General features: G+C 56.0%; 437 protein-coding genes, 12 tRNA genes, 1 other RNA gene, 3 pseudogenes, 1 riboswitch and 1 other annotated feature (2 of these 455 only partly in view). Of the genes and pseudogenes, 267 read left to right on the top strand and 186 right to left on the bottom strand.

What is annotated here, in order from left to right; genetic code table 11:
- From METAL_RS17330 to zwf (METAL_RS17300), 7 genes are all read right to left on the bottom strand, one after another.
- Positions 1–1755, bottom strand: partial view of a sensor histidine kinase gene (locus METAL_RS17330; protein WP_005374428.1) — the 5' portion only. Its footprint begins 177 nt before the window's first position; the window shows 1755 of its 1932 coding nt (coding positions 1–1755); its start codon is at positions 1753–1755; its stop codon lies off the left edge, out of view.
- 18 nt (positions 1756–1773) lie between these two features.
- A complete protein-coding gene (locus tag METAL_RS17325) occupies positions 1774–2631 on the bottom strand; it encodes a response regulator (protein WP_005374426.1) in 858 nt (285 codons plus the stop codon).
- 10 nt (positions 2632–2641) lie between these two features.
- Positions 2642–4435 carry a hydrogenase maturation protein gene (locus tag METAL_RS17320; protein WP_005374425.1) on the bottom strand — a complete coding sequence of 598 codons (1794 nt, stop codon included), beginning with the start codon at positions 4433–4435 and terminating at the stop codon, positions 2642–2644.
- A 65-nt stretch (positions 4436–4500) separates the two neighbouring features.
- Complete coding sequence (locus tag METAL_RS17315) at positions 4501–5508, bottom strand: GlxA family transcriptional regulator (RefSeq protein ID WP_005374423.1); 1008 nt, start codon at positions 5506–5508, stop codon at positions 4501–4503.
- A 225-nt stretch (positions 5509–5733) separates the two neighbouring features.
- A complete protein-coding gene (locus tag METAL_RS17310) occupies positions 5734–6300 on the bottom strand; it encodes a Uma2 family endonuclease (protein ID WP_005374421.1) in 567 nt (188 codons plus the stop codon).
- A 124-nt stretch (positions 6301–6424) separates the two neighbouring features.
- Positions 6425–8245, bottom strand: a complete 1821-nt coding sequence (gene edd, locus METAL_RS17305; protein WP_005374419.1) for a phosphogluconate dehydratase — start codon at positions 8243–8245, stop codon at positions 6425–6427.
- A gap of 297 nt (positions 8246–8542) precedes the next feature.
- A complete protein-coding gene (gene zwf, locus METAL_RS17300) occupies positions 8543–10009 on the bottom strand; it encodes a glucose-6-phosphate dehydrogenase (protein WP_005374417.1) in 1467 nt (488 codons plus the stop codon).
- Between the two features lie 701 nt (positions 10010–10710).
- Between zwf (METAL_RS17300) and METAL_RS17295 the strand changes: the two genes are divergently transcribed.
- The 4 genes from METAL_RS17295 (at position 10711) to speD (ending at position 13115) form a co-directional block, all read left to right on the top strand.
- A complete protein-coding gene (locus METAL_RS17295) occupies positions 10711–10884 on the top strand; it encodes a hypothetical protein (RefSeq protein ID WP_005374415.1) in 174 nt (57 codons plus the stop codon).
- Between the two features lie 185 nt (positions 10885–11069).
- Entirely contained in the window at positions 11070–11432 is a 363-nt protein-coding gene (locus METAL_RS17290) for a hypothetical protein (RefSeq protein ID WP_005374413.1), read from the top strand.
- Positions 11433–11881: 449 nt separating this feature from the next.
- Positions 11882–12301 (top strand): OsmC family protein, encoded by a 420-nt coding sequence (locus METAL_RS17285; RefSeq protein WP_005374412.1) that lies wholly within the window; start codon positions 11882–11884, stop codon positions 12299–12301.
- Positions 12302–12305: 4 nt separating this feature from the next.
- Positions 12306–13115 (top strand): adenosylmethionine decarboxylase, encoded by an 810-nt coding sequence (gene speD, locus METAL_RS17280; protein ID WP_005374410.1) that lies wholly within the window; start codon positions 12306–12308, stop codon positions 13113–13115.
- Between the two features lie 110 nt (positions 13116–13225).
- Here the strand turns inward: speD and METAL_RS17275 are convergent, their stop codons facing one another.
- Positions 13226–13702 carry a hypothetical protein gene (locus METAL_RS17275; protein WP_005374409.1) on the bottom strand — a complete coding sequence of 159 codons (477 nt, stop codon included), beginning with the start codon at positions 13700–13702 and terminating at the stop codon, positions 13226–13228.
- A gap of 228 nt (positions 13703–13930) precedes the next feature.
- On the opposite strand from METAL_RS17275, the gene METAL_RS17270 reads away from it, so the two are divergent.
- Entirely contained in the window at positions 13931–14401 is a 471-nt protein-coding gene (locus METAL_RS17270; protein ID WP_005374406.1) for a hypothetical protein, read from the top strand.
- Positions 14402–14468: 67 nt separating this feature from the next.
- Here the strand turns inward: METAL_RS17270 and METAL_RS17265 are convergent, their stop codons facing one another.
- The 4 genes from METAL_RS17265 to METAL_RS17250 all read right to left on the bottom strand — a co-directional run bounded on the left by METAL_RS17265 (position 14469) and on the right by METAL_RS17250 (position 18003).
- Complete coding sequence (locus METAL_RS17265; protein WP_005374404.1) at positions 14469–15221, bottom strand: HAD family hydrolase; 753 nt, start codon at positions 15219–15221, stop codon at positions 14469–14471.
- Positions 15222–15390: 169 nt separating this feature from the next.
- Entirely contained in the window at positions 15391–16053 is a 663-nt protein-coding gene (gene nth / locus METAL_RS17260; protein ID WP_005374402.1) for an endonuclease III, read from the bottom strand.
- 663 nt (positions 16054–16716) lie between these two features.
- On the bottom strand, positions 16717–16926 hold the full coding sequence (locus METAL_RS17255; protein ID WP_005374401.1) for a cold-shock protein: 210 nt from the start codon (positions 16924–16926) through the stop codon (positions 16717–16719).
- Between the two features lie 129 nt (positions 16927–17055).
- Complete coding sequence (locus tag METAL_RS17250; RefSeq protein WP_005374399.1) at positions 17056–18003, bottom strand: DMT family transporter; 948 nt, start codon at positions 18001–18003, stop codon at positions 17056–17058.
- Positions 18004–18151: 148 nt separating this feature from the next.
- Between METAL_RS17250 and METAL_RS17245 the strand changes: the two genes are divergently transcribed.
- A complete protein-coding gene (locus METAL_RS17245; protein ID WP_005374398.1) occupies positions 18152–18514 on the top strand; it encodes a DUF4870 family protein in 363 nt (120 codons plus the stop codon).
- A gap of 30 nt (positions 18515–18544) precedes the next feature.
- Here the strand turns inward: METAL_RS17245 and ampD are convergent, their stop codons facing one another.
- Entirely contained in the window at positions 18545–19099 is a 555-nt protein-coding gene (ampD, locus tag METAL_RS17240) for a 1,6-anhydro-N-acetylmuramyl-L-alanine amidase AmpD (RefSeq protein WP_005374396.1), read from the bottom strand.
- 474 nt (positions 19100–19573) lie between these two features.
- Between ampD and METAL_RS17235 the strand changes: the two genes are divergently transcribed.
- From METAL_RS17235 to METAL_RS17215, 5 genes are all read left to right on the top strand, one after another.
- On the top strand, positions 19574–20659 hold the full coding sequence (locus tag METAL_RS17235; RefSeq protein ID WP_245549408.1) for a lytic murein transglycosylase: 1086 nt from the start codon (positions 19574–19576) through the stop codon (positions 20657–20659).
- A 27-nt stretch (positions 20660–20686) separates the two neighbouring features.
- Positions 20687–21517: a carboxylating nicotinate-nucleotide diphosphorylase gene (gene nadC / locus METAL_RS17230; protein ID WP_005374392.1), complete on the top strand. Its 831-nt coding sequence runs from the start codon at positions 20687–20689 to the stop codon at positions 21515–21517.
- A complete protein-coding gene (locus tag METAL_RS17225) occupies positions 21514–22020 on the top strand; it encodes a flavin reductase family protein (RefSeq protein ID WP_005374390.1) in 507 nt (168 codons plus the stop codon). Before nadC ends, METAL_RS17225 begins: the two co-directional genes overlap by 4 nt.
- Positions 22021–22175: 155 nt before the next feature.
- The gene (locus METAL_RS17220) at positions 22176–22760 is read left to right on the top strand and encodes an isochorismatase family protein (protein WP_005374388.1); all 585 of its coding nucleotides are present in this window, start codon (positions 22176–22178) and stop codon (positions 22758–22760) included.
- Positions 22757–24097 (top strand): nicotinate phosphoribosyltransferase, encoded by a 1341-nt coding sequence (locus METAL_RS17215; protein WP_005374385.1) that lies wholly within the window; start codon positions 22757–22759, stop codon positions 24095–24097. Before METAL_RS17220 ends, METAL_RS17215 begins: the two co-directional genes overlap by 4 nt.
- Before the next feature lie 22 nt (positions 24098–24119).
- On the opposite strand, the gene METAL_RS17210 is transcribed toward METAL_RS17215, so the two are convergent.
- The gene (locus METAL_RS17210; protein ID WP_005374383.1) at positions 24120–24800 is read right to left on the bottom strand and encodes an ERCC4 domain-containing protein; all 681 of its coding nucleotides are present in this window, start codon (positions 24798–24800) and stop codon (positions 24120–24122) included.
- Between the two features lie 113 nt (positions 24801–24913).
- Between METAL_RS17210 and METAL_RS17205 the strand changes: the two genes are divergently transcribed.
- From METAL_RS17205 to METAL_RS17175, 7 genes are all read left to right on the top strand, one after another.
- A complete protein-coding gene (locus tag METAL_RS17205; RefSeq protein WP_005374376.1) occupies positions 24914–25510 on the top strand; it encodes a Uma2 family endonuclease in 597 nt (198 codons plus the stop codon).
- 36 nt (positions 25511–25546) lie between these two features.
- Positions 25547–25930, top strand: coding sequence for a hypothetical protein (locus tag METAL_RS17200; protein ID WP_005374375.1), 384 nt, complete (start codon positions 25547–25549; stop codon positions 25928–25930).
- 892 nt (positions 25931–26822) lie between these two features.
- The gene (locus tag METAL_RS17195) at positions 26823–27755 is read left to right on the top strand and encodes a helix-turn-helix transcriptional regulator (RefSeq protein WP_005374374.1); all 933 of its coding nucleotides are present in this window, start codon (positions 26823–26825) and stop codon (positions 27753–27755) included.
- 25 nt (positions 27756–27780) lie between these two features.
- The gene (locus METAL_RS17190) at positions 27781–29196 is read left to right on the top strand and encodes a glycine zipper 2TM domain-containing protein (protein ID WP_005374373.1); all 1416 of its coding nucleotides are present in this window, start codon (positions 27781–27783) and stop codon (positions 29194–29196) included.
- A 2-nt stretch (positions 29197–29198) separates the two neighbouring features.
- On the top strand, positions 29199–30227 hold the full coding sequence (locus METAL_RS17185; protein WP_005374372.1) for a hypothetical protein: 1029 nt from the start codon (positions 29199–29201) through the stop codon (positions 30225–30227).
- Positions 30228–30299: 72 nt separating this feature from the next.
- Positions 30300–32360 (top strand): Hsp70 family protein, encoded by a 2061-nt coding sequence (locus METAL_RS17180; protein WP_005374371.1) that lies wholly within the window; start codon positions 30300–30302, stop codon positions 32358–32360.
- Between the two features lie 16 nt (positions 32361–32376).
- Positions 32377–33273 carry a hypothetical protein gene (locus tag METAL_RS17175; protein WP_005374370.1) on the top strand — a complete coding sequence of 299 codons (897 nt, stop codon included), beginning with the start codon at positions 32377–32379 and terminating at the stop codon, positions 33271–33273.
- A 192-nt stretch (positions 33274–33465) separates the two neighbouring features.
- On the opposite strand, the gene METAL_RS17170 is transcribed toward METAL_RS17175, so the two are convergent.
- The 3 genes from METAL_RS17170 to METAL_RS17160 are packed head-to-tail and all read right to left on the bottom strand — an operon-like array spanning position 33466 to position 36231.
- Entirely contained in the window at positions 33466–33693 is a 228-nt protein-coding gene (locus METAL_RS17170) for a FeoC-like transcriptional regulator (RefSeq protein ID WP_005374368.1), read from the bottom strand.
- Positions 33680–35998 carry a Fe(2+) transporter permease subunit FeoB gene (feoB, locus tag METAL_RS17165; protein WP_005374367.1) on the bottom strand — a complete coding sequence of 773 codons (2319 nt, stop codon included), beginning with the start codon at positions 35996–35998 and terminating at the stop codon, positions 33680–33682. Before feoB ends, METAL_RS17170 begins: the two co-directional genes overlap by 14 nt.
- Positions 35998–36231, bottom strand: a complete 234-nt coding sequence (locus tag METAL_RS17160; protein WP_005374366.1) for a FeoA family protein — start codon at positions 36229–36231, stop codon at positions 35998–36000. The genes feoB and METAL_RS17160 overlap by 1 nt, the downstream gene beginning before the upstream one ends.
- Before the next feature lie 215 nt (positions 36232–36446).
- Here METAL_RS17160 and METAL_RS17155 point away from each other — a divergent pair, with 215 nt between their 5' ends.
- The 3 genes from METAL_RS17155 (at position 36447) to METAL_RS17145 (ending at position 39121) form a co-directional block, all read left to right on the top strand.
- Entirely contained in the window at positions 36447–37451 is a 1005-nt protein-coding gene (locus tag METAL_RS17155) for a class 1 fructose-bisphosphatase (protein WP_005374365.1), read from the top strand.
- Between the two features lie 433 nt (positions 37452–37884).
- Complete coding sequence (locus tag METAL_RS17150) at positions 37885–38667, top strand: ATP-binding protein (RefSeq protein ID WP_005374364.1); 783 nt, start codon at positions 37885–37887, stop codon at positions 38665–38667.
- A 94-nt stretch (positions 38668–38761) separates the two neighbouring features.
- Positions 38762–39121, top strand: a complete 360-nt coding sequence (locus METAL_RS17145) for an exosortase system-associated protein, TIGR04073 family (RefSeq protein ID WP_005374363.1) — start codon at positions 38762–38764, stop codon at positions 39119–39121.
- 107 nt (positions 39122–39228) lie between these two features.
- On the opposite strand, the gene METAL_RS17140 is transcribed toward METAL_RS17145, so the two are convergent.
- The 4 genes from METAL_RS17140 to METAL_RS17125 all read right to left on the bottom strand — a co-directional run bounded on the left by METAL_RS17140 (position 39229) and on the right by METAL_RS17125 (position 42855).
- Positions 39229–39648 carry a DUF3175 domain-containing protein gene (locus METAL_RS17140; RefSeq protein WP_005374362.1) on the bottom strand — a complete coding sequence of 140 codons (420 nt, stop codon included), beginning with the start codon at positions 39646–39648 and terminating at the stop codon, positions 39229–39231.
- A 191-nt stretch (positions 39649–39839) separates the two neighbouring features.
- The gene (gene ftsH, locus METAL_RS17135) at positions 39840–41696 is read right to left on the bottom strand and encodes an ATP-dependent zinc metalloprotease FtsH (RefSeq protein WP_425357675.1); all 1857 of its coding nucleotides are present in this window, start codon (positions 41694–41696) and stop codon (positions 39840–39842) included.
- Positions 41697–41930: 234 nt separating this feature from the next.
- The gene (locus METAL_RS17130) at positions 41931–42602 is read right to left on the bottom strand and encodes a hypothetical protein (RefSeq protein ID WP_005374354.1); all 672 of its coding nucleotides are present in this window, start codon (positions 42600–42602) and stop codon (positions 41931–41933) included.
- A gap of 46 nt (positions 42603–42648) precedes the next feature.
- Positions 42649–42855 (bottom strand): DUF2934 domain-containing protein, encoded by a 207-nt coding sequence (locus METAL_RS17125; protein ID WP_005374352.1) that lies wholly within the window; start codon positions 42853–42855, stop codon positions 42649–42651.
- 299 nt (positions 42856–43154) lie between these two features.
- Between METAL_RS17125 and METAL_RS17120 the strand changes: the two genes are divergently transcribed.
- From METAL_RS17120 to fae, 10 genes are all read left to right on the top strand, one after another.
- Complete coding sequence (locus METAL_RS17120) at positions 43155–44504, top strand: two-component system sensor histidine kinase NtrB (RefSeq protein ID WP_005374350.1); 1350 nt, start codon at positions 43155–43157, stop codon at positions 44502–44504.
- Positions 44494–45114: a response regulator transcription factor gene (locus METAL_RS17115; protein WP_005374349.1), complete on the top strand. Its 621-nt coding sequence runs from the start codon at positions 44494–44496 to the stop codon at positions 45112–45114. Before METAL_RS17120 ends, METAL_RS17115 begins: the two co-directional genes overlap by 11 nt.
- Before the next feature lie 151 nt (positions 45115–45265).
- Positions 45266–46195, top strand: a complete 930-nt coding sequence (locus METAL_RS17110) for a hypothetical protein (protein WP_005374347.1) — start codon at positions 45266–45268, stop codon at positions 46193–46195.
- Positions 46188–46847 carry an HAD family hydrolase gene (locus tag METAL_RS17105; protein WP_005374345.1) on the top strand — a complete coding sequence of 220 codons (660 nt, stop codon included), beginning with the start codon at positions 46188–46190 and terminating at the stop codon, positions 46845–46847. The genes METAL_RS17110 and METAL_RS17105 overlap by 8 nt, the downstream gene beginning before the upstream one ends.
- A gap of 65 nt (positions 46848–46912) precedes the next feature.
- Positions 46913–47875, top strand: coding sequence for a beta-ribofuranosylaminobenzene 5'-phosphate synthase family protein (locus tag METAL_RS17100; RefSeq protein WP_005374343.1), 963 nt, complete (start codon positions 46913–46915; stop codon positions 47873–47875).
- A gap of 14 nt (positions 47876–47889) precedes the next feature.
- On the top strand, positions 47890–49017 hold the full coding sequence (locus tag METAL_RS17095) for an ATP-grasp domain-containing protein (RefSeq protein WP_245549407.1): 1128 nt from the start codon (positions 47890–47892) through the stop codon (positions 49015–49017).
- Between the two features lie 2 nt (positions 49018–49019).
- The gene (gene mch, locus METAL_RS17090) at positions 49020–50003 is read left to right on the top strand and encodes a methenyltetrahydromethanopterin cyclohydrolase (protein WP_005374340.1); all 984 of its coding nucleotides are present in this window, start codon (positions 49020–49022) and stop codon (positions 50001–50003) included.
- Between the two features lie 9 nt (positions 50004–50012).
- Positions 50013–50936: an ATP-grasp domain-containing protein gene (locus tag METAL_RS17085; RefSeq protein ID WP_005374338.1), complete on the top strand. Its 924-nt coding sequence runs from the start codon at positions 50013–50015 to the stop codon at positions 50934–50936.
- On the top strand, positions 50933–51784 hold the full coding sequence (locus METAL_RS17080; protein WP_005374336.1) for a triphosphoribosyl-dephospho-CoA synthase: 852 nt from the start codon (positions 50933–50935) through the stop codon (positions 51782–51784). The genes METAL_RS17085 and METAL_RS17080 overlap by 4 nt, the downstream gene beginning before the upstream one ends.
- Before the next feature lie 95 nt (positions 51785–51879).
- On the top strand, positions 51880–52389 hold the full coding sequence (gene fae, locus METAL_RS17075) for a formaldehyde-activating enzyme (RefSeq protein WP_005374334.1): 510 nt from the start codon (positions 51880–51882) through the stop codon (positions 52387–52389).
- Between the two features lie 61 nt (positions 52390–52450).
- On the opposite strand, the gene METAL_RS17070 is transcribed toward fae, so the two are convergent.
- Positions 52451–53134, bottom strand: a complete 684-nt coding sequence (locus tag METAL_RS17070; RefSeq protein ID WP_005374333.1) for a HisA/HisF-related TIM barrel protein — start codon at positions 53132–53134, stop codon at positions 52451–52453.
- A gap of 120 nt (positions 53135–53254) precedes the next feature.
- On the opposite strand from METAL_RS17070, the gene METAL_RS17065 reads away from it, so the two are divergent.
- The 3 genes from METAL_RS17065 to crp all read left to right on the top strand — a co-directional run bounded on the left by METAL_RS17065 (position 53255) and on the right by crp (position 56120).
- The gene (locus METAL_RS17065; RefSeq protein ID WP_005374331.1) at positions 53255–54253 is read left to right on the top strand and encodes an ATP-grasp domain-containing protein; all 999 of its coding nucleotides are present in this window, start codon (positions 53255–53257) and stop codon (positions 54251–54253) included.
- Entirely contained in the window at positions 54243–55286 is a 1044-nt protein-coding gene (locus METAL_RS17060) for a hydantoinase/oxoprolinase family protein (RefSeq protein WP_005374329.1), read from the top strand. The genes METAL_RS17065 and METAL_RS17060 overlap by 11 nt, the downstream gene beginning before the upstream one ends.
- 180 nt (positions 55287–55466) lie before the next feature.
- Entirely contained in the window at positions 55467–56120 is a 654-nt protein-coding gene (gene crp / locus METAL_RS17055) for a cAMP-activated global transcriptional regulator CRP (RefSeq protein WP_005374328.1), read from the top strand.
- Between the two features lie 10 nt (positions 56121–56130).
- On the opposite strand, the gene METAL_RS17050 is transcribed toward crp, so the two are convergent.
- Together METAL_RS17050 and METAL_RS17045 are read right to left on the bottom strand one after the other, a co-directional pair.
- Entirely contained in the window at positions 56131–56718 is a 588-nt protein-coding gene (locus tag METAL_RS17050) for a D-sedoheptulose-7-phosphate isomerase (protein WP_005374326.1), read from the bottom strand.
- 11 nt (positions 56719–56729) lie between these two features.
- Positions 56730–57128, bottom strand: coding sequence for a YraN family protein (locus METAL_RS17045; RefSeq protein WP_051040413.1), 399 nt, complete (start codon positions 57126–57128; stop codon positions 56730–56732).
- 138 nt (positions 57129–57266) lie between these two features.
- Here METAL_RS17045 and rsmI point away from each other — a divergent pair, with 138 nt between their 5' ends.
- The 19 genes from rsmI to lpxC all read left to right on the top strand — a co-directional run bounded on the left by rsmI (position 57267) and on the right by lpxC (position 77513).
- Positions 57267–58130 carry a 16S rRNA (cytidine(1402)-2'-O)-methyltransferase gene (gene rsmI, locus METAL_RS17040; protein ID WP_005374323.1) on the top strand — a complete coding sequence of 288 codons (864 nt, stop codon included), beginning with the start codon at positions 57267–57269 and terminating at the stop codon, positions 58128–58130.
- Positions 58131–58185: 55 nt separating this feature from the next.
- Positions 58186–58579: RNase P RNA component class A (gene rnpB, locus METAL_RS20205), an RNA gene on the top strand.
- A gap of 364 nt (positions 58580–58943) precedes the next feature.
- Positions 58944–59411: a division/cell wall cluster transcriptional repressor MraZ gene (mraZ, locus tag METAL_RS17035; RefSeq protein ID WP_005374321.1), complete on the top strand. Its 468-nt coding sequence runs from the start codon at positions 58944–58946 to the stop codon at positions 59409–59411.
- A gap of 30 nt (positions 59412–59441) precedes the next feature.
- Positions 59442–60350 carry a 16S rRNA (cytosine(1402)-N(4))-methyltransferase RsmH gene (rsmH, locus tag METAL_RS17030; protein ID WP_005374319.1) on the top strand — a complete coding sequence of 303 codons (909 nt, stop codon included), beginning with the start codon at positions 59442–59444 and terminating at the stop codon, positions 60348–60350.
- Positions 60351–60377: 27 nt separating this feature from the next.
- Positions 60378–60626, top strand: a complete 249-nt coding sequence (ftsL, locus tag METAL_RS17025; protein ID WP_005374317.1) for a cell division protein FtsL — start codon at positions 60378–60380, stop codon at positions 60624–60626.
- Positions 60623–62461, top strand: coding sequence for a peptidoglycan D,D-transpeptidase FtsI family protein (locus tag METAL_RS17020; RefSeq protein ID WP_005374315.1), 1839 nt, complete (start codon positions 60623–60625; stop codon positions 62459–62461). Before ftsL ends, METAL_RS17020 begins: the two co-directional genes overlap by 4 nt.
- The gene (locus METAL_RS17015; protein ID WP_005374313.1) at positions 62448–63932 is read left to right on the top strand and encodes a UDP-N-acetylmuramoyl-L-alanyl-D-glutamate--2,6-diaminopimelate ligase; all 1485 of its coding nucleotides are present in this window, start codon (positions 62448–62450) and stop codon (positions 63930–63932) included. The genes METAL_RS17020 and METAL_RS17015 overlap by 14 nt, the downstream gene beginning before the upstream one ends.
- Positions 63919–65274 carry a UDP-N-acetylmuramoyl-tripeptide--D-alanyl-D-alanine ligase gene (locus tag METAL_RS17010; protein WP_005374311.1) on the top strand — a complete coding sequence of 452 codons (1356 nt, stop codon included), beginning with the start codon at positions 63919–63921 and terminating at the stop codon, positions 65272–65274. The genes METAL_RS17015 and METAL_RS17010 overlap by 14 nt, the downstream gene beginning before the upstream one ends.
- 10 nt (positions 65275–65284) lie before the next feature.
- Positions 65285–66367: a phospho-N-acetylmuramoyl-pentapeptide-transferase gene (gene mraY / locus METAL_RS17005; protein WP_040578378.1), complete on the top strand. Its 1083-nt coding sequence runs from the start codon at positions 65285–65287 to the stop codon at positions 66365–66367.
- Positions 66368–66390: 23 nt separating this feature from the next.
- On the top strand, positions 66391–67761 hold the full coding sequence (gene murD, locus METAL_RS17000) for a UDP-N-acetylmuramoyl-L-alanine--D-glutamate ligase (RefSeq protein ID WP_005374307.1): 1371 nt from the start codon (positions 66391–66393) through the stop codon (positions 67759–67761).
- On the top strand, positions 67758–68933 hold the full coding sequence (gene ftsW, locus METAL_RS16995) for a putative lipid II flippase FtsW (protein ID WP_005374305.1): 1176 nt from the start codon (positions 67758–67760) through the stop codon (positions 68931–68933). Before murD ends, ftsW begins: the two co-directional genes overlap by 4 nt.
- Positions 68918–69973: an undecaprenyldiphospho-muramoylpentapeptide beta-N-acetylglucosaminyltransferase gene (gene murG, locus METAL_RS16990; RefSeq protein ID WP_005374304.1), complete on the top strand. Its 1056-nt coding sequence runs from the start codon at positions 68918–68920 to the stop codon at positions 69971–69973. Before ftsW ends, murG begins: the two co-directional genes overlap by 16 nt.
- A complete protein-coding gene (gene murC, locus METAL_RS16985) occupies positions 69970–71409 on the top strand; it encodes a UDP-N-acetylmuramate--L-alanine ligase (RefSeq protein ID WP_005374303.1) in 1440 nt (479 codons plus the stop codon). The genes murG and murC overlap by 4 nt, the downstream gene beginning before the upstream one ends.
- On the top strand, positions 71403–72320 hold the full coding sequence (murB, locus tag METAL_RS16980; RefSeq protein ID WP_005374301.1) for a UDP-N-acetylmuramate dehydrogenase: 918 nt from the start codon (positions 71403–71405) through the stop codon (positions 72318–72320). The genes murC and murB overlap by 7 nt, the downstream gene beginning before the upstream one ends.
- A 34-nt stretch (positions 72321–72354) precedes the next feature.
- Positions 72355–73239 (top strand): D-alanine--D-alanine ligase, encoded by an 885-nt coding sequence (locus METAL_RS16975; RefSeq protein WP_051040505.1) that lies wholly within the window; start codon positions 72355–72357, stop codon positions 73237–73239.
- Complete coding sequence (locus tag METAL_RS16970; protein ID WP_005374298.1) at positions 73236–74051, top strand: cell division protein FtsQ/DivIB; 816 nt, start codon at positions 73236–73238, stop codon at positions 74049–74051. The genes METAL_RS16975 and METAL_RS16970 overlap by 4 nt, the downstream gene beginning before the upstream one ends.
- Entirely contained in the window at positions 74029–75255 is a 1227-nt protein-coding gene (gene ftsA / locus METAL_RS16965; RefSeq protein ID WP_005374290.1) for a cell division protein FtsA, read from the top strand. Before METAL_RS16970 ends, ftsA begins: the two co-directional genes overlap by 23 nt.
- A gap of 30 nt (positions 75256–75285) precedes the next feature.
- Positions 75286–76425 carry a cell division protein FtsZ gene (ftsZ, locus tag METAL_RS16960; RefSeq protein ID WP_005374289.1) on the top strand — a complete coding sequence of 380 codons (1140 nt, stop codon included), beginning with the start codon at positions 75286–75288 and terminating at the stop codon, positions 76423–76425.
- 164 nt (positions 76426–76589) lie between these two features.
- Positions 76590–77513 (top strand): UDP-3-O-acyl-N-acetylglucosamine deacetylase, encoded by a 924-nt coding sequence (lpxC, locus tag METAL_RS16955; protein WP_005374287.1) that lies wholly within the window; start codon positions 76590–76592, stop codon positions 77511–77513.
- A gap of 11 nt (positions 77514–77524) precedes the next feature.
- On the opposite strand, the gene METAL_RS16950 is transcribed toward lpxC, so the two are convergent.
- A complete protein-coding gene (locus METAL_RS16950) occupies positions 77525–77968 on the bottom strand; it encodes a DciA family protein (protein ID WP_005374285.1) in 444 nt (147 codons plus the stop codon).
- Between the two features lie 199 nt (positions 77969–78167).
- Here METAL_RS16950 and METAL_RS16945 point away from each other — a divergent pair, with 199 nt between their 5' ends.
- The 7 genes from METAL_RS16945 (at position 78168) to METAL_RS16915 (ending at position 88173) form a co-directional block, all read left to right on the top strand.
- The gene (locus METAL_RS16945) at positions 78168–78698 is read left to right on the top strand and encodes a glycine zipper family protein (protein ID WP_005374283.1); all 531 of its coding nucleotides are present in this window, start codon (positions 78168–78170) and stop codon (positions 78696–78698) included.
- 71 nt (positions 78699–78769) lie between these two features.
- Entirely contained in the window at positions 78770–79171 is a 402-nt protein-coding gene (locus tag METAL_RS21200) for a hypothetical protein (RefSeq protein ID WP_005374281.1), read from the top strand.
- 1137 nt (positions 79172–80308) lie between these two features.
- Positions 80309–82447, top strand: coding sequence for an HDOD domain-containing protein (locus METAL_RS16930; protein ID WP_005374279.1), 2139 nt, complete (start codon positions 80309–80311; stop codon positions 82445–82447).
- Positions 82448–82464: 17 nt separating this feature from the next.
- Positions 82465–85032: an EAL domain-containing protein gene (locus tag METAL_RS16925; RefSeq protein ID WP_005374277.1), complete on the top strand. Its 2568-nt coding sequence runs from the start codon at positions 82465–82467 to the stop codon at positions 85030–85032.
- Between the two features lie 176 nt (positions 85033–85208).
- The gene (locus METAL_RS16920; RefSeq protein WP_005374272.1) at positions 85209–86870 is read left to right on the top strand and encodes a glutamine--tRNA ligase/YqeY domain fusion protein; all 1662 of its coding nucleotides are present in this window, start codon (positions 85209–85211) and stop codon (positions 86868–86870) included.
- Between the two features lie 169 nt (positions 86871–87039).
- A complete protein-coding gene (locus tag METAL_RS21195) occupies positions 87040–87237 on the top strand; it encodes a hypothetical protein (protein WP_157203370.1) in 198 nt (65 codons plus the stop codon).
- Between the two features lie 156 nt (positions 87238–87393).
- Entirely contained in the window at positions 87394–88173 is a 780-nt protein-coding gene (locus tag METAL_RS16915) for a hypothetical protein (RefSeq protein WP_005374270.1), read from the top strand.
- A 187-nt stretch (positions 88174–88360) separates the two neighbouring features.
- Here the strand turns inward: METAL_RS16915 and hpnR are convergent, their stop codons facing one another.
- The 5 genes from hpnR to METAL_RS16890 form a co-directional block, all read right to left on the bottom strand.
- On the bottom strand, positions 88361–89905 hold the full coding sequence (hpnR, locus tag METAL_RS16910; RefSeq protein WP_005374269.1) for a hopanoid C-3 methylase HpnR: 1545 nt from the start codon (positions 89903–89905) through the stop codon (positions 88361–88363).
- 81 nt (positions 89906–89986) lie between these two features.
- A complete protein-coding gene (locus tag METAL_RS16905; RefSeq protein WP_005374267.1) occupies positions 89987–91024 on the bottom strand; it encodes a multicopper oxidase domain-containing protein in 1038 nt (345 codons plus the stop codon).
- 391 nt (positions 91025–91415) lie between these two features.
- Complete coding sequence (locus tag METAL_RS16900; RefSeq protein WP_005374265.1) at positions 91416–91661, bottom strand: hypothetical protein; 246 nt, start codon at positions 91659–91661, stop codon at positions 91416–91418.
- A 126-nt stretch (positions 91662–91787) separates the two neighbouring features.
- Positions 91788–92054 carry a hypothetical protein gene (locus METAL_RS16895; protein ID WP_031429919.1) on the bottom strand — a complete coding sequence of 89 codons (267 nt, stop codon included), beginning with the start codon at positions 92052–92054 and terminating at the stop codon, positions 91788–91790.
- Positions 92055–92152: 98 nt separating this feature from the next.
- Complete coding sequence (locus METAL_RS16890) at positions 92153–92881, bottom strand: metallophosphoesterase (protein ID WP_005374263.1); 729 nt, start codon at positions 92879–92881, stop codon at positions 92153–92155.
- A gap of 87 nt (positions 92882–92968) precedes the next feature.
- Between METAL_RS16890 and ispG the strand changes: the two genes are divergently transcribed.
- From ispG to METAL_RS16855, 7 genes are all read left to right on the top strand, one after another.
- Positions 92969–94198, top strand: coding sequence for a flavodoxin-dependent (E)-4-hydroxy-3-methylbut-2-enyl-diphosphate synthase (gene ispG / locus METAL_RS16885; RefSeq protein WP_005374261.1), 1230 nt, complete (start codon positions 92969–92971; stop codon positions 94196–94198).
- A 114-nt stretch (positions 94199–94312) separates the two neighbouring features.
- Positions 94313–95575, top strand: a complete 1263-nt coding sequence (locus METAL_RS16880; RefSeq protein ID WP_031429917.1) for a YcjF family protein — start codon at positions 94313–94315, stop codon at positions 95573–95575.
- Positions 95572–97032: a GTPase family protein gene (locus METAL_RS16875; RefSeq protein WP_005374246.1), complete on the top strand. Its 1461-nt coding sequence runs from the start codon at positions 95572–95574 to the stop codon at positions 97030–97032. The genes METAL_RS16880 and METAL_RS16875 overlap by 4 nt, the downstream gene beginning before the upstream one ends.
- Positions 97033–97075: 43 nt before the next feature.
- Positions 97076–97786 (top strand): retropepsin-like aspartic protease family protein, encoded by a 711-nt coding sequence (locus tag METAL_RS16870; RefSeq protein WP_005374245.1) that lies wholly within the window; start codon positions 97076–97078, stop codon positions 97784–97786.
- A gap of 101 nt (positions 97787–97887) precedes the next feature.
- Positions 97888–98988 (top strand): DUF2817 domain-containing protein, encoded by a 1101-nt coding sequence (locus METAL_RS16865; RefSeq protein WP_005374243.1) that lies wholly within the window; start codon positions 97888–97890, stop codon positions 98986–98988.
- Positions 98981–100093 carry a GNAT family N-acetyltransferase/peptidase C39 family protein gene (locus tag METAL_RS16860; RefSeq protein WP_005374242.1) on the top strand — a complete coding sequence of 371 codons (1113 nt, stop codon included), beginning with the start codon at positions 98981–98983 and terminating at the stop codon, positions 100091–100093. Before METAL_RS16865 ends, METAL_RS16860 begins: the two co-directional genes overlap by 8 nt.
- A 27-nt stretch (positions 100094–100120) precedes the next feature.
- Positions 100121–100846 (top strand): SDR family NAD(P)-dependent oxidoreductase, encoded by a 726-nt coding sequence (locus METAL_RS16855; protein WP_005374241.1) that lies wholly within the window; start codon positions 100121–100123, stop codon positions 100844–100846.
- Positions 100847–100988: 142 nt separating this feature from the next.
- Here METAL_RS16855 and METAL_RS16850 read toward each other — a convergent pair whose 3' ends face one another.
- On the bottom strand, positions 100989–101984 hold the full coding sequence (locus METAL_RS16850) for a hypothetical protein (protein WP_005374239.1): 996 nt from the start codon (positions 101982–101984) through the stop codon (positions 100989–100991).
- Between the two features lie 427 nt (positions 101985–102411).
- On the opposite strand from METAL_RS16850, the gene METAL_RS21190 reads away from it, so the two are divergent.
- Complete coding sequence (locus tag METAL_RS21190; RefSeq protein ID WP_169740942.1) at positions 102412–102768, top strand: hypothetical protein; 357 nt, start codon at positions 102412–102414, stop codon at positions 102766–102768.
- A 654-nt stretch (positions 102769–103422) separates the two neighbouring features.
- Positions 103423–105255, top strand: a complete 1833-nt coding sequence (glmS, locus tag METAL_RS16840) for a glutamine--fructose-6-phosphate transaminase (isomerizing) (RefSeq protein WP_005374235.1) — start codon at positions 103423–103425, stop codon at positions 105253–105255.
- Between the two features lie 31 nt (positions 105256–105286).
- Here the strand turns inward: glmS and METAL_RS16835 are convergent, their stop codons facing one another.
- The 5 genes from METAL_RS16835 to METAL_RS16815 form a co-directional block, all read right to left on the bottom strand.
- Positions 105287–106093, bottom strand: coding sequence for a Crp/Fnr family transcriptional regulator (locus METAL_RS16835; protein WP_005374232.1), 807 nt, complete (start codon positions 106091–106093; stop codon positions 105287–105289).
- A 389-nt stretch (positions 106094–106482) separates the two neighbouring features.
- Complete coding sequence (locus METAL_RS16830) at positions 106483–106734, bottom strand: DUF2934 domain-containing protein (RefSeq protein ID WP_005374231.1); 252 nt, start codon at positions 106732–106734, stop codon at positions 106483–106485.
- Between the two features lie 697 nt (positions 106735–107431).
- Positions 107432–107815, bottom strand: a complete 384-nt coding sequence (locus tag METAL_RS16825) for a hypothetical protein (protein ID WP_005374229.1) — start codon at positions 107813–107815, stop codon at positions 107432–107434.
- Between the two features lie 134 nt (positions 107816–107949).
- Positions 107950–108486: a cob(I)yrinic acid a,c-diamide adenosyltransferase gene (cobO, locus tag METAL_RS16820; RefSeq protein ID WP_005374227.1), complete on the bottom strand. Its 537-nt coding sequence runs from the start codon at positions 108484–108486 to the stop codon at positions 107950–107952.
- 134 nt (positions 108487–108620) lie between these two features.
- The gene (locus METAL_RS16815; RefSeq protein WP_005374225.1) at positions 108621–109529 is read right to left on the bottom strand and encodes a carbohydrate kinase family protein; all 909 of its coding nucleotides are present in this window, start codon (positions 109527–109529) and stop codon (positions 108621–108623) included.
- 158 nt (positions 109530–109687) lie between these two features.
- Here METAL_RS16815 and dhaL point away from each other — a divergent pair, with 158 nt between their 5' ends.
- On the top strand, positions 109688–110332 hold the full coding sequence (dhaL, locus tag METAL_RS16810) for a dihydroxyacetone kinase subunit DhaL (protein WP_005374223.1): 645 nt from the start codon (positions 109688–109690) through the stop codon (positions 110330–110332).
- Here dhaL and dhaK read toward each other — a convergent pair.
- Both dhaK and METAL_RS16800 read right to left on the bottom strand, forming a co-directional pair.
- Positions 110315–111304, bottom strand: coding sequence for a dihydroxyacetone kinase subunit DhaK (dhaK, locus tag METAL_RS16805; protein ID WP_005374221.1), 990 nt, complete (start codon positions 111302–111304; stop codon positions 110315–110317). The two genes, dhaL and dhaK, sit on opposite strands and share 18 nt — an antisense overlap.
- Positions 111301–112158 carry an HAD-IIA family hydrolase gene (locus tag METAL_RS16800; RefSeq protein WP_005374220.1) on the bottom strand — a complete coding sequence of 286 codons (858 nt, stop codon included), beginning with the start codon at positions 112156–112158 and terminating at the stop codon, positions 111301–111303. Before METAL_RS16800 ends, dhaK begins: the two co-directional genes overlap by 4 nt.
- A 791-nt stretch (positions 112159–112949) precedes the next feature.
- Here METAL_RS16800 and hxlA point away from each other — a divergent pair.
- From hxlA to fbaA, 7 genes are all read left to right on the top strand, one after another.
- Positions 112950–113591: a 3-hexulose-6-phosphate synthase gene (gene hxlA, locus METAL_RS16795; RefSeq protein ID WP_005374219.1), complete on the top strand. Its 642-nt coding sequence runs from the start codon at positions 112950–112952 to the stop codon at positions 113589–113591.
- Positions 113592–113593: 2 nt separating this feature from the next.
- Complete coding sequence (gene hxlB / locus METAL_RS16790) at positions 113594–114127, top strand: 6-phospho-3-hexuloisomerase (RefSeq protein ID WP_005374218.1); 534 nt, start codon at positions 113594–113596, stop codon at positions 114125–114127.
- Between the two features lie 121 nt (positions 114128–114248).
- The gene (gene tkt / locus METAL_RS16785; protein WP_005374217.1) at positions 114249–116243 is read left to right on the top strand and encodes a transketolase; all 1995 of its coding nucleotides are present in this window, start codon (positions 114249–114251) and stop codon (positions 116241–116243) included.
- Positions 116240–117073: a hypothetical protein gene (locus METAL_RS20140; RefSeq protein WP_005374216.1), complete on the top strand. Its 834-nt coding sequence runs from the start codon at positions 116240–116242 to the stop codon at positions 117071–117073. The genes tkt and METAL_RS20140 overlap by 4 nt, the downstream gene beginning before the upstream one ends.
- A 90-nt stretch (positions 117074–117163) precedes the next feature.
- Entirely contained in the window at positions 117164–118387 is a 1224-nt protein-coding gene (locus tag METAL_RS20135) for a hypothetical protein (RefSeq protein WP_157203369.1), read from the top strand.
- A gap of 434 nt (positions 118388–118821) precedes the next feature.
- Positions 118822–119829, top strand: a complete 1008-nt coding sequence (locus tag METAL_RS16770; RefSeq protein ID WP_005374209.1) for a transaldolase — start codon at positions 118822–118824, stop codon at positions 119827–119829.
- Positions 119830–119937: 108 nt separating this feature from the next.
- Positions 119938–121017, top strand: coding sequence for a class II fructose-bisphosphate aldolase (gene fbaA / locus METAL_RS16765; protein ID WP_005374202.1), 1080 nt, complete (start codon positions 119938–119940; stop codon positions 121015–121017).
- Positions 121018–121094: 77 nt separating this feature from the next.
- On the opposite strand, the gene METAL_RS16760 is transcribed toward fbaA, so the two are convergent.
- From METAL_RS16760 to METAL_RS16750, 3 genes are all read right to left on the bottom strand, one after another.
- Complete coding sequence (locus tag METAL_RS16760; protein WP_005374200.1) at positions 121095–121478, bottom strand: 4a-hydroxytetrahydrobiopterin dehydratase; 384 nt, start codon at positions 121476–121478, stop codon at positions 121095–121097.
- Positions 121479–122002: 524 nt separating this feature from the next.
- Positions 122003–122389 carry a hypothetical protein gene (locus tag METAL_RS21710; protein WP_245549404.1) on the bottom strand — a complete coding sequence of 129 codons (387 nt, stop codon included), beginning with the start codon at positions 122387–122389 and terminating at the stop codon, positions 122003–122005.
- Between the two features lie 940 nt (positions 122390–123329).
- The gene (locus tag METAL_RS16750; RefSeq protein WP_005374195.1) at positions 123330–123842 is read right to left on the bottom strand and encodes a hypothetical protein; all 513 of its coding nucleotides are present in this window, start codon (positions 123840–123842) and stop codon (positions 123330–123332) included.
- A gap of 305 nt (positions 123843–124147) precedes the next feature.
- Between METAL_RS16750 and METAL_RS16745 the strand changes: the two genes are divergently transcribed.
- Positions 124148–124753 (top strand): peroxiredoxin, encoded by a 606-nt coding sequence (locus tag METAL_RS16745; RefSeq protein ID WP_005374194.1) that lies wholly within the window; start codon positions 124148–124150, stop codon positions 124751–124753.
- Between the two features lie 85 nt (positions 124754–124838).
- On the opposite strand, the gene METAL_RS16740 is transcribed toward METAL_RS16745, so the two are convergent.
- Complete coding sequence (locus METAL_RS16740) at positions 124839–125141, bottom strand: hypothetical protein (protein WP_005374193.1); 303 nt, start codon at positions 125139–125141, stop codon at positions 124839–124841.
- Between the two features lie 125 nt (positions 125142–125266).
- Between METAL_RS16740 and METAL_RS16735 the strand changes: the two genes are divergently transcribed.
- The 5 genes from METAL_RS16735 (at position 125267) to METAL_RS16715 (ending at position 131122) form a co-directional block, all read left to right on the top strand.
- Positions 125267–127405 (top strand): AsmA family protein, encoded by a 2139-nt coding sequence (locus tag METAL_RS16735; RefSeq protein ID WP_005374192.1) that lies wholly within the window; start codon positions 125267–125269, stop codon positions 127403–127405.
- Between the two features lie 6 nt (positions 127406–127411).
- Positions 127412–128488, top strand: coding sequence for an A/G-specific adenine glycosylase (gene mutY / locus METAL_RS16730; protein ID WP_005374191.1), 1077 nt, complete (start codon positions 127412–127414; stop codon positions 128486–128488).
- The gene (locus METAL_RS16725; protein WP_005374190.1) at positions 128472–128744 is read left to right on the top strand and encodes an oxidative damage protection protein; all 273 of its coding nucleotides are present in this window, start codon (positions 128472–128474) and stop codon (positions 128742–128744) included. The genes mutY and METAL_RS16725 overlap by 17 nt, the downstream gene beginning before the upstream one ends.
- Positions 128745–128810: 66 nt before the next feature.
- Positions 128811–129476, top strand: a complete 666-nt coding sequence (locus tag METAL_RS16720; protein WP_005374189.1) for a response regulator — start codon at positions 128811–128813, stop codon at positions 129474–129476.
- Positions 129476–131122: an ATP-binding protein gene (locus tag METAL_RS16715; RefSeq protein ID WP_005374188.1), complete on the top strand. Its 1647-nt coding sequence runs from the start codon at positions 129476–129478 to the stop codon at positions 131120–131122. Before METAL_RS16720 ends, METAL_RS16715 begins: the two co-directional genes overlap by 1 nt.
- Here the strand turns inward: METAL_RS16715 and METAL_RS16710 are convergent.
- The gene (locus METAL_RS16710) at positions 131097–131951 is read right to left on the bottom strand and encodes a fumarylacetoacetate hydrolase family protein (protein ID WP_005374187.1); all 855 of its coding nucleotides are present in this window, start codon (positions 131949–131951) and stop codon (positions 131097–131099) included. The genes METAL_RS16715 and METAL_RS16710 overlap by 26 nt on opposite strands.
- Before the next feature lie 109 nt (positions 131952–132060).
- Between METAL_RS16710 and rpe the strand changes: the two genes are divergently transcribed.
- The 7 genes from rpe to METAL_RS16675 all read left to right on the top strand — a co-directional run bounded on the left by rpe (position 132061) and on the right by METAL_RS16675 (position 138768).
- Positions 132061–132735 carry a ribulose-phosphate 3-epimerase gene (gene rpe, locus METAL_RS16705; RefSeq protein WP_005374186.1) on the top strand — a complete coding sequence of 225 codons (675 nt, stop codon included), beginning with the start codon at positions 132061–132063 and terminating at the stop codon, positions 132733–132735.
- 128 nt (positions 132736–132863) lie between these two features.
- Positions 132864–134351: an anthranilate synthase component I gene (gene trpE, locus METAL_RS16700; protein ID WP_005374184.1), complete on the top strand. Its 1488-nt coding sequence runs from the start codon at positions 132864–132866 to the stop codon at positions 134349–134351.
- On the top strand, positions 134348–134938 hold the full coding sequence (locus METAL_RS16695; RefSeq protein WP_005374182.1) for an anthranilate synthase component II: 591 nt from the start codon (positions 134348–134350) through the stop codon (positions 134936–134938). Before trpE ends, METAL_RS16695 begins: the two co-directional genes overlap by 4 nt.
- A 116-nt stretch (positions 134939–135054) precedes the next feature.
- Positions 135055–136089, top strand: coding sequence for an anthranilate phosphoribosyltransferase (trpD, locus tag METAL_RS16690; protein ID WP_005374180.1), 1035 nt, complete (start codon positions 135055–135057; stop codon positions 136087–136089).
- On the top strand, positions 136086–136886 hold the full coding sequence (gene trpC / locus METAL_RS16685) for an indole-3-glycerol phosphate synthase TrpC (protein ID WP_005374177.1): 801 nt from the start codon (positions 136086–136088) through the stop codon (positions 136884–136886). The genes trpD and trpC overlap by 4 nt, the downstream gene beginning before the upstream one ends.
- A 13-nt stretch (positions 136887–136899) precedes the next feature.
- Positions 136900–137724, top strand: coding sequence for a glutamate racemase (gene murI / locus METAL_RS16680; protein WP_005374175.1), 825 nt, complete (start codon positions 136900–136902; stop codon positions 137722–137724).
- Positions 137725–138036: 312 nt separating this feature from the next.
- Positions 138037–138768 carry a pteridine reductase gene (locus METAL_RS16675; protein ID WP_005374172.1) on the top strand — a complete coding sequence of 244 codons (732 nt, stop codon included), beginning with the start codon at positions 138037–138039 and terminating at the stop codon, positions 138766–138768.
- On the opposite strand, the gene folK is transcribed toward METAL_RS16675, so the two are convergent.
- Both folK and folB read right to left on the bottom strand, forming a co-directional pair.
- Complete coding sequence (folK, locus tag METAL_RS16670; RefSeq protein ID WP_005374171.1) at positions 138757–139257, bottom strand: 2-amino-4-hydroxy-6-hydroxymethyldihydropteridine diphosphokinase; 501 nt, start codon at positions 139255–139257, stop codon at positions 138757–138759. The two genes, METAL_RS16675 and folK, sit on opposite strands and share 12 nt — an antisense overlap.
- The gene (folB, locus tag METAL_RS16665; protein ID WP_005374163.1) at positions 139254–139613 is read right to left on the bottom strand and encodes a dihydroneopterin aldolase; all 360 of its coding nucleotides are present in this window, start codon (positions 139611–139613) and stop codon (positions 139254–139256) included. Before folB ends, folK begins: the two co-directional genes overlap by 4 nt.
- Positions 139614–139707: 94 nt before the next feature.
- Between folB and plsY the strand changes: the two genes are divergently transcribed.
- Together plsY and METAL_RS21185 are read left to right on the top strand one after the other, a co-directional pair.
- Complete coding sequence (gene plsY, locus METAL_RS16660) at positions 139708–140292, top strand: glycerol-3-phosphate 1-O-acyltransferase PlsY (protein ID WP_005374162.1); 585 nt, start codon at positions 139708–139710, stop codon at positions 140290–140292.
- 514 nt (positions 140293–140806) lie between these two features.
- The gene (locus METAL_RS21185; protein WP_213069408.1) at positions 140807–141130 is read left to right on the top strand and encodes a hypothetical protein; all 324 of its coding nucleotides are present in this window, start codon (positions 140807–140809) and stop codon (positions 141128–141130) included.
- A 288-nt stretch (positions 141131–141418) separates the two neighbouring features.
- On the opposite strand, the gene METAL_RS16650 is transcribed toward METAL_RS21185, so the two are convergent.
- From METAL_RS16650 to METAL_RS16620, 8 genes are all read right to left on the bottom strand, one after another.
- Positions 141419–141787, bottom strand: a complete 369-nt coding sequence (locus METAL_RS16650; protein ID WP_005374159.1) for a sensory rhodopsin transducer — start codon at positions 141785–141787, stop codon at positions 141419–141421.
- Between the two features lie 281 nt (positions 141788–142068).
- The gene (locus METAL_RS16645; RefSeq protein WP_005374157.1) at positions 142069–143118 is read right to left on the bottom strand and encodes an SDR family oxidoreductase; all 1050 of its coding nucleotides are present in this window, start codon (positions 143116–143118) and stop codon (positions 142069–142071) included.
- Between the two features lie 75 nt (positions 143119–143193).
- Entirely contained in the window at positions 143194–143919 is a 726-nt protein-coding gene (locus tag METAL_RS16640) for a (Fe-S)-binding protein (protein WP_040578375.1), read from the bottom strand.
- Positions 143919–144242, bottom strand: a complete 324-nt coding sequence (locus METAL_RS16635) for an FAD-binding oxidoreductase (protein WP_040578374.1) — start codon at positions 144240–144242, stop codon at positions 143919–143921. Before METAL_RS16635 ends, METAL_RS16640 begins: the two co-directional genes overlap by 1 nt.
- A 3-nt stretch (positions 144243–144245) precedes the next feature.
- Positions 144246–145361, bottom strand: coding sequence for an enolase C-terminal domain-like protein (locus tag METAL_RS16630; RefSeq protein ID WP_005374155.1), 1116 nt, complete (start codon positions 145359–145361; stop codon positions 144246–144248).
- A gap of 9 nt (positions 145362–145370) precedes the next feature.
- Positions 145371–147134, bottom strand: a complete 1764-nt coding sequence (locus METAL_RS16625; protein WP_005374154.1) for a thiamine pyrophosphate-requiring protein — start codon at positions 147132–147134, stop codon at positions 145371–145373.
- On the bottom strand, positions 147131–147316 hold the full coding sequence (locus tag METAL_RS21180; RefSeq protein WP_005374153.1) for a hypothetical protein: 186 nt from the start codon (positions 147314–147316) through the stop codon (positions 147131–147133). Before METAL_RS21180 ends, METAL_RS16625 begins: the two co-directional genes overlap by 4 nt.
- A gap of 458 nt (positions 147317–147774) precedes the next feature.
- On the bottom strand, positions 147775–147969 hold the full coding sequence (locus tag METAL_RS16620; protein ID WP_005374152.1) for a DUF2795 domain-containing protein: 195 nt from the start codon (positions 147967–147969) through the stop codon (positions 147775–147777).
- 318 nt (positions 147970–148287) lie between these two features.
- Between METAL_RS16620 and METAL_RS16615 the strand changes: the two genes are divergently transcribed.
- The 4 genes from METAL_RS16615 (at position 148288) to METAL_RS16600 (ending at position 150761) form a co-directional block, all read left to right on the top strand.
- Positions 148288–148698, top strand: a complete 411-nt coding sequence (locus METAL_RS16615) for a protein YgfX (protein ID WP_005374151.1) — start codon at positions 148288–148290, stop codon at positions 148696–148698.
- Positions 148699–148761: 63 nt separating this feature from the next.
- Positions 148762–149853 carry a redox-regulated ATPase YchF gene (ychF, locus tag METAL_RS16610; protein WP_005374148.1) on the top strand — a complete coding sequence of 364 codons (1092 nt, stop codon included), beginning with the start codon at positions 148762–148764 and terminating at the stop codon, positions 149851–149853.
- A 51-nt stretch (positions 149854–149904) separates the two neighbouring features.
- Positions 149905–149981: transfer RNA gene (locus METAL_RS16605), tRNA-Met, on the top strand.
- A 276-nt stretch (positions 149982–150257) separates the two neighbouring features.
- Positions 150258–150761, top strand: a complete 504-nt coding sequence (locus tag METAL_RS16600) for a TIGR02281 family clan AA aspartic protease (RefSeq protein ID WP_005374146.1) — start codon at positions 150258–150260, stop codon at positions 150759–150761.
- A 38-nt stretch (positions 150762–150799) separates the two neighbouring features.
- Here the strand turns inward: METAL_RS16600 and METAL_RS16595 are convergent, their stop codons facing one another.
- The gene (locus METAL_RS16595; RefSeq protein ID WP_040578576.1) at positions 150800–152653 is read right to left on the bottom strand and encodes a hypothetical protein; all 1854 of its coding nucleotides are present in this window, start codon (positions 152651–152653) and stop codon (positions 150800–150802) included.
- A 200-nt stretch (positions 152654–152853) separates the two neighbouring features.
- Here METAL_RS16595 and METAL_RS16590 point away from each other — a divergent pair, with 200 nt between their 5' ends.
- The 7 genes from METAL_RS16590 (at position 152854) to METAL_RS16560 (ending at position 157714) form a co-directional block, all read left to right on the top strand.
- On the top strand, positions 152854–153666 hold the full coding sequence (locus METAL_RS16590; protein ID WP_005374143.1) for an energy transducer TonB: 813 nt from the start codon (positions 152854–152856) through the stop codon (positions 153664–153666).
- 16 nt (positions 153667–153682) lie between these two features.
- Complete coding sequence (locus tag METAL_RS16585; protein WP_005374141.1) at positions 153683–154348, top strand: MotA/TolQ/ExbB proton channel family protein; 666 nt, start codon at positions 153683–153685, stop codon at positions 154346–154348.
- Position 154349: 1 nt separating this feature from the next.
- Positions 154350–154760 carry an ExbD/TolR family protein gene (locus tag METAL_RS16580; protein ID WP_005374140.1) on the top strand — a complete coding sequence of 137 codons (411 nt, stop codon included), beginning with the start codon at positions 154350–154352 and terminating at the stop codon, positions 154758–154760.
- 82 nt (positions 154761–154842) lie between these two features.
- Complete coding sequence (locus METAL_RS16575; RefSeq protein WP_005374139.1) at positions 154843–155817, top strand: ABC transporter substrate-binding protein; 975 nt, start codon at positions 154843–154845, stop codon at positions 155815–155817.
- An 11-nt stretch (positions 155818–155828) separates the two neighbouring features.
- Complete coding sequence (locus tag METAL_RS16570; RefSeq protein ID WP_005374138.1) at positions 155829–156575, top strand: ABC transporter permease; 747 nt, start codon at positions 155829–155831, stop codon at positions 156573–156575.
- Positions 156572–157312 carry an ABC transporter ATP-binding protein gene (locus tag METAL_RS16565; protein ID WP_005374137.1) on the top strand — a complete coding sequence of 247 codons (741 nt, stop codon included), beginning with the start codon at positions 156572–156574 and terminating at the stop codon, positions 157310–157312. Before METAL_RS16570 ends, METAL_RS16565 begins: the two co-directional genes overlap by 4 nt.
- Before the next feature lie 129 nt (positions 157313–157441).
- Positions 157442–157714, top strand: a complete 273-nt coding sequence (locus METAL_RS16560; RefSeq protein WP_005374136.1) for a hypothetical protein — start codon at positions 157442–157444, stop codon at positions 157712–157714.
- A gap of 180 nt (positions 157715–157894) precedes the next feature.
- Here METAL_RS16560 and METAL_RS16555 read toward each other — a convergent pair whose 3' ends face one another.
- The 5 genes from METAL_RS16555 to METAL_RS16545 all read right to left on the bottom strand — a co-directional run bounded on the left by METAL_RS16555 (position 157895) and on the right by METAL_RS16545 (position 161746).
- The gene (locus METAL_RS16555; RefSeq protein WP_040578373.1) at positions 157895–159439 is read right to left on the bottom strand and encodes an alpha-isopropylmalate synthase regulatory domain-containing protein; all 1545 of its coding nucleotides are present in this window, start codon (positions 159437–159439) and stop codon (positions 157895–157897) included.
- A gap of 150 nt (positions 159440–159589) precedes the next feature.
- Positions 159590–159967: a DUF4010 domain-containing protein gene (locus METAL_RS21890; protein WP_281023970.1), complete on the bottom strand. Its 378-nt coding sequence runs from the start codon at positions 159965–159967 to the stop codon at positions 159590–159592.
- 22 nt (positions 159968–159989) lie between these two features.
- Complete coding sequence (locus METAL_RS21885) at positions 159990–160490, bottom strand: MgtC/SapB family protein (protein WP_281023969.1); 501 nt, start codon at positions 160488–160490, stop codon at positions 159990–159992.
- A complete protein-coding gene (locus METAL_RS21700) occupies positions 160414–160812 on the bottom strand; it encodes an MgtC/SapB family protein (protein WP_245549402.1) in 399 nt (132 codons plus the stop codon). The genes METAL_RS21885 and METAL_RS21700 overlap by 77 nt, the downstream gene beginning before the upstream one ends.
- Before the next feature lie 379 nt (positions 160813–161191).
- Positions 161192–161746: a YbhB/YbcL family Raf kinase inhibitor-like protein gene (locus tag METAL_RS16545; RefSeq protein WP_005374133.1), complete on the bottom strand. Its 555-nt coding sequence runs from the start codon at positions 161744–161746 to the stop codon at positions 161192–161194.
- Between the two features lie 327 nt (positions 161747–162073).
- Between METAL_RS16545 and METAL_RS16540 the strand changes: the two genes are divergently transcribed.
- From METAL_RS16540 to METAL_RS16530, 3 genes are all read left to right on the top strand, one after another.
- Positions 162074–162150, top strand: a tRNA-Pro gene (locus METAL_RS16540).
- A gap of 3 nt (positions 162151–162153) precedes the next feature.
- Positions 162154–162230, top strand: a tRNA-Arg gene (locus tag METAL_RS16535).
- 29 nt (positions 162231–162259) lie between these two features.
- Positions 162260–162335: transfer RNA gene (locus tag METAL_RS16530), tRNA-His, on the top strand.
- A gap of 844 nt (positions 162336–163179) precedes the next feature.
- On the opposite strand, the gene METAL_RS16520 is transcribed toward METAL_RS16530, so the two are convergent.
- The 7 genes from METAL_RS16520 to METAL_RS16490 all read right to left on the bottom strand — a co-directional run bounded on the left by METAL_RS16520 (position 163180) and on the right by METAL_RS16490 (position 168333).
- Positions 163180–163383 carry a CsbD family protein gene (locus tag METAL_RS16520; RefSeq protein ID WP_005374131.1) on the bottom strand — a complete coding sequence of 68 codons (204 nt, stop codon included), beginning with the start codon at positions 163381–163383 and terminating at the stop codon, positions 163180–163182.
- Positions 163384–163568: 185 nt separating this feature from the next.
- On the bottom strand, positions 163569–163802 hold the full coding sequence (locus tag METAL_RS16515) for a ChaB family protein (RefSeq protein ID WP_005374129.1): 234 nt from the start codon (positions 163800–163802) through the stop codon (positions 163569–163571).
- An 88-nt stretch (positions 163803–163890) separates the two neighbouring features.
- Entirely contained in the window at positions 163891–164883 is a 993-nt protein-coding gene (locus METAL_RS16510) for a hypothetical protein (RefSeq protein WP_005374127.1), read from the bottom strand.
- A gap of 111 nt (positions 164884–164994) precedes the next feature.
- On the bottom strand, positions 164995–165315 hold the full coding sequence (locus METAL_RS16505) for a YqfO family protein (protein ID WP_005374125.1): 321 nt from the start codon (positions 165313–165315) through the stop codon (positions 164995–164997).
- Positions 165316–165415: 100 nt separating this feature from the next.
- Positions 165416–167278 (bottom strand): Hsp70 family protein, encoded by a 1863-nt coding sequence (locus METAL_RS16500; protein ID WP_005374124.1) that lies wholly within the window; start codon positions 167276–167278, stop codon positions 165416–165418.
- Positions 167275–167940 carry a DUF2760 domain-containing protein gene (locus tag METAL_RS16495; RefSeq protein ID WP_005374123.1) on the bottom strand — a complete coding sequence of 222 codons (666 nt, stop codon included), beginning with the start codon at positions 167938–167940 and terminating at the stop codon, positions 167275–167277. The genes METAL_RS16500 and METAL_RS16495 overlap by 4 nt, the downstream gene beginning before the upstream one ends.
- 9 nt (positions 167941–167949) lie before the next feature.
- A complete protein-coding gene (locus METAL_RS16490; RefSeq protein ID WP_005374122.1) occupies positions 167950–168333 on the bottom strand; it encodes a hypothetical protein in 384 nt (127 codons plus the stop codon).
- Positions 168334–168518: 185 nt separating this feature from the next.
- On the opposite strand from METAL_RS16490, the gene METAL_RS16485 reads away from it, so the two are divergent.
- From METAL_RS16485 to METAL_RS16475, 3 genes are all read left to right on the top strand, one after another.
- Complete coding sequence (locus METAL_RS16485; RefSeq protein ID WP_005374121.1) at positions 168519–169343, top strand: spermine/spermidine synthase domain-containing protein; 825 nt, start codon at positions 168519–168521, stop codon at positions 169341–169343.
- Entirely contained in the window at positions 169340–171508 is a 2169-nt protein-coding gene (locus tag METAL_RS16480; RefSeq protein ID WP_005374120.1) for a YgiQ family radical SAM protein, read from the top strand. The genes METAL_RS16485 and METAL_RS16480 overlap by 4 nt, the downstream gene beginning before the upstream one ends.
- 123 nt (positions 171509–171631) lie before the next feature.
- A tRNA-Thr gene (locus METAL_RS16475) sits at positions 171632–171707 on the top strand.
- A gap of 50 nt (positions 171708–171757) precedes the next feature.
- On the opposite strand, the gene METAL_RS16470 is transcribed toward METAL_RS16475, so the two are convergent.
- The 12 genes and pseudogenes from METAL_RS16470 to METAL_RS21695 form a co-directional block, all read right to left on the bottom strand.
- Positions 171758–172198, bottom strand: a complete 441-nt coding sequence (locus METAL_RS16470) for a hypothetical protein (protein ID WP_245549401.1) — start codon at positions 172196–172198, stop codon at positions 171758–171760.
- A gap of 494 nt (positions 172199–172692) precedes the next feature.
- Positions 172693–172920, bottom strand: coding sequence for a hypothetical protein (locus tag METAL_RS16465; protein WP_005374119.1), 228 nt, complete (start codon positions 172918–172920; stop codon positions 172693–172695).
- On the bottom strand, positions 172917–173120 hold the full coding sequence (locus METAL_RS16460; RefSeq protein WP_005374118.1) for a hypothetical protein: 204 nt from the start codon (positions 173118–173120) through the stop codon (positions 172917–172919). Before METAL_RS16460 ends, METAL_RS16465 begins: the two co-directional genes overlap by 4 nt.
- Entirely contained in the window at positions 173117–173383 is a 267-nt protein-coding gene (locus METAL_RS16455) for a hypothetical protein (protein WP_005374116.1), read from the bottom strand. Before METAL_RS16455 ends, METAL_RS16460 begins: the two co-directional genes overlap by 4 nt.
- A gap of 81 nt (positions 173384–173464) precedes the next feature.
- Positions 173465–173866, bottom strand: a complete 402-nt coding sequence (locus METAL_RS16450; protein WP_005374114.1) for a single-stranded DNA-binding protein — start codon at positions 173864–173866, stop codon at positions 173465–173467.
- Positions 173859–174368: a hypothetical protein gene (locus METAL_RS16445; protein WP_005374112.1), complete on the bottom strand. Its 510-nt coding sequence runs from the start codon at positions 174366–174368 to the stop codon at positions 173859–173861. Before METAL_RS16445 ends, METAL_RS16450 begins: the two co-directional genes overlap by 8 nt.
- Positions 174369–174495: 127 nt before the next feature.
- Positions 174496–176079 (bottom strand): DNA primase family protein, encoded by a 1584-nt coding sequence (locus METAL_RS16440; RefSeq protein WP_005374108.1) that lies wholly within the window; start codon positions 176077–176079, stop codon positions 174496–174498.
- Positions 176076–176492, bottom strand: a complete 417-nt coding sequence (locus METAL_RS16435; RefSeq protein WP_005374102.1) for a CHC2 zinc finger domain-containing protein — start codon at positions 176490–176492, stop codon at positions 176076–176078. The genes METAL_RS16440 and METAL_RS16435 overlap by 4 nt, the downstream gene beginning before the upstream one ends.
- Before the next feature lie 125 nt (positions 176493–176617).
- A complete protein-coding gene (locus tag METAL_RS16430) occupies positions 176618–176824 on the bottom strand; it encodes a helix-turn-helix domain-containing protein (RefSeq protein WP_005374100.1) in 207 nt (68 codons plus the stop codon).
- Positions 176825–176907: 83 nt separating this feature from the next.
- Positions 176908–177438 carry a hypothetical protein gene (locus METAL_RS16425; protein WP_005374093.1) on the bottom strand — a complete coding sequence of 177 codons (531 nt, stop codon included), beginning with the start codon at positions 177436–177438 and terminating at the stop codon, positions 176908–176910.
- A gap of 102 nt (positions 177439–177540) precedes the next feature.
- Positions 177541–178746: a tyrosine-type recombinase/integrase gene (locus tag METAL_RS16420; RefSeq protein ID WP_005374092.1), complete on the bottom strand. Its 1206-nt coding sequence runs from the start codon at positions 178744–178746 to the stop codon at positions 177541–177543.
- A gap of 472 nt (positions 178747–179218) precedes the next feature.
- Positions 179219–179661, bottom strand: a pseudogene (locus METAL_RS21695) (IS3 family transposase); the annotation flags it as partial.
- A 326-nt stretch (positions 179662–179987) separates the two neighbouring features.
- Between METAL_RS21695 and METAL_RS16410 the strand changes: the two are divergent.
- From METAL_RS16410 to METAL_RS16350, 14 genes are all read left to right on the top strand, one after another.
- Positions 179988–182858: an SNF2-related protein gene (locus tag METAL_RS16410; RefSeq protein WP_005374088.1), complete on the top strand. Its 2871-nt coding sequence runs from the start codon at positions 179988–179990 to the stop codon at positions 182856–182858.
- Positions 182858–184609 (top strand): AIPR family protein, encoded by a 1752-nt coding sequence (locus METAL_RS16405; protein WP_005374087.1) that lies wholly within the window; start codon positions 182858–182860, stop codon positions 184607–184609. The genes METAL_RS16410 and METAL_RS16405 overlap by 1 nt, the downstream gene beginning before the upstream one ends.
- A 129-nt stretch (positions 184610–184738) precedes the next feature.
- The gene (locus METAL_RS16400; RefSeq protein ID WP_005374086.1) at positions 184739–184984 is read left to right on the top strand and encodes a hypothetical protein; all 246 of its coding nucleotides are present in this window, start codon (positions 184739–184741) and stop codon (positions 184982–184984) included.
- Between the two features lie 5 nt (positions 184985–184989).
- Positions 184990–185394, top strand: coding sequence for a type II toxin-antitoxin system VapC family toxin (locus tag METAL_RS16395; RefSeq protein WP_005374085.1), 405 nt, complete (start codon positions 184990–184992; stop codon positions 185392–185394).
- 13 nt (positions 185395–185407) lie between these two features.
- Positions 185408–185593 (top strand): hypothetical protein, encoded by a 186-nt coding sequence (locus METAL_RS16390; RefSeq protein WP_005374084.1) that lies wholly within the window; start codon positions 185408–185410, stop codon positions 185591–185593.
- Positions 185583–186035: an REP-associated tyrosine transposase gene (locus METAL_RS16385; RefSeq protein ID WP_005374083.1), complete on the top strand. Its 453-nt coding sequence runs from the start codon at positions 185583–185585 to the stop codon at positions 186033–186035. The genes METAL_RS16390 and METAL_RS16385 overlap by 11 nt, the downstream gene beginning before the upstream one ends.
- 91 nt (positions 186036–186126) lie before the next feature.
- Positions 186127–187848 (top strand): site-specific DNA-methyltransferase, encoded by a 1722-nt coding sequence (locus METAL_RS16380; RefSeq protein ID WP_005374082.1) that lies wholly within the window; start codon positions 186127–186129, stop codon positions 187846–187848.
- On the top strand, positions 187845–188066 hold the full coding sequence (locus METAL_RS16375; protein ID WP_005374081.1) for a hypothetical protein: 222 nt from the start codon (positions 187845–187847) through the stop codon (positions 188064–188066). The genes METAL_RS16380 and METAL_RS16375 overlap by 4 nt, the downstream gene beginning before the upstream one ends.
- Complete coding sequence (locus METAL_RS16370; protein ID WP_005374079.1) at positions 188063–188317, top strand: DUF4258 domain-containing protein; 255 nt, start codon at positions 188063–188065, stop codon at positions 188315–188317. Before METAL_RS16375 ends, METAL_RS16370 begins: the two co-directional genes overlap by 4 nt.
- Positions 188314–188556 (top strand): DUF2283 domain-containing protein, encoded by a 243-nt coding sequence (locus METAL_RS16365; RefSeq protein WP_005374078.1) that lies wholly within the window; start codon positions 188314–188316, stop codon positions 188554–188556. The genes METAL_RS16370 and METAL_RS16365 overlap by 4 nt, the downstream gene beginning before the upstream one ends.
- Entirely contained in the window at positions 188553–188675 is a 123-nt protein-coding gene (locus METAL_RS21880; RefSeq protein WP_281023968.1) for a hypothetical protein, read from the top strand. Before METAL_RS16365 ends, METAL_RS21880 begins: the two co-directional genes overlap by 4 nt.
- A 10-nt stretch (positions 188676–188685) precedes the next feature.
- Positions 188686–188844: a nucleotidyltransferase family protein gene (locus METAL_RS21690; RefSeq protein WP_342633144.1), complete on the top strand. Its 159-nt coding sequence runs from the start codon at positions 188686–188688 to the stop codon at positions 188842–188844.
- Positions 188845–188913: 69 nt separating this feature from the next.
- Positions 188914–191682: a DEAD/DEAH box helicase gene (locus METAL_RS16355; protein ID WP_005374074.1), complete on the top strand. Its 2769-nt coding sequence runs from the start codon at positions 188914–188916 to the stop codon at positions 191680–191682.
- A 117-nt stretch (positions 191683–191799) separates the two neighbouring features.
- Positions 191800–192819 (top strand): NAD-dependent epimerase, encoded by a 1020-nt coding sequence (locus tag METAL_RS16350; RefSeq protein WP_005374072.1) that lies wholly within the window; start codon positions 191800–191802, stop codon positions 192817–192819.
- A gap of 239 nt (positions 192820–193058) precedes the next feature.
- Here METAL_RS16350 and METAL_RS21175 read toward each other — a convergent pair whose 3' ends face one another.
- From METAL_RS21175 to METAL_RS16315, 7 genes are all read right to left on the bottom strand, one after another.
- A complete protein-coding gene (locus tag METAL_RS21175) occupies positions 193059–193208 on the bottom strand; it encodes a lmo0937 family membrane protein (protein WP_005374070.1) in 150 nt (49 codons plus the stop codon).
- Between the two features lie 255 nt (positions 193209–193463).
- Positions 193464–193769 (bottom strand): DUF3240 family protein, encoded by a 306-nt coding sequence (locus METAL_RS16340; protein ID WP_005374068.1) that lies wholly within the window; start codon positions 193767–193769, stop codon positions 193464–193466.
- Complete coding sequence (locus METAL_RS16335) at positions 193766–196825, bottom strand: efflux RND transporter permease subunit (RefSeq protein ID WP_005374067.1); 3060 nt, start codon at positions 196823–196825, stop codon at positions 193766–193768. The genes METAL_RS16340 and METAL_RS16335 overlap by 4 nt, the downstream gene beginning before the upstream one ends.
- Positions 196825–198162 (bottom strand): efflux RND transporter periplasmic adaptor subunit, encoded by a 1338-nt coding sequence (locus tag METAL_RS16330; protein WP_005374065.1) that lies wholly within the window; start codon positions 198160–198162, stop codon positions 196825–196827. Before METAL_RS16330 ends, METAL_RS16335 begins: the two co-directional genes overlap by 1 nt.
- On the bottom strand, positions 198159–199460 hold the full coding sequence (locus METAL_RS16325; RefSeq protein ID WP_005374064.1) for a TolC family protein: 1302 nt from the start codon (positions 199458–199460) through the stop codon (positions 198159–198161). Before METAL_RS16325 ends, METAL_RS16330 begins: the two co-directional genes overlap by 4 nt.
- A 131-nt stretch (positions 199461–199591) precedes the next feature.
- A complete protein-coding gene (locus METAL_RS20130) occupies positions 199592–200005 on the bottom strand; it encodes a hypothetical protein (RefSeq protein WP_005374063.1) in 414 nt (137 codons plus the stop codon).
- Positions 200006–200509: 504 nt separating this feature from the next.
- Positions 200510–201058 carry a Slp family lipoprotein gene (locus METAL_RS16315; protein WP_005374062.1) on the bottom strand — a complete coding sequence of 183 codons (549 nt, stop codon included), beginning with the start codon at positions 201056–201058 and terminating at the stop codon, positions 200510–200512.
- Positions 201059–201266: 208 nt separating this feature from the next.
- Between METAL_RS16315 and lon the strand changes: the two genes are divergently transcribed.
- From lon to METAL_RS16290, 5 genes are all read left to right on the top strand, one after another.
- Complete coding sequence (lon, locus tag METAL_RS16310) at positions 201267–203699, top strand: endopeptidase La (protein WP_005374060.1); 2433 nt, start codon at positions 201267–201269, stop codon at positions 203697–203699.
- 179 nt (positions 203700–203878) lie between these two features.
- Positions 203879–204148: an HU family DNA-binding protein gene (locus METAL_RS16305; RefSeq protein ID WP_005374059.1), complete on the top strand. Its 270-nt coding sequence runs from the start codon at positions 203879–203881 to the stop codon at positions 204146–204148.
- 16 nt (positions 204149–204164) lie between these two features.
- Positions 204165–204240, top strand: a tRNA-Val gene (locus tag METAL_RS16300).
- A 6-nt stretch (positions 204241–204246) separates the two neighbouring features.
- A tRNA-Asp gene (locus tag METAL_RS16295) sits at positions 204247–204323 on the top strand.
- Positions 204324–204546: 223 nt separating this feature from the next.
- On the top strand, positions 204547–206427 hold the full coding sequence (locus METAL_RS16290) for a SurA N-terminal domain-containing protein (RefSeq protein ID WP_005374058.1): 1881 nt from the start codon (positions 204547–204549) through the stop codon (positions 206425–206427).
- A gap of 156 nt (positions 206428–206583) precedes the next feature.
- Here METAL_RS16290 and METAL_RS16285 read toward each other — a convergent pair whose 3' ends face one another.
- Together METAL_RS16285 and METAL_RS21170 are read right to left on the bottom strand one after the other, a co-directional pair.
- The gene (locus tag METAL_RS16285; protein WP_005374057.1) at positions 206584–207066 is read right to left on the bottom strand and encodes a YajQ family cyclic di-GMP-binding protein; all 483 of its coding nucleotides are present in this window, start codon (positions 207064–207066) and stop codon (positions 206584–206586) included.
- A gap of 115 nt (positions 207067–207181) precedes the next feature.
- The gene (locus tag METAL_RS21170; protein ID WP_213069406.1) at positions 207182–207550 is read right to left on the bottom strand and encodes a hypothetical protein; all 369 of its coding nucleotides are present in this window, start codon (positions 207548–207550) and stop codon (positions 207182–207184) included.
- A gap of 24 nt (positions 207551–207574) precedes the next feature.
- On the opposite strand from METAL_RS21170, the gene METAL_RS21875 reads away from it, so the two are divergent.
- Entirely contained in the window at positions 207575–207700 is a 126-nt protein-coding gene (locus METAL_RS21875; protein ID WP_281023967.1) for a hypothetical protein, read from the top strand.
- Positions 207701–207780: 80 nt separating this feature from the next.
- Here METAL_RS21875 and METAL_RS16275 read toward each other — a convergent pair whose 3' ends face one another.
- On the bottom strand, positions 207781–209034 hold the full coding sequence (locus METAL_RS16275; protein ID WP_005374055.1) for a multifunctional CCA addition/repair protein: 1254 nt from the start codon (positions 209032–209034) through the stop codon (positions 207781–207783).
- A gap of 114 nt (positions 209035–209148) precedes the next feature.
- On the opposite strand from METAL_RS16275, the gene METAL_RS16270 reads away from it, so the two are divergent.
- The 7 genes from METAL_RS16270 to METAL_RS16240 all read left to right on the top strand — a co-directional run bounded on the left by METAL_RS16270 (position 209149) and on the right by METAL_RS16240 (position 220917).
- Positions 209149–209916, top strand: coding sequence for a sulfite exporter TauE/SafE family protein (locus tag METAL_RS16270; RefSeq protein ID WP_005374054.1), 768 nt, complete (start codon positions 209149–209151; stop codon positions 209914–209916).
- A 38-nt stretch (positions 209917–209954) separates the two neighbouring features.
- Entirely contained in the window at positions 209955–210494 is a 540-nt protein-coding gene (locus tag METAL_RS16265; protein ID WP_005374053.1) for a disulfide bond formation protein B, read from the top strand.
- A gap of 434 nt (positions 210495–210928) precedes the next feature.
- Positions 210929–213160, top strand: a complete 2232-nt coding sequence (locus METAL_RS16260; RefSeq protein WP_005374052.1) for a primosomal protein N' — start codon at positions 210929–210931, stop codon at positions 213158–213160.
- 622 nt (positions 213161–213782) lie between these two features.
- Positions 213783–215543 (top strand): arginine--tRNA ligase, encoded by a 1761-nt coding sequence (gene argS / locus METAL_RS16255; protein WP_005374051.1) that lies wholly within the window; start codon positions 213783–213785, stop codon positions 215541–215543.
- A gap of 1 nt (position 215544) precedes the next feature.
- The gene (locus METAL_RS16250; RefSeq protein ID WP_005374049.1) at positions 215545–216168 is read left to right on the top strand and encodes an SPOR domain-containing protein; all 624 of its coding nucleotides are present in this window, start codon (positions 215545–215547) and stop codon (positions 216166–216168) included.
- 919 nt (positions 216169–217087) lie between these two features.
- Positions 217088–219790, top strand: a complete 2703-nt coding sequence (locus METAL_RS16245; RefSeq protein ID WP_005374047.1) for a PP2C family protein-serine/threonine phosphatase — start codon at positions 217088–217090, stop codon at positions 219788–219790.
- The gene (locus METAL_RS16240; RefSeq protein ID WP_005374045.1) at positions 219787–220917 is read left to right on the top strand and encodes a PhnD/SsuA/transferrin family substrate-binding protein; all 1131 of its coding nucleotides are present in this window, start codon (positions 219787–219789) and stop codon (positions 220915–220917) included. The genes METAL_RS16245 and METAL_RS16240 overlap by 4 nt, the downstream gene beginning before the upstream one ends.
- Positions 220918–221040: 123 nt before the next feature.
- Here METAL_RS16240 and METAL_RS16235 read toward each other — a convergent pair whose 3' ends face one another.
- Complete coding sequence (locus METAL_RS16235; RefSeq protein ID WP_005374043.1) at positions 221041–223431, bottom strand: Lon protease family protein; 2391 nt, start codon at positions 223429–223431, stop codon at positions 221041–221043.
- A 157-nt stretch (positions 223432–223588) separates the two neighbouring features.
- On the opposite strand from METAL_RS16235, the gene nifJ reads away from it, so the two are divergent.
- The 5 genes from nifJ to METAL_RS16210 all read left to right on the top strand — a co-directional run bounded on the left by nifJ (position 223589) and on the right by METAL_RS16210 (position 232061).
- Positions 223589–227203 (top strand): pyruvate:ferredoxin (flavodoxin) oxidoreductase, encoded by a 3615-nt coding sequence (gene nifJ, locus METAL_RS16230; protein WP_005374040.1) that lies wholly within the window; start codon positions 223589–223591, stop codon positions 227201–227203.
- A 232-nt stretch (positions 227204–227435) separates the two neighbouring features.
- A complete protein-coding gene (locus METAL_RS16225) occupies positions 227436–228455 on the top strand; it encodes a dihydroorotate dehydrogenase-like protein (RefSeq protein ID WP_005374038.1) in 1020 nt (339 codons plus the stop codon).
- Positions 228456–228543: 88 nt separating this feature from the next.
- The gene (locus METAL_RS16220; protein WP_005374036.1) at positions 228544–229173 is read left to right on the top strand and encodes a DUF6781 family protein; all 630 of its coding nucleotides are present in this window, start codon (positions 228544–228546) and stop codon (positions 229171–229173) included.
- Positions 229174–229192: 19 nt separating this feature from the next.
- Positions 229193–230875 carry an ABC1 kinase family protein gene (locus METAL_RS16215; protein WP_005374034.1) on the top strand — a complete coding sequence of 561 codons (1683 nt, stop codon included), beginning with the start codon at positions 229193–229195 and terminating at the stop codon, positions 230873–230875.
- A 229-nt stretch (positions 230876–231104) separates the two neighbouring features.
- Positions 231105–232061, top strand: a complete 957-nt coding sequence (locus METAL_RS16210; protein WP_005369238.1) for an IS5 family transposase — start codon at positions 231105–231107, stop codon at positions 232059–232061.
- 151 nt (positions 232062–232212) lie between these two features.
- Here METAL_RS16210 and METAL_RS16205 read toward each other — a convergent pair whose 3' ends face one another.
- From METAL_RS16205 to hemA, 5 genes are all read right to left on the bottom strand, one after another.
- Positions 232213–232983 carry an FkbM family methyltransferase gene (locus tag METAL_RS16205; RefSeq protein ID WP_005374029.1) on the bottom strand — a complete coding sequence of 257 codons (771 nt, stop codon included), beginning with the start codon at positions 232981–232983 and terminating at the stop codon, positions 232213–232215.
- A gap of 7 nt (positions 232984–232990) precedes the next feature.
- Positions 232991–233413 carry a M67 family metallopeptidase gene (locus METAL_RS16200; protein ID WP_005374026.1) on the bottom strand — a complete coding sequence of 141 codons (423 nt, stop codon included), beginning with the start codon at positions 233411–233413 and terminating at the stop codon, positions 232991–232993.
- Positions 233414–233481: 68 nt separating this feature from the next.
- On the bottom strand, positions 233482–234327 hold the full coding sequence (gene prmC, locus METAL_RS16195; RefSeq protein WP_005374024.1) for a peptide chain release factor N(5)-glutamine methyltransferase: 846 nt from the start codon (positions 234325–234327) through the stop codon (positions 233482–233484).
- Between the two features lie 5 nt (positions 234328–234332).
- Complete coding sequence (gene prfA / locus METAL_RS16190; protein ID WP_005374022.1) at positions 234333–235418, bottom strand: peptide chain release factor 1; 1086 nt, start codon at positions 235416–235418, stop codon at positions 234333–234335.
- Positions 235415–236674 (bottom strand): glutamyl-tRNA reductase, encoded by a 1260-nt coding sequence (gene hemA, locus METAL_RS16185; protein ID WP_005374020.1) that lies wholly within the window; start codon positions 236672–236674, stop codon positions 235415–235417. Before hemA ends, prfA begins: the two co-directional genes overlap by 4 nt.
- A 195-nt stretch (positions 236675–236869) precedes the next feature.
- On the opposite strand from hemA, the gene METAL_RS16180 reads away from it, so the two are divergent.
- The 52 genes from METAL_RS16180 to rplQ all read left to right on the top strand — a co-directional run bounded on the left by METAL_RS16180 (position 236870) and on the right by rplQ (position 273719).
- Complete coding sequence (locus METAL_RS16180; protein WP_245549400.1) at positions 236870–238585, top strand: tetratricopeptide repeat protein; 1716 nt, start codon at positions 236870–236872, stop codon at positions 238583–238585.
- A 22-nt stretch (positions 238586–238607) separates the two neighbouring features.
- Positions 238608–239255 carry a lipoprotein insertase outer membrane protein LolB gene (gene lolB / locus METAL_RS16175; RefSeq protein ID WP_005374015.1) on the top strand — a complete coding sequence of 216 codons (648 nt, stop codon included), beginning with the start codon at positions 238608–238610 and terminating at the stop codon, positions 239253–239255.
- Positions 239236–240117, top strand: a complete 882-nt coding sequence (gene ispE / locus METAL_RS16170; RefSeq protein ID WP_005374007.1) for a 4-(cytidine 5'-diphospho)-2-C-methyl-D-erythritol kinase — start codon at positions 239236–239238, stop codon at positions 240115–240117. Before lolB ends, ispE begins: the two co-directional genes overlap by 20 nt.
- Positions 240118–240122: 5 nt before the next feature.
- Positions 240123–240197, top strand: a tRNA-Gln gene (locus METAL_RS16165).
- A 41-nt stretch (positions 240198–240238) separates the two neighbouring features.
- Positions 240239–241192, top strand: coding sequence for a ribose-phosphate diphosphokinase (locus METAL_RS16160; RefSeq protein ID WP_005374006.1), 954 nt, complete (start codon positions 240239–240241; stop codon positions 241190–241192).
- A 45-nt stretch (positions 241193–241237) separates the two neighbouring features.
- Positions 241238–241840, top strand: a complete 603-nt coding sequence (locus METAL_RS16155; protein ID WP_005374003.1) for a 50S ribosomal protein L25/general stress protein Ctc — start codon at positions 241238–241240, stop codon at positions 241838–241840.
- Positions 241841–241846: 6 nt separating this feature from the next.
- On the top strand, positions 241847–242413 hold the full coding sequence (pth, locus tag METAL_RS16150; RefSeq protein WP_005374001.1) for an aminoacyl-tRNA hydrolase: 567 nt from the start codon (positions 241847–241849) through the stop codon (positions 242411–242413).
- An 84-nt stretch (positions 242414–242497) separates the two neighbouring features.
- A tRNA-Tyr gene (locus tag METAL_RS16145) sits at positions 242498–242582 on the top strand.
- 15 nt (positions 242583–242597) lie between these two features.
- A tRNA-Gly gene (locus METAL_RS16140) sits at positions 242598–242671 on the top strand.
- An 18-nt stretch (positions 242672–242689) separates the two neighbouring features.
- Positions 242690–242765 (top strand) — tRNA-Thr (locus METAL_RS16135).
- A gap of 32 nt (positions 242766–242797) precedes the next feature.
- Positions 242798–243988: an elongation factor Tu gene (tuf, locus tag METAL_RS16130; protein WP_005373968.1), complete on the top strand. Its 1191-nt coding sequence runs from the start codon at positions 242798–242800 to the stop codon at positions 243986–243988.
- A 46-nt stretch (positions 243989–244034) separates the two neighbouring features.
- A tRNA-Trp gene (locus METAL_RS16125) sits at positions 244035–244110 on the top strand.
- Between the two features lie 39 nt (positions 244111–244149).
- Positions 244150–244530, top strand: coding sequence for a preprotein translocase subunit SecE (secE, locus tag METAL_RS16120; RefSeq protein WP_005373999.1), 381 nt, complete (start codon positions 244150–244152; stop codon positions 244528–244530).
- A gap of 4 nt (positions 244531–244534) precedes the next feature.
- The gene (gene nusG, locus METAL_RS16115; protein ID WP_005373997.1) at positions 244535–245068 is read left to right on the top strand and encodes a transcription termination/antitermination protein NusG; all 534 of its coding nucleotides are present in this window, start codon (positions 244535–244537) and stop codon (positions 245066–245068) included.
- A gap of 101 nt (positions 245069–245169) precedes the next feature.
- Complete coding sequence (rplK, locus tag METAL_RS16110) at positions 245170–245601, top strand: 50S ribosomal protein L11 (protein WP_005373988.1); 432 nt, start codon at positions 245170–245172, stop codon at positions 245599–245601.
- Complete coding sequence (gene rplA / locus METAL_RS16105) at positions 245601–246296, top strand: 50S ribosomal protein L1 (RefSeq protein ID WP_005373987.1); 696 nt, start codon at positions 245601–245603, stop codon at positions 246294–246296. Before rplK ends, rplA begins: the two co-directional genes overlap by 1 nt.
- A gap of 193 nt (positions 246297–246489) precedes the next feature.
- The gene (gene rplJ, locus METAL_RS16100; protein ID WP_005373986.1) at positions 246490–246984 is read left to right on the top strand and encodes a 50S ribosomal protein L10; all 495 of its coding nucleotides are present in this window, start codon (positions 246490–246492) and stop codon (positions 246982–246984) included.
- Between the two features lie 44 nt (positions 246985–247028).
- On the top strand, positions 247029–247403 hold the full coding sequence (gene rplL, locus METAL_RS16095) for a 50S ribosomal protein L7/L12 (RefSeq protein WP_005373982.1): 375 nt from the start codon (positions 247029–247031) through the stop codon (positions 247401–247403).
- Positions 247404–247530: 127 nt separating this feature from the next.
- A complete protein-coding gene (gene rpoB, locus METAL_RS16090) occupies positions 247531–251607 on the top strand; it encodes a DNA-directed RNA polymerase subunit beta (protein ID WP_005373980.1) in 4077 nt (1358 codons plus the stop codon).
- Positions 251608–251687: 80 nt separating this feature from the next.
- Positions 251688–255893 carry a DNA-directed RNA polymerase subunit beta' gene (rpoC, locus tag METAL_RS16085; RefSeq protein ID WP_342633114.1) on the top strand — a complete coding sequence of 1402 codons (4206 nt, stop codon included), beginning with the start codon at positions 251688–251690 and terminating at the stop codon, positions 255891–255893.
- 188 nt (positions 255894–256081) lie between these two features.
- Entirely contained in the window at positions 256082–256459 is a 378-nt protein-coding gene (gene rpsL, locus METAL_RS16080; protein WP_005373976.1) for a 30S ribosomal protein S12, read from the top strand.
- A 14-nt stretch (positions 256460–256473) separates the two neighbouring features.
- On the top strand, positions 256474–256944 hold the full coding sequence (rpsG, locus tag METAL_RS16075) for a 30S ribosomal protein S7 (protein ID WP_005373974.1): 471 nt from the start codon (positions 256474–256476) through the stop codon (positions 256942–256944).
- Positions 256945–256971: 27 nt separating this feature from the next.
- Positions 256972–259074 carry an elongation factor G gene (gene fusA, locus METAL_RS16070; protein ID WP_005373970.1) on the top strand — a complete coding sequence of 701 codons (2103 nt, stop codon included), beginning with the start codon at positions 256972–256974 and terminating at the stop codon, positions 259072–259074.
- Between the two features lie 26 nt (positions 259075–259100).
- Positions 259101–260291 carry an elongation factor Tu gene (gene tuf, locus METAL_RS16065; protein WP_005373968.1) on the top strand — a complete coding sequence of 397 codons (1191 nt, stop codon included), beginning with the start codon at positions 259101–259103 and terminating at the stop codon, positions 260289–260291.
- A gap of 6 nt (positions 260292–260297) precedes the next feature.
- Entirely contained in the window at positions 260298–260609 is a 312-nt protein-coding gene (rpsJ, locus tag METAL_RS16060) for a 30S ribosomal protein S10 (RefSeq protein ID WP_005373966.1), read from the top strand.
- Between the two features lie 19 nt (positions 260610–260628).
- Positions 260629–261279, top strand: coding sequence for a 50S ribosomal protein L3 (rplC, locus tag METAL_RS16055; protein WP_005373964.1), 651 nt, complete (start codon positions 260629–260631; stop codon positions 261277–261279).
- A gap of 3 nt (positions 261280–261282) precedes the next feature.
- Positions 261283–261903, top strand: coding sequence for a 50S ribosomal protein L4 (gene rplD, locus METAL_RS16050; RefSeq protein WP_005373962.1), 621 nt, complete (start codon positions 261283–261285; stop codon positions 261901–261903).
- Positions 261900–262199 carry a 50S ribosomal protein L23 gene (rplW, locus tag METAL_RS16045; protein WP_005373961.1) on the top strand — a complete coding sequence of 100 codons (300 nt, stop codon included), beginning with the start codon at positions 261900–261902 and terminating at the stop codon, positions 262197–262199. Before rplD ends, rplW begins: the two co-directional genes overlap by 4 nt.
- 40 nt (positions 262200–262239) lie before the next feature.
- Entirely contained in the window at positions 262240–263067 is an 828-nt protein-coding gene (gene rplB / locus METAL_RS16040; protein WP_005373959.1) for a 50S ribosomal protein L2, read from the top strand.
- 12 nt (positions 263068–263079) lie between these two features.
- Positions 263080–263352 (top strand): 30S ribosomal protein S19, encoded by a 273-nt coding sequence (rpsS, locus tag METAL_RS21165; RefSeq protein ID WP_005373958.1) that lies wholly within the window; start codon positions 263080–263082, stop codon positions 263350–263352.
- A 7-nt stretch (positions 263353–263359) separates the two neighbouring features.
- Positions 263360–263695, top strand: a complete 336-nt coding sequence (rplV, locus tag METAL_RS16035; RefSeq protein WP_005373955.1) for a 50S ribosomal protein L22 — start codon at positions 263360–263362, stop codon at positions 263693–263695.
- 8 nt (positions 263696–263703) lie between these two features.
- A complete protein-coding gene (rpsC, locus tag METAL_RS16030) occupies positions 263704–264375 on the top strand; it encodes a 30S ribosomal protein S3 (RefSeq protein WP_005373954.1) in 672 nt (223 codons plus the stop codon).
- Between the two features lie 19 nt (positions 264376–264394).
- Positions 264395–264808 carry a 50S ribosomal protein L16 gene (rplP, locus tag METAL_RS16025; protein ID WP_005373952.1) on the top strand — a complete coding sequence of 138 codons (414 nt, stop codon included), beginning with the start codon at positions 264395–264397 and terminating at the stop codon, positions 264806–264808.
- Positions 264808–264999: a 50S ribosomal protein L29 gene (gene rpmC / locus METAL_RS16020; RefSeq protein ID WP_005373951.1), complete on the top strand. Its 192-nt coding sequence runs from the start codon at positions 264808–264810 to the stop codon at positions 264997–264999. Before rplP ends, rpmC begins: the two co-directional genes overlap by 1 nt.
- 2 nt (positions 265000–265001) lie before the next feature.
- Positions 265002–265265, top strand: a complete 264-nt coding sequence (gene rpsQ, locus METAL_RS16015; protein ID WP_005373950.1) for a 30S ribosomal protein S17 — start codon at positions 265002–265004, stop codon at positions 265263–265265.
- Positions 265266–265303: 38 nt separating this feature from the next.
- Complete coding sequence (rplN, locus tag METAL_RS16010; protein ID WP_005373948.1) at positions 265304–265672, top strand: 50S ribosomal protein L14; 369 nt, start codon at positions 265304–265306, stop codon at positions 265670–265672.
- 14 nt (positions 265673–265686) lie between these two features.
- Positions 265687–266004 (top strand): 50S ribosomal protein L24, encoded by a 318-nt coding sequence (rplX, locus tag METAL_RS16005; RefSeq protein ID WP_005373946.1) that lies wholly within the window; start codon positions 265687–265689, stop codon positions 266002–266004.
- 11 nt (positions 266005–266015) lie between these two features.
- Complete coding sequence (gene rplE / locus METAL_RS16000) at positions 266016–266555, top strand: 50S ribosomal protein L5 (RefSeq protein ID WP_005373944.1); 540 nt, start codon at positions 266016–266018, stop codon at positions 266553–266555.
- A 12-nt stretch (positions 266556–266567) separates the two neighbouring features.
- On the top strand, positions 266568–266873 hold the full coding sequence (rpsN, locus tag METAL_RS15995; RefSeq protein ID WP_005373943.1) for a 30S ribosomal protein S14: 306 nt from the start codon (positions 266568–266570) through the stop codon (positions 266871–266873).
- A 29-nt stretch (positions 266874–266902) separates the two neighbouring features.
- Positions 266903–267298, top strand: a complete 396-nt coding sequence (gene rpsH, locus METAL_RS15990) for a 30S ribosomal protein S8 (protein ID WP_005373941.1) — start codon at positions 266903–266905, stop codon at positions 267296–267298.
- A 12-nt stretch (positions 267299–267310) separates the two neighbouring features.
- The gene (gene rplF, locus METAL_RS15985; protein ID WP_005373939.1) at positions 267311–267844 is read left to right on the top strand and encodes a 50S ribosomal protein L6; all 534 of its coding nucleotides are present in this window, start codon (positions 267311–267313) and stop codon (positions 267842–267844) included.
- A 9-nt stretch (positions 267845–267853) separates the two neighbouring features.
- Positions 267854–268207 carry a 50S ribosomal protein L18 gene (gene rplR / locus METAL_RS15980; protein WP_005373937.1) on the top strand — a complete coding sequence of 118 codons (354 nt, stop codon included), beginning with the start codon at positions 267854–267856 and terminating at the stop codon, positions 268205–268207.
- A 9-nt stretch (positions 268208–268216) separates the two neighbouring features.
- Entirely contained in the window at positions 268217–268726 is a 510-nt protein-coding gene (gene rpsE / locus METAL_RS15975; RefSeq protein ID WP_005373935.1) for a 30S ribosomal protein S5, read from the top strand.
- Between the two features lie 3 nt (positions 268727–268729).
- Entirely contained in the window at positions 268730–268915 is a 186-nt protein-coding gene (rpmD, locus tag METAL_RS15970; RefSeq protein WP_005373933.1) for a 50S ribosomal protein L30, read from the top strand.
- Complete coding sequence (gene rplO, locus METAL_RS15965) at positions 268915–269349, top strand: 50S ribosomal protein L15 (protein WP_005373931.1); 435 nt, start codon at positions 268915–268917, stop codon at positions 269347–269349. Before rpmD ends, rplO begins: the two co-directional genes overlap by 1 nt.
- Before the next feature lie 6 nt (positions 269350–269355).
- A complete protein-coding gene (secY, locus tag METAL_RS15960; protein WP_005373929.1) occupies positions 269356–270672 on the top strand; it encodes a preprotein translocase subunit SecY in 1317 nt (438 codons plus the stop codon).
- Positions 270673–270703: 31 nt separating this feature from the next.
- Positions 270704–270817 carry a 50S ribosomal protein L36 gene (gene rpmJ, locus METAL_RS21160; RefSeq protein WP_005373927.1) on the top strand — a complete coding sequence of 38 codons (114 nt, stop codon included), beginning with the start codon at positions 270704–270706 and terminating at the stop codon, positions 270815–270817.
- A gap of 77 nt (positions 270818–270894) precedes the next feature.
- The gene (gene rpsM / locus METAL_RS15955; RefSeq protein ID WP_005373925.1) at positions 270895–271251 is read left to right on the top strand and encodes a 30S ribosomal protein S13; all 357 of its coding nucleotides are present in this window, start codon (positions 270895–270897) and stop codon (positions 271249–271251) included.
- A gap of 21 nt (positions 271252–271272) precedes the next feature.
- Positions 271273–271659 (top strand): 30S ribosomal protein S11, encoded by a 387-nt coding sequence (gene rpsK / locus METAL_RS15950; RefSeq protein ID WP_005373919.1) that lies wholly within the window; start codon positions 271273–271275, stop codon positions 271657–271659.
- A gap of 18 nt (positions 271660–271677) precedes the next feature.
- Positions 271678–272298, top strand: a complete 621-nt coding sequence (gene rpsD, locus METAL_RS15945) for a 30S ribosomal protein S4 (RefSeq protein WP_005373918.1) — start codon at positions 271678–271680, stop codon at positions 272296–272298.
- 21 nt (positions 272299–272319) lie between these two features.
- The gene (locus METAL_RS15940) at positions 272320–273330 is read left to right on the top strand and encodes a DNA-directed RNA polymerase subunit alpha (protein ID WP_005373917.1); all 1011 of its coding nucleotides are present in this window, start codon (positions 272320–272322) and stop codon (positions 273328–273330) included.
- Positions 273331–273356: 26 nt separating this feature from the next.
- Complete coding sequence (gene rplQ / locus METAL_RS15935) at positions 273357–273719, top strand: 50S ribosomal protein L17 (protein WP_005373916.1); 363 nt, start codon at positions 273357–273359, stop codon at positions 273717–273719.
- Between the two features lie 102 nt (positions 273720–273821).
- On the opposite strand, the gene fdxA is transcribed toward rplQ, so the two are convergent.
- From fdxA to METAL_RS15920, 3 genes are all read right to left on the bottom strand, one after another.
- On the bottom strand, positions 273822–274145 hold the full coding sequence (gene fdxA / locus METAL_RS15930) for a ferredoxin FdxA (RefSeq protein ID WP_005373915.1): 324 nt from the start codon (positions 274143–274145) through the stop codon (positions 273822–273824).
- 165 nt (positions 274146–274310) lie between these two features.
- On the bottom strand, positions 274311–274994 hold the full coding sequence (locus METAL_RS15925) for a tetratricopeptide repeat protein (RefSeq protein ID WP_005373913.1): 684 nt from the start codon (positions 274992–274994) through the stop codon (positions 274311–274313).
- 156 nt (positions 274995–275150) lie between these two features.
- Positions 275151–275630 carry a CYTH domain-containing protein gene (locus METAL_RS15920; protein ID WP_005373911.1) on the bottom strand — a complete coding sequence of 160 codons (480 nt, stop codon included), beginning with the start codon at positions 275628–275630 and terminating at the stop codon, positions 275151–275153.
- A gap of 236 nt (positions 275631–275866) precedes the next feature.
- On the opposite strand from METAL_RS15920, the gene sodB reads away from it, so the two are divergent.
- The 7 genes from sodB to METAL_RS15885 all read left to right on the top strand — a co-directional run bounded on the left by sodB (position 275867) and on the right by METAL_RS15885 (position 285184).
- On the top strand, positions 275867–276448 hold the full coding sequence (sodB, locus tag METAL_RS15915; RefSeq protein WP_005373909.1) for a superoxide dismutase [Fe]: 582 nt from the start codon (positions 275867–275869) through the stop codon (positions 276446–276448).
- 240 nt (positions 276449–276688) lie between these two features.
- Complete coding sequence (locus tag METAL_RS15910; protein WP_005373908.1) at positions 276689–277360, top strand: Bax inhibitor-1/YccA family protein; 672 nt, start codon at positions 276689–276691, stop codon at positions 277358–277360.
- A gap of 219 nt (positions 277361–277579) precedes the next feature.
- Complete coding sequence (locus tag METAL_RS15905) at positions 277580–278944, top strand: YhjD/YihY/BrkB family envelope integrity protein (protein WP_005373906.1); 1365 nt, start codon at positions 277580–277582, stop codon at positions 278942–278944.
- A gap of 635 nt (positions 278945–279579) precedes the next feature.
- A complete protein-coding gene (locus METAL_RS15900) occupies positions 279580–280086 on the top strand; it encodes a PRC-barrel domain-containing protein (protein ID WP_005373904.1) in 507 nt (168 codons plus the stop codon).
- Positions 280087–280495: 409 nt separating this feature from the next.
- On the top strand, positions 280496–282439 hold the full coding sequence (treZ, locus tag METAL_RS15895) for a malto-oligosyltrehalose trehalohydrolase (RefSeq protein WP_005373902.1): 1944 nt from the start codon (positions 280496–280498) through the stop codon (positions 282437–282439).
- Positions 282436–284502 (top strand): amylo-alpha-1,6-glucosidase, encoded by a 2067-nt coding sequence (locus METAL_RS15890; RefSeq protein WP_005373901.1) that lies wholly within the window; start codon positions 282436–282438, stop codon positions 284500–284502. Before treZ ends, METAL_RS15890 begins: the two co-directional genes overlap by 4 nt.
- A 181-nt stretch (positions 284503–284683) precedes the next feature.
- On the top strand, positions 284684–285184 hold the full coding sequence (locus METAL_RS15885) for a cytochrome P460 family protein (RefSeq protein ID WP_005373899.1): 501 nt from the start codon (positions 284684–284686) through the stop codon (positions 285182–285184).
- 76 nt (positions 285185–285260) lie between these two features.
- Here METAL_RS15885 and METAL_RS21870 read toward each other — a convergent pair whose 3' ends face one another.
- The gene (locus METAL_RS21870) at positions 285261–285389 is read right to left on the bottom strand and encodes an MFS transporter small subunit (RefSeq protein WP_281023966.1); all 129 of its coding nucleotides are present in this window, start codon (positions 285387–285389) and stop codon (positions 285261–285263) included.
- 39 nt (positions 285390–285428) lie between these two features.
- On the bottom strand, positions 285429–286829 hold the full coding sequence (locus METAL_RS15880; protein WP_031429795.1) for an L-lactate MFS transporter: 1401 nt from the start codon (positions 286827–286829) through the stop codon (positions 285429–285431).
- Positions 286830–287164: 335 nt separating this feature from the next.
- On the opposite strand from METAL_RS15880, the gene METAL_RS15875 reads away from it, so the two are divergent.
- From METAL_RS15875 to METAL_RS20125, 6 genes are all read left to right on the top strand, one after another.
- Positions 287165–288151, top strand: a complete 987-nt coding sequence (locus METAL_RS15875) for a PstS family phosphate ABC transporter substrate-binding protein (protein WP_005373897.1) — start codon at positions 287165–287167, stop codon at positions 288149–288151.
- A gap of 187 nt (positions 288152–288338) precedes the next feature.
- Positions 288339–290615: an ABC transporter permease subunit gene (locus METAL_RS15870; protein WP_005373895.1), complete on the top strand. Its 2277-nt coding sequence runs from the start codon at positions 288339–288341 to the stop codon at positions 290613–290615.
- Entirely contained in the window at positions 290612–292267 is a 1656-nt protein-coding gene (gene pstA, locus METAL_RS15865) for a phosphate ABC transporter permease PstA (RefSeq protein ID WP_005373894.1), read from the top strand. The genes METAL_RS15870 and pstA overlap by 4 nt, the downstream gene beginning before the upstream one ends.
- Positions 292268–292272: 5 nt before the next feature.
- The gene (gene pstB, locus METAL_RS15860; RefSeq protein ID WP_005373893.1) at positions 292273–293115 is read left to right on the top strand and encodes a phosphate ABC transporter ATP-binding protein PstB; all 843 of its coding nucleotides are present in this window, start codon (positions 292273–292275) and stop codon (positions 293113–293115) included.
- A 10-nt stretch (positions 293116–293125) separates the two neighbouring features.
- Complete coding sequence (gene phoU / locus METAL_RS15855; RefSeq protein WP_005373892.1) at positions 293126–293842, top strand: phosphate signaling complex protein PhoU; 717 nt, start codon at positions 293126–293128, stop codon at positions 293840–293842.
- A 229-nt stretch (positions 293843–294071) separates the two neighbouring features.
- Positions 294072–294665 (top strand): class I SAM-dependent methyltransferase, encoded by a 594-nt coding sequence (locus METAL_RS20125; protein ID WP_005373891.1) that lies wholly within the window; start codon positions 294072–294074, stop codon positions 294663–294665.
- Between the two features lie 46 nt (positions 294666–294711).
- Here the strand turns inward: METAL_RS20125 and METAL_RS21155 are convergent, their stop codons facing one another.
- Positions 294712–295122: a hypothetical protein gene (locus tag METAL_RS21155; protein WP_157203363.1), complete on the bottom strand. Its 411-nt coding sequence runs from the start codon at positions 295120–295122 to the stop codon at positions 294712–294714.
- Positions 295123–296092: 970 nt separating this feature from the next.
- On the opposite strand from METAL_RS21155, the gene METAL_RS15840 reads away from it, so the two are divergent.
- From METAL_RS15840 to METAL_RS15815, 6 genes are all read left to right on the top strand, one after another.
- Positions 296093–298372 carry an FHA domain-containing protein gene (locus METAL_RS15840; RefSeq protein ID WP_005373888.1) on the top strand — a complete coding sequence of 760 codons (2280 nt, stop codon included), beginning with the start codon at positions 296093–296095 and terminating at the stop codon, positions 298370–298372.
- A gap of 2 nt (positions 298373–298374) precedes the next feature.
- Positions 298375–300054, top strand: a complete 1680-nt coding sequence (locus METAL_RS15835; RefSeq protein WP_005373886.1) for a serine/threonine protein kinase — start codon at positions 298375–298377, stop codon at positions 300052–300054.
- A gap of 71 nt (positions 300055–300125) precedes the next feature.
- Entirely contained in the window at positions 300126–301352 is a 1227-nt protein-coding gene (locus METAL_RS15830) for a vWA domain-containing protein (RefSeq protein ID WP_157203362.1), read from the top strand.
- Positions 301353–301961: a hypothetical protein gene (locus tag METAL_RS15825; RefSeq protein ID WP_005373882.1), complete on the top strand. Its 609-nt coding sequence runs from the start codon at positions 301353–301355 to the stop codon at positions 301959–301961. It abuts the gene before it with no gap.
- Positions 301962–301965: 4 nt separating this feature from the next.
- Positions 301966–302703, top strand: coding sequence for a M48 family metallopeptidase (locus tag METAL_RS15820; protein WP_005373880.1), 738 nt, complete (start codon positions 301966–301968; stop codon positions 302701–302703).
- A 1-nt stretch (position 302704) separates the two neighbouring features.
- Positions 302705–303421 carry a PP2C family protein-serine/threonine phosphatase gene (locus METAL_RS15815; protein WP_005373878.1) on the top strand — a complete coding sequence of 239 codons (717 nt, stop codon included), beginning with the start codon at positions 302705–302707 and terminating at the stop codon, positions 303419–303421.
- A 142-nt stretch (positions 303422–303563) separates the two neighbouring features.
- Here METAL_RS15815 and METAL_RS15810 read toward each other — a convergent pair whose 3' ends face one another.
- A complete protein-coding gene (locus METAL_RS15810; RefSeq protein WP_005373877.1) occupies positions 303564–304406 on the bottom strand; it encodes an outer membrane protein assembly factor BamD in 843 nt (280 codons plus the stop codon).
- Positions 304407–304522: 116 nt separating this feature from the next.
- Between METAL_RS15810 and rluD the strand changes: the two genes are divergently transcribed.
- From rluD to METAL_RS15795, 3 genes are read left to right on the top strand one after another with little or no spacing between them, the layout of a single operon-like run.
- Positions 304523–305467, top strand: a complete 945-nt coding sequence (gene rluD / locus METAL_RS15805) for a 23S rRNA pseudouridine(1911/1915/1917) synthase RluD (protein WP_031429784.1) — start codon at positions 304523–304525, stop codon at positions 305465–305467.
- Positions 305454–306191 (top strand): peptidoglycan editing factor PgeF, encoded by a 738-nt coding sequence (gene pgeF / locus METAL_RS15800; protein WP_005373873.1) that lies wholly within the window; start codon positions 305454–305456, stop codon positions 306189–306191. The genes rluD and pgeF overlap by 14 nt, the downstream gene beginning before the upstream one ends.
- A gap of 4 nt (positions 306192–306195) precedes the next feature.
- Positions 306196–307020: a ZIP family metal transporter gene (locus tag METAL_RS15795; RefSeq protein ID WP_005373871.1), complete on the top strand. Its 825-nt coding sequence runs from the start codon at positions 306196–306198 to the stop codon at positions 307018–307020.
- Between the two features lie 60 nt (positions 307021–307080).
- Here METAL_RS15795 and METAL_RS15790 read toward each other — a convergent pair whose 3' ends face one another.
- Entirely contained in the window at positions 307081–308715 is a 1635-nt protein-coding gene (locus tag METAL_RS15790) for an alpha-D-glucose phosphate-specific phosphoglucomutase (protein WP_031429783.1), read from the bottom strand.
- 71 nt (positions 308716–308786) lie between these two features.
- Here METAL_RS15790 and METAL_RS15785 point away from each other — a divergent pair, with 71 nt between their 5' ends.
- Positions 308787–309329, top strand: coding sequence for a L,D-transpeptidase family protein (locus tag METAL_RS15785; RefSeq protein WP_005373867.1), 543 nt, complete (start codon positions 308787–308789; stop codon positions 309327–309329).
- An 83-nt stretch (positions 309330–309412) separates the two neighbouring features.
- Positions 309413–309691, top strand: coding sequence for an Lpp/OprI family alanine-zipper lipoprotein (locus METAL_RS15780; RefSeq protein ID WP_005373865.1), 279 nt, complete (start codon positions 309413–309415; stop codon positions 309689–309691).
- 119 nt (positions 309692–309810) lie between these two features.
- On the opposite strand, the gene rdgC is transcribed toward METAL_RS15780, so the two are convergent.
- Entirely contained in the window at positions 309811–310719 is a 909-nt protein-coding gene (gene rdgC, locus METAL_RS15775; protein WP_005373863.1) for a recombination-associated protein RdgC, read from the bottom strand.
- 89 nt (positions 310720–310808) lie between these two features.
- On the opposite strand from rdgC, the gene METAL_RS15770 reads away from it, so the two are divergent.
- Positions 310809–311339, top strand: coding sequence for a DNA-deoxyinosine glycosylase (locus METAL_RS15770; RefSeq protein WP_005373861.1), 531 nt, complete (start codon positions 310809–310811; stop codon positions 311337–311339).
- Positions 311340–311380: 41 nt separating this feature from the next.
- Positions 311381–311986 carry a ribosome biogenesis factor YjgA gene (yjgA, locus tag METAL_RS15765; protein ID WP_005373860.1) on the top strand — a complete coding sequence of 202 codons (606 nt, stop codon included), beginning with the start codon at positions 311381–311383 and terminating at the stop codon, positions 311984–311986.
- A 76-nt stretch (positions 311987–312062) separates the two neighbouring features.
- Here the strand turns inward: yjgA and METAL_RS15760 are convergent, their stop codons facing one another.
- The 7 genes from METAL_RS15760 to lptM form a co-directional block, all read right to left on the bottom strand.
- Positions 312063–312362: a DUF4389 domain-containing protein gene (locus METAL_RS15760; protein ID WP_005373858.1), complete on the bottom strand. Its 300-nt coding sequence runs from the start codon at positions 312360–312362 to the stop codon at positions 312063–312065.
- A 7-nt stretch (positions 312363–312369) separates the two neighbouring features.
- Entirely contained in the window at positions 312370–313401 is a 1032-nt protein-coding gene (locus tag METAL_RS15755) for a DUF2333 family protein (RefSeq protein WP_005373857.1), read from the bottom strand.
- A 102-nt stretch (positions 313402–313503) separates the two neighbouring features.
- On the bottom strand, positions 313504–314415 hold the full coding sequence (gene xerC / locus METAL_RS15750) for a tyrosine recombinase XerC (RefSeq protein WP_005373855.1): 912 nt from the start codon (positions 314413–314415) through the stop codon (positions 313504–313506).
- Positions 314408–315127: a DUF484 family protein gene (locus METAL_RS15745; protein ID WP_005373853.1), complete on the bottom strand. Its 720-nt coding sequence runs from the start codon at positions 315125–315127 to the stop codon at positions 314408–314410. The genes xerC and METAL_RS15745 overlap by 8 nt, the downstream gene beginning before the upstream one ends.
- Positions 315124–315951 carry a diaminopimelate epimerase gene (gene dapF, locus METAL_RS15740; protein ID WP_005373852.1) on the bottom strand — a complete coding sequence of 276 codons (828 nt, stop codon included), beginning with the start codon at positions 315949–315951 and terminating at the stop codon, positions 315124–315126. The genes METAL_RS15745 and dapF overlap by 4 nt, the downstream gene beginning before the upstream one ends.
- Positions 315952–316004: 53 nt before the next feature.
- On the bottom strand, positions 316005–317252 hold the full coding sequence (gene lysA / locus METAL_RS15735) for a diaminopimelate decarboxylase (protein WP_005373850.1): 1248 nt from the start codon (positions 317250–317252) through the stop codon (positions 316005–316007).
- Between the two features lie 2 nt (positions 317253–317254).
- The gene (lptM, locus tag METAL_RS22220; RefSeq protein WP_005373849.1) at positions 317255–317509 is read right to left on the bottom strand and encodes an LPS translocon maturation chaperone LptM; all 255 of its coding nucleotides are present in this window, start codon (positions 317507–317509) and stop codon (positions 317255–317257) included.
- 161 nt (positions 317510–317670) lie between these two features.
- Here lptM and METAL_RS15725 point away from each other — a divergent pair, with 161 nt between their 5' ends.
- Positions 317671–318480, top strand: coding sequence for a sulfite exporter TauE/SafE family protein (locus METAL_RS15725; RefSeq protein WP_031429780.1), 810 nt, complete (start codon positions 317671–317673; stop codon positions 318478–318480).
- 113 nt (positions 318481–318593) lie between these two features.
- On the opposite strand, the gene METAL_RS15720 is transcribed toward METAL_RS15725, so the two are convergent.
- Positions 318594–321425 (bottom strand): calcium-translocating P-type ATPase, PMCA-type, encoded by a 2832-nt coding sequence (locus METAL_RS15720; protein WP_005373845.1) that lies wholly within the window; start codon positions 321423–321425, stop codon positions 318594–318596.
- A gap of 206 nt (positions 321426–321631) precedes the next feature.
- Here METAL_RS15720 and METAL_RS15715 point away from each other — a divergent pair, with 206 nt between their 5' ends.
- Positions 321632–324217, top strand: coding sequence for an ATP-binding protein (locus METAL_RS15715; protein WP_005373844.1), 2586 nt, complete (start codon positions 321632–321634; stop codon positions 324215–324217).
- Between the two features lie 130 nt (positions 324218–324347).
- Here the strand turns inward: METAL_RS15715 and METAL_RS15710 are convergent, their stop codons facing one another.
- From METAL_RS15710 to METAL_RS15615, 20 genes are all read right to left on the bottom strand, one after another.
- A complete protein-coding gene (locus METAL_RS15710; protein WP_005373843.1) occupies positions 324348–327083 on the bottom strand; it encodes a phospholipase D-like domain-containing anti-phage protein in 2736 nt (911 codons plus the stop codon).
- A gap of 3 nt (positions 327084–327086) precedes the next feature.
- Entirely contained in the window at positions 327087–327380 is a 294-nt protein-coding gene (locus tag METAL_RS15705; protein ID WP_005373842.1) for a type II toxin-antitoxin system RelE/ParE family toxin, read from the bottom strand.
- Positions 327377–327589, bottom strand: a complete 213-nt coding sequence (locus METAL_RS15700; protein ID WP_005373841.1) for an addiction module protein — start codon at positions 327587–327589, stop codon at positions 327377–327379. The genes METAL_RS15705 and METAL_RS15700 overlap by 4 nt, the downstream gene beginning before the upstream one ends.
- A gap of 37 nt (positions 327590–327626) precedes the next feature.
- A complete protein-coding gene (locus METAL_RS15695) occupies positions 327627–327845 on the bottom strand; it encodes a hypothetical protein (protein WP_005373840.1) in 219 nt (72 codons plus the stop codon).
- 87 nt (positions 327846–327932) lie between these two features.
- On the bottom strand, positions 327933–328472 hold the full coding sequence (locus tag METAL_RS15690; RefSeq protein ID WP_005373838.1) for an REP-associated tyrosine transposase: 540 nt from the start codon (positions 328470–328472) through the stop codon (positions 327933–327935).
- Positions 328473–328665: 193 nt separating this feature from the next.
- A complete protein-coding gene (locus METAL_RS15685) occupies positions 328666–331158 on the bottom strand; it encodes a DEAD/DEAH box helicase (protein ID WP_005373836.1) in 2493 nt (830 codons plus the stop codon).
- Between the two features lie 31 nt (positions 331159–331189).
- Positions 331190–334189, bottom strand: a complete 3000-nt coding sequence (locus METAL_RS15680) for an anti-phage-associated DUF1156 domain-containing protein (protein ID WP_005373834.1) — start codon at positions 334187–334189, stop codon at positions 331190–331192.
- Between the two features lie 181 nt (positions 334190–334370).
- Positions 334371–334703, bottom strand: coding sequence for a GIY-YIG nuclease family protein (locus tag METAL_RS15675; protein ID WP_005373830.1), 333 nt, complete (start codon positions 334701–334703; stop codon positions 334371–334373).
- On the bottom strand, positions 334696–335184 hold the full coding sequence (locus METAL_RS15670) for a PIN domain-containing protein (RefSeq protein WP_005373829.1): 489 nt from the start codon (positions 335182–335184) through the stop codon (positions 334696–334698). Before METAL_RS15670 ends, METAL_RS15675 begins: the two co-directional genes overlap by 8 nt.
- A 7-nt stretch (positions 335185–335191) precedes the next feature.
- The gene (locus METAL_RS15665) at positions 335192–335536 is read right to left on the bottom strand and encodes a UPF0175 family protein (protein ID WP_005373827.1); all 345 of its coding nucleotides are present in this window, start codon (positions 335534–335536) and stop codon (positions 335192–335194) included.
- Between the two features lie 61 nt (positions 335537–335597).
- A complete protein-coding gene (locus METAL_RS15660; protein ID WP_005373825.1) occupies positions 335598–335879 on the bottom strand; it encodes a type II toxin-antitoxin system RelE/ParE family toxin in 282 nt (93 codons plus the stop codon).
- Positions 335876–336124 (bottom strand): hypothetical protein, encoded by a 249-nt coding sequence (locus tag METAL_RS15655; protein WP_005373823.1) that lies wholly within the window; start codon positions 336122–336124, stop codon positions 335876–335878. Before METAL_RS15655 ends, METAL_RS15660 begins: the two co-directional genes overlap by 4 nt.
- A 64-nt stretch (positions 336125–336188) precedes the next feature.
- Entirely contained in the window at positions 336189–336824 is a 636-nt protein-coding gene (locus METAL_RS15650) for an anti-phage-associated DUF3780 domain-containing protein (protein ID WP_005373821.1), read from the bottom strand.
- Complete coding sequence (locus METAL_RS15645) at positions 336825–339944, bottom strand: anti-phage-associated DUF499 domain-containing protein (RefSeq protein ID WP_005373819.1); 3120 nt, start codon at positions 339942–339944, stop codon at positions 336825–336827.
- Between the two features lie 151 nt (positions 339945–340095).
- Positions 340096–340281 (bottom strand): hypothetical protein, encoded by a 186-nt coding sequence (locus METAL_RS15640; RefSeq protein ID WP_031429772.1) that lies wholly within the window; start codon positions 340279–340281, stop codon positions 340096–340098.
- 304 nt (positions 340282–340585) lie between these two features.
- A complete protein-coding gene (locus METAL_RS15635) occupies positions 340586–340909 on the bottom strand; it encodes a HesB/IscA family protein (protein WP_005373818.1) in 324 nt (107 codons plus the stop codon).
- A 6-nt stretch (positions 340910–340915) separates the two neighbouring features.
- A complete protein-coding gene (locus tag METAL_RS15630; RefSeq protein WP_005373816.1) occupies positions 340916–342031 on the bottom strand; it encodes a cysteine desulfurase family protein in 1116 nt (371 codons plus the stop codon).
- A complete protein-coding gene (gene iscR / locus METAL_RS15625) occupies positions 342028–342519 on the bottom strand; it encodes a Fe-S cluster assembly transcriptional regulator IscR (RefSeq protein ID WP_005373815.1) in 492 nt (163 codons plus the stop codon). Before iscR ends, METAL_RS15630 begins: the two co-directional genes overlap by 4 nt.
- A gap of 92 nt (positions 342520–342611) precedes the next feature.
- On the bottom strand, positions 342612–343397 hold the full coding sequence (cysE, locus tag METAL_RS15620) for a serine O-acetyltransferase (protein ID WP_005373813.1): 786 nt from the start codon (positions 343395–343397) through the stop codon (positions 342612–342614).
- 13 nt (positions 343398–343410) lie between these two features.
- Complete coding sequence (locus METAL_RS15615) at positions 343411–344145, bottom strand: RNA methyltransferase (protein ID WP_005373811.1); 735 nt, start codon at positions 344143–344145, stop codon at positions 343411–343413.
- An 89-nt stretch (positions 344146–344234) separates the two neighbouring features.
- Here METAL_RS15615 and METAL_RS15610 point away from each other — a divergent pair, with 89 nt between their 5' ends.
- Positions 344235–345029, top strand: coding sequence for an inositol monophosphatase family protein (locus tag METAL_RS15610; RefSeq protein ID WP_005373810.1), 795 nt, complete (start codon positions 344235–344237; stop codon positions 345027–345029).
- A gap of 78 nt (positions 345030–345107) precedes the next feature.
- Here METAL_RS15610 and METAL_RS15605 read toward each other — a convergent pair whose 3' ends face one another.
- Complete coding sequence (locus METAL_RS15605; protein ID WP_005373809.1) at positions 345108–345647, bottom strand: hypothetical protein; 540 nt, start codon at positions 345645–345647, stop codon at positions 345108–345110.
- A 983-nt stretch (positions 345648–346630) separates the two neighbouring features.
- On the opposite strand from METAL_RS15605, the gene corA reads away from it, so the two are divergent.
- Complete coding sequence (gene corA, locus METAL_RS15600; protein ID WP_005373808.1) at positions 346631–347326, top strand: copper(I)-binding protein CorA; 696 nt, start codon at positions 346631–346633, stop codon at positions 347324–347326.
- A gap of 194 nt (positions 347327–347520) precedes the next feature.
- Complete coding sequence (locus METAL_RS15595; protein ID WP_245549399.1) at positions 347521–349545, top strand: cytochrome-c peroxidase; 2025 nt, start codon at positions 347521–347523, stop codon at positions 349543–349545.
- A gap of 280 nt (positions 349546–349825) precedes the next feature.
- Here METAL_RS15595 and metG read toward each other — a convergent pair whose 3' ends face one another.
- Together metG and METAL_RS15585 are read right to left on the bottom strand one after the other, a co-directional pair.
- A complete protein-coding gene (metG, locus tag METAL_RS15590) occupies positions 349826–351847 on the bottom strand; it encodes a methionine--tRNA ligase (RefSeq protein ID WP_031429760.1) in 2022 nt (673 codons plus the stop codon).
- 201 nt (positions 351848–352048) lie between these two features.
- On the bottom strand, positions 352049–353017 hold the full coding sequence (locus tag METAL_RS15585; protein WP_245549398.1) for a transposase: 969 nt from the start codon (positions 353015–353017) through the stop codon (positions 352049–352051).
- A 254-nt stretch (positions 353018–353271) separates the two neighbouring features.
- Between METAL_RS15585 and apbC the strand changes: the two genes are divergently transcribed.
- A complete protein-coding gene (gene apbC / locus METAL_RS15580; RefSeq protein ID WP_031429758.1) occupies positions 353272–354363 on the top strand; it encodes an iron-sulfur cluster carrier protein ApbC in 1092 nt (363 codons plus the stop codon).
- Between the two features lie 454 nt (positions 354364–354817).
- Here apbC and pgi read toward each other — a convergent pair whose 3' ends face one another.
- The 10 genes from pgi to METAL_RS21145 all read right to left on the bottom strand — a co-directional run bounded on the left by pgi (position 354818) and on the right by METAL_RS21145 (position 364967).
- Positions 354818–356452 (bottom strand): glucose-6-phosphate isomerase, encoded by a 1635-nt coding sequence (gene pgi, locus METAL_RS15575; protein ID WP_005373804.1) that lies wholly within the window; start codon positions 356450–356452, stop codon positions 354818–354820.
- Positions 356453–356995: 543 nt separating this feature from the next.
- Positions 356996–358480: a glucose-6-phosphate dehydrogenase gene (zwf, locus tag METAL_RS15570; protein ID WP_005373802.1), complete on the bottom strand. Its 1485-nt coding sequence runs from the start codon at positions 358478–358480 to the stop codon at positions 356996–356998.
- Positions 358481–358533: 53 nt separating this feature from the next.
- Positions 358534–359982: a decarboxylating NADP(+)-dependent phosphogluconate dehydrogenase gene (gene gnd / locus METAL_RS15565; RefSeq protein ID WP_005373801.1), complete on the bottom strand. Its 1449-nt coding sequence runs from the start codon at positions 359980–359982 to the stop codon at positions 358534–358536.
- A gap of 177 nt (positions 359983–360159) precedes the next feature.
- Positions 360160–361011, bottom strand: coding sequence for an S-formylglutathione hydrolase (fghA, locus tag METAL_RS15560; protein WP_005373800.1), 852 nt, complete (start codon positions 361009–361011; stop codon positions 360160–360162).
- A complete protein-coding gene (locus tag METAL_RS15555) occupies positions 361008–361199 on the bottom strand; it encodes a hypothetical protein (RefSeq protein ID WP_031429754.1) in 192 nt (63 codons plus the stop codon). Before METAL_RS15555 ends, fghA begins: the two co-directional genes overlap by 4 nt.
- A gap of 42 nt (positions 361200–361241) precedes the next feature.
- Positions 361242–361622, bottom strand: a complete 381-nt coding sequence (locus tag METAL_RS15550; protein WP_005373799.1) for a VOC family protein — start codon at positions 361620–361622, stop codon at positions 361242–361244.
- A 24-nt stretch (positions 361623–361646) separates the two neighbouring features.
- A complete protein-coding gene (locus tag METAL_RS15545) occupies positions 361647–362765 on the bottom strand; it encodes an S-(hydroxymethyl)glutathione dehydrogenase/class III alcohol dehydrogenase (protein WP_005373797.1) in 1119 nt (372 codons plus the stop codon).
- Between the two features lie 20 nt (positions 362766–362785).
- Positions 362786–363217, bottom strand: coding sequence for a hypothetical protein (locus METAL_RS15540; protein ID WP_005373796.1), 432 nt, complete (start codon positions 363215–363217; stop codon positions 362786–362788).
- A gap of 322 nt (positions 363218–363539) precedes the next feature.
- A protein-coding gene (locus METAL_RS15535; protein WP_169740946.1) for an IS3 family transposase occupies positions 363540–364768 on the bottom strand; the annotation gives its coding sequence in 2 pieces (ribosomal slippage) (positions 363540–364477 and positions 364477–364768; 1230 coding nt in all).
- Positions 364368–364484 (bottom strand) — a sequence feature (AL1L pseudoknot). Its footprint overlaps the gene before it by 117 nt.
- Positions 364769–364856: 88 nt before the next feature.
- Positions 364857–364967, bottom strand: a complete 111-nt coding sequence (locus tag METAL_RS21145; RefSeq protein WP_425357674.1) for a hypothetical protein — start codon at positions 364965–364967, stop codon at positions 364857–364859.
- 37 nt (positions 364968–365004) lie between these two features.
- Here METAL_RS21145 and METAL_RS15525 point away from each other — a divergent pair, with 37 nt between their 5' ends.
- The 11 genes from METAL_RS15525 to METAL_RS15490 all read left to right on the top strand — a co-directional run bounded on the left by METAL_RS15525 (position 365005) and on the right by METAL_RS15490 (position 375592).
- Positions 365005–365706, top strand: coding sequence for an epoxyqueuosine reductase QueH (locus METAL_RS15525; protein ID WP_051040502.1), 702 nt, complete (start codon positions 365005–365007; stop codon positions 365704–365706).
- A 69-nt stretch (positions 365707–365775) separates the two neighbouring features.
- Positions 365776–365937 carry an HVO_A0114 family putative DNA-binding protein gene (locus tag METAL_RS20120; RefSeq protein WP_213069404.1) on the top strand — a complete coding sequence of 54 codons (162 nt, stop codon included), beginning with the start codon at positions 365776–365778 and terminating at the stop codon, positions 365935–365937.
- Positions 365938–366239: 302 nt separating this feature from the next.
- Positions 366240–366371, top strand: coding sequence for a hypothetical protein (locus METAL_RS21865; RefSeq protein ID WP_005373788.1), 132 nt, complete (start codon positions 366240–366242; stop codon positions 366369–366371).
- Between the two features lie 11 nt (positions 366372–366382).
- Entirely contained in the window at positions 366383–367873 is a 1491-nt protein-coding gene (locus tag METAL_RS15520) for a class I SAM-dependent DNA methyltransferase (RefSeq protein ID WP_005373787.1), read from the top strand.
- 78 nt (positions 367874–367951) lie between these two features.
- A complete protein-coding gene (locus tag METAL_RS15515; RefSeq protein WP_005373785.1) occupies positions 367952–369028 on the top strand; it encodes a virulence RhuM family protein in 1077 nt (358 codons plus the stop codon).
- Positions 369025–369345: a hypothetical protein gene (locus tag METAL_RS15510; protein WP_005373783.1), complete on the top strand. Its 321-nt coding sequence runs from the start codon at positions 369025–369027 to the stop codon at positions 369343–369345. The genes METAL_RS15515 and METAL_RS15510 overlap by 4 nt, the downstream gene beginning before the upstream one ends.
- Positions 369346–369372: 27 nt before the next feature.
- Positions 369373–370776, top strand: coding sequence for a restriction endonuclease subunit S (locus METAL_RS15505; protein ID WP_005373781.1), 1404 nt, complete (start codon positions 369373–369375; stop codon positions 370774–370776).
- Positions 370763–370987, top strand: a complete 225-nt coding sequence (locus tag METAL_RS21140) for a hypothetical protein (RefSeq protein WP_213069403.1) — start codon at positions 370763–370765, stop codon at positions 370985–370987. The genes METAL_RS15505 and METAL_RS21140 overlap by 14 nt, the downstream gene beginning before the upstream one ends.
- Positions 370972–371382, top strand: coding sequence for a transposase (locus METAL_RS15500; protein WP_213069402.1), 411 nt, complete (start codon positions 370972–370974; stop codon positions 371380–371382). Before METAL_RS21140 ends, METAL_RS15500 begins: the two co-directional genes overlap by 16 nt.
- Positions 371382–372410: a Fic family protein gene (locus tag METAL_RS15495; protein ID WP_005373779.1), complete on the top strand. Its 1029-nt coding sequence runs from the start codon at positions 371382–371384 to the stop codon at positions 372408–372410. Before METAL_RS15500 ends, METAL_RS15495 begins: the two co-directional genes overlap by 1 nt.
- Positions 372410–375592, top strand: a complete 3183-nt coding sequence (locus METAL_RS15490) for a type I restriction endonuclease subunit R (RefSeq protein ID WP_005373777.1) — start codon at positions 372410–372412, stop codon at positions 375590–375592. The genes METAL_RS15495 and METAL_RS15490 overlap by 1 nt, the downstream gene beginning before the upstream one ends.
- A gap of 191 nt (positions 375593–375783) precedes the next feature.
- On the opposite strand, the gene METAL_RS15485 is transcribed toward METAL_RS15490, so the two are convergent.
- From METAL_RS15485 to metE, 3 genes are all read right to left on the bottom strand, one after another.
- Positions 375784–377313, bottom strand: coding sequence for a DUF6513 domain-containing protein (locus METAL_RS15485; protein WP_005373775.1), 1530 nt, complete (start codon positions 377311–377313; stop codon positions 375784–375786).
- Between the two features lie 359 nt (positions 377314–377672).
- Positions 377673–378629, bottom strand: coding sequence for a methylenetetrahydrofolate reductase (locus METAL_RS15480; RefSeq protein WP_245549397.1), 957 nt, complete (start codon positions 378627–378629; stop codon positions 377673–377675).
- Positions 378521–380815, bottom strand: a complete 2295-nt coding sequence (gene metE, locus METAL_RS15475) for a 5-methyltetrahydropteroyltriglutamate--homocysteine S-methyltransferase (RefSeq protein WP_005373772.1) — start codon at positions 380813–380815, stop codon at positions 378521–378523. The genes METAL_RS15480 and metE overlap by 109 nt, the downstream gene beginning before the upstream one ends.
- A 108-nt stretch (positions 380816–380923) precedes the next feature.
- Between metE and METAL_RS15470 the strand changes: the two genes are divergently transcribed.
- Entirely contained in the window at positions 380924–381823 is a 900-nt protein-coding gene (locus METAL_RS15470; RefSeq protein ID WP_005373770.1) for a LysR family transcriptional regulator, read from the top strand.
- Positions 381824–381840: 17 nt separating this feature from the next.
- Here the strand turns inward: METAL_RS15470 and METAL_RS15465 are convergent, their stop codons facing one another.
- From METAL_RS15465 to METAL_RS15455, 3 genes are all read right to left on the bottom strand, one after another.
- Complete coding sequence (locus tag METAL_RS15465; protein WP_005373768.1) at positions 381841–387078, bottom strand: DUF4011 domain-containing protein; 5238 nt, start codon at positions 387076–387078, stop codon at positions 381841–381843.
- 152 nt (positions 387079–387230) lie between these two features.
- Positions 387231–387638 (bottom strand): type II toxin-antitoxin system VapC family toxin, encoded by a 408-nt coding sequence (locus METAL_RS15460; protein ID WP_005373766.1) that lies wholly within the window; start codon positions 387636–387638, stop codon positions 387231–387233.
- Positions 387635–387889, bottom strand: coding sequence for an antitoxin (locus METAL_RS15455; RefSeq protein WP_005373764.1), 255 nt, complete (start codon positions 387887–387889; stop codon positions 387635–387637). Before METAL_RS15455 ends, METAL_RS15460 begins: the two co-directional genes overlap by 4 nt.
- A 192-nt stretch (positions 387890–388081) precedes the next feature.
- Positions 388082–388303: riboswitch (cobalamin riboswitch) on the top strand.
- Between the two features lie 114 nt (positions 388304–388417).
- On the opposite strand from METAL_RS15455, the gene METAL_RS15450 reads away from it, so the two are divergent.
- Together METAL_RS15450 and METAL_RS15445 are read left to right on the top strand one after the other, a co-directional pair.
- Positions 388418–391225, top strand: a complete 2808-nt coding sequence (locus METAL_RS15450; RefSeq protein ID WP_005373762.1) for a ribonucleoside-diphosphate reductase subunit alpha — start codon at positions 388418–388420, stop codon at positions 391223–391225.
- A complete protein-coding gene (locus METAL_RS15445; protein ID WP_005373760.1) occupies positions 391222–392385 on the top strand; it encodes a ribonucleotide-diphosphate reductase subunit beta in 1164 nt (387 codons plus the stop codon). Before METAL_RS15450 ends, METAL_RS15445 begins: the two co-directional genes overlap by 4 nt.
- 116 nt (positions 392386–392501) lie before the next feature.
- On the opposite strand, the gene rpiA is transcribed toward METAL_RS15445, so the two are convergent.
- Positions 392502–393155 carry a ribose-5-phosphate isomerase RpiA gene (gene rpiA, locus METAL_RS15440; protein ID WP_005373758.1) on the bottom strand — a complete coding sequence of 218 codons (654 nt, stop codon included), beginning with the start codon at positions 393153–393155 and terminating at the stop codon, positions 392502–392504.
- A 110-nt stretch (positions 393156–393265) separates the two neighbouring features.
- A complete protein-coding gene (locus METAL_RS15435; protein ID WP_005373757.1) occupies positions 393266–393724 on the bottom strand; it encodes an EVE domain-containing protein in 459 nt (152 codons plus the stop codon).
- Between the two features lie 277 nt (positions 393725–394001).
- Between METAL_RS15435 and METAL_RS15430 the strand changes: the two genes are divergently transcribed.
- The 4 genes from METAL_RS15430 to parE all read left to right on the top strand — a co-directional run bounded on the left by METAL_RS15430 (position 394002) and on the right by parE (position 398122).
- The gene (locus tag METAL_RS15430) at positions 394002–394769 is read left to right on the top strand and encodes a flagellar motor protein (RefSeq protein ID WP_005373755.1); all 768 of its coding nucleotides are present in this window, start codon (positions 394002–394004) and stop codon (positions 394767–394769) included.
- Complete coding sequence (locus METAL_RS15425) at positions 394766–395578, top strand: flagellar motor protein MotB (protein WP_005373754.1); 813 nt, start codon at positions 394766–394768, stop codon at positions 395576–395578. Before METAL_RS15430 ends, METAL_RS15425 begins: the two co-directional genes overlap by 4 nt.
- Before the next feature lie 120 nt (positions 395579–395698).
- Positions 395699–396166 carry an MEKHLA domain-containing protein gene (locus tag METAL_RS15420; RefSeq protein ID WP_005373752.1) on the top strand — a complete coding sequence of 156 codons (468 nt, stop codon included), beginning with the start codon at positions 395699–395701 and terminating at the stop codon, positions 396164–396166.
- A 63-nt stretch (positions 396167–396229) separates the two neighbouring features.
- Entirely contained in the window at positions 396230–398122 is a 1893-nt protein-coding gene (gene parE, locus METAL_RS15415) for a DNA topoisomerase IV subunit B (protein WP_005373750.1), read from the top strand.
- Positions 398123–398156: 34 nt separating this feature from the next.
- Here the strand turns inward: parE and METAL_RS15410 are convergent, their stop codons facing one another.
- The 3 genes from METAL_RS15410 to galE form a co-directional block, all read right to left on the bottom strand.
- Positions 398157–398939 carry a M90 family metallopeptidase gene (locus METAL_RS15410; protein WP_005373747.1) on the bottom strand — a complete coding sequence of 261 codons (783 nt, stop codon included), beginning with the start codon at positions 398937–398939 and terminating at the stop codon, positions 398157–398159.
- Positions 398940–399197: 258 nt separating this feature from the next.
- Positions 399198–399611, bottom strand: coding sequence for a VanZ family protein (locus METAL_RS15405; RefSeq protein WP_005373745.1), 414 nt, complete (start codon positions 399609–399611; stop codon positions 399198–399200).
- A complete protein-coding gene (gene galE, locus METAL_RS15400; RefSeq protein WP_005373744.1) occupies positions 399608–400627 on the bottom strand; it encodes a UDP-glucose 4-epimerase GalE in 1020 nt (339 codons plus the stop codon). Before galE ends, METAL_RS15405 begins: the two co-directional genes overlap by 4 nt.
- Positions 400628–401055: 428 nt before the next feature.
- Here galE and yoaA point away from each other — a divergent pair, with 428 nt between their 5' ends.
- Positions 401056–402975 (top strand): DNA repair helicase YoaA, encoded by a 1920-nt coding sequence (yoaA, locus tag METAL_RS15395; protein WP_005373742.1) that lies wholly within the window; start codon positions 401056–401058, stop codon positions 402973–402975.
- Here yoaA and METAL_RS15390 read toward each other — a convergent pair.
- Positions 402968–408106 carry an EAL domain-containing protein gene (locus METAL_RS15390; RefSeq protein ID WP_005373740.1) on the bottom strand — a complete coding sequence of 1713 codons (5139 nt, stop codon included), beginning with the start codon at positions 408104–408106 and terminating at the stop codon, positions 402968–402970. The genes yoaA and METAL_RS15390 overlap by 8 nt on opposite strands.
- Positions 408107–408805: 699 nt before the next feature.
- Here METAL_RS15390 and queF point away from each other — a divergent pair.
- From queF to METAL_RS15375, 3 genes are all read left to right on the top strand, one after another.
- Positions 408806–409195: a preQ(1) synthase gene (gene queF, locus METAL_RS15385; protein WP_005373738.1), complete on the top strand. Its 390-nt coding sequence runs from the start codon at positions 408806–408808 to the stop codon at positions 409193–409195.
- Positions 409196–409202: 7 nt separating this feature from the next.
- Entirely contained in the window at positions 409203–410057 is an 855-nt protein-coding gene (gene asd / locus METAL_RS15380; protein ID WP_005373736.1) for an archaetidylserine decarboxylase, read from the top strand.
- Between the two features lie 81 nt (positions 410058–410138).
- Complete coding sequence (locus METAL_RS15375; protein ID WP_005373735.1) at positions 410139–410399, top strand: hypothetical protein; 261 nt, start codon at positions 410139–410141, stop codon at positions 410397–410399.
- 174 nt (positions 410400–410573) lie between these two features.
- On the opposite strand, the gene METAL_RS15370 is transcribed toward METAL_RS15375, so the two are convergent.
- A complete protein-coding gene (locus METAL_RS15370; protein WP_005373733.1) occupies positions 410574–410867 on the bottom strand; it encodes a helix-turn-helix domain-containing protein in 294 nt (97 codons plus the stop codon).
- Positions 410868–411210: 343 nt separating this feature from the next.
- Here METAL_RS15370 and METAL_RS15365 point away from each other — a divergent pair, with 343 nt between their 5' ends.
- From METAL_RS15365 to METAL_RS15350, 4 genes are all read left to right on the top strand, one after another.
- The gene (locus METAL_RS15365) at positions 411211–411423 is read left to right on the top strand and encodes a hypothetical protein (protein WP_005373732.1); all 213 of its coding nucleotides are present in this window, start codon (positions 411211–411213) and stop codon (positions 411421–411423) included.
- Between the two features lie 56 nt (positions 411424–411479).
- Positions 411480–411659, top strand: a complete 180-nt coding sequence (locus METAL_RS15360; RefSeq protein ID WP_040578366.1) for a hypothetical protein — start codon at positions 411480–411482, stop codon at positions 411657–411659.
- A 628-nt stretch (positions 411660–412287) separates the two neighbouring features.
- Entirely contained in the window at positions 412288–412623 is a 336-nt protein-coding gene (locus METAL_RS15355) for a hypothetical protein (protein WP_005373730.1), read from the top strand.
- Positions 412623–414908, top strand: a complete 2286-nt coding sequence (locus METAL_RS15350; protein ID WP_005373728.1) for an EAL domain-containing protein — start codon at positions 412623–412625, stop codon at positions 414906–414908. Before METAL_RS15355 ends, METAL_RS15350 begins: the two co-directional genes overlap by 1 nt.
- A 505-nt stretch (positions 414909–415413) precedes the next feature.
- Here the strand turns inward: METAL_RS15350 and METAL_RS15345 are convergent.
- Positions 415414–415830: a glycine zipper family protein gene (locus METAL_RS15345; protein ID WP_005373726.1), complete on the bottom strand. Its 417-nt coding sequence runs from the start codon at positions 415828–415830 to the stop codon at positions 415414–415416.
- Between the two features lie 533 nt (positions 415831–416363).
- Here METAL_RS15345 and METAL_RS15340 point away from each other — a divergent pair.
- The 5 genes from METAL_RS15340 to METAL_RS15320 all read left to right on the top strand — a co-directional run bounded on the left by METAL_RS15340 (position 416364) and on the right by METAL_RS15320 (position 423860).
- Positions 416364–417842, top strand: coding sequence for a NarK family nitrate/nitrite MFS transporter (locus tag METAL_RS15340; RefSeq protein ID WP_005373723.1), 1479 nt, complete (start codon positions 416364–416366; stop codon positions 417840–417842).
- 111 nt (positions 417843–417953) lie between these two features.
- Positions 417954–419690: a bifunctional protein-serine/threonine kinase/phosphatase gene (locus METAL_RS15335; protein ID WP_005373721.1), complete on the top strand. Its 1737-nt coding sequence runs from the start codon at positions 417954–417956 to the stop codon at positions 419688–419690.
- A gap of 358 nt (positions 419691–420048) precedes the next feature.
- Positions 420049–422616 (top strand): nitrite reductase large subunit NirB, encoded by a 2568-nt coding sequence (gene nirB, locus METAL_RS15330; protein ID WP_005373719.1) that lies wholly within the window; start codon positions 420049–420051, stop codon positions 422614–422616.
- On the top strand, positions 422613–422945 hold the full coding sequence (nirD, locus tag METAL_RS15325; RefSeq protein ID WP_005373717.1) for a nitrite reductase small subunit NirD: 333 nt from the start codon (positions 422613–422615) through the stop codon (positions 422943–422945). The genes nirB and nirD overlap by 4 nt, the downstream gene beginning before the upstream one ends.
- 3 nt (positions 422946–422948) lie before the next feature.
- Entirely contained in the window at positions 422949–423860 is a 912-nt protein-coding gene (locus METAL_RS15320) for a PhzF family phenazine biosynthesis protein (RefSeq protein ID WP_005373715.1), read from the top strand.
- 230 nt (positions 423861–424090) lie between these two features.
- On the opposite strand, the gene METAL_RS15315 is transcribed toward METAL_RS15320, so the two are convergent.
- On the bottom strand, positions 424091–424699 hold the full coding sequence (locus METAL_RS15315) for a HEAT repeat domain-containing protein (RefSeq protein ID WP_005373714.1): 609 nt from the start codon (positions 424697–424699) through the stop codon (positions 424091–424093).
- 258 nt (positions 424700–424957) lie between these two features.
- Here METAL_RS15315 and METAL_RS15310 point away from each other — a divergent pair, with 258 nt between their 5' ends.
- Positions 424958–425731, top strand: a complete 774-nt coding sequence (locus tag METAL_RS15310) for a GlcG/HbpS family heme-binding protein (RefSeq protein ID WP_005373713.1) — start codon at positions 424958–424960, stop codon at positions 425729–425731.
- A 105-nt stretch (positions 425732–425836) separates the two neighbouring features.
- Here the strand turns inward: METAL_RS15310 and METAL_RS15305 are convergent, their stop codons facing one another.
- Entirely contained in the window at positions 425837–426244 is a 408-nt protein-coding gene (locus METAL_RS15305; protein WP_005373711.1) for a ketosteroid isomerase-related protein, read from the bottom strand.
- Between the two features lie 120 nt (positions 426245–426364).
- Between METAL_RS15305 and METAL_RS15300 the strand changes: the two genes are divergently transcribed.
- Both METAL_RS15300 and METAL_RS15295 read left to right on the top strand, forming a co-directional pair.
- Positions 426365–427018: an SOS response-associated peptidase gene (locus tag METAL_RS15300; RefSeq protein WP_005373709.1), complete on the top strand. Its 654-nt coding sequence runs from the start codon at positions 426365–426367 to the stop codon at positions 427016–427018.
- A gap of 69 nt (positions 427019–427087) precedes the next feature.
- Positions 427088–427858: a ceramidase domain-containing protein gene (locus METAL_RS15295; RefSeq protein WP_005373706.1), complete on the top strand. Its 771-nt coding sequence runs from the start codon at positions 427088–427090 to the stop codon at positions 427856–427858.
- On the opposite strand, the gene METAL_RS15290 is transcribed toward METAL_RS15295, so the two are convergent.
- The 6 genes from METAL_RS15290 to METAL_RS15265 all read right to left on the bottom strand — a co-directional run bounded on the left by METAL_RS15290 (position 427842) and on the right by METAL_RS15265 (position 433190).
- Positions 427842–428012, bottom strand: a complete 171-nt coding sequence (locus tag METAL_RS15290) for a rubredoxin (RefSeq protein WP_005373704.1) — start codon at positions 428010–428012, stop codon at positions 427842–427844. The two genes, METAL_RS15295 and METAL_RS15290, sit on opposite strands and share 17 nt — an antisense overlap.
- Before the next feature lie 41 nt (positions 428013–428053).
- Positions 428054–429067 carry a Gfo/Idh/MocA family protein gene (locus METAL_RS15285; protein ID WP_005373702.1) on the bottom strand — a complete coding sequence of 338 codons (1014 nt, stop codon included), beginning with the start codon at positions 429065–429067 and terminating at the stop codon, positions 428054–428056.
- Positions 429068–429203: 136 nt separating this feature from the next.
- On the bottom strand, positions 429204–430421 hold the full coding sequence (gene hxlAB, locus METAL_RS15280) for a bifunctional 3-hexulose-6-phosphate synthase/6-phospho-3-hexuloisomerase (RefSeq protein WP_005373700.1): 1218 nt from the start codon (positions 430419–430421) through the stop codon (positions 429204–429206).
- Between the two features lie 392 nt (positions 430422–430813).
- Complete coding sequence (rpoS, locus tag METAL_RS15275; RefSeq protein ID WP_005373698.1) at positions 430814–431806, bottom strand: RNA polymerase sigma factor RpoS; 993 nt, start codon at positions 431804–431806, stop codon at positions 430814–430816.
- Positions 431807–431849: 43 nt separating this feature from the next.
- Complete coding sequence (locus METAL_RS15270) at positions 431850–432680, bottom strand: peptidoglycan DD-metalloendopeptidase family protein (RefSeq protein WP_245549396.1); 831 nt, start codon at positions 432678–432680, stop codon at positions 431850–431852.
- A gap of 6 nt (positions 432681–432686) precedes the next feature.
- Entirely contained in the window at positions 432687–433190 is a 504-nt protein-coding gene (locus METAL_RS15265; RefSeq protein ID WP_005373695.1) for a DnaJ domain-containing protein, read from the bottom strand.
- A 156-nt stretch (positions 433191–433346) separates the two neighbouring features.
- On the opposite strand from METAL_RS15265, the gene mobB reads away from it, so the two are divergent.
- The 3 genes from mobB to METAL_RS15250 all read left to right on the top strand — a co-directional run bounded on the left by mobB (position 433347) and on the right by METAL_RS15250 (position 435940).
- Positions 433347–433871 carry a molybdopterin-guanine dinucleotide biosynthesis protein B gene (gene mobB / locus METAL_RS15260; RefSeq protein WP_005373693.1) on the top strand — a complete coding sequence of 175 codons (525 nt, stop codon included), beginning with the start codon at positions 433347–433349 and terminating at the stop codon, positions 433869–433871.
- The gene (gene moeA / locus METAL_RS15255) at positions 433871–435109 is read left to right on the top strand and encodes a molybdopterin molybdotransferase MoeA (protein ID WP_005373690.1); all 1239 of its coding nucleotides are present in this window, start codon (positions 433871–433873) and stop codon (positions 435107–435109) included. The genes mobB and moeA overlap by 1 nt, the downstream gene beginning before the upstream one ends.
- Before the next feature lie 309 nt (positions 435110–435418).
- Positions 435419–435940, top strand: a complete 522-nt coding sequence (locus tag METAL_RS15250; protein ID WP_005373687.1) for a hypothetical protein — start codon at positions 435419–435421, stop codon at positions 435938–435940.
- 296 nt (positions 435941–436236) lie between these two features.
- Here the strand turns inward: METAL_RS15250 and METAL_RS15245 are convergent, their stop codons facing one another.
- On the bottom strand, positions 436237–436758 hold the full coding sequence (locus METAL_RS15245; RefSeq protein WP_005373684.1) for a copper resistance protein NlpE: 522 nt from the start codon (positions 436756–436758) through the stop codon (positions 436237–436239).
- A 265-nt stretch (positions 436759–437023) separates the two neighbouring features.
- On the opposite strand from METAL_RS15245, the gene METAL_RS15240 reads away from it, so the two are divergent.
- The 3 genes from METAL_RS15240 (at position 437024) to METAL_RS22215 (ending at position 440276) form a co-directional block, all read left to right on the top strand.
- Positions 437024–437428 carry a hypothetical protein gene (locus METAL_RS15240; RefSeq protein ID WP_005373682.1) on the top strand — a complete coding sequence of 135 codons (405 nt, stop codon included), beginning with the start codon at positions 437024–437026 and terminating at the stop codon, positions 437426–437428.
- 407 nt (positions 437429–437835) lie between these two features.
- A protein-coding gene (locus METAL_RS21135) for an IS5 family transposase (RefSeq protein ID WP_213069401.1) occupies positions 437836–438602 on the top strand; the annotation gives its coding sequence in 2 pieces (ribosomal slippage) (positions 437836–438211 and positions 438211–438602; 768 coding nt in all).
- 39 nt (positions 438603–438641) lie between these two features.
- Positions 438642–440276, top strand: a complete 1635-nt coding sequence (locus METAL_RS22215) for a PxKF domain-containing protein (protein ID WP_425357661.1) — start codon at positions 438642–438644, stop codon at positions 440274–440276.
- A 330-nt stretch (positions 440277–440606) separates the two neighbouring features.
- Here METAL_RS22215 and METAL_RS15215 read toward each other — a convergent pair whose 3' ends face one another.
- The 4 genes and pseudogenes from METAL_RS15215 to METAL_RS15205 all read right to left on the bottom strand — a co-directional run bounded on the left by METAL_RS15215 (position 440607) and on the right by METAL_RS15205 (position 443035).
- Positions 440607–441341, bottom strand: a complete 735-nt coding sequence (locus METAL_RS15215) for a sulfite exporter TauE/SafE family protein (protein WP_005373676.1) — start codon at positions 441339–441341, stop codon at positions 440607–440609.
- A 250-nt stretch (positions 441342–441591) separates the two neighbouring features.
- Positions 441592–441903 (bottom strand): Mpo1-like protein, encoded by a 312-nt coding sequence (locus METAL_RS15210; RefSeq protein WP_005373674.1) that lies wholly within the window; start codon positions 441901–441903, stop codon positions 441592–441594.
- Positions 441904–442360: 457 nt separating this feature from the next.
- Positions 442361–442501 (bottom strand): annotated as a pseudogene (locus tag METAL_RS21120) (transposase); the annotation flags it as partial.
- Positions 442502–442675: 174 nt separating this feature from the next.
- A complete protein-coding gene (locus METAL_RS15205; protein WP_005373672.1) occupies positions 442676–443035 on the bottom strand; it encodes a hypothetical protein in 360 nt (119 codons plus the stop codon).
- Positions 443036–443481: 446 nt separating this feature from the next.
- Here METAL_RS15205 and METAL_RS15195 point away from each other — a divergent pair.
- Positions 443482–443697 (top strand): annotated as a pseudogene (locus METAL_RS15195) (chromate transporter); the annotation flags it as partial.
- Positions 443698–443758: 61 nt separating this feature from the next.
- Here the strand turns inward: METAL_RS15195 and METAL_RS15190 are convergent.
- The 12 genes from METAL_RS15190 to METAL_RS15130 all read right to left on the bottom strand — a co-directional run bounded on the left by METAL_RS15190 (position 443759) and on the right by METAL_RS15130 (position 459451).
- Entirely contained in the window at positions 443759–445258 is a 1500-nt protein-coding gene (locus METAL_RS15190) for an efflux transporter outer membrane subunit (RefSeq protein WP_005373668.1), read from the bottom strand.
- Entirely contained in the window at positions 445255–446241 is a 987-nt protein-coding gene (locus METAL_RS15185) for an efflux RND transporter periplasmic adaptor subunit (protein WP_005373666.1), read from the bottom strand. The genes METAL_RS15190 and METAL_RS15185 overlap by 4 nt, the downstream gene beginning before the upstream one ends.
- An 18-nt stretch (positions 446242–446259) precedes the next feature.
- Positions 446260–446982 (bottom strand): ABC transporter ATP-binding protein, encoded by a 723-nt coding sequence (locus tag METAL_RS15180; protein ID WP_005373665.1) that lies wholly within the window; start codon positions 446980–446982, stop codon positions 446260–446262.
- Between the two features lie 2 nt (positions 446983–446984).
- Entirely contained in the window at positions 446985–448142 is a 1158-nt protein-coding gene (locus METAL_RS15175) for an ABC transporter permease (protein ID WP_005373663.1), read from the bottom strand.
- Between the two features lie 378 nt (positions 448143–448520).
- Positions 448521–449327: a tRNA pseudouridine(38-40) synthase TruA gene (truA, locus tag METAL_RS15170; RefSeq protein WP_005373662.1), complete on the bottom strand. Its 807-nt coding sequence runs from the start codon at positions 449325–449327 to the stop codon at positions 448521–448523.
- A gap of 117 nt (positions 449328–449444) precedes the next feature.
- The gene (locus tag METAL_RS15165) at positions 449445–449933 is read right to left on the bottom strand and encodes a L,D-transpeptidase (RefSeq protein WP_005373661.1); all 489 of its coding nucleotides are present in this window, start codon (positions 449931–449933) and stop codon (positions 449445–449447) included.
- A 13-nt stretch (positions 449934–449946) separates the two neighbouring features.
- Complete coding sequence (gene rlmD, locus METAL_RS15160) at positions 449947–451281, bottom strand: 23S rRNA (uracil(1939)-C(5))-methyltransferase RlmD (protein WP_005373659.1); 1335 nt, start codon at positions 451279–451281, stop codon at positions 449947–449949.
- A gap of 3 nt (positions 451282–451284) precedes the next feature.
- Positions 451285–451869: a YdbL family probable chaperone protein gene (locus METAL_RS15155; RefSeq protein ID WP_005373658.1), complete on the bottom strand. Its 585-nt coding sequence runs from the start codon at positions 451867–451869 to the stop codon at positions 451285–451287.
- A gap of 14 nt (positions 451870–451883) precedes the next feature.
- Positions 451884–453950: an AsmA family protein gene (locus METAL_RS15150; RefSeq protein ID WP_005373656.1), complete on the bottom strand. Its 2067-nt coding sequence runs from the start codon at positions 453948–453950 to the stop codon at positions 451884–451886.
- A gap of 401 nt (positions 453951–454351) precedes the next feature.
- Positions 454352–455065: a M48 family metallopeptidase gene (locus METAL_RS15140; protein WP_005373654.1), complete on the bottom strand. Its 714-nt coding sequence runs from the start codon at positions 455063–455065 to the stop codon at positions 454352–454354.
- Positions 455065–458214 carry a type I restriction endonuclease subunit R gene (locus METAL_RS15135; protein ID WP_005373652.1) on the bottom strand — a complete coding sequence of 1050 codons (3150 nt, stop codon included), beginning with the start codon at positions 458212–458214 and terminating at the stop codon, positions 455065–455067. Before METAL_RS15135 ends, METAL_RS15140 begins: the two co-directional genes overlap by 1 nt.
- Positions 458215–458230: 16 nt before the next feature.
- A complete protein-coding gene (locus METAL_RS15130) occupies positions 458231–459451 on the bottom strand; it encodes an RNA-binding domain-containing protein (protein WP_005373650.1) in 1221 nt (406 codons plus the stop codon).
- A 95-nt stretch (positions 459452–459546) separates the two neighbouring features.
- On the opposite strand from METAL_RS15130, the gene METAL_RS21115 reads away from it, so the two are divergent.
- Complete coding sequence (locus METAL_RS21115; protein ID WP_169740941.1) at positions 459547–459714, top strand: hypothetical protein; 168 nt, start codon at positions 459547–459549, stop codon at positions 459712–459714.
- Here the strand turns inward: METAL_RS21115 and METAL_RS21110 are convergent.
- The 3 genes in view from METAL_RS21110 to METAL_RS15120 are tightly spaced (each overlapping or abutting the next) and all read right to left on the bottom strand, a layout consistent with a single transcriptional unit that may run on beyond the window.
- On the bottom strand, positions 459711–459950 hold the full coding sequence (locus tag METAL_RS21110) for a Fic family protein (protein ID WP_213069399.1): 240 nt from the start codon (positions 459948–459950) through the stop codon (positions 459711–459713). The two genes, METAL_RS21115 and METAL_RS21110, sit on opposite strands and share 4 nt — an antisense overlap.
- Positions 459875–460333 (bottom strand): hypothetical protein, encoded by a 459-nt coding sequence (locus METAL_RS15125; protein WP_213069398.1) that lies wholly within the window; start codon positions 460331–460333, stop codon positions 459875–459877. Before METAL_RS15125 ends, METAL_RS21110 begins: the two co-directional genes overlap by 76 nt.
- On the bottom strand, positions 460330–461373 hold the 3' portion of the coding sequence (locus tag METAL_RS15120) for a restriction endonuclease subunit S (RefSeq protein ID WP_005373643.1). 348 nt of this gene lie beyond the right edge of the window; only the last 1044 of its 1392 coding nucleotides appear in the window; its start codon lies beyond the right edge, outside the window — the gene reads right to left on this strand; its stop codon occupies positions 460330–460332. Before METAL_RS15120 ends, METAL_RS15125 begins: the two co-directional genes overlap by 4 nt.

The raw sequence follows: 461373 nt of genomic DNA, 5'->3' as shown, positions 1-461373 counted from the left end.
AACCTTGTCGACCTGGTCCCGGCTCATGCCGATGCCGGTGTCCCGCACCGCAAAAACGATCCAGTCTTTCTCCGGTTCGGCGCTGTCCACCGCCACGCTGAAGTCGATTTTGCCCGCATGGGTGAATTTCCCCGCATTGCTGAGCAGATTCAGCAGGATCTGCCGCAATTTGATCAAATCGGTCTGCAGGGGCGCCATGTTATCGGGGCAGCGGATGCTCAGCGTGTTAGTGTTTTTGTCGATGATCGGGCGCACGGTGCTCGCGACTTCGTCGAGCACCGAAGGCAGATGGATTTCTTCGAGGCAGAGCTCCATCTTGCCGGCTTCGATCTTGGACAGGTCGAGGATTTCGTTGATGATGGCCAGCAAATGCACTGCCGAAGCATGGATTTTCAACAGGTCGCCGGCAAACAGCTCATGCCCGGCTTCTTCGAGCAGCATCTCGCTGTAGCCGATGATCGCGTTCATCGGCGTCCTGAGCTCGTGCGACATGTTGGCCAGAAAGGCGCTTTTGGCGTTGTTGGCTTCTTCGGCGACCGCGCGCGCCTTTTGCGCTTCCTCGATCGCTCTGGACAATTCGATCTCGGTCTGCTTCAGTTCGGTGATGTCCGTGCGTATGGCGACCGTGCCGGTATTCCAGACCCGCCGCTCGCTGACCCGCATCCAGCGGTCGCCCCTGAAATGCTCGACGAAGTTCTCGCGCGGCGTGCGGTGCCGCGCCATCCGTTCGGCCAGCCATGACGCCTCCTCCCCTTCGGCGACTACAATCAGGCCGGCCCGGACCGCGCCGCGCATGATCGCCTCGAATGTCATGCCCGGCGCAATCGGTACTCCGAAATTCATGATTTCGCGGTAGCGCTGGTTGCATTCGACCAGGCGGTCTTCCGTGTCGAACAGGCAAAATCCGTCCGGTATGCTTTCGATCGCCTCCCGCATCCGGAAGCGGCTGACCGCTTCCTCGAACGTCGCCTGCTGGATCCGGCGGTCGACGATCGTGATGAAGATCGCCAGCGACGCGATCAGCACCGAGGTGAACGACACCCAGAATACCAGGGCGGGCGTGTTCAAGGCGCTCGCCGTTCCGGCCGGCGCGCCGTCGCCGGCGAAAAAGTAAGTCGCCGCCATGCCCGAATAATGCATCCCGGAAACGGCGAAGCCCAGTACCAGCGCGGCGCCGATCTTGGCCCCCAGGGTATGCCGTCCTTTGGGATTACGCTCCACGATAAAATCGATCGACAGCGCCACGCCGGACAGCACCACGGCCGTCAGCACCGAAAGCGCGGCCAGCCGGGGTTCGAACAGCATGACCAATCGGCGGGAAATCCCCTGCATCGCGGCCATGCCGATGTAATGCATCGCGCCGATGCCCAGCCCCATCAACAGGCTGGCCAGCAGGATCAATTTGCTGATTTTCGGACGGCTGATCACTTCCAGCATCACTCCGCTGGAAAGCACCACCGGCGCGGTGGACAGGATCGTGATCTTTACGTCGTAGCTGATCGCCATCGGCAGCTTCAGCGCCAGCATCGCGATGAAGTGCATCGCCCAGACGCCGCCGCCCATGGTCAGCGAGCCGGCCAGCAGCCAGATGCGGTGTTTGTGGCGGGAATCGGCGGCGCGGATGCGGCCGGCGACGCTCAACGCCGCATAGGAGGCCAAGCCGGCGATCGCGATCGACAAGACGACCAGACCGTAGTCGTAATGGCTCTCCAGCGCCCCGTGCAGATCCCTGCCGTCGTAGAAATAATGCGGCATCACGGCCGGCCCGGACGGTCAGTACGCCAGGACGTCGGCCCGGCTTTGCCGCCAGAGCACCGCGAGCTGTTTCACGAAACCGTGCATCAGGCTTACGATCAGTTCGGGCGGCGCAAACCGGCTTCTGAACAAAAACGCGACCTGCGCCTGCCGGGCGCCGCCGCGGACTTCGATCAGCCAGTAGCCCTGGTCGTCCCGGACATAGCGGTCGCCGGCCGGATTCAGCGGCATGCCTTCGGCGCCGCCGAGCCGCGCCAGCAGTTGCAGGCCGCGGTCCGCGTCGATCTCGTCGGCGAACAGCACTTCGCCGTCGATGATCAGCCAGCGCGGCGTTTCGGCCTGTTCCGGACTCAGGCCGCCGATCGGCGAGAGCGCGTAGAGCAGTTTCCGGCGCGAGCCGGCCGCTTCGGTCAAATTATTCGCCAGCTCGATGGTGGCCAGCGCCATGCCGTAAGCGAGATACTGGCGAATGCTGCTTTTGATCAGCGAGTAAAGTTTGTCTTCGGTGGCTTCGACCTTGGTGAAATAACCGTTGATTTCGTAACGGTCGATCACCTCGCGTTCCGGCGCGATGCCCGGCTGGCCGGTGCGGATATAGATTTGCGTCAGCTTATTGCCGAGGCTGTTGCGGATGTAATCGCACAGCTCGAGCCCGGCGCGTTCGGTTTCCATCACCACGTCGAGCAGGGCGACGGCTAGCGAGCAGCCGACTTCGACGTCGTCGTTGATCAGCCAAAGCGCTTCCTGTTTGCTGCGCGCGGTATAGATTTTCAGCGGCAGGCCGTAGACCTCGAAATTTTTCATCGCGAGGCGCGAAATCGCCAGCACGTCGGGCTCGTCGTCCACCAACAGTACCGGCCAGTGTTTGAAAAACATGGCGCCCTCCTCAATAAGCCAGGGGTTGTCTCAATTCGCTGAGTTTGGCCGCATCGAGCCGCATGTGCTTGGCCAGATAGGCGGCCGTCTCCTTCGGCCTCACCTTGTGCACGAAGTTGTACCGCGCTTCGTGATAATTGACTTCGCCGCCGTAAAACTTGCCGGAAAAGTTGATTTTCATTTTTTGCAGTTCGGCGGCGCGGTAGGCGCTGAGCGGCTTGACGCGCTCGTCTTTCTGGCGAAGCTCGCGTTTTTCTTCGAGCAGGCGCGAAAAGAGCGGCTCCTTCGCCAGGGCTTCCGCTTTTTGCCGCACCTGCTCCCAATATTCGTCGTAATGGTCGGACAGAATCTCGTCGATAAAGCCGATCGCCTTGGCCTTTTTGGTGCCGATCGGCAGCGGCGTTTCGGTCAGTTCCAGCGCCTTGACCGGGCCTACCCGCTTCGGCAGCGAATAGGTCCAGTATTCGGAGCCGTACAGGCCCATCGTCTTGTAATGCGGATTGAAGATCACGCCTTCGCGCGCCCAGACCTTGTCGGCGGCCAGGATCGCCATCGCCCCGCCTGCGCCGCAGCCGCCCCAGACCGCGGACACGGTCAGCTTGCCGTCCGTGGTCAGGACTTCGTGGACGAAATCGTTGATCGCGTTGATGTTGCGCCAGGATTCGTTGGCGGGGTTCTCGGCCGCCTCGATCACGTTCAGATGGATGCCGTTCGACCAGAAATCGCTGCCGCCGGCCAAAACCAGGACCCGGGTCGGCCGCGCGATTGCCAGCCGGTAGGATTCGAGCAGGCGGCGGCACTGCAGGGTGCTCATTGCGCCGTTATGGAAATCGAAATGAAGATAACCGACCCGATCTTTTTCCTCGTACCAGATTTCCTTGAAAGTCGGCTCCGTGCCGACGAACAGGGGATCGATCGGCGATTCGGGCGTGTCGGTCAGCACGCTGCCCAACACTTTCGCGGCAGGCAGCTTGAAATCGCAATGCTTGTCGTGCGACAAAAAGCGCTTGTAGAAAGGGACTTTGACGATGTGCTTGCGCTTCAGGTGCGTAATCCAGACCGCGCCGTCGATTGCGGCCCGGCAGACCGCGCCGTGGCGCTGGGCGATGATTGCGCCCGGCTGCCAGCCCCGCAGCAGGCTTTCTTCGTGTGCGCCGAACAGGTAGTATTCCTTGCCGTCGATCACGTCGAGCACGCCGGGGGCGCTGTCGGCGGCGTTGATTTTTTTGATGATCGCCGCAACGGTATCGTGTTCCCAGTCGATTCGGCGTTCCTGCTGTTTCATCGGGGGGCGCAATTGGCCGAGTACGTCCGGCTTCGAGTAATCGAGCGGTTCGGGGCGGTAGCTGCCGGATTCGATGCGCCGGACGGCCAGCAGCATGGCCTTGACGGCGGCCCGGGTGACTTCGCGCCGGTAAATCCCCGCCTTGCTGGCCTGGCGCATCTGGAACGTTTCGGTGGCCCAGATATCGCCGGCGTCCATTTCCTCGACCGCCTGCAGCACGGTGACGCCCCATTCCGCTTCCCCGTTCATGATCGCCCAATCCAGCGACGAAGGGCCGCGGTCGCCCTGGATGCCCGGATGGATGATCAGGCACAGGTGTTTGCTCCAGACGTCTTCCGGGATTTTTTCCTTCAGGAACGGGCAGATGATCAGGTCGGGCTGGAAAAAGGTCACCCCTTTGCGGATGTCGTCGGGGCTCAGCGCTAGCGTGATCGAGAGATCGTGGCCCAGCGCCTCCAGCTCCACATGCGCGCGCTGGCACAAGCCGTTGTAGGATGACGAAATCAGTAAAATTCGCATGATGGCTCCTCCTCCTTATTGTTTTTGTGCATGTGCCGGGCCGGCCTCGGCTGGTTCGGCCCGGCCTATTTGAAATTCGCCCGATACTCCTGCGGAGAAATATTCAAAAACCGTTGGAAGGTGCGACGCATTTGTTCGGCATTATTGAACCCGCATTTGCCGGCGATGCTTTCCATCGGCAGGTCGGAGCGGAGCATCAGATTGCGTGCCGCTTCGAGGCGGGTCCGTTCGACGAATTTTGCCGGCGTGACGCCGATTTCCTGGCAAAAGACCCGCGAGAAATTCCGGGGACTCATCGCCATGCGGTCGGCAAGCGCCTCGACGCTCAGATCTCCGTCGGGATGGCTGACGATCCAGGCCTGCAATTCGCGAAAATCCTTGCGGGTTTTCGCTTCGTTGAAGACATAGCTGCTGAATTGCGACTGCCCGCCCGGGCGGCGCATGAAAATCAGCATGGCGCGCGCGACGTCGGCCGCGACTTCCCAACCCCAGTCGTCTTCGACCAGGCTCAAAGCCAGGTCGATGCCGGCGGTGACGCCGCCGGAGGTGTAGATACTGCCGTCGCGGACGAAGATCTTGTCGGGCAGAATCTGCACGTTCCGGTACCGGTTCGCCAGCTCCTCGCAGAACAGCCAGTGCGTGGTGGCTTTGCGGTTATTCAGCAGCCCGCTCTCGGCCAGCAAAAACGCGCCGGTACAGATCGACACCATGCGCCTGACCTTCGGCAGCATGGCCGGCAGCCAGCGGGTCAGTTTCTGGTCGGTCCAGGCATCGACCGTGAACGGCGCGCCGGTCACCATCAGCGTATCGATATCGCCGGGCACTTCGTCATAGCTGAAATCGGCAAAAATTTTCATGCCGGACGCGGTTTTGACCGGTCCGGCCCGTTCCGCGATCAGCGACAGCGAATAGACCGGCTCGTCCTCGGCAATCTGCCCGGCCAGACGCAATGCGTAATTCGCGTAACAAAACACGTCCATCGGCCCCGTCACATCCACGATTTCGCAGTTCGGATACACTACCATTGCGACGCGGCGATGGTGAAAAACGATCGAGGGTCTGGCGTGGGTCATAGAAGCGATCCTCCGTGGCTTTGAGACTCGTCATTAGCATGCACCTTTTTGTTGCGGGATAAAAGACAAAAATCCCGCAATTTCGGACAATCTGGGTACGGAATTAAGGCGGCGATGCGGGCCGCGGCGGATTGAGGATTTTGAGCGGGCAGTGATATTCGGGGAGAGGGAAGACCGATAGGCGCGGACGGACACGATTCTTCGGCGGAGCCGCAAGCGGTGCGTTCAGGACTGCGGCGCCCAAAAATCGTTCAAATTCAGACTGATCGCATCGAACGGCGGTGCCTGGACGATGTCGTCGTTTTGCCAGGTATGTTCCAGCAGCCACTGCCGTTCGAACAAGCGGTAAACTTCGAAAGTCCGAATGTCGGGGTCGATCAGCCATAGCCATTGCACCCCTTCCTGCGCGTAGATCGGCATTTTGACCGCGCGGTCGGTGCGCGCGGTGCCGGGCGAGAGGATTTCGCAGGCCCAGTCCGGCGCGAGCGTGAAAAAAGCGGTGTCCGGAAAAACCGGCATCCGCTCGCGCCGCCAGCCGGCCAGGTCCGGCACCAGGATGTTCGGTCCCAAATGCAATTCGGGCTCGAACCATATCCACCAGCCGCCCGGACCACCGCGTCCTTGGTCGAAAGGTCCGATGATTTCCCCGTTTAAGATCGATGCGGAACGCGCATGCTTCGGCCCCGGACGCGGCTGGGTAATCAACTGTCCGTGCAGGATTTCGCCGATCATGTATTCGGGCAGATCGAACAGGTCTTCGTAGGTGGCAAAACGGGAGGCCGGTTGGCTCATGGTTTGATCCCGCGCTGAAATGGAAGAAGGTCGAAATCCGGGAGCATCGCCGGAAAGCCGGCAAGAACCGTTTTCCGGCGATGCATTTGGTTGATTCGGAACTTAACCGACTTGCGGCAAAAAATCAATCGTAAACGAATACATTGGTGGCGCCGGTTTCGGCGGACGAGGCGTTCAGCCGGAAGCCGGCGAACAGTTCGCGGCCCATGCCGTGGTGATGGTCTTTCGCGCTGTTCACCGCCGGTTTGCGGGCATTGAACTCGTCCTTGTCGACCAGCACGTTCACTTCGCCGGTTTCGGTGTTCAGATGGATCATGTCGCCGTTGCGGACTTTCGCGAGCGGGCCGCCGTCCGCGCATTCGGGGCACATATGGATCGCCGACGGCACCTTGCCGGACGCGCCGGACATGCGGCCATCGGTGATCAGCGCGACTTTGTAGCCTTTGTCCTGCAACAGGCCCAGCGGCGGAGTCAGTTTGTGCAGCTCGGGCATGCCGTTCGATTTGGGGCCCTGAAAGCGGATCACTGCGATGAAGTCGCGGTCCAGCTCGCCGCGCTTGAATGCGGCCATCATATCGTCCTGGTCGTCGAAGACCACAGCGGGAGCCAGCACTTCGCGGTGGTCCTTGCTGACCGCGGATACTTTCGAGACGCCGCGGCCCAGGTTGCCGTGCATCACGTGCAGGCCCCCCGAGGCATCGAACGGATCGGCGACGGAACGCAGCACCTCGGTGTCGAGCGAGGCGGCAGGGCAGGGCTCCCAGGTCAGTTTGCCGTCCGCCAGTCTGGGTTCCTGGGTGTAATGCTTCATGCCCTTGCCGTCCGCGACGGTCGGGATATCTTCGTGCAGCAGGCCGTTGGCTAACAGTTCCGCGATCAAGACGCCCATGCCGCCGGCGGCATGGAAGTGGTTCACGTCCGCCGGCCCGTTCGGATAGATCCGGGTCAACAACGGCACGACCCTGGAGAGCGCGTCGAAATCGTCCCAGTTGATGATGATGCCGGCCGCGCGCGCGATCGCGATCAGGTGCATCGTATGGTTGGTCGAGCCGCCGGTGGCGAGCAGGCCGATGATCGCGTTCAGGATCGCCTTCTCGTTGATCACATGGCCGATCGGGCGGAAATCGTCGCCCAATGCGGTGAATTTCAACACCTGGCGGGCCGCGGCTTTGGTCAGCTCGTCGCGCAGCGGCGTATAAGGATTGACGAACGAAGAGCCGGGCAGATGCAGGCCCATGATTTCCACCATCATCTGGTTGCTGTTGGCGGTGCCGTAGAAGGTGCAGGTGCCGGGCCCGTGATAGGACTTCGATTCGGATTCGAGCAGTTCCTGCCGGGTGATTTTGCCTTCGGCGAACTTTTGCCGCGCGCGCGATTTTTCCTTGTTGGTGATGCCGCTGGTCATCGGGCCGGCCGGTACGAACACGGCCGGCAGATGGCCGAAACTCAACGCGCCGATCAACAGGCCCGGCACGATCTTGTCACAGACCCCGAGATACAGGGCGCCGTCGAACATGTTGTGGCTGAGCCCGACCGCAGTCGCCATCGCGATCACGTCGCGGCTGAACAGGGACAATTCCATGCCGGCCTGGCCCTGGGTAATCCCGTCGCACATCGCCGGCACGCCGCCGGCGAACTGGGCCACGCCGCCCGCTTCGTGGATCGCTTCCTTGATCAGCGCCGGCGCGTCTTTGTACGGTTCGTGCGCGGACAGCATGTCGTTGTACGATGAGATGATCGCGATATCCGCTTTTTGCGGGCCGGCCAGGTCGGCCTTCTCGGCTGCGGAACAGGCCGCGAACCCGTGCGCGAGGTTGCCGCAGCCGAGCGTCAGGCGGCGCGGGCCCTGTTCGACCGCCGAGTCGACGCGGGCAAGATAAATGGCGCGGCTTTCGCGGCTGCGCTTGACCACATCGCGGGTGACTTTTTCGATGACTGGATGCATAGTGAATACCTGCTGAGCGGCGACTTCGAAAAGTGCGCCAATAATGAATAAATCTGTGAGCGAGTAGGCTGGGTTGAGGAACGAAACCCAGCGTTACTTAAAACCCATGCTGGGTTTCCGCAAAGTGCGTAGGTCGGGCAGCGCTTTTTTGCCCGACATTTTGACCATCGGACATCTCGAAACGTCGGGCACAAAAAGCGTGCCCGACCTACAGCTTCGGCGTCTTGAAGTCGGTTAAACCATCCGATCCCGTTTTTCATAACGCTTGACTCGGATAACAGTATTTACGCCTCTTCCTCAGCCTTCCCACGCCCGGCCGTCGCGGTCGAGCAGTAAGTCGGAGGCGATCGGTCCCCAGGTGCCGGCCTGGTACGGCTTCGGTTTTTCGGGGGACTTCGCCCAGGCGTTCTGGATCGAATCGATCCATGTCCAGGCCTGTTCGATTTCCTCGCGGCTCAGGAACAGGGTCGGATTGCCGCGCATCGCTTCGAGCACCAGCTTTTCGTAGCCGCCGAAAATCCGGCTCTTCTTGAAGGTTTCCGAAAAACTCAAATCGAGCTTGGTCTTCTGGATCTTCAGGTTTTCGTCGATGCCGGGCACTTTGTTCAGCATCTCGATTTCGACGCCTTCGTTCGGCTGTAAATGAATGACCAATTTGTTCGGCGGCAGGCGCAGGTAACTGTCCTTGAAGATGTTGTGCGGCACGCGCTTGAAATAGACTACGATTTCGGTGCGCTTGCTGTGCATGCGCTTGCCGGTTCGCAGATAGAACGGCACGTCGGCCCAACGCCAGTTGTCGATGTCGGCCCGGAGCGCGACGAAGGTTTCGGTCGTGCTGTCGGTGTTGGCGCCTTCTTCCTCCAGATAGCCGGGGACCGGCTTCCGGTTCACGTAACCTGCGCTGTATTGGCCGCGCACGGTTTTTTCGTCTACGTTTTTGGCCGTAATCGGGCGCAACGCTTTCAGTACCTTGATTTTTTCGTTGTGGATGCTTTCGGCTTCCAAGTTGGCCGGCGGTTCCATCGCGATGAAGGTCAAAATCTGCAGTAAGTGATTTTGCAGCATGTCGCGCAGCTGCCCGGTCTTGTCGAAATACTCCCAGCGGCCTTCGATGCCGATGTCTTCGCCGACGGTGATCTGGATATGGTCGATCGTGTTGTGGTTCCAGTTGGTCGTGAAGATCGAATTGGCGAACCGCAAGGCGAGCAGATTCAGCACCGTTTCCTTGCCCAGATAATGGTCGATCCGGTAAACCTGGTTTTCGCCGAAGACTTTGGCGACTTCGTCGTTGATTTCGATCGACGATTTCAGATTATGGCCGATCGGTTTTTCCATCACCATCCGTGATTTGGACGTCAGGATGCCCGACTGGTCGAGGCCCTGGCAAATGTTTTTGAATAAAAACGGCGCAACCGCGAAATAATTGACCATCACCCGCTGCTGCTGATCGATCACCTCGTGCAGCCGTTGGTATTGTTCCATCCGGGTCAAATCGATCTGCAGATAATTCAGCCGGCTCGAAAAGCGCTTCCAGACTTCCTCGTCCAGTCTCTCGTTCAGGAACTGCTGCAGGCTTTTATGCGCCACATCGATGTAAAAAGCGCTGTCGCCCGGATGCCGGTCCACGCCGACGATCCGTGTGTCGGGTTCGAGCAGGCCCGCGTTTTCGAGGCGGTACAACGAAATGAGCAGTTTGCGCCGGGTTAGATCGCCGAGAGCGCCATAGATGACCAGATCGCAGGGTTTGAATTTTTTGTCCTTCATTTGGAGATGGTTTCAGGTTTTTTATCGAGTCGGAAAGGGGAATGAGCGTCGGGTTTTGGGCTGGTCTGGGGTTGAATAAACCTCTTATTATCGCAGAAAACGGGCTTCACCGCCGTACTCATTGCAACGCTGGAGGTGCCGGAATGAAATCGGCGGAGTTTCGATCCGGTTCCACCCGCCTTTACCTCGGGCTTTGCGGGGGGAAATCGCGATTTGCTATGATTTCGAATCGAAATTTTATTGACAGAGGTTGCGACTGCCACTATAGTATCGATTCACTACTATTGGAAAGGCGATAATTTTCGCTGCCCGCCGTAACGGCGGAATTACCGAATGCAGACGATTGAAACGCTTGTTCCGGCGGGGAAGATCGATTCTGGAAGAATCCTGGTCCGGTGAATCCGGTAGATAGTGAGGCCCGAACGGCGTCAATGACGGGGCGCGGTGAAAGCAAGTGTGGGATGACGCAGTCGAGCGTGGCGCGGATTTGTTGCGGCCGGCTCTGAGGCACTGCCGGTTTGGACTGCGGCTAAAGCGTAAGGAATGCCGAGACGGCTGGATGTGCAAATGGTTGCCAAACGCGGGTCGCAAGGACACGGTCCGGCCTTCATCCAGCCGCATCGGTAAGGGAAAGACGCTGTAAACGGATTAAAAAAACGATAAAAAAATATTGAGTGGCTATTTTTTTCGAGGTGGACAATATGAATGAAGAAGTAAAAGTTAAAGACCGCTTCTGGATGTACGTCGGCTGCGCGGTATTCGTGATCGTGACCGGCATTCTGATGGTCAAGCAAAGCGAGAACGAAAAATACGCGCCGATTAAACAGTTGGCGGATGATGAAAAAGCATCGATGAACATCCGGGTACTGAGTTAATTTCCGGCATATGGCCGTTGTGCTTGCGGAAAATGCGCCGGTCCCCGGCTCCGTAATAACCGGAGGGATCGGCGTTTTGGCAGGGACGGCGCCTTTGGCAGTTGCGCGTTTTATTGATCGGCTTCACGTTCGGTCAAGAGGGAGCGCAGTTCAGCTCTTAAACATTCCGAACAGGAGGAACAACTATGAAACGTAATTTTACCTGGCTGGCCGTCGCCTTGGTCGTATTTTCCGGCGGCGCTTCGGCATCCGAATACATTTTCAGGGATTTGATGGCCAATACCCTGCCGTCGCCCGGCTGTGCAGCCGAGGCGGAAGCGATTGCCAAAGCGACCAAACCTTATAATATCAACAACTACAGCAAGCGGTTCTGTCAAACCCAGGGGTACGGCTGGTACGTGTCGGAGGTCAAGGACAACGGTAAAGCGGTCTGCGAAGATTGCACCGGCGCGGATGCTGGCAAAAAGCAATGCCATGTCGAAGACGTCGTGGTGACCTGTAAGCGCCTGAAACCCGGCACGGCGGGTTTGATTCCGGGAAAGAGCTGAAATTGCTTGCTCCATCGGTCGATTTTTTCTTGCTCAGACGGTTGGCGTGTTTTATTAGGGGCCTTCCCCCTAGGCCGATAAATCACGCCGGCCGTTCAAAATCTGCCGTTTTTTTACCGGTCGTCAATTCCATGGCTTGCGCTTCGATTGGAATGCGCGGTCTCGGCCGGTACCTTTTTTCCTTGTCATCCTCCGCTTCGCCAAATTTCTTGAAATTGAGTGGATCGGTGTAGCCCGGTGCCCCTGTTCTTTAGGTGGCCGGGGCGTCCCTTCATCCTGCTTTGCACCCATTCGATCCCCCTATTTACCGCTGCATGCCGCTCACGTTCAAGGCCTCGGAATGGCGCGCGGCAATATGGGATTTTTACAAAAAAATCAATATCGAATCTCTGTCAATCCGCATTTCTATGCTACTCTATGCGTCTTTTTTTATCGGGGGATGAAAATCGATGAAAGCGACAGTCAAATGGGTTGACGGCGTGATGTTTGTCGGTGAATCCGGCAGCGGCCACGCGGTCGTGATGGACGGTCCGCCCGACCACGGCGGCCGGAACATGGGGGTTCGGCCGATGGAGATGCTGTTGCTTGGCGTAGGCGGTTGTTCGTCGTTTGATGTGGTGCAGATTCTGAAGAAGGGTAAGAACGACATCGTGGATTGTATAGCCGAATTGACCGCCGAGCGCGTCGATGCGGTGCCGGCCGTGTTCAGCAAAATCCATTTGCATTTTATCGTCAAGGGCCGCAATTTGAAGGAATCGGCGGTCGAGAGGGCGGTCAAGCTGTCGGCGGAAAAATATTGTTCCGCTGCGATTATGTTGGGTGAGGCGGGGGTGGAAATCACCCATGATTTTGAAGTGATCGAGGTTTAATGAGTTGAAAAATAAATTGCAATTGCACGGCTTTAACAATCTGACGAAGTCGCTGAGTTTCAACATCTATGACGTTTGTTATGCACCGGCCGAACAGCAGCAGGCCTATATCGAATATATCGACGAAGCCTACAACGCCGACCGTCTGACGCAAATTCTGAAGGATGTCGCCGACATTATCGGCGCACAGATTCTGAATATCGCGCATCAGGATTATGATCCGCAGGGCGCCAGCGTGACAATGCTGATTTCGGAAGGCGATGTGATGCCGCCTGCGAGCATGAACAGCCAGACGCCCGGTCCCCTGCCCGATACCGTGCTGGCGCACCTCGATAAAAGCCACATTACGGTGCATACCTATCCCGAAAGCCATCCCGACAACGGCATCAGCACGTTTCGGGCGGACATCGACGTGTCGACCTGCGGCCGCATTTCCCCGCTGAAGGCGCTGAATTACCTGATCCACAGCTTCGAGTCGGACATCGTGATCATGGATTACCGCGTTCGCGGCTTTACTCGCGACATCACCGGTAAAAAGCATTACATCGACCACAACATCACCTCGATCCAGAACTATATCGCGAAGGATACGCAGGAGCTGTATCAGATGATCGACGTGAACGTGTATCAGGAGAACATTTTTCACACCAAGATGATGCTGAAGGAGTTCGAGCTCGAAAATTATCTTTTCGAAAAGGAAAGCAACTTGAACGACCTGCAAAAGGCGGAGATCGAAAAGAAACTGCAGACCGAAGTCACCGAGATTTTTTACGGACATAATTACCGCCGTAAAAAGATCAAAGTGGCCGACTGACAATTTCCACGTCTCGTTGAGCGGAGCAGGGCGGGTAAGCGAAGGTCTTACCCGCCCTGTTTTTTTGATGGTGGCCGCCTTTTACGCGAAGGCTGGCGCTCTTTAACCGCTCAAGCAGCGTCCCGGTGCGCGAGCGCGGCGGCGATGCTCAGATATTCCGAGGGTCTGGGCCGGTATAAAACGAATCCGAGTGCGGCCAGGCCGGTAAAAATGTACAGCGTATTCACTCCGTCGCCGAGCAGGAAGAGGACGATGCCCAGTATCCCGATAGCTTCAACCGATACCATCGACACGATCACGGCCGTCAGGTAGCGGCGCTTGGCCGGTCTGCCGCCGGGCATCGTCTGGCAGAGGCGGACTTGAATGTAACGGATCAGGTTCGTCAACGGAAAAGTGATGATCGCGATCGCATAAAACACGGTGCGGTATGTGATCAGCCGGTCTTGGGGCCAATGCTGCTGCCATTGTTCGCCTTCCCGGATACAAAGCGCGGCGACGACGGCTAGGCTTGCCGCCATGACGATCATGACGGCGCGGGGAATCATCAGATCGGCGTTGATTCGGGCATTATCGAATTGAGAATCCATCGTTTTCCTGAATATTGATAGCGGACATATGATACCACCTTCGGCCTTTGCCGGCGGATGCCGGCGTTTTCGGTGCAAGAATCTATTATCCTCCAGGAGTGGATCGAGTTTTGATAAAGTGATAAAGTTGGCCATTTTGGCGGAATGGCTCGCCGGAACGCCGGGATTGCGCAACGGCAGGCCGGATGCCCTGGTTACAATAATAACGAAACTACGACGGTCTTCCTTATGAAACACTCAAGACACAAAATGAATGCCTGGCTGGCCGCCTGCGCCGGTCTGGTCTTTGCCTTTATGGTGACGGCTTGCTCCGACAGAGAAGATGCCCAGCAACCGCCCAGTAAAGCCGAAGCCAGGAAAATGCAGACGGCGGGAGATGTGCACAATCCGTTCGACCATACGCACGACGAGCCGGTCACCGATATCCGGAAGCACAAATTCGAGCACGATTTCGCGGCTCAATGCGTCGAGAGGGAGTTGAAAAACTCCACGGACAAAGAAGCGGGCAAAGCCCGCTGGGAGAAACCCTGCATGTGCATCGCGACCTTCATGATGAAAAACCTGACCGCCGACGAAGCCGGAAAATTTCTCGACGAGCATAAAAATACCCAGTCGCTCGTGATCAAGTACGAGAATGCCGCCTTCCATTGCCTGCAGGCGAAGCAACAGCCTAAAGAGCCGCAGTTATTCGGCAGATAATAACGTTTTTTCGATTCGGCCGCTTGGCCGGCGGAGACAATCCATTCCCTCCGGCCCAAAGCGGCGTTCAGGGTTCCAGAAATTCCTCAAGCCGCTGCAGCACGAAAGGCTGCGCCTCGGCAAGCGCTTTGTCCTTGGGCGTGTTGTAACCCCACAGCGCGAAGATCAGTTTGATGCCGTCCAGCTCCGGATGTTTGCGGACGTTCAACAGGGTCGGTAGGCGGTCTTCGGCAAAATACAGCGTTTGTTCCGAATGCGCTTTTAGCAAGCCTTTCAGTACCTCGGGCTTGCTCATATTGCGGTCCAGCCCGAAAATGCGCTCGTCCGCCAGCTCGATCGCGTGGGCGGCGAGGATTTCTTTGGCGAAGCGCTCCTGTTTGGTCGTCACCACATACCAAGTATGACGTTCTCCGATTGTCCGGAGCTTGTCCGCGATTCCGTCGAACAGCGGATTCATCCGGATCCAGTGTTCCCGATCCTCCGCGATCCAAAGATCGCGGGTTTCGCCGAATAACCGCTTCAGTTCGCCGGGGCCGATTCGGGTTTCTTCCATCAGGGCTTTGCTTTTGGCTTCATAATTCGAATAAATACTGGCAACGGTCTCGCCGAGAAAGAGAAGGCGCATTGCCAGAATTGCCTCGAAACCGGTCTCGATCAACGGGCGGACCGCCCGAAAATGGTCGACCATGATCGATGGAACTTCCCGGGGCATGTCGTTCCAGAGGCGGTCCGCCGCTTTCCAGCCGGTCATTGCGGTTTCCACCGCGCTGTCGCAGATCACGCCGTCGAAATCGAGCGCGTAAACAAGAGAATCTTTCATGAGGTGCTTCATTTAATCAAAAGAGGAAACAGGTCTGCCATTGAGGCGGGGGTGAAAATGCGCGGCCTGGCTGCAGAGGATAAAATGGATTGGCTGCGTACGGTTTCGATCGGGCGGACCCGGTTTGGATGACGGATTCGGTCGTCAATGGGCCGGAAATGGCGCTTGTTCAGGGCGACTTATCCGGTTCTGCGCGAAGCGCGACGGTTTTTTCGGTATATTCGCACAGATCTTGGATCACGCAAGCGGGACATTTCGGCCGGCGCGCCGTACAAGTGTAGCGGCCATGCAAAATCAAGAGATGATGCGCATACCGTTTGTGTTTGTTGGGTGTCCATTTATCGAGTTTCTGTTCGACTTCGCGTACGTTTTTTCCGGGCGCAAGGCCGGTCCGGTTGGCGACCCGGAATACATGCGTGTCGACCGCGATGAGTTCGTGTCCGAAGGCGGTATTCAGAAGCACATTGGCGGTTTTCCGTCCCACGCCGGGAAGCGCCTCCAGGTCTTCCCGAGAGTCCGGCACTTCGCCGTGATGTTTTTCGAGCAATTGGCCGCACAAAGCAATGATATTGGCGGCCTTGCCGTTATAAAAGTTGATCGTTTTGATGTACTCTTTCAGGCCGTCTACGCCGAGGGCCTGAATGTCCCGTGGCGTATTGGCGACCGGAAAGAGTTTGGCGGTCGCTTTATTGACGCCTTTGTCGGTTGCCTGGGCGGACAGGACGACGGCGATCAACAATTCGAACGGGGTCGTATAGCGCAGTTCCGTAGTGGGTTCGGGAATCGCTTCGGCCAGACGATCAAAAATCGCCAGTCGTTTGTTTGCATTCATTCGGTCGCGTCAGCTTAGTTCTTGCATCTTGCGGTTTTTGGTACCCTCCGATGCGCGGGTATCCCTTTTTATAGGCATACGGCAGGTCAAAAATGCGGTCATTCTACACCATATCCCGTGGTCTTTGCGGCATCGTTTTAAGGCCCTTGCCCTTGCAGGTACAAAGGGATCGATGTATGGCGAATAGCCGCCGTTTGTGGTGTAACGCGCGCCGGAGCTTTGGATAAAGGTTGAAAGAGCTGCCTTGCGGCAGCCAATTCCGATCGGGCGTTACGGGCTCCAAAAAAGCAGCAAACCGTTTTTCAGGGCGGATCGCGGTCGGCGGAATGTTGTTTGGGAGGGCAATGTTGTTCCAACGGCAAACAGAGGCTGCCCCGGCCGCGCTCACATTCGCCGGGTGAAGCCGTCCGCGGCTCCCCGCGATGTGTCCGGCAAAGGAAAATCCCTGGCTTGGCGTTGCCTGCGGGTGGAATAACCTGATGGCCTTGCCTTAGCCGTGATCCTTTAAGACGGGAGGATGTGGATGCGCAAAAAAACGCACGGCATCGGCGAAGCTGCGGATGCCGCAGGGGCTAAGGACTTTGCGACCTAAAGGGGCGTAAGCAATCAAACCACAATAAAAAACCCGCGTAGAAAGAAGATCCTATGCGGGTTTGATCTGGTTTAGACCGCCGTTACATTCTCGGCTTGCGGCCCTTTTTGACCTTGAGTCACCTTCATCGTGACTTTTTGGCCTTCGCGTAACGTTTTTCTACCGGTGCCGTTAATTGCGCTGTGATGCACAAAAACATCTTTGCCACCTTCCTGGGCGATGAAGCCAAAGCCCTTCTCATCATTGAACCATTTAACGGTGCCTGTAACCAGATCTGACATAAAATACTCTTCTGAAAAAACCGCCAATCGTCTTGGCGCAACACATCCGGGCGGGTAATCCGTCCGGCTCACTCTCTTGCGGAACGGTCATAGTAGCACTAAATCCGGGAATTGGGCAGAACTATTTCGCTAACGGTATCTGCCAGGCCGCTTGTCTGCAGGCCGGCGGCGGCTGTCGCGGATTTCGGCCGCCGCATAGCGTGCCTTGGCGGGGCCGCGCCGGCCCGTAAATTCGTGGAGAAACAGAGCCGCCAATATAGCCAGCGCGCCGGTCAGTACATCGGCCGTTATCGGTTCCCGATTGGCTGCGTGACCGAGCAGCAGCGCCAGCACCGGCGAGATCAGGGTGATCAGGGCGACCCGTGCCGCCGGAAGCTGAATCAGCAAGTAATAATACAGGACGAAGCCCGCTGTCGTCGCGATCATTCCCAAGTAAACGATCGACGCGATACTCGCCGGCGTGAAGCGATCCGGCCATTCGCCGTCGAGGATGCCCCAGGTCAGTAAATAAGCGGGCAGGGCGATCAGCAGACCGCCGGCGACCTGGGTCAATGCCGGGAGGTTGGCCCCGATGCGTTTGATCGACAGGGCGCTGAACGAATGCAGAAAGGCGCCTAAAATCACCGCCGCGATACCCAGGGCGGCGTTGCGTCCCATTGTCAGCGCCGACCCGAACATCAGACTCAGTCCGCCGATGCCAAGCAGATAGCTGAGCAATTTGCTGAAGTTCAGTTCGCGCTGCCCCAGCCAGAACCTTGTTAGCAGCGCCGTAATCAGCGGTGTCAGGCCGAACAGCACCGAAATCCAGCCGGACGGAATGAACTGGGCGGCCCAGTATACCGCGATCATCGAACAGTAGATCTGCAGCGCGACCGCGAGATAAGTCAGCCGGGCCTTGCCGTGCCAGGGCAAAGGCTGCTTCATGATCAACAGAACGGGGCCGATACAGACGACGCCGATCGCCATGCGTCCGGTCACCCCGAACAGGAAGCCGGGGCCTTCGCCGCTCCACTTGATGGCCAAAGGTGTGGTGGCCCACAGCAAGACCACGCAGAGATAGGCGATCGCAATACGCATGAATGAAGATGGCGGCGGTTGAGTGTTATGATGAATTCGAAACTTTGTACCGGCATTTTACGCCTAATTCAATGTCGAGGGCACTTTGCCTAAAGCGGCGTGCCGTGACATTACCCGAAAGACTCAATTACTGACGCAGGAGTTCACCATGAGCGAGTCACCGCAATCACATGATGCTGAAAAAATGGCTTCCCTGAAAACGCTGACCGGGATTGTCTATTTATGTCAGGTATTGGCATTCGGCTTCGGCGGACTGACCTTGCTGATAGGGGTCGCGATCAATTTCATGAAGCGGAATGAGGTTCAGGGTACCTGGCTCGAATCGCACTTCAATTGGCAGATCAATACCGTCTGGATCACGCTGGCCGGCTTTGCGATAGCCGCACTTTTGATGTTTACGGGGATCGGCTACTTTATCCTGTTGCCGGTGATTCTGTTGCTGGTTTACCGGATCGTGATCGGCTGGGTCGCCTGGACAGCTGAAAAGCCGGTCAAGCAAATCATTCAATAACGGGATCGGGCGCGTCTCCGGCCGGCCTTTTCAGCAATTCCGGCCATCCAGCAATTGCCGCAATTTTTCCCAATCGAACACCGCGCCGGGATCGGTCTTGCGTCCCGGCGCAATTTCGCTGTGCCCTGCGATACGTTGTTTGGACAGCCTCGGATAGGTTCTCAACAAGGTCTCGATGACTACCGCCAGTTGCCGGTATTGTGCTTCCGTATAAGGGATATCGTCGGTGCCTTCCAGTTCGATTCCGATCGAAAACTCATTGCAGCGCTCGCGTCCCAGGTACGACGAAACCCCTGCGTGCCAGGCGCGCTTGTCGAACGGTATATATTGGGTGATCTCGCCGCCGCGCTTGATCAACAGATGCGCCGAAACCTTCAGTCGGTGAATCGCTTCGAAATACGGGTGTGCCGCCGGGTCCAGCCGGTTACAGAATAACCGGTCGATATAAGAATGGCCGAACTCGCCCGGCGGCAGGCTGATGCAGTGGATCACGATCAGCGAAATGTCCTCGGTGTCAGGCCGGTCGTCAAAATTGGGGGAGGGGATTCGGTCGGCTCCGGTCAGCCAGTGTCGATCAATCAGCATGAGAAATAATAGAGGGCCGTTAGGCGCAGTTATTGCCAGCAATTTTTTATTATTTCCCGAAAGCGCCGTTAAATCCAGCGAAGTCTTTAAATGTTAAGGCTTTAGTGGGATAATCTTTCGAAACATAAGCTCATCCGTTCCGGTCGGACTTTCGCTGAGAAGCGAGCGGATCGTTCCGTCCTTTCATCCCGATATCCGACTTGATTCCCAGACCGGCGGCGCGCAGCTCGGGCGCAATCCGAAGTATTGGCGTCCGCGCACTCCCGCAGTGCCGGTGCGTAATGGAATTCCGTGATAGAGAGACGGGCGCGGATTTATGCCCGAGCCGTATCGTTTTGGCCGAACCGGCAGGAATCGATGAACGGACCGGCCGCGGATGAGTCTAAGTTAGCGCAAAACAGAAGCGGCTTGAAAAAAATCGGTGATCGAGCCATTCAATCGCCCGCCGAAAAATTACAAGAATTGAGGATCATCGTGCTCCCCCGAATTTTAAGATATCTCCCGATTGCGGCTTTGGCCGCGTTTATCGCCGGTTGCGCGACCGATGCGCCCGGACTGCATGACAACTATACCTATCAAAGCCCTCCGCAAGCACAACCGAAGCCCGCGACGGTACAGCCTCCTGCCGCCCCCTATCCGTCGGCTTCCGTTCGGCCGGAGTTATCCGCGGGCTCTGCGGCCGGCGTTCTGGCCGGCGCTTATTCGGATTATCCCTCCGTGCGGCGCTTCATCGGCGACATGGTGAGCAAGCACGGATTCTCGGAAAGCTACCTGAACGGGCTTTTTTCTCGAGCCCATCGCCTGGAGTCCGTGATTCGCTTGGAAAATCCGCCACCTTCGCCGGGAACTTCCAAGCCCAGCGTCGGCAGTTGGACCCGCTACCGGAACAAGTTTCTGACCGAGCAGCATATTCAGAACGGCACCAACTTCTGGCTCGATAATGCGGAGGTGATTCGCAAAGCGAGCGTAACCTATGGGGTCGATCCCGAATATATCGTCGCGATCATCGGCGTCGAGACCTATTTCGGGCGCAACTTTGGCAAAACGAGTATCTTCGATTCGCTGACGACGCTGTCTTTCGACACCTACCGGCGCTCGAAATTCTTCATGTCCGAGCTCGAAAGCTTCTTGCTGATGGCGCGCGAAGAAGATTTCGATCCGTTGGAACCGAAAGGCTCCTGGGCCGGCGCAATGGGCTACGGCCAGTTCATGCCGAGCAGCTTCCGCCGGCTGGCGATCGACTTCAATAGCGACGGCCGGCGCGACCTCTGGCATCCGCACGACGCGATCGGCAGTGTCGCGCACTATTTTTCCAAGAACGGCTGGCACTATAACAACCCGGTCGCCAGACCGAGCAACGGCTCCCGGGCGGAAGGTCCGGTGATCGAGCTGAGCACTTACGACGGCCCGGAGCACTGGCGCACCTATCCCAATTTCAAGGTGATCAAACGCTATAACAACAGCGATAAATATGCGATGGCTGTGCATCAGCTGGCGCAGGCGATCCGGCAGCGCATGGAAACTTCGGGCGCCGTGATTCGGTCGTCCAGTGCAAAATAGCGTATTTCCACCCATTCGGCAGGCTTCATGACATCTCCTACAACGCCCGATATACGGCCTTTCCTTGAAGAAGACATCGGTTCCGGCGACCTCACCGCCGCGATCGTGCCGAGTACCGTCACCGCCGAAGCGGAGGTTGTGACGCGCGAGCCGATGGTCGTGTGCGGGCAGGCCTGGTTCGGCGCGGTCTTCAAGGAACTGGACCCTGCCGCCCGTATCGACTGGCTGCGCGCGGAAGGCGAGGCGGTCAAAGCCGGCGCCGTGTTGTGCCGGTTGGCCGGTCCGGCCCGTGCCCTGCTGACCGGCGAGCGTACCGCGCTCAACCTGCTGCAGACGTTGTCCGCGACCGCGACCGCCGCCAGCCAATACGCCGAGGCCGTTGCCGGAACCGGCTGCAAGGTGCTCGACACCCGCAAAACCATTCCGGGGCTCAGGCAGGCGCAGAAATATGCGGTTACCGTCGGCGGCTGCCACAATCATAGGCTCGGCCTGTACGACGGCGTCCTGATCAAGGAAAACCACATCACGGCGGCCGGCTCGATCACCGGGGCGGTGCGGTTGGCGCGCGAGCTGACTACGGCGCCGGTCGAAGTCGAGGTCGAAACGCTGGAACAATTGCGCGAAGCGCTCGCCGCCGTGCCCGACCGGATCATGCTGGACAATTTCAATCTCGACGACCTCCGCGCTGCGGTCCGGATAACCGGCGGCCGCGTCGAACTCGAAGCGTCCGGCAATATCGGGCTGGACAATATCCGGACGGTCGCGGAAACCGGAGTGGATTATATTTCGATCGGCGCCCTGACGAAGCATGTCAAAGCGGCCGATTTGTCGATGCGCATCAAGCTGGCGCAGGGATGATCGAGGATCCGTCCGGGCTTTCGAGCCTGATCACACACGGCGTCTATGTGATCGGCGTTCGCGACGGCGAACGCCGCAATGCCTTCACCGCTGCCTGGGTCATGCAGGTTTCGTTCAATCCCTTACTGCTGGCGATCAGCATCAATCCCGAACATTACTCTTACCGACTGCTCAAAGCCGGCGGCGTTTGCTCGGTCAATGTGCTCGGCCGGGATCAACAGGCGGTTGCAGCGCATTTCGGTCGTTCCGGCGCTGACAAAATGGCCGGTTTCGACTGGCACGAAGCGCCCACCGGAGCGCCCATCCTACGTTGCAGCCTGGCTTATTTCGACTGCCGGGTCAGCCATTATGCCGATGCCGGCGATCATCAAATTGCGGTTTGCGAAGTCGTGGCCGGCGCAACGCTCCATCCCGGCCCGCCTTTGCTTTATTGCCAGACCGGCGACATGGACGGCAGCAGTCAGTTCTATCAAAGCCTAAATTCTTCGTACCCACTGGAGTAGGCCGGTATCGCCGGCTATCGGCCACGAGTTTCGTAGAACTTTGCGCCAGCCCGCTTTGTCGCAAGAGACGAGCTTTTCGCAAGGGTAAGGGGCCGCATGTTTATCCAGGACCATGACGCATTCCGTGCCGGCGGCGAGGTTGGCGGGCACGGCACATGAAAACCGATCGCATTACCGTGGGCGACGCCCTGCTCGTCGTCGACGTGCAAAACGATTTTTTACCCGGCGGCAGTCTGGCCGTCCCCGGGAGTGAGCGTATTCTTCCGGTTATCAATCGTCATATCGAAAAGTTCCGTGCCCTTGGCTGTCCCGTTTACCTGACGCGCGACTGGCATCCTTTCGATCATGCCTCGTTCAGGAATCAAGGCGGGCCCTGGCCGGTGCATTGCGTGGCGGATACGCCGGGCGCCGGGTTTTCGGCGGCTCTGGCATTGCCGGAGGCGGCGCAAGTAATTTCCAAAGGCGTGCGGCGCGAAAGCGAAGGCTATTCGGGATTCGACGGTACCGATTTGCAGGCAAGGCTCGATTACGCCGGCATCCGGCGGCTGTTCGTGGCCGGTCTGGCGACCGATTATTGCGTGCTGAACACCGTGCTCGACGCCTTGAAGCGGGGCTATGCGGTGTTTTTACTGCGGGATGCGGTGCGGGCGGTCGACGTTGTTCCCGGTGACGGCGACAAGGCCTTGCAGACGATGCGGAGGCACGGTGCCTTCCTTATCGGTGAGGAACGCCTGGCATGACTGGAAACGAGGCCTTGTCGGCCGATCTGTACCAGTTGACGATGCTGCAGGGCTATCACCAACAGCGCATGGACGATATCGCCGTGTTCGAGCTGTTCATCCGCAAGCTGCCGGCATGCCGCGGGTTTCTGGTCGCCGCAGGGCTCGAACAGGCGGTCGATTATCTCCGGAATTTGCGGTTTACGCCCGCCGACCTGGACTGGCTGAGCGGCACCGGGTTTTTCAAGGCGGAGTTTTTACAGTGGCTCCGGCATTTCCGCTTTACCGGCGACGTGCATGCGATGCCGGAAGGCACCGTGTTTTTTCCGGACGAGCCGATCCTGCGGGTGACCGCGCCGATATCCGAAGCGCAGTTTGTCGAAAGCCGGCTGATCAATATCGTGCACTTTCAGACGCTGATCGCATCGAAAGCGGCCCGTTCGGTTTTAACGGCGCCGGGCAAGACGCTGGTCGAATTCGGTTTCCGCCGCGCGCACGGCGGCGAGGCCGGGATTTTTGCGGCCAGGGCGGCGTATCTGGCCGGTTTCAGCGGCACCGCCACCCTCGGCGCCGGCCGCCGGTTCGGCATTCCGGTATTCGGTACGATGGCGCATTCCTTTGTGCAAGCGCATCCGAGCGAGAGCGAGGCTTTCGAGCATTTCGCCAGGGCCAATCCGGACAATACGGTGTTGCTGATCGATACCTACGATACCGAAGGCGGCGCGCAAAAGGCCGTCGAGTTGGCTTCCCGGCTCAAATCCTCGAATATCCCGATCAAAGGCGTGCGGCTCGACAGCGGCGATCTGGCGGACCACGCCCACAAGGTGCGGCGGATACTCGATGCGGGCGGCCTGACCGGCGCGACCATTTTTGCCAGCGGCAATATCGATGAATATACGCTCGCCCGCCTGCAGTCGGCCGAGGCGCCGATCGACGGTTACGGCATCGGCACCCGGCTGGATACTTCCGAAGATGCGCCTTATCTGGATTGCGCTTACAAGCTGCAGGCGTACGCCGGCATTCCGCGCCGGAAGCGTTCCGAAGGCAAGGCGACCTGGCCCGGTGTAAAACAGGTGTACCGCCGGTTCGATGCCGACGGGTTGCTGGCCGGCGATACGATTACGCTGGCCGAAATCCCTTGTGCGGGCCGGCCGTTGCTCAAGGAAGTCATGCGCAGCGGCGCACGGGTCGAGCCTCTGCCGTCGCTCGTCCAAATCAGGGAGTACGCGAAAGATCAATTAAGCCGTTTGCCGGCGGGTTTGCGGACATTGAGCGATGCGGCGGCGTATCCGGTGCAGGTCGCCGCCGAACTCCGTGCATTGACCGAGCGCATGGATAAAGAAACCTTGCCTCGATGAAGCGAAAAAAGCGCATTTGATATTATTCATCTGTGCTGAATAGGGAATAAGACGCCCATTGTTCGCCGACAGCCCAGCGAATCGATTTAGCCCGTCCTGCGCCTATGCCGGCCACACTCGCCAAGGCTTGCTCGTCGGCCGAGAGAACGGCTTCGATGCTGCCAAACTGTTCCAGCAGGTTATGGGCAATGTGCGGGCCTATTCCGGGAAGCGATTGGAGTATCCGCATTTGGGTTTTGCGCTTGCCTTTGGGGCGTTTGCCTTTGAATAAGCGGGGCGGTGTCTGCCGGGCAATGTGATCGAACCGGCGGGCGGCATAGAGCATCAGTCTCGCGCTTTCTTCAGCGTCGATGGAACGCAGCAAGGGGATGCCGAGAAAAAGATTGAGGCTGATCAGCGCCCCTTGCACAGCCTCGCGCCGCATGCCGCTTTCGGCCAGATCGTTTGAGCGCCCTTCGATGATCATGGCCTTGAGCAGCGGCGATGCGGCGAGGCGAAGACCTTGTTCGAACAAACGGCCGTCTTTCAGCGAAACGGCGAAATCGCGCCATGTCTTGCGCTCGAAGAGAAGCCTTCCATCCAGCAGATAATCGCCCAAAGGCAGGCGGCGCACCGAAACCTCGGCTCCGTCATGCTTTCGAAGGGCTTCGATGACGCCGGATAGGTGTTCGCGGTCGTCGGCTGTAATTTGAACGGTTGCCATGCGGTTATCGTCACATTCGAGAGGTTCGATGGGGGTTTGCCCGGCGGCTGGATGGTTTGATGCCGGCAGACGGTATTATAATGCCGGAAGTAAACGAATCAGGAGATCGGATCATGGCCTTACAGAATCCGCACGAAGTCATTTATCTGACCGAGGAAGAGTATCTGAAATCGGAATTGACTTCCGATTTCAAGCGCGAGTATCTCGACGGCCAGGCTTATGCAATGGCCGGTGCCGGCTATAACCATAACTGCATAGCCGGCAATGTATTCCGAAAATTCGGCAATCACCTGGAAGGAAAGCCGTGTACGCCTTTTATGGCCGACATGAAAGTCCGGCTCGGCAAGGACTATGTTTACCCGGATGTCGTCGTCGATTGCAGTAAAATGAGCGGTTCGGACATGTTTTCCGAAAACCCGGTGCTGATCGTCGAAGTGTTGTCGAAGTCAACCCGAAAAACCGATACGGCGGTGAAACTTTTACGCTACATCAACCTGCCGTCATTACAGGAGTATGTCCTGATCGAGCCGGATTTCGTTTCCGTCCAGGTACTGCGCCGGAACAGGCATTGGCTGCCCGAATATTATTTTCTGGACGATTCGGTCGTGTTCGAATCGATCGGCTTGACGCTGACGGTCGAAGAAATCTACGACCGCGTGGATAACGCCGATATGAACGAGTTCAGGCAAGAAAAACAACAGAATGCTTAAAACCGAATTTTTCTTTTCATCGGATCGAGGTTGATCATGAGCTTTAAAAGCAGCTTGGTAAAAATCGCAATCAAATTGACGCCGGACATCGTCGTGAGATGGGCGGCCAATTTCATTCTCAAGGGCATTGCCGAATTATCGGCGTTTCGTTTCGATCTCGACACGCGCCAGGCCTACCTCCAGGGCACGCTGTACGGCGAATCGGAGCCGATCGAGGTCTGGCTGGAGGATTTTGCGATCGAAAGCGATAAGGAGTCCCATCGATTGATCATTCATCAGGCCCGGTCGAACCGGCCGTGGCTGAACAATCTGTTCTCCCGGATCGCTGGAAAATCCTGGAATATTCCCGCGATTCCCCAATTTCACGACCAGATCGAGCTTGCCGCCGAGTTATTCAAAACTGAAAATCCGGATCCGTAAGGCGGAACGCGCCAGCGGTTCCGCCGTAGGCTGGCGGACCGCCTGGCGGCCACCGTCCTACGCGTTTGACCATTCGCAAAAGAAATTGAAAAAAGTGTAGGTTAGGCTAACGAAAGAGGTCCATCTTCCGCGATTGATGGGCTTCACTTCGTTCAGCGCATCCTACGGCCCTTAAATGAAGTGAACCGCCCCTTCCCGCTGGCCTCATCCTTTGAAAGAATGGCGCTATGAAAGAGAGAAGCACAAAATCCGTAAGAAGCTATGCAGCTTTGACTCGATACGGCTCGGGAATTTGGAGATCCGATACTAACGCCGAGAGGGCGTCGGCTTTTATATACGTAGCAAGTAGCTCCGATTAGCGATAGCGTAATCGGAGGAATATTTGGCATTTCACATGCGTGCGATTACGCTGCGCTAATCGCACCTACGGCCCTGAGACGCTAACAGGTGACCGCGATAAGCGGAATCAAATCGAGGATAAACGAAGTCCGTAAATCCTCTCGCCGTTATGTTTCATTGAAGTGAACCGCCCGGATTTCTCGGAAGCCCCATCCTTTGAAAGAATGGCGCTATGGAAAGAGAGAAGCATAAAATCCGTAAGGCGGAACGCGCCAGCGGTTCCGCCGTAGGCTAGCCGGACCGCCTGATGGCCACCGTCCTACGCGCTTGACCATTCGCAAAAGAAATTGAAAAAAGTGTAGGATAGGCTAGGCTAACGAAGGAAGTCCATCTTCCGTGATTGATACCCTAAAGGGCACCCGGCGCGCTTCATTTCGTTCAGCACATCCTACGGCCCTGTTGAGTAGGGCGACACGTCCTGTCCAATGTTGCTGTTAAAGTACTCCCAACTTTTGGGGAAACAAGATTCAACAGAGTACACGATAAAAAATTTATGTCCGCCAACCACGATCACGACACGCTAGTCATACGGCTTGCCCAAATCCTCATCCGCCTCAACGAAGGCCAAGCTTTAGATCCCAAAGCGCTTGCCGACGAATTCCAAGTGCATCCCCGTACCATTCAGCGGGATTTGAACGAGCGCTTCGCTTATTTGCCGCTGAAAAAAGACGGCAACGTTTACCGTTTGGAAAACTATTACCTCGGCAAGCTTACGATCTCCGACATTCGCCAATTTGCCGCTATTGCAGGCATCAAGGGACTGTTTCCGAGTCTCGACAACGGCTTCCTAAAAAGCATTTTGGATGTTGCCGTCAGCCAAGCCTATTTAGTCAAAGGCCATCGCTACGAAGACACTAAAAACTTCGATCACCTGTTCAGCCCGCTTGAAACCGCCATATTGAAACACCACCGGATTACATTCACCTTCAGCGAAAAGCCTCGCCGTGACGTAGCCCCCTACCGATTGCTGAATCATAAAGGCATCTGGTACCTAGCCGCCGTGGATGACGACAAACTCAAATCCTTTCGCTTGTCGGGCATCTCCGGTTTTGCCGCCAGCGAACAAACTTTTATCCCGGATACCGCCATTCAACAGCGCGTCGCCGACGAAGACAGTATTTGGTTCACCGCCAGCAAGCGCGAAGTCGTCTTGAAAATCGACGCCGCCATCGCCCACTATTTTCAACGCCGGCAAGTACTGCCTGACCAGCAGATCGATAAAACATTGGAAAACGGCAGCCTGATAGTCTCCACGCGCATAGGCCACGAAATGCAAGTGTTGCCTATCGTGCGCTATTGGATACCGCATATCCGCATCATCAGTCCGGAAGACTTAAGGCAAGGCGTAAACCAAAGCTTAAGCGACTATCTACAGAGTGAAGGCACGCTCTCCACAAATAAAGCCAGTTCAATTTTAACGAATTAAATATGAAATTAAATGGAGTAATCATATGAGTAAAGAAATCGGATCAACAATACAAAAATCTGCGACGCTGATAACGATATGGCCTGCCGGTGCGGCTAATCAAATGGGTCAACTGATCAATGAGTTTTCGATGGCTGAGTCATTGCTAAGTGAAATTCGTCTGACAAATCAAAGCATTCCAATTAAAGCCGGATTGGCTGCGGAAATTTTACATGCCGAAACGTTTAATGCCGATGCCATCCTGAAAGACAGTAATCTTAGAGCTTATACCGATCGCCATCCTAACTCTTCTCTGCCCAAAAATCACCAAACCCACGACATTGTCGTCACGAATGGCGAGCAAAAAGTGCATGGGGCACAGCTCAAGTATTATCAAGATGGAGAAAAAACCGCGAATGCTTTTCGTGAAACGACTGACGGCGTACCTAAATACAAAGAGGCCGATTCTCTGATCGGACCATCGGATCAACTAAATGATATCAAAAAGAGTGCAAGAAGGACCGAATTAAAAAACCTAGAAACTAGGCCAGACGTCGCCGAAGCAGCCAAAGATGTGCAAAACAAAGCCACCGACCGCCTATCTGTAGACGACGTTGAGTCTAAACCTCTCACTAGCGCCGAATCTAAATCTATTGCCAAAGGTAACGAACAAGGAAAACAACAACATGAAGCAATACAAAATGATTATAAAACGCGCTCTCTGGTCAACCAGAGTCTGAACGCCGCCAAGTCGGCAGCCGTTATAACAGCCTGCATCTCAGGGACGATTAACGTCGTCAATAGTCTCAGCAAGCTTCAAAAGAAACAAATATCGCCCCAAGAAGCGGCTTTAGAAATTTTAACCAACACAGCGATTGCCTCTGCTGACGCCGCATTAAAAGCCGGCGCAGGAACCGCTGCGGTAAGCCTGACAGCAAGTTCAATTCCCCAAATTTTTGCAGGGAGCATGTTAAAACAAAATCTGGTGGGCGGTTCAATCGCGGGTGCGGCCGTATGTTCGGTTGATTTAGTTCAATGCCTAGTCAAGGTGGCGATGGGAAAAATGACGCCCGCTGAGCTTGAAACAAGAACCGGAAAAAATATATTCCAGACAGGATCTGGCGTCAGCGGCGCATCAATAGGAGCGGTCATCGGCGCGCCCGCAGGTCCGGTGGGTGCTTTAGTGGGCAGCTTGATTGGCGGAATGATCGTTTCGGTAGCCACGACGATTGCGATTGAAAATCACATCGAGCGGGCTTTTTTTGAAACGCTGGACAATACCGAAAAGTTAGTCGAATCCGAGCAAATTCTATTCTATTCGCTTGAGCACTTAGAGCAATCGCAGCAGTTGCTAAACCACTTGCAAATACAAAACGCCATTGCTGAACAAAATTTTAACCGCCAGTTGGGTAACGTTAAACAGCTCGGCCAACATATGTTTGATCGGATCGAAGGGATATAAACATGTTCGACCTATACGAATCAGATTATGACCACACGAAAATTGATGCTCTCGTCGCGTATGCGAGAGAAAATCAAATCGAAGCACAGCAACTTGCGTTGGATGCCAGCCAACTCATCGCAATGACGAAAGAACGCTTTGATAGTTATAAAGACAGTGGATTCTTTAAAAGGCTTAGATTACGACTTAGCGGGGAATTAGGCAGCCTTGAGCGAGGAAATCAGCAGGATTTGATCAAAATGCAGAAATATGCCTGGATTTACTTAAAAAAATTGCAAGAGCAAAATTTGCTTCAAGAATATGCAATCTTAACTATTCGCAATAACCTGCAAGAGGTTTTAGAGATTGCTGGGGAAAACAGAGCTGCAATCATTAACTTGGTAGACAAATTTGGCGATAGATTGCGGCATTGTGAAAAAAATATAGATTTGTTAAACGGGCATGTCAATTTATTAAAGTGGCGTGCAAGCATTAAAATCCGGGGATATGAGCAATATCCAGAGCTATGTCGCATCATAGCGGTGATGTTTGACTATTTTAGATTCATACAGGATAAAAACATCGACTATAATGCAGTAATAGGAAGCGACGATGTTGAAGTGATATTGAATGACATATCAATAGATTATAACAAAAAAATAGTCCATTCACAATTTACCGAAAAACTTATCGACGAGATTCATCAAATTGGATTTACAAAATACCAACAGCTATTGCAGCTTGAAATAAAAAAATTAGACATTGATGTTTCTGAAAATTTTGTATTGCGTAATATTTCGTCTTATTTTTACCCAGTTTTATTTCGTATTAGTTTGGATACTTCAAGATTAGAAAACATTCGTACGAGAGAAGATAAACAGCAAATGATTCCCATATTTTCAAAATACTCGCAAGAAGCCATCTATAATCATAATATAAGTTATTCTTTGCTTCAAATTGCAAATGAATTTTTATCAGGATGCATGATCGTAACAACAATACTAGCCAGAAACATTGGATCGCGTTATAAATACCAAACTCACTCTTACTAGATAACGTGGCAATTATATAAAAAACATTGATTCGCAATTAATGAAAAATTATTTAAATAGTTAGGTTAAAATATGTCAAATAAAGAAATAAAAAGTGTGATTGGTTTTGATCTTGGCGACTCTCAGACGGTTTTATCTAGTATTAATCCCAATTCTGAAAGCGCAGAGCCAACAAGTATGGAATGCGCGTTAGGAGTAAATAACCTTATTATTCCAACTGTTGTTGGTTATACAGATCCAAATAAAGATAAAGGTGTACTAATTGGCATAGCAGCTGAAAATAGCAACGAGCTTAAGCTGGGTGGTTTGCATGTAAGCTTTAAAGAAGTTCCGAAATCAGGCATCCAACAGTATAAAAAACTCACACAGGACTTTGTAGATCATCTGATTGCTCATCAAATAGAAAAAAAGGTTATAAACTTAGATGAATGTAAAATTATCGTTGGTCATCCTTCGCGCTGGGGACATTTAGAACATGGTGAACCGATAAAAATATTCTCTGATACATTAAAAGAGACTATTATTGGGAAAAACTTTGAACTGGTACCTGAATCGCGAGCGGCTATGGTCGAGGCAATTGAGGGTAGAGAGATAAAAAATAAGCAAAGAAATAGGATGCAAGAGGGGTGGGTATTAGTTATCGACGCAGGTTCTTCGACGATAGATTTTACAGCCGTAAATCTTAAAGAAAAATCCAGCCCACTCGATTATGGCGAAGAAATAGGTGCCAGGCTAATCGATAGAGCCATACTCGATCTTTCTATGGATGATAATGGCGATAGCAAAGACATAACATGCAATTATTTCAATCATAGACCTGAGCAAAAAGCTCGATTAGAATTATTCTGCCGCCGGGGAAAAGAAAAATACTTCTCTTGCGAAAGGACTATTGATGAGGCCCATTCACTGCGGATCGAAGGGAAAAGAGTCAGTCATTACTTAACTTTGGACAAAGATCGCATGGATTATATTATAAATGAGTTACCTGTAGTCAATATCGAGGGTGAGAGCCTAAGCTATAGAGATGCTTTAAGAAAATCCTTATGCAATTTCAAACAAGAGTTGCATTCAAAAAAAGTCGATGACATATCAGCAATCTTACTTACAGGCGGAGCATGTAATATGGGGGTTATCGAGAAAGTCTGTTTGGAAGTTTTCCCTGGCTTGAATAATGATATATTGCCATTGCCAAATCCGAGCATTACTATTGCCCACGGTCTTGCAAGATGGGGCAGAATACAGCATCGAACCGAAAATTTTAAAAGTGAAGTCGCAACTTTTATTAGAGCCGAACTGCCTGATGCGGTTAGAGGTAATCTGGAATGGTTTTATATTAAATTAGCAGATGCCGCATCGAACGCGATAATAGACATTATCAAAAATAAATTTGATTCATGGAAAAGAGGCAACATATCGACGATCAATAGCATGAACAGAAACATTGATGAAGCTATAAAACTATGGCTTGCACAAGATTTCCCCAAAGAGGTTGAAAAAATAAATTCAGAATTTATTGGAAAAGTTACTAATGATATTGATGTCAAACTAAATGAATTGGAAAATAAGTATCGCATTCCCAGAGGAAAATTACAAAGTAATTTTGAGTGGAATTCTCCGACAAATAATAATTATGGGCGGCTTTATAGAAATTTTGATGCTACCGATGGCGTGGGTGATGTTTTTACAACCCTTATCTCAGTAATTTCAGGATTAGTGGCGGGTGTTGTTACATTTTATGCGCTTCCCGCGGTTATGAGCGTGGTTATAAGCATAATTGCCTTAATGTCTGAAACTATTGCGGCGGCTATTATTGCCGCAGAGCTGATAAATCCCATAGGATGGGTAATGCTTATCGCTACGGCTGGCATTACAATTTTTTCAGGCGTTAGTTTTAAAGATTCTTTAACCGAAAAACTTCCTTCTTGGGATTTACCTGACTGGGTTAGGGGGCTTGTTAAGAAAGATTCAGTATATAAAAGCATAGATGGAAAAAAGGCAGATATAAAACAAGAGATCGTAAAACAGATGAAACAACATAGTGAGTTTGAAGAGGAACTTGTCAATAAAACAGTATCTTTATTTGAAGATTCCCTTGAAAAAGCGGCTGAAGACGCCAGAATGCTTATAATGTAAACCTAAAGTGATGACTATGAATGTATTGAATGAGTTATATCAAAACCGTGTAGATCAACTCCAATCCAGTTTAGAAAATGCAGAGTCTGTTTTAGATTTAACACTAAAGGGGGAATCATTTTTACAGGATATAATCAGCTCCAAGGGAGATTACGGAAAAGAGTTGACGGCAAGGGAAACTCGCCTAACTTCTTATTACTTCAATGCCTTTCTCAGCGGTGTGGCATTAGCCTCTAAGGTTGATCTCAGTCAAGTCGCACCGGACGGTTCGCCTGGAAACCAGGCAATTGATGTCAAACCTGAAAGACTCCATGCAATGGATTTTGCTCCTGCTGCCGCATCGGTTCTTGGGACTTTACTGATTCCGGGCGGCATTATGCTTGCAGCGCTCGGTGGCTTTACCTTAGGAGGATTTACTACTGTCGTTACAAAGCAAACAAAAGATCATTCATATCATGGACCGGTTGAATCCACCGTTTCGATAACGCCAGCAAAACTCAGCTTAAACCCGGAAAAGGTTCTCGCGGCTTTCGATCTTGCAGTGAAAAATTTCGATAGACTGAACAACGAAATCGAAGACATCCGTAACGAAGCTCTGAACGAAAATTTGCAACGTCAAGTAAATTTGGAGGATGTACCCAATATTCTCCCCTTCTTGCATGAATTGCTCACTTATCAAAATGATCCAAGTGTCCCAGGGGATTTACAAAAATATCTGGAAAGCATCCAGAGAATTTTACGCGGTTATAAAATAGAAGTTATTCAATATGAATCTGGTAAGAATGAGGCGCTATTTGAACGTCAACTTGCCTATGGCGAGAATATAGCCGAACCCATGATGTTAAAACCCGCGTTGGTCAAAGAAGATAAGCTGCTGGTGAGTGGATTGCTTTTATATCCTGAGCCGGCGTAGGCGATGTTTGTCAACATAACCTGGTGGGATATGCGGTGAGACGCAAACCGTATGTGCGCCTGCGAAGGCGCATGAATAGCATGGTGCAAGCTCGTAGGCTGGGTTGGAGCTATGCGGAAACCCAGCGTAGCCTGTGCCCGAACTTGCCGGGTTTCGTTCCTCAACCCAGCCTGCCCGCTTTCATTCCGCTCTTTATTGGGTATCAACCCACTCATAAAGCTCGATCGACGCCGGATCGCACTTACAGCAGCTGCCGCCGCAGGCGGTGCCGGAAGGCAGTTTGCGGAGGTTGCCCTTGCTGATCCATTTGCCGAGCATGCCGCGCAGGGCGTCGGCATCGACGTTGAAATGGTTGGCCAAGTCGAGCAGCGCGACGCGGCGCTGCGCTTTGATGTAGTTGCGCAGGTCAGACAGGATCAACGGCGGCTCCTTTGTTGATAGTCGGGCCGGATTGTCTGCCGTACCGCCATAATCCCCCAATCACGCAGGCAAAGACGGCCGTCAGGCCTAAGATCCAGGCCAGCGAGTTCGCCGGATGATGGCCGAATGTCATCGCCTGATAAAATATTGTCGCGGTCATGTAGGCGAGGCCGGTGGTCCAGAGCACGACAAAAACGGTCCAGCCGCGGTTCGTTTCGCGGTAGATCGCGGCGGTGGCGGCGACGCAGGGCGCATACAGCAGGATGAACAGCAGGTAGGCGAAGGCGCCGGCCTGGCCGTCGAAGCTTTGCCGCATCGCCGCATAGGCGGCGGTTTCGACTTCCAGTTCGCTGCTGGCGGTTTCGATGTTCAGGCCCAGGGGGTCGAGCACGTTGTTGGCGACGCCAGCCAGATTTTCGGGGATGGTCTGCAGTGCGGCAACCAGGGCATCTTTCAGGTCGAATGCCTCGGCTGCGACCGCTGCAGAGTCTGCATTCATCTGGCTGTACAAGGCATTCAGAGTGCCGACGACCGCTTCTTTGGCCAGTACGCCGGTAAAGATGCCGACTGTCGCCGGCCAGTTGTCGTTCCTGATGCCCATCGGCGAAAAGGCGGGCGTCAGGCCGCGGCCGATTTCGCTCAGGACCGACTTGTCGCTGTTTTCGCGGCCGAAGCTGCCGTCGGTACCCAGCGCATTCAAAAAGTTCAGCACCAGCACCATCGGCACGATCACTTTGCCCGCGTTGAACAGGAACGACTTGAGCCGGTCCCAGGTGCGGATCAGCACGCCGTGCAGGGTAGGGAGGTGGTAGACCGGCAGTTCCATGATGAACGGCGACGATTCGCCCTTGAAGAGGGTATGGCGCATGATCAGCCCGGTCAGGACGGCGACGCCGATGCCGAACAGATACAGGCCGAAGACCAGGTTCTGGCCGTTGGCCGGGAAAAACGCGGCCGCGAACAGCGCATAAACCGGTAGGCGGGCACCGCAGGACATGAACGGGTTCATCAGGTTGGTCAGGATCCGGTCGCGCGGGTTTTCGAGCGTCCGGGTCGCCATGATCGCGGGCACGTTGCAGCCGAAGCCGACGATCATCGGCACGAACGATTTGCCGGGCAGGCCGATCATGCGCATGAAACGGTCCATCACGAACGCGGCGCGCGCCATGTAGCCCGAATCTTCTAGCGCGGACAAAAACAGGAACAGGAAGCCGACGATCGGGATGAAGGTCGCCACGACCTGCATGCCGCCGCCGATGCCTCGGGTGATCAGCACGGTTAGCCATTCGGGCAGGCCCCAATCGGACAAGACCCGTCCCAGGCCGTCGACGAGCAACGCCGCGGCGGCCTGGTCGAAAAAGTCGACGAATGCGCTGCCGATGTTGATCGTGAACATGAACATCGCGTACATCACCAGCAGAAAGATCGGAATGCCCAGAAAGCGGTTCAACACGATGGTGTCGATTTTTTCGGAGGTATGGCGGCTGACTTCGTGCTGTTTGCAGACCGAGGCCTGCGTGAGGTCGTTCACGAAGCCGTAGCGCGCGTCGGCGGCCAGGATGTCGATTTCGTCGTCGGTTTCCCGTTCGATGCGGCGCTGCAAGGTTTTGACCGTTTCGATAATCGAAGGCCCGGCGATTTTCCGCGCCAGCGTGTCGTCTTCGAGCAGGCGCATGCTCAGCCAGCGCAAATCGCAATGCTGCCGCGCCGCGGCATCGGCAAGCTGCGGCGCGAGTTCGGCGATAGCCTGTTCCAGCGCGGGCGCGTAATCGATATTCAAATGGGGGGTCGGCTTGGCGAGAGCGGCCTGATTGATCGCTTTCTTGAGCGCGCCGATGCCTTGTTTGGTCGAGGCCACGATCGGCACGACCGGACAGCCAAGTTGTTCTGCAAGGTAAGGAATGTCGACCTTGATGCCCCGCTGCTTGACCGCATCCATCATGTTCAACACCAGGATCATCGGCGTGCGCATTTCGATCAGCTGTGAAGTCAGATACAGCTGGCGCTCGATGCTGGAGGCATCGACGATGTTTACGATCAGGTCGGCTTCGCGGGCCGCAACAAAATCGCGCGCGACCTTTTCGTCGAGGGAAACCTGGTCGTCGGAGGCTTCGAGGGAATAAGTGCCGGGCAGATCGACCAGTTCGATCGTTTTACCTTCAAAGGCATACTCGCCGGTCTTTTTTTCGACCGTGACGCCGGGCCAGTTGCCGACGTGCTGTTTCGCGCCGGTCAGCGCATTGAAAAGAGTGGTCTTGCCGCAATTGGGATTGCCGACCACGCCGACCGTGAAATCGGCGGCCATCAGAGCTTCTCGATTTGCAGGACCGCGGCTTCGTCTTTACGCAAGGTGAGAGAAAAACCGCGCAGGCGGATCTCGACGGGATCGCCCATCGGCGCGAAGCGGGTCACGCTGAATTCGGTGCCGGGCGTCAGCCCCATCGCCAGGAGGCGCTTGCGGTAGGCTTTGCCCGCTTTGTCGAAGCCGACGATTTTCGCCAGATCGCCGACGGCCAGTTTTTTTAAGTCAATCAACATAAAATAGCCTTTAAATTGAATCGTTTACTGAATTGACTCAGTTATCAATAATCATTCTCATTTATGGTAAATATAACATAAAATCCGCATTTGCGAAACCGGCGCGACAATTTGCCGGCCAGCCGCCGCAGCTCGGGAATTCGGGCACATCGATGCGGACCAAACAGGTATAATTGGCAGGTAAGAAACGAACTACAACGGAGATCCGACAATTCATGGCCAACAAAGTCACGATGACCCAATTCCTGATCGAACAGCAGCGCGAGTATCCCGGTACGTCGGGAACGTTTACGATGCTGTTGAACGACATCGTTACCGCCTGCAAACAGATTTCGCATAAGGTCAATCGCGGCAACCTGATCGGGGTGCTCGGCAGTGCCGAATCCGAAAACGTGCAGGGCGAGGTGCAGAAGAAACTCGATATCATTACCCACGAGATCATGGTCGAGGCGCTGGATTGGACGGGGCATCTGGCCGGCATGCTGTCCGAAGAAGTCGACGAGCCGATCAAGATTCCCCCGCAATATCCGAAAGGCAAATATCTGGTCTTGTTCGACCCGTTGGACGGCTCGTCGAATATCGACATCAACCTGACCGTCGGCACGATCTTTTCGATTCTGCGCTGCCGCGAAGGTGTGGATGCCGAACCCGAAGATTTCCTTCGCAAAGGCGCGGAGCAGGTCTGCGCCGGCTTCGTTCTGTACGGGCCTTCGACGATGATGGTGCTGACGACCGGCCATGGTGTAAACGGCTTTACGCTGGATCAGGACATCGGCGAATTCATTCTGACCCATCGCAACATGACGATTCCTGAAGATACCCGCGAATTTGCGATCAATATGTCCAATCAGCGTTTTTGGGAAGAACCGGTTCGCCGCTATATCGACGAATGCGTGCAGGGCACGGATGGTCCGCGCGGCAAGAATTTCAATATGCGCTGGATCGCTTCGTTGGTTGCCGAGGTGTACCGGATTCTGACCCGCGGCGGCGTTTTTCTGTATCCCTACGACAGCCGCGATCCGAAAAAACCGTATAAGCTTCGCTTGCTGTACGAAGCCAACCCGGTCGCTTTCATCGTCGAACAAGCCGGCGGCGCCTGCTCGACCGGCCGCGAACGGATGCTCGACGTGAAGCCGCAGAGCCTGCATCAGCGCGTGCCGGTGATCCTGGGCTCCAAAGACGAGGTCGAGCGGATCGTGAAATACCATTTGGAAGGCTGAAGTTGGATTTCATTTCCCGTTTCGCTGGATGCAAATGTTACTGTCTTAAATCTCAGGCAGAGTAATAAATGCGTCTTCAACCTTATTTTAGGATTTGGGCGGAAATAATTTCCCGGTTTTAACCGATTCGCATTGCATCGCTTTTTAGCGACGTATGCGTTCAGTCCTCCTCTTTGAAAAAGACGACTGCATGGATGCAGGAGGTAGGGTAATGCAGGAGCGATTGCCGAGGATTTAGGGGAGATTTTTCAATTAAATCCCCCTCGATCCCCCTTTTTCAAAGGGGGAAGCGAACGTTTATTTCAGCTTATCCGTAGCCTGAAAGCATATCAGATTGATTCCTTGCTTTAGGCGCATTTTCCCGATACTTTACTGTTTCTTGAACAGGCGGTTTTTTCAAGTTTCCATTGTCTTTAAATCTCAGGATCATAGTGTGAAGCCCAACGATTGGCATACGACTTATGCGGCCATTTGGCGGCAGAATAAAGAATATTTACGGCCTGTCGCCCGTCTGGATACGATCCGGCTAAAGGATCTGGTCGGCATCGACGAACAGAAACGGCAATTGCTCGACAATACCGAACGTTTCCTGGCCGGCATGCCGGCCAACAATGCCTTGCTCTGGGGGGCGCGGGGCACCGGCAAGTCATCGCTGATCAAGGCGCTTTTGAACGAATTCCGGGAACAGGGGCTCAGGATCATTGAAGTGGATAAACAGGATCTGGTTTACTTGCCTGAGATTGTCGACGAAATCCGCGAACTGCCGCAACGCTTCATCGTTTACTGCGACGATCTCTCGTTTGAAGCGCGCGACCGCCGTTACAAGTCGCTGAAAAGCGTGCTCGAAGGTTCGATCGAGTTGCCGCCCGAGAACATACTGGTGTATGCGACGTCGAATCGCCGCCATTTGCTTCCGGAACGGATGAGCGATAACCTCGACACTCGTCTGGTGGATGGCGAGGTGCATTATTCCGATGCGGTCGAAGAACAGATTTCGCTGTCGGACCGTTTCGGTTTATGGCTGGCGTTCTATCCGCATTCGGCCCAGACTTACCTGAACATCGTCGACAGTTATTTTCCCGCCTATAGCGGCGATCGGGATCGATTGCACCGGGAGGCGCTGGAGTTTGCGCATAGGCGGGCTGCAAAAAGCGGCAGGACGGCGAAACAATTTTTCAACCTGTTTTCCGAGCGGCATCGGCAAGAAAATCAGTAAGGCGCATTTTTTTGATCACACGGCTTAATTGATCTATAATCAAGTAGCGATTCGAAACTATTATCTATGACAAAAAATAAACAAGGGGAGACTCATGTTGAAATTTAATCGTATGTTGTTGGCTACCGCCTTGATGGTCAGTGTGTATGCTCCGCCCAGCCAGGCGGAAGGCTATGTTTCCGATGTGTCCGCGAAATTTACGCGAGGGTTTGCAAACCTATTTACCGGCATTGGCGAAGTGCCGAAAAATATCGCTTATGTTAGCGATAAAACCAATCCGATTGCCGGCGGACCGGGCGGCTTGGTTCTGGGCACGCTCCATACGCTCGGCAGAACCGCGACAGGGATATTCGACGTGATCACCAGTCCGCTTCCGACCGACAGCCTAGTGCAATCGGAGTATGTTTGGGAGGACTTCGACCAGCCCACGACCTATTTCAATTTCGATCAATAACATCAGATCGACTTTTCTCTCCGTTTCAAGGCGGGGAGAAAAGCCTCTCTCCGAAAGTCCTGTTTTTCGCGGCGGCTCGCCCGGTTTTTTCGGAGGACGGGCTTCGCTTATCCGGCTGGCTTGGCTTCCGACGATTTTGCCCGGATTCGCCGTCCAAACGAGGTGTCTGCCGACAACCTCATTTCAATGGGCGCTTGTTGAGGTCGCGGGTCTCTCTCATTTTTTCCATACAATTCGCGCAGCGCCCGTTTGGCCTGTTCAAGGATTTGCTTCTGTTCGGGATCCAGATTCTTGCCGGCGCGGTTGACATAAAATACCAGCATCGACATTGCCGAGCGGAACGGCTCGGCCTTGCGGCGCGTGCTTGCTTCGGCCGAATTCCTCAGCGATTCGGCAATCCGCTGCGGATCTTTCCAGGTAAAGACCCCCTGTTCCAGGCTAAGGGCATTGCTTTCGCGCGTGACTTTGGCCGACCATTTGTATGGAGCGGCACCGCGTGAATCGTTTGTTTGCTGGTTTCGAGTCATCGAGATATTCGAGGGACGATTGTTCGAGCGGATTCACCCGTTTTTTCCGCCAGTCAGGAAGTCTGCCCGCCCCGGAGGCAGCTGGCTTCTCCTGTTAAATTTTGATGTTGAACAACATTTGGCTGCCATTGCGGGCAAATCCATCTCGCTGAGCCCGCATTGGATCAATAAAATCTGCCTTATGGTGAAAATTACTTGCCCATCAGAGCGACGACTTCTTCCCGGTTCACGACTTCTTTTTCCTGCAGCAGATTAGCCAGTTTATCGAGCAGTGTGCGTTTTGTAGTCAGAATTTCGCGCGCCCGGCTTTCGCCTTCCTCGATCAGCATCTTGATTTCGGCATCGATCAGGCTGGCCGTGATGTCGCTGTAATTGCGGTATTCGGAGACTTCGGTTTCCAGAAACTGCAAATGCTGGCGCCTGCCGTAGACCGGCGGCCCGAGCTTCTTGCTCATGCCGAGGCTGCAAACCATACTGCGCGCGATTTCGGTCGCTTTTTCGAGGTCGTTTTGCGCGCCGGTCGAAACAGTGCCGAAAACGGTTTCCTCGGCCATCCGTCCACCCATCAGAATCGCGATCTGGTCTTTCAGTTCGTCTTCGGTCGCCAGGAATTTTTCTTCGACCGGCAGTTGCAAGGTATGCCCCAGTCCTGCTACACCGCGCGGAATGATCGAGATCTTATGCACGGGCTGGCCGGTCGGTACGGTTTCTGCGACCAGCGCGTGTCCTGCCTCGTGAAAAGCGACCCGGCGTTTTTCTTCCGGGTTCAACACCCGGCTCTTCTTTTCCGGACCGGCCAGTATGCGGTCGATCGCGGCTTCGAAATCCTGCATTTCCACCTGCGTATGGCCGTTGCGAATCGCCAGAATCGCGGCTTCATTCGCAATATTCGCAAGATCGGCCCCGACCAGGCCGGGCGTACGCCGGGCGATCACTGCAAGGTCGATGTTCTTGGCCAGGATCATTCTCTGCGTATGCAGTTTCAGGATTTCGATGCGGTCCTGCAGATCGGGCTTGTCGACGATGATCTGGCGGTCGAAGCGGCCGGCGCGGAGCAGCGCCTTGTCGAGCACCTCGGGCCGGTTGCTGGCCGCCATCACCACGACCCCGACTGAGGTGTCGAAGCCGTCCATTTCGGTCAGCAGCTGATTCAACGTTTGCTCGCGTTCGTCGTGCCCACCCATGACTACCGGGCCGCCGCGCGAGCGGCCGATCGCATCGAGTTCGTCGATGAAGATGATGCAGGGCGCCTTGTTGCGCGCCTGTTCGAATAAATCGCGAACGCGGGCCGCGCCGACGCCGACGAACAGCTCGATGAATTCCGAACCGCTGATGTTGAAAAACGGTACTTGCGCTTCGCCCGAAACCGCGCGGGCGAGCAGAGTTTTGCCGGTGCCGGGCGGTCCGACCAGCAGCACGCCTTTCGGCATGCGGCCGCCGAGTTTCTGGATTTTTTCCGGATTTTTCAGAAAGTCGATCGACTCGCCGAGCTCCTGCTTGGCGCTGTCGGCGCCGGCGACATCCTTGAAGGTGATTTTCGGCTGCGTATCCTGTTGGATCCGGGCCTTGTTGCCGATGTTCAGAAATGCCTGCGGGCCGGCGGCGGCGCCGCTGCGGCGAAGCAGCCAAGACCAGATGAACACGAAAATGAAGATCGGAATGATCCAGTTGAAAATCAGATTGGACAGCCAGTTGTCGCCGCTTCTGACGACGAAATCCACTTTGTTCTTGGCGAGCATTTCAGCCAGGTCGGAGTGCCAGAGCGGCACCGTCGTGAAAGGTTTGCCTGCGCTTTCGCCGGCTTCGGGTTTAATGACGCCGCTGAGGTAATGTTCCGAGACGACCACTTTGTCGATCTTCCCTTCCTGCATCAATGTCATGAACTGGCTGAACGGGATTTCGCTCTGGCGGATCTCCTGCAGGTTATTGAAGGCGAGCAGCAGCAGGATGAAGCCAAGCGTAAAAATGATGATCCTTTTTTGCTTCGGATCCATGTCCGGCGCTTTATTCAGATCGACCGGCCGTTCCTTGCCGCTCAAAAGATTCATCGCGCGTCCCGGCAGGTTTTTCAAAAAGTCAATAAACTGGCTTAAAGATGCGATCACTAATTTCACAATATCGTTTTCACGCTTTTCCATGAGGTTTTCCCGGAGGTTGGTTTTTTATCCCGATGGGAGAGTCTGCGAGGCGTTTTTTATCGATCCGAATTAAAGATCGATACCCATGCTGCGGCGATGAAATCGCCTGCGTTCGACGCATTAAAAAAGCCTGTGCAGGAGGTTTTACTCTCCCAAGATTGTCGCGACTTCTTCGGAGCAAATCGTATCCTTATCGGCCGCAAGTATAAATTCCGCAAGCTTGGAGATGGCGCGCCAGTTATGATAATCATTTATGAAATTGAATGCTACCTGGTGTAATTGGTTCAATTTCTGATCCCGTGTCTGTTGATCGGGCGAGTAGCGCTGCAAGTAGTCCTCGATCAGCGCCAGATCGAAGGAACCGCCGTAATTTTCCAGTGCAGGCGGGTCGACCAGCCGGTAGGTAAAGATTTCGTCATCCATTTCCGCGACAAATTTGGCTTCCGCCAGGGAGCCTGCGAGCAGGTTGATCATGTCCGCGTCGAAGGCGTTCAATAAATTTTCCCGGGTGCGAATCCAATCCTGCCCGTTTTCTACCGATATATACCGGAAATCGTCCAGCGTATCGGGTAAAGTGTGCAGCAGGCGTCCGCCTTCAATGCAGGCGATATAGTTTTCGTAAGCGGTCTGAAAATCGGTAACGGTATCGGAGTGAATGACGCTGAATCTCAGATTGAATAAGAGCGGAGGAATGTTGCGTATCCGGTTGAGCAGATAGATGGCGGCGGCATGACCGGCTTCATGATAGGCGACGCAGCGTCTGCTTATTTCCGGCGTATACGCGACGGCATTATTGACACGGATATTGCGTCTCATGGTATACCTCGTTTTTTTCAGATAGGGTTCAAAAAATGCCCTGAGGTTAGGAGGGGTCGTTATCCAAATACCAATAGCGACACTGGTTGCTGATTTCCTGTTCGGCCTCCAGCCAGTCGTCCAGCTCATGTCCGTTTGCAAATCCTCGCCTTTCGGCTTTAAAGTAAGCCCGTTCCTCAACCATCAGTCGGAATTTGTCGGGGTCCGTATTTCCATATGCATCAGTATTCAGGGATTTATCGGGTATATTCATTGGATCTCCTGAAATAATCGATAGCTTAATGACTTTGGAATGCTAGCAACAACAATCGACATTCGGCAATTCGTACAAATACCTATGCGAAATTGAGCTTTTTGATGAAGACCGAAGTCTCAGTATTCACCGAGCGCAAGCGTTTACCGAGGCTTTTATCATGAAATTGTCAAGATAATATAATTTCCGCGGGTTCTCGATGCTGTAGAATCTCCGCTCGAGTTAAAGATCGCGGCGTTCCCCTTTATTTCTAACGGATATACAATAGCGGCGCCTGGCCATTGCCGGTGTATCGATTTATGACTTCTGAATCCAATTCATCAGCCGTCCCCGGATTTTGCGATAAGGCGCCGGCGGAAGTCGCCGAATTGCGAAAATGCCTGTCTATCGCCCAACAAAGCCTGCTGGCGTCTGAAGAAAGGATCGGAACGCTGGAGCGAAGACTGGCTGAGCAGACGCGCGAGCTGACCGAGAGTAATCAGGCGTTGAGAAGGAATATTGCGGCGCTTGAGGAGTCGAAGCAGCGCCTGCGGGAGCGGGAAGCCAAGCTCAACTCGATTTTCAATGCGGCGGTCGAAGGCATCATCACGATAGACCGGAACGGCTGTGTAGTCACCGCGAATGCCGCAGTCAAGGCGATACTCGGCTATACCGAGGAGGAACTGGTGGGCAGGAGCATCAATCTGCTGATGCCGCCCGAGCAAGCCGTACAGCATGGCCGATATATAAAGGACTATATCGATCACGGCCATTCCAAAATCATCGGCAGCATACGGGAGGTCGAAGCCCGGCACAAAGGCGGGTGGAGCGTGCCGCTGGATTTGTCGTTGGCCGAATTTTGCATCGACGGCGAGATTTATTTTACCGGCATCCTGCGCGATACCACCCAGCGCAAGCTGCAGGAGCAGGAAAACCGGGAGCACCTGGAAGAGTTGGCGCATGTCACCCGCCTCGGCTTGATGGGCGAGATGGCCTCGGGCATCGCGCATGAAGTGAATCAGCCGCTGACCGCCATCGTCGCCTATACGGAAGTCAGCTTGAACCTGCTTAAAATGTCTCAGTTAGATACCGAAAAACTGGCCGGGATTCTCGCCAAAACGCATCAGCAGGCGCTGCGCGCCGGCCAGATCATTCACCGCATGCGCGATTTTATCCGTTCGAAAACCGCTACACGGACACTGGTCTGCATCAATCAACTGATCAGGGATTGCATTGGGCTGTGTGCGGACGATATCAAGCTGCAAGATATCAAGCTCGGCCTGGATCTGGCGGATGATTTGCCGCCGGTCTATGTCAATGAGGTCCAAATCGAGCAGGTGTTGCTGAATTTGCTCAGAAACGCGATCGAAGCGATGAAAGATCTTGCTCACGATCATCCGCGCCGGCTTGCGATACATACCCGTCTGGATGGCCGCCGGTTCATCGAAATCGGAGTCGAAGACAACGGGCCCGGCATTGCCACCGCCGAACTTGCGAAAATCATGACCCCTTTTCATACGACCAAAAAAAACGGCATGGGCATGGGGCTGTCGATCAGCCGCTCGCTGATCGAGGCGCATCACGGCACGTTGCGTTTCACGAGCCTGCCCGGCAGCGGTTGTACTTTTTATATCACTTTACCTTCAAAGGAGCAGGCGAATGGTTTTTGAACGGAACGACGCGATGGTTTATCTGGTAGACGATGAGTTTGCGGTCCGCGATTCGTTGACCTTGCTGATCGAAACGGCCGGGTTCGATGTACAAAGCTTTGCTTCCGCTCTGGAATTTCTGGACTGTTACGACCCCGAACGGCCGGGCTGCCTGTTGCTGGACGTCAGAATGCCGGAAATGAGCGGCCTCGAACTGCAGAAGGCATTGAATGAACGGAGCCTCGATATTCCGATCATTTTCATCAGCGGCCATGCCGAAGTGGCCGATTCCGCGAAAGCGTTCCGTGCGGGCGCCATCGATTTCCTGGAAAAGCCTTTCGAAAACAGCGTGCTGCTGGAGCGCATCGCCGAGGGCATCCATAAGGATATCTATGCCCGATTCCAGCAGTCCCTGAAGCGCGAGATTCTGCAGCGGCTGGCGCAACTGACGCCGCGCGAAATGGAGGTCCTGCGCTTGGTCATCAGCAGCCATTCCAACAAGGAGTCGGCCAAAATCCTGAAGGTCAGTAATCGTACCGTCGATGCGCACAGGGCGCGCATCATGGAAAAATTGCAGGCGGACAGTCTCGCGGAGCTGATGAAGATAGCGATGCAGTGCGATTTGCTATAATGTCCGCTAATGGCAGCGTTTCAGGCCCGTACGGCAAGCGTACGCATCATTTTTTACCCGCCCGGAATACGCCGGTCACGGCTGTTTGATTTAACGATTTCAGCGCTGCCCGGCCTTGTTTTCTTGCGTCCTTTTTTCTTCAATATCTTCCGTGTTTTCTCCCAAAGATTTCATCGAAACGGCCGAAGGTCTCTTGTTCGCAGTTGTCGATCCGCATCTCGAACAAGGCAAGGCTCTGTGCTTTTTACGCTACATAAACGCCGAAGGCCATTGGCATAAGCAGGCGACCGACGAGGCGAACGCCTTCCTGTACCGAAATCATCCTCATTATCTGCATTATTCGCCGATTCTGGATGCGCGCCTGCATGCGGTGGACGTCGAACGGATCGTCAGGCACCATCGGCCGAAGGACCGTTTTCGGCATATCATGCGGCAGTTTCGCCACGATCCGGTCGAGCGCGACGTTTTTGAACTTGGCGAATTGCTGAGGCAGCAAGGGGTGGACCTGAACCGGATCGGCATCACGGGGTCGGTGCTGGTCGGCGTGCAAAAAGCAAGTTCCGATATCGATCTGGTTTGCTACGGGAGCGAGGTTTTTCATCGCTGCCGCGCCGGCGTGAGCGCGTTGATCGAACAGGATCGCCTGCAGGATCTGAGCGACCGCGATTGGCAGGCATCGTATCGCCGCCGGAATTGTTCGTTGAGTTTCGAGGAGTATGTCTGGCATGAAAAGCGGAAATTCAACAAGGCCTTGGTGAATGGGCGCAAGTTCGATTTGAGCTGGGTCGAGCAAAACGAATCGGACAGGCCGCAGCGTTATCAAAAGCTCGAACCGGTTACATTGACTTGCCGGATTACGGATGACGAGCAGGCGTTCGGCTATCCGTCCGTTTACCGGATCGAGCACGATTCGATTGCGGCGATCGTCTGTTTTACCGCGACTTATGCCGGGCAGGCGCGCAAGGGCGAAACGGTGGAGGTGGCCGGCATGCTCGAACGGAACGCCGAAGGCGTCCGGCATATCGTGGTCGGTTCCAGCCGCGAGGCGCACGGCGAACATATCCGGGTCATCCATGATTAAGCGGGCCTATATTTCGGCGGTCATCTTCGACATGGACGGGCTGGTGCTCGATACCGAAAAGACCTACCGGGCGGCCTGGCGCGAAGCGGGACGGGCCATGCGTTACGATTTTCCGGACGTTTTTCTCGAAGGACTGGCGGGGCTGGCGGGCGATGCGGTGCTCCAACAGATCGCAAGCTTTTGCGGCCCCGGTTTCGATCCCGGCGAATTCAACCGACTGACGGCAGACTGCTGGCGGGATTATGTGGCGGTGCATGGGATCGAGGTCAAGACCGGTTTTCACTCGCTTCGGGATTATCTGAACCGGGAAGCGATTCCGTTTTGCCTGGCAACGAACAGCGCTTTGGTTAACGCGGAGGCCTGTTTGGCGCTGGCGGGGCTCTCCGGCGTTTTTCCGGTCGTCGTCGCGCGCGATCACGTCCGGCGCCCCAAGCCGTCGCCCGATATTTTTCTGCAGGCGGCATCCGCGCTGAAGGTTGAGGCCGGCCGCTGCCTAGTCTTGGAAGACTCGCCCGCCGGCATCGAAGCCGCTTTCGAAGCGGCGGCCTTGCCGGTGATGGTGCCTTCGATGCGGCCGGTGGATGCGGCAACGCTGGCCCGCTGCCGGTTCGTGCTGAACGATCTGGCGGAACTGCCGGGGAGGCTGGGCTAGTTCGCCGCCGCCGGCCGGTTTGTGTATAATATCCTGTTTTTCAATGCAACTTTCGATCTGATCCTTTGCAATTTCGACATCAGAAAGTATCGGTGACCGCGCCGGCCCGGCTGCATATGGGGTTTATCGATTTGAGCGGCGCCCTGGGAAGGCATTTCGGCAGCATCGGCGTGGCGCTGAATGAGCAGGCGACGCGCCTGACGGTAACCGGCTCGGACCGGCGCAGTGTTGCGGGGCCTTCGGCTGCGCGCGCGGAGAAATGCCTGACGCGGCTGTGCGAAGCATTGGGTGTTTCCGATGCGCTCGAAATCCGGATCGAAAGCGCGATACCGGAGCATGTCGGTTTGGGATCGGGTACCCAGATGTCGCTTGCGATCGGGGCGGCGTTGAACGCTTTTTACGGTTTGGGACTGAATGTTCGCGACATCGCCCAGGTGACGGTTCGGGGGCAGCGCTCCGGTATCGGGATCGGCGTGTTCGAGCAAGGCGGGCTGGTCGTCGACGGGGGGCGCGGCGAGCACACGGCTACGCCGCCGCTGCTGGTCCGGATGGCGATTCCGGAGGCCTGGCGGTTTATCCTGGTCTTCGACAGGCGCGGACAGGGCCTGCACGGTTTGCAGGAAATTCAGGCGTTCCAGGCACTGCCCTTGTTCCCTCGGCGCGAGGCCGAGCAGTTGTGCTACCTGTTATTGATGCAGGCGCTGCCTGCGATCGCCGAGAACGATATCGCCAGGTTCGGCGAGGTGATCACGCGTCTGCAGCGGTCGGTCGGAGAGCATTTTGCGGCGGTCCAGGGCGGCATTTACACCAGTCCCGAAGTGGCCTCGGCCATGCAGTGGCTGGCCGAGCAGGGCGCGGTCGCGGTCGGACAGACCTCCTGGGGGCCGACCGGTTTTTGCATGGTGAACGGCGCCGATCGCGCGGCTGCCCTGATCGAAATGGCGGAACGGAAATTCGCGGCCGGCGGTACCTTGGCTTTCTCCAGCGCGAGCGCCCGCAACAGCGGCGGTCTGGTTGCCGTGGAGTAGGCCCCCTAAAAGGATTGTTTTTTGACGCAACCTTGGGTCCTGCGCAGCATTTGAATTCCTCCGATTTTTTACTGATCATTGCCGGTTCCGGCCGTATCCTGGCAGAGTCGGCTTGCAAGGCCGGCCTGAAAGCACTGGTGATCGATCTTTATGCCGATCTGGACACCCGTGAATACGCGTTCGAGGTCTGCCGTCTGCCGTCGTTGGCGATCGAAGAGGTCGCCCCGGTTCTGGATGGTCTTGTCGGGCGTTACGGGGTTGGTCGAGCCGTTTACGGCAGCGGCGTGGAGCCTTATCCGGAAACCCTGGATTATCTGGATCGGCGAATGACGCTGCTGGGGAATGCGCCCGCCGTCTTCCGCCGCCTCCAGGACAAAGCCGCGTTTTTTGCGGTGCTGGCCGATCTGCGGATTCCCTTCCCGGCGGTGTCGTTTGTCGCGCCCGACTCCGACGGCGGCGGTTGGCTGGTCAAGCCGATGCAGGGACAGGGCGGCCTGGGTATTCGCCGTTATTCTTCCGGTTTAGCCGATCGCGGCGTTTACTGGCAAAAATTCCAGGCCGGAACGCCGGGCTCCGTCTTGTTTTTGGCCGATACGCACAAGGCATGTGTAGTCGGCTTCCATACCCAATTTCATGCCGATTTAAGCGCCGGCCTTGAATTTGCTTTTTCCGGCCTCATTAATCATGCAATTTTATCCGCGGGTCAGAAAGTCCAGTTGGCCGGCTGGCTGTCTCAGTGTGCCCGGGCCTTTGGGTTGAAAGGTCTGAACACGCTCGATTTCATTCAGGACGGCGAGCGGATCTATGGGTTGGAGATCAATCCGCGTCCGTCTGCGAGTATGCAGTGTTATGGCGAATTGCTGACTTGCCATATCGCAGCCTGCCAGGGCGCCCTTCCGGAGGCGTTGCCGGCGCAGAAGGGATTTGCCGGTTTCCGGATTGTTTATGCCGATAGAGACCTCAGGATTCCCGAAGGGCTCGTCTGGCCCGAATGGGTGATGGACAGGCCCGAGGTCGGCGCCTTGTGTCATGCCGGGCAACCCGTGTGCAGCGTGATTTCCCGCCGAAGCGATCCGGAGCGGGTGGAGGCGGAGTTGGCGGCCAGGCAGCAACAAATTTTCAATCGATTAATCAAGGTTTAATTATGGAATATCAAGCGAGTGTGAATAAATTGACCCAACCCCTGGTGCAGCATTTGATTGCCAATGCGGACAAGCTGCGGGTGGCGGTCGAAACTCTCGACAACGGCTGCACGATCATCGACGCGGGTATCAAGGTGCCGGGCGGCCTCGAAGCCGGACGGATCATCGCCGAAATCTGCCTCGGCGGGATGGGAACGGTTACGCTGAGCCACAGTCCTTATACCGCCCACTGGCCGTTGACGGTCAATGTGCACACCGGCAATCCGGTGTTGGGATGCCTCGGTAGCCAGTATGCGGGCTGGAGTTTGTCGCACGAAAAATATTATGCGTTGGGTTCGGGGCCGGCCCGGGCGATGGCGGCCAAAATCAAAGACGGCAATGAAGAACCGGTCGAGGAACTGTACAAGGAACTTGGTTACCGCGACAGTTTCGATTCGACCGTGCTGGTGATCGAGAACGATGCGGTTCCGCCGCCGGCAATCGTCGAAAAAGTCGCCGCCGCCTGCAAGGTCGACCCCGGCAAGCTGACCGTGATCGTGACGCCGACCAGTTCGCTGGCTGGCGGTCTGCAGGTCGTCGCGCGCGTGCTCGAAGTCGCGATGCACAAGGCCCATGCCTTGCATTTCCCGCTCGAAAACATCGTCGACGGCTTCGGCAGTGCGCCGCTGTGTCCGCCGCATCCGAACTTCGTGAAGGCGATGGGGCGGACGAACGATGCGATCCTGTTTGCAGGCCAAGTCCATCTGTTCGTGAAAGGCAGCGACGAAGCGGCCGAAAAACTTGCTAATGAATTGCCGAGCTCGACTTCGAAGGACTACGGCAAGCCGTTTGCGGAGATTTTCAAGCATTACGAATACGATTTCTTCAAGATCGATCCGATGCTGTTCAGCCCGGCCAGCGTAATCGTGACGGCGGTCGAGTCGGGCAAGAGCTTCCGCGCCGGCAAGCTCGACAATGCCTTGCTTGACCAGTCTTTCGGCGCCTAAAGGACATTCGTGCGCCGCATTGCGATTTTTACCGATGATCCGGGTTGGCACGGCAGGCAACTGACGCAAGCGTTTGCCGAACACGGCTATCGCGCGGAATACGTCTCGCTGGCCGAATGCCGATTGACGCCGGCGCCCGGGCAATTGCCGCTCTGGATTCCCGGGTTCGAGCACGCGCTTCCGGAGGCGGCCTTCGTGCGCGGGGTGCCGGGCGGTTCGCTCGAAGAAGTGGTGCTGTATCTGGATGTTTTGCATGCGTTGAAGCTCCTCGGTATTCCGGTCTATAACGACGGCCGGGCGATCGAGCGCAGCGTCGACAAGGGCATGACCAGTTTTCTGCTGCAGCGCGCCGGCCTGCCGACGCCGCCGACCTGGGTATTGCGCGATCCGGAGGAAGCGCGGCGGATCGCCGAGAACGAACTGCGAAACGGTCATTTATTGATCAGCAAGCCGCTGTTCGGTTCGCAGGGCGAAGGCATCCGCCGGATCGAAAAAATGACCGACCTGTTCTGGCTGACGTCGAGCCGCGGCGTCTACTACCTGCAGCGGTTCGTGCATGCCGCCGGCGAGGGGTATCACGATCATCGCGTGTTCGTGATCAACGGCCGCGCGGTCGCGGCGATGCGGCGGCGCGGCAAGTCGTGGCTGAATAACGTCGCGCAGGGCGCGGAGTGCGAGTGGATCGAGGCAAGCGCCGAGCTGGCCGAGCTGGCGGTCAGGGCGACGCTGGCGCTCGACATGGATTATGCGGGGGTCGACATCATGCTTGATCGGGACGGCCGCTATACCGTGATCGAGGTGAACAGCGTGCCAGCCTGGAAAGGGCTGGAAAGCGTCTGTGATGTGAATATCGCGGCGTTGCTGGCCGAAGATCTGCTCGGCCGTTATTTGGGGCTGGGTTGTGTTCAGCCGCCGGCGATCGAAATCCGATGATCGCTCCCGATCGGCTCGAAGCCCTGTACCGGGAAGCCTGCGAGATCGAGCTGCAGGCGTTCAAGCCGGGCAATGTCAGCGTTTATGCGGACGGCCACGACATGACGGTGGCCGATTTCAGGCGCAGCGCCGAAGCGAGCTCCGGGCCGTTGTGCAATCCCGCCTATTCGCTCGGCGAAAAAATCTATTATGCGGTGAAAGCCACGCGGGAGGCGGTCGGTTGCAACACCAACCTGGGAATCGTGTTGCTGTGCGCGCCGCTGGTACGGGCGGCGGCCGATAAACCCGAGCCCGTCAGTTTAAGGCAGGCTTTGACGCAGGTGTTGTCGTCAACAACGATCGAGGACGCCGATTGGGTTTTCAGGGCGATCACGCTGGCTGCGCCGGGCGGTCTCGGCAGTGCCGGCGAGCAGGATGTGCATCAAAAAGCGACGGTGAATCTGCTCGAAGCGATGAAATTGGCGGCTTCGAGGGATCGTATAGCTTTTCAATATAGTTCAGGGTATCAAGATATATTCGATTTCTCCACAAAAGTATACTACAATGTTATACGTGGAAGGATTGGTCGTAATTGGGCTGCTCTGGCTGTTTATGTTGGATTGCTGCGCCGGTTTCCCGATAGTCACATTGAAAGGAAATATGGTAATCAATACACCGGGATGGTTGTCGCCAGGATGGCTGCGCTCGAGGACGCTCTGCAGCAAGCGGAAAATCCCGAGCAAACATTACCGTTGCTCTATCAGATAGATCAGGAATTCAAGTCGCAGGGCATCAATCCCGGCACGACGGCTGATCTGACCGTAGCAACTTTATTTACCGTATGGTTGGAAGATATATCAAGCGCTTGATTCCGCTAGGCCTAGCTGTGTCAATCGCAAACGTCGGCCGACCACGGTGATTATATTTGTCTAATTTTTATTTTTCTTCACAGGGGAAAACAAGCATGGCTAAAATCAATAAATTGTTAGTGGGTGAATCTTTAGTGGGCGAAGGCAACGAAGTTGCGCACATCGACCTGATCATTGGTCCAAGAGGCTCAGCTGCTGAAAGCGCATTTGCAATCGCCTTGACAAACAACAAGGACGGTTTCTCCACTTTGCTGGCCGTTGTGGCTCCCAACCTGATGGTTAAACCGGCAACAATTTTGTTCAACAAGGTTACGATCAAAGGCGCAAAACAAGCCGTGCAAATGTTTGGCCCAGCGCAACGCGGCGTAGCAATGGCGGTTGCCGACAGCGTTGAAGACGGCACCATTCCTGCCGATGAAGCTGACGATCTGTTCATCAGCGTCGGTGTTTTCATTCACTGGGCGGCTGAAGACGACGCGAAAATCCAGGAATACAACTATAAAGCGACCAAGGAAGCGATCGCGCGTGCGGTTGCAGGCTCTCCGACTGCGGCTGAAGTGGTTGCCGGCAAAGCGACTGCGAAGCACCCGTTCGCTGCCGGTTGATCGGCATTCAAGCTTAGATAAGCCTGATAAAAATACCCCACTCGTTGGGGTATTTTTTTGCCTATAAGGCGGCAAGGTCGGCGCGTCCGATGGCGCCTGAATGCAGTGCACTCGCCACTAGGGCTTGTTGTATGCCGATTTTTTGCAGGGCTGCCAAATCTTCCCGGTTTCTGATGCCGCCTGCGGCGATGAAATTTTTACCGGGATAAGCCTTGCGGAAGGCGGCCAGTTTCTCGATGTCGGGGCCGGAGTCGCTGCCGACCCGCTCCAGCGTCATGATGATGATATCGTTCGGCCAATACTCGGGGTTTGTAAACAGGCTCTCCGCACCCAGCCGCATGCCTCTGAAATCCAGCGATAAAACGAAATCTTTTGCGTAGGTGTCCAGCAGGCTTAGTGTCTCGGTCCGAAACGATTCGCTTCCCAGCACCGTTTTGAGATTTGACGGCCGCCGCGAAGCCGGGGCTGAAAGGGGCAAGCCGCGATCGAGCCAGAAATTTCGGTTCGGGAAGCGTTCGGCTGCGGCATGGATCAATGCCTCATGGCTGCCTTTTCCCTCCAGTGCATCCAGGTCGGCAATATAAAAAGTCCGGAAATCGTATAACTCCAGATAAGCTTCGGCCACGTCGAAAATGTCCGCCGAAGGGCACAGTGCGGTATGGATCGGCAGGTAGGCGTCGCGCCTGCCTTGTTTGGCGTGAACGGCGACTCCGCCTTTCAGGTCGATGACCGGAATGACTTGCATGAATTCAAAGGCTCCATCCGAATAAGGTATATGGCGGCAATGATACAATATTCCGTTTTGGGCATCGGGATCTCCTTCGATGCTGCGGGCTGATACAAGGATGTCGGTGGAGGTAAGGACATGAAGATTCTGGTATTCGAATACATCAGCGGCGGCGGTTGTAATCGGGAAGAACTGCCCGATTCGCTGGCGCGCGAAGGCCTGTTGATGCTGAAGGCTTTGCTCGAAGGTCTGGGCGAAATTCCGGATTTGGAGATTACCGTCATGCTGGATGCGCGCCTGTCGGGCGACAGGGTACCGCCAAATGTCCGGACGGTCTTGATTGGCCGCCAAGACGACTGTTTTATCCGCTTCGAGCAGTTGGCTGAGCGGCAGGATGCGGTCTGGCCGATTGCGCCGGAGTTCGAAGGGATCTTGTTCTCGCTGTCTGGCACGGTTGAAAGACTCGGCAGGACCCTCCTGGGGTCCGGCTCCGAGGCCGTGCGGCTGGCGGGGGATAAATACGAGACTTATCGGTGTTTGCGGTACCGGCAAATTCCGACCGTCCACACCTGCCGTCTAGAAGAGGTTTCCGTTTTTCAGGGAGAATCGATTGTCAAGCCGGTCGACGGAGCGGGCGGCGGCAGTTGCCTGATCCGCGATGCCGGGACGTTCGCGCGGACCGTCGAGCGCTTGCGAGGAACAGGAAGCTACATTATTCAGCCTCATCTGTACGGCGAGAAGACCAGCCTGTCCTGCTTGTTCAAGAGCGGGCGGGCCTGGCTGCTGTCGGTCAATCGGCAGGAGTTCGATATGGTGGACGATCAGTACCGGTTGGCCGCCATTCAGGTCAATTACAGAGAAGATCCGGGCCCCTATCGGGAGCTGGTCGGCCGCCTGGCCAAAGCGATGCCCGGACTGTGGGGTTATGCCGGCATCGACCTGATCGAAACGGCCGAACAAGTGCGGGTCCTGGAAGTCAATCCGCGGCTGACCTCTTCTTTCGCGGGCTTGAACGAGGCTTTGGGTGTCAACGTTGCCGCACTGGTGTTGCAGTTATTGCAGGGCGATCCTGTGATCCGGCGCAGAGCGGATAAAACGGTAACCGTTCAAATTAACCAGAAAACAGATGACGAATGAAATGATCGGCTGGGATATCGGCGGGGCGCATGTCAAGGCTGCCGTAATGAACGGTCGCGGCGAATTGACCGCGGTTTTTCAAAAGCCGTGCCCGTTATGGCAGGGAATGGACAAACTCCGTTCCGCGGTCGAGGCGATTCTAAGTGAATTGCCCACGGTTTCTTATCGCCACGCAATCACGATGACCGGCGAATTGGTTGATTTGTTTGCAGGCCGCGACGACGGGGTCAAAACGATCCTCGCTACCATGGTCGAGCTATTGCCAGGGGGCGAGCTTCTGGTTTATGCCGGCAGGCTGGGTTTTCTGGATGCTTCAAAGGTCAATCATAACCATTATGCAGCGATAGCCTCCGCCAACTGGCTGGCCAGCGCAAGCTATGCGGCGCGAAAAGTCGGCAGCGGCCTGTTGGTCGACATCGGCAGCACTACTACCGATATTCTGCTGCTCGATCGCGGGCGGGTAGCTGCGGAAGGCTATAGCGATTATGAGCGTTTGGCGACGCAAGAACTGGTCTATACCGGCATTGTCAGAACCGCCGTGATGGCGTTCGCCGAAAGCGTAGAGGACCAGGGCAGAGAGGTGGGTCTGATGGCCGAATATTTTGCGACGGCGGCCGATGTGTACCGGCTGACCGGCGAGCTGGACGAAGTGCACGATCAGTCGGATACGGCGGACGGTGCGGAGAAGTCGGTACTCGCCAGCGCCAGGCGTTTGTCGCGGATGATCGGCTGCGATTTCGATCTTGCCGAATTGCCTCGGTGGCAAAGGCTGGCCCACCATCTGCGCGAGAAACAATTATCAAGAATCCGGCTGGGCTGCGAAAGGCAGTTAGCGCGAAGCGCTCTTTCCGGTTCCGGCCCTTTCGTCGGTGCGGGCATCGGGCGTTTTCTGGTGAGGCAGTTGGCCGAGTCGATGGGAAAGCCTTATCTCGATTTCTCGGCTTTATTCCCGGCATCATCAAACGAAAACGGGATGTCCGCGGCCGATTGTGCGCCGGCAGCCGCGGTTGCGTGTCTGTCCGGAAAGAATTAGCGGTTTTACCGGGCTTCGGCAGAATGCGGAACAGTCGTTACTGCCTCCTAAGTCGCTGTAAAATAAAATTAAAAATATAAAGGCTCTATCCGAGGCGATGCGGTTTTTTTGCTAAACTCGATGCAGCCAAAAATACTTCTGGTTAGGATCATTCGTGGGGAGCATTTCGTGGGAAGCATTATGTTAAAAAACACGCCAGCAACCAATCAGGAAGCCCTGAACGCATTCCTGCATTTATGCCATAGAAAAAAATATCCGGCCAAAGCGACCGTGATCAGGCCTGGCGATGTCGGCGACCGGCTCTATTTCATCATCGAAGGTTCGGTCAGTATTTTTGCCGAAGACGAGGAGGGAAATCAGGAGATTATTCTAGCCTATCTAAATAAGAATGAATTCATCGGCGAGGTCGGGGTGTTCAAAGGAATGGAAGTACGCAAGGTGAGCGTAAAAACGCGCAGTCCCTGCGAATTGGCCGAGATCGGTTACGACCGTTTCAGGCAGGTATTGAAAAAGGAATTGCTGGCCTATGCGTCCGATTTGCTCTATATGCTCGGCGATCAATTGGCGTCGCGGTTGTTGATGACCAGCCGCAGGTTCTGTGATTTAGCTTTCATGGATGTGGAAGGCCGCATCGCCAGAACGCTGCTCGATTTGAGTAAGCAGCCCGATGCGCTCACCCATCCGGACGGGATGCAGTTGCATATCACCCGCCAGGAGATCGGCCGGCTGGTCGGCTGTTCCCGGGAAATGGCCGGACGCGTTCTGAAGGAGCTGGAGGAAAAAAAATTGATCACTGCCCACGGAAAGACGATCGTGGTGTTCGGAACCCGGTAATCCGGCCGAATCAGCCGCCGAAGATCTGGTAGTCGATCAGGCCGCACAAGCAGTGCGTAATCATCAGGTGCGTTTCCAGGACGTGGGCGGCCGAATTTGACGGTACGCGGAGTTCCAGATCGTTTTCATGCAATAACGGGGCGATGCTGCCGCCTTCCTGGCCGGTCAGCGCGATCACCGAAATGTTTTTGTCGTGGGCGCTGTTGACCGCTTTCAATATGTTTGCGGAATGCCCGCCGATCGTATACACAACCAGAATGTCTCCGCTCTGTCCGAGCGCCCGGAGCGGTTTCGCGAAAATATCGTCGTATTGCATGTCGTTCGCGATCGCGGTCAGCATGGTCATGCCGGTGCCCAGCGCAATCGCGGGCAGCGAGGGGCGGTCGCGCTCATAGCGATTGATCAGCGACGCGACCAGCAACTGCGCGTTGTTTGCCGAGCCGCCGTTGCCGCAGGCGATGATTTTCTTGTCGTTGAGCAGGGCATGAACGAGGCGCTGTGAAGCGAAGCCGATCAGTTCGGACAGATTGACCACGGCTTCCTGTTGGGTCTGGATGCTGTTCGTGAAATGATCGATGACGCGTTCTTGTAAACTCATGTCCGTTAGTTTTACGCTGAAAAAGCATGGGGTATCCAGTCGATGCCGCCGTTCCCCGTGATCGCCACCACATCGAAGCGGACCGGGCAGTCGAGTTTTTGCCGAATTAAATAAACCTGGGTTGCGGCTATTATACGCGATTGCTTGGTGCGGGTAATGCTTTCCGCGGCGCTTCCGTAACGGCCGGATTTGCGGAATCTGACTTCTACGATCACCAAAATTTTCCCGTCCTGCATGATCAGGTCGAGTTCGCCCTGCTTGCAGCGAAAATTCCGGGATATCGGCGTCAGCCCTTTGCCGATCAGAAATTGCCGGGCTTTTTCTTCCGCCGCATCGCCGCGCAAAAGGTGAGGTGCCTTTGCTGGGAGTTTGGCTAGCAGGTTTAGCAGGTTGAATGGATCGTTCTTCATAGAGAAAAAAGATTGCTGACGGTTAGCCGGGTTATAATCGCCCGCTTTGGCGGTTAACAAGTGCTTGCTCGATGGCCGGAGGATTTTGGCATAGTTTTTCGTAACTGTCTTGCGAACGCTCTTTGAGGCGGACGGATAATGAGCGAATGCGGCAAATTGTATGTGGTGGCGACCCCGATAGGGAACCTCGGCGATATCAGTTACCGGGCGGTGGAAACGCTCAAGCGGGTCGATCTGATCGCCGCCGAGGATACGCGGCATATCAAAGCCTTGCTGCAGCATTACGGCATCAACCGGAAAGTCGTCTCGCTGCATCAGCATAATGAAGAGCGCGCCGCAGCCGATCTGCTCGAAAAACTTCGGGCGGGCCTGTCGATTGCGCTGGTTTCCGATGCCGGGACGCCGCTGGTCAGCGATCCCGGTATGCCGTTGGTGCAGGCGACCCGGGATGCCGGGATCGAGGTGTCGCCGCTGCCGGGCGCCTGTGCGCTGATTGCGGCTTTGTCCGCGGCCGGATTGCCCACCTCCCGGTTTTCTTTCGAAGGTTTCGCGCCGAGGACGTCATCGGAAAGAAAGTCTTTTTTCAAGGCAAAAGCCGATTCACCGGACACCTGGATTTTTTACGAGTCCTGCCATCGGGTGCTGGCATCCTTGCAGGATATGAAAGAGGTATTGCCGCCGGAGCGCCGGCTCGTCATCGCCCGGGAGCTGACCAAATTGCACGAAACGATCGTCAAAACGACGCTGTCCGAAGCGGCGGCGCTGGTCGAATCCGATCGGAACATGCAGAAAGGGGAGTTCGTGATCCTCGTCGAAGGTGCGCCGAAATCGGATCAACCGGTGGAACTGACGTCCGAACAGGAAAGAGTGCTTGGGAGTTTACTGAAAGAATGCCCGATCAAAACCGCTGTCGCACTGGCAGTCGAGATTACCGGGGCGCGCAAGAAAACACTCTATCAGGCGGCGTTGAGGCTTCGGCATGGGGAAGGGCATGATGAGTAAGCGGGCAATTTCCGTTCGGCGCTCGGCGAAATTATGATAGACTATGCGGATTGAAAGAGTCGGCCGAACAGTCGCTGTTTTATCGTAACGATAAAATGGAGGAAAGTCCGGGCTCCACAGGGCAGGGCGCCAGGTAACGCCTGGGAGGCGCGAGTCTACGGAAAGTGCCACAGAAAATATACCGCCCAGCCCCTAAATTTTTGTTAATTCCGCAAGTGGAGTTTTCAAGGAATTTAGAGGCTGGGTAAGGGTGAAAAGGTGCGGTAAGAGCGCACCGCGTCTCTGGTAACAGAGGCGGCAGGGAAAACCCCGCCCGGAGCAAGATCAAATAGAGAAACAAACGCGCGGCCCGCGCGGTTTCTGGGTAGATTGCTTGAGTTGCAGGGTAACTTGCAACCTAGATGAATGGCTGTTCAAGACAGAACCCGGCTTACAGGCCGGCTCTTTCAATCTTCTTTTATTTACCGTTTGTGATCCGTCGATCCAAACGTCAAAAATTTATCTTTCCGCTTTATCGTTTTTACCTCGGCGTTTCTTTTTTCCTCCTCGGATTCTTCTCCTGGCAAGGCGCGAGCTTTGTGTATTTTTTAAAGTAGTTTCTCATTATTGCCAGATAAATGCCTGATACAATAAATTTTTTGTAAAGAGGTGCTTGGGGCTTTTACCCGACGAATTCGGCAAGCGTAAGTCATTGTCAAAAAAGAAAGAAATTTGTTATGAAGGCTCTTGACTCTGGTTCGCTAGAATCTTATAGTGGAGCCTTAGTGGGAAAAAGTGGAAAATTTTGGTTTTTTCTAGTTTCGGAGGGAGTTTTTGTTTCGGGGCATCAGTTCGCTCAATCTTGACGACAAAGGCCGCCTGGCGATTCCGACTCGCTACCGGGATGAACTGCAGGATTGTTGCGAGCGTCAGTTAGTCGTCACCGTTGCGGTCAACGAGTTATGCGTCGGCGAAGCCGGTTGCCTTTGGCTTTATCCGCTGCCCGAATGGGAAAAACTCGAACAAACCATCAGTAAATTACCGACCCTGAACAAAATGGCCGGCAAATTGCGCCGCTTTCTGATCGGTAACGCTTCGGAATGTGAAATGGATGCACAGGGCCGGTTGTTGTTGCCGGAAAAACTCAGACGTTTCGCCAATATGGAAAAAAAAATCGTTCTCGTCGGACAATTGAACAAATTCGAGATCTGGAACGAAGACGCCTGGACGGCGAAAGAAGCGGAATGGCTGGCCGGCGAAGATAACGACGGACTGGAAGAGCTCGGTACGTTGTCGTTTTAATAGAGAATAGCGGTGTCGCACTTACCGGTCATGCTGGAAGAGGCGCTTGAGCAATTGGCAATCAAGCGTCAGGGGATATATCTGGATTGTACGTTCGGGCGCGGCGGGCACAGCCGGGCGATATTGCAGCGCCTGGATACGAATGGACGTTTGCTGGCGATCGACCGGGACCCGGACGCGATAAAGTCCGAAGCCGCGCAGCATCTGCTGCGGGATAATCGTTTCCAGTTGTTTCACGGTTGTTTTTCGGAGCTGGCCGAGATCGTCGGGCGCGAAGGCTTGAACGGACGGATCGACGGCATCTTGCTCGATCTTGGCGTTTCTTCCCCCCAACTGGACGATCCGGAGCGAGGCTTCAGCTTTATGAAGAATGGTCCGCTGGACATGCGGATGAACAGTGCAGCGGGGCTTTCGGCAGCGGATTGGCTGGCGTCGGTTTCCGAAAAAGAATTGGTCCGAGTGTTATTTGAATACGGCGAAGAGCGTTATGCGCGCCGTATTGCGAAAGCCATCGTGACCCGCCGGACTGTCGGGCCGATCGGAACGACCCGGCATCTGGCCGAATTGATCGCCGAGGCGGCACCGGCTACGGAGAAGCACAAGCACCCTGCAACACGCACGTTCCAGGCGATACGGATCGAAATCAATCACGAACTGGACGAATTACAAAAGGCTCTGCAACAGGCTGTAGAGGTTTTGAAACCGGGTGGCCGTCTGGCCGTAATTTCGTTTCATTCGCTGGAAGACCGGATTGTAAAGCGGTTTATTCGCAGCGAGTCGGGAAGCAAGCACGATCCCGGCAAATTGCCGATCAGGGAGAGCGAGATCGAAAAAGGTCTATTGAAAAAAATCGGTTCTTCGATCAAGGCCGGCAAGCAAGAGATTGAGCGGAATCCGCGCGCGCGCAGCGCGGTTTTACGAACGGCAGAGAGAATTTAGCACGTGGCGGCATTCAAAAATTTGGCAATGGGCGCGTTGTTCGCGCTGCTGCTCGCGTCCGCATTGGCCGCGATCTACAGCAAATACCATTCGCGTCAGGTTTTTATCGAAATCCAGAAGCAGGAAAAAATTCTGGACCAATACGACGTCGAGTGGGGACAGTTGCAACTGGAATTGACGACGCAGGCCGACCAGAGCAAGATCGAACTGAGCGCGCGCGAACAACTGAAATTGATCATGCCCGAGCGTGACAAGATTATTTATCTGAAACCATGAGAGATTTTCGCGGCAGGGCCAAATCGGGGGAAGCACCGGTCGATTGCGGACGAAGGCGGAATTTGCTCGTGCTGGCGGTGATGCTGTGCATGGCCGCGTTGGTCGTGCGTGCGATCGATCTGCAAGTATTCGACAGGCATTTTCTCCAGCAGCAAGGCAGTAAAACCTATGTGACCGATGTCGTCGTGCCGGCCTACCGCGGGATGATCCGGGACAGAAACGGCGAACCTTTGGCGGTCAGCACGCCGATGCAGTCGGTCTGGGTCAATGCGAAGGACCATCATCAGGCCGAGCAGGATTTCGAGGACGATCTGAAGAAACGCAAAAAAAGTCCGGAAGAAATCGCGATTCTGCTTGAAGACTACCGCCACAAAACCCGCGAGGCGATCCGCGAGATGGAACGCCTGCTCGATTTGCCGGCCGGCAGAGTCGCCGGCTTGTTGAACGACAATCCCAAGCGGCAATTTGCTTATGTGATTCGCCGGATCGAGCCGCCGTTGGCCGAACGGGTGAAAAATTTAAAGATTGTTGGCGTCAATTTCGAGCGCGAGTTCAAACGGTTTTACCCGACCGGCGCGGTTTCCGCCCATGTCGTCGGTTTTACCGATCTGAACGATGCGGGCCAGGAAGGCATCGAAAAAGGCTACGAAGACATCCTGAAAGGCGTGCCGGGACGCAAGCGGGTGATTCGCGACGGCAAGCAGCATATCATCGAGGATGTCGAAAACATCAGCGATCCGGCGCCGGGCCGCGATCTTGAGCTGAGCATCGACCAGCGCATTCAATACATCGCATATAAAGAGTTGCAGCGCGCGGTGGCTGAAAATAACGCCAAGTCGGCCTCGCTTGTGGTGCTCGATGCAAAAAACGGCGAGATTTTGGCGGCGGTCAGTCTGCCGCCTTTCAATCCGAATGCGCGTGAAGACTTGAAGGAAAGCCTTTACCGGAACCGGGCGATGACCGAGATTTTCGAGCCCGGTTCGACCGTAAAACCGTTCGTGGTGGCTGCCGCCCTGGACGGCGGCTATGTGCGGCCGAACGAGTTGTTCGTGACCCACGGAACCTTACAGGTGGGCAGGCATACGGTCAGGGACGTGCATAACTACGGTACGATGGATCTGACCCATGTGATCAAGAAATCCAGCAATGTCGCGGTTTCGCAGATGGCGTTGAAAATGCCGCCGAAATATTTGTGGGGTATTTACAGCCAGCTCGGTTTCGGATCTTCGGCGAAGGCCGGTTTTCCGGGCGAGGCGTCCGGACGGCTCCTGCATTATTCGAAGATGAAGGATTTCGACAGGGCGACGCTGTCGTTCGGCTATGGCCTCAGCGCTTCGGTCGTGCAGCTGGCGAGAGCCTATACCGCGCTGGCCGACGACGGCGTTCTGCATACGGTGAGCCTGGTGAAACGGGATGAAGACCCGAGTTCGGTACGCGTGTTTTCGGCCAAAACCATCAAAAGCGTGCGCAAGATGATGGAAAGCGTGATTATGAAAGACGGCACGGCTTACGAGGCGAGGGTCGACGGCTACACAGTCGCGGGCAAGACCGGGACGGTCAAAAAATCCGACGGCCGCCACGGTTACGCCGGCGGTAAATATTTCGCGGTGTTCGCGGGAATTGCTCCTGCCAGCGACCCGAAACTGATCATCACGGTCATGATCGACGAACCTTCGGCAGGCAAATATTACGGCGGACTGGTTTCGGCGCCGGTGTTTTCCCGCGTTATGAGCGGCGCGTTGCGCGTGCTCGATGTCGCGCCCGACATGGAAGACACGATGCCGATCGTATTATCCCGAAAAGACGCCCCGGCAGACGGCCATGAGACTGACTGAGTTATTCGCCGGTCCGATCGGAGCTGTGCCGGACAGTGATATCGCCGGACTATCTTTGGATAGCCGGAAGCTTGCGCCGGGCGAAGCGTTTATCGCTTTATCGGGCGCGAATCGGCACGGGCTGAAATATGCGCCACAGGCGCTCGAACGCGGCGCGGCGGTCGTTCTGTACGATCCGGCGGGCGGAGGTTCCGAGCTGGCGGCAGAGCTGAAGGGGGCGCCGCTGATGGCGGTCGAAAATTTGGGCCGGAAGCTGGGTGAGTTGGCCGCGCGCTTTTATGGCGACCCGTCCCGAAAAATGAAGGTGATCGGCATTACCGGCACCAACGGCAAGACTTCCTGCTCCCAGTTTTTGAGCCAATTGTTGCCCGACTGCGGCGTGATAGGGACCTTGGGCTGGGGCGAATGGGGAAATCTGAACGCTACGCTGAACACCACGCCCGATGCGCTTGCGGTGCAGCGAATGCTGGCGGAACTGCTTAAACGAGGCAAAAAATCCGTGGCGATGGAAGTTTCCTCGCACGGACTCGAACAGGGACGGGTCAATGGCGTGCGCTTCCTGGGCGCGGTATTCACCAATATCAGCCGCGACCATCTGGATTATCACGGCACGATGGAAGCTTATGCCGAGGCGAAGTTGTCCCTGCTCAAACAGTCGGGCCTGGCGTTTGCGGTGGTGAATCTCGATGATGGCTACAGCGGACAAATGCTGGCGGCAGTGCCGGCCGGCGTCGAGGTGTGGGGACATAGCCGCCGGGGAAAGTCGACCGCAAAAGGTGAAAGCCTGCAGGCTGTCAATGTGCGTCATGAGCCGGACGGCATCGCGTTCGATGTGTGCTGGCGGACGCAGCGGGTGGCCGTGCGTACCTCGCTGATCGGGGATTTCAATATCGACAATTGTCTGAGCGTCATGGCGGCAATGCTGGCGGCCGGCGAGCCGGTCGGGCAGGTAGCCAGGAACCTGCAAAGGCTGGTTCCGGTTCAGGGACGCATGGAGCGGTTCGGCGGCCATCGTCAGCCGCGGGTGTTCGTCGATTACGCGCATACCTCCGACGCGCTCGACAAGGTGTTGTCCAGCGCCCGGGAGCATTGCCGGGATAATTTGTGGGTCGTGTTCGGCTGCGGCGGCAACCGGGACAAGGGCAAGCGTGCCGAGATGGGCGCTATCGCTTCGCGCTGGGCCGATCATGTGATCGTGACCGACGACAATCCGCGCGACGAAGACGGCCGTGACATCGTGAACGACATTCTGGCCGGCTGCCGAAAGGAACGGGTACGGGTGGTCAGAGACAGAAAACAGGCGATTGAAAACGCCATTTGCGAAGCGGACGCAAACGATTGGGTGATCATTGCCGGCAAAGGGCATGAAGATTATCAGGAAATAGCCGGCAGGCGCTATCCGTTCAGTGATGCCGAAACGGTGCAAAGAGTATTGGAAATGAGAGTAAACGGTGAACATGCGGTTGAGTGAATGCGCACAGCGGCTGAATGGCGAATTGACGGGTGACGATCGGGCCTTCGGCTCGGCCAGCATTGATACCCGCACTCTGCAGCCGGGCGATCTGTATATCGCGATCGCGGGCGAACGCTTCGATGGCAACGAATTCGTCGCTCGGGCGGCGCAGAGCGGAGCGGTAGCCGCTATCGTGCGCCAAGGCGTCAAGGCGGATATTCCGACGATCGAGGTCGCGGATACCCGTTTGGCCCTGGCCGAGCTGGGAGGCGTCTGGCGCAGTCGGGCCAACGCCAAGGTCGTCGGCGTAACCGGCAGCAACGGCAAGACCACCGTAAAAGAAATGATCGCGGCGGTGCTCGGTACCGGCGGCGAGGTGCTCCATACGAAGGGCAATTTGAACAATGACATCGGCGTACCGTTGACGCTTCTGCGTCTTGCCGAACGGCATCGTTACGCAGTGGTCGAGATGGGGGCCAACCATCCGGGCGAGATCGCCTATACCGCGGCCTATGCCAGACCTGACGTGGCGATCATCACGAATGCGGGACCTGCGCATATCGAAGGCTTCGGCAGCGTCGAAGGCGTGGCCCGGGCGAAAGGCGAACTGCTCGCGGCGCTGAAGCCGGACGGGGTGGCGATCATCAACCGGGACGATGCGTTTTTCGGTTATTGGCAATCCGTGGCAAGCTCCCGCCGAATCCTGTCTTTCGGTTTGAGCGACGGCAGTGAGGTGACCGCTTCGGACATTGAAACCGAAATTATCGGCGATCGATTCGCGACCGGTTTTACATTATCCTCGCCGGCCGGCCAAATCCGCTGCCGCTTGCAATTGGCCGGCAAGCACAATGTGCTGAATGCGCTGGCTGCCGCGGCAGCCGGACTGGCGCTCGGGCTGAATCTGGAGCAGATCGCGCAGGGCCTGCAGTCGGTCAAGCTGGTTACCGGCAGGCTTCAGCCTTGGGTCGGCCGCAAAGGCAATATTGTGATCGACGATACCTATAATGCGAACGCCGGCTCGCTGAAGGCCGGGCTGGATGTGCTGGCCGGTATCGGGAAAAAGCCCTGGCTGGTGCTGGGCGCGTTTGCCGAGCTGGGGCCCGAAAGCCTGAACATGCACCGGGACATGGGCGCGTTGATCAAGTCGAGCGGCGTGGTGCGCCTGTTGGCCACGGGCTCCGATGCCAGAGCAGCGGTCGAAGCCTTCGGCAAAGGAGCCTCTTTTTATGAGACTCAGGAGTCGTTGATTGCGGCGCTGGAGAGCGAATTGACGGGAGACGAAACGGTCCTGATCAAGGGATCGAGAACGCGCCGGATGGAAAATGTCGCGGCGGCGCTGGTCGAAAATTTTAGAGCGTAAAAAACTAAGAATGCTACTGTATTTTGCAGATTTTTTAATGTCGTTTGATAGTGCCTTTCGGGTCTTTCATTACCTGACTTTCCGGGCGATTTTGGGAGTTTTGACCTCTCTGGCCATTTCTTTGCTGTTCGGGCCGGCGATGATCCGGAAGCTGACCAATAAAAATATCGGCCAAAGCATTCGCGAACTGGGTCCCCAGTCGCATTACGAAAAAAAAGGCACGCCGACGATGGGCGGCACGATGATTCTGGTGGCGGTCGCGGTTAGCACGCTGTTGTGGGCCGATCTCAAAAACCATTATGTCTGGACGATCCTATTGGTCACGCTCGGTTACGGGATTATCGGATTTATCGATGATTACCGGAAAGTGATTAGGCGGAACAGCGACGGCCTGTCCGCCAAAGCCAAATATTTCTGGCAATCGGTGATCGGTCTCGTTGCCGCCGTGTTTTTATACAAAACCGCGGCTTTACCTGCCGAAACCCAGTTTTTCGTGCCGTTTTTCAAGGATGTCGTGTTTAACATGGGCTGGTTGTATGTCGTGCTGACCTATTTCGTGATCGTCGGCAGCAGCAATGCGGTGAATCTGACCGACGGGCTGGACGGCCTGGCGATCATGCCGACCGTGATGGTGGCCGGGGGACTGGGCATTTTCGCCTACCTCTCCGGGCATAACGAATTTGCCAATTATCTGGCGATTCCGTTTTTGCCTCATTCCGGCGAACTGATCGTGTTCTGTTCGGCGCTGATCGGGGCCGGGCTCGGCTTTCTCTGGTTCAATACTTACCCTGCGATGGTGTTCATGGGCGATGTCGGCGCGCTCGCGCTCGGCGCGGCGCTCGGCCTTCTGGCGGTACTGGTGCGCCAGGAAGTCGTTCTGGTGATCATGGGCGGCGTTTTCGTGATGGAAACCCTGTCGGTGATCATTCAGGTGGCCTCGTTCAAGATGACCGGCAAGCGAGTGTTCAGAATGGCGCCGATTCATCATCACTTCGAATTGAAAGGCTGGCCCGAACCGCGCGTGATCGTGCGTTTCTGGATCATTACGGTGGTTCTGGTGCTGATCGGTCTTGCGACCCTGAAGCTGCGTTGAAGCATGTAATAGTGAGGTGAAACATGGAAAACGCTGCCATGATAAAAAAGCTGATTTCCCGTTTCGCGCTGGATCCCCGGCGCGCCAAGGTGCTGGTTGTCGGTCTGGGCGTGACCGGCTTGTCGGTCGCGAAATATTTGTCGAAGCTGGGTTTCAATTTTGCCGCGGTCGATAGCCGGGACAATCCGCCGTCATTGAAAGAATTTACCGGGCAGCTGCCGGATGTGCCGGTCTTTACCGGCAAATTCAGCGAAGAAGCTTTCCAGGTTGCGACGCATCTGGTGGTCAGCCCCGGCGTGGCGCTGACCGAACCGGCAATCGCCCAGGCGATCGCGAACGGGTCGGTGCTCGTGAGCGATATCGATCTGTTTGCCTGTTCGACCCACGCGCCGATTGTCGCGATCACCGGTTCGAACGGCAAGAGCACGGTCACCACGATGCTCGGCGAGATGGCCAAGACTTCGGGCAAACTGGTCGGCGTCGGCGGCAATTTGGGCACGGCGGCGCTGGAGCTGCTCGACACGCCGGCGGATTTGTTCGTGCTGGAACTGTCCAGCTTCCAGCTGGAAAGAACGACCGTTCTGAATGCGGCCGTTGCGACCGTGCTGAATATTTCGGCCGATCACCTGGACCGGCACCGTGATGTGGAAGAGTATGCCGCGGTGAAACAGCGTATATTCGACGGTAACGGGGTCATGGTGATCAACGCCGATGATCCGCGGGTCAATGCGATGCGGCGCAAAGGTCGGCGGACTTATGCGTATTCGATCAAGGAAGCCGCCGATTTCGCCCTCGCAAAAATCAAAGGCGTCGAATGCCTGGTCTACGGCGGCAAGAAACTGATGGCGCTGTCCGAATTGCCGCTGGAAGGTCGCCATAATGCCGCCAATGCCCTGGCCGCACTCGCGTTGGGGACTGCCGTCGGGCTGAACCCCGAAGCGATGTGCGATGCGCTCAGACGTTTCAGAGGGCTGCCGCACCGGATGCAGAAAGTCGCGAAAATCGACGAAGTGACCTGGATCAACGATTCGAAGGCGACCAATATCGGTGCCTGTGTCGCGGCGCTGCAGGGCTATGAACGCAAGGTGATCCTGCTGGCAGGCGGCGATGCGAAAGGCGCCGACATGCGCGAGTTGCTTCCGGCCGTGCAGGAAAAAGTCAAAAGCATCGTGCTGATGGGCAAGGATGCGGATCTGATCGAACAGGCGCTGGGCGGCTGTGTGCCGGTCCTGCGCGCAGAGAACATGCGCGAAGCGGTGCGGCTTGCCGCCGGCCAGGCCCAGCGGGGCGATACCGTGCTGTTGTCGCCGGCCTGCGCGAGTCTCGATCAATACAAAAATTACCAGGAACGCGGAGAGGTATTCGCCAAAGCCGTCCTGGAGCTGAAGGCATGAACATGGAGAGCCGATCTGCCCGGGTCAAGCGCTGGCATTTCGATTCGGTGCTGTTGATCGCATCGGCCAGCCTGCTGCTGATCGGCTTTGTGATGGTGGCGTCGTCTTCTTTGCACCTGGGCGTCAAACAGGGCGAAACTTCGCTGCATTACCCGCTCCGCCAGTTGGTGCACATTCTGCTGGGATTCGGGGTGGGCTGGGTGATTATGAAAGTGCCGGTCGCCAGTTGGGAAAAAATCGGCCCGGCCCTTTTGGGTGTCGGGATGATCCTGTTGACGATCGTGCTGATTCCGGGGCTGGGCGTGAAAGTCAAGGGCAGTACCCGCTGGTTGACGATTGCCGGACTTAGAATCCAGGTCTCCGAAGCGGTCAAGTTTTTCTCGGTCATCTACATGGCCGGCTACGTGAACCGCCGCCAGGCAAAACTTCGATCGTCGGCGATGGGGCTGGTCGCTCCGCTTGGCTTGTTCGCCGTCGTTGCGTTATTGCTTCTGATGGAGCCCGATCTCGGTTCGGCGGTGGTCATTCTGCTGATCGTGATCGGCATGTTGTTTCTGGCCGGCGCTCGCCTGTCGATTCTGTTTCCGTTGGGTCTCGTCGGCGTGGTGGCGTTCGCGTTGCTGGTCTATTTCGAACCTTACCGAATGAAGCGGATCACCGGTTTTCTCGACCCGTGGGCCGATCCGCTCGGCACCGGTTTCCAGCTGGTGCAGGCGCTGATTTCGTTCGGGCGCGGCGAGTGGCTCGGCGTCGGCCTGGGCAGCGGCATCCAGAAACTGTTTTATCTGCCCGAGGCGCATACCGATTTCCTGTTTTCGGTGATCGCGGAAGAACTCGGTCTGGTCGGCGTGGTGACTGTGATCGCACTGTTCGCGCTGTTCTTTTGGCGTACATTCGAAATTGCGGCCGCGGCCGAAAAAGAGGGGCAGTTGTTTGCGGCGTTTATCGCCTATGGGTTGGGATTATGGTTCGGCTTCCAAGCCTTCGTGAACATGGGGGTGAACATGGGCATCCTGCCGACGAAAGGTTTAACGTTACCGCTGATGAGTTACGGCGGCGGCAGTATGATCGTGATGTGTGCGGCGGTCGCGTTATTGTTTCGAGTCCATACCGAGATCGCGGAACTTCACGCCAGCACGCCAAAAGGAAAATCGAAATGGCAAAACGCATAGTCATCATGGCCGGCGGCACCGGCGGTCATGTGTTCCCGGCCCTCGCGGTTGCGGAATCGTTATTGGAAAAAGGCTGGGAAGTCAGCTGGCTCGGAACGCGGAACGGCCTGGAAGCGCGGGTGGTGCCCGAACACGGCATCGCGATCGACTGGCTGTCGGTCGCCGGCGTTCGGGGCAAGGGCATGCTGTCGAAAGTGACTGCGGTGTTCAAACTGTTGAAGGCCTGCCTGCAGGCGGCCTCCTTGCTCAGAAAGCGAAAACCGGATGTCGTGCTGGGGATGGGCGGTTTTGTGGCCGGTCCCGGCGGGCTGATGGCCAGAATGCTGGGAATACCGCTGATCGTTCACGAGCAGAACCGGGTGCCCGGCACCACCAACCGCTGGCTGGCGCGACTGGCGAGCCGGGTGCTGGAGGCGTTCCCGGACAGTTTCGACAAAAAACGGCAGGCGGTATATACCGGCAATCCGCTGCGGAAAAAATTTTTGCTGGCCTCTGCAGCGCCACAGGCCCGCGCTGAACAGAATTTGAAAATCTTGATCGTCGGCGGCAGCCAGGGGGCGCAACGGCTGAACGAGATCGTGCCGGAGGCGATGGCGCGCTTGAGCGGCATTCATGTGATTCACCAAACCGGTTCGGCGATGCAGGAGCAGGTGGCGGCACGCTACCGGGAGTTCGGCGTCAACGCGGAGGCAAAGGCATTTATTCGGGACATGGCCGAGGCATATGAATGGGCGGATCTGGCGATTTGCCGGGCCGGCGCAATGACGGTCAGCGAACTGGCCGCAACCGGGTGTCCCGCAATCTTAGTGCCGCTGCCCTGGGCGATCGACGACCACCAGGTCGCGAATGCGCACTATCTGACCGATGCCGGTGCGGGTGTCATTTTATTGCAGCAAGATCTGACGCCGGAATCCTTGGCGGAAGCTGTGGCAGATGTACGCGATCGCCTACCGGCGATGGCGGCGGCGGCGAAACGGTGCGCCAGGCTCGATGCGACCGAAGTCGTCGCCGATTACTGTATGGCCGAGGCAGACCGATGAACCTACCGAATATCAATGGACCGGCGACGGTACTCTGCAATATCAAGCGGATTCATTTCGTCGGGATCGGCGGCACCGGGATGAGTGGTATCGCGGAAGTCCTGCGGAATCTGGGCTACGAGGTTTCCGGCTCGGACATCAAGGAAAGTTCGGTCACCCAGCGGCTTGTCGCCCTGGGAGTGGAGGTGGCCCTCGGGCACCGCCGCGAGAATGTTGCCGAAGCCGATGTCGTGGTCGTTTCGAGCGCGGTCGACCGGACGAATGAGGAAGTCGATCAGGCGTATCTGGAGCGGATTCCGGTGATTCCGCGCGCGGAGATGCTGGCCGAGCTGATGCGCTTCCGCTTCGGGATCGCGGTGGCCGGCACGCACGGCAAGACGACCACGACCAGTCTGGTCGCGAGCATGCTGGCCGAGGGCGGACTCGATCCGACTTTCGTGATCGGCGGCCGCTTGAACAGCGCCGGTACGAACGCGAAGCTGGGGCTGGGCAATTACCTAGTTGCCGAGGCCGACGAAAGCGATGCCTCTTTCCTGTACTTGCAGCCGATGATGGCGATCGTGACCAATATCGATCAGGACCATATGGCAACCTATCAGGGCAGCTATCAGCGGCTGAAGGATACTTTCATCGAATTCCTGCACCACCTGCCGTTTTACGGGATGGCGGTGTTGTGCATGGATGACGAAGGCGTGTGCGAAATTCTGCCGTCGATTTCGAAGCCGGTCACGACTTACGGCGTGCATGAAGAAGCGGACGTGCGCGCGGTGAACATCATGCAGCAGGGTATGCATACGGCCTTTACCGTACTTCGGCGCGGGGATTTTCCGCCGCTCGAAGTCACTTTGAATCTGCCCGGCTGGCATAACATGCTCAATTCGCTGGCCGCCATCGGCATCGCAACCCGCCTGGGCGTGGACGATCAGGCGATCGTCTCCAGCTTGCGCGCGTTCAAGGGCGTCGGCCGGCGCTTCCAGATGATGGGCGATATCGAATTGCCGGAGGGCAGGCTGACCCTGGTCGACGATTACGGACACCATCCGCGCGAAATCGCCGCGACGCTCGAAGCGCTGCGTCAGGCTTGGCCGGAACGCCGTTCGGTGCTGGTCTTCCAGCCGCACCGCTATACCCGGACGCGGGATCTGTTCGAAGATTTCGTGCATGTGCTGTCGACGGTCGACGTGCTGGTCCTGCTGGACGTGTATGCGGCCGGCGAAGCCCCCATTCGCGGCGCGGACGGCCGGGCGCTGAGCCGGGCGATACGGAACCGGGGCAAGGTCGATCCGATATTTGTCGAGAACTGGGAAGAATTACCGGAGGTGCTTTCGAGTGTCGTGAAGCCGGACGATGTGATCATGACGATGGGCGCAGGCAATGTCGGCCAGATCGCGACGCAGCTGCCGGCTATGTTGCAGGATGCCTTGGCCGCATGCTGAATCCGGACATCGAGAGCATGAAAGGCCGTCTGCTCGAAAACGAGCCGCTTGCGAAACATACGAGCTGGCGCGTGGGCGGTCCCGCCGAACGGATGTACGTCCCTTTCGACCGGCAGGACCTGATCGACTTCATCCGGCATTTGCCGCCCGAAGAGCCGGTGTTCTGGATCGGCCTCGGCAGTAACCTGCTGGTCCGGGACGGCGGTATCCGGGGCACCGTGATCAATACCAAGGGCCGCTTGAAGGGAATGGAGCGCCTGGCCGACGGAAGGGTGTATGTCGAAGCCGGTGTGCCGTGCGCGCACGTGGCGCGCTTTTGCGGGGAGCGGGGGCTGTGCGGCGCCGAGTTTCTGGCCGGCATTCCGGGAACGATGGGCGGCGCGTTGAGAATGAATGCGGGGGCCTTCGGCGGCGAAACCTGGGAGATCGTGCAAAGCGTCGAGATGCTGTCCGCGGACGGGGAGATTTCCGTGCGGGGAAAAGAGGAATTCCGGATCGGTTACCGGTCGGTGAAGGGATTCGATGCCGGGAAGGAATGGTTTATCTCGGCACTTTTGCGATTACCCGAGGGCGATACCGAAGCCAGCCAGCAAAAGATCAGGGAACTGCTGGACCGGCGCGGCAAGACGCAGCCGACCAGCCAGCCGAGCTGCGGGTCGGTGTTCAAGAATCCGCCGGGCGACCATGCGGCGAGACTGATCGAGCGGTCCGGTTTGAAAGGCTATGCGATCGGCGGCGCCTGTGTTTCCGAAAAACATGCGAATTTTATCGTGAACCGGGGCCATGCGAAGGCGGCCGATATCGAGGCGCTGATCGCCCATGTCCGGCAAACCGTCAAGAACAATTATGGTATCGACCTGCAGACCGAGGTCTGCACGGTCGGCGAAACGAGTGAGGCATTGAGTGCATAACAATCCAGAACAATTTGGGCGGGTCGCCGTGTTGATGGGCGGAACCGCCGCGGAACGGCCGGTTTCACTGAGAAGCGGCGCGGCGGTTTATGAAGCATTGAAACGCCGGGGCGTCGACGCGGTGGCGATCGATGTGACCGGGAGTCCGATCGAGGCTTTGCAGGGCGTCGCGGTCGACCGGGTCTTCAATATCATCCACGGACGCGGCGGCGAGGACGGCGTGCTGCAGGGCATTCTCGAAGCGATGCGGATCCCTTATACGGGCAGCGGTGTGCTGGCGTCGGCACTGAGCATGGACAAGCTGCGCACGAAACTGTGCTGGCGCGGCTACGGTTTACCCACGCCGCCCTGGACCTTGCTGAAGGACGAAAGCGATATCGATTGCTGTATCGAGCAACTGGGTTTCCCGGTGATCGTAAAGCCGGCGCAGGAGGGCTCCAGCATCGGCATGAGCAAGGCGCGCAACCGTGAAGAGTTGATTGCGGCTTACCGGCTGGCCGCTTCGTATCAATGCGATGTCTATGCGGAAGCTTGGGTAACAGGACAGGAATACACGGTCGGTATTCTGAACGGCGAAGCGCTGCCGGTGATTCGCCTGGAAACGCCGCACACGTTCTACGATTACGATGCCAAATACCACGCGAACACGACCCAATACCATTGTCCTTGCGGCCTCAACGAAGCCGAGGAAAACGCGTTGCAGGCGCTCGCGGTCAGCGCCGGCCAAGTGCTGGGCGTAAAAGGATGGGCGCGGGCCGATGTGTTTATCGACCATGCCGGGCAGGCGCAACTGATCGAGATCAATACGGTGCCGGGCATGACCGATCACAGCCTGGTGCCGATGGCCGCGCGACAGGCCGGCATGGATTTTGACGAACTGGTGTGGCGAATTTTGGCGACCAGTTACGGTAACGAATGAGTGCAAGCTGGAAAATCCTCGCCGCGCTGGGAGTGATCGGCGTCCTGTTTTGGCGATTGGGTTACGGCATCAAGGCCTACGGCTCGCAGATGACGCCGGTCAAATACGTTAGAACCGGCGGCGTTTTCCAGTACCTGACCAAGGACGAAATCAAAAATACCCTGTTGCCGTTGGTGCAAGGGGGGGTTTTGGCGGCCGACATGCAGGCGGTGCATGATGCGGTCGCGAAACTGCCCTGGGTGGACAACGTGGAAGTCAATCGGGTCTGGCCTGATGCGATCGACATCCGGATCGGCGAGAAAACCGCTTTTGCGCGCTGGGGCGAAAACAGTCTGATTACCGGGCAAGGGGGGATTTTTTCGCCGCGCAATGTCGACCAGTTTCTGATGCTGCCGAAAGTATCGGGACCGCAGCGCCAGGAACAAAAAGTGCTGGAAATCATGAAAGGCGTTACGACCGCGCTGGAAGACCAGGCGCTGATATTGACCGAATTTGCGATCAATGACCGGGGGGCATGGCGGATCAAGCTGGCGAGCGGGATGGAAATTCTGCTGGGGCGGGAAGATCAGTTGAAGAAATTGCAGCGCTTTCTAAGAACGTTGCCGATTCTGGGGCCGGAACAAGCGGATGCCATCGCGATCGCGGATCTGCGCTATCCGAACGGTTATGCGGTGACGTGGCGACCCGATGCGCCCGAGATCGACTGGAGCAAACTGGCTGATCCGAAGCCGGCCGGCGATAGAGCTACGGGTGGTAAAACTACGAATAAAGCGACACAGAACAGGAAAAATGGCAAAAAAAACAGAGCGTAATTTAATCGTGGGTCTGGACATCGGCACTACCAAAGTCGCTGCCATTGTCGGAGAGATCACCAGCGAAGGCAATATCGAGGTGATCGGCGTCGGCCAGACCGCCTCGCGGGGGTTGAAAAAAGGCGTCGTGGTAAACCTGGAGTCGACCGTCAATTCGATTCAGCGCGCGATCGAAGAAGCGGAACTGATGGCCGGCTGCCAGATTAAGTCGGTGTTTGCGGGAATCGCCGGCAGCCATATCAAAAGCCTGAATTCGCATGGGATCGTCGCGATCCGGGACAAGGAGGTCACCCAGTACGACATCGACCGGGTTATCGATTCGGCGCGCGCGGTCGCGATTCCTGCCGACCAGAAAATCCTGCACATTTTGCCGCAGGAGTTCCTGATCGACCAGCAGGAAGGCATCAAGGAAGCGATCGGGATGTCCGGGATCCGCCTGGAAGCGAAAGTGCACATGGTCACCAGCAGCGTCAGCGCGCAGCAGAACATCATCAAATGTATTCGCCGTTGTGGGCTCGAGGTCGACGATATCGTGCTCGAACAGCTGGCTTCGTGCAATGCGGTGCTGACCGAGGACGAAAAGGAGCTGGGCGTCTGCCTGATCGATATCGGCGGCGGAACCACCGACATTGCGGTATTCGTCGACGGCGCGATCAAGCATACCGCGGTGATACCGATTGCCGGGGACCAGGTGACGAACGACATCGCCGTCGCGCTCAGGACGCCCACCGTAAACGCAGAAGAGATCAAGCGCAAATACGCCTGCGCCTTGACCCAGCTTGCCAATGTGGAAGGCACGATCGACGTGCCCAGCATCGGCGACCGCGCGCCGCGCAAGATTTCGATGCAAAACCTCGCGGAAATCATCGAGCCGCGTTACGAAGAATTGCTGATGCTGGTGCAGTCGGAACTCCGGCGCAGCGGATACGAAGAATTGATTGCGGCCGGCATCGTGTTGACTGGCGGCAGTTCGAAGGTTACTGGCTTGATCGAACTGGCGGAGGAGATCTTTCACATGCCGGTGAGGATGGGCATTCCGCAAAACGTCATGGGCTTGCCGGAAGTGGTTAGAAATCCGATTTATTCGACCGGCATTGGGTTGTTGATTTACGGGAAGGAACACCAGAGTTACGGAAGGCACATCGAAAATGAGGGAACGAGCTGGTGGGCGAAAATAAAGAATTGGTTTCAAGGTAATTTTTAACTTAATGAAGACGAATTGTAGGGGTGGTTTATGAAGTACGAGTTAATCGATACATGCACCGAGTCGGCAGTGATCAAAGTCATCGGAGTGGGGGGCGGCGGCGGCAATGCGGTCAGCCAAATGGTGAGCAGCCATATCGAGGGTGTCGAATTTATTTGCGCGAATACCGATGCGCAGGCGCTCAGAAAGTTGAATATGGGCACGATCATCCAATTGGGCGTTGAACTGACCAAAGGACTGGGCGCCGGCACAAATCCCGAAGTCGGCCGCCTGGCCGCCGAAGAAAACCGCGACCGCATCAAGGAAGTGCTGGAAGGGGCCGATATGGTGTTTTTGACAGCCGGGATGGGCGGCGGCACCGGCACCGGCGCGATTCCGGTCATTGCTTCCCTGGCGCGCGAGATGGGCATTCTGACCGTCGCGGTGGTCACCAAGCCTTTCCTGTTCGAAGGCAAAAAGAAACAGGCGATTGCGGAGCAAGGGATCGCGGAGCTTGAAAAATATGTCGATTCCCTGATCACGATCCCGAATCAGAAATTGCTGCCGGTACTGGGCCATAACGTTTCTCTGATCGATGCGTTCAAGGCGGCGAACCAGGTATTGCTCGATGCGGTGCAAGGCATCACCGAACTGATCGTCCATCCGGGCATGATCAACGTCGACTTTGCTGACGTACGCACCGTGATGAAGGGGATGGGGGCGGCCATCATGGGCACCGGCTCCGCGACCGGTGACCAGCGCGCCCGCGAAGCGGCCGAAAAAGCGATTGCCTGCCCGTTGCTCGAAGATATCAATCTCCAGGGCGCGAAAGGGATTCTGGTCAATATTACCGCAGCCGACATGGGCATTGCCGAATTTAACGAAGTCGGGCAAATTGTGCATGAATTCGCTTCCGAAGAGGCGATTATCAAGATCGGCACCGCGATCGATCCGAGTCTTGGGGACGAGCTGAAGGTGACGGTCGTCGCAACCGGCATGGGATCGCGGCAGCCGGCCAAGGCGCCGGTCAAACTGATGCAGCGGGCGGCCGTCGGTGAAGCCAATTACAACGAATTCGACAAACCGACCGTGATGCGCAACAAACCGGAGGGCCGCGAGTCTCGTTTCAGCAAGGAAACCAATCTGGAGCATCTGGATATTCCGGCATTCCTGCGGCGCCAGGCCGACTGATCGGCTGCAATCGCGTAGGCCGGGCGAGTCGAACGGCCCGGCGCTACGGCGTTTTATCGGGTTATGCTTAGCGCTAGCCCAGGGCGGGGCTCTGCGGTTTCTGATTTTGCGGACCGAACATGATAAAATGGACCGTTCCCTGCTTTAAATTCTACAGATCATTTATGATTAAACAGCGCACTTTGAAAAATTCGATCAGAGCCACCGGCGTCGGTCTTCATACCGGAGCGAAGGTCTATTTGACCCTGCATCCGGCCGAGCCGAACACCGGCATCCGCTTTCGCCGGGTGGATCTGGATCAGCCGGTCACGATTCAGGCTTCACCGAGCAATGTCGGAGAAACCGTGCTGTCGACTACGCTGGTGGCCGGCACCGTTAAAATATCGACGATCGAACACCTGTTGTCGGCTTTCGCGGGGCTCGGCATCGATAACGCGCTGATCGATGTCAGCGCGTCCGAAGTGCCGATCATGGACGGCAGCGCCGGGCCGTTCGTGTTTCTGCTGCAGTCGGCGGGCATTCAGGAACAGGACGTGCCGAAGCAATATATCCGGATCAAAAAGAGCGTCCGGGTCGAAGATGGCGATAAATGGGCCGCTTTCGATCCGTTCGACGGCTTCAAGGTGACTTTTACAATCGATTTCGAACATCCGGCTTTCGCGGAACATCTCCGGACCGCGACGATGGACTTTTCCTCGACCACCTTCGTCAAGGAAGTCAGCCGCGCCAGAACCTTCGGTTTTATGAAAGACATCGACATGCTGCGGCGCAACAATCTGGCGCTGGGCGGCAGCCTGGACAATGCGATTGTCGTCGACGACGCGAAAATTTTGAATGAAGACGGTCTCCGCTATGCGGACGAATTCGTCAAGCACAAGATCCTCGATGCCATCGGGGACTTGTATCTGCTCGGACACAGCCTGATCGGAACGTTCACCGGCTATAAATCCGGCCACGGCCTGAACAACCAGCTCCTCCGGACTTTGCTGGAAGACAGGGATGCCTGGGAAATGGTCACGTTCGAAAACGAAAGCGAAGCACCGATTTCCTTCATGCGCTCCGCCGAAGCGCCTCGTCCGGCAGCCTGATTTTTCCCTGTTTATTCGTCTGCCAGTTTTGCAAGCGTTGCGCCGAGTCGCTGCAGCGCTTGCCTTAATTGGCTGTCTCCCATGGTTTTCGCCTGATCACCGATCATTGCGATTTTTTCGGAGGAAGGCAGATTCGCTTTTCTGCGGGGTTGCGGATGTTCGCTGATTTGATCGGCTAAAATGCGAATTTGCAGCTTATCGATCGCCCCCTCGTGCGCATTGCGGGCGGATTGTAAAATTTCCTGCTTCAGAAAGCGCAGTTGCGAAGCCCAAGCGGCCGAATCGGTATAAAGCAGCAGCTTTTTCTCATTAACCACGCAATGCAGAACATGATCGGCCAAGGGGCTCGGAAGTCCGCTGCGGATTGCCTGCAGCAGAGACTGCTGCCTGGCCAGCCGGATCCGGAATACGTCCAGCGCGCGGTTTTGGAAAGAGTATGCTAATTTAAAAGCCATCGGTCGGGAGTGTGGGGGAGGCGAGGGCCAATTTTTGTTGGCGAGTGCGGACCGTCCATGATAAAAGAACGGCTGGGTTCGGGTCAATCGCGGGGAAGTTCGAGCACGGCCGTTGAGGAACCCGGTCCCGCTGTATTTATCTAATTACACAGTTTATCCCGACATGGAAACCGATAGTCCTAATGGGGGAGACATTTCAATGAATAGAATCAGATCGATCTCTTTGCCGGTGCTATCAGTGCTGGCGTTAGCCGGTTGCGCGACTTTGCCGACCGGACCCAGCGTGCTGGTGCTGCCGGGCGTAAACAAGACATTCGAACAGTTTCGCGCCGACGACATGCAATGCCGGCAATATGCTTATGCGCAAACCGGCGGCGTAACGCCGGGGCAGACCGCAACGCGCAGCGGCGTCGGAACCGTGGTGGCCGGTTCGGCGGTCGGCGCCGCGGCAGGCGCGGCGCTGGGCGGGGGCGAAGGCGCGGCGATCGGCGCAGGAACGGGTTTGCTGGCCGGTTCGATCGCGGGTTCAGGAACAGCTGGCGCGGCCGGCTATGAGGCTCAGCAACGGTACGACATGAGCTATATCCAGTGCATGTATGCTTACGGCAACCGGGTGCCGGTCAGCGGCAGCTTTATCGATGAATACCCCGATGACCGGCCGGCGGAGAGCGGTGCGCTTTATCCGCCGCCACCGCCCGGAACCCAGGCGCCGGCCTCGCCGCCCCGATGAAATCCGGCCGCACGGGCCCATCCCAGGCAGGCGACGAGTCGTCCATCGGATTAGATTGAGGAAAAGTTGAAATGAAACGATATCTCAGATTGATCGGGCTGTCAGGGATGCTCCTGTTGCAAGGCTGCTATTATTACGGGCCGGCCGGTGCTTACTACGATTCTTACTATCCTTCCTTCGGCGTGAGCTATTACGGCAGCTACGGTTATTGGCCTTATTCCTATTACAGCTATCGGCCTTACTATTATTCCTATCCTTACCAGCCGTACCGCCACTACTATGACTGGCGAACCCGCCGATATTGGAATTGGGACGGAGGCAGGCGCTGGGATGGCGCTAACCGTTGGAATACGCCTGGACGCTGGGACGGCGGCGGCCGTCGGTGGGGAGGAGCCGGAGGCATGGGCGGCGGAGGGATTCTGTCAAGACCGCAGAGTCCGTTCAGAGGCGGCGGGGGACGAAGCCGACGCTGATCTCCAAGCCGGTATGAGCGAATCAGGAAAGGCCGATGAAATTAAGCCGGTTCTTTACGACAAGCGTATTCATCCTTTTATCGGTAAATAGCAGTGAAATGTTTGCCTACGGACGCGTTTATCGGGGTGTCTGGGGGCGGCGGCCGGGCTTCAGTCTCTATTTCGGTTTTCCGTATGGATATCCGCCGTATTACCGGCCTTATTTTTATCCGCCTTATTATTCTCCCCCGGTCTATCAGGTTCCGCCGCCGCCTCCCGTCTATATCCAACCGCCCGCAAGAAATCCGGCTGACGGTGCCCGGTATTGGTCCTACTGTTCCAGTTCCGGGAGTTATTATCCGCAAGCGACCGTTTGCCCGGAGGGTTGGCAGACTGTCAGGCCTTATCCTGATGGGCAGATGCCGGGCTACTGGTATTATTGTGACGAGCCGGCAGGCTATTATCCTTATGTCGGCCAATGCAGCCGGCCGTGGCGGCAGATAATCCCTTGAAATTCGTACATTTGAGTTTTTTTGATTTAAATCGAATGATTCCCGCCCAATTCAAACCGAATAAAAACGATAAATCGGGAAACATGAATCCGTATCGCCACCTCTCTCAAGCCGTCATGGCCGCGCGGCTGCAAAAGCCATCGGATAGCCGCGAGTTAAAAACTATACTGTCAGCAAAATTAGGCTAAACTTAAACGGAGATTGCGCCGGTGCCGGTCATATATTGGTCCGATTCTGTCCGTGGAGTGCGAAATCCCTGCCGTTGATGCTGTGCCGGCACGTCTCCCGCTCCCGCTTCGCCATAGCCATTCGCTGAGGAGAATGGAGGCAATAATGCTTCTGCGGAGCCCCTGAAACTGGCCGTGTATCAATGCCCGAATCCGGGGGGAAATTATTTTCAGGGAATTAATAAGGGCGTCATCATCGAGAGATACTTTTGCGCGCTTATTTCCGAAACGGAATTGTAATTTGATTCGGGACCAGAAAAAAATGTCCTTTTTTCTGGCCCTGTTGCCTTCGATTACGAAATTTTGAGTTCCGCATTATTGAAATGAGAATTCCTTCCTTGCGCATACCCCTATGGCTTCACGGCAAGATGGGGTAGGTCGAATATCGATACTGGATTAACTCGGGTGGCGTAAAAAATATGGACAATGCCGTACTGTCAATTTTATCCAAGGTTGACCTCAATAATTTGCCGGTCGTTCCTAAAGTATTGCTTGACCTGATCAAGGCTACCCAAAACAGTAAGGTAAATATTGGCGAACTGGCGGGCATTATAGGCCAGGATGCCAGCCTGAGTTCAAAGGTGCTTGCCGCCGCCAATTCCTCCTTTTACCGCCGTTGGGGGGAAATTACGGATTTGAATAGAGTCGTTGTCGTGTTAGGCATCTCTACGGTAAAAACGATTGCGATTACGTGCTCGGTTCAGCAGTATTTTTCCGAAATCTCACATATAAATCAAGACTTTCTTGAGCTTATCTGGTATCGTTCCTTAACCTGCGCGCATGTGGGGCACAGATTGGCGCAATTGACTTCTTACCCTTTCCCGGACGAATCTTATTTAACGGGGCTGCTGCACAGAATTGGCCAGTTGATTCTCCTGGAATGCTTTTCGAAGGACTATTCGAATTTTCTGAAGCAGCATTTGGACGGTCAGGAAGGCGAACTGGAAAAACAATTGTTCGGCGCCAGCCACAATGAAGTGGGAGGGGCTTTGATTGAAAGCTGGAATCTTCAGTCTTTTATATCCGATGCGGTATGGCATCAATATCAGCCGTTCGAAGCCATTGCCGATAGCGGCCAATTGGTGAAAATCGTCAATCTTGCCGGGCGTATCGCCAGCATGGACTCCGCCAATAGGCTCGAAGTCCTGGATTTGGCCGAAAAGCTTTTCGGAATCCATCGACCGCTGATCGACGACATGGTCGAAGAGGTCGGCGGCTTGGTCCGGCAGTCGGCAGACGATATCGGGATAAAGGTGGACGCTCCCGAAGGCAAGGGGATAGAATGCCGGACTTCCGTACATCAAAGGGAATCCGCCCGAAAAAGTCTGGGCGAGCGGATCAAATCGCTGATGCTGTCATCCTTTGTCCGGCAGCAGTTGGAGGCAAACTCCGAACTGACCCAGCTTGTCGGCATCGTGCACAAGGATTTGTGCGCATTGTTCGGTTTTCGGGTTGCCGCTTTTTTTCTGTTCCGTGCCGAAACGAACGATTTGATCGGCGTAACCGGCTTTCCGGAAGAGGATTTTCTATGGCCATCGGTCACGATCAACCTTTCTCCGGATCACAGCCTGCTGGCCAAATGCCTGCTGCAAAGACGCATCCTGCATTCGTTCGATGCGTGTTCCCGGAATCTTAAATCCCTCGTCGATCGCCAGATATGCCGGTTGCTGGGGGCCGACGGCCTGATGCTGATTCCGCTGTTTGCTGGAGAGCGGCATGTCGGTGTCATTGCGGCAGGGATCGGCAAATCCGCTACGCAGGCGCTCGCATCAAAAGCCGATTTCATTACGCTCTTTTCGAGGGAGGCGGCGTACGCGCTGCTGAATGTCGTCGCGAACGAAAGGGTCGACCGGCAAAAAGCCGAAGAAATCCGGAAAAATTACCAACTGCATGCCAGAAAGCTGGTGCATGAAGTCAGCAACCCGCTCAGCATCATTCAAAATTATCTGTATTTGCTCTCGGAACGGTTAAGCGGCGAAAACGCGCATGAAATCAGGATCATCCAGGACGAGATAGACAGAGTCGGTAAATTGCTTCTGCATTTACCCCAAAGTCTCGAAAACGCCCCGGAGGACGATCCCGGTATGACCGATATCAACTTGCTGGTGACGGATTTGGAAGGTCTTTTTCAAGCCGGCATGTTTTCAGTCCGTGAAATAAAGGTTGAAGTTAAATTGGATCACGCCATTCCTCCGTTATCGATCAACAAAAACAAACTGAAACAAATATTGATCAATTTATTGAAAAACGCGACAGAAGCCTCTTCTTCGGACGGTAAAATAACGGTATCCACCAAAGACAGCATTTATTTCGGGTCCGGGGAGTTTGTCGAGATCAAGATCGAGGATAAAGGTCCGGGTTTGCCCGAAGATATTTTGCAATGTTTATACTCGCCGGTGACGAGCACAAAAGGAAAAGACCATTCCGGTCTCGGCCTGACAATCTGCAAAAGTCTGGTCGATGAATTGAAAGGAATGATACGCTGCGACGCTTCGGCAGCGACGGGCACGGCTTTTTACGTTTATATTCCTCGAATCATTCTGAAACAAGCCCGATAATTGTAACGGTGAACGCCATGCTTTTTGATTCAACGCTAATATCTCATACGGCCGATTCGGAGAGCGCAAAGGGAGAATGGATCGAATTATTGATCGTTGATGACGAAAAGCTCGTTCGGGACAGTTTGCGCAAGATTTTCGAGTTTGAGGGCTGCAAAGTCATCGTGGCGCAAAGCGGCCGGGAGGCCATCGACATATTGGGCAAATACCGGGTGGAGCTGATCTTGCTGGACCTGCACATGCCCGATTGCCACGGCTACGATGTGTTGAAGCATGTCGACGGTATGAAGTTGAGCGCCCAGGTGATCGTGATCAGCGGCGAAGCGGGCTTTATGGAAGCGAGACGAACCCTGCTCTACAGTTTCGTTCACGACTTCATTAAAAAACCCTATGAAGTCAAGGCTTTGAAAAATACCGTCGCGAAAGCGCAAAAAATCATCCGTCTGCAAAATCAAAATCAGCAGATTCTGAAGCGGTTGCACCATTCGGAGCAAATGCACCGGTTCTTTGTAGAAAATTCTCCGGACATCATTTTTCTGATGAACGAGGCCGGAAGTTTTTCTTATCTGAATAAAGCCGTGGAAACGATTCTGGGATGGCCTCTGGCCGAAATGACGGGACAGCATTATTCGAAGTTCGTCTGCAAGGAAGACTCGAAAAAAGCTGACGCCCTTTTCAAGGGCGTCGGCCTCGACCGAAGCCCGATGACGGTCCAGTTACGCTTGCGGTGCCGGAATGCATCCGAATTCAGGCATGTAGAAATTACCGCGATGGGCATCGATCCCTATTCGATCGACTTATTCCACACGTCCGGGAGCCACGTCCGAGAACTGCCGAGAATTTTCGGCGTAATCAGAAATATTCATGAAAGGAAACTGGTCGAGAACGATCTTTGCAAGCTGTACCATGCGATGGACAACAGTCCGAATTTTATCTTCATTACCGACCGGAACGGCGTTATCGAATACACGAACCGCAAAATTACCGAAACGACAGGCTATTCCACTTCGGAAGTGGTCGGCAAGACGTCGAAAATATTCAGTTCGGGATTGTCGGCAGACAGTCAAAAAGCCTTATGGGATACCGTTTCTGCCGGGCAAGTCTGGCGCGGCGTATTGCGAAACCAGAAAAAATCCGGAGAGCTTTACTGGGCGCGGGAATCCATTGCGCCGGTCATCAATTCGGAAGACGAAATTACGCACTTTGTCGCGATTCAGGAAGACGTCACCGAAGCGCTGCAATTGACCGAGAAACTGGCCCATCAGGCGAGCCACGATGCCCTGACGCAATTGATCAACCGGCAGGAATTCGATCGCCGGCTCGAACGCGTGATGGCATTGACGCGCAATTCCAATGCCGAATATGCGCTGTGCTATATCGATCTCGATCAATTCAAGATTGTGAACGATACCTGCAGCCACGCCGCCGGAGACGAACTGCTCCGGCAGATCAGCGGCCTGTTCTCGCAGGTGATCCGCCGCAACGATACATTGGCCCGGCTGGGCGGCGACGAATTCGCGATACTGATGGAAAGTTGCCCGCTGGAATCGGCGGTTGCGGTGACCGACAACATTCATCGAGCGGTCGAGCAATTCCAGTTCTTCTGGCAGGACAAAAGTTTCCGGATCGGCGTCAGCATCGGGCTGGTGATGGTCGATATTCGCAACGGCGGCTCCGATATTCACATGAAACAGGCGGACATGGCCTGTTTCGCGGCGAAGGAGGCCGGCAGAAACCGTACGCATATTTATCGGGCGGACGACAAGGCGTTGGTGCAGCATCACGGCGAAATGAACTGGGCGGTTCGGATCAATAATGCGCTCGAACAGGATCTTTTTTGCCTTTATGCGCAGGATATCGTGCCGCTCGGGATGGGAGAGGGCGAACATTGCGAAATTCTGCTGCGGATGAAAGATAGAAACTGCAACTTGGTTTCGGCCAACGCGTTTTTACCGGCCGCGGAGCGTTACCAATTAGCCACCAAGATCGACCGGTGGGTGATCCGCAACGTATTCGACTATTTTACGGAAAACCACAAACGGCTGGAAGATTTGTCGCTGTGCTCGATCAACCTTTCGGGATCGAGCCTGAGCGATCCTCATCTGCTCGGATTTATCGAAAGCGAGTTCGTCAGAACCGCGATGCCGCCGGCCAAGGTCTGCTTTGAAATTACCGAAACCGCGGCAATCGCGAATCTGACGCTGGCGACCGACTTCATGCGGCGCCTGAAGGAATACGGCTGTAAGTTTTCGCTCGACGATTTCGGCAGCGGCCTGTCATCGTTTGCTTATCTCAAGCACCTGCCGGTCGATTTTTTGAAGATCGACGGTTTTTTCGTGAAAGATATCGAACACGACTCGGTCGATCTGGCGATGGTGAAATCGATCAACGATATCGGCCATATGCTCGGCAAGAAAACGATCGCCGAATTTGTCGAAAACCAGGTGATTCTGCAAACCCTGAACGGTCTGCAGGTCGATTATGCGCAAGGTTATTTCACCGGCAAGCCCAAGCCGCTTTACGAAAATGACACCTTGTGCCAAGTTCCGCCGGAGTTAATGCTTTCGGATGTTCCGGCTTTGTAGACAACCATGTCATTTCTGGCAACGGCCTGTGTCCGCTCCCTGCACTTCAATGATTTGGGGTTTTCTCGCTTTACTGCATTTCTCAAATCAAGTAGCATAAATGATTCATTGCATTCTTTTTATCGGCGCTTTCTTACACGGCGCAACCGAAGCTAAAATCCTAAATCCAATCGTTCATGTCCATTAATGAAAATCCGTCGCCGGCGAACTTTATTCGCCATATCATCAACCACGATTTAAAGACCAACAAGCACAACGGCAAAGTCGCCACCCGCTTTCCGCCCGAGCCGAACGGTTATCTGCATATCGGCCACGCCAAATCGATCTGCCTCAATTTCGGGCTGGCGCTCGAATATCACGGCACCTGCAATCTCCGTTTCGACGATACCAATCCCGAAAAGGAAAGCGAGGAATATGTCGAATCGATCAAGCGCGACGTGCGCTGGCTGGGCTTCGAGTGGTCCGAGTTGCGCCATGCGTCCGATTATTTCGGGCAGCTTTACGATTATGCGGTGCAGCTGATCAAGGACGGCAATGCCTATGTCGACAGTTCGACGCCCGAACAAATCCGGACCAACCGCGGCACCTTGACCGAGCCGGGCAAAAACAGCCCGGACCGAGACCGTTCGATCGAGGAAAATCTGGCCCTGTTCCAGGGCATGCGCGACGGCCTGTATGCGGACGGGCAATATGTGCTGCGCGCGAAGATCGACATGGCCTCGCCGAACATCAACATGCGCGACCCGACGATTTACCGGATTCGCCGCGTGCATCACCAGCGCACCGGCCACGACTGGTGCCTGTATCCGATGTACGATTACACGCACTGCATTTCGGACGCGATCGAAGGGATTACGCATTCCTTGTGTACGCTCGAATTCGAAGACCATCGTCCCTTGTACGACTGGGTGCTTGAGCAGTTGAATACGCCGTGGCGGCCGCAGCAAATCGAGTTCGCCCGTTTGCAGCTCGAATATACGATCGTCAGCAAACGCAAGCTGAATCAGCTGGTCACCGAAAAGCATGTCTCGGGTTGGGACGATCCGCGCATGCCGACAATCGCGGGGCTGCGCCGGGCAGGGGTCACGCCGGCCGCAATCCGCGATTTTTGCGAGCGGATCGGCCTGACCAAAAAAGATTCCTGGATCGAGATGAGCGTGCTCGAACACTGCATCCGCGAGGATCTGAACCAAAACTCGCTGCGGGTGATGGCGGTGGCCGAACCGCTTCGCGTCGTGATCGCCAATTATCCGGAAGGACAGGTTGAAAATCTGACGCTGAGCAATCATCCGCAGCGGCCGGAGCTCGGCTCGCGAACCGTCCCGTTTGCGAGAACGGTGCTGATCGAACGCGACGATTTTTCCGAGAATCCGCCGCCGAAATACAAGCGCTTGGTGTCGGGCGGCGAGGTGCGCCTGCGCGGCTCCTACGTGATCCGCTGCGACGAGGTGGTCAAGGACGCGGAGGGCAACCTCGTCGAACTGCGCTGCAGCTACGACCCCGATACGCTCGGCAAGAACCCGGAAGGCCGCAAGGTTAAGGGCGTGATCCACTGGGTCTCCGAAGCCCATTCGCTGCCGGCCGAAATACGCCTGTACGACCGCCTGTTCACCGTGCCGCAGCCGGACAACGAAGAAAACTTCCTGAATGTGCTGAATCCGGATTCGTTGCAAGTCGTGACCGGCTGCCGGGTCGAGGCGAGCCTGGCATCGGCGGTGCCCGAAAGCCGCTTCCAGTTCGAGCGGATCGGCTATTTCTGCATGGACAAGGACAGCAAGGACGGCAACCTGGTGTTCAACCGGACCGTCACCTTGCGGGAAGGCTGGGTAAAGGATTGAGCAAGGAGCTCGTCAAAAATAGCTTCCCCCTTTGAAAAAAGGGGATCGAGGGGGATTTATTTCAAAAAATCTCCCCCGACTCCTCGGTAATCGCTCCTGCATTGCCCTCGATCGCCCGTTCCCGCCGCGATCTACCTCGCCCTTCCTTGGGCTCGTACCTCCTGCATCCGTGCAGTCGTACCCCTCCACGCTCCTGGTCAATTTCGGCTGCCATCCGAAGGCTATCATTCGCTACGGCAACGAGATGCTGGATGGGGCGCCGCATTTTCGGAGGGTCTGGATGCGCAAAGGCGGGAACTGGCGGCTATCCGTTGAGCGCGTAAAAAGCGGCGCGGACGAATCGGAAACCGGTGCCGATCGCTGGTGAGCGGCACGAACCTTCCGGCCGGAAGCGAGTCAGAGTATGAACTGTTTTCGAAGCCCGTCCGGTGCGGGCGGGGCTGCCGCATCGGCTTGTCCGGAAACAGAGTCACCCTTTGAAATTTAACGATTAAATTTAACGCTTACCGGCGAGTTCTTCCCCATGATGATTGGCCCGCGCTTGCTTTATTTGATCGGCATGCTGTTTTCTACGGCGCTCCCTGCCCATGCCGTCGCTCAGTCCTCCCATATCCATGTGATCGTGTCCCTGGTCGACAATGTCTCGCAGGGGATCGTACCGGTGCCCGCGAAAATCGGCAACGGCAACGACACCCGCCACAATCTCTATTGGGGCGCGGCATACGGCGTGAAGACCTTTTTGAGCAGGGCGCCGGGCTGGCGGCAATTGGGATGTGAAAACGCGGTCAGCGATACGATTCTGGAGCGCTGCCGGTTCGCTTGGGAAGACAGGCTGACCGTGACCGCCGACGCTTACCGGGGCAGCCGGATCGACCGGGCGATGCTGGACTTCATGCGGGAGGCCGCGACGCCGCCGAGTTCCGCGCAGAGGGAAATGATCGTATTCATCGGCCATGACGGCCTGATGGACGAAGCAAGCCGGCCCGTCGCCGAACATTTTCCGAAACATTCGAAGCACGACAAACAGGCCGTGGTGCTGGCCTGCCTGAGCGACGAGTATTTTTCGGCGCATGTGCAGGCCGCAGGTTCGCAGCCTGTCGTCACCACATTCAGCTTCATGGCGCCGGAAGCCTATGTGCTCGAAGCGGTCGCGCGCGGTTTTGCGGGCCGGGCGAGCGAAGCGGAACTGCGCAGCGCCGCCGCGCGCGCTTACGCCAAATACCAGCATATTTCGGCCAGGGCCGGAAACTCGGTTTTCGGAGCGAAGACCTCATCCCGCGCCATTAAGCTGAGCCTGCGCTAGGAAACTTGTAGAGTCATGCTGGTGTTGTAGGGTACGCCGTGCGTACCACGAGGGAAACGGTACGCACGGCGTACCCTACAACTGCTACTCCGTTGTCGACACTAGGACGCACGCAACGCGGGGGAACGATCGGGCAGCCTTTTGGGAAGGATTTTTTGCTGCCATCTTAAGCCGTAACCCAACGGAGTTATAGGACCGAACCGCTGCGTCCGGCATCGACGAAGCGTTCGCTCGCATCGTCGAGCTGCCGGCTGCGGCGCCCCAGCGGCTGGTGAATGTAAATCGATTTGGCGTCGACGCGCTGCCGGGACGGCGGGGGCGGCGCCATCCGATATTGGACCGGCAGGCGGTGATCGGCCAGCTGCAGCTGGGGATTGAAGACGCTGTCGAACTTGAACATGCTGCGCACGAAATTGGTCTGTCCGCGCACCAGCTGGCCGGCGACGGTCGACAAGGCATCGCGCACCGCGGTCCAGCCCATGTGTTTGGTGAACAGCACTTTCTGCGTTTTCACCAGTTCCGCGTAAAATTCTTCCAGCGGCATTTGGGTCGGCAATACCGCATGCTGAATGTCGAACAAGCGGTAGTCGCGGGTATTCAGCCGGCGCGATTCGGTCAGCCAGCTTTCGGTGCCGGGGTAGGGCGTATTGATGCTGATGTTGACGATTTCGGGAATTTCCATGCACCATTCGCGGATCGTTTGAAAGCGGCGGTGATCCCAGTCCGGATCGGCGATGATGTTGATCGCGACCATGATGTCCAGCGAGCGGGCGAATTCGAGCGCTTCGAAATTCTTGCTTAGCGAGATGCGCTTCCGGTATTTTTCCAGCCCCTCTTCGTCGATCGCCTCGACGCCGAGAAACATGTATTTCATCCCCAACTGCTTCCAGAACCTGAACACGTCCTTGTTGCGGAGCAGCACGTCGCCGCGGGTTTCCAGGTAATACTCTTTCTTGATGCCTTTGCGCGCGATCGCTTCGCCGATTTCCAGGCCGAGTTTTTCCTGAATGAACGCCACGTCGTCGACGATGAACACGCCGGGCTCCCGGACTTTCTGCAGTTCTTCGACGACCTTGTCCGGATGCATCACCCGGTAGCTGCGGCCGTAAAAGGTCCAGGCGCTGCAGAAAGAACAATCCCAGGGGCAGCCGCGGGAAAACTCGATCGAGGCGCAGGGGTCGAGCATGCCGAGAAAATATTTCCGGCGTTGGCGAAGCAGGTCGCGCGCCGGGCTCAGGTCGTTCAGGCCGGGGACGAAGGAAGGCTGCGGACCCGTCCCGTCGAGCGTCGTGACGCCCGGCACCGTATGGAGGTTTTGCCGGTCTTCCGCGAGCGCCTGCAATAACAAAGGTACGCCGGACTCGCCTTCGCCCCGGAGCACCGCATCGATTTTACCTTCGCCGTGTTCCAGGAGTTCGTCGGCGGTAAACGAAGCGCTGTGGCCGCCGATAAAAACGAAGCTTTCCGGCAAGCGGTCTTTCGCGGCTTTCGCCAGATCGATCACTTCCGGGACGTTCGCCAAATAATTCAGCGAGAACGCGACAACGTCGGGTCGCCAGGTGTCCAATACCCGCACAAAATCGCGATGCGTCTCGACCTGCAGATCGATCAGATAAACCTCGTGGCCCAGGCGCCTGACCGTATCGGCGACCAGTTCCAGCCCCAACGGTTCGAGGCGCAAAAATACCCGCGTGTACATCAGGGGACTGGGATGAACGGCAAGGAACTTCATGGTTTATCTCCTCACTTTGATCGTTACGGTGCATAAAGTATACTCGAATCTTCGTTGCGCATTCCTTGTACAGGCCTGCGATCATTCCCGGTTTCGTTCCTTGATCAGATAGGTCGTCAACATCCCCGCCGCAATGTGATCGTCCACGTGGCAGTGATACAGCCATTCGCCCGGATTATCGGCTTCCATGTCGGCGGTCATCATGCCGCCGGGAAGCAATTGCACGAGGTCGGTGCGCTGTTCGGCACCGCCTCGCCCGGTTTTGAGCGTTTTGCCGTGCCAGTGCGGCGTATGAAGATCGACCTCATTGCCCATCCCCAGCACATGCCAGCGTACCTTTTGCCCATTCTCCATCACCAGTCCTTTGAGGTTTCCGAAGATATAGCCGTTGATGCTGTGCATCAGTCCCGGTTCCTCGCCGCCGAGCTTGTCGAATACGAAGAAAGCGGTCACGAATTCACGATCCACGTCTATCGGGCTGCCGTCGCGGCGGGCCATTCCCTTGCGGGTGACGATGATCGGGCCCAACAGCCCTTTATTCGTCTCGGCGGATTCATGGATGTGCGAGTGATACCACCATACCTTGGAACTTGGTTCACCCTCCGCCGGGCCGCTGTCCTGGTCGGCAACCCAATTGTAATCGAAACATTGGCCGGGCATGACCTCCGACCCGGCGCCGGGCAAACTTCCGGAGTTGGCTCCGAAAAAATGCGCCCCTTCATTCTCCTTGGTATAGCGAAGACCATGAGGATGCATGCCGTAGATGCCCTCCGCCTTATTGCAGAAATGGACTATGACGGTGTCGCCGACTTCGGCCCGAATGACCGGGCCCAGGATGCCCAGCCATTCGGGCTGAGGCATCGGGGTTGCGAAGGTGCCGTCGGTGTACCGGATGTAGCGCGTTGCCGGAAATCGATGACTGTCGGCCCAAGGTTCAGGGATCGCGCAAGGCGCGGCCTCGTGGCAATGCACCAGATTCTGGCCGGAAGGCGCGAAATCCCAGACACTGTCCTCGGCGGCAATATAATAATGCCGTATTTGAGACTTTACGGGCAAGTCTCCCATACTGGCCACGGCGAGAGAAAGCAGTGGAATTTTCCATATTTTATTGATTTTCATTTTTTTCCTCCATTGAAAGTCGAGCTCCAGCATGAAATTTTTTTGCCGGCGCGGGCACCGCGATAAAGCGCAATTCATGGCGTAGCAGGGAACAGCGGAGTGTCGCTGCCTGTTTTGCCTTTGGGTATCCGGTGACTTGCGTGGCGCTAGAGCATTTTCGTTTTGGGTGTACGGTCATAAGCAATGCCACAAAGTGAGGGGAAACGCGTCATTCCGGCAGGGATTGCCGGACGACTGCATGGATGCAGGAGATAGAGCAACGCAGGGAGCGGTTGCCGAATCCAGAAGCCAGGGATGGCAAGCTTTAATGCATCCCTGCAGTCTGGATCTCGGCAATCCCTGCCGAGATGACGGTTTGACTTAATCTCCCTATAGGCGATATGAAAATGCTCTAGCCGCAGGCGGTGTAATAAAACAGCCGGTCGCCGGGAGCGATGCCGTCATTCCGCAGCGCTTGGGCGGCCTCGATCTTTGAGAAATCCCAGAACAAATCCCGAAAGGCTTCGGGGTGGTCGATGGACCCTCGGTAAAGCGAAGAATAATCGTCCGCTTCGGCGCGATATCCGTTCCGCACCGCTTCGATGAAACGGGCGATATTCGCGTTCTTCCGCCTTTCCGCCGAAGGCTGCCGAAGCACGGGATTCAGGTCATTCTCCGAGGGCCGATTCCATAATTCTCAGAGTGAGGCTGGAGCAGGGAAGTTCAGGTTGGGAAAGCCGCTGTCGGGAGGGCTTTTGAGCGCCGGCGGCGCGGCGGGCATTTTTTACGGGGCATTCAGGAGGGTGTGCAGGGCGGAAAGGCGCTCGAGTACGGCCGCCCGGATTCGGCCGGCGGCTTCGGCCGGGGCGGCGGTAAAGGGCGGGCGGACATAGGGTGGAAAATCGGCGATCTGCGCGCCCATCGCGGCCTTGACCAGGGGGATTTCCGCCAGCGCGCTTGCCGAACGGAATGCGTTCCAGGCATCGAGTGCGGCCTGCAGGGCCCGTGATTTATCGCTCCGGCTGATCCAGGCCGCCTGAATCGCGAGCAAATAGTCGGGCAGCGGATTCGCTGCCCCGGTGACCGAACCGTGCAGGCCGTTTTGCAGGGCCGCCAGACATCCCGTTTGCTCCGGGGCTTGAAGCCGGTCTAGATATCCACCGTCTTGTTCAAATCGAACCCATCCGCCGCTTTGTAACCCGTATAACCGCGCGGATTGCAAAGGATTCGGGTTCCCGCAATTCGATAATCGACCTGGCTATGGGTATGGCCGTGAAACCAGGCGGCGATCTCGTATTGGTGCATCAGCGCTTTCAGGTCGTTGCAATAGGCCAACTTTTTGACCGCGTTCGGCGCTTCGTTCCAGCTCCATTCCGACGGCGCGTGATGCGTGACCACGACCGTCTTGCCCGCGAACGGCTGCGCCAGTTCGTTTTCGAGCCATGCTCTCGATTGTTGATGGAGCCGGGTAAACGTTTCCGCATCCAGCCTTTTTCCGCCGAAGCGGATTTTCTTGAAATCGTTCAGCGATTCCCTGAGGCTTTCGGTTTTTTCCTCGCCTTCGGCATATAAATCGGCCCATAGCGTGCATCCCAAAAAACGTACCTGCCGGAAAATAAAGCTTCGGTTTTCGAGAAATTGCACATTCGATCCCTGGCATTGCTCGCGAATCAGCAACAGCGCCTCGCGATATTCATGCGTATAAAATTCATGGTTGCCCGCCACATAAATGACCGGTTTGCCCAAATTCTTCAGCCAAGCCACGCCCTGCTCGCAAATGCCGATATCGCCGGCGGCGATGATCAGGTCGGCGTCGTTGTCCGGGCCTGCCAGCTCGCCGAATTCCAGATGGATGTCAGAAAAATAATTGATCCTCACGATTTCACTCTGCCCTTGACACGCTCTAGGCGTATAATATAGATCACTATTTTGAATTAGCCATCCCTTATAACGAAAGTTTAATTTATGTCCATCAGTCTCAGAAAAATCACCCATCAGGTGTCGGTCGGCAATGTCAAAGTGGGCGGCGGCGCGCCGATCGTCGTGCAGTCGATGACCAATACCGATACGGCCGACGTGACCGCGACAGTCAACCAAATCATCGAGCTGGCGCAGGCGGGTTCCGAAATGGTCAGGGTGACCGTCAACACCGAAGAAGCGGCGAAGGCGGTTCCGGAGATTCGCGACCGGCTGGACAGAAAAGGGCATACGGTGCCGATCGTCGGGGATTTCCATTTCAACGGCCATCGCCTGCTCGAAAAATATCCGGATTGTGCGGCCGCGCTCGACAAATACCGGATCAATCCAGGCAACGTGGGGCGGGGCAAGGCCCGCGATCCGCAGTTTCAGCAGATGATCGAATTTGCCTGCCAGTACAACAAACCGGTCCGTATCGGTGTGAACGGCGGCAGCCTGGACCCGGCGGTGCTGGCCCGCCTGCTCGACGAGAACCGGGCATTGCCCAATCCCGAGCCGCTGGCCGCGGTCACCCGCAAGGCGATCGTGATGTCCGCGCTCGAAAGCGCCGCGAAGGCCGAGGAAATCGGCCTGGGCAAGGACAAGATCATCCTGTCGTGCAAGATCAGCAACGTACAGGACCTGATCAGCATTTACCAGGATCTGTCGAGCCGCTGCGATTACGCCTTGCACCTGGGCCTGACCGAAGCGGGCATGGGCTCGAAAGGGATCGTCTCGTCATCGGCCGCGCTGTCGGTGCTGATGCAGCAGGGCATCGGCGATACGATCCGGATTTCCTTGACGCCGGAACCCGGTTCGTCGAGAACGCAGGAAGTGATCGTCGCGCAGGAGATCCTGCAGACGATGGGTTTCCGCTCGTTCACCCCGATGGTGATTTCCTGTCCGGGGTGCGGCCGCACCACCAGCGATTATTTCCAGAAGCTGGCGCAGCAGATTCAGACTTACCTGCGCGACCAGATGCCGGTCTGGCGCACCCAATATCCGGGCGTCGAGGAAATGGAAGTCGCGGTGATGGGCTGCGTGGTGAACGGCCCCGGCGAGAGCAAAAACGCGAACATCGGCATCAGCCTGCCCGGCACCGGCGAGTCTCCGGTCGCGCCGGTCTATGAAGACGGCGAGAAAACGGTCACGCTGAAAGGCGACCGGATTGCCGAGGAGTTCCAGGCGATCGTCGAACGTTATATCGAATCGCACTACGGCGAAAAGGCCGAGGCTTAAAATGTGCTTCCGTCGTTTCCCTCTATGCGGGAAACGGCAATAAACTGCCGGAATCGCCCGATTTCGGCCGCTTTCTTCTCCGATGCCGCTCTGGCTCAGAGCGGCATATCTCGTATGTCCAAACTGTCAGACCTGTTTTCCAAATGGAAGTCCCGCAATAAACGGAATCCCGAATCGAACGAACCGTTTGCCGAGCGCCGGGATTACACGGCAAAAATCCTGAATCCCGGCGTTGACGCGGCGGTCGAGCAGGCGATCAAAGCGATCCATGCCAGCCTGCCGACGCCGGTATTCTGGCTGCTGGGCAAAACCCAGAGCGGCAAAAGCGCGATCGTCCGGACGCTGACCCATTCGACCGCCGCGGAGATCGGCAGCGGTTTCAAGCCCTGCACGAAGACCGCGATGTTCTTCGACTATCCGGACAGCGAATCGGCGCTGCTGCGTTTTCTGGATACGCGCGGCCTGTCCGAAGCCGGCTACGATCCCAGTGAAGACATGGCCTGGTGCGAGCGCCAAGCGCATCTGCTGATCGTGGTCGTGAAGGCGATGGATCATCAGCTGGAAACTTTGGTTTCCGCGCTCAGGAAGATTCGCAAGGCGCATCCGGACTGGCCGCTGATCGTCGCGCAAACATCCCTGCACGAAGGTTATCCGGGCCGGGCAGCGAATCATCCGCAGCCTTATCCTTTCGCAAGCGAAGCGGTCGGCCCCGCCGTGCCAGCCGGCCTGCGCATTTCGCTGCTCAAGCAGCGGCAGGTTTTGGCCGGCCTGAACGCCCGCTTCGTGCCGATCGATTTTACGTTCCCCGAGGACGGCTATGAACCGGCCGATTACGGAATCGACGCATTCTGGACCGCGATCGAGGCGGCGTTGCCGATTGGCCTCCGCGCCATGTTGGACATCGGCCGGATCAACGATGTGTATTCGAAAGCGGCGCATCCGCATATCGTCAGCTATGCGATTCTGACCGGCTGCGCGGCGGCGATTCCGCTGCCGGCGGCCGGCTTGAGCGCCGTCGTCATTCTGCAGGGCAAGATGTTCCACAGCATCGCCAGCATTTACGGCCTGCCCTTGACCCGGCAGAGCGTCAGCGAAATTATCGGTGCGATCGGCCTCGGCGTGTTGTCGGGCATGGGCGGACGCGAGCTGTTGAAACTGGTGCCCTATTACGGTCAGACGGTCGTTGCCGGCATGGCGGGGCTGTATACCGCGGCGGTCAGCTATGCGTTGGGTAAAACTTTGTGCTTTTACTTCAGTCACACGAAGCAAGGCGAAGCGCTGAGTCCCGAAGCGTTGAATGCGATGTTCAAACGGGAGTTCATGCGCGGAGGCGAATTGCTGCGTGATGCGGTCAAGCGCCGGCAGGCGCCCGAATGAAAATGATGAAAACGCCGATACTCTTGCTCATTCTGTTCCTGATGATGGTTTTGCCCTGGCTGGCGCTGGCGGTTCTCGGCGTGGTCTGGCTATGGCAACAGCATTATCTGCTGCAGGCGGCGCCGGTGCTGGTGTCGCTCTACGGCATCGCCTGGCTGCTGAGCCGGAAATTGCAGCAGGACGAGCCTATGCCGCCGGCGTTGCCCGGCGTCGATCCGGACGACCGCTGGTCGCCAGCCGCGAAAGAAATCTGGGACAAAATCGACGCTTTGGCCAAGGAATTGAATCCTGCCGACTATCCCTTGACCGATACGGCCCGGCTTGCCGGTCTGGCGAGGCGGGTCATCACCGAAACGGCGGCACATTTCCGTCCCGAAGCCGGGCATGCCGAGCTCGACGTGCCGCTACGCAATATTCTGTACATCGTCGAGCAGGTCTGCCGGGATATGCGGGAGCTTCTGGACGAAAAGGTGCCGTTCAGCCACCTGATCACGGTTCGCGAAGGATTACAGCTTTGGAAATGGCGGCAAAGATTTCGGCAGATCGACTTTCTGCGCCGCACGCTGGCGATGGGCGCTTCGCCTTTTACCGCGATCCCTGCCGAGTTGAGCCGTTTTTTTACCGGCAAGATTGCGGATTACCCGAAAGGCCTGCTGGAGCGCTGGCTGTTGCAGACGATCGTCAAAAAGATCGGCTATTATGCGATCGGGCTTTACAGCGGCCATCTGCTGCCGCCTTCGCCGACGGCGCCCGGCCCGGAACCGGAAGAAAGCGCCTTGCCTCAACGCCCCTTGCGGGTATTGGTTGCCGGCCAGGTCAATGCCGGCAAATCCAGCCTGATCAACACGTTGCTCGGCGAATTCAGGACTACCGTCGACGTGCTGCCGGTCGCCGACGAATTGCGGGTTTACAAACTCCGGCATCCGGACATTGACGAGGTATTGCTTTACGACAGTCCGGGCTACGGCGAAGAAAGTTTCCGGCTTCGCAAGAGCGGCTGGCAGCTCGGCGATTTCGATCTGGTGCTTGTGGTCTGTTCGGCCGTGCAGGCCGGACGCGAGGCCGACGGCCGTTTCTTGAGCGAATTGCGCAGCTGGTACGGCGCTCATCTGGAACGGCGGATGCCGCCGGTACTGGCCGTCGTCACGCATGTCGATCAATTGCGGCCTTTTCGGGAATGGCAGCCGCCGTATGACGTCGACAATCCGGACAACGTCAAGGCCCGAAGCATTCGGGAGGCGGTGGATTCGGTGGCGCAATCGCTGCAGGTGGAACCCGAGGATTGCCTGCCGGTTTCTCTGGCGGCCTCGACGGAGGCTTACAACATCGAAGCGGTGCTGGCCGGCATGGTGAAAAAACTGCCGGAGAGCCTGCGTACGCAATACCTGCGCACCTTGTCCGAAGGACAGCGTAAGGAAAAAATCATGCGGCTGCTGGGGCAGTTGGGCATACGGTAAGGGAAGGCGTCCGTCTTTTTTTCACATACATTCGATCATTTCCATGACCCGATCATTTTATCTCCATCCGATCAGAAAACTGGCTTGCGCGCTTTGCGTTGCCGTCGCGCTGAACGCCAAAGCGCAGGAAGCCGACTCTGGCCAAGACTTGTACGGCCAACTCGAATCGCTGCAAAATCAAATGCATATTCAGATCGTCGGCCTGGACAACATCGGCGACGAACCGAAGGCGCGGGCGCGCGGCAGCCTCGAACAGCGGCTCGAAAAGGCCCTGTCCTCCTACAATCACGCGATCACGAGGGATACCCAAGGAAAGATCGAAAAAGTCGTGATCATCAATAAAAAACAGAAAACCGACAGCGGCCGGATCGTGCTGCCGGCTCGCTTCGAAGGCGGGCACTTTATCGTTTCGCTTGCCGTTTCGGGCCGCGGCGACTATTGGGAGCCTCTCGAGATGATCGTCGATACCGGCGCGGACCTGATGGTGCTGCCGGCTTCGATGATCGCGAAGCTGGGCATGGATGAAACTGCGTTGGCGCCCAGAATCATGCAGACCGCTAACGGCAACGTGGACGCAAAGGTCGGCAAATTGCGGGGCGTCAGGATAGAAGGGGAGCATCTCGAAAACGTGGAAGCCGCTTTCGTGGACGACGAACTGCTGAACCATCAAAGTCTGTTGGGGATGAGCGCGCTCGGACGCTATAAATTGATGATCGACAACGAATCCCGGCTGGTGACGCTGATCAGGAAATAATCGTCCGTGCTCCGTTAAGTCATGAGGCCGGCTTCGGGTAGGAAGGCGGCAGGCGGCGTGATACGATAACGCCCTCGAAACTGAAAATCGCCGCGGATTGCATGTCTTACCGTTTACCGTTCGTGCCGTTGAATACGGAGGTTTTTCCCGAAAGCTATGCCGCGGCCAGAGCGCGCTGGCTGGCGCTGCTGTCCGGATTGCCGGATGCCGGGCATCGGGCTTTTCCATGTGCCGGCGCCGGTCCCGAGGGCGAGCCCTTGTTTACCGACAGCGTCTGGATCGGGCCGCCGCAAGCCGACAGAGTCATCGTGCTGCTCGGCGGCACGCACGGTATCGAAGGTTATGCGGGCAGTGCGATTCAGATCGACCATTTGCAGATGCTGGCCGCAGGCGATATCGCGCTGCCGGCGCGCACCGCGTTATTGGCCGTGCATGCGCTGACTCCGTGGGGCTATGCCTGGCGGCGGCGCTGCGATGCGGACGGGATCGATCTGAACCGCAACTTCGTCGATTTTTCGGAGCCTTTGCCCGTAAACGACGGCTACAGAGAATTGCGCGAGGCGCTGTTTCTGGACGATCCCGAACAAAGGCGAAAATGGCTGGCCGATTTTGAAAGGCGCCACGGCCGAATCGCGCTCGAAAAGGCCGTTAGCGCCGGCCAGTATCACGATCCGAAAGGCCCTTTTTACGGTGGCGGCAGACTCAGCCACGGGCGGCAGGTGATCGAGCGATTGTTCGACATCCATGCGCTTCCGGAGCGGGATCTGAGCGTGATCGATCTGCATACCGGCCTCGGCGCGTACGGCTACGGCGAGATCATCTGCGACCACGAACCGGGCAGCGCCGGCACCGCGGAGGCGGTGCGCCTGTACGGCGATTCGGTCACCCTGCCTTTGCTCGGCACGTCCAGTTCGGTGCCGAAATCCGGTCTGCTCGATTATGCCTGGCACAAGATCATGAATGCGCAGAGCTGCTATGTTACGCTCGAGTTCGGCAGTTACAGCACCGACCGGCTGTTCGAGGTGCTCCTGCGCGATCATCAATTATGGGGCGAGCCGGCGCCGATCGATGTGCGCGGGCGGCACAGCGCCGCGATGCTGCGGCATTTTTGTCCCGCCGACCGGGCCTGGCGCGAAATGGTGCTGTTTCGTGCCCGTCAGGTAATCGCACAGGCTTTGGCGGGATGGCAGGCGGATGAATAGCGAAGCGATCCTGATCCGGCCGGCCAATCTCGACGACCTCGACGGCCTCGTCAAGCTCGAAAACGACAGTTTCGAAACCGACCGCTTGAGCCGGCGCAGTTTCCGGCACTGGATACTGGCCGAGCATCGGGCGCTTTTGATTGCCGAGGTCGAGCGCCGGGTTGCGGGCTATATCCTGGTCATCTACCATCCCGGCACTTGGCTGGCGCGGGTCTATTCGCTGGCGGTCAACCGCCGGCTTCGAGGTACCGGGATCGCCAAAATGCTGATGGCGGCCGGCGAGCAGGCCGCGCTCGACAGCGGCAGGCTGTACCTCAGGCTCGAAGTCAGCGTCGACAATACGCCCGCGATCCGCCTCTACGAAAGGCTGGGCTTCCAGCAGTTCGGCCTGTACCGGGACTATTACGAAGATCACAGGGACGCGCTCCGCTTCCAGAAAACGATCCGCCATTATCACGATACCCTCCAGCATAAGCCCGTGCCCTGGCTCCGGCAAACGACCCCGTTTACCTGCGGCCCCGCCTCCCTGATGATGGCGATGCACGGGCTGAACGACGCGTATCAGCCTTCGCGCGAGGAAGAAATCAATCTGTGGCGCGAGGCGACGACGATCTTCATGACCTCCGGCCACGGCGGCTGTCATCCTATCGGCCTGGCGCTGGCGGCGAAGCGGCGCGGCTTCCGGGTCGAAGTCTGGATCAGCCGGCGGCTGGAGACGCTGTTCATCGACGGCGTGCGCAGCGAAGAGAAGAAACAGATACTGGAGCTGGTCGACAATTCGTTCAAGCGCGATGCCGAAGTGCAGGGCATTCCGATCCATTATGCGAACGTCACTCAGAACGATTTAATCGCGGCGTTCAATAGCGGCGCGATTCCGGTGATCCTGATCAGCACCTATCAGCTGGACCGGAAAAAAGCGCCGCACTGGGTAGTGATGAGCGGCTATGACGAGACCTGCCTGTACATGCACGATCCCGATCCCGATGAGGATCACCGGAGCGAGCTGGACTGCCAGTTCGTGCCGGTCGCGCGCAACGATTTCGACCGGATGTCCTGCTTCGGCAAGAACCGGCTGCGGACTGCGGTGATTCTCTGGCCGGAGTGAGTAAACGCTGTTTTGGCGAGTAAAAAGATGAAGACGCTATTGATTACAGGCAGCACGTCGGCCATCGGGCTGGCTGTCTGCCAAGCGCTGGCCGAGCGCGGAGCGCAGCTGGTGCTGCATTATCACGCTAACCGGCAAAAGGCCGACGTGCTGGCCGCCTGGCTGGATGCCCGGGGCGGCGAGTACAGTTTCTGTCAAACCGACCTGACCCGGCCCGGTAACGCGAAGGCGCTGATCGCTCATGCGCTGGAGCGCTTCGGCCGGCTCGACGGACTGGTCAACGGGGTCGGGCCCTACGTTTACAAAAACATTCTGGAAGTTACTCCCGAGGACTGGCTGGCCGACATCGACCTGAATCTGAACTCGTGTTTCCATACCTGCCATTACGCGCTGGACGCCTTGCGGCTTAGCCGGGGGCAGATCGTCAATTTCGCGTTTTCCGGCGTGGACAACATCAAGCCCTGGCCGATGTCGGCCGGTTACTCGTCCGCCAAAACCGGCGTCGCGGCCTTGACCAAAAGCCTGGCGGCGGCGCTGGCGCCGGACAAGGTGCGGGTCAACGCGATCTGCCCCGGCCTGACCGAAGACCAGGACATCGGCGCCGAGGAACGGCAGGCGATGGCCGCGCAGATTCCTTACGGCCGGCCGGTGATGCCCGAGGAAATCGGCAAAACGGTCGCCTGGCTGATTTACGACAGCCCCGAAATCATCACCGGCTCGCTGCTTTCGGTGTCGGGTGGGTGGGAGTATTGATTTTCATCTCGTCCCCACACCCCGCGTAGTACGGTAGGATGGGCTGACGCAGGAAGTCCATCGGTCGCGATGTCCCACAAGGCGGACTGCTGGTGCGAATCCGCTCTACAGGCTAAGGAGTTGCAAGGCTGGCTTTGCGAATCTAAGGATTGGATGGCGTATCCGCCGGCAAAAAAATGCTTTTCAACTCTTCCGGCACCAGCGCGTAATTCCGCCAGATCCGCTCCACATCTTCCTGATTGTGAGGCCCGAAGCGGTCCGGAAACTTTTTCAGCATCGCGATGCCGTCGGCGACCTGCGCGCGGTGCAGCGAGGCGACCGCTTGAATGACCAATAACAGGTTATCTTCGGCGATCGGCGCTTCCCGTTCGAGATAAGTGTTGATCATATTGGCAAATTCGAGGGACGGCATCTGAACCGGAAGAAAAAGGATCCATTTTTCTATTTCGTGATCCGTGGTGGCGCGCATGATTTCCCCGAGAAGCTTATAGATCGGCTTCTCGCAACGCGAATAAGCCCAGATGTAGTTCAGCACCCATCCCCGATTGTCGTCCGTCAGATCGCCCGCATGCAGGATCGGTTCGGCCTGCCGTCGAAGTTCCTCGGCAATTTCGGAAAGCTGATATTTGCCGATGAAATCGCTGGCAAGATACTTCAAGTTCTTGTGGCTTTTCGGTTCTATCCAGGTGCCGAGTATCTTCACAGTTTCCTTCGGGCGCATTTTGACGAGCGTATCGAAAAACTCGAGGCTCTCGGTAAACGTATATTCATTTCCCTCCGGGCGGGCCGGATAAAAAAGCGTGGGTGTTTGATTAATCTGGCTGGCGATTTCCTTTAACAAATGAAAAACTTCATCCGGAGTCAGTACGCTGTAGGCCTTCAATGCCTGGTAAACCTGTTCCTGGCTCTCGTGCAGAAGATTTTTCAGAATCTCTTCCCGGAACAGATGCGAAGTATATTCATACGTCAATCCTATGATCACCGCAACGATCAGCGCGATCGACATATGCTCCGCCCATTTCTGCAAAACTTCCGGCAAGCGGGGTTCGAAGTATTTCAAAAAGAGCGCAGTGATCAGAATAATGCCGAAAATAACGAAAGGGATGGCCGAGTATGAATTTTTGTTTAGGGATGGCATTGATTCTCTCCAAAAAACCCCATCCTTGTTTGAAAAACGGCCGCAGGAAAGGTTCAGCTCTTTAGGATGGGGTCAATCATAACGTTCCCCATAGTTCCCACGTCCCGCGTCCACGAACCGCGGAGTGGGGCAACTGTAGATAAAAGGTACGCACAGCGTACCCTACGGAGCTGCTTTTGCCGTTTCATGCCGGGGGCTGTGCAGAAATTAATCGCGTATGTGCGGAACCGCACCGATTTCCTGTAACGCTAACGCTACTTTATCCCTCAAGGATTCAGGAATGCGTTGCAAAAATGATTCTTTTTTGTTCCGTTTGTTTATACAGGCGCGCGGAACTTCAATATAAAGGAATGCTATGAATCGATATAGAAATATCCCCGGGCGCGTGCATGGCGGCTACCAACTGGTCTGGGTCCCGAAAAGAAGAATGAAAGTAGTATTCATCGGGGGGAATTTGAGAAGATATTTGGGGCATTTTTTAAATGAGTCTGCTAAGCAAAAAAGTATTTTTATTGTAGAAGGCAACGTGTTTAACGACCCTAATAAAAGGTATTGTAGCGGATCTGAAAAACACGCCCATCCTAGAATGGTGGGCTATCTGAAAGGCCACGGCACGTTGGAGATAAGTCAGAATTTTAAAAGAACCCAAAAGCCTGGCCATGAAAAAAGTTATTCAATAGATCGATATTCCGTTATCGGTTCGGCCAATCGTCTTTCCGATAAAGAATATTTCGATGATTATGAAGCGGAAGAATTTTATTTCGCAAAATCGGGTTGGATGTGATTATGTGCGTTAGCGTACCGATTACATTGAAATAAATAATTAGTCTATAAAAAAGAGAATAAGATACTTAATCTATCGCATTGCAGTAAAAGCTTGCTGTAGGAAAACTCCCGTCATTCGATTTACCGTCATACTTGCATAGGCACAGGGCACAAGGGGAATTTTTAGGAATCTGTAGGGATGCGGAAGTTAGGGCAATTGAGGGGTGGATCCGGATCCAGTTCATAGGGATATGATCGGACTTGCCAGCGAGGCGGCTGGTTTCGGCATTTCTTTTGTGTCCTGTGCCTATGCCGGAATGGCGGTATTTTTTAACGAATCGCGGGTACGGCGGAAACCGGCAATCGTCCGGAAAATCACAGGTACCGACAGGTAACCTGTTGTCGAATCAGCTTATTCGTTTATGCAAATCATGTAATATTCAGCACAGGTTTCCGGGATACGGGCCGGCAATGCCGTTAAACATAAGATGAGAAATTCGCAGGGTGCCAGGTAAGAGGGACCGATAGGCAAAAGTAGATGCCGGCAGGCGACCTGCCGGTGAGTCGTCGTTCTCCGGCGGAACCGCTGGCGCGTTCCGCCTTACTACGCGGCTTCCAAAGTAGGGCGGATGCCGATAGGCGATCCGCCTATGCACCAGAAAGGAGGGTACGGATGTGTGGAATTGTAGGCGGTGTAGTTAAAAGTAATTTAGTCCCCATTTTAATGGACGGACTAAAAAAGCTGGAATACCGGGGTTATGATTCGGCCGGTTTGGCCGTTATCGGCGAGCAGGGGATATGCTGTAAGCGCATGCAGGGTAAAGTCAAGAATCTTCAGGATCTCCTGGATGAAGATCCGATTTCCGGTTGTACCGGCATCGCGCATACCCGCTGGGCCACCCACGGCAAACCGAGTTCCGAGAATGCGCATCCGCATATTTGCCGGAACAAGATCGCCGTCGTGCATAACGGCATTATCGAAAATTACCGGCAACTGCAGGAGCAGCAGCTGAAAAACGGCTATGTGTTCGCTTCGGAAACCGATACTGAAGTGATCGTGAACGAGATTTTCGACGCCTTGCGCCATACGGACGGGCTCTTGAATGCCGTCAAGCGGTCCATCCCCAAATTCGAGGGAACTTATGCCCTGGGCATCATGAGCAACGACGAGCCGGGTCTTCTGGTCGCCTGTCGGCAAGGCAGCCCCCTGGTTATCGGGGTCGGGGCCGGCGAATATTTCATCGCCTCCGATGTGGCCGCTTTGCTCCCGGTCACGCAACGCTTCATCTTTCTGGAAAACGGCGATATTGCGGCGATTCGTCAGAGCGGCGTAACGGTTTTCGACAGGAATGGCCGGAAAGCGGTACGTCCGGTAAAGGAAAGCCTGTTAACGGCCGACTCGATCGAAAAAGGCGAATACCGCCATTTCATGCTGAAGGAGATTTTCGAGCAGTCTTTTGCCGTCGCGCGTACGCTGCAAGGTCGATTCGTGGATAACCGGCTGCAGGAAAGCGCTTTCGGACGCCGTGCCGCCGAAATCTTCGATGCCGTCAGGGCCGTGCAGATCGTGGCCTGCGGCACCAGTTACCATGCCGGCCTGATTGCCCGCTACTGGCTTGAAAGACTGGCCCGGATCCCCTGCAGCGTCGAAATCGCCAGCGAGTTTCGTTACCGGGAGCCGATACTGGGCCCGGACACCCTGGCCGTCGCCATTTCGCAATCCGGCGAAACTGCGGACACGCTGGCAGCGCTCCAGGAAGCCAAAAAACGGGGGGCGAAATATTCGCTGGCGATCTGCAATGTGCCCGAAAGCTCGCTGGTCAGAGAGGCCGACGCGGTATTGATGACCCGGGCGGGTCCCGAAATCGGGGTAGCCTCGACCAAAGCCTTTACTTCGCAGCTGACCGTATCGATGTTGCTGGTCATCGCGCTTGGAAGGCGGTTCGGACTGTCCGAGGCGCTCGAACGCCAAATTACCGCCGAATTGTTCAATCTGCCGGCCGAAATCGAAAAAGTTCTGCAGCTGAATGACGAAATCAAAAATTTGGCGAGACAGTTCACCGAGAAACATCATGCGTTGTTTTTAGGCCGGGGAAGCCATTACCCGATCGCGCTGGAGGGAGCGCTGAAGCTGAAGGAAATCTCCTATATCCATGCCGAGGCCTATCCGGCGGGCGAGCTGAAACATGGCCCCCTGGCGCTGATCGATGCGGGGATGCCGGTCGTTACGGTCGCGCCGAACGACCACATGCTCGAAAAACTGAAAGCCAATATGGAGGAGGTGAGCGCCCGGGACGGGCAACTGATCGTGTTCATCGATGAACGGCTCGCATCGGCGGTTGAGGCCGGCAACTTCAAGATTATCAAGGTGCCGCAGGTCGAAAACCATCTCTCGCCCGCCGTTTACAATATCCCTTTGCAGCTGTTGTCTTATCATGTCGCGGCTTTGAAAGGCACCGATATCGATCAGCCGAGAAATCTTGCGAAATCGGTCACCGTGGAATAGCCCATTCAAAGGAGCAGGCCGTTGCGGTCATTTATTTATGAATATAACGGGCCGGCATGACTTTATGGAGGGTGCGGGGAGGCGAGATAAAATCGGAGGAAACTTGCGGGTAATAGTGAGTCAATAAGCGCTTGAATTCCTGTTTCACTATTTTGTAGCATTCGCAGGCCTGGTTCTCCAGCCCTGGCCTGTCGATGATGGTGATATGGCCGCGGCTGTAGTTGATCAGGCCTTTTTTCTGAAGTTTGCCGGCGGCTTCGGTAATCCCTTCGCGCCTGACGCCGAGCATGTTCGCGATCAGTTCCTGGGTCATCGCCAGTTCTTTCGACGGGAGCCGGTCGAGAGTCGAGAGCAGATAGCGGCACAGTTGCTGTTCTATCGAATGATGCCGGTTGCAGACCGCAGTCTGCGCGGTCTGGGTAAACAGAGCCTGGGTATAGTGCAGCAATAATTTTTGCAGCATGCCGTCGCGGCGGCCGCCCGAACGGTTGAGCTCCTGCCGGAGGATGCTGCCTTTCAGGCGATAGGCATGGCCGGCGCTTTGCACGACCGCCAGGTTATGCATCGATTCGCCGCTCATGAACAGGGATACGCCCAGCATGCCTTCGTTGCCGACGCCGGCAATTTCGGCGGAAGTGCCGTTCTCCAGCAGATTCAGCAGGGAAATAACGGAAGTGGTGGGAAAATACACATAAAAGAGCGGATGGTTCAACTCGTAAAGCACCTGGCCCTGTTTGATCTGGATCAGTTCCAGCATCGGCGACAGCCGCTCCTGGGTATGCCGGGGCAGCGCATTGAGCAGGGAATTCTGTTGTGGATTGGAGTCATATGCAAGCATAATAAAATAGCCTCTCTGCCAGCCAGCGGCGGCGAAGTGGAATATGGATTTAAGGCGCTTAATCGACAGTTCGTCATTAAGATGACCGAGTTTGTTGTATTCGAAAAATCTTTAATACCGTTAAGCTAACGCAGCCTTTCTTATTTCCGTACTGCCGGAAAGACGAGATTTATATTAATTTAACGGTATTGTTTCATTCGAGAGGTAATTCGAATGCAATGAATGGCGCTTGAGTCTTTTTAATAAAATAGTAAATCGTGATGAAAGATAAGGATGTCATATTTCTATTCATTCTGATGTCACTAATTTTGGTGATAAAATAATCATTGTTCGCAGATTAATTATTTTACTTGAAGGCGAGTTTTTTATTTTATTCCGATATTGATCGGCTATCCTTGCGGAATATTAATTTCCCGTTCTGCAGAGTACCAGTCTTCCAATTCATGCCCCGGCTCGAATCCTCTTTGTTCCGCTTTGTAATAAGCCAGCTGGGCAATTCTGGCTTCGCGGTCGAAGTTCATTTCCGGATCTTCTTGATAGACGGACAGGACCCGCTCTTGCTCAAACCCTTCTTGACCCGGAGTTGGTTCTAGCTCTACCGAAGCGTCGTCCTTGGTGACTTTGGGATTTCTGGAAGCCATTTTTTCTACCTCGCATAGGGTTGAAATTATTGAATATAAGTACGTTTAAAACAGCAGAGAATGAGTCTGCATCATTTTTTCTTGAATAAAGCGGTTTAAAAACGATATGAAAATCTTTGTTTTAATTTGAGAAATTTAGTTAATATATTCGTTAATTATCAGTGTATCTTACTTTACAGTAAAAAAAATAATTGTAAACGCGTAAAAAAGAAGGATTAATGATAAGGAATGGATAGAATAACTATCCGTATGGGAAGGAAAAAATCGTTCCGTATGGGAAGGCGGAATCGTTAAAGTCGTGCTGCCGAGTAAGCTTTATTCGATAAAGTTTTTTATTCGGTATTCGAGCGAGTAATCGAATGACAGGGATCAGTTTCAGTATTTATTGTTTCGGTATCGCGCGCGAAGCGGCGCGTGAACGGGATGTCTTCTCCCTTGACGAAAGCGGCTTTAGTTCCCGCTCCTGTTGGGCTTTATGCTGGGCAGGCCAGGACGAAACTTTGCGTCTCCCGGCCGATGTGCCCGGTCGAACGAACGTCATCGGCTTCCTAAACCGGGATAATGAAATACGAGCGGTTACCTTGGGTTGCCTACCCCTTCGAGAAACACAATGGGATAATACAACGGTTGGAAGCTTAACTGGCGGGAATGAAGCGGAAGCCATATTTAACATGGCTTCCGGAACCGAAACGGCCGTTTAGATTTGTTTTTTGATGAGGGTCTTGCCGTCGATGACCAGTTCGGAAATGCCGCCCAGCGAACCGTGCAGAGTGCAGGAGGCTTCCTTGAATTTCTTTTCGCCCTTCCATTTCAGGGTGATATAGGTTTCCTTGTCGGTTTGAGGATCTTCGGCGGGAAAGAACACTTCTTCGCCGGTTTCTTTCAGAATCGCGGCCGGACATTTCTGGTTGGCCATTTGCTGGATCGCGACATAGTTTCTGAGCATCGACTGCGCTTCGACTTGCTGCGGCGATTCCTGCTTGCTGACCGCAACGACGACAAAACCGATGACAAAGACGCCGATCACGGCCCACATCAGCTTGGTAGCGTCGCTCATTTTTTCTTCGGTCTCTTCACTCATTTGGCACCTCTGATTTGTTATTGATGAATTATCCCTGTTAGGCTTGGCCCGGTCGCCCGGTTAACTTCCCTACGAATTCTAAGCGAATTGCGCTTTTCCGGCAATGCAAAGTGCCGGATCCCGAAAAACAAGGCCTAGAATTCTATTCCTTGTTCCGCCTTGATCCCTTTTTCAAAGGCGTGTTTGACCTGGGTCATTTCGGTGACCGTGTCCGCGATCGCAATCACTTCGGGCGGCGCGTTGCGGCCGGTCAAAATCAGGTGCATCCAGCGCGGCCGGTGCCGTTCGATGAATTCGGCGATTTCCCGGCCGCTGATCCAGCCATAGCCGCAGCAGTAATTGATCTCGTCCAGAACGACCACATCGAACGCTTCGGACAGGATTTTCCGTTTGCCCAACTCCCAGATTTCGCGGCTGGTCTTGATGTCCTGTTCGGGATTTTTGGTGTCCCAGGTAAAGCCGTCGCCGAGTGCATGCCATTCGATATTGTCGAAACGCCGGGCGGCTTTTTGCTCGCCGGTTTGCCACTGGCCTTTGATGAACTGGATCACGCAGACTTTCATGCCCCAGCCGGCGGCGCGGAACGCCATTCCAAACGCGCTGGACGATTTGCCTTTGCCCTCGCCGGTATTGACGACGATCAGGCCCTGACGTCTGTCTCTTGTTTTCATGATGTAGTGGGTTTTCTGATGATGAAGAGAATTGAATGGTAAAAACGGTTAGGTGTCGTAGGGTACGCTACGCGTACCTGAATTCAAAGCAACAACCAATATTCTTGCTTCAAAAAAGGTACGCACAGCGTACCCTACGCCGGGTCAGTGTGTTGAGCGAGCAGGCGGCTATGCTCGGCCCGTGTCGGCAGGCCGGGGCGGGCGCCCATCTTCGTACAGCACAGCGCGCCGGCCGCGCTGGCGTAACGCAGCACATCTTCCCAATCCATCCGTTGCGCGACGGCCGCCGCGAAGGCGCCGTGAAACGCATCGCCGGCCCCTGTCGAATCGACATCGGCGACTTTGAAGGCGGGCATGAAGCCCTGCGCGGCGCCGCGGCGCCAGGAGAGGCCTTTTTCGCCGAGCGTGATTACGACGTTCGGAGCGATATCAGCCAATCGGCCCAGCGCAAGTTCGACCGATCCTACGGCCTGTAGGGCGAATTTTTCCGAACAGACCAGGTAATCGACCAGGGTCATCAGTGCCTGCGTGCCTTCGTGCAGAGAGCCTGCATCGAGTACGGTCGGAATTTGCAGGCCGCGCAGTTCCCGGCAATAGGGGACGGAAACGCGGGGCTCGTGGCCGTCGAACAGTACCACTTGCGGCCGGATGCCGCTGAAATCCAGCGCATCGGCGGGTAGGGGATGGGTACCGATTTTATAGTTGATCAGCGCGCGCTTGCCGTCCGGTTTGACGAGCACCGTCGAGATCGGCGTGGGGACGGCGCCGCGCACGACCAGGCGGGTATCGACGCCGTGGTCGTGCAGTTCCTGCAGGTGCTTGTCGCCGTAGACATCCGCGCCGAGGTAGCCGGCGAAAGCGGCTTTCAAGCCCAGGTTTGCGACCATCACCGCCGCGTTCGCGGCCGGCCCTCCGCCGCAGTCGATAAAGCCGTCCGCAAAGGTTTTTTCGTCCGCGGCCGGGTGGTGGTCGACCGAGAATACCAGGTCGTAGGAGGCATGGCCGATACAGAGGACATCGACGTCAATCAGCGGTTTTTTCATCGGTGCTTGGAGTGGACAGCGCAACAAAATGAGCGTTATTCTAATCGAAAACCGTAGCCGTCCCCCTGCCGATTTCGAGCCGTTGCGCAACCGAAGTCGTTTTGCAAGCGCAGCATAGGGACGGTAGCACGAGAAAATCTTGTTTCATGGAGGTTAGAATGAATGTCAGTCCCGAAATTTTGCCCCGTCTGATCCAGGCGGTCGCCGATACGATCGAAAAAAATGCCGAGGAAGTGACCCAACTCGACCAAGCGATCGGCGACGGCGATCATGTGGTCAATTTGCAGCGCGGCATCCATGCGCTGCAGGCGCAGAGCGCGGAAATCGCGCAGACGGATTGGGTAGGGGCATTGCAGAAAATCGGGATGACCCTGATGTCGACGGTTGGCGGGGCTTCCGGTTCGCTGTACGGGACCTTGTTCGTGGCGATGAGCAAATCGCTGCGGGACAAACCGGTCGACCGGCAGCGCTTTGCAGACGCATTCGCGCAGGGCGTCGAGTCGGTCAAGCTGCGGGGCAGGGCGGATGCGGGCGAAAAAACGATGCTCGATGTACTGATTCCGGCCGCGCAAAGCCTGCAAAAATCGGCCGCTGCCTCCGAAGGATTGAAGGAGTCGCTGGCCGAGATCGTCAGGACCGCCGAAGCTGGCGTCGAGGCGACCCGCAACATGCTCGCGACCAAAGGCCGGGCTTCTTTTCTCGGCGAGCGTACGCTCGGCCATCTCGACGCGGGCGCGAAAACCGCGCAGTTGATGATTTCGGCGATTGCGGAAGCGCTTGCGTCTTCAGCAGCCCCAACGTAACGCGGCGGTATTGACCGGCGCGTCCCAGAGTCGGATCAGTTCCTCGTCCAGCATTGTCAACGTCAGCGAAGCGCCGGCCATGTCCAGCGAGGTGGTAAAATTGCCGACCAGGGAGCGGGCGATCTTCAGGCCGCGTTTCTCCCAGTGCTGGGCGGCCAGTTGATAAAGCAGATGCAGTTCGATCAGGGGCGTGCCGCCGAAGCCGTTCACATGCAGCAGCACGGACTGGCCGGGTTGCGGATTCAGTTCCTCGTCGATCGCGTGCGCCAACTGTTCGACGATTTCGCTGGCGCTTTGTAACGGAACCGTCTCGCGTCCGCGCTCGCCGTGGATGCCTACGCCCATTTCCATTTCGTTCTCGCCAAGCTCGAAAGTCGGCTTGCCGAGCGCGGGCACCGTGCAGCTGGTCAGTGCGACGCCGATCGAGGCGGTGGCCTCATTGACCCGGTCGCCCAGCGCTTTGCAGGCGGCCAGATCGGCGCCCGCTTCGGCGGCGGCGCCGACCATTTTTTCGACGATCAGCGTGCCAGCCACTCCGCGCCGTCCGATGCTGTGCGTCTTGGGCAGGGACACGTCGTCGTTGACCAATACGGTGGCGTTCGGCGCTTCGAACATTTCGGCCGCGATTTCGAAATTCATCACGTCGCCGGCATAATTCTTCACGATGAAGAGCACGCCGGCGCCTTGGTCGACCGCCTGCGCTGCGGCCAGCATCTGATCCGGCGTCGGCGAGGTGAAGATTTGTCCGGGGCAGACCGCATCGAGCATGCCGAGGCCGACAAAGCCGCTATGCAGCGGTTCGTGGCCGGAGCCGCCGCCGGAAATCAGTACGACTTTACCGGGCTTGGCCGGCTGCAGGCGTTTGATGAAGTGCGGCTGGAGGTTCAGTTCGACGATATCCGCATGGGCTTTCGCAAAGCCTTTCAGGCTGTCTTCGAGCAGGCTGTCGGGGACGTTGATGAATTTTTTCATGAGTGTGGCTCCGGCTGTAGAGTGGCTTGGCGGCGCAAGGCTTCGGTGGCGGCGATGATGTCGGGCATCAGCCAAGTCGGCCGATAATCGGAAGCGCGAAGGTCTTCTTCGCTCGAAATGCCGCTCAGCACCATCAGGCTGCGGATGCCGGTGCGCACCGCACCGAGGATGTCGGTTTCCAGGCGGTCGCCGATCGCAATCGTTTCGGCCGGATCGGAACCCAAAAGTTTCATCGCCTGGCGGTACATGATCGGTTCGGGTTTGCCGATGATCGTCGGCGAGACGCCGGTCGCGGCGGTCAGTGCGGCCAGAATCGCGCCGTTGCCGTGCGTGGTTCCGTACTCGGTCGGCAGCGTCGTGTCGCCGTTGGTGCCGACGAATTTGGCGCCGGCCCGTATGTTTAGCGTCGCAGTCGCCAGCTTGGCCCAGGTCAGGGTCGAGTCCTTGCCGCAGACGACGATGTCCGCGCCTTGCGCATCAGGGGTCTTGGGCGTGGGCAGCTCGTAAAGGCCGGTCAGGGTAAATCCCTGCTCGCGCAACGGCTCCAGGGCGCCGTCTTCGCCGACCACGAACACGCGGGTCGAAGCCGGGTCATGGAGTTCGGCGAGGTGCAGGGCGGTCGCCATGCCGGAGGTGAGTACTTGATTCTTCGAAACGGCGACGCCCATGCCGGCAAGTTTCGTGACATATTGATCCTGCGTCTGGCTGGCGTTGTTGGTCGCCAGGATGAAGCGGATGTCGAGATCGCGCAGAGTTTCGAAAAACGCGCACAATCCGGGCTGGGGAACGGAGCCGTGCCAGAGCACGCCGTCCATGTCGATGATCATCGCGCGGATGTTATTAAAAGGTTCCATTGTTATTTCTCTTCATGAATAACTCGCAGGTGTTCGCGGTGTTGACGATCTGCTGCGCTGCTCCCCTTATGCTGGGGTGTGCCGGAGTAATGGTTAGAATCAAGGATCGTCCGCTCGCCCTATTTTATAATTTTAAGGTGGAGATAGGGTATTCAAGCCGAGCGCAACAGCTTGGCATAAACTTCAGGCGCTTGTCCAGTCCGTTTGCTGGAAGCAAGCCAAGCAGAATGCGGCCATCGTCAACCGGGCCTGGGCAAAACGTTACGAGGCGTTGAAAGATGCTTGCCCGAGGAAAAAAGAAACAAAAGAACTGGTTAGAGATCGTGCAACAGAGCAATCGCACTATGCCGGTTTGGTGCGTGAAATCCCTCTTTCTCCGGGAGAGGGTGGAGTGAGAAGGGAGGGGATTAAAAGGACTTTTTCCTTCTAAAAAATCCTGTTTTTCCTATTTTGTTAGAGGGAAAAGGATGGCGGAATGTAGATAAGCCATTTGAATCCCCTCACTCTAACCCTCTCTCGAAGGGAAAAGAGGGCGAAAAGCCGCTGTTTTTGACATAGCGCGATCGCCCTGGATCGTGCCGGGATTGAGAAGACAACTACAGCAAAGTCGAGTAAAATTGCCAAATTTTAAGGACAAATGATCCACGTACAGGCTGGTTTTCAAACCAGCCCAAAAGGCCGCGGCTGTATTCGGCAAGGATCATTGACATGACTCCCCTTTCTAATTTACAGTAGCGTTCGCATTAACAGGTAACCCACCTATTACAATAACAAACCATTGGAGCAATAACATGGCAAAACCATTAATTCAAATCGCTTTGGACTCTCTGGACTACAACGCAACCATCCAGTTGGCGGAAACCGTCGCGCCTCATGTCGACATTTTCGAAATCGGCACGCCTTGCATCAAACACAACGGTGTCAATCTGGTTAAGGACCTGCGCGCCAGATTCCCGGATAAACTGTTGCTGGTCGACCTGAAAACGATGGACGCCGGCGAATACGAAGCGACCCCTTTCTATGCGGCCGGCGCCGACATCTGCACCGTGCTGGGCGTATCCGGTCTGGCTACCTGCAAAGGCGTTATCAAAGCGGCCAACGCACACGGCGCCGAAGCACAAATCGACCTGATCAACGTTGAAGACAAAGTGGCTTGCGCACGCGCTTGCGCGGAAGCCGGCGCTCACATCATGGGTGTACACACCGGTCTGGACGCACAAGCGGCCGGCCACACTCCGTTCGGCGACCTGAACGACATCGCCAGATTGGGTTTGAACGTTAGAATTTCCGTCGCAGGCGGCATCAAGGCTTCGACCGTTCAAGACGTTGTCAGAGCCGGTGCGAACATCATCGTTGTTGGCGCTGCCATCTACGGCGCTCCATCCCCAGCTGACGCAGCGCGCGAAATCCGCGAATTGGTTGAAGCTGTATAACGATGCATCAGCAACTCATCATAGACAAAATTTCGGGCATTCTGTCGGCGACCGATTCTTCCCACGATCAGCGCCTGACCCGGATGCTTGATAATGCCAAGCGTATATTTGTTTCAGGCGCCGGTCGTTCCAAGCTCGTCGGCAATTTTTTTGCGATGCGGCTGGTGCACGCCGGTTACGATGTCAGTGTTGTGGGCGAGATTGTCACGCCCAGCATCAAAAGCGGCGACCTGTTGATTATCATTTCAGGCTCGGGCGAAACCGAGCAGTTGATAGCCTTCACGAAAAGCGCGAAAAAAGTCGGCGCGGACATTGTGTTGATTTCGGCAAAGAGCAGCTCGACGATAGGCGACATGGCCGATGCGGTTTTCCAAATCGGCCAGGCTGAACAATACGGCAAAGTGGTCGGCATGCCGATGGGTACCGTTTTCGAACTGTCCACCCTGTTTTTTCTGGAAGCCACCATTTCTCATATCATCCATGAGAAGGGTATCCCGGAAGAAGTCATGAGAGAAAGGCACGCTAACCTGGAATAGCGAAAACCAAGAACGGGCGGCCCAGGCTGCCCGTTCTTTTCTCATGCGTTTGGCGACCCAATCAAGTGACGCTGAATAGGCTGATTAACTCAACATCATTATACCAACGAAGGAGAAGACTATGGCTTCGCGCCGTGTTTTAGCTAACGCCATTCGCGCTTTGAGCATGGATGCGGTTCAAAAAGCAAATTCGGGTCATCCCGGCGCCCCGATGGGTATGGCGGATATTGCCGAGGTTTTGTGGAACGATCATATGCGCCACAACCCGGCCAATCCGAAATGGCCAAACCGCGACCGTTTCGTGTTGTCGAACGGCCACGGCTCCATGCTGATTTATTCCCTGCTGCACCTGACCGGTTACGATTTGTCGATCGAAGATCTGAAACAGTTCCGTCAATTGCACTCGAGAACACCAGGCCACCCGGAATACGGCTATGCGCCTGGCGTTGAAACGACGACCGGTCCTTTGGGACAAGGCATCACCAATGCGGTGGGCATGGCGATTGCCGAAAAAGCTCTGGCCGCGCATTTCAATAAGGACGATCATAAAATCGTCGACCACAAGACTTATGTGTTTCTGGGCGACGGCTGCTTGATGGAAGGCATCTCGCATGAAGCTTGCTCGCTGGCGGGCACGCTGGGCCTTGGCAACCTGATCGCGTTCTGGGATGACAACGGCATCTCGATCGACGGCCACGTCGAAGGCTGGTTCACCGACAACACTCCGAAACGTTTCGAAGCCTACGGCTGGCATGTCATTCCGGATGTCGACGGCCATGACGCGGAATCGATCAATAAAGCGATCGAGTTTGCGAAAGCGATGACCGACAAGCCGACGCTGATCTGCTGCAAGACCACGATTGGTTTCGGAGCGCCGAACAAGGCCGGCACTCATGCCTGCCACGGCGCGCCATTGGGTCAGGAAGAAATCAATCTGACCAAAGCGGCTCTGGGCTGGGATCACGACGCGTTCGAAGTGCCTGCGGATGTTTATGCAGGCTGGGATGCAAAGGCGAAAGGCGGTGCTGCGGAGATAGCCTGGCATGAGGCGTTTGCGGCTTACAAAGCGGCGCATCCTGAACTGGCGGTCGATTTCGAACGCCGGATGAACGGCGATCTGCCTGCCAATTGGCAAGCGGATGCGGACAGCTTTGTCGCTGCCGTCAACGCCGAAGCGAAAACTACCGCGACCCGTCTGTCGTCTCTGGCATCGATCGAAGGCTATGCCAAATTGCTGCCGGAAATTTTCGGCGGTTCGGCCGACCTCGGTTGCTCGAACATGACCGAATGGAAGGGTCATAAACCGATGCGCGCGAGCAAGCCGGATGCGAACTATGTGAACTACGGTGTACGCGAATTCGGGATGGCCGCGATCATGAACGGCATTACCCTGCACGGCGGTCTGATCCCGTTTGGCGCAACCTTCCTGATGTTCTCCGAATATGCGCGTAATGCATTGCGGATGGCGGCGTTGATGAAGATCCGTTCGATCTTCGTTTTCACTCATGACTCTATCGGTCTGGGCGAAGACGGTCCGACGCACCAACCGATCGAGCAAACCGCAACTTTGCGGATGATTCCGAGAATGCACGTTTGGCGGCCTTGCGACGCAGTCGAAACAGCCGTTTGCTGGCGTGCAGCGATCGAGCGTAAAGAAGGCCCCTCGACGCTGGTGTTCTCGCGGCAGAACCTGCCGCATATTCCGCGCAGCGAAGAGCAGATCAAATTGATTGCCCGCGGCGGTTATGTGTTGAAAGACTGCGAAGGGCTGCCGGACGCGATCATCATCGCGACGGGTTCCGAGATCGAATTGGCAGTGAAAGCGGCGGAAGAACTCGGCGCGAAAGATAAGAAGATCCGTGTCGTTTCGATGCCGTCCACCAACGTTTTCGATGCGCAGGATGCGGAATACCGTGAATCGGTATTGCCGTCGGCCGTTACCAAGCGGGTTGCCGTCGAAGCCGGCGTAACCGAGTTCTGGTGGAAATATGTCGGCTGCAACGGCAAGATCGTCGGTATCGATCACTTCGGTGAATCGGCGCCGGCCGGACAACTTTTCAAGGAGTTTGGCTTCACTGTTGAAAACGTAGTCAAAAACGTGGAAGCTGTACTTTGATTGAAAAAAGACGGGATGGCCCTGTCATCCCGTCGGTTGACGAGATCTTGGGCGCGGGCGGAGGCATAATCCCTGCGTTCAGGATCCCGATCCACATACTACGACTTATTAGGGTGAACAACGTGAAAATTATAAATATAACGAACGGTGCTTTTGCGGCTTTACTGTTGGCCAGCTCTGTTGCCGGAGCGGATTCTCAATATCCTGCTTCCGATTTTCAGCCGAAGGTGATTTATCAGGATCCCGAATACAAGCATCAGGCGGCATCCGCTCCGGCGGTGTCCAAAGCGGCGGACTCACAATATCCGGCATCTGACTTCCAGCCGAAGGTCGTCTATTCGGACTCTGACTACAAACCTGCTGCAGCCGATGCCGCGCCTGCCGGCAGACCGAGGAATGTAGCTGTCGAAGAAAGCGCGCCTGCTGCGGTAAGCCAGCCGGCAGCTCCGGCAATCGCTGCGGCGGAAGAAGCCAAACCTGCGGTCGAAGCGAAGCCTGCGGCCGAAGCCAAAAAAGAAGAGTCCAACTTCATTTATTTGATCGGTTTGGCAGTACTGGCGTTCGTCGGAGTGGTCTTTTTCAAGAAGCAAGCGCAGCCTGAAGGCCATGCGCCGAATGGTTCGGCGCGTCCGGCTGCAGGCGGTGCGACCGGCGTAGCGAAATATCTGAACCGCAAAGCCGGAACCGGCGTCTCCAGATACCTGGAAAAACAAGTCAAATCCGCTGCCGCAGCCGCTCCATCGACGGGGGTTGAAAGTCAGAAGGCTTCCGAAAGTACGCCATCAAAGCCGGTTTCCCGTGTCGAAAAATATCTGCGCGACCGGGGGTAATGGATGGATCAGGCTTACTTGATCAGCTTGGTCGAGGGATTGTATCCCTTCGGTAAGCGATCCAAAACAGAAACAAGAAAACAGCAATCATTGGCTCACTCCGGTGATGTTTACGAACAATCTTCCGGAGCGGCCGAGAACATGCCGGTCGTTGCGGCCAGTACCGGTGTCGCTCGCTATCTGAGCGCCCGGCCTCCGGAGTCCGGTGTAGCGCGGTATGTGAAAAAAAATAAATCACAGCCGGCTACCGGTGTCGGCAAATACTTGGTGGTGCAGGCGATCAAAGGGCGGGAAGAGGTGCGCGTCACCGGCGTCAGCAAATATCTGGCGCGTTTCGACAGCCATATGCCCGCCAGCGGTGTTGCGAAATATGTCGCGAAACAAATCATCCAGACCCAATATCTGCCGAAGCGTACTACGGTCGGCCGGTACATCACCCGTCAGGAAATTGCCGAAGCGAAACTTGCCGCATTGACCGGCGTTGCGAAATACCAAGCCGAACAGGATTTGCTGCAAAGAAGGCTCGATGCGCAGAAGCTGATCGAGCGCTATCGGGAAGAGGAAGCGCGTATTGCGGCCGAAAAAGCCGCGGCAACGGCGGCTCAACCGGAAGCCGTTGTGGAAGACCCGCAACCTGTAGAGGCTCCGGAAGTACCTACGGAAACCGGCGTCGGACGGTATTTTCAGCAACAGGCCGAAATTGAGAGCCAAAAACCGCCGGTCAGCAAAGTTGCCAAGTACATCGCTCAGCAAGTCGTTCGGGATAGCCTGAAGCCACGCCAGAGCGGCGTCGCCAAATATCTGGCAAAAAGCCGGGTCTATTATAAGCCGAAGCCGGCTGTCAGCGGCGTTGCCAAATATCTGGAAGCGCAGGCGCAGCTTGCAAAAACCAAACCTGTGTTTTCAGGCGTTGCCAAATATCTGATCAGGCAGAGAATATCGATTCCAAGCGCATCGGCTAAAACCAGCGGTGTGACAAGATACCTTTCCAGACAGGCGCCGATCGTCAATGGCAATACCGTCGTATCGCAGCAATCCGTTCCTCAAGAATTTGTGTTGACGGGAGTCGCTAAATACCTGAGCCGTCAGAACACGGCGGACCATGAGGGTCCTGATCCTGTCTTCGTACCGGCCGAGAGATGCTTGGAAGGCGAGTTCATTCCTGCGGCGGAAGCGGTCGAAGATGATGCCGTCACAACTAAAAAAGCGAAGGCTACCCGGGTTTCGAAATATATCAGCGAGCATCAGGCTCCGGCGAAAAAAGCAGGTAAAAAGCCCACGGGCGTTGAAAAGTACCTTCAGCAAACCGCCTGATTCGGCAAGCGGATATTTGAGCTTGTGTTCGTTTGGACCACAGGCTCATGCTTCCGGTCCGCTGGTCACCATGGTCGAAGTTTGGTTCGGGCAAGTGGGAAGCTAGAACTAACTTTTTCAGAGTTTGTCTTTAAAACATATCATCGGGCTTTTACGGCGCGATAAGTCGATAGGGCTATTGCGGTGCATGTCGCTTGGGCTATTCATTATTCCGCCTTCCCGTCAATCGATCTCTGCCATGGAGTCGACTGGTAAAGCGCCGCAACCCCCCTAGATCCTTTCAATATATTGCGTTTGTCTATCTTGTAGATGAATTGGCGCCAAAAACCGCCTTCAGAATTGAATCATTCAGTAGTTTCGTACAAATACGAGTTGTGATAATATTGGGAAGGCATTTGTTTTTTAATTATAATTATTCATTTAAGGTGCACATTATGGCTAAGAACTTATTGGAACAACTCAGGGAAATGACCGTAGTCGTCGCCGACACCGGGGACATTCAGGCGATCGAAACCTTCAAGCCGCGCGATGCGACGACCAATCCTTCGCTGATCACCGCGGCGGCCCAAATGCCTCAATATCAAAGTATCGTCGACGATACTTTGAAAGGTGCGCGCAATACGCTGGGGCGCGGCGCGACCCCGGCTGAAGTGGCTAACTTGGCGTTTGACCGCCTGGCGGTTTCATTCGGATTGAAAATTCTCGAAATCATTCCGGGCCGGGTTTCAACCGAAGTCGATGCGCGTCTGTCCTACGACACTGAAGCGACTATCGCAAAAGGCCGAGAAATCATTGCTCAGTATGAGGCGGCCGGCGTTTCCAAAGAACGCGTACTGATCAAGATCGCTTCAACCTGGGAAGGCATTCAGGCGGCGGCAGTCCTGGAAAAAGAAGGCATTCACTGCAACTTGACGTTGCTGTTCGGCCTGCATCAGGCGATTGCCTGTGCCGAAAACGGCATCACGCTGATTTCTCCGTTCGTCGGACGCATCCTCGACTGGTATAAGAAAGATACCGGCCGCGATTCTTATGCGCCGGCAGAAGACCCGGGTGTCGTTTCCGTGACCTCGGTCTATAATTATTACAAGAAATTCGGCTACAAGACCGAAGTTATGGGCGCGAGCTTCCGTAACATTGGTGAGATTACCGAACTGGCGGGTTGTGATCTGTTGACCATCGCGCCGTCTTTATTGGCCGAGCTGCAATCGACCGAAGGCGAGCTGCCGCGCAAGCTGGATCCTGCGAAATCCGTCGGCATGGCGATCGAAAAAATTACGATGGACCGCGCGACATTCGACCGCATGCATGAAGAAAACCGCATGGCGACAGACAAGCTGTCCGAAGGCATCATCGGTTTTGAAAAAGCTCTGGAATCTCTGGAAGAGCTGTTGGCCAAGCGTCTGGCCGAGTTGGAAAATCAACCGGAAGCCGTCGAAGCGTAAGTCGCTGAAGTTCCCGGCATCGGCAAGTCCGGTGCCGGTTTCTTTTGTCCGATAAAAATGTGGCAGGATGCTTTTGCACCTCAGCTTAACCATTGTTAACAATTCATTATGTCGAAAAAAATTTTAGATGTAGTTAAACCCGGCGTTGTGACCGGAGAAGATGTGCAGAGAGTGTTTGCGATCTGCAAAGAAAATAACATGGCGCTGCCGGCAGTCAATGTGATCAATACCGATTCGATCAATGCCGTGCTGGAAGGCGCGGCGAAAGCCAAATCAGTGGTAATCATCCAGTTCTCGAACGGCGGCGCATCTTTCGTGGCCGGCAAAGGTCTGAAGCTGGAAGGCCAGAAAACCGCGATTCTGGGCGCCATTTCCGGTGCCCAGCACGTGCATCTGATGGCCGAATATTACGGTGTGCCGGTTATTCTGCACACCGACCATGCGGCAAAAAAACTGCTGCCGTGGATTGACGGACTGCTGGATGCCGGCGAGAAACGTTTCGCGGAAACCGGAAAGCCTCTGTTCAGCTCGCACATGCTGGACCTTTCCGAAGAAAGCCTGAAAGAAAACATCGAGATTTGCGGCGAATACCTGAAGCGCATGTCCAAAATGGATATGACGCTGGAAATCGAGCTGGGCGTAACCGGCGGCGAGGAAGATGGCGTGGATAATTCCGACGTGGATCATTCCCAGCTTTATACGCAGCCCGAAGACGTGGCTTATGCCTATGAGCATCTGAGCAAGATCAGTCCCCGCTTCACTATCGCGGCTTCGTTCGGCAACGTACACGGCGTTTACAAGCCGGGTAACGTCAAACTGACTCCGAAAATTTTGGACAATTCGCAAAAATATGTGTCGGAGAAATTCGGCTTGCCGGCCAAAACCCTGAATTTCGTTTTCCACGGCGGTTCGGGCTCTACTCCGGAAGAAATTGCGGAATCGATCAGCTACGGCGTCGTGAAGATGAACATCGATACCGACACCCAATGGGCAACATGGGAGGCCATCATGAATTTCTACAAGAAAAATGAAGGTTACCTGCAAGGCCAGATCGGCAACCCCGAAGGCGACGACAAGCCAAACAAGAAATACTACGATCCGCGTGTGTGGCAGCGGGAAGGCGAGCTCGGCATGGTCAGTCGCCTGCAGCAGGCCTTCATGGATCTGAATTCGGTTAACTCGCTGTAACGGGTTCCGGAAGTTACAGGCTTGCGGCGCGCCGCAAGCCTGTAGCGTATCCTTCCAAAAAGCGCGGCTCGCGCCGATCAGTCGTATTTAATGTATTTGAAGCGGGGATCGTCCGGTGTTCCTTCCAAAGCGCCGCCTTCCTTGCCCGGCTGCCACATCACCACTTCTTCTATCTTGTGTGCCAGCTCAAAGTCTTTATTCGTAATGCCTTTGGCGGCATGATTCATCAACTTGACGATCACGAAAGCATAGGAAACGGTCAAATCAGGGTGATGAAAAGCGGCTTCCGCCAGATGGCCGACCGTGTTGACTACCATCAGCGTGCCTTTCCAGCCGCTGGTTTTGTATTTGCGGCGTATCCAGCCATTTTCGAGATACCAATGCGGCAATTCTTCCTTCAGCCGCTCTTCCACTTCGTTATCTGAATAAGTTTCTTCGTGTTTGCGTTCGCGCCAGCCCATGATCAACCTCCTGCCTACTGGATGACAGGAGGATTGTAAACCATTTGCCATCTCTACCGGAGAATTATATTGGACGCTGGTGGTCGGGAATGTCGGGGGAGTTCGGCAAAGATGCGTTATCGGTAGGCAAACGATTGATTCATATGAAATATGAATTGCCGACGGTGAAAAAGAAGAATTACGTGAAACTTTTCACAAAAATCATTGTTTAGTAAATACAAGAGACTTAGAGCTTGTCGCCACAGAAATTTACAGCGTACAACGCAAAACATTATGTTGAAATTATCCGATAGAAGGACATGGTCATGTTCAAGAAATCAATGGTAGTCATCAATTTGTTAGGCAGCCTCAGCGTATTTACCGTAATGTGTATATCGAAAGGCTTGCACAAATCGAAAAAAATGCAGAGGGAGCCGTCCGTCGGGAATCGCTCGGTGAGACAGTAGCGGATTAATGACCCGTGTCGCGTTAACGTTCCGCAGTAAATGGCCGAAAAAGTCGACGGATTGGTTTTTCGGCAGTGTTCACTGAGTGAAACGGCTCATATCGCAGCCTTTCTGATAAAAAGTGAGCGAAGGAGGAAAGGGCGTAACCTCGATCGTTAACGTCGTCTCGCGAATAAAAGCCGAGAGGGGACCGGCTGCAGCTTTATGGAAGTTTTTTGTTAATTGTTCGGTCAGTTTTTCCTGCATCACGTCATCGTCCAGGGAAAACGGGTCGTCCGTCAAATTGGTCTGATCGATCGCCTGTTGCAAAATGTCGGTAGAGAGATTTTGTATTTTGGTTTCAAAATCTTGGAAAATTTCTTTCGGCTTTTCCTGCTTAATGCGGTCGATGTCGTGCGGGTCCGCATAAACCAAGAATGAACCACTGGCTCCCTGCAGCTCGTTTTTGCAGATCCCGCCGTCCATGATTCTGACTAAATTCAGCGATTTACCGTCTTTGATAATCGTCAATGGAGGGTCGATGTAAGGATTATAATCGGGCGGCAGTTCCTCTTGCCGAACCTGCGGTTTAGGTTCGGTTGCTTTGGCGGCGGTATCCGGCTGCGGGGTAGGTTGGGTCGCGCATGCGCTCAACAGCGAAACAACGATAGCGGTAAAGAGTTTTGCCGGGGTATTCATATTGGCTGAAAAAGTAAAATGGATGGCGAAACTTTGACAAAGCCGCCGCGAAGATTTGCGTATTATAATATGAATCTGTTACGGATAAAGTTCGGTTGAGGCGTATTGAAACCGTCTCGAATGCCGAAACACCCTATACAAATCGAATGAGATCGGATTCGGACGTTCGGCCGGGCTTGTTTTTCGGTTTTTCCCGAAACAAGACCGGTAAAGAATCATTCTGTAAACGAGCGGTTAAAGGATATGCTTCGTCAAGCTCGGTCTATGAGGCGAATACGCGAAGGCCATTTTCGGTGCACGATAGATAATGTCAGTCCTCCGGCCTCTATCCCTGCATCCAGCAAAAAACGAACGAATTGATGGCGCATAGCTAACCTTGGGTAATGAGACGGGCATTGTGTGCGCTGGTACCTGAATTGTTACGGATATGACGAGAACCGTGAAAAACGGCTGGCCGGAGGGGCGCAAGGAAGATGCGAGAGCGGGCATCCAGCCCGCCGATACTTGGCAGGAGCCGGTTCGAAGAGATGTAACGCGGCGGAATCAATCAGTAAGCGTTCGATCAGAGATTGGACGGAGAGCCAGAATTCGGGCATGAAGCTCCTATCTGCTCGGAAGAAGCCTTCCGCCTGCGGCTTCTTCGGGGTTGGATAAGGGGTTGCGATGGTAGCCGACCGGAAGTTTGGGCGGCGAAATTGATCCGGCGCAACCCGCTGGGAGATCGGCTTTAGGCTACAACGCGCAGCGATTCTTCCTCGTAGAGTCGTTTTTTCTTCCAGCCCGCAAATTTGCTTTCGTCGAATTCCAGATCGTTATCAATCGCGTATTCGTAGCAGCTTCTGAATAGGCGGGCGGTACGGAAAGCGTGCAGTTCGTCGTCCGCGGTAATTTTCGCAATATTGCCGACCTGGAAGGTCTTATTTTTCGATTTGCCGTTGTGAACCCAGAATACGGTATAGCACAGGTAGCTTTTATCCTTACGATGATCGTATTTGATCGTCTTCGAGACGCCGGTGACACCGGTTGTGGTTTTATTCTTCGGCGGCTTTAAAAAACGGGTCTTGCTGCCTTTCAGCACGACCAACATCTGATCGCGCCAGAGAATGGCGGCCTGCAAGGACTTGGCTTTGTTTCCCCATAATTTATGGGAAAAATACCGGCTGCTTTCTTTGCCGCGGCGGACAATACGTACTTGATAACCGAATACGTCCGGTTCGGTAATGTGTTTATTTTTTGCCATGGAAGTGACCCCTCACAAAAACGACATCAGTCTAATAGCGGTAAAGCTAGGTTGCCTATAAACGTAGCGGCTTCAGTTTTAATAATTGAAAGAGTACAGCCGCTATATTTGTAATCCAATGATTACAAATTATGCCTAAAGTTCTGACAAATGCAAGAAAAAAATGACAAATTTATGAAGGCCTTAAGATTCGAAAAAATAATTAATTCCGACCGTTTTGGTGTAGAATGCAGGGATTCCACGCTAGCGTGGCTGAACTTGATATGGTAACTCTTTGCTTTTCATAACTATTTGGAGAAAAAACGATGAGCGTTCTAGTTGGTAAACAAGCACCGGATTTCACCGTTCCCGCCGTGTTAGGCGATGGTCAAATCGTTGATTCCTTCAACTTTTCCGAAGCTACTCGCGGCAAGTATGCCGTTATCGTCTTCTATCCCCTGGATTTTACGTTCGTTTGCCCCAGCGAATTGATCGCGCTAGATCACCGCATCGACGAATTCAAAAGCCGTAATGTGGAAGTGATTGCCGTTTCCATCGACTCGCATTTTACTCATAATGCCTGGCGCAATACGCCGGTCGGCAAAGGCGGCATCGGTCCGGTCCGTTACACGATGGCGGCCGATATCGCTCACAATATCTGCAAAGATTATGATGTCGAAGCGGAAGGAGTTGGTGTGGCTTACCGCGGTTCCTTCCTGATCGACAAAAACGGCGTCGTGCGTCATCAAGTGGTCAACGATTTGCCGCTGGGCCGCAACATGGACGAATTGATCCGTATGGTCGATGCGCTGCAATTCCACGAAGAGCATGGCGAAGTTTGCCCGGCCGGCTGGAACAAAGGCGATACCGGTATGAATGCAAGCCCTGCAGGGGTTGCGGAATATCTGGAAAAAAATTCCGAAAAGTTATAATAACTTTTGAAGGGCTGTCATAAAGGCAGTTGTTTTCGGGCGCATTGCATCGCTGTAATGCGCCCTTGGCGGACGGGCCGCAGGATCAGTTATCGTTGCCCTGCGCCGATTCTTTCGAGGCATTCGCGATCAGCTTCTTGCGAACGAAAATGCTTACGATGATGCCGGCGATGGCCGGAATCTGAGTTACCAGAAAAAGTGAGGTCGGGCTTTTGGTCAGCATGTCGCCGAGCGGGTGCAGCACCGACAGTTTGACCAGCCACCAAGTCAGCCAGTAGCCGACCAATCCTATTACAGCCCATTGCACCGTCGGCTGCCCTCTTTCTTTCGCGGTTAAATAAAACCAGACCAGAATTGCCACGCCGGCGAATTTTGCGAGGTATAACATCGTCTCACCTTTTTGAGTTGTTATTTTGCTAGGCTGCGGCCGGTCGGTCCGGAACGCAGCGATCAGGCGCTAATCATATTCCATATTCGGCCTTTACGGCATCATTTTATCGCAAGGTGAGAATTATGAGGGAAACGCAGAAAGTGTTTGCCGTGATTTTGGGCATATTGGCGTTATTGCTCGCGATCGCGGTCCTGCCGTTTATTGTCGATTCGAATCAGTTCAAGCCTCTGATAGCCGAGGCGGTGAGGGAAAAAACCGGACGCGAAGTCGAATTTGGCGGCGATTTACAGTTGTCGGTTTTTCCTTCGCCGGGGTTGTCGATCGAGGGAGTCCGGATCAAAAACGGTCAGGCGTTTCCGGAAACGGATTTTCTGAGCATCGAGCGGGGAGAAGCTCGGGTCAAATTGTTGCCGCTGCTATTGCAAAAGCGGGTTGAAATCGACCGTGTCGGCCTGCAAGGTTTACGGCTGCATCTGATCCGTACCGAGGCGGGCCTCAATAATTGGAGTCTTGAAGAGCCCAAAAACGGCGCGAATGCAGCCGTTCCTTCTCCCGGCATGGCTCCTCCGGCGGCGACAGCGCCGTCTCAAAAGGACGCGGGGCTGCGGCTCTTTACGATCGGCGGCGCCTCGATGAAAGATTCGAAAATTGTCTGGGACGATCGGCAGGCCGGCAGACGGATGGAGATCGACGGGATCAATCTGGATGTCGGGGCTTTCAACTGGGATCAATTTACCGAGGTGGCGCTGAATTTCTCGATCTTGGAACCGGAATCCGGCTATCGGAACCGGATCGCTTTGCACAGCCGCGCGATGCTCAGGCAGAATCCGGCTGCCGTGAATCTCGCCGGCGCCGAGTTGATCTTGACTCGGGAGGCGAAGGCTCGGCCGGGTAAAACGCTGGCGGCCAGGTTGACCGCGCCGGAAATTATTTTCGAAAAAGACGCGCAAAAACTCCAGGCTCCCAAACTGCATGTCGAGTCGAATGGCGTGTCCGTCGAATCCAGCCTGAGCGGCGCCAATCTATGGAGCGATCCCGACATCCAGGCCGGCATAGAAGTGGCGGAGTTCAACCCGCGCGAAGTGTTGCGGCGCTTCGACATCGCGGTGCCGAAATTTCAGGATGCGCGTGCGTTTACGCGCTTGCAGGCCGGCTTCAACCTGCGCGCAGCGAAAGATACGCTGGCTATCGATGCGTTTCGCTGCCGCCTGGACGATACGCTGCTGCAAGGCGAGGCGCATCTCGAAGGCTGGAAGGCGCCGTCGATCCGTTTTAATTTGACCGGCGATACGCTCGATGTCGGGCGCTATCTGCCGCCGGATGCGAAAAAAAACAAGCTGGTCAGCCCGTCCGCGGCGATTGCAGCGGCGCTTGCGAAGCTGCCGGCGGAGCGGCTGAGGAAACTCAATGCGCAAGGCGAGCTGCATTTGCAGCACCTGAAAGTGAACGATATTGCCGCCGACGTCCTGCATTTGCAGTTGAATGCGCGGGAAGGGAGCGTCCAAACCCGGCAAGGCATCGGCCGATTTTATGGGGGCCGCTATTCGGGCGGCGTCGATCTCGATGCAAAAGGCGGCGATACGGCGGTGGCCTTGACTGAAAAGATCGATCAAGCCGATATTGAAGCCATTCTTAAGCTTATCGGGAGTAAAATCGGTATGAGCGGTGTGCTGACCGGTTCGGCGGCTTTGCAGGGGCGAGGAAAGGATTTGAAACAGATCAGACAGGGACTGAAAGGGAAGCTGGCCTTCGGGCTCAAGGATGGCGCGATCAGCGATGTGAAATTCCTGAAAATCATCAATCAGGGCATCGGTTTGCTCAATCAGGCGCCGCTGCCGGCAGGCTACGGCGGCGGATTGAAGTTTTCCGAGATATCGGGCTCGGGCTCGCTGGCCGACAGCATCCTGCGGAGCGACGATCTGCTGGTTAAGGCGCCCTTGTTCCGGATGACCGGCAGCGGTTTTACGAATGTCGATACCGGGCTGGCGGATTACCGTTTCGTCACGCACCTCGTCAAGGCGCAGGCGACGACGGCGACGGAACCGGAAAAATTCCACAGCACGCCGATCGTGGTGAATATGTCCGGAACGCTGGAAGACCCCCGCTATCGGCTGGATATGAAAGCCTTGCTCACCGAGAAGAACAAGGCCAAAATCGAGAAATTCCTCGACAAAAACACGGATAAGATAGACAAATTGAAAAATAAACTGGATAAGAAGCTAGGCCCCGGTGTCGGCGATTTACTGGACCGATTGTTCTAGTTGCAGATGATCCGCGTGAACGATTCGACGTTTAACGAGCGCGTGCTTGCCTGGTTCGATCGGCATGGCCGCAAAGATCTGCCCTGGCAGCAGGACAAATCGCCCTATCGGGTGTGGATTTCCGAGACGATGCTCCAGCAGACTCAGGTGGCTACCGTCATTCCCTATTTCAATGCGTTCGTGGACCGATTCCCGAGCGTCGAAGCGCTGGCGAATGCGAGCATTGACGAGGTATTACGCCATTGGTCCGGCTTGGGCTACTATGCGCGGGCCCGCAATCTGCATAAGGCGGCGCTGATTATCGCCGGGCAGGGGAGCTTTCCCGATACGCTGGAAGAACTTCAGCAATTGCCCGGAATCGGCCTGTCGACCGCCGGCGCGATCATGAGCATCGCCTACGGCCGCAGCCATCCGATTCTGGACGGCAATGTCCGGCGGGTGCTGGCCCGTTACCGGGCCGTACCGGGCTGGCCCGGCGAAGCGAAAGTGAACCGGCGCTTATGGGAGCTCAGCCGGGCATTGACTCCCGAACAGCGGGCGGCGGATTATACGCAAGCGATCATGGATCTGGGTGCGACGGTCTGTACGCGCAGCCGCCCTTCCTGCGGCGCGTGTCCTGTCAATGCAGACTGTCTGGCGTTCGGGACAGGACGGGTGAACGATTTTCCAGCGCCCAAACCGGCCAAGGCTTTGCCGGTCAAACAGCGGACTTTTTTGTTGCTCACCGATAGGCACCGGCAGGTTTTTCTCGAAAAACGCCCGCCGGCCGGAATTTGGGGCGGGTTGTGGTGTCTACCCGAGTTCGAGAATCCCGATCAGGCCCTAGGCTGGTGCCTGGATCGCCATATACCGGTCGTCGGGCGGTATGCGATGGACAGGCGGCGTCATACCTTTTCGCATTTTCACCTGGATTTTACGCCGCTGGTGATTCTGACCGACGGCATCACCGGCGGTGTCGGCGAAACCGGATCGCCGATCTGGCATCCGCTTGAAGCGATTGCCAGGCTGGGTCTGCCCGCACCGATCAACCTATTGTTGAAACAATATCAAAACCACGAGGACAAACATGGCAAGACTGATTAAATGCGCAAAATTGGGAATGGAACTGGAGGGCTTCGACGAGCCGCCGTTTCCGGGTCCCAAAGGGCAGGAGATCTATGAAAATATATCGAAACAGGCGTGGCAGCAATGGATCGCCAAGCAGACGATGCTGATCAACGAATACCGTCTGGCGAGCTACGACCCGAAAGCCAAGGCTTTTTTGGCGCAGGAGCGGGACAAGTTTTTGTTCGAAGGCAACAACGAGATGCCGGAAGGTTATGTGCCGCCGCAGCCGTAAGCCGGCGGGTTGGCGAGCCAGCAATTAAGATGGCGCGCTTTATATACAATGAGATAGAGAAATTGCATGAGACTTTTGTTAGTTGAGGATGACGAGATCCTCGGAGAAGGACTGGCGACCGGCCTGAAAATGGAAGGCTATGCGGTCGACTGGTTCACTACCGGCAAGCTTGCCGAAGAAGCGCTGAAAAATAACCTTTACGAGTTGATCGTGCTGGATTTGGGGTTGCCGGACATGGACGGCATGGACCTGTTGCGCGATCTGCGCAGCCGCAAGGACGAGACGCCGGTGATGGTATTGACCGCCCGCGACACGATTCCCGATAGAGTGTCGGGACTCGACAGCGGCGCGGACGACTTCGTGATCAAACCGTTCGACCTGACCGAAGTCTGCGCCCGCTTGCGCGCGCTGGCCAGACGGCACGAAGGCCGCAGTACGCCGACCATCGAGCATAAAGGGCTGGTGCTGGATCCTGCCGCCCACATCGTGACTTATAACAATGAAAGAGTCGACCTTTCGCAAAAAGAATTCGAAATCCTGAGTTTTCTGATGGGCAACATCGGCCGCGTCGTTTCCCGGGCGCGCCTCGAAGAAAGTTTGTATTCATGGGATTCCGACATCGAAAGCAATACGGTCGAAGTGCATATTCATTATCTCCGGAAGAAACTCGATCCCTCCTTGATTCGGACGGTCAGGGGGGTTGGCTACATTATCGACGCCGAAGAAGGCTGATGAACTATTCCCTACGGCAACTCCTGCTGGTATCGTTGCTGTCGGCGACGATGGTAGTCTGGGGCGTTACCGCCTACTCGAGCTATAAAGCGACCCGCGACGAGGTTGCCAAACTGTTCGATGCGGAGCTGGTCCAGTCGGGTAAAGTCCTGCTGGCTTTTGTGGACAGCCTGCTGCTGGACGGTTCATTGCCCGATTACTGGAAGCAGGGACGGCTGGAGCGGGGAGGGGAAAAGAGCCCTTTTACCGAAACGTATAAAAGAAAACTGGCCTATCAGCTCTGGTCCGAAGAAAAGGGCGTGCTGTTGGGCTCCGGCAAAAAGCCGGACTTGCTGGAAGACGGCCTGAAAGAAGCCGAACAGGATGAAATGGTATGGCATGTTTTCAACGATTCTCTGAAAGACGGTGCGCTTCGCCTGAAATACGAAAGAAAAGTCGCCTTTCAGTTGTGGTCCAAAGATAAGGGGCTCCTGCTGCGCTCCGAGAGCGCGCCCCAGATTCCGCTTACCGTCGCCAAACAGGGGTTCAGCGAAGTGCAAAGCGAGGGTAGCCTGTGGCATGTCTTCAGCGTGTCGAACAAGACGGGCGATTATGTGATCCATGTCGGCCAGCAGGAGGCGATCCGCCAGCAATTGACCGACGAAATCTCCGAACAGTTGGTTATCCAATTTCTGGTCGGAATGCCCGTGCTGGCGCTGGTGGTATGGTTTATCATCGGCAATGCGCTGGCGCCGATGAACCAATTGCAAAAAGCGCTGGCGCAGCGCGAAATCAGCTACCTCAAGCCCTTGTCGGTCGACAACCTGCCGAACGAACTGGTGCCGATGGTGAATGCGCTGAATAGTCTCTTCGCTCAGCTTGAGCGAGCCTTCGAGCATGAGCGCCGCTTTACCGCCGACGCTTCGCACGAACTGAGAACGCCGCTGGCGGGGCTCCTGACGCAGGTGCAGGTGGCGCTGAAAACGCAGGACGAGCAGATCCAGCGCCAGGCTTTGAAAAGGATAGAGCAGGCGGTCAACCGGATGAGCTATATGGTCAAGCAGTTGCTGACCTTCTCGCGGATCGATTCCGGTCCCGAATTCCTCGAAAAAACCGGCGTGAAACTGGCTTCCGAGGTTATCCAGGTGATCACGGACCTGGAACACGACGCCTACAGAAAATCGATCGACGTCGAGTTCATCGAGAAATCTTCCGCCGAAATCATCGGCAATCCGCCCTTGATCAATATCCTAATCCGCAATATCGTCGACAATGCGATCAAATATACGCCCGAATACGGCAGCATCCGGATTTATCTGACCGATAAGGAAAAGCATGTGGAATTGCGCGTCGAGGATTCGGGGCCGGGCATCAAGCCGGACGCCTACGAAAAGTCGCTCAAGCGTTTCCACCGCTTGGCCGAGACCGCCAGCGTCGCGCAGGGTACCGGGCTCGGCTTCTCGATCGCGCAGCGGATCGTCGCGATTCACGGCGCCGAATTCAGCCTCGGCGTGTCGGAACTGGACGGTTTGAAGGTGACGGTACTGTTCCCTTATCCGCGAAGAAAAGCTGATAAATCGGCAGCCCACAAACCGGGCGGCTCGGCGCCTGCGGGCGCACCGTCCAGCAAGAAAAGAAACTTCACGGCTCCATCACGACCGGGTTGACCAGCGTCCCGATTCCTTCGATTTCGATTCTGACCGTTTGCCCCGGCTTCAAATAACCGCGCGGGTACATTTTGACGCCGACGCCGGCCGGCGTGCCGGTACTGATCACGTCGCCCGGCTCCAGCGTCATCGCCTCGGACAGATAGGCGACCATTTCATAACAGTTGAACAGCATCTCGCCGGTATTCGCGTTTTGCCGCAACTCTTCGTCGACCCGGGTTTTCAGCTCCAGGTTGTGGGGATCGGGGATTTCGTCCGCAGTGACGATCCACGGACCCAAAGGCCCCGCCGTATCGAACGACTTGCCGATCATCATCGTCGGCGAGCGCGCCTGCCAATCGCGCACCGACACGTCGTTCGCGATCGTGAATCCCGCAATCACTTCGCGGGCTTTTTCGACCGGCACATGGCGGCAGCGCCGGCCGATCACGAACGCCAGCTCGCCTTCGTAATCGAGCTTGTCCGATACTCGCGGGCGCTGAATCGCCGCTCCGGTTCCAATCACGCAGGTGCTTTGCTTAGTGAAGAAGCTCGGATATTCGGGCCGGTCCTTGCCGGTTTCGGCGATATGGTCCGCATAATTCAGGCTGATCGCGAGATATTTGCCGGGCCTTGGCACCGGCGCTTCGAGCTTGACGTCCCGGAGCGGGATACGGTGGCTGCCGCTGTCGATCAGCGCCTGCATTGCCGCGAGTGCTTCGCTGCCCAAGGCCAGAAAATCGAGCATTCGCGGCGGAATGGCGGAACTGCCGAGGCTGTCGACGACGGTATCGTCAACGACGGCGCCGACGCGGGTGGATTGAGCGTGCGTAAAGGTAACCAGTTTCATCGTGGAAATTTTCCATCACATTGCAAACGGTCATTGTATATCGAAGCCTAGCCGTAAAAAAAAAGTTATAATGGATCGTTTTAACGAGATTAACCGCGAGGAGACGATAATGAACGAAAACTGGATCGCGCCTTCCATTCTGTCCGCCAATTTCGCCAAATTGGGCGAGGAAGTGGATAACGTTCTGGCCGCCGGGGCCGACATTGTGCATTTTGACGTGATGGACAACCATTTCGTCCCGAACCTGACCATCGGCCCTCTGGTTTGCGAGGCGCTCAGAAAACACGGCGTGACCGCCCCGATCGATGTGCACCTGATGATCGAGCCGGTCGACCGGATCATTCCCGATTTCGCGAAAGCCGGCGCCAGCATCATCACCTTCCATCCGGAAGCGTCCGTGCACATCGACCGCACCCTGCAACTGATCAAGGACAACGGCTGCAAGGCGGGTCTGGTATTCAATCCGGGCACGCCGCTGCATTATCTGGACTACGTAATGGACAAGTTGGACATGATCCTGTTGATGTCGGTCAATCCGGGTTTCGGCGGCCAGTCGTTCATTCCGTCCGCGCTGCCCAAGCTGCGCGAAGTGCGCAAGAAGATCGACGACAGCGGCTTGAACATCCGCCTCGAAATCGATGGCGGCGTCAACGGCGCCAACATCCGCGCCATCAAGGAAGCGGGCGCCGACACCTTTGTCGCGGGTTCCGCGATTTTCGGCAAACCGGATTACAAGAAGATCATCGACGACATGCGTGCCGAGCTCGCGAAAGCCGGTAAATAATTGTTAGTTTCCGTAGGTTGGGTTAGCGAAGCGTAACCCAACATGATGTGTTGCCAATGTCGGGTTACGCTTCGCTAACCCGACCTACGGGTTTACTCATTGCGCAAGGCGCAGTTTGAAGAAACAGAATGACCCCGGAACAATTCAATCAATACGCCCGCCAGGGCTATAACCGCATCCCGGTCGGCCGGGAAGTGCTGGCCGATCTGGATACGCCACTCAGCGCGTACCTGAAGTTGGCCGACGGCGCTTATTCCTATCTATTCGAATCGGTGCATGGCGGCGAACAGTGGGGACGCTATTCGATCATCGGGCTGCCCTGCAAAACGATCGTGAAGGTGATCGGCAACCGGATCAACCTGGAAAAAAACGGCGAGATCGTCGAAACGGCCGTGCTCGATAATCCGCTGCTCTGGATCGAACAATTCAAGGCGCGCTTCAAGGTGCCCGACATCGACGAGCTGCCGCGTTTCAACGGCGGTCTGGTCGGCTATTTCGGCTACGAGACGATTTCGTATATCGAACCGCGCCTCGCCGGTCACGGCAAGCCCGATCCGCTCGGCAATCCGGACATCGTGTTGATGGTGTCTGAGGAAATGCTGGTGTTCGATAACCTGTCCGGCAAACTGCTGCTGTTGACGCATGCGGACCCGGCCGAAGACCGGGCTTACGAGCGGGCGCAGCAGCGCCTGCATGAATGGTCGATCAAGCTGCGCGAAGTGCAGGCCAAGCCGGCCAGGCATACGGCACCTCGCAAGGTCAACGAATCCGATTTCGTCTCCGGTTTCACCCAGCAGGGTTTCGAGGAGGCGGTCTGCAAGGCGAAGGAATACATCACCGACGGCGACATCATGCAGGTGGTGCTGTCGCAGCGGCTGTCGATCCCGTATGCCGCCGCGCCGTTGAACCTGTACCGGGCCTTGCGCTGCCTGAACCCGTCGCCGTACATGTTCTTCCTGAACCTCGGCGACTTCCATATCGTCGGCTCGTCGCCGGAAATCCTGGTCCGCCTCGAAGACAACATCGTGACGGTCCGTCCGATCGCGGGTACTCGCCGCCGCGGCGCTACCCAGGAACTGGATCTGGCGCTCGAAAAGGAACTGCTGGCCGATCCGAAAGAAATCGCCGAACATCTGATGCTGATCGACCTCGGCCGCAACGATACCGGCCGCGTCGCCGAAATAGGCAGCGTGCAGTTGACCGACAAGATGATCGTCGAACGTTATTCGCACGTGATGCATATCGTCTCGAACGTGATCGGCCGGCTGAAACCGGGCAAGAATGCGTTCGACGTACTTGCCGCGACCTTTCCGGCCGGTACCGTCAGCGGCGCGCCGAAAATCCGCGCGATGGAAATCATCGACGAACTGGAACCGGTCAAGCGCGGGGTTTACTCGGGCGCGGTCGGCTATATCGCCTGGTCCGGCAACCTCGACACCGCGATCGCAATCCGCACGGCGGTGATCAAGGACAACACGCTGCACATCCAGGTCGGTGCCGGGATCGTCTACGACTCGATCCCGCGCAACGAATGGGACGAAACGATGAACAAGGGCCGTGCGATCTTCCGTGCGGTCGGCCTAGCCGAAGCCGGACTCGAAGGAGAAGGAGCATGAGCGCAATCAAACTGGTGATGATCGACAATTACGATTCGTTCACCTACAACCTGGTGCAATATTTCGGCGAGCTGGGCGCGGACGTAACGGTCGTGCGCAACGACCAGGTCACGGTCGACGACATCAAGCGCCTGTCGCCCGACAAGATCGTCATTTCACCGGGCCCCTGTACCCCGCGGGAAGCCGGCGTTTCGGTCGAAGCGATCATGAAATTCGCCGGCCGCTATCCGATCCTCGGCGTTTGCCTCGGCCATCAAAGCATCGGCTACGCGTTCGGCGGCAACATCATCCACGCCAAAGCAATCATGCACGGCAAGACCTCCGAGGTCTACCACCACAACGTCGGCGTGTTCAAAGGGCTAAAGAACCCGTTCACCGCGACCCGTTACCATTCGCTGGTGATCGAACAAGCAACCTTGCCCGATTGCCTCGAAGTGACCGCCTGGACCCGGGACGAAGCCGGCAAACTCGACGAAATCATGGGCGTCCGCCACAAAACGCTCGATATCGAAGGCGTGCAGTTCCATCCCGAGTCGATCCTGACCGAGCACGGGCATGACCTGTTGCGGAATTTCCTGGAAAGATAAAAGTAGGGTACGCTGCGCGTAGTACCATTCCGAATGCCTTGACGGTACGCCGGATAACATCGAAAACGGTATGCACAGCATACCCTACGAGCCTGGCTCATTAAGCAAACCCGCTGATGCAAATCCAACAAGCCTTGCAAAAACTGCTCGATAAACAGAACCTGACGCATGACGAAATGCGCGCGGTAATGCTCCGGATCATGAGCGGACATGCGACCGACGCGCAGATCGGCGGCTTTTTGATCGCGCTGCACTGCAAAGGCGAGACGGTCGACGAAATCGCCGCGGCGGCCGAAGTGATGCGCGAACTGGCAAGCCAGGTGCCGGTTACCGGCGAGCACCTGATCGATACCTGCGGCACCGGCGGCGACGGCGCGAACACGTTCAATATCTCGACCACCTGTGCGTTCGTGGTCGCGGCGGCGGGCGCGAAAGTCGCCAAGCACGGCAACCGTTCGGTGTCGAGCCGTTCCGGCAGTGCGGACGTGCTGGAGGCCGCCGGCGTGAATCTGGATCTGAGCCCCGAGCAGGTTGCCGATTGCGTCGATCAGCTCGGCGTCGGCTTTTTATTCGCGCAAAAACTGCACGGCGCGATGAAGCATACCCGCAACGCTCGCCGCGAAATGGGCGTCAGGACTTTGTTCAATCTGCTCGGTCCGTTGTCCAACCCGGCCGGCGCGCCGCACCAATTGATCGGCGTGTTTGCGAAGGAATGGGTCGAGCCCTTGGCGAAAGTATCGAGAAAACTCGGCAGCCGACACGTACTGGTCGTGAACGCGGACGACGGACTCGATGAAATCAGCATCGCCGCACCCACGAACGTGGCCGAACTGAAAGACGGCGCTATCGCGACCTATACGGTCACGCCCGAGCAATTCGGCCTGCAGCGCGCAAGTTTGGCGGAACTGGCGATCGACGACGCCGAATCGAGCCTTGCAATGATGAAAGCCGTGCTCGATAACCGGCCCGGCCCCGCGCGCGACATCGTGGTGCTGAACGCCGGCGCCGCGATCTATGCGGCGAATCTTACCTCTTCGCTCGAAGCCGGCATTGCCAGAGCCGATGCGCTGATCGCCAGCGGCGCCGCGCGCGCGAAGCTGGATGCCCTGATTGCTTATTCAAACTCTATGAACACTCCATTGACGCTATGACCGATACGCCCGACATCCTGAAAAAAATCCTCGATACCAAAGCCGAAGAAGTCAGCCGCCGCAAGGTGCGCACGCCGATCGTCGACCTTGAAAGTTTCGCCGAGAGCGTCGAAAAACCGCGCGGATTCTATCAGGCGCTGCTGGGCCGGGTCCTGATGAAAAAACCGGCGATCATCGCCGAAATCAAGAAGGCTTCGCCGAGCAAGGGCGTGATCCGGGAAGACTTCCAGCCGGTCATGATCGGTCAGGATTACGCGATGAACGGCGCGACCTGCCTGTCCGTGCTGACCGACAAGGAGTATTTCCAGGGCTCCGAGGTGTACCTGCAACTGGTCCGCGAGCGTTGCCCGTTGCCGGTCTTGCGCAAGGACTTCATGATCGACCCGTACCAGGTCTATGAAGCGCGCGCTTTAGGCGCGGACTGCATCCTGCTGATCGCCGCCGCGCTCGAAGACGGCCAAATGCGCGAGCTGGCCGAACTGGCCGCCAGGCTGGGCATGGACGTGCTGGTCGAAGTGCATAACGAGGAGGAACTGCACCGCGCGCTGCAGCTCGACACCAAACTGATCGGGATCAACAACCGGAACCTGCGCACCTTCGAAACGACGCTGCAGACGACGCTGGATTTGAAGGCGCAAATTCCCGAAGACCGCCTAGTGATTACCGAAAGCGGCATCCATATGCCCGACGACGTGAAGCTGATGCTCGATAACGGCATTTATGCGTTTCTGGTCGGCGAAGCGTTCATGCGCGCGGACAGCCCGGGCCAGAAAATGCGCGAATTGTTCGGTTTATAGGATCTTGGCGGTTTTGCGTTCGAATGCCGATCCGGTCGGCGTCTTCGATTCCGGCGTCGGCGGGCTGTCGGTGCTGAGCGAGATCCGGCGTCAATTACCCGCCGAAAACCTGATTTATGTCGCCGATTCCGGCCATGCGCCGTACGGCGACAAGCCCCAGGCGTTCATCGAAAAGCGGTCGTTCGCGATCACCCGATTTTTACTCGACCGCGGCGCGAAAGCGATCGTGGTCGCCTGCAATACCGCGACCGGGGCGGCGGTGGCCTCGCTGAGGACTCGTTTCACGCTGCCGATCGTGGCGATGGAACCGGCAATCAAGCCGGCCGCCGCGCAAACCCGAACCGGCGTGGTCGGCGTGCTCGCCACCAGCCGGACGCTGGCCAGCCACAATTTCGTCAAGCTGTTCGAGCGTTACGGTGCCGAAGTCGAAATCCTGCCGCAAGCCTGCCCGGGGCTGGTCGATCAGGTCGAGGCGGGCGATCTGGCCGGTGAAAAGACGCATAGCCTGCTCGAACGCTATCTGGCGCCGCTATTGGCCAGAGGCGCCGATACGCTGGTGCTCGGCTGCACCCATTATCCTTTCCTCCGCGCCTCGATTCAGGAAATTGCCGGGCCGGATATCGCGGTGATCGATTCGTCCGAAGCGGTCGCCCGCCAGCTTTGCCGGCGTCTCGAAGCGCATGGTTTGCTGAATGAGGCGAATGAGCCCGGCTCCGACCGGTTTTGGACCAGCGCCGATCCGGCGATGAGCGGGCCGGTGATTACGCAGTTATGGTGCCGGGATGTGAGCGTTGATCGTTTGCCTGAAGCCAAGGTTCATAAGGCTCCCGAGCATTGACCACTTGCCGCGCCGTCAGTCCGGCCAAGACGCTCGGATAATCGCGCCGGGGTGAAGCGCCGGTGTCGTAGGTCAGGCTGTCGCCGAAAGCGAGAATTACCCCCCCTGATCCGGTAACTTGTTTAGGATTTGGCTCCAAATAACTTCCCGGCCCAAGACCTGCCAGGTTTTAAAAACCTGGCAGGTCTACCACCCATACCAGGAAGTTAATATCGGCCAGATCCTTAGCGAGTCGGAGGATTTGCCGCAGGAGGCGAGAGTAATCAGCAAAGGGAGAAACAGCAGAAGATTTATCATGGCGGAGCAGAATCGATGCAAAAAAACGTACTGATAACCGGCGCGGCCAAACGGATCGGCGCCGCCTGCGCGCGGCGGCTGCACCGGGAAGGCTGCCATGTGATCGTGCATTATAAGGCGTCGGAACGGGAAGCGCTTGAACTGTGCGACGAATTGAACCGGCTGCGGCCGGCTTCGGCCAGCGCGCTGCAGGCCGACCTGCTGGACAAGAATCAGCTGGAACGGCTTGCCAAAGCGGCGCTGGAAATCGGTGGAGGCATCGACGTCCTGATCAATAATGCCTCGGCATTTTATGCGACGCCTTTCGGCGAGGCTTCCGAAGCGCAATGGGACGAACTGCTCGGCAGCAACCTGAAAGCGCCGTTTTTTCTCGCACAGGCTCTGCGCGACAGTCTGAAGGCCAGGCAGGGATGCGTCGTGAATATCGTCGACATTCATGCCGAACGCGGCTTGCCCGATTTCTCGGTGTACAGCATCGCGAAGGCAGGGCTTGCGGCGATGACCCGTGTTTTGGCCAAGGAAATGGGGCCGGAGGTCCGCGTCAACGGCGTGGCGCCAGGCGCCATCATCTGGCCTGAGCACGATCTGTCAGACCCGCACAAACAGGAGATCCTGCAGCGCGTGGCCCTGAAGCGAAGCGGCGAGCCGGACGATATCGCGAAAGCGGTTTCGTTTCTGGTCCGGGATGCCGATTACATGACCGGCCAGATATTGACCGTCGACGGCGGGCGCACCTTATTCTATTGACGACCAGCCCCGTTTGATCCGTTTTTGCGCGAGACCGTCCTTGTCGAAGCGTTCCCACAGATCGCGGTAGCGGATGCCGCTGACCGGATGCCGCAAATCGTCGGCGATTTCGGCAAGCGGTTCCAGAACGAATGCGTAGCGTTCGATTTCGTCGCGCGGAATCTGCAGGCCGTCGTCGTTGATGATCAGGTCGCCGAACAGGATCAGATCCAAATCGAGGGTTCGGGATGAAAATTTTTTGCATCCGCGCGTACGGCCGTGATCCAGCTCTATCTGCCGGAGCTGTTTCGCGATCGTTTTGACGTCCAGGTCGGAGTCGAAGCCGACGATCAGGTTATGGAAGGTAGCCCCGTCGAAGCCGACGGGTTCGGTCTCGTATGTGCTCGAAACCACCAATCCGCCAAAAAGCAGGGACAGCTCGCGCAATGCGCTGTGGATATTCCTTTCTTTCTCGATATTGCTGCCGATGCTGATATAGCCTCTGGTCACTGTTTGCGATCCCCTCGTTCGATCATGATGCCGACATCGCTGGCGCCGCTGATCGCGCCTTTCTTGTTCAACGTCAGTTTGACCCAAGGTACCTGAAATTCGTTCTGGATGATTTTGACGATTTCCACCGCGAGCTTCTCGACCAGAAAAAACTGACTCTCCTCGACAAAGCCGATGATCCGCTTGGAGACTTTTTTGTAGTCGAGCGCGTACTGGATGTCGTCGGTTTCGGCGGCTTTTCCGATGTCGAACCCCATTTCGATATCGAGCACCACGCTTTGTTTCGTTTCCCGTTCCCAGTCGTAAATGCCGATGATCGTTTTGATCTCCAGCCCGCCTAAAAAAATGATGTCCATGGTAGTTTTCCGGTTATGATGAGCGCTTTTTTAAAAGCGCTAAGTATCGGGGAATTGCCCTCGGCTTACAAGTTTTGATTGACGAAAGGTGTATATGATTGAGTGGTTGTTTGTTCCTGCGGCCTATCTGATAGGGTCGGTTTCCAGTGCGATTATCATTTGCCGGCTGATGGGCCTGCCCGATCCGCGCGAGCAGGGCTCCGGCAATCCGGGAGCGACCAACGTAATGCGCATCGGCGGCAAGAAGGCGGCGGCCGCTACCTTGTCGGGCGATTTGCTGAAAGGATTGATTCCTGTTTACGCCGCCCATCTGCTCGGCATGCCGGCCGGACTGCTCGCCGCAACCGGCCTTGCAGCTTTCATAGGACATCTTTACCCGATCTTTTTCGGATTTAAAGGCGGCAAGGGCGTTGCGACCACGATCGGCGTGCTGTTCGGCTTTTCCTGGGTGTTGGGCCTCGCTTTCGTCGCGACGTGGCTGCTGATGTACAAGGTTGGCAAAATTTCGTCCCTGTCCGCGCTGACCGCGGCGGTACTGGCGCCGGCCTATGCCTGGTTCATCGTCGGCAATCCGATGCTGGTCGTAGCGGTGGCGCTGATGACCGTAGTGCTGCTGTGGCGGCATAAAAGCAATATTCAGCGGCTGTTGGCCGGCGAGGAAAAGACGATCAAGTCTTGAAGGTCTATCGTGCGACAGTTCCCGCAACTGTAGCCAGACCTGCGCATCGAAGGGAATTCGGCCGGCGAGCCGTGTCGGTGCGGAGCCGGGCAGGTCGGAAGCGTGGCCGACCAGTACTTTTTCGACCGAGACACCGGCGATGCGGTAGCCGTGTCTGCCGAGTTCGGCCTGAATCGGCTTCAGCAGGTCCCGGTTATCAAGCAGGCGGGCCGTATAAGCGTTGATTTTCGCCTTGACCGGCCGGCCTGTTTTCCGGTTCCAGCGTGGGTCCCGGTAGGCGGTTTCGGCCAGATAACGGGATAGCCAGGGATAATCGATCAGCCGGCCGAGATACAGAGACGTGTATCCGTCTTGCAGCGCGGGCGGTTCGGTTTTGGCGAATGCTGCGTCGAGAAGTGCGAGGACCGTTTGCCGGTCGACAGTGCAGGGCCGATAACGCGGATGGTGCGTGCGCAGACGCAGGGTGCGCCATTCCTCGTCCGCTTCGAGGCTGAGCGTGCATTCTCCCGCCGGTATGGACACGACCGTCGCCTCCCGGCATGATCCTTCGGCAGGAAGCCAAGCCAACAACCAGCAGGCGATCGCAGGGAGGCATTTATGCATGGTTCCGCAACTCCTTTTCTCAAAAATGGATTGTATGTCCTTTTCTGATGCGGAGAAAGATGAAAACGCCATGCCGATTAAATCTGTAAGGCGGAACCGGCTTGCCGGGTTCCGCCTGATGTTAAATTTGCTATGTCTTCCGACTTTTGGGGGGGGACGCCTGTCGGCATCCGCTCTACAGGTCACGGCGGTTTTATGCTTTAAATCAAGTCAATCGAATAACGATAGCAAGTGACAGATAGATGGGAGCGAAGCTTGTCTATCCAGGGGAAATTTTATTCGGACTCATTTTTTGCAGTTATCGATCAAGTCCTAATTTTTGCAGATTATGGCGTTTGACACCCGGCAAGCATACCTCGGCCTCAGTGACGCGTTCATGCCGGAAGTGCACCACGGCGAAGCGTCCATCGAAATACGGCAGCGAAGGCTCGGTTCTGACTCGATGCTCTCATGCAGGCGATCATGCGCGAGCGGTCCGCGATTCGCATTCCGGTTATCCTCGGCCGATGGGCAATTCATCGCATCACGCCGGGTAAGCGATCGTAGTCATTAGGGCCAGCGCCGGCTGCCGGGAATCGAGGCGCGTATGCTGGACGATGACCGGCACGTCCGCGTCGATGACGCTGGCGTAATCGGTATTGTGCGGCACGGGCTCGGGATCGGCGAAGTCGTTGAAGCGCAGATGCCGGGTACGCTCCGCCTCGACCGTAAAGCGGTACGGGCCGGCGGGCTTGCGGTCCGAAAAGTAAAGCTTGAGCTCGATTCGCGCGTCCCGGTGGCCGCAGTTCAGAATGCACAGCGCATCGTGGCTGACCAACTCCCGCCCGCTGCCGGTGCTGCCCGCCGGAATGTAACCGTCGGCGACGATCCAGCGCTTGTGGCCGATATTCATGGCGATGACCTCCTTTGATTGTGGATGGATTTTAGTGCCGGTACGGACGAGCCTCGATACACAACTTCTCGCCTTGACAAACATGGAAATAGGATAGGTAGAGCGAAGCGAAACCCATCAACCGGTGTACGGTATGGTTATTGCGATGGGCTTCGATCGATGGGTTTCGGCTGGCGCCTCTACCCCTCCTACGCTCCCGGTAATCGCTCTTGCATTGCTCTGTGCCAAGTACGTTCAACGGGTACTTATGCCCAAAGGGGGAGGGAGATAATTGGATTTATTCAAAGTTCCCTCAAGGCGGATTTATCGCGCCTGTCCCGCCACCGCCGGCAGGCCCACCAGCCGGCCGCCAGCAAGCCTGCGGCAAGCGGGCCGCGGTAAAGGCTTGCCCACAGTTGCAGGGTGCCGTCTTCGGCCCGTCCGCTGAAGCGGCCGCGGGCCGCAAAGTTGCCTGCCACGGGCTGCCACAGGTTGTCGGGATCCGTGGCTTCGGCCGGCTGTCGGCTTTGCTGGGCGGCATAGCCGGTACGCACCAGATAGCGGTCGGCCAGACCGGGAACGAACTTGTTCGCCCAGATGGCTTTGATGGTCGGTAAACCGACATAGACTTCGCGCCGGTAGTGGCGGCTGGCCCAGCAGATGGCCCTGGCCGCCATTTCCGGTTGGAAAATGGGCGGCACCGGCTGCGGCCGCATCGGCAGACGGTTTTTACCCCAGTCGAATTGCGGCGTATTGAGCGCGGGCAAATGCACCATCGTCACTCTGACCCGGCTGCTGTCGTGCCGCAGTTCGCAGCGCAGGGCGTCGGTAAAGCCGCGGATCGCGAATTTGGCGCCGCAGTAAGGCGCCTGCAGCGAAATCGCCCGGTAAGCCAGCGCCGAACCGACCTGCAGGATCAATCCTTCGTTCCGGGGCCGCATGCGCCGGAGCGCCGCCATCGTGCCGTAGACGGCGCCCAGATAGGTCACCTCGGTGGCCCGCTTGTAATCCTCCGGGGAAATCTCGTGGAACGGCGAATAGATCGTGGCCATTGCATTGTTGATCCAGACGTCGATACGCCCGAATGCCGCTTCCACGCCGGCCGCCGCCGCTTCGACCAGTGCCGCGTCGGCGACGTCGGCCGGACACACCGCCGCCGTTCCGCCCAGGCGCCGCACTTCTTCGACCGCTTGTTCGAGACGGTCCGGATCGCGTCCGATCAGCCCGATGCAGGCGCCTTCCTCGGCAAACCGCCGCGCCGTGGCGCGGCCGACGCCGGCGCCGGCGCCGGTGATCGCCACGACCTGTGGAGTTCGGGAAATACGGTCCCGTTTCGATTGCCTGTCGTTCATAAAGCACCCTCCTGATCTATCGCCGATAGACTACGGCATGCGTTAGGCCGGTAAAGCCGGCGTTTTCGATGCGCCTCAATCCGGAACCGATCCGCATTTTCCTTCCCGCAGCGCCATGAATAGGACGTCCGCCGTATGCAGAGCGCGCCTTTCGGTCAACTGTGCGATTTGTTCGCGGCAGCTAAAGCCGTCGGCCACGATCAGCGTGTCCGGTTCGGCCTGGCGCACCGCCGGCAACAGCACCAGCTCGCCGATTTGCGACGCCACGTCGGCTTTGTCCCGTTCGAAGCCGAACGAGCCGGCCATGCCGCAGCATCCCGAGTCGAGCACCCGCACGTCCAGCCCGAGCTTGTCGAGCAGGGCCTTTTCGGCGGCGATGTCCGCAAGCGCTTTCTGATGGCAATGCCCGTGCAAAAGGGCTTTCTTCACCAGCTTCGGAAAAGTGAATTCCGGCGCCTTCTGCATCCAGAATTCGCTGAAGAAATAGGTTTGCCGGCTCAACCGCTGCGCCAGTTCATCGTCGGGAAAGAAATTCACCAGTTCGTCGCGGAAAACCGCTACGCAGGCGGGTTCCAGACCGACCAGCGGAATACCGTCTTCGATGGCGGGACGCAGCTCGGCAAGAATCTGCCGCAGCCGGTGCCTGGCCTGGTCCAGCATCCCGAAATCGTACAAAGGCCATCCGCAGCAAAGACGCCGCCCGGGGATGCGCACCCGAAAACCCGCCGCTTCCAGCGCCGCGACAGCGGCCTTGGCGGTTTCGGGATGAAAATGATTGTTGAACGTATCCGGCCAGAGCATCACGTCCGGCTGGCCGGGATGGCCGGACGTGCGCGCGTTGAACCAGTGCCGGAAAGTTTCCGACGCAAAACGCGGCAGACGGCGCTGCGGCGATATCCCGGCCGCGACGAAACCACCGGCGCGTTGTAACGGAGGCAGGCAGCGACGGTGGCGACGATGTCGTCGACCGATGTAGGTATGACGACTCCGATCGGCACTTGGCGGTAATTCGAGGCGTCGGTGGCGTAAAGCGCGCGGCTGCCGTCGTCGAAGCGCACTTCGCCCTGGAGTGTTCGGCGCAGCTCCGCGGCAAGGGCCTGTGCATCCGGCTTGGCGATCGTCATGGCTTAAATCGCATAAGGCATGGCATCGGCATGCTTGAACCCCAGTCCCGAACCCGGCCGGGGCAGGTCGGGCCTCAACTCCCCGTTCACCGGTTCGAGCGCGCCGTCGAACAGCATTTTTTCGATGCGCACATGGTCGTAAAAAAATTCCAGATGCCGTACCGGCATCTCCGCGTAGCAGATGTGGGCATGCATCGACGGCGCGCAATGGCTGGAAAGCGGAAGATTGAAAGCGCGGCACAGAACAGCCGCCTGCCGAAAACCGGTCATGCCCGCGCAGCGGGTCGCGTCGGCCTGCAGCACATCGACGGCGCCGGCTTCCAGCATGCGGCGGAAATACACACAGTCGTAGCCGTATTCCCCGGCGCTGATGTCCATGCCCGGCGGCGCCCGGTCGCGGAGCAGCCGCAACCCTTCCAGATCGTCGCTCGGAACGGGTTCTTCGAACCACGAAACGCCCGTTTCGGCAAAAGCCTCTGCCATTGCCAGGGCCTGTTTGCGTGAATAGGCGCCGTTGGCGTCGACGAAAAGCTCCGCGTCCGGCCCGATCGCCTCGCGCGCGGCGGCGACGCGGTACACGTCCTCTTTCGGTTCGCGGCCGATTTTCATTTTGACGCGCCGGATGCCTTGCTCGACCCAGCCGGATAACTGGGCCTGCAGTGCCTCGATCGAATAGGAGGTAAAGCCGCCGCTGCCGTGCACGGGGATGCCCGTTCTCACCTGTCCCCACAGCGAAACCAAAGGCAAATCGAGCAGCCGCGCCTTCAAGTCCCACAGCGCGTTATCGACGGCGGCAATCGCCATCGCACAGATGCCCGGCCGGCCCAGATTGCGGATCGCTGCCGTCATGGCGTTCCGGCAATACTCGACCGCCAGTGCATCGCAGCCGACCACCCGGCCGGCCAGCGTGTCGTTGATCAATTTGACCGTCGACGTATCGGCATAACTGAAACCGATGCCGGTCTTGCCGGCCGCACGGGCTTCGACCAGCACCAGCGTGGTCGCTTCCCAGGCGAACGTGCCGTCGGATTCCGGCGAAGCGGTCGGAATCAGGAAGGCCGACCCCCGCAGGCCGGCGATGGGAGGGCCATTGAAGTTGGGGCGGCTTGCCGCGCACATTATCTTCGCTCAAAAGATCTGCTTCATCGAAGCCTTGATCACATCGACCGAATCCGGGTCGCCCTGCAGGATCGCCGAAGCGTAGGCTTTCGCCTGCTTGAAGGTGATGTGCGGCGGCAAAGGCGGCACGTCGGGATCGACAGTGGCTTCCAGCACGACCGGCCGTTCGGCGCCGAGCGCGCGCTCCCAGGCGTCGGCCAGCTGGTCCGGCCGGTCGACGCGAATCCCCTGCAGGCCGGCCAGTTCGGCAAAGCGCGCATAAGGGAAATCGGGTACATCCTGCGAGGCTTCGAATTTCGGATCGCCGGCCATGGCGCGCTGCTCCCAGGTCACCTGGTTCAGGTCGCGGTTGTTGAGAACCAGTACGATTAAACGCGGATCGCTCCAGCGCTGCCAGTATTTGCCGATCGTGATCAGTTCGTTCATGCCCAGCATCTGCATCGCGCCGTCGCCGACCAGCGCGATGACGGCGCGGTCGGGATGGGCGAACTTGGCCGCAATCGCATACGGTACGCCGCAGCCCATCGTCGCCAGGCCGCCTGACAACGACGCCATCATGCCGGTGCGGATTTTCAGGTCGCGCGCATACCAATTGGCCGCCGAACCCGAATCGCAAGTCAGTATGCAGTGATCGGGGAGGCGCGGCGACAGCTCCCAGAATACCCGCTGCGGATTGATCGGATCGGCCGATTCCATGGCGCGGTCCGCCAGGGTTTCCCACCAGTTTGCGACGTTCTTTTCGATCCTTTCGCGCCAGCTGCGGTCATCTTTGCGTTTGAGGAGCGGAATCAGCAAACGCAGGGTTTCCGCGCTGTCGCCGATCAGGTTCACCTCCATCGGGTAGCGCAGGCTGGTCATCCGGCCGTTGATATCGATCTGCACGCCGCGCGCCTGGTCTTCTTCGGGCAGGAATTCGGAATAGGGGAAGCTCGAACCGACCATCAGCAGCGTGTCGCAATCGGTCATCATCTCGTAGCTGGGCCGGGTGCCCAACAGCCCGATGGAGCCGGTTACGAAGGGAAGATCATCGGGTACGGCGGCCTTGCCCAACAGCGCTTTGGCGATTCCGGCGCCCAGCAGGTCGGCGGCTTCCAGAACTTCGGGCGCTGCCTGCAGCGCGCCGGCCCCGATCAGCATCGCGACTTTTTCGCCGGCATTCAAAATGTCGGCCGCTCGCTGGAGTTCTTCGATTTGCGGCACGGTGCGTGGCGGTTGGTAACCGACGCCGGAAAACACGCTGCCGTGTTCGCGCGGCGGCTTTTCGGCATCCATTTCCTGCACGTCGTTGGGAATAATGATGCAGCAGACGTTGCGTTCGACTTGCGCGATGCGCATGGCGCGATCGACGATATGGCGCATTTGCGACGGCGTGGTGACCATGTGAACATATTCATGGGCGACATCTTTGAACAGCGAAATCAGATCGACTTCCTGCTGGTAGTTGCCGCCCAGCGATTCGCGTTTCTGCTGGCCGACGATCGCGACCACGGGCTGATGATCGAGTTTGGCGTCGTACAAGCCGTTCAACAGATGGATCGCGCCGGGCCCCGAGGTGGCGATGCAGACGCCGACTTCGCCGGTGAATTTGGCGTGCGCGCAGGCCATGAAGGCGGCCATTTCCTCGTGCCGCACCTGGATATAATCGATCAGGCCGGAAGCCCGGTTCAGCGCGCCGAACACGCCGTTGATGCCGTCGCCCGGATAACCGTAAATGCGTTTGACGCCCCATTCGGACAAGCGCCGCACGAGAAAATCGCTGACGTTGCCTTTCATCGCTCCTGCTCCGTGTAAGCTTCGCATTCGAGATGGCCGCAGTCGCAGCTATCCATGGTAGCCATGCCGGCGCACTGCTCGCTGCAGTATTTCCGGTCGGGAGAGACGTTGCAACTGCAGGCAGGGTTGGCGCATTTCGAGGGAGTATCATGGGTTTTCCGGGTCTCTTCTGATATGGCCATACAGTACCTCCTGAATATTATTCTCGTTCCTTATTCTATTAGTAATCATTTCCCCGTATGTACGTCAGCGAGCTTAGGTCGATCTTTTTAACGGCCTGCCCTTTATTAACGCCAGTTTATATATTGGCGTCAGGTGTAATTCTTAATAAGAAAGGTTTTGAATATAGAGTAAGTGTCCCCCTCTTCCTTTGAAAAAGGAGGGTTTCGCCAAAAACACCTCCCCCTTTGAAAAAGGGGGATCGAGGGGGATTTATCTAAAAAATCTCCCCTAACCCCTCTTTTTCAAAGAGGGGATTGAACACTTGCGTATATGATGGGCTGGGCAAAAATGTGGAATTACGCCGAAGTAGCTTTGCCTGGGCCTGTTTTATTTCCGCCGTAAAAAAAACAGCACCTTAGACCGAAGCTGAGCTCGATCTAAAATGCTGTATATCAATGAGTACCAATGGCTCAAAAAGTTATTGAATTTGACCGATAGCCCGGCTCACGTCGGCAGCGGTCCTGTAATCTTGTTCCGGCAACCGTTGGAGTGCCTGCATCACATCCTCATTCGCGCCCTGATCTTTGGCATGGTTGATAATCTCTTCTTTATCGGCAGGGTAATCCATGCCGGATAAGCACTCTTGCACTTGAATAGGATTTGCTCTTGCCATAACGCCTCCCTTATTTACTGTATAAATTCACATAGCGCTCTTCTTATAAATCTATAAGAATCGTTTTATTAGGGACCCGGCTGCAATATGAAGTTCCTTAGGATTTGGCTCCAAATAACTTATCGGCCCAAGACCTGCCAGGTTTTAAAAACCTGGCAGGTCTGTCCCTCATACTAGGAAGTTAATATCGGCCAAATTCTTAGATAATGGCTCACCCTAATCCGCGAACAGTCATTGCCGTATATAATCCTATGATCCAAGTCGTTTCCATTTTTTGTGCAATCATTCATTCCGGGCCGAATCTTCAGGAGTTCAGTCGTGCCTTACCCTCATGCCCTTCATCCCGCCCGGTTTGCGGTCGGGCCGTCCCGCCGGTTGCAGTATGCCTTATCGGCCGGGCATGGCCTGGCGATGATCGCCTGCCTGATCAGCGCCTTGCCCTGGCCCGGAAAACTCTTGCTGAGCCTCGTGCTTCCCGTGCATTTTTACTTTGCGGCGAGAGAGGCAGGAAGCCGTCAAGTCGCGATCGGCTATCTGGAGGGTTCGGGTTGGGCCATCGATGACGAACCGGTGGCGATACTTCCGTCATCCGTCCTGACGCCGTTTGCGATCTGGCTGCACTACGAGCCGCGCTCGACCCGCAAGAAAGCGCTGCTGATCGTAAAGGATGCGATGCCCGATGCCGAATTCCGCCGCTTGACCGTGAAGCTGAAAATCTCGGCCGCCTGAATAACCGTTTGCTGTATAATTGCCGCCCTTAAATACCCTCTCCGATTCGAAAAATAGCAACCTATGGCATTGTATTGTGGAATCGTCGGGCTGCCGAACGTCGGCAAATCGACTCTGTTTAACGCGTTGACCCGGGCCAAGATCGCGGCCGAAAACTACCCTTTCTGTACGATCGACCCGAACGTCGGCGTCGTGCCGGTGCCGGACGGACGGATGGACAAACTGGCGGAGATCGTGAAGCCCGAACGCGTGCTGCCGACCACGATCGAATTCGTCGATATCGCGGGCCTGGTCGCCGGCGCCTCGAAAGGGGAGGGGCTCGGCAACCAGTTCCTCGGCAACATCCGCGAAACCGATGCGATCGCGCATGTCGTGCGCTGCTTCCACGATGAGAACGTCGTGCACGTCGCGGGCAAGGTCGATCCGGTTTCCGATATCGAAGTGATCAACACCGAACTGGCGCTGGCCGACATGGCGACCGTCGAAAAAGCGCTGACCCGGGCTGCGAAAGCCTCCAAATCGGGTAACAAGGACGAACTGGCCAAGAAAGAGGTGCTCGAAAAAATCTATCAGCATCTGGATGCGGGGCAGCCGGCGCGCGCGATGGGGCTGTCCGACGACGAAAAAGCCTGGGTCAAGGAACTGTGCCTGTTGACGATCAAGCCGACCATGTACATCGCGAACGTGCAGGACGACGGCTTCGAGAATAATCCGTTGCTCGATGCCGTGCAGGCGTTCGCCGCGCAGGAAGGCGCGACGGTCGTGCCGATCTGCGCGGCGATCGAAGCCGAAATCGCCCAGCTCGAAGACGAAGAGAAGCAGGAGTTTCTGGACGACCTGGGCCTCGAAGAGCCGGGCCTGAACCGGGTAGTCCGCGCCGGCTACAAATTATTGAACCTGGCGACCTATTTTACCGCCGGCGTGAAGGAAGTCCGCGCCTGGACCATCCCGGTCGGTGCGACCGCCCCGCAAGCGGCCGGCGTGATTCACACCGATTTCGAGCGCGGCTTCATCCGCGCCGAAGTGATCGCCTACGAAGATTTTATTGCCTACAAGGGCGAGCAGGGAGCGAAAGACGCCGGCAAATGGCGACTCGAAGGCAAGGACTACATCGTCAAGGACGGCGACGTGATGCATTTCCGATTCAACGTTTGACAAAGAGCCATACCCTATTTATAATTCCGCTTCTATTGAAGCTACCAAGCAGGCGATGTAGCTCAGCCGGTTAGAGCGTGGGATTCATAACCCCAAGGCCGGTGGTTCGATCCCACCCATCGCCACCACGAATTCAAGGGCTCAGGTGAAAACCTGAGCCCTTTTTTATTGCCTTTCGGGCGAAGCATAGTTTCGTGGGAAGAATATTACATTCTTCAGATGTATGAAAATGCGTCTGATATCGGATTTTCTGGCCCAAAACAGCAATATCCTCCGGTATCGTCTATAGTGTCTGGTAAGTTCGGCGGCAACACCGTACGCCGCAGCAGACAGATTCGATCGGGGGAGTTGTGCGCAAACCAATCATCCAGTTTTTCGTTGGCGTATTTTTAACGGCATTAGCCATGCCGCCGTCCTTTGCTGCGCAGATTTACAAATGCAAAAACCCGGAAGGCCGCCTGCTGTATCAAAAAACGCCCTGCGCGGCGCAGGCCGAGGCGCTCTCTTCGTTTCAGACCAGCAAACTCTCGCCTTCAAAAGCGCCTGAAGCGTCTGCGCCGCTGTTATTGCCGCAGCACGGCAGTGGGCATTATTATGTCGAGGGGGCCATCAACGGCAAGCCGTTGGTATTTATGATCGATACCGGCGCTTCGGTCGTGTCGTTGCCCAGCCACGAGGCCTCGGCGGCCGGCCTCGTCTGCAAAGCAAAGGCGGTGACGGACACCGCGAACGGCAGGGCCGAGGCCTGCATGGCGGTGATCCCGGAACTCCGGTTTGGACATTTCCTGGTCAAGGACGCGGAAGGCATGATCGTTCCGAATCTGCGCCAGCCGCTGCTCGGAATGAACATTCTCCGGAATTTCAAAATGGCCCAGGATCAGGGTGAAATGCGTATTTCCGTGCCTTAGCCGGAAGGCGGCCCAGCCGGGCCGCCGGTTTTGCCTCATCAGTGCAGTTTCGTCAACCAAGCCGGATCGATTCGGCAGCCGCCGACTTCGGGGCGGTCGGCAATGTCCTGTTCGAAGTCGCGGAAGGTCGGCAACTGAAAAGCGATCCGGCTGATTTTTCCGTCCGCGAATTCGAATTCCAGCGCGCCGCCTTTGGCTCTCGGGCTGCCTTCGCGGGTGGTGAAGAGCAGGATGCCGATGCCTTTGCCTTGCAGCCCAGGCGCCGGACGCGCACAGCTCAATTCGCCGATTTTCAGGCCTTGAAATACCTGGGTCAGTTGTGCGGCGCTGACCTGAATCCCTTCGCCGGGAATCGGCGAAACGGGAAGTGCGGCCTGGGGTGCGGGAGGCGCCGGCGGAAGGGAGGTATCGATCGGCGCAGGCGCGGCGGGAACGGCCGCCGCCGGCGGATTCAACAGTCTTTCCAGTCCGAAATCGCCCAGATGGTTTTGGAGCAAGACCTTGCCGTTCACCTTGTCGCCGGTCATCAATAGCGGATACAGTTGCCGTTCCATTTCGGCGGCCGACGTATTCCGCAGCACCGCCAGCAATTGCCGCTCGATCGATTGTAGGGGCGAGAACAGCCGTTCCTGCTGGAGGCTCGTGGCATCGAGCTGATCCCAGTCGGCCCGCGTATTGACCGCCAGGCCCATCGTTTTCATGACCGCATAATCGTCTTCAGCCAGACAGACGCCGAAATTCTTTGCGCGGTATTCGGCGATCGCTCTCGGGCGGAGCTCGCTGTCCGTCGCCCGGCGCCGGTCGGTGTTGTAGTTTTTCCAGTCGCCGCTGTTGGCGAGGAAATAATACAGCAGCGCGTTGCGGTCGAACTTGTTGAAGCCCAGCGCCTTCGTGGTCAGTTTCAGCTTTCGGCAGTTGTTTTCCACCTCCGCGTAATTTTTCCAGTCCGGCTTCAGGTTGGGTTTGTCGAGCGGCTGCGACTGGTCGAGCAATTGTGCCAGGCTGATGTCGCCCGACGCGGCTTTGATCGTCGACCGGCTCAATTCTTCGAAGGACATGTCGCGGGCGTCGGGCACACCGTCGGACCCGGCGCGCAAGAGCAGGGTCGGCGCGATTTCGGGATAAACCTTCAGTTTGCCCAGCGTTCTGGTTTCGACTTTGAACGGGTTAAGCCCGCCTTCGTCGATTTCGAAAATGTCGAATACGGCCTGATTCAGTTTGCCGGTTTTACCGGCGTAGGCGGTCAGCGCCGGCAGCGAGTGCGATTCCGAGCTTTGCTTGGTGGAGGATTGATTCTGCGCCGGAGCGGCCTGTTGATTGGCTTGTACCCATTGCCCGGCCATCTGTCCCATGATTGCGACGCCGAGCCCCGCGCCTGTCAAGGCCAGAATGCCGCTTGCGGCATTTACGTCGCCGACTAGGCTCGACACGTCCAGATCGCTGTTCGCATTGGTATAGAAGTCGTAATCCATCTGCGTTTGCTTGCCGGTGTCGAGGCGCAGCCAGGGTGTTAAATAAAGTTTTTTGGCGTCGAACCTGAAGTTGCACTTGCCGGTCGTGGCCTGGTACAGAAAGCCGGAGGCTTCACCCTGAAATTTGATCGTATCGTTCCGGACACGGTAAACCAGGGCGGCCGACAGATCGCCTTTTTGGTAGGGCGCGAGGTCGGAACAGCCGCCTTTCAGAAAATTGTCGCCCTGGCCGGAGAATTCGGAAACCAGCCGAACGTAGTAGTCGTCGCCGTCAATCGCTTGAAATCCGGCCAGCGGCTCCAAAGGCTGAGCGGTCATTGCCGGCCCGTCTACCGCAATCCGGCGGGTTTCCGCGCAGGCGGTCAGCAACAGGGCGGCCAGCGTCAATAAATGTCGTGATGAACAGTGTGGAAAAGACATGATGAAATCTTGGATGTGCTGCGGTTGCACGGCGGGTGATAATGGAACGATAGGAATTCGGGATTTTATCATCTTTCGCTTTGACGGTTAAAGCCGATATGTACGCAGTTCCGAAATGCCGGGTAAATCGCTGCCGATTGGTAAATCCCTGCCGAGGCTATTAAAATAGCCTTTTTACATTGTTCGGTCTGACTATCTTCATGCAGTTTTTTAAAATCCGGGAAAACGCTCCGGGCGAGAGCCGCAGCGAATCGGCGCGCCTACCCCCGGATGGCGGTTCGGTAAACGGCGATTCTCTGCATCGACAATTGATTTTGATATTTCTGGGAGTGCTGCTGGTGCATGGGGTGGTGATCGCTTACCTGCAGCGCGCGCCAGTGCCGGAAACGCCGGCCGAGCCGTTGGTGATGGCGGTGGAACTGCTGACCGCTCCGGCGCCGCAAGCGGCTAAACCGGCGCCGCCTGCACCGCCGGTCGAGCAGCCTAAACCCCAGCCCAAACCGGTCAAGCCGAAGAAGGCCCCCGCGCCGCCGAAGAGGCCGCCGGTAATACGGAAAACCGTCCCGGCGCCAGCGCCCAAACCGGTGCCGGTATCGCCGTCTGAACCAGCGCCGGCAGCGAGAGCGGAAACCGCGGCCTCCGCGCCGACCCCTGCGCCGACCGCGGCAGCAATGCCGCCACGGCCCGCGGTTTCGGCAGGACCTTCGGCTCAACCGAAGACAGAGCCTTTTACCGAAGCGAACTACCGGGCCAACTACAAATCCAATCCTAAGCCCGAGTATCCGCGTCTGGCCAAAAGCCGCGGCTGGCAGGGCAAGGTGCTGTTGCGTGTTCAGGTTACCGCTGACGGCCGGAGTGCCGCCGTTTCGGTACAGCAAGGCAGCGGCCATGAATTGCTCGATGAGGCGGCAATCGAGGCGGTCCGGCGTTGGACCTTCATTCCGGCTAAACGCGGCGATACGCCGGTCGCCAGCGCGGTCACCGTGCCGATCCAATTCAAACTGAACGACTAACCTTCTGGAGAAGTTGATGCCCCTGCAAATCCCGCCATCGCTGATTATCGACGGCACCCTCTACACTTTGCTGCTGTTTTCGGTGATCACCTGGACGATCATCGTATTCAAGGCCTGGCAGTTCAGCCGGAACAGCCGCGATAACCGGCGCTACCTGGACGCCTTCTGGGAAGCGTCGAATCTGGAGGCGGCCGAAAACCTGCCGGCCCCACTCATCCGCGGCCCCAAGGCGAACATCGCACAACGGGGCTTCGTCTGGCTGACCGACTTGAAAGAAACCGGCGGAGGGGCATTGAAATACCGCGGCGAGCCGGAAGCCTTGCTCGAACAGGCCCTGCGCATCCAGACTCAGCATGAACTGCGGACCATGGAAAGCGGCCTCACCATGCTCGCCAGCATCGGCAGCACTGCGCCGTTCGTGGGCCTGTTTGGAACCGTGCTCGGGATCATGAATGCGTTGCAGGACATCAGCAAGAGCGGCTCGGCGAGCCTCGACGTGGTGGCCGGCCCGATCGGCGACGCGCTGATTGCGACCGCGATCGGGATTGCGGTCGCGGTGCCGGCGGTGCTGGCCTATAACTATTTCGTGAAGCGCGCGAAGCAACATCGGGTTGGCCTGGAAAACTTCGCCGACGGCTTTCTGCACATTGCGTTCAATTCGGACGCGCACGCGAGGCAATAACATGGCTTTTAAAGCGCAATCGGACGATCAGGACGCGGTTAGCGAGATCAACGTAACGCCGTTGGTGGATGTGATGCTGGTGCTGGTGATCATTCTATTGGTTACCGCCCCGCTGTTGACCCAGTCGGTCAAGGTGAATCTGCCGAAAACCGCGCAGACCACCGCGGATGTGAAGGATCAGCCGCTGCAGCTCGGTATCGACGCGCACGGGGTGTTGACGCTGAATAAAAAACCGCTTGCGGACATGGCGGCGCTCGAAGCGGCGTTGAAAGAAGAACTGGCCCGCGATCCGGAAATCGCCGTCCACCTCTATGCGGACCAGGCCGTCAATTACGGCAAAGTCGCCGAAGCAATGGCTGCGGTGCAGCATGCCGGCATCGCGAAAATGGGCTTTGTGACGGTTGAACAATAATTCTGTTCGATTCGCCATTCCAGCTTGGCTGGTTGCTCCCGTTCCGGCAGAGATAGAATATTACCCGACAGATTATAATGTTATGGTCATGAACAAACTGAATCACATTCTTTTCGGTGTATTGCTGTCAATTTCCAGCAGCGGCAGCGCAGGCGATCAAGTTCCGATCCGTATCGGCGTCCAAGTTGCCGGCACGTCAGGCTGGGAGCTGTCGGCGCTGGAGCATGACCCGCAAAAAGCGGTGCGCAGTTTTACGGTAGCGGCGCAGCCGCTCGCGAATGCCGAGGCCGGCAAGATCGCTCTGCAGTCCGGCGCGGTCGACATGATCGTTTCGGACTGGATTTGGGTGTCCAGAATGCGCGCCTCAGGTGCCGATTTGACGTTCTACCCGTATTCGACCACCTCCGGCGCGCTGACTGTCCCCGGCGACAGCCCGATCAAGTCGATCGCCGACCTGAAAGGCAAACGCCTCGGCATCGCGGGCGGCGAGCTCGATAAAAACTGGCTGCTGTTGAAGGCGCTGGCCAAAAAAGAAGGAGTCGACCTGGAGGCAAGCGTCGAAAAAGTCTTCGGTGCGCCGCCTCTGATCGACCAGCAACTGAAACTCGGGCGTATCGATGCGGCGCTGAATTATTGGCATTTTGCGGCGCGACTGGAAGCCCGGGGTTACCGGCAAATCATCGACGGCAAAGGCATCCTGCAAGGGCTCGGGATCACCGAGCCGGTGGCGAATATCGGTTATGTGTTCAAACAAGGATGGGCTAACGCTCATAAGCAGGCCGTGAACGATTTTCTGCACGCGGTGGAAAACGCTAAAAAACAGTTATGCTCGGAAGATCAGACCTGGCGGAACGTGATCCCCATGCTGAAAGCGAATGACCACGCTACCCAAGACAAGCTCAGGCAGCGCTATTGCAGCGGCATCGTGCAGGCGGGCGGAAAAGCTGGGCAACAGGCGGCGGAACGGATTTACCGGCTGCTGCGCGAGTTGAGCGGTAACCGGTTGACCGGCGAGGCCGCCGCGCTGCAGCCCGGTACATTTTGGACCCTCGACTGATCCGGCGCATCTTGAACAGATTGCAGAAATTTTTTCCAGTCCTGTCGCTGGCGGCTTTCTTCGCGATATGGCAGGGCCTCGCATTCTCGCTGAACAGTACGCTGTTGCCTTCGCCGTTGATGGTGCTGGGTGTGTTCTGGCTGGAATTGATTTCCGGACAACTGACTTATCATTTGGGCGCTACGCTGGTCCGACTGATCGTCAGCTTTACGATCGCCATGCTGCTGGGTTCCGCGATCGGGCTCGCGCTCGGGCGCCTCAAAAAACTGGACGCCTTCTTCGACAACTGGCTGGTGATCTTCCTGAACATTCCTGCGCTGGTCACGATCATTCTGTGCTACGTCTGGTTCGGGCTGAACGAAGCCTCGGCGATATTGGCGGTCGTGATCAACAAGCTGCCGAATGTAGTCGTGACGGTCCGCGAAGGCGCCCGTGCGCTCGATCAGGACTTGCTGGACATGGCGCGCTGCTACCGTATGAGCCGGCTGAACACGCTGCAGCATGTGATCTGGCCGCAGTTGCATCCGTTCCTGATGAGCGCGACCCGCTCCGGCCTGGCCCTGATCTGGAAAATCATATTGATCGTCGAGCTGCTGGGCCGCAACAACGGCGTCGGCTTTCAACTGCATCTGTATTTTCAGTTGTTCGATGTGGCGAGCATCCTGGCTTACTCGATCGCATTCGTGATCGTGATTCAGGGGATCGAATATACGATTCTGAAGCCGCTGGATAAAAAATCGCAAAGGTGGCGGCGGTGACCGATATTCGGATCGACATCCGGGAGAAAGTTTTTCCTGCGGTAGGGCAGGCGGCGGCGCATGCGGCGATCCAAGATTTCCATCTGACGCTACATTCGGGCGAATTCGTTTGTCTGGTCGGACCGTCCGGCTGCGGCAAGACAACCCTGCTGAACATCGTCGCCGGCCTCGATCGGGATTACCGGGGCGAGATCCGGATCGGCCGCCAGCAGGCGCTGCCGAAGATCGGTTATATCTTTCAGAATCCGCGCCTGTTGCCCTGGCGCACGGTCAGGCAGAATATCGAGCTGGTCCTGCAGGAATCATCCGCCGGCAATACGGTCGATTTTCTGCTCGAAGCGATGCGGTTGACCCGCTTCCAGCACGTCTATCCGGAACGCCTGTCGCTGGGGATGAGCCGGCGGGTCGCGATCATCCGCGCATTCGCGATCGATCCCGAGCTGCTCTTGATGGACGAACCGTTCGTGTCGCTCGATCCGCCGACTGCGCGGCAGGTCCGGGAATTGCTGCTGGATCTTTGGCGGAAGCGTCCGCATACGGTGCTGTTCGTTACCCATGATTTGCGCGAGGCGATTGCGCTGGCCGACCGGCTGATTTTTCTGTCGCCTTCACCGATGTCGGTGATAGGGGATATTCGGGTGCCGATCGAGCGGCATTTGAGGCAGGATGAAAACGAAATCGAAGCGTTCCGGCGCCGGCTTCTGGACGGTGCGCCCCATATAAAACAACTTCTGTAGCGATTCGGCGCCGGCTTCCGGTTGCGCCAAATCGGGGTTGCCAATTGCTGCGATTTGCCCGATACTAGAAGCTATCGGGCTTTGAAACCAACAGAGCTATCCCTCATTTATCATCGGAGACACATCATCATGAAAAAAACAGTCATTCTGGGACTTTTGGCCGCGGGGTTTGCGTTCGGCTCATTTAGCGCGTCAGCCGCCAGCGACGACCCATACCCGGCCGCCAACTTCCAGCCGAAAGTCGTCTTTATCGATAAGGACGCGGCCACCGCCGCATCGAGCGGCAGTGCTTCCGAATCGGTCAAATGCCCCGGACAGGCGCAAGCCGCTGCCAAGCAAACCGAGTTCGACCCGAAATATCCGGCGGCCAGCTTCGAGCCGAAAGTGGTTTACCCTAACTAATGATTCTTACCGGCCGGGTGTGCCGACATAGAGTAACTCAGCGCCACTCCGGCTTCCAAATGTCGGGTTACGGCTAGCGCCTAACCCGACCTACCTATACGTCTCTTGCAGAGCGGCAGCTTTCTGCCTACCCCGATCTGCATTCCGATCCGGTTTCGTCCGGCACGCAATCAATCCGAATCAGACCTGACTCGCCTTCAGTTCGTGCAACTGCATGTTGATGATCTTCAGCGTCGCCATCACGCCGGCGAATACTTGGTTCGCATGCACGCCGCGCGTTTTGCGCAGCTCGCTGCCGCAATCCCAGGTGATGACGCATTCGGTCAGCGCATCGGTATGGCCTCCTTTCGGTATCCGGACTTCGTAATCGGCCAAGGCGGGCAGGGTGTAGTCGTGCAGTTTCAATACTTTGTCTAGCGCGTCGATGAACGCATCGAAGCCGCCGTTTCCTGAACCGGAAGTCTGATGTTTCCCGCCGTTGACTTCGACCCGGAGGCTTGCGGTCGATTCGAGATGGAGGCCGCTCGTAATCGAACAGTTGAGCAGGCGGATATGCTCGTAGCTCTTGCTTTCGAGCACGTCGGCGATGATGAACGGCAGGTCTTCGGTCGTGATCGTTTGCTTCGAATCGCCAAGCTGCACGATGCGGGCCAGCACTTTTTTCTGATTCTCCTCGGACAGGTCGACTTCCAGGAGTTCCAGGTTTTTTTTCAGCGATGCCTTGCCGCTCATCTTGCCTAGCGCATAACTGCGCGTGCGCGAGAAACGTTCGGGACTCAGGCGCGTCTTGTACAGCCCGCCCTTGTGGTCGCCGTCGGCATGGATGCCGGCGGTCTGCGTGAACACGTCGGAGCCGATGACCGGCGCATTCGCGGCAATGCGCTTGCCGGAAAAGTTTTCGACCATCTGGCTGATCCGGACGATATGGGTTTCGTCGATCGACAGTTCCATTGCCATCTTGTCGCGCAGCACGACCGCGACTTCCGCGAGCGAGGCGTTGCCGGCCCGTTCGCCGAGACAGTTGACCGTGCAATGGACCGAGCTGACGCCGGCGCGCACCGCGGCCATCACGTTTGCGGTCGCGAGGCCGTAATCGTTGTGCGGGTGAAAATCGAACCGCAGCGCCGGGTAGCGGCGGCACATGTCGCCGATGCTCGCGAACACTTCGTCCGGCGCCATCACGCCGAGCGTGTCGGGCAGCATGAAATGGCTGATGCCGGCATCCTTCAGATTGTCCATCAGGCCGAATACGTAGTCCGGGCTGTTCTGGTAGCCGTTCGACCAGTCTTCCAGATACACGTTGACCTTCAGGCCCTTCTGCAGCGCATAGTCGATCGTTTGCCGAATGTCCTGGGTATGTTGTTCGAGCGTTTTGCCGAGCTGCTCGCGGCAATGCTTCTCGCTGCCTTTGGTCAACAGGTTGATCACGCTGCCGCCGGTTTCCAGAATCCAGTTCACGCTGCGCGTATGATCGACGAAGCCCAGGACCTCGACGCGGCCGGCAAAACCTTCCTGGCGAGCCCATGCGTTGATGCTGGCCACCGCCTCTTTCTCGCCCTGCGAAACCCGGGCCGAAGCCACTTCGATCCGGTCCACGCGCAGCCATTGCAGGAGCGCCTTCGCAATATTGACTTTTTCCGCTGGCGTGAACGAAACGCCCTGCGTCTGTTCGCCGTCGCGCAAGGTCGTGTCCATGAGCTGGATATAACGGGATTCTGTAGCCATAGTCGAAGTTTTAACGTTCGGGCGCAGTCAGTCGTAGGAAACCGCGCAGATCGAGTTTGTAGAAAACCTTTTATTGTACACCTATATTGGCTGACTTTGACATGCGGATTACCGGCCGGCGGGAAAAATCGCCAGATTCCGGGGCGGCGGTCAATTCAGAACCCATCCGGTCAGGATCGAAGCGGCCAGCGGGCCGGCTACCCTGAAACCCAGCGCCCGCCCGCCGATCAGCAGTCCCTTGAAACCCGAGTTGACCGCTACTGTAATAAAAACCGCCTGTGCGGCGACCGCGATTTCCAGGCCCTGTTTGTGCATCTGCGCCATTGACAGGGTGATCGGGTCGACATCGACCACTCCTGACATGCCGGCCAGAGCGTACGCGCCCGCATTGCCGAACTGGATTTGCAGAAACTTCGACAGCAGCATGATGACGGAGAGGAAAGCGCCGAACTTCAGCGCCATGTCCAGTTGGAGAGGATTTTCAAGCGGTATGTCGCCCGAGCCGTCCCGCTTCGGTTGGGTATTCAACCAAAGCGGCAGCGCCGCCAGATTAGGTGAAGGCGCTCATCGCCGACAGGGAAACCAGAAGCTGGCGGAACAACGCCGAATTCATGATGAACGCCAGGAGCAGGGTGCGGGCGAACATGGTCGCGCAGGCGGTTAAAGTTCCCGTCGCCAGCGTGTTGCGCAGGGTGTCGTCGTGTTTCGCGATGCGCGCCGGATTGATCGCGACCGCGGTTGACGAAACCAGGCCGCCGAAGGCGCCGGTCACGACCGGCCCGAGCCGGTGGCCCGTTATCTTGATCGCAAAATAGCCCAGATACGAAATGCCCGCAATCAATACCACCAGCCACCAGACAGGGTAGGGATTGAACATTTGCCAGGGGCCGTAACCTTGATCGGGCAGAACCGACAGCATCACGACCGAGATCAGCAGCAGTTTCAGTGTGGCTTCGAGTTCTCTTTGGTCAAGTTTACTGACCCAGCCGTGCAGCAGCGGCCTGAAGCCGAGCAGCAGCGTCGCCACGACCGCCGATGATGCCGCCCGCAAGACATGCCCGTGCCCCCAGGATGAAGGTAAGCATCGAGGCGGTCTCGCTGGTAATCCTGATATCTTCGAATTTGTTTTGATTTTTGCTGTAGGTGGCCAGTAGGATCAGCGTCAGCGCTATGAAGACGACACCGATCGGCAGGGGGCCGGCTTGTCTGGCCAGCAGTGCGCTTAATCCGCCCAAAAGACTGATCAGGCCGTAGGCGCAAAGTCCTGTGATGCGCATACCTTCGCCGAATTCGCGCCAGCCGCGTTCGAGTCCGATCAGCAGACCAAGTACCAGCGCGATGCCCGGCAGCTTGGAATTTTCCAGATCGGTCATGCGTTTCCTGGCGGATGAAATAAAGGCTAAAGGCAACGGGACTCTGTGCAGCGCACATAATATCTTGAAAGACCAATCCACAGAACCTGTGGATAAAGTTGTTCATTGCGCGTTTATAATTCACGCAACCGCTTGCTCTGCTTGAGGCCGCGTTAGAATGATTAAATATCGATCAGGCGGCAGAGGTTAATGTTTGGGTCTGCGGTGAAGGCGGGTCTTCAGGATCTGATGCCAACTTGTCCGCTGCAAAAGGAGTGATGGTGAGAATCGTCCTAAAGGGTGCGCCCGCTTGTGGCAATGCTGGCGATCAGCCTGATTGTGCCTCCGCCGCTGTGCGGTTTGTTGCTCGCCTGCGGTTGCGCTTGGCCGTGGTCCGGTTTCAATGCCGGTAAGTGCCGATCAGCTCGGCCTGTCCGATTACATGTCCGGACATTGCTTCTTCAAGCTGGCTTTTGTCAGGGCCGTCAAGATCGGGCAGTACGGTATCCAGCGCATAGAGCTTGAAGAAATAACGATGCCGGCCGATCGGCGGACAGGGACCGCCGTAGTCGGCCCGTTTCCAGTCATTCAACCCTTGCAGGGCGCCGGGCGGCAGCTTTTCCGCCCCGGCGGCCAGACCTGTGGAGGAGGCCGGGATATTGTAAAGCACCCAATGCACCCAGATGAGTTTGGGGGCGGCCGGGTCGGGCGCATCGGGGTCGTCGACGATCAGAGCCAAGCTCTGAGCGCCGGCCGGTAGATTCGACCAGTTCAATGGCGGCGCGCTATCGTCGCCGTCGCAAGTGTAGCGTTTCGGAATTTCGCCCATGTGCGCGAAGTCCGGAGATTCAAGTTTCAGATTCATGGTTTTATTTCCTTCGGCAACGGCCGCCTCAGTGAAAACGCAAAAAATCAACGGCATTGCGTACACGCAAAACAATCGGCACCCTCTCATAGCTTCTTCTCCAAAACGTCAAATCCCGTTCACTGTTGTGCTGGCAGAAACCTTTATTATGACTTGCAAGCGTATGCGGATGCTACTATTTGATGATTGCCTGCTCAATAAATTCCTGTTGCGGCAACCGTCTTCACTCGCTACTGGAAGAGGATTACAAATCAGAATATAATACTGCAGGCAGATGAATGTATCTTGCATCGCTGCGGACCGTTAAGATAATTTGATCAAAACAAAAAAATATTTGACGGCGACTCGATATATCGTTACCATAGTCAACTCTTCAAGGGTGGCTGAGAAAGTCACAAGCCAGATAAGGAAGACACACGGGGTATAGCGCAGCCTGGTAGCGCGCCTGCTTTGGGAGCAGGATGTCGGGGGTTCAAATCCCTCTACCCCGACCATTAGCGCTTGTAGCTCAGCCGGATAGAGCATCGGCCTTCTAAGCCGAGGGTCGCAGGTTCGAGTCCTGCCAAGCGCGCCATTTCTTGATGTCGGTTTTTCCCTATAATGGTGAGCGTAGCTCAGTTGGTAGAGCACTGGATTGTGATTCCGGTTGTCGTGGGTTCGAGCCCCATCGTTCACCCCACCTTGACTCGGTCGGGACTCATTTTCTAAGAGAGTCTGGTCTGTCGAGTATCTTAAGCCGATTCCTCAAAGTTTGTTCCATGAGCTATTGACAAGCTCGCATGATACGCCTTCTATCTTCAGCCATACACTGGATTTTTGAATTGGACCGTTGATTTCGTCAGCCGTATCCGTCATATACTCCTCTTCCTCTTCCTCTTCCTCTTCCTCTTCCTCTTCCTCTTCCTCTTGCTATTCGTTCTTCGATAGAGCATTCCATAGAGAAAATCGACGAATCGGTGATCGATTCGAGGCAAAATTCGGGTAGAAAAAGGTGCAGGATAAAAGTCCTGACGGCTGATACGAAGCCTATTCGGAATTGCGGCAGCACGGAAGGGAAGATCGCTTCGTTTTCGAAAATAGCCTATCTCAGCGGGCAAAGCTGCACCCTTTTATGAAGGGCGCCGTGCTGGCAGGAGGCGTTCTCCGGGCCGTTTCGCGCGCCAAAAAACGTAATGTTTCCGCCCGGGCTAAGCTTGAAAAAGGAATAACGGCCGCGCTGAAATAAATTCCAAGGGGAGATAACGAATAAAGCGGGTTCGTATCCCCTGGGAATCCCTCGCACGGTTGCAGAGTACCCAGAGGATACAAGTACGCTCTGTTCACTCCGGTGTAGGGAGTGGGTTGAAATAATTTCCGGGAAGGAAGTTAGGATTTCGGAAAAACGGCATAGATACATTTCAGGTTTGAACAGGCTGAAGCAGCCTACCCATTCGCCGGTGATGATGCCGCAAGCAAATAGCAGAAAAATCAGCCCTGCATTCGAAATAAGGTCATTTCCGGATGCACGGGCTGAATGTTATTCTTTACATTTTGAAGGTTTCGACCCGCCGTTCCACTTCGCGTTCGGCTTCATCCTTGGCCATGCCGTAGCGCTCTTGAATCTTTCCCACCAGTTTCTCGCGCTCGCCGTTGATTTCTTCCAGTTCGTCATCGGTGAGCCGGCCCCATGCGGATTTGAAGCTCCCTTTGACTTGTTTCCAGTTGCCTTGTACTTGATCCCAGTTCATGATGGACCTCCTCTTAGTGCGAGTAAAAAAGTCAATGATCGATGAATATACGCTATCGGTTATGAAGCACCGTTGTTAGACTTTGAGTCGAGAAAAACGGCCTCTTCGATTAACTCCCCTCAAAATGCAACAATTTTTTGCATATTCGTATTTTTTTGACTGGTTTGCCTTTGAAAGTTCAGCTCTTACTCTTTCTTTTTCCAGTTTCCGGTTCGATCGTCTTTTTGGTAGTCCTTCTTGACCTCGGCCCAGGCGACTTTATGGGCGGTTTCCTCGCGCGAAGCGTTACTCCGTCTCTCCTCGGGTTTATCGTACTGCTCCCAGGCGCTATTGAAGGCTTTCATGTAAATCTCGCAGGCATGCTTCGGCAAGTGTTCCCGCACGTTTTCGGGCAATTCGGACAGTGTTCGATAAAACATGATTTGATTCCTCCAGCTTTCCGCACTCGATTGTGCGATAGGGTGGTCCGTTAAAAGTTCAGTCGCTTAAGGTGTCTTGTTTTCGGCGTCATACCCCGGTCTGATTGGAAGCGCCGCCATTCGACCGAATCAGGTTTCTACCGTTACCCGCGAGCTGTGTGCATTTTTTCTTCGCCGAAACCGGCGCATAGAGAAAATCGGGGTAGGACGTGTGGTTTTTCTCGGCCTGGCGGAGTTTGGCGCACTCCATGCGCCAGCGCCGCTTGAAATAATCTTCGAACAGGTCGGGCATGTTCCAGTTGGCCGATTCGAAAGAATACTCCGACTTTGCCTTCAATTCGGTCTGCCAATGCAGGTAAGGCATTCTTCCGACCGGCTCCGCAAGATAAAAGCTGTTGTAGACTTCCATCATTTTCGAGGCGCTGCGGAGAATGATGAACAATGGGATGCTCGGCAGCGTGTCGTACACGAAAACGCCGAGCGAACCTTCGGTACGGCTGTCGATGCGTCCGGCGATGTCTTCGAGCGAGGATAAAAACAGGCGGTTGTATTGGCGGAACTCTTCGACGCCGTAGTCGATGATCTCGCCCGCGCACAATTCCGAAATGGGGCAATCCTTCAAAATCATCATCCTGAAATGCACGCCCTTGCGGATCGCGTGTTCGAGTTCGCGGCAGTGATGCTTGTAGCGCGGATCGAAGGTGATCAGCCAGTACACATAATCGCCGTGGTAGAGCCCATGCATGATCTCCGAAAAATCGAGCTCCTTGTTGGTGATCCCGACAAAGCCGCGCTTGGTGGCGTTGATCACGGTGCCGTCGATATAGCGGGTCAGTACTTTCTGAAACATCTGCTCGGTTTCCCGGCGCTGTTCGGTGGCGATGATCCAGTGATGGAAAAAACCGACCGAGATGACGACCGAGGTGAACAGGCCGAACTCCGAGATCAGTTTCAATAGCCAGACATATTCCTTGTCGGAGAGGTCGCTGGCCAACACGCCGAAGATCTTATGGAGGACGAATCCTCCAAAAATCAGAACCAAGGCCAGAAGCCATTTCAAAATGGTGATATTTGAAGACATCGCTTTACCCCGCGATGATTGAAGCGATGAATGACCGAATGATATGACTGCCGAGTTTTATTCAGCGTACTACTGGCCGATAGACCTCGTTGCTCCTGATTAAATTCACTCTTATAAATCTTCGGCAGTCAGAATCTTATAGGCCCGATAAGCCGGTTCCTCGTAGGGGTGGACGGCCAGCAAAGTTCGGATGGCTGCTTTGATCAAATCATCCTGACAGATCATTTCGACCTTATACTCGACCACTTCTTCCGTGGTATCCGGCTTTCCCATGTACGGCCGGCTGCCGGCCAGAGGCCGGAACTGGCCTTCGCCCCGTACCTGCCAGCAGCATCGATCGTAATCGCTATGCCGGCCCGCGCCTTGGGCAAACAGGGCTTCTTTGACGGCTTCGAGATGCGATTCGGGGACGTAAAAGCTGAGTTGGTACATAGAAGTAAGTAGGGTACGCTGCGCGTATCGTTTTCAAAAAATTCGCTTGAATCGAACCTTTCAAAAGGTACGCGCAACGTACCCCCCCGCTTTGAATAGCTCAGCTTTCGCCGGCCCTGACGTCGAACTCGATTTTCCATCGGCCGCTGTCCTTCTGCGAAACGGCGTGCAGTTCGAGCGTGCCGACCTCGGTGACCGCCGAGGCGAGATGCACCGGCACGACTTCGCCGGGGCGGCGGTTTTCCGGCGGCAGCGTGACTTCGATCTCGTCGAGTTCGGTCAGCTCCTCGTCGGCCCAATAGGTCAGGCGGTCGCCGACCTGGTCGTCGCGGCGCGAGTTCGAGGCGAAGAAGCGGAAGCGTACCGGTTCGCCGACGACCAGCCCGAACTCGTCCTCGGGCAGCTCTTCCTGCGTGCCTTCTTCCATTCCGAACGGAGCGATGCACAAGGCCTGCAGTTCCGGCGGCAGGCCGGGCACGGCGGGCATCGCGCTTTCGACGCCGACATAATACGAGGCTGCGGTGCCGCCCTTGATCCGGACGCCTTTACCTTTGCGAACCACGCCGTAGTACGAGGCGCCGCGCGCGACGGCCAGATCCAGATCGGCGCCGGGCAACAGCTGTGCTTCGGGCGCGCCTTCCGCCTGCAGCCACGCATTCAGTACCTCGACCAGGCGCTCGGCCAACGGCTCGGCTTTCAGCACGCCGCCGTTGAACAGCACCGCGGTCGGATGCAGAAAAGTCGCATGCTCGGGTAGATTGACGTCTTTCAGATCGCTCGTCGCGCCCTGCTGTTTGGCGAGGAAAGCGGCCAGATGGCGGGTGATCGCCGCATCCTGCGCATACGGCAGGCCGACGGTCCGAAGACCGGTGCGCGGCCGCGCGATCGGCCGGTCGGAAGCATTGACTTTCGGCATGAAGCCTTCGACCAGCACCTGGTTGACTTCGGTGCGCGTCAGCTCGGTGCGTAAGGTGCCGCCGATCAAGGACGAACCGCGGTTCGCGACCACGATCGGCAGTTCCTCCAATGACGGATCGTTGAAGATTTTTTCCTTCGCCTCGCGGCAGCTGTGCGTCAGCGACTGGATCTGCCAGGGTTCGAGCCGGCGCCCGTCTTTTTCGAGTTTGGCCTTGACCGTGTACGCGAGCGCCAGGTCCATGTTGTCGCCGCCGAGCAGGATATGATCGCCGACCGCGACGCGGGTCAGTTCGAGGTTGCCTTCGTTGTCGGTCACCGCGATCAGCGACAGGTCGGTGGTGCCGCCGCCGATGTCGACGACCAGAATGATGTCGCCCGCCTTTGCATGATTGCGCCAGTCGCCGCGGCTTTGTTCGATCCAACTGTACAGTGCCGCTTGCGGTTCTTCGAGCAGGATCGCCTGGCCGAGGCCAACCGCGCGGGCCGCTTCGACGGTCAATTCGCGCGCGGCCGGATCGAACGAGGCCGGCACCGTGATCACCAGATCCTGCCGTTCGAGCGGAGCATCGGGATGCAGGTTGCGCCAGGCGTCATACATATGCCGCAGGTAGGCGGTAGTCGCATCGAACGGCGATACGCGCTCGACTTCCTCGGGCGCGTCGCTCGGCAGAATCGGCGATTTGCAGTCGACGCCCGCGTGGCAGAGCCAGCTCTTCGCGCTGGCGACCAGCCGGATCGGGGTCTTGCTGCCGAGCGTCCGGGCGATCTCGCCGACCAGATAGTCCGGTTTCGCCGACCAGGGCAGGGCGGTCGAGCCTTCCGCCAGTTCCGCTTCATGCGCCTGGTACAGAAACGAAGGGAGCTGCGGCTTGTCTTCGACCGCGCCGGGCGAAACCAGTTGGGGAATGTCGAGGACCTCCGGCGAAAAGTCGTCTTCTTCGGCTCTGTTCAAATCGGCATAGGACAGCACGCAATGGGTCGTGCCGAGGTCGATGCCGACGGAGAAACGGGAGCCTGCTTCAACGGACGGATTGGCTTCGCTCATAATTCCACCTCCGCCGGGGCGACGATTGCGGCATTATAGCCTTGCGTCAGTTTCGGCAGCCGGACCTGGGTGACCTGCCAGCCTTTGTGCACCAGCGTGCCGGTGAACGGCGCCTCGCCGGTCACCTTGCCGGTCAGCCGCACGCTGGCCGCGTCGAAGCCTTTCGGCAGGGTGATCTTGCCGCCTTCCTGTTCGCTGCGCACCGGCGCCAGGGAGAAGTGCTCGTTGATTACCTTGTTGCAGCCTTCGTGTACGACGCGGGCCGCGACGCCGATGTCCGCGTCGTTGAAGCCGGACAGGTCTTCCTTGATGAAGTCGATGAAGCGCGCCTGCTGCTGCAAAAGGCCCAGCAGCTGCAGCGCCGCGTCGGGCGTCGCTTCCTTCAGGATGACCGGTTCCGGCGCGGGGCCGGGCACGATTTTTTCGACTTCGACGATTTTCTCGACGACCTTCACGACCGGTTCGGGCGCAGGTGCAGGCGCGGCCGGCGCCACGGCTGCTGCGGCCCGCTTTTTCCGGCAACGGGCCATGCCGATCACCATCGACAGCAGCACGATGATCAGAATCAGCGCCAACACGAGCACCGCGCTGGCCAGACAGACGTGCCAGAAGTCGAACGTGGTCGGCCTAAGCGATAAATCGATCGCATATTGCATATTCATGAAGACTCCTTATTTCGTTTGGCCGGCTTCGCGGGCGGCTGCCGCAAACATCAGGTTTTGAATGACTGTTCGAGTGGTTTGCAGCCGCAGTTGTTTCATGTGGCGGTCGATGATGGTGTCGGGCACTTTCTCTTCCGCGTAGACGGTGCGCATCTTGCCCAGTACCGGTTCGCACTGCTTGACGATCTGTTCGGCGCCGGTGCGCACGTCGGCGGACCGGTACTCGGGCTTCTGCATTTCGCTGTCCACGCATTTTTTGTATTCGAAGCGGGACTCCTGGATTTTCTTGATCGTGGCGTCCGACAAGGTGGTATTGTGCCATTCGTTTTTCGGGTCGTTGGCAAGGACGGCAAATGAGGATGACAATAAAACGAGAAGAAGGAGCGGTTTCATGATCGACTCTCGGGTAGTTAAAAGAAAAAATAATCGCTTGTTGACGCGCCGCAGGGCCGGCTCGTTCCAGGCCGATATTAGGGCAGTACGCGTATTTTCAAGCGGGGGCGCGGCGGTAATTTTGCCGGCGAGAACAATAAATTCAACAGGTTAAAAAGCATCTTAAGGTATAATGCGCCCCACTTATGTTGGAAACTTGCAGCAAAGACATTTACAAAGTCAAAGGCCGGCTGATTTATCAAAGCCACGATGACGACGGCGTCATCGAAGTGGTCGAACACAACGGCGTCAGGTCGCTGCACTTCGGTTCCTCCGCAACACAAAGCAGCCTGCGCATCGACGATCCGGAAAAACTGGAACTCGCCTATCTGCGCGCGATGAATAGCTGGATGCTGTTTAAAGATGCGCCGGAGCAGGGTTTACTTTTGGGCCTGGGGGGCGGCTCGCTGGCCCGGCATTTATTATATCATTTTCCCGATTGCCGGTTAGTCGCGGTCGAATACCGGAAAGACGTAGTCAGAGTCGCGCGCAGCCATTTCGGGTTGCCGCTCGATGCGCGGCTGAAGGTGATTCTCGGTGACGGCGGCGATTATGTGCGCCGCCGAGCCGAAACTTCAAGCGGCTATTTCGATCTTTTATTCGTCGATATTTTCGATCACGACGGCATGTCGCCGTCGCTGTCGAGCATCGCGTTTTTCGACGCCTGCCGGACCTTGCTGAAGGATGATGGCCTGTTGGTCGTGAACCTGTGGAACACCGACAAGGATCTGTTCGAGGCGTATTGCGACTGGCTGAACGAAGCGTTCGAGGAACGCGTGCTGTTTCTGCCGGTCAACGAACACGACAATATTATCGCGCTGGCCTTCAACAAAGGGTCGCCTGCGTATTCGCTGAAGGCGCTGCGCAGCCGGGCCGAAGCGCTCGAACCGCTTTACCGTATCGAATTTTCGAGTTTCCTGAGAACGCTCGTCAAATCCAATCCCCGCGTCATCAACCGAGTCATCAAATGATCCATTCCGTGTTACCCGCCGCGCCTTATCTGTTCGGCTACCGCAAATTCTGGGCGCACCGCTTCGGCCCGGCGCCGGCGCTGCCGATGAGCCGCCAGGAAATGGAGGCGCTCGGCTGGGACAGCTGCGACATCATCCTGGTGACCGGCGACGCCTATATCGATCACCCGAGTTTCGGGATGGCGCTGATCGGGCGGGTGCTCGAAGCGCAGGGCTTCCGAGTCGGAATCATTTCGCAGCCCGACTGGACTTCGGCCGACGACTTTCGGAAGCTCGGCCGTCCGAATCTGTTTTTCGGGGTGACCGGCGGCAACATGGATTCGATGGTGAACCGTTACACCTCCGACAAAAAAATCCGTTCGAACGACGCCTACACGCCGGACGGCGCGGCGGGCAAGCGGCCCGACCGCGCGGTCAGCGTCTACTCTCACCGCTGCCGCGAGGCATTTAAGGAGGTGCCGATCATCATCGGCGGGATTGAAGCGAGCCTGCGCCGGATTGCCCATTACGATTACTGGTCCGATACGGTCAAGAAATCGATCCTGCTCGACTCGAAGGCCGATTTGCTTGTTTACGGCAATGCCGAACGCCAGATCGTCGAAATCGCGCACCGGCTGGCGCGCGGCGAAGCGCTCTCCGAGATTACCGGCATTCGCGGCACCGCGTATTTCGTGAAAGAGATTCCGGAAGGCTTCGCGGTGAAAGACTCGACCGAAGTCGACAAGCCGGGCGTCGTAATGTCGCCGCAGAATCCGTACCAGGAGCAGCCGGCCTGCGATGCGAAGCCGGCTGAAACCGTTCCCGGCGAGAACGTGGTTCAATTCGACAAAACGCTGCTCAGAAACCGGCGCGCGAACACCGTGATCCGGCTGCCCGCCTATGAAGATGTGAAGGACGATCCGGTGCTGTACGCGCATGCCTCACGGGTCATGCACGGCGAAACGAATCCGGGCAATGCGCGTCCATTGATCCAGCAGCACGGTCAGCGCCAGGTCTGGATCAATCCGCCGCCGATCCCGTTGACCACGAAGGAAATGGACGGCGTCTTCGGCCTGCCGTATTCGCGCCTGCCGCATAGGACTTACGGCAACGCGAACATTCCGGCGTTCGAAATGATCCAGCATTCGGTCAACATCATGCGCGGCTGCTTCGGCGGCTGCTCGTTCTGTTCGATTACCGAACACGAAGGCCGGATCATCCAGAGCCGCTCCGAGGATTCGATCATCCGCGAAATCGAAGCGATCCGCGATACTTCGCCCGCTTTCACCGGCCACATCTCCGACCTGGGCGGCCCGACCGCGAATATGTACCGGCTCGCCTGTAAAGACCCGAAAATCGAAGCGGCCTGCCGGAAACCGTCCTGCGTGTTTCCCGGCATCTGCCCGAACCTGAACACCGACCACACGCCGCTGATCAAGCTGTACCGAAGGGCGCGCGCCTTGCCCGGCATCAAGAAGATCTTCATTGCTTCGGGCCTGCGCTACGACTTGGCGGTGACTTCCCCTGAATACGTGAAGGAGCTGGTCACCCACCATGTCGGCGGCTATCTGAAAATCGCGCCCGAACATACCGAGCAAGGACCGTTGTCCAAAATGATGAAACCCGGCATCGGCACTTACGACCGCTTCAAGGAGATGTTCGACAAATATTCGAAAGAAGCCGGCAAGGAGCAATACCTGATCCCGTATTTCATCGCTGCGCACCCCGGTACGACCGACCGGGACATGCTGAATCTGGCGTTGTGGCTGAAAAAACACGGCTTTCGGGCCGACCAGGTGCAGGCTTTTCTGCCGTCGCCGATGGCGATCGCGACCGCGATGTACCATTCCGGCCTCGACACGCTGCACAAGATCGGCCGCAACGCCGACAAGATTTACATCCCGAAAAGCGTCAAGCAGCGCCGTCTGCACAAAGCCTTCCTGCGCTACCACGACCCGAACAACTGGCCGCTGCTTCGCGAAGCGCTGAAGGAAATGGGCCGCAGCGACCTGATCGGCAACGGCAAGCACCACCTTGTCCCCTCCTTCCAGCCCAAAGGCACCGGCATCGCGCCGGAAAAGGTACAGCGCTTTAGGACCAAACATACTGGCATTGAAGCCGGTTTGACCGGAAAAACCAGAAAATCTGTGGCCTTCAACAAACGCGTAGTGAAAAGCGTAAAATGAAAATATCGGCCGTGAGCTTCGGATCAACGTACGGCCGGAGATGGTCCGTTTTTCCAGGCTCTATTTGAGTCGTTCAAAAATGTTGGTCAAAATAAGATTATTCTGTATAATGCGCAATTCTTCGCTGGCGTAGCTCAGTTGGTAGAGCAGCTGATTTGTAATCAGCCGGTCGCGGGTTCGAGTCCCATCGCCAGCTCCAGATAAATCAAGGGTTTAGATGAAAGTCTAAGCCCTTTTTTATTTCCGGTGCTACGCTGGTGCTACGGTCTTGGTCAAGCTCGGGCACAAAAATGCCGCCTTCACACACACGCAACACTTGCGGATTCGTCGCCGCTCCCGATCCGCCAGCATGAAACCCTTGTATAAACCTTGACATTCTTCGGCAGGAATTTGGGACAGAGGGCGGAGTTGGCTTTCGGTGGGGTTGGAAACCAAGGTTTCCAAATTAAGGCTCAGTTCAATTTCGGCGGACGTTGCTAAACGATTGACGTGTCGCCGGGTAAACCCAAATTCCTTTTCGCCGGCTTCAAGCTTGGTATCGACTTCGGCTTTGACTTCGTCTGGGGCGGATAGGTAGGCGAGGGCGGCTCCGATGCTCAAATCGGAACTGTGGTTCCGATTTGAATCGTCTAACAAGTGAGGCATTTCGCTCGCCAGTTTCATGTACTTTCGAGCTTGCCTGTCAGACACCCGGCAATTCCCATCCAGCCACTTGCCGAACTCGCCGTGTGGTAGGGCAAAACCCGCGCCATAACCTCACTGTGCCGCGCCTTGCTCATGCAGTGGCCCGGTCGATTGTTTCCCATTCAGCGCACAATCAATTCTCTAGCATGATTCCGTGCCAACTCTCTGAAACCCGCGCCAGCCGTGCATTACAGACGGGCATGATTATTGCTATAGGCGTTGTTTCCTGAAAGTAGCACATGACCGCTTGCCCCGATCCGATCAACGCCAAGGCTGGCGCGGGCTGCGGGCATCGTCGCGGCGGCGGTCACGAAATGCCGCCGCCTGCGCCTGCTCCCAAATCGCTTGCCGCTCTTCGGCGGGAACTTGGGAGAGGGGGCGGAGTTGGCTTTCTGGCACGTTTGGGCCAATTGGCCCAAGCTCAAACTCAGTTCGATCTTCGCGGCGGCGGTCACGAAAACGCCAGGCACAAAAAAGCCGGGTTGCCCCGGCTCTGGTGGTCAGTGCAGAGAACGCGGTGATGGGTCGACGATCACTATCTGTATCCAGTTAAATTCTCTCGGCGGGGCCTTGTCAGGATTAGCCTGCTTCCATTGCTCGACGGCTTCGCCCTTCAATCGCTCGATCACGTCGTCCGAATCGCCCGCCTCGGTGATAATGAGCAGCCAGATTTCGGGCAGCGCCTGTGCCGCCGATTCCAATTTGTTCAGTCTCGTTTTAATGCTCATGCGGCTTCGCTCATCTCATATCCAAACGGAACCAAAAAGATAATGTTCTCCGGCTCGGTCTTGTCTGGGTTATTCGCTTTCCATCGTTTGATGGCTTGCGCCTCTGTCTCGCCGTTCAAAACGCCGATCAGCTCCCACTTCTTAGGAGTGCTGGCCGGTTGCCGCTGCTCGAGTTTTTCCAATCGGGTTTTGATGCTCATTGCTTAGCCTCCAGCGCCTCAACACGCTTCTCTAAATCGCTGCCCTCAATCACTTTGCCGACTGCCTGAAGGCACCAGACGAGTTTGCTGGCCGTCGCCGGGTCGATCATTTCCGAACGGGCTTCACGGTAAACCTTCGCCATTTCGCGCCGGACATCTTGCAGCGTGTCCAGCTTGCAGCGGTAACGCTGGCCTTTCTGATGGGGTATGGGCTCGACTTCGCCCGTGGTTCCGTCTATCTCGACAGGGTATTCGTTTGCCATTTTTCAGCCTCCTTAGGCCGGGTCTGGTTGCGTTTTTCGACATCCTAAACCCTGAGTTTACAATTAAACGCTGTTCATTTCTCAAAACCCTACCGGGTCATTGTAATACGGTGCCCGATCATCATACGTTCCCCGTGGCGGTGCCGGGTTGCTCTGTCCGCCGTCGGTATTGCCGCGCCGCTTCTTGATGTCATACGCCGACAATGCCGCCGATACCGTGATGTTTAAGCCGTGTTTCGTTTCGCCGGTCGTCTTGTCGGTCCACTGGGACGGTTTCAAGGCTCCGGCCACGCTCACGGCGTCGCCTTTCCCAAGCTTGCCGATCCGCTCGGCCACGTCCGTAAAGGCAATGCCGGACACAATGACCGGTTCGCCGTCGCCGGTCGGAACGGACAATAGGAAGTTACAGTAAGGTTTTCCGGACGGTCCGGTCTTCAATGCCGGATCGCGAAGCAGCTTGCCGGTGATGAGTGCGTCAATCATGGGGGTAGTCCTCGTTCATTACAGGTTCAATGTGTGTGGCGGCCGGGTACTGCGCTTGCATTTCATCAATGGTCATGCGCGGCATCTGGCACAAATAACACTGTCTGCCGTCCGGCCAGGTCGCCAGGAATCTGAAATAGCGCCCGGCTGCATTGTGTTCGGCTTCGCTGATCGTTTGGCCTCTTGGTGCAGGATCCGGCTTCGGTGCCGGGTTCTCGGGCCTCGGGTTCATCTGGCGTAACCAAGCCGCATGTTCGGCGTCTCTGGCTCGGGTCGTCATCGGTGTGCCGCTTGGCGTCCAGATTTCGACCATGAGCGGGTCGGTGGCGGGTGCCGGCTCGGTCGTATCGCTGGCCGATAGCTCTTTCACAATCTCGGCTTTATGCGCCTTCAAAAACTCCCGTTGTTCAGGGGTCAGCCTTGACGCCGGGCTGACCGTGAAGGTGTCGCCGGATAACGAAACCTCGAACCCGGCGCGTTTAATTCTTTGTAAGGCGTCCAAGTGGCCTCCTAAAAATATATGGAATGGAATCAAGCCAAAAAACAGCATTTCCTACACTTTCAACAACGGCGCGGCTTTCAGGGGGTGCAACCCTACACTCAGGTGTAGGATAAACCTACACTTCCCCTTAAAAATGCTCGGAATCGTCGTCAGCATGAGGTCGAAACGCTGTGATTTTTACGCCGGTTAAACCTTGGCCGCTGCCTCGCCTTGAAGCGACAGTATCAATACCCAAAGTCTTAAGCATGTCGGTCATGGTGGCGCGAAACCGCCGCAATGCCATCGCCTCACGCTTGTTCTCGCCGCACCAGCGTAAATAGTTCGGGTATAAGTGGCTATCGGCATCCACGAACCCTCCGGCCCGATCAGGCTTATTTTTACCAATCTGAACCCAAAGCCCCGGCTCGGGGGTCAAGTTTTCCTGGATCCAATCAGCTACCGGGTTCTGCTCAAATAATGCCTCTTTGGTCGACGCCAGGCAGGCCGCCGGAGGATGTTGGAAAATGCGCGTGACATCATCGCGAGACAATGCCAGCGCCCAATTGATAATCGCCGGGATTTCCGCCAGGATCGCATCCTCACCGCCGCGCTGCCGGAACGCGGCCTTTTCCTCAGCCGTGAATCTGTGTTGAAACTCGACAACCAGTTCCCGCCGCGCCAGCCCTGAGGAATAGTCGGTTGCCGCCAGGTGCGAGTTTGAGGCGATAATCACCATGCCTTCGAATACGAAAGACGCGCCTTGCTGGACATTCTTCTTTTCCAGTCGTACCGGATCGCCGCCGGTGATCGACTTCAGAACGTCCACGCTCCCGTTATAGCGCCCGGCATCCCCGATAATGGCGAGCTTCTTGTCATGCAATCCCGCCGTTTCAAAACGATTGCCGTCCAGGTTTTTAAGGTCCGTCGTGACGAAATTGGCCTGCCCGATCAGTGCCTTTAGGATTCTGAGGAACGTCGATTTTCCAGTTCCGCCCACGCCGAATAAGTAGATGAACCGCTGCACGTCATAACGCCCGTTCAGGCAGGCGTTGATAAACGCCCGCAACAGCTCGACCATTTCGCTATCGCCATCCAGCGCCTCACCTGCCCAGCGGATAAACGCCGGACACTCGGCGCCTTTGACATAGGCATGAGGGATTGCCCACGTCAGCGCATTACGCGGCGAGACTGGCAACAGTTCGCCGGTGCTCAGGTCCAACAAACCATTGCCGAACGGAATCACGCCGCCAATTCCTTGGGGTAAGGATAGGCCGCCAGATTTCTTCAGAATGCTCAGAACGCCGGACAAGTAGGCGTTTTTAAACCCGATAGGGTCGGTTCCAGCATAAACCGCCTGCGTGATCGCCTGCTCTGGGTGGGCCTTCGGTACATTACGCCAATGGTCGCCCGCGAACTCGTACCATTCGGTTATGGTGTCATCAAAAGCAAATCGATCACCGAAATATTCGGCCAGCAATCCGGCTGCTTTTGACTCGATGATGAGCTTAGTCTTGCTGCTGCCATCGGAAAGATTTTCCTCATAGGTCAAATCAGGCGGGTTTAGTGCAGGATTTCCGTTTTTAGTGCAGGTTGAGTGTAGGTTAAAACCCTCTGTAACCCTTGATTTTGCAGGAAGTGCAGGAAGTGCAGGATTAAAATCAGGCTGTAATATTTTTTCCCCTTGAATCCGGTCAAAATATTCCTCGACGCTCGAAACGTATTCAGTGCTCATAACCGAATCCCCATCAACAGCGCCGCATCACGCAGCCGTTCATGCGCCAACGCCACGCGGTCGGCGTCTGCCGTGGTCAACGGGTGGCCGGTTGAGACCTGAGCCGCCGCCAGGGTGACAATCCCGGACTCACGCGCCAGAGCCTTGAGCACATCATACGGATTGAACTGAGCGGCTCTGCGGCCTTTGGTGTAGGTGGGCCGCTCCGGGTACAGGTCTGCAAAGGTCAGCGCCACGGCGGCCAATACCTCAGCGGGCGGACAGCCCGAGAAACAGTGGAATAAAATTTTTTCGTCCTTCTCGGTCACGACCAGGGACGGGTTTTTATCATCGTGAGCAGGGCATATCGCAACAAAGCGGCCCGGTCCGGTGCGCTTGACTCCATCGAGTCGGGAAGTTAATTTTTCTATCATGTGGAAATCCTTGACCAGGGTGCGCTCCAATGCGCCAATGCGCCAAATGTGATAAAATCACACTCGTTCATTGTGGTGGAATGGAAGCGCAAAACCCCGGCCTATGGTGGTAGGTTCGGGGTTTCTTATTGCCCAGTGGAATCTGCGCCAACAGTACGCGATTCCAGGAAGGCATCGAGCGCCGATTTGCGGTATTTGACCAGACGGCCAACCTTAATGAATGGGATGTTGTAGCGTTTGGTGCAGCGCCAAACCTCAAGCGTCGAGACGGTGACTCCGAGATATTCGGCGGCCTGTTGTGTGTTCAGAAGGTCTGTGTTGGGTTGCAGCATGTAGTAATCCCCCTTGGGGTTTTATTAAGGCAAGCTGCATAATGGGCGTGAGAAAATAGGGTTTGAATTAAATCACGATTTTTTTAATCATTGTTGAGTAGGTCAGCAACAGCCGCTTCCCATGAAGCAATATCGTCATTGATTTCATGCCACTTGTAAGCCTTCCTGTATAGCTTGGCCCATTTGTCATTACGGGCTTTAAAGTAAAGCTTTCGTAACGCCTCGCCAGGGTCTTTATCGGTAATATCTGATTCTTTTGCCTCTATAAAGGATTTCCACGGCTCCCGCTTCGACAAAACATCAGCAGCCCAATCGATTGATTTCCCGTTAATCGCTAGACGCTCAAGCTCCACAACTAGGCAACCAAGAATATATGGCGTCCATTTGCTTTTTCTGCCTTTCTTTTGGGGTTTTGGGTACAATTTTCTTGCCAAAGTCAAAGCAAGCTCATACCACATAAACGGGCTTTCCTCTATGCCAAGCTCGGCGCAAAGATCAAACATTCTTTGAATATCTTCTAGGTCGTGTTTGGTTTTTTGCTCAACGTTATATTTATCGAGTGCAATCAACAGACCGGACCCACTATAAGGCGGGGGCGGGAATTTTATAGCCATCTGAAACACTCCATCAAAGTGCAATTATCACGAAGGGATTAACCGGAAAGCGCGTGATGAATACGCCTTGTCGGCCCGTCGGCCTATCCGGTTAAATTCAGTTTATGCTTTCTTCTTGATTGGCACAATCACGCCCGACTCTTTCAAGCCGCCCGCCGCCAGCATCGCGCCGGTAGCCCGCTCGACCGATTCCCGGACCGGATCAAGATCCAGCCGCGCATAAATGGCCGTCGTTGAAGGTGATTTGTGGTTAAGGGATTTGCCGACAATCGCCAGTGATGCGCCGGTTTTGGCCTGCCAGCTTCCCAGCGTGCGCCGCAAGTCGTGGATCCGTAGATTATCAATGCCTGCCCGATCCAGCACGCGCCGCCATGCCTTCTTGGGTTCGACGATATGCCCGGTTGCGCCGGTGCCGGGGAACACCCAAACTGCATGACAGCCTTGCCGATTACGCAGGATTTCGGCAGCTTCCGGGGACAAAGTGACAGTCTGCGGTTCGCCATTCTTAGTGGTCGGGATGCGCCATTCGGCCCGCGCCAGATTGATCTGGGTCCACTCCATTTCCAGAACATTGGAGCGCCGCGCTCCGGTCAGCAGCGCCATCAAAAAGTAATCGCGCAAGATGTCGTTCGGTTCCTCGGCCAGGGCCTTGAAAAACGCGGGCAGCTCGTCCGATTGCAGGAAGCGGTCGCGCTTGGTTTCGGGAAACTTCTTGATTCCGTGCGCCGGATTCGCGCCTTTGAACAACTTGCGCTCGGCGGCATAGCCGAACAGGCTCGACGCCATCGCAATCACGCGGTTCGCCGTCGTGGGGTGCTCCTTGCCGATCGCTGCATGTAATTTGCCGAAGTCAGTATCCTTGAACTGCGACAGTTGGCGCTTACCCCATTTCTCCAGGTACAGACCGAAGTCGTAACGGTAGCTGCGCTTGGTTTTCTCGGACAGGAACGCGCCGCGCTTATTGCGCCGATGCTTCAGGAATTCGTCAAACAGCTCTTGCAGGGTGGTCTCGGTCTTTAAGGCTCTGGCGTCGGTGTTGGGGTTAATCTTCTGCGCGATTAACGCGCTCAGCCGCGCCGCTTCCTTTCTGGCATTCTCGATGGACATATCGGGGAACTTGCCGATAGTGACGCGCTCCGGCTTGCCGTCTACGCGTTTTTGAATGAAGAACGTCTTTGTATTGCCCGAGTGCCGAAGTTGCAGCCCGGCCGCGTTCTTGTGAGTGTCGTGGTAAACGAGCCGTTCGCCGGGTTTTGGCTCTCTCAGTGCTTCAATCTTGGGCTTGGTAAAGTCGAAATGTGTTGTCATGGCTGCCTTTGCGTCAATTTCTGGTGCTACGCTGGTGCTACGCTCTCGGTCAAAAACCGTTAAATTTAGTGTAGCACCGTTAAGGCTATGATAGGCTGAACGTATTGGTTTGTAAAGGTTTGTTAAGGTTAAGCAATCAGCAGAAAATAGCAGGCCTTCAAATTTGTAATCAGCCGGTCGCGGGTTCGAGTCCCATCGCCAGCTCCATAAATTAATAAGGGAATCAATGAACTACAACTTCATTGATTCCCTTTTTTATTGCCCTGCGATTTCGTTGCGTGAATTTTGCGTGACACGCCGACGCAGACCTTTTTCACCGCAGCAATCAGATTTTCCAATTCGGCTGACGAATAATGATCCGTGATTCGGCTCGATTTGTGGCCTAATAAATCCTGTCGGTCTTCAAACGCAACATTCACCGCCCATAAGCACCGGTCGAACGTGATGTGTCAACACTTTTCCGGACAGACGGTCAAGCAGCTTTTTGCTGTAATTCATAGTTCACAGGCGACAGATAACCGTTGGCGGAATGAAGTCGCTCGCGGTTGTAAAACCCTCGATATATTCAAACACCATCTGTTTAGCCTCCGATTGGGTTTGACCTATCTTGTATCAGCTCGGTTTTTAGGCTGTGAAAGAAGCTTTCCGAAACTGCATAATCCCAGCAATTGCCCTTACGGTTCATGCTCTGCCGGATGTCATGCAGCGTTAACAGCGCTCGATGACTTTCCGACGCATATTAGCTGCCGCGATCGGTATGTTACATCAGCCCCTTCTCTGGCTTTCGCTTCCAAAGGGCCATCAATAGGTGTCATTCACCCGCTGAGTCCGCCTATGCTCTGCCATGGACCAGCCCATCACCTGCCGGGAAAAGAAATCAATCACTACGGCCAAATACAGTCAGCCTTCCTCCGTTGCATGCTGTTCTGTTGGATAGTGCCGGGAAGTGCAAAAGAGGCTAAAATTAATCACCAGCTCGCGTTACTTGTAGACGACCAATGAAGTTCCACGTTTGTTGAGTTCGCCGCCTGTTGCTTTGTAGAAAGAAAGATGGTCTAGCAGCTACTTTAAGACCGGAAATTTCAACATTCAACCTTAGTTCTGCCATTTGGAACTGGCTGCATAAACTGCCAAAAGGGTAAATACATGAGGGCACTGTAATCTAATGACTCGTTTTCCGATTACAACGGAAGTCAGCATCAATAAATTTTAGGGATTCTTTGTTGATAGCACTACAAAAAATGCTCACGCCTTACCAAACTCAGTATTACGCCTGGTTGCTAACCCGTCGCGCGGCAGGCGATACGGTCGAATCGTTAGCTTCCACGTTGGTCGATGCGCAAGTAGACCTTAACCCGCATCAGGTCGAGGCTGCTTTGTTTGCCTGTAGAAACCCACTCTCTCGTGGCGTGATCCTGGCCGATGAAGTCGGCCTTGGTAAAACAATCGAAGCGGGTTTGGTGATTTCTCAGCATTGGGCCGAGCGCCGCCGTCGCATTCTGATTACCGTTCCCGCCAATCTGCGCAAGCAATGGCATCAAGAGTTGCAAGACAAATTCGGCCTGCAAGGTCTGATTTTAGAAGCGAAGAACTACAACGCCATCCGTAAACAAGAGCGCCGCAATCCGTTTCAATACGACGATGGACCGGTCATCTGTTCATACCAATTCGCCAAAGCCAAAGCGAATGATGTTCAAGCGATTCATTGGGACTTGGTCGTTCTGGACGAGGCACACCGGCTACGCAATGTCTACAAGCCCAGTAACGTAATCGCCAGAACGCTTAAGGAAGCCTTGGAGCGCGTTCATTCCAAAGTGCTATTAACTGCAACGCCATTGCAGAACTCCTTACTGGAACTGTACGGCTTGGTTAGCATCATCGATGATCGGGTATTCGGAGATCTCGACAGTTTCAGGGCGCAATTCAGCAGCCAAAGCCGAGATACCGCATTCGCCGGTCTTCGAGCGCGCCTTGCCCCCGTCTGCAAGCGTACCTTACGACGGCAGGTACAACCCTATGTCTCGTACACCGCAAGACGCGCCATTGTCCAGGAATTTACGCCGTCCACCGAAGAAAAAGAACTGTCGGCACGGGTGGCCGATTATCTGCGTCGCCCCAATCTCAAGGCTTTGCCGGACGGTCAACGTCAGTTGATCTCTTTGGTGTTATGGAAATTATTGGCTTCGTCTACCCATGCGATTGCCGGTGCCCTGGAAACGATGGCGAATCGCTTGCAAGGCCTGATAGAGCCGATTCAAGAAGTGCCTAACCTCGCCGAAGCCTTGGACGAAGATTACGAGTCTTTGGACGAAACCGCCGATGAATGGGATGAGTCTGCCGTCACGGACGATAAGCAAAATGCCGACGAGCAAGCCGCGATTGCCGAAGAGATAGCGGAACTGCGTCAATTCAAAAAGTTGGCCACCAGCATTCGCGACAACGCCAAAGGCAAGGCACTCTTAACCGCGCTCGAACGCGCTTTTGCGGAATTGGAACGGCTGGGCGCGCCGAAGAAAGCCATTATCTTTACCGAGTCCAAACGCACTCAGGAATACCTGCTTTCACTATTGGCCGAAACCGAATACGGTGCAGGCATCGTGCTTTTTAACGGCGCCAACAGCGATGCTCGGGCGCAAGCTATTTACAAAGAATGGTTGCAACGGCACCAGGGTACGGATCGGGTGACCGGTTCCAAAACCGCCGATACCCGTGCCGCATTGGTCGAGCAGTTCAAAGAAAACGGCACCATCATGATCGCCACCGAAGCCGGAGCCGAAGGGATTAACCTGCAATTCTGTTCCTTGGTGATCAATTACGATTTGCCTTGGAATCCGCAGCGCATCGAGCAGCGCATTGGCCGCTGTCATCGCTACGGCCAAAAATTCGATGTCGTGGTCGTCAACTTCGTGGATCGCAGCAACGAAGCGGATGCTCGCGTTTACGAACTCTTGGCGCAGAAATTTCAACTCTTTGAAGGCGTGTTCGGCGCCAGCGACGAAGTACTCGGGGCGATTGGTTCCGGGGTGGATTTCGAGCGTCGCATCGCCGAGATTTACCAGAACTGCCGCGACCCGGAAACCATCCAGACCAGCTTCCAGCAATTGCAAAACGATCTATCCAACGAGATCAACGAAGCGATGGTCAAAACTCGCCAACTGTTACTGGAAAACTTCGACGAAGAGGTGCAGGAAAAACTACGCGTCCGCGCCGAAGACAGCGTCGCTACCCGTAGCCGCTACGAGAAAATGCTGATCGACATCAGCCGCGCTGAACTGGGTGGCTGCGCCGAATTCGACGATAGCGGCTTTAGATTGCTTCGTCTGCCTGATCAGCAATTGCAAAACGTTGAATTAGGGCGTTACGAATTGCCCCGACGCAGCGGCGATGCTCATTTATATAGAATCGGCTACCCCTTGGCCGAATGGGTTACGCATCAAGCCAAAAGCCGCGTATTACCCAACGCCCGCCTGATTTTCGATTACGACGCTTATGGCACTCAGGTCAGTACGCTCAAGGCCTATCGCGGTCAAGTGGGGTGGCTGGCGGTTAAGCTCGTCACTGTCGAAGCCTTGGGCAGCCAGGAACAGCATCTAATCGTTGCCGCCAGCACAGCCGATAGTCGCATATTGATCGAAGACGATCCGGAAAAATTGTTACGTTTTCCTGCGACCTCTACTTCCTTTACTGGGGAGAGCGGAGGTGAAGTGCAATTACCTATCGTTCTAGTCGAAGACCTTGAAACGCGCAAACAAAACCTGCTCCGCGAGATCAATCAACGCAATCTGGGCTATTTTCAGCAAGAAGTCGAAAAACTGGATGCCTGGGCAGACGACCTGAAGCTCGGCCTGGAGCAGGAAATTAAGGAAATTGATAGAGAAGTGAAAGAGATTCGCCGCACTGCCGCGACTGCGCCGACACTGGATGAAAAGCTGCATTGGCAAAAACGTCAGCGGGAACTGGAAACTAAGCGTAACAAGCTCCGCCGCGAATTGTTCGACCGCCAGGATGAGATCGAGTCGCAGCGTAACGATTTGATCGGACAGTTGGAACAACAACTTCAGCAACAGGTTAGTGAACAAATCTTGTTCACTATTGAGTGGGAATTAATCTGATGGCAACCTTTCTCGCTCGACCACTCGAACTTGATCTGCTTCGTCAAAAGCTTGACGCAGACTATTCGACCCTAATCACTGGAACGGGAAACACTCCAGAGTCTCGACGCAGCAACTTCCTGTCTAAAGCAATCGCGGCATTCGTTCTACATGAAGGCGCTAGAGCTACTTTGGACGAAGCGGTGGCAGCCAGCATCGACGGCGGTCAGGATCATGGTATTGATTCGGTACTTGTTGCGCCGGATCAAACGATCTGGCTCGTCCAATCCAAGTACAAAGACTCAGGCAGCGGCGAGCCGGAACTCGGTGACGTATCGAAATTCCGCGATGGTATAACCGACTTCTTGCAAGGGCGCTGGGATCGTTTCAATAACGCGCTGCAAAACCGACAGGCAGTAATCACCAACGCTTTGAACAGTGGTGTCTGCAGAATCAAAGTCGTTCTTGCCTATTCCGGCACGGCCGTGTCCGATGACCGGCGCGACATATTTGCCGACTTAGAGCGTGCGTTCAATGGTACGAATCCGGGTTTTCTTCGGTGCCATGCCTATGGGCTCACGACGCTCCACGACCTGCATTTGGACGGGATTTCGGCCCAGCCCATAGAAGCCGAAGTCGAGTTGAGAGACTTCGGCTACACGCAGGAACCCTACCGGTCGTTCTATGGCCGCATGGATGCCAAGCGACTCGCTGAACTTTGGGCGGCGCATAAAGAGCATCTGGTTGATCGGAACATTCGCCGTTTCAAGGGCACGACCACCGTCAACACTGGACTGAGCGAGACCCTGCGACAAGAAGCGCAACACTTCTTCTACTTCAATAACGGGGTCACCTTCCTCTGCGATTCTATACAGGAGCAGCATCCGCGTGATCCAAATCGGCAGGCTGGCAGGTTTCGCGTTCGAGGCCTGTCCATCATCAACGGAGCGCAGACGGTTGGTGCGATAGCCCGCGAGCCGTTGGCTCACTACGAAGCGCATCCCGCAGTCGTCATGGCGACATTCGTTTGCCTTGAAAATGCGCCTGACGGCTTTGGTGATCGTGTTACCCAATCGCGTAACCGCCAGAATGCGGTAGAATTGGAAGACTTTGCCGCGCTCGATGAGCGGCAGGCCATCTGGCAGCAAACCTTGCAGATGGCCGGCATTACCTATCTGGTCAAACAGGGAGCGGACGATCCGCCGTTATCGCCGACCTGCTTCAGCGCACGTGAACTCGCCCCGCTTCTGGCTTGCACCGTAACCACGAACGACTGGCAGGACTACGTGGTCGCAGCCAAGACCGATAGAAAGAAGCTGTTTGGTCGGGAGGGATTGGTACCAGCTACCGATCCCTTGCGTCAGGCCTACGAGCGGCTTTTTGCCGATTCACTCACCGCAAGACAAATGTGGCGAACAGTTCAAATTGGCCGAATAATCTTGGAGAAAGTACGGGTACGCGCCAGGGTTGAGAGTGACCCTACCGGCTTACCAACAGGGACACTCCCTGCACGAGAGATTCTCAATCACGGCGTCTGGCTGATTCTGCACGTCATTTTCATCCGGCTACAATTACAAAACGGGCCGACGTTAGCTCTAATTCAGAATAAGCTGACAGCCATTTCATACGAAGTTGATCTTGTTTGTGGGCGTCTTGTGAATACTGTACAAAGCATACTGTGGAACAAGCAGGCGCGTAGCGTATTCGAAAATAAGACTGATTGTCGAACGGTGAAAGGACGCCTGATGGCTGCCTTAGCACAGCAGAGTTAGGAATAATGTAATGAGTAAGCAAAAACTCGAATTCACCTGGATTGGCAAAGACAAGCGTCCGCAACTTCAGTCGCTCATCCCGCTGCCCGAGTTTTGCAAATGACACAACCGCTATCACTGGAGGCCGTTATGCAAGCCATCGAATTAGAAACAACGATTATTAAAGGCGAGATTCACGTCAAATTGCCGACGGAAATTACCGCCGAAAAAGCCAGGTTGCTGGTGTTGTATGAAGAGGCGCCTAAGGCGGTTAGCGAAGCTTCATCCGGGTTGTTGCAATTGCTCGACAATCTAACCGCTCAACGCAATTGGCCCGAAAAAACCAAAACTGAAATCGACAACATGCTTAATGAGGAAAGAGAGTCCTGGGATTGACGCCGATGAACCGTATATATTGGGACAGTTGCATTTTTATCTATTATCTGGAAGGCAGCGAGGACGTGCGGCTTAAGCTGCGCGCTCAACTGCTCGCCACGCCGAATGCCGTCTTATGCCACACGGCATTGACAGAGCTGGAGTGCCGCGTTGAACCGATGCGCAACAACAAATACGATTTGTTGAACCAATATGACCGCTTGTTTACCAGTCCGATGACTCGCCGGCTGGTTTTAGACGACGCCGTCTATCGGCGCGCTACCGAATTGCGTGCGGCACAGCGCCTAAAAACGCCGGATGCTTTGCATCTGGCAGCGGCTATCGGGCAAGGTTGCGACTCGTTCTGGACGCGCGACAACCGCTTGGCGCAAGCGGCAGCGGGGCATATCCAGTTGATTGTTCCTGTATGAATACGCATAGGCCATGAGCAAACAAAAACTCGAACTCACTTGGATCGGCAAGGCCAAGCGGCCTCGACTGGAGCCGTGGATTTTGCTGGAAGACGCGGAAAAGTCGTATCACGCCAAGTATCGAAGGTTCCGGGTAGGTCCGAATTTACTTGCGCCCTCATGGGTATTCGCACAGATAGAAAACAACCATGCCGTATGATGACTTGCGTAAAGGCCGATTTAACGAATCATCACGCGCGTATTTCGTGACCACGGTTTTGGCGGAACGGGAAGCAGCCTATTTCCGCGATTTTCATTGCGCTCGATTGGCGATTGCTCAAATGCGCAATCTGCATGACGCTGGCGCGGTTGACTCCCTGGCTTGGGTGGTCATGTCGGATCATGTGCATTGGTTATTTCGGTTGGGAGAAACTCATACGCTTTCGGAAATTATGAAAGCCTATAAAGCGCGCGCCGCGCATCTTGTAAATGGTTATTTAAATCGACAAGGCGCGGTATGGCAAAAAGCCTTTTACGATCATGCGTTACGTGAAGAAGAGGATGTTCGGGCAATCGCGCGTTACATTGTAGCCAACCCGCTGCGGGCGGGCTTGGTTGAAAATATCGGCGATTATCCGCATTGGGATGCGATATGGTTATAGAAATTTGTGCGAATAAATTCGCACCTACATTGTAAAGCGCACTAATCAAGAAAAAATGGTAGGTGCGAATTTATTCGCACGGAAAATGACGATGACTAAACAAAAACTCGAACTCACCTGGATCGACAAGGACAAGCGGCCTCGGCTGGAGCCGCGCATTTTGTTGGAAGACCCGGAGAAGTCGTATCACGCCAGGCACCGGCTGACGGATAACGATATTTTCGACAACCGGCTGATTTTCGGCGACAACCTGCTGGCGTTGAAGGCGCTGGAGCAGGAATTTAGCGGCAAGGTGAAGTGCGTGTTTATCGATCCGCCGTACAACACCGGTAGCGCGTTTACCCATTACGATGACGGGCTGGAGCATTCGATCTGGTTGGGCTTGATGCGCGACCGGCTGGAAGTCATCCGGCGGCTGTTGGCGGACGATGGTTCGTTGTGGATTACTATCGACGACAATGAATGCCATTATTTGAAGGTGGTGTGTGATGAGGTGTTTGGACGGGGGAATTTTGTTGCTAATGTGGTTTGGCAGAAAAAATTCTCACCACAAGCAAATAGTGTCTGGCTATCAGATAGCCATGATCATGTTTTGGTATATGCAAAGAATAAAGAAACATGGCGTCCGAATCTTTTGCCAAGAACAGAAGACGCTGATTCAAGATATTCCAATTCAGACAATGATCCTCGTGGTCCTTGGACTTCGGGAGATTTTACGATTAGTTTGACCGGTGGGCAGCGTGGAGCACAGTTTGCAAAGACAGGTTTTAGTGAAAACATTTTTGAAATTACTACTCCCTCAGGGCGAAAGTTAATGCCAACAAAAGGACGTTGTTGGGCAGCATCACCTAAGCGTTTTGAAGAGTTAAGAGCTGATAACCGAATTTGGTTTGGTGAGACAGGGAATAATGTTCCACGGATCAAAAGATTTTTATCTGAGGTACAAGAGGGAATTGTTAGCATGACAGTTTGGCTTCGCACGGAAGTTGGAGATAACCAAGATGCGAAGCGCGAAGTGGCTAAATTTAATTCAGAAGCAATATTTTCTACACCGAAGCCAGAAAGGTTGATTCAACGTATTTTGGAGCTTTCAACTAGGCAAGGCGATCTCGTCCTCGACTCTTTCGCCGGCTCCGGCACGACCGGCGCGGTCGCCCACAAAATGGGCCGTCGCTGGATCTTGGTCGAGCTGGGCGAGCACTGCCATACCCACATCATCCCACGCCTGCAAAAAGTGATTGATGGAGAGGATCAAGGTGGTATCAGCAAAGCCGTCAACTGGCAGGGCGGCGGAGGTTTCCGTTATTACAAACTGGCGCCCAGCCTGATCGTCAACGACCGCTGGGGCAATCCGGTGGTCAATCCCGACTACAACGCGGCGATGCTGGCCGAAGCGTTGTGCAAGCTGGAAGGCTTTACTTATGCGCCGTCGGAAAGCCGCTGGTGGCAGCACGGCCATTCCAGCGAGCGCGATTTCATCTACGTCACCACGCAAAACCTGTCCGCCGAGCAGTTTCAGGCACTAGCCGACGAGGTGGGCGGCGAATACAGCTTGCTGGTGTGCTGTTCGGCCTTTCGGGACGTCACTGCTGCGCAAGCCAATGAGCGTTGGCCGAATCTGACCCTGAAAAAAATCCCCAAGATGGTGTTGGCGCGTTGCGAATGGGGTCATGACGATTACAGCCTGAATGTGGCGAATTTGCCGATGGCGGTTTCGCAGCCCATGCCGGAAAGCGCAAAGCCGGATAAGACAAAAGATAAAACGCCACGCTCGGGACAAATCAGTCTTTTTGCCGAGGATGATGACTTATGATGCCGCAAGATTTGCATACAGCCAAAGACGCCGATTTACGAGCTTCACTTCAGGCGCTAAAACGTGCCACCATGCTTGCGCGCGAAATTGCCTTGGAGACGAACACGGGAATCGTCGTTGTTCGGAATAATCAAATTATCCGCCTATCTGCCCAGCAATTGCGCCGTGAACGGCAAAAGGACAACATAGCCCTGGACTTGTTCGACGGGGACGCATGAATTACGAATTGACGGTGCATGCGCAGGAAAGCTTGAATAAACGCCGCAATATTCGGCTCGAATGGTTGGAGCGCGTGCTTGAACGGCCGCAATTGATTGAAGCCGATGCCTTGGACGCCGAATTGGAGCACCGGCTCGGTAAAATCGACGAATTTGAAGGGTGGGTTCTACGTGTCATTGTCAATCCGCACGTTGAACCGGTCCGCGTGATAACCGTATTTTTTGACCGCGCCATGAGGGGTAAATTATGAAACTCAGTATCGATGAAGCAGCAGATGCCTTGCATTTGCAATTGGTGGACAGCGACGTTATCGAATCGGAAGAAGTAGCGCCCGGCGTGATTATGGATTACGACAACAACGGCGAGGTGGTCGGCATAGAAATACTGCATCTGAGCAAACGGCCGCATCCGGTCGACGTGTCGGATTTTCAGTTTCAAACACATCGTAAACCCAAAGACGAAAAACCTGACGTCCCCGTTGTCGCATGAACCGCAATCAAGCACTGTTTCTCTTGACGCAAAGCAAGCCGGCCTTGGCCGAGCGCTTCGGCGTGACCCGTTTGGCGCTTTTCGGCTCCACGGTACGGAACGCGGCGCGGAGCGGATAGCGATGTCGATATACTGGTCGAGTTTGACGGGCCGGCCACCTCCGCTCGCTATTTCGGCGTGCAGTTTTATTTGGAGGATGTCTTGGGCAGTCCGGTTGATCTGGTTACCGAAAAGGCATTACGGGCGGAATTGCGCCCGTATATTGAAAAGGAAGCGTTGTATGTCTGAGTGGAGCATTATTCAAGACGATGTACCTGATTTATTGCGGCAACTGATTTTGTTGAAGGATCGATACCAATGAATGCACGCGTTTTAAATGCCGTCACCGGCCGCTTGTCGCTGCGTCCACCGCAAGCCGAATCCTTGTCGCGCTTGGCGCGTTCGCTGGAAATGGCGCCGGAGTTGTTGCAGCACGAAAAAGACTTGCCAGCGGTGTTGTCCAGTTTGAAGTCATTGTTTCCTACGTTGGAGGATTTTGAGCGCGACTTTCCTTCGCTGTGTTTTGCGTTGGCGACCGGCGTGGGTAAAACCCGCTTGATGGGGGCGTTTATCGCCTATCTGCATCTGGCGCACGGCATCAATCACTTCTTCGTGCTGGCGCCTAACCTGACGATCTACAACAAGCTGATTGCCGATTTCACCCCGAATACGCCGAAGTACGTGTTCAAGGGCATTGGCGATTTCGCCATCAACGCGCCCCGCGTTATTACTGGCGACAATTACGACCAAGCGGGTTTCGATGCTACCCGCGATATTTTTGCCGAAATCCGCGTCAATATTTTCAACATTTCCAAAATCAATTCCGAGGTGCGCGGCGGCAAGGATCCGCGCATCAAGCGCATGAAGGAAGTGTTGGGCGGCAGTTATTTCAACTATCTGGCGAATCTGCCCGATTTGGTGTTGCTGATGGACGAGTCGCACCGCTACCGCGCCAGCGCGGGCGTGCGTTCGATCAACGAATTGAAGCCTTTATTCGGATTGGAATTGACCGCGACGCCGTTTGTGGAATCGACGCGCGGGCCGGCGCCGTTCAAAAACGTGGTGATGGATTACCCGCTGGCGCAGGCGATGGAAGACGGTTTTGTGAAAGAACCGGCGGTGGTCACGCAACGTAATTTCGATGCCAAGGCGCATACGCCGGAGGAATTGGAGAAGATCAAGTTGGAAGATGGCGTGCGTTTGCACGAAACGACTAAAGTGGAGTTGTTGACCTATGCCCGCGAAAACGGGGTAAAAGCCGTTAAGCCGTTCATGTTGGCGATTGCACGGGATACCGCCCATGCCGCGCAGCTTTTGGCGCTGCTGGAGTCCGATGCGTTTTACGAAGGCCGTTATCGCGGTAAGGTGATTCAGGTCGATTCCAGCCGCTCGGGTGCCGAAGAGGAAGCGATGATTACCCGGTTGTTGGCGGTGGAAAGCGTCGATGAGCCGACCGAAATCGTGATTCACGTGAACATGCTCAAGGAAGGCTGGGACGTGACCAATCTGTACACCATCGTGCCGCTCAGGGCAGCCAATGCGCGGACGCTGATCGAGCAATCGATCGGGCGAGGTCTGCGTCTGCCGTACGGCAAGCGTACCGGCGTGGCGGCGGTGGACCGTCTGAACATCGTCGCGCATGACAAGTTTCAGGAGATTATCGACGAGGCCAATCGCGGCGATTCGCCGATTCGACTGAAACAGTTGATTCTGGAGGCTCCGAGCGGCGACGATAAAAAAGTCAGCGTGCAAGTCGTTTCTGGCGCAATGTCTCGACTAGGGTTGGGCGCGACACTGACGGTCGCCGCTCAGGCAAGTTCCGACGATAACCCCATGGGCGCGGGCATCCGTTATGCCAGTCCAGTGCCGCTTTTTACCCGTGAGCCCGAATTGCAAGCCGTGCGTGAGGTGGTGGGTGTCATAGGTAAGTGCGAGGATTTGCTGCCGAACAGCGCGGCGTTGCTCAAGCCGGAAGTGCAACAAAAAATCTTGCTGGAAGTGGCCGAGCGGCTGAAGCCGGTGCAGTCCAGTTGGCTTGCCGAGGAAGGTTTCAATTTGGCGGACGTGGTGGCGAAAACGATCGAGGTAGTCGTCCAGCAGACCATCGATATTCCGCGCATTACCGTGGTGCCGAACGGAGAGGTCGCGACCGGTTTCCATCCGTTCAAACTCGATGTCGCGCAATTGCATCTGCAACCCGGCGAACGAGAAATAGTCGGGCAAATGCTGCGCACCAACGAACAATTCACGCTGGCGGCGGAAATCGGTTTGGTTGAACGGCGTTTGGAGGATTACATCGTTCACGCCCTGGTGGATTTTGACGACATCGATTACTTCACCCACGCCGATTTATTGTATGACCTTGCCGGTCAGATGGTGCAACACTTATCCGGTTATCTTTCCGAAGCAGAGGTGCAGAGTGTGCTGGATCGCGATCGGCGCTTGATTGCCCGTGAAATCCACGCCCAGATGATGGCGCACTTCTGGGAGGAAGCCACCGAATACGAAGTGAAAGTCAGTCGCGGCTTTACCGAGTTGAAAGCGTGTAATTACACGGCTGCCGCTGGCCGCGCCGCAATCGCTCCCGGCGATTACGCGGCGTTCATCCCATCCCTGGGGATTACCGCGCATTATTATCGCGAAACGGTAACGGAAACCGGCCGCATCAAACAAATGCTGTTCGGTGGATTCGAGCGCTGTTTATATCCGTTGCAAAAGTTCGACTCGGACACTGAGCGGCGCTTTGCCATCCTATTGGAAAGAGACGCGCTAAAGTGGTTTAAACCCGCCAAAGGCCAGTTTCAAATCTACTACAAGCTGGGAGGCGAACAGTCTGAGTACATTCCCGACTTTGTCGCGGAAACCGAAACGCAAATCTTGATGGTGGAAACCAAAGCGCGAGGCGACATCGATTCCCAAGAAGTCCAGGCTAAAGCGGCGGCAGCGGCTCGTTGGTGTCAACATGCTTCGGATCACGCCGCAGAAATGGGCGCTAAACCCTGGGCTTACCTGCTATTGCCGCATGATGAGATTGTGGAGTCTAAAAGGCTGGTGGATTTTCAGCGGTTTAAATTGGCTCAGGGTTAAGCTCGAAAACTAATTTCTGGAGTTAGCCATATCCGTTTATCATGCAAATAATCAATGGATTGTGTTTCGCAAAGCATTTTCATTTCCCGATATACAAGAAAAAAGGAGAAAGGTATCTTGAAATTATTAGTAACAGGAGCTGCCGGATTTATCGGATCCGCGCTGAGTATGAAATTGCTGGAACGGGGCGATGAAATTGTCGGCATAGATAATCTGAACGATTATTACGATGTCAATCTGAAGTTGGCGCGTTTAGAGCGATTGAAAAACTACGATCGTTTTAAGTTCATCAAGCTTGACATTGCCGACAGAAGCGAGGTTGAGAGACTTTTTGCCGAAGAGAAATTCCAAAGGGTCGTGCATTTGGCGGCTCAAGCAGGCGTCCGATATTCATTGACTAACCCGCATGCTTATATCGATTCCAATATAGCGGGATTCCTCAATATCCTGGAAGGCTGCAGACATAATGCGGTAGGGCATTTGGCTTACGCTTCGTCCAGTTCGGTGTATGGTGCCAATCTCCATATGCCTTTCTCCGTTCATGACAATGTCGATCATCCGGTTTCGCTTTATGCGGCCAGTAAAAAAGCCAACGAATTAATGGCCCATACATATAGCCATCTTTACGATCTTCCCACCACCGGGTTGCGATTTTTTACGGTTTACGGCCCCTGGGGACGGCCGGATATGTCGTTGTTTATGTTTACCCGCAATATCCTTGAGGAAAAACCGATTAACGTATTCAATCACGGCAATCACCTGCGCGATTTTACCTATATAGACGATATCATCGAAGGCGTCGTCCGTGTCATCGATAAGCCAGCACAATCCAATCCTGGTTGGAGCGGAGAAAACCCTGATCCGGGATCGAGTCTCGCGCCTTACCGGATATATAACATCGGCAATCATCATCCTGTACATCTGTTAACTTTTATTGAAACTCTGGAAAAATGTTTGGGCAAGAAAGCCGACAAGATCATGTTGCCTTTACAACCGGGGGATGTGCCCGCAACTTATGCGGATGTTTCCGATCTGGTTCAGGATTTGGGGTATAGACCCAATACGTTGCTGGAAGACGGCATTAGAAATTTTGTTGAATGGTATAAAGAGTTTTATAAAGTAAGTGCCTCGCGGTAAGTCGATTTGCGTTAAGCCAAATGCCGCTCCGGGCGGATCGAAAACAAGGCTTGCTTGTCTTCACCTCCGCCCCCGGTTCTCCCGTTCGCTGGCGCATTCTCAAGGGTTGCGCATTTGTCCGGACGCAGGAAGAGTCGGCGGTTACGCTTCGGAATTGAGGAAAGGTGCGGGAACGGTGCGATGACAGATACGGAATCCGTACGGCGTGATACCGTCGCGCCGTACGGGCCGGGTATCCGCTATACCGGGCTTCGCCCCTGAATGATGCGCAGTATGATCACTACCACCGCGATGACCAGCAGCACGTGAATGAATCCGCCCAGCGTGTAGGAAGATACCAGGCCGAGCAGCCAGAGTATGATCAAGAGGATCGCTATCGTTTCAAGCATTGCCGTTTCTCCTGTAAATGCTCCCGAACGGAAGCCGCCGCCAACAGCGGGTTGAGCTGAAAATTGCTGTTCCGTAGGGTCGTAGGATGCGGTGACGATAGGAACCGCATCAATCATGAATGATGCCAATCGCGAACGAGCGGTTCGTTCCTCACCGCATCCTACGGCCCTGTTCCGTAGCCATCGGGTTGTTGGCGAATTTTAGGTTCGACGGCAGTCAATGTCGGTACGGAGCCGAACATAAACGCATTCCGGTCAGATAAGCCCGCTATCGATGACCGGCATCACCCAATAGCGAATGCCCGCGCCGGCAAATTCTTCCCGCAGCCGCGCCAGCAACGATGACAGCACCGCTTCTTCGACATACATTTGAAACCGAAGCCGTTTTTGCCGGCCGAGAACCTGTTCGGCGAGCGACAGTCCTTCGTTGCGGTGGTCGTGGGCATAAACCGGAAAGCTGCTGAAGCCGTGCTCGGATTCGAAGGTTAAAAGGCAGTCGACGATCGCTTCTTCAAGGCCGATCGGCACGTTCAGAGTCACCAGAAATTCTTTGTCGCTCATGCATTCTCCGGGGCGCGGCCGAACCGTTTGAACAGGATCGGCAACAGGAACAGGGTCAAGAAGGTCGACGACACCAGCCCGCCGATCACCACGATCGCCAGAGGGCGCTGGATTTCGGAACCGGGTCCGGTCGCGAACAGCAGCGGAATCAGTCCGAACGCCGCGATGCCGGCGGTCATCAGCACCGGCCGCAGGCGCCGGGCGGAGCCGATCACCACGACCTCGGCAAGTCCCATCCCGGCCGCCAGGAGCTGATTGAAATAGCTGACCATCACCACCCCGTTCAGCACCGCAATGCCGAGCAGCGCGATGAAGCCGACCGAGGCGGGCACCGACAGGTATTCGCCGGAAATCCACAGGCCGAACACCCCGCCGATCATTGCCAGCGGAATGTTCGACAGCACCAGCGCGGCCTGGCGCACCGAGCCGAAGGTCGAAAACAGCAGCAGGAAGATCAGGCCCAGCGAAACCGGCACCACGACCGACAACGTCGCGGCCGCGCGCTGCTGGTTTTCGAACTGGCCGCCGAATTCGACCGTGTAGCCGGTCGGCAGTTTGACCTGTTCACTGACTTTTTGCCGGGCCTCGTCGACGAAACTGACCAGATCGCGGCCCTGCACGTTGCTGCGCACGACCGTAAAGCGTTGCCCTTTCTCCCGGCCGATCGCGACCACCCCTTCGACTTTTTCGAGTTCGGCGATGCCGGTGATCGGCACATGGCCGCCGCCCGGCAGCGCGATCTGCAGATTGTCGAAATTGGCGGTATTGCTGTCGCCGCGTAGAATTAACGGGGTGCGCTTGATGCCTTCCTGGACGATGCCGAGCTTCAGCCCTTCGATTTGCGAACGCAGCAGCTTTTCCACCGTGTCGCTGTCCAGGCCGAGCCGGCCCGCGCGCGCTTTGTCGATCCTGACCTGCAGGAACTGCATGCCGCTGTTCTGCTTGACGAACACGTCGGAAGATCCTTCGATGCCGCGCAAAATCCCGCCGATCTGTTCGGCCTTTTCGGCGAGGACGTTCAGGTCGCTGCCGAACAGCTTGACCGCCACGTCGCCGCGCGTGCCGGTCAGCATCTCCGAAACGCGCATCTCGATCGGCTGGGTAAAGCCGAACGCGATGCCGGGCGTTTCGGCCATGACCTGGCGGATTTTCTCGATCAGCGCGTCTTTGCTTTGCATCCGCCATTCGGCTTTCGGTTTCAGCACCAGGAACGTGTCGGTTTCGTTCAAACCCATCGGGTCCAGGCCGAGTTCGTCCGAGCCGACCCGGGAGACGATCGTGTCGATCTCGGGAATATGTTTCAGCAGGTTTTTCTGTACCTGTCCGTCCAGCGCGACCGACTGTTCCAGCGAAATCGACGGCAGTTTTTCGAGCTGCACGATGATGTCGCCCTCGTCCATCGTCGGCATGAAGGTGCTGCCGATCCGGGTAAAGACGAGCGCGGTTAGTACCAGCAAGATGCCCGCCGCACCGAACAGTTTTTTGGGGTTGTTCAGGCACCAGTCCAGCCGCGGCCGGTACAGTTTCAACAATTGCCTCGGCAGCCACGGTTCTTCATGGAAGACCTGTTTGAGCAGAAACGAAGAGACGACCGGAATCGCGCTGAGCGACAATACCAGCGAGCCGCTCAGCGCGAAGACGATAGTCAGCGCGACCGGGGTGAACAATTTGCCTTCGAGGCCTTGCAGCGTCAACAGCGGCAGGAACACGATGATGATGATCAGAATGCCCGACGTGACCGGCGCGGCGACTTCGCGCGCGGCGCGGTAGATCACGTGCAGCCGCGGCAGGCGGCGGGCTTTCTCGGTGTGCGCGAGATGGGTGATGATGTTTTCGACAACCACGACGGCCGCATCGACCAGCATCCCGATCGCGATCGCCAGGCCGCCGAGGCTCATCAGATTCGCCGACATGCCCATCGCATTCATTAATATAAAAGTGAACAGCGCCGCCATCGGCAACGCCAGCGCCACGGTGACCGCCGCTCTGAGGTTGCCCAGAAATGCGATCAACAGTACCACGACCAGCGCGATCGCTTCGAACAGCGCATGCAGCACCGTATCGACCGCCTTGTCGATCAGATTGCCGCGGTTGTAGAACACCTTCACGTCGACACCGGACGGAAAGCCGGGACGGATCTCGGCCAGTTTGTCCTCGATTCCTGCGATCGTTTGCCGGGCATTCGCACCGCGCAGGCTCAAGACCAGGCCGGTGACCGCTTCACCCTTGCCGTTTTTGCTGACCGCGCCGTAGCGGGTCAAGGCGCCGATTTTGACTTCGGCGACGTCGCCGACGGTAATCGGGGTGCCGTTTTTGGTATCGATCACAGTCCCGCCGAGGTCGGCGAGCGTTTTGATCCGGCCTTCGGCGCGCACGATCAAGGCTTCCTCGCCGTCGACCATTCTTCCCGCCCCGTCGTTGCGGTTGTTCGCTTCGATCGCGTGAATCAATTGGTCGATCGTGATGCCGCGCGCCGCCATCCGCATATTGTCGGGAACCACTTCGAAGCTTCTGACCAGGCCGCCGAGCGAATTCACGTCCGCGACGCCGGGTACGGTCCGCAGCGCAGGGCGGATCACCCAGTCGAGCAGGTCGCGCCGTTCCATCAGGTTCAAATCGCCGCCTTCGATCGAAAACATGTACATTTCGCCGAGCGGTGTGGTCATCGGCGCGATCCCGCCTTCGATGCCCGGCGGCAAGTCGCTCCACAGCGTGTTCAGGCGTTCGGCGATCTGCTGGCGCGCCCAGTAAATGTCGGTGCCTTCGCTGAAGTCGACGGTGATGTCGGTCAGCGCGTATTTGGCGACCGAGCGCAGCATCACTTGATGCGGGATGCCCAGCAGTTCGATTTCGATCGGCGCGGTGATGCGCGCCTCGACCTCCTCGGGGGTCATGCCGGGCGCCTTCACGATCACCTTGACCTGGGTCGGCGAGACTTCCGGAAAGGCGTCGATCGGGATATGCGTGAACGCATGGTAGCCGGCGCCCGCCAGCAGCAGCATCGACAGCAGGATCAGGATGCGCTGGCTTAGCGCGAATTGAATCAGCCGCGCCATTATTCGCCGCTCCCGAGTCCGAGCCAGTTCGCTTTCAGCGCCACCGCGCCTTTGACCGCGATCTCTTCGGTGCCGGCCAGATTGCCCGCGACGATCGAAGACTCGCCCTGCCTGCCGATCACGTCGACCGGCGCGACATCAAAGCCGCTGGCGCTCCGGATGAACAGGTACGCGCGGCCTTCGTGCTGGGCGATCGCGGTGCTCGGCACCCGGTAAGCCGGCCTTTCCGCCGTCCGGATGATCCGGATATTGATGCGCTGGCCCGGACGAATCGCGGGCTGTTTGCCCTCGATCACGGCTCTGGCCAGCACCGTTTGATTCTCCGGATTCACGTTTTGGCTGAGCAGACCGATTTTCGCCGTGGCGGCGCCGTTCTGCGGTTCGGCATTTTCAAGCTCCACGCTATCGCCGATTTTGACTTCGGCCGCGCGTTCCTGAGGAATGCTGATTTCGAGCCAGAGCTCGCTCAGATCGGCGATCCGGTACAACGGGGCCAGCACATCGACGCGCGAGCCGGCAACGGCCATGCGTTCCATCACGGTGCCGGCGATCGGCGACCGTACCTGCAGTTGGCCGCTCAGGCGATGGGTGTTTTTCAGCCGCTCGATTTCGGCATCGGTCATCCCGGCGATTTCGAGCAGTTGCCGGTGCTCGCTGGCTTCGGACGCAAAGGCGCGATACTGGCTGGCGGTTTCCTGCCAGCGGCGTTCGGGAATCACCCCTTCCTCGAACAGCTTTTTATCGCGCCGGAAGACCAATGAGCCGAGTTGTAGCGCGCTTTCCGCTTTCAGATATTCGCGCTGCAGGGTTAACAGGTCCGGGCTGTTCAATTCTGCGAGCACCTGGCCTTTTTTGACCGTTTCGCCGATCGAGGCATGCAGCCGGGTAATCAATCCGGACTGGGATGCGCTGACCAGATAGTCCTCGGAAGGCGGCACCACGACTTTGGCCGGGGCGGTCAGCAGCGGGATTTGTGTGACCGGTTCCGGTTTGCCGAGCACGACGCCCAGATTTTTTAGATGGTCGGCGGCAATCGCGATGCTGTTTTCGGCTGCCAGCACCGAAGCGGAAAAAAACAGCGTGGACGGTGCAAGCCACAAGGCGAAAACCAGCCCGCGTAGGGTACGCTGCGCGTATCTTTTTTCCGGCCGAGCAAAGACGCTGCGAAAACGGTACGCACAGCGTACCCTACAGATCGGAAGATATGGATAAAGCCGATGGTTCGGAGCGCTTTTTGATGAAGAGGCGCGGAAAAAATATTCAGGTTCCAGTTCGCTTGCGCATGCGAAACCCTTGTATCTTGTATCGTGCGCCTTGTACTCGATTCGCTTTTTCATGGCATCATTCCTACCGTCTGATTGTAAAGCGCAATATCGCGCTGCAGGATCACCGAGCGTTCCTTCGCATTCAGAATCGCCTGCTGGGTTCTGGCCTTGACTCGCAGCAAATCCATCAAATCGATTTCACCGGCCGAAAAGCTGATTTCCATCATCCGCATGTGGGCTTCGGCGACCTGTCGCATTTCTTCGGCGATTTTCAGCTCCGCCTTGTTCACTTCGAGGTTGTGTTCGGCTTCGTGATGCGCCAACTCCAGGTCCCGATAAAGCTGTTGATAATCGGCCAGCAGACGGGATTCCTCAACCTGCAGCGCGGCAATCTGCGGCTGCAGGTGCGCGCTGCCGCCGAAGGGCACCGAAACGGCGATGTTGAAGCTTTCGGTATTGTTACTGCGCGAATCGTGATCGCTCGGACGGTCGCTGTTGATGCCTACGGTCAGATCCGGCTGGCCGGAGCCGGTCAATCTCAACGCTTCGATCTGGGCTTTCTTGCGTTCGATCCGGCCGTTCAAGGCCGCCAGGGCCGGATGGATTTTTTGAATCTCGCCCAGCTCTGCCAGATTTTCGTTGAATTCAGGCGGAATGCGGGAAGTCTGGGTGATCGTCGCGTAGCGTTTGCGCGCGTGCATGAATTCCGCTTCGGCCAGGGTCAGGGCCGAACGTTTTTGCAGGAGTTCGGTTTCCGCCAGCAGCAGGTCGGCTTCAGGCAGATCGCCCAGCTCGACCCGGCGCCGGATTTTGTCGAATAACTGTCCGTAAGTGTCGACTTCGGCCAGCGCCTGCTGATGGCGGACTTTTTGCAGTTCCATGTCCCAAAGCGCGGTGCGGATCAGGCCGGCGACGCGCAGGCGGACTGCCTTCGATTGCGATTCGGCGTCTGCTTGCGCGCGGTCGGCCAGGCTGCGTTCCGCATCGCGCTGGCCGGGGTTCCACAAAGGCACCTGTACGATCGCGTCGATATAGTGCAGCGTGCCGCTGGTCGCTTCCTGATACGCCAGTCCCGCCCGCGCGGCTCCGGATGTCCAGCTTTTGCTGCGCTCCAGAATCGCCGCCGCTTCCGCTTCCTGCGCGGCGAGCCAGGCGGAGTCGGGATATTTTTCCAGCGTCAGGTCGATCACTTGGGTCAGATTCAAGGTGGGATCGACTTCGATCGGATCGAAATGGTCGATAGTCGGTTGAATGTTCCGATGGAATTCCGGCGGCCGGGCGATATCTTCCGCCTGCGTAGCGAAAGACAATAGAGCCGCGCCCAGAGCTGCGGCAGCGCGGCCGGACGGATAAAGATTCAATGCATTCATAGGTTCAATGCTCAATGCGGCGGCAGCGCCGCTCCGGATGAGGCAGGCAGTGACGCGCGACCGCGCGCGAATGCGCGGCGAGCGTCTAAACCTGGCGACTTAAACTTCCGATTAAGGAATGGAACAGGCCGTTATGCGGCCGGCGGAGGTGCGCGCGGAGCGGCGGGGGAAGGCGAACGATGCCGCGAAGCGGGCAGCAGGGGCTGAGGAAATTCCGTCTGGGATACGGCGGGAGAGGCATCGGGGCAGAAAAGCCGGGGCAGAAGTGCCGGACCGGTGCCGTCGGGAAAAGGCTTGCCGGAGAGGCCGGGTTGTTTTTCACGGAAACCGTCATCGACCGCAACGATGCAGTCCGCGGCGTCCGCATAGCTTGACTCGGGCTGAGCGGCGATCACGCCGCCGGCGGGTGCGCCGTAAGCTTCAAGCCCCGGAACGTGCAGGCCGAACTGCGGGTCTGGCTGGCTGGTATGCGCGTGCAGCAGCGGGGCAAAAAATTGCAGAATGACCAGCAAAAGCGGTAAAAATGAACGACTCGATAACAACATGGGGGTGACGATGGAATCGGTTCCCGCATTATACGCTTTAAACCGAATTCAAATCCGAAATTTAAGTGGCTGCCGGCCGGTTTTGGGAAGCGGAACCGGCGTCATCGAAGCGTAGGATCACCGATCCGAATCCGGTAAGGCAGCGTTTCTCGATTATTTGACCGCGCTTGGACAACGGCTTTTCCTCCCTTGTCGCGGCCATTGTCGAGGCTCTCGCCGTAAAAGGATGCGTCGGCCCCTGACGCAAGGACATCCGTCAAAGGATGGGGCCGATTCGCGTTCCGCTAGAGCATTTTCATATCGTTTTTTAGGGAAGTCCTTACCGTCTGAAGGGTGCCCTGCCGTTAAGTCCAACCTCGTAGGGTACGCTGTGCGTACCCTCAATGTCGAAAGGTACGCACAGCGTACCCTACGAGTGCAGTCGTCTCAATCCCTGACCGGGGCAGGCTCTGCCGGAATGACGTGCTTTCCTTACGAAGGCCATAGACCCAAAGCGAAAATGCTCTAGTAACGGGGATAATAGCCGTAGTATCCGCCCCAGAAATAAGGATACCCGTAATAGCCCGGATAGGGATAGAAGCCGCCGGGGCCGAAGCCGCCGTTGTAATAATAAGGCATGCGTTCGTATTGGGGCCATAGATGCAGCGTAGTGGCCTGGAGCGCCGGCAGCCTGAGGTTTTTTTTCCCAACCATCAACGCTTCGTCGCCCTTCAGCACTCCGGCCGCAGTGACCTCTTTATCTTTCTCATAGATCGCTGGATCGAGAAACGTATTGCTGTAGATGTAAAAACGTCCTTGCGGCGGTTTGTCCCGGACCGGGCGCCCGTAGCTGTTCAGCGGATAGGCAATGACCTGGAGCCGGCTGAACGATTGCTCGTTCAGCACGTCAATGATCACCCCTCCCCAGCGCACCGGATATTTCCGGTAGTGGGCAATATCGCCGGTTGCTTGGGAATACGAAATATCGACCGCGGGCGGGTTTTCAATGGCCGGCGGCAAGGTGGAGCAGGCGGTTAACGACAAGCAGAGAATGAGCAATGGCAAATACTTCATCGGAGGGTCTCCATAGCCGGTTTGAAGAGGATATTTCGCGGTTTAAAAAATTTTCGATCGGATATTAGCGGAGTTATATGGTAAATTGTCAAAAAAAGAACACAAATTAAGACTTTGAATGAGGGGAATAATTTTCTTGAACGGTTGTTATTTTTCAAGGCGTCCCCATAATTTTTACTCCTAAAGAATAGTGCCGAAGGTTCCTGAAATGGACACGCAAAAAGATTTAGACATACAACAACCCCGATTGCTGCTGCCGGTATTGCCGCTCCGCGATGTGGTGGTTTATCCGCACATGGTGATTCCGTTATTCGTCGGCCGGGAGCGTTCAATCGATGCGCTGGACGCGGCGATGAAGGAAAACAAGCAGATTCTGCTGGTCGCCCAGCGCGAAGCGGAAGTCGACGAGCCCGATTTCGATGACCTTTACCGGGTCGGTACGCTGGCCAATATTTTGCAGTTGCTGAAACTGCCCGACGGCACGGTCAAGGTGCTGGTCGAAGGCAGCGAGCGCAGCCAGGTTTTAAAGTATAAGGAAACCGGCAGTTATTTTTCGGCCTCCGTTGCCACCATCGAAGAACAACTCGTCCTGTCCGAACAGGAGCAGGAAGTCCTGCAGCGTACCGCGATCAGTTCGTTCGACCAGTACGTCAAGCTGAACAACAAGATACCGCCCGAAGTGCTGAATGCGCTGGCCGGCATCGACGACCTGAGCCGCCTGGCCGATACGATCGCCGCGCACATGGCGTTGAAGGTCAACGAGAAGCAGGCGATCCTCGAAACGGTGGAGATCGGCAAGCGCCTGGAAAGTTTGATGACTTACATGGAAAGCGAAGTCGATCTGCTCGAAATGGAAAAACGCATCCGTGTGCGCGTGAAGCAGCAGATGGAAAAGAACCAGCGCGAATATTACCTGAACGAGCAGATGAAGGCGATTCAGAAGGAGCTGGGCGAAATCGAAAATGCGCCGAACGAAGTCGAGGACCTCGAACGCAAGATCGAAGAAGCCGGCATGCCCAAGGAAGCCAAGGCCAAGGCGCTGGCGGAGTTGAACAAGCTGAAGCTGATGTCGCCGATGTCGGCCGAAGCGACCGTGGTCAGGAACTACATCGACTGGATGGTCAGCGTGCCGTGGAAGCAAAAGACCAAAGTCCGCAACGATCTGAAAATCGCAGAGCAGGTGTTGGAAGAGGATCATTTCGGGCTCGAAAAGGTCAAGGAACGGATTCTCGAATACCTGGCCGTGCAGCAGCGCGTCAAACAGCTGAAAGGGCCGATCCTGTGCCTGGTGGGGCCTCCGGGCGTCGGCAAGACCTCGCTCGGCGAGTCGATTGCGCGCGCGACCAACCGCAAGTATGTGCGCATGGCCTTGGGCGGGGTGCGCGACGAAGCCGAAATTCGCGGGCACCGGCGCACCTATATCGGCTCGATGCCGGGCAAGATCCTGCAGAATCTTGCCAAGGTGAAGGTACGCAACCCGATGTTTCTGCTCGACGAAATCGACAAGATGGCGGCCGATTTTCGCGGCGACCCGGCCTCGGCCTTGCTGGAGGTGCTGGACCCCGAGCAAAATCATACGTTTTCGGACCACTATCTGGAGGTCGATTTCGACCTGTCCGACGTGATGTTCGTCGCGACCGCGAATACGATGAACATTCCGCCGGCGCTGTTGGACCGGATGGAGGTGATTCGTCTGGCGGGCTATACCGAGGACGAAAAAATCAATATCGCGATGCGTTACCTGATTCCGAAACAGATCCGGAACAACGGCCTGAAAGTGCACGAGATCGAGATCAGCGAGGCCGCCGTGCGCGACATGATCCGCTATTACACCCGCGAAGCGGGCGTTCGGGGCCTGGAGCGCGATATTTCGAAGGTTTGCCGGAAAGTGGTCAAGTCGCTGCTGCTGGAGCCGGCCGGACGCAAGATGGAGGTCACGCCGGAAAATCTGGACAGCTTCCTGGGGGTTCGGCGTTTCGATTTCGGCTTGGCCGAAGAGCAGGATCAGATCGGACAGGTGACCGGCCTGGCCTGGACCGAAGTCGGCGGCGAACTTTTGACGATCGAAACCGCGGTGATTCCAGGCAAGGGCAAGCATTCTTCGACCGGTAAGCTCGGCGAAGTGATGAAGGAGTCGATCGAAGCGGCGATGACCGTGGTCAGAAGCCGTGCGAAGGCTTTCGGCATCGGCAACGACGTGTTCCAGAAAAACGACATCCATATTCACGTCCCGGAAGGGGCGACTCCGAAAGACGGCCCGAGCGCGGGCATCGGGATGTGCACGGCGATCATTTCCGCGCTGACCAAAATCCCGGTCCACGCAAACGTGGCGATGACCGGCGAAATTACGCTGCGCGGCGAAGTGCTGCCGATCGGCGGCCTGAAGGAAAAACTGCTGGCCGCCCACCGGGGGGGGATCACTACCGTGCTGATTCCGGCCGATAATGCGAAAGATTTGGCGGACATTCCGGAAAATATCAAACAAAATCTGGATATTAAGCCGGTGCACTGGATCGACGAAGTGCTGGCGGTTGCCTTGCAGTATCTGCCGACACCCGCGGCGAGCGACGAGGCCGAGGAAAAAAGTAAGGCCGACCTGGATTCCGTGAAAGTAAAAAACCAGGGAGTAACCGCGCATTAAGCTTTGCCGCTTTTTGCGGCGAAAGCGCGGAAATGCAGTTATTTCAAGCGTTCCAGGCTTGACAGTAAGGAATCGCGCTTGATATAACTGTAGCTTCCTGTGTGGTTTTCGCGCCCATAAGGATTGAACCGGGTTTTACTGAACGAACATAGAATAGAACTTCCTAAGGGGGAACAATAATGAATAAATCGGAATTAATCGACGCAATCGCACAGTCTTCCGGCTTGACCAAGGCTGACGCCGGTCGCGCTCTGGACGGCTTCACCAAAGCCGTGGAAGAAGCCCTGAAAGCCGGCGATTCGGTCACGCTGGTCGGTTTCGGCACGTTTTCCGTGAAGGAAAGACCCGAGCGCAAGGGCCGTAATCCGCAGACCGGAGAAGAAATTACGATCAAGGCTGCAAAAATTCCTTCATTTAAGGTTGGCAAATCTTTAAAAGATGCTGTATAATGGCAATCTTTAAGTCGGGTGCTTAGCTCAGCTGGGAGAGCATCGCCCTTACAAGGCGAGGGTCGGGGGTTCGAACCCCTCAGCACCCACCAGACTTTGGAGCGGTAGTTCAGTTGGTCAGAATACCGGCCTGTCACGCCGGGGGTCGCGGGTTCGAGCCCCGTCCGCTCCGCCAAAACAAGAAAGCCCCGTACCTTTCGGTCCGGGGCTTTTTTTTTAATCGGGTTTTGCCGCACTGCGATAAAGTCAAGGTCCTCCGCGAGGGAAGGGCAAAGAGGAAATGAATACAGGGACGCTTTATTGATCCTTCTCTTTCCGGAGGAGGAAAATTTCAGTCATTGGCTTGACGGCAATGGGGCTTTGCCTTCAATCGAGGGTTTCTTTAAGGTAAAAAGCATATGCTGACGACAATCAGAGAAAAGACGCAAGGCGCGTTCGCATGGGTCATCTTGCTGGCGATCGGTATCCCGTTTGCGTTATGGGGCATCCAGAATTATGTTGATGCCGGGAAAGTTGCCTCGGTAGCTTCGGTAGGCGATAAAGATTTTTATCAGAACGACGTAAACCGGGCCTATGAGCAGTATGCGCAGCAGTTCCGCGGCCTGGGCATCGACGAACGGACGTTGAAAGCGCAAGCGCTCGACAAGCTGATCAAGGACGAGGTCCTGTTGCAATATGCGCATGCGAAAGGTTTGGTCGCGACCGATCAGGAAGCGCGCGATTTCATCAAAAATCTCGATTACTTCAAGGTCGACGGTAAATTTAATGAGCAGCGCTACAAATCGCTCTTGAGTGCGCAAAGGATGAATTCGAACGAATTCGTGGCGAGAATCAAGAATGCGCTGATCATGGAGCAACTGCAAGAAAGCGTTTCCGATACCGGTTTTGCGACGCCTTACGATGTCGAGAGTTTTTTCAAGATTCAGAATCAGCAGCGCGATTTCGACTATGTCACCGTGGCGTTGCCGAAGCTGACCGAACAGCCTTCCAACGAAGAAATCAACGCTTATTACCAGCAGCATCAGGATCGGTTTAAAACGCCTGAGCAGATCGCGGTCGCCTACGTGGAGTTGTCGCTGGATGCGATTTCGCAGAAGGTCGAAGTCACCGAGGACAAGCTGAAAGCGTACTACGCCGAGCAAAAGGATCAGTACAGTACGCCGGAACGCCGCAAGATCAGCCATATCCTGTTCGCGGTCAATAAGGATACCGACGAAAAAGCCGTGCTTGCCAAGGCGCAGAAAGCGAAAGCCGAACTGGCGAACAAAGACTTCGCGAAACTGGCCGCCGAAGTATCCGACGATAAGCTGACCGCGAAGAACGGCGGCGATTTGGGCCTGTTCAATGCCGGCTCGATGGAAAAGGCGTTCGAAGAGGCCGTCGGCAAGCTTAAACTGGGCGAAGTCTCCGAGCCGGTCAAATCGTCGTTCGGCTATCATCTGATCAAGGTGACCGAACTGGTGCCGGGAGAAACGAAACCGTTCGACAGAGTGAAGGCCGAAGTCGAGAAGGCTTACCGGAAAGCGCAGGCCGAATCGGTATTTTACGATTCGGGCGAAAAACTGGCCGAGATGAGTTACGAAAATCCGGATAATCTGGATGCGGTCGCCAAGGCGCTGGGGTTGACGGTGAATAAAACCGACTTCTTTACCAAGGCGACCGGCGTCGGCATTGCCGCGAATCCGAAAATCCGCGAAGCGGCGTTTTCCGATGAAGTGCTGCAAGGCAACAATAGCGCGCCGGTCGAAGTCAGCCCCGAGCATGTGGTCGTGCTTCGCAAGCTCGATCATAAACCGGCCGCGATCCAGGCGCTGGACAGCGTAAAAGCCGGCATCGTCGCGCAACTGCAGACGGAGAAGGCCAAAAAGCAGGCCCTCGAAAAAGCGCAAAAACTGAAGGAAGCATTGCGCTCCGGCGAGACGCTGGCGAATCTGGCCGCGAACGAGAAGCTCGAAGTGAAAACGCTGACCGGCTATACGCGCAGCAAGACCGAGATACCCGACGCGCTCAGCGAGGCGGTATTCAAAGCGGCGAAGCCTCAGGCAGGCAAGCCGACGATTCTGGTTGCCGAACTGCCGGACGGCTCGCAGGCCGTGGCCAGCCTGACCCAGGTGGCGCCGGGCGTGATGAGCGAGGACGACAAGAAGAAAATGGATCTGGCGACCAAGAATATCGCCAGGGCTTTCGGACAGGCCGACTTCAATGCGATGCTGGCGACGCTCGAAGCCGATGCGGATATCGAGATCAATCAGTCCGCCGGCGAGGCCAAAACGCAATAAAAAATAAAAAGGGAGCTTCGGCTCCCTTTTTTTGTATGTCCTGATGATGGGACATGGCCACCCCTACCTGCCTTATTGTCGAAAGGCCGGCCGGGCATTGAAAACTTGGCAGGCTAGGCCGGAAAGCCATTTTCGGTTGAACTCACCCATTGAAAATCAATCCCTGAAGTTGATGTACTGCAGAGGCATCTCCAGCTTCTCCTGCTTCAGCATTTGAATCACCTCCTGCAGATCGTCGCGCTGTTTGCCGGTCACGCGGACCTGATCCCCCTGGATCGCGGCCTGCACTTTCAATTTTTTGTCCTTGATCATTTTGACGATTTTTTTGGCCAGCGCCGGATCGATGCCCTGTTTAAGCGTGATTTCCTGGCGCACGACCTTGCCGCTCGCTTTAGGTTCCGCAATGTCCAGGCAGCCGATATCGACGCCGCGTTTGGTCAGCTTGGTCTGTACGATATCGAGCATTTGCTGCAGTTGAAATTCCGAGCCGGAGGTCATCAGGAGCTTATTGTCGTTCAGTTCGTAGCTGGAGTGGGTGCCTTTGAAGTCGAAGCGGGTCGAGACTTCCTTGTTGGCCTGATCCACCGCGTTACGGGCTTCCTGTTTATCGAATTCGGAAACAATGTCAAAAGAGGGCATTTCGAAAGAGCGGCTGGTTAGAAAAGAAGATTTTACTATAATTCATAAGGAATAGGCCGCGAGTCTATCGGAATCAGTTTGTGCCCCAGCTATACCGAAATCCATGCATACTTTTCTAAGCCTTTGCCTGTGTCGATGTTGCCTGCTGATGCATCGGGCGCAGTGCTTTTTGTTTCCCTCTACAATCAATTCCGGATGAAGTCGAGGCAATCGAATGACCCGGACGACTTTCCGTTCTTACCGCCTCAAAATATGGTTGCCGCTGAGCAGTTTTTTGCCGTTTATTGGTTTGCTGTCCGGTGTCGTAGGGCTCGATTACCACAATACGCGGGCGGTTGATGCGCCAGCGTACCGAAGCGGCCGTCCTGGATTTTTTAAAACGGCTGCAGTCAAAAAAATATCGGAAAACGATCCTTCGGTTAAAAATCCGTTGTCCGGCGAGGGTGAATTGACGCGGCTTGGACGCATTCTGGAATAGAACCATCAGGTTCTACAGCATACCCTAAAAGTGCTCAAGCAGCGCGAACAGTTGTTGGCGGTGACTTTGCAGGCGATTGGCAACGGCTTGATCACGACCGGCAGACAGGGTTCCATCACCGGAATGAATCCGATTGCCGAACAGTTGACCGGCTGAAGAGGCCGTCGGCCAGCCCGATCGAGACGCTCTTCAACATCATGGACTTGGATACCGGAGAAACCATTCTCTCGCCTTGCTCAAGGTTTTTCCTTTATCTCCCGGCCCACAAGATGTTGCCGGGTAAAATCGCCGATCACCGCAATGCGCGCCAGGCGGACCGCTTCGCCGATCTCCGGTCCCTTCAGGCCGCCGTTCAGTATGGAGGCGGTATCCGCCTCGGCGCCGGCCCGCGCCGCGCCGCGCATGAATTCGGCTTGCGGGTAGGGCCGCCCTTCAAAGCCCTTGCGGCCTCTGGCATCCGCTTCGCACGCCGCTAAAAAATCGTCGAGCGAATGGCGAGGTTTGAATGCTCCTAGCGTGGCCAGCGTATCGGTCAGGGTGCCCGGCCGCAGTTCGAACGCCTTATGGCAATGGGTATGAAATTTGGCCACCTGCAGCGCCAGCGTCTTGAACGCGTTCGGCACGCGCAGGCGCGCGCACATTGTTTCCAGCACGCCGAGTCCGAGCTGCTCGTGGCCGTAATGATGCGGCCAGTTGTTCTTCGGCGTGACCCCTTTGCCCAGATCGTGCGTCAGCGCGGCGAACCGGACGACGGGTTTATCGGACAGCCGTGCGGCCTGTTCCAGGCACATCAGCGTATGCACGCCGGTGTCGATTTCGGGATGATGCTTCTCGGGCTGCGGCACGCCGAACAGGCGGTCGATTTCCGGAAACACGGCAGCGAGCGCGCCGCAGTCTCTGAGCGTCCGGAAAAATGCGGCCGGGCCGGGCTCTTTCAGGGCTTTCGCCAGTTCGGCCCAGACCCGTTCGGGGACCAGGAAGTCGGCTTCGCCGGCCGCGACCATCCTGCGCATCAGCGCGAGCGTTTCCGGCGCGACCGTAAAGCCGAGACGCTGATAGCGCGCTGCGAAGCGGGCAATCCGCAGAATTCGTACCGGATCTTCCGCGAAAGCCGGAGAAACATGGCGCAAAATGCGCTTTTCAAGATCGGCGCGGCCGCCGTACGGGTCGACCAGTCGGCCGTCCGCGGTCATCGCCATCGCATTGATCGTCAGATCGCGGCGCAGCAAATCCTGCTCCAGGGTGACATCCGGCGCCGCGTTCACCGCAAACCCCCTGTAGCCGGGCGCGGTTTTGCGCTCGGTTCGGGCCAGCGCGTATTCTTCGTGGCTGTCCGGATGCAGGAACACCGGAAAATCCTTGCCTACCGGCCGAAATCCCCGGCGGATCATCGACTCGTTCGTTTCGCCGATGACGACCCAATCGCGTTCTTCGACCGGAAGCTTCAGCAAACTGTCGCGCACTGCGCCGCCGACCAGATAAATTTCCATATGCGATGACTTTATTGATGAAGCTTCTTAGCATACCATAGACGGCGAAACGGCGGCAGCCGATAGCCGTCAACGGGTTCGGGAGAAAAAGTGAGCGTTTTATTTTCAGCCGCCATGCTGCTGGGTGCCGTGGCCGGCTTGTTTGCGGGACTTTTCGGCATCGGCGGCGGCCTGATCATGGTGCCGGTGCTGGCGATGTTGTTCGCGGCGCAAGGGTTCGCCCCGGGGCAGGTGATGATCATGTCGGTCGCGACTTCATTGGCGACGATCATCCTGACCTCGATCGCGTCGGTGATCGCGCACCATCGGCTCGGCGCGGTGATCTGGGACAAGGTTTGGCGTCTGGTGCCCGGCATCATGGTGGGAGCGGTACTCGGTACGGTGATTGCCGACCGGATTTCGGGCGAGGTATTGCGGATCGTGTTCGTTATCTATCTGTTGTATGTCGCGCTGCAGTTGGCGCTGCAAAGAAAGCCGAACGTCGGCGGGAAACCTTCTTCGCGGCTTCAGGATCATGCGATGGCCTTGTTGACCGGCAGTCTATCGGCCATTATCGGGATTGGGGGCGGCTCGCTGACTGTGCCGTATCTGGTGCATTTCCGGATTCCCATCCGGAATGCGGTCGCGGTGTCCAGCGCCTGCGGGCTGCCGATCGCGATTGCCGGAACCGCCGGTTATATCCTGCTGGGCTTCAAGGCGCCGCTGTTGCCCGAATGGAGTTTGGGGTATATTTATCTGCCTGCGTTCGCCGGAATCGTATTGACCAGCGTGCTCACCGCGCCGATCGGCGCGAAGCTGGCCGGGATCGTTCCGGCGCAAAAACTGAAACGCTATTTCGCGTTGTTGTTGCTGATCATGGCGGCCAAAATGATCTGGCTCTAGCCGGATTCGCTTTACATGCATGACGATTTGGGTATTGAATGAACAAAAATTGGCTGGAACGGATAAGGTTGACTCCCCGCATAGGGTTCTTTCTGGGATTCTTCGGCTGCGTTTTTCTGTTGTCGATGGGCGCTTATTTCCAGTTCGTCGGCGGACTGGAGCCATGCCCGTTGTGCATCTCCCAGCGTATCGGGATCTTGCTGACCGGGATCGTTTTCCTGATTGCCGGACTGCATAATCCGGGCCGCGCCGGCATCAAAGCTTATGCGATTTTGGGAACGCTCGCCGCACTGGGCGGCGGCGCGGTGTCGGTCCGGCATGTCTGGCTGCAGCATCTGCCGCCCGAAGAGGTGCCCGAATGCGGCCCGGGGCTCGAATACGTCTTCAACAATTTTCCGCTGACCGAAACGCTGAAACTGATGCTGAGCGGTACGGGCGATTGTGCAAAAGTCGACTGGACTTTCTGGGGGCTGAGCATGCCGGCCTGGACCTTGGTCGCCTTTTTGATGCTGGCCGCGCTGAGCCTGCTGCAGTTCTGGAACGCCAGGCCGCGTGGATCGGAATCTTCGAGGGACTGATTCCGATCGCCTCATTCTAAGTGCGGCAGCGGCGTAGCCCATCCAGGCTCCGGCAAAACGGAGCATTCGCCGCATTCGACAGGGGGAAGCCGGTTTTTCGTTGGCCGTTTTTATCTAAAACGGCGCATTTTCTTCCCGGGCTTGACAAGTTATGCACCGGTTTGAACTTGTGCTTCGGCGCCTGCTTTTATTGGCCTAATATTTTTTTAAATCAAGGCTTTCGCTTTTTTATATCTTTCTAAGTTATTGATATAAGATAAAAATATTGCGAGGCCAATTTTTGGCCAAATTAACAAAACCACAATAAAAACCGCAATTAAGCGTCATTGGAAAGTATTTTTCCACAGACTTATCCACAGCTTTTGTGGGTAACTCCGAGTTGTTCTCAAGATAGAGCCACTTAGCGGTCATTTTTAATTCCCGTTTCAATTTGTATGGCAAAGTTGCAGGAAAAGGCAGCGCCGATTCTCCGCGTGGCGGTCGATGTGCCGCTGTACCGTTTATTCGATTACGAAATCCCGGAAACAATCGCCGCGGAACGGCTGAAGCCCGGCCTTCGCCTGTCGGTGCCGTTCGGCAGGGTTCAAAAGACCGGTTATCTGGTCAGCCTGGAGGAGCGCAGTGAAGTGAGCGGAGTCCGGCTGAAACCCATAGCCGGCGTGCTCGATCGGGAACCTTTGCTGTCGCCGGGCGATTTGCGTCTCCTGCATTGGGCGGCGCGCTACTATCATCATCCGCTCGGCGAAGTTTTTGCTTCGGCGTTTCCCTCGGGGCTTCGGCAGGGCAGGGCTGCCGTGCTCGGGCGGCCGGCACGGTATGTGCTGACCGCCCAAGGCCGGGAGTTCGAACCGGGATTATTGCAGAGAGCACCGAGGCAGAAGCTGTTGCTGGAAGCATTCCGGCAGTGCCCGGACGGTCTATCCGAGGCCGAACTGGCGGCGTCGGTCGATAATTGGCGGCCCGCCCTGAAGCAACTGGCGGCAAAAGCGCTGTTGCAGCTTGATGATGCCGAGATAGCGTTCGCCGTTGCCGAATCGCCGCCGGTCAAAGGCAATCCGGTCGTATGCAACCCCGAGCAGACGGCCGCCGTCGCCGAGGTTTGCGCGGGGCTTGACCGTTTCGGCGTATTCCTGCTCGAAGGCGTGACCGGCAGCGGCAAAACCGAAGTGTACATGCAGATCATTGGGAAGGTGCTCGAACGCGGCCTGCAGGTGCTGGTGCTGCTGCCCGAAATCACCCTGACGCCGCAGCTCGAGAACCGCTTTAGGCAGCGTTTTGCGGTCGAGATCGAAGTCTCGCACTCGAAACTGACCGACGCCCAGCGCCAGCATGCCTGGCTATCGATGCAGCAGGGCTCCGGCGCGATTCTGCTCGGCACGCGCTCGGCGCTGTTTACGCCGCTGCCGAGGCTCGGCCTGATCATTCTGGACGAGGAGCATGACGCCTCCTTCAAGCAGCAGGAAAGCTTTCGTTTTTCGGCCCGCGATGTCGCGATCGTCCGCGCCAAACTGGCCAATGTGCCGGCGTTGCTCGGCTCGGCGACGCCCTCGCTGGAAAGCCTGTATAACGCGCAAGCGGGGCGCTACCGCCTGCTGCGGCTGCCTAACCGCGCCGGCAACGCGGCGGCGCCTGCGGTCCGCTTGCTCGACATCCGCAACAAGCCCCTGCAAGAAGGCATTTCCGAACCGTTACTTGCGGAGATCCGGCAGACGTTGGAGAAGGGCGAACAGGTGCTGTTGTTTCTGAACCGGCGCGGCTTCGCGCCGAGGCTGATCTGCCACGACTGCGGCTGGGTTGCTCGTTGCACTCATTGCGATGCGAATCTGGTGATCCATTTCCGCGAACAAAAGCTGCGCTGCCACCATTGCGATGCCGAACAGCCGCTGGTCAAAAGCTGCCTTTCGTGCACCGGCAGCACCTTGAGGCCGCTCGGACTCGGCACCGAACGGGTCGAACAAATCCTGCCCGGGCTGTTTCCGGATAAAGCGGTCGTCCGGCTCGACCGCGACACCACGCAGCGCAAAGGCTCGCTCGAAAACTACCTGAAGCAGATCAACGAAGGCCGGGCGGACATCATCCTGGGCACGCAGATGCTCGCGAAAGGCCATCATTTTCCGAATGTGACCCTGGTCGCGATCCTCGACACCGACAGCGGTCTGTACAGCATCGATTTTCATGCCGCCGAAAGACTCGCGCAGATGATCGTCCAGGTGATCGGGCGCGCCGGCAGGGCGGACAAGCCCGGTTCCGTCATCCTGCAGACCCGGCATCCCGGGCATCCGTTGTTGACCACGCTGATTCGCGAGGGTTACAACGGTTTCGCGAGGCAGGCATTGGCCGAGCGCAAGGCGGCCGCGCTGCCGCCGTTCAGTCATCAGGCGCTGTTTCGGGTTCAGGCGGGCGATCCCTTCAAACCCAAGGCGTTTCTGGAAGCAGTGAAGAATCTGGCCGCCGCCGGGCAGACCGGCGGAACGCTGGTGCTGGGGCCAGTGGCCGCGCCGATGGCGAAGCGGGCCGGTTCGTACCGTTACCAGCTGCTGCTGCAGGATGCGAACCGCCAGGCGTTGCAGCGATTGCTGGATCGCCTGCTGCCTGAAATCGACAAAATCAAAAAGGAAAAAAATCTGCGCTGGTCGCTCGATGTCGATCCGGTGGATTTGTATTGATGGGAATAGGGCTTGCTGCTCAAAGAGCTGCCCCTCCTCCGGGAAATCCGCGAGGAGGGACAGGCAGGGCCGTTGCACCGTATTGCGCGGTTTGACCGGCAGCCTGGGCGCGGGGGCTGTGCCTGCCTCGGCGGCAGAGAACCTCCGAGCGTCAGGGAAAGTCGGCCCTTGCTGCTGCCGAATCGCTTTGCCTCGATGGGGGCCGTTGTCGATGGCGATTGAATGTTCGCCATCTTTCGGGGCCGTTGACACGAAAGCGGTAGCCGTCTGTGAATCGACAGGCGTCGATAATGTTCAAGCATATCCCGTGCCATAGGGTGTTTTCTAGAAGAAATGAGGCAAGCGCCGGGCGTTTTCCCGGTTTTTTTCAAACCTTTTTTTGGAAGCGATGCGACAGGCTGCACTAAAACAGGGAAAACGGGTACGAAACTGCACTATCTTGACCACGGGCTGAGCCCCGGAACCCTTCCAAAGCGGCGACGGGTCGCCGGCCCGCCCGCATTCGCCGCCGAATCCAGAGCGCGTGACTCCGCAAGCCTGATCATGACCGAATGGATAATCGGGTAATTTTGATAGATAATGCGTAGATATTTTCCGATTCTTTTACCCGTTTTTACCCGTAATGAAAAAAAAATTAGAGGTACTGTTACGCCAGGCCGTCGATACGTTGAAAAACGACGGCACATTGCCGCAGGATGCCGATCCGGCTATTAACATCGAGCACAGCCGGGACCCGGCGCACGGCGATTTTGCATCGAACCTGGCGCTGGTGCTGGCTAAAGCCGCCAAGTCGAATTCCCGCCAGTTGGCCGAGAAGATCGCCGCCGCGCTGCCGGAAGACGATGCGGTCACCCAGGTGGAAATTGCCGGCCCCGGCTTCATCAATTTTTTTATCGATCCGCACGGACAGTACGACACCATCAGGACGATTCATGACCGGGGCAGTGAATTCGGATTAAGCAAGACGGGAGTAGGCAAACGGGTTCAGGTCGAATTCGTCTCGGCCAATCCGACCGGTCCCTTGCATGTGGGGCACGGGCGCGGCGCGGCCTACGGTTCGGTTGTCGCGGACCTGCTCGAAGCGGCCGGTTTCGACGTGCACCGCGAATATTACGTCAACGACGCGGGCCGGCAGATGGATATTCTGGCGACCAGCCTCTGGCTCCGCTATCTCGAAGACTGTGGCGAGGTGCTGCATTTTCCCAGCAACGGCTACCGCGGCGAATACGTGCGCGACATTTCCTCGGCCATTCACCGTGCTTCGGGCGATGCGTTCCGTTTTCCGGCTCAGGCGGTGTTCGAGGATATTCCGCCCGACGAAGCGCAGGGCGGCGACAAGGAAATCCATATCGACGCGCTGATCGCCAGGGCCAAGAAGCTGCTCGGCGGCGCACATTACGAGCATTTTTTCCAGGCCGGCCTGAACGACATTCTGGACGACATCCGGGACGATCTCCGGGAATTCGGCGTCGAATACCAGGAATGGTTCTCCGAGCGCCGCCTGATGGCCGACGATTCGGTCGCGAAGGCGCTCGACCGGCTGCGCGCCGGCGGCCATCTTTATGAAAAGGACGGCGCGGTCTGGTTCGCATCGAGCCGGCTGGGCGACGAAAAGGACCGCGTGGTGCAGCGCGAAAACGGCCAATACACCTATTTCGCGTCCGACATCGCCTACCACATGAACAAGCTGGACCGCGGCTTCGAAGAACTCATCAATATCTGGGGCGCGGACCATCACGGCTACATTCCGCGGGTCAAGGCCGCGATGACCGCGCTGGGCGCCGACGCGGACAAGCTGAAGGTGCTGCTGGTGCAGTTCGCGACCCTGTACCGCGGCGAAGAAAAGGTGCAGATGTCGACCCGCTCCGGCGAGTTCGTGACGCTCAGGCAACTGCGCAACGAAGTCGGCAGGGACGCGGCGCGCTTCTTCTACGTGCTGCGCCGTTCCGAGCAGCATATGGATTTCGATCTGAAACTGGCGACCTCCCGAACCAACGAGAACCCGGTGTTCTACGTGCAGTACGCCCATGCGCGGGTGTGCAGCGTGTTTCGGCAGCTCGACGAAAAAGGGCTGGACAGGGACCTTGGGCTCGGGATGGACAGCCTGGGTTTGTTGAAGGAAGAGCACGAGCTGAATCTGGTGGGCCGGCTGTCGCGTTATCCGGAGATACTCGAACGCGCCGCGCTGCAGCACGAGCCGCACCAGTTGATCCTGTACCTGCGCGAACTGGCGAACGATTTCCATGCTTACTATAACGCGCACCCGTTTCTGGTCGAGGATGCGCCGCTGCGCAACGCCCGCCTGAACCTGATCGCCGCGGTCAGGCAGGTGCTCGCCAACGGCTTGGGGCTCTTGAAGATCACTTCGCCCGAAACGATGTAACATGCCCAGAGATTACAAATACCGAGCTCAAGACCCCCGCGAATCCGCCCGCAGCCGAAGGCCCAGGCAGAAAGACGGCCTGGCGTTGTGGCGCTGGATGCTGATCACCGCGTTGATTATCGGCTTCGTGGTCTTTTTGTTCTATCTGGCCAGCAAGGGAGCTCGAAACGGGACTCCTTTACAGGCCGGCAATGTGCCGGTTACCGAAAACGCGGCATCCGGCCCGACGGCTAAGCCGGAAGATAAAAGCACGCTGAAGGTCGAGGCGGTGCCCGAGCCGAAAGGCCCTCAGTTCGACTTCTACACCTATCTGCCGAAAAAAGAGATCGTCGTGCCCGATCATGAGATCAACACGCGCATGCGCGAGGAGCGGGTCGGCAAAGCCAAGGCGGCGCGCTATATTCTGCAGGTGGGGTCGTATAAAGACGCGGCGGAAGCCGACCGCCTGCGCGCCAAACTGGCTCTGATGGGGATCGAATCGCGGATCGAGAAGGCCAAGGTCGGAAACGTGACCTGGCACAGGGTGACGCTGGGTCCTTATACGCGCATGGCCAGCGTCGGCGTGATCCGTTCGCGCTTGCGCCAGAACGGTATCGATACGATCGTGGCCGAATACGGGCAATGAACGCTCGTCCGCGTAAACGGATTTTTCAGTCAGTGGCGTCTTTGCCTTGGCGGCAAAGGTGCTCCGTTTGCTGCTGGTAGGTTTTCTTGATGCCGGACTTCCTTGATCCCGTCAAAGGTCCGACTGTTTGACCGGGGACCGTGCCAGCCGGTGCCGACAAGTCCGAGCTGCTCGCCGCCGGTTTACTTGCGGTGCGGCGATCGAATCGGATTGACCGCGTGGCGGCGCCGGTCCGGAATGAAGACTGTTTCTTTAGGCGCTAAATGCAATGCCTGAGCTGGAAAGCGCATAGCGGCCGTCTCGATAATCCATTCATAGCTTGTCACGGCATTATTTTTGCCAATACCGTCACAAAATCGCCAAGAATTCGGAGCGGTTTGCAAAACAAGCGAGGCCGTACCGGTGTTCTCTTTGTTGTTATATTAAGCTTTTGAAAAATAATCATTATTTCGACTAATAAAAAGCAAGGATCGGCGGCCGTTAGACAAAGGCGCGGGAGAGCCGGTGTCAGGCAGAAATACAGACGCTATCTGTTGAATCATAGCGGCAGAGGCCGATTTCCAGGACTTACAGCATTGTTTTCGGCAGCGATTTCCCGGCGTTGACATAAATTTGATGTCTGCTAAGTTTGGGTTAAGGAAAAAATCGAGCAAAAGGCTGGGTTTTTCCGAGAAAAATCCTTTTGCTGACCCAGCTTGGCGGCGGTCATCGAAGGCGCTCGAAACCATCGGCGCGCATTCGGCCGAATTCGGGACTATCGGATACGTGAGCGTCGGAACGGTTTTTTACTGTGCGGCGGGTCATCGGAAGGTCGAGGTAGTACGGATCGGGCGAAGGCGAACCGAAGTCCATTCGCTTGAAATTCCGGCCTGATAAGAACAATAAGCCGAGACAAGGCAAAAATTAGAGGAGATCATCGATGCAAGATCTATTTCGACGTTTGGTCGGGAGAATGCTGGAGCAATATGCGACAGTGCTTTTCGTGCTGGCCGGCGTAGCCACCATTACCTATTTCGTTCTCATTACCGACCTTCGCAGCCAGGAAGGCAATGCGCTTCTCGTGAAAATGAGCACCGAACAAGGCAAGGTCGTTCAGGACATCAACGTGATGCTGAGCCAGAAAGTCTTTGCCGGACTGAACGGCATGGACCGCAAGCCGGACGGAAAAATACTCGTCAGTTTGAACGAACTGGAACAGATGCACATGTCGCTGCGGGACGGCGACCGCTACATCAGGGAAGGAGACCGGCTGATGCGCGTATCCGGGAATCTGCCGGCCGATCTCAAATTCATCTATTTCAACAAAAGCAAGCCGCTCGATCATCTGGTCAGGGACTATCTCGCCCTGGCCCGTAAAATACAGAGAATTCCAGCGAAAGAGCTTCTCCCTTCCAATCCGGATCTGCAGAAATTATTGTTTACGCTATCGCCGTTGCTGTTGGAGGATATGAATAAAGTCAGCTCGATTTATCAGCGCCAGACCGAATTCATGTTGGGCAGTACCGCCAACAAACAGCATCTGATGTTTGCGATTCTGCTCGCGTCCCTGGCACTGGTCGGCGTGCTGCTGCTGCAGCCGATGGTGCAGCGCCTGAAGGAAAGCGCGCTGAAAATGCGGCAGGAAAAGGCATTCGCCGATAACGTGATCCATACGACCCAGGCATTGATCATCGGCCTCGATGCGGACGGTAAAATCGTTTTATTCAATCATCATGCCGAGGAAAATACCGGCTGGCCGGAAACCGAACTGAAGGGCAAGGATTTTTTCGACCAATTTATCCCCACAGAGGAACAAGCTGAACTGCGCGCGCTGTTTTCCGGCATGATGGCAGGGACCGTCGAATTTGCCGAAGCAACCGAAACGCGCATGCGGATCAGTACCGGCGATTATCTGCATGTCGTCTGGAATCCCACCGTGATCAAGAATTCCGCCAGCGGAATGCCGATGATGTTTCTGAATACCGGCATCGACATCACCGAGCGCAAGGAAGCCGAGAAAAAAGTGCAAAAGGCTCATGCCGAACTGGCGCAATTGAGCGCCCGGCTGCAAGGCGAGGTCAATCTGGCCGCTACCCTGCAGCGTTCGATACTGCCGCAGCCCACTATCGAATTGCCCGGTCTGCAGGGCGTCGCGAACATGCTGACTTCGAGCGAAGTCGGCGGCGATTACTACGACTACTATAAAGTGAGCGGGCACCACAGCATTTTGATGGTCGGCGACGTCAGCGGCCACGGCGTTGCGGCCGGCACCATGGTGGGCGCCGCGAAGGCGGGCATATATCCCTTGATCCACGAAGGCGTGACCAGTCCGAGCGAGATACTCAACTCGCTGAACGATACGATGCGCGCGACGGCGCAGCAATCGTTGCTGATGACGATGGCTTGTTTGAGTCTGGATGCGCACACCGGCAAGCTGGCATTTGCGAATGCCGGCCATGTTTTGCCGTATTTATTGAAGCGCGGCGCCCAAAGTTGGCAAATGCTGGAAGCATCCGGTCTGCCGTTGGGGAAGAGCGCCGATTCGGACTATCAGGAGTCCGTGCTCGAATTGACGCTGGAAGTTGGAGACCGCTTGTTTCTCTATACCGACGGACTGGTCGAGGAAGAGTCCCCCAGCGGGGAGCCTTTCGGTTATGACCGCCTCGAAGCGATTCTGAACGCCAATACCGATGTCGAAGACGCGGAGCAGTTGCGCAATCGGATCCTGGACGCGTTGAGGCGGCACTGCCGGAGCATGCTGTATTCCGACGACGTGACGATGATGATCGTGACGCACAGCGACCGCGTGGCGCAGACCGCCGCCAGCAATGAAGTCAGCGATATCATCCGCATTTCGGAAAACTTTTATCGCCAGGGCGACCACCCGATCCCGCGGATTGCGAAGGAATATGTGGTATTCCTTGCCGAACAGGATTATTCCGACCTGTTGCCGCGCTTCAGCCAGGACGGCATTTGCCGGATCCTGCCCAGGCACGACGATTTTTGCAAAAAGTTGGGCTGGAACCACTTGCTGAACCAGCACAACGAATCGCCCGACGACGATTTGTATGCGTTGATGCCCGGCAGGGCGCAATATCGCCATTTTCAATTGACCCATACGGACGACAAATCATTTATCGTGGAAGAGATTCATGCCTGGCTGAAAGATCAGGGACATATTCCCAAAGACCAATTGGACGCCTTGATGATGGTGCTGGACGAGATGACCGAAAACAGCCTCTATGCCGCGCCGCGGGACGGCAAAGGGGTTGCTTATTACGTCAAGGGCGAATCCCGTGAATTGTCGTCGCATGAAGAGGTCCGTATCGACATTGCGGTAAGCGAAGACATCCTCGGTTTGATGATCACCGACAACTGGGGCACCCTGACGCCCGGCGTGTTTTTGAAAAACCTGGCGCACGCGATGTCCGAAGGCGTCGAAGCCGGCGTCGGCGGCGTCGGTCTGTACATGATGTGGCGGATGTCGGATTATTTGCAGATCCGGGTGCATCCGCAGAAACGCACCCAGGTGACGACCCTTTGGGATTTGCACGGCAGCGTCGATATGGGCGTGGAGTCCGGCCTTCAGTTTCTCTATCACAGCGAGTATGAATCGGCTTATCAAATGAGGGCATCGATATGAGCGGCATGATCAGCAGTTTTTCCATCCAGCCCGTTTCCGAGCAGGACAACCGCTATTGTTACAATTTCATCGGTTCGATCGATGCGCATGCCAATCCGGTGCTGGAGCCGTTGACCGCCATACCGTCGAAGGCGCATGTGTTGCTGGACTTCAGCCAGGTCGATCGGGTCAATTCGATGGGCCTGTCGCTGTTGCTGAAATTGTTCGAAGAATGGGAGCGGAAAAAAATCCGCGTGGAGGTGCAAAGCCTGGACCGGATGATCAGCATGTTGTTCAAAATTACCGGCCTTGGACGCTTCGTCAAGTCAGACGGTCATTCCGCCGCCGCGGACGCTTTGCCCGCGGCCGCCGTTCCCGCGCCGCGGGACGCCGAGGCCAGACAGAAAAGTCCGGATGCCGCGCACGACAAGTTGAATTTCGTGGCCAGCCTGCAGTCGGGGCACCAATTGACCGGTTGGTATCTGCTCAATACGTATCTGCAGCGCCGCATGAAAAAAGCGATCCATTTCGAACAGTCGGCGGAGCATCTGGACGGCGACTACACCGACCTGTTGTTCGCAAAACCGTTTGAAGCTTGCGCAATGATCAAACGTTACGGTTTCGTGCCGGCGATGCGTCCGATGGCGGAGGTCGACGAAGTGGTTCTGCTGACCCGGGTGGATGATCGGCGGACCTTGCCCGAGTATCATGGGGTGTGCGTAGGCACGGCGACGAAGGACAGCTTTGTGTATTTGCTGGGCCGGTTTTTATGCGACGAAAGCGGTATCGACTCGACGAAATTTACCTACGATTTTGCCGGCAATGAAATCAAGGTACTTCAATCACTGATTCGAAAAAAATGCGATCTGGTTTTCATGCTGAAAAAATCGTACGAAGGGCTTTCTTCGTTCAGCCGCAACAATGTCCGCAAGCTTGACGAAAGCGAAACTCACTTCGCCTGCCATCTTTTTTGCGTGGCCCCTCATCTGCAAGATGAAGGCAGGCTGCTGGCCGATATTTTGAAGGATATGGAAAACGACGAGCAAGGCAGAACGATTCTGCGCGACATCCAGATCAGCGGCTGGTGCAAACCTGAACCGGGCGAAGTTCAGATGCTGCAAATGGTATATGACCGCTACGCCGGTTAGGAAGCTTTAAACCGTTGAGTCGGTGCCGGGTTTACCCTTCCGCCGCGGCTTGAGCTTGAGCCGCGGCGGAAATGCGCCCAGCCGCCGGTTTGCCGATTCCGGCGATCATCCGATGCGGCCCAGTCAGGCGCCTTCGGATTTCTCCTCATCCTCGTTCGCCATGTCCGAGATTTCCTTCAAGCGGGAAATGGCCTTGGCGTTGATGCTGTTTTCCGGGTAATTGCCGTTGTGATCGACCGTGCCCGCAGGTTCCCCGGTCAATAATTCGAGCGTCTCGTCGACGCTGGTGACCGCATAAATCGAAAATTGCCCCTTCGCGACCGCATCGATCACTTCCTGTTTCAGGACCAGATTGCGTTTGTTCGCGGCCGGAATGATCACCGCATGATGGCCGACCAGTCCGCGCGCCTTGCACAGCCGGAAATAACCTTCGATCTTTTCGTTCACGCCGCCGACCGCCTGCACTTCGCCGTATTGATTGATCGAGCCGGTCACCGTGAACGATTGCTTGATCGGGATGCGGGTCAGCGCCGAAATCAGGCAGCACAGTTCGGCCAGCGAGGCGCTGTCGCCGTCGACTTCGCCGTAGGACTGCTCGATCGCGATGCTGGCCGAGACCGCGAGCGGAAACTGCTGTGCGTAGGTATGGCCGAGGTAGCCGGTCAGAATCAGTACCCCTTTCGAATGGATTTCCTTGCCGAGTTCCGCTTCGCGCTCGATGTCGACGATGCCGCGCGAGCCGGGAGAGACCGTCGTGGTGATCCGGGCCGGCGCGCCGAAGCTGCTGCCGCCGATTTCGAGCACGGTCAGGCCGTTGATCTTGCCGACCGCGCTGCCTTCGGTATCGATCAGAATCGTGCCGTCGAGCACTTCTTCGAGCATCATTTCAGCGAGACGGCCGTTGCGGAATTCGCGGGCGGCCAGCGCCTCTTCGATCTGCTCCCGACCGATCCGGTCGCCGCCTGTCTGCAGACAGAACAGGTTCGCTTCGCCGATGATGTCGAGTGATTCGGTGATCCGCGCGGAAAAACGATGCTGGTCTTCGGCCAGCCGGCAACTGTGTTCGATCAGCGCCTCGATCGCGCTTCGGGCCAAGGGTTTCGCGCCCGAATCTTGCGCATGCCGGTTCATCAACTGCGCAAACCGCTGCATCGATACCGCATCGCGCGGAATGTAATGGTCGAAGTCGGCGAGGATCTTGAACATCGCGTTGAATTCGCTGTCGAGTTCTTCGAGCAGGTAATAAAGGTCCCGGGAACCGACCAGGATCACCTTCACGTTCAGCGGAATCACTTCCGGTTTCAGCGTGATCGTGTTGATCCCGAGGTCCGAATAGGGCGATTCGATTTCGATTCTGCCGGCTTGCAGCGCACGTTTCAACCCTTCCCAGACGAACGGGTGGGTCAGCAGTTTTTCCGCGTCGAGGATCAGGTAGCCGCCGTTCGCCCGATGTAGGGAGCCCGCGCAGATGCGCCGGTAATTGGTGACCAGGGTGCCCTGTTCGCTGGAGTATTCGATTCGCCCGAACACGTTCTGATAAGTTGGGTGCGGCTCGTGGATCACCGGCGCGCCGTGTTCGAGCTTGTTGTCGACCAGAATGTTCGGCGCATAGAGTTCGAGCAGCACCTGCCGCCGGTTCGCGAATTCGCGGGGATCGGCGGTCCGTCCCGGCATCAGGAAGTCCGCAATCGTGGTGCGCAGGTTCTTGTCGATCTCGGCGAGGTAGGTGATCACGTCGTCGATATTCTGGTACTTGTCGTTCAGTTCGGCGAACAAGGGTTCGATGGCCTGGCTGATCGTGTCGTTGTCGAGCTGTTTGATCTTGTCGGCCAGCGAGCGACGCCACTGCGGCAGTTCGAGCAGCACGTCGCTCAAATATTCTTCAAGCTCCTCGATCTGTTTGTGAAAGAGGTCGCGCTCGGCCTGCGGCAACTGCGTAAACTGGGCATCGTCGAGCGCCTTGCCGTCGCGAATCGGCGAGAACGAAATCTGTTCGCTTTCCCGGAACAGCGCAATGCTCATCTCCAGCGCTTTTTGATCGACTTTCTCGATTGCGTTATTGTAATACTGATTGAACTGGCGCTCGATCGCGGTCTTTTTCTGCTGATAGGTCGGACTTTCGAACGCCGCCGGGAAGGTCGCCAGAAGATTGTCGATCAATTGTTCGATATCGGCACTGAAGACGCTGCCATATTCGGACGGCAATTCGATTGCGACCGGCTCGCGCGGATTCTGGAAGTTATCCGCATAGGCATACGACGACGGCGCGGACTGTTTTTCGGCAATCGCGTGCAGATGCTGAGTGATCATCGACAGCCGGCCGAGCCCCAATTCGCCCATCACGTAAATGTTGTAGCCGGGACGCGCCATCGCCACGCCGAATTCGAGCGCCGACTGCGCACGTTCCTGCCCGAGGATCGGCGCATCGGGCAATGACGTTCCTTCAAGATCGACGCCGCTCAGGTCGATGTGCAGCTTCAGGGATTCGACAGGCAGTTTGGAGACGGTGGTCATGCGGCGTTCGGATGAAGTAAAAAAAGAAGCCCGCAATTCTATCATCATTGACGGCGGGTTCGAAAAGGCGAAGGCGCCCCGGATTGCGGGCAGCGCAGCCGGATCGTTTTAGGAGTACAATCCCTACAAGTCATAACCTTTTTAACGAGGTGAGATCATGCAACAGAGCAAAATCACGATCGACGGCAACGAAGCCGCCGCCACGGTCGCTTACATGACCAGCGAAGTGATTGCGATTTATCCGATCACGCCGGCGTCGCCGATGGGCGAATTGGCCGATAAGTGGGCGTCGGACAGGCGTAGGAACCTTTGGGGCACGGTGCCGAGCATCATCGAGATGCAGAGCGAGGCAGGGGCGGCCGGCGCGATCCACGGCGCGCTGCAGACCGGTGCGCTGGCGACCACGTTCACCGCCTCGCAGGGCCTGCTGTTGATGATTCCGAACATGTACAAGATCGCAGGGGAACTGACCCCGGCGGTATTCCATGTGGCGGCCCGGTCGCTGGCCGGCCAGGCGCTGTCGATCTTCGGCGACCACAGCGATGTGATGGCCGCAAGAGCGACCGGCTTTGGGTTCCTGGCCTCCAATTCGGTGCAGGAGGCGCAGGATTTTGCGCTGATCGCGCAAGCCGCGACCTTGGCTGCGCGGATTCCGGTCGTGCATTTTTTCGACGGTTTCCGGACTTCGCACGAAATCGCCAGCATCGAGCCGCTCGACCTGACGCATATCCGCGCGCTGCTCGATGACCGGCTGGTGGAAGCGCACCGGCAGCGGGCATTGTCCCCCGAACATCCGGTGCTGCGCGGTTCGACGCAGAATCCGGACATTTATTTCCAGGCGCGCGAGACGGTCAATCCTTATTACCGGGCGATGCCTGGCATCGTGCAGGACACGATGGACCGGTTCGCCGAACTGACCGGCCGCAGCTACCGGTTGTTCGATTATGCGGGGGCGCCTGATGCCGAAAAGGCGATCGTTTTGATCGGCTCGGGTGCGGAGACGGCCGAAGAAACGGTCGAACATTTGAATGGCCGCGGCGACAAGGTCGGCGTGCTGAAGGTCCGCCTGTTCCGGCCGTTCAGCGCCGAGGCGCTGCTGGACGCGCTGCCGAAGACGCTGCGCCGGATCGCGGTGCTCGACCGCACGAAAGAAGCCGGCGCGGACGGCGAACCCTTGTATAAAGACGTGGTGACCGCGCTCGCGCAGGATGCGATGAGCGCCGCGCCGTACTTTGCCGCGCTGCCGAAAGTGATCGGCGGACGGTACGGGCTGTCGTCGAAAGAATTTACGCCGGGCATGGTCAAGGCCGTATTCGACGAACTGGACAATCCGGCGCCGAAAAGCCCGTTTACGATCGGGATTTATGACGACGTCGACCATACCAGCCTGGCCTGGGACGCGGGCTTTCGGACCGACGCCTCGAAGCGGGCGGTCAATGCGCTGTTCTACGGCCTGGGCAGCGACGGCACGGTCAGCGCCAACAAAAATTCAATCAAGATCATCGGCGATAGGACGCAAGGTTACGCGCAGGGCTATTTCGTTTACGATTCGCGCAAATCCGGTGCGGTGACCGTTTCGCATCTGCGTTTCGGCCCGGAGAAAATCCGCTCGACCTATCTGATCGGCGACGGCGAGGCCGGGTTCGTCGCCTGCCATCAGCCGGTGTTTCTGGCACGTTACCGGATGCTCGACAAGGCTGCGCCGGGGGCGGTGTTCCTGCTGAATTCGCCGCTGCCGCCCGAGCGGGTGTGGTCGTCGCTGCCGCGCTCGATGCAGGCCGCGATGATCGAGAAAAAGATCCGCTTTTACGCGATCGACGCGTATGCGATCGCGGAAGTCGCGGGTCTCGAGAGGCTGATCAATACGGTGATGCAGGCCTGCTTTTTCGCTTTGGTCGAAATTCTGCCGAAGGAAGAGGCGATCGCCGCGATCAAGGCGGCCGTACACAAGACCTACCAGAAGGCCGGCCAACGGATTCTCGACGCGAACCTTAAAGCGATCGACGAGGCATTGGCGAATCTGCACCGTGTCGAGGTGCCAAGCGCAGTCGACAGCAAGACCGAAATCCCGCCGCCGGTACCGGACGATGCGCCCGCGTTCATCCGCAATGTGACCGCCGAGATCATCGCGGGCCGGGGCGATGCGGTGCCGGTCAGCTTTCTGCCCTCCGACGGTACCTTTCCGACCGCCACCTCGATTTGGGACAAACGCAACCTGGCGCTCGAAATGCCGGTCTGGGAAAGCGATCTGTGCACCCAGTGCGGCAAATGCGTGTTCGTCTGTCCGCACAGCGTGATCCGCAGCAAGGTGTTTGCGCCGGAACGGGTCAAGGCCGCGCCGCCGACGTTCAAGTATGTGCCGGTTAAGAGCAAGGCGTTCGAGAATCTGCTGGTCAGCTACCAGGTCTCACCGGAAGATTGCACCGGCTGCAGCCTGTGCGTCGACGTTTGCCCGATACGCGACCCCAAGCTGCCGGAACGCAAGGCGGTGAATATGCGGCCGCAACCGCCGCTGCGCGAACAGGAAACCATCAACTGGCGCTTTTTCGAAAGCCTGCCGGATTTTGAGCGCGGCGCGCTGCATCACAACAAGATTCCGGAGGCGATGCATTTGCGTCCTCTGTTCGAGTTTTCGAGCGCCTGCGCCGGCTGCGGCGAAACGCCTTATCTGCGTCTGGCGACGCAACTGTTCGGCGACCGGATGGTGGTCGCGAATGCGACCGGCTGTTCGTCGATTTACGGCGGCAATCTGCCGACCACGCCGTGGAGTCGGAACGCGGAGGGTCGGGGGCCGGCCTGGGCGAACTCGCTGTTCGAGGACAACGCCGAATTCGGCCTCGGGATGCGGATCGCGATCGACAAGCAGAAGGAATATGCGGAGGAACTGCTGGAAGGCCTGCGCGGCGAAATCGGTGCGGAACTCGCCGATGCGATCCTGAACGCCGACCAAAGCGATGAAGCCGGCATCTACGCGCAGCGCGAGCGCGTTGCCGTCTTGAAAAAACGCCTGGAAACGCTGAACGGTGAAGCGGCCGTGCGCCTGTTCGGCGTCGTCGATACCTTGGTCAAACGCAGCGTCTGGATCATCGGCGGCGACGGCTGGGGCTACGACATCGGCTACGGCGGCCTCGACCATGTGCTGGCCTCGGGCCGCGATGTGAACATTCTGCTGCTCGATACCGAAGTCTATTCGAATACCGGCGGCCAGACCTCGAAGGCGACGCCGCGCGGCGCGGTCGCGAAATTCGCGGCGGCCGGCAAGCCGACTCCGAAGAAGGATCTGGCCCGTCTCGCGATCGATTACGAGCAGGTCTATGTGGCGCAGGTCGCCTATGGCGCCAAGGATACGCAAACGTTGCGCGCTTTCCTGGAAGCCGAATCCTATCCCGGCACTGCGCTGATCATCGCCTACAGCCCCTGCATCGCGCACGGCGTCGATCTGTCGAACAATCTCCGCCAGCAGGACATGGCGGTGCGCAGCGGGCATTGGCCATTGCTCCGTTATGATCCGCGCCGGGCGCAGGAAGGAAGCAATCCGTTGCAGCTCGATAGCCAGAAACCGTCGATGGCGTTCCGGGATTACGCGCTGACCGAAGCGCGCTTCAGCCTGCTCAGCCGAACGCACCCGGACGCGTCGGAACGCTTCTTGCAGCAATCGCAGCAGGACGTCAATGCGCGCTACCGGCATTACCGCGAACTGGCGGACAGGGTTTTCGCGAAAAGCGAAGCAGGGCGGGACGGCGAGCCCTCCAAAGCGGGAGAAAAAAACTGAGCGGAGCCGATTATGTAGGGTGGGTTCGGCGCGCTTTGTTTTTGTCTTCCGAATTCGACAAAACTTTCCGCGCGCCGAACCCACCATTTGTGGCACCTTCGGTGGGTTACGACGTGCGGCAAAGACCGATGGGCATTCAAAGGCCGTGCCAATGCGCGTCTAACCCACCCTACGATTTTTGTCTTTATAATCGGCAGGTATGATATTCCAGGAAACACCGAGAGAAAAAATCATGAACGGCATCGATTTGAGCACCGAATATCTAGGCTTGAAGCTGACCAGCCCCTTGGTCGCCTCGGCTTCACCTTTGACCCGCAGCCTGGATTCGGCATTGAGGCTCGAAGACGCCGGCGCCGGTGCGATCGTGATGTATTCCTTGTTCGAGGAAGAACTGCGGCAGCAGGAAGAAACCGCGGCCCGATTCTTGATCCATCAAAGCATCGGGCATCCCGAAGCGGACAGCTTCTTGCCGGACGACAGCGGCTACCGGCACGGCCTCGACCAATATCTGGAGCAGTTGGCCAAGCTTAAACGGTCGCTGCGCATTCCGGTGATTGCGAGTCTGAACGGGGTATCGCTGGACGGATGGATCGTGCATGGCAAAGCGCTGCAGCAGGCCGGCGCCGATGCGCTCGAACTGAATGTGTATTACCTGAGCGCCGATATCGACGAATCCGGCCTCGAGATCGAGGCGCGTTATCTGGAACTGCTGACCGAACTGCGCCGGCAGGTGTCGGTGCCGATCGCGATGAAGCTGTCGCCGTACTTCACCGGCCTTGCGCATTTCGTGAAACGGCTCGAATTGTCCGGTGCGGACGGCGTCGTGCTGTTCAACCGTTTCTACCAGCCCGATATCGACCTGGACAATTTGCAGGTGACTTCCGAGCTGCAATGGTCGCGCTCCGCGGACAGCCGATTGCCGCTGCGCTGGGTTGCGCTCTTGTACGGCCAGGTAGGGCTGTCGCTGGCGACGACCAGCGGCGTGCGTACGGCCGAAGATGCCCTGAAGCTGATCCTGGCCGGCGCCGATGCGACCCAGATTTGCACGGTGCTGCTGGAGCGCGGCCCGGCTTATCTCGGCACGATCGGGCAAGGCATGCGGGACTGGCTTGCCCGCCATGAGTTTGCGGCGCTGAGTGAATCGAAAGGGCTGTTGAGCAAGCAGCGCTGCATGAATCCCGGTATTTTCGAGCGTTCGAATTATTTGAATCTGCTGGACGGTTACAGCCGGCCGCCGGGTATCCGGGTTTGAGGCCCGGCAGAGATGCGGAACCTAAGCCGAAAGGATTCTTCCTAATGATCATCGATTTTCCATTTTGCGATTTGCGGAGAGAAACGCCATGAACGATACGATGCAGCAAGTTGAAAGAGAAGTCCGCGAAACGGTCGAATCCGGTGTCGATATTTACGAGCGGGTGCGGGCGATCACGCTGAAGGCCCTGACCGAGCGTACCCTGGATATCGACAACATCAAAAATGTGATGGAAGCGGTATTGAAAGGCATGAGCGACGGGATGAGCCCGCATTACGATCCGGCCAAACGGGCTTTCAAGCAAACCACCGAAGCGCTGGACGACACGCTCAGCAAGACTGCCGAAGCGTCGAAGCTGGCGATCGAAGAGGCGGCAGGGAATCTCGACGAATTTTCGAGCCTTGATTTCAGGCAAGCCGTCGACGATTTGAAAAATCTCGAAGCGACATTTCTCGATACGCTGGAGACGGTCGGGCGCCATGGCAACGAAACGGCCGCGAAAATCGCCCGGGATTTTCTCGAACATGCCCGGCGAAACGGAACGGCGGTCGGCAGGCAGAGCCGGGTTGTCCTGGAAAATCTGGACAACCTGAGAGTTAGCGGCCAGCATGCGGTGATGGCCGGCGCTTCGGCCACGACCTCGGCGCTGGCCAAGATTGCCGGCGGCTTTCTCGCCGGCATTGCGGAAAGACTGGACCCCGAAAAAACACGAAAATAGCGAGCAAGAACACGACATCATGATATGGGAATTGATCAATGCGGCGAAGGATTTAAGCCGGGCCCAGGATGTTGCGACCGTCCTGATCCGGTACGGCTTCGGCGGGATCGTGCGTTCGCTCGGAGTCGGGAGTGCCCTGGAGCGTCTCGGCAAAACCCTGCATTGGCAGAGCGTCGAAGAATATGCGACGCTCGACACGCCGCAGCGGGTGCGGCGCGTGCTGGAGGATCTCGGCCCGACGTTCATCAAGATGGGACAGATTCTCGCGACGCGAATGGATTTGTTTCCGCCTGCCTATATCGCGGAATTCGAAAAGCTGCTGGACAAGGTGCCTTCGCTGCCGTTCGAGGACCTGGTGCCGCAGTTGCAGGAAGACGTCGGCGGCAATATCGAGGACATTTTCCTGAGCATCGAGCGCGAGCCGTTGGCGGCCGCCTCGCTGGCGCAGGTGCATCGGGCGGTGCTGCAGGACGGCACGCAGGTGATCCTGAAAATCCGCCGCCCCGGTATCCGCCGGATCATCGAGGCGGACTTGCGGCTGTTGAATCGGGTCGTCGAAGTGATCGAGTCCGACGTGCCGGAGCTGCGCCGCTACCATCCGCGCGAGATATTCCGGCAGTTCTCGCAGTCGCTCAGGGCCGAGCTCGATTTTGCGGCGGAAGCGCGCAATGTCGAACGGGTTGCCGACAATCTGGCGGGGAATGAGCACATCAAGATTGCCTCGATCTATTGGGAGCTGACCGGCGAGCGGCTGAACGTGCAGGAGTATATTCAGGGGATTCCGGGACGCGAGCTGGGCGCACTGGATCAGGCCGGCCTGGATCGGAAGCTCCTGGCCGAACGCGGCGCCAGGGCCGTGCTCAAAATGATCATGGAAGACGGCTTTTTTCATGCCGACCCTCATCCCGGCAATGTGTTTTATCTGTCGGACAACCGGCTTGCCTTCATCGATTTCGGAATGGTGGGACGGCTGACCGAAGAACGCCGGGAACAGGTCATCGTATTTTTATACGGAATGGTCAATCGGATGCCGCTAAAAGTCGTCGAAATCCTGGAGGATTGGTCCGGGGTGATCAAGACCGACGAGCAGGCGCTGGCGATCGAGATCGATGCGTTCGTCGATCAATACAGTAACCGGTCGCTGAAGGATTTGAGCCTGCAGATGATGATCGGCGACCTCCTGGCGATCCTTCGGGACCATAACTTGTCGCTGCCGCCCGATCTGGCGCTGCTGGTCAAGGCCTATGTCACGCTCGACGGTTTCGGCCGGCATCTCGATCCGGATTTCAATACGTTGGTGTTCGCGGCGCCTTATCTGCAGCAACTGATGGCGGACCGCTACCGGCCGGAGGTGATCGCAAAACGCGGCTGGCGCAATCTGGTCGGCATCGTCGACCTGCTGGCCGCGTTTCCGAAGGAGTTGCACCAGTTGCTCAGGGCTTCCCGGAAGGGCGCGATCCAGGTCGATTTCAATGTCAAGGGCATCGGCCCTTATGTGGATAAGATCGATGTGGCGATTAGCCGGCTGACGATGGGGATCGTTACCTCCGCGCTGATCATCGGTACTTCGATCATCTTCACCGTCAAGGGCGAAAGTTCGTTCTTGAGCCTGCCGGTCCTGGGGTTCTTCGGTTACCTCTTCGCCTTTCTCGGCGGGATCTGGCTGCTGATTTCGATCTGGCGCAGCACTAGGCGTAGCTAGGATGAGGCATTTTCATATCGCGAGTAGGGGCGAATACATTCGCCTTTGGTGCGTGTTAACCGGAAGAATGAATTCGCCCCTGCCCAAGACCTGCCAGGTTTTAAAAACCTGGCAGGTCTATCCCCCATTTCAGGAAGTTAATATCGGCCAAATCCTTAAGGAAACTCTGAATAAGTCCTACGCCTGGGATAAAATATCCGCAGCTTGCCATTTTCGATAGGTGCCCGCCATGAAGCAACTCGGACTCAGTGCCCCACTGTTTGTGAAGAAACCGAAACAGACTCGGCGGCAGCAATTTCTCCAAGAGATGGAGCAGGTAGTGCCTTGGAGTTTGTGGACGAGCCGGATAGCGCCGCACTACCCGACAGCGGGCCGAGGCCGCCGCCCCTTTCCCTTGGCGACGATGTTGCGCATTCACCTGATGCAGCAGTGGTTCGGCTATTCCGATCCGGCGATGGAGGAAGTATTGCACGACATGCCGCTGCTGCGCGAGTTTGCCGGGCTCGATGCGGGCGAGGACGCCCTGCCGGATGAAACCACGATCCTCAAGTTCCGGCATCTGCTGGAACGCCATCAGTTGGCACAAACCCTATTTGATGAAACGGCGGCGCTGTTGGCCGAAAAAGGCCTGTTGCTACGGCAAGGCACGATCGTCGATGCGACATTAATCGCTGCCCCGCCGTCCACCAAGAACCGGGCGCGCAAACGGGATGCCGAGATGAGTTCGACCAAGAAAGGGAACAATTACCACTTTGGGATGAAGGCGCACATTGGGGTCGATGCCGAGTCGGGGTTAGTGCATACTGTGGAGATGACCACCGCCAAGGTGGCGGATGGGGTCATGACGGAGGCGTTGCTGCACGGCGAGGAACGGGTCGTGCTGGGCGATCGGGCCTATACCCGCAAGGACCGGAATCTGGCGGCGGATCGCCTGGAAGGTGAGCCGGTTTGGGCCTTTCCGTTCAAGCGGGGGAAGGGTGAGGAGTTGCCGGTAGAGCAAGCCCTTCACAACCACATGCTGGCGCCGTTACGCGCCATGGTCGAACATCCGTTCCGGATCGTCAAGCGCCAGTTCGGCTATACCAAAGTGCGTTACCGGGGGCTGTTCAAGAATGCCCAACAACTCTACTTGCTGTTTGCCCTGGGCAATCTTTATCACGTTCGGCAGGCGCTGCAGCCGACCTAGGGAGACCTTTGTCCTTCGCCCTGGAAAACCGAGAACACTGAGTGAAATCACCCCGATAGCGGGCGCTGCCGGGAAGGATTTGCCCATTTTCGGCGAGGTGCCACGGATGTCGCACGGTGTCGCTTATAAAAACCACTTATTCAGAGCTTCCTTAAAGGCTTTTAAAGGGCTTCAGCGTTTTGTGGCGCCAAGCATAATGCAGCTTTTTAAACCAGATGCTGATGTACATGCGTTTCCACAGCTTGAATCGGTCGCGCAACGGTACCGGAGGGGAATCGATCTCTTGAGGGATATACCAGCAGTTTCGGTTCAGGCGGCGTACCAGTTTGTAACCGTTTTGTTTCAATAGTCGATGTTTTTGCAGATACAGATGCTTGTCTTCCAGCAAGATCAAGCGGGGATGGTACTGCATGAAATCGAAGCCTAGGAGTACGTCCAGCTCTGCGCCTTCGACGTCGATCGATAAGAAATCCAGCGCGGTAATGTCGTGATCGTGCAGAATGTCGGCGAGCGTGTCGGCCCTTACATCGACCGTTTTGTGAGCGTGATAAAAATGCTCGTCGGCGTTTTTTTCCAGGCCTGCATGGCCGGTAATTTCCCGCCCCTCGGCGTCCAGCGGAATATTGAGCTGCATCATGCCGACGTGTTCGGGCGAGGTACAGGCCGCCTCGCAGACGAGACTGTCTGGCCGGAGCGCGCGGGCTTTTTGCGCCAATAAGGGGTTAGGCTCTATCAAAATGCAGCGCCAATTCAATTGCCTTTCCAGATGCAGCGATTGCGAACAGACGGAAAGCGGTTCGTTGGCGCCGACTTCAACGCATGTTCCGCCGGTTCGATTCGAAAAGAAATTGCGGATTTGCCGCTTTTCATATTTCTCGTTGAGGTCATGCTGCGATAGGTTTTCGGCCGCTTGAGTTTTCATTTTTCCTTCAGTTTTCACTCATCGTCAAGATGATTTCGGTCGCTTTTCGAGCGGCGATCCTAAACCCGCGCATTTCCAGGATACCTTGGATATTCAACGAGATAATCAGATACAGGGCTTCGGGATAGGCGGCCTGTGCCAGATCGGTTCCGGAGGGAAAGGCGGGGGCGGCCGGATGCGAATGGTAGATCGCGAACAGTTCTTCACCCTGGTCGCGCATCGCCGCCATCGCGGCGATTTGCTGTTTGGGGTCGAGCAGAAAACGTCGCTCAGGATGTTCCGCCACATTCATGATCGGATAGCAGGTTAGAGGGTTGCCGTCTTTGCCGCCGACCAGTCCGCAAATTTCGGCATCGGGCGAGATTTGCGCGAGATGGAGCAGTTGCTGGGCGAGTTTTCGGGGAATAGGGATTTCTTGTGGTTCGTGCATGGGATTGAGGTGAAAGGCTCAAGGCGAAATAATCATGGCTGCAGATTCGGCTTTGGGGCTTGGGGCCTTTAGCTTGCTCCATTTCTTCCATGGGAGGCCCGGGGTTGGCCGGACAGGTCTTTATAGGTTTGCACCCGATCATAACCCGCGTCCCGGAAAATCGCTTGCACGGCCGCTTCCTGGTCGTAGCCGTGCTCGATCAACAGATGGCCGCCGGGACGGAGATAGCGTCGGGCGTCGCGCGCAATCGTTCGAATGTCGGCCAAGCCCTGGCTGGGCGCAGTCAGGGCGCTTCTGGGTTCGAAGCGCACATCGCCCCGGCCGAGGTGGACATCGTTTTCGGCAATATAAGGCGGATTGCTGATGACCAGATCGAATGCTGTCTGCGGCACCGAAGCGAACCAGTTGCTGTGCAGGAAACGGATCTGAGCCGCATCGTGTTGTTCGGCATTGTACTTCGCGATTTCCAGCGCCGCTTGACTGAAATCGGTTGCAGTCACTGCGGCTTGGGGCAATTCTTTGGCCAGCGTGATCGCGATGATTCCGGAACCGGTGCCGAGATCGATGATTTTGGCGGGCCGGTCTTGCGGGAGCAGGCTCAAGCTGATTTCGATCAGCCGCTCGGTTTCGGGGCGCGGAATCAGCACGTCGGGCGTGACCCGGAATTCGCGCGACCAGAATTCGCGGCGGCCGGTCAGGTAAGCGATCGGCGTGCCCTGTAGGCGCTGCCGCAGCAGCGCCTGAAACTGCCGGATCTGCTGCGGCTCGGGCTTCCGGTCGGGCCAGGCGCGCAGATAAGAGCGCGGTTTCTCCAACGTAAGGCAGAGCAGGATTTCCGCGTCGAGCGCGGCCGAATCGGAACTAGCCGACAACTCGGACACGGCATTCCTCAGCAATGTCGTTATCGTGCTCATCCGGGTTATTCTTCGCCGAGTTGGATCAAAAGCTCGGCCTGATGCTCGTTGATCAACGGCTGTATCACCTGTTCGAGGCCGCCTTCCATGATGTCGTCGAGTTTGTACAGCGTCAGGTTGATCCGGTGGTCGGTCAGGCGGCCTTGTGGGTAATTGTAGGTCCGGATGCGTTCCGAGCGGTCGCCCGAGCCGACCTGCAGCTTGCGCGACCTGGCCTGTTCGGAGTTCTGTTTTTCCTGTTCCGCGGCCAAGAGGCGCGCCGACAGCAGCGACATCGCGCGGGCGCGGTTTTTGTGCTGCGAACGCTCGTCCTGGCATTCGACCACGATGCCGGAAGGAATGTGGGTAATCCGGATCGCGGACTCGGTTCGGTTCACGTGCTGGCCGCCGGCGCCCGAGGCGCGGTAGGTGTCGACCCGCAGGTCGGCCGGGTTGATGTCGATCGCGTCGACTTCATCGACTTCGGGCATGATCGCGACCGTGCAGGCCGAAGTATGGATGCGGCCCTGCGATTCGGTCTCGGGAACGCGCTGCACCCGGTGCGTGCCGGATTCGAATTTCAATTGCGAATAAACGTCGCGGCCGGAGACGCGCAGGATGATTTCCTTGTAGCCGCCGTGGTCGCCGGGGTTTTCGCTGATCACTTCAGTCTGCCACCCTTTCCGTTCGGCATAACGCTGGTACATCCGGGAAAGGTCGCCGGAAAAAATCGCCGCTTCGTCGCCGCCGGTGCCGGCGCGGATTTCGAGAAAGATATTGCGGTTGTCGTTCGGATCTTTCGGCAGCAGCAGGATCTGCAGTTCGTGTTCGAGCGATTCGACCAGCGCTTCCGCCTCACGGAACTCCTCCTTGGCCAGTTCGCGCATGTCGGGGTCGCTGTCGCCGGCCATTTCCTGGGCGGACAGGCGCCGGTCCTGCGCCTCGACATAGCGCCGGTAACAGTCGACCAGCGGGCCGATCTGGGCGTATTCCTGGCTCAGCGAGCGCTGTTGCTTTTGGTTGTTTTGGACTTCGGACTGGGAGAGGAGGGCGGCGATTTCTTCGTGGCGTTCGCTGAGATTTTCCAGTTTGAGCTTGATGGAGTCTTTCATTGAGTATGTTGTAATTTCAGAATTTCGCGGGCCGCGGCGACCAGGTCGTGTCTTTCGTTTTCGGCGGCGGCCCGGATTTGCGCGCTCGGCGTGTGAATCAGCTTGTTGGTCAAGCTATGGGCCAGACGGTTCAATGCTTCTTCGGGGGGGGTGCCATTTTTTAACATGGCGAACGCTTTTTGCAAAGTTTCGTTTCTGATTTGCTCGGCCTGCCGCCGATAATCCTGGATCGTCGTTTGAGCCCCTTGGGCGCGCAGCCAGGCCAGAAAATGACCGACCTGGGTGTCGATGATTTCCTCCGCCTGTTCGGCGGCGCGGCGGCGCGAGTTCATGTTCTGGTCGATCACGTTTTTCAGATCGTCGACCGTATAAAGATAGACGTCGTTCAGTTGTTCGACTTCCGCTTCGATGTCGCGCGGAACCGCCAGGTCGACCATGAAGATCGGCTTGTGTTTGCGTTTCTTCAGCGCGCTTTCGACACGGCCCTTGCCGAGAATCGGCAACTGGCTGGCGGTCGAGGAAATCACGATGTCGGCTGCGTCCAGATGCTCGGGCAATTCCGACAAGGCGATCGCAAAGCCGTTGAATTGCATTGCCAGGGTATGCGCCTTATCATACGTCCGGTTTGCGATGATCAGGCGTCCGATGCCCTGCTGGGCCAGATGCCGGGCGGTCAGTTCGATCGTTTCGCCGGCGCCGATCAGCAGCGCGGTTTGATCGCTGAGCTTGTCGAAGATCTGCTGTGCCATCTGCACGGCGGCAAAGGCGACCGAAACCGGGCTGGAGCCGATCGCGGTATCGGTGCGGACTTTTTTGGCGGCCGCAAAAGTAGACTGAAACAGTTTGCCGAGCTGTTTGCCGATCGTGCCCGCTTCCAGCGCGGCCTGATAGGCGGATTTCATTTGCCCGAGAATCTGCGGCTCGCCGAGGATCATCGAATCTAAACCGCTGGCGACGCGGAACATGTGCCGGATCAGTTGGGTGTCGGTATGGCAATAGAGATACGGCGCAAAATCGTCGGGACGGATATTTCGGCTATGGGCGACCCAATCGATCAGTATCTGCTGATTCGGTTCCTCGGTTTTGCAATAAAACTCGGTGCGGTTGCAGGTCGACAGAATCGCCGCTTCGCTGATTTCCTTGATCCGTCCCAATTCCTGTAAGGCCGAATCCAGCATGTCGGCAGGAAAGGCCAGGCGCTCGCGGATTGCAAGCGGCGCAGTATTGTAATTGAGTCCTACGGCAATAAGGGTCATGGTTTTACTGATAATTTCAAACGGCGGCTGCCGGATTGATCTTTGCGTTCGTCCGTGTGTCTATGTGGATGGGGCCGATGCATCCCGCTCGCGCTTGACGGAACAAATTTAGATGCGTGAGTCATCCGATTTTCCTTATAATCATAGGTCAACGAATTATAGGATGTTTTTGTGTTAATTTTTAGATTGTTTGCGGTGTTAACTCCTATTTTACTCAATGGTTGCGCCGGCTCGCCAGAAAAACAGCAAGCGCCGGCGGTCCCGACAGCCGAGCCGTCCATCCAGAAAGAACTCCCCAAACAAAAAGAAGCGAAAACGGAAATCGACCAGGATGTGCTATTCATGCTGATGTCGGCGGAGCTCGCCGGTCAGCGCGGCCAGTATGATCTGGCCTATGAGGGTTATATGGAAGCCGCCAAGCGGGTCAAGGATCCGAAACCTGCCGAGCGGGCCGCGATGATCGCAATGTACTTGAAAGATCCGAAAAAATTGAACAAGTCGTTGGCGTTATGGCTTAAGAAGGATCCGCAGAATCTTACCGCGAGAAAGCTGGCGGTATTGTCCAGTCTTGAGGTGGGCAACCAGCAAAAAACGCTGGAGCATCTGACCGTGATTCTGGACAACGATGCGGCGGGCTTCGAAAGTTCAGTACTGGAACTGGCGTCCGCGCTGCAAAGCGAAGGCAAGCTGCGGGTCATTTATGACGCTTTGGAAGCATTGTCGGCCAAACGCCCCGGTCAGGCGACCGTGCCCTATCTCCAGTCGATCATCGCGATGCAGATGAAAAATCAGCAGGCTGCCGAAGAAAAGATCGAGCAGGCGTTGAAGCTTCAGCCCGATTGGGACAAGGCTTTGGCCTTTCGGGCGCAGATTGCGGTCATGTCCGGCGATCTGCCGAAAGCGCTGGATTTTTTGCGCGGCGTGCATCGAAAATATCCGGACAACCAGAAAATCAGCAAGATGCTGACGCAGTTTCTGATCAAGACCGGCGAATACGACGAGGCGGGAAGGGTCTATCAAAAACTGGTCGAAAAGGATCCGAAGGATTTCGAGAGTTGGCTGGCGCTGGCGCTGGTGGATATCCAGATGGATCGCGAGAGTGAGGCCGAAGAGATCCTGAAGAAATTGCTGGGCGAAGACGAGTGGAGGGACCGGGCCCGGTTCTATCTCGGCAAACTGGAAGAAAAGCGCGAGAATACCAAGAAAGCGCTGAACTGGTACGACCAGGTTCGCGAAGAGCCTTTCAGTTTCGAAGCGGGAGTCGCGGCGATCAATCTGCTGGTCCATGACAAACAGTACGAAGAGGCGATTTCGCGGCTGCAGACGATGCAGGACAGTTATCCGAAAGAAAGAATCCGCATTACGCTGATGAAGGCTGAGTTGCTGAATCAGCAGAAACGCTATCAGGATGCCTATGACGAATTGAGCGCCGCGCTCGCCGAGCAGCCGGACAGCAAAGAGTTGCTTTACACTCGTGCGTTGGTCGCCGAGCGCATCGGCAAGCTGGATGTATTGGAGGCCGATCTGAAGAAAATTCTGGCGCAATACCCCGATAATGCGGAAGCACTGAATGCGTTGGGCTATACCTTGCTGAGTTTTCCTTCGCGCCTGTCCGAAGCCGAGAGCTATTTGTTACGGGCATTGAAATTGCAGCCTGATGAGCCGGTCATTCTGGACAGCTACGGCTGGCTGCTGTTCAAGCAGGGAAAGACGGAGCAGGCGCTCAGGTATCTGGAACAGGCTTATGCCAAACAGAAGGAAAACGAAATCGCGGCTCACCTTGCCGAGGTGCTCTGGGTGCTGGGCAGAAAGGAGGATGCGAAAAAGTTGTTCGACAGGGCCTTCAAGGAAACTCCGGATGATGAGTATCTGCTCGATTTCAGGCGAAGGGTGTTGAATCGCTCGGAATAAAGCGCCCGACGAAATATAAACGATGCAGATCGAATTCAATCTTGATGGCCGGAGCGGGCCGAAGGGACCGGCCCCGGTGCGGAAAAACGCTCAATGGCTGCTGTGTCTGGCTTTAGTCTCGCCGTTAACGGGCTGCTCGCTCTTCACCGCCGCACCGCCCGAAGTTTCCTATTCCAAGACGGTAAATCAGGCGCTTTATCATCTGGAGCCCTGGGCGCTGGATGGGCGGGTTGCGCTGACGGGGGCGCAGGATTCCTGGACTGCCGACCTGGCTTGGTCGCACCGGCGCGACGATGAGCGAATCAGTTTGTCGGGGCCATTGGGGCAGGGCGCGGTGAAAATTCATCTCTCCGGCGAAACGGTGACGGTGGCCGAAGGCGACGGCAAGGTAGAGTCTTCCGACGATCCCGAAGGTTTCATTAATCAACGACTGGGCATGTTCGTGCCGGTGACTTCGTTGCGTTATTGGGTTTTGGGGGTGCCGGAGCCCGAGCTGGACTTCGAAGAGACCGGCAAGGGTTTCAGGCAGGCGGGTTGGACGATTGCATTTCAGGCGATGCAGCGGGTCGGGGATTGGCTTTTGCCGCGCAAGATGTCGGTTGCGAATGAGCGGGTCAAGTTAAAACTGATTATCAATGAATGGACACTCCATGATGGAAAAATGCGTTAATCTGCCTGCCTGGACCGAGAAGTGGCCGGCGCCGGCCAAGCTGAACCTGATGTTGCGCATCACCGGCCGCCGTCCCGATGGCTACCATTTGCTGCAAACGGTTTTTCAGTTCATCGATTTGTGCGACTGGATCCGGTTTCATCCGGTCGACGAAGACCGGGTCAGCCTTTATCAAACGCTGCCAGGCGTTGCGGAAGCGGATGATCTGACCGTCAGGGCCGCGCGGGTGCTGAAAGCTGAGACCGGGTATGCCGGGGGGGTCGGGATCGAGGTCGAAAAAAACCTGCCGATGGGCGGGGGGCTTGGCGGTGGCAGTTCCGATGCCGCTACCACGCTGGTCGCACTGAATTATTTGTGGGGATTGGGGTTGTCGGTCGAGCGGTTAATGCGGCTCGGATTAAGCCTGGGCGCCGATGTGCCGGTCTTTGTGTTCGGGCAGGCGGCCTGGGGCGAGGGCGTCGGCGAAAAGCTGGAGCCGATTCGGGTGCCGGAATGCTGGACGGTCGTGATTCGTCCGGATTGCCATGTGAATACCGGAGAAATTTTTTCTGATAAAAACTTGACAAGAGATAGTAAGTCGATCAGAATAGCGGACTTTATCGCCGGCCAACATCAAAATGATTGTCTTGATGTGGTGGTGCGGCGTTACCAGGCAGTAAAAGATGCTCTGGTTGTTTTATCCGAATTTGCCGAAGGCAGGCTGACAGGGACGGGGGCTTGTGTTTTTGCGCAGTTTGATTCGGAGCAGTCCGCAAAGAGTGCCTATCGGTCGCTCGCCGCTAAATGGCGGTGTTATTTGGTCAAGGGGGTTAATGAATCCCCTTTGTATGCGAAGCTTAGGGCTGTCGAGAATATTTCATGAATTATTGGGCCGTCGCCAAGCGGTAAGGCACGGGGTTTTGATCCCCGCATACCAAGGTTCGAATCCTTGCGGCCCAGCCATTTTTATCCGCATCAAGTCGAGTTCATTTTAGGAGTAAAAAATGAATGAAGCCGCAATGATGGTGTTTTCCGGAAATGCCAATCTGGCTTTATCAGAAGGCATTGTAAGGAAGCTCAATATGCGGCTCGGTTTGGCGAGTGTGGGTCGGTTTAGCGATGGCGAGGTGGCTGTCGAAATTGGGGAAAACGTTCGGGGCAAGGACGTTTTCGTGATCCAGCCGACCTGTTCGCCGAACAACGACAACTTGATGGAATTGTTGGTGATGATCGATGCGCTGAAGCGGGCGTCGGCATCGCGGATTACGGCGGTGATCCCTTATTATGGTTATGCCCGGCAAGACCGGCGCACCCGTTCGGCGAGAGTGCCGATTACGGCCAAGCTTGTGGCGAAGATGATCGAGCAGGCCGGGGCGCATCGGTTGTTGACCGTCGATCTGCACGCGGATCAGATTCAAGGTTTTTTTGATATTCCTGTCGATAATGTGTATGCGTCTCCGATTCTGTTGGGTGATGTGTGGCGGCAGAAATATCACAGGCTGATGGTGGTGTCGCCCGATGTCGGGGGAGTGGTAAGGGCTCGTGCGTTAGCCAAAAGATTGGATGATGCCGATCTTGCGATTATCGATAAGCGTCGTCCGAAGGCGAATGTGTCGGAAGTGATGCATATCATCGGCGACGTCGAAGGTCGTAGCTGCGTTCTGATTGATGATCTTGTCGATACGGCGGGTACCTTATGTCATGCGGCAAAGGCGCTAAAAGATCACGGGGCGCTCAAGGTGGTGGCTTACTGTACGCATGCCGTTTTATCGGGAGCGGCCATCTCGAATATAGAGCGCTCGGTGCTGGATGAGTTGGTGGTGACTGATACAATTCCGCTGCGCCCGGAGGCTGAGGCGCTGGGAAGGATTAGGCAGCTCAGTGTGGCTGAGATGCTTGCTGAAACCATCCGGCGTATTGCCGTCGGCGAATCGGTCAGTTCTTTATATGTCGATTGATACAAATAAAGTTTTGCGCTTTGAGGCGCGGGGTTAAGAGATAAAATGTCTAACGTATTCGAATTTGTTGCTCAGGCTCGTGGGCGGTCAGGAAAAAACGCGGCAAGAGGTACGCGCCGCCAAGGTAATGTTCCGGCTGTGATATACGGTGGTCATCAAGAGCCGCAAATGCTGGTTTTGAATCATAACGAAGTGATTAAACATCTTGAGCACGAAGCGGTTTATTCTCATATTCTCGACGTCACGATTGATGGCAAAACCGAAAAAGCGGTTTTGAAGGGCGTTCAGCGCAATCCGGCAAAGTTTCAAATCATGCATCTCGACTTCATGCGGGTTAGTATGTCGGAAGCCATTAAAGTGCATGTGCCATTGCATTTCGTCAATGAAAGTACTTCGGTTGGCGGTAAGAAGGGCGGCGTTGCGGCCCATTCTCTGGTTGATGTAGAGGTGTCCTGTTTGCCGGGTGCATTGCCCGAATTTATCGAGGTCGATCTGGCGAATCTGGATATTGGTGCTTCGATTCATTTATCGGATCTGGTGTTGCCTGCCGGTATTGAAATCGTCGCGTTGGTGCAAGGTCCGGAACACGATTTGCCGGTGGTATCGATGATGCCGGGTAAAACGGGTCAGGACGAGTCGGCTGCTTAAGTAAGGGTGATAAAGCTTATTGTTGGTTTGGGAAACCCCGGTCGGCAATATGAAAAGACCCGGCACAACGCCGGGTTTTTATTTGTAGATTGTCTTGCACGCGATTTAGGTTCCGCATTTGCGCAGGCCCCGCGATTTTTGGGTGAGTTTGCCGAGTGTAGGATAGGAGGTGAAAAACTCCTGTTATTGAAACCCGCGACTTTTATGAATCGCAGTGGGCAGTCAGTCGCGGCGCTGGTGAAGTACTATAAGCTTCCGCCGGAGCAAATGCTGGTTGTGCATGATGAGCTCGATTTCAATCCGGGCGTCGTCAGGTTGAAAAAAGATGGCGGGCATGCCGGGCACAACGGCCTGCGCGACATTATTGCTCATTTAGATACAAAGGATTTTTACCGTTTAAGGTTGGGGATAGGTCGTCCGCCAGTCGGAAAAGCGGTGGCGGATTTTGTTTTGTCTGTGCCTTCCAGGCAGGAAGCGGATTTGCTGGATGGTGTAATCAAAACCGGATTGAGTTTCGTTCCTCAGATGGTGGTAGGCGAAATCGATGCGGTAATGAACAAAATCAATGCCTAGGAACTGGAATTTTAAAATCATTTGCTAAATCTTTTGTTGACAAAAGATTTTTAATAAAAGATAATAAACGACTAACTCGTTATCGGAGAGGTTCCCGAGCGGCCAAAGGGATCAGACTGTAAATCTGCCGGCTCTGCCTTCGGAGGTTCGAATCCTCCCCTCTCCACCAACTTTTTTGAAGTATGCGGGTGTAGTTCAATGGTAGAACTCCAGCCTTCCAAGCTGATCACGTGGGTTCGATTCCCATCACCCGCTCCAAAAAAATTCTGAGACACCGCCCATATAGCTCAGTAGGTAGAGCACTTCCTTGGTAAGGAAGAGGTCACCGGTTCAAATCCGGTTATGGGCTCCAGAAATTTGAATGTTTTTACAAGGTTTATTCACATGGCCAAAGAGAAATTTTCCCGTAGCAAGCCACACGTAAACGTCGGCACGATCGGACACGTCGACCACGGCAAGACGACCTTGACCGCGGCATTGACCAAAGTCATGGCGGAACTGCAAGGCGGCGAAGTCAAAGCGTTCGACCAGATCGACAATGCGCCGGAAGAGCGGGCGCGGGGGATCACGATCGCCACCTCGCACGTGGAGTACCAATCGGCAGCCCGGCACTATGCGCATGTGGACTGCCCGGGCCATGCGGACTACGTGAAGAACATGATTACCGGTGCGGCGCAGATGGACGGCGCGATCCTGGTGGTCTCGGCGGCCGACGGCCCAATGCCGCAAACCCGCGAGCACATCCTGTTGTCCCGCCAGGTCGGCGTGCCCTACATCGTGGTGTTCCTGAACAAGGCGGACATGGTGGACGATGCCGAGCTGATCGACTTGGTTGAAATGGAAATCCGCGAGCTGCTGGACCTGTACGAATTCCCGGGCGACGACACCCCGATCATCGTCGGATCGGCCTTGAAGGCCCTGGAAGGCGACCAAAGCGAAGTAGGCGTGCCCGCCATCATCAAACTGGTCGACGCCCTGGATAGCTATATCCCGCTACCGGAGCGCGCCGTGGACGGTGCCTTCCTGATGCCGATCGAAGACGTGTTCTCGATCTCGGGTCGCGGTACGGTCGTCACCGGCCGGGTCGAGCGCGGTATCATCAAGGTCGGTCAGGAAGTGGAAATCGTCGGCATCCGTCCGACCCAAACCACCACCTGCACCGGCGTGGAAATGTTCCGCAAGCTGTTGGATCAAGGCCAGGCGGGCGACAACGTCGGCATCCTGCTGCGCGGCACCAAGCGCGATGACGTGGAGCGCGGCCAGGTGCTGGCGCAAAAAGGCACGATCAAGCCGCACAAACAGTTCAAGGCGGAAATCTACGTGTTATCGAAGGAAGAAGGCGGTCGTCATACCCCCTTCTTCGATGGCTACCGGCCACAGTTCTATTTCCGGACCACCGACGTGACCGGTGCGGTCAAGCTGCCGGAAGGCACCGAAATGGTGATGCCGGGCGACAACATCGCCGTCGAAATCACCCTGATCTCGCCGATCGCGATGGACGAAGGGTTGCGGTTTGCGATTCGCGAAGGCGGCCGTACCGTCGGTGCGGGCGTTGTGGCCAGCATTATTGAATAATAATTACGATTAAGTTAAAATTCGCAGTTCTGTAGGTTTTCGTAATAGGTCAGTAGCTCAATTGGTAGAGCAGCGGTCTCCAAAACCGCAGGTTGGGGGTTCGAGACCCTCCTGGCCTGCCATTACGAATAGCCTGAAAGCATTTTGCTGACTTTAAGAATATGAATACACAAGCCGAAGCTCAGACATCGATACTGGATATTGTTAAGCAAGTTTTTTCCGTGGTATTGGTGGTCGGCGGTGTCGCTGCATTCTATTATTTTTCGGAACAGGTGCAGCTGATTTACCGGGTGCTTGGCTTGATCGTGGTCATCGGCACGGTTCTGGGTTTGATGTTTACGACCGGATTGGGAAGGTCGGTGTGGTCTTTTATACAGGAATCGAAAATCGAAGTCAGAAAAGTCGTTTGGCCAACGAAAGATGAAACGACCCGTACTACCCTGCTGGTGTTTGCGATGGTGACGGTCGTGGCATTGATTCTTTGGTTGCTGGATATGTTTCTTTTTTGGGGTGTGCGTCTTTTAACGGGTCAAGGCGGGTAATCGAATGGCATTGCGATGGTATGTGGTGCATGCTTACTCAAATTACGAAAGTAAAGTAAAGCAAGCGCTCGAAGAAAGAATCAAAAGAGAGGGGCTTGAGCAATATTTCGGCAAGATTCTAGTGCCCACCGAAGAGATCGTCGAAATGCGCTTGGGGCAGCAGCGGAAGAGCGAAAGAAAGTTTTTTCCCGGCTATGTTCTCGTACAGATGGAGCTGACCGACGAGACTTGGCATTTAGTGCGCGATGTGCCGAGAGTATTGGGGTTCATCGGAGGCACCTCGGACAGACCGGCGCCGATCTCCGAAAAAGAAGCGATGTCGATTTTGAACCGGGTTGAGGAAGGGATTAATAAACCGAGGCCGAAAGTTTTGTTCGAAGTCGGCGAGGTGATCCGGATCATCGATGGGCCATTCAAGGATTTCAATGGGGTCGTCGAAGAAGTCAACTACGAAAAAAGCAAATTGAAATTGTCTGTTTTGATCTTTGGACGGTCAACATCAGTTGAACTGAGTTTCAATCAGGTCGAAAAAAGCTGAGAAACCGCAATTTGTCGTTATCTGAATCCCTGTCTGCATAAGACGGGGATTTTCATGTCTGGGGGGAGCAGAAATGCGTTTGCACCCAATTTGGAGTAACAATGGCTAAAAAAATTACAGCATACATCAAACTGCAAGTCAAAGCAGGTGAGGCGAATCCGAGTCCGCCGGTTGGCCCGGCATTGGGTCAGCGCGGTGTCAACATCATGGAGTTCTGCAAGGCATTCAACGCCAAGACTCAAGATGTCGAAAAAGGTCTGCCGTTACCTGTTGTCATCACTGTTTACAGCGACCGCAGTTTCACCTTCATCACTAAAACCCCTCCGGCCACGATTTTGCTGAAGAAAGCCAGCGGCATCAAGAGCGGCAGCAGCAACCCGAACACCAAGAAGGTCGGTACCGTCACCCGTGCACAGTTGGAAGAAATTGCCAAGACCAAAATGGAAGATTTGAATGCGGCGGATCTGGAAGCGGCTGTGAAAACGATTGCCGGCAGCGCGCGCAGCATGGGCTTGAATGTGGAGGGTTTGTAATGGCCAAGTTATCTAAAAAAGCGAAATTAATCAGAAGCAAGGTCGAAAGAACCAAGCAATATTCGGTTACCGATGCGGTTGCGCTGTTGAAAGAGCTGGGTACCGCGAAATTCAGCGAATCGATCGATGTCAGCGTAAATCTGGGCGTCGATCCGCGTAAATCCGACCAAAACGTCAGAGGGGCGACCGTTCTGCCTAACGGTACCGGTAAGACCGTACGTGTTGCGGTGTTTGCGCAAGGCCCGAACGCCGATGCAGCCAGAGCGGCAGGTGCCGATATCGTCGGCATGGACGATCTGGGCGATCAGGTCAAGAGAGGCGAATTGAACTTTGACGTGGTGATCGCATCCCCCGATGCAATGCGTGTCGTCGGTCAGCTCGGTCAAATCCTGGGGCCGCGCGGCTTGATGCCGAATCCGAAAGTCGGCACCGTGACGCCCGATGTGGCGACCGCGGTCAGAAATGCCAAATCCGGTCAGGTCCGTTACCGTACGGACAAAGCCGGTATCATTCATTGTACGCTCGGCAAGATCGGCTTCGATGCGGCTGCGATTCAGGGCAACCTGGAAGCGTTGCTGGCTGACCTGAAGAAAGCCAAGCCTGCAACATCCAAGGGCATTTACATCAAAAAAATTACCTTATCATCAACGATGGGTCCCGGCCTGTGGCTGGACCAAAACAGTCTTTCGATCTAGAGGCTGGATAAACTTTGGGTTGCCGGTAACAGCGGCAACCGTCAAAGACCGCAGGTGTTACAACAACTTAATTTCCTGCGCAGACGGAAGCTGGAACCTAAACATATTGGGGAAAGGGTCCGTGAGGTGCATCCCAACGGATGCGTTTTATCACGCTGGGCAACTTAATCCAGCAACTTACCGGAGGTAGGCTGTGGCACTCAATTTAGACGGCAAAAAAGCTGTTGTCGAAGAAGTCGCTGAATATGCCGTTAAAGCTCATTCTGCCATCGCTGCAGAATATCGTGGTCTGACCGTAACGGAACTGACCGAATTGCGTAAGACCGCGAGAGAGACGGGCGTATATTTGCGAGTGGTCAAGAACACCCTGGCAAGACGCGCAGTCGCCGGAACCGAATTCGAATGCATGCAATCCGGGCTTGTCGGTCCGTTATTGTTGGCATTTTCGATGGAAGATCCAGGTTCGGCAGGGCGATTGATTCACGAATTTGCCAGAACGCATGACAAGTTAATCACTAAAGTCGTGGCGATCGGCGGTCAGGCCTATGGCCCGTCCGAGCTGGCGCGTTTGGCGAGCTTGCCGAACCGCGAACAAGGCATCGCGATGCTGATGTCGGTCATGAAAGGGCCGGTCAGCAAACTGGCACGTACCTTGGCGGCGATCAGAGACCAGAAAGAAGCGGCATAAGCTTGAATTCACCCGTTTACACAAATTTTTAGAGGTATATTAAGATGGCAGTAACAAAAGAAGACATCCTGGATGCGGTTGCGAACATGACCGTGATGGAAATCGTTGATTTGATTTCAGCGATGGAAGAAAAATTCGGTGTGACCGCAGCGGTTGCAGTGGCAGCAGCTCCGGCGGCAGGCGGTGCCGCGGCAGCGGTTGAAGAGCAAACCGAATTCGATGTCATCTTGACTGGTTTCGGCGAGAATAAAGTTGGCGTCATTAAAGCGGTTCGCAGTATCACCGGTTTGGGCCTGAAGGAAGCAAAAGACGCGGTAGAAGGCGTACCGACTACTTTGAAGGAAGGCGTATCGAAAGCCGAAGCCGAAGAATTCAAGAAGCAATTGCTCGATGCAGGCGCAACCGTCGAAATCAAATAATTGCATTTGATCAAAATCCGGCGCAAGCCAAATGAGTACGGCTGGTGGTAGAATTACCACCGGCCTTTTACTGTTTCCAGTCGAAAAACAGTAAAAACAGTCTATGACGAAAAGGTTTGGAATCGATATGTCCTACTCTTTTACCGAAAAAAAGCGTATCCGTAACAATTTTGGCAAAAGTACCGAAGTACTTGACGTGCCATATCTCTTAGCCACCCAGATTAATTCATACGCCAGTTTCCTGCAATCGGGCGCTTCTCCTCAAAAACGCGCCAATATCGGCCTCCATGCCGCTTTTTCGAGCGTATTTCCGATTGAAAGCCATTCCGGCTATGCCGTGCTGGAATATGTCAGCTATCGCTTGGGCGAGCCTGTATTCGATGTCCGCGAATGCCAACAGCGCGGCGCGACCTTTGCGGCGCCTCTGAGAGTATTGGTCCGGCTGGTTATTTACGACAAAGATGCGCCTGCAACCGCTAAAGTGGTCAAGGACATTCGTGAACAGGAAGTTTACATGGGCGAACTTCCTTTAATGACCGAAAACGGGACGTTTGTGATCAACGGCACCGAGCGAGTCATCGTTTCGCAATTACACCGTTCGCCCGGCGTGTTCTTCGATCACGACAAGGGTAAAACCCACTCGTCCGGAAAGCTGTTATTCAACGCGCGCATCATTCCTTACCGCGGCTCCTGGCTGGACTTCGAGTTCGACCACAAGGATTGCGTGTACGTGCGTATCGACCGCCGTCGAAAAATCCCGGCGACGATTCTGCTCAGAGCGCTGGGTATGGATAACGAAGAGATCATCAAGATCTTCTTCGAAACGAACAAATTTACGATCAGCGCCGATCAGGTGCTGTTCCATGTCGTGCCTGAAAGAATGCGCGGCGAAATCGCGGCATTCGATATCAGGCACGGCGACCAGGTGATCGTCGAAGAAGGCCGCCGCATCACCAGCAAGCATATCCGCCAGATGCTGGCGGCGGGGCTGACTCAAGTTGCGGTACCGAAAGACTATCTGGTCGGCAAGATTCTTGCCAGCAATATTATCGACCACTCGACCGGTGAATTGCTGGCCAGCGTCAACGACGAGCTGACGCTGGCCGCGATTGAGCGCTTCATCGAGCACGGCATCAGCGAGATCGACACCTTGTTCGTGAATGACCTGGACAGAGGTCCGTATATTTCGAACGCAATGCGCCTGGACGTTACGACCAACCAGATGGAGGCATTGGTCGAAATTTACCGGATGATGCGTCCCGGCGAGCCGCCGACCAAAGAATCGGCTGAAAACCTGTTCCAGAATCTGTTTTTTACCGACGAACGCTACGATTTGTCGACAGTCGGCCGGATGAAATTCAACCGCCGTCTGGGCCGGACCGAAATCACCGGTCCCGGCACGCTGAGCAAGGAAGACATCATCGATGTCCTGAAAGAACTGATCGATATCCGGAACGGCAACGGCAATGTCGACGACATCGACCATTTGGGCAACCGGCGCGTGCGGTCGGTCGGCGAAATGATCGAGAACCAGTTCCGCGTCGGCTTGGTGCGCGTCGAGCGCGCGGTCAAGGAACGCTTGACCCTGGCTGATTCCGAAGGCCTGATGCCGCAGGAAATCATCAATGCGAAACCGGTTTCGGCGGCGGTCAAGGAATTCTTCGGATCGAGCCAGCTGTCGCAGTTTATGGATCAGAACAATCCGCTGTCGCAGGTGACCCACAAGCGCCGGGTATCGGCGCTGGGTCCCGGCGGTCTGGCGCGCGAGCGTGCGGGTTTCGAGGTGCGCGACGTGCATACCACGCACTACGGCCGGGTTTGTCCGATCGAAACGCCGGAAGGTCCGAATATCGGGTTGATCAACTCGTTGTCGGTCTATGCCCGGACCAACGAATATGGCTTCCTGGAAACGCCTTACCGTAAGGTGGTGGACGGCAAGGTCACCGACCAGGTCGACTATCTGTCCGCGATCGAGGAAGGCGAATACGTGATCGCGCAGGCGAGTGTTCCGGTCGACGAAAACGGCAAGCTGATCGAAGGTTTGGTATCCTGCCGTCACAAGGACGAATTTACGCTGGCGATGTCCGACACCGTGCAGTATATGGACGTGTCCTCGAAACAGATCGTTTCGGTCGCGGCCTCGATCATTCCGTTCCTCGAACACGACGACGCGAACCGCGCGTTAATGGGATCGAACATGCAGCGCCAGGCCGTGCCGACGTTGCGCGCGGAAAAACCGCTGGTCGGCACCGGCATGGAACGGACCGTCGCGAAAGACTCCGGTGTTGCGGTGGTGGCGACGCGCGGCGGCAGCATCGAAGCGATCGATGCGGCCAGAATCGTGGTGCGTGTGAACGACACCGAAACCGAAACCGGTGCGCCGGGTGTCGATATTTACAATCTGACCAAATATACGCGCTCGAACCAGAATACCTGCATCAACCAGAAGCCGCTGGTCAAACCGGGGGACATCGTCAAAAAAGGAGACATCCTGGCTGACGGTCCGTCGACCGATTTGGGCGAATTGGCGCTTGGCCAGAACATGCTGGTCGCGTTCATGCCGTGGAATGGCTATAACTTCGAAGATTCGATCCTGGTTTCCGAACGTGTCGTGAAGGAGGATCGCTTCACCACGATTCACATCGAAGAAAAGACCTGTGTCGCACGCGATACCAAGCACAGCCCTGAAGAAATTACTGCCGATATTCCGAACGTCAGTGAAGAAGCGTTGTCAAAATTAGATGAATCCGGAATCGTCTATGTCGGCGCCGAAGTGAAGCCGGGCGACATTCTGGTCGGTAAAGTGACGCCGAAGGGTGAAACCCAACTGACGCCGGAAGAAAAATTGCTGCGCGCGATTTTCGGCGAGAAGGCGGCGGATGTGAAGGATACCTCGTTGCGTGTGCCGAGCAGCATCGAAGGCACCGTGATCGACGTGCAAGTCTTTACCCGCGACGGCGTCAAGAAAGACAAGCGTGCGCTGGAGATCGAAGACGCCGAAATCAAGCGTTACCGGAAGGACTTGGATGACCAGCTGAAAATTCTGGAAGGCGACATCTATGCGCGGATCGCCAAGGCGATTACCGGCAAGCTCGCTCAATCGGGCCCTGGGCATTTGAAGGCCGGCAGCGAAGTGACCGCGGATTATCTGGCCGGATTGAAACATTCGGACTGGCTGAAGATCCGGATGAAAGACGAAGACATCAACGTGCAGATCGAAGCGGCAGCCGAACAAATCGAGCAGCAGCGCAAGGCATTCGATGAAAAATTCGAAAATAAGCGCAGGAAAATCACGATGGGCGACGATCTGCCGCCCGGTGTATTGAAAATGGTCAAGGTGTATCTGGCGGTCAAGCGGCGCATCCAGCCGGGCGACAAGATGGCGGGCCGGCACGGAAACAAAGGGGTTATCTCGATGATTCGTCCGGTCGAGGATATGCCTTATACCGCCGACGGCAATCCGGTCGACATCGTGTTGAACCCTCTCGGCGTACCGTCGCGGATGAACGTCGGCCAGGTGCTCGAAACCCACTTGGGCTGGGCCGCGAAAGGGCTTGGCATCAAGATCGGCAAGATGCTCGAAGCGAGAGCCAAGATCAACGAGATTCGCGAGTATCTGGACAAGATTTATAATTCGAGCGGCCGGAAAGAAAATCTGGGCTCCTTCTCGGATAAAGAGATCCTGGAATTGGCGCAAAATCTGGTCGGCGGCGTGCCGATGGCGACGCCGGTCTTCGACGGTGCGACCGAGGAAGACATTCGTACCATGCTCAGGCTGGCGGATCTGCCGGAACACGGGCAGACCGTGTTGTACGACGGCCTGACAGGGGAAGCGTTCGAGCGCGAAGTCACAGTCGGCTACATGTACATGCTGAAACTGAACCACCTGGTCGACGACAAGATGCATGCGAGATCGACCGGTCCCTACAGCCTGGTTACGCAACAGCCGCTGGGCGGCAAAGCCCAGTTCGGCGGCCAGCGTTTCGGGGAAATGGAAGTCTGGGCACTCGAAGCTTACGGCGCGGCTTATACCTTGCAGGAAATGCTGACGGTCAAGTCCGACGACGTGACCGGCCGGACCCGGATGTACAAGAATATCGTCGACGGCGACCACAAGATGGATGCCGGCATGCCGGAATCGTTCAACGTATTGATCAAGGAAATCCGTTCATTGGCGGTCAATATCGAATTGGAACGCGATTAAACGCCAGCTTGGCATATAACCGGTAGCCTGTCCCGGAACCCTGCGTCCGGGACTTATTTAAATTTAAAGAGGATAAACTCTTGAAAGATTTAATGAATTTTTTGAAGCGTCAAGGCCGGGCCGAAGATTTCGACGGTATCCGGATTGGCTTGGCATCTCCCGACATGATCCGTGCCTGGTCCTATGGAGAAGTCAAAAAACCTGAAACGATCAACTACCGCACCTTCAAGCCGGAGCGCGACGGCCTGTTCTGCGCGAAGATCTTCGGACCGGTCAGCGACTACGAATGTTTGTGCGGGAAATACAAGCGCCTGAAGCACCGTGGCGTCATCTGCGAGAAATGCGGCGTCGAAGTCACGCTGTCGAAAGTCCGCCGCGAGCGGATGGGTCACATCGAGCTGGCAAGTCCTGTTGCGCACATCTGGTTCCTGAAATCGCTGCCGTCGCGGATTGCGCTGCTGCTCGACATGACGCTCCGCGAGATCGAGCGCGTCCTGTATTTCGAATCCTTCGTGGTGTTGGATCCGGGCTTGACGCCGTTGAACAAGGGTCAATTGTTGACCGACGACGAATATCTCGACGCGGTCGAGCTGCACGGTGACGATTTCGTTGCGAAAATGGGCGCCGAGGCGATTTACGACTTGCTCAAGGCAATCGACCTGAAGGAAGAGGTCAATGTGTTGCGCGAGGAAATCAATTCGACCAATTCCGAGACCAAGATCAAGAAATATTCGAAGCGCCTCAAGGTGATCGATTCCCTGCTGAGTTCACGCAACCGGCCGGAATGGATGATCCTGAAAGTGCTGCCGGTATTGCCGCCGGAGCTGCGCCCCTTGGTGCCGCTCGACGGAGGCCGTTTCGCGACATCCGATCTGAACGATCTGTACCGCCGCGTGATCAACCGGAACAACCGTTTGAACCGCCTACTGGATCTGAATGCGCCGGACATCATCGTGCGCAACGAAAAGCGGATGCTGCAGGAATCGGTCGATGCCTTGCTCGATAACGGCCGCCGCGGCCGGGCGATTACCGGCACCAACCGGCGTCCTTTGAAATCCCTGGCCGACATGATCAAGGGCAAGCAGGGGCGTTTCCGGCAAAACCTGCTCGGGAAGCGGGTCGACTATTCCGGCCGGTCGGTAATCGTGGTCGGTCCGACCTTGCGCCTGCATCAGTGCGGTCTGCCGAAAAAAATGGCGCTGGAATTGTTCAAACCTTTTATTTTCAGCAAGCTGCAGTTCCGCGGCCATGCGACCACGATCAAGGCGGCCAAGAAGATGGTCGAGCGCGAAGGCGCCGAGGTGTGGGATATTTTAGAGGAAGTGATCCGCGAGCATCCGATCCTGCTGAACCGTGCGCCGACTCTGCACCGTCTGGGTATTCAGGCGTTCGAGCCGATTCTGATCGAAGGTAAGGCGATTCAGCTGCATCCTTTGGTATGTAGTGCGTTCAACGCGGATTTCGACGGCGACCAGATGGCGGTGCACATCCCGCTGTCGCTCGAAGCGCAGCTCGAAGCCAGAACGCTGATGATGGCGACCAACAATATCCTCTCGCCCGCGAACGGCGAGCCGGTCATCAATCCGTCTCAGGACGTGGTGTTGGGGCTGTATTACATCAGCCGGCAAAAAGTCAATGCGAAAGGCGAAGGCGGCATCTTCGTCAGTGTCGGTGAAGTACAAAAAGCACTGATGGAAAAAACGGTGGAACTGCAGTCGAAGATTCAACTGCGGATCACTGAAAGAACCAAAGCCGAAAACGGAGAGATCATCGAAAAGACTCATCGCGTCGAAACCACGGTCGGCCGCGCACTGATCTGGGACATCGTGCCCGAGCTGATGCCGTTCGAATTGGTCAACTGCGACATGACCAAAAAGAACATCTCGCGCCTGATCAACTACTGCTACCGCTACCTCGGCAACAAGGATACGGTTATCCTGGCGGACCAGCTGATGTATCTCGGTTTCCGTTACGCGACGATCGCCGGCGTGTCGTTCGGCGTCGAAGACATGGCGATTCCGGCAAAGAAAGTCGATATCATCACGTCTGCCGAAGCGGAAGTCAGCGAGATTCAAAGCCAGTACGCATCCGGTTTGGTGACCGACGGCGAGCGCTATAACAAGGTTGTCGACATCTGGTCCCATGCGAACGATCAGGTCGCGAAGGTGATGATGGACGGTCTCGGCGAAGAGAGCGTGATGAATGCCGATGGCGAAATGGTCAAGCAGAAATCGTTCAATTCGATCTTCATGATGGCCGAATCGGGCGCCCGGGGTTCCGCGGCGCAGATTCGCCAGCTGGCGGGGATGCGGGGGTTGATGGCGAAGCCGGACGGTTCGATCATCGAAACACCGATCACCGCAAACTTCCGTGAAGGTCTGGACGTATTGCAATACTTTATCTCGACTCACGGTGCCCGGAAGGGTCTGGCCGATACCGCGCTGAAAACCGCGAATTCGGGTTACCTGACCCGGCGGCTGGTCGATGTGGCTCAGGATCTGGTCATTACCGGTGAGGATTGCGGTACCGAAAACGGTTTGATCATGATGCCGATCATCGAAGGTGGCGATGTGGTGGAACCGCTGTCCGAGCGTGTGCTGGGTCGTGTCGCGGCAAAAGACGTGATGGAGGCGAGCGGCGAAAAAGTTGTCGTTCCGGCCGGTACGCTGTTGAACGAATATTGGGTCAGCGTGCTCGAAGAGCAGAGCATCGACCAGGTACTGGTGCGTTCGATCATTACCTGCGAAAGCCGTTATGGCGTCTGCGCGGCCTGCTACGGACGCGACCTGGGCCGCGGCCATCTGGTCAATATCGGCGAAGCGGTCGGCGTGATCGCGGCGCAGTCGATCGGCGAACCCGGTACGCAGTTGACGATGCGGACTTTCCACATCGGCGGTGCGGCTTCCCGGTCGGCGGCGATCAGCAACGTACAGGTCAAATCGTCCGGTACGGTCCGTTTGAGCAACCTGAAATCGGTCTTGAATCGCGAGGGCAATCTAGTGGCGGTTTCTCGCTCGGGTGAAGTCGGCGTGGTCGACGATTACGGCCGTGAGCGGGAGCGCTACAAGATTCCCTACGGTTCGGTGCTGTCGGTGCAGGAAGGCGGCCGCGTGAACACGGGCGACATCATCGTCACCTGGGATCCGCATACGCACCCGGTCATTACCGAAGTAGACGGTGTCGTCAAACTGGAGCATTTCAACGAAGGTGTCACCGTTCAAAAAATCTCGGACGAAGTGACCGGTCTGAGCTCGTTGGTGGTTACCGATCCGAAGCAGCGCGGCAGTGCGGGCAAGGAATTGCGTCCGATGGTTAAGCTGATCGGTGCCGCCGACGAAGCGATCTTCTTGCCGGGAACCGAAATTCCCGCGCAGTACTTTCTGCCGGCCGGCGCGATCGTCGGCATCAAAGACGGCGGTGAGGTGAAGGTCGGCGACGTGTTGGCCAGAATTCCGCAGGAATCTTCGAAAACCCGTGACATTACCGGCGGTCTGCCGCGCGTTGCGGACTTGTTCGAGGCCCGCAAGACCAAGGATCCGGCGATCCTGGCCGAAACGAGCGGAACCGTGTCTTTCGGCAAGGAAACCAAAGGCAAACAGCGCGTGATCATTACCGATGCGGCCGGCGAACAGGTGGAAACCCTGATTCCGAAGTGGCGCCATATCACCGTATTCGAGGGCGAATATGTCGAAAAGGGTGAAACGATCGCCGAAGGCGAATTGACCCCGCACGACATTCTGCGTCTGCGCGGTGTTGAAGAGCTGGCGAATTATCTGGTCAAGGAAATTCAGGACGTTTACCGTCTGCAAGGGGTAAAAATCAACGACAAACACATCGAAGCCATCATTCGCCAGATGCTGAGAAAAGTCGAGATTACCGCTTCCGGTGATACCTCCTTCCTGAAAGGCGATCAAGTCGAGCGTGCCGCGCTACGTGAAGAGAATGATCGGATGGAAACCGAAGGCAAGATTCCGGCTAGTTTCGAGCCGGTCTTGTTGGGCATCACTAAGGCTTCATTGGCAACCGAATCGTTCATTTCGGCCGCCTCGTTCCAGGAAACGACGCGCGTATTGACCGATGCGGCGGTTCGCGGTTTGAGCGACAGTCTGCAAGGTTTGAAAGAAAACGTGATCGTGGGTCGGTTGATTCCGGCCGGAACCGGTCTGGCTTATCACGAAAATCGAAAGAATCGTGCTGCCCAGTACCAGGTAGTCGAATCCGAAGCGGCATCGGCAGTCGATGCGAGCGATGTGGAAGAGGCTCTCAAACAGGCGCTGAATCTGTAAGTACCGAGTTAAATTACATTTTAATGTAAATTCGTCTTGACCTGGCTAAACTTTGTCAGTATCATAAACGGCTAACATGAACTAACGTGATTGGTCAGGTCGAAAAAACCGATAACCGCCGGCCCGCTAAAGCCAGGCGGTTATTTTTTTATAATCTGGCAGTTAATTGATATCGGAGTAATTAGAAAATGGCCACGATCAACCAATTGGTCCGTAAGCCACGTGCCAAGAAAATCGAAAAAACCAATGTTCCTGCATTGGAAGCCTGTCCGCAGCGTCGGGGGGTTTGCACGCGTGTTTATACCACTACACCTAAGAAACCGAATTCGGCGCTGCGTAAAGTGGCTCGGGTTAGGTTGACCAACGGCGCTGAAGTCAGTAGCTACATCGGCGGCGAAGGCCACAACTTGCAAGAGCACTCCGTGGTTTTGATTAGAGGTGGCCGGGTCAAGGACTTGCCAGGTGTGCGTTATCACGTCGTGCGCGGCAGTCTCGATACTTCTGGCGTCAATAACAGAAAATGCGGTCGCTCCAAGTACGGAACCAAACGGCCAAAAGGCAAATAACAGGTTGATAAGCTATGTCTAGAAGAAGAGTTGCTACCAAAAGAGAAATCATTCCGGATCCGCGTTACGGCAGTGTGATGCTGAGCAAGTTCATGAACATGATCATGGAAAGCGGCAAGAAATCCATTGCGGAAGGCATCGTTTACGGCGCTCTGGATGTGATCGAAAGCAAAGGCCATGGCGAACCTCTGGAAGTTTTGTCTAAGGCGCTTGAAAATGTACAGCCCCGCGTAGAAGTGAAATCGCGCCGCGTGGGTGGTGCGACCTATCAGGTGCCTGTCGAAGTACGCCCCTCTCGCCGCGTGGCATTGGCGATGCGCTGGTTGATCGACGCGTCGCGTAAAAGAAATGAAAAGAACATGCCGGCCAAATTGGCGGGCGAATTGCTGGATGCCTACGAAAACCGCGGCGCTGCAGCGAAGAAGCGGGAAGATACGCACCGCATGGCGGAAGCGAACAAGGCATTCTCGCATTATCGTTGGTAATCGGTTACTGCAGATCGTAATTTAGCCGTGGCTCGCAAGACTCCGATAGAGCGATACCGTAATATCGGTATCATGGCTCACATTGATGCAGGGAAAACCACGACTACCGAACGGATTCTCTATTACACCGGCGTATCGCATAAGATAGGCGAGGTGCATGACGGGGCTGCGACGATGGACTGGATGGCGCAGGAGCAGGAGCGGGGGATTACGATCACCTCTGCGGCGACGACCTGCTTTTGGTCCGGAATGAAAAAGCAGTATCCGCAGCACCGTATCAATATTATTGATACGCCTGGCCATGTCGATTTCACGATTGAGGTCGAACGTTCGCTCAGGGTTTTGGACGGAGCCTGTGCGGTTTTTTGTGCGGTAGGCGGGGTCGAGCCTCAGTCGGAGACGGTTTGGCGACAGGCGAATAAATATCATGTCCCCCGCTTGGTATTCGTTAACAAAATGGATCGCTCGGGAGCGAATTTCTTGCGGGTGATCGAACAGATCAAGTCGAGGCTGGGAGGTCTGGCTGTGCCCATGCAACTGCCGATCGGCGCTGAAGACCGCTTCGAAGGCGTGGTCGATCTGATCAAGATGAAGGCGATCTACTGGGACGAAGGCAATATGGGGATGACCTTCCAAGAGAGGGACATCCCGCCCGATATGCTGGAAGAGTGTAAAACGTGGCGCGAGCATATGGTCGAGGCCGCTGCCGAAGCCAGCGAAGAGTTGCTGGAAAAGTATCTGCTCGAAGAAACGCTCACGAATGAGGAAATCAAGCAGGGCATCCGTCAGCAGACGATAGCCAATAAGCTGATGCCGGCGTTCTGTGGATCCGCCTTTAAAAATAAAGGCGTGCAGGCCATGCTGGATGCGGTAATCGAATACCTTCCGGCGCCAACCGATGTGGTGGCAATTAAAGGTCATCTGGAAGACGAAGAAACCGAAGCGGAGCGACCCTCGAGCGATGAGGCTCCATTTGCCGCCTTGGCTTTCAAAATCGCGACCGACCCCTTTGTCGGCGCTTTGACGTTTTTTAGAGTGTATTCCGGGGTGCTGAATTCCGGCGACAGTGTCTATAACTCGGTTAAAAGACGCAGAGAACGGATTGGTCGGTTGGTGCAGATGCATGCGAACAGCCGCGAAGAAATCAAGGAAGTTCGTGCGGGCGACATTGCCGCTGCGATCGGCTTAAAAGATGTTACGACTGGCGACACTTTGTGCGATCAGGATCATAAAATCGTGCTGGAGCGGATGGATTTCCCTGAGCCGGTCATTTCCGTGGCGGTAGAACCGAGAACAAAGGCCGACCAGGAAAAGATGGGCATTGCGCTCGGCAAACTTGCCCAGGAGGATCCTTCCTTCCGCGTCAGAACGGATGAGGAAACGGGGCAGATCATCATTTCGGGAATGGGTGAGCTGCATCTGGAAATTATCGTCGACCGGATGCGCAGAGAGTTTAATGTTGAAGCGAATGTCGGCGCGCCGCAAGTGGCCTATCGCGAAACGATACGGAAAAGGGTCGAGCAGGAAGGCAAGTTCGTCAGGCAGTCCGGAGGGCGCGGTCAATACGGTCATGTCTGGCTGCGAATCGAGCCGCAGGAGCCGGGTGAAGGTTATCAGTTCGTGAACGGCATTGTCGGTGGCATAGTCCCGAAAGAATACATTCCTGCGGTCGATAAAGGCGTGCAGGAGCAATTGAAAAGTGGTGTGTTGGCCGGCTACCCGGTTCTTGATGTCAAGGTGACCTTATTTGACGGTTCCTACCACGATGTCGATTCGAGCGAAATGGCGTTTAAAATCGCCGGTTCGATGTGTTTCCGTGAAGGCGCGAGAAAGGCGGATCCGGTCTTGCTTGAGCCGATCATGAAAGTGGAAGTGATCACGCCCGAAGATTATATGGGCGATGTGGTCGGCGATATCAACCGGCGGCGCGGTGTGATCCATGGCATGGAAGATACGCCGTCAGGCAAGGCAATCAGCTGTGAAGTGCCGCTTGCCGAAATGTTTGGTTATGCGACCGATTTACGGTCGGCGACTCAGGGACGGGCGACATATACGATGCAATTTGAAAAGTACACTGAGGCGCCGGCAAGTATTGCGGATGCGATTATTAAAAAATCTTCATTATTTTGAATATTAAAAGAATAGGGTATTGACACATGGCCAAAGAGAAATTTTCCCGTAGCAAGCCACACGTAAACGTCGGCACGATCGGACACGTCGACCATGGCAAGACGACCTTGACCGCGGCATTGACCAAAGTCATGGCGGAACTGCAAGGCGGCGAAGTCAAAGCGTTCGACCAGATCGACAATGCGCCGGAAGAGCGGGCGCGGGGGATCACGATCGCCACCTCGCACGTGGAGTACCAATCGGCAGCCCGGCACTATGCGCATGTGGACTGCCCGGGCCATGCGGACTACGTGAAGAACATGATTACCGGTGCGGCGCAGATGGACGGCGCGATCCTGGTGGTCTCGGCGGCCGACGGCCCAATGCCGCAAACCCGCGAGCACATCCTGTTGTCCCGCCAGGTCGGCGTGCCCTACATCGTGGTGTTCCTGAACAAGGCGGACATGGTGGACGATGCCGAGCTGATCGACTTGGTTGAAATGGAAATCCGCGAGCTGCTGGACCTGTACGAATTCCCGGGCGACGACACCCCGATCATCGTCGGATCGGCCTTGAAGGCCCTGGAAGGCGACCAAAGCGAAGTAGGCGTGCCCGCCATCATCAAACTGGTCGACGCCCTGGATAGCTATATCCCGCTACCGGAGCGCGCCGTGGACGGTGCCTTCCTGATGCCGATCGAAGACGTGTTCTCGATCTCGGGTCGCGGTACGGTCGTCACCGGCCGGGTCGAGCGCGGTATCATCAAGGTCGGTCAGGAAGTGGAAATCGTCGGCATCCGTCCGACCCAAACCACCACCTGCACCGGCGTGGAAATGTTCCGCAAGCTGTTGGATCAAGGCCAGGCGGGCGACAACGTCGGCATCCTGCTGCGCGGCACCAAGCGCGATGACGTGGAGCGCGGCCAGGTGCTGGCGCAAAAAGGCACGATCAAGCCGCACAAACAGTTCAAGGCGGAAATCTACGTGTTATCGAAGGAAGAAGGCGGTCGTCATACCCCCTTCTTCGATGGCTACCGGCCACAGTTCTATTTCCGGACCACCGACGTGACCGGTGCGGTCAAGCTGCCGGAAGGCACCGAAATGGTGATGCCGGGCGACAACATCGCCGTCGAAATCACCCTGATCTCGCCGATCGCGATGGACGAAGGGTTGCGGTTTGCGATTCGCGAAGGCGGCCGTACCGTCGGTGCGGGCGTTGTGGCTTCTATTATCGAGTAATAAACAATGTCAAATCAAACAATCAGAATCCGTTTGAAGTCATTTGATCACAAATTGATCGATCAATCGGCTGGTGAAATAGTAGAAACTGCAAGAAGAACCGGTGCGCAAGTCAAAGGGCCGATTCCGTTGCCTACTAAAAAAGAACGGTTCACGATTTTGATCTCGCCGCATGTCAATAAAGATGCCCGGGATCAATACGAATTAAGAACCTATAAAAGATTGCTGGACATTGTAGAGCCTACCGACAAGACCGTTGATGCATTGATGAAACTGGATCTTGCCGCAGGCGTGGATGTTCAAATTAAGTTGAATTAAAAGATAGAGGAATTGGCAGATGTCAATAGGTCTTATAGGTCGTAAGTGCGGTATGACCAGGGTTTTTTGCGAAGATGGCTCGTCTGTGCCGGTAACCGTACTGCAGATCGACTCCAATCGGGTCACTCAGGTTAAAGGTATCGAAAACGATGGTTATCGCGCTGTTCAGGTGACTGTGGGCGACGTGAAATCATCGCGAATCAATAAAGCAATGGCCGGTCATTTTGCGGCGGCCAATGTGACGGCGGGTCGCGGTCTTTGGGAATTCAGGCTCGAAGACGGCGAAGGCGAAGGCATTTCTGTCGGTTCTGAACTGTCTTTGGATATTTTTTCCGCGGGTCAAATCGTGGACGTTCAGGGAACCAGCATCGGTAAAGGTTTTGCCGGGGCGATCAAGCGCCACAACTTTCATATGCAGGATGCGACCCACGGTAACTCGGTGTCGCACCGGGTGCACGGTTCGGTCGGTATGAACCAGACGCCAGGCCGCGTTTTTAAGGGCAAGAAGATGGCGGGTCATCTGGGTGCGGTCAAGACGACCGTGCAAAATCTGACCGTCCATGCGGTCGATGCCGAAAGGCGTTTGATTCTGGTTAAGGGCGCTGTGCCAGGCGCGAAGGGCGGTGATGTCGTGATCAGGCCCGCCTCGAAAATGAAAAATAAAGGTTAAGTTATGGGTTTGCAAGTACCTGCATTGAATGATCAAGACACGGCCGGCAAGGTCGAAGTCAACGAGGCCGTTTTTGGTCGGGATTATAACGAAACGTTGATCCACCAGATCGTCACACGCTTTCTGGCAGCCAAAAGAGCCGGTACCAAGGCGCAAAAGACCCGCTCCGAAGTGAGCGGCGGCGGTATGAAGCCATGGCGACAAAAAGGCACCGGCCGGGCGCGTTCGGGATCGACCCGCAGCCCGATCTGGCGTACCGGTGGTGTGGCGTTTGCGGCAAGACCCCGCAACTACGAGCAGAAGTTGAACAAGAAAATGTTCCGCGCCGGCATCCGCTCGATCCTGTCCGAATTGCTTAGACAAGATCGCTTGGTCGTGGCGAACGACATTTTGCCGACTTCGCCGAAGACGAAGGATTTTGTGGCCAAGCTGAAAGGGCTGGACGCACGCCGTATTCTGATCGTGGTCGATTCGGTCGATCAAAATCTGGCGCTGGCTTCTCGCAATGTGCCTTACATTGAAGTCGTTGAAGCGAACAATCTGAACCCGGTGCTGCTGGTGTCGGCTGAAAAGGTCATTGCGACTTCAGGTGCGCTGAAAAAAATCGAGGAGCACTTAGCATGAGTACGCATCAAAATTATTTAACGACGGTCATTCGCGCGCCGGTCATTTCCGAAAAGAGCACGCTGCAGGCCGAAGTAAACAAGATTATTGTATTCAAAGTCCTGAAGCAAGCCACCAAAAAGCAAATCAAGGATGCGGTGGAGCTAATGTTCAATGTCGAAGTCGACAACGTCAATGTCCTGAATGTGCAGGGCAAGCAAAAACGTTTCGGCCGTACCTTGGGTAAAAAATCGGATTGGAAAAAGGCCTATGTCAAGCTGAAACCCGGCCACGACATCGATTTTTCCGCGGCTTAATTCAACAGATACAAAGATCAATTAGGAAACGGTAGTTAACATGGCGATTGTAAAGTCAAAACCGACATCACCAGGTTCACGGTTTGTCGTACGGATCAAATCAGACGATCTGCATAAAGGCAAGCCGTATGCACCATTGCTGGATAAAAACAGCAAAACGGGAGGTCGTAACAACCAAGGGCGTATCACAACACGTCATGTCGGCGGTGGTCACAAGCAGCACTACCGTATTATTGATTTTAAAAGAAATAAAACCGACATTCCGGCCGTTGTCGAGCGCCTCGAGTACGATCCTAACCGTACCGCGAATATCGCTCTGGTCTTGTTCAAAGACGGCGAGCGCCGCTATATCATTGCTCCTAAGGGCCTGTCGGTCGGCCAGGAAGTGCTGTCTTCCGAAACCGTGCCGGTCAAGCCGGGCAACTGTATGCCGCTGCGCAACATTCCTCTGGGCACCACCGTACACTGCGTCGAGTTGAAGCCGGGTAAAGGTGCGCAGTTGGCCAGAAGCGCGGGCACATCGGCGCAATTGGTGGCGCGCGAAGGCGCGCATGCCACTTTGAGGCTGCGTTCCGGCGAAATGCGTAAAGTACTGGCGGATTGCCGCGCGGTGATTGGCGAAGTGTCCAATTCGGAGCATAATCTGGCGTCTCTCGGTAAAGCCGGCGCAACCCGCTGGCGCGGTGTCAGACCGACCGTTCGCGGTGTGGTCATGAACCCGGTTGATCACCCGCACGGCGGCGGCGAAGGCCGTACTTCCGGCGGCAGACATCCGGTTTCGCCATGGGGTATGCCGACCAAGGGCTACAAGACTAGAAAAAACAAGCGGACTGACAACATGATCGTCAGACGCCGTAAGCAAAAATAGTGAGGAATTAGCGTGCCACGTTCAATTAAGAAAGGTCCTTTTGTTGATCACCACCTTATCAAAAAGGTGGAAGATGCGGTAAGCAGCAATAATCGGAAACCAATTAAAACCTGGTCCAGAAGATCGATGATAGTACCCGAAATGTTGGGTTTAACCATTGCGGTCCATAATGGACGCCTTCATGTTCCGGTACTCGTTTCCGAGAATATGATCGGCCACAAGCTTGGCGAATTTGCCCCAACTCGAACATACAAAGGCCATGTGGCCGACAAGAAATCCAAATAGGTGAGAGATGGAAACTAGTGCAAAATTAAGTAATGCGCCTTTGTCGGCGCAGAAAGCCCGGCTGGTTGGGGATCAAATCCGCGGACTGCCGGTGGATCAGGCCTTGAACGTGTTGAAATTCAGCTCCAAGAAAGGCGCGGCGATCATGAAAAAAGTGCTCGAGTCCGCGATCGCGAATGCTGAAAACAATGATAGCGCCGATATCGACGAGTTAAAAGTGTCTACCGTTTATGTTGATGAAGGGGCGACCTTGAAAAGATTTAAGGCAAGAGCCAAAGGACGTGCAAACCATATCCTGAAGCGGACTTGCCATATCACAGTTAAAGTCGCAGAGAAGGCATAGGGGTAACAATGGGTCAAAAAGTACATCCAGTAGGCATTCGCCTGGGCATCGTGAAAGACTGGAATTCCAGATGGTATGCGAACAACCAGGATTATTCGGTCTTCCTGCATCAGGATTTGCAGGTCAGAGACTACATCAAAAAGAAACTGGCGCATGCATCGGTGAGCCGGATTCAAATCAATCGGCCGGCCAACAATGCCCATATCACGATTCACACCGCGCGTCCGGGTATCGTGATCGGCAAGAAAGGTGAAGATATCGAAATCTTGAAGCAGGAAGTTTCGAAGATGATGGGGATTCCCGTCCAGGTCAACGTTGAAGAAATCAGAAAGCCTGAGCTCGACGCGCAACTGGTTGCGGAAGGTGTCGCTCAACAGCTCGAAAAGCGCATCATGTACCGCCGCGCCATGAAGCGAGCAGTGACCAACACGATGCGTCTGGGTGCAGAAGGCATCAAGATCAACGTCGGCGGTCGTCTGAACGGTGCTGAAATCGCGCGCAGCGAATGGTACCGCGAAGGCCGTGTGCCTCTGCATACGCTGCGTGCAGATATCGATTACGCGACTGCGGAAGCGAAAACCACTTATGGCGTGATCGGCATCAAAGTCTGGATCTTCAAGGGTGAAGTATTCGACATGGATGCGCATCAGGCCGCGCTTAATTCTGAAACCAAAAAATAATCGTTGAAGGAACAGAGACATGCTTCAACCAAAAAGAACAAAATTTCGTAAACAGCACAAAGGCAGAAACAACGGAGTGGCTGTGCGGGGTTCATCCGTCAGTTTTGGCGACTTCGGCTTAAAATCGATTACTCGCGGCCGTTTGACCGCGCGCCAGATTGAGGCCGGCCGCCGAGCGATTACTCGTCACGTCAAACGGGGCGGAAAAATCTGGATCCGGGTTTTCCCTGACAAGCCGATTACGAAAAAACCTTTAGAAGTTCGTATGGGAAAAGGTAAAGGTAGTGTAGAATACTGGGTTGCTCAAGTCAGACCCGGCATGATGCTTTACGAAATCCAAGGTGTGAGTGAAGAACTGGCACGGGAAGCGTTTACCCTGGCGGCGGCAAAATTGCCATTGAAAACACTGTTTACCGCGCGGACGATAATGTAATGAAAGCCACAGAATTACGCCAAAAAACCCAAGACGAACTGAATTCGTTACTGCTCGATTTGGCGCGCGAGCGTTTTAATTTGAGAATGCAAAAAAGTACCGGTCAATTGTCCAAGCCTTCCGAAGTGAAACGGGTTCGCCGTGAAATGGCCCGGATTCAGACCGTTTTGAACGAAAAGAAAGGCGCATAAGTATGAGCGAAAATCAAACCAAAGTTCGGACGATCACCGGACGCGTCGTCAGCAACAAGATGGATAAAACTATTACCGTTCTAGTGGAGCGGGTTGTAAAGCATCCTGTTTACGGCAAGTACGTCAAAAGATCGACCAAGATGATGGCGCATGACGAAAACAACGTGTGCCAGGAAGGCGACGTTGTTTCGATTACCTCATGCCGTCCGTTGTCAAGACACAAAACCTTCAAACTGGTAGAAGTTTTAGAAAGTGCTAACAAATAATTAGCACGAACCTTATTTGAGAAAACTGGGAATTTATCATGATTCAGATGCAAACTAACCTTGAGGTCGCCGACAACAGCGGCGCAAAAAAGGTCATGTGTATCAAAGTACTCGGCGGTTCGCACCGGCGCTATGCGAATATTGGCGATATCATCAAAGTCAGTATTAAAGATGCGATCCCGCGCGGGAGAGTAAAAAAAGGCGAGGTTTACAACGCCCTGGTCGTTCGCACCTGCAAAGGCGTGCGCAGATCCGATGGTTCGGTCATTCGCTTCGACGACAATGCCGCCGTCATCCTGAACAATAACTTGCAGCCACTGGGCACCCGTATCTTCGGGCCGGTTACCCGTGAGCTCCGCGGTGAGAAATTCATGAAGATCATCTCACTCGCTCCTGAAGTGTTATAAGGTAGGGTTTGACGATGCAAAAAATTAAAAAAGGCGACGAAGTGATCGTTCGTACCGGTAAAGACAAAGGCAAAACCGGTCGCGTAAGCAAAATTTTGAAAGATGATAAGGTCCTGGTTGAAGGCATCAATCAAGTTAAAAAGAGTCAACGGCCAAATCCGAATGCGGGCGTGACGGGCGGCATTATCACGAAAGACATGCCGATCCACATCTCCAATATCGGACTTTATAACCCTGCTACTAAAAAAGCGGAACGTGTCGGAATCAAACTTCTGGATAATGGCAAGAAAGTCAGATATTTCAAGTCCACGAACGAAGTTGTTGATGCGTAAGGTGTAATATCATGGCCAGACTACAGACAGAATATAAAGAAAGAATTTTGCCTGCACTGATGCAGCAATTCGGCTACAAGTCGATCATGCAGGCGCCCCGTATTACCAAAATCACCTTGAACATGGGTGTCGGCGAAGCGATTGCAGACAAGAAAATTCTGCAGGCAGCGGTTGCCGATATGGAAAAAATCTCCGGTCAGAAACCGGTGATCACCTTGGCCAGAAAGTCGATCGCGGGCTTCAAGATCCGTGACGATATGCCGATCGGCTGCAAGGTCACTTTGCGCAGCGACAGAATGTATGAGTTCCTGGATCGTTTGATCAATATCGCAATCCCGCGTATCCGCGACTTCAGAGGCTTGAACTCTAAGAGCTTCGACGGCCGTGGCAATTATTCGATGGGGGTGAAGGAGCAAATCATCTTCCCTGAAATCGATTATGACAAGATCGATATGTTGCGCGGTATGGACATTACCATTACGACCACCGCCAGGACCAATGAAGAAGGTCTGGCGCTGCTCAAACAGTTCAATTTTCCATTTAAGAATTAAGGCGATATTGGTATGGCGAAGAAGTCAATGATAGCGCGCGAAGACAAGCGTAAAAAGTTGGCGCAAAAATACGGCGCAAAACGCAAGTCTTTGAAAGAGACGATCAGAAACCCGAATTCAACGTTCGAAGAAAAAGAAGCGGCCCAGCTGCAACTGCAAAAACTGCCAAGAGACTCCAGCTTCTCTCGGGTGCGCAACCGGTGCAATTTGACGGGCCGCCCGCATGGTTATTACCGTAAGTTTGGTCTCAGCCGCAACAAGCTGAGAGAGGCCACGATGCGCGGCGACGTACCCGGTCTGGTCAAGGCCAGCTGGTAACTCTGCCGGATCATGTTTGGAGATTGAAAATGAGTATGACAGACCCTATTGCAGATATGCTGACCCGGATCAGAAACGGTCAAGCAGCTGGCAAAAAAATAGTTAAACAACCCTCTTCCAAGCTGAAAGTCGCGATCGCGAAGGTCTTGAAGGAAGAAGGCTATATTTCCGATTACAGCACCGAAACCGTCGGCAATCACACCGAGATGACAATCGTGTTGAAATATTACCGGGGCGCCCCTGTAATCGAAAGCATCAAAAGAGTTAGCAGACCCGGTTTGCGCATTTATAAGTCGAAAGATGAACTGCCAAAAGTGCTTGGCGGTTTGGGTATTGCTATTGTATCAACATCCAATGGTGTAATGACCGATCGAGCTGCTCGTGCAATTGGACATGGCGGTGAAGTGATTTGTACCGTTTGCTAATATAGGCGTGATATGTCAAGAATTGCAAAAGCCCCAGTGACGATTCCACAGGGCGTGGACGTCAAACTCGATGGCAACAACCTGACCGTCAAAGGAAGCAAAGGTCAGTTGTCTTATCAATTTAATTCCGCGATCGGCTTCAACTTTGTCGATAAAACCATCCAAATGGAATGGAACAAAGACGACAAGGCAGCGACTGCACAAGCGGGCACCGCCCGTGCGCTCATCAGCAATATGGTGACGGGCGTATCTGTAGGCTATGAGAGGAAGCTGACCTTGGTCGGCGTCGGTTACAGAGCGCAGGCGAAAGGCAGTGTCTTGAACCTGGCGCTGGGTTTCTCGCATCCGGTCGACTTTGAAGTGCCTGCGGGCATTACCGTGGAAACCCCAAGTCAAACCGATATCGTGGTCAAAGGCACCGACAAGCAACTGGTTGGTGAGGTGGCTGCGAAGATCAGAGCGTTTCGTCCGCCAGAGCCTTATAAAGGTAAAGGCGTTCGCTATGCGGATGAAAATGTCGCCCGTAAAGAAGCTAAGAAGAAGTAAGGTAGCGTGATGGAAAAGAAGAATAGTCGTATGAAGCGCGCATTGAAATTGCGCAGCAAAATCAAGAGACTGGGTACGACCCGTCTGTCGGTTCATAAAACATCACAGCATATCTACGCCCAGATCATCAGCGGCGACGGTAACAGCACTTTGGCCAGCGCGTCGACCAATCAAGCGGCGATCAAGGCGGCGGTCGGCTACACCGGCAATATCAAAGCCGCTGCCGAAGTCGGCAAAGTGATTGCCGAGCGTGCGTTGGCCGCCGGCATTACCGAAGTGGCGTTCGATCGTTCGGGTTTTAAATATCACGGCCGTGTGAAGGCGCTTGCAGAAGCTGCGCGCGAAGCCGGTTTGAAATTTTAGGGGATTACAATGGCAGCAGCACCTACACAAGGCAGCACTGACGGTCTGCAGGAAAAACTCGTCGCGGTTAGACGGGTGGCAAAAGTTGTTAAAGGCGGACGTGTTTTCGGCTTCACCGCATTGACGGTGGTCGGCGACGGCGAAGGCCGCGTTGGTTACGGCGTCAGCAAAGCGCGCGAAGTGCCGATCGCAATTCAAAAATCGTTGGAACAAGCGCGCAAAAACATGCGTAAGGTTCCGTTGAAGGGCGACACCCTGCAATACCCGATCGTGAATACGACCGGCGCCGCGAAAGTTTTCATGCAGCCAGCTTCCGAAGGTACCGGTATCATCGCGGGTGGCGCAATGCGCGCAGTTTTCGAAGTCGTCGGGATTCACAACGTATTGGCGAAATGCATTGGCACCAGCAATCCGATCAATGTGGTCAGGGCGACGATCAACGGATTGACCTCGATGCACAATCCGAATCATATTGCCGCGAAGCGTGGTTTGACGATCGAACAGATTTTGGGGCAATAAACGATGACCAGCAATAAACTCAGCGTCACGATGATCAAAAGCAAACACGGTCGTTTGCCAAATCACCAGGCATGTCTGAAAGGTTTAGGTTTAAGCAGAATCAACCAGACGGTTGAAGTGCTGAATACGCCCGAAAACCGTGGCATGATCAAGAAAATCGCTTACATGTTGAAAGTCGAGGAGCGGTAATGTTTTTGAATTCCATTCAAGCGAGCCCGGGTTCGCGCAAGAAAGCCAAGCGCGTCGGTCGCGGCATCGGCTCGACCCTGGGTAAAACCTGCGGCCGCGGCCATAAAGGTCAAAAAGCCAGAGCCGGCGGCTTTCATAAAGTTGGTTTCGAAGGCGGTCAGATGCCTTTGCAGCGCCGTTTGCCGAAGATCGGGTTTAAATCGCGTAAAGCGATGTTTACGGCCCAAGTTCGTCTCAACGAGTTGAACGGTTTGCAGGCTGACGTGATTGACGTACAAACCTTGATCGACAGTAACATCGTTCCTGTTTTCACCAAAACCGTGAAGGTAATCAAGTCGGGCGAAATATCCCGTGCAGTGACCCTCAAGGGCTTGAAAGTGACGGGCGGTGCGCTGGCTTCCATCCAGGCAGCCGGCGGCAAAGCAGAGGAATAAACTCGTATGTCAAGAGACGAATCAGCCAATAAACCCGGCGGACTGTCTGAGCTGAAATCCCGGCTTTTGTTCGTTTTGGGTGCATTTTTCGTGTATCGGGTCGGTTCGCACATCCCGGTGCCGGGCATTGATCCGAAAGCGCTGCAGATCATGTTCGAACAACAGAGCGGCTCGATCCTGGACATGTTCAACATGTTCTCGGGCGGTGCGTTGATGCGATTAAGCCTGTTCGCTCTTGGCATCATGCCTTATATCTCGGCCTCGATCATCATGCAGATGATGACGATCATCATTCCTGCGGTCGAGCAGATGAAGAAGGAAGGCGAAACCGGCCGACGCAAAATTTCGCAGTATACCCGTTACGGGACGGTAGCCTTGGCCTCGTTTCAGGCCATCGGTATTTCGGTTGCGTTGCAGAACCAGACCGCCGGCGGGCTTTCGGTAGTCATCAATCCAGGTATTGGCTTTATCGCGATCACCACGATTACCCTGGTGACCGGTACGATCTTTCTGATGTGGCTTGGCGAGCAAGTCACCGAGCGCGGTATCGGCAACGGTATTTCGATGATCATCTTCGCCGGTATCGTTTCCGGTTTGCCGAAAGCGGTGGGTGGAACTCTCGAGCTGGCTAGAACCGGCGAAATGAATGGGGCGTTCATCATTCTGCTGTTTCTGATTACGATAGCGGTGACCGCGATCGTCGTTTTCGTCGAAAGAGGGCAGCGCCGGATTCTCATCAACTATCCGAAAAGACAGCAAGGACGCAAAATGTATGCCGGGCAAAACAGCTTTTTGCCTTTGAAGTTGAACATGGCGGGTGTCATTCCCCCGATTTTTGCATCGAGCATCATTCTGTTTCCGGCGACCGTTGCGAACTGGTTCGGTAACAGTGAGGGTTTGACCTGGCTGCGCGATGTCGCGACGATGTTGTCTCCCGGACAGCCGGTGTATGTGATGTTTTATGCGGCCGCGATTATTTTCTTTTGCTTTTTCTATACCGCCCTGGTATTCAACTCAAAAGAAACCGCCGAAAATTTGAAAAAATCAGGCGCCTTTTTGCCGGGCATTCGGCCTGGCATCCAAACAAGCGCTTATATCGACAAGGTAATGACCCGGCTGACATTGATCGGTGCATTCTATATCACGCTAGTCTGTTTGTTGCCTGAGTTCTTGATTCTTTATTGGAACGTACCTTTTTATTTTGGCGGTACATCACTTTTAATTATCGTGGTCGTGGTTATGGATTTCATTTCGCAAATGCAAACTCATATCATGTCTCATCAGTATGAAGGCCTGATGAAGAAAGCCAATCTGAAAAAATAAATTCAATTCAGTTTCCAATAGGAGTCAACCAATGAAAGTCCGAGCTTCGGTTAAAGCAATTTGCAGAAAATGCAAAATCGTAAAAAGAAATGGCGTCGTTAGAGTGATTTGTGAAGACGCTAATCACAAACAACGGCAAGGTTAATAATTATTTGTGCCGTAATTCAACGAGTGTTATAATTCGGCGCTTAACTCAAGAATAGAACTCAGGGGAATATCTACATGGCGCGTATTGCCGGGATAAATATACCAGATCATAAGCATGCGGAAATTTCATTGACCGCAATTTATGGCATTGGCCGTAAAACAGCGCAGAATATTTGCACTGAAGCGGGCATTTTGCCATCTGTTAAAATCAAGGAACTGTCCGAAGAACAGTTGGATACGTTGCGGAACATCATTTCCAAGATGACCGTCGAGGGTGATTTGCGTCGTGAAGTTTCGATGAATATCAAACGCTTGATGGATCTCGGTTGCTATCGCGGAATACGGCATCGCCGTGGTTTGCCGCTCAGAGGACAAAGGACGAGAACGAATGCGCGTACTCGTAAAGGTCCCCGCAAACCGATCAAGAAATAATTCCCGGCAGAGGTTAAATAAATGGCTAGTCCAGCTCGTACCAGAAAACGCATCAAGAAAGAAGTCGCTGACGGCGTCGCGCACGTTCACGCTTCGTTTAACAACACCATCATTACGATTACAGACAGAAAAGGCAATACGCTGGCTTGGGCTACCTCCGGCGGTTCGGGGTTTCGCGGGTCGCGTAAGAGCACTCCGTTCGCGGCGCAGGTTGCTGCGGAGAAGGCAGGCACCATCGCTCAGGAATACGGCATGAAAAACCTGGATGTAATGATCAAGGGCCCTGGCCCGGGTCGTGAGTCCGCTGTTCGTTCTCTGAACAACTTGGGTTTCAAAATTACCAATATTGTCGACGTGACTCCGATTCCTCATAACGGATGCCGTCCACCCAAAAAACGCCGCGTATAGTCTCTGGAGTTGTAAATCATGGCAAGATATCTCGGACCTACCTGCAAACTGAGCCGCAGAGAAGGCACTGACCTGTTTTTGAAAAGCCGGGGCAAATCCCTGGAAGGCAAATGTAAGCTGGATCAAAGACCCGGCCAGCATGGCACCAAACGCACACGGAACTCGGACTACGCGATGCAGTTGCGCGCCAAGCAGCGGCTGCGCAGAATCTATGGCGTTCTGGAAAGACAATTCAGCAATTATTATAAAATCGCCGATCAGAAAAAAGGCGCTACCGGTGAAAATTTATTGAATCTGCTCGAGTCGCGCCTGGATAACGTCGTGTACCGGATGGGCTTTGCATCTACCCGAGCCGAAGCGCGTCAATTGGTCAGCCATAAGGCTTTTCTGATCAATGGAGCGACTATCAATGTGCCTTCGTATCAGGTTTCGCCAGGCGATGTAATTTCCGTGAAAGAGAAAGCCAAAAAGCAGCAGCGTATTATCGATGCGCTGACGGTTACCGAACAATATGGCTTTCCTTCATGGGTTGAAGTTAACTCTAAAACGATGACCGGTACTTTTACCTCATTGCCGGATCGCGCCGACTTGGGCAGCGATATCAACGAACAGTTGGTTGTAGAGTTGTACTCAAAATAATTACCATTCTGAGGGAATTAAATGCAGAATTCAATTTCTGGTTTGTTGAAGCCTCGTATCGTTGAGGTTATTAGTAAATCGAAGAATCATTCAAAGATCGTCATAGAGCCGCTTGAACGCGGCTTTGGTCATTCGATTGGCAATGCCTTACGCCGCGTTTTGCTTTCTACGATTCCAGGATGCGCAGTAACCGATGTCGAGATCGACGGCGTACTGCACGAGTACACCACGATTGAAGGTGTTCAGGAAGATGTCATTGACATCCTGCTGAATTTGAAACAATTGGCGGTCATCCTGCATTCGCGGGATGAAGCCGTTTTGACCTTGTCGAAAACAGGTGCAGGCACCGTCACGGCTGCCGACATTTCATTGCCTCATGATGCGGAAATCGTTAATCCCGATTTGGTGATTGCCAACATGACCCAGTCGGGGTCTTTGAATATGAAGATTCGCGTTCGCCGCGGCAGAGGTTATGAACCTGTCAGTGTGCGCAGAACGCGCAATGATAGTACATCTGCGGTCGGCGCATTGCATGTGGATGCTTCCTATAGTCCGATCGTTCGCGTCGCGTATTCGGTCGAGAGCACCCGGGTCGAGCAGCGCACCGATTTGGACAAGCTGATCATCGAGCTCGAAACCAACGGTACCGTCGATCCTGAACAAACGATCAAATTGGCCGCGACCATTTTACATGATCAGTTGTCCGTTTTCGTCGATTTCGAGAAGGTGGCAGAGCAGCCGGCTGAAGAAATCTATGTTCCGGAAGATAATTTCGATCCGATTTTGCTGCGTCCGGTCGATGATCTCGAATTGACCGTGCGTTCGGCGAACTGTTTGAAAGCCGAAAATATATTCTATATCGGCGATTTGATTCAGCGCACTGAAGTCGAGTTATTGAAGACGCCGAATCTGGGTAAGAAGTCTCTGACCGAGATCAAAGATATTTTGGCGCTAAAAGGGCTGTCGCTTGGCATGCGCCTGGAAAACTGGCCGCCGGATAGTCTGGCAGAGCATATTCATTCAAGCAATTAACATCCATATAGCTAGGTCCCGATAAAATGCGACACAGAAAATCCGGAAAAAAATTCAGCATTACCAGCAGCCATCGTAAGGCGTTGTACAGCAGCCTGACATGTGCGTTGATCAATCATGAGCTTATCAAAACCACTCTACCGAAAGCGAAAGAGTTGAGAAGATACGCCGAGCCTTTGATTACCCTGTCAAAAGAAGACAGCGTTGCAAAGCGCCGTATGGCTTTCGCCAAATTGCGCGACCGTGATGTCGTCACTAAATTGTTCAACGAGCTGGGGCCTCGCTATCAAGGTAGACCGGGTGGTTATCTGCGTATCATGAAATGCGGATTCCGGTCCGGTGATGATGCGCCGATGGCTTATGTCGAACTGGTTGATAGACCGCAATAAGCCTGATTCAAGAGGACAAAAAAGCCGGGCTAGTCCCGGCTTTTCTTTGCTGGTGAAATTCGGTCGTTGCCGGCTCGAATTTCAATTGAGGAAAGGATCGAGTTATTTTTCCAAATACTGTTTCTTGTTTTCTTTGCCGTTCCATTCGTCGGCATCCGGTAATGCGGCTTTAACTTCGGTAATGCTGGGCCATTCTTTGGACAGCGTTGCGTTCAACTCGATAAATTCTTGTTGATCTTCCGGAACTTCATCTTCGGAAAAGATCGCATTCGCCGGACATTCGGGCTCGCAGAGTGTGCAGTCGATACACTCATCGGGATCGATCACCAAGAAATTGGGACCTTCGTGAAAACAATCGACGGGGCATACGTCCACGCAATCGGTAAATTTACATTTGATACAGTTCTCAGTGACTACAAAAGCCATAATTATTTCCGGGAAAGTTGTCGAATTATCGTCGTTAAAGGTGGGTTATCATAACAGAAACCGGGTTTCGATTGAATACCCTATCGGTATAGTGTAGTTATGAATCAAGCAGATGCATTAACCAAACAGGTGGCCGGGACAGCGGTGCGTTAATCTTGAAGCGCATTAGTAGCGGATAGAAGAGGCGTTGCTGAACGAGGCAACGAGCTTCTTGCCGGTTTCCTCTTTCCGGATCTTGTCGAGCGCTTTTTGCGCTTCCGTTTTCAACTGGCTATCCGCAAAAACCTGCTCCGGGCGTGCCGGTGCATTGGCCGCGTGTTCGAAATATTTTTTGGCTTCTTTCGGCCGATCTTGCGTTAGCAGAAAATCGCCGTAATAATAATTGCTGTCGATGCCGTTCGGATTGATTTCGAGCGCGGTTTCAAGCAGTTCTTTGGCTTTATCGTTGTCGCCGAATGCGATAGGCCACTTCGGTACCATGTAATACAGGGTGCCGAGAGTGACGTAGGCGGAGCCGTCCATCGCGTTCGGATTGATGTTGATTGCTTCTAGCAGCAGTTCCTTGGCTTCGTTGACTAACGACAGCGCGGAGAGGGCACTTTGGGTATCGGCCGAGGTCGCTTTGATGACGGCCTCCCAAAAAATCGGCTCGGCCGCTTTCGGGTGTTGTTTTTTGAGCAGCGTCGCTTTCTCCAGGAGCTGTCGATAGGCGCTGCCTTGCCTGGCCTTGGGGGTCTTATAGTAGATAGAGGCCCATTCGCTTTCGATCGATTGCAATGTACTGCCGAGATTATCCGCAACACACTGGCTCGATAGTAGTAATAATGCAACAAAAGTAGTTTTTTTCATACAGCGAACTATAGAGGAATCTTCGCCGCAATTCAACGCTTTTCTAAAAAATTTTTCTCTATGCCAGACGCTCTCGACCTCTCCCGGCAATAGGGAAAATCTTGTATTTATAACAAAGGGTTGTTGAAAGATAATGTGCCGAACAATATCGGCTGTTTATGGTTTTTCACCCCATTCGGAATAAGGATGTAAAGCGAGGTTATTGTTGTAATAACGCAAATCATCGGTGACTTCCGCACCTAGCCAGGCAGGTTTGTCAAAAGCCCGGCCGATTTCGTCAAGTTCGATTTCCGCCACGATCAGGCCCTGGTTCGCGCCTTCGAATTCATCGATTTCCCAGAGGTCGTTGCCGTGCCGGACATAATGCCGGGTTTTTTCGATCAATGGTTTTTTGCATAAATGGGCCATAATCTCTTCAGCGTCGGTAACCGGGATCTCGTATTCATATTCGAGCCGGTGAGTGCCTACCGTGGCGCTTTTGATGTTCAACCAAGCCCGGCGTTCGCAAATTCTGACCCGAATCGAACTGGTCGGTTGTGAGCTTAGATAACCTTGCCTGAATATTTCGGAGCGCTCGACCGCTTGCCGCCAGTTTTCATTCGCGAGTAAAAATTTATGTTCGACTTCTAATGCCATGGCCTTATCGGAAAAAACAGTTGGGGGAGAGGTATTGTAAAACAACCGCACCCAGGCCTTTAAAATAATCTTGGGGAACGGATGACGCTTGAAAAGGTCGGAATAAACGTGAACAGACGTTTACCACGTGGACTTTGCTTGAAACGCAAGCAATGTTAAAGTATTAGTTGACTAAATACGTGGGAATTCCGGGTATTTAGTTTTCTTATGTTCAACTGATTTAAGGATTTTATCAAATGGCTTTCGAACTTCCTGCTTTGCCTTATGCCAAAAACAACTTGGCGCCGCACATTTCCGAAGAAACTCTCGAGTATCACTACGGCAAACATCACCAAGCTTATGTTACGAATTTGAATAATTTGATTCCCGGCACCGAATTTGAAGGATTGTCTCTGGAAGAAATTATTTTGAAATCTTCAGGCGGGATCTTCAATAACGCCGCTCAGGTTTGGAACCATACTTTCTATTGGAACTGCCTGTCGCCCAATGGTGGCGGGGAGCCGGCCGGAGCGTTGGCCGATGCGATCAATGCGACGTTCGGTTCATTCGCAAAATTCAAGGAAGAATTCACCAAATGCGCCGTTACGACTTTCGGTTCGGGCTGGGCCTGGCTGGTCAAGAATAACGACGGTACTCTGGCTCTAGTTAGCACTGGCAATGCGGGATGCCCGCTCACCTCGGGTCAAAAACCGCTGTTGACCTGCGACGTATGGGAGCACGCCTATTACATCGACTACCGCAATGCCCGTCCCACCTATGTGGAAGCCTTCTGGAAATTGGTGAACTGGGATTTTGCGGCAGCGAATTTCGCGGCCTGATTTTTCCTGAATCGAAACCTTCTGCGCCTCTGCGCGGAAGGTTTTTTATGTTGAGAGCCGTTGCTGCTTATTGGAGGATCCGAAACCGGGCAGTGAGGTGATCGATTGTCTTTTGGCTGGCAAATGAAAATCGGCTTTTTTGTTGCAGTCAGCTTTCTTTGCTTTATTTACGCATTGAAACTCTTGTAAGATTAACGGGTCTTTTTGCTTGAGATGCATTTTTCACGAGGATTATTTTCGATGAGTACCCCTAATACTGTAATTATCCGCTCCGAATCCCAGGTGTTGGCAGCCAATAAAATGTTGCGCAATACCTATATGCTGCTGTCGATGACGCTGTTGTTCAGCGCCATGAGCGCCGGACTTTCGATGATGTTGAATCTGCCGCATCCGGGCGTCGTAGTGACGCTGGTCGGCTATTTCGGCTTGCTGTTTCTGACGACCAAGTTGCGCAATAGCGCTTGGGGCTTGTTGTCGATTTTTGCGTTGACCGGTTTCATGGGGTTGACCTTGGGGCCGATCATTAACCTGTACCTGCAGGCGTTTACCAATGGAAACCAGTTGGTGATGATGGCGCTGGGCGGCACCGGCACGATTTTTCTGGGATTGTCGGCTTATGCGCTGACTACCCGCAAGGATTTCAGCTTCATGCGCGGTTTCCTGCTGGTTGGCGTGCTGGTCGCCTTTCTGGCCGGATTGGGGGCGATCTTTTTCACGATTCCTGCGCTGTCGCTTGCCGTCTCCGCGATGTTCATCGTGCTGATGTCGGGGATGATTTTGTTTCAGACCAGCGAAATCGTGCATGGCGGCGAAACGAACTACATCATGGCGACCGTGTCGCTGTATGTGTCGATCTATAACCTGTTCTTGAGCTTGCTGCAATTGCTCGGCGTATTCGGCGGCGACGAGTAGTCCCTATCTTTCTTGTCATTGCGGGGATCGCGTCGAAAACCAAGCGTTTCACGGCCATTGTTCCCGCCTCCACAATTCGCCTGTTTTGCTCTGTTGCGTACGGGCGATGAGTCATAAAACCCGCAACAGCGCGAGATTGGCTTTTATTACGGCAGGGAGGCCGTTGCCCTTCGGCTCGATGCGGTGCTTTTTCGGATTGCCGATAAGGAAAATTTGCTGATGCCGAACCTTAACGCGATCAAACACTATTTGACGACCGCTATTTGGCAGGAAGACGGGCGCGCGCGCTCCGATTTTGCCAAGCAACGGATCACGTTGTTGCGCGGCCTGCTGATTCTGTTCCGCGAAGCATCCGACCCCGATTTGAAATACCGTGCGATGGGGCTGGTTTACACGACGCTATTGTCGCTGGCGCCGTTGCTGGCGGTTAGTTTCTCGGTCCTTAAGGCGTTCGGCGTGCATAATCAGTTGATGCCGCTGCTGTTGGGCGTACTTGAGCCCTTCGGCGAAAAAGGCGCGGAGCTTGCCGACCAAGTCATCGGCTATGTCGAAAACATCAGTATCGGCGTTCTGGGAACGGCAGGCTTGGTATTCTTGCTGTACACGGTCGTTTCGCTGCTGAGCATCATCGAGGAATGTTTCAACCGCATCTGGCGAGTCGAGGCGTCAAGAAACTGGATTCACCGCAGCAGCGACTATATGAGCGTGCTGCTGGTCGGACCGGTTCTGACCGTTTCCTCACTGGGCATGATGGCGTCGATGGCCAGTAATGCCCTGGTGCAGAAAATGATTGCGCTGGAGCCTTTCGGCACCGCGTATTATCTCGCCGGGTTGATTTTGCCTTATGTACTGATCATTGCGGCGCTGACTTTTCTTTACATTTTCATGCCGAATACCCGGGTCAACTTTGGTTCCGCTTTGGTCGGCGGTATCGCGGCAGGGTTGACCTGGAAAATAGGCGGTTGGCTATTCGGCATCTTCGTCGAAAAATCGACGAGCTACAATGCGATCTATTCGAGCTTTGCGATCATTCTGCTGTCGATGATCTGGCTGTATGTCAGTTGGCTGATCGTGCTGTTGGGCGGCGTCGTCTCATTCTTATACCAATATCCGCGCTATCTTCTGCACAAAAACAAAAGACCGTACCTGAGCCATCGCCAGCAGGAATATTTCGGTTTTCTGGTCCTGTACTTGATTGGCAAGGCGTACCATGACGGGAGGCCACCGTGGACACTGCACGCATTGGCGGATGAAATCGACCAGCCCTGGGAATCGGTCCGCCAGATCTTACAAGGTCTCAACAAGGCCGGGTTTGTGATTGCGATCCAGTCCGAACCGAACGCCTATCTTCCCGCCCGGGCTCTCGATACGATCAGCTTGAAGGCAGTCTATGCCCGGCTGCGTGCCTTGGACGGACAGGAGCAGGCGGCTTTCCGTCCGGAAAACGAAGAGGAGGCCGTGGGAGTACTGGCAAACCGTATCGAAGTGGCGGCGATGGCGGTTCTGGAGGGACAAAGTTTAAGCGATCTGATTCAACCGCCGGCGCCAAAAACGCAAGACGGGCCGGAAACCGGGGAACGTTGAGATTCGGAGCGTTTGGGATCGAAGTTCTGATCGAACGATCCATAATCGCGTACCACTTCTCGAATAGGCTCAAGGTGAGCCTCCGTATTCCGGATCCGGCGCGCATCGTTGCGCGGTCGTTTCATCGTTATTCGCACGGGCCTTCGTTTCCATTTCCTGCAGCGCCAGAATACGCTTACCGGCGGCCCGCGATGTCCTCGTTAATGGCCGCCAGCAAAGTGCGCAGCGTATAGGCCGTATATGGCAACGATAGCGCGTGATCAGGCCCACCTGCGTTTTGATCAGTACTCCTTGGCATTCGGGCAGGTACTGGGCGATATTTTTTCTAACTGCATCATTTCCTTCCGCAAAGCATTTCCTCCCACGGCGATGCGAATTTCAATCCGCAGGGCTTTGTCAGGGCCGCATTTCCCTCCGGAATAATCGGTTCGTTCGCCGGCTTCAAGGCGGTATAGCGGTGGGTTCGAAGAAACCACGGAGAAATAAAAGGGCCTGCCGATGCCAAGTATGTTTATTACCGAACAGACGATATTGAATACCTCGGTTAATTTCGGGTTTGTGAAACGTTATTACGTATTCAGCCCTTCTCGGCATTTAAGTCGAGATAACTAACACCTAACCAAGGGAGTAAAAACATGAAATCATTGATTCCTGTTGTAACGGCAGCTGTTTTCGGCGTGGCGATCGCAAGCAATTCTTATGCCGGAGGCGTTAAGGAGAAAAGAGAAGAAGTCAGAGAAGAACGGCAAGACGTCAGGGAAAAACAAAGGGAGCTACAGAAAGCGGTCAATGAAGAAATGCAGGAAGTCAGTCGAGCCAGCAAGATTATCGGCACCGATGTGAAAAATACCAAAGGGGAGGACCTGGGCGACATCAAGGATCTTGTGCTCGATCCTACGAGCGGACGTCTCGCCTATGTCGTCGTTTCCTACGGCGGTATTTTGGGAATGGGCGACAAGCTGTTCGCGATTCCGTGGAATGCCGTACGCTGGTCTGCCGATAAGGATTATTTTACGCTGAATATGGATAAAGAAGCTTTGAAAAATGCCCCCGGATTCGATGAGGACCATTGGCCCGTGAGCGCAGCGCAATGGCAGCAGCAACGCGGGGATCTGAACCGTTTCTACCGCGTTAATCCTTAAGGCGTTTCAAGAAGAGGGCGGGCCCTGAGGCCGGTTTGCGAACCTGCAGAGATACCTTTTCGTTTTTACAGATAGGCGGCCGCCCGGATGGGATGGCCGGTCCGAAAAGCCGGGAGAAGGCGGAAGAACAAGACCGGCCCGGCATTGGCCGGTCCCCGTTTTCCTCGACAAGGGAAAATCGGCTGCGTCGGGCGGCGCGTCGTTCAGGCAGCCGAATTATCCCTTAACCTGCCGGATCTCGATCTTGAGGGTCGAGTGAGCGCAAGGCGCGCTTTATGAGTCCCGGAGTCTAACCGGCCTGCCCGGAAAAGAACGCTTCGGTTTCTGCATGCCGCAAATCGAAGCGTCATTCCGAAAAACTCGAAATCAGCCTTGATTGATGTTTAACGGTTCGGTTGGATCAATCAATATGAACAAAAAAACAGATGGCAGATCGATCGATAACCGGCGCTTTCCGGTAGGCGCGGAGAGAGCATCGGAAAAAGGCATTCATTTTAGGGTATGGGCGCCTGAGAGAAAATCGGTAAAACTGGCGATGAATCCGCGTGGGGAAGAGATCGATTCTCCGCATTGGCCGGTCGAAGTCGAATTGCAAAAGGAGGAAAACGGCTATTTTTCGGCCATCGTCCAGGAGCCCTGCGTAGGGGGGCTGTACCGTTACCTGCTGGATGGCGATCCGCAGCCGTATCCGGATCCCGCTTCGCGCTTTCAGCCGCAGGGCCCGCACGGGCCTTCGCAGGTAATCGATGCGTTGACGTTCGAATGGACGGACGCCGCCTGGCCGGGAGTCGATGCCCACGGTCAGGTGATTTACGAGATGCATATCGGTACCTTCACGCACGAAGGCACCTGGGTCGCCGCCGCGAAAGAACTGCCCGAATTGGCTCGACTGGGCGTGACCGTGCTGGAGATCATGCCGGTGGCCGATTTTCCGGGGCGGTTCGGCTGGGGGTACGACGGCGTCAATCTGTTCGCGCCGACGCGGCTTTACGGCACGCCGGACGAATTCCGGTTTTTCGTGAACGAGGCGCACGCGGTCGGGCTCGGGGTGATTCTGGATGTGGTATTCAATCATTTCGGCCCGGACGGCAATTATCTCGGAAAATTCTCGAACGACTATTTCTCTGCGCGTTATCAGTGCGACTGGGGCGATGCGCTGAATTTTGACGGGCCTAACTCCGCCCCGGTACGCGAGTACGTGCTCGCCAATGCGGCCTACTGGATCAATGAGTTTCACCTCGACGGCCTGCGCCTCGATGCCACCCAGCAGATTTTCGACAGTTCCCCGGTCAACATCATTGCCGCAATCGTGCAAACGGTGCACCACGCGGGGTCTCCGCGAAAAACTTTCGTAATCGGCGAGAACGAACCGCAGGACGCCCGACTGTTCCTGACTTCCGAACAGGGCGGTTTCGGCATCGATGCCCTATGGAACGACGATTTCCACCATACCGCAATGGTCGCGATGACCGGGCGCGCCGACGCCTACTACAGCGATTACCGGGGATTGGCGCAGGAATTCGTCTCCACCTTGAAGCGGGGATTTTTATATCAGGGCCAATGGTATTCGTGGCAGCATAAGCATCGCGGCACCCCGGTACTGAACATGCCGCCGGCCAAATTCGTAAACTTCATCCAGAACCACGATCAACTGGCCAATTCCGGCAGCGGCAAACGCATTCACCTGTTGACCAGCCCCAATCGCTACCGGGCATTGACCGCGCTGTTCTTGCTGTCGCCGCAGACCCCGATGCTGTTTCAGGGTCAGGAATTTGCCGCCACCAGCCCCTTTTTTTATTTTGCCGACCATAAAGAAGACATTGCCTATCTGGTCGCGCGCGGGCGCTCCGAATTTCTGGCCCAGTTCCGTTCCCTGGCGACGCCCGAAATGCAGGCACGGCTGCCCGATCCCCGGGACCCGGTCACGTTTACGCATTCCAAGTTGAACCTGAACGACCGCTATCAGCATAAGGAAGAATATGCCTTGCACCGCGATCTGCTGCGCCTGCGCCGCGAGGATCCGGTATTTCAAACCTGTCAGCAAAGCCAGCGTATCGACGGCGCGGTGCTGAGCCTGGATGCGTGGGTAATCCGTTTTTTCGGGGACAAACCGGGGGACGACCGCCTGTTGCTGGTCAATCTAAGCCGGGACCTTCATCTCGTTCCCGCCCCGGAACCGCTGCTGGCGCCGCTGCCGGGGAGCGTTTGGGATGCCCTGTGGTCCAGCGAGGATCCCCGGTACGGCGGTTTGGGCATGCCGCCCTGGCCCGCCGAGGACAATTGGTATTTGCAGGGCGAGTCCGCCGTTGTGCTGCATCCTGTCTCTCAATCACCAAAGGATACCCCATCATGATCAGCGATGTTGTGATTCGAACGAACTGGACCGGGACGCCTGCCGAACAGGAAGCCCTGCTGACGCACGAGTGGATCGTCACGAATGGACTGGGCAGTTATGCGTCAGGAACGATTTCCGGCGTTCCCACGCGCCGTTACCACAGTCTGTTGACGGCGGCGATTCCGGATCCTCACGGCCGCTACGTGATGCTCAATCAATTGAGTGAACTGGTGCGGCTGCCTGACGGTACCACGCAGAAAATCGGCGGCATCGAATTGACGAGCGGAGCCCTGGATCTTTATGGCATGTCCACGCTGCGCGAATTCCGCCTGGACGCCGGCATGCCGGTATGGCGGTACGAACTGAAGGATCATGTGATCGAAAAATGGATCTTGATGCCGCATATGAGCAATACCGTGCATATCGGTTACCGTCTGGTTTCAGGGCCGGGACCGGTGCGGCTCAAGCTACGCATCGCCGTGCATTTTCGCCGGCATGACACGTCTTTGAACGAAGGGCCGCCTTTGGAATTTTATGACCTCAAAGCTTCCGCCGGGCGTATCGAGGTTCATGGCGCCTCCATTCCGCCCTTATGCCTCTATATTGAAGACGGCAGTCCGGCGTTCACGATCGAGCCCAAACGCTTCAGCGACATTCTTTATCGGATCGAAGAACAAAGAGGTTATGAGGCCCACGGCAACCTATGGAGCCCCGGCTATTTCCGGGCCGATCTCGTCCCCGGCAAGACGGTGACGCTGATCGCTTCCACCGAGAACTGGGAAAGCATGCTGGCACTGTCGCCCGCGGAGGCGCTGCAGGCCGAACTGGAACGGCGTACCACCTTGCTGAGAACCGCGCGTCCGGGATTCGATAAAAGCTTGGTCAAGCAGTTGTTGCTGGCCTCCGATCAGTTTGTGGTCGCGCCGGCCGACCGGGTCGGCGAAACCGCGCGGATGCGCGCCACCGGCGGGGATGTGCGCACCATCATCGCCGGTTACCATTGGTTCACTGATTGGGGACGCGATACGATGATCAGCCTGGAAGGACTGACGCTGGTAACCGGCCGGCATGTCGAGGCAGGACTCATTCTGCGTACGTTCGCTTATCATCTGCGTGACGGGCTGATTCCCAACCTGTTTCCGGAAGGGGAAGACGAGGGGGTGTATTACACCGCCGATGCGACACTGTGGTATTTTCATGCGGTGGAACGCTATGTCTCGATTACCGGCGACCGGAGCTTGCTCAGAGGCCTGCTGCGCAAGCTGCTGGACATTATCGAACATCACATCAAAGGCACGCGCTTCGGTATTCATTGCGATCCGAAAGACGGCCTGTTGATCCAGGGCGATCCCCGTTACGCGTTGACCTGGATGGATGCCAAATTACCCGATTGGATCGTCACGCCCCGCCGCGGCAAAGCGGTCGAGATCAATGGGCTGTGGTACAACGCGCTGCGCCTGCTGGAAAAATGGCTGCAGGAAGAGAATATCCACGCGCCGCTGAGCCAGATCTCGCAGCTTGCGGACCTTGCCCGGCGAAGTTTCAACCAACGCTTCTGGAATCCCGGGACGGGATACTTATACGACATCGTCGACGGCGAAGACGGTCAGGACGACCCGGCCTGCCGCCCCAATCAACTATTCGCCTTCTCGCTTTCCAATCCGGTGCTGGAGCCTGAATACTGGCAGCCGGTATTCGAGGTCGTCAAAGACCGGTTGCTGACGCCGGTGGGTCTGCGCACTTTATCGCGGGATCATCCCGACTATAAACCGACCTACCACGGCGATTTGCGCACCCGCGATGCCGCATATCACCAGGGTACGGTCTGGCCTTGGCTGATAGGCCCGTACGTAGACGCCTGGTTGCGCATTTATCCGGACCAGCATAAAGAGATGCGCGACTTCCTGAATGAGCTATTGGAAAAGCATCTGCATGAAGCCTGTATCGGCTCGATCAGCGAAGTTTTCGATGCCGAAAGCCCGTTTTCGCCGCGCGGATGCATCGCTCAGGCATGGAGCGTCGCAGAGATACTCAGGGTCTGGGGCAAAGTGTCCGAAGAGGGGCAGAAAGCGGCTCAATAAAATTTTTCGGCCTGAAAAACGCTTTTCCCTTTAATTCATCCATTTCCGTTTTTTCCGGGTTCATTCCCCGCAAGGCAATCCGGTATAATCCGGCCAATGAGAGACGGCGCCGTCCGTGCCGAAACATCCCGTTTCCGGTCTCGGCTTAACTCTCATTGCCCACTTATCCGAGGAGAAACCGATGAAATTGACCATTGCCTTAACCTTTGGCGCCTGTTTTGCCGCCGGCGCAGCCTGGGCTGCCGAAAAACCGGCGCCGGCGCCGAACGGGATCGAACTGCCGGCGTATTACAAAAACTGGCGCGTGATCGGCGTATCGCACCGGCAGGATAAAGAGTCGTTGCGGGTGATCGTCGGCAACGACACGGCGGTCGATGCCGCCCGGACCGGCAATACCCATCCCTGGCCGGACGGGAGCATCCTCGGCAAGCTAGCCTGGAAAGACCAAACGCACCCCAACTGGCCGGCGGCGACCGTGCCCGGCGAATTCGTGCACGCCGAATTCATGATCAAGGATTCGGCGAAATATGCGAAGACCGGCGGCTGGGGATTTGCGCGCTGGCTCGGCATGGAACAGAAGCCGTACGGCCAGGATGCGTCATTCGTGCAGGAATGCCTGGCCTGCCATGATCAGGTCAAGGACAACGATTCGGTCTTTACGCATCCCGCGCCGCTGCCGTAAAGGCGTAGGGTACGCTGCGCGTGCCGCTTTTGGCCGCAATAAACGGGAGAGGCCGGATAAGTCGCCTCTCCCCAAGTCAATTAAACAGCGCCATCGCTTTCTTCAGTGTCGACCAGATGCCCCAGGTCAGCGGGGTGGCGACATACAGCCAGAACAGTATCGCCAGTGCCAGGGGAGTGGATTTGGGACGGTCGTCGGGTTTCATCGGGTCACTTTCCTTAAGATCGAATGGGTTGAAACGGCTTTAATGGGCATCGGAGGCGGGCCGATGCGGAAAAACGCCGTCGAATTCATCGAATTCGTCATGGCGCATGTGGTGTTTTTCATGGACGGGCCGGATCAGCATATTGCAGAGGAAGCCAGCCACCAGAATGCCGGCCATGATGTACATCGTCACGTTATAGGCGTTCGCGTTGGCGATGCCCTGTTCGATCTGGAATTCGCGGATGTAATTGACGAGTACCGGTCCCGCCACGCCGGCGGTCGACCAAGCGGTCAACAGGCGCCCGTGGATGCCGCCGACATAGCGGGTGCCGAAAATATCGGCCAGATAGGCCGGAATCGTCGAGAAGCCGCCGCCGTACATGCTCATGATCGCCGCGTACAACAGGATGAACAGGCCGATATTGCCGAGCCGGCCCGCCATCGGAACGGAGGCGTACAGCACCGCGCCGAGCGCGAAAAAAATGATGTAGGTATTTTTACGACCCAGAAAGTCGGAGGCCGAGGACCAGAAAAAACGGCCGCCCATGTTGAACAGGCTGAGCAGGCCGACGAACCCGGCTGCGGCCGCCGGCGTTACCGTGCCTTTGAACATTTCCTGGATCATCACCGACGCCTGGCCCAGTACTCCGATCCCCGCGGTCACGTTCAGGCACAACACCAGCCAGAGCAGGTAAAACTGCGGCGTCAGCAGGGCGCGGTCGATATGCACATGATTTTTCGTGATCATCCTATTTTCGATGACCGGCGGCGTCCAGCCTTCGGGTTTCCAGTCATTCGGTGGAATCCGTATCGTCAACGCGCCGATCAGCATCGAAACGAAATACAGGCTGCCCATCACCATGAAGGTTTCGAGCACCCCGGCCGAGGTCGCGGACTTGAAATGATCCATCAGCAGCACCGCGAGCGGCGCGCCGATCATCGCGCCGCCGCCGAAGCCCATGATCGCCAGACCGGTCGCCATGCCGCGCCGGTCCGGAAACCATTTAATCAGCGTCGACACCGGCGAGACGTAGCCGAGGCCCAGCCCGATGCCGCCGATGATGCCGTAGCCGAGATAGATCAGCCAGATCTGATGCAGGTGGATGCCGAGCGCCGAGATCCAGAAACCGCCGCCGAAGCAGCAGGCGGCGACCAGCATCGTCAGCCGGGGGCCGACCTTTTCCAGCCATTTGCCGCCGAACGCGGCGGACAAGCCCAAAAATACGATCGCCAGGCTGAATGTCCAGCCGAGAGTCGTCAGTTTCCAGTCGTCCGGCGCAGGCTCGGTGATGCCGATCACCTTGGTCAAAGGGTCGTTGAAAACGCTGAAGGCGTAAGCCTGGCCGATGCACAGATGCACGGACAGCGCGGCGGGCGGCACCATCCAGCGGTTATAGCTTCGGGAGGCGGTGATGCGTTGCTTGGAAAAAAAACCGGACATTGGGGGGCAAGCTCCTCGGTGATGGCTTGGCATTAAAAATTAAAGGGCGGCGGAGGCGGCCGGATGGGACGATTCAGCCTTAAAAAACTTACCAAGAGGTTATTTTACTCTGACGGAAGGCTGCGAATCCACCGGCTTTGGGAGGGCATGCGGCAGGAATCGAAAGCGGTATCGCATCTTGAACGGCTATTTATGCACGACGTCGGCTAAACTAGGCCCTGTGGCATGATCTTGCGCGGAAAAGCTTACGGCTGTCATCATTCTGTCACATTCGATGTCTAACCTATGCGCCAGAACACGAACCTGTCTACCTATCCCTATCATTGAGAGTCGATATGAAATTGTTTTTTAAGAAAACATCGCTGGCCTTGGCTTTGGGCGCGGCGTCGTTCGCCCCATTCGGCAGCCAGGCGGCTGCCAAACTGGCGGTCGATCCGGATTTGCCTTCCTATCAGACCGCCAGCGGGATTTCGGGCAACCTGTCCAGCGTCGGCTCCGATACCTTGGCCAACCTGATGACGCTGTGGGCCGAGACCTTCAACCGTTTTTACCCCAACGTGAACATTCAGATTCAGGCCGCGGGTTCTTCGACCGCGCCGCCGGCGTTGACCGAAGGCACCTCGAACCTGGGGCCGATGAGCCGGGAAATGAAGGACGATGAAATCGAGGCTTTCGAAGACAAATACGGCTATAAGCCGACCGCGGTTCCGGTGGCGGTCGACGCGTTGGCCGTGTTGGTGAACAAGGACAATCCGATCAAGGGCCTGTCGATGGATCAGGTCGATGCGATCTTCTCCACGACGCTGAAATGCGGCGCCAATAAAGGAATCGAAACCTGGGGCGACGCCGGCGTGCCTGCGTGGGGCGCGAAAAGCATTCAGTTGTACGGACGCAACTCGGTTTCCGGCACCTACGGTTATTTCAAGGAACACGCGCTCTGCAAAGGCGATTTCAAGAGCAACGTGAACGAGCAGCCGGGTTCGGCTTCGGTCGTGCAGTCGGTCACTTCTTCGACCAACGGCATCGGTTATTCCGGTATGGGCTATTCGACTTCCGGCGTCAGAATGGTGCCGCTGGCGAAAAAAGGCGGCACCGACTATGTCGAAGCGACGCCCGAAAATGCGCTCAAAGGCACTTATCCGTTGACCCGCTATTTGTTCATCTACGTGAACAAAAAGCCTAACCAGCCGCTGCCGCCTCTTGAAAAAGAATTCATGAGGATGGTGCTGTCGAAGGAAGGACAGGAAGTCGTGATCAAGGACGGCTATATTCCGCTGCCTGTCAAGGTCGTCGAAAAGTATCTGGAAGCGCTCGATAAATAACGGATTTCCACAGTCTTATCTCCTCCTGTTCAGGGTAAGGGCAAAAGTCGGTAAATAGCGGCAAAGTTGCCGGTGCTTACCTTCACGACATTGCTCATGTAAACGGCCAAGATTGACTCGATGTATCTTGGCCGTTTTTTTTCGGGATTGTTATATCATTGTCACTTTTGAAAGCTAGCATCTACGCATGTCTGAAACTTACAGCTTTAGGAACGCGTCTGGCTCTATCCAGCAATCGGCCGCCGGTTATTATCATAGGTGGCGTTTGATCAAGGATGCCCTGGCCCGTTATGGCGTCATCGTCGGGGGGCTCGGCATCCTGGCCGCGATCATTCTGATTTTCTTTTACCTGGTGTATGTGGTTTATCCGCTCTTTACCGGCGCTTCGGCCTCGCCGGTGAACCGGTATGCGGCGCCTGAACCGTCGCTCGGCAGGACGCTGTACCTCGACATCGAGGAGCAAAACGAGTTGGCGGCCCGTTTCACGGACAGCGGCCGTGTGGTATTTTTCGAAGCGGCGACCGGCAAACCGGTACTGACGCAGGCGATTGCGCTTCCCGAAGGCGTTTCGGTCACCAGTTTCACCCCGGGCCGTCCGGTGAATGGGGGCGTGTTCGCTTACGGGCTTTCGAATGGCGGCGTTATCGTGGTCAGGAACCACTACAAGGTGACCTATGACAAGGATGTGCGCAAGATAGCGCCGGAACTCGGTTATCCGCTCGGAGAGGCGCCGCTGATGATCGGCGAGGAAGGAGCGCCGCTCGATAAGGTCGCCGTCAAATGGGAAGACGATGCGACGGTGATTGTGGCGAAAACCGGCGGCAAGATTCGTTTGGTCAGTTTCGAAAAAGAGCGGTCGTTGTTCGCCGAAGAGTCGGCGGTTCAGCGTACCGATGCGGTACTGGATACGCCGGCCGAAAATATCGCGCAAATATTGATCGACAAGAACGGAGAAAATCTGTTTCTGGCCGGCAGCGACGGCAGTGTCGGTTTTTTCGATATTGCGGATAAAAATGCGCCGGTGCTCAGGCAGCGCCAGAACGTGGTCGAAACGGGGCTTGCGATTACCAGCCTGGCTTTACTGAACGGCGATCTGTCGCTGCTGGTCGGCGATTCCTCTGGACAGGTTACGCAGTGGAGCAAAGGCAAGGACGAATTGAACAATGTGGTGCTGAAAAAGCTCAGGGTCTTCAAGGTTTCCGACCGGCCTGTCGTTACGATCGATTCCGAGCAGCGGCGCAAGGGCTTCATGACCTTCGATGCCGGCGGGAAAATGGGGCTTTTCAATTCCACCGCGGAAAGGCGCCTGCTGGAAGAACCGCTTGCGGCGCATCCGGTAGCGGCAGCGTTGTCGCCGCGCGCGAACGCCTTGCTGATGCAGGACGAAGACGGCCAAATCCATTTCTGGAGCGTCCATAACGAGCATCCGGAAGTTTCGTTCGGGTCGATCTGGGGGAAAGTCTGGTATGAAAGCTACCAGAAGCCCGATTACATCTGGCAGTCGTCTTCGGCCGCGAACGATTTCGAGCCGAAATACAGTATGACGCCGTTGGTTTTCGGCACACTGAAGGCGGCCTTCTACGCGATGCTGTTCGCTATGCCGCTGTCTTTGCTGGGCGCCATTTACACTGCTTATTTCATGGCGCCGGCCATGCGTCAGCTGGTCAAGCCGACCATCGAGCTGATGGGGGCGCTGCCGTCGGTGATTTTGGGTTTCCTGGCCGGTTTATGGCTGGCGCCTTTCATCGAAAAGCACCTCGCCGGCATCTTCTCGACGCTGATCTTGCTGCCGGTCGGCGTGCTGCTGTTTGCGCTGGGCTGGCAGTGGGTCCCGAAAGCGATCCGGCATAAAATTCCCGAAGGCTGGGAGGGCGCGTTATTGATTCCGGTGATGCTGTTTACCGGCTGGTTCGCATTCCAGGTCAGTGTGCCTCTGGAAGCGGCGCTGTTCGGCGGTTCGCTACGCGACTGGTTCAGCCGCGAGTGGGGGATCGGCTATGACCAGCGTAACGCGCTGGTCGTCGGCATCGCGATGGGGTTCGCGGTGGTGCCGACCATTTTTTCGATTGCGGAAGACGCGGTGTTCAGCGTGCCGAAGCATTTGACGGTCGGTTCCCTGGCCTTGGGTGCGACCCCGTGGCAGACGGTCATCCGCGTCGTGCTGCTGACCGCCAGCCCCGGCATTTTTTCGGCGGTGATGATCGGACTCGGCCGGGCGATCGGCGAGACGATGATCGTGTTGATGGCGACCGGCAACACGCCGGTGATGGACTTCAGCGTATTTCAGGGGCTCAGGACCCTGGCGGCCAACATCGCGGTCGAGATGCCGGAAGCCGAAGTCGACAGCACGCATTACCGGATCTTGTTTCTGGCGGCGCTGGTACTGTTCCTGTTCACCTTCATCTTCAACACGCTGGCCGAAATCATCCGTCAGCGCCTACGTGAAAAATACAGTTCGTTATGATCAAATCGTGGTTTAAAAGCGGCAATCCGTGGGTATGGTTGACGGCTTCGGCGGTCAGCGCCTGCCTGATCATGGTGCTGGGCGTATTGGGATTGATCCTGGTACGCGGAATCGGCAATTTCTGGCCGGGCGGCCTGATGCAGTTCAGTTACCAGGAAGACGGCGGGCAAGTGCATGAAGTGATCGGCGAGCTGATCGATACCAGCGTCACGCCGGCGGCGATGGCGCAAGTGGCCGGTTTTGCGATGACCGACGACGAAGACGTGCTGGTCCAGTATCAAATCAAGACCGGCAATCGCGATGTATCCGGTTCGGATTTCCGCTGGATCCAGGAACGCCGGATCAAACGGCAAAGTACGCCTCCCGAACTGATCGCGGTCGAACGGCGGGAGTGGGGTAATTTCTACGGCCGGCTGGTCGCCGTCAAGGAAGGAGGCAAGGTAATCGCCGAAGGGCCGGGGGCGATGCCGGTGCTGCAGGAACGCCTGGAGGCGGCGCTGGACATTTTCGAGAAGATTGCCCATCTCGAAAAAAAGGAAATCGGCGCGGTCAACTACGGGCTGGAGCGGCTGCGTCTGGAGCGGCGCAAACTGGAGTTGGAGAAGCGCTGGGACGCGGCCTCGGAGCAGCGTATCGCGGCCGAGAAAGCGGTTTTGGACGGAGAATATAAAAAATTCCAAACCGAATTGGTGGCGCGGTATCGCGACATCCGCAAGGACAGTTTCGTCGCGGCCGCGGACGACGGCAGCGAACACGAGATCGCGCTGGCCAAGGTCGTCCGGGTTTATCAGCCGAACGAAATGAGCGTATTCGGCAAAATCGGCCATTATTTCACCAAGTTCGCCGAGTTTCTGGCCGACGATCCGCGCGAGGCGAACACCGAAGGCGGCATTTTTCCGGCGATTTACGGCACCATTCTGATGGTGATTGTCATGTCGATCATCGTGACGCCGTTCGGCGTGATCGCGGCGGTGTATCTGCGCGAATACGCGAAACAGGGTTTCACGACCCGGCTGATCCGGATCGCGGTGAACAATCTGGCCGGGGTGCCTTCCGTCGTTTACGGCGTGTTCGGCCTTGGATTCTTCGTTTACATCCTGGGCGGCAAGATCGACCGCCTGTTTTATCCGGAAGCCTCGCCCGCGCCGGTATTCGGTACCCCCGGCCTGATGTGGGCGTCGATCACGCTGGCGCTGTTGACGCTGCCGGTCGTGATCGTGTCGACCGAAGAAGGTCTGGCGCGCATTCCCAAATCGATCCGCGAGGGCAGTCTGGCGCTCGGCGCGACCAAGTTTGAAACGCTTTGGCGGACGGTGCTGCCTATGGCAAGTCCCGCAATGATGACCGGCCTGATCCTGGCGGTCGCGCGAGCGGCCGGCGAAGTGGCGCCGCTGATGCTGGTCGGCGTGGTCAAACTGGCGCCGTCGCTGCCTCTGGACGGCAATTTCCCATTTTTGCATCTGGAAAGAAAATTCATGCACCTCGGCTTTCATATCTACGACGTGGGCTTCCAGAGCCCGAATGTCGAGGCGGCGCGTCCCTTGGTCTATGCGACATCGCTGCTGCTGGTCCTGGTGATTATCGGGCTCAATCTGTCTGCGATCCTGATCCGCAATCATCTGAGGGAAAAATATCGAGCTCTTGAAGGTTAATCATCATGACAACAGCACAACAAGCACGTACCCATGCGATCGACATGAAGTCGATCCTGCGCGATACGAAAGGCCAGGCCGAGACCGGGTTTTCCGAAGTCTGCATCCGGGTCGACAATTTGAGCCTGTTTTACGGAGAAAAACAGGCCCTGCACCACATCAACATGGACATTCAGAAACAGAAGGTAACCGCCTACATCGGCCCGAGCGGCTGCGGCAAATCGACGCTGCTGCGCTGCATCAACCGGATGAACGATCTGGTCGACAGCGCCCGGATCGAAGGCCGGATCCTGCTGGACAACGAGAACATCTACGATAAGTCGGTGAATGTCGCGGCGTTGCGCCGGCGCGTCGGGATGGTGTTCCAGAAGCCGAACCCGTTCCCGAAATCGATCTTCGAAAACGTTGCCTACGGCCTCAGGATTCAGGGCATCAACGATAAAAGAACGCTCGAAGAAACGGTCGAAAAGGCGTTGCGCGGCGCGGCGCTCTGGGATGAAATGAAGGATCGCCTGAACGACAATGCGCTCGGGATGTCCGGCGGCCAGCAGCAGCGTCTGGTGATCGCGCGCGCGATTGCGATCGAGCCCGAGGTGCTGCTGCTCGACGAGCCGGCGTCGGCGCTGGATCCGATCTCGACCCTGAAAATCGAGGAATTGATCAACGAGCTGAAAGAACAATACACGATCGTGATCGTGACGCACAACATGCAACAGGCGGCGCGGGTATCCGATCTCACCGCCTTTATGTACATGGGCGAACTGATCGAGATGGGCCCGACCAGCGAACTGTTCACGAATCCGAAAAAACAGCAGACAGAAGATTACATCACCGGCCGTTATGGTTAAGGAGCCGACAATGGAAAACAGTAAGATCGGACAGCATATCTCCGCCCAGTTCAACAAGGAAATCGAAGACATCCGCAACAAGGTGCTGACTATGGGCGGACTCGTCGAACAGCAACTGGAGCTGGCGATGCAGTCCTTTTCGACGGGCGACATCGAAATGGCCGAGCTGGTGATCAAGCAGGACAATCAGGTCGATGCGCTGGAAGTCGAGATCGATCGCGAATGTACGCAGATCCTGGCGCTTCGGCAGCCGGCCGCGTTCGATCTGCGTTTGCTGCTGACCGTGATCAAGGTGATCAACGAACTGGAAATCGTCGGTGATCTGGCCGAGCGGATCGCAAAACTGGCGATCCAGTCGGCCGACAGCGACGGTCGAATCGATCAGTATTACGAGATCCAGCACATGGCGAATCTGGTCAAGGACATGCTGCACCGGGCACTCGACGCATTCGCGCGGATGAGCATCGAGGACGTTCCGGCGATTACCGGCCTGGACGACAACGTCGACCGCGAATATTCGAGCATCATCCGCCAGTTGATCACGCACATGATGGAAGACCCGCGCAACATCACCCGCACGCTGAACGTGCTGTGGACCGTGCGCGCGATGGAACGGATCGGCGACCATGCCTGCTACATCTGCGAGCATCTGATCTACATGGTCAAGGGCGAGGCGGTGCGCCATTTGAGCCGGGAAGAAATGGCGAAGAAAGTCAAGGGGGGGTGAGGCGTACAGCCTGATAGGTCGGGCAACCGCTTTATCGTTGCCCGGCGATCATGTGGCGATTCTGCTTCGGAATGTTGCGCGGGTCTGAAACCCTGTCACCTTTCAAGGCATGGAAAATGTCGGGCACAAAAAGCGCGTGCCCGACCGCGCGGCTTAATCAAACCGTTTTTCCACTCTACGAATTTCACGTAAAATTTGTTTCCGTTTTTTTCATTTAAAGAGCCAGATTATGTACCGATTCGACATTATCAATCTATTTATCAAAAAACACGGTTATCAGCGTTATCTGGAAATCGGCGTAGAGGGCGGCGATGCTTTCAATAGCTCCCTCTGCCCGACAAAGCATGGCGTTGACCCGGCCTCGGTAAACGCCACATTCCGTATCACCTCCGATGAATTTTTCGGCATGCTGGCGGATCATATCCGTTACGACTTGATTTTTGTCGATGGCCTCCATACGGAGGAGCAAGCGCAGCGCGATATCGAGAATGCCCTGCGGCATCTGTCCGAGAACGGAACCATTATCGTCCATGACTGCGATCCACCCACGGAATGGCATCAACGCAGCTATGAGGAAGCCTTGCAGAACGGCTGCCGCCAGTGGAACGGCACGACCTGGCGGGCTTTCGTCAATTTACGCGCCTCCCGACCCGATTTGAGCATGTGCGTAGTCAATACCGACTGGGGTTGCGGCATCGTCCGGCGCGGCACTCAAACTCCGCTGGCATTGCCGCCCGCCTATACTTACGCCGACTTCGCCAAGCACCGTACCGAGTGGCTGAATCTTATTTCCGAACAAGATTTTCTGGCAAGCCTGGCGTAATCGAAAAGCCTTGGGTTAGCTTTAACAGTTCGCCGACGGTGAAAAATCACAACTTCACGATGATGGATGCCACCGGTTCTATTTCCGGATTGGGTCTGCCCAGGTCGGAATAACCGCCTTCCTCTACCCAGACCCAGTCATTCAGCCCCAAAGCCAGAAAGCGTTCGGGGATACGCTGATCGTATTTCCAGCGCAAATAGCGGACATGGCGCTGAATATCCTGATTTCTAACCCGCTGGGTGTTCGCTCCGCCTTCGATATATTGCAAATAACCCAAGACCGGAGTTCTCGCCATCGTCGTGTGCAGGAAGGCGCGTATCGATAATTCAAAATCATCGGCGGCTTTTATGCTTGTGCCTACGCATCTCGCCCGCAAACCCGTACGGTGGATGAATTGTAGGGTGGATTCGCCGTCAGGCAATCCACCAAAACGGCACACCGGCGCTTCGTTTGGCATGGCGGTTTACTGGCGCGAAACCGCCTCATCCATCTGAGCGGGCGGGAATTTAGAGCATTTTCATATCGCGTGCAGGGAGGTACGAAAGCGCACCCGCCTGGGTTTCTGGATTCCGGCAATCCCTGTCGGAATGACGGGCTTATGTATAAGGGCATGGGTAAGAGGTTTCCTATTTAGACCTGTATTTATAGGATTTCTCTGTGAAGTAGGCTATTTAAAGATTTCTGCAACCCTAATTTTTAGCAATGTCAATGCACTACACTAAACCGGACATACTTTTTAAAATAACTGCCGGGTTTTGGAGGAGACGCGCCGGTGACTCACTGGTCTTTGATCAGGCGCACCACTTGCAATTTGAAGCTGCTGTCGAATACCCGACGTTTTTTTATCATGATCTTGTTTCCATTTTCTATGTGGATAGATAGAGTTTATTAACCTTATACCATTAAATTTTCTCATAAAAGTTACCGCCAGCATTGAGCCGTCGATTCGAAACAAACGGCCAAGCTATTGCCGCACTCTTTTGCTCGACTCATGTTTTGGCCGTTAGCGACTGTTGTGTTAGAATCGCGAAACATCTACTATCGGTCATCCGCGCCTTCGCATAAAGTATTGAACAGGCTCGAAAAACACTCTCGATCTACAGAGGTGGCCTGATCAAGCCTTTTGTGCGGACTCCCTCTGATGATAGAGGGAACAATTTCGTTCCATGTTGCCGTCGTAACCTTGCGGAGAACGGTATTATCCGGTAGACGGTGATGTTTTGCCGGTGGCGCGGTTTTTTCTCGTTTACGATTTTCGCGCTATTTTCATGCTTGTGCCTACGAATCCCGTTCGCAAGCAATACATCAACACGAATCGGAACGGTTACCGTCGGTCATGCCATGAACTCAACAACAATCGCAGGCGGAATCGTTTCGCTTGGACAATCCTGTTCCGTGACCGTTACCGGTAAAGCCGAGGCGCCCCAATGTCGCAGATCGTCGTAGAGTTTCGCAGTTCCTTTACCCGGTCGTCCGCGACGGCGACTTTTACCGACGGGAAAGACTACGTCGCAGGCAGCAATCCGGCTTGCGATCTGCCTTTGCAAGGCCAGGACGTCAAAGCGGAACATGCCAGGCTGTCGTTTACTCTCGACGGCTTGTTCGTAAGCCCGTTTGCGGACGCTCGGATCACGGTCAACGGCCATTCCGCCGTCGGCAAAACAAAACTTTCCGACGGCGACTGGCTTGCGCTCGGCGCAACGCTGTTCCAAGTCAATTTTCTAGATCACCCTACCGGGACCTCGCCATTCGCAGCCCCTGCGTCCCCAAAATCCGGCGTGCTGACGATAGGCCGGATTCCCGAATGCGATCTCGAAATCGCTTCGCCTTTGGTGTCGAGAGAACACGCACGACTCTATTGCGACGCAAACGGCGTCGAAATCGAAGATCTCAACAGTACCAACGGCACCTTCGTGAATGGCCGACAGATCGAAGGCCGCCTGCGCCTGAAGCAGGGCGACCGTGTCTCGATCGCCTCGTTCGGTTTTCTGTTTACCGGACAAGCACTGGAGCCGATCGACACCTCCGGTCGGGTCCGGGTCGAAGTGCAAGGTTTGTGCAAGGAAGTCTTCGACCGCTCGACCAAACAGTCAAAGCGCCTGCTCGACGACATTAGTCTCGCGATAGAACCGGGCGAGTTCGTCGTACTTTTCGGCACCAGCGGCTCCGGTAAATCGACTTTGCTCGATGCATTGAACGGCCGGCGCCCGGCCACTAGCGGCAAGGTGCTCTACAACGGCATCGATTTGTACGGCGCCTTCGACGCGTTTCGGGCCACGATCGGCTACGTGCCGCAGCAGGACATCGTGCATCGGAAGATTACGATTCAAAACGCGCTGAAATATACCGCCCGCTTGCGCCTGCCGCCGGATACCTCGGATCGGGAAATCGGCGGCTACATCGGCAGCGTGTTGAGCAAGGTTGAATTGAGCGAAAAGAGTGCCTTGCCGATCGATACGCCGGCACCGCTCAGCGGCGGCCAGTTGAAGCGAGTCAGCTTGGCCGTCGAGCTGGTCGCGAATCCGAACATTCTGTTTCTCGACGAAGTTACCAGCGGCCTCGACGCCGGCACCGATAAACGCATGATGCGTCTGTTCGCGGATCTCGCGGCCGATGAAAAGACGGTCGTCTGCGTCACCCACACGCTCGAAAACATCGACGTCTGTCATCTTGTCGTGCTGTTGCACAAAGGCAAACTGGTCTATTTCGGCCCGCCGCGCGAAGCTGCGGCCTATTTCGGCGTGCAGAAACTGTCCGATGTCTACGAATTACTCGAAGCGAGCCCGGCAAACCTGTGGGCGGACAAGTTCCGGCAGTCGTCGTATTATCAGAATTACGTACTCGCGCGCATGACATCGCCTGCGTCCGCGCTGAATTCGGCCACCCAGCCGATCCCCCCGAATGAGGCGAAAAACCGCCGTTGGTTCGACTGGCGGCAGACCGGCACCTTGATACGGCGTTATCTCGACCTGATCGCTTCCGACAAGAAAAATTTATTGATCCTGCTCTTGCAGGCGCCGCTAATCGCGGTGATCATCGGGCTGGTATTCAATACCGACGGTTTGCCCGCGCAGCGCGCGGAAGCCGAGAGCAAGATCTTCTTCATCCTGGTGCTTTCCGCGATCTGGTTCGGTACCTTGAATTCGGCTCGGGAATTGGTCAAGGAATTACCGATTTATCTGCGCGAACGTTCGGTCAACTTGGGCATTACGCCTTATTTGACCAGCAAGCTGCTGCCTTTGGCCGCATTGTGCCTGATCCAGTGCGCACTGCTGTTCGGCATCGTCTCGCTGATGGTCGACTTGCCCGGCGGCTTTTTCGCGCGCGTCGCGGTGTTGTTTTCGGCGGCGATGGCCGCCACCTGCATGGGCCTTGCGGTCAGCGCCTTCGTCGACTCGAACGACAAGGCAGTCGCGACTGCGCCGATTTTATTGATTCCGCAAGTGGTGCTGTCGAACGCGGTGGTGATTTTGAGCGATGGCGGCTTGTGGGTCGCAAAGACGAGTGTGATCGCTTATTGGGCCCTCGATGCGATGAAAACCACGTTGAGCTTGCAAAGCCGCAGCGTGCAATATCCTTTCACCGGCAAGCTGATCGTGCCGATTTCCGGCACTTTCGGCGCCGACCTCGGCATGGTTGCGTTGCTCGGCATCGTGTTCATCGGGATCGCGGTGCTCGGGCTCAAATTAAAGGATCGCAGGAAATAGCCATGAATCTCGATAAAAATCCGGAAAATCGCGTCTGCCCCGGCTGCGGTACTGAAAACCCTCTCGTCGCCCTGGCGCAACGCGACTACCGTTGCAGCCAGTGCAATCTCGAAATGGCGCATCTCGACGTCGCCGCGAACGGCGTGATTCGCGGCGTCTTCGGCTGGCTGCGCGAGGTCGGCAGCACGATCGGCGAGCGCTACCGGGTTGTCGCAGTGCTCGGCAAGGGCGGTTTCGGCGCCACCTATCTGGTCGAAGACCTGCGCCTAAACGCCAAACGGCGGGCGATCAAAGAGGTGCCGGAACTGTTGTTCGACGAGTACGAAACCACTTTGCTGAGCCGTCTGAATCATCCATCGATCCCGGACATCATCGACCGCAGCGTCGCGGACGGCATGGTTTATCTGGTACTCGAATTCGGCGGCAGCAAGACACTGAGCAGCGAGCGCAAGCAATATCCGGGGCGCATTCCGCTCGACATTTTGTTGCCGTGGATGCGGCAGTTGTGCGAAGTGTTGATTTATTTGCATTCGCAAAAGCCTCCGATCATCCACCGCGACCTGAAGCCGGACAACGTGCTGCTCGATGAAAACGGCCGTATCATGTTGATCGACTTCGGCATCGCGAAGGAATCGACCCCGTCGACGATGACCCGGACGATCGGCCGCGCCGCGACGCACGGCTTCAGTCCGCCCGAGCAGGCAATGGGCACCGGCACCGACGAACGATCGGACATCTATGCGCTGAGCGCTACCTTTTATGCGCTATTGACCGGGCAGAATCCGCCCGCCGCGCACGAGCGCGTCGCCGGTAAGGATCTGATCGCGCCGTCGCAGTTGGCGCCCGGCGTGCCGCCGCTGCTGGAAGCGGCGATTCTGCGCGCGTTGAACCTGAACGTGAATCTGCGTCAGCAAACGATGCAGGAATTCGGCCAAACCCTCGCCGCGATCGATCCCGGTATGCCCGGTCCTGCGACGCAAAGCGCCCAATACACCGACCGTACCGTGCTGGTCAGCCGGCGGACCGGCGCGACCGGGCTGCATCCGCCGAGCCTGAAACTACCGAGCGAGCCGGTTTCGTTAACCTTGCCGAAATCGGCGCCTTCGGCCGCAATACCCCCCGCCCACATCGCAACCGATTCGAATCGAAAAGCACTCTGGCTGATGGCCGGCGTTTCGTTCGCCCTCGCCGCGACGTTGGCGATCGCCTATTTTTTGTGGCCCGCCGCGAAAGACGAATCCACCCGAATCGCCGGGACGCAAGCGCCTGGTCAGACCCTCGACTTGCTCCCGCCATTGCCGCAATTACCCGTCGCGGTGCAGCCGACCGCCGAGCCCGAAAAGGCCACCCCGACCCCGGTACCCGCTCCGTCTACCAGCGTTGCTGCGATTATGCCAACACCGACTCCCGGGGGTAGCGCCGCGGCCGCCTTCGAAGAGGAATTAAAAAAGAAAGGAGGAAGCCCAGCAATCAAACCGATACCCGGCCCCTCTTCGCAAGCCGAAAACACTTTGTATAGGACGCGAGAGGCAAGTACACCGAAAAACATCGCCGCAGCGCCCAAACCCAAACCGGTGGTCAAGCGCAAGGAACCGACACGGCAGGTGGCAAAACGAAATTCCGGCGGCAATAATGACAGTTGGCTAGACGATTTCAGCAGTAGTGGTGTCAGGGTCAAATGATCAAAACAGTCTATAGTGAAAAGACCAACCCGCAATTTTTAACAACGACAACCGATGACGAGGGGATAGCCATGATACAAGCGCTACGAAAAAAGACGTTAATTTCATCGTTCAAAACTGCCCGAGGCAGGCTGCTGCTCACGGGTTTCGCCACCCTGTTGGCGAGCTTGGCATCGATGCCGGCGTCCGCGCTGGGTTTTTCGGATCCCGGCGGCTATGGCCTGAAGATTTACCGGGTCAACTCGGGCTTGTATCCCTATGTCCAGGTGTATTTCCGCACCTTCGATCAAGAACAGAACCCCTTGGTCAATTTGAACGCGATGAACATCGGTCTGATGGTTAAAGGCAGGGCCTACGATCCGATGAAGCGTCAATATAACATCGGTTCGATCCGCCAACGCCAGGAGGCAACGCGCTCGGTCTTGATCCTCGATGCGAGCAAGTCGATGACTGGCGCGCCATTCTTGGCCGCGCAAAAAGCCGCGACCCGCTATATCGACAGCAAGCGTCCACAGGACGAAGTCGCGATCTTATCGATTCGGGACACGAAAACCGGCTATGACATCGTTTCCGATTTCGAAAGAGACCCCGGCGCGCTTGGCCGGCGTCTTTTCGAGGTAGTGCCGGACGGCAATCGCAGCCGAATCTACGATACGATCGGGGCCGCGATGCAAATGTGCGGGATGTCCGCGCAAGGATCGGTGACGCCCGGCATAGAAAATTACATCATTTCCTGCTCGATCGTGGTGTTCTCGGACGGCTACGATGAAGGTAGCGCCATTTCGCGCGAGGAACTGAACGGCCGCATCACCGCGCTCGGCATTCCGGTACCGATTTATTCACTCGCCTATTCGAAAAAAAGCCGCGAGCATTTTAAAAACCTCGAATCGCTGTCGAAGAATTCATTCGGCATTTACTATTTGATCGGCGAGGCAATCGATGAAATGCAAAAAACCGTTGAGCGGATCCAAAATATCCTGCAAAGCGATTACGTGTTGACCTTCCGTTCCGTGGTCGAGGTCGACGGCGAGGAGCACGCGATCAAGGTCGGCGTCGAATACCCTACCGGCAGCGGAAAATTCTATTACGAAAGCGCCAAGATGGAGGCGATACAGCCGCCCCCGGTACCTGCAGTGTTGCAGCAAATACAGGTGTTGGACGGCTATTTCCCGGCGTTGCCTGAAGGCATGGCCCCGTACATGGAAAAACCGGCGGAAGCTCTGGCCGCTCCGCCAGCGCAAATTCCCGCTGCGCCGGCGCCTCAGGGCACTCAAGCACAAAATGCGAAGGAGCTATAAATGAAAAAGACGCTTAACCTCAAAATCGGCATTTTCGCCCCTTCGGTCGTCCTGCTGGCTGGCTGCGCGACAATGGAGCAATCCGCCGGCCTTGCGGCTTTAGGTTGCGGTGCGGTTGGCGCCTTGACCGGGGTCCTGACCAACAACGCCGGGGCCGGCGCCGGAGCCGGCGCCGGCTGCATGGCCTTAGCCGGGCTGGCGCTGTACAACTACCATTCGAGTCAAACCCGGACCGTGGAGCAGGATCAACGGCTTTACGGTTACACCGCACCGGTCAACAGCACCGAAGTCAAGATTCGGACAGCTACCGCTTATCCGGAAACGGTGCATGTCGGCGACACGGTCAAAATCGGCATGGATTATTCGGTAATGGCGCCGCAAGGCACACCGAGCGTCAACGTGACCGAATCGATGGTACTCAAACATGATGGTAAAACCCTGAAGACGTTGAGCGAACGGCCGGTTTCCAGACCTCTGGGTGGCGGCAGTTCCGAGGTCGATTTCAAGATACCCGCCAAGATGCCGTCCGGTACTTACGTGGTCGAGCAAAAAGTGCAGGCCGGCACCAGTTATGATATCCGTCCGACCGTATTTGTCGTCGGTTCTTGAAGCGATGCCCGTGCGCAGAACCGGCGCTCCGCTTCGATTGCTGCTGTCCGCCGCTGCAGCGGTCTTCGCTTCCGCCGCGGCGGCCGTTCCTTGCCCAGAGCAGCAGGCCGCAATCGACGCCTCGTTACAGCGCATCTACAACGAGTGGCCGTTGCGCGCGAGTAGCGATCATCCGTCTCGCTATGTGCAAAACCTCGCTTCGAGGCTCGCTGCTGACAGCGGACGTCCCGAGCTGATGCACTGGAAGGTTGCTCTGGTCAGAAATCTGGCGCCGAATGCGTTCTCGATCGGCAACGGCTACGCGTTCGTGACTGACGGCGCGCTTCGCTTCGTTCTGAATGAATCGGAACTGGCCGCGATATTGGCGCATGAACTCGGCCACGAATTGGCCGGCCATTTTTGCGCGCCCAAAACGACGACCGGTTCCGGCGGTCTGTTCGATCTGTTTTCGCGCCCGGAACCCGAACCCAACCGCATTGGTGTCGGTTCATTGACGCAGGTGATTGACCCGTCCAAAGAACGCGAGGCCGATGACATCGCCTTGTCGTTGCTCTGGTCGGCCGGTTTCAATCCCCGCGCTTTGCTGGACATGGCGCTGCGATTGCCGGCAAACGGCCCTTTGCATTATTTGAATGCGGAGCGAGTCCGCTTTCTCGAACGGGCGGTGCTTCGCTTTCCGCCGGCCAAAGCAGTAAGCTCGAACGAATTTTTTGCGGTCAAACGCAGCCTGGAAACCGAATAGCATGTCACGAGGCAAAATCGTATACGGCGCAGCAAGTCACCCGGGACGGGTCCGCGAACTGAACGAAGACAGCTATCTTGCCTGGCCGGCATGGGGTTTATGGGCGGTGGCCGATGGCCTGGGCGGCCACGAGGCCGGCGAAGTCGCCAGCGCGATCGCGATTCAGGAAATCGCTCGTGCAGTCAAAGTCGGCGGCACATTGTCGCAAGCGGTCGATGCGGCGCATCGGGCAATCATGCATGCGATACAAGACGGCGTCGGCAGTGAAGGGATGGGCTCGACGCTGGCGGCAGTAAAAATCGAAGACATGGCTTACCAAATCGCCTGGGTTGGCGACAGTCGCGTTTATTTATGGAACGGAGCGCTTGCTCAATTGACGAAGGACCATTCCTATGTACAACTCCTCCTGGAAGCCGGCTTGATCGACCGTAGCCAAATTGCCGGCCATCCCTATCACAACGTGATCTGCCAGGCTCTCGGCACGCGCGGTGCCGACGGACAAGACATTCGGCCCGATTTCGCGGCCGGCATGTTAAATGACGGCGATATACTGTTGCTGTGTTCGGACGGACTAACCGGTGAACTTGCCGATGCGGAGATCGCCGCGCTTCTCGGGGAAGCCGGCGGCCTACAAACGCGGGCCGACCGATTGGTCGAAGCGTCGTTGGCCGCTGGCGGCAACGATAACGTGACGGTATTGTTGCTGGGTTTGCATTGAACAGCTTTTGCCGGCGGTTGCGAAAATCTTCAGTTCGGTAGGCCGGGCAACAGCTTCATCGTTGCCGGACGTTTGGAGTCAAGGTGTAGTTTATTTCGGAGAAGTAGTTTACGTTTCTCCCCTATGCCGCCAACCAAAACCCCTATTTCTCCAACCCGATAAAATCCCACACCCTGTGCGAGAAAGTCGCTTCGCTGTGTTCTGGGACCGGAGGGCCGTCGGGATAATTCAGCTGGTAGATTCGCTCGACATTGGCGGCCTGATCCGGCATGTCCAGTTTGGTATAAGCCTCCTTCAGGGCTTCCAGCGCATACGGCACCGCCGGAGTCCGCTGGTATTTTTCGATCACCTCAGCTGCCCGGTTGACGGCGGCGACATAAGCCTGGCGTTTGATATAAAAACGGGCGATATGCACTTCGTGCATCGCCATGTTGTTTCTTAGCGCGGTCATCCGCTGCTTGGCGTCCGCAATATATTTGCTGTTCGGGAAGCGATTGATCAGCTCCGAGAAATTTTCGTAAGCTTCTTTGGTGGTGCTGATGTCGCGCTGCGAGGAGTCGGTCGGCAGGAAGCGGTCGACGAAGCCGAAGCCGCGGTTGTAGTTGACGAGCCCTTTCAGGTAATAGGCATAATCGACGCTCGGATTGCGCGGATTGATCTTGATGAAGCGGTCGGCCGCCGCGAGTGCCGCGTCGGAATCGCCGCTTTTGTAATAGGCATAGGCAACGTCGAGCTGGGTTTGCGCGGAGGTTTCGCCGAACGGGTAGCGCGCTTCCAGCGCCTCGTAGATTTTGACCGCTTTTTCGTAATTGCCGGCGTCGACGGCGGTTTGCGCTTCCTGGCGGAATTTTTCGACATTCCAGTCTTTGTATTCGTCTTCCGTTTCGGCATCCTTGCTGAACGAGAAATTCTTTAGCGATTCGCAGCCGGTCAGCGAGAACGCAAGCCAGCCAATAAATAAACTTTTTAACAAAATTAATCGCATAGTGCTATCGACACGTAGTAATATGATCGGTTTTCGTGCCGGATCGGCAGTTAGCCGATCCGGCACGAAAACTGAACGAGTATAACGTAACGCAGAACGAATCAGAAGAATTTGCGATGGAAAGATTGACGGCCGTAGTGCCCTATGAGTTGGCGGGAATGCGTCTGGATCAGGCATTGGCCGAATTGTTCGCCGACTATTCGAGAACCCGTCTGCAAGCTTGGGTCAAATCAGGCAGGGTGACGGTGAACGGTCGGGCGCTGAAAGCGAAAGACAAGCTGGAAGGCGGCGAAGAGATCGTGCTGGAGGCGGAAGAAGAGGTCGTGGTCGATTCCGAGCCGCAGGACATTCCGCTCGACATCGTTTACGAGGACGAGAGCTTGCTGGTGGTGAACAAGCCGGCCGGCTTGGTGGTGCATCCGGCGGCCGGCAACTGGGACGGCACCCTGCTGAATGCGCTGCTGCATCACGATCCGCATCTCGAAACGCTGCCGCGCGCGGGCATCGTGCACCGGATCGACAAGGAAACCAGCGGCCTGTTGATGATCGCGAAAACGCTGCAGGCGCATAATAGCCTGACCCAGCAGTTGCAGGAGCGCGAAATTACCCGCGAGTATCTCGCCATCACGCGCGGCCGGATGACCGCCGGCGGCACGGTCGACGAGCCGATCGGCCGCCATCCGACCGACCGCAAGCGCTACGCGGTCAGGGAAGCCGGCAAACATGCGGTGACGCATTATCGGGTGCTGAATCGGTTTGCGCATCATACCTTTATTCAGGTGATGCTCGAAACCGGGCGGACCCACCAGATCCGGGTGCACATGGCGCATATTCGATACCCTTTGCTCGGCGATCCGGTTTACGGCGGCCGTTTTCAGATGCCGCCGGACTGTGGAGAACGGCTCGAAGCGGAACTGCGCAATTTCAAGCGCCAGGCGCTGCATGCGGCCAAACTGGGTTTGTTGCATCCGGTGACCGATGAATACCTGGAGTGGGAGCATCCGTTGCCGGAAGACATGGCGCATTTGCTGGAGGCGCTGGAAGCGAATGAACGTCGCTGAACATTTTTTGTTTCCCGAATGGCCTGCGCCTGCCGGCGTGCATGCCGCGACGACGCTCAGGACCGGCGGACTCAGCATCGGGCCTTATGCGAGCCTGAATCCCGCGCTGCATGTCGGCGACGACCGGGAGGCGGTCCTGCAGAATCGCCGGCTGATCCGCGAAAGGCTGGCGCTGCCGTCCGAGCCGGTCTGGCTGGAGCAGGTCCACGGCAATAAGATTGTGAGGGCAGGGGCCGTGGCAGGCGTGCCGCAGGCCGATGCCGGATATACCGACGAGCCTGGCGTGGTGTGCGCGGTGATGACCGCCGATTGCCTGCCGCTGTTGCTCTGTTCGGCTGACGGCGAGCGTGTCGCCGCGGTGCATGCGGGCTGGCGCGGGCTGGCCGACGGCATTATCGGCAATGCGGTGGCGGCGCTGGGCCGGAAAGACCTACTGATCTGGCTGGGGCCGGCGATCGGTCCCGAACGTTTCGAAGTGGGCGAAGAGGTGCGCGCGGTGTTCGTGCAAAAATCGCCGGCTTTTGCCGAAGCGTTCAAGCCGCATCGACCGGAAGGCAAATGGCTGGCCGATATTTATCGGCTCGCCCGCATCGAGCTGAATGCCCTCGGGGTAACAAGCATTTATGGCGGCCGGTTTTGCACGGTCGCCGAACCGGACCGTTTTTTTTCCTACCGCCGGGATGCGGTCACCGGACGCATGGCGACATTGATCTGGAGAGATTGAACGCGTGAATTTATTGTTGTTGATCATCGTTTTTACGGCCCTCGGCGGTGTATTGAGCGTGCTGGCGGCCGCGTTGTTTCTCTTGCTGCCGGACCGGCTGCGGAACCATGTGCTGCCGCACGGCATCAGCTTCGCGATCGGTGCGTTGCTGGCCGTCTCTTTCTGGGGCCTGATTCCGCATGCTTTCGAAGAGGTCGCGCCGGAGCAGTTCCGCGGATTGTCCGCTACGATTCTGGCCGGGATCCTGATCTTCTTCGTGCTTGAAAAGCTCTTGATCTGGCGCCATTGCCATTTCAATGCGTGCGAGGCGCATGGCGAGGAAACGCAAGATCACGATCACGGCAGTCTCCTGCATAGCCACGGGCACCGGCATTCGGCCGGCGCACTGATCATCGTCGGCGACAGTATCCATAACTTCGTCGACGGAATCCTGATCGCGGCGGCCTTTCTGACCGATCCCAAACTCGGCATGGTGACCAGTCTGGCGGTCGCGGCGCACGAAATTCCGCAGGAAGTCGGGGATTTCGCGATCTTACTGCATAACGGTTATACCAAGCGCAAAGCGCTGGCCTATAACATCCTGTCCAGCCTGGCGACGGTGTTGGGAGGGATGCTGGCTTATTTCAGCCTCGAAGACCTGGATCATATCCTGCCTTATATCCTGGCGTTGGCGGCGTCGAGCTTCATCTATGTCGCGGTGGCGGATCTGATACCGACCCTGCACAGGAAAACCGAACTCAAAGATTCGTTGGAACAGATCGCGCTGATCGCGGCAGGCGTGCTGCTGATTTGCGCGATGCACGGCATTGCGCACAGTTTCGAGGGCTAAAACAAAAGCAAGGCAAGGGGTTTTCGGTTTTGCCCTTTACCTTGCTGCTTTGGCCTGCCTTTAAGTAATCACGTTCGGCGCCGTTCTGCCTGTGCGTTTTTTGACCTCGCAAAACTGTTCCGCCAGTTTGATCAGTTCGGCCAATGCTTCCTGCGCGTCCTGATCGTGTTTGGCGGGATCCGCTTCGAATTTTTCCAGATAGATCCGGAGCGTCGCCCCGACCGTGCCGGTGCCGGACAGACGGAATACGATCCGCGAGCCGTCCGTGAAGCCCACCCGGATGCCCTGGTTCTTGCTGACGCTGTCGTCGACCGGATCGGCATAGCTGAATTCGTCGGCGAACTTGACCGTAAACTCGCCGAAGGTCTGGCCGGGCAGGGTAGGCAATTGATTGCGCAGGTGCTCGACAATCCCGTTTGCGATTTCGGTTTCGACCGCCTCGTAATCGTGCCGGCTGTAAATGTCGCGGCCGAATTTTTGCCAGTGCTCGTGTACGATGTCCGCAACCGGCTGGCGTTTTCTCGCGATCAGGTTCAGCCAGAACAGCACGGCCCAGAGCCCGTCTTTTTCCCTGACATGATCCGAGCCGGTCCCGAAGCTTTCCTCGCCGCACAGCGTGATCTTGCCCGCGTCGAGCAGGTTGCCGAAAAATTTCCAGCCGGTAGGGGTTTCGAAACACGGCAGCTTGTAGGCGGCCGCGACCCGGTCCACCGCCTGACTGGTCGGCATCGACCGCGCGACGCCGCTCAAGCCTTTCGCATAGGCCGGAATCAGCCGTGCATTCGCCGCCATAATGGCCAGGCTATCGCTCGGCGTGACAAAAATCTGACTGCCGGTGATCATGTTGCGGTCGCCGTCGCCGTCCGACGCGGCGCCGAAGATCGGCGCATGCGGGCCGAACATCAGTTCGGCCAGTTCGTGCGCATGCGCGAGGTTCGGGTCGGGATGATGACCGCCGAAATCTTCCAGAGGCGTCGCGTTGATCACCGACTCTTCCGGCGCGCCGAGCATATCGACCAGAATCCGTTTCGCGTAGGGGCCGGTAATCGCATGCATGGCATCGAAGCGCAGGGTGATATAGCCGGAGCCGATGCTTTGCTTGAGCAGATTGAAGTCGAAGATCGACTGCATCAATTCCGCGTAATCGCTGACCGGATCGATAATCGTGATCTTGAGACGGTCGATTTGCGTACTGCCGATCGTGTCGAGATCGACGTCGCCCATTTCGGCGATCCGGTAGCTGTCGATCGTCAGGCTGCGTTGATAAAATGCGTTCGTGTATTTTTCGGGAGCCGGTCCGCCGTTGCCGACATTGTATTTGATTCCGAAATCGTCGTCGGGGCCGCCCGGATTGTGGCTGGCCGATAGGATCAGTCCGCCGTAGGCTTCGCACTTGCGTATGATGTGCGAAGCGGCGGGAGTGGACAACAGGCCGCCTTGCCCTATAATGAGCTCGGAGAAGCCGTTGGCCGCCGCCATCTTGATGATGGTCTGGATCGCTTGCCGGTTAAAATAACGGCCATCGCCGCCAAGCACCAGGGTTTTGCCGGCGGTTTCATCCAGCGAATCGAAAATTGACTGGACGAAATTTTCGAGGTAACCTTTCTCTTGAAAGACTCTAACTTTCTTTCTAAGTCCGGATGTTCCTGGATTTTGATCGGAATAGGGTTGAGTGGTTATTGTATTTATCTGCATGATGAATCCCAAATGCGGCGAGTGACCTGAAGGGTTAAAATACACCAAAATTCCTGTTGAGTGTAGAGAGTATGTTGCGAATTTGTTTATGGCTGCTTAACGTTTTTTTTGCAGGCGCGGCGGTAGCCGGCGAGGATTTTTGGCTGCTGGTCGATACCGAGGCGTTGAAGATCGAAGTCAAGAAAGGTGAGCAGACCGTGGATACGATCGACAATATCGCAATCGGGCGAGGCGGCGCGGGCTATAAAACCCATCGTGGCGACGATATTACCCCTTTTGGCGATTATCGAATCGGCTGGGTCGGGGAGCGAAGCAATTTTCGCCGGTTCTTCGGGTTGACCTATCCGAACATTCAAGATGCTAGAACGGCCTTGATCAAGGGCATCGTCAACAAGGAGACCTATGCGCGGATCGTGGAGGCCAACGAAAGCAGGCGGATTCCGCCGCAGAATACGCCTTTAGGCGGACAAATCGGGATACATGGACTCGGAGCGGCGGATGAGAAAATCCATCGCAGCATGAATTGGACGCATGGCTGCATTGCCATGACCAATACGCAGATCGATCATTTGAGTCGGTACGTGGAACCGGGGATGGTGGTGAAGATAAAATAGATTAACATTAGACTGATTTCATGATACGATGTTCCCGGTTAATTTGTTTTTGTAGTCGTAACTTTTTTTAAAAGGAAAAGAAAATGAAAAAGCTTGTTAAATTATCAATGATCGCATTGGCTGCCAGCTTGGTTGTAGGCTGCGCCACCAACGGAGACATCGAAAATCTGCAAGGCCAAATCGATGGTTTGAAAACAGACGTTGCAAAAGCTTCTTCTGACGCTTCTAGCGCACTGGCTGCGGCTAACGACGCATCTTCACGCGCTGCCGCTGCTGAAGCCGCTGCTAACCGCGCTGCCGACGCTGCTCAAGCAACCAACGACAAGCTGGACAGACTGTTCCATAAAACCATGATGAAATAAGCTCCGGCTTAGATCATATGAAAGCCCGGCCAGCGAAAGCTGCCGGGCTTTTTCATGTCCGCCGTTTTTTGAAGGAAGCCCATCCTGCCCGATCTTGAAGATCGGGCAGGCGATTTGTTTCAGGCCCGGTTTTCGCCGCCGAACCAGGCAATCAGCCTCGGCAGCAGTTCTGCCAGCTCCCCCGTCATGATCGTGAAATCCGCGTCGAAGCGTTCGGCAGCGCTGCCGGTATCGATGTCGGCCGCCTGCTCCTGCACCATGTCCAGAAACCGCAGCCGTTTCAAAGCCAGGTGTTCGTCCAGCACGAAGGCGATCCGTCCGGCCCAGTTTACCGCCAGTTTGATTGCCTGCTTGCCCGTATCCAGGTGGTTTTTGATTTCCGGCGCGCTGAGGTCGTGCTTTTTGCAGCGGATGATGCCGCCTTCTTCTTCCAGCGCGCGTAGCTCGCATTCGTCTTCGACCGTCAGGTCCTCAGGCGCCTCTTGCGTCAGCAGCCACTGCGTCATGTTGACGCTCGGCTTATCTATCGTGTTTAGCGGGATCGCCGGCAACGAGCCCAGACATTTGCGCAGGCTGCTGAGCAAGTCTTCGGCGCTTTTGGCGGAGGCGGAGTCGATCAGTAGCCAGCCGCCTTTGGGATCGATATAGGCATAGGTCTTGCGGGAAAAACGGAAGGCTTTCGGGAGCAGTTCGAAGATCAGTTCGTCTTTCAAGGTGGTGCGTTCTTTTTTGGAGAGTTTGCGTGCTTCGCGGTCTTCGATCTCGCCAATTTTTTCCTGCAGCATCTCGTTGACTACCGCCGTCGGCAGGACTTTTTCTTCTTTTTTGCCGCACAACATCATGAAGCCGTTGGCGGCATGCACCAGTTGATCGGAGGATTTGCCGACCGGTTGCGTCCAGCCGAAACTGAATTCCTCATGCGGTCCGCAAGAGCGGAATTGCAGCGTTTGGAGTTTTTGCTCCAGCTCGCCGGGAGTCAAGGTAAAGGTTTCGGTCAGGCGAAAAATAGTCAGATTCTTGAACCACATGATTTGAAGGGTATCCTATAATGACGATGAGCCGGCTATTATCGCAAATTTGGCCGGCCTGCTTGACAGTAATTTATTGAGGAAATGAAATGCATGAGATAAGCGGATTTGATCCGATAGCCGCGCCCGATGCGCGGGTGTTGATTTTAGGGGCGATGCCCAGCAAGGTCTCGAAAGCAAAAGAGCAATACTACGGTCATGCGAAAAATGCGTTCTGGACCATCATGGGGCGATTGTTCGGCGCCGACCCGGATTTATGTTACGGGCTGCGCAAGGGAATTCTAATAACGCACCGGGTAGCGGTGTGGGATGTCTTGAAAACCTGTCAAAGAGCCAGCAGTCTGGATGGGGATATCGAAATGGACTCGATCGTCGTGAACGATTTTAATGTGTTTTTCAGCCAGCACGGGCAGATCCGGCATGTGTTTTTCAATGGAATGACTCCGGAGAAGATCTACCGGAAATTTATCTTACCCACGTTGCCGGAAAGATTTGCTTATCTGGTGTATCATAGGCTGCCCTCGACCAGTCCCGCCCATGCGGCTCTCGGCCTGAAACAAAAACTGGATGCCTGGCAGGAAATCAAACAGTGCATGACGGCCGAACTTGCGGAAGGCTGACGAGAACTTGAATAACCGCTGGAAAAAACGCTTTAACACGAATGATGATTGAAGAAGATTACGATGAATACGGTGAGGAGGTCGAATATTACGCGGTCCGGCCGAATAAAACCCGAATAAAAAAGGAAATTGCCGCGTTATTCAAATTGGGCGAGGAAATGGCCGGTTTGTCGCCCGATCAGTTGGAGAGGCTGATGTTGCCGGAGAGGATTCTGCAAGCGGTTCGCGAAGTTTCCGGCATGCCTCATACAGGCGCACGCAAGCGCCTGTTGAAATATATTGCGGGTCAACTGCACCAGATCGATGTCGAGCCGTATGCCGAAAAATTGGCGCGCCTCAAGAACAAAAGCGCGCATGCAGTCCGGGAGCATCATCTCGCCGAACAATGGCGCGACCGCTTGATTGCCGAGGGGAATGAAGCCGTGACAGCGTTGCTGGACGATTATCCCGAAGCCGACAGTCAGCAATTGCGGCAGCTGATCCGCAATGCGCAGAAGGAAATCACCGCTGCGAAGCCGCCCAAATCGTCACGGCTGTTATACCGCTACATCAAAGATCTGTTGCAAGACGACGGGCTTCCGGCTGCAGCAGATGAATCGGCGGCCGATGAAGACGAGGCGTTCGGAGAGGATCGGGAAGAGATTTGATCGTGTTTTTCTCGGCGGAGGAAGCGGAGGGATGATGAAAGAAGCCGATCATTCCATCCCGAGCAACGCGTAGAAATTATTTTTCCGGCATCTTCAATTCGGCCGTCTGGTTCCAGTCCGAAAAGGGAAAAGGCAGGGCTTCGGTATTGAAAGTCATGAACAGCAGGATGTGATAAGTATATACCGACAGGCTGCGCCCGAGATTCAGAATATTTTTGTTCGCCTTGCCGGTCAGCAGGGTCGAGGCAACCTGCAGTAGAATGACCGCCCACAGCAGCATCCTGACCAAGCCGCCGATCGCGGCAAAAATCAGCATGAAGAAAATTCTTTTCCAGGCGTCGATATTGGTCAGGTTGTAGTTGATTTGCTCATCCATTCGTTTTTTAACCTCGGTTCATAATGTCGCGCAAGTCCAGGGCGGATGCGTTTGCGCGGGCGATGTAGGTCGCCATCGTTAAAGAGTAGTTCGCGAACAGGCCGTAGCCGCTGCCGTTCAGAATCATCGGGCTCAGGATCGGCGCCATCGCGTTTTCGAGCGATTTGATCATGATGTCGACCGTGTTCATCGCGCGCTTGTCGAGCAGGATGTCGTGAAAATCGTACTTGACCGCTTTTAAAATGTGCAGCAGCGCCCAGCTGGCGCCGCGCGCTTCATAAAACACGTCGTCGATTTGCAGCCACGGAGTCTGCGGCAGGGCCGTGGCTTTCGCGTTGCGGATATTGACGTCGACGTCGGGATCGACCACTGCCAGCGCCGGATTGATTTCGGCGCCGCCAGTACTGGCGCTGAGTCTTGTCGAAAGGTTGCCCAGGCGTTTGATTACCAGCTCGGTATATTGCCACAGGTTGTCTGCACGCGAATAAAATTGCGCGCGTTTGACCTTGCCGCCCCACTTTTGAAGGCGTGACATGTAATTGTGCAAGGCGTCCACGCCTTTTTGGTATTCGGCTTCGGTCGACGGCAAGGCCCAGGAATCGTTCTCGTAATAGAAATACGGTTCGGCGATTTTCAGATCAGGGTCTTCGTCGGATTGCGACTGATCGCGAGCGAAGTGATTCCGGAGCGCGGACGTCGCGTCGCGCAGCATCACCAGCGCGCCGTATTCGAAATTCGAGATGTTGTCCAGAAACAAACCGGGCGGCGCCACGTCGTTGGTGATGTAACCGCCGGATTTATGCAGCAGGACTTCGGCAATGTGGGCCAGCGTGTTGGTGTAGGTATAGCCCAGCGGAATATCGGTCGTATTGGTGATTTTGGCGCGCTCCATCGCTTCTTCCTGGACGTTGAACTGGTCCGGCTCGCTGCCCCACCAGGCACCTAAAATCAAAATGATGACGAGTGTCGCCAGTAGCAGAACGCCAAAGCCCCAGAGCACTCCTCTCGATTTAGTGTCTTCAAATTCGTTTGCCGCCATTACTGGAATCCCGTATCAACTGTGTCTGCTTCAGGTAACTGATTGCTTTGGTTTTAAAATAACCTGCATGGTAGCAGATTTTGGATTTTTTTTCGCCTGCAATTAGGGGCCGCGCATTTTTTTTGCCCGCGGATGGGCCTGGTCGTAAACGTCGGCGAGATGTTGAAAATCCAGATGTGTGTAGATTTGGGTCGTACCGATATTGCTATGGCCGAGCAGCTCCTGCACCGCGCGTAAGTCGCGGCTCGATTCGAGCAGATGGCTCGCGAAGGAGTGCCGGAGCATGTGCGGATGGATGTGTTCGGCGATTCCTTTGGCGAGGCACCAGCGTTCGAGGCGCAGTTGCACACTGCGGACGCCGAGCCGGAATCCTTTCGATGAAGTGAATAACGCCTTTTCCTTCACGTCGGCGGTGCCGTTCCGGAGCGGCAGCCATTTTCGGATCGCCTCGACCGCCTTGCTGCCGATCGGCAGGATTCTGGCTTTGCCGCCCTTGCCCGATTCGATGGTCAGCATTCCATCTTCCAGATTGATATCGCTCAGGTTCAGCGCGGCCAGTTCGCTAAGGCGCAGGCCGCTCGAATAGAACAGTTCGAACATTGCCTGATCGCGGATTTCCAGATCCGAGTGCGCGCCGGCCTCCAGTAACCCCGTTACTTGATCGACGTCGAGCGTTTTCGGGAGTTTACGCGGCTGCTTGGGCGCCTGCACATGTTCGGCCGGATTGATTTCGACGCGTCTTTTTTTCAGCAGAAACTGGTAAAAGCTGCGCATTGCCGACAATTCGCGCTGCAGGCTTTTGCTGCCGATTCCCTGGCGGTGGCGCGCGGCGATATGCGCGCGAATATGCGGTTGGCTAACGCCGGAAAAATGTGGAATCGATTTTTCCTTGCAAAAGTCAGCCAATCGTTCGAGATCGCGGCGATAACTGCTCACCGTGTGCTTCGAGGCGCGCCGTTCGACTTCCAGTTCGCGGAGAAACTCGTCCAGCCATTGTCGTGCCTCGCTATGCATAATTTTTCTGCAAGAGCAGAGGCAGGAGGCGCGCGCCGATGATTTCGCTCATGTGGGTCAAAAAGAAACTGCCCATGCTGTAATGGAAGCGGTCGTTGCTGCGGCTGCCGATCGCGAGTATTCCGCTTGGGTCAGCATCTATCCCGCCCGGGCAGTCATCTCCAAACTTCATTGGAATGATCGCAGCGGACTGGACTTCGAGCGCTGCCGGGCCGAACAGCACTTTGGCCTGGGCCAGGGTAGGGCGGCCGAATTTAAGCTGTCCCGCAGAGAGTATCGGCAGGAAATGTTCCGATTCGGCGCTGCCGGGCGCGAGAAAAAGCTGCGGCAGCGCCGCGTTCGGGGTGTCGGTAATGATCCGGAGCGCGACGAAATCGGTTACGAAATAGCCGGACAGGACTTCTTCCAGGCTTGCGACCGCTTCTTCCAGCGTCGAGGTTTCGAGCAGCGCCAGCGTCAGTTTGTGCATCCGGCTGAACGAGGTATCGTTGTTTTTGGCGATTTCGATCAGGGAAGCCAGTTGGGCTTCCATTTCCTGATTCCGGTTGCGGAGTATTTCGAGCTGCTTCGAAATCAGCGAGATCGCATTGCCGCTGGGATGCGGTATCAGGAGGTCTTCCAGCAGATCCAGATGGTCGTTGAAAAATGCCGGATTGGCGCGCAAATAATCCGCAACCTGTTCCGAAGTCAAAGCGTTTCGCCGTCCGCTCATGGCTCAATCGTCCCCTCGAAAACGGAAATGGCGGGTCCGGTCATCAGCACCGGTTCGCCGCGGCCGGCCCAGCTGATTTTTAACGCTCCGCCCGGCAATTGCACCTGGACGTGACGGTCGACCAGACCGTGCTCGATCGCGATCACCGCCGCCGCGCAGGCGCCGCTGCCGCAAGCCAGCGTTTCGGCAGCGCCGCGTTCGTACACCCGCAATTTGATATGTTCGCGGTCCATGATCTGCATGAAGCCGATATTCGCGCGCGCCGGAAAGAACGGGTGCGATTCCAGCAGGCGCCCGACCGCAGCGACCGGTGCCGCCTCGACATTGTCCACCTGCAGCACCGCATGCGGATTGCCCATCGAGACTGCGCCGAATGCGTAGGTTTCACCGTTGGCGGACGCCTGATAGCTGCTCGCTTCCTGGTCCGCCAGCAGCGGAACTTCGGCAGGATGGTGACGGGGAATGCCCATATTCACGGTAATCTGGCCGTCGGAATCGAATTTCAGCAGCAACTGGCCTGCGTCGGTATCGACGCACACTTCGTCCTTATCGGTCAAACCCTGGTCGCGCACGAAGCGGGCGAAGCAGCGTGCGCCGTTGCCGCATTGACTGACTTCGCTGCCGTCCGCATTGAATATCCGGTACTTGAAATCGGCGTTCGGACTGACCGGTTTTTCGACCAGCAGCAATTGGTCGAAACCGATCCCGAAATGCCGGTCGGCCAGGCGCCTGATCGTTTCGGGTTCCAGGCGCGGTGTTTGGCGGATCGCGTCGATCACGACAAAGTCGTTGCCGAGGCCGTGCATCTTGGTGAAATGAATCATTGAATCAGTAGGTGAGTACGAAAGGTAATCGGATCGACTTTAGCAGCGATTGTTTAAGGAATCAACCGTTCTCCGGTCCATAATTGTTCGATCGATTCCCGTTCCCGAATCAGATGCGCCGCATCGTTGTCGACCAGCACTTCCGCCGCGCGCGGGCGCGAGTTGTAATTCGAGCTCATGGTGAAACCATAGGCGCCCGACGAGCGTATCGCCAGCAAATCGTTTTCGCACAAGCGAAGCGGCCGGCCCTTGCCCAAAAAGTCGCCGGTTTCGCAGACCGGGCCGACGACGTCCCAGGTCCGTTCATCGGCCCGGCTGTTCGTCTGCACCGGGATGATATTCTGCCAGGCGCTGTACAGCGACGGGCGGATCAAATCGTTCATCGCCGCATCGACGATCGCGAAGTTTTTGTGTTCGGTCGTTTTCAGGTACTCGATGCGCGTGACCAGGATACCCGCGTTGCCAACGATCGCGCGGCCCGGTTCGAGTAGGATCTCGAGGTCGGAATTGCCGAGGCGCTGCAGGATGGCATGAATGTAGTCGGCCGGTTCCGGCGGTTGTTCGTCCTTGTAGCGGATGCCGAGACCGCCGCCGAGGTCCAGATGATGCAGTTCGATCCCTTCCGCCTGCAGCGCGGTAACCAGTTCGAGGAGACGGTCCAATGCATCCAGGAACGGCCGGTTGTCGGTCAACTGGGAGCCGATATGGCAATCGATCCCGATGATCCGGATGTTCGGCATCTGTGCCGCGCGGCGGTACTCGCTGAGTGCCTGTTCGAAAGCGATCCCGAATTTGTTTTCTTTCAGGCCGGTCGAGATATAGGGATGCGTGTTCGCATCGACGTTCGGATTGACCCGGAACGATACTGGCGCGATCACACCGAGCTGGCCGGCCAGCCGGTCGATCCGGTCGAGCTCGCCGGCAACCTCGATGTTGAAACAGCGGATGCCGGCCTTTAGCCCGGCAATGATTTCATCCTCGCGCTTGCCGACGCCGGAAAACACGATCTTCTCCGGCGCGCCGCCGGCGGCGATCGCGCGCTGCATTTCGCCGAGCGAGACGATGTCGAAACCGGAGCCGAGGCGCGCCAAGAGATTCAACAGGGCGATGTTCGAATTGGCTTTTACCGCATAGCAGATCAGATGCGGATGATCGCCGAAAGCACCGTCGAACGCGCGCCAGCGCCTTTCGAGCGCGGCACGCGAATAGACATAACAGGGCGTGCCGTACTGTTTGGCGATCTGGGTGACAGGTACCTCTTCGGCGAAGAGTTCATCGTTCCGGTAATTGAAATAATCCATCTTTATTCTGAGTGGTTCTTTGTTGGGGAATCGGTTTCTTTGGATTCTGGCTTGGCCGGTTTCGGCGGCGCGGCGTCGACCGGCGCGGGCGTCTCGTCGATGTCGCGCTCCGGAATCGGCGAGCGCGGCTCTTCATCCTCGGGCGACACCTTGAGTCCGGGTGGCGGATGGCCCGGCAGATACAGCGGCCCGGGCTGGCCGCAGCCGGCAAGTCCGAGTACCGCCGGCAGTAAAAGGCAAGGGAGGCTGATCTTCATAACCGTCTGTAAAAGTGGGCGGCCGAGGCCGGGTAAAACGCACATGATAAGCCGAAACCGGTCCGCTTAGAAAGCCGTTGCCGAGTTCGATCTGTTAAATAAGCAATCATAAACTGGTATAGTGCGCACTTTTTGTAGAATTTTTTAAGGAGCGGGCTTTGTTGAGCACGGCATATATCGTTTCCGGTTTCTCGGTGGGGTTACTGGTCGGAGTGACAGGCGTCGGAGGCGGTTCGCTGATGACGCCCTTACTGGTTTTCCTGTTCGGTTTCAAGCCGGCGGTCGCTGTCGGTACCGACCTCTTGTTCGCGTCCATCACCAAGATCGGCGGCGTGTGGGTGCATCACGGCAAGCATAATTCGGTCGAATGGAAAGTTGTGGGTTTGCTGGCGCTAGGCAGTCTGCCCTGCGCGCTCGGAACGCTCTATGTGCTGCGGCAGTTGCACGTGACCGGCAAGGAGATCGGTCATGTGATCACCTATTCGCTGGGTATTGCGCTGATTCTGACCGCTTGCGCCCTGCTGGTGCGCAGCATCCTGATGAATAAAGCGCAAAAGGTTGCTCAGCTCGACGACGATCACAGCACCGAGTCCAATGCGGCCCGCTTTCGGCGTTTTCACGTTCCGGCCACGGTACTGACCGGCGCGGTGCTCGGCGTGCTGGTCACGCTCTCGTCGGTCGGCGCCGGCGCTTTGGGCACGGTGGCGCTGCTGTTTCTGTATCCGAAGATGACGACGCTGAAAGTGGTCGGCACCGACCTCGCGCATGCGATTCCGTTGACCGCGGTCGCCGGAATCGGGCACTGGAGCATCGGCAATGTCGATTTGGTATTGCTGGGCAGTCTGCTGGTCGGGTCGCTGCCGGGCATCTGGGTCGGCAGCCATTTGAGCGCGAAGATTCCGGAACGGTTCCTGCGTCCAGTGCTGGCGACCTTGCTGTTGCTGATCGGCTTCAAATTCGTTTTTCAATAAAGAAATGCGGGAGCATGTAAAACCCGCCTAAACAGCGAATCCGGACGAAGGGCGCGATTAGGGCGAAGATCGTGCATTCTACGCTCGACCATGATCCGTACAGGACAATACCCTCATTCGGGCGAATCGTCTTTTTCGCAGTTCGGCCTTCCGTTTCGGAGCCATCGGAGGACCACGGTCAACAGTTTGCGCAATTCCTCGAGGATCAGCACCGAGGAGGCAACGGCCGCCGCGATGAGCCAGTCGCCGGCGGACAGCGGCGCGGTATGGAATATCCGCTGCGCCGGCAACCAGTGGATTGACAGAACCTGCAGCAAGAATACGCCGAACAGCGACACCCAGAGCATCTTGTTCGCGAAAAAATGCCTGTGGAAGGCGGTGCCTTTCTCGGAACGGGCATTGAATACGTTGAAAACCTGAAACAGCACGAAAGTCGTGAAAGCCAGGGCCTTCGCATGTTCGGCATCGTTGCCGGGCTGCGCATGGAATAGAACGCCCAGGGTGCCGGCCGCCATGGTCAGGCCGTAGGTGAGCAGGTTGCCGAAGCGGCGCAGCGAGAGAATCCGCGCCGTGGCCAAGCGAGGCGCCTCGGACATGGTATCCGGGCGGCCGGGGTCGACGCTGAGCGACATGGCCGGCGGACCGTCCATGATGATATTGATCCACAACAGCTGTACCGCACTGAAAGGGGAGGGCAGGCCGAGCAGCTGGGCGCCGGTGACGGTCAGGATCGCGCCGATGTTGGTCGACAGTTGGAAACGGATGAATTTGACCATGTTCTCGTAAATGCGGCGGCCCTCCTTGACCGCCTTGACGATCGTCGCGAAATTGTCGTCGGTCAGAATCATCGTCGCGGCTTCTTGCGCGACATGGGTTCCGGTCACTCCCATCGCGATGCCGATGTCGGCGATTTTCAGCGCCGGCGCGTCGTTGACGCCGTCGCCGGTCATCGCCACGACATGGCCTTGCGCCTTCAAGGCCTGAATGATCCGGACTTTCTGCTCCGGGGCGGTGCGGGCGAAAACGCCGATGCCCGCAATATGTTCCGCAAGCCGGCGTTCATCCATAGCGGCCAGTTCCCGCCCCTCCAGCACTTGGCCTTCCAGCCCCAGTTCGCGGGCGATCGCCTCCGCGGTGACCTTCTGGTCGCCGGTGATCATTTTGACCCGGATGCCGGCTTTCCGACACTGCCCGATGGCGGCGCGGGCTTCGGCGCGGGGCGGATCCATCAGGCCGACCAGGCCGATGAACGTCAGTTCATTCAGGTAACCGAACAGATCCCGGTCCGTAGCGAATTCGGCGGCGGGCAGCGTTCCGGACGCCACGCCCAGCACCCGGAGCCCGGCTTCGGCCATGTCGTCGTTCCGCCGCATTACCCGATGGCGCTCAAGCGGCACGGTATCGCCGTTGCCGTCTACCGCGTCGCGGCAACGGTCGAGTAAAACTTCCGGCGCGCCTTTGACGTACAGATGGATCTCATCGTCCTGGCGATGAAAAGTCGCCATGAATTTATGGCCGGCATCGAACGGGATTTCCGCAATGCGCGGCTGCCGGCGCAGGGCCTGGAGCTGATCGATTCCGCCTTTGGCGGCAAGCACCAGCAAGGCGCCTTCCATCGGATCGCCGACCACCCGCCGCTCCCGTAAATGGCTGTTATTGCACAAGGCCACCGGCAGCAGCAGGCGTGTCATATTGACGGGTAGCGCGGCGCCTGAAACCGGAAAAATGCCGCCCTCGATCGCGTAGCCGTTGCCGGTGACGCGGAACAGTTGATCTTTGAAAAACAGCGAGCGGACGGTCATCTGGTTGACGGTCAGCGTGCCGGTCTTATCGCTGCAGATGACGGTGGTGCAGCCCAGGGTTTCGACCGCGGCCAGGCGTTTGACGATGGCATGATTGCGGGCCATCCGGCGCAGCCCGAGCGCCAGGGTGACGGTCACCACAGTCGGCAGGCCTTCCGGAATCGATGCGACCGCCAGCGCGATCGCGGTGAAGACGGTTTGAATTAGCGGTTCGCCGCGCAGCAGGGCGCTGCCGAACAATACGGTGATGATCGTCACCGCGATCAACGCCAGACTCTTGCCCAGGCTGTTCAACTGGGATTGCAGCGGTGTCTCGCCATCTTGCCGTTCCGTGAGCAGGTCTGCCAGACGGCCGATCTCGGTCGCCATGCCGGTGGCAGTCACGACCATTTCGGCATGTCCCCGTGTGACGGTCGTGTTCATGAACAGCAGATTGCTCCGTTCGGCGACCGGCAATTCGGCTTGGGGCAACGCTTCGACTTGTTTGGCCACCGGCGTCGATTCGCCCGTCAAAGGGGATTCATCGACTTCCAGCAGGTTCGCGCTGATCAGCCGGCCGTCGGCAGGGATTTTGTCGCCGGTATGCAGGATCACGATATCGCCCGGTACGATTTCGGTCGACGGTATTTCGAAACTGTAACCTTCGCGGCGGATTTTGGCCTGCAGGGCGAGCATCTTTTTCAGCGCGGCCAGCGATTTTTCGGCCTGAAATTCCTGCGAAAACCCGAGCACCGCATTGATTAGCACGACGATCAGGATCACGATCCCGTCGATCACGTCGCCGATCGCGGCCGCCAGTAGGGCGGCGGCAAACAGTACGATGATCAGCAGGCTCTTAAATTGGGCCAGAAACTTGATCCAGACGGGGCGAGCCGGCGCTTCGGCCAGCCGGTTCGCCCCGAGCTTTTCGATACGGCGCGCCGCTTCCTCCCGGCTCAGGCCGGGGGCCTGCATTACGCCAAGCTTTTCCAGTGCCTGGGCCGGGCTTAAGATATGCCAGGCAACCTCGGGCTCGGCCGGTTTGGAAGGCGGGGAAGATTGAGCAGGGCGGCGGCGAAGGCTTACGGTCAACTGCAGGCACAGCAGGATGCCCGTGACCAGGAAGGTAATGAACAATAGGATCAGCGCTAAATCGGGCCGCATGCAATATTGGAAGATTAAAATGATGAACCTTAAGACAGCTCGGGCACGAAGGCTGCCCGTTTTTACCTGCCGTTGCGAACCGGCCGGTCGCCGGGACGGGTGAAGTTCCGGTCGGCAATAAAAGGGGCGCGGGTTGAAATCGATCGCGTGCAACGATGATAGAATGATACCCGGATTTACGATCTTTTGGGACCGCCCTGTCGATAATGAACGATTTATTCCCGATGCGCGTGTTGAACTATCTTTTTATCGTGATCGTTCTGGCGCTCGTCTATTTCGGCTTCGGCGTCCTGGGCCAGCTGCTGAATGTGGCGTCGAGCCATGCCGGTATGCTGGGGCCTTCGGCCGGCATCGCGCTGGCGGCATTGCTGCTGCTCGGCAAGCGCAAATGGCCGAGCGTGTTTCTCGGCAATTTTGCGGTCAGCGCCTTTGTTTATGACTTCGGCTTCGACGAGCCGCTGCTCACAGTCTGTGCGGCGAATGCCGTCGGCGCCTCGCTCAGCGCGCTGCTGGGCTGTATCCTCATCGAGAAGTTCGTCGGTTTTCCGAATCCTTTGATCGAGGACCGCTGCGTGATGCTGTTCATGCTGCTCGGCGGTCCGGTCGCTTGCATGATTACTCCCACCGTGGGAGTGACGGCGTTGTACCAGGCAGGGATGATCGAGGCCGCGCAGTTGTTCCCGCATTGGTTCTCCTGGTGGATCGGCGACATGATGGGCGTGCTGGTATTTACGCCGATCATCTTGATCGCCTATGGGGAGCCGCGGGCAGTCTGGCGGGAACGCCGCTATTCGGTCGGTCTGCCGTTGATTGCGACTTTCGCGCTGGTGATCGTCCTGTACCTCTATGTCAGGCAGTTGGAGGCGGAGCGGCGGCGTCAGGAATTTCACGATCAAACCGTCACTTTATCCCAGGCGATTGTCAACCGTTTGCAGGGAGCCACCCATGCGGCCGATACGGTGCGCAATTTTTTTTACGGTTCCCGCCGTGTCGAACAAGCGGAATTCCTTTTATTCACTCGGCAAACGCTGGGGCCGTTTCCCGAAATCAAATCGACGAGTTGGGTTAAACTTGTCGGCGGCGGAAGAATCCATCTGGAATTCACGTCGTTGCTGAATCAATACACCGATAATACGGAAGCTGCCCAGCCTCCGTTGCCGCCCGCTCTCAAAAACTTTTTCAAGAACAACCGCCAGATAAAGCAGAAAGACCTCTATCTTACTGCGGAAAACGGGCAGATTACCGTACTTGCCCCGGTTCTTACCCGTGAACCGGCCAATGATAACGGAAGCTTTTTGGGGCTCGTTTCGACCACCTTGTCGATGGCCGATGCCGTGTATTTTTCGACCCGCGTCCTGAAAAAAACGTGCTGTTTTCTTTCGATCGGGGTGGAGGATCGGGAAACCGGAACCTCCAACCTGATTTATTCGAATCTGCCGACCGCTTTCCCTCACGCGAAAGCGTCTGTGCAATTCTCGAAAGATGTTGCGGGGTATCAGTGGCTGCTGTCTTTTTATGACGCCAGAACCGACTATCAGCCCCATTGGCCGATCTGGATCGTGCTGATCAGCGGCCTGCTGTTCACCAGCCTGTTGGGCGCCTGTCTGTTGATGCTGACCGGGCGCTTCTTCCGGACCGAGTCTCTGATCAAGGAGCGCACCGAAGAGCTGCTGAAGGCTAAAATTGCGGCGGAAGCGGCAAACGAATCGAAAAGCCGGTTTTTGGCGAACATCAGCCACGAGCTCCGGACCCCGTTGAATGCGATACTGGGCTTTTCGCAATTGCTGCTGAAGAAGCGCAGATTCCAGAAGGAAGATTACGAGCAGCTCAATACGATCAAGCAATGCAGCAATCATTTGCTGGAACTGATTACCGGGATTCTGGATCTCGCCTCGATCGAGTCGAACAAAATCCGAACCGACATCAAGGTCTTCGACAGCCATAAACTCTTGAAGAATATCGTCGAAATTTGCCGGTTGAGCGCCGAAGCCAAACAGCTCGAGCTCGACGTTAACGGCTTGCCGATTCCGCGCCTGCTGATGGGAGATCAAAAGCGCATTCGCCAGGTGATCGTGAATCTGCTCGATAATGCGATCAAATATACCGAAAAGGGGCGGGTGACCTTGACCTCGAATTATTTCGACGGGTGTTGGCGAATCACGATCGAGGACACCGGCTGCGGGATCGCCGAGCAGGATCTGGAAGCGATCTTTACGCCTTTCAAGCAACTGAACGAGGACGGATTCATGCGGCCCGGCCTCGGGCTGGGCTTGACGATTACCCGCGAATTGATCCACATCATGGGCGGTGCGATCGAGGTAACCAGCAAACCCGGCGTCGGCAGTATTTTTTCGGTGTCGCTGCCCCTGCCGAGCACGCGGGATGAACAATCGGCCGAGCGGATCAATCTGCCTGCCCGGCAGCCGTTTGACGGGCCGCTCCGGGTACTGATCGCGGATGACAGCCAGATCAACCTGATGCTGCTGGCCAATCTGCTGGAGCTCGAAGGCTGCAGCGTCGATGCGGTCGTGAACGGGCGGGAGGCGCTGGCGATGATCCAGCGGAACGACTACCGGCTGGCGCTGGTCGACTTGAACATGCCGGTGATGTCGGGGCTTGAGTTATTGGTGATCGTCAAAAGCCAGGGCAAGCCGCTCAAAATGGTGGCGGTCAGCGCCTATGCGGAAGAAAGCCGGATCAACGATGCGCTGGCGGCCGGCTTCGACGGCTATCTGACCAAGCCGATTCACGATGAAGAACTGACCGCCCTGTTGAATTCGGTGCGGGGGTGACGATTGTCGTTCGGCATTCGATTCACATTTTCAGTCCGTACTGTGGCGCTCCTTGATAAAAACCTGGGTCGGGAAGTCTTTAAATTTAAAAACCATAAAATAGATACAGGTTTGACACAAACGAAAATATTCATTTTTCCCAAGCCTGCCGCATCAAAGTCCCAAAATCCCGTTGCGATAACACGTCGGAGCAATCTCGCCAATCCTTTTCGGAAGGAGATATGTGTGCGTTATAGCGTAAATCAAAGCCGGTGGCCCGTTTTTGCGCATCGATGTACTGATCCATTTTTTCATCCAGAGTCTCGATATCTTCGATCCAATCGTCCTTGATCGTATCCGGTAGCGATCCAAATAAGTTGAATTTATCCCGCATCCGTTCCGATAAGCGCGCATAGACTTTTTCATCGACAGTTTGCTCGTTGACAAGATTCAGCATATCCACATTGTCCCTAACCTGTCCGAAACGTTTGATCCGTCCGATACGCTGTTCCAGCTTGGTTGGGTTCCAGGGTAAATCGACGTTAATCAACGTTCCCAATGTCTGCAAATTCAAACCTTCACAAGCAGCGTCAGTAGCAACCATTACCCGGATTTCATGCTCGGCCACTTTGATTTTTAAAATCTCGCGCGCTATGCCGACGCTATCCCCACCTTGATACAAGCGGCTACGCCCTGCCCCGGCATAGAGGCCTATGGCTTCGTCGGGAAAGCGCGCAGCTAACGAATCGGCTAACCAACGCGCAGTATCGTAATATTGGCTAAAAATAATGCAGCCGTGTGCTAGCCAGCCTTCATTGATCAGATAGTGTAAAACCGCCTCGAATTTGGCATCGGAATCAATCAATTGTAAGCGATGCAATAGCAATTCCAGCGCTGCACGCTCTTCATCGGTCTGTAACGCAACATCTTCCTCTATTTCATCCATTTCCTCATGCAGTGTTCGTCCTTCTAACAAGGCTTTGGCCGTATTGATCCCGGCTATCAAGCTGGAACAAATCCGTTGCTGCATTAGATTTTTCATAAACCCTGCACCTTTACCGCGCTTGCCCAACACTTTACCGAAACGCCTGGCTTCGTTGCATGCTTCCCGGAAATGCTCATCCGTTCGAACCGCCAAGCCTTCGAATAAAGCATTGAAGGCATGGATGTCTTTGACCCGGTTGGCGTCGGGGTGCACATCGACACCCACTCGTTTTAACAATCCTGCATCTTCCAAAGTAGTCCGCTTGCGCAGTACTACATGGCGAACAAATGGATTTTCACGCTGAAAGAAAGGCGCATTGGCCACGCGTCTCTCCAGTTCGAGTTCGAAATCTTCACGGGTTCCCAAATCCAAATCGGCAAGCCGTCCCGCCTCGAATTGCTTGACGGCCATGCCCAAATCCTGCCGAATCGCGCTGTACAACTGACGCACGCGGCTATCCGACGTGGAATTAACGGGCGGTAAAGGCGATCTCAACATTTCCCAAGCGGTTTCTAGTTCAGTGACCTCTTGTTCCCCGGATAAAATAGGCAGTACTTGATCAGGCTTGTGCCAACAAGCGTAATCATTGCCCAGAACAAAATTGCCTTTCCCCTGATGGAGTACACGTACTAAGTCCCATAAATCCTCAGGAGTGGTTTGTATCGGAGTTGCCGTGCCAAGCAAGACATGGTCGGCGCGAGCGGCAATTGCTGTAATAAATGCCAACAATTCGTTGGGTTCCCCTGCATTTTTACCAAACCCCTGACGAGTTCTGGCTTTATGTGCCTCATCCAAAATTGCCAAACCAAAATTTAAATCCAGCAAATGCTGCTTTTCAGTGGAATCACGCATCATCAAACCGGTGGAAACGATGCCGATCCGTAAAGGGCAGGCCGCTATGTGTTCCGGGCCTGCGGGAGAAATCGTGCGCTCGTCGGCATCCAGCCAAAGCTTTTTGGTCGTGTGCCAGCGCGCGGTGGGAATGCCCAACTTGTCCAACAACTCGGTTTGCCATTGTTCGCACAAGGTCGCCGGCGCAAAAATGAGGATGGGTTTACGACGACGCTTTTCTTTTTCCGTGAGCAGGCATAAAGCCAAAGCCGCCGTAGCCAGGGATAACGTTTTACCGAGTCCGACTTCATCGGCCAGCAACAGGCGCACGGCGCCATAATCGCGATAATGCTTGAGGCATTCGGCAACGAAACTCTGTTGCCAAGGCTGCAATGACAAGCCTTCTCGATACAGCGGCGACTCGATCAGTGCCGCTGGCGCAAGGTTGTCATCATCCGCCACGTCGTCCAGCAAAATTTCATGCCGATGGCTGCGACGGCGCACTTCCTTGCAAACGGCTTCCGGCAAGGGCTTCGCCGCATTCCACAGATATTCAAATTCCGCCTCGATCCAGGCTACGCCTTCGGGCGAATCGTCTTCCCAGAGAATTTCATAATGATGTTGCCAGCCGCTACGCGTCTCGTTCATCGAGCCGATAAAGCCGATCTTGCGGCCATCGGCACGTTGAATCACGCCAGCCTTGCCGTGCACAAAGCCGCAAATGTCATCGGGCGCGACTCTTATCGCAGCGCCATGCTGCTGCAGAAACGCATCCAGTCGGCGATAGCGATCGCGATTCAACAAAGCCTCGGCTTCGATGGCATTGGCGTTCCAGCGTCCGAGCATTTTCGTTTCGCGTAATTGCGCGACTTTCAGATCATCGGGGTGAATGTCGACATTACAAACAATTTTGACGTCGGGAATGTGTTCCAGCCATTCGTGCGCCACCTCGAACAGCGAACTGGTGAAATAGCCGGCAATGCGGCGATAACTTAAGGCGCCTTTTAATTGCTCGGCTAAAAAGCTTTGATCCAGACGGTAGGTTCGAGATGAAAATCGGCGTAGGGTCATGGTCTAATCTAATCGGTCCAGCCAGTAATTGGGCTTGCGATGGAGATGGGCGGCGGCGACGATAATAATGCGATCGGCATCGATGCCATACAAAATGCCATAGGGAAATCGCTTGACCAAACAACGTCGGATTTCGTTGCCGAGCAAGGCGTAAGATTTTGGAAAGGCAACGATCCTTCGTATTGCCGCGTCAAATTCCGTTAAAAATTGGACGCCCAAGTTGGGTTGCTGCGTTTCATACCATTGAAAAGCCTCGTCCAATTCCGCTTCAGCAGCCTCAAGAAATTCGACCCTCATTTATATTTCTGCATGACCGCATCATAACTCACCGTCTTTAGCTCGCCTGCCCGGTAAGCCTGCCATCTTCTTTGTGCTTCCTCACGCCAAACCGCGTCTATTTCCGGATTGGGCGTATCCAGATCGGCTAACAATAATTCGACCAATTGCAGTTTTTCCAAGGGGGGCAATGGGTTTGCTTGTTGATAAATCGCTTGATAATTTTTCATGATCTTGCTCCAAGAGGCCAAATATAGACAACAAACTTCATACCGACAGGCTGGCAATAAATGCCTGCTGTTCCTGCTCGCTTAAAAATTCGTTTTCATCCTTTGCTTCTTTACAGTCCAGATAAAAACTCAGGTCTGCCAGCTCCTGATGTTTTTTTTGTATTAACTCCCGTAGAAAAGCTTGTTGCACTTCATTCGGTAACGTTTCGTAAAGTGCATAAAGACTATGGGCGGTGTCGGTGGGTGCTGTGTTCATGAGTCTTTCTCCAAATAATAACTTTTTCGTTTTCTCGTTCCCACGTGCCGCGTGGAAATGCAGTATGAGACGCGCCAGCGTCACGTTTTAGTTAAACCAGTCAGTATCTATTTTTAACACCCCGTCTTCCCCTGCGTAGTTGCGAGCACTGGAATTACGCCAGTGCACAGGGTTATCGACATAGCCGCGTTTTACAGGGTTATGATGAATGTATTCAATTTTTTGCAGCATCATCTCATGATTTTGTATTTGTTGAGGATGCGAGCCTTCCTCCCAAACCTGATATTCACGGTCTTTTTTGTGCGCCTTTTTATAAAAAGTCAATTGCTTGAGTATGCGTTCGGCCTTTTGAGCTTTAAGTACGTTCAGTAAGCATTTGGCAGTCCAGGATTTAAAACTGCTTATTTCCGCTGCTAAAGCTGTCGATTGGGCAATTAAATGCAGGTGGTTTTCCAAAATGACATAGGCGTAAATTTTTAGATTGCGTTGCTCCTGACGATAAGCCAATGCGTCTAAAATAACTTGAACCGTCTCCGGACGGGTAAAAATCGAAATCCAGTTGTTTATCGTGCAGGTCAGAAAATGAGGCGCTTGCTGCTCGTATATTGTGTAGCGAGATCGACCCATAATGCGTTTCCGTTTTTTGGTGATTAAGTTCTGGTTTCTCGTTCCCACGCGCCAGCGTGGGAATGCAGTTTACGACGCGCCAGCGTCATAGTGCAGGACGCTGGCGCGTCCGCACTCGGTTCCCACGCAGCGCGTGGGAACCAGAACCGACGTATAGACATTTGGCTTTAAAGTTAACGCATCTAATATTTCATTATTTCTTTGAATGATTTTTTGTAAAATGTTGCAAAAAGTCAGATGGACGTAATTTGTTAACGATAAGTGATTCTCTTATTTTAGCTATGTCATGTAACTCATCGTTTACACAAATAGACTTAAAAAAATCGATAACAGATCTTTTTAGTTTTTCAAGCCCGTCTACATCAATAATTCTTATGCATGGATTTGGCGATGCTGCATATTCAAAAACCGTTGAGGGATGTATCATTATGGGAGTCCTTTTACATGTAGAATCATATTCACTTTCGAACCATTCAATTGAGCCATTAAGTTGATTGCAATCATATTTGTTTATTGTTTCTGTCGTGGCACCATTTTTGCACTCAATTACAAAGTAAGTTAAGCCGCCGGTTTCCCATAAAACATCCGGCCCTCTCCGAAATTCATCCTCAGGTCTTTGAGCATTAAAACCAAAATATTGAGCCAACATCTTCAGACTTTCTTCAAAAATATTAGATGTCTCCGGCTTGAATATTAAGTTTTCTAGCAGAGAATTTATTTCAATAATAATTTTATTTGGATTATTGTATTTTGTTTTTAAAAATTCACTACATGCTTTTGCCTGCTCCATTTCTAATGACTCTAGCTTATGATATGAAATTCCATCAAGAGGTTTGAGTATTCTAGTATTAAACGAGCTGGCAGATAATAAGGTTTTTTGCGCTTCTACTTTATCGTATAGATTTATATATTCAGATAAGCATTGCATTAAATAACCTTTTAATGGCTTATCAGTGGTTTCATTTATTAAGTCGCTTAATGTGCTAATCGCGTTTGTATAAATCTTTCTATCTGCATAGTCGTATGAATCGCGTAGTGTTAAAGATATTCGATTAAGATCAGTCTTATCATTGTAAGTCAGAGCCGCAACAGCCCCTTTACTGACAGAAACCCAATCTTTGTTTCGATCAAATAAATACGATAACGTTTCCAAAATTTCTTTAATTCCCTTTCCTTTAATCTGTTCCGATATCTTTTCACTAATATCTAACTGTGCTTTTGTAGCAGGGGAAAACTTATTAATCGCCCCTCTAGCATAAAGCTGACTAGTGAGATTTTTCCCCATTAATAAAACAGCACAATAGTCATCACTCGATCTAATACCTCTACCCATTCCTTGCTCAATGCGTTGGATTATTTGAGAAGATAATCGGCCACTACCCATCAGAATTCCTTGATTCACTTTATCAATTAGATGTCTTACATCTGGCAAGCCATCAATAACTAATAAGCGACAGGAATCTTTAGGCAAATCAATGCCATCATAACGATTAATTAATACTACAAGCCCAACCTTTTCATTTTTTAAACGTTCAACCCCGCTATAAATATTGTCCTTGTTAAGTATTAAATCAGCCTCATCTTGCCAAAACTTAGATCGATATTCTGAAGGAACAATGACTACGACATTGATATGTTGTGACGCACATTTACAAAGATCCTTGATTTGTTCATCAGATAATTCTGGATTAATAACTTGAGGTAGCAATATCATCCTATCGCCGACATCCCCAGCAGAATCAGGGATCACCGCACGGCTTATAGATTCTTCTTTTATTCCAAAATGCGTAGATAGTATTCCATCATCAGCAAGAGTGGCAGTCATAAATACCTTTCTTGCTGCATTGGCAATAGACGGTATCATTTGAATAGGTATGCAATGAGGCGATATTTCAATTTCTTTCACACTGACAATGCATCTGCACAAGTGAAGTGATTCTTTCAGTAAAGGCCAAGTAAACTTAATTTCATTTTCTGTATTTTTATGTTTAATTAAAATACTGCTGGTTTCTTTTATTTTATCTTGCCAAGTCCAAAAAGGTATTTGCATATATGCGCTTGGATCACCTAATTCTATTTCACTCGCTTTGGTCTCACATTGAGTATGCAATGATTCTCGGTAGATATTATAAAGATCGTTATAAGCTTTATTTTGACGACTTATAGTTATTATGAATTGATCTTCAATTGTATCCAAACATGCATGAGCATCATCAATCAACAAAGTCCCAATTTCAATTTTGATTCCTTCGTCGCCAACACCAAATACAGACAATCCATTAACGAGTTTATGGATGCTAACTACCAAAATAGCTTTACCAGATAAAAAAAGTGGCGAGCTCGTCTCTTTTGTTACCTCTATGCCAAGGTCATTTGCTTCTGATAAAACCTGCTCAAGTAAATAATTGTCTGGAACAACATAAACAGCAGGTCCTTTTTTTTCATTCAAGCTGCTTTTCAAAATTAGTAAAGCGACAACTGTTTTTCCGCTACCTGTATTCATTTTCAAAACTAGGTCAGATTCATCTCTTCGTTTAAACCAGTGGTCCCATACTTGAGTTTGAACATCTCTTGGATATTCAAATTTTCCTTCTTTTTTATTTGGTAATGCGACGAAAATTTCTCTAGGCTGTAAAGCAGAATCTACAGTTCCACCGCCAGTTAGTTTTCCAAAATCGATCATCATTACTTTATTCCTTTTATAATTTCATTTATTTTTAAGCTAATCGTTGATTACGCAGCCTTGCCGAAAGAATTTCCGCCACATCTTTAATTTTACCGATCTTGGTTTTGGCGGCGATAAAGCCGACCATGTCGATCAACAACGGCCGGGCTTCCAGGAAGTTGGTGACGTCGGTGTTCAGATAGTCTACGACGACTTGCGGTTCTTTGTCTTGCAGCAATTGTTGCAAGGCAATGATCAATTTTCCGAGATAAGTCGAGCCGATTTCGGTGCTGTCGCCGAGGTCGCGGGATGTGAATTCTTCGATGCTTTTCAAGCGGGCTTTGTTGGGGGCCAGGCTGGTCATCACTTTAGCGTAGTCCTCGACGTGGAACGCTTTGGCGAAGTTTTGATAGTTGTCCAGTTTGCTGCTGCCGGTGGTTTCCATGCCCAGCATGCGCAGGTAGAAGCGTTGGATGCCTTTGATCGCGTTCCAGGTATCGGCTTGCAGGCCTTCGGGAACCAAAAGGCTGTTAGCGGCTTCCGAGGCTTGCTGGACGATTTCGTCGACGACGGTGATTTGGCCTTTTTGGCGCGGGCGCAAGGCAAACGTGGTGACCTCTTCGTCGCCGATATGGGTATAGGCGGTCAGCACTTTCAGCGCGGCCGCGTAGCCCGCCATTTGCAGGTCGGAATCGTTGAAGACCGGTTCGCCGTGCTTGTCTTTCACCTCGTCGTTCAGATGCAGCATTTGCTTGATTTGCGCTTCGACTTCGCGGCGCACGGCAGGCAGGATGCGGTTTTTAAAGTTACGGTTCTCGCCGGCAGGACGTTTGCGCAACATTAGAATCACCGTGCCTTGCACGTAACCGCCTTTTTTGAGTTCCGAGGTGGTTTCGGTGGCGATATACCAGGCACCGACGACCTGCAAACCCGCCGCCCAAAAAATGCCGATCATGTCGGACCAGACGGAGGTCGACTGATGGGTGAACATCACGCATTGCATGCCGTTGTTCGGCATGTGTTTCGCCATCGCCGAATAAGCCTCGACCATGCCTCGACGAAAATCGTCGCCGCTGCCTTTGATCGCCAAGGCGCGGCGGGAATCCCAGACCCATTCGTCGAAGGGGGCGGGTGGGTTTTTGCGCAGCCAGGCGATGAAGAATTCGGTGATTTCGTGGTAGTGGACTGCGTCAGCATACGGTGGATCAGTAATCCAAATATCGTTCTCAGATGAAACTTTTTCTACAGCACATGAAATAACATTATTACTACCAATCTTATATTGATATTCTGGGATCTCTATCAAATTACTAGCGTACAGCCAACCTCTTGCTGGATAATTCAAGAACGTATTAAGTGCTTGGCTTTGAAATACCGCTTCCGCGCTCTCTCTTGATGCATTCCAATGTGTGTTTCTTGAACTTCTATTAAATAACGCTGGTAGAAACACAGTACTTTCAGGAAACTTCTTGGATAGGTTGGCGACGATTACATTTAGGAGGATATGTCTTGCATTAAACAAATGATGCCAATAAGTCCAGCCTCGCGTCCGTATCAGTTCGTCCGTCTTGTCGCCCGGCTCGATCACCATATCCGGCACTAAACCCGCAGCCTGCCATTGCGCCAAATTTTCGGCAACGATTGCTTCGACTTGCCGCTCGCAGGCTAAATCTTCTTCAGTGACCGCCGCAAAAAACGTTTCTTTCTGTTTTTTATCCAGACTGTCGGGGGTGATCCATTGAATGCAATACAGGCGTTCTTGAAAAATATCGTCGGGGCGGGGTTTGAAATCGTGCTTTTCCCAGCGCCGAAGTCTATTTTGCGTATTTCCTTCAGAATCGCGGTAATCACCTCGCAGTGTTTTTATGGGTGATTTGTAAGTCTTACCATTCAATGAGTAAATCAGAAAACCGTCTTGAACTGTTCCCCGTTCAGCTAAATCCATTTCTACTTCGGACACACCTGATCTAATTTCAATGTTAAATCGTTTATTTTCATAGTCAGGAATTAAATATGCGCGACAGTCATACCGACGTTTTGAAATTGCGAGAGACGGTAACATTGGAATCATCCAACCTGTCTGAGGGCAACGAGTTTCCAAGCAATATAAATACGCATAAGCGCGATTACCTTTACTATCATGCTCGATGCCCAATTCGGTGATTTCGCTGTCGACCGCTTCGGCAACTTGGCGTTGGGCTTTTTCTATCTCAGCACGTTTTTCCGGCGCCGTGCCGATGATGTTCAACGCGCCCCAGGTCAACATGCAGGCAATCGGATTCAAGTCCGATGCGTAGACGTCGCAGCCGAGCCGCGCCGCCTCGAACGGAATCGAACCGCCCCCGCAGAAGGTATCGCCTACTTTGGGCCGGTGGCCGAAACGCAGCTTGCCGAGCTGTTCAACCAATTCTTGATGCGAATTTGCGTTAATGCCCCATTGCCGGTAATGGGCGTTGACTAAAGGCCAGATGTCGGCAAACAATTCGGTTTGATCGAGTTCTTCCGGGCGTTTACAGAGTACCGCTCGATCTTCATAACTGGATAACGTGCGCAGCATCGCAGTGTACAGTTTCAGTTTTCGCCCTTCAGCCAAATCGCTTTGCCAACGAACGGTAATGCCTTCCTCATCGGAGTCAAAGGGGGCTGTCCACAACTCGACTTGTTCTTCAGTCAGGATGGGCGATTTGATTTTATAGGCGAAATATTCCCATGGGTCGGTTAAATCCAGGGTTTTCAATATCTCCTTGGGCTTAAAGGCATTATTGGCTAAAGCCCGTTTGGCCAAGCCCTCTTCATCGAAAGCCAACAATTTTTCGTAGATTTCGAGGTCTTTTTCGGCATCATCGGTAGGTGGCAACAGACAGCCCAACACAATCGCACGCACCAGAATTAAGGGCTTGCGACCTTTCCAATACGATCCAAGCGCCGTCAATGTTTGTCCCGCACCGGCTTTGCGTTCCCGTTGCGCTTCAAAAGAAACCTTTTGTGCCGGGAATACCGATTCAATCAAAGCTGGGGTACTTTGCAGGGCGAAGGGGATAAGTTGAGTCATAAGTATTTCTGAATTATAAAGAGACTTTCATTTAGCCGTCATTCCGGCAGAGCCTGCCCCGGTCAGGGATTGCCGGAATCCAGTCTACAGGGATGTATTAAGGCTTGCCATCCCTGGCACTGGATGCCCGCTTCCCGGCGGGCATGACGGCGTAACTTGATGACATTGCCATGAATGTTCGTCATTCCGGCATGGACTGCCGGAATCCAGAAGCCAAGGACGGCGAGGCCAGCTCCAGCCACAAGTCGTGCCAAATTGGGTTACTTTGCTCAATCAAACGAATTTTTGCAATACGTGGCCATTTCTTAAGCTGTTTTTCTCTCAAAATGGCGCTTTCCATCTTTTCGTGCACTTCGTACCAAACCAGATCATGAATTCCATAGCGCTTGGTGAAACCCTCAGCCTGTTCATTACGGTGCTGATAAACCCGTCGAATCAGATCAGAAGTCACTCCAATATAAAGTGTGCCGTTACATTGGCTTGCAAGCATATAAACACAAGGCTGTTTATTCATTGACGCTAATCAATACCTGTTTGATGACAGCCGCCGAAACGCGAAAATCCGAATTATGCAGCACTTCAAACACTGCTCGCGCGGATGGAATCAGGCCTTGTTTTTTGGCCAAGCCGATGATGGCCGCCGTGCCGATAACACGCAGCCCTTTCTCCTTGGCCACGGCACGGCCCGCGCGTTCATCCATGACCAATAAAATCTGATCGGGATCACTCAAACCGATATTGATGCAATCGGTTTCACCGGTATCCAGGTCGATGTCCAATTGCGGAGAGATGGGATGCGGCCATACGATTATCCAGCCCTCGGCCATCGCGTGAGCGATCGCTTGTTCTCCCGGTGCGGATTTATCAGGTAGGACTTCCTGTTTAACCGATTCAGGCAATAAAACCTGGCCAAACAGGGTTGGCAGCCAGGCTAAGCCGTCGACTAACGCCAGTCCAATCAAGGGACTGGCGTCTATGATAGCTTTATGCGCCACGAGCTTATTAGACTTGTTTGAGCCATTGCTCAAGGGTGTCTAAATCTTCTTGCACTTCTTCAGCAGTTTGATCGATGACGGGGATGCCTAAACGCGAGAGATGGGCGATAAAGCTGGCCAATGGCATATCTGCCAATTTCGCTGAACGGGCCAGCGATAAATTGCCGTCTTTAAATAAAGCGGTTGCCAGGGCTTTGCGTACTCCCGGCATTCCGATGATTTTGGCAGATTTGAGCCCCACCATGATTGCATCGGGTTCGTTTCTGTTCATGACCAACACCAACTCCTCGTGCGCCATGCGTAACGCTTCGCTGGGGTTATTTTTTAAACCGCTGACATTGACGGTTTTCATAGGTAAGTCTCATAGGAAGATAAGATGGGATCATTATAAGCCTAATTGCCATCTATGGACATCATGTCTGATAAACTTCGTCATGACTGCCGACATTAATCAAAACAATCTCTTTTTCGGTGATGATCATTTCCAGGGTGATCCGATAGCTCAGATTGATCGATACCGAATGCAAGGCGGCCAATTTGCCTTTGAGGGGATGCAAGCGCAGCGACGGATGGAAAGGATTTTGTGACAGCAAACGCAGGGTTTTTCTGTACTGTTCTTTTAACTCCGGGTGTTGCCTGGCAAAGCGCCGAGCGCGCTTTTTGTAGCTATCGGTAAAAATGAGGCTGTAGCTCATTCCGCGAATAGATCGTCTACATGCCGATCGATGTCGTCTTTTGTAAACCGGCCTGACGAAAGATCCTGTTGCGCTTCGTAAAATGCGGCTTCCAGTTCCATTTCGCGCAAATAGTGATAGTGCTCGATTTTCATCACGACAAACGATTCTTTGCCGCGAACGGTAATGACGGCTTCAGGCTGATGAGCAAGGCTTTCTTCCAAACAGGCGATGCCTTTGGTTTTTAAATCATTGGCTGTAATCATCGGAGTCACTCTAAAGATAGTGCGATTAACTATATGATTAAGCGTGCTATCGCGTCAAGTATTCTTACTCAAGATCAAACACACTGAGCATGTCGGGCAGCGTATCCTTTTCCGTTGACTTGACTTTGGATTGCGGCGGCCGGTGCTGGAAAAGCTCGTGCTGTGCAACATCGCCCAAAGCATGCCGCAATGCCAGCCGCCAGCCTTTGTTGCCGTCGTTGATGCCGCCGGTACTGAGTGCCGTCATGCCGAACAGCCACCAGCGTTCTTCCGGCCGCAACGCGAGCCAGTTACGCACGGCAATCGGAATATGGTCGAACTCCATGCCTTCCACCGCCCAAGCTAAAACGCACAACTCTTTACCCAGCAAACGGTCAACGGGATTGGCGCCGACTTTCCAGGTTGATGTTTTGAGATTGCGTTCTTTCAGACGCGCATTAAACGCGCGTTGCACTTCGCCTCGGATGGCTGTCCAGCGCGGGCGTTCCAATAGGACGCGAACGATCAGACTCTGCGACTGATCGTGAGTTTGCATGCCCAAATTTTCGACGATGCCGACACTGCCGGTATTGGTGCGCGGAATCTCCACGATAAAATGATGAGGATTGCTGGTTGCCGGCACGCCGAAACCCAGCGTTTGGTGAACAATGGTCTGCGTCGTGTCTTTCTTGTGCCCTTGAGGGTATTTACTTGTAGTCATTTAGCTATCTTGGATCACGTCGCCCGGCTTAAGTTGCAAACCGCTGAGCTCGGCGAATTCTTTCAAGGCAAAGCCGTCGCCAAATTCGATGCCGCCCACGATATCTATGCTGACTTGAGCCTGATCGTCATTAAGTACCTTGCGTAAGCTGTTGACCGTTTCTTCGATCATTTGCGCGGTGATGCGCCGCTCGTGGAAACGAATTTGCACCGTATTTTCGCCTTCGCCGATTTGGATACGGACGCCTTTCAACAAGGTGGTGTCGCGGTCTCGAAAACGGTTAATCACGCCAAATACTTTTTCAGTGTTGTCGAGATTGACGCGCTTATTCTCCGGGAGTTTAGCCGGTTTGGACTCATCGATTTGGACCCGTTTATCACCGCTCGCCGGAATGCTGAACTCGGCATTTTTGGCGGCTTCTCCGGCTTTGGCATAGACCAGTAGACGATAAGCCTCACTGCCTATTTCAAACGGCGATTCGTAACGGGTGCCTTCTTTGGGATTGCTGCCGTTCAGCGTGTAGTAAAGTTCGGCCGTCGGCACACATTTGAGTTCGATTCGCCGTTTATCGGCCACGACATGCAGTTGATGACGAATCATTAAATCAGCCGTCCAGCGCTTGGGTTCTCCAATTTCATACTGGCCCTCTCTATCAACCGCAAGGAAATATAAAGTCGCCGCATGGGTATTGAAGTTATCCAGGTCGTCAACGACCGGATCAGCCGTTGATACGCTGGAACTCATCGAATAATGCACGACAGGGCTGGCTCCGCAGTTGCGCGGAGTCAGAGTGAGTATGGACTCGCCAGTGTCTTTGTTGGCATTTTGCGGGGTGACGTTGAGGGTGGTTTTTTCCTTCGGGAAGGGGCCTTTTTCAATATAGCCGTCTTCGCCTTGACGCCAGCGGCCTTGTTTGAGCGCTTCGGCTTTGAGCATGTCCATGCCGCCAGTGCCGGGCATCCAGGGCCATTCCGGGTTGTTTTTGGCGCGCATGATCACGTCTTTCCAAGGGGTGCGGCGATCGCGCTCCGGCCACAAATAAACCTCGGCTTGCGCCAAATAATTGTTGATGTCGTTTTTGACATCCAACGCCAATTTGTAATTGGCTCTGGGGCTTGCCAGCAATTCTTCGATTTGTTTTTCCGCCGACTGATCTCCAGTGCCGACTTTGAGACCGTTATCGATCGTGACCATCAACAGCACTTCTTCGCCGGTCATCTCATCGACTCCGGGGAAGTAGAGACGGTTGTATGCTGCGGATAGCGCTTTCATAAAACGCTGCTCACCATCTTCAAAACGATCGCGTGCTTCTTCGAACAGCGTGTCGCCGTCTCTCAAGTGTTTGACGATTTGTTCAATGGCGTAGAGTTCGCGTAAACGTTCTTCGACGATATCGGCAAAATGGCTATCTTGCCCTGACAGTACCAAAAGATTGTTTTTTTCCTGTTGGAACAAGAAAAAATGATTGAGCTGTTGCGGCGGCAATTTGCCGTCCGGCCTTACCACAATCAGTACTCTGGGTCCGGTGAGGCGGATTTCATCCAGCATCGGCAGCACTTTGAGTTCTTGATAGGCGGCTTTTGAGACCGGTTGCAAGATGCCGGTCAAACGGTTGATCAAGGCTTGATCGATTTTAGGCTGGGGAATGTCGCGGGCATTACGCTCGATTTTGCGCGAGAGGTTTTCGGTATCCTTGATGAAGTAACGTTGCTCCTCTCGGTGCAGGTACCAGGCATGTTCTTTGAGCTTTTCCAATGCGGTCACGAATTCATCGGGCTTACGGTTAGGTGCAGCCAAAAACTCAATGATTTCACCTTCGCTTAAACCAATGCGGCCACCGACCGCGCGGGACAGCGAAGCCGCCAGAAGCAGCGTGCCGACTTGACTGGCGGCATCACTGGACATCTGGTCATCGATCGATTCGGCAATCGCGCTGCCACTGTCGGCAATGTCATGACTCAAAGCGGGTTGCAACGATGGGGCAATACGGTTGATTTCATCTTTAACGTCGATGTCGTTCAAATTAAGATGTTGCGAACCAATCAAGAAGACATCGTCCAATGTTCTCTCTTCGACGCTCTTCAGTAGCCGCGCGGCAAACTGCATCAAACCGCGTGTTTGGCGGAAGCCTTCGTTTTCCTTGAACAAGGCCACGAGATGCTTAAAAGCCGGGTGAAAGGGATAGGTTTCACGCACCTGGTCGGCAATTTGTTCGATGCTGGTTGCCGTGATATAGCCACCGTCGGTCGCTGACTTGATACGCAGCGCATATTCCTCGGCCACGTCATTAATCACGCTCTCATCCGGTAAAGTCAGGATCAGGCGTTTCTTCAGGATTTCATAGATTTCATTACCAGCCAATTGGACCGGTGTAATCGTCTTGGCCTGACGACGGGTTTCTTGTTGCAGGTTAGCAATGATCTGGGTCAGGGTTTTAGTTTGAGATGTATAACTTCCGGAAAGATTGGCAATAACGATACAGCAGTTATCCAATTCCAGGGCCGCACTCATCAAGCAGCTGATCGAATATGTCACCATATTGGCTAAAGTCCCTTGGCCGATGACTTGCGTGCTGGCGTTGTCCAAGTACGGCGGCAACTCGTCAATCATGATCAACGTCGGTTCGTTACCGATAATTTCCTTCCATTTCGCTTGGTCGACGCTTTTGGGACCGTTAATCCAGTGCGGTTTGATGGCTTCTTCTTGGCCTAACTGACGAGCAATTTCTCCCCAGATGAAATTGTCCGGATTATTCCGGCCGTTAAAAGCGGCAATCCGGGCTTTGCCAAAGTTGAGACGCGAAGCTAACTCCGTTGGGAGAATTCGTTGGCGTAATTCGGGGTGCTTCGCCAGCAAGCCGAAGGCGATCATCATGTGGGTTTTACCCCCACCCATCGCCTGTGTCAGTTCAAACACGGCCTGATCGGATTGCGCAGACAAACGCAGCATGCCTTCCCTGAACAATTGCTCCATGCCTTGGGTAATGTAATTGCGGGCAAAGAATTCCTGGCCATTGCCTTCGTCGTTGATGAGGTCGGCCAAGTTTTCGATAGCTTGGCTCATGCGATAATCACGAATGATCGGATTGAATGTGCAAGCCTGTTTAACGGTTTTAATCATTGTCCAAGTCCTTGAAGGGCGGATTGCGCAAATTTGGCGAATAGTTCAGAAAGAGGTTGGGCGCGTAGTTTAACGGCTCGGGCAAAAATGCGGTAGTTTTGAAGATATCCCTCGGGCTGTCGCCGGGCCAAGTCTGTTTCTACCACAATGCCTATCTGACGGCAGTGTATCTTCCGGTGTATGTGGCGGTAAGTTGGAAAAAGGGGAGAGCAAAGAACTCTGGATCATTGTCAGCGATCAACCGACCGATGCCGAAACCTTGTGCGAGCATGGCCGCCGGTTCAGCATCGAAGAAACTTTTTGGATCATAAATCCAATGGTTTTCAACGAGAATCATCGAAGCCGCGTGAGACCGCCGTGTCGCAGCGGTTGTGCTTTATATCATGGCGGTGGCCCACGCGGGTGCTGATATGCTGAGGCGTCGCAGCGACCGCCGAAGGCAATCGGAGCTACGTTGATTCACACTGGTTTCAGAGGCAAAGTTACGCGCGCACTTGTGCTCTTAGGGTATCGGTTGAAACTGGATACGACGGACCTTGGCATGCGGCCAAGTGTTGCTTGACGAGCATCAGTTCACGAATTGTTTTTACCGCCCACTCCTTAGCAGGTTTATGGTGAACAATGGCTATATCCGCAGAAGCTCAAACGCTAAAGCTTTCCCCGCAGCCGCAGGTCGCTTTCACATTGGGGTTGTCGAACCGGAACGCTTCATTGATGCCTTCGCGGCGGTAATCGAGTTCCATGCCGTCGATATAGGGCAAGTCGTCCTGCTTTACGATCAGTTTGACCCCGTGTTCCTCGAAGACCGTTTCATTGTCCTGGAGTTGGTCGGCGTATTCGAGGGTATAGGCATAGCCGGAGCAGCCGGATTTTTTGATGCCGAGCTTCAGGCCGACGCCCGTGCCGCGTTTTTCGAGCTGTTTTTTGATCTGCTGAGCCGCTTTTTCGGTGAGTATGATTGCCATGCGTTTTTATCCTTCCTGGTTGACCAGGGTTTGCAATATTTCGATAAACCGGGTGATTTGCTCCGGCGTATTGGAGATGCCCAAGCTGATCCGGATCGCGCTGCGCGCCAGTACCGGGTCGACGCCCATCGCGGTCAGAACGTAGCTGGGCTCCTTGCCGCCGCTCGCGCAGGCGGAACCGCTGGATACCGCGATGCCTTGCCGGTCGAGTTTCATCAGCAGCATTTCGCCGTCGACATTCGGCAGCCCGAACTGGACCGTGTTCGGCAGGCGGGGCGCGTTTTGGGAAAAAATATGAAGCCCCGGAATCGACCGAAGTCCGGTTTCCAGTCGGGTTTTCAAACCGGCTAACTGTTCGCTGCGTTGGGCAAGTTCGGCCTTCGCAAGTTCCGCCGCCTTCCCGAAGCCGACGATCGCGGCGACGTTTTCGGTTCCGGAGCGGTAGTTCTGTTCCTGTCCGCCGCCGAGCAGCAGGGGCGAGAGTTTGACGCCTTTCTCGAAAATCAGCGCGCCAGCGCCTTTCGGTCCGTAAAGCTTGTGGCTGGACAGCGACAGCAACTGGACGCCCAGCGCCTTGAAATCGACCGGAATCTTGCCGGCCGCCTGTACCGCGTCGGTATGCAGCACAATATTTTGCGCCCGCAAGCGTTCGGCATGACGGGCAACATCCTGAATCACGCCGGTTTCGTTATTCGCGAGCATGATCGAAACCAGCGCCGGTTTCCGAGAGCGGATGACTTCGTCGAGGCTATTCTGCCGGACCAGGCCGTCAGGGTCGACGCCGAGAATGGTCAAGGGATGGCCTTGCCGATGCAGGCGCTCGGCCGGTTCGAGAATGGACGGATGTTCGATCGCGGATACGGCGAGGCCGGCGGCAGGGTCGAGGCTGGTCAAGGCCAGGTTGTTCGCTTCGGTGCCGCCGCTGGTGAAGATCACCTGATCTGCCGAAACTCCGACCAGTCCGGCGACCTGCTGGCGGGCCGTATCGACCGTGGTGCGCGAGAGGCGGCCGAGCTTGTACAGGCCCGAAGCATTGCCGTAAAAGTTTTTCAGGTAGGGTAGCATCGCTTCCAGCACCCGGGAATCGACCGGGGTGGTCGCGTTATGATCCAGATAGATCATTTAGGGTAGGCGCTGATTCCCGTTTGCAGATGAAGTTCGATGACGCGTTGGGCATCCTGTTCCTGGCGTCTTGCGATTTCCTGCACTTGATGCTTTTCCAATAGGTCGGCCAGGGTAATCCCTTTCAGATAGCCGCGAATCTGTTCGCTGAGCCCCATCCACAAGTCATGCGTCAGGCAGGCTTTGTGGTTCTGGCAATTGCCTTCGCCGCCGCATTTGGTCGTATCGATCTGTTCGTCGACCGCCGCGATGATATCGGCGATATTGATGGTATTCGCTTTGCTCGCCAAGGTGTAGCCGCCGCCCGGGCCGCGCACGCCTTTGACCATGCCGGCGCGGCGCAGGCGGGCGAACAACTGTTCGAGATAGGAAAGGGAAATGGTTTGTCGAGTCGCGATGTCGGTCAGCGTCACAGGCGCTTTCTGGCTGTGAAAAGCCAGATCGAGCATCGCGGTTACCGCATAGCGGCCTTTGGTAGTCAAGCGCACAACATCATCCTGCTTTTAAAGATTAACGTGAACCCGATTTTAATCTTAACCGATTAAATTAGTCAACATTTATAACCCTAGTTTTTTTGGCGTTAATCGGGCTTGGGTTCGTGTTCGTAGCCATCCTCGATTTCGCATCCCTCCAGCCTTGGAATCGGCGGCGGTTCGGGGTAGTGGATGCCGGCTTCGTCGAGCGCCTTCTTCATGGTTTCGAGCTGTTGGTCCATCGCATGGATATGGTCGAGCATCCGGTTGATCGCGTTCGCGACCGGGTCGGGCATGTCGGCCTTCGCGCCGTAGGGGTCGAAGCCCATCCGGTAGGCGATGGCCTCCCGCTCCGCTTTTTCTTTTTTGACGTTCGGATCGATCAGATGGCCCGGAATGCCGACCACGGTCGCACCGGCCGGCACCGGCTTCAGGACGACCGAATTCGAGCCGACCCGGGCGCCTTCGCCGATGTCGATCGGGCCCAGGATTTTCGCGCCGGCGCCGACCACGACGCCGTCGTGCAGGGTGGGGTGGCGCTTGCCTTTCTTCCACGAGGTACCGCCGAGCGTGACGCCGTGATAGAGCGTGCAGTCGTCGCCGATCACGGCCGTTTCGCCGATCACCACGCCCATCCCGTGATCGATGAAAAAACGCCGGCCGATCCGGGCGCCCGGATGAATTTCGATCCCGGTCAGCCAGCGCGCGATATGCGAAATGAAACGCGCCAGCCAGCGGTAGCCGGCTGTCCAGCAGCGATGGCTGAGCCGGTGAATCAGTACCGCATGAAAGCCGGGGTAAGCGGTGATCACTTCCCAGACCGACTGCGCGGCCGGGTCGCGTTCGAAAACGCAGGCGATGTCTTCTTTGACTCTGTCGATGATGGCGTTCATGTGCTCTGCTTTCTTATTGTTTCCGGCTTTTCTTATGACCTTGCGACATTCTCAGAATGCCCCGCAAAATATCGACTTCCTTGGTGTCGAGTTCGATCCGGTTATAGATCCTGCGCAGCCGCCGCATGATCGATTCGGATTTGCCGGGCTGGGCGAAGTCGATATCGACCAGCGTTTCGTGAAGATGATCGTAAAAGGATTCCATCTGTTCCGCGGTCGCCAAGGGACATTCGCCCCGGTCGCCGATCACCTTGCGTTCGTTGCTTCCGGCCGCCACGAACAGTTCATAGCAGACGACCTGTACTGCGGCAGCCAGATTCAGCGAACTGAAGTGGGGATTGCAGGGAATATGCAACAGGTAGCGGCACATATCGAGTTCTTCGTTGGTCAGCCCCGAATGTTCGCGGCCGAATACGATCGCGATCCGCTCGCCCGGATGCCGGGTGAAGATTTCGTCGGCGCATTGCCGGGGTGTCAATTCCGGCCAGCTGATCGTGCGTGAGCGCGCGCTGGCGCCGAACACGACCTGACAGTCCGCGATCGCTTCGCGCAGGGTGTCGCAGACCCTTGCCCGGGACAGGAGGTCGTCCGCCCCCGAGGCGCGCGAGGTCGCGTCCGCGCTCGGGAAAATTTTCGGCGCGACCAGCCTGAGGCTGGTCATCCGCATGTTTTTCATCGCCCGTGCAACTGCGCCGATATTGCCGGGATGCGTGGTTCCGACCAGAACGATATGGATATGGGACAGCAACGCGGTGCCTCGTCATTCAAAAAACGCTCAAGTTTATCAAAAGTTTTGGTATCCTATAATGATTTATCCGCTCATTTTCAATTCCGCTTATGCAACCGATGCTCAACATTGCCGTCCGCGCCGCCCGAAGCGCAGGCGACCTGATCTTGCGCTCGACCGACGCCATCGGTCATCTTCAAGTCGATCAAAAAGGTAGAAACGACTACGCCAGCGAAGTCGACCGCAAGGCGGAACGCGAAATCATCAACATCATCCGCACGGCCTATCCCGATCATGCGATCCTGGCCGAAGAAAGCGGCGCGCACCAAGGCAACGAGTTCGTCTGGGTGATCGACCCGCTGGACGGCACGACCAATTTTCTGCACGGTTTTCCGCAGTTTGCGGTTTCGATTGCGTTGAAACACAAAGGTCGGCTCGAAGTGGCCGTGATTTACGATCCGCTGCGCGACGAATTGTTTACCGCCAAACGCGGCGGCGGCGCGATGCTGAACAACCGGAGGATTCGCGTGACCAAACAAAGCGCGATGAAAGGCGCGCTGATCGGCACCGGTTTTCCGTTCAAGACCGACCGGCATCTGGACGCCTACGTAGGGATGTTCAAAGCGATGACGACCGACTCCGCCGGCATCCGCCGGGCCGGCTCCGCGGCGCTCGACCTGGCCTATGTCGCCGCCGGACGCCTGGACGGCTTCTGGGAAATCGGATTGATGGAATGGGATATGGCGGCCGGGGTCTTGCTGATCAAGGAAGCCGGCGGTGTCGTGACCGATTTTTCGTTCAACGACGGCTATCTGCAAAACGGCAACCTGATCGCCGGCAATCCGAAAATGCATCAGGTCATGTACAAGCTGATCGAGCCTCATGTGACCGACAGCTTGCGATAAAAGGCAGTATTTGGCGGTTTTTTCAAATTAAAGGGCGGAAAGATTCCGCCCTTTTTCGTTTTAGGGATTGTGGACGCGCTACAGCGGCGGGCAGCTTGCAGGAATGCCGGGATCGGCGGTATCGGCCAACCTGAAAATCCATCGGCAGCGCGTGACTTCGGGTCTGTCGTTGGGGTTGTTGGGGTCGTCGGTCTGATCGGTGTAGATGGACAGGCCGGTCAATGAACCGGTGCCTCTGTTTGGGTTTACGACCGCGTTCAGGTCGGTAATCTCGGAAACGCCGGACGTAATATCCGCCTTGGTTGCGCAGTCGGCGATCGCGGCATGGCCCCGGGTGGTCGGCCGGGTAATACTGTCGATGGTGAAACCGGTGAAAGTGGCCGCCAGCTCTTCACCATCGAGCCATTGAACGGATAAGCGGCTGCCATCCGGTGGCTGGCTGATTCTCAGGCTTTGGGGCGGCTGGCTTCTGTTCGGCTGTACAAAAGAAAAGTTTATTCCGTCGAATCCGGAGCATCTGAACCTGCCTGTCCATGTTCCCGTCAGGTTGACCGCCCCGGCGGAAAAGGAAAAAGACAGCAAAAGGATCGGTAAAACCATAAAGCGCAGTGATTTCATAACTTCCTCCCTAAATCAATCGTCTAACTTCTTTGTCAGAGTCGGCCATATTACTCGTGCGGTTTTGGGGAGTCAACTGATAGCGCAAAGCTGACAGGGCAATCGCGCTGTGTCTTGTTTTCCGAAGACCCGTGTTGCGGGGCAGCGCTCCAAACGCCGGGCGGGATATTTATCCCGTCCGTACCGTTCGGCGCTGTCCCCAAAGGCCGGCTTGCCAGTGATTTCGAACCATTCAAGCCGACTGCCCCGCTTCGCTAAAATACGGATTAAGAGTTAAAGGCTGTTACGCTGTGAAAGCCCCCTATAAAAATCCCCCCTGCCCCCCTTTTTCAAAGGGGGAGGCGGCATTCCTTTTAAGTACGTATGCAAAATAAACCCGGTATTTTCTCAGGGAGCTTTGTGAATGTTACCTATAAAATCAATGAGTTATCTGGAGTGCGTTAGCCGGATAAATATGCATGGGTACTTATAAGGAGGGAAAGCGGCATTGTCAAAGGGGACAGGAGCGTGGCCTAGCGCTTCGCTCATTTCTCAAACGGGAAGACGACATCCCTCTCCTTTGAAAAAAGGGGGGATTTGCTCTGCAAACAGTGGATGGAGCAACGCTGTTACAACGCTCAATTCGCATTAAAACGTGCGGATGGGTTAAAAACCCGTCCGGCGGATTTCACCATAGCGCGATTGCCCTGGCAAAACTGAGTATTGAAATTCTCCGGACGTTCCGGGATCGGCGCTGCCAGCTCATGCTCAAAGTGAGCCATTTCACACAGTAGCCTATGGGAAATGACACACTTTTAATATCCCTTATAGTTTATATGGTTGAAAACATTAGAAAATTATAATGGCATAATATCTGCTTAATGTATCCCTGCATGGCACTGTTTAAGTGTCGTGACCGACTTCGGCTTTCGCAATTCCCGGATCAGGCGACAGCGCATCCGGGAGCTACGCGATAACGGTTTAATTTATTTTTAGGGATACCCATGAAATACAACAATAAATTTAAAAGTTTGGCATTGATTTCAGTAGCTGCTGGCCTGTTTTTCGCCAACCCCCTCCAAGCTGCTACAGCTATATCTGGCACTTTTTTTGACAAAAACAATACGTCAGCGGACATGACTGTCCGCGCCTATTCCTGGTACAACCTCAGTATGGGCTATCTGGGCTGGACGCATCACTCGAACTGGGGATTCGTCAAGCTGAAGAAAGGCAAGCCGGTCACCATTGCGCTGACTACGGAAGTCAGCGGTTTGCACCCGTCAATCACGGTATGGTACCGGGCGGGAGCCAAAAATCCAAAGACGCTTCCTTATATGAACGGCCACGCCTACAAGCAGTTCGGCGATATTTACGAGCCGAACGCCGAAGCCACCGATGCCGAGAACAACCCGGTCAAGGTCGGCAATATCATCATGAAGTTTATTACCAACGGGTTTGACCGCGACGGAATGGGCGACGCCTTACCGGCTGAGTACGACCAGTCTCAGTTGTACCGGGTGATGGACGGTGTGCCAGGAAAGCTGGCGATTACCTTTACCCCGCCTGAAAACGGCTGGTATCAATTCGTCGTTGGGGCGATCAATCCGGATATCGATTCGACGGCTTACGGTTCCGGCCCAGGTTCCGGCGCCGGTCCCGCGACTGCGCATACTGTCCATGTAGAAGTCAGTATCCCGTAAACGAGATCGTAAAAAGGGATTACCTCGCCACAGGGAGGAGGCCGGGAGGCCTCCTCCTTTTTTATTTTGGAATCATCATGTTCTGCTTCATCCAAAAAGTTTTATCCGGTATTGCCCCATGTGTTTATGCGTTAATTCTGTTATGTGCCTTAGCCGATGCCGTATTTGCCCACGGCGCACTGTCCGATCAAGTCATGAAAGGCTTTAAGGTTCCGACGACGCCCAAGTTGATCGGGAAGTCGGCAATCGTCGTCGATCAACAGGCCGCCGTCCAGCTCGGCAAAGCCCTGTTTTGGGACGGAAACGTCGGCAGCAGCGGAACCGCATGCGCTTCGTGCCATTTTCATGCCGGATCGGATATTCGCCATATTAACCAGCTGAATCCCGGTCAAGCGCACACCGCCAATGCCGGCGGCACCGCGAAAACTTTCGAATTGCCATCGGGCAATGACGCCGGGCCGGACTATGAATTGAAAGCCGGCGATTTTCCGTTTTTCCGCTTTGCCGATGTGGACGACATCGCCACGTTGACGGCATCGACCGACGACGTGGCCGGTTCTTCCGGAGAGCCACAGCAGCAATTTGTGGCGGTTGATGCGACGGGCATTAATGCGGGCATTAATAACGATCAATGCGATTCCGAGTTGAGCGCGGTCTTTCATGCGGGTAGTCTGAATACCCGCCAGGTCACCAAGCGCAATGCGCCGACGGTAATCAATGCCGCATTCAACTTCCGCAATTTTTGGGACGGCCGCGCAAATAACGTATTCAATGGCCAATCGCCGTTCGGATTGCGCGATACAGGCGCCAAAATCTGGCTTGCGAAAGGCACGAAAAAGGTTAAGGCTGCGCGGTTGGCGCTGGAAAACGCCTCGCTGGCATCCCAGGCCGTCGGTCCTCCTCTAGATATGGTGGAAATGTCCTGCAAGGGGCGCAGTTTCGCCGACATCGGCCGAAAATTGCTGCGGCGCAGGGCGCTGGAGTCGCAGGCGGTGCATCCCGAAGACAGCGTGCTTGCCGGTCTGCGCGACCCGTCCGGCACCGGTTTGACGTTAACCTACGACGAATTGATCAAAAAGGCGTTTAACAAGAAATATTGGAGGAGTGCCGCTGCCATCGAGCTGGTGAAGGATTCGGGGCAATTCTATTCGCAAATGGAAGCTAATTTTGCGATGTTCTTTGGCCTGGCTATCCAACAATACGAGAATACTTTGATTTCCGACGATGCGTTGTTCGACCGGGAGGTCGACGACGACACCGGTTTCCCGGCCGGATTTACGGAGGCGCAGCAACGGGGCTTTCAAGTGTTCAACGATGCCCATTGCAACAATTGCCATTCCGGGCCAACGTTTTCGTCGGCGGCAAGCCCGCAAATTTTCTTGAACACCACCAAGAAACCCAAATATCTCAAGCTGGTGAACCGCGACGTGCTGGGCGAGCAGGCCAGTGGTTTCGGTACCGACAGCAGTTTGTTCGATATCGGTTTCGCCATTACCAGCGTTGCGCCGACTGCTTACGACGTTGGGCTGGGCGGGACTGACCCGTTCGGCAATCCGCTCTCGTTCACTAAACAATACATCGACGTTCTCGCCGGCAATGCCAAAAAAATGCTCGATCCGGTTATTGTAGTCACTTGCGACATGGTTGATCCGTTTACCGAGGATTATCTAGCCGGCCAGTTGATCAATGATAAACTCGGTAAAAGCGTTTGCAAGGGTCCTGGAAAAAAACAAGCCAGAATTCCTACCCCTGAAATCGTTGCCGTGGAACTGGCAAAATCCGGTCAAGGCCGGCTTTCCGGCGGAGTCGGTGCCGCGTTTAAAATTCCGACGCTGCGTAATGTGGAACTGACTGGGCCGTACATGCACAACGGCGGAATGAAGTCGCTGGAAGAAGTCGTCGAATTTTATAATCGCGGAGGAAATCTGACTAATCCGCGCCATTCGACGACACTGGTGTTTTTCCAGGGCATGTCGGCGCAGGATAAATCCGATCTGGTAGCCTTTCTGAAGACGCTGACCGACGAACGTGTGCGCTGGGAGCGCGCCCCGTTCGATCATCCCGCGCTTCAGGTTCCGCACGGGCATGAAGGCGGGGAGAATCCGCTGGGCTCAGGGCTGGCCGGGGATCGTTTTCTCGAGGTGCCGGCGGTTGGCCGGAATGGGCGTACGCCAGAAATGGGACCTTTAAAGGCGTTCGACAGTTACCTTGAGCCCTGAGGGCTGAGCCGGGGCAAGCCTTCTCTCCGACCATTGGGTAGGTCGGGTTAGCGAAGCGTAACCCGACATTTCGAAGCCGTGGTTGCGGGGTTTTCTCGTTCCCACGCGCCAGTTCCATTGGTCGGGTTGGCGAGGTGTAACCCAACAGGATTCGGCTTCGAATGTTGGGTTACGGCTGGCGCCTAACCCAACCTACGGGGCTTAAAGGCTGCACCGGGTCAAGCCCTCATATCGTCCATCGGCTTTTCCCCTCGGGCCGCCGGTATGACGGGCTTTTTTATTATTTAACCCGCATGCCGGGCTGCGCGCCCGCATCCGGGCTCAACACCCACAAATCCTGGCCGCCCGGCCCGGCGGCCAGGACCATCCCTTCCGACACGCCGAAGCGCATCTTCCGGGGAGCGAGGTTCGCGACCACGACGGTCAGCTTGCCTTCCAGGTCCGCCGGCGCATAGGCCGATTTGATGCCGGCGAAGATGTTGCGGGTCTCGTCGCCGATGTCGACGGTCAACTGCAGCAGTTTGTCCGAGCCTTCGACAGGCTCGGCTTTAACGATTTTCGCGATGCGCAAGTCGATTTTCGCGAAGTCGTCGTAGGCGATGGTTTCCGCGGTCGGTTCGCAGGTTTTGGCTTTTGGCTGGCTGGGGGTTTTTTCGAGATTTTCTTTCGAGGCCTCGACGATGGCGGCGATTTTGTCCGCTTCGACGCGGGTCATCAGCGGTTTGAACGGATTGATCGCGTGGTCGAGCAGCGGACCTGCCAGATTTGGCCAGGGCTGCGGGCCGATGTTCAGGAAGTCCTCGGCGTCGGCCGCCAGCTTGGGCAGCACCGGGCGCAGATAGGCCGCAAGCAGGCGGAATAGATTCACGCCCATCGAGCAAACCCTATGCAATTCATCGTCTTTACCTGCTTCCTTCGCGATCACCCAGGGCTTTTTTTCGTCGATATACTGGTTGGCCTTGTCCGCGAGCGCCATGATTTCGCGCATCGCCTTGCCGAATTCGCGCGTTTCGTAATGCTGGGCGATCGTCTCGTTCGCGTCGATGAAGTCTTGCCACAAGCCGGGCTCCGCGCATTGCGCAGCCAGCTTGCCGTCGAAGCGTTTGGCGATGAAGCCGGCGCAGCGGCTGGCGATATTGACGACCTTGCCGACCAGGTCTGAATTGACGCGCTGGGTGAAATCATCGAAGTTCAGATCGATGTCGTCGACGCCGGCACCGAGCTTTGCGGCGAAATAATAGCGCAGGTATTCCGGATTCAGGTGATCCAGGTAAGTGCGCGCGGTGATGAAGGTGCCGCGCGATTTGGACATCTTTTCGCCGTTCACGGTCAAAAAGCCGTGCGCGAAGATCGCGCTGGGCGTTCTGAACTTCGCGCCGTGCAGCATCGCCGGCCAGAACAGGGCGTGGAAATAGATGATGTCCTTGCCGATGAAATGGTACAGTTCGGCATCGCTGTCTTCGGCCCAGAATTCGTCGAAATTGATGCCCCGGTTGTCGCACAGGTGCTTGAAGCTGGCCATGTAGCCGATCGGCGCATCGAGCCAGACATAGAAATATTTGCCGGGCGCATCCGGAATTTCGAAGCCGAAATACGGCGCATCGCGCGAAATGTCCCATTGCTGCAGGCCGCCTTCGATCCATTCGGCCATCTTGTTGCGGACTTCCGGCTGCAAGTGGTCGCCGTCGTTGACCCAGTCGCTCAGCATCCCTTCGAAATCGTTCAGATTGAAGAAGTAGTGGACCGAATCCTTCTCGACCGGCTTGGCGCCGGAAATAGCCGACACCGCGTTTTTCAACTCGGTCGGCGAATAGGTCGCGCCGCAGGCCTCGCAGTTGTCGCCGTACTGGTCGGGCGTGCCGCATTTCGGACAGTCGCCCTTGATGAAGCGGTCCGGCAGAAACATGTTTTTGACCGGATCGTAAGCCTGGGTGATCGTGCGCGAGCTGATATGGCCGGCTTCCTTCAGGCGCCGATAAATCAATGAGGAAAACGTCCGGTTTTCCTCGGAGTGGGTGCTGTGGTAGCTGTCGAAAGCGACGCCGAATTCGGTGAAATCGGCCAGATGTTCCTTGCCGACCCGCGCGATCAGGTCTTCCGGCGTGATGCCTTCCTTGTCCGCGCGCAGCATGATCGGCGTGCCGTGCGTGTCGTCCGCGCAGACGTAATAGCATTGCCGGCCGCGCTGTTTCTGGAACCGCACCCAGATGTCGGTTTGAATGTATTCGACCAGATGCCCGAGATGGATCGGGCCGTTGGCGTAGGGCAGGGCGCTGGTGACTAATATTTTTCTCTCGGACATGATCGATACGTAAGCGTAGGTTGGGTTGTCTTCGCCAACCCAACCTCTATTCGCGATGAGGCGGATACGAAGACAAACAAGTTTGGTATTATCGCATAACTTACGCGCATCTTTCGAATATGGCAGCGGATGCTCATCACCTATCACTTTACCCCGTTCCATAAAAGGCGGGCAAAGGGATGCCGTTTTGCAGGCAGCGCTTCAGTCGGCGCAGACCGCGGATGAACCAGGAGACCAGGCTGCGGCGGAGTTTCCTGAAGCTCCAATGGTCGGGGTCACTTTGTTCCCCGGTTTTTTTTCGAGCGGCGTCGGACGCGCCAGGGCGTCGTCCTGGCCGACGCGGACGCACCAGTACATCGCCAGCGCCATGATCAGGACCAGTCGCTCCAGGCGGTCCGCGTGCCAAAGCTGTGAGCTCCCCAGGTCGAAGCCCCGGCCCTTGAAGTCGGAGAACATCGGCTCGATGGCCCAGCGCGCGGCATAGTCCAGCACCGACGCCCGCGACGGAGGGCAGTCCATCGCGATGATCCAAGGGTCTGGATGCCCGGCTTCGTGGAGGATGCCCAGGTTCGTCATGAGCCCCTGTGTGAACAGCCTCACCCCCGACAGATAACGTTCCGCCACGCCTTGTGCCAACTGACCGGTGATGGTCTCGTCGCCATGTCCGGTGTCCGCCAGCACGTTGCCTTTCAGCCGCAGCCGGTAACCCCAACCGTGGGTCTGGACCCAGCCGAACAGAGCGGCTGAGGGGTAGAACCGGTCCGCCGAGAGCAGCACCTGCGCCCCCGCAGGCAGCCAGGCCCGCACCTGCTCCAGCAGCCTTTGCTGACTCTCGAAGCCGATGTTGGCCGGCCCCGCCTCCGCCCGCCAAACTAAGGGCAGCGCCCGGTCGCCGACCCTCAGGGCCACCACCAGCAACGCCATCCGGTCGCCCAAGTCAGTCTGGTCCATAGCCAGCAGCACGGTCTGGCCGTTCCGCGCGGCCTTAGCCAGCGCCTCCCGTGTGAACGGCTCCATCACCCTCGGGGCGAGCAGCAAGGGATTCTTCAGCAAGCGCCTCAGCCATTGTTCGCGCATGTCCTGCCGCTCGGTCTCCAAAGGCAGCAGATTGGCCAGTTCCACGGTGTTCGGCGTCTGGCCTTCGATCATCGCACCCACGGCCAGCGCCAATTTCCCTACCACCGTCTTGCGCAGCCTCGGAAGTGCCCCCGCAAGCCCGTGCTCCACTTCATTCGCCAGTTTTCTTACAGTTCCCAAGCTTACCTTGAATCAAAAGTTGCAGAGGGGGATAGTTTATCTGAAACTGATAGGTGATGAGCAGCGGATGTCGGAAGTATTGTAAAATGGGCTATATTCCGAGTAAATTGATAGGTTTTTTCCTGAAAATTATCTCGATTTCTTCATTCATTATCCGGAACGAAAAAATGGCTAGCATCGAAAAGGTTGATGTCGAAAACCGCTTGAGAAGTGTTATTGATCCGAATCACGGGCTGGATCTGGTTACCGCCAAGTCGGTCAAATCGATCGCGGTCGACGGGGCGGACGTCGGAGTCAAACTGGAGCTCGGCTATCCGGCCAAAACCTATCTACCGGAACTGAAAGCGGCGGTCGAAGCGCATCTGAAGGCGCTGCCCGGCATCGGCAAGATCACAGTCGATGCCGGCGTGAAGATCATCGCGCACCAGGTGCAGCAGACTCTGAAGCCGCACAGCCAGGTTAAAAACATCATCGCGGTCGCCTCGGGCAAGGGCGGGGTCGGCAAATCGACGACCGCGGTCAATCTGGCGCTGGCGCTGGCCGCGGAAGGCGCGAATGTCGGGATTCTCGATGCGGACATTTACGGCCCCAGCATTCCAACCATGCTGGGCGTATCCGGCTACCCGGTCAGCCACGACAACAAGACGATGCAGCCGAAGATTTCCTTCGGGATTCAAACGATGTCGATCGGCTATCTGATCGATGCGGGCCAGCCGATGATCTGGCGCGGGCCGATGGCGACGAATGCGCTGCAGCAATTATTGCGCGATACCGCCTGGGACAAGCTGGATTATCTGATCGTCGACCTGCCGCCCGGCACCGGCGACATTCAACTGACCCTGGCGCAGCAGATTCCGGTCAGCGGCGCGATCATCGTGACCACGCCGCAAGATATTGCGCTGATAGACGCGCAGCGCGGTCTCGGCATGTTCGAGAAGGTCAACGTGCCGGTACTCGGCATCGTCGAGAATATGAGCGTGCACATTTGCAGCCAGTGTGGGCATGCGGAGGCGATTTTCGGCGAAGGCGGCGGCGCGCTGATGGCCGAAACCAACCATGTCGATTTTCTGGGCGCTTTGCCGCTGGATATCCATATCCGCCAGTTCGCCGATTCGGGCAGGCCGACCGTGGTGGCCGAACCGGATAGCCGCGCGGCCGCGATTTACCGGGAAATCGCGCGCAAGATGGCGGCGAAGCTGGCGTTGAAGGCGAAGGATTTCAGCGCGCGGTTTCCGAATATCGTGATTCAGAACACCTGAGCGGCTATTTGGATGCCGGTTTACGAACCCACCCTCTAGGGAGGGCTGATGATGCATCCAAATAGCGGAAGAAGCGTTATCCACCCGAGTTCGGGATAAGCCATGGGGTCTGAGGCAGCAGATTGACTTTGATAAATGAGAGCATGGGGTTGTTGTTTCTTATCCCGAATTCAGGTTTCAAGTAGGGTACGCTGTGCGTACCGTTTGCCGCCGAAAAATGTACGCACTCGGCAATTGCTCTGTCCCTAGACCACCCTTGTGGTGGCATTGCTCTCGATCGCGTGTTCCTGACGCGATCTATCTCCCCCATCCATGGGGTCGTACCTCCTGCTCCCTGCAGTCGAGCGTACCCTACGAAGCGCTCCCTCAGCGTCTGCCGATTCCCTTCAGATTAGGTTGGCTAAAACAGATTTTTTTACGCGAAAAGGGGCGCTCTGGATTTCTTATCCCGAACTCAGGTTTTATATTGTTTGTAGGCGTTGATCAGTCCGTTCGTGGAACTGTCATGGCTGGTGATGATCCGGTCGTTTTTCAGTTCGGGCAGGATCACCTTGGCCATCACCTTGCCGAGTTCGACGCCCATCTGGTCGAACGAGTTGATATTCCAGATCACGCCTTGCGTGAAAATCTTGTGCTCGTAAAACGCGATCAGAGACCCCAATGTTTTCGGAGTCATTTTTTTATATAGGAAGGAATTGGAGGGTTTATTGCCGTCGAACACTTTCGAGGCGACCAGCACCCGGTCTTCCCGTTCTTCCGGCGACAGCCGGGCTTTGACTTCTTCCTCGGTCAGGCCGTTCATTAGCGCTTCCGGCTGGGCGAGGAAATTGGAGATCAGAATATCATGGTGCTCGGGCAGAGGATAATGGCTGTTCGCGGCGGCCATGAAATCGCACGGGATCAGCTTGGTGCCCTGATGGATCAACTGGAAAAAGGCGTGCTGGCCGTTGGTGCCAGGCTGGCCCCAGATGATCGGGCCGGTGCTGTAATCGACCCGATTGCCGTCCAGATCGACGCTTTTGCCGTTGCTTTCCATGTCGCCCTGCTGCAGGTAATCCGCGAAATAGCGCATCGACTGGTCGTAAGGAATCACCGCGTGCGAATCGGCGCCGAAAAAATTGTTATACCAGACGCCGAGCACGGCCATGATGACCGGAATGTTCTGGTTGAACGGCGTATGGCGAAAGTGCAGGTCGGCCTCATGGGCGCCTTGCAGCAATTCTTCGAAGTTGTCCATGCCAATGTACAGTGCGGTGGACAGGCCGACCGACGACCACAGCGAATAGCGGCCGCCGACCCAGTCCCAGAATTCGAACATGTTATTGGTATCGATGCCGAACCGGGCGACATTTTCCGCGTGCGTCGAGATCGCGACGAAATGTTTCGGAATCGATCCTTCGGATCCGGATCGCTCGATAAACCAGTTTCTGGCCGATCGGGCGTTCATCATGGTTTCCGGGGTGCTGAACGTTTTCGAGGTGACCACGAATAAAGTCGTCTCTGCGGACAAAGGCTTCAGTGTTTCGACCAGATTGGTCTGGTCTACATTCGAAACGTAGTGGACTTTGAGCTGATCCGAACCGTAAGGGGACAGTGCCGCGGATACCATTTTGGGACCCAGGCCGGAGCCGCCGATGCCGATGCTGACGATATCGGTGATGGCCCGGCCGCTGTAGCCTGTCCAGGCGCCCGATCTGACCGTTTCGCAAAAGGTGCGCATTTGGGCCAGTACGCGGTTGATGTCCGGCATTACATCCTTGCCGTCGACATACACGGGGGTGTTGCTGCGGTTACGAAGGGCCGTATGCAGAACGGCGCGGTGTTCAGTGATATTGATGATTTCACCGGTGAACATCGCCTCGATTTTCTGCCTGAGCCCTTGCGACTCGGCCAGGCCGACAAGGAGGGCGAGGGTTTCTTCGTGGATGCGGTTTTTGGAGTAATCGAAAATGATATCGTTGAATTGGAGAGAAAACTTTTTGAAGCGGTCCGGGTCTTTCCTGAAAACTTCCCGCATCGATTCGTTTTGAATGTGTTGAAAGTGGGTTTTGAGTGCGGTCCACGCTTTGGAATGAGTCAATGTCGACATTTTTAGGGACTCCAAATCTAAATAATCCGAATTATGGTGTAAGTCTAATTGGTACACTGCTGAAAAGCTGATTTAAAATTATAATCCATTGAAATTTAATGATTTCCAAAATTTACGGGGTTTGGGCTTACACCTCTCATAATCGAAATGGCGGCTGGTAACATGACTGCTTGTTTTAGCGCCGCTCACTTTATGGCCTTGCAAGCTCCTTGCTCCCCAACCACGGCCTCTCTGGCAACCCCGTTATTCAACTGCCTTTAATCGGCAAACCCTACCCTAATCCGAGTTCGGGATAAGCCATGCTGTCTGAGGTAACAGATTGACTTTGATAAGAGAGAGCTTGGTTTTGTTGTTTCTTATCCCGCACTCAGGTTTCAAGTAGGGTACGCTGTGCGTACCTTTTTCGGCGTTAACGGTACGCACAGCGTACCCTACGCAGTGATCCATCAGCCCCTGTCGATTCCCTTCAGATAGGTTGGCTAAAACAGATTTTTTTACGCGAAAAGGTGCGGGCTGGATTTCTTATCCCGAACTCAAGTTACCCTAACAGCACTCAGGTTCGAGCGAGCAGCGCCAGTACTGATCTTCCTTTTCGAATATGCGGCGACTTTCCTCCGGACCCCAGGAGCCTGCCGGGTAGGTGGCGATAGTGTCGCTCTCTACCGCCCAGGTTTGCAGGATGGGTTCGACAATGCGCCAGGCGTTTTCCACTTCGTCGAAGCGTAAAAACAGCGAACGGTCGCCAATCATCACATCGTGCAGCAAGTCCACATAAGCATCGATCGCTTTTTCATCGGGACTGCAGTAGCTGGCATCCAGGCTGGCGGTTCGGGTACGCATTTCCAGCCCCGGCTCTTTGATCGTCATTTCAATTTTGATGCATTCATCCGGCTGTATACCTAACAATACCCAATTGGGATTCATGCATTGAATGTGGGTGTTGCGGAAAAAGTTCATCGGCGGATGACGAAAGCTGATGGCAATGGTCGACCGGCTTTCGGCCATGCGCTTGCCGGTCCGCAGATAAAACGGTACCCCACGCCAGCGCCAGTTGTCCACATACAGTTTCATGGCGGCATAGGTCTCGGTTATGCTGCCAGCCGGAATATTGTCTTCTTCACGGTAGCTTTTGACCGGCTGGCTGTTGATGGTGCCCCGAGCATACTGGGCGCGAAAAGTATAGGCATGTACGGCGGATTTGGGGATTGGCCGCACCGACTTCAGCACCTTGACCTTTTCATCGCGCAGGGCTTCGGCGTCCATGGTGGCGGGTGGCTCCATGGCTACCATGGTCATTAATTGCAACAAATGACTTTGCAACATGTCGCGCATGGCACCGGCCTCGTCGTAATAGCCGCCGCGCGACTCGATACCAAATGCCTCGGAATGGGTAATCTGCACATGGTCGATATAATTACGGTTCCACAACGGCTCCAGCATGGCGTTGGCGAACCGGAATACCAGCAGGTTCTGCACCATGCCTTTGCCCAAATAATGATCGATGCGGTAGATCTGCTCTTCCGACAGGTACTGGCCGATACGGCTTTGCAAAACTTGGGCGCTTTCCAGATCGTAACCGAACGGTTTTTCGATGATTACCCGTCGCCAGCCCTCTTCCTGCTTCAACGCGTTGACCTGGCTCAACTGCTGGATGACGTTACCGAACTCGTTGGGGCTGATCGACAGATAAAAGGCGCAGTTTCTGGGAAACGTCGGCTGGCTCAGCAAAGTAGCCAGTCCCCTGTAGCATTCGGCATCGTCGATATCGCCTCTGTGGTATTCCAGCCGCGCGCAAAAGCGTTGAAAATGAGTTGCGTCCGGTTTGTCCCAGGCTTTGGCCTCGATCATTTGCCTGACCTCTGCCAGCCATTGCGCACGATCCCAGGGCCGCCGTCCGATGGCAACAATTTTGGTGGAGGCGGGCAGTTTGTCCTCCATTTCCAGGTGATACAGCGCCGGTATCAGTTTGATGCGGGATAAGTTGCCGGTTGCGCCAAAAATGACATAAGTGCAAGAATCGTCGGTCATGATCGTTGGTGGGTTTGAAACTGGAAAAACCGGAGCTGCCCCGTTGCTATCGTTTATACCGTGTAGGTGGAGGAAGCGGTCTTGCCGCCGCGCCCGGTCCAGTCGGTATGGAAAAACCGGCCGCGCGGCTGGTCAATGCGCTCGTAGCTGTGGGCGCCAAAATAGTCGCGCTGGGCTTGCAGCAGATTGGCGGGCAGACGGGCGCTGCGGTAACCATCGTAATAAGCCAGTGCGCTGGAAAACGCCGGGGTGGGGACGCCCAGTTCGATGGCGGTCATCACCGCCTTGCGCCAACCCGCCTCGGCCGTTTGCATGGCGTTGGCGAAAAAGTCGGCCAGTAGCAGGTTTTCCAGTTGCGGATTGTCGGTGTAAGCCTGTTTGATGTCACCCAGAAACGCGCTGCGGATGATACAACCCCCACGCCACATCAGAGCAATATCACCATAGTTAAGTGTCCACCGGTATTCGCTGGCCGCTTCGCGCATCAGGCGGAAACCCTGGGCGTAGGAAATGATCTTGGACGCATACAGGGCCTGACGGATGGCTGCGATCATTTCCGCCTTATCGCCGTCGAAACGTTTGAGCGTGCGCGGCAGACGCTCGGCAGCACGGACCCGCTCGTCTTTCATGGCCGACAAGCAGCGGGCGAACACGGCTTCTCCAATCAGCGTCAGCGGAATCCCCAGTTCCAGCGCGTTGATGCCTGTCCATTTGCCGGTGCCTTTCTGACCGGCGCTATCCAGTATCTTGTCCAGCAACGGCTGCCCGTCGCTGTCCTGATAGGCGAGAATATTGGCGGTAATTTCAATCAGGTAAGAACTGAGTTCGGCCTGATTCCACTCGGCAAACACGCCGGCACATTCCTCAGCCGTCAGTCCAAGCCCATCGGTCAATAACTGATAGGCTTCGCAGATCAGCTGCATATCGCCGTATTCAATACCGTTGTGCACCATTTTCACATAATGTCCGGCGCCCTGATCGCCCACCCACTGACAACAGGGTTCGTCATTCACCTTGGCGCTGATGGTCTGCAAAATGGGTTTGACCCGCTCCCAGGCCTGCGGGTTACCGCCCGGCATGATCGATGGTCCGTGGCGCGCACCTTCTTCGCCGCCGGAAACCCCGGTACCGACATACAGAATACCGGCTTGCTTCAGTGCATCGGTGCGCCGGTTGGTGTCGGTATACAGCGAGTTGCCGCCGTCGACAATCATGTCGCCGGGTGCCAGCAAGGGCAGCAGTTGTTCAATGTACTGATCCACCACCGCCCCGGCCTTGACCATCAGCATCACAATGCGCGGCGCAGCCAGTTGGTCCACCAGTTCCGGCAACGAATAGGCGGCAACCACCTGAGTGCCGGCAGCCTGCCCCTTGATGAATTCATCGGTTTTGTCGGCACTGCGGTTATGCACAGTCACCTTGAAGCCGTGATCGTTCATGTTCAAAACCAGGTTTTGCCCCATTACCGCCAGGCCAATCAGGCCAATATCCGCCTTGGTCATCGGAAATCCTCCTTAATGTGTCATAGAAAAAATATTGCAAACTGTTGACGCCGGTTGAGAAGCCGGCGACATTTCTTCAATAGTGTGCCCCAACTGCTCCTCGGCCAGTTTCTCGGTAAGGAACAGGGTATGTTCGGCCATGTATCAACAAGCATGCCCGAAAGGAAAAATACTGATTCAATCCGCCAAAAGAGCGGCTGCGTGATGCCGAAGGTGATCCTCGATGAAGCTGGCGATGAAGTAATAGCTGTGGTCGTAGCCGGGTTGGCGCCGGAGGGTCAGGGGGTAGCCGGCTTCGGTGCAGGCCGCTTCCAAGGCCTCGGGCTTGAGCTGTTCGACAAGGAAATTGTCGTCCTGCCCTTGGTCCACCAGCAGGAGCAGGCGCTCGCGGGCGGTGGCGATCAACTCGCAGGCATCCCAGGCGCGCCAAAGGGTTTCGTCCGTTCCCAGGTAATGGGTAAAAGCCTTGCGCCCCCAAGGACAGTCCCCGGGATGGGTGATCGGGGAAAAAGCCGACACCGAGCGGTAGCGTCCCGGGTTGCGCAGAGCACAGACCAGTGCCCCGTGTCCCCCCATGGAGTGGCCGCTGATTGCCCGGTTCTTGGTAACCGGAAAATGAGCCTCGATCAAGCCCGGCAATTCGTTCACCACGTAGTCGTGCATGCGGTAGTTGCGATTCCAGGGCTCTTCCGTCGCATCGACATAGAAGCCGGCGCCAAGGCCGAAGTCCCAGGCGCCTTCGGGATCACCGGGCACCTGCTCGCCACGGGGACTGGTATCGGGAGTCACGATGGCGATGCCCAGGGCCGCCGCTACCCGCTGGGCTCCTGCTTTCTGCACGAAGTTTTCATCGGTACAGGTGAGGCCCGAGAGCCAGTATAGAACCGGCACCGGGCTCTGCTCCGCCGCGGGCGGAAGATAGATGGAGAAAGTCATCTCGCAGCCCACGGATAGAGCATGATGGCTATAGCGTTGCTGCCAGCCGCCAAAAGATTTACTGGAGGCGACGAGGTTGAGTGTTTCTTTCATGAGTTATCCGTAATTTGTTCCATTTCGATAGGCTGAATGCCCGAGCGTTGAAGTAATAATTCAACTGTTTTTGTTTTGCCCCGTTGAATCTGTTTAATCTGCCGATTCAAAAGTGCTATAGCGCTGTGGTGCTTCGCGGCCTGTTTTTTGTGCCACGCCATGTGCTCGCGTAGTTGGTCAATAGTCATTCGGGTTCACCATCGAAAATCAGACTGGCATTGTGCGCATCGTCACGCAGGCTGCAGGCAAACAGCAACGATCTTGTGGCCGTCCAGGTCGCGTGCGTAAGTCGCGTAGGCATTGGGGGCGAAGCTGCGGGGGCCGGGAGCGCCGGCGTCCTGCCCACCAGCGGCCAGGGCGCGCTTGTGGAACTCGTCCACCGCCGCCCGGCTGGGTGCCGCAAAGCTCACCGTGACCCCGTTGCCGACGCTGGCCGGCTGGCCGTCGGCGGGTTTCAGCACGAAAAACTCGGGCGCGGATTCTCCCCAGATGGCGGCTGTCTCCGAGTCGGCCACTCGTTGGTAGGCAAGGGCGGAAAGCACTTGGTCGTAAAAGGCGCGGGCCCGTTCCAGGTCGTTGGTGCCGACGGTGATGTGGGTAAAGATGGCCATGCAAGTCTCCTGCGATTGAGTGGATCAGTGGTTGAAATGAATAACGGTACGGATGCTCTTGCCTTCGTGCATCAGATCGAAGGCTTGGTTAATATCTTCCAGCCCCAGGGTGTGGGTGATGAAGACGTCCAGGGGAATCTCGCCACGCTGGGCACGCTCCACATAGCCTGGCAGCTCCGAGCGGCCGTGCACCCCGCCGAAGGCGGAGCCACGCCAGACCCGGCCGGTGACCAGTTGGAAAGGACGGGTGCAGATTTCCTCGCCGGCGCCGGCGACACCGATGATCACGGATTGCCCCCAGCCCTTGTGGCAGGATTCCAATGCGGAACGCATCACCTTTACATTGCCGATGCACTCGATGGAGTAATCCACGCCGCCGTCGGTGAGATCGACGATGACCTCCTGAATCGGCCGGTCGTAGTCCAGCGGGTTGAGGCAATCGGTGGCGCCGAGTTGTTGGGCGATCTCGAATTTGGCCGGATTGATGTCCACGGCGACGATACGCGAGGCTTTGGCCATCACCGCGCCGATGATTGCGGAGAGCCCGATGCCCCCGAGGCCGAACACGGCGACGGTCGCGCCTTCCTCCACTTTGGCGGTGTTCATGACTGCGCCGATACCGGTGGTCACCCCGCAGCCCAGCAGGCACACTTTCTCCAGCGGCGCCTCCTTGTTAATCCGGGCCACTGCGATTTCCGGCAGCACGGTGTATTCGGAGAAGGTAGAGGTGCCCATGTAGTGGAAGATGGGTTTGCCGTCCTTGCTGAAGCGGCTGGTGCCGTCGGGCATCAGGCCCTTGCCCTGGGTAGCGCGGATGGCCTGGCATAGGTTGGTCTTCCCGGACAGGCAAAACTTACACTTGCCGCATTCCGGCGTGTACAGGGGAATGACGTGGTCGCCCACTGCCACGGAGGTGACACCTTCGCCAACCGCCTCGACGATACCGCCCCCCTCGTGACCGAGGATGGCGGGAAAGATGCCTTCCGGATCGGCGCCGGACAGGGTATAGGCATCGGTATGGCAAACACCGGTGGCGACAATGCGCACCAGCACCTCGCCCGCCTTCGGCGGGGCCACATTGACTTCAGTTACTTCCAGGGGCCGGCCACTGCCCCAGGCAATAGCCGCACGAGATTTGATCATTTTGCACCTACGATTTTGCGTTAATTAACTTGGTCAAAGATTCCGGCGGCCCCGTCAATGAATCCTTCACAATAAGCGTCATTTGCACTGCCCGGAAGATTCAGTGAAAGTGTCTCGGATAAGCGCTGGAGACGGCTGTGAGCCCCTTCCGACGGCTGCCAGAAGGCCACCGGTCTCAGGTCAGCAATCCGTTTTAAGTCGTCATAAGTAGCGGATTCCAATGCCCAATGCTCTCCCTGTGCGAATCCCTCAGCCCGTTGACGCTCTGAGTTGGATTTTTTGCTTACCTTCAAACGCTCGATACCTGCTTCTAGGTTCATATGCTTTCTTTTTAAGTTCTCGATGGATACAGCGGTCTCGAATGCTTCCTTGGCAATAGCGGACCAGTTGAGGTCAAGTTCGTCCATGCTGACCTTGAGTTCGTCCGGGACAGAGATATTGATTCGTGCCATTTTTTGCTCCGATAGTCATCATATGGCGCATACTATATCACTTATGCTCTAAAATTGTATATATGCGCATAAAAATATATATATGCGCATTTGACTCCTGATCGAGTCTCAGGCTTTTTCAATTCGCTATAGTTTGTGTCTATGAGACGCGCCTACGGTTACGTCATCGACTTTCTCGATTTGTATTATCAAAACCGGCACTGGTCCGCGTTCATAGTTGTGGTTCTTATCAAGGCGCGAACTGCAGTAGAAAGCTTCAGACAAAATGATACGATGATCGTTATGAACCGCCCCGGGTTTGTCGGAGGCTGATTGTTGTGAGTCATGCCGCGATAGCCGACTCGGAAAGTTGTTGATAATATCTTGCTTCGGCTTCTGCCGGAGGGATATTACCAATTGGCCCTAGCAAGCGTCGATGATTAAACCAGTCAACCCAGGTCAAAGTGGCGAGTTCGACGGCTTCGCGATTCTTCCAGGATTGTTTATGAATCAGCTCGGCCTTATACAAGCCATTGATGGTTTCAGCCAGAGCATTGTCATAAGAGTCGCCGACGCTACCCACGGATGCCTCAACGCCAGCTTCTGACAGACGTTCGGTATAGCGAATCGACACGTACTGCACGCCGCGATCGCTATGGTGAATCAGGCCGCCGTCACGCACGGGTTGCCGGTCATGTAACGCCTGCTCCAGCGCATCCAGTACAAAGTCGGTGTGCGCTGAGGCAGAGACCTTCCAGCCAACGATATAGCGGGAGAAGACATCGATCACGAAGGCCACATAAACAAAGCCTTGCCAAGTTCTGACATAGGTGAAATCGGCCACCCATAACGCATTCGGACGCTCGGCACTGAACTGCCGGTTGACGCGATCCAAAGGGCAAGCCGCGTCGGCATCGCTGATCGTAGTCTTCACCGTTTTGCCGCGTACGATCCCTTTCAGTCCCATTTGCTGCATCAGGCGTTCCACCGTACAACGAGCCACAGCCAAGCCTTCGCGCTGCAATTGCCACCAGACTTTGCGGGCGCCGTAGGCTTGGAAACTTTCATCCCAAACTCGGCGAATCTGCTGGCTTAGAGCCTCGTCCTGCTTGGCCCGGGTTGAGCGCAATTCAGGATTAGCGGCGCGTGCTGCGTGCAGATAATACGTCGATGGGGCAATCGGCAATACTTTGCAGATTGGCTCGACCCCATAAGCCTCGCGATGTTCATCGATAAAGGCGTTCATCGTTTGAACGGGCGGTCGAGCTCCGCCTGTGCAAAATAAGCCGACGCCTTGCGCAGAATCTCGTTGGCTTGGCGTAATTCGCGAACTTCCCGCTCCAGCGCTTTGATCCGTTCCGATTCGCTGCTGATCGAACCTTTCGCCTCATCGTTGGTTTTTTGCGATTGCCTGATCCAGCGGCGTAGCGTTTCAGCTGTGCAACCCATCTTGGCGGCAATCGACTGAATAGCCGCCCATTCCGAAGCGTATTCACTCTGATGCTCGCTCACCATGCGAATGGCTCGTTCCCGAATCTCCGGTGAATAATGATTTGTTGTTTTCGTTTTCATAGCTCCATCTTCTCATAAGTTGGAGCCTCCGATAATCCCGGGGCGGTTCAGTTATGCAGTTACCTTTGAGCGCGTATTGTGCATGGATTCACCATTGAGCGCTGCGGTAGACATTGTGAACGAGGCGTTCCAGTATGGCGTCCCCCAGCGTATGATTACCTACAATTTCATACCAACCCTTAACAGGTAACTGGCTCATAATAACCACGCACCCACGTCCACACACGATGAAAAACATGGATCAAAAACCCGATTTCAAGCGCAATCCGCTGCCCTTGCCCAACGGCCACGATAAGGTGCTGCTGCATTCCTGCTGCGCGCCCTGCAGCGGGGAGGTCATGGAGGCGATGGTGGCTTCCGGTATCGATTTCACCATCTTCTTCTACAACCCCAACATCCACCCACGCAAGGAATACGAGCTGCGCAAGCACGAGAACATCCGCTTCGCGGAGCAGTTCGGCGTGCCCTTCGTCGATGCCGATTACGACCGCGACAACTGGTTCGCGCACGCCAAAGGCATGGAACACGAACCCGAACGCGGCGTCCGCTGCACCATGTGCTTCGACATGCGTTTCGAGCGGACTGCCTTATACGCGCACGAGCACGGTTTCCCGGTCATCACCAGTTCGCTGGGCATTTCGCGCTGGAAGGACATGCGGCAGATCAACGGCTGCGGCCACCGCGCCGCCGCGCACTACCCAGACCTGCTGTACTGGGACTATAACTGGCGCAAGGGCGGCGGTTCGGCGCGCATGATCGAAATCAGCAAACGGGAAAACTTCTACCAGCAGGAGTATTGCGGATGCGTCTATTCGTTGCGCGACACCAATGACCATCGTTTGGCGATGGGGCGCGAACGCATCCGGTTGGGCGTGCTGTACTACGGTAAGGAAGAAGCCGCGCCCGTGGCCGGCCCCGATGCAGACGATATGATGTGACGAGAAGAACATGAGCTATCCTTTCGTCGACCTCGTCGATGACTGTCTGGCCGGGCGTGACTGGCAACAATGACGGCGGTGCTGTCCGAGGACAACCAGGCCCGGCTGAGCCTGATTCGTGACCGGCGGCCCAAGTCGCTGACGGCGCTGGCCGAGTTGACCGGGCGGCAGATACTCAACTTGTCGCGCTCGCTGCGGATGATGGGGGGCTACGGCTTGGGATTTGGTTAAAAATAACTTACACTTATCGTTCCCACGCAGAGCGCTCGTCGTTATACATATCGTATCCGCCCATTCAATATTCCATCAAATACAACCTTATTGTAGGGTACGCTGTGCGTACCTTTTGAGCTTTGAGAAGGTACGCACAGCGTACCCTACAGCGGGAAATCATTGTTGACGGAATCTTTATGTGGAAGCCGGCGGGAGTCCAAAGCTCGCTTTGGTTCGCTCCTCTATCACGTTCAAAGCAAGCTTTGAACTCCACTGCTTGAGCTTTACAGGACTTGTGTGTAACGATGAGCGTGGGAACGATGAGGGCGAAACTCCGGAGGTTAATTTCGACCGAGTCTTTAGTCAAGCTCAAACGCGACGGACACGGCTTGGAGCCGGTGGCGCTGGTGACGGAATTTCTGATCGTGCCGAACGACCCGGCATGCACATAGGACAGGACACGATGGCACAGAACGACAACAACGGCGGCAACCTCGGCTTCGAGGCGGAACTGTTCAAGGCCGCCGACAAGCTGCGCGGCAACATGGAGCCCAGCGACTACAAGCACGTCGCGCTGGGCCTGATCTTCTTGAAATACATCTCCGATGCTTTCGAGGCCCGCCACGCCGAGTTGCTGGCCGAGGATGCCGCTGCCGCCGAAGACAAGGACGAATACCTTGCCGACAACATCTTCTGGGTACCGAAGGAAGCCCGTTGGTCGCACCTGCAAGCCAACGCCAAGCAGTCGAGCATCGGCACGCTGATCGACGACGCCATGCGCGCCATCGAGAAAGACAACGAATCCCTCAAGAGCGTGCTGCCCAAGGACTACGCCCGCCCCGCACTCAACAAGGTGATGCTGGGCGAGTTGATCGATTTGATTTCCGGCATCGATTTGCAACCCGTAGGGGCGAATAATCATTCGCCCCTACCAACGGCAAAATCTCACGATGTGCTCGGCCGCGTCTACGAATACTTCCTCGGCCAGTTCGCCGGCGCGGAAGGCAAGCGCGGCGGCGAGTTCTACACGCCGCGCTCCGTGGTGCGCACGCTGGTCGCTTTGCTGGAGCCGTATCAAGGACGCGTCTATGACCCCTGCTGCGGCAGCGGCGGCATGTTCGTGCAGAGCGAAAAGTTCGTCGCCGAACACGGCGGGCGTATTGGTGACATCGCCATCTACGGACAGGAAAGCAACTACACCACCTGGCGGCTGGCGAAGATGAACCTCGCGGTGCGCGGCATCGATTCGGACATCAAGTGGAACAACGAAGGCAGCTTCCACAAGGACGAGCTGCGCGACCTGAAAGCCGACTTCATCCTCGCCAACCCGCCTTTCAACATCAGCGACTGGGGCGGCGACAGATTGCGCGAGGACGTGCGCTGGCAATACGGCGCGCCGCCAGTGGGCAACGCCAACTACGCATGGTTGCAGCACATCTTCCACCACCTCGCGCCGCACGGCTTTGCGGGCGTGGTGCTCGCCAACGGTTCCATGAGTTCGCAGCAAAGCGGCGAAGGCGACATCCGCAAGGCGATGATCGAGGCGGGCTCGGTGGATTGCATGGTCGCGTTGCCCGGCCAGTTGTTCTATTCTACGCAGATTCCGGCCTGCTTGTGGATACTGGCCAAAGACCGCAGCAACGGTCTGGTCAAGAAAACCAGGCTGCGCGACCGGCGTGGCGAAGTGCTGTTCATCGACGCGCGCAAAATGGGCGTGCTGGTGGACAGGACGCGCCGCGAACTGACGGACGATGAAATCGCCCGCATCGCCGCTACCTACCACGCATGGCGCGGCGAAGCCGACGCGGGCGAATATTTGGATATTCCCGGTTTTTGCAAATCCGCCACACTGGACGAAATCCGCAAGCACGGCCATGTCCTCACGCCGGGCTGCTATGTCGGCGCCGAGGCGACGAGGACGACGAAGCCTTCGATGACAAGATGCGGCGTCTGACCGCGCAACTGGCCGAACAAATGGCGCGCGGCGCGGAACTGGATGCCGTCATCCGCGACAAGCTGAAAGGACTGGGTTATGGCCTCTAAGAAAAAAACGGAAGTCAGCCTCACCCGCAGTTCGGCTGCTGAATACCTGACTTTCGTGGCTGCGAGCGGCGAAGGCGGGGTCGAGGCGGTCTATGCCGACGAAAACGTATGGCTGACCCAGAAGATGATGGGTACGCTCTACAACGTGGAAACACACACCATCAACTACCACTTGAAGAAAATCTTCTCCGACAGCGAACTGGAGGAGTCGGCAGTTATTCGAAATTTTCGAATAACTGCGGCGGACGGCAAGACCTACGACACCAAGCACTACAACCTCAAGGCCATCATCGCCGTGGGTTACAAGGTCAACAGCGAGCGTGCCGTGCAGTTCCGCAAATGGGCTACCGACGTGGTGTCGGAGTTCGCCATCAAAGCCTACGTGATGGATGCCGAACGGTTGAAGTCCGGCAGCGTGCTGACCACGCAATACTTCGAGGAGCAACTGGAGCGCGTCCGTGAAATACGGATGTCCGAGCGTAAGTTCTATCAGAAGATCACCGACATCTATTCCGCCGCGCTGGACTACGACCGCAACGCCGCCACCACCAAACGCTTCTTCGCCAGCGTGCGGAACAAAATGCACTACGCCATCCACGGCCACACGGCAGCCGAGGTCATCGTGGCGCGCGCCGATGCCTACAAGCAGTTCATGGGCTTGACCACCTGGAAAGATGCGCCCCACGGCAAGATCCAGAAATACGATGTTTCGGTTGCCAAGAACTACCTTTCGGCGTTCGAGCTGGAGCAACTGGAACGCATGGTTTCGGCCTACCTGGATTTCGCCGAGAGCATGGCCAAGCGCCACATCCCGCTGACGATGGAGGATTGGGAAACGCGGCTCAACAGCTTCATCGAACTGTTCGACTATGGGCTATTGAAGGACGCCGGCAAAGTGACGGCGGAAATCGCCAAGCTGCACGCCGAAACCGAGTTCGAGAAATACCGCATCGTGCAGGACCGGCTGTTCGAGAGCGACTTCGACCGCTTTCTGGCGCTGGAGCGGCAGACACAGGCGATTGCCAAGCCTGCCAAGGCGGTAAAGCCGAAGGGGAAGAAGCCATGAACACTCACCGGCCTGATTCCAGTGCCTCGTTCTTGATGGGCATAAAGGAGGCTGCGGTTCAAATTAACAAGCTCCACGTTCAGATGGCCCGTGAAATTGAGCCGATGGTTAAGCACATCATCCGCTCAGGTTCCCTCGACGCCCATGAAATTGAAAGGGTACTTGACCATCTATTGGACTGTGCTTGCGTATCGCAGGGACTGAAATTGTTCAAAGATCTGTGCCGCTATTACTTTGCCCAGAATCCGGCGGCGGTGGCGCGCTATGTGAACGCCTACCGTGACCTGTGGGATGAAGACGCGGAGGTGAGGAAATGAACCGTGAGAAGATGGGGGGACTGGGTTATGGCATCTGAGTGGACTTCCGTCACGCTCGGTGAAGTGACGAAATGGCTTTCGGGCGGCACGCCCAACAAAGCCACGCCCGAATTTTGGAATGGCGACATTCCGTGGATAAGCGCCAACTCAATGCACGACATTCGCATTGACGACTCGGACTTGAAAATCACGCTGCAAGGTCTTAAAAGCGGCTCGCGCTGGGCGAAGAAAGATTCCGTATTGCTGTTGGTTCGCGGCGGTGCACTTCACAATCGGCTACCTGTTGGCATTGCAACTCGCGATGTTGCGTTCAATCAGGATGTCAAAGCACTGGTTGCAGATGAGACGAAGCTCGACCCGTGGTTTTTGCTCTACTGGCTTCTCGCAAATCAAGAGTTCCTTCTTGAATCCATCGTTGAGTTCACAGGCATAGGCGCTGGCAAGCTCGATACCAAGCGTATGCAGGCACTTGAAGTGAAGCTGCCGCCGCTAGAAGTACAGAGAGAAATTCTCGGCATAGTGAAAACGCTCGACGACCGCATCGACAACCTGCGCCGAACCAACGCCACGCTGCAAGCCATCTCTAGCGCGTTGTTCAAGTCGTGGTTCGTGGATTTCGCGCAACCCGTAGGGGCGAATAATTATTCGCCCCTACATCATTCGCCCCTACACGGCGTGCCGCAAGAGGACATGCAGGAATCGGAACTGGGCTTGATTCCGAAGGGGTGGCGGGTGGCTTCTCTCGATGCGATTGCGGACTACCTCAACGGTCTGGCGCTGCAAAAATTTCCGCCCGAAAGCGAGACCGAGTTCCTGCCCGTCATCAAAATCGCCCAGCTTCGTGCGGGCAACACCGACGGAGCGGACAGGGCCAGCGCGCGCATCAAGTCCGAATACATCGTCGAGGATGGCGATGTGCTGTTCTCGTGGTCGGGTTCGTTGGAGGTCGAGGTGGGGACGGGCGGGCGCGGCGCGTTGAACCAGCACCTATTCAAGATTACCTCGCGCGAAGTGCCCAAGTGGTTCTACTACTTCGCTACACGCCAGCATCTTGCGGACTTTCGCGCCATCGCCGCAGGCAAGGCCACCACGATGGGGCATATCCAGCGCGGCCACCTCAGTGCCGCCAAAGTTGCCGTGCCGCCACCGGATGAAATGGCGAAGGCAGATGCCGTCATCACGCCACTGTTCGAGCAGAAAATCAACAACGCATTGCAAGCGCGAACCCTCGCCGCCCTGCGCGACACCCTACTGCCGAGGCTGATCTCCGGCAAGCTGCGGGTGGGTGTAGGGGCGAATAATTATTCGCCCCTACCGGGTGCGTCGAGCACACGGGCGAATATCGGGAATGACGTGGAAACGAATAATCATTCGATCCTGAAATCCCGGCCTAACATATCGAATATGAAGGTACGACGTGACGAACGGTAATTCAAAAAACCGCCGCCGGTCAATCCGCCTAAAAGGATATGACTATTCGCAGGCTGGGGCGTATTTCATTACCATCTGCACCGGTGGACGCGCCTGCCTGTTTGGTGAAATCGCAGGTACGGAAATGCGGTTGAATGATCGGGAATGGCGCGACAGTGTTGGCGCGCCATTCCCGATCATTTTCCGTTGGTGGAATTGGACGAATTTGTGATCATGCCGAATCACGTTCACGGGATTTTGTGGATCGCTGGGGTAGGGGCGAATAATCATTCGCCCCTACATTCGCCCCTCCCACCGTCACGTTCACCACAACATCCGCGGGGGACGTCAAAAACCATTGGCTCGGTGGTTCGCGGTTTCAAAATCGGCGTGACCAAATGGATGCGGGAAAACCATTTCGATGGTTCCGTCTGGCAGCGGAATTATTACGAACACGTCATCCGCGACGATGAATCCCTGAATCTCATCCGGCAATATATTCTCGACAATCCGGCGCGATGGATGAACGATCATGACAATCCGGCTGTAGGGGCGAATAATCATTCGCCCCTACAGGATAATCATTCGCCCCTACAGAGTGACGGCAACCGCAAGGAACCGCGCTGATGCCCGCCTACCAGCCGCCTTTCCAGTTGACCCACCGCATGACCGCGCAGATGTCGCGTATCTCCGAATTACTGGGCGAATGGAACGCGATTAATCGGAATACACTGGTGCCGCAACTGCGTCGTGGCAACCGTATCCGCAGCCTGCATGCTTCGCTGGCGATCGAGCAGAACACGCTGACGCTGGAACAGGTCACGGCGGTGCTGGACGGCCGAATCGTGCTGGGTTCGCCGCGCGAAATCCAGGAAGTACGCAATGCCTTCGCGGCTTACGAGGCGATGGAACGGTGGCTGCCGCATCGCGCCGAGGATGTGTTGGCCGCCCATGCGTTGATGATGGCGGCACTGGTCGATGATGCCGGACGTTGGCGGCGCGGCAGCGTTGGCGTGATGGCGGGCGACAAACTGGTGCACATGGCTCCGCCCGCCCGTCGCGTACCGGACTTGATGCACGATTTGCTGCACTGGCTGGAGACGACGGACGCGCATCCGCTGATCGCCTCGACCGCGTTCCATTACGAATTCGAGTTCATCCACCCTTTCAGCGACGGCAACGGGCGCATGGGGCGCTTGTGGCAAACCCTGATCCTGAGTCGCTGGCAGCCGATGCTGGCTTATCTGCCGGTAGAAACGGTCATCAAGCGCCGCCAGCAGGAGTACTACGACCAACTGGGCATGGCGGATGCGAAAGCCGATTGCTCCGGTTTTATCGAGTTTTTGCTGGATGCCATCGAGACGGGTTTGCGGGATGCCATTCAGATCGAAAATGCAGAAAAGACGCCGGTAGAAACGCCGGTAGAAACGCCGGTAGAAAAGTCCGCCAAGACGCCACAACGGATTCTGGCCCTGCTTCGGCAACAGCCGGAATTGACGCTGGCCGACATCGCGCAAGCCATCGGACGTTCGCCGCGCGCCGTGGAGCGCGCCGCCGCCAAGCTGCAAACCGAAGGTAAGCTGTGTTACCACGGCCCGAAAAAAGGCGGGCGTTGGATGGTGCTGGATGACGACAAAGCCAAAGGAAGGCGCTGATGGCCTTTCTGTCCGAAGCCGAAGTCGAACAAGCCCTGCTGGAACAACTGCGCGGGCTGGGCTACGCCGTTGCGTCTGACGAGGTCGTCGGCCCCGACGGCAGCGCGCCGGAACGCGACAGCCACGATGTCGCGGTGCTGCACAAGTGGCTGGAAGACGCCGTGTCGCGGCTCAACCCGAACATGCCGCCGGACGCGCGCGCCGATGCGTTGCGCAAATTGACCCAATCCATCTTCCCCGCCCTGCTGGAAGAAAACCGCCGCCTCCACACGCTGCTGGTTGAAGGCGTGGATGTGGAATATCTCGGCAAGGATGGCGTGCTGACGGCGGGCAAAGTTGCGCTGTTGGATTTCGAGCGGCCAGAATGCAACGACTGGCTGGCGGTCAACCAGTTCGTGGTTATCAACGGGCAGATCAACCGCAGGCCGGACGTGGTGCTGTTCGTCAACGGCCTGCCGCTGGCGGTGATCGAACTGAAAGCGCCGGGCAGCGCGGGCGCGCATCTGGCGGGCGCGTTCAACCAGTTGCAGACCTACAAGCGGCAGATTCCGGCGCTGTTCCACACCAATGCGCTGCTGGTCACGTCCGACGGCATCGCCGCGCGCGTGGGGTCGCTGTCCGCCGATCTGGAACGCTTCATGCCGTGGCGCACCACGGATGGCAAGGACATTGCGGCTAAAGGCACGCCGGAATTGGCGACGTTGATTGAAGGCGTGTTTGAGCATCAACGTTTTCTGGATTTGTTGCGCTGGTTCACGGTGTTTGGCGAGCGCGACTCCGGTTTGGTAAAAATCATTGCCGGTTATCACCAGTTCCATGCGGTGAACCTGGCGGTGGAATCCACGGTGCGCGCGGCGGCGCAAATACAGGACATGGCCGAAGACCCGGCAAATTATGGTTTGCCTTCCGTGCGCGATCAGAAACCGGGCGACCGCAGAGCCGGCGTGATCTGGCACACGCAGGGTTCCGGCAAGAGTCTGCTGATGGCTTTCTACGCCGGGCGGCTGGTGAAGCACCTGGCGATGGAGAATCCGACGCTGGTCGTGCTGACCGATCGCAACGATCTGGACGACCAGTTGTTCGCCACCTTCTCGATGTGCCGCGACCTGATCCGCCAGACGCCGGTACAGGCCGAAGGCCGCGAGCATTTGCAGCAACTGTTGGCGAGGGCATCGGGCGGCGTGATTTTCACCACCTTGCAGAAATTCGGCGAGGTGGACAGGCCTTTGACCATGCGCCGCAACGTGGTCGTCATCGCCGACGAAGCGCACCGTTCGCAATACGGCTTCCGGGCGAAGGTGGACGCCAAGACCGGCGAAGTGTCCTACGGCTTCGCCAAATACCTGCGCGATGCGCTGCCCAACGCCTCGTTCATCGGCTTTACCGGCACCCCCATCGAGGCGGCGGACGTGAACACCCCGGCGGTGTTCGGCCACTACATCGACGTGTACGACATCAGCCGCGCGGTGGAAGACGGCGCGACGGTGCCGATCTATTACGAATCGCGGTTGGCGCGCATCGAACTGGACGAGGATGAAAAGCCCAAGCTCGACGCCGAGGTGGAGGCATTGACCGAGGACGAGGCCGTCACCGAACAGGAAAAGCTGAAGGCGAAATGGGCGACGGTCGAGAAACTGGTCGGCAGCGAAAAACGCCTCGCACTGGTGGCAAAGGATTTGGTGGCGCATTTCGAGGACAGGCTGGCCGCGCTGGACGGCAAGGCAATGGCCGTGTGCATGAGCTGCCGTATCTGCGTGGCGTTGTACGACGCCATCGTCAAGCTGCGCCCGGACTGGCACAGCGCCGACGACACTGCCGGAGCGGTCAAAATCGTGATGACCGGCGCGGCCAGCGATCCGCCCGAATGGCAGCAGCACATCGGCAACAAGGTCCGGCGCGAGCTGCTCGCCAAACGCGCCCGTGACGCGAAAGATCCGCTGAAGCTGGTGATCGTGCGCGACATGTGGCTGACCGGCTTCGATGCGCCGTGCATGCACACGATGTACGTGGACAAGCCGATGCAGGGCCACGGCCTGATGCAGGCCATCGCCCGCGTGAACCGCGTGTTCCGCGACAAGCCGGCGGGCCTGATCGTGGATTACATCGGCATCGCGCAAAGCCTGAAATCGGCGCTGGCGCAGTATTCGGCGCGCGATCAGGAAACCACGGGCGTCGATGAGGCACAGGCCATTACCGTGTTGCTGGAGAAATACGAAGTGGTGCGCGACATGTACCACGGTTTCGACTACGTCACGGCCTTGAACGGCACGCCGCGGCAGCGGTTAGCGATGATGGCCGGAGCCATCGAATGGATACTCGACAAACAGCAGCAATGGGCGGCTGCGGAAACCACTGACGAAGGCAAGAAGAACGCCCAGCGCCGCTATCAGGATGCGGTGCTGGCCTTGTCCAAGGCGTATGCGCTGACATCGGCCTCGGACGAAGCGCGCGGCATCCGCGAGGAAGTGGGTTTCTTCCAGGCCATCCGCGCCGCGCTGGTCAAGTCGGCCACCGGCTCTGGCATCACCTCGCAGGAACGTGATTTCGCCATCCAGCAGATCGTCAGCCGCGCGGTGGTCTCGACCGAAATCGTGGACATCCTGAAGGCGGCGGGTATCCAGTCGCCGGACATTTCCATCCTGTCCGACGAATTCCTCGCCGAAGTGCGGCAGATGGGCAAGAAGAATCTGGCGCTGGAAGCGTTGCGCAAGCTCATCAACGACGGCATCCGCTCGCGCAGCAAGGCCAATATCGTCGAGACGCGGGCGTTTTCGGAACGGCTGGAAGATGCCGTGGCGCGCTACCACGCCAATGCCATCACCACCGCCGAGGTGTTGCAGGAACTAATCCAATTGGCGAAGGATATCCGCGCCGCCCGGCAACGCGGCGAGGAGCAGGGCCTGAGCGACGAGGAAATCGCCTTCTACGACGCGCTGGCCGAGAACGAATCGGCGGTTCAGGCGATGGGCGACGATAAGCTCAAAGTCATCGCCCACGAACTGCTGGTCAACCTGAAAAGCAACATCTCGGTAGACTGGGCGCACCGTGAATCCGCCCGCGCCCGGCTGCGCGTGCTGGTCAAGCGCATCCTGCGCAAGTACGGCTACCCGCCCGACTTGCAGGACGCGGCGGTACAGACCGTGTTGCAACAGGCCGAGGCGCTCTCGGCCGGATGGATTTAGAGGTTCCGCTCATGGCCGACGACGCTCTCGCACAATCCGATGCCGACACCTTGCTGCGCATGGAGAAGGTTCCGGTTTCCTCCCCTGACGCGGACGAGGCATCCGGCCAGAGGGCTTCTTGAGGGGGCGCGACATCCTCATGCCGTCGCGCGATCCGGCAAGACGCCAGAGGCATTAATAAAGTCTCCGGGTCATTCAGTTTCGTCTTTCTTTGACGGCACAGGACAGGGCGATGAGCGTGAAGTTTTGTCATCTTTGGCAGGCACTGGACAAGGCGACGAGCGCGAGGCCTTGTCATCTTTGGAAGGTACAGGACAGGGCGATGCTTCGCGCGACGCCTTCAGCGTGCTGCCCGCCGCGGCGTATTCATTGAGATCGCCCGCCGTGGCCTCGGGAAACTGAACGTGGATTCCCCAGTCCAGCGGTTGGTCCTGGGTATAGCGCTTGCCCAATTTCTGAGCGATTTGAGCCCGCGCCAATTCGACGCCGAGATAAAACGCGTGCCCGCCATCGTTTTCGACGCCCAAATGCGGAAACAGCGCGAAGGGATCGCTGTCCGTCCACAGTCCGTTGCGATTGAAGATATGCACGCCTTCGGTGGAAATCATGATGCGGAAGCTCGGATCGCGGATGGCGGTCTGTAATTCTTGTATTTCCGCGAACGACAGCGGAAACGGCGCCCGCTCGTGCAGCGCCATCAAACCGTCGTCGATATGTTTCGGCAGGCGGTTGCTTTCCCGTGCGGCCAGCATGATGCGGCGGATAAGATCGGCTTCCTTGATGGCCTTGCAGGCATGCTTGCTGACTTGCGTCGCCAAAATATGGCGTACGTGCAGCTCCGAGCAAATGCCCAGCAGCATGCCGTTCATCCCGGCGGTATCGATATGAGTCAATTCCGTGAGATTGCCCACGCCCATCATGATTTCCACGTCGGGATGCAGCCGCCGCACCTCGTGGTAGCGGACAATCGAGTCGGTAAAGCCAAAGTGGATCGGATCGAGTATCGGATCGACGATGAATGGCCTACCCTTGTCCTGCATTTTGGCAATGACGCGGTCAAGAGAATCCATATCGGCGTGCGGAGTGGAAATCAACACCGGCGTCGAGGCCACCTCATCCGCGATCCACAAAGTCTCTTCATTCAGGCTCAACAGAAAATCGGCGCCGGCGCGTCCCGCCAGCAGCAGGTTTTCAGGATCGAGCGAATCGACGCTGACCAAGAAACCCTCGCTCTTCAACGCCTTGATCGCGTCGGCCAAATGCGGAAACGGCGTCGCCGGCAAACAGCCCAGGTCGATCACGTCCGCGCCGTCTCGCCGGTAAGCCTCGGCGCGGCGAATGATGGCGGCGACATCGATATGGGGCGCTTCGACGACCTCGCCGAAAATGCGCAGTTCATAGCGGCTTAAATCCGGGCGCTGCCGGGCTTTGCCAAAAAATTCGGGCAGATCGTTCAACTCTTCCGGTCCTCGTTCAACGGGTATTCCAAGATGCTGGGACAACGCTTCCAAATCGCCGCGGCAGCGACCGGGAACCAGAATCCGGTCGGCGCCAAAGGTATCGGTCAAACGGCGTTGAATCATGTCGGCGGTCATCAAGGCCGCCACCGTAACGCCCAGCACATGAACGGTGTATTCAAAATCCGGAGACATTTCTGAAAGAGTCCGGCGCAACTGCTTTTCAGCCAGCTTACCGGTAAGAAACAGAATATGCTCGGCCATCTATTAAGGATCTGGTCAAAATTAACTTCCCGAAATTTGCCTTCATCGTTCCCACGCTCTGCGCTCATCGTTATACGCAAGTCTAAAGGCGTTCGGAGTCCTACGCATGCTTGACCGCAAACCCCGCGTAGGTCGGGCAACCGCTTCACTGTTGCCCGATATCGGTGCGGAAACCTTGCACGAAGAGGGCGCTGATCCAAGATCGTCTTGCGATTGACGCCCGATTATTGTCGGGCACAAAAAGCGTGCCCGATCTACGCTGGGCCGCCCGCTGCGTTCCGAAAACTCGTGTATAACGATGAGCGCTCTGCGTGGGAAGCATAAGGGGAAGTTATTTTTTGCCAAATCCTAAACATAAACTATTTGAATAGGTTGATACGCTGAAAATATTTATTTAAATCCGCCTTGATGGGCATGAAATATACATTCAAACCCTTTTCAGCCGCCGAGGCTATGACATTATTGGCAAACTCGATGTTCCAATCGTATTCGGGGCTGAAATTTTTCGGGAATTTAACGTGATTCTTCACTTCCCAATAATTCTGCGATGCCTCGGTAATGACCGGACTGATGCCGATATAGGTTTCCAATCCGTCCATGTGTTCGGCAAATATCTCGATCAGGCGAACATCGTAAAAAGGCTGCGAAAAAAAGCCGTTAACGCCGGCATCGGCCTTGCGTTGAATATAGTTGCATTCGTTTTGCAAGCCTTGTCTATGAGGGTCGAATCCGGCATAGATATTCAGTTTCGGGAAATGCCGGCGCACCGCCCGAATCAGGTCTATCACGTTAGTATTGCTATAGTGCCGTTTCAATCCTTCAGGCGGATCGCCGGTGACCAGCAACACGTTGTCGAGTTCGTATTGCTCGATGATGCGATACAGTTCTCCGCTTTCAATCTTAAAATCGATGGCTCGAAAATGCGGGATAAAGCGATATTTGCAAGGGTCGATACGTGTCGCAAGTTCCCAGCTGCGAATATCGAAATGCTGAATGTCAGGCACGTTAATGATATTGATGGCTTTGTCCAGGCTTTGAACAAAGTCATATTGCTTTTCAAAGGCTTCCAGCGTTCTCGGTACGATTTCAAACGAAATGTTCATCAGGAATGGCGTTTGTTTTAGGGTTTTTACCTTTTCATTTTGGGTAAGCTTTCTGAAAAAGTCCCGGCATGTTGCCGAGGCTGTCGTTGCAAAAACGAGGCCGATCAGTCTGCCTTGGCGCGCAGGGTCCTGGCGGCGGCGACCATGTTGGTTAGTGCCGGGATGACCTCGCTCCACTGGCGGGTTTTCAGGCCGCAGTCCGGGTTGACCCACAGACGCTCGGCCGGGATGCGCCCGGCGGCTTTTTGCATCAAAGCGACGATGTGCTGCTCGGCCGGGATGTTGGGCGAATGGATGTCGTACACGCCGGGGCCGATCTCGTTCGGGTACTTGAAGTTGTCGAAGGCATCCAGCAATTCCATGTCGGAACGCGAGGTCTCGATGGTGATGACGTCGGCGTCCATGTCGGCGATCGAGGCGATGATGTCGTTGAACTCGGAATAGCACATGTGGGTGTGGATCTGAGTCTCGTCCGAGACGCCGTTGGCGGTGATGCGGAACGATTCCATCGCCCAGTCCAGATAGTCCTGCCATTGCGATTTACGCAGCGGCAAGCCTTCGCGCAAGGCTGCCTCGTCGATTTGAATTACGCCGATACCGGCCTGCTCCAAATCCAGCACTTCCTCGCGGATAGCCAGCGCCAGTTGCTTGCAGGATACCGAACGCGGCTGGTCGTCGCGGACGAACGACCAGTTCAGGATGGTCACGGGCCCGGTCAACATGGCTTTCATCGGTTTGTCGGTCAGCGACTGGGCGTATTTGATCCATTCGACGGTCATCGCTTGCGGACGGCTGATGTCGCCGAACAGAATGGGCGGCTTGACGCAGCGCGAACCGTAGGACTGCACCCAGCCGAACTGGCTGAACGCGTAGCCGTCGAGCTGCTCGCCGAAATATTCCACCATGTCGTTGCGCTCGGCTTCGCCATGCACGAACACATCCAGGCCCAGCGTCTCTTGTTCGCGCACGCAGCGGGCAATCTCGGCCTGCATGGCGGCTTTATAGCCGGCTTCATCCAGTTTTCCGGACTTGAAGTTGCTGCGTGCCTGGCGAATTTCTGCGGTCTGCGGAAAAGAACCGATGGTCGTGGTCGGAAACTTGGGCAATTTCAGCAGCGCGGCCTGCTTGACCGCGCGTTGGGCATAGGGGCTGTTGCGTTGCGCCAGTTGCGGAGTGATTCCTGCCAGCGCGGCCTTGACCTTAGGATTGTTTACGCGCGGTGAATTGCGGCGCGCTTCGATAGCCGTGCGGTTGGCGTCCAGTTCGGCCTTGACCGCATCGCGCCCTTGGTTCAGTGCAGCACCCAATACTTGCAGTTCATCGAGTTTCTGCTTGGCGAAGGCGAGCCAGGATTTGATTTCAGCGTCGAGCTTCTGTTCACTGTCCAGGTCGACCGGTACGTGCAGCAACGAACACGACGGCGCGAGCCACAGCCGCTCGCCCAGACGCTGAGCCAGCGGTTCGATCCAATCCAGCACGGCGTTGAGGTCGGTTTTCCAGATATTGCGGCCGTTGATCACTCCCAAAGACAGCACCTTGTCCGCAGGTAACGGGTCGATCAGCGGCTCCACGTCGCTAAGGCCGTTGATGGTATCGACGTGCAGGCCGGCGACCGGCAGCTTGGCGGCGAGTTGCCGGTTTTCTGCCAGTTGGCCGAAATAGGTGGCTAGCAACAGCTTGACGCGGCTGGCCTGCAAGTGTCGATAAGCGGTATTGAACGCGTCTTGCCAGGCCGCATCCAGTTCGGTGACGAGTATCGGTTCGTCGATTTGCACCCATTCGACGCCTTCTGCGGCCAATGTCTCCAGCAGTTCCGCATAAACCGGCAGCAGTTTGGGCAGCAGCACGAACTTGTCGGAAGCATCCTTGGCCTTGCCCAGCCACAAATAAGTCACCGGGCCGATAATGACCGGCTTGGCGTTAATGCCTTGCGCCTTGGCTTCAGCCAGTTGCTCCAGCAGGCGAGAGGCATCCAGCTTGAATTCGGTGGCGGCAGTGAACTCGGGTACGATGTAATGGTAATTGGTATCGAACCACTTGGTCATTTCGCCGGCGGCTACCCCGCCGCAGCACTCGGAAGATTCGTTCGCGGACTGCGCCGAACGGCCGCGGGCTACCCGGAAGTAGTTGTCCAGCACGTCGCCATGGAAATCCTGCACGCGTTCGGGCAGATTCCCCAGAGTGAAGCTCATGTCCAGCACCTGGTCGTAAAACGCGAAGTCGCCGACCGGCGCCAGATCCAGCCCGGATTGCATTTGCCAGTGCTGCCCGCGCAATTGTTTGCCGAGCGCTTTCAGTTCGTCGCGTGAAGATTGGCCTTTCCAATACGCTTCCAGAGCGAACTTCAGCTCGCGCATTGCGCCGATGCGCGGAAAGCCTAAATTGTGAATTTTTGTCATAGATAAATACCTTTTGTTGAATTTTTTCATACGAAAGCCATTGTAAACAAGACATGTAATGAAGATAATTGATAATTCTTCACTTAATTATGAGATTTATTCAACGATATGGAACTGATTCATTTGCGCATTCTGCTGGCGTTAAAACGCCATGGCACGCTAAGCGCGGCGGCGGATACCCTGCACCTGACCCAGTCGGCGCTGTCGCATCAGATTAAAAACCTGGAGCAGCGTCTGGGCGTGACGTTATGGTACAAACAGGGACGTTCGCTGATATTGAGCCAGGCGGGGCGCTACTTGTCGGAGGTTGCCGAATCGGTGATTGCCACCGTCGATTCGGCGGAAAATCATCTGGCGCAACTGGCTGCAGGCAAAACCGGCAAACTGACCATAGGCATCGAGTGCCACGCCTGCTACGAGTGGTTTCGCAATATTCTGCAACCCTATCTGAGAGCTTGGCCGGAGTTGACCGTCGAAGTGACCTCGCGCTACCGCTTCGAGTCGTTCGAAGCCATCCGCCAATACAAACTGGACGCGGTGCTGACCTCCGACCCGGTCGATAACGGCCTGCTCAGCTATCAGCCGCTGTTCGATTTCGAACTGGTCTTGATCGTCGCCGACAGCCATCCGCTGGCCGGCCGCACTGAAATTACCCCGGCCGATTTGCGCGGCGAAACGGTGTTGACCTATCCGGTGGCACGCGACCGCCTGGACATGTTCCGCAAGGTGCTGCAACCCGCCGGCATCGAGCCCGCCGCCCACATCCCGGTTGAAGAAACCGACATCATGCTGCAACTGGCCGCCGCCGGCCGCGGCGTCTGTTTGCTGCCGGAATGGCTGTTGGCCGACAAACACGCCAAGCTCGGACTGACCGGCCTGCGTTTCGCGGGTCTGCCCATCGGCAAAACCATGTATTTGGCCTGCCGGCACGAAGATGCCGGCTTGGAATATTTACGCTGGTTGGTGGAACATGCCGCAACGGCAGTGGAAGTCGAAGCACATCGTTAAATATGAATCCATCAGGGCTATGCAGACTTGGATTTTTCTGCGCCCTCTTGAGTTGATTTCAAAAGATTTTGCAGGGTTTGATTTAGCAGTTCTAAAGATTTTTCTCGATTAGTCCACCAGTCGGTAGACCAAACTCGGAGCAAGGTCCACCCAAGCCCCTCAAGCACCGATTGACGGATTTTATCTCGTTCACGTGCGTAAGCCGAGCTGTGATACATAGCGCCATCACACTCAATTCCGGCCAGATAAATTCCGGGGCGGTCAGGATGGACTACCCCTAAATCAATCCGATAGGCTGAGACGCCGATTTGCGCGTGAATCTCCCAGCCTTTCTCGCGTAGAGCTTTTGCGACCGCAGATTCGAACGGCGATTCAAAATCCCCTAATGATCCATGAACGGCTGCACCGAGTACTACGGCTCCTCGGTCGGCATATTCCAGAAAATGCTTCAAATCTCTAACCGCAGACGACGAGGTACGCGACAAATCAATGCGGTCGTGGCTCAGTGTCGAAAACACCAACATTTCCATCCGGGCTCTGGTCATGGCAACGTTAAGGCGTCTTTCGCCCCCGGTACGATTGAGCGGGCCGAAGTTCATGGTGACGTGCCCACTCTGGTCGGGACCATAGGTAACGCTGAATAAAATCACATCCCTCTCGTCGCCTTGTACGGTTTCAAGGTTTTTGACGAATACAGGTTCCAGCATGTGTTCAGAAGAAAACGCCCATTCGATTTCCGGATTTTTCGTGCGCGCATCGTCCAGTAAATCTTCAATCAACGACTGTTGCTCGGTATTAAACGTGACGACGCCAAGGCTTTGTTGGCGTACGTTCGGATCAATGTGGGTTAAACGGGACACAATTTCAGCAACGATGGCTTTAGCTTCGCCTTCGTTATGCCGCGCCTTGCCGCGAGCGTAAAAGCCGTCGGGACGAATCAAGCGAACGCCACGGTCGGGATTGACAGGCGCTGGGAAGGTAATTAATTCGTTGTCGTAATAGCGATTGTTTGAGAAAGCGATCAGACTTTCTCGTTTTGAGCGATAGTGCAGATTGAGCGTTTGCCTGGGAATGCTGGCCCCGAGTAGCTCGTCAAGAATACTTTCCAGGTCGTTTTCCACGTCCACTTCGCCGTCGGGATCGTCATCGGCCCGGGCGAAAAAGTTTGTCGGCGGCATTTGCTTTTGGTCGCCTGCGACAATCGCCTGGCGACCGCGGGCTAACGCGCCTACGGCATCCCAAACCGTGATTTGCGAAGCTTCGTCGAAAATAATGACGTCAAATAAAGCTTGGTCTGCTGGTAAGTATTGCGCAACCGATAACGGTGACATCATCAGACAGGGCGTCAACGCGGTTAATACTTCAGGAATTTCCTGAATCAACTGGCGTACCGGTTTATGCCTGGCCTTCTTCTGCAGCTCATGTTGCAACACGCCCCATGAGGAACTGCGTTGTATGGCTGCGGCAACAGGCAATTGACCGGAAAGCTTGGCCGCAATGTAGGCGGCGGTCAGTTTTTGAAAGGTGCCGTCAATCGTGCGGAATTTTTCAATCGTCGCGGTGTGTTCCGGTGTAGAAAAGGTTCGCAATACCTCGTCCTCGCCGATCACACGACTGGACCACCAACTGCAATAGGCCGCTTCAAAGGCTTCATTGATTTGGCTGGGCAGGATTCGACCGGATTCGATCGCAGCGACCAATGCGCCGAGTTCCAGTGCCAATGCTTGGTCGCGACGTCTGCGCCAGTCGCACCACGCGCGCAATTCCGCATGATTGGCCGCAATGTGTTCGACTGTGTTTTTAATGGCGCCAAGCGCTTTCCGGTTTTGGGCAAAATGCTGGCGAATCGATTGGCCGGCCAACGCTTCGAACTCAAGACAAGCCTCTTGCATTTGGCGATGGGCAAGCGCAAAACGGTTTGCCACTCGTCCAACCGGCGCATCAATCGTCAAGAGATCGTTGCCGTCAGCCAGCAGGGTTCTGATTTTGCTACGAATATCGATCAGGGCGGAAGTATCTTCTGCAAGCTTTCCGGTGATGGCGTGTATCCGCTCGCCCAGTTCGTACAGAACTTTGAGACTATCGGTGTTTGTTGAATGTCCCTGCCAATCCTTGAATCCGGATAGACTTTTATCGAGTCGGTCTATAGCCTCGCCGTGATCCCGCAGTTGTTTAAGTACCACTGCATCTCGTTCGGGATTAGGCTTGCCTTTGGCGCCTGCCCGTTTCAGGCGTTTTATGACCCGTCTGCGCAACCAGGCACGCTTGGGCCACCAGACGGATTGGGCATGTTGCCAATGTTGGGCAATTTCTTCACCGTCGACGTTGCGCCAAGCAAAGCAATCGTACTGACAACTAAGTTGGCCGAATGCTGCCGAATAGTTGGATAGCCGAGTGACTGCTTCTTTCAGTGCGTCGATACGATCCAGGCCATCCGGTTCTAACGCATAAGCGACCGGCTTACGCCATGAGGCGACGAAGATATCGGCAAGCTCCGCCAGAGCATCCAGTCTCGATACCGAATAATCCGGCACAGCGATCTTTAACATACCTAAGAGTTCGGTCATAGCGTGTTCCAGACCCTGTACCGCACTGGACAAGCGTCCTGCCCGTTCAACAATTTGCCCTTCCCATTGTGGCGACCAATCACCATGCGAGATAAGCCGTAACTCCTCGGATAATAGGTTCCCGATTGAACAAGCTTGAATTTGCAGTCGGTCAACGGCTTCCCGCATTTGTTCCAATCGCCCGGTATCGTGCTGATTGGCGGAAGGCCAGTTGAAGGTGATGTTTGAAGCCAGCGCATGGTCTCGAATTTTGACTCCGATGGCGTAATGCGCGGTCAATCCATTCGGCCAACGCGCGTGTAAACGGCTGACAACCATGTTGAGGCGGTCGCGGAGTTCGCGAAGGGTTTCCGCCTCTTTCTCCCAGTTTTCGGAAATTGAATGATGTTGCGCCTGCCAAGACCGGCGCAATTGATCCAGAACGTCCGATTTGCTGGCTTTATTGGAGTGTAATTGCAGGCAAAATCTTGCAAGATCAACGTCTTTTAATCGGCGATAGACCACCTCCAATGCAGCGGTTTTTTCAGAGACAAACAATACGGTTTTGCCTTTACCGAGGAGATGAGCGATCAAATTACTGATGGTTTGGCTTTTTCCGGTTCCGGGCGGGCCGATGATCACAAAATCTTTTCCGCGATCCGCAGTGGCGACCGCCGCCATTTGTGATGCGTCAGCGGGTAGCGGTGTTAACAAATCGGAGGGTTTGTATTCGCGATCCACTATCGATCGATCGACGAATGCAATCTCACTCGGGTAAGGTTCACGAGGAGTGTCAATCAAATGCTTAACCACCGGATTACTGCGCAGTGCGTCGGTACGGTCAACCAGGTCTTTCCACATCAGATACTTGGCAAATGAAAAATGCCCCAGTACAACGTCTTCAATCACCTCGAAACCCGGCGCTTCCTTGATCGCTTGACGCACATGATTCCAAATTCCGTTCAGATCGATACCGCTATGATCGCCGGGCAATGCGCCATCCAGACCGCGAATATCAATCTCGAAATCTTTACGCAACATTTCCAATAATGTCGTGTTGAAACGAGACTCATCGTCATGCGCAAAGAGTTTGACGCCACTGCGCACCGATTTGCGCTCGATGGAAACCGGCAATAAAACCAGTGGGGCGCGGAAACGGCGCTGATCTTTGTCATTTTGCTTCCACAATAAAAATCCCAGGGCCAGATAAAGTGTGTTGGCACCGCCTTCTTGAAGCGCAACTTGTGCTTTACGGTAGATATCGACCACACGCAAGCCAAGTTCCTGTTCCGGAAGATCGACTAGTACTTGATTTCGTGACAGAGCCTCGCGGGCATACTCGTCGGTGATAATGTCGCCCGTACGCTGCTGGTGCAGCGCTTGATCCTGAGCTTGCGAAGTGGGTTGCGGAACCGATTGAATCGAAATTCTGGAGCCTTCGGCCAGTTTGTCTTCAAGTAAACCTGGGTCAGGACAAAGGATACGTAGACTGGATTTAGTGGATTTGTAGTTCAGCAGTGGATTGCGCGCCGACAAGTCGAGCAATTTACGTTGCCACCGTTCTAAACGACCTGCTGGCGTTTCGGGCAATTTTTCATCTTCGGCGTTCTGATCAAAACCCGGCAGTGCAGGTGCTTCTTCCAGTGATAGCGTGATTCGAGCGTCATTGTTATCGGCCTCGGTCCGAGTCTGGCCTAATTTAAGTCCCAGTGGCGTAATTCGATGGGCACGCGCGCGTCGAATGTCAATTGCCGCATTAAAGGTGTCATCCTTATCCACAACAATGGATTGTTCGCCACTGCCGATGGCTTTTGAAAAGGGAACCGCCGGATGCTGAGTGACGCAGGTGGTTTCGATGAGAATTAATTCTTTAAGCTGAATCCGTTTTCGTAAGGTTTCTGCATCGTCAATGACGATAGTTGTTAATTCTTCCGGTTGCAGCCAGACGCCAACTAACGCATGCCCTTGAGGTAAAGCCAGGATCGGATTTAAACCTGCCTGTTCCAATGAGGCGGCAAACAGCAGGGTTGAGTCTAAACAGGTGGCTATCTTGTTTTCCAGAATCTGGCTGGGTAAGCGAATCTTTTGACCGTTCCGTTCAAAACTGGCTGGAGGTATCGCATAGGTGATACCCAAATTACTGATAGCCGAATAAATGGCTGACGTGATTTCCCAAACGCGTTGACGGCTGCCGGATTGATAGCCGTCAATGCCGTCAGGCTTGCCCGAGGCGCGGAGGATCAAGCTGGCATCGCGCAACACACGGTCAATTGCCGACTCATTTGGCATTGCAAATGCCGCCAAAAGCTCCGGCATATAGTCGGAACCGCCCCATTCGTTGTAGGCCAAGAGCTCAATCGATTGGGTTTCCTGAGCTAAAACTTGTTCGCCTTGTTCTACGGTGACCGTAATCGTTCCCCGCATCGAGTCCGACAAGTTGAGTAAAAAATTGCCGTTTAACTCGATATCGCGGTCTTTGATCGGCACAATAGCCCCGGCGGAAAGACGATCCAATCGCCAGGATTTTGGTTTCAAAAACAATGGATTTGCAGTTAAAGTAACGATCAGGGTTTCGTATTTAACTTGCGAATCGCCGTTTTCAATCCGTAAGTCCCTTAGCAAGGCAAATGCATTTTGGTGACAGGCGAAATTTAGCTTTGTCGCAATATCACAGTAAATCTTGATTGAAGATGCTTCTTCATTTGCCATCGAGAACTCCTGATTTGTGGGGTAATTTTTTATAGTTACACATTAAATTTTTCCGCGAAGCTACTTAGAATCAGAGTGAATACAATTCGGCGTAGTGGCTACGAAATTCAAACATTCGGTATCTATCTCGCGAATTGAATGTAGATGCGCTCTCACCCAGCCCAATCCTCAACTATCAAGCCGTCTATCCGTACGAACTCGCGCATGTTGTGCGTGACCAAACAAGCGCCGATTGTCAATGCGTGGCAGGCAATCCACAGATCGTTGGCGCCTATCGGCGTTCCGGCCGATTTCAATCGGGTAAATTGGCTTGCATAGTCCCGGCATAAAGCACCGTCAACTACATATTCGACCGGCACGATCCTCAACAATTGTTCCAATTGTCCCAAGACCTTCTCCTTGCGCTGGCTACGCTCGGCGCCTTTCAGCAACTCGGCATAGGTGACAAACGACATGCGCAGCGCGCTATTCTTGGGCAGATTGTTGATACGTTCAGCTATGGAAGGCGGTTTGTTTTTGATCAGATAGATCAGCATATTGGTATCCAACATGTAGATCATAAAGACTCGCGCTCCTGCATCGGCACTGGTTCGTGGGCGTCTTCGATCAAATGCTCGGCAAAGTCGTCGTCGAAGCCCTGCAGAACTGCCAACAAGGCGGCTCCGCGGTCGGCCGGCAACGGATGAATCAGCAAGTCGCCGTTGGGGCAGCGGCTGATTTCCACTTGGCTAACGTCCAGCCGAAATTCCTGCGGAATCCTGACCGCTTGGCTGTTGCCGTTTTTGAAGATGCGGGTGGTCAAGGTGGTCATGTCATTACCTCATGTGTGTACAATGCGTATGTATTATTATCTACTTGCTGTAACGCCGCAAGCCATGCCGGCCGAAATCGCTTGTTGGGTAGGAGTGGTCGTACCGATTGCGGATGCTATATATTGTGCAAATTTCAAGGTATAAACCGCTTATATAGTATTTCGGCCTTGACAGATCACCTTGACGAATCTACACTGCATCGCCAAGACGGTTCCCCCCGAAGGGGATTAAAAGGGAATCCGGTCGATGGTTTGGGAATGAATGATATTCTCACTGTCGGCAAGCCGGAGCTGCCCCCGCAACTGTAATCGGCGAGTCGAGGTTCAACCCGTGCCACTGGACGCGAGTCCGGGAAGGCCGAACCGAGACGGCGACCCGAAAGCCAGGAGACCTGCCCTCGAAACCTTCAGTCAACCAGGAGCGGGGTGTCTCCGAAGACGATGGCCAGCGTGCGGTTTTGGCGATAAGGGCTATACCGTGCGCGCCGTTGCGGCTTCGCTTCCCCGTTCCACTCCGTGGAGAATCACATGGAAGCCGCCGCCGTTCCCCCCGCACGTCATGACCCAAACACCGCCGAAATCGGCACTTTCTCAACACCGTCTCCGCTACGCCTGCCGGATTATGGGCTGGAAGTGATCCGCCGCAACCGCGCCATCGCCGCGTTTCAGCCGGAAAAAATCGCCATCGCCATTACCAAGGCCTTCTTGGCCGTCGAAGGCCAGCACAGCGTCAATTCGGCACGGATACGCGAGCAAGTCGCGCAGCTCACCGCCAGCGTCGTCGACGCCTTGACGCGGCGCCTGCCCGGCGGCGGCACTGTGCATATCGAGGATATTCAGGACCAGGTGGAACTGGCGCTGATGCGTTCCGGCGCCCACGACGTGGCCCGCGCTTACGTGCTGTACCGGGAAAAACACGCCGAGCAGCGTGCGGCCCAGCAACCGCTTGAAAACGCAGCGCCGATCTTGCATGTTGACGACGGCGGCCACCGCCGGCCGTTGGATAGTTCCGCGTTCATCGCTTTGTGCCGGGAGGCCTGCACCGGTTTGAGCGACGTCGATGCCGAGCGGGTCTGGGCGCAAACGCTGCCCAATCTGTACGATGGCATGCCGTTGGCGGCAGTGCGTCAGGCTTTGGTTTTGGCCGCGCGCACCTTGATCGAAGCCGAACCGGATTACGCCAAGGTCGCGGCCCGTCTGCTGTTGAGCAACCTGCGCCAGGAGGCGACCGGCCAGCCGCTGACGCAAGCCGATATGGCCGAGCGCTACGCCGATTGTTTCGCCGAGTTCCTCGCCGCCGGCGTAGCGGCCGAATTGCTGGATAAGCGCCTGCTGGAATTCGACTTGCCTCGCCTGGGCCGAGCCTTGCAGGCCGAGCGCGATCTGCAGTTCGATTACCTGGGTCTGCAAACCCTGTACGACCGCTATTTTCTGAACGTCGAAGGCCGGCGCATCGAATTGCCGCAGTGTTTTTTCATGCGGGTGGCGATGGGGCTGGCGCTGAACGAGATCGACCGCGAAACAAAGGCGATCGAATTTTACCAAGTGCTGTCCAGCTTCGACTTCATGTGCTCGACGCCGACCCTGTTCAACAGCGGCACCCGCCATCCGCAATTGTCGTCGTGCTATCTGACCACGGTATCCGACGACCTGGACGGCATTTACCAAAGCATCAAAGAAAATGCGCTGCTGCAAAAATACGCCGGCGGCCTGGGCAACGACTGGACGCCGGTGCGGGCGCTGGGCAGCCGGATCAAGGGCACCAACGGCCATAGCCAGGGCGTGATTCCGTTTCTGAAAGTGGTCAACGATACCGCCGTTGCGGTCAACCAGGGCGGCAAGCGCAAGGGCGCGGTGTGCGCCTATCTGGAAAACTGGCATCTGGATTTCGAGGAGTTTCTGGAATTGCGCAAGAACACCGGCGACGAACGCCGCCGCGCCCATGATATGAATACCGCCGCCTGGGTATCGGATTTATTCATGCAGCGCGTGCGGAGCAACGGCGACTGGACCTTGTTTTCGCCGGTCGACGTCCCCGATCTGCACGATTTGTATGGAGGCGCCTTTGCCGAGGCTTATCAAGCTTACGAAGCCAAGGCCGAGCGCGGCGAGATCAAATTGTACAAACGTGTCGGCGCGGTGCAGCTTTGGCGCAAGATGCTGACCATGCTGTTCGAAACCGGCCATCCCTGGATTACCTTCAAGGATGCCTGCAATCTGCGCTCGCCGCAGCAGCACGCCGGGGTGATCCACAGCTCCAATCTCTGTACCGAGATCACGCTGAATACCTCGGCCGACGAAACCGCGGTCTGCAATCTGGGCTCGGTGAATCTACCGGCGCATCTGGTTGAACGCGATGGCGTTTGGCAACTGGATGCCGACAAATTGCAGCGCACCATCGCCACCGCGATGCGGATGCTGGACAACGTCATCGACATCAATTTCTACGCGACCGTCAAAGCGCGTAATGCCAATTTGCGCCATCGACCGGTTGGATTGGGCATGATGGGCTTCTCCGACTGTTTGCACAAGCTGGGCGTCAGCTATGCCAGCCCGGAAGCGTTAGAATTTGCTGACCGCTCGGCGGAAATGCTGTGCTATTACGCCTACCGGGCTTCGGCCGATCTGGCTGAACAGCGCGGACGTTACAGCAGTTTTGTCGGAAGTTTATGGCAGCAAGGCGTGTTGCCGCCAGACACATTGGCGCGACTGATTGAAACGCGCGGCGATTTGGGTGTAGCGGCCAGCGGACAGTTGGATTGGCACGCATTGCGCGAACGCATCGCCCAAGTCGGCATGCGCAATTCCAATTGCGTGGCGATTGCGCCGACCGCGACGATTGCCAATATCGTCGGCGTATCGGCGTCGATCGAGCCGGTCTATCAGAACCTGTACGTCAAATCCAACCTGTCCGGCGAGTTCACCGTGGTCAACGCCGCATTGGTGCGCGAGTTGAAGGCGCTGGATTTGTGGGACGCGGTGATGGTGGCCGATCTGAAATATTTCGACGGCTCATTGGCGGCCATCGAGCGGGTGCCGGAAACGATCAAGGCACGCTACGCGACCGCCTTCGAAATCGAGCCGGAATGGCTGATCGAAGCCGCCGCGCGCCGGCAGAAATGGATAGACCAGTCGCAATCGCTGAACTTGTATGTCGCCGCGCCGACCGGCAGCAAACTGGACCGCTTGTACCGCTTGGCGTGGCAGCGCGGGCTGAAGACCACCTATTACCTGCGTACCCTGGGCGCGACCGCGATGGAAAAAACCGGCGATGGCGGCGAGCCGGCCGCCAAGGTTTGCTCGATCACCGATCCGGATTGCGAGGCCTGCCAATGAAATCGACGTTACATTTCGACGATTGGGACGTTCCGGCCGCGCTGCCCTTGAGCATCGAAGCGTTTGGAAATGTGGAGGAACTGCGGGCAATAGATCGGCCCGGTCTGCATTCCCACGCGGAGCGTGGGGACGATGCGGCCGGGGAGAACTCAAGCTTGCCGCCGATCGATGCCGAGCAAAAACGCATCGTCAACGGCCAGGCCGACATCAACCAACTGGCGCCGTTCAAATACCCTTGGGCCTGGTCGTTTTTCCTGAACGCCAACCGCAACCATTGGACGCCGCTGGAAATCTCGATGGCGCAGGACGTGCACGATTATCAGCACAAGCTGACGCCGGCCGAGCGCCATGTGTTCGAGAACGTGCTGGCTTATCTGACCACCTCGGACATCCTGGCGATGCGCAACATCGGCCTGGCGGTGATGGAAAAGATGAGCGCGCCGGAATTGCAGATTTACCAGGCGCGGCAGGTGTACGAAGAAGCGTTGCACACCTGGACCTATCAGCACTGCATCGAAACCTTGGGGATCGACCAGCGCGAGATTTACAACCGCTACCGGGTGGTGCCGGAAATCCACGGCAAAATCGCGCTGGCCAACCGCCGCCTGCACGGCGTATTGCAATCCGGCCGGCCTTTGACCGACCGCGACACGCTGCACGAGTTTGCGCTGGCCTACCTGTTCTTCGCCGCGGTGTTCGAAGGCTGCTGGTTTTACAATGGCTTCAGCCCGGTGTTTGCGTTGCAGCGGCGCGGTTTGATGAAGGGCGCCGCCGAACAATTGCAGTACATCATGCGCGACGAAGTGTTGCACTGCGCATTCGGTATCCGCGTGGTGCGGCAACTGCTGGAGGAGGAAAATCTGCAGATGGATCCAGAAGCGCTGCGCCGGATGTGGGACGAAGCCGAAGCGGCCGAAGCGGCTTACGCCGGCTACATTCTGCGCGAACCGATACTCGGCTACAACGCCGGTCTGCATATCGAGCAATTTCGCTACATCGCCAACCGCCGCGCCCGCCAGTTAGGTATAGCCGAACCGTTTTCCGGCGCCGCCAACGTCTTGCCGTGGCTGGATGAGCAGGCCAATTTGCGCAAGGAGAAGAACTTTTTTGAAACCCGCGTTACGGAATATCAGACGGGCGGGGCGCTGGTTTGGGAATAGCTCCCGGTTTAAGCGAAGCGATGGGCTTTCCGGCTGAATAAAAAAAGCCGCACCCGAAGCAGGTGCGGCTTTTTTGAGGCTGTAGAACCTGAAAAGCCGAAGGCCGGCTTGCGGCCTTACCAGCTCTTGATCTCGTCGCCCTGGCTGACCAGAATGACGTCGGCCGGACGCATCGCGAACAAGCCGACGCAGACCACGCCGGTGATGTCGTTGATGGTTTTTTCCAGCTCGATCGGGTCCAGAATGTCCAGGTTGTGCACGTCCAGGATATGGTTGTGGTTGTCGGTCACGAAATTCTCGCGCCAGACCGGCTGGCCGCCCATCTTGACCATTTCGCGGGCGACGTAGCTTCTGGCCATCGGAATCACTTCGATCGGCAGCGGGAACTTGCCCAGCACGTCGACGCATTTGGAACCGTCGGCGATGCAGACGAATTTTTTGCTGGCCGCGGCGATGATTTTTTCGCGGGTCAGCGCGCCGCCGCCGCCTTTGATCAACTGTTTGCGCGGGTTGATTTCGTCGGCGCCGTCGATGTAAATGTCCAGCGTGCCGACTTCGTTCAGGTCGAGCACCGGAATGCCGACTTTCTTCAGCCGCTCGCTGGTGCCGACGGAACTGGAAACCGCGCCTTCGATCGTGCTTTTATAGTCGGCCAGCATCTTGATGAAATAATTGACCGTCGAACCGGTGCCGACGCCGATCAGCGGAATGTCCTTGACATAATCCAAGGCGGCCGCGGCGACTTTTTGTTTTAATTCGTCTTGAGTCATAAGTTTCCTGTTGTGCTTGATGTAAGTGGCTTAAATTGCGTGATCATACCGCATAAACCGGCATTGTTCAGCCGATTTTTTAAAACGGCCGCGGGTTTGGGATACACTGTTTACAGAAGCGACAGGACGAAATCCCACTGTTCCTTCGTCACCGGCATGATCGACAATCGGTTGCCGCGCCTGACCAGGGCGAGATCGGCGAGTTCGGGGCGCTCTTTCAGTTCTTTCAGGGTGATCGTGCGCGGCAGATGCCTGACGTATCTGACGTCGACCATGAACCAGCGCGGATGGTCCGGCGTGCTTTTAGGATCGAAATGCGGGTCGCCCGGATCGAAGGCCTTGAAATCGGGATAGCCTTCCCGGGCTATTTCCATGATGCCCACGATGCCGGGCTCGGGGCAGTTCGAATGGTAAAAGAAAACCCGATCGCCCAGCTTCATCCGGTCGCGCATCATGTTCCGCGCCTGGTAATTGCGTACGCCGTCCCAGTGTTCCGTACCGTCCGGCTTTCGGTAGAGATCGTCGATGCTGAAAGTATCGGGTTCGGACTTCATCAGCCAGTATTGCATACTGAAATGCTCCTTTTGATTCAGGGAAAATTTTCTGCGCTGCCGTCCCCGTTATATCGTCTTTAGCCGGTGGCGTCTACAGCGCGCCGGTTGAACTTGGCTATACTCTGATTCATGCGTGCGTGGAGGGCCCGTTCGTAGAAAAGGGATTTCGGACCGGGTTGATGGCTAGGGCTTGTTCATCTGTTGTATAGTAGCGATAAATGACCGAAAAGGCGCGGCCTTTACCACGGGCGAGCGATATAAATTGCGAAATTGAGCGAATAAAGCAACCATCATGGATATTTTAAGCGTCATCGGCCTGCTGATCGGTATCAGTGCGCTGTTATTCGGTAATTTCTTGGAGGGCGCCAGTCTCGGTTCGCTAGTTAACGGGCCGGCTTTTATTATCGTGTTCGGCGGTACGCTCGGTGCGACGTTATTGCAGTTTCCGCCCCTCATCTTCATTCGCAGCCTGAGGTTGTGTTTGTGGGTGTTTTTTCCGAAGAAAAAGAATCTTTCGGTCGAGATCGACAAGATCGTCGAGTGGAGCCATTCGGCGCGCAAGCTGGGGCTGCTGGGATTGGAGGACGAGATAGAGTCCGAGCCCGATCCGTTTATCAAAAAGGGCCTGCAGTTGCTGGTCGACGGCAACGAGCCGGAAAGTATCCGCAATATTTTGGAACTGGATATCGACAGCCGGGAGGATATCGATCTGCAGGCGGCGAAAATGCTGGAGGCAATGGGCGGGTATGCCCCTACCATCGGCATGTTGGCGGCCGTGATGGGGCTGATTCATGTTTTGGAAAATCTGTCCGATCCGAAGATGCTGGGTGCAGGCATCGCGACCGCGTTTGTGGCTACGGTGTATGGCGTCGGTTCCGCCAATCTGTTTTTTTTGCCGATGGCAAACAAAATCAAAACGTATGTCTATGCCTCTTCCCAGGCAAGAGAAATGATTGCGGCCGGGTTGATTGCGATTTCGCAAGGCGAAAATCCGCGTAATATCAAACTGAAATTAAGCGCTTACCTGTTTGAGTTCGAGAGTGATAGCAGTAGTTTATGAGAAAGAAACGTAAGAATAGGGCGAACGAAGCCATCCATCACGATCGCTGGCTGGTGTCCTATGCCGATTTTGTGACGCTTCTGTTCGCATTCTTCGTGGTCATGTATGCGCTTTCGGCAAGCAACGAAAGCCAGTATCAGGCGGTTTCCCAATCCATAAGGACGGCTTTTCTGGAAAAAAAACATCAGGTCATCATATTGGAAGAAGCGTTAAGGGAAAGAGTCGATCATGTGAGTCCGATCGCACTCGACGAAGAGTGGGTGGCCGATAGCAGGCAATTGCAGCAAGCCTCCGATCAATTGACGCAACAGTTGGGCGAACAGATCAAGGATCAATTGGTTGCTGTCAGCAAGGGCAACTCCTGGATAGAGCTGCAGATGAACAGCGAATTGCTGTTTTTGAGCGGCTCGGCGGACTTGTCGGCAAACTCGCTGCCGGTACTCAAAAAAGTCGCGGAAATTCTGAAGCCGCTGCCGAATCAGATTCAGGTCGAAGGGCATACCGATAATCTGCCGATCGGTACGTCCAAGTTTCCGTCAAACTGGGAATTGTCGTCGGCCAGAGCCACGACCGTCGTCAGGGAGCTCATCAAAAACGGCATCAATCCGCCTCGCCTGTCGGCCATAGGTTATAGCGAGTTTCATCCGGTCGCGGACAATAACATCGAGGCGGGCCGTTTCAAAAACCGAAGAGTCTCGCTGCTGATTATTTCGCAAGATTATTCGCGCGACCGTTTGCACTCGATCAACGCGAATAGACCGGCTGCCGGCGGCCAGGACCAGAATTTATCCGCTTCGGCCAAGCCTTGACGCCGATGCCGCGCGAAAAGAGAGGCAGACGGCTTCCGGATTCCCCTTGATTGTTGCCGGACCGGGGCCCTACAATATCAAGTTTGTTGGGCGCATATCAGTGAATAGGCTAAAGAAATAATGGATTATCCTTCCGAAGAAAACTGCTATCAGGCCAGCCATGCCGGTCTGATCATCCAGAGCTACCAGCTCCTGCTCGGCAGGGAGCTGATTCCCGGCATTTCCGCCGACCCGAATTCTGCCGAGACTTTGTTTCGTGCGCCGATTGCGGTGATATCGCACGATACCGCGCCGGACCCGGTCTTCAATTACGCCAATCTGCAGGCGTTGGCGCTTTTCGAGATGAGCTGGGAGGAATTTACCCGCATGCCGTCCCGCTTTTCGGCCGCGCAGGCCGAATGGGCCGAACGCGAAAAATTGCTCACCTCGGTCAAGGCGCACGGCTTCGTCTATCCCTTGCAGGGCGTCCGGGCTTCGAAAACCGGCAAGCGTTTTGAAGTCCATGACGGTGCGGTCTGGAACTTGATCGATGCCGGCCGGCAGTACCGGGGGCAGGCGGCCTGTTTTTTTGCATGGGAATCGCTCTGAATTTCCCAGTGACTGTCCCGTTTCCGGCGAAACGAGAATCCCGGATTTTGAACTGAAATCATCATGAGCAACGAATATAATGCCGCGGCCATCGAGGTCTTGAGCGGCCTGGAGCCGGTGCGCAAACGCCCCGGCATGTATACCGATACGACGCGCCCGAATCACTTGGTCCAGGAAGTTGTCGACAACAGTGTGGACGAAGCGCTGGCCGGCCACGCGGATACGATCGAGGTGATCCTGTACAAGGACGGATCGGTGCGGGTCAGCGACAACGGCCGCGGCATGCCGGTCGACATCCATCCGGAGCAGGGCATTCCCGGCGTCGAGGTGATTCTGACGCAACTGCACGCCGGCGGCAAGTTTTCGAACAAGAATTACCAGTTCTCGGGCGGTCTGCACGGCGTCGGCGTTTCGGTCGTGAACGCGCTGTCCGCCTGGCTCGAAGTCGAAGTCAAGCGGGGCGGCAAGGTCTACCGAATGGCATTCGCCGACGGCGAAAAGACGAGCGATTTGACCGAAACCGGCACGGTGGGCCGGAATAACACCGGCACGACGGTCACCTTTCTGCCCAACGAAAAATATTTCGATTCGAGCAAGGTTTCGGTCACCCGGCTGAAACAAAACTTGCGCGCAAAGGCGGTCCTGTGTCCGGGACTGAAAGTCAGCCTGAAGGTCGAGCACCCGGAAGAAGAAATCGTCTGGCGTTACGAGCATGGCCTGAAAGACTACCTGCTCGACCGGATCGGCGATATCGATTTCCTGCCGGAGCAGCCGTTCATGGGCGGCATGGCGGCCGACCACGAAGCGGTCGAATGGGGCATCGTCTGGGCATTGGAAAATCCCGGGGAAATACTCGCCGAAAGCTATGTGAACCTAGTGCCCACCGCCCAGGGCGGCACGCACGTGAACGGGCTTCGGGCCGGCCTGACCGAAGCGATGCGCGAGTTCTGCGATATCCGGAACATCCTGCCGCGCGGTGTCAAGGTCGCTCCGGAGGATGTCTGGGAAAACTGCCATTTCGTGCTCTCGGTCAAGCTGGAGGATCCGCAGTTTTCCGGCCAGACGAAGGAGCGGCTCAGTTCGCGCGAATGCGTCGCGTTCGTCTCCGGCGTCGCCAAGGACAGCTTCAGCCTGTGGCTGAACCAGCATCCGGCCGAGGGCGAGAAAATCGCCGAAGTGATCATCGCCAGCGCGCAAAAGCGCCTTCGCGCCAGCAAGAAAATCATCCGGAAAAAAATCACGCAAGGTCCGGCCTTGCCGGGCAAACTGGCCGACTGCTCCGCGCAGGACATCGGCCGGACCGAACTGTTCCTGGTCGAAGGCGATTCGGCCGGCGGTTCGGCCAAGCAGGCGCGGGACCGCGACTTTCAGGCGATCATGCCGCTGCGCGGCAAGATCCTGAATACCTGGGAAGTCGATTCGAACCTAGTGATGGCTTCGCAGGAAGTGCACGACATCGCGGTTGCGCTGGGCATCGAGCCGGGCTCGAACGATTTGGCCAACCTGCGCTACGGCAAGGTCTGCATCCTGGCCGATGCGGATTCCGACGGCAACCATATCGCAACTTTGATCAGTGCGCTGTTTTTCCAGCACTTCAATGCGCTGGTCAGGGCAGGGCATGTGTTCGTCGCGATGCCGCCTTTGTACCGGATCGATGTCGGCAAGCGGGTGTTCTATGCGTTGGACGAATCCGAGCGCCAGGGCGTGCTGGACCGAATCAAGGCCGAAAAGCTGAAAGGCCAGATCAACGTGCAGCGGTTCAAAGGCCTCGGCGAAATGAATCCGTCGCAGCTCCGCGAAACCACGATGAATCCGGATACGCGCCGGCTCGTGCAATTGACGGTCGCCGACGGCGACGGTACCGGCGGCCAGTTCGATCTGCTGTTGGCCAAGAAACGCGCGCCGGAGCGGAAAATCTGGCTCGAAACCAAGGGCAATCTGGCGGATGTCAAATAAAAGGCCGGTATTCGCTTTGGGCCGGGGAATCTTTTTATTGGCCGGTCCGCTCTTTTCGCAGCAAGGGATTTTGCCGGTAATAGAGGCTCAACTGCTCGTAAACGGCCGCAAATTCCGTCTGCAGGATTTCCGGCGCGCAGAAAAAATACTCGCTGACCACCGCGAAGAATTCGGCCGGGCTGTCGGCCGCGTAAGGGTCGATCAAGGTGCGGCGTCCATGATCGACCCGCCGGACAAACTGTGCGTAGGCCGCGCTGAACGCCGCAGACCACGGCGCGACCGGCATCCGGTAATGCAGGGGCGGATAGCCGTCGGCCGGCCCGTTCAGCATGTCGAGCTTGTGGGCAATCTCATGGATGACGACATTGCGCCCGGCTTCAGGCTCTTCGAGTTCCCGCTCGATCCCGTCCCAGGAAAGGATCAACGGCCCATGCGACCAGGATTCCCCGCATAGATGCAGTTCCTGAGGATGGACGACGCCCGCCTCGTCCGTTTCCTCATGCCTGACCCGGAAATCGGCAGGATAAACGATCACTTCCCGCCAGCCCGCCAAACAGCCGAATCCGAGTCCCAGCACCGGCAGGCAGGCGAGCGCCGCAATCCGGAGGCGCATCGCATCGGTCAATGCCAGTCCTTGAACTCCGCTGAGCTCTTTTTCGTAAAGGAACACGGTCGCCAACTCGCGCAGGCGCGCTTTTTCGGCCGCGGTCAATTCGCGTAGCGGCGCGCAATCGTGGAGGGCTTCCCTCCACAGGGAATGCGGGATCGGATGGCGGCGCAGAATACGGCAGAGGTGCATGCGTTTTAACCAGTTCATCGAGTCGCTTCAGGAAATGAAAGACTTGGATATGGGGGGCAATGTCTTTAAGACAAGATCGGGTCGCTTGGTTGTAGGGTACGCTGTGCGTACCTTTTCACCTTTCCAATGGTACGCGCAGCGTACCCTACAGCGGTTCGTACTGTTGGGGGGTAACCCAAGCCGGCAAAGGGGCACGGTAAGCGCTCGTCGGGGGAACGATAGGGGGGAGGTTATGATCGAGCCAATCCTTGACTATCTTAACGCGGATGATGGTGTTTATGGGTGGGGCAGGAGTTTTTTCCCGATCCGGCGAGCGATCAGAATCCCGATCAAAATCCCCAGGCCGTCGAAAATCAAATCGCCCGCATCGGCCGACCGGCCGGGAAGGGTCAATTGCCTTCCCTCGTCCCACAAGGCCACGCCCGCGCAGAACAAAGCGACCGGCCAACGGATACGCAAATTCAGCCCGAAATCCAGCAGGCCGGCCAGTACCGCAAACCAGGACAGGTGCGCCAGTTTGTCCCAGGGTGCTTTGAACAGGCCTGCCGCTTCCGGCCGATGGCCGCCCCAAATGAATAAAAGCAGCAAGATCGACGCGAGCAGCAGCGACAGCCGTCTCAACAGCAGCAAGACCGTCACCGAGTGTTTTTGACAGTACGAGGCAAGCAGCGCCAGAACAGGCGTCATCATCGGATTTTGTCGTTTCCCGAAGATTGCCACCGCCAGACGTCGCGGCACATTTGTTCGAGGCCGCGGTCGGCCCGCCAGCCCAGTTCGCGCTCTGCGAGCGCCGGGTCGGCGTAACAGATCGCGACATCGCCGGGACGCCGCGGCGCAAACCGATAAGGCACCGGCCGGCCGCTGGCTTTTTCAAAGGCATCGATCATCTCAAGCACGCTGTAACCCTGGCCGGTACCCAGGTTATAGGTCAGCACGCCGGTTTGCCGGGCCAGCTTTTCCAGCGCCTTGACATGTCCCCGCGCCAGATCGGCCACATGAATGTAATCCCTGACGCCGGTGCCGTCGACAGTCTCGTAATCGTTGCCGAATACCGAGAGTTTTTCGCGCCGTCCCTCGGCGACCTGGGCGATATAAGGCATCAGATTGTTCGGAATGCCGCCCGGATCCTCGCCGATCAGGCCGCTTGGGTGCGCGCCGGCCGGGTTGAAATAGCGCAGCAGCGCAATGCGCCAGCGCGCGTCGGCGACGGCCAAATCGCGCAGCATGTCCTCGACCATGCGTTTAGTGCGTCCGTAGGGATTCATCGGCGCTAGCGGAAAATCCTCCCGGATCGGCACCGATGGCGGTTCGCCGTAAACGGTGGCGGAAGAGCTGAACACGACGGTGTGAACGCCGAATTTCGCCATCGTCTGCAGCAGCGCCAGGCTGCCGGAGACGTTGTTATCGTAATAGAGCGCCGGATCGGCGACCGATTCGCCGACCGCTTTCAGTCCGGCGAAATGGATCGCCGCATCGATCGCATGTTCGGCAAACACCGTTTCCATCGCCGGCCTGTCGCGGATATCCATCTCGATGCAGACCACGGTTTTTCCGGTAATTTCCTCGACCCGCTTCAATACCGAAGGTTTGCTGTTCCGGAAGTTGTCGATCACGACGATCCGATAACCTGCCTCCAGCAGTTCGACGCAGGTATGGGAGCCGATATAGCCGGCACCGCCGGTCACGAGGATGGTGTTTATCTGCATGGGCTTGTCCGTGTTCGGCCGCTGTTTCGGCGGTTTCCGGGAAACCTGCGCGTGTGAAGGCCCGCGATCGGCGGGAGCGGATCGGGGCGGCGCGCTGGAGAAGGCGCATCGACCGGGGCGTGTCGAAAAACGATCCCAAGGAGGTGGAGGCGGTCGGGCATGGCTTATTTTCCGGATAGCATCAAGGACGGATGGTGTGGCATGGTCTTATCTCGACAGCTTATCGTTTGATTGAGTTACAGTTTATAGTTAACGAAAAAATAGGGATACCCGCAAAAAAGGATATCGGGAAGATAGTGAATGGATACCGGAGTTATTTACAAACAGGCGGCCGAGATCAAAAAAGCCTCGCCGCGGGGCTTTTCGGCATTAGAATATAAGCCGTTTTTTCTTTTTACAAACCCTTCAGCCCGATCTCCTGAAATCGAGTGACCGAATTAGAATTATTTTTCAGCCGCGAAGGCGGTTTGGCAAAGGCGACCAAGGGCTACCGGCCGCGCGCGCCGCAAATCGAAATGGCGAAGGCGATCGCGGAGACGATCCGGTCCGGGCGGCATCTGATCGCGGAAGCCGGCACCGGTACCGGCAAGACTTTTGCGTATCTGGCGCCGGCGGTTTTGTCGGGCAGCAAGGTGATCGTTTCGACCGGCACCAAAAACCTGCAGGATCAGTTGTTCAACAAGGATCTGCCGTTGATCCGCAAGGCGATCAAGACGCCTTTTATGGCCGCGCTGCTGAAAGGCCGCGGCAATTACCTGTGCACTTACCGGCTGGAGAATTCGCTCAATTCCGCGTTCGGATTCAGCAAAGAAGATGCCGACGCGCTGAGCAAGATCAAGTCCTGGGCGAAGCGCACGAAAACCGGCGATATCGCCGAAATGTCCGAGGTGACCGAGGCGAATCCGGTCTGGTATCAGGCCACCTCGACCGTCGAGAATTGTCTGGGCCAGGACTGCCCCCATTATGCCGACTGTTTTCTGGTCAAGGCCCGGAAAGCCGCGCAGGAAGCCGAAATTCTGGTCGTGAATCATCACCTCTTATGCGCGGACTGGTCGATTCGCGGCGGCGGCTTCGGCGAGCTTCTGCCGAAGGCCGACGTGATCATCGTGGACGAGGCGCATCAGCTGGCCGCTACCGCGTCCGATTTTTTGGGCGTCAACGTCGGCAGCAAGCAGTTGAACGATCTGGCTCGGGATGCGCTGGCCGAGTATTTCAAGGATGCCACCGACCTGCCGGCCTTGCGCGCCGCCTGCGAAGCGCTCGAACACGGCAGCAAGGACCTGCGCCTGGCGTTCGGGATCGAGCTGAAGCGCGGCGAATGGCGGGAGATCGAGAGCAATCCGAAAATTTTGGGTGGGTTGGCGGATGTTCGGAGCCAATTGCAGAACCTGGCCGACCAGCTCGAACTGGCCTCGGTGAAGAGCAAAGGACTGGAACTGTGCTTCAAGCGGGCCGAGGAACTTGCGCAGCAATTGAAGACCGTTTCCGAAGAGGCCGGCGGCAAGTGGATCCGCTGGTATGAAACGCACCGGAAGACGGTTACTCTGAGCCGGACGCCGCTCGACATCGCCGCCGAATTCAGGCATTTCATGCAAGCGAGCCAGGCGGTATGGGTTTTTACCTCGGCGACCTTGAGCGTGGCCCAGCGCTTCACGCATTTCGCAAACGGGCTCGGCATCGCCGATGCCGAAAATGCACGCTGGGACAGCCCGTTCGACTATGAAAGTCAGTCGCTGTTTTATCATCCGAAGGGCTTGCCGAAACCCGAGAGTCCGGATTTTACCGCGTCGATCCTCGATTTCGTGGTGCCGGTGCTGCAGGCCAGCCGGGGGCGGGCGTTTTTTCTGTTTACCAGCCATCGCGCGTTGAAAGAAGCGGCCGAACTACTGGCCGACAAAATTCCCTATCCGCTTTTGATTCAGGGCACCCGGCCGAAAGGCGTGCTGCTGGAACAGTTCAAGCAGGCCGGCAACGCGGTGCTGCTCGGCACGTCCAGTTTCTGGGAGGGCATCGACGTGCGCGGCGAAGCGCTGTCGTGCGTGATCATCGACAAATTGCCGTTCGCATCGCCCGGCGATCCGGTGTTGAAGGCGCGGATGGAGGCGATGAGGCGGCAGGGGCGCAATCCGTTTTTCGAATACCAGTTGCCGGCGGCGGTGATCGCGCTCCGGCAGGGCATCGGCCGGTTGATCCGCGACGTGACCGACCGGGGCGTCCTGATGGTCTGCGACCCGCGCCTTCTCAAGCGCTCCTACGGGCAAATCTTTCTGGACAGCGTGCCGGCGATGCGGCGCACCCGCGACATTGCGGAGGTGCAGGCATTTTTCGAACGGGAAGAAGCTACCTGACCGCCGCCTGCCGGCATTTTTCGAGCAGGGCATCCGCTACTTCCCTGGAGGCGAGCAGGGCGCCGAATTCCGCTGCCGGCAGCGGATGGCTGACCAGAAAGCCCTGATAGAGATCGCAGCCTTTTTCTTTCAGGAAGGCAAGCTGCGCCGACGTTTCGACGCCTTCGGCCAGCACCTTGAAGCCGAGAATGTGTCCCATCGCGATGATCGTGGACGCGATTTCCATGTCATCCTGCTGATCCGGGATGTCGTCGATGAAGTTCTTGTCGATCTTCAGCACATTCAACGGAAAGCGCTTCAAATAGGCCAAAGACGAATAGCCGGTGCCGAAGTCGTCGATCGCCAGGCGCACGCCTTGCTCGCGCAGGCTCTTCAGAATTTCGATCACGTCGGTCTGGCGCTCCATCAGGCCGCTTTCGGTCAGTTCCAGTTCCAGATAGCGGGCTGGAAACCCGGTTTCCCGTAGCACCTCCGCCACGAGGACGTTGATGTCGCTTTGGCGGATTTGATGCTGCGAAACGTTCACCGCCAGCGAAATCGGTTTGAAGCCCTTATCGAGCCATTCCTTGCCTTGGCGGCAGGTTTCTTTTAGCACCCAGGCGCCGACCGCCTGAATCAGGCCGGTCTGTTCGGCGACCGGAATGAAATGGTTCGGCGAAATCATGCCTTCGACGGGATCCTGCCAGCGGGCCAGCGCTTCGGCGCCGACGATCTCGCCGGTCGCGATGTCGATCTGCGGTTGGTAATACACGAGCAGTTCGTTCTGCACCAACGCCCGGCGCAGGCGCGCTTCCATCTCGATGCGCCGGCGCGCGGCTTCGGTGAACTCGTTGGAAAAGAAGGCGAAACGGTTGCGGCCGCCTTCCTTCGCTTCATACAGCGCCGCGTCGGCCTGCTGCAGCAGTAATTCGGGCGTATGCCCGTGCTGGGGATACAGGCTGATCCCGACGCTGGCGCCGATCAGCACTTCGCCGGCATTCGGGATCGACCAGGGCTCGCTGAGGTCGTTGATGACCGCCTGGGCGATGCGGGCGGCATCTTCCGGATGCGTGATATTTTCCAGCACCACCGTAAATTCGTCCCCGCCCAGCCGGGCCACCGTATCGATGTCCCGTACCCGGTTGACCAGCCGGTTGGCGACCAATTGCAGCAGCTGGTCGCCGACCAGATGGCCGAAGCTGTCGTTGACGTCCTTGAAGCGGTCCAGGTCGAGCATCAGGAGGGCGAGTTGCGTGCCTTCGCGTTTGGTGGTTTCGATGCTGTGTTCGAGGCGGAAGAACAGGCGCAGCCGGTTCGGGAGCGAGGTCAGCGTGTCGTGGTGCGCAAGGAATTCGAGTTGCGCTTCGGACGCTTTGAGCTGGGTGATATCGGCGAAGACGCCGACATATTCGGTGACGTTGCCCGAATGGTCGCGCGCGACGCTGACGTTCAATAATTCGGGATAAACTTCGCCGTTCTTGCGCCGGTTCCAGATTTCCCCCTGCCAAAAGTTCTGGGCGCGGATCGTTTCCCAGAGGTTTCGGTAGAACTCGCGGTCGTGGCGTCCCGACGCCAAAATACCGGCGCTTTTACCGAGCGCTTCCTGCTCGGTATAGCCGGTAATCGCGGTAAAGGCCGGATTGACTTTCAGGATGCGGCGGCGTGCATCGGTGATCATGAAGCCTTCCTGGCTTTGTTCGAACACTTTGGCGGCCAGCTTGAGCTGCGTCTCGGCGCGCTTGCGGTCGATCGTCAGCGCGGCGTAATGGGCCACGGTTTCGATCAGTTTACACTGGTATGCGTTCGGTACGGCCTTTTTGCGGTGGTAAACCGCAAAGGAGCCCCGTACTTTGCCGTCGGGGCCTTGTATCGGCTCCGACCACCAGGACTTCAGGCCGGCCCGTACGAGCAGGTCTCTGATCCGGGCGCAGCGGGGATCCGTCATCACATCGTAGGCCACCGCGCTTTCGCCCTTGCCGGCCGCATAGCCACAGCAGCCGGTGTCGTCGCCGATTTGCAGTCCGTCGATGCCGCTCTTGTAGAAATCGGGCAGGCTGGGGGCGGCGGCCGGATTCAGGCTGCGTCCTTTATCGTCAAGCAGGAAGATCGCACAGCAAGTGTCAGGCATCAGGGTTTCGACTTTGTGCGTGATAGCCTCCAGAATCTCGGTCAAGGGCGTGCTGCTGGTGATGCATTCGAGCATGAATCCGCGAAGTTCTTCCAGGTTTTGCTCCTGGCGGCGTTCGGTCAGATCCATGTTGGTGCCCGAGATGCGCACGACCTTGCCTTCCTTGTTGCGCGAAATGAAGCTGCGTTCCAGGATCGGCACGTAGTGGCCGTCCTTATGGCGCAGGCGGAATTCGATCGCATGCATGCTTTGTCCTCTGTGCAGCGCCTTGCGTAAATCGTTCTGGATGAAATCGAGATCGTCCGGATGGACCAGGCTGTGCCAGAGTTTGGCGTCGCTTTGCAGTTCGTCCGTTTCGTAGCCCAGCATGTGCCACCATTGGGGCGAGTAGTACAGGCGGTTTTTTTCCAGATCCCAATCCCAGGGCGCATCGTTGGAGCCCTTGATCGCGAGCATCAGGCGGGTTTCCGATTCCTGCAGGGCCTGTTCGGCGAGTTTGCGCTGGGTAATGTCGTGGGTAACGCCGAGCAGCATCACGACGTTGTTGTGGTGATCGGGCAGCGGCGCGGCATAGGTTTCGAGCCAGCGGCGCGAGCCTTTGAGCCCGGTGATTTCGAATTCGAGAGAACCTTGCTCGCCTTTCATCACGCGTTTGTGCAGGGCGGTAAAGGCCTCCCGGTATTCAGGCAGAATGAAATTGAGCAGTTCGTGCTGCCGCACCTGATCCAGAGAATCGGCTTCCAGCATCTTCAATCCTGCGGCGTTCATCTCGAGCAGATCGCCGTTTTTGTCGACCACCTTGACGCATTCCGGTTCGGTCTCGATGATCGCGCGCAGGAATTGCTCGTTTTTCTGCAGCGCGCATTCGGCCTGGGTCCGTTTCTCTTCCCTTGCGAAATTGTCGAGGGCGAAGCTGATGTCCCCGGCCATTTTGAGCAGGAGATCGCGCACGTCTTCGTCGAACGCATGCGTCTTGCCTGCGTACAGGCAGAAGACGCCCACGACCTCGCCGTTACGGTGAATCGGCAGCGCCGCCTTCGAGCCCCATCCGTAACGGGACGCCACTTCATGCCAGGGCAGGGTGGAGGGGGCGTGGGAAAAATCCTGGCACCAGACCGGCCGGCCTTCGAGTATCGCAGTTCCTGAAGGCCCGTTGCGGAACGGCGATCCTTCCGCCAGATCCATATCGATTTCCTGAAGATACTCGATTCCGTCGCCGGCCCAGGCTACCGGAGCCACGCGTTGTTTTTCGGCGTCGGTCAGGCCTATCCATACCATTTTCATGCCTCCGAATTCGACCGAATCACGGCAGATTTGCCGGTACAGTTCGGTCGCGTAGGTACAGCGCACGATGGCTTGGTTGCAATGGCTCAAGGCGGCATACAGTTGGGTCAGGCGTTGAATTTTGTCCTCGCTGTTTTTATGCTCCCTGATTTTTCTCTGGAGTTCGCGGGTACGGATTTTGACTACCTCTTCGGTTTGCAGTGTGCGTCCGGTCAGCATCAGCAAACCGATTCCGGTGAGGCCGGTAAATAGAAAACAGCCCAGGATCAGCCACCACATATTCCAGTTGAGCTGTTCGGCGTAAAATTCGGGGGTCGCGGAGTAGGTGACGATCCAGGTCCGGTCGGCCACGCGCAGGGGCAGGGACTTTTCCAGCCTGGGAAAATCCGGCGACAGCTTCGGCATGAGCGCCGTTTCGCTGAGCAGCTCTTTGCCGCTGTCGGTTATTCTCAACAGCAGCTGTAAATCGGCGAATTGTTCTTTAACGGTTCCGATTTTCCGCGGCACCTGGAAAACACTCGCGATAAATCCTGCCAGTGCCGCGCGCCGCTCCGGCAGCGTGGCAAGCGGACGATCGGAGAAATAAACCGGGGTGTAAATCACCGCGCCGGGCTGCGGGGACGTATCCCGCACGAGCCGTATCTGGCCGGCGAGGGTCGTTTGAGCCGTATCCCGGGCTTTTTGGATCGCCGTGTAGGTATCCGGCCTGGATGAAATATCCAGCCCCAGGGCTTCGGCGTTGCCCGCCAGAGGTTCGGCATAGATAATCGGGAAATATTCCTGCCGTACCGGGGCCGGGCGAAGGGGGCGGCGGTTTTCGGCCGCTTCGGCGTAAAGCGGCTTCCCGATCCGGGCTTCGTAGGCGGCCCGCTCAGCCGCCGGAATTCTCGGTATCCACTCCAGCGCCTGGATGTCCGGATTGTCCTTCAGGAAAGGCTGGGTAAGATGCCGGAAGGCTTCGGCATTCACGGGAAGCGAACTGTCGAAGAATGCCTTGATGTTCCGATTGACCTCGATATAGCGGTTGAATTCGTTTTGCAGGGCGTTATGCAGCAGGCTGCATTGTTCGTCGAACAGCGAATCGATGCGCTTTTGTTCCTGCTGTTTGCCGAAATGCAGAATCACGATCACCAGCAGCGACAGGATGGCCAATGGCAAGGCAACCCAATTGAGGCGCATGTTTTTGCGGTTGCGCAGCACGCCGATGAAGCTCAGCAGCAAAGGCGTGAAAATCAATACCCCCATCGTATCGCCTATCCACCAGGTCAGCCAGCTTAACGGCAGATCGTCGGGCGTTATAGCGTTGTACAGAAACAGGGTGAAGATGCCGAGCGAGGCGGACAACATGCAGCTGGCCGGTCCGCCGAGCGCAATGAAGCGCAGGATGCTGCGGTCTCTGGTCAAGGGGTTGTCGGCACCCACATAACGGCGGGTCAGCCAGACGCCCAGGGCTGCCTGCAGAACGGAGCCCGCGCTGGCGATACTGGCGATGGACAGGGAGAATTTTATGTTGCCCGGATAGACCGCGTCGATAAAGGAGAAGGTCTGAGCGGCAAACGAACCGGCCAGGAGCCCCGGAGCGACTTTGTATCCGTAGGTGAACATACCGGCGAAAGCGATCCCCGCCGCCGGCCAGACCGGGCTGGCGTGGCTGGGCGGTATCGACAGCAAGGTGCCGAAATAGCCGCCCATGAAATAGCCGAGTGCAAGCCAGAGGTTGATTTTTATGAGGTATCGCATTGATCGGCTATTAAAATCGGGTAATCCGGATGCGCGGGACCGGGAGGCACTTAGGCGCCGCGCAGACTGTTTTAAAGTGAATCGTGAATTCCGGTCGGTGCTCGACCTGGCGGCGTGGGGCGTATTTCGGAAAGGAAAATTTTTCAAAAATCTATAGCTCGTTTGGAATCGGCATTCGTAGTGTTACAGGTACAGGTTTGGGTAAAACGTAAGCCATACGAAACATGCCATTTTCATGTTCGCCGATTGTCAGCCTCCGAAGCCGCCAAGGAAGTGAAAAGCGACGGTATTTATGCGTTTTTGATAATGCGCCTGGGCCGCCTATAGTAATTTAATCTTTTTGGATAGCCAATCTTCTCTTTCGATTGGGAAAATTTATAGGAAAAAAGTAAGAGCGCAACTCTCTTGCCGGTATGAGGTGTGCCTTGAGATTTTCTCCTTTCCCAAAGCCGGATTACGTTTATTCAGAAAGTGCGGCCCGGTAAAAGTTCACTTACACAGGGCCTGTTCCCTGTACGGCCAGGCGGACATTCTCGACGCTGCGTTGACGCCGGTTTTGCGTTTGGCATCGGGTCGGTGAACCGGGTCGGTTGTCCGGTCACTCAAGCGATTTTCGCGCGGGCGATCGCGAGGGCAGCCATTTTGCCTCGGATACTGGTAAAATAAAGGGTTATTGATTCCACCGGCTTTTTACAAAAAATGAGTACACAACCCAGCAAAGACCTCGAAACCTTCGTAAACCCCGAGCCCGGCCGGGACTATACGATCCGCATCGACATTCCCGAATTCACCTGTTTGTGCCCGAAGACCGGACAGCCCGATTTTGCGACGATCCGCCTCGAATATGTGCCGGCAGCGGCCTGCGTCGAGCTGAAAGCGCTGAAATTGTATATCTGGTCGTTCCGTGACCAGGGCGCCTTTCATGAAGCGGTGACCAATCAAATCCTGAACGACATCGTCGCCGCGATCCGGCCGAATTTTCTGCGCGTACGCGCCGAGTTCAACGTCCGCGGCGGCATTTACACGACCGTCGTCGCCGAGCATCGCAACCCGGACTGGCAAGCGCCGCAGCCGGTCCACCTGTCCTGAAGGTAATATGATCAAAGACCTGTTGACCGCGCTGCCGCAATACCTGCTGCCGCAGCATACGCTGTCGCGGCTGATGAGCCGTCTGACCCATTCGGAACATGCGGCCTGGAAGAATTTTTTTATCCGCCGGATCATCCGCCATTACGGCGTGAACATGGACGAAGCGCTCGAACCGAATATCGAGGCTTATAAAAGTTTCAACCATTTTTTCACCCGCGAATTGAAGCCCGGCATCCGGCCGTTTCCGGATGCGCCGGATGCGATCGCCTGCCCGGCGGACGGCGCGGTCAGCCAGGCCGGCGCGATCACCGGCGGCCGAATTTTTCAGGCCAAAGGCAAAAGTTTTACGGCCGTGGACTTGCTCGGCGGCAGCGAGGAACGGGCGGCGCCGTTTCAGGACGGGGTATTTACGACCATTTATCTGTCGCCGAAGGATTATCACCGGCTCCACATGCCGTTGACCGGCACCCTGCGCGAGATGGCGCACATTCCGGGGCGCCTGTTCAGCGTAAATACCGCCACCGCGAACGTAGTGCCGGGCCTGTTTGCGCGCAACGAGCGGGTCGCGGCGATCTTCGACACCGAGATCGGGCCGATGGCTTTGGTGCTGGTCGGCGCGATTTTCGTCTCCAGCGTCGAAACGGTCTGGCACGGCGTGGTGACGCCGCCGACCGCCAACGCCGTGCAAACCTGGCGCTACGGAGAAGATGCGCCGATTTTGCGGATCGGCGAAGAAATGGGCCGTTTCAACATGGGTTCGACGATTATTGTGCTGTTCGGCAAGGACCGCGCCGCATGGCGCGAGGGTCTGGCCTCCGGCCTGCCGGTCAGACTTGGAGAAATGATCGGCAGAATGCGGTAATCGAAATGCCGTCCGTTAGAAAAAGCGCCCGAACGGCGCTTTTTTTATGCTTTTTTATCATTACGATAACGAACAACCCCTATGGCATCGCAGGTATTGAAAAACTTAAAAATCTATGAGGTTTATATTCAATATTGGGACCCCGATGCCAACGATACGTTTTTGCTGGTCGGGCTGCGCGGCTGGCTGCACGACCATGCCGACGAATTGAACGTGGCGCAAGCAAAGCGGCTGCGCGCGACCGACGAGCAGGTCTTGCAGTTGGTGGCGCAAAACTACGAAGAAACGGAAGACACCGTCGATTTGCGTCTGATCGCCGAGATTATCAAGCTTCGTAGGTAGTTCCGTAGCCTCGATGCTGCGACAGTCGTGCAGGTCGGGCACGCTTTTTGTGCCCGAAATTTTCGATATGACGGTATGAAGTCATGGTTACGAATCATCGAACAGCCTCTTCGCTACGCCTAAATGTCGGGCAACGATGAAGCTGTTGCCCGACCTACTCTATTTACCTTTCAATCAGGTATTTTTAGAGGTTCCCTTTATGCGGCGCGCTTTGTGAGTTTTTATCGGTGCCAATGCCGCCCGATAATCTGAAACAAAACCCGCCACGTCAATTTCCAGAATGTCTGCCAGCTCAATAAATTCGGGAAAATCCAACCGCCGCTCCCCACGCTCGTACTTGGAAATGTAGCTCTGCGGTTTCCCCAGCTTTTCCGCGATTTGCATCTGCGTCAAACCCGAAGCAACCCTGGCCTGAACAAGCAGACTCCTGAAAATCTGGTAATCGACATTGTGTAGTGAACTGGGCATGCGCCCAGACTAATAACCTATTGCGGGTTATCCCAAAATGGGTTATTTTAAGAGTCGGATGGCAGCGCATAGGACGAATGTCGTCAGTCGTGTAGGTCGGACACTCGCTTTTGGCGCCCGACATTTACAATGCCTTGAAAAGGTGACGGGATTTCAGACCCGCGCAATATTCCAAAGCATGATCGCCACATGGATGTCGGGCAACGATAAAACGGTTGCCCGACCTGACTACAGGACTTCGTTTACCCTACTTGCTATGCGTGAAAAACAAATGGCCAAAGGATATTGCGCGCAACGCGGCGTATAAAGCCATCATCGAAGGTATTTTGAAGGGTAGAAAAAAATGAGCGAACAAATCGACTATCAAATACTGTTGCAGGAGGTTGTCAAGACTGCGGTAGAAGCCGCTCGGCGCGCGAAGCATAAAGGCGATCAAGGGGCGTTGTATGCCTATTACGACATCATCGATGTAGTTAAAACCCAGGCCGAAGTGATGGACGTGCCATTATCCGAGGTTGGTCTGGATGGCGTGGACGTCGACACGTTTTTACCATAACCCGGTGGCGGATTCGCCGATAGGCAATCCGCCATGACTTTGAAGGGCCGTAGGATGTGCCGAACAAAGTGAAGCGCATCGCATCGTTCGAGATTGTTCACGAGAGATGCCTTCTGGCGTTGGCACAGGGGCGATCGCGAACGATGCGCTTCCCGATGGTCAGCACATCCTACGAGCTGTCGACCGGCAGTGATCTGTTTGAATTGCTCAAACGCATCGAACGGAAAAAACCTTAGGTATTGGTCAACCCTGGAGCGAACGAAAGAAAGAAAGGTGGAATTGCAGAATTTTTAATTCTTTATGGGAAATGTATCAAGACTATTATTCCGGATTCGCTCCGGTTCAAGGTGTGTTCGATCGGAACTATTTGATTATTAATATTTTTGTTGTTCTGGTTAGAAGGGCTGCACGCTGAATGGATATTTGATGTATTTATTTTATATCCAATCGCTATCGCTTTAATTATCTTTGAGGAATGGGACCATAGATATACTTAAGACGATAAATAGTGAAGAATATTTTAATAAGTATTAAATTTAATTGATATTCAAAGAGTCGTAAAGCAAAGTCGCATTATTAATCAAAATTAAAATAAAGGAAATTTGACGACATTCCGTATATGTCGCTTAATTTCTCGGCTTCGACCAAGCCATTAAAAACAGGCGCATTGCGCATAAATCAGAGTTGACAATACCCATATAAAAAATGAGAGAATAGAGCGGTCAGCCGAAAAGCTTTTTAAATGCCAGAACATAAGGCCCAATTTAGACGAAGATGTTATAGAAGGCTTTTACGGCTTCAATCACAATCAATCCCTGGAATTGAAAATTAAAATTTTGATTCTTTTTTTGCTGGATATGTCGCATGGCAACTAACGATAGAAGAGTACGCATTTCGGTCCACGTCGGTGAATACGCCATTCCTCCTTTAAAAGATATGCTGGTTTTAGGCAGAAACTCGCCGATCGGTTGCATCGCCATGCGGAGAGCCATCGAATTACTGGTCAAGACGCCTTTCGAACATATCGAGCTGGATGACGAGGTGATTTCGGATATTCTGGTGCGCCAACCGATATTGCGCCGTTTATCCAGGGAAGAACTCATTGATTTTGTGGTGGCCCGGATGAAGCCCATGATGGGACCGGATGAAGTGTTGCATGCGGTTGTTGACGTCAACGTCTTTTTGTCGTCCGATCATTAATGAAACCGTTAACTGTCGGCGATTGTTTGAGCCCTTGCGTGGTTCGCGTACTGGAAGAAGAGCGCCCCGGGCACAAACGAATGACAGGCCAACCTTTATTTGCCGTTTTTAGGGAATGCATCGACGAGGGAGATTTTTGCGGTTTGGCTACCGGGCAGGATGTTTTGCAACATCCCGAATGGATTTTTGCCGACCTGGTCGGACACAAAGTTCTATTGGCGATCCCGCCGAACAAGGATGTGCTCTACGCGCTTGAATTCATGGAACGGCATGAGGTAGATGCGCTGGCGGTTCTTGAACTGCAGCGATTTATCGGGGCTGTGACCAGGCAAAGTATTCAAGAAATGCTTTTGCGGAGAGAGCAGGAGTTGTTGTCCGAATCTCGGCAATTGAAGGAAATGCTGGAGATCGAGCACCGGCAAACGCTTTGCTGGGCGGAGAAATTGGCCGAGCTCCATGAGGCTTCGCGCCGTTTGTTGAGCGTGCTGGCCCATTCATCGGTCGAGAGCGGTTTGTTGCAGACGGGTATCGAAGCGCTCGCCTCTCTTCTGGAATGCCGCTATGGCGCCATTGGGATTTTGGATGAGTCCGGGCAGCTCAGGCATTTCATTTATACGGGCATCAGTGCCGAGCAGGCGCGGGCTATCGGCCGGTTGCCGGAAGGAAAAGGGCTGCTCGGCATCGTGATACGGGAAAACATCTCGGTGCGTTTGGAGGATATGGCTCTCGATCCGCGCCGCATCGGCTTTCCGGCGCACCATCCCCCGATGAAATCGTTATTGGCGGTGCCCATTGCGCAGCGGGGGCACGTGTATGGCCGGCTCTACCTGAGCGACAGGACTGACGGCCGCGCCTTCAGCGAGAGAGACGAAGAAATCGCTTTCAGTTTCGCTCATTCGCTATCGTTGGTTCTGGATAATGCGCGTGAAATGGAAGAACTCAAGCGGACGCAGCAGCGGCTCGATTATATTGCGCATTACGATATCCTGACCGATCTTCCCAATCGGGTGTTGTTCATGGACAGAATAAAACAGGCCATTTTGCATGCACACCGCAATAACGGCAGTGTCGCCGTCTTATTCCTGGATCTGGACAATTTCAAGATGGTCAACGATACCCAGGGCCATACGTTCGAGGATAGCTTGCTGAAAAAGGTGGCGCAGCGGATCAAGTCTTGTTTGCGCGAGGATGATACCGCGGCTCGCCTGGGAGGCGACGAATTCATCGTGATGCTGCCCAACATTTCCGATGTCCTGGATGCGGCCAAGGTTGCGGACAAAATTCTGGAAGGGTTCGCGGAGCCTTTAATGATCGATCAACATAAAATTTTTGTCGGCGTCAGTATCGGAATCAGCATCTATCCGGTCAATTCCCAGGATACGGAAGGGCTTTTGGCCGATGCCGATACGGCCATGTATCACGCAAAGAAACTGGGGAAAAACAATTACCAGTACTTTACTCCGGCCATGAACAGTTCGGCCCGGAATTATATGAAGCTGGAAAAGCATTTGCGCCGGGCTCTGGAACAGAGTGAGTTCGTGCTTTATTACCAGCCTCAGATTGCCATTGATACGGGCAGGATTATTGGAATGGAAGCCTTGATTCGCTGGATGAATCCGGAATTGGGGCTGATTCCGCCCGATGATTTTATCCCGGTCGCCGAGGAAACCGGTTTAATCGTGCCGATAAGCGCCTGGGTCTTGAAAGCGGCCTGCACTCAGGCCCGCAGTTGGCAGCAACAGGGCTGGCCTGTGCGGGTGGCCGTCAATTTGTCGAGCCGTCAATTCCATCAGGTTCAGCATCAGCGGCACCCTCAGCATCCGTTGTTGGAAGCCATTCAGGAGGCATTGGAAGAAACCGGTTTGCCGCCCGGTCTGCTGGAGTTGGAAATCACCGAGGGAACACTCATGCATCAGTTGGAGACGGCCATGCAACTGCTTAACGTCTTAAAAAGGAAAGGCATACGATTATCGCTCGACGATTTCGGCACCGGCTATTCATCGCTCAGCTATCTCAAACAATTTCCTCTCGATACGCTCAAAATCGACAAATCGTTTATTAACGACATTTCTACGGATCCCAACGACAGAGCGATTGTGGCCGCAATTACCGTCATGGCGCAGCAGTTGAAGCTCGAAGTCGTGGCGGAAGGGGTGGAAACGGAAGCGCAGCTCGAATTCTTGCGTGAGTTACGCTGTCATTCCGTCCAGGGCTATTATTTCAGTAAGCCTTTGCCGGCCGATCAAGTCCCGTTTTTTTTACAGGGCAAGCTTGCGCCATCGTAAGCCTTTTGACGTTTATCTCATTCAAATGAGTGCGTCTCTGTCTCGATAGAACCTGGAAAAGAACTAATTTTTACAGGCTCAACTTATGTTCCACCGGAACGATCGGTCAGGAAATACGCTGCCGATCCCGTTTTTCATCGGCCATGAGGCAGGCTAACGAACGACTAGAGCATTTTCGCTTTGGGTATATGGCCTTCGTAAGGAGAACACGTCATTCCGGCAGGGATTGCCGGCATCCGGAAACCCAGGCGGGTTGACTCTCATACCTCCCTGTCATCTGGATCTCGGCAATCCCCTGAGCGGAACGGGGTTGATAACCCCGTTCCCCATGCTTGAAGACCTACCGCCAGCATAAAATCCTCTGTATCTTACGGGTTGCCTGTAGGGTACGCTGTGCGTACCTTTCGACATCGAGGGTACGCACAGCGTACCCTACGGGGCTGGACTTAACGGCAGGGCACCCTTCAGAAGGTGAGGACTTCCCTACACGCGGTATGAAAATGTTCTAATCCCAGCCTACAGGTTGATATCCGCGCTCTTGAAGACACCGGTCCACGAAATTTTCGAAGGCCGGACTGCGCTGAGGCTTGCTGAATAGCCAGTACAGCAGCCCGGCCGTGGCGCCGCTGGCCGCGCCAATCGCCGAGCCGGAGCCTGCCGCCCCCACGACTGCGCCTCCCACGGCGCCGGAGGCCGCGCCGACTGCCGCGCCTCCCGCCGTCCGGGCCGCGCCTTGTCCCACGCTGCTGCCGGCTGAATCGGCGCCGGCAGACTTTGCAAGCCGCATGCAATTTTCGATATCGCGGTCGGCGGTTTCCCGCCCGACTTTGCTGAAATGATCGTTGGGATACAGAACCGGTTTTGTCGACGCGCAGCTTGCGGTCAGCAATGCGATCACCAACGCCGGTAAAATCTTGAACATGCAAATCTCCCGTATCGGCAATGCAGGGCAGGCGGGGGTTGTGCCGAATGCGCCGGATGGGGTGACTTCCGGGCGGCTTTGACATTCGCGCACAATCGTCCTTGCCCTCTTTTCCCATGGGACCGGGTTGCACCGAGTTCGGTTCAGCCGGGACAGCGGGCTCAATCCGGTTACTGCGGCAGGTTTATTGTTCGCTTTCCTCTGCCGGGCCGGAGACGGCTTGCATAGGAAGTCGGGCAAGGATGCTCCGCCCATGCTCTCTTCCGGCGATAAACCGGTGCGCGGTGCACAATCTTTATCCCAATCTCTCCGGCGCAGGCCGCGAATGTCCGTTGCCGTTCAAAAAACGCACCATTCCAGGGCCTGGAGCATTGCTTTGGTGCTTTCTGTTTTGCGGGACTTTCATCTTGGTGCAAAGATCAATCAGTTGATCCAATATAAATCAATTGCTTAGGCGTAAAACCGATTCGGGCGGATTGGCATGCATCCTGCTTGTGCAGGAGCACTTCTTCGATTTCTGCAGAGCATTCATCATGTCGAATCCAACCTTTAATCTATTGTCCTTTTCGGGAAAAATGAAGATTCTTCATATGACCTGGCTGGCGTTTTTCATCAGCTTCGTGGTCTGGTTCAGCCATGCGCCGCTGATGCTGGCGATCGGCAAGACGCTGAATCTGACCGACTCCCAGATCAAGACGATCCTGATCCTGAACGTTGCCTTGACGATTCCGGCGCGTATCGCGATCGGGATCCTGGTCGACAAGTTCGGGCCCAAGCGGACTTATTCGCTCTTGTTGGGGCTGGGCAGCATTCCGTGCTTTATGTTCGCGTTCGCGGAGAGCTTTGAGCAGCTGGCGCTGGCCCGTTTTCTGCTGGGTTTCATCGGTGCGGGCTTCGTGATCGGGATCCGGATGGTCGGCGAATGGTTTCCGGCTCGGCAGATCGGCATTGCCGAGGGCGTGTACGGCGGCTGGGGCAACTTCGGTTCGGCGGCGGCCTCGGGGGCGCTGCCGCTGATCGCGCTGCTGTTCGGCGGCGACGAAGGCTGGCGCTACGCGGTTGCCAGCACCGGCATAATCGCGCTGGTGTATGCCTTCATTTATTATTTCAGCGTCTCCGACACGCCGCAAGGCTCCACTTACTTCAAGCCGAAAAAATCCGGCGCGATGGAAGTGACCGGCGTCGGCGATCTGATTTTTTATATCGGAATGACGATTCCGCTGTACGCGACTTTGTCGCTGTTGACCTGGAAGCTGTCGCCGGCCGGCGTGAACATGCTGCCCGGAAACATCGCCTATACCATTCACGCGTTTATCTGGGTTTTGTTCCTGTACAACGTCCACAAGATTATCCAGGTGAACAAGGACCATGTATTCCAGCCGGTCGAAGAAATTCACCGGTACAAATTCAAGCAGGTCACGATCCTGAACCTGTCCTATCTGATCACGTTCGGTTCCGAACTGGCGGTCGTGTCGATGCTGCCGCTGTTCTTCTTCAATACTTTTCACGAAACGCAGGGGGTCACGATGGTGCAGGCGGGCCTGCTGGGCGGCAGCTTCGCGTTCATGAACATGGTCGCGCGCCCGGGCGGCGGCTGGTTCAGCGACCGTTTCGGCCGTAAACTGTCGTTGACGATCGTGACCGCGGGCGTATTGATCGGTTTCTTGTGCATGTCGCAGATCAATTCGAGCTGGCCGGTGTCGTGGGCGGTGGGCGTGACGCTGGCCTGCTCCTTCTTTGTGCAGGCGGGCTGCGGCGCGGTGTATGCGATGGTGCCGCTGATCAAGCGGCGGATGACCGGCCAGATCGCCGGGATGGTCGGCGCCTACGGCAATGTTGGAGGGGTCGTATTTCTGACCGTGCTGTCGTTCGTGACGCCGGCCGAGTTTTTCCTGGCGATCGGCGCGGTGGCGTTCTTCGTGCTGATCGCGGTCCAGTTCATCGACGAGCCGAAGGGACACATGGCCGAGGTGCTGGAAGACGGCACGATCGAGATGATCGAGGTTAATTGATAATCCTTATCGAGTGTAAGGCGGAACGCGATAGCGGTTCCGCCGTATGCCGATAGCCAATGATGATTGCCAATTGGCGGATCGCCTGTCGGCATCCGCCCTAAAAATCCTATGTCGACAAATAAACTCACCGTCAGCGTTGCCTATGCCAGCGATCGGGGCATCAAGGAGGAGAATCAGGATTTTGTCGGTTCGCTGGCTCCCGAAGATCATCAGTTGACCTATAAAGGTATCGCGGCGGCGATTGCGGACGGGATGAGCGGCTGCGATGCGGGCAGGGAAGCGAGCCATTGCTGCGTCGCGGCGTTTCTGGACGATTACTACAGCACGCCCGATTCCTGGTCGGTCAAATACGCCGGACAAAAGATTCTTTCGGCCATCAATTCCTGGCTGCACAGCCAGGGCCAGCGGCGTTTCGACGCGACGCACGGGATGGTCAGCACGCTCAGCGCGATCGTGTTGAAGTCGAACACCGCGCATATTTTTCATGTCGGCGATTCGCGGATCTACCGGCTGCGGGACGGAAATCTGGAACAATTGACCCGCGATCACCGGGTCCGGGCCGGCAGCGAACGCAACTACCTGAATCGGGCGATGGGGATCGAGCCGCGCCTGGAAGTCGATTATCAGGCGCTGCCGCTCATGCGCGGCGATCTGTTTCTGATGACGACCGACGGCGTGCACGATTTTATCGACGAGAAGTCCTTAAAAGAATTGCTGACGGAGGGCGGCGATTTGACCGCCGTCGCGAACCGCATCATCAGAAAGGCGGCGGACAACCGGAGCGACGACAACCTGACCTGCCAGTTGCTCCGGATCGAAGGCTTGCCGCTGCTCAGGGAAGACGAGATTTTGCGCGACCGCCGCCAGCGGCCGTTTCCGCCGCCTTTGAAGCCGGGCATGATTCTGGACGGCTACCGGATCGAGGAGGAAATGCACGCCAGCAAGCGCACGCAGATTTACCGCGCCTTCGATACCGAAACCGGCGTCCGGATGATCCTGAAAACGCCTTCCGTACTGTATGAGGACGACACCCATTACATCGAACATTTCCTGCACGAGGAATGGGCCGGCAAGCGCATCCACAGCGAGCACGTGGTCAAAACGCTCGGCTCCGAGCGCGATAAAAGCTGTCTGTATTATGTAACCGAATTCCTCGAAGGGCCGACCTTGGCCGAATGGATGCGGGCAAACCCGCAGCCCGAGATCAGGGAGGTCAGGAAAATCGTCGAACAGATCGCGCAGGGCCTGCGGGCGTTTCACCGGATGGAAATGCTGCATCAGGACCTGAAGCCGGAAAACATCATGTTCGACCGGCACGGCGCGGTCAAGATCATCGACTTCGGTTCGGTCAAGATCGCCGGCATCGCCGAAATCACGCCGCTCGATCACGGCAGCGCCGAAAACCCGCTCGGCACGCTGAACTATACCGCGCCCGAATATCACCTGGGCCGGCGCGGCACGATCAAGTCCGATCTGTTTTCGCTCGGTGTGATCGCCTACGAAATGATCAACGGCGCGCTGCCGTTCGGCCGGTCGATGCCGGAAAAACCGAATAAGGCGAATCTGGATAAGCTCCGCTACGTGCCGAGCATCCAATGTAATCCGATGGTGCCGCTCTGGATCGACGGCGCGCTGAAAAAAGCGACGGCGATACGGCACGAATTCCGCTACGACGATCTTTCCGAATTTCTTTACGACCTTTCCACCCCGAACCCGAATTTTCTGGCCGCCGAGGAAGCCCTGCCGTTGATGCAGCGAAATCCTCTGCTGGCCTGGAAGATCCTGGCTATCGCCCTGCTCGTCACCAACCTGGCGACCCTGTATTCCCTGCTGACGGCGCACTGACATGAGTAGGGTGGATAAGCGAAGCGCATCCACCGGCACAATATGGGTGGATGCGCTTCGCTTATCCACCCTACGTTCATATCGGTTTTTTCAATGCTGAATTTTTCCGGGCGGGCCTGCCTTTTAGCGTTCAGGTGATTGCGGCTTTCGCACTAAACACGATGGGTGTGCACTATAACGGTGTACCAAGCGGGAGATCGCCGAATCGATGCACTGTTATCGTGCAATTTTGCGTAGGAATTCTTTAGCAAGATGATAGGTTTAATAAAATGCACATAAAAAACAGAGATATGTAAAAAATGGCGCGTATTTTGCTATTTCTTGTTTGTTGAGCATTAACCTGTTGATTGAGGGTGCCATGAGTACAAAACAAACCATCGTCGTAATCGGCAACGGTATGGTAGGGCAGAATTTTCTGGCCGGCCTGGTTTCCGGCGGCAAGCATGCCGATTATGACATCGTGACTTTTTGTGAAGAACCGAGAGCGGCTTACGACCGGGTGCACCTCTCTTCGTTCTTCAGCGGCAAGACGGCCGAAGACTTGTCCCTGGTCGAAGAAGGCTTCTTCGAACGGAGCGGCATTACCCTGCACCTTGGCGATAAGGCCGCACACATCGACCGCGCCGCCAAAACGGTCACTTCCGCGAAAGGCGTCGTCATTGCCTACGATAAGCTGGTCCTGGCGACTGGCTCCTATCCGTTCGTGCCGCCGGTGTCGGGGCATGAGCGTCCTCATTGTTTCGTTTACCGCACGATCGAGGACCTGGAAGCGATCACCGCTTCCGCGCAGGACGGCAAGGTCGGGGTAGTGATCGGCGGCGGCCTGTTAGGGCTTGAGGCGGCCAAGGCGCTGACCGACCTGGGCCTCGAAACGCATGTGGTCGAATTCGCGCCGCGGCTGATGGCGGTGCAGCTGGACGAGGCGGGCGGCGCGATGCTGCGGCAAAAGATCGAGGCGCTCGGCGTGGCCGTGCACACCGGCAAGAACACCAGCGTGATCAAGGAGGGAGACCACTGCCGGCATAAGATGTGTTTTGCGGACGGCACCGAGCTCGAAACCGACCTGATCCTGTTTTCGGCCGGCATCCGCCCGCGCGACGAACTGGCGCGCGCCTCGGGGCTGGAGATGGGGCCGCGCGGCGGCATCGTGATCGACAATCAGTGCAAGACCTCCGATTCCGACATTTACGCGATCGGCGAATGCGCGCTCTGGAACGGGATGATCTACGGCCTGGTCGCGCCCGGCTATGCGATGGCAAGGACAGTCGTCGCCGACCTGACCGCCGGCGAAGGCAGCTTTACCGGCGCCGACATGAGCACTAAACTGAAGCTGATGGGCGTCGACGTGGCCAGCATCGGCGACGCGCATGCGAAGACGCCGGGCGCGATGGTTTATACCTATCAAAACGGCGCCGCCGAAGTTTATAAACGCCTGGTCGTCAGCCGGGACAAGAAAAAATTGCTCGGCGCGGTGCTGGTCGGCGATGCGTCCGGCTACGGCACCCTGCTGCAATATTGCCTGAACGGGATCGATCTGCCCGAAAATCCGGACGCGCTGATTCTGCCGAGCCGCTCCGACGAATCGGTCGGCCTGGGGCCGGACGCATTGCCGATGTCCGCGACGATCTGCTCCTGCTACAACGTGACCAAAGGCGACATCTGCAAAGTGATCGACGACGGCTGCACCACGATCGCCGGCCTGAAAGCCGAAACGAAAGCTTCGACCGGCTGCGGCGGCTGCGCGGCGCTGCTGAAGTCGGTGTTGAATTCCGAACTTTCGAAACACGGCTACGAAGTCAATACCGACCTCTGCGAGCACTTTCCCTATACCCGCCAGGATCTATACAACCTGGTCATGGTCAAGCAGATCCGGACTTTCGACGAACTGCTCGAAAAATACGGCAAGGGCCGGGGCTGCGACATCTGCAAGCCGGCGGCCGGGTCGATCCTGGCCTCTTACTGGAACGACTACATCCTGAAAAACGAGCATGTCGGCCTCCAGGACACCAACGATACTTTCCTCGCGAACATGCAAAAGGACGGCACCTATTCGGTCGTGCCGCGCATCACCGGCGGCGAGGTCAAGCCGGACATGTTGATCGCGCTCGGCGAAGTCGCGAAAAAATACCAGCTCTACACCAAGATCACCGGCGGCCAGCGCGTCGATTTGTTCGGCGCGCGCGTCGATCAATTGCCGCCGATCTGGAAGGACCTGATCGACGCCGGTTTCGAATCCGGCCATGCCTACGGCAAGTCGCTGCGCACGGTCAAATCCTGTGTCGGCAGTACTTGGTGCCGTTACGGGATCGACGACAGCGTCGGCCTCGCGATCGAGCTCGAAAACCGCTACAAGGGTCTGCGTTCGCCGCACAAACTGAAGTTCGCGGTGTCCGGCTGCACCCGTGAATGCGCCGAAGCGCAAGGCAAGGACGTCGGCGTGATCGCGACCGAAACCGGCTGGAATCTGTACGTTTGCGGCAACGGCGGCATGAAGCCGCGCCATGCCGACCTGTTCGCGACCGGGCTGGACAAGGAAACCCTAATCCAACTGATCGACCGCTTCCTGATTTTTTACGTGCGCACCGCCGACCGCCTGCAGCGGACCTCGGTGTGGATGGAAAACATGGAGGGCGGCCTCGACTATCTGAAGTCGGTGATCATCGACGACCGGCTCGGCATTTGCGAACAGCTCGAACAGCAGATGAAGCACGTGATCGACACTTACCAATGCGAATGGAAAACCACGATCAACGACGAAACGCGCCTGAAACGCTTCCGCCATTTCATCAACAGCGATGCGCAGGACGACAATGTGCTGTTCGTGGAAGAGCGCGGCCAGTTCCGGCCGGCGCTCGCGGACGAACGCAGGCATTTCAAATTGAGGGTTGAAACCGAGACAGAAACCGTAACGGGAGAGGTGGAATGACCGATTGGATCGATATATGCGGCGCGGACGATCTGCAGCCCGACTCGGGCATCTGCGCAAGGGTAGAAGGACGGCAGGTGGCGATTTTTTACCTGCCGAAAGAAAAGACGCTGTTTGCTGTCGGCAACTACGATCCGATCGGCCGGGCGAATGTGCTGTCGCGCGGAATGATCGGCGATCTCGGCGGCCAGCCGGTGGTCGCCTCGCCCTTGTATAAACAGCATTTCAACCTGGAGACCGGTGTCTGCGTGGAAGACGCGGCGGTATCGGTGCCCGTTTATCCGGTCCGGATCGAAAACGGCAGGGTCGAAGTCGGCGTCGGAGGCTAAGGCATGAATTATCAATATTATATTACCGACGTCTTTACCCGCGAGGTTTTCAACGGCGCGCAAATTGCGGTGTTCCCGCACGCGGACGGGCTCGACGACCGGACGATGCAGAAAATCGCGAACGAGCTGAATCTGTGGGAAACCGCATTCGTGTTCCATCCCGGCGGCGACCTGCGCCGATTGAGGATGTTTTCGCCGAAGGCCGAGGTCGACTTCGCCGGCCATCCGATCATTGCGGCCGCCTACGTGCTGGGCCTGTGCGGCGACATCAGGCTGGACGCGCCGGTCACGCCGGTCGTGTTCGAACAGAATGCGGGGCCGGTCGAGGTGAACATTACAGCCGAAAACGGTAAGCCGGCGTTCGTGCAGTTTACGAACAAGGTCTCTTCGATTGTCGACCGCTTTGCGCCGAACGACGAGGAACTGGCGTCCGTGCTGTCGATTCCGCAGGCCGATCTCGACCACATCAAATATTCGGCGCGATTGGTCGCCTGCGGGATGCCGTACCTGATCGTGCCGGTCTGGAAGTACGAAACGGTGCGCAAGGCGCGCTTCGATTACGCGGCCTGGAGCCGGTCCGCGGCGCCCCAGACCGCGGCGCAGGAAATCCTGCTGTTCGCGCCGAAAACGCCGTATTCCGATTCGGATTTCAACCTGCGCCTGCTCGGGCCGCATATCGGCCACGACGACGACCCGCCGGTCGGCGCGGCGGTGCCGGCCTTCGCCTCCTATCTGTGCTCGTTCGAACATACGCGCAAGGGCACCCACACTTTCGCGGTGGACCGCGGCGACGCGGGCTCGCGCCGCAGCCTACTGAACATCGAAATGGATCACAAGGGCAAGGCGCAATTGACCCTCCGGGTCGGCGGCAGCGCGGTAATTTTTGCCCAAGGCTCCATATTCCTGCCGGATTGAATATGATGTAGGGCGGAACGCGCCAGCGGTTCCGCCGGAGGATGGTCTGATTGGTACCCTCCCTCCCCTCGATCACTATACGATACGGTTATGCACGATGGGTTTCGCTTCGCTCTATCCATCCTACACAGGATTGATTGTGTTTGAAGTGCGCAACGACGAACCCCAATACGCTTTCCGAACAGCGGAAACGGACCGGAGAAGAACCTTTACGGCGCGGGAAAACCGTTTCACTCCGAGTCTGCCATATCCAGCGCGACTTTCGCGGCTTCGCTGATGTCTTCGTTTTTATCGTTGCTCAATTCCTTGATTTTTTGAGCCAAGGCCGGGTCGTCGATCTCGGCGACCGATTCCAGCGCCAGAACGACGATTTCGGGATGATCGTTCTGCAGGGCCGTCAACAGCATCTGCTGGCGTTCTTTTTCGTCTTCCCAATTGCCGATCTGGCTGACCGCCTGCTCCCGCACGGCGTTTTCCGGATCGTTCAGCGCATAAAGAATCGCTTCCTTGGCCTTAGGGTCGGGGTATTCGCCCAGGATCATCAGGGCCGATTCCCGGTCCTGCTCGTCCTCGGAGGAATAAAAGTCGTTCAGGGCCTCTTCCATGGTTTCCAAGTCTTCCAAGTCTTCAGGGTCTTTGCTATCCGTTTCGAGCGGAGGCGGATTCATCGCTTCCAGGGCTTTTTGTTGCAGCAGCTGTTTTATCTGGTCCGGGGTTTGGGATGAGTTGGCATCGTTCTGGATTTCTTTGGGCGGTTCGGATGATGCCTCGTTACCGATTAACGAGGCGAATATGTCGTTTGCCAAGGCGGAAAGGCGCTCGTGGTTAAGCGCCGCCATGGCCGTAATCAGTGTGCAAACGGAGATTAAAAAGTAGCCGGTTTTAGAAAATTTCACGTTCTGGAGCCGATTGAAAAAATTGAGAGAATAGTTATTTCGTTAGGCGATTGAAGCCTACAATCCCGTGAATTATAATGCAACCGCTTGTAAAATAAGAATACAAATACAAGCCAATGGTTCAGTTTAGCGCTGTATTTGAGAGAATACGCGCGGATCGAACTGAATCTGTTGCCACAATAAACAATGAGCGAGGATGTTATGGAATTGAAAAAAATGGTATCCGGGGCGTTTTTGGCTCTGGCTTCGACGGCAGTCTTGGCCGGCCCGCCCAAGGATTGCCCGGTGAGCTATGAACAACTGAAAACGGCTTTGGACGCAGCGCAGGCCGCAAGCAACGGCGGGTTGGGTTTCGATATGTGGGGCACGGTCGTCAATAAGGACGGCAGAGTCTGCGCGGTAGCGAGAACCGGCGACAAACTGAACGACCAATGGCTGGCCAGCCGGGTGATATCGGCTCAGAAGGCTTATACGGCTGCAACATTGAGCAACAACAAGGGATCGAGCCAGAGTACCGTGGGCGCCTTCGGTTTTTCGACGGCGAGCTTATACGGAACCGTTCTGGAAGGCGGGCCTTTGTACGGCTTACAGCACAGTAATCCCGTGGATGCCCAAACCGCTTACGCCGGCAACAGCAGCAAGTTCGGCACTAAGAGCGATCCTTTGGTAGGACGTAGAATCGGCGGCATCAATGTTTTCGGCGGCGGCTTGCTGCTCGTCGATGCGAACGATCAGGTCGTCGGCGCCGTCGGCGTCAGCGGCGACACTTCGTGCGCCGACCACAACATTGCGAGACGCGTCAGGAATCATTTCGCGGTAAACCATATCGCCCAGGGGCCGACAAACGAATGGGATATCGATTATGCGGGTACCGTCAACGGAGCCGGCCCTTATCCCGACTGTGCGGGTAGCGGCGGATCCAAGACTTTTTACGAGGGTACTATCGTCGGTCTGACGCAACGCTTCCAGCCGTAACTTGAGAATGCCTCTACGGGCTTATTCGCTGGAATATACCCGTATGGCAATACCGTTGGGTTGCCGTTCGGCAACCCAACAGCCGGCTCGGCCTATCCTGTTTGATTAAGCGCCGACCTGCGCAATCCAGTCGTTCAGGTTGTAGTAATTGGTAATCCGGGCGACCTTGTTGTCGCGAATTTCGAAGAAGGCGCCGGCCGGCAGGCGGTATTTTTGGCCGTTTGCGGGAGGCAGGCCTTCATCGGTTTGCAGGTATTCGCCGAGCACCACGAATTCGGCCGCGGCGCGTTTGCCGTCTTCGGTCGCCATGATCACCATATCGGCCAGTTGCTCCTTGTAATTGCGGTTCATACCGCCCATGAACTGCCCGAACGCATCCTTGCCGATTTCGCGTTTGCCTTGGTTGATGTCGTGAATCACGTCGTCGGTCAACAGGTTCAAAAAAGTATCCATATCGCCGGCGTTGAAGGCGTCATAATAGTTTTGAATCAGCTCGATGCTCTCTTGGTTCATAAAGATTCTCTGGTGAAAAAAAGGAAAGCTTGCTATTTTATCGCGAATCGGCCGTCGTACCTTATAAATTTGACGGTTTCCGGACGGCGGGGCAAAGGGTTATTTCGACGGAGATTCAGGATGTGCGGACGCTTCAACATGCTGGCGACGCCCGAACAATTGGCCGAAGCGTTCGGCCTGGCCGAAGTGCCGGGCTATAAAACCAGTTACAACATCGCGCCCGGCCAAAAGATCCTCGGGATCGTGCAGACGGAGCCGAACGATTTCAGGGCGGTCGGCCTCGACTGGGGGCTGGTGCCTTCGTGGGCGAGGGACAGTAAAATCGGCCATTCGTTGATCAACGCCCGAGCCGAAACGCTCGGCGATAAACCGTCGTTCAAGGCCGCTTACCGGAAACGGCGCTGCCTGATTCCGGCAACCGGATTTTACGAGTGGCAGAAGCGCGAGGGCGGCAAACAGGCGTATCATGTCTGCCGCGAAGACCGCGGCGTGTTCGCCTTTGCCGGGGTATGGGAGCACTGGGCGCAGGGCGCGGAAAGACTGTATTCCTGCGCCATCATCACGGCCCCGGCAAATGCGCTGATGGAACCGATCCATGATCGTATGCCGGTGATTATCGGCGCGGAACATTACCGAATCTGGCTGGATCCCCGGCAGACGCGGCAAAGTCTGGATGCGCTGCTGGCGGCTCCCGATTATGAAGGAATGGCGCGGTATCCGGTCAGCGACCGGGTCAACAATCCGCGCCATGACGACCGCTATTGCCTGGCCTGAAGCCGGGTAAGGCGTTTTACGGCGGGCAGGACGACGCCGGCCGCGAGGGACGTCGTTTGAGAGGTTAGCATGCATCACGACCATCGAATCGGAATCCTGGCGGGCATTACCCTGGTGGCCGTCATCGCGGTTTTCAATTTCGCACCGATTCCCCAAGATTCCGCCTATCACCGGTTTGCCGACCAGCGCACGATGGCCGGCCTGCCGAATTTCTGGAATGTGATCTCGAATTTTCCGTTTCTGATCGTCGGCCTGATCGGCATGCGCCGGGTGCTCGGCGAACCGTTGACAGGCGGTCTGGCCGAGCTGCGTTGGATGTATTTCGCTTTTTTTGCCGGGGTTTTTCTGACCGGTATCGGCTCGTCATATTACCATCTGCATCCGGATAACCGGACACTGGTCTGGGACCGGCTGCCGATCACGATCGGCTTCATGGCGCTGTTCGGCGCGATCGTCGGCGAATATGTCTCGATCCGGGCGGCGCGCACGCTCTTCGTGCCGTTATTATGCGTCGGGCTGGCATCGGTGCTTTACTGGCATGTCACCGAACTGAACGGTCAGGGGGATTTGCGTCCCTACGCGCTGGTGCAGTTTCTGCCGGTGATCCTGATACCGGTCATCCTCGGGCTCTTCAAGTCGGAATTGCAGGGAGACGCTTTCTACTGGGGGATGATTGCGGCTTATGCGCTGGCGAAAGCGGCGGAATTTTTCGATGCGGGGCTTTACGAATTACTGGGCGGAGTCAGCGGCCATACGCTGAAACATTTGATCGCGGCCGCCGCGCCCTTTATTTTTTACCGGGCGCTGCGGCACAGGGAACGGATTATTCGAGCGGCTTGAAGAAGCTTTTCGGCGCGCCGCAGATCGGGCATTCCCAATCGTCCGGGATGTCTTCCCAGCGGGTGCCGGGCGCGATGCCGCTGTCCGGGTCGCCTTTGGCTTCGTCGTAAATGTGCTCGCATTCCATGCAGTGGTATTTCTTGTAATCTGTCATGTTTTTGCCTGCTTATCTGTCGTTGGAATTTATTATCCGGATCAAGCCAGTCTGATCAGTCTGCCTTCGGCGGCGGACTGCATCGCGGCTTCGAGAATCCGGCAGTTGTTCTTCGCGTCCTCCAGCGATAGCGCAGGTGCTTTGCCGGCGAGTACGCAAGCGCTGAAATGTTCGATTTCCAGACGGAAGTGATTGGCCGGCGGCAGTCTTTCCTCGCATTGGCGGCCGTCTTCGGTCCACCAGGAAATGACCGGGACGTCGCCGGGCAGTTGCCAGACCGTATGGCATTTGATGCCGCCTTTGGTGCCGATCACTTCGTATTCGGAGCGGCGCGCGCGTTCGAAGCTGAAGTCGAACTGCGCGAAGCGGCCGCGGCCGAAGTCGATCACGCCGCTGCTCGAAATATCGGCGCCGCTGCCGACATAGCTCGACAGGGCCGATACCGAAACCGGCGCATCCTCGAAAAACATCCGCGCCGAATGCACCGCATAACAGCCGATGTCCCACAGCGCGCCGCCGCCGCGTTCGACCGGCTGTTCGAGCCGGTACCTCCGCGCGGGGCGCATCATGAACGAATAAGTCGCGCGTACCGAGCGGACTTCGCCGAACAGGCCCGAATCGAGCAATTCCCGCACCCGGACATGCTGCGGATGGAACCGGTACATGAACCCTTCCATCACGTTGACCTGGTAACGCTGCGCGGCGGTTTCGATCGCCAGGATGTCGTCGACCGATAAGGCCATCGGTTTCTCGCAGAGCACGTGCTTGCCGCGCTCGATCGCGCGCAGGGTCCATAAGGCATGCTCGTGATTGGCCAGCGGCAGGTACACCGCATCGACGCCATCGTCGTTCAGCAGGGTTTCGGGATCGTCATAGAGGCGCACCTCGGTCTGGTCCGGGGCGTATTTGACCAGGGTTTTCGCTGCGGCTCCGGGTCTGCGGCTGGCGATCGCGACGAGCTCGGCGTTTTCCGCTTCGACGATCGCGGGCAAAAGGCGCTCGTTCACGCGCGCCGCACCGAGGATTCCCCAGCGTAAGAGGGTCTTATTGGTCATCGTTGCTCTCTGAATTGTTGTTATTAGCGATTTTTTTAAGCGGGTTCGAACCGTTTCCCCGAAAAAGGCGGGAAGCGAGGAGGAAGGGGCATTTGGCCCCTTCCTTGGGCAACAGGCCGCAGTCGGCCCGAAGTGCTTATTCGAGGTTCGCGTGCCGGTACCGCATCACTTCTTCGGCGATGCCTTTTTCATGGATCAGGTGCGATACCAGCGCTTCCAGGAAGGACAGCGTCGACAGTTCGAAGACGGTGCCCATCGGCATCCCGACCACTTTGCTGTATTGGTCCGGCCTGCCGATCAAAATGACTTCGTCGGCCATGTCGCCGATCGTCGAACCGCTCTTCGCCGTGATCAGGCAGATTTGGGCGCCGACTTCGCGGGCTTTTTTCGTAAACGCGATCAACTGCTCGGTTTCGCCGGAACCGGAGATCACGATCAGGAGGTCGCCTTTCTTGATGCTGGGGGTCACGATTTCGCCGACGACGCTGACATCGTAGCCGCTGTGCATCAGCCGCATCGCGAAGAAACGGCCGACCAGGCCCGAACGTCCGGCGCCGGAGATATAGACCCGTTTGGCGTTGTCGAGCATGTGGGTCAGTTTGACCGGCAAATCGTCGCCGGTCGCTTCCAGAATCGAATGGATTTTATTGATGATCAGCGTCTGGTGCGGAGTGCCGATGATGTTGGCATCGGTGCTGCTGTCCGGCGCCGGGGCTTTGCCGTCGACGAGGTCGCGGATTTCTTTCGCGGCGGTTGCAGGACAAGGCGCGCCGTAGATGGCTGCGCCGACCACGATGATGTCCGCGCCGGCCTTGACCACCTGGTCAATGGTGGCAGGCTTGATGCCGCCCGCGACCGAAATTCTGACGTCCAGGCCCAGATCCGCGATCGCCTGCAGGTCGGCGAAAGGCGTCTGGCCGGCGGCTTGCGCGTCAAGGCCGGTGTGTACGCCGATGATTTGCGCGCCGAGTTCCGCCGCGGCGCGCGCGCAGGCGACTTTGTCTTCCACGTTGATCAGGTCGATCTGCGCTTCGCCGCCGTGCGCCTGCGCCGCCTTGATCACGCCGCTGATCGTCGGCAGTCCCGATACGCCGAGCACGGTGCAGATGTCTGCGCCGGCCGCATAGAAAGGCGCCGCTTCGTATTCGCCGGCGTCCATCGTCTTCAGGTCGACCAGAATCAGTTTGTCTGGGAATTTTTCCCGCAATGTTTTGACCAGTTCGATGCCGTTGTGTTTGATGCAAGGAGTACCGATCTCGAAGATATCGACGTAAGGCGCCGTTTTCTCGGCGAGACTGACGGTTTGGTCGAAATCCAGAGAATCCAGTGCCAATTGTATTAATGGTTTTGCCATTGTGCGCTCCAACTACTTAATAGTTATTGTTATGTATCAGCGGGAAACTCTAAATCAGGAAGGGAGGCGATGTCAATTGCGTATTGGCGGCGGCAGTAAGAGGTACAAGCCGCTGTAGGGTACGCTGTGCGTACCATGAGGATTGAAAAGGTACGCTCTCGGCAATTGCTCCTGCATTGCTCTCGATCGCTTGTTCTCGACGCGATCTACCTCCCCCATCCCTGGGGTCGTACCTCCTGCATCCCTGCAGTCGAGCGTACCCTACAGATGAAAAGAGAAGCGTTCCGAGGGGACTGTCCGATCAATGACGGAAGAAGGACTTTGCTGGCGCCAAGGGATCGGCAGGCGGGAGGAGTTCCCGTTCTTTTGTCGAAGAAGCCTTGGCCGCCGGCTTAATTGAAAATCGTTTCGAACGAATAACCGTTCGTATGCAGAATTTCTTTCAGCCGCTTCAAGCCGTCCATCTGAATCTGCCGCACCCGCTCGCGGGTTACGTTCAATTCGAGCGCGACCTGTTCGAGCGTTTCGGATTCGTAACCGCAAAGCCCATAGCGGCGGCAGATCACTTCACGCTGTTTTTCTGGCAATTGAAAGACCCAGCCGGAAATGCTTTGCCGGATGCCGTCTTCCTGAATCTGGTCGGCGGCCGATGGGCTCTCGTCGTCGGAAATCGTTTCGACCATCGGTTTGTCGATATCCTTGCTGCACGGCACGTCGATCGAAGTGACCCGCTCGTTCAGTTTGAGCATTTTTTCGACCTTGTAGACCGGTTTGTCCATGAATTGCGCGATTTCTTCGGCGCTCGGATCGTGGTCGAGCGACTGCTGCAGATGGCGCTGGGCCTTCAGATAAGAATTCATCTCCTTGACGATATGGATCGGCAGGCGGATCGTTCGGGTCTGGTTCATGATGGCGCGCTCGATCGTTTGCCGTATCCACCAGGTTGCGTAAGTCGAAAAGCGGAAGCCGCGGTCCGGATCGAATTTCTCGACGGCGCGGATCAGCCCCAGATTGCCTTCTTCGATCAGGTCTAGGAGCGGCAGTCCGCGGTTCAGGTAGCGGCGGGAAATTTTAACGACCAGGCGCAGATTGCTTTCGATCATCACCTTGCGGGATTCGGAATCTCCCCGCAGTGCCCGGCCGCCGTAATATTTTTCCTGTTCGGCCGACAGCAGTTTCGAACGGCCGAGATCGTTCAGATAGACCCGCGTCGCATCGAAACCGTCATCGCGGACTTTCAGGGCCTGGACTTCATTTTCGACATCCAGGTCGCCGAGAGAACCCTCTATATCCTCGAACTCTTTCTCGAAAAAAAGCCCCTCGTCGTCGTCTCCAAAATGCAGGCCGATTTCCTCATCAGCGGGCTCTATTATTTCTTCTTTCATCTTATTCCCCCCTGACTTTTCGCTTGGGTGCTCAACGGCATCTTTATAACTTCGGTAATAATGTCAACGGATTGACCGATTTGCCTTGTTTGCGGATTTCAAAATGCAGCATGGCCTTGCGGGAAGCGCCGACACCTACTGTAGCGATCTCCTGGCCTTTTTTGACGGCGTCTCCCTCTTTGGCCAACAAGGCATTGTTATTCGCGTAAGCGGTCAAATATTGGTCGTTATGCTTTATGATAAGCAGATTACCATATCCGATCAATCCTTGACCGCTATAGACCACTTTTCCGCGCTCGGCGGCCCTGACCGCCTGGTCTTTTTTGCCGGCGATCTTGATGCCCTTTTTGCCGGTCTGGGCGTAATTCTTCAAAAGCTTGCCCGCTAACGGCCAATCGAAGTGTAATTGGGCATTGTCTTTTTCCGTACCGGTGGAGACGGCGGTACTTTTTTTAGCCGCGGGCTTTTGGCGGGCCGGCTTGGCGGGTTCGGATTCCGGCTTTTTCTTTTCGGGAACCGGCTGCGCCGAAGCCATCATGACCGGCTTGATCTTGTTTTCGTTCTTTGCCGTCCGGACGGCGCTGCGGGGACGGGCGACCGGGGCGGGCGCCTGCGGCTGCGCCGAATGGGGTTTTGTCTGTGCCGGGGCCGCATAGCGGTTGGCGGGAACGGGAGGAAGCGTTTGCTGGAGGGGCGCCGGAGTCGCAGGTCCTGCCGCGACGGAAAGCGCGGAAGGTTTCTGCGGAAGCACTTCATTCAAATTCTGATAGCCGGACCATACCGGCGCCAGATCCGTGCGTTCGGTGCAGCCGAACATCAGGGCAGTCAGAATCGTGGTCAGCATCACTGCAACAGTCCGGGAAATGGGGTGCATCGGTATTTATCTTTTCAGCAGCGTTTTCTTGGCCAGGTTGATCTTCGCGGCCAGATAATCGGAGCCGCCCCGGTCCGGGTGGATTTTCTGCATCAGCCGGCGATGCGCTTCGATGATTTCCTGGTCGGAAGCGCCCATTTTCAGCCCCAGCACTTCGTAAGCTTCCGCGGCGGTCATTTTACCGGAAGCCGGGCGATCGTGCCGCTCCTGCCGGGGACCGGCCTGTCCCTGTTTCGCGCGTTGCCACGCGACCCAGATTTGATGCAGATAAGGCGCATTGCGCAGCAGGGACGGCAATAACCGGAGCAAAAACGCCGCCGCGAGCCCGAGCAGGGCAAACAGTCCGCCGAGCCAGCCGGCTTTTGCCATGTAAATCAGCGCCGCCAGACCGCCGGCGATCAGTGCGTAACGAAGCACACGCGCCTTCACGTCGGCGGGGGCTGTCCGCAATTTGCGCAGTGCAAGAAAAACCAGCCAAATCAGCAGTAAAACGAACGCAATGCGAATCAATGTCGGCTCCGGGGAAAACTCGGGTTCTGCCTTAAAATCTCAACGGCGCGGGACGGCGGGAGAGAATAACGGCCGTGCCGCCGTTATCGTAGTGCCGGGCTTAATAATGCCTTAGAATATCGCGATTATCGATTCTAATTCAATGATTCAATCCCCATGCAGAATGCACGAAAGCCGATCCTCGGTTTTGCCGCCGCCAGCGGCACCGGCAAGACCACGCTCCTGACGCAACTGATTCCGCTGCTGAAACAGCAGGGCCTCCGGGTCGGTTTGATCAAGCACAGCCATCACAGCTTCGATATCGACCATCCCGGCAAGGACAGTTACCGGCTGCGCATGGCCGGCGCCTCTCCGGTCATGCTGGTTTCCCGATACCGCTATGCGATCATCAACGAGTTCGAAACGCCCGGCGAGCCGAGCCTGGGTGAGCAGCTCAAGGTGTTGGACCAGTCGGGCCTGGACCTGATCCTGGTCGAGGGCTTCAAGGCTGAAAAATTCCCCAAAATCGAACTGCACCGGCCGTCGCTGCAAAGGCCGCTCTTGTTTCCACAGGATCCGGACATCATCGCGATTGCGAGCGACGCGCCGGTCGAGGCGCCGGACCGGCTGGTCAGGCTGGACCTGAACCGGCCCGACCTGATCGCGCGCTACCTTCTGGACCACTACCGGGAATTCAGATAATGGCCGATCCGTGCAGCCTCGAACCGATGCTGTCCGCCGAGGCCGCGCTGGACAGGATCGTGTCCGCGGTACAGCCGGTTTCCGGCGCGGAAAGAGCGACGCTGAAACAGGCGCTGGGCCGGGTGGCGGCCGAACCGGTGCGCGCGCCGCTCCCTATTCCGCATTACCGGAACGCGGCAGTCGACGGCTATGCCTTCCGCAGCGCCGATCTCGACGGCCTGCGACCGGTCCGTCTGCGGGTGGCCGGTGCTTCCTGGGCCGGGAAGCCTTTTCAAGGCCGGCTGAACCGGGGCGAATGCATCCGGATTTTCACCGGCGCGGTTGTGCCGGATCAGGCTGATTCGGTCGTCATGCAGGAGTTCGCGGCGGCAGACGGCGACGCGATCGTGCTGCCGGCCGATGTGGAATTGCGCCGCTTCGTGCGCGAAATCGGCGAAGATCTTCGGCAGGGCGATCTGCTGTGCGGGGAGGGCAAAAGGCTGACCGCGGCCGACCTTGGCTTGCTGGCCTCGGCAGGCGTTTATGACATGGCGGTTAAAAGGCCGGTCAATATCGCTTTTTTTTCGACCGGGGATGAGCTGACCGGGATCGGCCAGGCCTTGTCGGCCGGCGGGATCTACGACAGCAATCGCTACCTGCTCGGCGGTTTGTTGACCGATCCCTGTTACCGTGCCGCCGATCTGGGGGTGATCGGCGATAACCGCGCGCAGTTGGAGGCCGCGCTGAGCCGGGCGGCCCCGGATCACGACGTGATCATTACGACCGGCGGCGCCTCGGTCGGCGAGGCCGATTTCATCGCCGAGGTTCTCGGACGGCTCGGCGAAATTCATCTCTGGAAGATTGCGATGAAGCCCGGAAAGCCTCTGGCTTTCGGCAAAATCGGCAAGGCGTTTTTCTTCGGCCTGCCCGGCAATCCGGTGGCGGTGGCCGTTACGTTTCGGCAGATGGTCGAGCCGGCGCTGAAGCGGCTGGCGGGGCAGGGGTCCGCCCATCCGCTGCGCATCCGGGCCATCTGTACGGTTCCTCTCAAAAAAGAGCCCGGCCGCCTCGAATTTCAACGCGGCGTTCTGACCCAAAATGCGCAGGGCGAATTCTTCGTTGCCGCAGGAGGCGACCAGGAATCGCACCTCTTGGGCGCGATGGCGCGGAGTAACTGTTACATCGTTCTACCGGCCGATTGCGGCGGCGTTCGGGCAAACGAAGCCGTCTGGGTGGAACCTTTCGGGGTATCGTTATGAAATCGAAAAGACGCGGCGGAAGTCTGGATCGTCTTATCCACAATTTCTGTGGATAACTTTGTGGAAAGACTCTCGATAACCGCTTGGGGACCCGATAGCGCCTGCCTTGCGGTTAAATTGTAAAAATTTTATACGAAACAGAATAGTTATTTGATATCAATAATTTATTAGGATTGATCGGGTTTTGCCAGAGTTTGGGCTGCGAAAATTTCCGCGTTCCGGACATTCGGAGCAATGTGCATAACATGAAGCGCGACACCCGTTAAATTCGATGGGAACCCTCTTGAAACACCTCTAACGGAAAGATGCATGTTTGTTTTCATTCTGCTCAGCCTTGCTCTCGGCTATTTCGTCCAGACTTCCAATCCGCTGCTCAGCCAGCTGGTATCGCCGTTGGCACTCTATCTCGGCATCGGCGGCGCCTTGCTGGCGGTCTCCGGCATGCTGTTCAGGAAGAGGCATTTTACGGTCTGGTACGACCTGTTTGCATCGAGTGTCTTGCTGGCCTGGTTCGCCTACTGGAAAACCCAATTCCAGGACGATTCGCCGATGTTCTTTTTCTTTCCGGTCTATTTCGCGGCGATGACGGCGTTTATCTCGCTCGCCTTTATCGGCCCCTGCGAGCGCCTCGATAATGAAACCGTCGGCTACATGCGCCGGCTTGTCGGGCACAAAGCCCTGCAGCCCTGGGCGATCATGTTGGGAACGCTCGGGAGCCTGGAATTGTTGGACCATTACCTGGTCTTTCCGATAGCGGTCACGTTATTGCTGCTGCGGTTTGCGCTGGACTGCTGCGTCGAGCGGAATAGCCGGAAGGGCGGCAAAAGCTGATCGATATTTTCCTGTTTCGGTAAGTAAAAAACCGCCCAGGCGATGGCCGAAAGGCGGTTTACCTCGGGCGGATCGGCAGGACGCGATATGCCTTCCCTGGCGTTTGGGCCGCTTAGGATTTGGTCGATAATAACTTCCCCTCTCGTTCCCTTGCCGAGGGCTTACCGTGATACCCCCTTTGCCAGCTTGGGTTAAATCCTAAAAGGCACAAACCGCCGTAGGGTACGCTGTGCGTACCTTTTCATCCCCAATAGTACGCACAGCGTACCCTACAACTGGCATTCGGGCCGCTTAGGTTAGTGGATATGCACTTCCCGCGACTTGTACGTATCGCTTCTTTGCAGCTCGTAATCCTCCATCTTGATCCCATCTTCGTTGAGCTGGATCAGCGTGCCTTCGTCTTCGATGTGGTAGCGGCGCGTTTTCGTTCCTCCCTTGGTCGGCGTCAAAACCACGGTGCGGGTTTCTTCATTCCAGTCATATTTGCCTCTTTCAAAATACTCCCGTGAGGATTGTTTAGCCGGCTGAATTACGATCAGATAGTTGTTCTTCTGCTGTAAAGACAGCGTCGTTTTGACCCCGTCGCAATCGCTACAGGGAAGATAGCCGTAAAAAACGCCGTGAAACTCCTGGCTCTTGTCGGCAGGGTTCTGATGTGCCGAGTGATCCATTCCCGGATGAAGGCTTTTCGACCGTGCCCTGGCGAAGCCTTCTTGCGCTTCGAGATCGGATGCCGCCATTGCCGGCATCGCGGCAAGCAGGCTGCTGAAAAGGAACAAGGCCAGATTGTGCTGTAATGGTTTTGTTAATGCTTGCATGATGACTTTCCACAAAAGTAACGCGGGTTGTGCGGATGAACGGAGCGGGAAATTTACCAGATTTACCGAAAAAGAGCTCTTCTAATTTCTAACTTACTACCGTTCGCCGCAATGCGCAATGCCTTGGCGGACCCATCCCCGGCCGCCGCGCCGTACGTGCGGGGGCGCACCGACCTTTTGCAGCGGAAGGGCTTATATAGACGGCATCGGATGATCGTGTCACGCGCTCATTTCCCTTGATACCCGTTTCCGGAGGAGTTCCAACATGCGTAATTTGATAGCGGGATTTATTCTGATCGTGATCCTGCCTGCGGTCGGCGCGGCCCAGGCGCCTAGCGGGGTTGAACGTCCGCGGAACGTGCTGGAGGCTTCTCCTGAAACGGTGCCTGCCGGCTCCGATTCTCCTTCCGCTTCGGAAGGAAAGGCTACCGGTTCCGCCGGCTCGCAAGGCGAGGCATACGCCATCTGTTTGCGCGCGACTCGGCGCTTCGACGAACAGGAGAAAGTCAAAGGCAACGAGAAAACCGAGGTCACGCCGCTGTCGACGGCGTGCCAGGAAGAGCTGAAACCGGCCGCGTATTGGCTGTGCATGGATAAAAAAGCGGTCGAACAAGTCGATTTCAACAGTGCGGACTGGCAGTGCGAAAGGCAGACCGGGATATTGGAATAATGCCCTGCTTTGGCCTTTATTGTCCGGTTTTTGCGGAAGAAGGGACGAGCCGGCGAAAGTAGGCACCGGCTTGACAAGTCGAGTTTTGCCATTACGAAGAAACCGTCTCGAAGCGTTTTTCTGATCGTGGATCGCGGTGAGGGATCGGGCGGCTGTGCCGCAACAGACCCGAAGTCTCTGTAGTATTCTGGCCTATAAGGCTGTCGGCCTGGATAAATGGAAAGGTCCGGAGTGTAATGGCGGTCTCGGAATGGCGATGACTAAAGCGCCGTTGTTGGACGGCTCTAAAAAGGGCATTATCGACTAGGAAAAAGAGGAAAACAAATTCTCCTACATAGTGTCGTCATAAGATGACTCCTTATCAGGTATAATACGGAGATTGTAGCTGCTGATGAGATTAAAGAGCCATGTCCCAACCTGCCCACCGCCGCCATGACATTTCCGATACGGTTTGGAGCTTGCTGGAGCCCCATCTGCCCGGCCGTGCAGGGGCCTGGGGTGGCAAGGCCCGTGATAACCGCTTGTTTATCAATGCGGTCTTCTGGATTTTGCGTACCGGTGCGCCATGGCGCGACCTGCCACCTGACTATGGCGATTGGAAAAATACCCATCGCCGGTTTTGCCGCTGGCGAGACAAAGGCATCTGGGAAGCGTTGCTGGAACAGCTGGTGACCGAGCCCGACTATGAATGGCTGATGATCGACGCCAGCCATATCAAGGTCCACCCGCACGCCGCCGGCGCGAAAGGCGGCAATCAGGACATGGCAATCACAAAAGGGGGCTCAACAGTAAGATACATCTGGCCGTGGATGCGCATGGTATGCCGGTCAGAATCCTTATTACAGCAGGTACCACAGCAGATTGTTCGCAGGCTTCAACCTTGATCGAAGGCGTGGATGCGCAGCATTTATTGGCGGACAAAGGCTACGATAGCGATGCTATCGTAGCCCAAGCCGAAGCGAATCAGATGACGGTCGTCATTCCGCCGCGTCGAAATCGCAAGGAGCCCCGCGATTACGATCGAGACCTCTACAAACTCCGGCATTTGGTGGAAAACGCGTTCTTGCACCTCAAGCGCTGGCGAGGCATTGCAACCCGGTACGCCAAGAACACCGCTTCGTTCCTGGCTGCTGTACAAATCCGGTGTATCGCCCTCTGGATATCTATCTTATGACGACACTATCTAGATCTTTAAATTGAACGGAGGGAAATTATGAATACGGAAGCATCTACCCCGGCTACTCTCTACCTGCTCCACAGCATCCTGCTGCTGACCGTGCTGAACGGATGTCCCGCCTGGGCCGCTAAGCTTAGGGTCAATACGTTAAGCGACACCCTCAAGGCTGCGGACGGTCTTTGCACGCTGCGCGAGGCGATTACCAACGCCAATGAGGACATCGACACCACTCTCGGTGATTGCGCGGCCGGCTCCGAGATCGATACTATCACCTTCAGCGTCAGCGGCACGATCATGCTGGCCAGCACTCTTGATATTACTACCGGATCCTCGATTATTCTCAACGGAGACGGGCGGAACATCATCGTCAGCGGCGGTGGTACCGTACGGGTGATGCGTGTGAACGGCGGGGCCCAGCTCCACCTCAAAAGACTTACCATTACCAAAGGCTTTAGCTTCTCCTCCAACGACTATGTGGGCGGTGACGGCATCCTCAATTACGGTACCCTCACCGTCAGCAACAGCACCTTCTCCGGCAATGGCCATGGCCCTTCAAGCCCGAGCATAGGCGCTGGCATTTATAACGCGGGTATCCTCACCGTCAGCAACAGCACCTTCTCCGACAACTTCGCGGCAGTTGGTGGCGGCATCGCCAACGAGGGCACCCTCACTGTCAGCAACAGCACCTTCTCCGGCAACGACTCAATCTTCAGTGGCGGCGGCATCCGCAACATTACCGGCACCGCCACCGTTACCGGCAGCACCTTCTCCGGCAATAGTACTGACAGCACGGGCGGCGGGGTCGCCAATAACGATATCTTCACCATCGGAAACAGTACCTTCTCCGGCAACCGCGCGGCCGACGGCGCCGGCATCTCAAACTTTGGCACCCTCACCGTTATTCATAGCACCTTATCCTTTAACTTGGGAGGGCCATATGTCGGTGGCATCAGAAACTTCTCGGGCACTCTCAACCTGGCCAACACGATCGTTGCTAACAACGATCGTGTTGATTGCGAAAACGCTGGTACTCTAAATATATCCGGTGTTAATCTGATAGGAGACGGTTCCTGCGACGCGAGTTCTGATCCGGCGCATTTCATTATTGGCAGTCCGGATCTCGGACCACTGGCCGACAACGGCGGCCCTACCCAGACCCATGCCCTATCGGCCGGCAGCCTCGCCATCGATCAGGCGGATAACACGATCTGCGCCGCTGCCCCGGTCAATAATTTAGATCAGCGCAATCAGTTTCGCCCGGTGGACGGGGATGGCGATGGCACTGCGGTCTGCGACATCGGTGCCTATGAGTTTGTCCCTCCTTATCCTTTCTCCGGCTTCATTCCCCCGCTGGTCAACCCGCCTATGGCGAATACCGTCAAGGCAGGGAGAGCGGTCCCGATCAAATTAAGCCTTGGCGGCGATTACGGGTTGAACATCGTTTCCGCGCTATACCCTAAATCGCAGCCAGTTGCCTGTGAGAGCGGCGCCCCCCTGGGTGACCTCGAGAAAACGATGACCCAAGGTAAAAACGGCCTGCGCTACAACCCGATCACGAATGCCTACACTTATGTATGGAAGACTAAAAGGGCGTGGGCAGGCACTTGCCGGAAATTCATCATGAAACTCATCGACAACACCGAACACGTCGCTTTGTTCAGCTTCAGGTAGACGGGCGGCATCAGATGCACATGCTTTATAACTTGGCAGGTGATGGAGAAGCGGCCTGTCACCCTGATTGTCCGCTTTCATTTTACATAAATGCCATCCATGTAAATTTTTGAAAGACAGGTAATGGCCGATTGCATCCACGTCATTCCAAAAGCCGATATCGACCGCAAAAGTAGTTTTATCGGAATAGAAGACTGAGTTGATTTGGATTTCATATTCTTCAGGTTTTAAGGTCGAAGTGTAGAACGAACTAAGCTTGGTTCAAAGAACCTCAACAGGCGGGTATTTTTCTTGTATTCCCGATGGAGTGGCGCTCCGGACTTTCATGCACTACAAATGCCCTAACCCAAGAACGCTGACCGCGATCAGGCCGCCGCCGATCCACCGCTTGAAAAGTCTGTCGTTGCGCATGATCGCGTCATGCGCTTTGAGGCCCAGCAGATGCCCGATGGCGGCTACCGGCAGCAGTGTCAGCGCTTCGGTCAAATGCAGATCCACGGACAGGGCCACAAACGTAGTCATCTTGATGCTGACCAGAATAAACCATAAGACGAACAACGTGTCGCGCAATTGGCGTTTGCCGACGTTATTCATGAAAACGGCCACCATTAACGGCGCCCCGGACAGGGATATCCCTGCAACATAGCCTCCCAAAACGAGCAGCCCTCTGTCCGCCCAAGGATGGCGGCTTTCGATGCCCCGGTCGAGCAGCCAAATGAAACCGTAAAACAAGGTAATCGAATAAACGAAGATATTCAGCCATAACACCGGCAGGTTGACCAGCCCGAAAACGCCGACGATGGCGGGCGGAATGATGTAAAGCGAAGAGCGCAGCAGATAGCGCCAGTCGACGTTATGCAGGCGGTTCAGCAGCGTCAGGCCGGAAAAAAACAGCAGATGCGCCCCGATGATAGGCAGCCAGAACAGCGGCGTATCGCGGATGAACAGCATCAGCGGCAAGCCCAGCGCGGCGCCGCCGAAACCCAGCCCTGTCCGGACGAAGCCGGTCCAGACGAAAACCAGCGCAATGCACAAAGTCTGGTAAAGAGAAAAATCGGTCAACATGTTTTTATTGAGTCAGCATTCGGGTATTGGAGGCTGTAGGGCGCAATAGGCGAAGCCGTATTGCGCCGCATGGAGGCGCTATAGATACCGCAGCTAGTAAAACTTCGTCATACGCCTTTGCAGACCATCTCTACCTGGATTTGTAATCGTTTTCATCGCTGCGGTATCTATAACATTCTACGCTGGCTGTGTTGCCTCCGGGCGAAGAGGTCGCCGAGGGCTGTCGGATCGGGTAGGAAGACGGATTTTCTTAAAATGGAATCCTGCCGGTCAACATGTCCCACCACATTCGCCAGTCGCACAGAAAGCTAAACCAGGGATACTTGAAGGTGGCAGGCCGGTTGTGCTCGAAGAAAAAATGTCCGGTCCAGGCCAGGGCATAGCCTTGCACCAGCGCGACCGCCGCCAGCCACACCGCCGGCACCGCGAAAGCGGCGACCAGCAGCGCCAAGGCGATCGAGGTACCGGCGAAATGCAGCCGGCGCGAGACGCGGTTGGCGTGCTCGCTGAAGTAGAATGGATAAAACTCGTTGAGCGTGCGGTAATGCGGGATCTCATTCACGGCAATCGTCTCGGTTAAGCGCGGATTCCTTTTTCAACCTGAGTTCGGGATAATAAAAAGCCAGGCGAACGCCCCCTTTTTTTCGCGTAAGATTCTGTTTCCTTAAACAAATCTGACCGTGATCGGAAGGCGCTTATGGACAGTTTAACCGAATTGTATTGTCTGATCGATGATTCTTGTCGTGTTTTCGAGCCTGTGTGGGAACGATACTTGCCAGGGCAGATGCCGCCAGGCGAAAATCAGACCTACGAGGTCTTTAAAACCTTTTAATTGTAGGGCGTTTTCGCGATAGCAAAACGCCAACCGCCTTTAAAGCGCGGCGGATTGCCTAGCGGCGAATCCGCCCTAGTCGCGCACCAAACTTGCTTTGATAAATACTAAACAACCACCGGCTAAAAGCCGGTGGGTTTGGGTTACGGACTGAAAGTCCGGGATACGCGTCGGCTTAACGACGCGTCTACGGTTCAACTTTCAATTCGGTAGCTGGATCCGACTCAAAATGATGCTCTAGATATTCTTTGATCATCTCTTCGGTCATCTCTCCCACCGTGGCACAAAAATACCCCTGCGCCCAGCCGCGTAGGTCGGGCACGCACTTTTTGTGCCCGACATTTCCAATGTCTTGAAAGGTGACAGGGTTTCAGACCCGCGCAACATTCCGAAGCAGGATCGCCACATGATCGTCGGGCAACGATAAAGCGGTTGCCCGACCTACACGGCTGGTCAGGTACCGCCGGAGTTTCTGAATGTACTGACCTAAATCGAGAACCTGTCAACTGTCGAACTCGATAAAGTCTTCAACGGCACGCCGAAGCCAGTCATAGAAACTGGCAAATTGAGCGCGTTGTTCCCATCCGGGTGAGGCGAAGTCATGAATGACAAATACTTCGTCTCCTTTGCCGACGTCCCAGCATGCAACATCATCATTATCTTGCCGGCGAGCGAAAGGAACGAGCTGTCGTGCAGGATATCTTTCGGTAAGTCCAGCCATTGCTTCTCTCAGGGGCTGCCCCTTCAGAAAGTACCAGGGCTCAAGTTCTATTAACCTCAATTCAACGATCCGGTTGAACTGTCGCGGATAACGAAAACCATGAGGCCACTCTTTTTCCGTAAGTAATCCCAGAGTCTTCATTGCGAAGACCCCGTAAACGGTGAGCCGCTTGGATACGTGTTTCGGAATACGCCATTTTGCTGCTGGATACGTGCCTGAACCGCTTCCTCCCAAGCCGCGTAGGTCGGGCACAAAAAGCGCGTGCCCGACCTACGCGGCTCCACATACGCATCCATGGCCCGGACCGGGTTATCCGCGCCCACCCAGTCGTCCAGCCGTGGCGGTAGACGGAGAACTTCTTGGCGGTTTTGTCCTTCTTTGTACGGATGGGGCATCGGCGCTAACGGGGCGGTGGCGGGCTCCGTTATTTTAGCAAGGGCGAGGAATACTTTCACAGCCTCAAATATCCCGCCCGGCATCTGTATCTTACGGGTTCAACCTCCGTAGGGTACGCACAGCGTACCCTACAGGGCTGATCGTCCTGAGTGCGGCGTTGCTCGGAGCGATCGGCGGCAAACGGGCTCCGCACTATTTTTACTTTTCTGCCGAGTTTTCTGTTCATTCTGGCCGGCGGTCCGCTGATCGAATCGACGCACGGCAATCTCAAATTTACCGCCCCGTTGACCGGCATCACCGCGGCGGTGGTCGGCGTGATCCTGAACCTTGCCGCGTTCTTCGCCTTTCATGTGTTCTGGCCGAACGGTTTCTCCGGACGTTTCGATTATGTCTCGGCGCTGATCGGCGCGGGGGCTGGCTTTTAACCTTGCCACTGCCGGGCCGGTCTGACGGATTCGGCGCCGCCGCTTAAGAGAGGGGACTGGTCTGGGGCAGCGAAAGTTGACCGTGCTGCCGGCGATTTTCCGGCTCCGCAACTTCCCAGCCGCCGCCCAGCGCTTTATACAATGCCACCCGTTGGCCGGCGAGCCGGGCCTGGCTTTCGATCAGAGCTTGACGCCGGGTCAGCAACGACCGTTCCGCGGTCAGCACGTCCAGAAAACCGGTCAATCCCTTCAAATAGCGTTCGCGGGCGAGGTCCAGCGCCAGTTTTTCGGCGGCTTCGGCTTGCCGCAGCTGCGCCTGGCGCCGCCGCTCCTGTTCGATCGAAGCCAGGGCATCCTCGACTTCCTTGAAAGCATTCAGGACGGCGGCGCGATAGGCGTATATCAATTCCTGATGACGGGCTTTCCTGCCTTCGATATTGGCCTGGATGCTGCCCCAGTTGAAAATCGGAAACGCCAGGGTCGAAGCGGCCGACCACGATTTGCCGAGCATCGTGAAATCGGTGATGTCGGTATTCTGGAGGCCGATGAAGGCCGCCAGGTTGATGCGCGGATACTGGGCGGCGACCGCGGCGCCGATATCCGCATTGGCGGCTTTCAGTCTTCGTTCGGCGCTCAGGATGTCGGGCCGGCGGCGCAGCAGTTCCGAGGGCAGTTTGGCGGAAGCCGGCTCGGCCGGCTGCGGAATCGGCGTGGGCCGCTGCAGGCGTTGGGTCAGTTCGCCCGGCGTTCTGTCCAGGAGCACGCTCAGCGCGTGCAGGGCCAGTTTGATCTGGTTTTCGTAAACAGGTTGTTCCGCCGCGGTCGCTTCGACCTGCGCCTGGGCCTGCGCCACGTCCAGATAGGAGGCGAGGCCGGCTTTTTGGCGTTCCCGCGTCAGATGCAGGGTATCCCGCTGGGTGGCCAGATTGTCGCGAATCACCGCCAACAACTGCTGATTGGCGCGCAGCGTCACATATTGGCCGGCTACTTCGCCGAGCAGGCTGACCGTCAGGGCGCGGCGGTTTTCGATTTCGGCTTCGATAGTTGCTTCCGCTGCCTCGACGGTTCGGCGGATGCCTCCGAACAGGTCGAGCTCCCATTGCGCGTCGAAGCCCGCCTGGAAGATGTCGATCAGGCTGTTGCCGATCCCGAACGCGCCGCCGGCGCCGGATGCCGTGCCGCCGACCGCGGTTGTCGTCCCGGCTGAAGAAGTGAAGCTGTTCAGGCGCCGGGAAGCGCTGCCGTGCGCGGAAAGCGTCGGCAGGCCGGCGGCAACTGCCTGTATCCTTTGGGTGCGGGCGATCCGGATACGCTGGAATGCCTGCTTCAGATCCGGATTGGTCGCGGCCGCTTCATCGATCAACCGGTTCAAAGCCGGGTCGCCGAACGTTTTCCACCAGGCCCGATCGCTTTGCGGCGTATCCGGGGAAGGGGAGCTTTCGCTCCATTGGGCGGGCGCGGGCATTCGGGGACGGACATAATCCGGGCCGACCGTGCAGCCGGCCATCGTCCCGGCGAAAATCAGCAAGAGCGTTTTGTTCATGCCGGCGGCGTGGGGGGAGGAGAGGTGCGGATCGGCGCGGTTTCACGGCCGACATCGGGCGCCTCGATGAAAACGTCCATCTGCTGCCCGACAAAGACCGGCATCTTATTGCGGTCGAAGCTGTACAGCACTTGTAAAACCCGGGTATCGACGCGTTCGGTACTGTCGCCGGTCAGCGATCTTTTAGGCACGACAAAGGGTTCCACCCAGGCCAGCGCCAGATCGGTCCGAAACCGGCGGTTGCCGCGCAAATAGGCGACCGCTTTACTTTCCCGGCGGAAACGCCAGGCATCGTTTTCGTCGATATCGACGCGGACATGCAGGTCTTCCAGATTGCCGACCAGCATCAGCGGGGTGGCAAGCGGACCCGCCTGGGCGAATTCTCCCGGCCGCACGTTCACTTGCAGCACCTCGGCATTGATCGGGGCTTCGACCTGCAATAAATCCAGCGTGGTCCGGCTTTCTTTGACCGCCGCTTCGGCCTGCAGCACCTGCGCCTCGGCACTGTCGAGCCTGCGTTGTGCAATCAGCGTGGCGTTCCGGCGCCGGTCGAGTTCTTCGGTGCTGATCGCGCGGCGGTCTTCGATGCTTTCGGCCAAGCGCTGCAGTACTGCGGCATCCCTGAGGCCGGCTTTCGCTTCGCCGACCGCGGCCTTCGCCCGCGCCAGATCGGCTTCCCGCACGGCCAGCTCGGCCAGCGCGGCGCGGTCGTCGATCGAAAACAGAATATCGCCGCGTTTGACCCGGTCGCCGACTTTGACATTGATCGACTTGACGATGCCTGCCAGGTGCGTGCCGATCGCAATATTCTCGCTTTTCGCCTCGACGATGCCGGCGCCGGCGATGAACGAGGCGAAAGGCGAGGTGGCCGGTTCGGCCGCGGCCTGGGCGACCGGCGTCGGCTTGTTGCTGGTGAATACTTCGAATACGCCGAACAGGAAGCCGGCGGCGGCCAGCACGGGTAGAGTATATTTGGGTAGCATCCTTAATTCCGTGAAGGGTTAAACTCGGCGTTGCTCATCATCGGTCCGGGATTGCTGCACTTTGACGATTTTCCCGTCGTCCATTTGCGCGATCCGGTCCGCAAAATCGAAAATGCGGGCGTCGTGGGTCACGATCACCAGCGCTCTGGAACTGTCGACCGCGACCGATTTCAGCAGTTCGAGCACATGCCGCCCTGTTTCGTGGTCCAGCGCGCTGGTCGGCTCGTCGCAGACGATCAGCCGCGGGTCATGGACCAGCGCGCGCGCAATCGCCACGCGCTGCTGCTGGCCGCCGGACAGTTGGGAAGGCAGGGCGGCCGAGCGATTTCCGAGGCCGACCTGTTCCAGAACACCGTTCGCCTTGCGTACCGCCTCGTGGCGGTCCATGCCGTTGATGATCAGCGGAATGGAGACATTTTCGGCCGCGCTCAGCGTCGGCAGCAAATTATAAGCCTGAAAGACGAAGCCGATATTTTCAGCGCGAAACTTCAGTTTTTCCCGGCTGCTCAATTTCAGCAGGTCCTGGCCGAATACGCTGCACAGGCCCGAATCCTGGTCCAGAATCCCGGCGATGACCGAGATCAAGGTCGTCTTGCCGCAGCCGGACGGCCCGACCAGCATCATCAGTTCGCCGACGCGGACTTCCATGTCGATGCCCTGCAGGGCGGTGATTGTTTGCGAGCCGGCGGCGTAGGTTTTGACGACATTTTGGCACAATACGGCCAATCCATTGCCATTCATGCTCATCCTTTGAACACGACCGCCGGTTCCAGCTTGATCACTTTGCGGATGCTCAGCAGGGCGGCGAACATGCAGATCAAAGTTATGCCCGCGCCGCTGAACATGAGCAATTGCCAGGGAAACTTGAACGCCAGAATCGTATTGCGCATCACAAACCCGAACAGGGCGGTCAGGCCGACGCCCATCCCGTAGCCGATGCTGCCGACCAGCAGCGCCTGCAGCAGGATCATTCTGAGCAGCACGCCGTTGCTCGCGCCCATCGCTTTGAGCACGCCGAACTGCCGGAGGTTTTCCAGCGTGAAGTTATAAAAGGTCTGGCCTGCGATCGCCGCGCCGACGATGAAGCCGAGTGCGACCGAAATGCCGAAGTTGATCGGGATCCCGGTGTTTTTCATGAAATAATCGTAGGTGAGCGTCTGGAACTCTCGCTGGGTATAGGCGGCCAGGCCGGTCGATTCGCGGATGCGGCGGGTGAGTTCGCCGATGTTTTGGCCCGGTTTGGCCTTGACCAGCACGAACGACAGCAGTTTGCGCTCCCGCGGCGCATACTGCAGCGCACGGTTGTAGGTCGTATAGAGGACAGGCTGGGACTGGAAAGTGCGCGTCGTCTTGGCGATCCCGACCACGATCGCGCGCCGGTCGTTCAGTTCGAGCGTGTCGCCGATCGTCAGTGGCACGGGTTTTCCGTCTTGCGCCGGCGCTTTGGCCAGTTTGGTGGTCGCGCCCTCGATGTCGACGATGATACCGTCGCTGCGGCGCAGGTCTTCCAATCTTCCTGTCAGCATCACCGGCGGGCCGCCGATCAGGGTGGCATCGTCCAGGCCGATCAGGTTGCAGGTTTGAAAAGTCCCGTCGTAAAGGCGCGCCTTGATCAGCCCCTTGTACAAAGGCACCGCCCAGGCGACGCCGGACACGCCGCGCACCCGGTACAGTTCGGTGTCCTGCATCGGCTTGATGTCGTCGATGAACTGCACCTTCGGGTCCATCACCCAGATGTCGGGCAGGCCGACGTCGGAAATGAAGCTGTACGACCGGGTCATCAGGCCGAGAAAGATGGCGGGCTGCTGGGTCATGATCAGCGAGGCGAAGGTCAGCCCCATCACGATGCCGAGATACTTTCCGCGGTCGCCCATCAGCATGGTTAGCGCAATGTAATTCATTTTTTAGGGTCGGGAATTCGAAGTGTTCGGTCATGGCCTGATCCGTGTAGTTTAGCTCCTCATTGACGAGCAGTATTTTAATCAGGATAAATACTTTAGTAGAGAAGATGATTTAACGCTAAGTTCAGCTCTTGTAGGGCGGATTTGCCGCCAGGCAATCCGCCATTGCTTTGAGGCCTGGTGGCGTTTTGCTATCGCGAAAACGCCCTACAATGCTGCTCTTCATAACGCTTGACGTGGATAACAGCTTTTGTAGGGCGGATTCGCCGCCAGGCAATCCGCCATCGCTTTGAGGCCTGGTGGCGTTTTGCTATCGCGAAAACGCCCTACAATGCTGCTCTTCATAACGCTTGATGTGGATAACAGTATCTACGGCCCTTAATCCTGGTGTCGGCAAGCATCGGCCGGCAGTTTGGCGAAAACGGGGTGATTGGCGAGCCGGTAGCATTCGGGGTAAAACACGCCGCCCAGGTACAGGCCGTGAGGCGGGGCGGTGATGCCGGCGAGCGCGCGCTTTTTGGCCGCCAGCAGTTCCCGAATCCAGTCGGCCGGCTGTTTGCCCGCGCCGACCGCGATCAGGCTGCCGGCGATATTGCGGACCATGTGGTGCAGGAACGCGTTCGCGGCGATATCCATGATCACTTTATCGCCTTCGCGGGTCACGTCGACGAAATGCACCTGCCGGAACGGGCTCTTGGACTGGCAGCCCTGCGCCCGGAACGAGGAAAAGTCGTGATGGCCGATCAGGCATCGGGCGGCCTGATGCATTTGGTCCGCATCGAGCGGCGCATAGCACCAGGTCGTTTGCGTGGGCATTAGCGCCGATTTGACCGGTCGGTTCAGGATGATGTAGCGGTAAAAGCGGGCGATCGCGCTATAGCGCGCGTGAAAGTCGCCGACTGCCGGTTTGGCCCAGAGAATCCGTACGTCGTCGGGTAGATGGGTATTGCCGCCCATCACCCAGGAGTAGGGTTCCCGCTCGGCGGCCGTGTCGAAATGCACGACCTGTTCGAGTGCATGCACGCCGGCGTCGGTGCGTCCCGCGCAGATCACAGTGACGGGATGATTCGCGACTTTTGCCAGCGCCCGTTCGAGTTCGGCCTGGATGCTGCGTCGTTCGGCCTGGAATTGCCAGCCGGAAAAGGCGCTGCCGTCGTATTCGATGCCGAGGACGATGCGGGTCATAGGGCGGACGTCAAGGCATAGGGTACGCTGCGCGTACCGAATCCGGTAGTATCGGTTCGGGCCTTGGGAGAAAAGGTACGCGCAGCGTACCCTACGCGGGTTGCCGGAAAGGCCATTCTAATCTTCATGAATGTAAATCCTGACGCCGGCTTCGAGGCGGTCGAACAATTCCAGCACATCGGCGTTGAACATCCGGATGCAGCCGTGCGATGCGGGCGGGCTCTGCATCCCTTCGTCCGGCGTGCCGTGGATGTAGATGTAGCGCCAGGCGCTGTCGACATTGCCATAGCGGTTAAATCCAGGTTCCAGACCGCCGAGCCACAGGATTCGGGTCAGGATCCAGTCGCGTTCCGGATACAGGCGGCCGAGTTCCGGGTTGTAGATTTCGCCGGTCGGGCGGCGGCTCTTGAAGACGGTGAAGACCGGCTGGTCCCCGCCGATTTTCGCGCGCACCCGATGCCAGCCGCGCGGCGTGCATTCGCTGCCTTGCCGTTCGCCGGGGCCGTTTTTCGCGGTCGAAACCGGATAGGTTTTGACGGTTTGTCCGTTTTCGATCAATGCCAGACGCTGGTTGGCGATCGAAACGTCGAGGTAGGTGTCGGCCATGATTCGACAGCCTTTATTTGACGAACAGCGCCATCGATTCGACATGCCCGGTCTGCGGGAACATGTCCATCACCCCGGCTTTGGCCAGCTTGTAGCCGAGCTCGTTGACCAGGATGCCCGCATCGCGCGCCAGGGTGGAAGGATTGCAGGAGACGTAGACGATCCGCTCCGGTTGCCATTTCTTGAAATATTTCAGCACTTCCGACGCGCCGGCCCGCGACGGGTCGAGCATGATCTTGTTGTATTTACGATTGAACCAGGGCTGGTCAGAGACATCCTTGCTGAGGTCAGCCGCGTAGAATTCGACATTCTCGATCTTGTTGTGCCTGGCGTTCTCTTTCGCATGGTCCACCAGCGGCTGGTCGCCTTCGACGCCGACCACGCGGCCGGCGTAACGCGCCATCGGCAGCGTAAAGTTGCCGAGGCCGCAGAATAGGTCCAGCACCGTATCGTATTCGTTCAGTTCCAGCGTTTCGAGCACCCGGTTGATCATCTGCCGGTTGATCTCGTAGTTGACCTGGGTGAACATCGCCGGCCGGAATTTGAATTCGATCGCCTGCTCGGGCAGGGCGTAGGTCGGAATCACTTCCGGCTCGCCGTCCAGCGGCACGATCGAATCGGGGCCTTTCGGCTGCAGGCAGATCGACACGCCGTGTTCGTGCGCGAAGACGCGCATCTTTTCTTTGTCGGTCTCGGTCGGCGGTTCCATTACACGCACGGCGAGCACGCATTGCTCGTCGCCGATCGCGACTTCGATCTGCGGAATTTTTTCGCGGATGCTGAGGCCCGAGATCAGCTCGGACAGATCGATCAGTTTCTCGCCGACAACCGGGTGCATCACCCGGCAGCTGTCGATTTCGGCCAGGTAAGGATGGCGGCGTTCGCGGAAGCCGACCAGCGTCCGGCTTTTCTTCGCGACATATTTGACGCCCATGCGCGCCTTGCGCCGGTAGCCCCAGTGCGGGCCGGTCAACGGCGGCCAGAGTTCGGGGGCGGCGACCTTGCCGATGCGTTTGAACTGCTCTTTCAGCAAATCCTCTTTGATGTGGATCTGTTCGGCCGCTTCGACATGCTGAAAGCTGCAGCCGCCGCAGACCCCGTAATGCGGGCAGAGCGCCTCGCTGCGCGCCCGATTGCGGGTGATCAGATTCACGACCCTGCCTTCGGCGAAATCGCGGCGCATTTCGGTGTAGACGAATTCGACTTCCTCGCCGGGCAGGGCCTCGTCGATGAACACGGCCTTGCCGTCCACATGCGAAACGCCGCGCCCGTCATGGGCGAGCGATTCGATCGTGGTTCTAACCGGCGTTTCCGGCAGGGTTTTCTTTCTCGCTCTGTTTCCCGCCATCTGTTATTTCTGTTTCCAGCTTCCGTTCGAGGACTGAACCCACCAGCCGGACTGGGCGTTGCCGATCCAGCGCGCGGCGAAGGTCGCCTTGATCTGGTCCAGCCATTCGGGATGGCCGTTCGCGTTCGCGATTGCTTGGTACAGGCGCTGCCGGTCCTGGTTTTCGGCCGCGACCAGTTTGGTGACCTGATTGCGGTCTTTTAACGGGATATTGGCGCCTTCCCGGACCGTCAAAGAGCCGTCCGCCTTGATGCCGATGTAGCCGGCCGCATAGTTCGGCTGCAGCGAGGCGAAGCGCTTTTCCATCGACGCGCGCAGCTTCCGGATGTCGGGGCTGTCGATCGAAAGATCGGCCTCGGCCGCCTTGGCGGAAGTTATGACTGTGCCGATGGCCCTGTCGATCCAGCGGAAGAGAGCCGCGTGTTCGTCATCTTGGCCGGATCTCGATTGCGGCTTCGGCGGCACCGCGTTCTGAATGTCCTGGATGATTTCATCGGCCGCTTTTTCGGCGGCCGCGGCCGGAAAATAAATGTTGATCGTGACGCAGGCGGAAAGCAGCAGCGCGCTCAGAAGGGAAAGTTTTCTCATCGATTTCACCTGAATTATTTGATAATGACTTCGTCCGATGCGGTGATGCGTTGCAGGCGCTCCATCAACACGGTCCAGTCAACCCGTGGATTATACCCGATCACGTCGATTCTCGGCAGGCCGCCGCCCTTGATGATCCGGTAGCCGTCGTTTTCGGCGGCCTCGATGCCCATCATCTGGCAGACGCCGGCGTGCAGGTAGCAGCCGAGGCCGATCTTGTCGTAGCCGAAGGTATCGAAAAAGCGCAGGAAACTGCGCGACAGCAGGTCGGCCGCGCCGCCTCCGCCGATGTTCGCGATATTCCGGACCGCTTTCTGGCTGATCCGGTGCGTTGAGTCGTCGTCTTCCGGCGTGCCGAACCAGGCATAAAAGCCGACCGGCCGCCAGTTTTCGAGCTGCAGATTCTTGACGAATCCGGACAATCTGCCGGTTATCCCGCCGAACTCGAATTTGCGGGTGATCCGGTCGAGGTCCAGGCGGTCCAGTTCGATCTCGGCGGAGAGCCTCGGGAAGTCGCTGAACAGTCCGGAAGAAGCCAGATTGGCGATTCTGATGTTGCCGTCGAAGACTTTGACGTTCAGTTCGCCTTTCAGTTTCAGCGTCTTGTCCCGGTATTCGACGCCGGGTATCCTGCCGCTGACCGTGCCCGACAGCGGCGTCCAATGCAAGGCGCCGGTCAGTTGTTCGAGCGAGATATCGTTCAGGCGCCCTTCGAAATAGACGTCGGGTTCCTGTTCGGGGCGGCTTTGCAAAGTGAACCGGTTCAGCGCGATGGTGCCGCCGAGAAAGGGCAGGCGGGTTTTTTTCAGCAGTTCGATCCGGTCGGCGCGCGCCGAGAAGGGCAGCCGGGCAGGACCGATCGGAAGCGAATACAGCGACAGTTTTTGCCAGCTCAGCGCCGACGGGACGGCCGCGTCGGGAGCTTTCGACCAGTAAATCGAGCCTGCTCCGCCTTCGGCGGCGACCCGGCCGCTTTCGTCGTGTACCGCAAGCCTGGCGAAGTTTAACGCCAGATGCGTCAGGGCTTGTTCGGCCAAGGTCAGTTCCGCTTTCGCCCGGCCTTCCAGCGAGAGGCTCTCGAAAGCGGTCTGTTCGGCGAAAGGTTTCAGATAGACCGCCGAGAAGCGCGCCAAATCCTCCGATTGTACGGTTAAGGCGGCACGGGCCAGTTTCACCGGGGCGCCGGTTTCGATCGAGGCGTTGCCGCTTACGGCCGCGGTTCCGGTATGTTCGAAAACGAACGAGGCGATGTCGACGCATCGCCGGGCGGGGTCCCAACTTCCTTGTCCGGTGAATTTGATCGCTTCCTTGCCTGCTTCGAGATAGACGGGTTCCAGGTACAGCGCGCCGCCGGTGAGCTGCGGGGAGATTTGCCAGTGCCAGCGCTCTCCTTCGTGGCTGGCATGGATTTTCGCGTTTGCGGACAGTGCTTCGGTCGCGGCTTTGCCGTCCGGGGTTTGCAGGGAAAGGTCATGAAGCCGGACGCTCAGGGCGATGTCGCCGATTTTGCCTTTGATTCCGGAGGCCAGAAGCTCGAAATCCAACTCGCCGTTTTTGATCTCGACCGGGCTGAAGCCGAACAGCTTCCGCAGCAGCTCACCGTCGAGTTTTTCGCCGGCCAGCCTGACCTGCCAACGCATCGCCCGTTCGGTCATTTCGGCGTTAAGGATGCCGCCGGATAGCCGGAGGCCGGTCACGGCCGCGCTACTCGATTTCTCGCCGAGCCGGAACGAAAACGCAGCCTTCGGTGAACGCCAGCGCTTCGAGCCGATCCTGGCGCGGCCCTGTTCGCAGACGGTTTGACGGTCGTTCCATTTGAACGCGGTGCAGCGGATGTCGGCCAGTTGCAGGTCGTCGAACGGTTTCGGCAGGGCCAGCTTTCCGATCGTTAGGGCCAACTGCTGGCGAGAGTTCGGGATGCCTTCGAGGGCAAGTCGGACGTTTTCGAGTTTCCAGCCCTGTGCGCTCAGCGAGCCGATGTCCAGCGCGACCTCCTCGATCGCTGCGGCGGGGAAGGCGAATGGCAGCAGACCGGAGAGCAGGAGTAACTTGCTACGGTCAAGTTTGCGGAAATGAGGCATCGAACGTAGGGTAGGTAACGGCACGCTTGGGAACAGTCCCGATGTATTTTTGTAGGTCTGGAAAACTCCCTCTCCCGTGGGAGAGGTCCTTGGAGAGGGAAAAAATCGATGAGAGATTTCCTCATACTGCCTTCTCGTGGCATAGCTATCTACACAACTTCCCGTCTTGTCAAGCATCGAGGTCGCAGGATGAGCAGAGCGTAGCGAAACCCATCGCCGGAGACTCCGATGTGGGACCGGATCTGATTAGGTTCGGAGCTCAGACCGTCGAGGCGCTCGTTCGCAAGCGGACGAGGGCTTGATGGGTTTCGCTGGCGCTCTACCCATCCTACGCCAGGCACGTTCAACACCGGGTGGAGGTGCCTGTGCCCGGAGGCAGAGGTACTTATTCAGAACTCCTTTCAATATAACCAATTCTCAAACGCCAACGGCAGTTTATTCAAAAGATCCCGCCTTTCCCGCCAATTGGGCATGAGTTTGTCCATGTGCGCCCGAAAACGTTCGTTGTGATTGCGTTCGAGCAAGTGGACCAGTTCATGAACCAGAATATACTCCACGCACTCGGGCGGTTTTTTGGCTAACTCCAGATTCAACCAGATGCGTTTAGCCCGCGTATTACAGCTACCCCATTTGGTTTTCATCTTCTTAATGTTCCAATCGGCCGCTTCGACACCGATGCGGCATTGCCAATCGGTGACGAGTTTTTCAATATGGGCTTTGAGTTGAGTTCGATAAAATTCCGTCAGCACAAGGGCTCTGTTTTCAACCGAGGTGCCCGGATTAACGAACAGGTGAATTCTGCCGCCCGCTACCTTGACCTCATGGCGGCCGGCCCGTTCCATGACATTCAAACGGTAACGCTTGCCCCGGAAGTAATGGCATTCGCCGCTGACCAAAGCCCGTTCGGACTGTCTGGGTTGACTGGCAAACTCGCGCTGTTGCTTTTTGATCCAGGGAATGCGGCTCACCACGGCCATGCGAATCGCCGTATCGGTCATGTGTTCCGGCGCGGACACCCGCACGCGGCCATCGGGCGGCAATACGCTGATATGCAGGTTCTTAATCGCCTTGCGATTCAGTTGCAGCGATAACTCGCCAATCCGGATCAACGGCATCAGTGATAGTCCTTCTGTGCCTTGGCCAGTTCCATCACTTTCTGAACATCCACGTCGTAACCGGCGGTTTCCTGCCGTACTGCATTGGCGATTTCCCGCTCCTTGAAGCGGTCGCCCACCCAGTCGGCTTTTTTTGTATAACGAATGGCGTTGTCGATTTTGGTCGTCAGCATCTCGTCGTTGCCAAAGTTGTCGTAAAAAGCGCGCTTGGCTTTTGTATCCATCGAAGCCGGATAATTTGAGCCCGTTTGTTCGGGACGAATCACTTTTCGGGATAACTCACGAATGCGCTCAAGGTATTCCTGATACTCGATCGCCTTTTGCCGGCGCAACGCGATCAATTCATCCAGCAATACCGACATGTGCTCGTAATACTTGGGATTGACCGGATTTTCATCGACGATGGTTCGGCGCACGTTGTTTTCGATGGTTTCCGACATCGCTTCCTGATTGCCGCGGATGCTTTCGGGCAGGGATTCGGCCGCATCAACGCCTTTCTCGACGATCAGTTTGATGAGCCCGAGTTCCTCGAAATCCATCAGTGGTTCGCTGTCGTCGGCGCGGATATACATGTCCAACAAATGGCGCATGGCGGGCTCGAAACGTTTCATATCCAGCAAGTCGCCGCTGGCCAGTTTCACTTCGTCGCGTACTTTTTCATAATGAGCGACTTCCGAGCGAACTTTCTCGGTTTCCGTACTGGAAAATCCCGCTTCCGGCATCTCGTTGGCGATATTGGCGAAGGCGCGCAATAATTTGGCGACATTTTGGTACAACGTCAGACGCAGCGCTTCTTTCTCGCTGAGCGCATCCCGGTTCGACCCCGATTCGCCGCAGAAATAATGGATGTAATCTTGGGTATTGCGCGGCGCCTTGACCGGCTCGCACAGCGCCCGAACCATTTCCAGCGCAATTTCCAAATCCAGTCGAGCTTGTTCCAGCCGGTCTTTCAACAAACCCGCCACGTCTTCCTTGTCGTAGCCTTCGAACGCGCCTTGGGTATAGTCGGTAATCGCCTTGTCCAGTGAACGAAACAAATCCTTGTAATCGATGATGTAACCGTATTCCTTGTCATCGCCGTCCAGCCGGTTCACCCGACAAATGGCCTGAAACAGATTGTGATCGGCCATTTGCTTGTCGATGTACAAGTAGGTCGCCGACGGTGCGTCGAATCCGGTCAACAGTTTATCGACCACGATCAACAAGCGCATTTGTCCGGGTTCGTCGATAAAGCGCTTTTTGACGTCCTTCTCGAACGCTTCGACCCGCTTGGCCGCTTCGTCTTCCGGCTGTTCGAAGTAATCCGCCAGCATTTTCCGGTAAATGTCGTATTTGAACAGTTTTTCGGTCAGCCCCTCGCCGGTTTCCTCGCCTTTGATCGCAGCAGAGGTAGGCTGGAAACTGGTCACAATCGCCACCTTGCCGGCTAAATCCGATTGGCTGAACATTTCATAAGCCTTGCAAGCCTGGTAGACGCTGGCGCAAACCAACATGGCGTTGCCGTAGCCGTCCATCAGTCGGGGTTTGGTGTCCATATCCAGTAGGATGTCGTTGACGATCTGTTGCAAGCGCGACTTGCTGGACAGTACCTTCTGCAGGGTGCCCCATTTCTGTTTGAGCTGGGTTTTGGCGATATTCGACAAACCGCGCGTTTTGGCCTCGAACCATTCGTCGATTTTTTTCTGCGAGGTAATGTGCTGATCGATGTCGCGCGCCTCGTAACGCAAATCCAGCACCACGCCATCGGCCACGGCTTCATCGAATTTGTAAGTGTGAATGTAAGGGCCGAACACCTCCACCGACTTCTTCTTGTCCTTTTTCATCAGCGGCGTGCCGGTAAAGCCGATAAACATCGCCGCCGGCAGAATCGATTTCATCGCCTCGTGCAGCTTGCCGGATTGGGTACGATGACACTCGTCTACAAACACGAACAAATCGCCTTTGGCGTTGAAATCCTTGGGTAACGCCTGTTTCAACTCCTCGATAAAAGCATCCGCGGCGGTATCGTCTTCGCTGTCGGATTGCCGGCCGAATTTATGCACCAGCGAACAAATCAGCCAGGGAGTGGCCTGATTCAGCGTAGCGATCAGATACGCGCCGCTTTTGCTCCGGTAAATTTCTTCTTCGACGCCGGTAAAGACTTTTTCGATCTGCTCGTCCAGCTCGGTGCGGTCGGTTACGATCAATACCCGGCTATCCCGGGCGTTCTCCCGAATCCACTTGGCCAGCCACACCATGGTCAGGCTTTTGCCGGAACCTTGCGTGTGCCAGATGATGCCGCCTTCGCGGCGGGCAACGTGTTGCCTGGCGGCTTCGATGCCGAAAAACTGGTTATGGCGGCAAGTTTTTTTCACGCCGGCATCGAACACGATGAAATCGTGAATGATCTGCAAGAAACGCGATTTGTTGCAGATGCGGCTGAGATGAAAATCCAGCTTGTGTAGGTTGGGCTGAATGCAATGAAGCCCAACGGTTTGATTTTGCTGGGCTTCGCTTTGCTCAATCCAATCTACATTATTTTCCTTCCATTCCAGATAATACTTTTCCGGCGTTTCGATCGTGCCGTAACGCAAGCCCTGGGTATCGTTACCGGCCATGACCAGTTGCATCGTGGTGAAGAAATTGCGGATGAAATCCTTCTTCTGGTTATCCAGATTCTGCCGGATGCCTTCGGAAACCGATACCGAAGAGCGCTTCAATTCGATCACGCCCAACGCGATGCCATTGACATACAACACGATATCCGGGCGCTTTTTACTTTCGCCCTTGATGGATACCTCTTCGGCAAGCGCAAAATCGTTGGCTTCCGGGTGCTTCCAATCGATCAGCCAGACGGTTTGGTTCTGCTCGCCCGCGCCTTCCTTGTCTTTGACACCGTAGCGCAGCAGGCGATACACCTCTTTGTTGGCGTAATAAAGTTTCTTGCCTTCGCCTAGCGCTGCGGCCGCATCCAGTTGGCGAACGGCCCGAACGATCAACGCCTCACCGACGCCGCGTTTTTTCAGCCAAGCCGTGAGCAAATCGACTTCGATGTTTTTGTTGTCTTCGCGATCGTGCCGGTTCCCCAAATAACGGTAGCCCAGCTGATGCTGAAAAAATTCGACGATGCGGTTTTGCGTGGTGCGTTCGCGCTGGCCGACCTGACTCAAAGTAAACTCCTTTTAGCTAACGGTACAAAGTGGTTTTCAGATAATCAGCCGTTGCCACGAATTCGGGCTCCTTACCGGTCAAAGCGCGGGTCAAAGGCACGATTTTGGTTCTGACGCCCATGCCTCGGTAATCGACGTAACCGTAGTCGCGCAATACTTCCATGATGAGGATATTGCGCGGCGAACGCTGACCGGCCTTCATTTTTTCGATCGTCATCGAATTGGGCAGCGAGCCGGGACTGATTACTTCGAAGCGGTCAACATAGGAACCGACTTCGATTTCGACGAAGCGCGTCCAGTCCCGGTGCGCCAAGGCGTTGATCAAGACTTCCCGGATGGCTTCCAGCGGATAAAACCACTGAGTCTCCCGGCGTAAACCGGCATCAATAGTTGACGATTGCTCGCTGATAAACGGCTGAATCGCCGACATGAAACGCTCGATAATGCCGCCATCGATCAAATGCTTGCCCGAAGGCGTCACATCCCACCGGCCAACCATGGGGCCATCTAAAATTTCATCCAACTGAGCCTGATATTCTTTTTCCGCGTTATCGAACGCGAACACCCGCAAACCTGCCTGTTTAAAGTACCGACGCGGCTGTTTGCCAAACAGCACCAAGCCGGCAATGGTACAACTCGCTACACCGCCCGCATCGGTTAAAAAACCCAGTCCCAATAAACGCTGTTGCCATTCCGATTCGGAATGCGGCATATCCGGATCGCGGATTATGTCTTTCAAATAATTGTTCAGCCGCGCTTCGTCCAGACATTGCATATCGGTGCGCGGCACCGGCATCAGTTCGGTATGCAACATGCCGCCCAGTTCGAACAGGCGCATCTGCTGTTCGCGCGTGGCCAGCCGCGAAGTGGAGCCGACACGGATATAAATCTCTTCCTTGCCGCGATCCTTGAGCACATAGGGTTTTGATATGCCTTGCGGAAAGCTGATTACCGCGACGGTTTTCCCTCCGTCCAGTTTAATTTCTTCGTAGAACGGCAAAATCAACGGATGAATTTTTTCTTGCATCACATTCATCAGCCATTCTTCCAGATTGGGCCGTTGAATTCCGCTGATGGCACCATCATCCTCAATGCCTAATAACACCTTGCCACCCTGAAAATTCGCCATCGCCACGATTTCCTTGGCCAGTTGCTCGGGTCGAATATCATCACGCTTGAACTCGATGCCCGAATTCTCGCCATTAACTACAATTTCCAGCAACTCCGTTTTTAACATTGTGCGGTCAGCAAAGTCGGATTAAAAAATAAAAGATAATTGTTTCTCGTGCTATGATTTCAAGCAGTTTAATTTTGCAAAGATTTAAGCAGACCATGAACATCAAACGTCCTAAAAATAAAGCCCCCACGGTCAGCAAATCCATGATCATTCGTTCAATCGCTAGCTCCACCGCCATCGAAACAGGGCAGCCGATAGCTGTTATTGAAGCCAAACTCAAGGTAGCCAGCAAAAAATACCGTCATTTAAAACTGGCCTCTTAATCGGCTTCAGTCTCATTAAAGGCGCGCTCGATCCAATTCATCATTGGCTGGTAATTGCAAGCTAATCCTTGCTGAATAGCCGTAAAATAATCCTCCCGGTTATTATCCCAAGACGTGTAATCCAAAGTGCCGTAACCTGCCTGTACAGCCATGATGTCGGCTAATAGACGCGCCAGCCTTCCGTTACCTTCGCGGAATGGATGCGCAAGAATAAGCTCAACATGGATGATAGCCATAGCCTGATCAGCTCGTCATCCGATAACGCCTGGCAAGGCGTCAGTCTGGACAGATAATCTCTATCCAGAAGATTCAAATATGGAATTTGCGTCGCCGCAGCAAATTGAAAGCCGTTTTTGCCCATGTTGACCGAACGTTCTTCGCCAGCCCAATCGTAGATTGGAAAAAGCCACTGACGGTGCCATGTCTTGAGATGCTCGACCGTTATGACACCTTCATACAACTGCTGAATCAATACCCGATCATACAATTGCTGCAATAACAACAACTCAACCTCATCCATCTCTTCTGGATCGGTAATACCCAGTTTATTCAGCAATACCCGATTATTGGAACCCGGTTGATAGGTGGTTTGCGAACCGCCGAGCGAGTATTTGTTCATATCAGCCGGATTCTCCCGGTGAGCAATTCCTGCATCATGCCTTGTTTGGTTTGACGGGTTTTGGCGAGGCGTTTTTGCAAGGTTTGGATTTCGGCCTCCATGTCGGAGAGGATGGTGGCGATGGCGGTTTGTTCTTCTTTGTTTTTCGGACTTGGTATTAGATATTTTTGAATTGCACTAAAAGGAACTCGTCTATGACCAGCACTTCCAACCATCTCAGACTCAAGTGTAATTCTAAAGTTGTTACGAGTAGTCCAGAAATAAATAAATCGTGCATCAGAATTTTCTTTAGCCCTAAAAACATGGAACTCTGTGCTTCCATATCCTACTTCGGTAGGTAATGAATCAGTATGACAGCCTTTACCATTTTCAAAACATGGTGTTATTTTCGCGACTAGAACATCACCCTTTTCAAAGTAAGTAAAACCACTCTTAATATCACTAAATTTAATCAATGAGGTGTTAGATAGCTGAGCATTTTCTGTCACATCTTGCATTCCTACGAAAGAAACAGTATCAGATGCTTTGAGTATTTTTCTCGTGAGAGTATCCTCAAATAAATTACCGAAGTGTATACAGTCCCAATCCTCCGGAATTTCCCCCAGCTCACTTTGCATATAACCCTTCCGCGTACCATCTTCACGCAGGGCAAATTGGGGCAGGCGGGTGCGGCCGGTAAGGAGTTGCTGCATGGCGGCGGTTTTGATGGCCTGCTTTTTGGCGATCAGTTTTTCCAGTGAGTGAATCAGCGCATCGACATTGGACAGGACATTGGCGATGGCGGTTTGTTCTAACTTTGATGGAATTGCAGTTTTTATCTTCCGCACTGCATCAAGATTCATTCCTGCTTTCGCGCCTTGATCAGCAGCTCCTTTAAATAGTTTTTGAACATTCTCGGAAGATAAAAAGTAAGCTACATATTTTGAATCTATTTCGTTTTTATCAAAACGAACAAGTGCAACGTGCTGATTAATAAAAGCAGGCTTTTCCAACCGAACGTCCACATAACTGCAAATACCAATATCTGCGGTAATGGATAT

Source organism: Methylomicrobium album BG8, assembly GCF_000214275.2.
In the GTDB taxonomy this organism is placed as follows: domain Bacteria; phylum Pseudomonadota; class Gammaproteobacteria; order Methylococcales; family Methylomonadaceae; genus Methylomicrobium; species Methylomicrobium agile.
This window is presented reverse-complemented; position numbering and strand designations above follow the sequence as displayed.

Excerpts from the sequence above, each read along its gene's own strand:
- METAL_RS17325 (WP_005374426.1), bottom strand. The coding sequence starts at position 2,631 with ATGTTTTTCAAACACTGGCCGGTACTGTTGGTGGACGACGAGCCCGAC.
- METAL_RS17320 (WP_005374425.1), bottom strand. The coding sequence starts at position 4,435 with ATGCGAATTTTACTGATTTCGTCATCCTACAACGGCTTGTGCCAGCGC.
- METAL_RS17315 (WP_005374423.1), bottom strand. The coding sequence starts at position 5,508 with ATGACCCACGCCAGACCCTCGATCGTTTTTCACCATCGCCGCGTCGCA.
- METAL_RS17310 (WP_005374421.1), bottom strand. The coding sequence starts at position 6,300 with ATGAGCCAACCGGCCTCCCGTTTTGCCACCTACGAAGACCTGTTCGAT.
- edd (WP_005374419.1), bottom strand. The coding sequence starts at position 8,245 with ATGCATCCAGTCATCGAAAAAGTCACCCGCGATGTGGTCAAGCGCAGC.
- zwf (WP_005374417.1), bottom strand. The coding sequence starts at position 10,009 with ATGAAGGACAAAAAATTCAAACCCTGCGATCTGGTCATCTATGGCGCT.
- METAL_RS17295 (WP_005374415.1), top strand. The coding sequence starts at position 10,711 with ATGAATGAAGAAGTAAAAGTTAAAGACCGCTTCTGGATGTACGTCGGC.
- METAL_RS17290 (WP_005374413.1), top strand. The coding sequence starts at position 11,070 with ATGAAACGTAATTTTACCTGGCTGGCCGTCGCCTTGGTCGTATTTTCC.
- METAL_RS17285 (WP_005374412.1), top strand. The coding sequence starts at position 11,882 with ATGAAAGCGACAGTCAAATGGGTTGACGGCGTGATGTTTGTCGGTGAA.
- METAL_RS17275 (WP_005374409.1), bottom strand. The coding sequence starts at position 13,702 with ATGGATTCTCAATTCGATAATGCCCGAATCAACGCCGATCTGATGATT.
- METAL_RS17270 (WP_005374406.1), top strand. The coding sequence starts at position 13,931 with ATGAAACACTCAAGACACAAAATGAATGCCTGGCTGGCCGCCTGCGCC.
- METAL_RS17265 (WP_005374404.1), bottom strand. The coding sequence starts at position 15,221 with ATGAAAGATTCTCTTGTTTACGCGCTCGATTTCGACGGCGTGATCTGC.
- nth (WP_005374402.1), bottom strand. The coding sequence starts at position 16,053 with ATGAATGCAAACAAACGACTGGCGATTTTTGATCGTCTGGCCGAAGCG.
- METAL_RS17255 (WP_005374401.1), bottom strand. The coding sequence starts at position 16,926 with ATGTCAGATCTGGTTACAGGCACCGTTAAATGGTTCAATGATGAGAAG.
- METAL_RS17250 (WP_005374399.1), bottom strand. The coding sequence starts at position 18,003 with ATGCGTATTGCGATCGCCTATCTCTGCGTGGTCTTGCTGTGGGCCACC.
- METAL_RS17245 (WP_005374398.1), top strand. The coding sequence starts at position 18,152 with ATGAGCGAGTCACCGCAATCACATGATGCTGAAAAAATGGCTTCCCTG.
- ampD (WP_005374396.1), bottom strand. The coding sequence starts at position 19,099 with ATGCTGATTGATCGACACTGGCTGACCGGAGCCGACCGAATCCCCTCC.
- nadC (WP_005374392.1), top strand. The coding sequence starts at position 20,687 with ATGACATCTCCTACAACGCCCGATATACGGCCTTTCCTTGAAGAAGAC.
- METAL_RS17225 (WP_005374390.1), top strand. The coding sequence starts at position 21,514 with ATGATCGAGGATCCGTCCGGGCTTTCGAGCCTGATCACACACGGCGTC.
- METAL_RS17220 (WP_005374388.1), top strand. The coding sequence starts at position 22,176 with ATGAAAACCGATCGCATTACCGTGGGCGACGCCCTGCTCGTCGTCGAC.
- METAL_RS17215 (WP_005374385.1), top strand. The coding sequence starts at position 22,757 with ATGACTGGAAACGAGGCCTTGTCGGCCGATCTGTACCAGTTGACGATG.
- METAL_RS17210 (WP_005374383.1), bottom strand. The coding sequence starts at position 24,800 with ATGGCAACCGTTCAAATTACAGCCGACGACCGCGAACACCTATCCGGC.
- METAL_RS17205 (WP_005374376.1), top strand. The coding sequence starts at position 24,914 with ATGGCCTTACAGAATCCGCACGAAGTCATTTATCTGACCGAGGAAGAG.
- METAL_RS17200 (WP_005374375.1), top strand. The coding sequence starts at position 25,547 with ATGAGCTTTAAAAGCAGCTTGGTAAAAATCGCAATCAAATTGACGCCG.
- METAL_RS17195 (WP_005374374.1), top strand. The coding sequence starts at position 26,823 with ATGTCCGCCAACCACGATCACGACACGCTAGTCATACGGCTTGCCCAA.
- METAL_RS17190 (WP_005374373.1), top strand. The coding sequence starts at position 27,781 with ATGAGTAAAGAAATCGGATCAACAATACAAAAATCTGCGACGCTGATA.
- METAL_RS17185 (WP_005374372.1), top strand. The coding sequence starts at position 29,199 with ATGTTCGACCTATACGAATCAGATTATGACCACACGAAAATTGATGCT.
- METAL_RS17180 (WP_005374371.1), top strand. The coding sequence starts at position 30,300 with ATGTCAAATAAAGAAATAAAAAGTGTGATTGGTTTTGATCTTGGCGAC.
- METAL_RS17175 (WP_005374370.1), top strand. The coding sequence starts at position 32,377 with ATGAATGTATTGAATGAGTTATATCAAAACCGTGTAGATCAACTCCAA.
- feoB (WP_005374367.1), bottom strand. The coding sequence starts at position 35,998 with ATGGCCGCCGATTTCACGGTCGGCGTGGTCGGCAATCCCAATTGCGGC.
- METAL_RS17160 (WP_005374366.1), bottom strand. The coding sequence starts at position 36,231 with ATGTTGATTGACTTAAAAAAACTGGCCGTCGGCGATCTGGCGAAAATC.
- METAL_RS17155 (WP_005374365.1), top strand. The coding sequence starts at position 36,447 with ATGGCCAACAAAGTCACGATGACCCAATTCCTGATCGAACAGCAGCGC.
- METAL_RS17145 (WP_005374363.1), top strand. The coding sequence starts at position 38,762 with ATGTTGAAATTTAATCGTATGTTGTTGGCTACCGCCTTGATGGTCAGT.
- METAL_RS17140 (WP_005374362.1), bottom strand. The coding sequence starts at position 39,648 with ATGACTCGAAACCAGCAAACAAACGATTCACGCGGTGCCGCTCCATAC.
- ftsH (WP_425357675.1), bottom strand. The coding sequence starts at position 41,696 with ATGAATCTTTTGAGCGGCAAGGAACGGCCGGTCGATCTGAATAAAGCG.
- METAL_RS17130 (WP_005374354.1), bottom strand. The coding sequence starts at position 42,602 with ATGAGACGCAATATCCGTGTCAATAATGCCGTCGCGTATACGCCGGAA.
- METAL_RS17125 (WP_005374352.1), bottom strand. The coding sequence starts at position 42,855 with ATGAATATACCCGATAAATCCCTGAATACTGATGCATATGGAAATACG.
- METAL_RS17120 (WP_005374350.1), top strand. The coding sequence starts at position 43,155 with ATGACTTCTGAATCCAATTCATCAGCCGTCCCCGGATTTTGCGATAAG.
- METAL_RS17115 (WP_005374349.1), top strand. The coding sequence starts at position 44,494 with ATGGTTTTTGAACGGAACGACGCGATGGTTTATCTGGTAGACGATGAG.
- METAL_RS17105 (WP_005374345.1), top strand. The coding sequence starts at position 46,188 with ATGATTAAGCGGGCCTATATTTCGGCGGTCATCTTCGACATGGACGGG.
- mch (WP_005374340.1), top strand. The coding sequence starts at position 49,020 with ATGGAATATCAAGCGAGTGTGAATAAATTGACCCAACCCCTGGTGCAG.
- METAL_RS17080 (WP_005374336.1), top strand. The coding sequence starts at position 50,933 with ATGATCGCTCCCGATCGGCTCGAAGCCCTGTACCGGGAAGCCTGCGAG.
- fae (WP_005374334.1), top strand. The coding sequence starts at position 51,880 with ATGGCTAAAATCAATAAATTGTTAGTGGGTGAATCTTTAGTGGGCGAA.
- METAL_RS17070 (WP_005374333.1), bottom strand. The coding sequence starts at position 53,134 with ATGCAAGTCATTCCGGTCATCGACCTGAAAGGCGGAGTCGCCGTTCAC.
- METAL_RS17065 (WP_005374331.1), top strand. The coding sequence starts at position 53,255 with ATGAAGATTCTGGTATTCGAATACATCAGCGGCGGCGGTTGTAATCGG.
- METAL_RS17060 (WP_005374329.1), top strand. The coding sequence starts at position 54,243 with ATGACGAATGAAATGATCGGCTGGGATATCGGCGGGGCGCATGTCAAG.
- crp (WP_005374328.1), top strand. The coding sequence starts at position 55,467 with ATGTTAAAAAACACGCCAGCAACCAATCAGGAAGCCCTGAACGCATTC.
- METAL_RS17050 (WP_005374326.1), bottom strand. The coding sequence starts at position 56,718 with ATGAGTTTACAAGAACGCGTCATCGATCATTTCACGAACAGCATCCAG.
- METAL_RS17045 (WP_051040413.1), bottom strand. The coding sequence starts at position 57,128 with ATGAAGAACGATCCATTCAACCTGCTAAACCTGCTAGCCAAACTCCCA.
- rsmI (WP_005374323.1), top strand. The coding sequence starts at position 57,267 with ATGAGCGAATGCGGCAAATTGTATGTGGTGGCGACCCCGATAGGGAAC.
- rsmH (WP_005374319.1), top strand. The coding sequence starts at position 59,442 with ATGCTGGAAGAGGCGCTTGAGCAATTGGCAATCAAGCGTCAGGGGATA.
- ftsL (WP_005374317.1), top strand. The coding sequence starts at position 60,378 with ATGGGCGCGTTGTTCGCGCTGCTGCTCGCGTCCGCATTGGCCGCGATC.
- METAL_RS17020 (WP_005374315.1), top strand. The coding sequence starts at position 60,623 with ATGAGAGATTTTCGCGGCAGGGCCAAATCGGGGGAAGCACCGGTCGAT.
- METAL_RS17015 (WP_005374313.1), top strand. The coding sequence starts at position 62,448 with ATGAGACTGACTGAGTTATTCGCCGGTCCGATCGGAGCTGTGCCGGAC.
- METAL_RS17010 (WP_005374311.1), top strand. The coding sequence starts at position 63,919 with ATGCGGTTGAGTGAATGCGCACAGCGGCTGAATGGCGAATTGACGGGT.
- mraY (WP_040578378.1), top strand. The coding sequence starts at position 65,285 with ATGCTACTGTATTTTGCAGATTTTTTAATGTCGTTTGATAGTGCCTTT.
- murD (WP_005374307.1), top strand. The coding sequence starts at position 66,391 with ATGGAAAACGCTGCCATGATAAAAAAGCTGATTTCCCGTTTCGCGCTG.
- ftsW (WP_005374305.1), top strand. The coding sequence starts at position 67,758 with ATGAACATGGAGAGCCGATCTGCCCGGGTCAAGCGCTGGCATTTCGAT.
- murG (WP_005374304.1), top strand. The coding sequence starts at position 68,918 with ATGGCAAAACGCATAGTCATCATGGCCGGCGGCACCGGCGGTCATGTG.
- murC (WP_005374303.1), top strand. The coding sequence starts at position 69,970 with ATGAACCTACCGAATATCAATGGACCGGCGACGGTACTCTGCAATATC.
- murB (WP_005374301.1), top strand. The coding sequence starts at position 71,403 with ATGCTGAATCCGGACATCGAGAGCATGAAAGGCCGTCTGCTCGAAAAC.
- METAL_RS16975 (WP_051040505.1), top strand. The coding sequence starts at position 72,355 with ATGGGCGGAACCGCCGCGGAACGGCCGGTTTCACTGAGAAGCGGCGCG.
- METAL_RS16970 (WP_005374298.1), top strand. The coding sequence starts at position 73,236 with ATGAGTGCAAGCTGGAAAATCCTCGCCGCGCTGGGAGTGATCGGCGTC.
- ftsA (WP_005374290.1), top strand. The coding sequence starts at position 74,029 with ATGGCAAAAAAAACAGAGCGTAATTTAATCGTGGGTCTGGACATCGGC.
- ftsZ (WP_005374289.1), top strand. The coding sequence starts at position 75,286 with ATGAAGTACGAGTTAATCGATACATGCACCGAGTCGGCAGTGATCAAA.
- lpxC (WP_005374287.1), top strand. The coding sequence starts at position 76,590 with ATGATTAAACAGCGCACTTTGAAAAATTCGATCAGAGCCACCGGCGTC.
- METAL_RS16950 (WP_005374285.1), bottom strand. The coding sequence starts at position 77,968 with ATGGCTTTTAAATTAGCATACTCTTTCCAAAACCGCGCGCTGGACGTA.
- METAL_RS16945 (WP_005374283.1), top strand. The coding sequence starts at position 78,168 with ATGAATAGAATCAGATCGATCTCTTTGCCGGTGCTATCAGTGCTGGCG.
- METAL_RS21200 (WP_005374281.1), top strand. The coding sequence starts at position 78,770 with ATGAAACGATATCTCAGATTGATCGGGCTGTCAGGGATGCTCCTGTTG.
- METAL_RS16930 (WP_005374279.1), top strand. The coding sequence starts at position 80,309 with ATGGACAATGCCGTACTGTCAATTTTATCCAAGGTTGACCTCAATAAT.
- METAL_RS16925 (WP_005374277.1), top strand. The coding sequence starts at position 82,465 with ATGCTTTTTGATTCAACGCTAATATCTCATACGGCCGATTCGGAGAGC.
- METAL_RS16920 (WP_005374272.1), top strand. The coding sequence starts at position 85,209 with ATGTCCATTAATGAAAATCCGTCGCCGGCGAACTTTATTCGCCATATC.
- METAL_RS16915 (WP_005374270.1), top strand. The coding sequence starts at position 87,394 with ATGATGATTGGCCCGCGCTTGCTTTATTTGATCGGCATGCTGTTTTCT.
- hpnR (WP_005374269.1), bottom strand. The coding sequence starts at position 89,905 with ATGAAGTTCCTTGCCGTTCATCCCAGTCCCCTGATGTACACGCGGGTA.
- METAL_RS16905 (WP_005374267.1), bottom strand. The coding sequence starts at position 91,024 with ATGAAAATCAATAAAATATGGAAAATTCCACTGCTTTCTCTCGCCGTG.
- ispG (WP_005374261.1), top strand. The coding sequence starts at position 92,969 with ATGTCCATCAGTCTCAGAAAAATCACCCATCAGGTGTCGGTCGGCAAT.
- METAL_RS16880 (WP_031429917.1), top strand. The coding sequence starts at position 94,313 with ATGTCCAAACTGTCAGACCTGTTTTCCAAATGGAAGTCCCGCAATAAA.
- METAL_RS16875 (WP_005374246.1), top strand. The coding sequence starts at position 95,572 with ATGAAAATGATGAAAACGCCGATACTCTTGCTCATTCTGTTCCTGATG.
- METAL_RS16870 (WP_005374245.1), top strand. The coding sequence starts at position 97,076 with ATGACCCGATCATTTTATCTCCATCCGATCAGAAAACTGGCTTGCGCG.
- METAL_RS16865 (WP_005374243.1), top strand. The coding sequence starts at position 97,888 with ATGTCTTACCGTTTACCGTTCGTGCCGTTGAATACGGAGGTTTTTCCC.
- METAL_RS16860 (WP_005374242.1), top strand. The coding sequence starts at position 98,981 with ATGAATAGCGAAGCGATCCTGATCCGGCCGGCCAATCTCGACGACCTC.
- METAL_RS16855 (WP_005374241.1), top strand. The coding sequence starts at position 100,121 with ATGAAGACGCTATTGATTACAGGCAGCACGTCGGCCATCGGGCTGGCT.
- METAL_RS16850 (WP_005374239.1), bottom strand. The coding sequence starts at position 101,984 with ATGCCATCCCTAAACAAAAATTCATACTCGGCCATCCCTTTCGTTATT.
- METAL_RS21190 (WP_169740942.1), top strand. The coding sequence starts at position 102,412 with ATGAAAGTAGTATTCATCGGGGGGAATTTGAGAAGATATTTGGGGCAT.
- glmS (WP_005374235.1), top strand. The coding sequence starts at position 103,423 with ATGTGTGGAATTGTAGGCGGTGTAGTTAAAAGTAATTTAGTCCCCATT.
- METAL_RS16835 (WP_005374232.1), bottom strand. The coding sequence starts at position 106,093 with ATGCTTGCATATGACTCCAATCCACAACAGAATTCCCTGCTCAATGCG.
- METAL_RS16830 (WP_005374231.1), bottom strand. The coding sequence starts at position 106,734 with ATGGCTTCCAGAAATCCCAAAGTCACCAAGGACGACGCTTCGGTAGAG.
- METAL_RS16825 (WP_005374229.1), bottom strand. The coding sequence starts at position 107,815 with ATGAGTGAAGAGACCGAAGAAAAAATGAGCGACGCTACCAAGCTGATG.
- cobO (WP_005374227.1), bottom strand. The coding sequence starts at position 108,486 with ATGAAAACAAGAGACAGACGTCAGGGCCTGATCGTCGTCAATACCGGC.
- METAL_RS16815 (WP_005374225.1), bottom strand. The coding sequence starts at position 109,529 with ATGAAAAAACCGCTGATTGACGTCGATGTCCTCTGTATCGGCCATGCC.
- dhaL (WP_005374223.1), top strand. The coding sequence starts at position 109,688 with ATGAATGTCAGTCCCGAAATTTTGCCCCGTCTGATCCAGGCGGTCGCC.
- dhaK (WP_005374221.1), bottom strand. The coding sequence starts at position 111,304 with ATGAAAAAATTCATCAACGTCCCCGACAGCCTGCTCGAAGACAGCCTG.
- METAL_RS16800 (WP_005374220.1), bottom strand. The coding sequence starts at position 112,158 with ATGGAACCTTTTAATAACATCCGCGCGATGATCATCGACATGGACGGC.
- hxlA (WP_005374219.1), top strand. The coding sequence starts at position 112,950 with ATGGCAAAACCATTAATTCAAATCGCTTTGGACTCTCTGGACTACAAC.
- hxlB (WP_005374218.1), top strand. The coding sequence starts at position 113,594 with ATGCATCAGCAACTCATCATAGACAAAATTTCGGGCATTCTGTCGGCG.
- tkt (WP_005374217.1), top strand. The coding sequence starts at position 114,249 with ATGGCTTCGCGCCGTGTTTTAGCTAACGCCATTCGCGCTTTGAGCATG.
- METAL_RS16770 (WP_005374209.1), top strand. The coding sequence starts at position 118,822 with ATGGCTAAGAACTTATTGGAACAACTCAGGGAAATGACCGTAGTCGTC.
- fbaA (WP_005374202.1), top strand. The coding sequence starts at position 119,938 with ATGTCGAAAAAAATTTTAGATGTAGTTAAACCCGGCGTTGTGACCGGA.
- METAL_RS16760 (WP_005374200.1), bottom strand. The coding sequence starts at position 121,478 with ATGGGCTGGCGCGAACGCAAACACGAAGAAACTTATTCAGATAACGAA.
- METAL_RS21710 (WP_245549404.1), bottom strand. The coding sequence starts at position 122,389 with ATGGACGGCGGGATCTGCAAAAACGAGCTGCAGGGAGCCAGTGGTTCA.
- METAL_RS16750 (WP_005374195.1), bottom strand. The coding sequence starts at position 123,842 with ATGGCAAAAAATAAACACATTACCGAACCGGACGTATTCGGTTATCAA.
- METAL_RS16745 (WP_005374194.1), top strand. The coding sequence starts at position 124,148 with ATGAGCGTTCTAGTTGGTAAACAAGCACCGGATTTCACCGTTCCCGCC.
- METAL_RS16740 (WP_005374193.1), bottom strand. The coding sequence starts at position 125,141 with ATGTTATACCTCGCAAAATTCGCCGGCGTGGCAATTCTGGTCTGGTTT.
- METAL_RS16735 (WP_005374192.1), top strand. The coding sequence starts at position 125,267 with ATGAGGGAAACGCAGAAAGTGTTTGCCGTGATTTTGGGCATATTGGCG.
- mutY (WP_005374191.1), top strand. The coding sequence starts at position 127,412 with ATGATCCGCGTGAACGATTCGACGTTTAACGAGCGCGTGCTTGCCTGG.
- METAL_RS16725 (WP_005374190.1), top strand. The coding sequence starts at position 128,472 with ATGGCAAGACTGATTAAATGCGCAAAATTGGGAATGGAACTGGAGGGC.
- METAL_RS16720 (WP_005374189.1), top strand. The coding sequence starts at position 128,811 with ATGAGACTTTTGTTAGTTGAGGATGACGAGATCCTCGGAGAAGGACTG.
- METAL_RS16715 (WP_005374188.1), top strand. The coding sequence starts at position 129,476 with ATGAACTATTCCCTACGGCAACTCCTGCTGGTATCGTTGCTGTCGGCG.
- METAL_RS16710 (WP_005374187.1), bottom strand. The coding sequence starts at position 131,951 with ATGAAACTGGTTACCTTTACGCACGCTCAATCCACCCGCGTCGGCGCC.
- rpe (WP_005374186.1), top strand. The coding sequence starts at position 132,061 with ATGAACGAAAACTGGATCGCGCCTTCCATTCTGTCCGCCAATTTCGCC.
- trpE (WP_005374184.1), top strand. The coding sequence starts at position 132,864 with ATGACCCCGGAACAATTCAATCAATACGCCCGCCAGGGCTATAACCGC.
- METAL_RS16695 (WP_005374182.1), top strand. The coding sequence starts at position 134,348 with ATGAGCGCAATCAAACTGGTGATGATCGACAATTACGATTCGTTCACC.
- trpD (WP_005374180.1), top strand. The coding sequence starts at position 135,055 with ATGCAAATCCAACAAGCCTTGCAAAAACTGCTCGATAAACAGAACCTG.
- trpC (WP_005374177.1), top strand. The coding sequence starts at position 136,086 with ATGACCGATACGCCCGACATCCTGAAAAAAATCCTCGATACCAAAGCC.
- METAL_RS16675 (WP_005374172.1), top strand. The coding sequence starts at position 138,037 with ATGCAAAAAAACGTACTGATAACCGGCGCGGCCAAACGGATCGGCGCC.
- folB (WP_005374163.1), bottom strand. The coding sequence starts at position 139,613 with ATGGACATCATTTTTTTAGGCGGGCTGGAGATCAAAACGATCATCGGC.
- plsY (WP_005374162.1), top strand. The coding sequence starts at position 139,708 with ATGATTGAGTGGTTGTTTGTTCCTGCGGCCTATCTGATAGGGTCGGTT.
- METAL_RS21185 (WP_213069408.1), top strand. The coding sequence starts at position 140,807 with ATGGACACGACCGTCGCCTCCCGGCATGATCCTTCGGCAGGAAGCCAA.
- METAL_RS16650 (WP_005374159.1), bottom strand. The coding sequence starts at position 141,787 with ATGAATATCGGCCACAAGCGCTGGATCGTCGCCGACGGTTACATTCCG.
- METAL_RS16645 (WP_005374157.1), bottom strand. The coding sequence starts at position 143,118 with ATGAACGACAGGCAATCGAAACGGGACCGTATTTCCCGAACTCCACAG.
- METAL_RS16640 (WP_040578375.1), bottom strand. The coding sequence starts at position 143,919 with ATGCTCTGGCCGGATACGTTCAACAATCATTTTCATCCCGAAACCGCC.
- METAL_RS16635 (WP_040578374.1), bottom strand. The coding sequence starts at position 144,242 with ATGACGATCGCCAAGCCGGATGCACAGGCCCTTGCCGCGGAGCTGCGC.
- METAL_RS16630 (WP_005374155.1), bottom strand. The coding sequence starts at position 145,361 with ATGTGCGCGGCAAGCCGCCCCAACTTCAATGGCCCTCCCATCGCCGGC.
- METAL_RS16625 (WP_005374154.1), bottom strand. The coding sequence starts at position 147,134 with ATGAAAGGCAACGTCAGCGATTTTCTCGTGCGGCGCTTGTCCGAATGG.
- METAL_RS21180 (WP_005374153.1), bottom strand. The coding sequence starts at position 147,316 with ATGGCCATATCAGAAGAGACCCGGAAAACCCATGATACTCCCTCGAAA.
- METAL_RS16620 (WP_005374152.1), bottom strand. The coding sequence starts at position 147,969 with ATGGCAAGAGCAAATCCTATTCAAGTGCAAGAGTGCTTATCCGGCATG.
- ychF (WP_005374148.1), top strand. The coding sequence starts at position 148,762 with ATGGCATTGTATTGTGGAATCGTCGGGCTGCCGAACGTCGGCAAATCG.
- METAL_RS16600 (WP_005374146.1), top strand. The coding sequence starts at position 150,258 with ATGCCGCCGTCCTTTGCTGCGCAGATTTACAAATGCAAAAACCCGGAA.
- METAL_RS16595 (WP_040578576.1), bottom strand. The coding sequence starts at position 152,653 with ATGTCTTTTCCACACTGTTCATCACGACATTTATTGACGCTGGCCGCC.
- METAL_RS16590 (WP_005374143.1), top strand. The coding sequence starts at position 152,854 with ATGCAGTTTTTTAAAATCCGGGAAAACGCTCCGGGCGAGAGCCGCAGC.
- METAL_RS16585 (WP_005374141.1), top strand. The coding sequence starts at position 153,683 with ATGCCCCTGCAAATCCCGCCATCGCTGATTATCGACGGCACCCTCTAC.
- METAL_RS16580 (WP_005374140.1), top strand. The coding sequence starts at position 154,350 with ATGGCTTTTAAAGCGCAATCGGACGATCAGGACGCGGTTAGCGAGATC.
- METAL_RS16575 (WP_005374139.1), top strand. The coding sequence starts at position 154,843 with ATGGTCATGAACAAACTGAATCACATTCTTTTCGGTGTATTGCTGTCA.
- METAL_RS16560 (WP_005374136.1), top strand. The coding sequence starts at position 157,442 with ATGAAAAAAACAGTCATTCTGGGACTTTTGGCCGCGGGGTTTGCGTTC.
- METAL_RS16555 (WP_040578373.1), bottom strand. The coding sequence starts at position 159,439 with ATGGCTACAGAATCCCGTTATATCCAGCTCATGGACACGACCTTGCGC.
- METAL_RS21700 (WP_245549402.1), bottom strand. The coding sequence starts at position 160,812 with ATGACCGATCTGGAAAATTCCAAGCTGCCGGGCATCGCGCTGGTACTT.
- METAL_RS16545 (WP_005374133.1), bottom strand. The coding sequence starts at position 161,746 with ATGAGAGGGTGCCGATTGTTTTGCGTGTACGCAATGCCGTTGATTTTT.
- METAL_RS16520 (WP_005374131.1), bottom strand. The coding sequence starts at position 163,383 with ATGAACTGGGATCAAGTACAAGGCAACTGGAAACAAGTCAAAGGGAGC.
- METAL_RS16515 (WP_005374129.1), bottom strand. The coding sequence starts at position 163,802 with ATGTTTTATCGAACACTGTCCGAATTGCCCGAAAACGTGCGGGAACAC.
- METAL_RS16510 (WP_005374127.1), bottom strand. The coding sequence starts at position 164,883 with ATGTCTTCAAATATCACCATTTTGAAATGGCTTCTGGCCTTGGTTCTG.
- METAL_RS16505 (WP_005374125.1), bottom strand. The coding sequence starts at position 165,315 with ATGTACCAACTCAGCTTTTACGTCCCCGAATCGCATCTCGAAGCCGTC.
- METAL_RS16500 (WP_005374124.1), bottom strand. The coding sequence starts at position 167,278 with ATGAGCGAAGCCAATCCGTCCGTTGAAGCAGGCTCCCGTTTCTCCGTC.
- METAL_RS16495 (WP_005374123.1), bottom strand. The coding sequence starts at position 167,940 with ATGAATATGCAATATGCGATCGATTTATCGCTTAGGCCGACCACGTTC.
- METAL_RS16490 (WP_005374122.1), bottom strand. The coding sequence starts at position 168,333 with ATGAAACCGCTCCTTCTTCTCGTTTTATTGTCATCCTCATTTGCCGTC.
- METAL_RS16485 (WP_005374121.1), top strand. The coding sequence starts at position 168,519 with ATGTTGGAAACTTGCAGCAAAGACATTTACAAAGTCAAAGGCCGGCTG.
- METAL_RS16480 (WP_005374120.1), top strand. The coding sequence starts at position 169,340 with ATGATCCATTCCGTGTTACCCGCCGCGCCTTATCTGTTCGGCTACCGC.
- METAL_RS16465 (WP_005374119.1), bottom strand. The coding sequence starts at position 172,920 with ATGAGCATTAAAACGAGACTGAACAAATTGGAATCGGCGGCACAGGCG.
- METAL_RS16460 (WP_005374118.1), bottom strand. The coding sequence starts at position 173,120 with ATGAGCATCAAAACCCGATTGGAAAAACTCGAGCAGCGGCAACCGGCC.
- METAL_RS16455 (WP_005374116.1), bottom strand. The coding sequence starts at position 173,383 with ATGGCAAACGAATACCCTGTCGAGATAGACGGAACCACGGGCGAAGTC.
- METAL_RS16450 (WP_005374114.1), bottom strand. The coding sequence starts at position 173,866 with ATGATTGACGCACTCATCACCGGCAAGCTGCTTCGCGATCCGGCATTG.
- METAL_RS16440 (WP_005374108.1), bottom strand. The coding sequence starts at position 176,079 with ATGAGCACTGAATACGTTTCGAGCGTCGAGGAATATTTTGACCGGATT.
- METAL_RS16435 (WP_005374102.1), bottom strand. The coding sequence starts at position 176,492 with ATGATAGAAAAATTAACTTCCCGACTCGATGGAGTCAAGCGCACCGGA.
- METAL_RS16430 (WP_005374100.1), bottom strand. The coding sequence starts at position 176,824 with ATGCTGCAACCCAACACAGACCTTCTGAACACACAACAGGCCGCCGAA.
- METAL_RS16425 (WP_005374093.1), bottom strand. The coding sequence starts at position 177,438 with ATGGCTATAAAATTCCCGCCCCCGCCTTATAGTGGGTCCGGTCTGTTG.
- METAL_RS16420 (WP_005374092.1), bottom strand. The coding sequence starts at position 178,746 with ATGACAACACATTTCGACTTTACCAAGCCCAAGATTGAAGCACTGAGA.
- METAL_RS16410 (WP_005374088.1), top strand. The coding sequence starts at position 179,988 with ATGCTCACGCCTTACCAAACTCAGTATTACGCCTGGTTGCTAACCCGT.
- METAL_RS16405 (WP_005374087.1), top strand. The coding sequence starts at position 182,858 with ATGGCAACCTTTCTCGCTCGACCACTCGAACTTGATCTGCTTCGTCAA.
- METAL_RS16400 (WP_005374086.1), top strand. The coding sequence starts at position 184,739 with ATGCAAGCCATCGAATTAGAAACAACGATTATTAAAGGCGAGATTCAC.
- METAL_RS16395 (WP_005374085.1), top strand. The coding sequence starts at position 184,990 with ATGAACCGTATATATTGGGACAGTTGCATTTTTATCTATTATCTGGAA.
- METAL_RS16390 (WP_005374084.1), top strand. The coding sequence starts at position 185,408 with ATGAGCAAACAAAAACTCGAACTCACTTGGATCGGCAAGGCCAAGCGG.
- METAL_RS16385 (WP_005374083.1), top strand. The coding sequence starts at position 185,583 with ATGCCGTATGATGACTTGCGTAAAGGCCGATTTAACGAATCATCACGC.
- METAL_RS16380 (WP_005374082.1), top strand. The coding sequence starts at position 186,127 with ATGACTAAACAAAAACTCGAACTCACCTGGATCGACAAGGACAAGCGG.
- METAL_RS16375 (WP_005374081.1), top strand. The coding sequence starts at position 187,845 with ATGATGCCGCAAGATTTGCATACAGCCAAAGACGCCGATTTACGAGCT.
- METAL_RS16370 (WP_005374079.1), top strand. The coding sequence starts at position 188,063 with ATGAATTACGAATTGACGGTGCATGCGCAGGAAAGCTTGAATAAACGC.
- METAL_RS16365 (WP_005374078.1), top strand. The coding sequence starts at position 188,314 with ATGAAACTCAGTATCGATGAAGCAGCAGATGCCTTGCATTTGCAATTG.
- METAL_RS21880 (WP_281023968.1), top strand. The coding sequence starts at position 188,553 with ATGAACCGCAATCAAGCACTGTTTCTCTTGACGCAAAGCAAGCCGGCC.
- METAL_RS16355 (WP_005374074.1), top strand. The coding sequence starts at position 188,914 with ATGAATGCACGCGTTTTAAATGCCGTCACCGGCCGCTTGTCGCTGCGT.
- METAL_RS21175 (WP_005374070.1), bottom strand. The coding sequence starts at position 193,208 with ATGCTTGAAACGATAGCGATCCTCTTGATCATACTCTGGCTGCTCGGC.
- METAL_RS16340 (WP_005374068.1), bottom strand. The coding sequence starts at position 193,769 with ATGAGCGACAAAGAATTTCTGGTGACTCTGAACGTGCCGATCGGCCTT.
- METAL_RS16335 (WP_005374067.1), bottom strand. The coding sequence starts at position 196,825 with ATGGCGCGGCTGATTCAATTCGCGCTAAGCCAGCGCATCCTGATCCTG.
- METAL_RS16330 (WP_005374065.1), bottom strand. The coding sequence starts at position 198,162 with ATGAAAAAGCGAATCGAGTACAAGGCGCACGATACAAGATACAAGGGT.
- METAL_RS16325 (WP_005374064.1), bottom strand. The coding sequence starts at position 199,460 with ATGAATGCATTGAATCTTTATCCGTCCGGCCGCGCTGCCGCAGCTCTG.
- METAL_RS20130 (WP_005374063.1), bottom strand. The coding sequence starts at position 200,005 with ATGTTGTTATCGAGTCGTTCATTTTTACCGCTTTTGCTGGTCATTCTG.
- METAL_RS16315 (WP_005374062.1), bottom strand. The coding sequence starts at position 201,058 with ATGAAGTATTTGCCATTGCTCATTCTCTGCTTGTCGTTAACCGCCTGC.
- lon (WP_005374060.1), top strand. The coding sequence starts at position 201,267 with ATGGACACGCAAAAAGATTTAGACATACAACAACCCCGATTGCTGCTG.
- METAL_RS16305 (WP_005374059.1), top strand. The coding sequence starts at position 203,879 with ATGAATAAATCGGAATTAATCGACGCAATCGCACAGTCTTCCGGCTTG.
- METAL_RS16290 (WP_005374058.1), top strand. The coding sequence starts at position 204,547 with ATGCTGACGACAATCAGAGAAAAGACGCAAGGCGCGTTCGCATGGGTC.
- METAL_RS16285 (WP_005374057.1), bottom strand. The coding sequence starts at position 207,066 with ATGCCCTCTTTTGACATTGTTTCCGAATTCGATAAACAGGAAGCCCGT.
- METAL_RS21170 (WP_213069406.1), bottom strand. The coding sequence starts at position 207,550 with ATGGTTCTATTCCAGAATGCGTCCAAGCCGCGTCAATTCACCCTCGCC.
- METAL_RS16275 (WP_005374055.1), bottom strand. The coding sequence starts at position 209,034 with ATGGAAATTTATCTGGTCGGCGGCGCAGTGCGCGACAGTTTGCTGAAG.
- METAL_RS16270 (WP_005374054.1), top strand. The coding sequence starts at position 209,149 with ATGCTGCTGGGTGCCGTGGCCGGCTTGTTTGCGGGACTTTTCGGCATC.
- METAL_RS16265 (WP_005374053.1), top strand. The coding sequence starts at position 209,955 with ATGAACAAAAATTGGCTGGAACGGATAAGGTTGACTCCCCGCATAGGG.
- METAL_RS16260 (WP_005374052.1), top strand. The coding sequence starts at position 210,929 with ATGGCAAAGTTGCAGGAAAAGGCAGCGCCGATTCTCCGCGTGGCGGTC.
- argS (WP_005374051.1), top strand. The coding sequence starts at position 213,783 with ATGAAAAAAAAATTAGAGGTACTGTTACGCCAGGCCGTCGATACGTTG.
- METAL_RS16250 (WP_005374049.1), top strand. The coding sequence starts at position 215,545 with ATGCCCAGAGATTACAAATACCGAGCTCAAGACCCCCGCGAATCCGCC.
- METAL_RS16245 (WP_005374047.1), top strand. The coding sequence starts at position 217,088 with ATGCAAGATCTATTTCGACGTTTGGTCGGGAGAATGCTGGAGCAATAT.
- METAL_RS16240 (WP_005374045.1), top strand. The coding sequence starts at position 219,787 with ATGAGCGGCATGATCAGCAGTTTTTCCATCCAGCCCGTTTCCGAGCAG.
- METAL_RS16235 (WP_005374043.1), bottom strand. The coding sequence starts at position 223,431 with ATGACCACCGTCTCCAAACTGCCTGTCGAATCCCTGAAGCTGCACATC.
- nifJ (WP_005374040.1), top strand. The coding sequence starts at position 223,589 with ATGCAACAGAGCAAAATCACGATCGACGGCAACGAAGCCGCCGCCACG.
- METAL_RS16225 (WP_005374038.1), top strand. The coding sequence starts at position 227,436 with ATGAACGGCATCGATTTGAGCACCGAATATCTAGGCTTGAAGCTGACC.
- METAL_RS16220 (WP_005374036.1), top strand. The coding sequence starts at position 228,544 with ATGAACGATACGATGCAGCAAGTTGAAAGAGAAGTCCGCGAAACGGTC.
- METAL_RS16215 (WP_005374034.1), top strand. The coding sequence starts at position 229,193 with ATGATATGGGAATTGATCAATGCGGCGAAGGATTTAAGCCGGGCCCAG.
- METAL_RS16210 (WP_005369238.1), top strand. The coding sequence starts at position 231,105 with ATGAAGCAACTCGGACTCAGTGCCCCACTGTTTGTGAAGAAACCGAAA.
- METAL_RS16205 (WP_005374029.1), bottom strand. The coding sequence starts at position 232,983 with ATGAAAACTCAAGCGGCCGAAAACCTATCGCAGCATGACCTCAACGAG.
- METAL_RS16200 (WP_005374026.1), bottom strand. The coding sequence starts at position 233,413 with ATGCACGAACCACAAGAAATCCCTATTCCCCGAAAACTCGCCCAGCAA.
- prmC (WP_005374024.1), bottom strand. The coding sequence starts at position 234,327 with ATGAGCACGATAACGACATTGCTGAGGAATGCCGTGTCCGAGTTGTCG.
- prfA (WP_005374022.1), bottom strand. The coding sequence starts at position 235,418 with ATGAAAGACTCCATCAAGCTCAAACTGGAAAATCTCAGCGAACGCCAC.
- hemA (WP_005374020.1), bottom strand. The coding sequence starts at position 236,674 with ATGACCCTTATTGCCGTAGGACTCAATTACAATACTGCGCCGCTTGCA.
- lolB (WP_005374015.1), top strand. The coding sequence starts at position 238,608 with ATGCAGATCGAATTCAATCTTGATGGCCGGAGCGGGCCGAAGGGACCG.
- ispE (WP_005374007.1), top strand. The coding sequence starts at position 239,236 with ATGATGGAAAAATGCGTTAATCTGCCTGCCTGGACCGAGAAGTGGCCG.
- METAL_RS16160 (WP_005374006.1), top strand. The coding sequence starts at position 240,239 with ATGAATGAAGCCGCAATGATGGTGTTTTCCGGAAATGCCAATCTGGCT.
- METAL_RS16155 (WP_005374003.1), top strand. The coding sequence starts at position 241,238 with ATGTCTAACGTATTCGAATTTGTTGCTCAGGCTCGTGGGCGGTCAGGA.
- tuf (WP_005373968.1), top strand. The coding sequence starts at position 242,798 with ATGGCCAAAGAGAAATTTTCCCGTAGCAAGCCACACGTAAACGTCGGC.
- secE (WP_005373999.1), top strand. The coding sequence starts at position 244,150 with ATGAATACACAAGCCGAAGCTCAGACATCGATACTGGATATTGTTAAG.
- nusG (WP_005373997.1), top strand. The coding sequence starts at position 244,535 with ATGGCATTGCGATGGTATGTGGTGCATGCTTACTCAAATTACGAAAGT.
- rplK (WP_005373988.1), top strand. The coding sequence starts at position 245,170 with ATGGCTAAAAAAATTACAGCATACATCAAACTGCAAGTCAAAGCAGGT.
- rplA (WP_005373987.1), top strand. The coding sequence starts at position 245,601 with ATGGCCAAGTTATCTAAAAAAGCGAAATTAATCAGAAGCAAGGTCGAA.
- rplL (WP_005373982.1), top strand. The coding sequence starts at position 247,029 with ATGGCAGTAACAAAAGAAGACATCCTGGATGCGGTTGCGAACATGACC.
- rpoB (WP_005373980.1), top strand. The coding sequence starts at position 247,531 with ATGTCCTACTCTTTTACCGAAAAAAAGCGTATCCGTAACAATTTTGGC.
- rpsL (WP_005373976.1), top strand. The coding sequence starts at position 256,082 with ATGGCCACGATCAACCAATTGGTCCGTAAGCCACGTGCCAAGAAAATC.
- rpsG (WP_005373974.1), top strand. The coding sequence starts at position 256,474 with ATGTCTAGAAGAAGAGTTGCTACCAAAAGAGAAATCATTCCGGATCCG.
- tuf (WP_005373968.1), top strand. The coding sequence starts at position 259,101 with ATGGCCAAAGAGAAATTTTCCCGTAGCAAGCCACACGTAAACGTCGGC.
- rpsJ (WP_005373966.1), top strand. The coding sequence starts at position 260,298 with ATGTCAAATCAAACAATCAGAATCCGTTTGAAGTCATTTGATCACAAA.
- rplC (WP_005373964.1), top strand. The coding sequence starts at position 260,629 with ATGTCAATAGGTCTTATAGGTCGTAAGTGCGGTATGACCAGGGTTTTT.
- rplD (WP_005373962.1), top strand. The coding sequence starts at position 261,283 with ATGGGTTTGCAAGTACCTGCATTGAATGATCAAGACACGGCCGGCAAG.
- rplW (WP_005373961.1), top strand. The coding sequence starts at position 261,900 with ATGAGTACGCATCAAAATTATTTAACGACGGTCATTCGCGCGCCGGTC.
- rplB (WP_005373959.1), top strand. The coding sequence starts at position 262,240 with ATGGCGATTGTAAAGTCAAAACCGACATCACCAGGTTCACGGTTTGTC.
- rplV (WP_005373955.1), top strand. The coding sequence starts at position 263,360 with ATGGAAACTAGTGCAAAATTAAGTAATGCGCCTTTGTCGGCGCAGAAA.
- rpsC (WP_005373954.1), top strand. The coding sequence starts at position 263,704 with ATGGGTCAAAAAGTACATCCAGTAGGCATTCGCCTGGGCATCGTGAAA.
- rplP (WP_005373952.1), top strand. The coding sequence starts at position 264,395 with ATGCTTCAACCAAAAAGAACAAAATTTCGTAAACAGCACAAAGGCAGA.
- rpmC (WP_005373951.1), top strand. The coding sequence starts at position 264,808 with ATGAAAGCCACAGAATTACGCCAAAAAACCCAAGACGAACTGAATTCG.
- rpsQ (WP_005373950.1), top strand. The coding sequence starts at position 265,002 with ATGAGCGAAAATCAAACCAAAGTTCGGACGATCACCGGACGCGTCGTC.
- rplN (WP_005373948.1), top strand. The coding sequence starts at position 265,304 with ATGATTCAGATGCAAACTAACCTTGAGGTCGCCGACAACAGCGGCGCA.
- rplX (WP_005373946.1), top strand. The coding sequence starts at position 265,687 with ATGCAAAAAATTAAAAAAGGCGACGAAGTGATCGTTCGTACCGGTAAA.
- rplE (WP_005373944.1), top strand. The coding sequence starts at position 266,016 with ATGGCCAGACTACAGACAGAATATAAAGAAAGAATTTTGCCTGCACTG.
- rpsN (WP_005373943.1), top strand. The coding sequence starts at position 266,568 with ATGGCGAAGAAGTCAATGATAGCGCGCGAAGACAAGCGTAAAAAGTTG.
- rpsH (WP_005373941.1), top strand. The coding sequence starts at position 266,903 with ATGAGTATGACAGACCCTATTGCAGATATGCTGACCCGGATCAGAAAC.
- rplF (WP_005373939.1), top strand. The coding sequence starts at position 267,311 with ATGTCAAGAATTGCAAAAGCCCCAGTGACGATTCCACAGGGCGTGGAC.
- rplR (WP_005373937.1), top strand. The coding sequence starts at position 267,854 with ATGGAAAAGAAGAATAGTCGTATGAAGCGCGCATTGAAATTGCGCAGC.
- rpsE (WP_005373935.1), top strand. The coding sequence starts at position 268,217 with ATGGCAGCAGCACCTACACAAGGCAGCACTGACGGTCTGCAGGAAAAA.
- rpmD (WP_005373933.1), top strand. The coding sequence starts at position 268,730 with ATGACCAGCAATAAACTCAGCGTCACGATGATCAAAAGCAAACACGGT.
- rplO (WP_005373931.1), top strand. The coding sequence starts at position 268,915 with ATGTTTTTGAATTCCATTCAAGCGAGCCCGGGTTCGCGCAAGAAAGCC.
- secY (WP_005373929.1), top strand. The coding sequence starts at position 269,356 with ATGTCAAGAGACGAATCAGCCAATAAACCCGGCGGACTGTCTGAGCTG.
- rpmJ (WP_005373927.1), top strand. The coding sequence starts at position 270,704 with ATGAAAGTCCGAGCTTCGGTTAAAGCAATTTGCAGAAAATGCAAAATC.
- rpsM (WP_005373925.1), top strand. The coding sequence starts at position 270,895 with ATGGCGCGTATTGCCGGGATAAATATACCAGATCATAAGCATGCGGAA.
- rpsK (WP_005373919.1), top strand. The coding sequence starts at position 271,273 with ATGGCTAGTCCAGCTCGTACCAGAAAACGCATCAAGAAAGAAGTCGCT.
- rpsD (WP_005373918.1), top strand. The coding sequence starts at position 271,678 with ATGGCAAGATATCTCGGACCTACCTGCAAACTGAGCCGCAGAGAAGGC.
- METAL_RS15940 (WP_005373917.1), top strand. The coding sequence starts at position 272,320 with ATGCAGAATTCAATTTCTGGTTTGTTGAAGCCTCGTATCGTTGAGGTT.
- rplQ (WP_005373916.1), top strand. The coding sequence starts at position 273,357 with ATGCGACACAGAAAATCCGGAAAAAAATTCAGCATTACCAGCAGCCAT.
- fdxA (WP_005373915.1), bottom strand. The coding sequence starts at position 274,145 with ATGGCTTTTGTAGTCACTGAGAACTGTATCAAATGTAAATTTACCGAT.
- METAL_RS15925 (WP_005373913.1), bottom strand. The coding sequence starts at position 274,994 with ATGAAAAAAACTACTTTTGTTGCATTATTACTACTATCGAGCCAGTGT.
- METAL_RS15920 (WP_005373911.1), bottom strand. The coding sequence starts at position 275,630 with ATGGCATTAGAAGTCGAACATAAATTTTTACTCGCGAATGAAAACTGG.
- sodB (WP_005373909.1), top strand. The coding sequence starts at position 275,867 with ATGGCTTTCGAACTTCCTGCTTTGCCTTATGCCAAAAACAACTTGGCG.
- METAL_RS15910 (WP_005373908.1), top strand. The coding sequence starts at position 276,689 with ATGAGTACCCCTAATACTGTAATTATCCGCTCCGAATCCCAGGTGTTG.
- METAL_RS15905 (WP_005373906.1), top strand. The coding sequence starts at position 277,580 with ATGCCGAACCTTAACGCGATCAAACACTATTTGACGACCGCTATTTGG.
- METAL_RS15900 (WP_005373904.1), top strand. The coding sequence starts at position 279,580 with ATGAAATCATTGATTCCTGTTGTAACGGCAGCTGTTTTCGGCGTGGCG.
- treZ (WP_005373902.1), top strand. The coding sequence starts at position 280,496 with ATGAACAAAAAAACAGATGGCAGATCGATCGATAACCGGCGCTTTCCG.
- METAL_RS15890 (WP_005373901.1), top strand. The coding sequence starts at position 282,436 with ATGATCAGCGATGTTGTGATTCGAACGAACTGGACCGGGACGCCTGCC.
- METAL_RS15885 (WP_005373899.1), top strand. The coding sequence starts at position 284,684 with ATGAAATTGACCATTGCCTTAACCTTTGGCGCCTGTTTTGCCGCCGGC.
- METAL_RS21870 (WP_281023966.1), bottom strand. The coding sequence starts at position 285,389 with ATGAAACCCGACGACCGTCCCAAATCCACTCCCCTGGCACTGGCGATA.
- METAL_RS15880 (WP_031429795.1), bottom strand. The coding sequence starts at position 286,829 with ATGTCCGGTTTTTTTTCCAAGCAACGCATCACCGCCTCCCGAAGCTAT.
- METAL_RS15875 (WP_005373897.1), top strand. The coding sequence starts at position 287,165 with ATGAAATTGTTTTTTAAGAAAACATCGCTGGCCTTGGCTTTGGGCGCG.
- METAL_RS15870 (WP_005373895.1), top strand. The coding sequence starts at position 288,339 with ATGTCTGAAACTTACAGCTTTAGGAACGCGTCTGGCTCTATCCAGCAA.
- pstA (WP_005373894.1), top strand. The coding sequence starts at position 290,612 with ATGATCAAATCGTGGTTTAAAAGCGGCAATCCGTGGGTATGGTTGACG.
- pstB (WP_005373893.1), top strand. The coding sequence starts at position 292,273 with ATGACAACAGCACAACAAGCACGTACCCATGCGATCGACATGAAGTCG.
- phoU (WP_005373892.1), top strand. The coding sequence starts at position 293,126 with ATGGAAAACAGTAAGATCGGACAGCATATCTCCGCCCAGTTCAACAAG.
- METAL_RS20125 (WP_005373891.1), top strand. The coding sequence starts at position 294,072 with ATGTACCGATTCGACATTATCAATCTATTTATCAAAAAACACGGTTAT.
- METAL_RS21155 (WP_157203363.1), bottom strand. The coding sequence starts at position 295,122 with ATGCCAAACGAAGCGCCGGTGTGCCGTTTTGGTGGATTGCCTGACGGC.
- METAL_RS15840 (WP_005373888.1), top strand. The coding sequence starts at position 296,093 with ATGTCGCAGATCGTCGTAGAGTTTCGCAGTTCCTTTACCCGGTCGTCC.
- METAL_RS15835 (WP_005373886.1), top strand. The coding sequence starts at position 298,375 with ATGAATCTCGATAAAAATCCGGAAAATCGCGTCTGCCCCGGCTGCGGT.
- METAL_RS15830 (WP_157203362.1), top strand. The coding sequence starts at position 300,126 with ATGATACAAGCGCTACGAAAAAAGACGTTAATTTCATCGTTCAAAACT.
- METAL_RS15825 (WP_005373882.1), top strand. The coding sequence starts at position 301,353 with ATGAAAAAGACGCTTAACCTCAAAATCGGCATTTTCGCCCCTTCGGTC.
- METAL_RS15820 (WP_005373880.1), top strand. The coding sequence starts at position 301,966 with ATGCCCGTGCGCAGAACCGGCGCTCCGCTTCGATTGCTGCTGTCCGCC.
- METAL_RS15815 (WP_005373878.1), top strand. The coding sequence starts at position 302,705 with ATGTCACGAGGCAAAATCGTATACGGCGCAGCAAGTCACCCGGGACGG.
- METAL_RS15810 (WP_005373877.1), bottom strand. The coding sequence starts at position 304,406 with ATGCGATTAATTTTGTTAAAAAGTTTATTTATTGGCTGGCTTGCGTTC.
- rluD (WP_031429784.1), top strand. The coding sequence starts at position 304,523 with ATGGAAAGATTGACGGCCGTAGTGCCCTATGAGTTGGCGGGAATGCGT.
- pgeF (WP_005373873.1), top strand. The coding sequence starts at position 305,454 with ATGAACGTCGCTGAACATTTTTTGTTTCCCGAATGGCCTGCGCCTGCC.
- METAL_RS15790 (WP_031429783.1), bottom strand. The coding sequence starts at position 308,715 with ATGCAGATAAATACAATAACCACTCAACCCTATTCCGATCAAAATCCA.
- METAL_RS15785 (WP_005373867.1), top strand. The coding sequence starts at position 308,787 with ATGTTGCGAATTTGTTTATGGCTGCTTAACGTTTTTTTTGCAGGCGCG.
- METAL_RS15780 (WP_005373865.1), top strand. The coding sequence starts at position 309,413 with ATGAAAAAGCTTGTTAAATTATCAATGATCGCATTGGCTGCCAGCTTG.
- rdgC (WP_005373863.1), bottom strand. The coding sequence starts at position 310,719 with ATGTGGTTCAAGAATCTGACTATTTTTCGCCTGACCGAAACCTTTACC.
- METAL_RS15770 (WP_005373861.1), top strand. The coding sequence starts at position 310,809 with ATGCATGAGATAAGCGGATTTGATCCGATAGCCGCGCCCGATGCGCGG.
- yjgA (WP_005373860.1), top strand. The coding sequence starts at position 311,381 with ATGATGATTGAAGAAGATTACGATGAATACGGTGAGGAGGTCGAATAT.
- METAL_RS15760 (WP_005373858.1), bottom strand. The coding sequence starts at position 312,362 with ATGGATGAGCAAATCAACTACAACCTGACCAATATCGACGCCTGGAAA.
- METAL_RS15755 (WP_005373857.1), bottom strand. The coding sequence starts at position 313,401 with ATGGCGGCAAACGAATTTGAAGACACTAAATCGAGAGGAGTGCTCTGG.
- xerC (WP_005373855.1), bottom strand. The coding sequence starts at position 314,415 with ATGCATAGCGAGGCACGACAATGGCTGGACGAGTTTCTCCGCGAACTG.
- METAL_RS15745 (WP_005373853.1), bottom strand. The coding sequence starts at position 315,127 with ATGAGCGGACGGCGAAACGCTTTGACTTCGGAACAGGTTGCGGATTAT.
- dapF (WP_005373852.1), bottom strand. The coding sequence starts at position 315,951 with ATGATTCATTTCACCAAGATGCACGGCCTCGGCAACGACTTTGTCGTG.
- lysA (WP_005373850.1), bottom strand. The coding sequence starts at position 317,252 with ATGGATTATTTCAATTACCGGAACGATGAACTCTTCGCCGAAGAGGTA.
- lptM (WP_005373849.1), bottom strand. The coding sequence starts at position 317,509 with ATGAAGATCAGCCTCCCTTGCCTTTTACTGCCGGCGGTACTCGGACTT.
- METAL_RS15720 (WP_005373845.1), bottom strand. The coding sequence starts at position 321,425 with ATGCGGCCCGATTTAGCGCTGATCCTATTGTTCATTACCTTCCTGGTC.
- METAL_RS15715 (WP_005373844.1), top strand. The coding sequence starts at position 321,632 with ATGAACGATTTATTCCCGATGCGCGTGTTGAACTATCTTTTTATCGTG.
- METAL_RS15710 (WP_005373843.1), bottom strand. The coding sequence starts at position 327,083 with ATGACCCTACGCCGATTTTCATCTCGAACCTACCGTCTGGATCAAAGC.
- METAL_RS15705 (WP_005373842.1), bottom strand. The coding sequence starts at position 327,380 with ATGAGGGTCGAATTTCTTGAGGCTGCTGAAGCGGAATTGGACGAGGCT.
- METAL_RS15700 (WP_005373841.1), bottom strand. The coding sequence starts at position 327,589 with ATGAAAAATTATCAAGCGATTTATCAACAAGCAAACCCATTGCCCCCC.
- METAL_RS15695 (WP_005373840.1), bottom strand. The coding sequence starts at position 327,845 with ATGAACACAGCACCCACCGACACCGCCCATAGTCTTTATGCACTTTAC.
- METAL_RS15690 (WP_005373838.1), bottom strand. The coding sequence starts at position 328,472 with ATGGGTCGATCTCGCTACACAATATACGAGCAGCAAGCGCCTCATTTT.
- METAL_RS15685 (WP_005373836.1), bottom strand. The coding sequence starts at position 331,158 with ATGATGATCGATTTTGGAAAACTAACTGGCGGTGGAACTGTAGATTCT.
- METAL_RS15680 (WP_005373834.1), bottom strand. The coding sequence starts at position 334,189 with ATGACTCAACTTATCCCCTTCGCCCTGCAAAGTACCCCAGCTTTGATT.
- METAL_RS15675 (WP_005373830.1), bottom strand. The coding sequence starts at position 334,703 with ATGAATAAACAGCCTTGTGTTTATATGCTTGCAAGCCAATGTAACGGC.
- METAL_RS15665 (WP_005373827.1), bottom strand. The coding sequence starts at position 335,536 with ATGAAAACCGTCAATGTCAGCGGTTTAAAAAATAACCCCAGCGAAGCG.
- METAL_RS15660 (WP_005373825.1), bottom strand. The coding sequence starts at position 335,879 with ATGAGCTACAGCCTCATTTTTACCGATAGCTACAAAAAGCGCGCTCGG.
- METAL_RS15655 (WP_005373823.1), bottom strand. The coding sequence starts at position 336,124 with ATGATTACAGCCAATGATTTAAAAACCAAAGGCATCGCCTGTTTGGAA.
- METAL_RS15650 (WP_005373821.1), bottom strand. The coding sequence starts at position 336,824 with ATGACTACAAGTAAATACCCTCAAGGGCACAAGAAAGACACGACGCAG.
- METAL_RS15645 (WP_005373819.1), bottom strand. The coding sequence starts at position 339,944 with ATGATTAAAACCGTTAAACAGGCTTGCACATTCAATCCGATCATTCGT.
- METAL_RS15640 (WP_031429772.1), bottom strand. The coding sequence starts at position 340,281 with ATGATTCTCGTTGAAAACCATTGGATTTATGATCCAAAAAGTTTCTTC.
- METAL_RS15635 (WP_005373818.1), bottom strand. The coding sequence starts at position 340,909 with ATGGCAATCATACTCACCGAAAAAGCGGCTCAGCAGATCAAAAAACAG.
- METAL_RS15630 (WP_005373816.1), bottom strand. The coding sequence starts at position 342,031 with ATGATCTATCTGGATCATAACGCGACCACCCCGGTCGATTCCCGGGTG.
- cysE (WP_005373813.1), bottom strand. The coding sequence starts at position 343,397 with ATGAACGCCATCATCGACAGAGTCAAAGAAGACATCGCCTGCGTTTTC.
- METAL_RS15610 (WP_005373810.1), top strand. The coding sequence starts at position 344,235 with ATGCAACCGATGCTCAACATTGCCGTCCGCGCCGCCCGAAGCGCAGGC.
- METAL_RS15605 (WP_005373809.1), bottom strand. The coding sequence starts at position 345,647 with ATGAAATCACTGCGCTTTATGGTTTTACCGATCCTTTTGCTGTCTTTT.
- corA (WP_005373808.1), top strand. The coding sequence starts at position 346,631 with ATGAAATACAACAATAAATTTAAAAGTTTGGCATTGATTTCAGTAGCT.
- METAL_RS15595 (WP_245549399.1), top strand. The coding sequence starts at position 347,521 with ATGAAAGGCTTTAAGGTTCCGACGACGCCCAAGTTGATCGGGAAGTCG.
- metG (WP_031429760.1), bottom strand. The coding sequence starts at position 351,847 with ATGTCCGAGAGAAAAATATTAGTCACCAGCGCCCTGCCCTACGCCAAC.
- apbC (WP_031429758.1), top strand. The coding sequence starts at position 353,272 with ATGGCTAGCATCGAAAAGGTTGATGTCGAAAACCGCTTGAGAAGTGTT.
- pgi (WP_005373804.1), bottom strand. The coding sequence starts at position 356,452 with ATGTCGACATTGACTCATTCCAAAGCGTGGACCGCACTCAAAACCCAC.
- zwf (WP_005373802.1), bottom strand. The coding sequence starts at position 358,480 with ATGACCGACGATTCTTGCACTTATGTCATTTTTGGCGCAACCGGCAAC.
- gnd (WP_005373801.1), bottom strand. The coding sequence starts at position 359,982 with ATGACCAAGGCGGATATTGGCCTGATTGGCCTGGCGGTAATGGGGCAA.
- fghA (WP_005373800.1), bottom strand. The coding sequence starts at position 361,011 with ATGAAAGAAACACTCAACCTCGTCGCCTCCAGTAAATCTTTTGGCGGC.
- METAL_RS15555 (WP_031429754.1), bottom strand. The coding sequence starts at position 361,199 with ATGACTATTGACCAACTACGCGAGCACATGGCGTGGCACAAAAAACAG.
- METAL_RS15550 (WP_005373799.1), bottom strand. The coding sequence starts at position 361,622 with ATGGCCATCTTTACCCACATCACCGTCGGCACCAACGACCTGGAACGG.
- METAL_RS15545 (WP_005373797.1), bottom strand. The coding sequence starts at position 362,765 with ATGATCAAATCTCGTGCGGCTATTGCCTGGGGCAGTGGCCGGCCCCTG.
- METAL_RS15540 (WP_005373796.1), bottom strand. The coding sequence starts at position 363,217 with ATGGCACGAATCAATATCTCTGTCCCGGACGAACTCAAGGTCAGCATG.
- METAL_RS21145 (WP_425357674.1), bottom strand. The coding sequence starts at position 364,967 with ATGAGCCAGTTACCTGTTAAGGGTTGGTATGAAATTGTAGGTAATCAT.
- METAL_RS15525 (WP_051040502.1), top strand. The coding sequence starts at position 365,005 with ATGGATCAAAAACCCGATTTCAAGCGCAATCCGCTGCCCTTGCCCAAC.
- METAL_RS20120 (WP_213069404.1), top strand. The coding sequence starts at position 365,776 with ATGACGGCGGTGCTGTCCGAGGACAACCAGGCCCGGCTGAGCCTGATT.
- METAL_RS21865 (WP_005373788.1), top strand. The coding sequence starts at position 366,240 with ATGAGGGCGAAACTCCGGAGGTTAATTTCGACCGAGTCTTTAGTCAAG.
- METAL_RS15520 (WP_005373787.1), top strand. The coding sequence starts at position 366,383 with ATGGCACAGAACGACAACAACGGCGGCAACCTCGGCTTCGAGGCGGAA.
- METAL_RS15515 (WP_005373785.1), top strand. The coding sequence starts at position 367,952 with ATGGCCTCTAAGAAAAAAACGGAAGTCAGCCTCACCCGCAGTTCGGCT.
- METAL_RS15510 (WP_005373783.1), top strand. The coding sequence starts at position 369,025 with ATGAACACTCACCGGCCTGATTCCAGTGCCTCGTTCTTGATGGGCATA.
- METAL_RS15505 (WP_005373781.1), top strand. The coding sequence starts at position 369,373 with ATGGCATCTGAGTGGACTTCCGTCACGCTCGGTGAAGTGACGAAATGG.
- METAL_RS15495 (WP_005373779.1), top strand. The coding sequence starts at position 371,382 with ATGCCCGCCTACCAGCCGCCTTTCCAGTTGACCCACCGCATGACCGCG.
- METAL_RS15490 (WP_005373777.1), top strand. The coding sequence starts at position 372,410 with ATGGCCTTTCTGTCCGAAGCCGAAGTCGAACAAGCCCTGCTGGAACAA.
- METAL_RS15485 (WP_005373775.1), bottom strand. The coding sequence starts at position 377,313 with ATGGCCGAGCATATTCTGTTTCTTACCGGTAAGCTGGCTGAAAAGCAG.
- metE (WP_005373772.1), bottom strand. The coding sequence starts at position 380,815 with ATGACAAAAATTCACAATTTAGGCTTTCCGCGCATCGGCGCAATGCGC.
- METAL_RS15470 (WP_005373770.1), top strand. The coding sequence starts at position 380,924 with ATGGAACTGATTCATTTGCGCATTCTGCTGGCGTTAAAACGCCATGGC.
- METAL_RS15465 (WP_005373768.1), bottom strand. The coding sequence starts at position 387,078 with ATGGCAAATGAAGAAGCATCTTCAATCAAGATTTACTGTGATATTGCG.
- METAL_RS15460 (WP_005373766.1), bottom strand. The coding sequence starts at position 387,638 with ATGATCTACATGTTGGATACCAATATGCTGATCTATCTGATCAAAAAC.
- METAL_RS15455 (WP_005373764.1), bottom strand. The coding sequence starts at position 387,889 with ATGACCACCTTGACCACCCGCATCTTCAAAAACGGCAACAGCCAAGCG.
- METAL_RS15450 (WP_005373762.1), top strand. The coding sequence starts at position 388,418 with ATGGAAGCCGCCGCCGTTCCCCCCGCACGTCATGACCCAAACACCGCC.
- METAL_RS15445 (WP_005373760.1), top strand. The coding sequence starts at position 391,222 with ATGAAATCGACGTTACATTTCGACGATTGGGACGTTCCGGCCGCGCTG.
- rpiA (WP_005373758.1), bottom strand. The coding sequence starts at position 393,155 with ATGACTCAAGACGAATTAAAACAAAAAGTCGCCGCGGCCGCCTTGGAT.
- METAL_RS15435 (WP_005373757.1), bottom strand. The coding sequence starts at position 393,724 with ATGCAATACTGGCTGATGAAGTCCGAACCCGATACTTTCAGCATCGAC.
- METAL_RS15430 (WP_005373755.1), top strand. The coding sequence starts at position 394,002 with ATGGATATTTTAAGCGTCATCGGCCTGCTGATCGGTATCAGTGCGCTG.
- METAL_RS15425 (WP_005373754.1), top strand. The coding sequence starts at position 394,766 with ATGAGAAAGAAACGTAAGAATAGGGCGAACGAAGCCATCCATCACGAT.
- METAL_RS15420 (WP_005373752.1), top strand. The coding sequence starts at position 395,699 with ATGGATTATCCTTCCGAAGAAAACTGCTATCAGGCCAGCCATGCCGGT.
- parE (WP_005373750.1), top strand. The coding sequence starts at position 396,230 with ATGAGCAACGAATATAATGCCGCGGCCATCGAGGTCTTGAGCGGCCTG.
- METAL_RS15410 (WP_005373747.1), bottom strand. The coding sequence starts at position 398,939 with ATGAACTGGTTAAAACGCATGCACCTCTGCCGTATTCTGCGCCGCCAT.
- METAL_RS15405 (WP_005373745.1), bottom strand. The coding sequence starts at position 399,611 with ATGATGACGCCTGTTCTGGCGCTGCTTGCCTCGTACTGTCAAAAACAC.
- galE (WP_005373744.1), bottom strand. The coding sequence starts at position 400,627 with ATGCAGATAAACACCATCCTCGTGACCGGCGGTGCCGGCTATATCGGC.
- METAL_RS15390 (WP_005373740.1), bottom strand. The coding sequence starts at position 408,106 with ATGCGATACCTCATAAAAATCAACCTCTGGCTTGCACTCGGCTATTTC.
- queF (WP_005373738.1), top strand. The coding sequence starts at position 408,806 with ATGAGTACACAACCCAGCAAAGACCTCGAAACCTTCGTAAACCCCGAG.
- asd (WP_005373736.1), top strand. The coding sequence starts at position 409,203 with ATGATCAAAGACCTGTTGACCGCGCTGCCGCAATACCTGCTGCCGCAG.
- METAL_RS15375 (WP_005373735.1), top strand. The coding sequence starts at position 410,139 with ATGGCATCGCAGGTATTGAAAAACTTAAAAATCTATGAGGTTTATATT.
- METAL_RS15370 (WP_005373733.1), bottom strand. The coding sequence starts at position 410,867 with ATGCCCAGTTCACTACACAATGTCGATTACCAGATTTTCAGGAGTCTG.
- METAL_RS15365 (WP_005373732.1), top strand. The coding sequence starts at position 411,211 with ATGAGCGAACAAATCGACTATCAAATACTGTTGCAGGAGGTTGTCAAG.
- METAL_RS15355 (WP_005373730.1), top strand. The coding sequence starts at position 412,288 with ATGGCAACTAACGATAGAAGAGTACGCATTTCGGTCCACGTCGGTGAA.
- METAL_RS15350 (WP_005373728.1), top strand. The coding sequence starts at position 412,623 with ATGAAACCGTTAACTGTCGGCGATTGTTTGAGCCCTTGCGTGGTTCGC.
- METAL_RS15345 (WP_005373726.1), bottom strand. The coding sequence starts at position 415,830 with ATGTTCAAGATTTTACCGGCGTTGGTGATCGCATTGCTGACCGCAAGC.
- METAL_RS15340 (WP_005373723.1), top strand. The coding sequence starts at position 416,364 with ATGTCGAATCCAACCTTTAATCTATTGTCCTTTTCGGGAAAAATGAAG.
- METAL_RS15335 (WP_005373721.1), top strand. The coding sequence starts at position 417,954 with ATGTCGACAAATAAACTCACCGTCAGCGTTGCCTATGCCAGCGATCGG.
- nirB (WP_005373719.1), top strand. The coding sequence starts at position 420,049 with ATGAGTACAAAACAAACCATCGTCGTAATCGGCAACGGTATGGTAGGG.
- nirD (WP_005373717.1), top strand. The coding sequence starts at position 422,613 with ATGACCGATTGGATCGATATATGCGGCGCGGACGATCTGCAGCCCGAC.
- METAL_RS15320 (WP_005373715.1), top strand. The coding sequence starts at position 422,949 with ATGAATTATCAATATTATATTACCGACGTCTTTACCCGCGAGGTTTTC.
- METAL_RS15315 (WP_005373714.1), bottom strand. The coding sequence starts at position 424,699 with ATGGCGGCGCTTAACCACGAGCGCCTTTCCGCCTTGGCAAACGACATA.
- METAL_RS15310 (WP_005373713.1), top strand. The coding sequence starts at position 424,958 with ATGGAATTGAAAAAAATGGTATCCGGGGCGTTTTTGGCTCTGGCTTCG.
- METAL_RS15305 (WP_005373711.1), bottom strand. The coding sequence starts at position 426,244 with ATGAACCAAGAGAGCATCGAGCTGATTCAAAACTATTATGACGCCTTC.
- METAL_RS15300 (WP_005373709.1), top strand. The coding sequence starts at position 426,365 with ATGTGCGGACGCTTCAACATGCTGGCGACGCCCGAACAATTGGCCGAA.
- METAL_RS15295 (WP_005373706.1), top strand. The coding sequence starts at position 427,088 with ATGCATCACGACCATCGAATCGGAATCCTGGCGGGCATTACCCTGGTG.
- METAL_RS15290 (WP_005373704.1), bottom strand. The coding sequence starts at position 428,012 with ATGACAGATTACAAGAAATACCACTGCATGGAATGCGAGCACATTTAC.
- METAL_RS15285 (WP_005373702.1), bottom strand. The coding sequence starts at position 429,067 with ATGACCAATAAGACCCTCTTACGCTGGGGAATCCTCGGTGCGGCGCGC.
- hxlAB (WP_005373700.1), bottom strand. The coding sequence starts at position 430,421 with ATGGCAAAACCATTAATACAATTGGCACTGGATTCTCTGGATTTCGAC.
- rpoS (WP_005373698.1), bottom strand. The coding sequence starts at position 431,806 with ATGAAAGAAGAAATAATAGAGCCCGCTGATGAGGAAATCGGCCTGCAT.
- METAL_RS15270 (WP_245549396.1), bottom strand. The coding sequence starts at position 432,680 with ATGCACCCCATTTCCCGGACTGTTGCAGTGATGCTGACCACGATTCTG.
- mobB (WP_005373693.1), top strand. The coding sequence starts at position 433,347 with ATGCAGAATGCACGAAAGCCGATCCTCGGTTTTGCCGCCGCCAGCGGC.
- moeA (WP_005373690.1), top strand. The coding sequence starts at position 433,871 with ATGGCCGATCCGTGCAGCCTCGAACCGATGCTGTCCGCCGAGGCCGCG.
- METAL_RS15250 (WP_005373687.1), top strand. The coding sequence starts at position 435,419 with ATGTTTGTTTTCATTCTGCTCAGCCTTGCTCTCGGCTATTTCGTCCAG.
- METAL_RS15245 (WP_005373684.1), bottom strand. The coding sequence starts at position 436,758 with ATGCAAGCATTAACAAAACCATTACAGCACAATCTGGCCTTGTTCCTT.
- METAL_RS15240 (WP_005373682.1), top strand. The coding sequence starts at position 437,024 with ATGCGTAATTTGATAGCGGGATTTATTCTGATCGTGATCCTGCCTGCG.
- METAL_RS22215 (WP_425357661.1), top strand. The coding sequence starts at position 438,642 with ATGAATACGGAAGCATCTACCCCGGCTACTCTCTACCTGCTCCACAGC.
- METAL_RS15215 (WP_005373676.1), bottom strand. The coding sequence starts at position 441,341 with ATGTTGACCGATTTTTCTCTTTACCAGACTTTGTGCATTGCGCTGGTT.
- METAL_RS15205 (WP_005373672.1), bottom strand. The coding sequence starts at position 443,035 with ATGAAGACTCTGGGATTACTTACGGAAAAAGAGTGGCCTCATGGTTTT.
- METAL_RS15190 (WP_005373668.1), bottom strand. The coding sequence starts at position 445,258 with ATGAACAAAACGCTCTTGCTGATTTTCGCCGGGACGATGGCCGGCTGC.
- METAL_RS15185 (WP_005373666.1), bottom strand. The coding sequence starts at position 446,241 with ATGCTACCCAAATATACTCTACCCGTGCTGGCCGCCGCCGGCTTCCTG.
- METAL_RS15180 (WP_005373665.1), bottom strand. The coding sequence starts at position 446,982 with ATGAATGGCAATGGATTGGCCGTATTGTGCCAAAATGTCGTCAAAACC.
- METAL_RS15175 (WP_005373663.1), bottom strand. The coding sequence starts at position 448,142 with ATGAATTACATTGCGCTAACCATGCTGATGGGCGACCGCGGAAAGTAT.
- truA (WP_005373662.1), bottom strand. The coding sequence starts at position 449,327 with ATGACCCGCATCGTCCTCGGCATCGAATACGACGGCAGCGCCTTTTCC.
- METAL_RS15165 (WP_005373661.1), bottom strand. The coding sequence starts at position 449,933 with ATGGCCGACACCTACCTCGACGTTTCGATCGCCAACCAGCGTCTGGCA.
- rlmD (WP_005373659.1), bottom strand. The coding sequence starts at position 451,281 with ATGGCGGGAAACAGAGCGAGAAAGAAAACCCTGCCGGAAACGCCGGTT.
- METAL_RS15155 (WP_005373658.1), bottom strand. The coding sequence starts at position 451,869 with ATGAGAAAACTTTCCCTTCTGAGCGCGCTGCTGCTTTCCGCCTGCGTC.
- METAL_RS15150 (WP_005373656.1), bottom strand. The coding sequence starts at position 453,950 with ATGCCTCATTTCCGCAAACTTGACCGTAGCAAGTTACTCCTGCTCTCC.
- METAL_RS15140 (WP_005373654.1), bottom strand. The coding sequence starts at position 455,065 with ATGCCGTTGATCCGGATTGGCGAGTTATCGCTGCAACTGAATCGCAAG.
- METAL_RS15130 (WP_005373650.1), bottom strand. The coding sequence starts at position 459,451 with ATGTTAAAAACGGAGTTGCTGGAAATTGTAGTTAATGGCGAGAATTCG.
- METAL_RS21115 (WP_169740941.1), top strand. The coding sequence starts at position 459,547 with ATGAACATCAAACGTCCTAAAAATAAAGCCCCCACGGTCAGCAAATCC.
- METAL_RS21110 (WP_213069399.1), bottom strand. The coding sequence starts at position 459,950 with ATGGCTATCATCCATGTTGAGCTTATTCTTGCGCATCCATTCCGCGAA.
- METAL_RS15125 (WP_213069398.1), bottom strand. The coding sequence starts at position 460,333 with ATGAACAAATACTCGCTCGGCGGTTCGCAAACCACCTATCAACCGGGT.